Here is a 429,516-nt window from a genome sequence, read left to right as displayed (position 1 = left end):
AAAATATTGCTAGCTATTAGATAATTCTTTTATAAGCCACTTGATAATTTAAAGTGGCATTGGTAATCAAATTCTTGTTTGGCGTAAAAAGACCATTTTGAGCGCTTTTGTTAATTTTGTTTCTATAAATCTGTATGAGAGGAACGCCGTTGTGAGACAGATGATTGTGTAAAGTAATAAATACATACTTAAATTTATTTTATTCAATGCGTCATTGCTTGTTATTGTGAAAGCAATTATAGGTGCAAGGATTCCATGTGTTAGATATAAGCTATAGGAAGAGTTTCCTGCAAAGAGTAACCATGATGATTTGAACGTATAGCGCTCTAGTGAGAGTGCGGAATATACAATTATCGATGATATGCTACCCCATAATAAAACTCTTTTTAATTCGGTGTCGGTATTTAAATTTATCGGCAGGGCAAAAATACTAATGATACATCCCCCAATTAAAATTAACGACATGTGTTTATTTAAAAGTATTTTTGCGGAAAATAAGTAATAAATAAACATCCCACTCAAAAATTCGAGCAGGAAAGGCCTTGATAGTTGATTGATGATGTCGCTTTGGTAATGATTTTTAGCTATTTGTAAAAGCGTAAAAAAGCAAGCTAAGGTAAAGAAGAAATGCCAAAACTTTCTCATTCCAACCACAATGCATAGTGCCATTAATGAGTAAAATACAAATTCAAGCTGAAGGGTCCAGCCGGCGGTTAATATGGGGCCGCGAGCATCATTCGTAAAGGATAATGACTGTATTATGTAGTCTATTTTATATCGGTAGTCATTAAAATAAAATGTAAAATCAGTTGTAGGGTTTTTTATAAATCCATTCGCATTTAAATAAGAGACAAAAATAAAAGCGGCGGTAGAGACAAAGTACATAGGCCATACGCGGATAAAACGATGCATAAAAAATTCACCAGCAGTCGATTTTATTTTTCCTTTTTTGTGATCGCAGCCAGCGAAAATAATATAAGGCATTATAAAGCCACTAATAACAAAAAATATATCAACACCAATGGCTGCCAGGTTGGTTAATGAAGGAGGTATGCCATACATTGAAAGATTTGCATGAGCAAAAATGACGGTGAAAGCTGCTAAGAATCGCAAATATTGTATGTTTAAAATCATTTTAAATGAATTGATTGTTAATGATTTTCTAATAATAGCATTTCGATGGATTGAAGTAATTGATTTGTTTCTTACTTTGAAGCAACTCTACTCAATACCTGATTGTATCAGCGACTATACAAATCCTGTCGCGTGCGCTGCATTCGTATCACTCTGAAGATAGATACACCCCTGTAACTACGCGTGAACCGAAGCAGAAATAAATCACGCAGGTGAAGCGCCGCCGAAAGAAAACCACCACGACCAAAGAGCCGGAGGAAAAGCAGGGGGACTATCTGGTGGGCACGGATGAAAACGTGCTGGTCCTGAACCGGACCTATGCCAACCGCAGCAATGCGGAACGGGCGGCAAAGGTGCAGTGGGAGCGTCTGCAGCGTGGGGTGACCTCCCTCTCTCTGCAGCTCGCAGAAGGGCGGGCAGATCTCTACACCGAAATGCCGGTGAAGGTCAGTGGCTTCAAGCAGCCGATTGATGATACGGAATGGACCATTACTACCCTGACGCATACGGTTAATCCGGATAGTGGATTTACGACCAGTTTGGATCTTGAAGTGAAAATAGATGAGCTCGACATTGAATGATTAGTTCCAAAATGAGAACAATAATGTATCATTATTGCGAGCTGGTTAAGAGTGAGGGCTGAACAAAATGATGAATTGTCCGATGTGCAGCCAGGCCGCGCATACACGTAGTAGCTTTCAGGTTTCCAGTGAAACCAAAGAACGATACAACCAGTGCACTAACATTGAGTGTGGGCATACCTTCGTGACACATGATACTTTCGTGCGGTCAGTATGCCGCCCGCAAAAATTAGCTCAGCACTGCCTCATCCGAAAGGCATGCAGGAACAATTTGCATATTAATTCTGAGTTGATGGCGTGGTTTTACTGCGCCATTACTCGTCTTCTCAAATCCCGCTCATCTGCAATATCCATCAATCGTGCTTCAGCTGCAGCCTGAGTGCGCATTCCCGAAAGTGTGGGTTTAAAACTATGGGCATTTCCCTGGATATTTAACGGCAGGGGAACGGATGCGATCAACTTGTCCTCAAGTTCCCACGGTGCATCTATCGGTATCCAGTGAACCCTGGCATTTTGCTCCATCCAAAGGTCAAGCCACTGTTCGCCTGGGTGAGTAAATGTCATTCTGGAACCGGAGCTAACCCGGCGGAGGGGAAAGTGACTGATATCGCTCAGTAGCACGCCAAGCGTGCGTCGAAGTGTAGAGCCTGCCGCATTGCCGCTGTAATGCGATTTGAGACGCTTTCTTAAATTCGATCGGCTGTTGGGTTTCCCACGTTTGTCAGGCGAAATGCCGACGTAGAGAAGAGTGTAGCCCTCAGCCGTAATACAACCCTCTGTTGGCACCCCAGGAGGAATCTCTTTGAACCACCAAAAGTAAACACCGTTTACTGCAGGAACCGGAGTTGGCCTGCTCATGACTTCCGTTCTGCTGTAGGTTTTCTCAGGGTAAAAATCGAACATACGCTTTCCTTGCTGGTTTTTTTACGATTGTATTCATTTACCGTCGGATGGCGATGACTTTGAAGGGGGAAAGGAGAAAAATCAGAGGTAAGTCTGTTGCTCTAAGGCGACAAGTTTTAGCGCTGCCGCCATTCTGTCGCCACCTTGCTCGAAGCGGCTCTGTAAGTGGCTGATATAGAAGGTCACGAACTTCAGGCAACAAAAAACCCATCAACCTTGAACCAAAACGGCGGGGTTGATGGGCTCCACAAATTGGGGACATCAAAGAAAAGCAGTGGCACTAGTTATGACTGCCCCCTGATAAAAAAGTTCTGCGCGTAACGAAAATAATTTTCCCCGCGCGCAAACTTAGGAGTTATCCGAGTCCAGGCCAGATGATAACGATCAGCGTACCCGCAAGCGTAAGCAGTACGTTAGCGATAGCGTAAGTGCCCGCATACCCCAGCGCCGGGATGTTGCTGCGCGCGGTATCGCTGATGATTTCCATTGCAGGCGCACAGGTACGCGCGCCCATCATGGCCCCGAAGAGCAGGGCGCGGTTCATGCGCAGCACGTAGGCGCCGAACAGGAAACAGATTACGACCGGCACCAGGCTAACGATAAGTCCCGAAACCAGCATCTGCCAGCCGACGGCGCCCAGGCTGTGGCCGATACCGCTGCCCGCGCTTAAGCCCACGCCTGCCATAAAGACCATCAGACCGAACTCTTTCACCATGTTCAGCGCGCCCTGCGGAATGTAGCCGAAGGTCGGGTGGTTCGCTCGCAGGAAGCCCAGCATGATCCCGGCAAACAGCAACCCGGCGGCGTTACCGATGCCGAAACTGAAGTTGCTGAACTGGAAGGTGATCATCCCGATCATCAGGCCAACAATAAAGAAAGCGCAGAAGGCCAGCAGGTCGGTGACCTGGCTGTGAATGGAGATAAAGCCGATGCGGTCGGCAACGGTTTTCACGCGTCGCGCGTCGCCGCTGACCTGCAGAACGTCGCCTTTGTTGAGCACGACGTTATCGTCGATAGGCATCTCAATCTGGCTGCGGATCACGCGGTTGAGGAAGCAGCCGTGGTCGGTCAGCTTCAGCTGCGCCAGGCGGCGGCCCACGGCGTTATGGTTTTTCACCACAATCTCTTCGGTGACGATACGCATGTCGAGCAGGTCGCGGTCGAACACCTCTTTGCCGTTACGGAAGCTCGGGTCGAGACGGGCGTGGGCGTCCGGGTAACCCACCAGCGCGATATCGTCGCCCATCTGCAGCACCGCGTCGCCGTCCGGGTTTGCCAGAATGCCGTTGCGGCGGATACGTTCGATATAGCAGCCCGTCTGGCGGTAAATCCCCAGCTCGCGCAGATTTTTGCCGTCAGCCCATGCCACCAGCTCTGGCCCGACGCGATAGGCGCGGATCACCGGGAGATAGACTTTACGTTTGGAATCGGTATCGAGACCGCGCTCGCGGGCGATTTGCTGGGCGCTGGTCTGCAGATCCTGGTGCTGCAGTTTTGGCAGGTAGCGTGCGCCAACGATCAGGCTCACCAGACCAATCAGATAGGTCAGGGCATAGCCCAGGCTCAGGTGGTCGAGCGCGGTAGAGAGCTGCGCGCCGGCCATGCCGGAATGGCGAAGGGTATCACCTGCACCCACCAGCACGGGGGTGGAGGTCATGGAGCCTGCCAGCATACCGGCCGTTAACCCGATATCCCAGCCAAACAGTTTACCCAGCCCTAACGCGATCAGCAGCGCGCTGCCGACCATCACCAGCGCCAGCATCAGATAATTTTTGCCGTCGCGGAAGAAAATTGAAAAAAAGTTCGGTCCCGCTTCCACGCCAACACAAAAAATAAACAGCATAAAGCCTAAGTTGAGCGCGTCCGTGTTAATGCTGAAGTGCTGCTGGCCTAATAATAAGGAGACGACTAAAACGCCAATGGAATTACCAAGTTGAACTGAACCCAGGCGCAATTTACCCAGGCAAAGGCCCAGCGCCAGTACCACAAATAATAACAGGATGTAATTCCCATTTAACAAGTCTGCGACGTTTATATTCACGGAGGCTAACTTCTTGTTTACCAGTAAGTTGTTGAATGAACGGACTATTTGGGCTACTGTTTTCTGGGCCAGGGAACGCGTTCAACCCTCCCTGTTACCTAATTTATTCCCTAAAACATTAGCTGGCCGATAGTTTAATCGTATTAGCTACTGACAGCTACCTATTATCGCATCACCCTGTGCGTACTTTGGCAAGGATTGCCGCACTGCTTTATCTGACTGGGCGTCTACCCGACGAAGGTGTATTTGATAGAGATAAGTCAGGAGGATAGTTTGAACATTAAACGAAACTGGGCGGGGGTGATCAGCTGCTTTTTGCTGTTTACCGTCGTGTGCATGTCGCTCGCTTTTAATGTGAAAGGGGCATTCAGAGCTGCCGGACACCCGGAGCTGGGGCTGCTCTTTTTTACCCTGCCGGGAGCCGCTGCCAGTTTTCTTTCCCGTAAAGGGGAGGTGGTCAAGCCGCTTATTGGCGCAATGCTGGCTGCACCGCTGTGTCTGCTGCTGATGCGCATGCTGTATGTATCAACGCGAAGTTTCTGGCAGGAGCTGGCGTGGTTGCTGAGCGGCGTCTTCTGGTGCGCCCTCGGCGCGCTGTGCTATTTGTTTGTGTGCAGCCTGATTAAGCATCGACGGCACCACAAATAAAAACGCCCTCAGGGTGAGGGCGTCTTCGCATTACTGGGCGGCAAACAGGCCCAGATGCTCTTTGGCGTAAGCTTCAAAGTCAGTGCAACCGCCGATGTGTTTCTGATCGAGGAAGATCTGCGGTACGGTTTCAACCGGCTTGCCGACGGTTTTTTCGAGATCCGCTTTGGTGATGCCTTCCGCGTGGATATCCACGTAGCGGAAGTTGAAGTCATCGCGCTCTTCGGTCAGTTTCTCAGCCAGCTCTTTCGCGCGCACACAGTAAGGGCACCCTGGACGACCAAAAATTACTGCAAACATTTCTCTCTCCTCAAAAAACAAGCCTGACGGCGAATAGGACATATAGTGCCCGATAACCTGCCGCCATTAAAGAAGGTTTCGCCTGTCGCTTTGATACAGTAAGGCTATGTTTCGCCAATTACACCGCGCAAATCATTGCCTATACTGGCTGCCATACGGTTTAAGCAAGACAAAGAGAGACAAGATGACGCCAACCATAGACCTGCTCACATCCCACCGTTCCATTCGCCACTTCACCGATAAGCCGATTACCGAGGCGCAGCGCGAAGCGATTATCAACAGCGCCAGGGCGACCTCCAGTTCCAGCTTCCTGCAGTGCAGCTCGATTATCCGCATCACCGACCCGGCCATGCGTGAACAGCTGGTCACGCTGACCGGCGGGCAGAAGCATGTGGCCCAGGCCGCGGAGTTCTGGGTGTTCTGCGCCGACTTTAACCGCCACCTGCAGATCTGCCCTGAAGCCGAGCTGGGGCTGGCCGAACAGCTGCTGCTGGGCGTGGTGGATACCGCGCTGATGGCGCAAAACGCCTTTACGGCGGCGGAGTCGCTGGGTTTGGGCGGTGTCTACATCGGCGGCCTGCGTAACAACATCGAAAGCGTGACCGAGCTGCTGAAGCTGCCAAAACACGTCCTGCCTCTGTTCGGCCTGTGCCTCGGCTGGCCTGCGGATAACCCGGATCTGAAGCCGCGCATTCCTGCCGCCATGCTGGTGCACGAAAACCACTACCAGCCGGTCGATCAGGACGTCCTGAATCAATATGACGAAGAGCTGGCAAACTACTACCTGACGCGCGGCAGCAATAATCGTCGCGATACCTGGACTGACCATATTCGTCGCACCATCATTAAAGAGAACCGCCCGTTTATTCTTGATTACCTGCACAAACAGGGCTGGGCGACGCGATAGTCCATTCCGCCTGCGCCTGCCTGCGTATATGATATGCAGGCTTTTTCCATGTCTTCAGAGAGGTGCAGGGTGAAAATTGCCATATTGTCCCGGGATGGAACGCTCTATTCATGTAAGCGCCTGCGAGACGCGGCGGCGAAACGCGGGCATCAGGTTGAGATCCTCGACCCGATGTCCTGCTATATGAACATCGACCCGGCTGCCTCGTCGATTCACTACAAAGGCCGCAAGCTGCCGCACTTTGATGCGGTGATCCCCCGCATCGGCTCCCAGATTACCTATTACGGCACCGCCGCGCTGCGCCAGTTCGAGATGCTGGGCAGCTATCCGCTCAACGAATCCGTCGCCATTTCGCGCGCCCGCGACAAGCTGCGCTCGCTGCAGCTCCTCGCCCGTCAGGGAATCGATCTTCCGGTCACGGGGATTGCCCATTCACCGGACGACACCAGCGATCTTATCGATATGGTGGGCGGCGCGCCTTTGGTGATTAAGCTGGTGGAAGGTACGCAGGGCATTGGCGTGGTGCTGGCGGAAACGCGCCAGGCGGCGGAGAGCGTGATTGATGCCTTTCGGGGTCTCAATGCCCACATTCTGGTGCAGGAGTACATCGAAGAGGCGAAAGGGCGCGACATCCGCTGCTTCGTGGTCGGCAATGAGGTGGTGGCGGCCATCGAGCGGCAGGCGAAAGAGGGCGATTTCCGCTCTAATCTTCACCGCGGCGGCATTGCAAGAATCGCTGATATCAGCGATCGCGAACGGGAAATTGCCGTCAAAGCGGCGCAAACCCTGGGGCTGGACGTGGCGGGCGTAGACCTGCTGCGGGCGACGCGCGGGCCGCTGGTCATGGAGGTGAATGCCTCGCCGGGGCTGGAAGGCGTGGAAAAAACCACAGGTGTCGATATTGCGGGTAAAATGATCTCATGGATCGAGCGCCATGCCACGCCGGGTTACTGTCTGAAAACGGGCGGTTAAATGGTATTGAACGCACTTTTTGCGTAATCTATGCGAAGTTTTTATTTAAGAGGCTGCACAGCGATGGATTTACAGGTCGTACCTACACTGGATACGTTACGTCAATGGCTTGATGATGCCGGAATTACGTTCTTCGAATGCGATTCCTGCCAGGCGCTGCATTTGCCTCATATGCAGAATTTCGACGGCATTTTCGATGCCAAAATCGATCTCATTAACGACGTGATCCTTTTCTCCGCGCTGGCCGAAGTGAAGCCGTCTGCGCTGCTGGCGCTGGCCTCCGACCTGTCGGCGATCAACGCCAGTTCTTTGACGGTGAAAGCATTTCTCGACATACAGGATGATAATCTGCCAAAGCTGGTCGTTTGCCAGTCTTTATTCTCCGGTGCCGGGCTGTCGTTCAAGCAGTTCTCCGCGTTTATGCGCTTGAGCGAAGAGCAAATTTCCATGGTCATGATGGAAGCCAATGCACACCATCTGCTGTATAGCGCGGAAGACGATGCAGAGAATAATGATGCATCTCCCAATTTTCTTCACTAAGCCTGTCTGACTTTTGCGCAGTCGCTGCCATAGCGGCTGCAGAAGGCCATTTTTTCTGCTGCTTTTAACCTTTCTTTAAAGAATTTTTCACCTCCCTGAAGGCCATTTCGGCTTATCACGTAGACATAACCTGCATAAAAAATTGATAAAAGGCGTTTTTTCGTCTGGGCTATAGCCGGAGACACGGGCTACAGTTATTCTTGCGATGCTTAAAAAAGCGAGCGGAAGCTGCCGGGTAAAGAGGTTTCTTTTTATTTTGGGCAGAGCGACAAACTATGCATGATTATTGCATATCTTCAGATTGCACAGTTTTAGTTCGTTTGTTAACGAGCTTTCAGAAGGAATAAAGATATGATCGCCTTGAATAAAAAATGGTTATCGGGTCTGGTTGCGGGTGCTCTGATGGCCGTCTCTGCCGGCACGCTCGCTGCGGAACAAAAAACGCTGCACGTTTACAACTGGTCTGACTATATTGCGCCGGACACGGTGGCGAATTTTGAAAAAGAGACCGGCATTAAAGTGGTCTACGACGTTTTCGATTCCAACGAAGTGCTGGAAGGAAAACTGATGGCGGGGAGCACCGGGTTTGATCTCGTGGTGCCTTCCGCAAGCTTCCTCGAGCGCCAGCTGACGGCAGGCGTCTTCCAGCCGCTGGATAAGAGCAAGTTACCGAACTGGAAAAACCTCGATCCGGAAGTGCTGAAGCTGGTGGCGAAGCATGACCCGGACAACAAATACGCCATGCCTTACCTGTGGGCGACCACCGGTATCGGCTACAACGTGGATAAAGTCAAAGCGGTGCTCGGCCCTGACGTTAAGCTGGACAGCTGGGACGTGGTGCTGAAGCCTGAAAATCTTGAGAAGCTGAAAAGCTGCGGCGTCTCCTTCCTCGATGCGCCGGAAGAGATTTTCGCGACCGTGCTGAACTACCTGGGCAAAGACCCGAACAGCAGTAAAGCCGATGATTACACCGGCCCGGCGACCGATCTGCTGCTGAAGCTGCGTCCAAACATTCGTTACTTCCACTCGTCTCAGTACATCAATGACCTGGCGAACGGCGACATCTGCGTCGCGATCGGCTGGGCAGGTGACGTGTGGCAGGCGGCTAACCGCGCGAAAGAGGCGAAAAACGGCGTGAACGTCTCTTACTTCATTCCGAAAGAGGGGGCGCTGGCCTTCTTCGACGTCTTCGCGATGCCGGCTGATGCGAAGAACAAAGACGAAGCCTATCAGTTCCTCAACTACCTGATGCGTCCTGAGGTGATCGCCCACATCAGCGACCACGTTTACTACGCGAACGGTAACAAGGCCTCCGTGCCGCTGGTAAGCGAAGAAATCCGTAACAACCCGGCTATCTATCCGCCGGCGGATGTGTTCGCCAAGCTCTTCACCCTGAAAGTTCAGGATCCAAAAATTGACCGCGTGCGTACCCGCGCGTGGACCAAGGTGAAAAGCGGTAAATAACGGCGTTGGGTATTGTTGCCCGGTGGCGCTATCGCCTACCGGGCCTCTACAACCCGTAGGCCGGGCAAGCGTTAGCGCCGCCCGGCGATGCGCACCCTGACGGTGCGTTTGCACCAGTATTGATCTATGCCGGAGAACACCCCGTGAATGACGCGATCCCCCGCCCGCAGGCGAAAGTCCGTAAAGCGCTGACCCCGCTTCTTGAAATTCGTAACCTCACCAAATCTTTCGATGGCCAGCATGCCGTGGACGACGTCAGCCTGACTATCTATAAAGGCGAAATTTTTGCCCTTCTGGGGGCTTCTGGCTGCGGTAAATCGACCCTGCTGCGTATGCTGGCCGGTTTTGAACAGCCCACCGCCGGGCAAATCATGCTCGATGGCGTGGATCTCTCCAGCGTGCCGCCGTATCAGCGCCCGATTAACATGATGTTCCAGTCTTACGCGCTGTTCCCGCACATGACGGTGGAGCAGAACATCGCCTTTGGCCTGAAGCAGGACAAGCTGCCGAAGGCCGAAATTACCGCGCGCGTGGCCGAAATGCTGAGCCTAGTGCACATGCAGGAGTTCGCGAAGCGTAAGCCGCACCAGCTCTCCGGCGGCCAGCGCCAGCGCGTGGCCCTGGCCCGCAGTCTGGCAAAACGCCCGAAACTGCTGTTGCTCGACGAGCCGATGGGCGCGCTGGATAAAAAGCTGCGCGACCGCATGCAGCTCGAAGTGGTGGATATCCTCGAGCGCGTGGGGGTGACCTGCGTGATGGTCACCCACGACCAGGAAGAGGCGATGACCATGGCCGGGCGTATTGCGATCATGAACCGCGGGAAGTTCGTGCAGATTGGCGAGCCGGAAGAGATTTATGAGCACCCGACCACCCGCTACAGCGCGGAGTTTATCGGCTCGGTCAACGTCTTTGAAGGGCTGCTGAAAGATCGTCAGGAGGATGGCCTGGTCATCGAATCGCCGGGGCTGCAGCATCCGCTTAAGGTCGATCCTGATAACTCGGTGGTGGATAACGTGCCGGTCTACGTCGCGCTGCGTCCGGAGAAAATCATGCTCTGCGAGGATCCGCCTGCCGATGGTTATAACTTTGCCGTTGGGGAAGTGGTGCACATTGCCTATCTGGGCGATTTGTCTATCTACCACGTGCGGCTGAAAAGCGGGCAGATGCTTAGCGCGCAGCTACAGAACGAACATCGCTACCGCAAGGGGCAACCAACATGGGGCGACGAAGTGCGCCTGTGCTGGGATGCTGACAGTTGCGTAGTGCTGACGGTATAAGGAGCTGCAAATGAGTGCACTTGAACCTCCAGCTCGCGCAGAAAAGCCGGGCGGTTTTGCCCAGTGGCTAACGCGCATGCAGATGAACCACGGCCGCAAGCTGGTGATTGCCATGCCGTATGTGTGGCTGATCCTGCTGTTCCTGCTGCCGTTCCTGATTGTTTTCAAGATAAGCCTGGCGGAAATGGCGCGGGCGATCCCGCCCTATACCAACCTGCTGGACTGGGCCGACGGGCAGCTGACGCTGACGCTTAATCTAGGCAACTTCCTGCAGCTCACCGACGATCCGCTCTATTTCGAAGCGTATCTGCAGTCGCTGCAGGTGGCGGCGATTTCGACGCTCTGCTGTCTGGTGATGGGCTACCCGCTGGCGTGGGCGGTGGCGCACAGCAAGCCGTCGACGCGTAACATCCTGCTGCTGCTGGTGATCCTGCCGTCGTGGACCTCGTTCCTGATCCGCGTTTACGCCTGGATGGGGATCCTGAAAAACAACGGCGTGCTGAACAACTTTCTCATGTGGCTTGGGGTTATCGATCAGCCGCTGACGATCCTGCACACCAACCTCGCGGTCTATATCGGTATTGTGTACGCCTATCTGCCGTTTATGGTGCTGCCGATCTACACGGCGCTGACGCGCATTGATTATTCGCTGGTGGAAGCGTCGCTCGATCTTGGCGCCCGTCCGTTAAAAACCTTCTTCAGCGTCATTGTCCCGCTGACCAAAGGCGGCATTATCGCCGGGTCAATGCTGGTCTTTATCCCGGCGGTAGGGGAGTTTGTGATCCCTGAACTGCTCGGCGGCCCGGACAGCATCATGATTGGCCGCGTGCTGTGGCAGGAGTTCTTCAATAACCGCGACTGGCCGGTGGCCTCGGCGGTAGCGATTGTTATGCTCCTGCTGCTGATCGTGCCGATCATGTGGTTCCACAAGCATCAGCAGAAACAGATGGGAGACCACGGATGAACAACTTACCGGTAGTGCGCTCCCCGTGGCGAATTGCGATTCTCGTTATCGGCTTTACCTTCCTGTATGCGCCGATGCTGATGCTGGTGATTTACTCCTTCAACAGCTCTAAGCTGGTAACGGTCTGGGCGGGCTGGTCGACGCGCTGGTACAGCGAGCTGTTTCACGACGATGCGATGATGAGCGCGGTGGGGCTGAGCCTGACCATTGCTGCCCTTGCGGCGACAATGGCGTCGGTGCTGGGCACGATCGCCGCGCTGGTGATGGTGCGCTTCGGGCGTTTTCGCGGCTCAAACGGGTTCGCCTTTATGATCACCGCGCCGCTGGTCATGCCGGACGTGATCACCGGACTCGCGCTGCTGCTGCTGTTCGTGGCCCTGGCGCACGCCATCGGCTGGCCGGCGGATCGCGGCATGCTCACCATCTGGCTGGCGCACGTCACCTTCTGTACGGCCTACGTGGCGGTAGTGATCTCCTCGCGCATGCGCGAGCTGGATCGCTCCATTGAAGAGGCGGCGATGGATCTTGGCGCGACGCCGCTGAAGGTCTTTTTCATCATTACCCTGCCGATGATTATGCCGGCGGTGATCTCCGGCTGGCTGCTGGCGTTTACGCTGTCGCTGGACGATCTGGTTATCGCCAGCTTTGTCTCCGGACCGGGCGCGACGACGCTGCCGATGCTGGTCTTCTCCAGCGTGCGCATGGGAGTCAACCCGGAGATCAACGCCCTGGCTTCCATCATCCTCGGCGTGGTCGGAATTGTCGGGTTTATCGCCTGGTATTTGATGGCGCGCGCGGAAAAACAGCGCGTGCGCGATATCCAGCGTGCAAGACGCGGCTGAAGGATTTAAAATTTCCAGTGAAGTGCCGCGCATGACGCGGCACTGTTTTTCAGGGAAGTAAAACATTGGGATTATTAAAAAAATCACGTACTACGCACGCGCGTCCTAACGTACCTGCTCTGGTTCAGGTGGCGGCGCTCGCCATTATTATGATCCGCTGCCTGGACGTGCTAATGATTCTGAACACCCTGGGCGTGCGCGGCATCGGTGAATTCATTCACCGCAGCGTGCAGACGTGGAATCTGACGCTGGTCTTTTTGAGCAGCCTGGTGCTGGTGTTTATCGAGATCTACTGCGCGTTTTCGCTGGTCAAAGGGCGCAACTGGGCGCGCTGGGTCTACCTGCTGACGCAAATTACCGCCGCCAGCTATCTGTGGGCCGCCTCGCTGGGATACGGCTACCCGGAGCTGTTCAGCATTGCGGGGGAATCCAAACGCGAGATCCTGCGCGCGCTGTTTATGCAAAAACTCCCGGACATGCTGGTTCTGTTCCTGCTTTTTATCCCCGCCTCCAGTCGGCGGTTCTTCCGCCTGCAATAATGTGTATAATCGCAGCCCTCGTGATCCTTAAGGTTTTCATATGCAGTGCGCACTCTATGACGCCGGACGCTGCCGCTCCTGTCAGTGGATAGAACAGCCGGTCTCTCAACAACTCACCGCCAAAATGGCCGACCTGCAACAGCTGCTGGCAGCGCACGCGGTGGGCGAGTGGTGCGCACCCGTCAGCGGCCCGGAGCAGGGCTTTCGTAATAAAGCCAAAATGGTGGTCAGCGGCAGCGTTGAAAAACCGCTGCTGGGGATGCTGCACCGCGACGGCACGCCGGAAGACTTAACCGACTGCCCGCTGTATCCCGCCTCGTTTGAGCCCGTCTTTGCCGCACTGAAACCCTTTATTGCGCGTGCAGGGTTAACGCCTTACAACGTCGCCCGCAGGCGCGGTGAGTTAAAATACCTTTTGCTAACGGAAAGCCAGAAAGACGGCGGCATGATGCTGCGCTTCGTGCTGCGTTCGGAAGCCAAGCTCGAGCAGCTGCGCGCGGCGCTGCCGTGGCTGCAGGAACAGCTTCCGCAGCTTAAGGTCATTACGGCGAATATTCAGCCGGTGCATATGGCGATCATGGAAGGGGAGAAAGAGGTTTTCTTCACCGACCAGCACGCGCTGGCCGAAAGCTTCAACGGCGTGCCGCTGTGGATCCGCCCGCAAAGCTTCTTCCAGACCAACCCGACCGTGGCAAGCAGCCTGTACGCCACCGCCCGCGACTGGGTTCGTGCGTTAAACGTCCATCATATGTGGGATCTCTTCTGCGGCGTGGGCGGCTTTGGTCTGCACTGCGCCACGCCAGAGATGCAGCTCACCGGCATTGAGATCTCTGCCGAAGCGATTGCCTGCGCGAAACAGTCCGCCGCCGGGCTGGGGTTAACGAATCTGCACTTCCAGGCGCTGGATTCCACGCAGTTTGCGACCGGCCAGGGCAACGTGCCGGAGCTGGTGCTGGTCAACCCGCCGCGCCGCGGCATCGGCAAGGCGCTGTGCGACTACCTGAGCCAGATGGCACCCGAGTACATCGTCTATTCCAGCTGTAACGCCCAGACCATGGCGAAAGACATCGCCAGCCTGCCGGGCTACCGCATTGAACGCGTGCAGCTTTTCGATATGTTCCCGCATACCGCGCATTATGAAGTGCTGACGTTGTTGGTGAAAACGCGCTAATCCTAAACATCGCCCGGTGGCGCTGCGCTTACCGGGCCTACAATCTGGAGTAGGCCGGGTAAGGCGTAGCCGCCACCCGGCATGAACCCCGCACAATGTTCAACAAAATGTGAACTCTTCCCCCGCTCGAAATCAGGTAAGCTTACGTCATAAGAAATGATTGAAGGCTTACCCATGAAGCAGATCCTGCTGGTGGAAGACGACCACGATATCGCGGCGCTTCTGCGACTCAATTTAGAAGACGAAGGCTACGCCATCACCCACGAGCCCGACGGGGGCAAGGCCTTACAGCGTCTTGAAAAACAGCCGTGGGATGCGGTGATCCTCGACCTGATGCTGCCCAACGTTGACGGTCTGGAGATTTGCCGCCGCATCCGTCAGATGACGCGCTACCTGCCGGTGATCATCATCAGCGCCCGCAGCAGCGAGACCGACCGCATTACCGGGCTGGAAACCGGCGCCGATGATTATCTGGCGAAGCCGTTCTCGGTGCAGGAACTCATTGCGCGCATCAAAGCGCTGTTCCGCCGCCAGCAGGCGATGGGGCAGGCGCAAACCGACGGTCAAATTCAGGCCCACGGTCTGACCATCGATCCGCTGGCGCGCAGCGTGCTGCTTCATGGCCAGGTGGTGGATCTCACCCCGCGTGAATTCGAGCTGCTCTACTTCTTTGCTCGTCATCCCGGCGAGGTCTTTTCGCGTCTGGCGCTGCTGGAGCAGGTCTGGGGCTATCAGCACGAAGGCTATGAGCACACCGTTAACACCCATATTAACCGCCTGCGCATCAAGATTGAGAAGGACGCCGCCGAGCCGGAGATTATTCGCACCGTCTGGGGCAAGGGCTATAAATTTGCGGAGCCAAATCATGATGCGCCGCTTTAGCCTGAGCCAGCGCCTGACGCTGCTGTTCATCCTGCTGATGATGCTCTGCGCCACCGTCGCCTGCGCGGTACAGCTCTACACCAGTACGCAGTACGGTAACGCGATGGTGCAGCGGCTGTCGGGAGGGCTGGCGCAGCAGATCGTTCAGCGCGAATCGATTCTGGACGCGCAGGGCAGGGTCGATCGAACGGCTCTCAAGCCGCTGTTCGATCGGCTGATGACCTTTAATCCGAGCGTTGAGCTGTACGTCGTCTCCCCGGACGGCGATATCCTGGCCGATGCCGCACCGCCGGGCCATATTCAGCGGCAAAAAATCGACCTGGCGCCGGTGCAGACTTTCCTGAGCGGTACCGCCATTCCGATCCTGGGCGACGACCCGCGCAGTCAAAATAAAAAGGTCTTTAGCGCCACGCCGCTGCGGCAGGACGGCGAGCTAAAAGGCTACCTCTACATTATTTTACAGGGCGAGGAGTCCAACGCGCTGGCGGAGATGGCCTGGCATAAGGCGCTGTGGAGCACGGTGCTGTGGTCATTGCTGTGGGTTGCGCTGTTTGGCCTGCTGGCAGGTTTACTGGTCTGGTACTGGGTCACGCGCCCGGTAAAACAGCTGACGGTAGAAGTCGCCGGGCTGGAGCAGGACAGCATAAGTGCTATCAGGCAGCTGGCGGCGCAGCCGTCGGACGCGGCGGCAAAGGATGAAGTGGCGATCCTGCGCAACAGCTTTATCGAGCTGGCGCGCAAAATCACCCGCCAGTGGGACCAGCTGGCCGACAGCGATCGCCAGCGCCGGGAGTTTATCGCCAACATTTCGCACGATCTCCGTACGCCGCTGACCTCGCTGCTGGGCTATCTGGAAACCCTTTCACTAAAATCCGCCACGCTGACGCCGCAGGAGCACCAGCAGTATCTCGCCACCGCGCTGCGACAGGGGCAAAAAGTCCGTCATCTTTCGCAGCAGCTGTTTGAGCTGGCGCGCCTAGAGCACGGCGGCATTAAGCCGCAGCGCGAGCGTTTCGCGATGGGGGAGCTGATTTCCGACGTGGCGCAGAAGTTTGAGCTCACCGCCCGCACGCGCGAGGTGAATCTGCATATTGACGTGCCGGGACCGCTGCCGCTGATTAACGCCGATGTGTCGATGATTGAACGCGTGGTGACCAACCTGCTCGATAACGCGATGCGCCATACGCCTGGCGGCGGGGAAATTCGTCTGGCGGTCTGGCAGGAGAATGAACGGCTTCAGGTCGAAGTGGCTGACAGCGGAACCGGCGTGGATGCCTCGCTGCGCGACGATCTGTTCCAGCGGCCATCGGCGTTGAATACCCAGGCATCTCGGGAGAATCGCGGCGGGCTGGGGCTGTTAATCGTGAAACGTATGCTGGAGCTGCACGGCGGTGGGATCAGGCTGATGGAGTCGGCGAGCGGGGCACGGTTCAGGTTCTTTGTGCCGCTGTGAGGGAGTGCCGGGTGGCGGCTTCGCCTTACCCGGCCTACAGACTACCACCCCCGTAGGCCGAGTCACCCGGCAAAAAGGATTACTGCGGGAACCACTGCTCGCTGATTTTCTGATACGTACCGTCAGCTTTAATCGCTTTCAGCGCGCCGTTCAGTTTTTCCAGCAGGGCTTTGTTATCCGGACGTACCGCGATGCCGAGGCCTGTACCAAAGTACTGTGGATCGGTCACTTTCTCGGTTGCGGTGCCCAGTTGCGGATTGGTTTTCAGCCATTCGTTCACCACGGCGGTATCGCCGAACACGCCGTCGATGCGGCCATTTTTCAGGTCGATAATCGCGTTCTGATAGCTGTCATAGGCTACGGTTTTCACTTCAGGATGCTTGTCCTGGAGATATTTCTGGTGCGTGGTGCCGTTTTCCATTCCGATGCGTTTACCTTTCAGCTGATCGAAAGAGGTATAAGCGCCTTTCTTCGCAATCACGACCGCAGAGTTGGCGTAGTACGGGTCGGTAAACGCGACCTGCTTGCTGCGCTCAGGCGTGATGTCCATCCCGGAGATCACCGCATCGTATTTTTTAAATTTCAGCGACGGGATCAGGCTGTCGAAGGCATGATTGGTAAAGGTGCAGTCGGCCTGCATTTGTTTGCACAGCGCTTTCGCCAGGTCGATATCGAAACCCACGATCTGGTTGCTGGCATCCAGCGATTCAAACGGCGGATAGGTGGCGGACACGCCAAAATTGATTTTATCAGCAGCGGATGCGCCAGCGGCGAAGGTGGCGAGTAATGCGGCCAGAACTAACTTTTTCATTGTAATGCTCCCGTCTGTCTTATTTATGCGCCGTGTCTGCGGCATGGATGTACAATGCCATTTAATGAATTTATATGCAATAAAAATGATTAAGTATTATTTTTTTGGAAAAAAAAAGCGGATAACCAAAAAGTTACCCGCATTGATTAATCACATTTATGCACTTCTTGCCGGGTGGCGCTGCGCTTACCCGGCCTACGATCTGCGCTCAAACGCCAGCGCTCTACGCTCGATCAGGCGCATCATCAGCGTCAACAGACCGTTAACCACCAGGTAAACCACGCCTGCCGCACCGAACACCATCACGTCATAGGTGCGTCCATAGAGCAGCTGTCCGTGACCCATCACCTCCATCAGGGTGATGGTGTAGGCCAGAGAGGTACTCTTGAACACCAGCACCACTTCGTTGGAGTAAGAGGAGAGCGCGCGCTTAAAGGCGTACGGAAGCAGGATCGCCAGCGTGTCTTTCTTGCTCATGCCCAGCGCTCCGCAGGACTGCCACTGACCTTCAGGAATGGCGCGGATCGCCCCGTAGAACAGCTGGGTGGTATAGGCCGCACTGTTCAGCGAAAGGGCAATCAGAGCACACAGCCACGGTTCAGAGAGCAGATGCCAGATAACCGGATAATCCTGCAGCGACGGAAACTGGCCCGGGCCGTAGTAAATCAGGAAGATCTGCACCAGCAGCGGCGTACCGGTAAACAGGGTGATGTAGCCGCGCACAATCCACACAAGCACCGGCGTTTTCAGCGTCAGGATGATGGTGAAGATAAGGGCCAGAATCAGCGCCACGATAATGGACGCCACGGTCAGCGTCAGGCTGGTGTGCAGCCCTTTCATCAGCTCGGGGAAATATTCAAGCATCAGCCTGGTCTCCGTTCAAAGCGCGTCGCACGCAGGTCAATACGCTTGAGGATGTACTGACTGAGCAACGTGATCACCAGGTAGATAGCCGCCGCCACAATGTACCAGGTAAAAGGCTCCTGGGTGCGGGTGGCGATGCTTTTGGTTTGCAGCATCAAATCGTTAACGCTTATCAGGCTCACCAGCGCGGTATCTTTCAGCAGCACCAGCCACTGGTTACCGAGGCCCGGCAGGGCATGGCGCCACATCTGAGGCATGACCAGACGGAAGAAGATGGCTGATTTCGACAGGCCTAACGCCTGACCCGACTCCCACTGACCCTGCGGCACGGCCTTCAGCGCACCGCGCAGGGTTTGCGACGCGTACGCGGAGTAGAGCAGGGAGAGGGCAATCACGCCGCACAGGAACGGGCTGACGTCGAAGTTTTCAATCTGCATCTGCACCGGGATCTGCGCAAAGCCAAGATTGATCGTGAAGCCGTCCGACAGCGTCAGCAGCAGCTGCGAGGAGCCGAAATAGATAAACAGGACCACCAGAATTTCCGGTAGCCCACGCAGCACGGTGACCAGCGCGGAGCCTGTCCAGGCGACGGGGAACCATTTCGCGGATTCCCACACCGCAAAGAACATCGCCAGCACGAGGCCGATAATCAGTGCGCAAACGGCAAGGCCGACGGTCATCCCGGCGGCGCTTGCTAAAGGAAAAATTTCATTCATCAGGAATTACTTCTGGAACCATTTTTTGTAGATGGTTTCGTAGGTGCCGTCTTTCTTCACTTTTTCCAGCGCAGCGTTGAATTTCTGCTGCAGCTCAGTGTTGCCCTGACGAACGGCAATCCCCAGACCGGTACCGAAGTAATCCTTATCGGTCACTTTGTCGCCCACTGGCGCCAGTTTATCGTTGGCCTTCAGCCACTCGGTCACGACCGCGGTATCACCAAATACGCCGTCGATACGGCCATTTTGCAGATCCAGCTTCGCGTTCTGGTAGCTGTCATACGGAACGGTGGTGATTTCCGGATGTTTGTCCATGATGAATTTCTGGTGCGTGGTGCCGTTCTGCACGCCAACTTTTTTGCCTTTCAGCTGATCGACAGAGGTGAATTTACCTTTCTGACCAATGAACAGGGCGGAGTTGTCGTAGTAAGGGGTGGTGAACAGCACCTGCTTTTCACGCTCCGGGGTGATGTCCATACCGGCCATCACGGCGTCGATGCGGCGGAACTTCAGGCTTGGGATCAGGCTGTCGAACGCCTGGTTGCTGAAGGTACAGGTCGCGTCAATCTCTTTACACAGGGCGTTAGCCAGGTCCACGTCGAAGCCAACAATTTTGTTGTTCGCATCAATCGACTCAAACGGAGGGTAAGAGGCTTCCGTGGCGAAACGAATGGTCTGGGCTGCGGTAGCGGAAAGGGTAACGCCAGCAAGCAGCACGGCAAGTAATACTTTTTTCATTATATTTCCCCTGACACAATCAATGAGATAAATAGTTTTTGAAGGCATCGGTTTGCGGGTTCGCGAAGCAGCCCGCATCACCTTGCTCAACGATATAACCGTTTTCCATATAGACCACACGGCTGGCGGTTTTACGCGCCACTTCCACTTCGTGGGTGACTATAACCTGCGTAATATTGGTTTCCGCCAGCTCGCGAATGATGCTGACGATCTGGGCGGTGATTTCCGGATCCAGCGCCGCGGTTGGCTCATCAAACAGCAGTACCGCAGGCTCCATCATCAGCGCGCGGGCAATGGCCACGCGCTGCTGCTGACCACCGGAAAGGTGCAGCGGATAGCGGTCGCTGTAGGGCTTAAGGCGCAGACGATCCAGCAGCTTTTCGGCACGGGCGATAGCCTGATCCTTGCTTAATCCCAGCACGCGGCACGGCGCTTCAATCAGGTTTTGCAGGACGGTCAGATGCGGCCAGAGATTGTATTGCTGGAAGACCATGCCGACGTTTTGACGCAGTTCGCGAATCGCTTTATCAGACGGCGTTTTCGCGAAGTCAAAATGGTTACCGGCAATTGCCAGCGTACCTGAACGGGGCATTTCAAGCAGATTAAGGACGCGCAGAAGGGAGCTTTTGCCTGCACCGCTTGGGCCAAGCAAAACCAGCGTTTCGCCTTCCGGGCAGTTCAGCGTGATGTCAAACAGCGCCTGGTGTGCGCCGTAGAAGCAGTTAATGCCGTTTAGTTTAATACTCATCGGGGCAGTCTTTACTCATCCAGGCAATCTATAGCAATTGAGGCCGCAGATAGTACCGTTGACAGAATAGTTATGCAATATTTATGCGTTAAAAGTTAAATATAACCCGTATTTCCTCTTAAACATAGCACAAAATAGCGAACGGTAAGGTCGGCGAGTATAAATGTCGGCATTCCGCATGAAATGCCGCACATTTTACGGGGGTTACCAGGTTGTATCGGCGGGTTTAGCGATTCTCAATCGACTGGCGAAGCGTGCCTGCCGGGGCATGAACGCTGCCGCCAACGTAGCGCACGTCATCAACCGCCCAGCACTGTCCTTCACGGATCATCAGCACTTCATCCTGCCAGGTTTGGGTTCCCTGCGTCAGCTTCACGCGCAGCGGAATATTGCGGGCATCGGTATTCGGGATGGTTGACGCGCTGGCCACTTCGGCGCTGTCCGGCAGCGTGGTTCGGCTGGAGAACGGATCGGATTTCAGCAATGTGTTGTGCTGAGGATCGCGGGTGGCGTCGTTAAGCAGTTTTGCCAGACCGTCGCTCAGATACGTGCGCAGGCCGGTGAGATCGTTGCTGCGGTGCTGAATGCGATAATCATAGAACTGCTGCGCCACGGCGTCCGGGCCGCCCTCAATGCAGGGGCCGCTGCGGGTACCGATATCCTTAAAGGCTGGCGTGACCGTGGTGGTACAGGCGCTGAGCACCAGCGCGCAGGGCACCAAAAGTGTTAAAGCAGAATAGCGCATGTTGATTTCCTTATTTATTAACTATCCTTTCAATCATAGCGTAACGAACCGATAATGCTGTGCCTAAGGCATTGAACGCTAAAGAAGGAGAGAAACCATGCAGTTTTCAACAACGCCAACCCTGGAAGGGCAGACAATTACCGAGTATTGCGGTGTGGTTACCGGCGAAGCGATTCTGGGCGCCAATATCTTCCGCGACTTTTTTGCCGGCATCCGCGATATCGTTGGCGGCCGCTCGGGCGCATACGAAAAAGAGCTGCGCAAAGCGCGTGAAATCGCTTTTAAAGAGCTTGGCGAGCAGGCGGAAGCCCTCGGCGCTGATGCGGTCGTGGGGATTGATATCGACTACGAAACGGTCGGAAAAGATGCCAGCATGCTGATGGTGAGCGTAAGCGGTACGGCGGTGAAAACTCTCCGATGAAGCGTTCGCTTGCCACGCTCCTGCTGGCGCTGCTGCTGGCAGGGTGTGCCACCGAAAAAGGGATCATCGATAAAGGCGCCTACGAGCTGAACACGCGCCATCAGGCGCAGGCGGCTTATCCGCGCATCAAGGTGCTGGTGATCCACTACACCGCGGATGACTTTGACAGCTCGCTGGCCACGCTGACGGATAAGAACGTCAGCTCTCACTATTTGATCCCGGCTAAACCCCCGGCACCGGACGGTAAGCCGCGCATCTGGCAGCTGGTACCCGAAAGCGAACTGGCCTGGCATGCGGGCATCAGCTTCTGGCGCGGCACCAACCGCATCAACGATACGTCTGTCGGCATTGAGCTGGAGAACCGCGGCTGGCAAAAAACGTCGGGCGTTAAGCATTTTACGCCGTTTGAGCCTGCGCAAATTGCGGCGCTGGTTCCGCTCGCCAGAGACATTATTACCCGCTACAACATCAGGCCTGAAAATGTGGTTGCCCATTCGGACATCGCTCCGCAGCGTAAAGACGATCCCGGCCCGCTGTTCCCGTGGCGTGAGCTGGCGCAGCAGGGGATTGGTGCATGGCCCGACCCGGCGCGGGTGGCGTTTTACCTTAACGGCAGGCCGCGCGACGAGCTCGTGGAGCCGAAGGTGCTGCTCGATCTGCTGGCGCGCTACGGCTATGAGGTGACCGATAACATGACGAACGCGCAGCAGAAGCGCGTGATCGTCGCGTTTCAGATGCATTTTCGCCCGGCGCGCTGGGACGGCGTGGCCGATCGCGAAACGCTGGCTATCGCGGAGGCGCTGTTAGAGCGCTACGGGCAGGGGTAATCCTTCGGGTTACCCAACGCCGCTTTACACGATCTCCTTTTGGACAGATTTTTAATCACATTCACGGTGTAAATGTTTTATAGTTTCCTCAGTCGAAATTACTCGCAAACGTGGTTGACAATATATCAGCACGACAAATAAGAAATACGGATGTTCTAACGTCTTAGCTTTACTTTACATTTGTTAAATGGACTACGCATTTATGCGCTGTGATTGCACACGTTCACCTTTTTCAATTTAATATTAATAGGTATAACAATGTTAAGTATCTACAGTAAAAATAGCCGTCCACAAGCAGAACTTGACGCCCTTATCGCGGCAACTGAAGGTTTTGAAGAAAGAACCTTACGCAAATGGCAGCGTATCAGTACCGAGAACAACGAAGATATTCATTTTATCGTTAGCGGTGAAGTTGAATTCCGCCGCGAGTCGGATGAACTGTGTATGTTCACCTTACAGAATAAATGTATTTTTGGTCTCTCCTCTATTTATTACAACTCAACGCATATGTATGGCCTGGTTCGTGCCAATACCGTGGTGCGCACCATTAAAAAAGATGATTTTGTCCGTCTGATAAGCGAAAAAAATCTTTGGGAAGCCTTGAGTAAAGTCCTCTCCTGGTATGTTTGCCTGCTCAGCAAGCGTGACGAAGTGCTGGTGGCCCGCAGCGCCTACTCGATTGTTCGCGAGTTCTTGCTGGAAATTAACGAACTGATGGTGCACCATCAGCGCGATATCAATATTTATGACTATATTCAGGAATATACCAGCCTGGCCCGCAGTACCATTATTAAAATCCTCGCTGACCTGAAAAAAGGTAACTATATTCAGGTTGAGAAAGGTCGTCTTATGTATTTGTCAGCATTGCCAGAGAAATATTAATCGCTTTTATCTCCTTTTTAACTGAAAGGAGGGCTATGTTTCAGTAAATTATTTGCCTGCGTTCCTGACGTGGTTTCATCCACGGGAGGCGCGGGCATTTTCCCCTGCGAATAATCTTTTTCCTGTTCTTTTAACGCCTTCATCAATAATGCCTTGATCGCCCCGTCATCAACTGTCTGACCGGTATTATCCTGTTCGGGGATAGCAGAATTCTTCGCTTCTGTCCCTGGCAATATATCCCGGGAAATATCATGCGGCATTTCACCGTCGGGCGCCTGCTGCCAGTCGGCATCGCCGCTATCAATGGGCATCTCATGCAGCGGCGGCATCTCTTTTGTCACCGGTTCTTGCTTTGCTTCAGGCTGCGGGAACGGTTTGCTGACATAGACATAATGCATATCCGATAGCTTGGTTTCTGGCTTAACGGCGCTCGCTTTTACTGGCTCAGGTACCGGATGGCGCAGATCCCAGTAGAGATGAGCGTAGAGTCCCGCAGCGATCGTCATCACTATTCCCACCACCCAGATCAGGGTGGCACAGACCACATTTTTCAGCGAGGGGCGCCGGTAAGAAAACCAGACCGGTGCGTTCAGGGTGGCGCTGCGCTGGGCAGCCAGAGTAATCGTCGACATTATGAATGCTTCTCCTGCGCGTTGGGGGTCGCAGATATATTTGCGGACTGAATAAGTACGCTTGGCGTAGTCCGGGTTTCACGCATTAACTGCATCAATGTATCTTCACCCGCAATCCCGTCCACATGCAGATGCATTTTCTGTTGAAACTCGCGGGTACGTTGCATCAGTTCGGCCGTCCACACCTTTGTGTGGGTTTCGGGTAGATTCAGCGCCAGGCTAAGCTGTTGATCCATCCAGCCCAGATCTTTGGCGCTGCTTTCGGCGCTCACGGCATCTTTCCCCTGCGGCGTAAGGCGGTGCAACTGGGTGTAATTGCCCGTTGCATGCTGGTTAAACCAGCTGCGACTCACCTGCCAGGTGCGATTATTCATCAGCAGATCAAGCGAGTTATCATCTACTCTGGCCACCACGGCATAGTTCAGGTGATCGCCTGTTTTGATCTCGCCGATCCACGGGTAACCCTCTTTTGCCAGCTCTTCAACCGAAGCGCTGCCCTCCTTACACATCAGGTTGACCTGCCCGGCGTTCTGGCAAAGCGCCTCTTCCATCGTGGCGTCATAACCCCACATGGTATAGAGCTGATGCATCGCATCGGGCTTATTCACCACTTCATTATCAATAACCGGCCCCGCTGGGGCGTCGGTTTTTGGTGCCTGCGGTTTCCAGCTGGCCATCACGGGCAGCTGTACCGGCAGTCTGGCGGTAATGGTGGGTATCAATGTCCAGCCGCAGGCGGCAAACAGTACGGAGGCAAAAAGGCCCATAACGGCAAGGCGTTTGCCCTTCGGTTTCGCCGGCAGAACTTCTCCTGCGGCGAGTCGCAGATGGCGCGGCGATACCTGCGCTGAACGCTCGGTCCAGGCGGCAAGCATCGCAAGGTGCGCCAGCTCGTTGAGTTTGCCTGTCTGTCCTTTGGTCAGAACATGCATCTTGCGCACGCGGGCCCGGGTAAACGGCGTCGCGTCGCTGCCATTTTCTTCACACTGGGCCTGAACATAGCTCAGGGACTCGCGGCAGGTGAGAGGCCGGAGCGTGTGATGCGTATGAAGAAATTCACGCAACCCGGACTGCTGGAGGGCGGCTTCCTGGTCGGCCGATCCCATCAGCACAACCGACAGAGAGACATCCAGCTCCTGCGCGCGGGTTAACAACATGGACAGAGCGTCGTGGCAATTCGCTTTCATCGACTGAATATGCGAAATGACCAGCACTTTACGTGTGGTTTTGCGGGACAACATCTCGTCCTTCCACTGACGTAGCACAGCATCAATCGCCTGGATCCGGGTTGTGCTCTCTTTAGTGGTGGTGTTGAGTTTATAGAGCAGGCCGCTGGCGCTGAGTTTCGGGAAGGCGTTAATGGCAAGCAGCGTGCCGTCATGCTTTTTCAGCGCATCGCAAAACTGCGAGGCGAGATAGCTGTCGTCGCTTAAGAGCGCAGTGACGCCTGTTTTCTGGCACTTCTCTTTCAGCAAACCGAACACATCCTGATGATACGGAACAAAAAAATCACCTGGCATCCGGGTGATTGTCCGGAAAGGCTGGGTAGTGAAATTAAAATGGCGCATATACATAGCGTATTACCGTCTCTTACATTCATAACAAGGAGCCAGAAAAGTAAAGGATATAGGTGGAAGGGGCAATTTGAATGCAGGATAAAAATATTCTGTCTGTGCCTCTATCATGAGTTTATTTAACGATCAACCTTTTTCTAAATTATTGTTAGCGGAAGTGTGAATGGGCGGGGGCGAGGAAACACATTAGTATTTACGCCACTCACTCATACAGCCCTGTGCTGTGAATTACTGACTGGCAGAAAGGCTCGTTAAAAAATGCGGATGTCATTTGTTACTCAATTGATTATGCCCTGCGTCATGTTTGTGCTGCTTATTTTCTGCGGCCAGCAAGGCTATATGGTTTATAAAGATTATAAAAAAGTGACGAACAGGTTATCTGATTCAAAAAAGAATATTCAAAAAAAAAGTCACGATGAAAACCAGTTTGTACTTTTTTCGCCGGCGGTGATGCCAGCGAAACAGCCAGAGGCGGTGAAAAAGCCGCTCAGTGCGGAAATCGAAGGTATTCTCAGCAGCGATGAAGCCTGGCTGTCCTTTGCGGTGATAAAAACCCCCGCCGGACAAAAGAGCTATCGTGAGGGCGAAATGCTCGTCGGTTTTGACAATGCCTATATTGCCGAAATTCATCCTGATAATGTGGTGGTGAATTATGAAGGCGCGCCGCAGGTTATTTCACTTAAAAAACCAGACTATTTCAAAGGCGGCGTTGACAGCGCCCCGGTAACCAAATCGAAGAAAGATGCAGGGTTAGATAATCTGCATCTGGATGATTATCTGGTGTTAAAACCAATGATCGAAAAAGGCCAGCTGGAAGGCTACAACATTAATCCACGCAATGCGTCGCCTTTCTACAGCCATGCTGGCCTGGAAAAAGGTGATGTGGTGGTAAAAGTTGACGATGTGGATATGACTAAAGAGGCGCAGGCAAAAGAGCTCGTTGCCCGCTGGTCAAAAATGAAAGAGGCGGATGTCGTTATTCGGCGTCACGCTCACCTTGAAAATATTCGGGTCAATGTTCTAAACAATTAATAAGTGTACAGACATGAAGAAATTTCCATGGGCGTGCGTAGCGCTGACCGCATTGTCGTTATATTCAGGTTCGCTGTTCGCGGCGAACTTTAGCGCCAGTTTTAAAAATACCGATGTCCGCGAATTTATCGATACCGTCGGGCGTAACCTTAATAAAACCATTCTGGTCGATCCTTCCGTTCAGGGAACGGTGTCGGTTCGCACCTACAACGTACTGACGGAAGATGAATATTACCAGTTCTTCCTGAGCGTGCTGGATCTCTATGGTCTGTCGGTTATTCCGATGGATAACGGGATGGTGAAAGTCGTGCGCTCTTCGGTGGCCCGCATGTCGGGCGCACCGATTGCCGACAGCAAAAACCCTGGCAAAGGCGACGAAGTCATCACCCGCGTGGTGCGGATGGAGAACGTCCCGGTACGTGAGCTGGCCCCCCTGTTGCGTCAGCTGAACGACGCTTCCGGCATCGGCAACGTGGTCCATTTTGAACCGTCAAACGTGCTGCTGTTAACCGGCAAAGCCTCGGTGGTTAACCGCCTGGTGGATCTGGTGCAGCGTGTGGATCAAAGCGGCGTCCAGCGCCGTGAAATCGTGCCACTGCGTTTTGCCTCGGCAAAAGACCTTTCTGACATGTTGAACAACCTCAACAACGAAGAGCAGAAAGGGCAAAACGCCCCGCAGCTGGCGACCAAAGTGGTCGCCGACGATGAAACCAACAGCCTGGTGATCAGCGGCAGTCCGGACGCGCGTCAGCGCACCCGGACGCTGATCTCCCAGCTCGATCGCGAGCAGAACAACGAGGGCAATACCCGCGTCTTCTACCTGAAATACGCCAACGCCAGCAAAGTGGTGCCGGTGCTGACGGGGATCGGGGAGCAATTGAAGGATAAAGCGGGCGGTGCCAAGAGCAAAGCCGCGCCGATGGCAGGCGATCTGAATATTTCCGCCGACGAGTCTACCAATTCGCTGGTGATCACCGCCCAGCCAAACGTCATGAATTCACTGGAAAAAGTGATCGACAAGCTGGATATCCGCCGTCCGCAGGTGCTGGTGGAGGCGATCATCGCCGAAGTTCAGGACGGTAACGGTCTGGATCTGGGCGTGCAGTGGACCAGTAAACACGGCGGGGTTCAGTTTGGTTCGACCGGCCTGCCGATCAGCCAAATCAAGAAGTCAAAAGTCATTGGCAGCTATACGGGCCTGGCGACCGGTTTCTTTAACGGTGACTTTGGCGCGCTGATGACGGCGCTGTCCACTAACGGTAAAAACGACATTCTGTCGACACCGAGCGTGGTGACGCTGGATAACAAAGAGGCGTCGTTCAACGTCGGTCAGGATGTTCCGGTCCTCTCCGGTTCACAGACCACCAGCGGCGATAACGTCTTTAACTCGGTGGAACGTAAAACCGTCGGTACGAAGCTGAAAATCGTACCGCAGATCAACGATGGCGACATGATCCATCTGAAGATCGAGCAGGAAGTTTCCAGCGTGGATAACACCTCGACGGCCGATGCCAGCCTGGGCCCAACGTTCAATACCCGCACCATCAACAACGAAGTGATGGTCCACAGCGGGCAGACGGTGGTGCTGGGGGGATTGATGGAAAACGTCACCAAACAGTCGGTCTCGAAAGTGCCGTTGTTGGGCGATATTCCGGTGGTGGGTCAGTTGTTCCGCTATACCTCCCAGGACAGCGCCAAACGTAACCTGATGGTGTTTATCCACACCACCGTACTGCGCGACGACGACAACTACGGCGCGGCGTCGAAAGAGAAATACGATCAGATCCAGGCGCGTCAGCTGCAGCGTATGGAAGAGCACAAGCTGGGCATCGTAGAGAATGCTGATTCACCGATGCTGCCAGCCTATCCGTCCCAGAGCCGCGCCGCGCCGGTGAGCGCCAGTGCGCCGGTGTCGTCCCGCAACCCGTTTAAAGAATAAGGCGCAAGCGACATGACCGAGATGAGTAATGCGCTCTGTACCAGCACCTGGGCGAAAGAGAACGGGGTCCTGTTCTATAACGACGAGGTTTTTATCCGCGAGGATGCGCAGGCGTATGCCCTGCTGGAGATGCGCCGCGTGCTGGGGCGCTCCTATGCCCCGACGATCTTGACGGCGGAAGCGTTTGACGAACTGCTGACCAACATCTGGCAGCAGAACAGCGGCGTCTCGCAGCAGCTGGTGGACGACATGGACGCCGATATTGACCTGATGGCGTTAACCGAGGAGATCCCTGACAACGAAGATCTGCTGGATAACGACGAGAACTCGCCGGTGATCCGCCTGATCAACGCCATTATGGGCGAAGCGGTGAAAGAGGGGGCCTCCGATATTCATATTGAGACCTTCGAGCGCACCCTGAGCATTCGTTTTCGCGTTGACGGCGTGCTGCGTCCGGTGCTGCAGCCGGCGCGCAAGCTCGCGCCGCTGCTGGTGTCGCGTATCAAAGTGATGTCCAAACTGGACATCGCCGAAAAACGTCTCCCCCAGGACGGTCGTATCTCGCTGCGCATTGGTCGTAAGGCGATTGACGTGCGTGTCTCCACTATCCCGTCTCAGTACGGCGAACGCGTGGTGATGCGTCTGCTGGACAAAAGCAACCTTAAGCCGGACATCAACAAGCTCGGTCTGATTGACGAAGAGCTGGTGAAGTTAAAGGGACTGATTGAACGTCCGCACGGCATCATCCTGGTGACCGGCCCGACCGGTTCGGGGAAAAGTACCACCCTGTACGCGCTGCTGTCGGCGCTTAACGGCCATGAACGCAACATTCTGACCGTGGAAGATCCGATCGAGTATGAACTTGAAGGGGTAGGGCAGACCCAGGTCAACCCGCGCGTGGACATGACCTTTGCGCGCGGACTGCGCGCCATTCTGCGCCAGGACCCGGACGTGGTGATGATCGGGGAAATTCGTGACGGTGAAACCGCGCAAATCGCGGTACAGGCCTCGCTCACCGGTCACCTGGTGATGTCCACGCTGCACACCAACAGCGCCGCGGGCGCCATTACCCGTCTGCGTGATATGGGGCTGGAGTCATTTTTAATTGGTTCGTCGCTGCTTGGCGTCATTGCCCAGCGTCTGGTGCGTCGGCTGTGTCCGCACTGTCGCACGACCAGTCCGCTGGATGACAATGAGAAAGCGCTGTTCACCTTTATGGAAACACCGCCGAAAGCGATTTATCGCGCCGTGGGCTGTGAACAGTGTCGCCAGAGCGGCTACCAGGGACGCGCAGGCATCCATGAATTTCTGGTGGTCGACAGCGCCATGCGGCGTGCGATCCATGAAGACAAAGATGAGATGTCCATTGAAACGCAGCTTTTCAAAGAGGCCTACAGCCTGCGTGAAAACGGTCTGCTGAAGGTGATCTCCGGCGTGACCTCGCTGGAAGAGGTGATGCGTGTCACCGCCGAGCGCGGGGGGGATGCGTAATGGCCTGGTATGCGTGGTCCGCGACGGACGCCGCGGGGAAAACCCAGCGCGGCACCCTGCAGGCCGAAGGGCCAAAGCAGGTGCGCCAGATGCTGCGCGAACAGAAGCTGATGCCAGTGAACATTGCGCCAACCAGCGATCCGTCGGCGGGAAAAAACGCCCGTAAAGGGGCAAAACTGTCGATTCCGGTGCTGTCGATGTTTACCCGACAGCTCGCGACGCTGGTCAATGCCGCGCTGCCGCTGGAGAGTGCGCTGAAGGCGATTGCGAAGCAGACGGAAGATAAAACCCTGGCGGCGATGGTGACCGAGATCCGCGACAAAATTGTGGAAGGTCATACGTTGTTCGACGCTTTCAGCCAGTTTCCGCGGAGCTTCGACAAGCTCTACTGCACTCTGGTGATGGCCGGTGAAAAGACCGGTCATCTTGGTGGCGTGCTGGAAAAGCTCGCCGAGTACAACGAGCAGCGCCAGAAGATGAAAAGCAAGCTCACACAGGCGATGGTCTACCCCATCACCCTGACGGTGGTGGCGATCGCGGTGATCTCCATTCTGCTGGTCGCCGTGGTGCCGCAGGTCATCGACCAGTTCACCCACATGAAACAAGAGCTGCCGATGACCACCCGGACGCTGATTGCGGTGAGCGACTTTTTACAGGCCTGGGGCATCGTTATCGCCGGCGGCCTGTTCGGGGCCTCGGCGAGCTTTAAATTTTGGATAAAAATAGAAAAGAACCGATTTGTTTATCATCGGTGGCTGTTGCTAAAGTCACCGCTGAAAAAACTGGTCTGCGCCATCAACAGCGCCCGCTACATCCGTACGCTGAGTATTTTGCAGTCCAGCAGCGTTCCGCTGCTGGAGGGGATGTATATCGCGATGGACGGGATTGAAAACCTCTATGCCCGGCAGGTGCTTGAGCAGGCGGCGGACACCGTGCGCCAGGGGGCATCCCTCTACAATGCGCTGGAGCAGGCGAGAATTTTCCCACCCACCATGCTCTACATGGTGGCCTCCGGGGAGGAGAGCGGCGAGCTGGGCTCGTTGATGGATCGTGCGGCGGAAAACCAGGAATCTGCATTACAGCATCGAATTACGTTAACGCTGTCGGTATTTGAACCGGCACTGGTAGTAACTATGGCGACCGTTGTTTTATTTATCGTTCTTTCAATATTACAACCGCTTCTTCAACTTAATAATATGGTGGGTTAATCATGTCTTTGAAAAAAAATAGCCTGAAGCGTCAGGCGGGGTTCACGCTGCTCGAATTAATGGTAGTTATCGTTATTCTCGGTGTGCTGGCCAGTATGGTCGTGCCTAATTTAATGGGCAATAAAGAAAAAGCCGATATTCAGAAAGCGACCAGCGATATTGTGGCGCTGGAAGGTTCGCTGGATATGTACAAACTCGACAACCATCGCTATCCGACCACCGAGCAGGGGTTGCAGGCGCTGGTGACCAAACCTGAAATTGCGCCCATTCCGAAAGGCTACCGTGACGATGGCTATATTCGCCGCCTGCCGCAGGATCCATGGGGCAATGACTATATTCTGGTCAGCCCGGGTGAGCATGGCGCTGTCGATATTTTCTCAGCCGGTCCGGATGCAGAAGCTAATACTGCCGACGATATCAGCAACTGGTCTTTTGATAAAAAAGATAAGTAATGAATAAGCAACGTGGATTTACCCTGCTGGAAATTATCGTGGCGCTGGTGATATTCGCCCTGAGCGCCATGATGGTGGTCACCACCATTCCATCACGCAGCGGCGCAGATACATTTGGTCAGCAGCTAAAATCCCTCGTTGAATATGGTTCTGACCGTGCGGTAATGGACGGAAATATTGTCGGGCTGGTAATGACCTCGTCAGAATTTGAACTGGTGACGCAGGTTGGAAATAACGGTGAGCGCCACTGGGCACCGTTAAAGTCGGGGCGGATCGCCACCCGCGGCGAGTTTCCTGAGGAGATGCATGTCTCCCTCTCATCGCGAACGCTTGCAGCCACGCTGGACGATGAACCGCAAATCATTTTTTTGCCTGACGGCGAGCTTAGCCGCTTCACGCTCAGCCTCGAAAGTCTGGATAAAAAGCAGCGCTTTCACGTGACGTCACAGGGCTTTGTTCCCCTGGTGGTGGAAAACGATGACTAAACGCAAAACCAAAGAGCAGGGGATGACCCTGCTGGAAGTGATGGTGGCGCTGGTGATTTTCTCCACCGCGGCGCTGGCGCTGATGAACTCCGTCACCCTGAACGTGCGCTTTACACACAGCCTGTCGGAAACGCTGCAGGCCGGCTGGGTGGCAGAAAATCAGCTGGCGCAAGCGCAGCTGGCTCAGACCGATTTCCCGGACGCCGAGCAGGTGGGCACCGAAACCATGGGCGGACAAACCTGGACCTGGCATATCCAGCGGGTGAAAACCGCCGAAAATACCTTTGCCGATGAGGTACGGGTTTACAGCGAAGCAAGCGATGCGCAACCGGTGGTGGCGCTTCAGCTCGCCGAACCGGAGGTGGATCGTGAGTAAGGTGCAGCGTCAGCAGGGCTTTACCCTGCTGGAAATTATGATTGCGCTGGCCATCTTCGCGGTGATCAGCATTCTCGCCTGGCAAACTCTCGACGGCGCGATGCGCACCTCGACGGCCAGCGACGAGGCGGCGACAAAAGTGACGGCGCTTCAGCGCGCGTACAACCTCCTCTCGCGTGACTTTTATCAGCAACAGGCGCGCGCGCCGCGCAACAGCGGCGAGGTGTTCGTTCAGCAGCAGAATGGTGTGGAAATGACAACCCTGAACGGCATCAGCGGCCAGGTGCAGCTGGAGCGGGTGCGCTGGACGTTAAGGGACAAGCGCCTGTGGCGCAACGTCTGGGCTGCTATCGACGGTCCCGCCAGCGCGCAGCCGGAAGAAGTGCCGATTCTGAGCGATGTGAAAGAGATGAAATGGCGCTTCTGGCACGAAGGCTGGCAGGACAAATGGACCGACATCGCCCATCAGCCTGATGGCGTTGAGCTGAATCTGACCATGGAAAACGGCGAAACCTGGCGCTGGGTTTTTATCACTCCCGGCGATATGCCTGAGATCCAGACCGCGCCAAAAGAGACGAATGCAGACCCGGCGCAGCCGGCTGCGGAGAATGCGGCCCAGCCCGTAACAACCCCGCAGCCCGATACGGCAGTAGAGCCAGGAGTGAGTTCATGAGCGGCAAAACAGCGCGAAAAGAGCGTGGCGTGGCGCTGCTGGTGGTGCTGATCCTGCTGGTGATGATGTCCGCCCTGGCGGCGAAAATCAGCCAGCAGTTCTGCCGCCACCTGCAAAAAACGCATTATCAGGTCAGCCAGCAGACGCTGCGCTGGGCCATTGCCCGTCAACAGAAAGTACTGGAAAACGTATTGCAGAAAGCGGCCAGTTCAGAAGGGGCGGGGCTGTCGCCGCAAGGTGACTGGGCGCAGCCGCTGGAAACCCACGGGGATAATTACACCGTGGTGAGTCAGGTGGAGGATGCCCGGACCTGCTTTAACGTCAATAGCCTGCTGGCCGGTGACGCGGCGCCAGCGGTCCCGACCGACCCAACAGCGCTGCCGGAAAAACCGGTCAAAGAGCAGATTATGGAACAACTGCTGACAGAAAGCGGCGTCGGTACGCTGGCGGCAGAAGAGATTTACCAGCAGCTGGTGGATTATCTTGACGCCGACGACGTGACGGCGAAACAGGGGCAGGAGGCCGATGCCTGGGCGAGCGTGACGCCCGCCCGCGGTCCGGCGAATCAAATGATGCGCACCATCAACGAAATCAGACTGCTGCCCGCCTTTCCGCAGGCTGCGTGGCCGAAGGTCAGCAAGCTGCTGTGCGCCTTGCCGGATACGGATAGCACCATAAATGTGAATACCTTAACGCGCGAACAGGCGCCGCTGCTGGCGGCGGTTTTTACCGGCGTGTTAAACACGGACGACGCTGCCCGCCTCATCGATTCACGCCCGGAGGAGGGGTGGGCGTCGCTGGAGGCATTCAGCAAAGTGCTGGAGAGCAACTATCCGCAGACCAAAGATATCCTGGCGCAGATTCAGGACAGGGTTGCGGTCAACAGTCGCTATTTTCGGGTGGATACCACCGGCAATACCGATGATTTAACGCTGCGCGTCGTCAGCCAGCTTCACGTTGACAGTGAGGCTGGCAAGGTCGTGACCTGGCAACGCCGCTACCGAATGGTTGAATAAGATAAGTAGAAGATAATGAAAAAGGTGCTTTTTATTCGTCCTGACACCCGTGAGGACGGCAAAATCTGGTGGTGTGAATCCGGTAACGATCGGGTGGAATATCTGACGGGCTGGAGCGCGCTGAGCGAACTTTCCTGCCACCCGCTTTCTCAGCAGGTGTGCCTGTTGCTGCCGGCGAGCGAGACGATCTTTCGTCATTTTACCCTGCCGAAAAAAGGGCTTTCCGCCCAGACGGCGCAGTTCTCATGGATGGCGGAAGAGACGCTGCTCGGCGAGGTGGAGACGCTGCACTGGACGGTGCTGAACAAAAAGGGGCCGGAGGTGGATGCTGTGGCCATCGACGCTGAACGTCTGCGCCACTGGCTTGAGCTGTTCGCTCAGGCGGGGCTCACGGTGGCCCAGGTGCTGCCGGATGCCTGGCTGCTCCCGGTGAGCGAAGGGGGCACTACGCTGGTGAGCCTGGAGGAGAGCTACTGGCTGCGTTTTTCCCCCGGCATCGCTGGCGAAGCCGATACGGTTCTGCTGCCGCTGCTGTTGAGTAAAGGCCCGGCGGGTGAGGTGTGCTGCTACGGCGATGCGCCGCAGGAGGTACAGGTGGATGAACGGCTGCCGTGGCAGCATCCGCTGGTGCTGATCCAGCCCCAGTGGCAGGGCTGTCGTATCAACATGCTGCACGGGGAGTTTTCCGGACGCAGCGCCAGTGGTCCGCGTTTTCGCCACGCGAAAACGGCCCTCGCGGCGGCGGCGCTGCTTTGCGTCGGCCTGCTGATCGGCCCCCGCGTTGGTATGGCGTGGATGCTCAGTCATCAGCAAAACGAGATCCACCGGGAGATGACTACCGTAGCGCAGCACTATTTCCCGACCCTGCGCCAGACCAGCAACCTGAAGTACTACGTCGGGCAAAATATCAGCAAGGCGAAGAAAGGGGTCTTCCTGCAGCTCGAAGCGGTGAATCAAATCAGGCAGTCATTGCCGTCTCTGGAGATCAACAACGTGGAATATGACGAAACGCAAAATCAGCTGACGCTGAATGTGAAATCCATGGATAAACAGACCCTGCAGGATTTTATTGCCCGCAGCGCCGAAACGTTTGAATTTACGATGCAGCCGATTTCCGGCGAGGCGCCTTATACCGCCATTATTACCGGGAGCTATAAATGAAAACGCAAATAGCCCAGTTAAAAAACCGCTGGCTTAATTACAGTCCACGCGAGCGTAATTTATTTAAACTCTGCGGTGGGGCACTCTGCTGTGCGATGGTTTATTACGGCGCGATGATGCCGCTCGATACTCTGATAAAAAATAACGAGGCCGTGTTATTTAAGCAAAAGCAGACGCTGAACTGGATGCGCCAGGAAATTGATAAAAACCATCTCCAGTCCAGAATCGTCAATACCCCGAACCCGCGCAGCGTGGTGGAGGAAAGTGCCAAAGTTGTGCACGTCGCGTTGACAGACGTGCGTCAGCAAGAGCAGTCGCTGACCTTTGATGTCGAGCGCGTTAACGTTTCTGCCCTGCAAAACTGGCTGCGTGAGATGAACGTCTCTTCCGGTATCCATCTGGAGAAACTCGCGTTAACGCCGGTGGATCGTCAGAGTGACGTGAAAGCGCACATTACGCTGAGCTGGGCGAAAAGCGCATGAACCCGCTAATGCTGTTGCAGCAGGGGAATCTGCCGGGTCTGTGCGTGATGAGCGGAGCGCTGGGCGCGATCCTCGGCAGTTTCCTGGGCGTAGTGGCGGAGCGTATTCCGCCGCTGGTAATGGAAGAAGAGGGAGCAGGCAATCTGCTGTTTCCCGCCTCTCACTGCCCGGAATGCCACCACGCCCTGAGCGCGTGGGAAAATATTCCCATCATTAGCTGGTGTGCGCTGCGCGGCCGCTGCCGCCACTGCCAAAGCGCGATTCCGCTGCGACTGCTGCTGGTGGAAGTCTGTAGCGCTCTCTTCTTTGCCGTCAGCGCCGTGCTGGCACCCTCGTTTTCGGCGCTGATCGCGCTGTGGTTGATGTGGAGTCTGCTGCTGCCGCTGGTGGTGATCGATGCACGCCATATGCTGCTGCCGGACTGCCTGACCCAGCCGCTGCTGTGGACGGGGCTGATGTTCCATGCCTTGTTCCGTACGCTACCGCTGACCGATGCTATCTACGGCGCGGTGGCGGGATATCTGTCGCTCTGGCTGGTTTACTGGGCATTCCGCCTGCTGACCGGCCGGGAAGGATTAGGCTATGGTGATTTTAAGCTGCTGGCGGCGCTGGGCGCCTGGTGCGGCTGGCAAGCGTTACCCTCTATTGTGCTGATCGCAGCGCTGGGGGGCATTATCATGCATTGCCTGTTAAAGCACTTTGAGAATAAAAATAACCTTATTTCCTTTGGCCCATATATTGCATTTTCCGGGCTGGCTGTATTTATCGCGCAAATCCCACATCTCATCTTTTAAATAATGTAGTCAAGTTTTTTTTGAAATTTTTTCATCGGGGGAATGAAAGGCGAAAATAAATTCCCCCCTGTATTCTTCTCTACGCAATAAAACATTTGTCGAAGGTTTTATGAGTGGAGGAAGGTACAGCGCAATAATAAGTAGGTCTTTCGCGAACCAGAAACGTTCACGATTAATTTATCAGTAAATAACGTTCGTCCATGTTTAATGGAAAAGCATGGGTATTTAATTTCACAAATCGTATTATCAGGATCAAATAATGAAATTTCTGAAGCCTAAATATCTGGCACTCTTCGTTGCAGCGGCTGCAAGCCCGGTGTTCGCAGCCGTGCCGGGTAAAGCAACTATCGCCAGTGGCAATGATAAATTTGCCATTGTCGAAGTTGATCAGTCTGCTTCTGCGTACAACAGCCTCGTCAAAGTCCATGATGGCGCCGATGTTAAAGTGCAGTGGGATGTCTGGAGCGGCGCGGCGCCGACTTCAGCGAAAGTGCTGCTCGACGGTAAAACCGTCTGGACCGGTGCAGGCAGCATGTCCGGCACGGCAACATTTAAAGTGACAAAAGGCGGTCGCTATCAGGAAACGGTTGAACTCTGCAATGCCAGCGGCTGCAGCACCAGCGCCAGCAAACTGATTATCGTTGCGGATACCGACGGTAGCCATCTGCTGCCACTCAACACCACCATGCAGGAAAATAATAAAAACCTGTCTAAGCACAGCGATAAAGTGGTCGGTGCTTATTTCCCTGAATGGGGAGTTTATGACCGCAATTTCCCGGTGGATAAAATCCCGGCAGCTAACCTTAACCACATTCTGTATGGCTTCATTCCAATCTGCGGCGGCGATGGCATCAACGATAGCCTGAAAACCATCGAAGGCGGTAACAGCTTCGAAGCGCTGAAGCGCGCCTGTGCGGGCCGTCAGGACTTCCAGGTAGCGATTCACGACCCGTGGGCCGCACTGCAGAAACCTCAGGCTGGCGTCAGCAGCTGGGACGACCCCTACAAAGGCAACTTCGGCCAGCTGATGGCAATGAAGAAAGCCAATCCAGGGCTGAAAGTGCTGCCCTCTATCGGCGGCTGGACCCTCTCCGATCCGTTCTTCAAAATGCATGACAAAGCGATCCGCGATCGCTTCGTGGCTTCCGTGAAAGATTTCCTGAAAACCTGGAAATTCTTCGACGGTGTGGACATCGACTGGGAATTCCCGGGCGGCGGCGGTCAGAACGAAACGCTGGGCAACCCGCAGCAGGATAAAGAGACCTATACCGCACTGATGCGCGAGCTGCGCGCCATGATGAATGAACTGTCAGCCGAAACTGGCCGTACCTTTGAACTGACCTCTGCAATCGGTTCAGGCAGCGACAAAATTGAAGACGTTGATTATACCGCTGCCCAGCAGTACATGGATCACATCTTCCTGATGAGCTACGACTTCTACGGCGGCTGGAGCAACACCGATCTGGGTCACCAGGCGGCACTGCGTGCGCCGGCGAACAAACCGGATACCAATTACACCACCGAAAACGGCGTGAATGCGCTGCTGGCGCAGGGTGTACAGCCCGGCAAAATTGTCGTGGGGACGGCCATGTATGGTCGCGGCTGGACCGGCGTGCACGGTTATAGCAATAACAACCCGTTCACCGGCACCGCAACGGGCATGGTGAAAGGGACCTGGGAGCCGGGCGTGGTTGACTATCGTCAGATCGTTAACGAGTACAAAGGCAAAGCGGGCTGGGAATACAACTATGATGCTACCGCTGAAGCGCCGTATCTGTTTAACAAAACCACCGGCGATCTGATCACCTATGAAGATGCGCGTTCCGCAACGGCGAAAGGTCAGTATGTGCTGGCGAAAAATCTTGGCGGTCTGTTTGCCTGGTCTATCGACTCCGATACCGGTGACATTCTGAATGCGATGAATGAAAGCCTGACAGGCGGCGGCGCTGCGCCGGTTGATCCGGTGGTGACCAACCATGCGCCGGTGGCGACTTCCGCTGACCAGAGCGTAACCGGTCCGGCGACGGTGACTCTGGATGGCTCGGCTTCTACCGATCCGGATGGCGATGCCATCACCTACAAGTGGACGCAGATCTCTGGCCCGTCGGTGACTATCACCAACAGCACCAAAGCGAAAGCGACCTTCAACGTTGCCGCTGTCACCAGTAACCAGACTCTGGCGTTCCGCCTGACGGTCACTGACGCGAAAGGGTTGAGCAGCACCGCTGACGTCCAGGTTGTGAACAAAGCGCCGAAAGCAAACCAGGCGCCGGTCGTGAACCAGATGGAAGCCGTGACGCTGGAAGCGGGCCAGAGCTTCTCTCTGCACGCTCAGGCTAACGATCCTGATGGCGACGCGCTGACCTACTCCTGGAGCGTTCCTGCGAATATGCAGGCGACAGGCGCAGACACCGCGAATCTGAACATCACCGCGCCGGACGTGGACACGGAATCAACGTACACGCTGACCGTGGTGGTAAGCGATGGCAAGTCCAGCGTACAGACTAACGTACAGGTGACGGTAACGCCTAAAGCGGCGGAAACGCCGTCTGACGAAGGTAACACCCCTTCCGATGAAGGCAACACGCCGTCTGACGAAGGCAACACCCCATCCGATGAAGGCAACACGCCGTCTGACGAAGGCAACACCCCTTCCGATGAAGGCAATACGCCGTCTGACGAAGGTTCTGCCACCAATAGTTGCGATAAGCCTGTTGACGCCAACGCCAGTAAATATGCTGCCTGGAGCGCAAGCAAGGTTTACAACGCGGGCAATACCGTCAGCTTCGACAACCTGGTCTGGAAAGCAAAATACTGGACTCAGGGCAACCAGCCGGGCTTCGGTGTGGATGCTTGGGAGCTGGTAAGTCAGGTGAAATTCAACTGGCGCTCCGACGTGGTCTATAACGGCGGCGACACCACTACCTACAACGGTTACACCTACACCGCGAAATGGTGGACGAAGGGTGATAAACCCGGTAGCAGCGATGTGTGGGTGAAAAAAGGCCCTGCAACTGACTGCAAGTAAGTCACTGCCATAACGATGCGGGTAAGGAACTTGCCCGCGATCACGGTCCACGTCCCGCGACGGACGTGGACCGTAAATCAGGAAACAGAGCAATAAGCGCGTAAGGAGACAATGAAAAAGAGCCGGACTGAAAATGAAAACGTTATTTTTATTGTTGCTGATAATAAGTCATAGCGTCTTTGCCAACTGCTGGGATAAAGCCGCCAGTTATTATCATGTGGATCCTTATCTGTTGTATGCCATTGCTAATGTTGAATCGGGAATGAATCCCAATGCGATTGGACAGAATAATGATGGCACGCGTGATGTCGGCCTGATGCAGATTAACAGTTCACATTTTTCCGAGCTGGAGCGAAAAGGCATTAATGAGTACCGGTTAATTACCGAGCCCTGCACCTCGATTATGGTTGGCGCATCGATATTATCCGGAATGATTAAAGTTTATGGCTATAACTGGGAGGCGGTCGGCGCCTATAACGCGGGTCTGAAAAAAGAGAATTACCCGCAGCGCATGGTCTATGCCCGTAAGGTCTGGAATAAATATCAGAAGTTAAAACGTAGCACCCGTAACCGTTATTATTATTGATTTTTGTTTTTTGAAGAGTACCGGCTGGTGTTCTTCATAAAACGAAAACTGCTCCCGGGTTTATTTATTAAATGATTAATAAATAAACCGAGAAACAAATTAACTTTTATTGACCCTTTATAGAATTAAGAGGACCATTGACATGAACAAAAGGACATTACTCAGTGTTCTTATCGCGGGCGCATGTGTTGCACCGTTTATGGCTCAGGCAACCCAGCTTCAGGCAAGCAGCGAACCTTATACCCTTAAGGCAAGCGATCTGCAGAAGAAAGAGCAGGAGTTGACCAACTTCCCGCTGATGGCTTCAGTGAAGTCAACCATCCGCACGCTGGACAACAGCCTGGTGGAACAAATTGAGCCGGGTAAATCGACAAACCCGGAAAACGTCAAGCGCGTGGAAGGGATTATCAAGGCCAGCGACTGGGAATACCTCTTCCCACTGCGTGCGCCGGAATATACCTACAGCAACTTCCTGAAAGCGGTCGGTAAATTCCCGGCACTGTGCCAGACCTATACCGATGGTCGTAACAGCGATGCCATCTGCCGTAAGTCTCTGGCAACCATGTTCGCGCACTTCGCGCAGGAAACTGGCGGCCATGAGTCCTGGCGTCCGGAAGCCGAGTGGCGTCAGGCGCTGGTTTACGTGCGCGAGATGGGCTGGAGCGAAGGTCAGAAGGGCGGCTATAACGGCGAATGTAATCCTGATGTCTGGCAGGGTCAAACCTGGCCGTGCGGTAAAGACAAAGATGGCGATTTCGTTAGCTACTTTGGTCGCGGTGCGAAACAGCTCTCCTATAACTACAACTACGGCCCGTTCTCTGAAGCGATGTACGGCGACGTCCGCGTACTGCTGGACAAACCTGAGCTGGTGGCGGACACCTGGCTGAACCTTGCTTCCGCGATCTTCTTCTTCGCCTACCCGCAGCCGCCAAAACCGAGCATGCTGCAGGTTATTGACGGCACCTGGCAGCCGAACGATCACGATAAGGCGAATGGTCTGGTACCGGGCTTCGGCGTGACCACGCAGATTATCAACGGCGGCGTGGAGTGCGGTGGCCCGACTGAGATCGCCCAGTCTCAAAACCGTATCAAATACTACAAAGAGTTCGCCAACTACCTGAAAGTGCCTGTTCCGTCTAACGAAGTGCTGGGCTGCGCCAACATGAAGCAGTTCGACGAAGGCGGTGCCGGCGCGCTGAAGATCTACTGGGAACAGGACTGGGGATGGAGCGCGAATACCCCGTCTGGCCAGACCTACTCTTGCCAGCTGGTGGGTTACCAGACGCCATTCAGCGCCTTTAAAGAGGGTGACTACACCAAATGCGTGAAGCATTACTTCAACGTCAACGTGGTGGGTGAAGACGGGACTTCTGACGGCGGTAGCGTCACGCCAGCCCCGACGCCGACCCCTGTCGACCCAACGGACGAAGGCAACACCACGCCGGTGCCGGACGATAACACCCCTGCTCCGGACGATAATACGCCAGCGCCGGTAAACCATGCGCCGGTAGCAAAAATCGCCGGTCCAGTGGGGGCGGTTGAAGCGGGTAAATCTGTTTCTCTGAACGCGTCTGGCTCGACTGACGAAGACGGTAACCACCTGACTTATACCTGGACGGCTCCGAACGGCCAGACCGTAAGCGGCGATGATAAAGCGATTATTACTTTCAACGCACCGGAAGTGGCGGCGGCAACGCAGTACCCGATCAACCTTACCGTCAGTGACGGCGAGCTGAGCAGCACCACAACCTATACGCTGAACGTACAGGCTAAGCAGACCAACGGCGGCCAGACCGGGACTTACCCGACCTGGACTTCCAAAACCAAATGGAAAGCAGGCGATATCGTTAACAACCGCGGCCAGCTGTTCCAGTGCAAACCTTATCCGTACAGCGGCTGGTGCAATAACGCGCCATCCTACTACGAGCCAGGTAAAGGGATTGCATGGCAGGACGCGTGGACTGCGCTGTAATCAGCAAAACAGCATAATGACAAACGGCAACCTTCGGGTTGCCGTTTTTTTCTCATCGTAAAAATGCAGGACCCGATCTACCGATGAAGCTTACCGTGATCCCGCAGCCACGCCGCTGTACGCGTAATCCCTTCATCCAGCGTCACGATCGGTTTGTACCCAAGCTCGTTCTCCGACCGCGAAATATCCAGCGTGAAATCAAAGTTAAGCTTCGATACGCCGTAATGCGTCAGCGCAGGCTCTTTGGCCGATTTACTGCCAAAACGCTCCATGCTGCGGGCAATCATATCCAGCATTGGGTAGGGCACGGAACGGATGCGGCAGTCGATCTGCAGCTCGTCGATCAGCCGCTGCACAATGCTGCGCAGCGTGCAGGGTTCACCGTTCGTGATGTTGTAGGCGCGACCGGAGATCAGCTTATCGCAGTCCGGCTGGCTTGCCAGCCACATGGCGTGAACGGCGTTTTCGTAATAGGTCATATCCACCAGCGCATCGCCGCCGCGCGGCAGCAGCACGCTGCCGTAGTGGTGCATCATCTGCGCCAGACGCGGAATAAAGACTTTGTCGTGCGGCCCGAACAGGCTCTGCGGACGTAGCACGGTAAAGCGCGTATGTGGGTTGGACTGTGCCAGCAGGTCGATTACCTCTTCGCTGGCCGCCTTGCTGCGGGCAAACTCGCAGGCAAAGCGAGCCGGGCGGAAATCTTCCTGCACGTCACGATGGTGGTGATAGTCGAAATAGAGTGAAGGTGACGAGATATGAATAAAGTTACGCACGCCCCAGGCAACGGCCCATTCGCCCAGACGGCGGGTTGCCCGCACGTTGGCAAGATCGAAGGCTTCCTGGGTACCCCACGGGGAGGTGAAGCTGGAGCAGTGCCACAGCGTGTCGATACCGGCGAGCATCACTTTCGCCTGAGAGGAGACCAGCTCCGTCAGGTCAGCATGGACGAACTCCGCGCCCATTTTTTGCAGCAGTTTTCCCATCGCTTCGTTGCGACCGGTAGCCCTGACGCTGATGCCCTTGTTGCGCAGAAATTCGACCGCATTTCGGCCTAAGCCGCTGGTCGCCCCGGTAACCAGTACCTTCATATCAATCCACTGTGTTGAAAAGAATTTCGTGCGCATTCTTTCGTGAATTACGGCGCTATGCAATGGGAAAGGTGAAAGAAAGAGAGTTTTATTTAGATCTTTTCCGTCTTTTGTTCTGCCCGTTGCGCAATCCGCTTTGCCATCCCCCGGAAGATAAACAGGTGGGCGGGGATCATCAACAGCCAGTAGAACAGACCCGGCATTCCGTGGGGATGCCACCAGGCGCGGACGTCCAGTTCACGACAATCGCCTTTGTCTTTCAGGGTAAAGCAGAGCCGGCCCAGCCCCGGGGCTTTCATGCCGAACAGCAGTGCCAGCTGTTTTTCCGGCTCGACAATGATGACCTTCCAGCTGTCGACCGCGTCGCCCACCTCAAGATACGGGCGTGCCGGGCGGCCTTTTGCCAGCCTGTGCCCCACCAGCAGATCCATTGCCCCGCGCGTTTGCCAGAGGATATTACCGAAGAAATAACCGTCTTTGCCGCCAATCTGGTTCACCACTTCCCACAGCGCGGCCAGGCTGGCGTGGGTTTTCACCGTGCAGCCCGCCTGTTTCGGGTAATAGCCGTACTCCGGCCGCCAGCGGGCAAACGCCTGGGCGTCGTAACCCCAGTCGCTGGAGTTCACCAGCTGCTCTTCCTCTTTCAGCGTATTGCGCACGGCATCGTCAAAGCGGATCAGGTCCTGGGGAATGAGTGCCCGCAGTTCGCGATCGTCCGCCAGTAAATCGTGTTTGAGCCCCTGGATCAGCGCTTTGGCGGTCGTCGGCGGCACGGAGGTGATCACATTCAAAAACCACACCGAAATCCAGCGGGTCGGGAAGGGGATGGGGATCAGCCAGCGGCGGCGGCCGCTGACGCGCATGAAATGTTCGAACTGCTCCTGATAGCTCAGCACTTCAGGGCCTGCCGCCTCCAGCACGCGGTGTTGCTCTGCCGGGTGATCCAGCAGGGCCACCAGATAATGCAGTAAATTCTCCAGCGCAATCGGCGTGGTGCGCGAGCGCACCCAGCGCGGTGGCGTGAGTACCGGCAGGTTATAAACCATATCGCGCATTACTTCGAAGGCGGCGGAGCCTGCGCCGACGATGATCCCGGCGCGCAGTTCGGTGACGGGAATATTCGCCCCGCGAAGGGTTTCAGCCGTCAGCTGGCGGGCGCGCAGATGATCGGACTGCTCGTGTTCGGGCGCCTGGAGCGAGCTTAAAAAAATGACCTGCTTCACCGGGGTTTGCAGCAGGGCATCGCGGACGTTCATCGCTACCTGCCGCTCGTGGGCGATAAAATCCCCGCCTTCGCCCATGCTGTGCACCAGGTAGTAAAGCGTGTCGACCCCTTCCAGCAGGGCGGGAAGCTCCTTCGGCCAGTTAAGGTCAACGCTGTGGCAGGTAACGCCAGGCAAACTGAGCTTTTGCAGACGTTCGGTGTTGCGTGCCGCTGCCAGCACCCGGTGTCCCTGCTGGCTTAACGCCACGGTGAGATGCTGACCGATGTACCCGCTTGCGCCGAGCACCAGAATGCGTTGCGGCACGTGATGCTCCTTATCGCTGTAAAAACGCCTGCCAGTGTTTCACCACGTCCGCCAGCTGTTCGCGGCTCACGTCAAGATGCATGACCAGGCGCACGACGGGTGAGGCGTTGATCAGCACGCCACGTGATTTCATAAATTCACCCAGCGCGGCGGCGTGGTCGTCACCGACGCGTACGAACAGCATGTTGGTGTCGTGACGCATCACGTCTGCACCAATCTCGCGCAGCTGCGCCGCCATCCACGCGGCGTTGTCGTGATCGTCCTTCAGACGCGCCACGTTGTTTTTCAGGGCATACAGCCCGGCCGCCGCCAGAATACCCGCCTGACGCATGCCGCCGCCGGTCATTTTGCGCCAGCGGTTGGCGCGCTGGATGTAGTCCGCGTTGCCCACCAGCAGAGAGCCCACCGGCGTGCCCAGACCTTTAGAGAGGCAGATGGTGAACGAGTCGCAGTATTGCGCAATTTCTTTCAGCTCGCAGCCGTACGCCACCACGGCGTTGAAGATGCGCGCGCCGTCCACGTGCAGGCCGAGCCCGCGCTCGCGGGTGAATTCCCACGCTGCTTTCAGGTACTCGGGCGGCAGCACTTTGCCGTTGTGGGTGTTTTCGAGGCTGAGCAGACGGGTGCGGGCGAAGTGAATATCGTCGGCTTTGATTTTCGCCGCGACTTTATCGAGCGGCAGGGAGCCGTCCGGCGCGGCGTCAATCGGCTGCGGCTGAATGCTGCCGAGCACGGCGGCACCGCCTGCTTCATACAGATAGTTATGCGCGCCCTGGCCGACAATATACTCTTCACCGCGCTCGCAGTGGCTGAGCAGCGCCACCAGGTTGGCCTGCGTACCGGTTGGCAGGAACAGGGCGGCCTCCTTGCCGCTCAGTTCAGCCGCGTAGCGCTGCAGTTCGTTGACCGTCGGGTCATCGCCGTAGACGTCGTCCCCGACCGGGGCGGCCATCATCTCTTCGAGCATGGCGCGGCTCGGGCGGGTTACGGTATCACTGCGTAAATCGATCATGGCATGTCCTTATTATTAAAAAGGCGATGCCAGATGTTTTACCTGAGCCAGTTGGTTTTTGCCAGTTCGATCACCTCGTCACCGCGACCGCTGATGATGGCGCGCAGCATATACAGGCTAAAGCCTTTGGCCTGTTCCAGCTTGATCTGCGGCGGGATCGCCAGCTCCTCTTTGGCGACGACGACATCCACCAGCACCGGGCCGTCAATGGAGAAGGCGCGCTGCAGGGCTTCATCCACCTCTGAGGCTTTCTCCACGCGAATACCGGTGATGCCGCAGGCCTCGGCGATGCGTGCGAAGTTGGTGTCGTGCAGCTCGGTACCGTCCGTGAGATAGCCTCCGGCCTTCATCTCCATCGCCACGAAGCCCAGCACGCTGTTGTTAAAGACCACGATTTTCAGCGGGAGCTTCATCTGCACCACCGACAGGAAATCCCCCATCAGCATGCTGAACCCGCCGTCGCCGCACATCGCTACCACCTGACGATCCGGGGCCGTCGCTTTTGCTCCCAGCGCCTGCGGCATGGCGTTGGCCATCGAGCCGTGGTTGAACGAGCCGAGCAGGCGGCGTTTACCGTTCATCTTCAGATAGCGTGCCGCCCAGACGGTTGGCGTGCCCACGTCGCAGGTAAAGATGGCGTCGTCGTCCGCGAAATGGCTGATCTGCTGCGCCAGATACTGCGGGTGAATGGCTTTGTCGCTCGGTTTGGCGAGGTCGTCCAGCCCCTTGCGGGCGTCGCGATAGTCGCTCAGGGCTTTATCAAGGAACTTGCGGTCCGTTTTTTCTTCCAGCAGCGGCAGCAGGGCGGCAAGGGTAGATTTGATGTCGCCCACCAGCGCCATATCGACCTTGCTGTGCGCGCCGATGCTGGCCGGGTTGATATCAATCTGAATGATTTTGGCATCCGCCGGGTAGAACGGACGATACGGGAACTGGGTGCCGAGCAGGATCAGCGTGTCGGCGTTCATCATGGTGTGGAAGCCGGAAGAAAAACCGATCAGCCCGGTCATCCCCACGTCGTAAGGGTTGTCGTACTCGACGTGCTCTTTGCCGCGCAGGGCGTGGACAATCGGCGATTTCAGCTTACCGGCAAATTCAAGCAGCTCCTTGTGCGCGCCCGCGCAGCCGCTGCCGCACATCAGGGCGATATCGCTGGAGTAACGCAGCAGCTGTGCCAGCTTTTTCAGCTCTTCTTCTGCAGGCGTCACCACCGGCTGTGGGGCGTGATACCAGTGGGTGCTGGCCCCTTCCGGCGCGGCCTTGAGGGCCACATCGCCCGGGATAACGACCACAGAAACGCCGCGGTTCAGCACGGCTTTGCGCATGGCGATCGCCAGCACCTGCGGGATCTGCTCCGGGGATGAAACCAGCTCGCAATAATGGCTGCATTCACGGAACAGCTCCTGCGGATGCGTCTCCTGAAAATAGCCGCTGCCGATTTCGGAAGAGGGGATATGGGCGGCAATCGCCAGCACCGGCACGTGGTTGCGGTGACAGTCGAACAGCCCGTTGATCAGATGCAGGTTGCCGGGACCGCACGATCCGGCGCAGACGGCCAGTTCCCCCGTGAGCTGTGCTTCAGCGCCTGCGGCGAAGGCGGCAACCTCTTCATGGCGGGTGGGCATCCATTCGATGGTCTTCATCTTGTTGAGGCTGTCGCTGAGTCCGTTCAGGGAATCGCCGGTTACGCCCCAGATACGTTTCACGCCAGCCTGTTCGAGCGTTTTCGCTATATATGCAGCCACGGTTTGTTTCATGGTTGTCCGTCTCCTTTTTGTGATATCGCTTACAAGCTTAGAAGAAAGTCTCCGTATTGCCCGTCGCATCCCCCCAATTAAAAGGTGCTTTTCACGCGCAATTATTCGGCATAATCTGGTGATGTCTCGGTGAAAACAGGAATAATTTCAAATGGTTAAATCATTGTTAATTGCTGTTAATGAAAAGCTATCGTGCGACGATCTTGGCAAACTCTTGTTACGACTTGCCGTCGGCGGGCTGATGCTTTTTCACGGTTTGCACAAGCTTTTTGGCGGCGTGGGCTTTATCAGCGGCATGCTGGTGGAGAAAGGGCTGCCGGGGTTTATCGCCTACGGCGTGTTGGTTGGCGAAGTGGTGGCACCGATCCTGATTATTGTCGGGCTCTTTACGCGTCCGGCCGCGCTGGTGCTGGCCTTTACAATGATTGTGGCGTGGCTGATGGTGGGAATGGATGAAACGCTCGCCCTCGATAAGGTAGGCGCATGGGCGATTGAAAGCCTGGTGTATTTCTTTATCGGCTCGCTGGCTGTCGCGTTTTTAGGCGCAGGGCGGTTTGCGCTGGGTAAAGCGCCCGCATGGCGGTAGGGTTGTTGTAGGTCGGGTAAACGCAGTGCCACCCGACAAAAAGCCCGGTGGCGCTGACGCTTACCGGGCCTACGATCGAACGTTTACCGTTTATGCGAGGACGAGATCGCCCTGCGGATGGCACGAGCACGCCAGCACGTAACCCTCGGCAATTTCTGCTTCGGACAGCGTCATGGTGCTGGTGACGGTATACTCTCCGGAAACGACCTTCGTCTTACAGCAGCCGCACACGCCCGCACGACAGGCAGCCGCTACCGGCACTTTGTTGCTTTCCAGCGCCTCCAGCAGCGTGGTACCCACGCGGCCAAAGAAGGTCTGCGCAGGCTGCAGCCTGGTGAACTTAACACCGCTAGTTGCCGCTTCCGCCACCGGCGTGAAGAACTGCTCTTTGAAGAAGCGGGTCACGCCAAGCGCCTTCACTTCTTTCTCGACGATATCCATGTACGGCGCCGGGCCGCAGGTCATCACGGTGCGGTTCGCGATATCCGGCACGCTTTGCAGCAGCTCGCGGCTCAGACGACCGGGCACAAAGCCGTGGGTCGCGTTGTGCTCCGCCACCAGCGTCACCGGATAATCACGCCATTCCCCGGCAAAGATCACATCTTCTGGGGAACGCACGCTGAAGATCGCCTGCACGTCCGCCTGCGGGCGATTTTTCGCCAGCCAGCGGCGCATCGACATGATCGGCGTTACGCCACAGCCGGCCGCCAGCAGCAGGAATTTATCGTCTGCTTTGTCGTCACAGGTGAATTCACCCTGCGCGTCAGACAGCCAGATATAATCCCCGCGCTTCACGTCCCGCGTCAGCCACTGCGAGCCCGCGCCGTCGTCAATGCGGCGGACGGTGAGCGTAATGTACTCGCTCACCCCCGGCGTTGAGGAGATCGTGTAGGCGCGCAGCGTGTCCGCCGTATTGCGAACGCTGACCAGCGCATACTGGCCTGCACGGTACGGATAGTAGTCATGGCACAGCAGCGACAGCGTCCACACATCCGGCGTCTCCTGATGGATGTGATGAACCTGCATCCGCCACGGACATTGTGAGGTTGGCATGGTCATGAATAACTCCTTACGCGCTCAGCAGCTGCTTCATATCATCTTCAACGTTGGTCACGGAACGCAGACCGAATTTCTCGTTCAGCACCGCCAGCAGGTCCGGCGTCAGGAAGCCAGGCGCGGTCGGGCCGGTCACGATGTTGGTCACGCCCAATGAGAGCAGGGTCAGCAGGATGACGATCGCTTTCTGCTCAAACCATGACAGCACCAGCGACAGCGGCAGGTCGTTCACCCCGCAGCCCAGTTTCTCCGCCAGGGTGACCGCCAGAATGATGGCCGAGTAAGCATCGTTACACTGGCCTGCATCGATCAGGCGCGGCAGACCTTCGATGTCGCCGAAGTCCAGCTTGTTGAAACGGTATTTGCCGCACGCCAGGGTCAGGATCAGGCAGTCTTCCGGCACGCTGGTGGCGAAATCGGTGAAGTAGTTACGCTCGCCGCGCGCGCCGTCGCAGCCGCCGACGAGGAAGATGTGGCGCAGCTTTTCACGGCTCACGAGATCGATCAGCGAATCAGCGGCGCCGAGCAGAGTTTCACGACCAAAGCCGACGGTGATGAGGTGCGGGATTTCGCTGTACGTGAAGCCCGCCATCTGCTGCGCCTGGGCGATAACCGGACCGAAATCGTCACCTTCAAGATGGCTCACGCCAGGCCAGCCGACGATGCTGCGGGTCCAGATGCGGTCGTCGTACGCGCCGACGGTAGGGTCGATGATGCAGTTAGAGGTCATCACGATAGGGCCAGAGAAGCGGGCGAACTCAACCTGCTGGTTCTGCCAGCCGCTGCCGTAGTTACCGATCAGATGCTTAAATTTACGCAGCTCCGGATAGCCGTGCGCCGGCAGCATTTCGCCGTGGGTATAGACGTTAACGCCGGTCCCTTCGGTTTGCTTCAGCAGATTGTAGAGATCTTTCAGGTCGTGACCGGAAATCAGGATGCACTTGCCTTCGGTCGCCTTGACGTTGACCTGCGTCGGCGTCGGGTGGCCGTAGGTGCTGGTTTCACCGGCATCAAGAATGCTCATCACGCGGAAGTTCATCTGGCCGATTTCCATTGAGCATTCCAGCAGCGCGTTCATATCGGCAGGCCAGGTGCCCAGCCACGCCATGATTTTGTGGTACTGGGCGTAAATCTCGTTGTCGTACTGACCCAGAACGTGCGCGTGTTCCATATACGCCGCAGCGCCCTTCAGGCCGTACAGGCACAGCAGGCGCAGGCCGAGAATGTTCTCGCCAATCGCCGCTTTGTCTTTATTCGGCGTAAATTCTGCCGCCTGACGCTGGAGGTCGCCCAGATCGTCGCTGACCAGCTGCAGTTCAGACATCGGGTTTTCCACGCGAGCGCCGGCATCCGCCTTCAGGCACTGTGCTTTCAGCGCCTCACGCAGGGCAATCGCTTCGCGGGCGTAGCCGACAATGCGCGGGGAATCGAAGTTAACGTTAGTCAGCGTGGAGAAAAACGCGCGCGGTGCGAAGCTGTCGACGTAGTGGTCGACAATGCCGTATTCGCGGGCTTTGAACGCCCATGCGGAAAGGCCTTGCAGGGCGGCAATCAGCAGGTCCTGCAGGTCAGATGTTTCTGCGGTTTTGCCGCACATACCCTGTGCGTAAGAGCAGCCATTGCCTGCCGGGGTACGGATGGTTTGTTCACATTGCACACAAAACATAATCACACCTGTTAAAGTTATATTTAATATACATGTTTAAGGTTATGCCTGTGCCAGAACGGAGAAAAGGGCTTTCTGCTACAAAATAGAGGGAGATTGATTTAGCGCAATTTTGGCGGCAGGAAACCTACCGCCAAAGAAGTATCAGGCAGAGAAGAAGGCCATCAGGACCGGAACCAGCAGGCTTAAAATAAAGCCGTGCACGATAGCCGCGGGCACCATCTCCAGCCCTCCGGAGCGCTGTAGTACCGGCAGGGTAAAGTCCATCGACGTCGCGCCGCACAGGCCCAGCGCGGTAGAACGACTGCGGCGAACCAGACCTGGGATCAGCATGATGGCAATCAGCTCGCGCGCCAGATCGTTAAAGAAGGCGGCGCTGCCGATCACCGGGCCGAATGATTCGGTCAGCAGAATGCCGGAGAGCGAATACCAGCCAAAACCGGACGCCATCGCCAGGCCGGTTTTCAGCGGCAGATCGAGAATAAAGGCGTTAATGACGCCCGCCACCATTGAGCTGGCGACAACAATCACCGCAACCATCATTCCCCGACGGTTGAGGACAATTTGTTTCAGCGTCATGCCATTATTTCGCAGCTGAATACCAATCAGGAACAGCAGGAAGATCAGCGTATATTCACTGGCCTCAGTCGCGTGCTGTAAAAATGCCCAACCGGTCAGCCCAAGAAGAAAACCGAGCACCACGACGCCGCATAATTTTAATGATTCAAGCGCCATTGCAATTCGTGAAGGGAGTTTTTCCTGATGGTGGTGATTTTTCCATGGAATAGTGCGTTCCAGCCACAGCAGCGCGGCAATATTGCACAGCAAAATAACCACCACGGTGACGACAGAATAATGGAGGATGGAGAGTAAATTCGCCGACAGGTTGTCCAGAAATGCCAGGCTAATCCCCATAAAGAAAAGAATAACGTAGACAATCCAGCTCAGGAATCGATTAATGAGCCTTAATGCGGATTCACGATGCAGCGGAATAAGATAGCCCACGATCAAGGGCAGCAAAATGATGAGGAGTCCTGAAAACATGAACAGCCGGTCCTTTTTGAGTATCGGTTAAGCGCCAGTGACACTACCCAATAAAGGCTGTTCAGTAAAGCGGCAAAAGAAAGCCGGGTGGCGCTAACGCTTACCCGGCCTACAAAGTGCACTCTCACGTAGCTCGGGTAAGCGTTAGCGCTACCCGACATTACAGGCCGCACTTAATTAATCGCGTTTTTCCAGCAGGGTGCGATACAGCACGCCACCCAGGATACCGCCGATAATTGGCATCACCCAGAACAGCCACAGCTGCTCAAGCGCCCAGCCGCCCTGGAAGATGGCGACGGCGGTGCTGCGTGCCGGGTTAACGGAGGTGTTGGTGACCGGAATAGAAATCAGGTGGATAAGCGTCAGCGCCAGACCAATGGCAATCGGGGCAAAACCGGCTGGCGCGTGTTTGTCCGTTGCACCGTGGATCACCAGCAGGAAGCCGGCCGTAAGCACGATTTCAATCACGATTGCAGACAGCATGGAGTAGCCGCCCGGAGAGTGTTCGCCGAAGCCGTTAGAGGCAAAGCCGCTGGCCGCCGCGTCGAAGCCGGCTTTACCGCTGGCAATCACGTACAGAACGCCCGCCGCAATAATACCGCCAACAACCTGCGCCACAATGTAGCCAATTACGTCTTTTGCCGGGAAACGGCCGCCCGCCCATAAACCTAACGTCACTGCCGGGTTAAAATGACCGCCGGAAATATGTCCCACGGCAAACGCCATGGTTAATACGGTTAAACCAAACGCCAGCGCGACGCCGACAAAACCGATACCTAATTCCGGGAATGCTGCTGCCAGAACGGCGCTACCGCAGCCACCAAATACCAGCCAGAATGTACCAAAGCATTCAGCTGCCAATTTTCTAAACATAACCACCTCAAATAATTATCCGCACGCATTCCCGCGCGCGGGATATATCGCCATAAAGGGATGACGACTCAAAGAGCCCGTATTTTAAAAACCAACAACACCCCTTCGCCACTTAAATAAATTCGATTAATTTGATTTAAGGCAATGTGATGTCAATCCTTGTTCAAACTGGAGGTAAATAGAGCATAGTCCAATTTGCGGGCGGTAGTATCTTGCGAGATGAGGGTTATTTCAAATGAAACCTGATGGATAAATTCTGAATTTTTCGTGCTTCCGCCAGGTTATGGAGACGGATTGCAGTGTCAAGCCTGTATGCATCCCGCTATACTGCTGATTACTTGAAGGAAAAAGTGATCATTTGTCGGGGGATTTATGCTTCTCGAACGTGTGGAAATTGTCGGGTTTCGCGGTATTAACCGCCTGTCGCTGCAGCTGGAGCAGAACAACGTCCTGATCGGCGAGAACGCGTGGGGCAAGTCCAGCCTGCTGGATGCGCTGACGCTACTGCTTTCGCCCGAAGACGATCTGTATCACTTCGTCCGCGACGATTTCTGGTTTCCGCCCGGTGACGTAACGGGGCGCGAGAAGCACCTGCATATCATCCTGACGTTCCGCGAATCCGAGCCCGGACGTCACCGTGTGCGTCGTTTCCGCCCGCTGTCACCCTGCTGGGTGCCGTGCGATGACGGTTTCCACCGGATTTTCTATCGGCTGGAAGGGGAGATGGCGGAGAACGAGGGGGTACTCACCCTGCGTGATTTTCTCGATGAGAAAGCCAACCCGATCCCGCTGGACAACATCGACGATCTGGCCCGTCACCTGATCCGCCTGACGCCGGTGTTGCGCCTGCGCGATGCGCGTTTTATGCGGCGTATTCGTAACGGTACCGTACCCAATATGCCGGAAGTGGAAGTTACCGCCCGCGAGCTGGATTTTCTGGCCAGAGAGCTGGTGTCGCGTCCGCAGAATCTGACCGATGGTCAAATTCGTCAGGGGTTGTCCGCAATGGTGCAACTCCTGGAGCACTATTTTTCCGAGCAGGGAACCTCGGAGTCGCGCCACCGTCTGATGCGCCGCCGCTCTCATGATGAACAGCGAAGCTGGCGTTACCTCGACATCATTAACCGGATGATCGACCGGCCCGGCGGTCGTACCCATCGGGTGATTCTGCTGGGGCTGTTTTCAACGCTTCTGCAGGCCAAAGGCACCGTTCGTCTTGACCGGGACGCCCGGCCGCTGCTGCTGGTGGAAGACCCGGAAACGCGCCTGCATCCCATCATGCTCTCCGTGGCATGGCATCTGCTGAATCTGCTGCCGCTCCAGCGCATTACGACCACCAATTCAGGGGAGCTATTATCGCTGACGCCGGTAGAGCACGTCTGTCGCCTGGTGCGTGAATCCTCCCGCGTCTGCGCTTTCCGGCTTGGGCCTGGCGGTTTGAACGCGGAAGACGGGCGGCGCATCGCGTTTCATATTCGCTTTAACCGGGCGTCGTCGCTCTTTGCCCGCTGCTGGCTGCTGGTGGAGGGGGAAACGGAAACCTGGGTCATCAACGAGCTGGCGCGCCAGTGCGGCCACCATTTTGATGCGGAAGGCATTAAGGTAATCGAATTCGCGCAGTCGGGATTAAAGCCGCTGATAAAATTCGCCCGCCGGATGGGGATCGAGTGGCACGTGCTGGTAGACGGTGATGAGGCGGGTAAAAAATATGCCTCAACCGTGCGGAGCCTGCTGAATAACGAGCGCGAGGAAGAGCGCGACCACTTAACCATGCTCCCCGCGATGGACATGGAACACTTTATGTATCGTCAGGGGTTCGACGACGTCTTTCACCGCATTGCCATGGTGCCGGTCGATGTCCCGATGAACATGCGGCGGGTGATCGCCAAAGCCATTCATCGTTCGTCAAAACCGGATTTAGCCATTGAAGTGGCGACGGAAGCGGGGAGGCGGGGCGTGGAGGCGGTACCGACACTGCTGCGGAAGATGTTCTCCCGCGTGCTGTGGCTGGCACGCGGGAAAGCGGATTAGCGCTGGGTCGCCTGTTTCACCTGCTGAATCAGGCTATCCAGCAGCTCGTAGCGGCGGCGATATTCGGAACGTTTTTTGCTGGCGATCTCTTCCATCGGTTTACGCGGCATGACGAGCGGCAGCATAAAGTTTCCGTTATCCTGCTTTTCACCGCCGATGGAGAGCCAAAAACTGTCGTAATCGGCCAACAGTTTGCCCTCTTTTTTCTTGCGGTAGCGCCAGCTGCGATAAATATGGGTATCGTTACTGACGGCGACAATCTGCTCTACCGGGAACGCGGCGCCGAGCGTCATTGCGGCCTCGACCAGCAGACGTTTCGGGAACAGTCCGTGGCAGGCTTTCGTCGCCCCCTGGATCAGCTCATGGGGAACATGCGCTTTTGCGCCCTGCAAACCGCCAATGAACAGCGTCGATTTTCCCTCAAACTGGCATAGCGTAAAGGTCATCTCCGCCAGCGCCGTATTTTGACTGTCACAGAAAACGAGGGTAGCTTCTCCCTCTTTATCCATAAACGCGTCGGCACACAGGCGGACGGTAAATTGCTGTTCATCTTTTCCGGTTAAGGTCAGCAGAGTCACGCCCTGCTTTGAAAGGTAACCCTTTGTCAGCGTCGCCGGCAGCTGGCGGCACATCATCTGATAGTGCCAGGAGAGCGATTCCAGCGCACGCTGTCGATCCATATTGACCGTCAGCCACGGACGATGAAGGCGGCAGGGCAGCCCCGGCTGAACCTGGAGCATTTGCATCAGGTGCGGATGTTTCGCAAGCTCGGACAGCAGGCGAGCGGTGCTGAGCGGTGTCGCCAGTGAACGCAGCATGAACTTGCGTCGATAGGCGGTTTTTTCCCATGCCAGCCCGGGTGCGATCTCACCAAGAGCCAGGTTTTTGAAGAGCTGCCAGCCGGATTTTGGCTGCGGCAGGTTTGAAAGTGATGTATCGACGATAGAAGACATGGTAGATCCTGATCCTTTTGGAATATCGCTATTTCAGCAGGAGAAATGTCAACATCTCGTAAACAAATTAGGACGATTTCGGAGAACAGGGCTTTCGTTGAAGAGTCGTTTAGTTAGAATCAACGCTTATCATTGCCAGAACATTTATTTGGAATATTTATGAACCTCAAGGGAAAACGCAGAACGCTGTTTCTGCTGCTGGCGGTCGTGGTTTTAGCCGGTGGGTACTGGCTATGGCAGGTGCTGAATGCGCCGGTGCCGCAGTATCAGACGTTGATTGTTCGCCCGGGCGAACTGCAGCAAAACGTCCTCGCGACGGGCAAGCTTGACGCTCTGCGCAAGGTTGACGTCGGTGCTCAGGTCAGCGGCCAGCTGAAAACGCTGTCGGTTGAGATTGGCGACAAGGTGAAAAAAGGCCAGCTGCTCGGCGTTATCGATCCTGAGCAGGCTGAGAACCAGATCCGCGAGGTGGAAGCCACGCTGATGGAGCTGCGCGCGCAGCGTGCGCAGGCGCTGGCAGAACGTAACCTGGCCCAGGTAACGCTGACCCGTCAGCAGGCGTTGGCCAAAACCCAGGCTATTTCGAAACAAGATCTCGATACTGCCACCACTGAACTGGCGGTGAAACAGGCGCAGATTGGCACGATTGACGCGCAGATCAAACGCAATCAGGCCTCGCTGGATACGGCAAAAACCAACCTCGACTACACCAAAATCGTCGCGCCGATGGCGGGCGAAGTGACCCAGATCACCACGCTGCAGGGCCAGACGGTGATTGCCGCGCAGCAGGCGCCAAACATTCTGACGCTGGCTGACATGAGCACCATGCTGGTCAAAGCCCAGGTCTCAGAGGCGGATGTGATCCATCTTAAGCCGGGACAGAACGCCTGGTTTACGGTGCTTGGCGACCCGCAGACGCGCTACGAAGGCGTGCTGAAAGACATTCTGCCGACGCCGGAAAAGGTTAACGACGCTATTTTCTACTATGCCCGCTTTGAGGTGCCAAACCCGCAGGGCGTGCTGCGTCTGGACATGACCGCACAGGTGCATATCCAGCTGACCGGCGTGAAGAACGTGCTGACCATTCCGCTCTCTGCGCTCGGTGAATCCGCCGGAGAGAGCCGTTATAAAGTGAAAGTGCTGCGCAACGGCGAAACGCGCGAGCGCGAGGTCGTGATCGGCGCGCGCAACGACACCGACGTGGTGGTGGTGAAAGGGCTGGAAGAGGGCGAGGAGGTTGTTGTCAGCGAAAGCCTGCCCGGAGCCGCTAAATGACGGCGCTGCTTGAGCTAAATAACATTCGTCGCAGCTATCCGTCAGGCGACGGCCCGGTGGAGGTGCTGAAGGGCATCTCCCTGCGCGTGGAAGCGGGCGAGATGGTGGCCATTGTCGGCGCGTCGGGTTCCGGTAAATCGACGCTGATGAACATTCTCGGCTGCCTGGATAAACCGACCAGCGGGACGTATCGCGTGGCCGGGACGGATGTCTCCACGCTGGACGGCGACGCGCTGGCGAAGCTGCGCCGGGAACACTTCGGCTTTATCTTCCAGCGTTACCATCTGCTTTCTCACCTGAATGCGGCGCAGAACGTGGAAGTGCCTGCGGTGTATGCGGGCGTCGAGCGTAAAAAGCGCCTTGAGCGCGCGCAGATGCTGCTGACGCGTCTGGGGCTGGCGGAGCGGGTGGAGTATCAGCCCTCGCAGCTGTCCGGCGGCCAGCAGCAGCGCGTGAGTATTGCTCGCGCCCTGATGAACGGCGGGCAGGTGATCCTCGCGGATGAACCGACCGGCGCGCTCGACAGCCATTCCGGCGAAGAGGTAATGGCGATCCTCCATCAGCTTCGCGATCAGGGGCACACGGTGATTATCGTGACCCACGATCCGCAGGTGGCGGCACAGGCGGAACGCATTATTGAGATCCACGACGGCGAGCTGGTCAGCAATCCGCCGCCGCGTGAGTCCAGGGCCGCGGCACCGAAAGAAGCGCTACCGGCATCAACCGGCTGGGGACAGTTCTCCAGCGGCTTTCGCGAAGCGCTGACCATGGCCTGGCTGGCGATGGCGGCCAACAAAATGCGCACCCTGCTGACGATGCTCGGCATCATTATCGGTATCGCCTCTGTGGTGTCGATCGTGGTGGTGGGCGACGCGGCCAAGCAGCTGGTGCTGGCGGATATCCGCGCCATCGGCACCAATACCATTGACGTCTATCCCGGCAAAGACTTTGGCGACGACGAGCCGCAGTATCAGCAGGCGCTGAAATACGACGATCTGGCGGCGATTCAGAAGCAGCCGTGGGTGAACTCCGCCACGCCTGCGGTTTCGCAGAACCTGCGTCTGCGCGTGGGCAACGTTGACGTGGCCGCCAGCGCTAACGGCGTCAGCGGAGACTACTTCAACGTCTACGGCATGACCTTCAGCGAAGGCGCCACCTTCAACGCCGAGCAGCTGGCGGGCAGGGCGCAGGTGGTGGTGCTGGACGCGAACTCGCGCAGGCAGCTTTTCCCCAATAAAGCCAACGTGGTGGGCGAAGTGATCCTGGTCGGCAACATGCCTGCCACGGTCATCGGCGTGGCGGAAGAGAAGCAGTCGATGTTTGGCAGCAGCAAAATCCTGCGCGTCTGGCTGCCCTACACCACCATCTCAGGAAGGATTATGGGGCAGTCCTGGCTCAACTCCATCACCGTACGCGTGAAGGAGGGCTACGACAGCGCGCTCGCCGAACAGCAGCTTGAGCGGCTGTTAACCCTGCGCCACGGGAAGAAAGATTTCTTCACCTGGAATATGGACGGCCTCTTGAAAACGGCGGAAAAGACCACACGTACTCTTCAGCTGTTCCTCACGCTGGTGGCGGTGATCTCGCTGGTCGTCGGCGGCATCGGGGTGATGAATATCATGCTGGTGTCGGTCACCGAGCGTACACGGGAGATCGGCATCCGCATGGCGGTCGGCGCCCGGGCCAGCGACGTGCTGCAGCAGTTTTTGATTGAAGCGGTACTGGTGTGTCTGGTCGGCGGGGCGATGGGCATTGCGCTCTCGATGATGATTGCGTTTGCGCTCCAGCTCTTTTTACCCGGCTGGGAGATTGGCTTCTCGCCGGTCGCCATTATCACCGCATTTTTGTGTTCGACCTTTACCGGCATTTTGTTTGGCTGGTTGCCCGCCCGCAACGCGGCGCGGCTGGATCCGGTGGACGCGCTGGCTCGGGAATAACCCGAAAATAAAAATGCCAGCCGATCGGGCTGGCATTTTGACTGCGGGATGTACACAATAAAACAGAGAGCTATGCAACCGTCTCTGCTTCAACGGGTACGATTAGGCTTGCATGATTGCCTTTTGGTCCCTGATGTACATCGAACCGGACGGACTGCCCGGCTTTGAGCGTTCTGTAACCATCCATCTGAATGGTGGAATAGTGAGCGAAGATATCCTCGCCGCCGCCTTCGGGGCAGATGAAGCCAAACCCTTTGGCGTTGTTGAACCACTTAACAGTACCCATTTCCATGCTTCGACATCCTTCGTAAATCTTATAAGTTAAGATGGAATGAACCGGTGGTGGAGTGGGGGCTGTTCAAAACCTCGCCATCTCACGCTTGTACAATTTAGAGAAACGAAAGAAGTCGTCAAGCGTTTGGCGCTGGAGATGGGACAATAATCAACCAAAGTTTGAAGCAGTTAACGCTATTGCAACAGTTTGTGACAGACATCGCGGATGACAGTAATAGATGATTGTTATCTAACATCTGAGGTAGATTCAAAGTGGTTATGCATAATGGGTAAGACCAACGATTGGCTGGATTTCGACCAGCTGGCGGAAGACAAAGTGCGCGACGCGCTAAAACCGCCATCTATGTATAAAGTTATGTTAATGAACGATGATTACACGCCGATGGAATTTGTTATTGACGTGCTACAAAAGTTCTTTTCTTATGATGTAGAACGTGCAACGCAACTGATGCTTACCGTTCATTATCGAGGCAAAGCGATCTGCGGCATCTTTACTGCCGAAGTCGCGGAAACCAAAGTGGCGATGGTGAACGACTATGCGAGGGAGAACGAGCATCCGTTGCTGTGTACGCTGGAAAAGGCCTGATAAGGCATAAAATTGGGGGAGGTGCCTATGCTCAATCAAGAACTGGAACTCAGTTTAAACATGGCTTTCGCCAGAGCGCGTGAGCACCGACATGAGTTTATGACCGTCGAGCATTTACTGCTCGCACTGCTTAGCAACCCATCTGCCCGCGAAGCGCTGGAAGCCTGCTCCGTGGATCTGGTGGCGCTACGTCAGGAACTCGAAGCCTTCATCGAACAAACCACACCGGTGCTGCCAGCCAGTGAAGAAGAGCGCGACACGCAGCCGACGCTCAGCTTCCAGCGCGTGCTGCAGCGCGCGGTATTCCACGTCCAGTCTTCCGGACGTAGCGAAGTGACTGGCGCAAACGTCTTAGTCGCCATCTTCAGCGAGCAGGAGTCACAGGCTGCCTACCTGCTGCGCAAACACGAAGTCAGCCGCCTCGACGTGGTTAACTTTATTTCTCACGGAACGCGCAAAGACGAGCCTAACCAGGCATCGGATTCCAGCAATCAGGTCAATAACAATGAAGAGCAAGCAGGCGGGGAGGATCGTATGGAAAACTTCACCACCAATCTCAACCAGCTTGCTCGCGTTGGCGGTATCGACCCGCTGATTGGTCGCGATAAAGAGCTGGAGCGCGCGATCCAGGTGCTGTGCCGTCGCCGCAAGAACAACCCGCTGTTGGTGGGTGAGTCAGGCGTGGGTAAAACCGCGATTGCCGAAGGTCTTGCCTGGCGCATCGTGCAGGGCGACGTGCCGGAAGTGATTGCCGACTGCACCATCTACTCGCTGGATATCGGCTCACTGCTGGCGGGCACCAAATACCGCGGTGATTTTGAAAAACGCTTCAAGGCGCTGTTAAAACAGCTGGAGCAGGACACCAACAGCATCCTGTTTATCGATGAGATCCACACCATCATCGGCGCAGGTGCGGCCTCCGGTGGCCAGGTGGATGCCGCGAACCTGATCAAACCGCTGCTCTCCAGCGGCAAGATCCGCGTGATTGGCTCCACGACCTACCAGGAGTTCAGCAACATTTTTGAGAAAGACCGTGCCCTTGCGCGCCGCTTCCAGAAAATCGACGTGACCGAGCCGTCCGTCGAGGAAACGGTGCAGATCATCAACGGCCTGAAACCGAAGTACGAAGCGCACCACGACGTGCGTTACACCGCGAAAGCGGTCCGTGCGGCGGTGGAGCTGGCGGTGAAATACATCAACGACCGTCACCTGCCGGATAAGGCGATTGACGTGATTGATGAGGCAGGGGCGCGTGCGCGTCTGATGCCGGCCAGCAAGCGTAAGAAAACCGTTAACGTGGCGGATATCGAGTCTGTGGTGGCCCGCATCGCGCGTATCCCTGAGAAGAGCGTTTCTCAGAGCGACCGCGACACGCTGCGCACCCTCGGCAATCGCCTGAAAATGCTGGTCTTTGGTCAGGATAAAGCCATTGAGGCCTTAACCGAAGCGATCAAGATGGCCCGCGCCGGGCTGGGGCATGACCACAAGCCTGTCGGTTCCTTCCTGTTCGCTGGCCCGACCGGCGTGGGGAAAACCGAGGTGACGGTTCAGCTCTCCAAAGCGCTGGGTATTGAGCTGCTGCGCTTTGATATGTCCGAGTATATGGAGCGTCACACCGTCAGCCGTTTGATTGGTGCGCCTCCGGGCTACGTGGGCTTTGACCAGGGCGGCCTGCTCACCGACGCGGTGATCAAGCATCCGCACGCGGTACTGCTGCTCGATGAAATCGAGAAGGCGCATCCGGACGTGTTCAACATTCTGCTGCAGGTGATGGACAACGGGACGCTGACCGACAACAACGGGCGCAAGGCGGACTTCCGCAACGTGGTGCTGGTGATGACCACCAACGCCGGGGTGCGTGAAACCGAGCGTAAATCCATCGGCCTGATCCACCAGGATAACAGCACCGATGCGATGGAGGAGATCAAGAAGATCTTCACGCCGGAGTTCCGTAACCGTCTGGACAACATTATCTGGTTCGATCACCTCTCTACCGACGTGATCCATCAGGTGGTGGACAAGTTCATCGTCGAGCTGCAGGTTCAGCTGGATCAGAAAGGCGTGTCGCTGGAAGTGAGCCAGGAGGCCCGCAACTGGCTGGCCGAGAAAGGCTACGACCGTGCGATGGGTGCCCGTCCGATGGCGCGCGTGATTCAGGACAACCTGAAGAAACCGCTGGCGAACGAGCTGCTGTTTGGCTCGCTGGTAGACGGCGGCCAGGTGACCGTGGCGCTGGACCAGGCGAAGAACGAACTGACGTACGATTTCCAGAGTGCGGCGAAGCACAAGCCGGAAGCGGCTCACTGAGTTGTAAGGTAAAAGCAAAACGGCAACTTCGGTTGCCGTTTTTTTTTGTTTTCTCCCTCTCCCTGTGGGTGAGGGCAACAGACTGCAGAGGAATTTTGCGAGGCGCTTTCCAGTTTCTTTCGAAGTCAGTTGCTGGATAAATCCACAGTAATAAAATGGCGGCGCACCTGCAAAATCAGGTTCCGGGATTGGCGTCCTGATTACACACGAGAAATGATGTTGATACGTCAACTATCATCAGGTTCGTTCACACTTTTGAAAGCTAGCGATATAATCCGCAGACTCAATTATGGTGGGCTGAACCGGGGCTTCTTTTGAAGCGCCGATTTTCCCGTGTGGGTCGGTACGCCAAACCGGTTCAGTCTGCCACCTGAGTTGGCGTTCGGGTGGAGATCTCATCATTTCACACGGAGTCATAATCAAATGGAACATAACAATTTTTCACAGCTCTACACCGAACTCTCCCTCAACCCCGATCTTCCAATTCTGGCCGAGCGCTGCAAACTGCTCACCGAAATCCTCCTCGACTGCACATCACTCCCACAAACGCAGCCCGTCTGTCGCTGCCTTGGGGCGTATCTGGAAGAAATGAAATACGGCCTCAAAGAATCAATGTGTGATTTTCAGGTGGTGGAGTTTGAGGACGAAGTGGAACAACCGAGACAAAAAGAGTGGCTGCTTGAAGACACCGAAACAATGTGTGACTACTGTCGGGCGTTAAACCACATACTGCTGGTATCGCATTTTGACCGCGATATGTTGCCGCATCTTACGGGACTGCTGCATGACATTACGCATTCGATGGCCGCAGATGTCGTTGCACCTCAAAGTGCAAAAACGGTAATTCACATTATTTCCTGACGTCGATCCGAGGCGTCGGGGGAGTTCCTCTGACGCCAAATGGATTAATCTTCGGAAAAGTGGGTGTTACAGGAAGACGTTAATAACTTTTGATGACAATAAAATAGTGCAGTTCGCTGCCGTACAGCTCGCGTTATGTAGCCCTTAACGGCCTGCATTTTCCTTCATCTGTTGGTTATAAATACAGCCAAGACCCACTAAATGCTGGCTCACTACCCGTGCCCCATAGTTATGGCACTGTAATGACCATGGATGGGATTTCAGCCAGACAGCAAATGCAGTGCAGGATGCAAGTGAAATCAACGCGGGCTCCACTGTACTTTGCTGTCCAGTCAGTAGGCCAATCATCTTGCATATCTCGCCATTATCCCATCGCTGCCACACATTTTTCCACCATCCCATTTTCCAGCTACCAGTAAGGCAAAATGCTTTGTCAGAGAGGTTGGTGTTTTCATTTATTTCTGACACAAACCAAAGATCGGTTTTCCCAAGTCGGACTTCTGTTGACCAGGCAGTTATAGCTCCGCCGCGCAAAACGCACTCATGGGCGAGGTAATGATCGGTTACTCCCGGGAAGCGTCGTTTTAATCGCTGGAAATGACTGTGTATGGTAATGACAGGACGGACCATGCTTCCCCGGTCGTTTCGCTTAAGCTCGGCACTACCGTACTGAATTTCATCAAATTGACTCCGTTTAAGAAATTGCATCTCTTGCTCCCGAATAAGATCGGTATCGCTCGACGGTAGTATTGAAGAAGGGGAAGTCTTTGAACCCTGATAGAGCAATGAATCACCTGCCTTCCAGTCGCAATAGTTGGTTGTTATTTGAATAATTTTGCCGGAGTCAGCATCGGCACTAATTACAACATACAGTTTCTGCCTCGCTGAATGACCCTGAAACGGTATAACCATTGTGGTCGTTGACACCCTTGTTAGCGCAGGGAATGAAACATGCAGATCGTGTTCGAACCCGTTAACCGCGTGTGCAAGGACCCTTTGGTTTGTCGTTTCACCAGAGTGCACCCCTTGTTCGAGCTGGGAAAGAAGGGTGATATTTTTATTCAGGCCTACAGGATTGGCATAGTGTGGAGTAAATACATAACGGCAGGTACAACATTGAAAGCGGGGTGTTCTGGCTTTTGTGTATCCATAGCGAATGATGTGAGCTGTAAAACAGCGGGGACAACCTTGTCCTGTATGTCCTAATTTTCGTTGCATGAATTGACTGAACCACTCGTCACAATCTTTTGTATTAAACAGTGGAGGAAGACTGCCACATTTTTGACATTCAAGAGCAGCGTAGCCCAGACGATAAACAGGAAAAACATAATCACTCGCATCTGGTATTCCAAGATTAGCGCATGACCAGCTTTTACAAACATTGAGATCTATTTTTGGAGTGGATGTCATGTCTTTCACCAACTGATTCTGTTAGTCGATAATTTTCAGGCCTCCCTTTTTGATATGTCGTGAGAAGGTTCACAAAATCTGTTTTTTGCTAATCGATAATGAAATTCTTTCTTTAATTCGAGAGTTAAAAAATGAAAAAAAACAGTAATCGCGGTTTTATTACTATCGGGATATGCTTCGCTAAGTCCAGCGCAGGACGTTACCGTCATTTATACCAATGACCTGCATGCACATGTTGAGCCCTATAAACTCCCCTATGTTGCAGAAGGTAAAAGAGCTGTTGGCGGCTTTGCCAATATTGCAACATACGTTAAGCAAGAAAAGAAAAAGAATAAAGCTACTTTTTATTTTGACGCTGGTGATTACTTTACTGGGCCGTACATTAGCAGCCTGACAAAAGGGAAGGCAATCATAGATATTATGAATACAATGTCGTTTGATGCTGCGTCTGTCGGCAATCATGAGTTTGACCATGGTTGGGATAATACGCTGATACAGCTCAGTCAGGCTAAATTCCCGATACTGTTAGGGAACGTGTTTTATAAAAATAGTAATGTCCCCTTCTGGAATAAGCCGTATATCATCCTCGAAAAGGATGGCGTTAAAATTGGGGTCATTGGGTTGCACGGCGTGTTCGCGTTCGATGATACCGTTTCATCGTCAATGCGTCAGGGCATTGAAGCGCGTGACGAAGTGAAATATCTCCAGCACTATCTGGATGAACTACGTGGAAAAGTTGATATAACGGTTGCACTCATGCATGAAGGTTTCCCTGCACGCCAGTCCAGTATCGGCAACACTGATGTCAAACGCGCCCTTGATAAGGATATCCAGACGGCGAAGCAGGTGAAAGGACTGGATATTCTGATTACCGGACATGCGCATGTTGGAACGCCGGAGCCGCTTAAAGTAGGTAACACGCTGGTGCTTTCGACTGACAGTGGTGGGATTGATATTGGTAAGCTGGTCCTGGATGTGGATCTAAAAAAACATCACAACAAAATAAAAAGCTTCGAACTTAAAACCCTTTATGCCGATGAATGGAAACCCGATCCGGCAACTCAGAGTGTTATTGATAGCTGGAATAAAAAGCTCTCCGAAACGGTTCGCCAAAAAGTCGGAGAGACGCCTGTTACGCTTACGCGCGCCTACGGGGAATCATCTTCGCTGGGTAATTTATTTACCGATGCAATGCTTGCCGCTGCGCCTGATGCTCAACTGGCGCTCACTAATTCAGGTGGTCTGCGGGCTGATTTGAATGCCGGTCCGATAACTCTCGGCGATGTTATTAGCGCGTTCCCGTTTCCAAATGAGCTAACCATAATGGATTTGAAAGGAAAATCCTTACGAAATCTTATGGAGCATAGTGCGTCACTCACTAATGGTGTTTTACAGATGTCGAAAGGACTGGAAATGCGCTACGACCAACATAGACCTGTCGGGCAACGCGTTGTGGTATTTACGCTTAATGGCAAGCCAATCGTAGACTCTGAAACCTATCGCGTAGCGACAAATAGTTTCCTTGCCCCTGGTGGTGATGGCTTTACTGCATTTGTTGATGGCCAGAACAAACAGGTAAAAGGTGGATATAACCTTTCCGATGCGGTTATTGATTATCTGGTGAAAGGAAATAAGATCATTCCCCAACAGGTGAATGAGATGCGTGTAAAAGAAGTTACACAGTAATAGTTAACAACTGGTGAATAATATGGCAATTACCTATCTTGGAATGGATCTCGCTCCTGCTAACAACCAGCTTGCGGTCTATCTGAAGTTTATCATTGATCAAGCGGTAACATATTCCTATACGGTAAAGGGAAGATCGACTAGCACGACAAGTTTAGATTTTACGTATTCCTCAAGCGACATTATCTCTTTGCCTGAGATAAAAATTCCGGTTATTGGACTGTACGCAAATTATCTTAATCAAGTGCAGGTTGTCTTTAAAAACCTTAGCGGAGTGGAAATTTTTAGTCAAACCATCCAGGTTAGCACACAGGAACAACTCTACCGCGATGGGACAATTTTCCATATCGATATTGAGCAAACGGATCCCGCTAACTTCACAACCGTATGGGGAAACAGTTGGTTAATGACCACCAATTGTGATGGCTACGACCGGAACGGCGATCTTCGCTGCTATTATGCTCAGCCCTACCGTAATCAGATGCTAAAAACGCATAATGGTTATTTCTATATCGGCAGTGATGAAGATGAACACTGGTATGGGCGACGCTTTTTCAAAATCGATATTTTGGGCAACGAGATTCTGGAGTTTGATTTACGTGACCGCGATGGTAACCGCTATGCTAACACCCACGATCTGATCTGGGATTCAGCTGGTAATCTCTTCATGATTGGTAATGATAACCCGGACCGTTCTACCAATACGATGCGACAGGATGCATCAATATTAAAATTTGATGAAAAGACAGGCGTGATGCTGTGGGCAAAAAATTACACTCGTGCTTTTGATAATACGCAGATCCTGAATAATAGCCCCACAAACGATGCTCACCTTAACTCGCTTTCCTGGATCCCCGCAGGTGAGGCAAATGCTGAAGCGATTGTTGTCCATACTCGCTCTGCAGGCCTGACGTTTGGTATTTCTCCTGACGACGGCAAGATATTATGGAGTATTAATACCGGGGGGTTTAACAGTAATTTCGCTGCAGGACAGGGTGTTACGCAGATAGATACTTCCGGTATTGAGAATTTTGAAAATGGCGCTCATACCGTATTCGTCACTAAAAATAGCGCTTTTGCTGGGTTAAGCAACGAGACTGACGGGAAATTTGTTCTTTCGCTATTTGATAATCGCTCCTGCGTCGATAATGAAGGCAATGCGGTTACTCGAGATATTACGCTTGATTCAACGGCTGTTTTTTACAAAACCGATCCTGCGAGAGTCGTGTTCTATGCTGTTGATCTCGTCGCCAATACAGCAACCAAGGCTCATGAAAGTTTCGAGTTACCTTCCGATCGTGTTCCTCAAGTCACTGATTTTATGGGGGCAGCAATAGATTATGGTGACTACTATGGCATCTACACCAACCATGCACGCTCTTTCTTTATCAGCGATGTGACAGGCCATATTATTGCCACAATCTACGATCTGATTTGTTCGCTGGATGGCTATCCAGAGTTCCCTGGCGAATGCTACCGGGCAAGGTTGTTTGCAAAAGACGAGCTTGATGATTTGATAAATATTGGTTATCAGGTGGCTAACGGCTGATAGCATAGCGAGACACAGCCATTAAAAGGGCATTGCGGCTGCTAATGTCGGTCACTTACAGCGGCGGCATTGCTGTCGAACAGACAGCCCTGACACTGAAACAAACGACCAAATAATTGTTCAAATAATCGCCTGCAGCACAAAAAAGTAAGGCCGGGGAAATCCCGGCCTTATTTAATATTCATCTGCCATTACAGGCGAAAACAATTAGCGACTACGGAAGACAATGCGGCCTTTGCTCAGGTCGTACGGGGTCAGTTCAACAGTCACTTTGTCGCCCGTCAAAATGCGGATGTAGTTTTTGCGCATTTTACCGGAGATGTGCGCAGTTACCACGTGACCGTTTTCCAGCTCTACGCGAAACATGGTATTAGGCAACGTATCAAGTACGGTACCCTGCATTTCAATATTGTCTTCTTTGGCCATCTAATCCTCTGGGGTATCACTACCAAGTTTTGAACCGGCAAGATAATGCCGAAATTCATCAATTAAGTAAAGAATTGCGCGATTAAAACGCAGCAAAACAGTTTCGGCGCATTGCCCAAGCGTCACAGTACAACCGAACAGGAAGCGCATTCGTAAAGGGGAGACAACAGGATAAACGTCAGGACGTTATCTGAAGCGAGGGTCCCAAACGGCGGCGGGGCAACAGGCAGAAGCTACTCTGCGGCATAATTATAACACCCTCACAAAAAATATGCGGAAAACATTTAGGCATTGGGCATAAAGAGCGTTCTCGGTATCCAGAAGTCGCGCGGGAGCTTCTCCTGACGGCTGGCGTCCAGCTGTTCGATGTACTGGCGTCGCGGAATTTCAACCGCACCCAGGGAGGCCGTATGCTCGTTGAGCACCTGACAATCGATCAGGCGTCCGCCGCGCTGGGCAAACGCCTCGCAGAAGACCAGCAGCGCGGTTTTCGAGGCGTTAACCGCACGAGAGAACATCGACTCGCCGCAAAAAAGTGTGCCCTGCGCTACGCCGTACATGCCGCCGACGAGCGCTCCGCCTTCCCACACCTCGATGGAGTGGGCGTAGCCTAGCTCGTGGAGCTGGTAGTAGGCGGTAATGATATCGCGGGTTATCCATGTCCCTTCATAGCGGTCTTCAGCGCAGCCTTCAATGACCTGACCAAAAGCGTGGTTGAGGGTGACGCGGTAGGGTGATTTCGCATGGAAACGCTTCATGCTGCGGCTCACGTGAAACTGCGCTGGCCACAGCACGGCACGCGGATCGGGAGACCACCATAAAATCGGATCGCCGGGAGAAAACCAGGGGAATATACCGCGCTGGTACGCCATTAACAGCCGAGCGGGACTGAGGTCACCGCCAAGGGCCAGCAGCCCGTTGGGCTCACGCAGCGCCCCTTCCGGAGAAGGGAACGCGATGTTATGACGAGAAAGCTGGACCAGGCGCATGACAGCAAAACTCCAGTACGCGAGTAAGGACGCTACAAATATAGTCTACAGACGCTGTTTAAACTGGTAGTAGCGACCCTGTTTCGCCAACAGCTCTGCGTGACTACCTTGCTCAATAATGTGTCCGTTGTCCATCACAATTATCCGATCAAAACTCGCCAGTCCGCGCAGGCGGTGTGTGACCATCAGCACGGTTTTTCCGCTCATCACATTTGCCAGTAAATCAAGGATTTGGCTCTCGGTTGTGGCATCCAGCCCTTCGGTGGGTTCGTCGAGCAGCATCAGCGGCGCATCGTGCAGCAGCGCGCGCGCAATGGCCAGACGGCGCAGCTCACCGCCGGAGAGCTGACGGCCGCCTTCGCCCAGCCAGCTGTTCAGCCCGTCGTCCTCAAGCAGTTTTTGCAGTCCGACCTGCTCCAGCACGGCGCGAAGCGCATCATCAGAGGCCTCTGGCGCGGCCAGCAGCAGGTTATCGCGCAGGGTGGCGCTAAACAGATGCACGCGCTGCGGAACGACGCTCACCGTCTTGCGCAGGGCCTGCTCGCTGAAATCGGTCAGCAAGGTGTTGTTAAAACGAATCTGACCGCGCTGCGGATCCCAGGCGCGGGTCAGCAGCTGCAGCAGCGTCGATTTACCGCAGCCGGTACGGCCGAGGATCGCCATCCGCTGTCCTGCGTTAACAGAAAGGTTGATACCGTCCAGCGCGTTCTGCGCCTGTTTGTCATAGGCGAAGGTGACATCTTCAAGCGTCAGCGCAACCTGCTCTGGTACCGCGGTTTGCCCGGCACTGAAAGTGACTTCAGGCTCCTGTTCGGCAATCTGCGTGATGCGCAGAGCAGAGGCGATCACCTGACCCAGATGCTGGAAGGCGCCCGTCACCGGGGCCAGCGCTTCAAACGCCGCCAGCGCGCAGAAGACGAAAAGGGCAATAAGAGGACCCGGCTGTGAATTTCCCCCAACATCGCCGGAGGCCAGCCACAGCATGGCAATCACCGCCACGCCGCCGATTAACATCATCAGCGCCTGAGAGAAGGCCGTCAGCTCCGACTGGCGGCGCTGGGCCTCATGCCAGTTAAGCTCCGTACTTTCCATCCGCGCACGGTAGCGCTTACTGGCGCCAAAAATCGTCAGCTCTGCCTGCCCCTGAAGCCAGGAGGTGAGCTGCTGGCGGTAGTCTCCGCGCAGGCGCGTCAGGTTTTCCCCGGTGGATTTCCCGGCGCGGTAAAACAGCGGCGGCAGAATGATGAGCGTCAGCAGCATGATCCCGCCCAGCGTCAGCGCAACGGAAACATCCAGAACAGACAGCCCCAGCGTGACCACCACAATCACCACAAACGCGCCCACGATCGGGGAAATCACGCGCAGGTAAAGGTGATCCAGCGTGTCGACATCCGCAACAACACGGTTAAGTAATTCACCCTGACGAAAACGCGCCAGCCCGGCAGGGGAGAGGGGCAGCAGCTTGCTGAAGGTGTAGATGCGCAGGTGCTGCAGCACGCGGAAAGTAGCGTCGTGGCTGACCAGCCGTTCGAAATAGCGTCCGGCAGTACGGGTGATGGCGGTACCGCGAACGCCGGCAGCCGGGAGCATATAGTTGAAGCTGTATAAACCGGCAAAGCCCGCGACGGCCGAGGCCGACAGGAACCAGCCGGAAAGCGTGAGCAGGCCAATGCTGGCGAGCAGCGTGACAATCGCCAGCACAATCCCCAGCGTCAGCATCCATTTGTGGCGTTTATAGAGCGCAAGATAAGGCAGCAGAGCACGCATCAGATGTCCTCCTGACGGTTCGCCAGCAGGGCGGCAAACGGTCCCTGCGCGGCAACGAGAGAGGCGTAATCGCCTTGCTCAACAATACGACCGTTCTCCATGACCCAGATCTGGTCCCAGTCGGCAATCCCCTCCAGCTGATGGGTAACCATCAGGGTGGTTTGCTGACGGGAGGCAGCGTTCAGGGCCTCCATTACGCGCTGCTCGCTGTGGGCATCCAGGCTGGCGGCGGGCTCATCCAGCAGCATCAGCTGACAAGGATTCAACAACGCGCGGGCAACCGCCACACGCTGCGCCTGTCCGACCGACAGCCCTGCGGACTGATCGCCGACCACGGTATCTACACCCTGCGGAAGCAGCGGCAGAAACTCGCTGACCCAGGCGCGGTCGAGCACCGATTGCAGTTCATCTTCACGCGCGTCCGGGCGCGCCAGCAGAACGTTTTCACGCAGCGTAGAGGCTGGAAGCTGCGGGTTTTGTCCTACCCAACTGAGCTGTTTACGCCAGGCGTCTGGATCGAGGTTGCGCAGTTCGGTTTTGTTGATCCGCAGTGAACCCGTGTAGGCCATAAAGCCGGATAGCGCATTCAGCAGAGAACTTTTCCCGGAACCGCTGGTGCCGACGAGCACCACCCGTTGTCCGGCAGGCAAGGTAAAGTTGAGCGGCCCCGCGAGCACTTTGCCTTCGGGTGACAGAATGGAAAAGTCCTGCGCTTCAATAGTCACGGGATCTTTAGCATTCAGCGTCACGTCACCCCGCTCCGGGTGTGCCAGCGGCGTTTCAAGGAACGTTTTCAGGCTATCGGCTGCGCCAACCGCCTGCGCTTTGGCGTGATAGAAGGTCCCCAGATCGCGAAGCGGCTGGAAAAACTCCGGGGCCAGGATCAGCGCCAGGAAACCGGCAGAAAGGGTCACCGCCGTGCCGTAATGGCCGAAATCCAGCGCGCCAAGGTAGGAGAAGCCAAAGTAGACCGCCACGAGGGCAATGGACAGTGAGGTAAAGAATTCCAGTACGCCGGAAGACAAGAAGGCGAGGCGTAACACTTCCATGGTGCGCTGACGGAAGTCCTGCGATGCCTGGCGAATGTTTTCGGTTTCCGCTTCACCGCGGCCAAAAATGCGTAACGTCTCCATGCCGCGCAGACGGTCGAGGAAATGGCCGCTCAGGCGACCCAGTGCCAGGAAGTTACGGCGGTTGGCATCCGCTGCCCCCATGCCGACCAGCGCCATAAACAGCGGGATCAGCGGGGCGGTGCCCATCAGAATCAGCGCAGCCATCCAGTTCACCGGGAAGATGGCGATCACGATCAGCAGCGGCACGAAGACGGCAAGGGCCATCTGCGGCAGATAGCGCGCATAGTAGTCGTGCATATCGTCAATCTGCTCAAGGATCAGCGTCGCCCAGCTACCGGCCGGTTTTCCCTGGATCCACGCGGGCCCGGCTTCCTGAAGGCGATCCAGCACCTGACGGCGGATCTCGTAGCGGATATGCTGTCCGGCGTGAAAACCGACGCGCTCACGCAGCCACACCACCCAGGCGCGCAGGATAAAAATCAGGATCAGGACAATAAAGGGCAGCAACAGCGCTTCGCGCGGGATGTTCTCCATGATCATGTGATTAAGAATGCGGGCCAGCAGCCATGCCTGGGCAACAATCAACAGACCGCTAACGAACCCCAGGAGACGGGAAATCGTAAGCCAGCGGCGGGAAATAACGCTTTGCTGTTTCAGCCAGCGTGTTAACTCTTGTTGACGGGTTTTTTCCATTGCGTACTTTGCAGGTGACGTTATTAGAAGTTGGGCAGCGCAATGTTACAACGGGGAGACCATAAAGGCGACTTATCGCCGCCTTTATTTACGTTTGTTACTGACTTGTAAAGATTATTTACCTTGTTCAGCCAGTCCATCGAGGTAGCGTTCAGCGTCCAGCGCGGCCATACAGCCGGTGCCCGCAGAGGTAATCGCCTGACGATAAATGTGGTCCATCACGTCACCAGCCGCGAACACGCCCGGGATGCTGGTCTGGGTCGCGTTACCGTGAATGCCGGACTGCACTTTGATATAGCCGTTTTCCAGCTCCAGCTGACCGTCGAAGATCGCGGTGTTCGGGCTGTGACCGATCGCCACAAACAGGCCCGCCACTTCAAGCGTTTCGACGTTGTCGGTGTTCTGGGTATCACGGATACGCAGACCGGCAACGCCCATCTGGTCGCCCGTCACCTCTTCCAGAGTACGGTTGGTGTGCAGCACGATGTTGCCGCTTGCCACTTTATCCATCAGGCGTTTGATCAGGATTTTCTCCGCGCGGAAGGTTTCGCGACGGTGGATCAGGTGCACCTCAGAGGCAATGTTCGCCAGGTAGAGCGCTTCTTCCACTGCGGTGTTGCCGCCGCCGATGACCGCGACTTTCTGATTGCGGTAGAAGAAACCGTCACAGGTTGCGCAGGCAGAGACGCCGCGGCCTTTGAACGCTTCTTCAGATGGCAGACCGAGGTAACGGGCAGAGGCGCCTGTGGCGACGATCAGCGCGTCACAGGTGTATTCGCCGTTGTCGCCCGTCAGGCGGAACGGACGGTTCTGCAGATCGACCTTATTGATGTGGTCGAACAGAATTTCAGTTTCGAATTTAGCGGCATGCTCGTGCATACGTTCCATCAGCAGCGGCCCGGTCAGGTCGTTCGGGTCCCCTGGCCAGTTTTCCACTTCGGTGGTGGTGGTCAGCTGACCGCCTTTTTCCATGCCGGTGATGAGTACCGGGTGCAGGTTAGCGCGTGCAGCATAGACCGCTGCGGTATATCCCGCAGGTCCAGAACCAAGGATTAGCAGCTTACTGTGTTTGGCCGTGCCCATGAGATCCCCATTGTTGTTGGCAGACATTTGGCTGGATTGTAGGGAATTTGTTGTCGTAAAAAAAGAGCACAGCAATTTTGATATCAATCTGTGTAATAGCCACGGACGATGAGTGGCGCGCTATAACATCACGCTTTCGCCTGAAACCGGTCGTTTGTAAGGCAATAAAATGAGGATTAATACCCCGCCGTAATGAATATCCGGCATGTTGTACTAAAAAACGATGTTTTGCTTTGACAATCCCCTGCGCTTTTGCGAAAACATTCAAGGAAGAAAAAAACCGCGTTAACCGTATGCCGCATAGGCATGCACGTAAATGCCATTTTTACCGGGTCAGTGAAATCTACGCATGGCGTGGACAGACGCCATACGTGATGTCGGTGACTGCCTTCGGGCAACGGTCTTCTTACCAACAGAACCCGAATCCGCATCGCGTCTAATACAAAACCAGGCGATGTGATGACTAACGGGTACAGGCTCTGAACAGTGATGTGCACAGGGTCCAGGCAGGAGTAGGGAAGGAATACAGAGAGACAATAATAATGGTAGATAGCAAGAAGCGCCCTGGCAAAGATCTCGACCGTATCGATCGTAACATTCTTAATGAATTGCAAAAGGATGGGCGTATTTCCAACGTCGAGCTTTCAAAACGTGTGGGACTTTCCCCGACGCCGTGCCTTGAGCGTGTGCGCCGACTGGAAAGACAGGGTTTTATTCAGGGCTATACGGCTCTGCTGAACCCGCATTATCTGGATGCCTCACTTCTGGTATTTGTTGAGATTACTCTGAATCGTGGTGCGCCGGATGTGTTTGAGCAATTTAACGCCGCTGTACAAAAACTTGAAGAAATTCAAGAGTGTCATCTGGTATCCGGTGATTTCGACTATCTGTTGAAAACCCGTGTGCCTGATATGTCCGCCTACCGTAAGCTGCTGGGGGAAACCCTGCTGCGTCTGCCAGGCGTGAACGACACCCGTACGTATGTGGTGATGGAAGAGGTCAAACAGAGCAATCGTCTGGTTATTAAGACGCGCTAACACGGAACAGGTGCAAAATCAGCGTAGTTTGATTACACTCCTGTTAATCCATACAGCAACAGTGCCGGGGAGTCCCGGCGCTGTTGTCCGTTTTAGCAAAAAGGCAGGATATGCCTGATACCTGGAGAGCCTTTTTTGAGCCAGGAATACACTGAAGACAAAGAAGTCACACTATCGAAGCTAAGCAGCGGACGTCGTCTCCTCGAGGCTTTGCTGATTGTTATTGCCCTTTTTGCCGTCTGGCTGATGGCAGCCTTACTCAGTTTCAACCCCTCAGATCCCAGCTGGTCACAAACTGCATGGCATGAGCCTATCCATAATTTAGGCGGTGTCCCCGGTGCCTGGCTTGCGGACACGCTGTTCTTCATTTTCGGTGTGATGGCCTACACCCTTCCCGTCATTATTATTGGCGGATGCTGGTTTGCGTGGCGTCATCGTCAGAACGATGATTACATCGACTATTTTGCCGTGTCGCTGCGTCTGATTGGCGCGCTGGCGCTGATCCTCACCTCGTGCGGGCTGGCAGCGATAAATGCGGATGATATCTGGTACTTCGCCTCTGGCGGGGTGATTGGCAGCTTACTCAGTTCTGCGCTACAGCCGATGCTGCACAGCAGCGGCGGCACGCTGGCGCTGCTGTGCATCTGGGCGGCCGGGCTGACGCTGTTTACCGGCTGGTCCTGGGTGAGCATTGCCGAGAAGATCGGCAGTTTTATCCTCACCATTTTGACCTTCGCCAGCAACCGTACCCGCCGTGACGATACGTGGGTTGATGAAGAAGAATACGAAGATGAAGAGGAAGATGACGCGCCTGTGCAGCGTCGCGAGTCTCGCCGTGCGCGTATTCTGCGCGGCGCGCTGGCCCGTCGCCAGCGTGTTGCTGAGAAATTTGCTAACCCTCTGGGTCGTAAAACCGATGCAGCGCTCTTCTCCGGTAAACGCATGGATGAAGACGAGCAGGTAGCGTATCGCGCTGCGGGTGTCGCCGTCGATCCTGACGATGTGCTCTTCTCCGGCAGCCGGGCCACGCCGGGTGACTTCGACGAATACGATCCGCTGTTAAATGGCCATTCGGTTACCGAGCCGGTTGCGGCCGCAGCAGCCGCGACGACCGCTGCGCAGGCGTATGCCGCGCCTGTCGACGCCGTGACGCCATCCGCGCCGGTTTCGCCGCCGGAATCCGTTATTCAGCAGCCTCAGGTTGACTGGCAGACTGCGCCTGGCGTTCACACGCCGGAGCCCGTTATCGCGCCTGAACCTGAAAGCTACATCCCTGTGCAGCAGGAGCAGTGGCAGCAGCCTTATCAGCCGCCGCAGCCTGCGTATGAACCGCAAAATTACCCGCACTATGAACAGCCTGTGGCTCAACCTTATCAGGAGTATGTGCCTGAGCCGGTTGAACCTGTGCAGCCTTATGTAGAGCCGCAGCCTGAACCTGAAATCGTGGAAGAGGTAAAACCCTCTCGTCCACCTATGTACTATTTTGAAGAAGTTGAAGAGCGTCGCGCGCGTGAACGCGAGCAGCTGGCGGCCTGGTACCAGCCCGTGCCTGAACCGGTGCACGAGCCGGTGACGAAAGCGCCTGCTGTTTCCGTTCCACCGATCGACCCGACGCCTGCAGTCGCACCCGTAGCGGAAAGCGTGAAGCAGGCTACCGCGGCCGCTGCCGTGGCGGCACCTGTCTTTAGCCTGGCAACAGGGGGCGCGCCACGTCCTCAGGTGAAGGAGGGGATTGGTCCGCAACTGCCTCGCCCTAACCGCGTTCGCGTTCCAACCCGCCGTGAGCTTGCCTCTTATGGTATCAAGTTGCCTTCCCAGCGTATGGCCGAAGAGAAAGCGCGCGAGCCTGAGTACGAAGATGACGCCGATGAAATGCAGCAGGACGAGCTGGCCCGCCAGTTCGCCGCGCAGCAGAATCAGCGCTACGGTGAAGAATACCAGCACGATGAACCGGTGCTGGAAGACGAAGAGGACGCGGCTGAAGCAGAACTGGCGCGCCAGTTTGCCGCCACCCAGCAGCAGCGCTATTCCGGTGAGCAACCGGCTGGCGCAAATCCGTTCTCGCTGTCTGATTTTGAATTCTCACCGATGAAGGATCTGGTGGATGATGGCCCTAGCGAGCCTTTATTTACCCCGAGCGTGATGCCGGAAGCGGAGCCTGTGCGCCAGCAGCCAGCACCACAGGCCTACGCGCAGCCGCATCAACCTGTTCAGCAACCGCAGCAGCCGCCGCAGTTCCAGCAGCCCGCGCTTCAGCCGCAGGAAAGTCTGATTCACCCGCTGCTGATGCGTAACGGTGACAGCCGTCCGCTGCAGCGTCCAAGCACTCCGCTGCCGTCTCTGGATCTGTTAACGCCACCGCCGTCAGAAGTGGAGCCGGTCGATACCTTCGCGCTTGAACAAATGGCGCGTCTGGTGGAAGCCCGTCTGGCTGACTTCCGCATCAAGGCGGACGTGGTGAACTACTCACCGGGTCCGGTGATCACCCGTTTTGAACTGAACCTGGCACCAGGCGTAAAAGCGGCGCGTATTTCTAACCTGTCCCGCGACCTGGCGCGTTCTCTCTCGACCGTGGCGGTACGTGTGGTGGAAGTGATTCCGGGCAAGCCGTACGTTGGGCTTGAGCTGCCGAACAAGAAACGTCAGACCGTCTACCTGCGTGAAGTGCTGGATAACACCAAATTCCGCGATAACCCGTCCCCGCTGACCGTGGTGTTGGGTAAAGATATCGCAGGCGATCCGGTCGTGGCAGATCTCGCGAAAATGCCTCACCTGCTGGTTGCGGGTACTACCGGCTCCGGTAAGTCTGTCGGCGTGAACGCCATGATCCTCAGCATGCTCTATAAAGCGCAGCCGGAAGATGTGCGTTTCATCATGATCGACCCGAAAATGCTTGAACTGTCGGTCTACGAAGGCATCCCGCATCTGCTGACCGAAGTTGTGACCGACATGAAGGACGCCGCCAACGCCCTGCGCTGGAGCGTCAATGAGATGGAACGCCGCTACAAGCTGATGTCTGCGCTGGGCGTGCGTAACCTGGCCGGGTATAACGAGAAAATCGCCCAGGCGGTGCGCATGGGACGTCCGATCCCGGATCCTTACTGGAAGCCGGGTGACAGCATGGATGCCCAGCATCCAGTCCTGGAAAAGCTGCCTTATATCGTCGTGCTGGTCGATGAATTCGCTGACCTGATGATGACCGTCGGTAAGAAAGTGGAAGAGTTGATTGCCCGTCTGGCGCAGAAAGCGCGTGCGGCCGGTATTCACCTTGTGCTCGCGACCCAGCGTCCTTCCGTGGACGTTATCACCGGTCTTATCAAAGCGAACATTCCGACGCGTATCGCCTTTACCGTATCAAGTAAAATTGACTCCCGTACCATTCTTGACCAGGGCGGCGCAGAGTCGCTGCTGGGTATGGGTGACATGCTCTATTCCGGCCCGAACTCCACCTCTCCGGTGCGTGTCCACGGTGCGTTCGTCCGCGATGAGGAAGTACACGCCGTCGTGCAGGACTGGAAAGCGCGCGGTCGTCCACAATACGTTGACGGCATCACCAGCGATACGGAAAGCGAAGGCGGCGGCGGTGGCTTCGACGGCGGCGAAGAGCTGGATCCTTTATTCGATCAGGCGGTTAACTTCGTTACCGAAAAACGCAAAGCGTCCATCTCTGGCGTGCAGCGCCAGTTCCGCATCGGCTATAACCGCGCAGCGCGCATCATCGAGCAGATGGAAGCGCAGGGCATTGTGAGCGAGCAGGGGCATAACGGTAACCGCGAGGTGCTGGCGCCGCCGCCGTTTGATTAACCTTCAGCGATTGCAAAGAAGGGTAAATCAGCCAAAATTAAGCATTTTCTTCTGTCGCCTGCCTTCGGGCAGGTCCAGAATAGAAGACGGAAACCCCATATCGGGAAGACGTATTTTAAGGAATAACAATGAAAAAAATCGCCATCGCCTGTGCATTACTCACCAGTTTTGTCGCCAGCAGCGTCTGGGCTGATGCGGCCAGCGACCTTAAAAGCCGACTGGATAAAGTAAGCAGCTTCCACGCCAGCTTCACGCAAAAAGTGACGGACGGCAGCGGCAACGCGGTGCAGGAAGGCCAGGGAGATTTGTGGGTAAAACGCCCGAATCTGTTCAACTGGCACATGACCCAGCCGGATGAGAGCATCCTGGTGTCTGACGGCAAAACCTTATGGTTCTTCAACCCGTTCGTTGAGCAGGCAACGGCGACCTGGCTGAAAGATGCCACCAGCAATACGCCGTTTATGCTGATTGCCCGTAACCAGTCCAGCGACTGGCAGCAGTACAATATTAAACAGACCGGTGACGAGTTTGTCCTGACGCCGAAAGGCAGCAACGGCAACCTGAAGCAGTTCACCATTAACGTAAGCACCAACGGTACCATTAATCAGTTCGGCGCGGTTGAGCAGGACGATCAGCGCAGCAGCTACCAGCTCAAGTCTCAGCAGAACGGCGCCGTTGATGCATCGAAATTCACCTTTACCCCGCCGCAGGGCGTAACGGTGGACGATCAACGCAATAAGTAAGAGGCGTGAGTGGGCAATCTGTCGCTCGATTTTTCAGATAACGCGTTTCAACCTCTGGCCGCTCGCATGCGGCCAGAAAATTTAGCGCAGTACATCGGCCAGCAGCACCTGCTGGCTGCCGGTAAGCCATTGCCGCGCGCCATTGAGGCCGGGCATCTTCACTCCATGATCCTTTGGGGCCCCCCTGGCACCGGCAAGACCACGCTTGCAGAAGTGATCGCCCGCTATGCCAACGCGGACGTTGAACGCATTTCGGCGGTCACCTCCGGCGTGAAGGAGATCCGTGAGGCGATCGAGCGTGCGCGGCAGAACCGCAATGCCGGGCGGCGCACCATCCTCTTCGTGGACGAAGTCCACCGCTTCAACAAGAGCCAGCAGGATGCCTTCCTGCCGCATATTGAAGACGGCACGATCTTCTTCATCGGAGCGACCACCGAAAATCCGTCGTTTGAACTGAACTCGGCGCTGCTGTCCCGCGCGCGCGTTTACCTGCTCAAATCGCTGACCACTGAGGATATTGAAAAGGTTCTCACCCAGGCGATGGACGACAAAGCGCGCGGCTACGGCGGGCAGGATATCGTTCTGCCTGACGACACGCGTCGTGCGATTGCCGAGCTGGTCAACGGCGATGCGCGTCGGGCGCTGAATACGCTGGAAATGATGGCCGATATGGCCGAAATCGACGATGCCGGGAAGCGGGTGCTGAAGCAGGAGCTGCTCACCGAAATTGCGGGTGAACGCAGCGCGCGTTTCGATAACAAAGGCGACCGTTTTTACGACCTGATCTCGGCGCTGCATAAGTCCGTGCGCGGCAGCGCGCCGGATGCGGCGCTTTACTGGTACGCGCGCATTATCACTGCGGGCGGCGATCCGTTATATGTCGCGCGTCGCTGCCTGGCGATTGCGTCAGAAGATGTCGGCAATGCCGATCCTCGCGCCATGCAGGTCGCGCTGTCGGCCTGGGACTGCTTCACCCGCGTTGGACCCGCGGAAGGCGAACGAGCCATTGCGCAGGCGATTGTCTATCTGGCCTGCGCGCCGAAAAGCAATGCGGTTTATACCGCCTTCAAAGCGGCGATGTCCGACGCGCGCGAACGCCCGGACTACGATGTGCCGGTTCATCTGCGTAACGCGCCGACCAAACTGATGAAAGAGATGGGTTACGGGCAGGAGTATCGTTACGCTCATGATGAACCCAACGCCTACGCTGCCGGGGAGGAATATTTCCCGCAGGAGATGGCACAAACGCGCTATTATCGCCCCACAAACAGAGGTCTTGAAGGCAAGATTGGTGAAAAGCTCACCTGGCTCGCCGGACAGGATCAAAATAGCCCTATAAAACGCTACCGTTAGTTCAATCGTTGCGGTAATGTTGGCATAGTATCCTTGTGGCCGCAGGCTGTGGTCACATTTTCCTATTTTAATTCGATAAGCACAGGATAAGCATGCTCGATCCCAATCTGCTGCGTAATGAGCCAGACGCAGTCGCTGAAAAACTGGCACGCCGGGGCTTTAAGCTGGATGTAGATAAGCTGCGCGCTCTTGAAGAGCGTCGTAAAGTTCTGCAGGTACAAACTGAAAATCTGCAGGCAGAGCGTAATTCTCGATCGAAATCCATCGGCCAGGCGAAAGCGCGCGGGGAAGATATTGAGCCATTACGCCTGGAAGTGAACAAACTGGGCGAAGAACTCGATCAGGCGAAAGCTGAGCTGGACGTTCTTCAGGCCGAGATTCGTGATATTGCCCTGGCTATCCCGAACATTCCTGACGACAGCGTGCCTGTCGGGAAAGATGAAAACGACAACGTTGAAGTGAAACGCTGGGGTACGCCTCGTGAGTTTGACTTCGAAGTGCGCGATCACGTGACGCTGGGCGAAATGCACGCGGGCCTGGACTTTGCGGCAGCGGTTAAGCTGACCGGCTCTCGCTTCGTGGTGATGAAAGGCCAGATTGCCCATCTGCACCGCGCGCTGGCGCAGTTCATGCTGGATCTGCACACCGAGCAGCATGGCTACAGCGAAACCTACGTGCCGTATCTGGTCAACCACGATACGCTTTACGGTACGGGTCAGTTGCCGAAATTTGCCGGCGATCTGTTCCATACCCGTCCGCTGGACGAGGAAGCCGACAGCAGCAACTACGCGCTGATCCCAACCGCTGAAGTGCCGCTTACTAACCTCGTGCGTGATGAGATCATCGATGAAGACGACCTGCCAATTAAGCTGACGGCACACTCTCCGTGCTTCCGTTCTGAAGCAGGTTCTTACGGTCGCGACACGCGCGGTCTGATCCGTATGCACCAGTTCGATAAAGTTGAGATGGTGCAGATTGTCCGTCCTGAAGAGTCCATGGACGCGCTGGAAGAGATGACCGGCCACGCTGAGAAAGTGCTGGAGCTGCTGGGCCTGCCGTACCGTCGTATGGCCCTGTGCACCGGTGATATGGGCTTTGGCGCCTGCAAAACCTTCGATCTGGAAGTGTGGGTGCCTGCGCAGAACACCTACCGTGAAATCTCCTCCTGCTCTAACGTCTGGGATTTCCAGGCGCGCCGCATGCAGGCTCGCTGCCGCAGCAAATCTGACAAGAAAACCCGTCTGGTGCATACCCTGAACGGTTCTGGTCTGGCTGTGGGCCGTACGCTGGTTGCCGTGCTGGAAAACTATCAGCAGGCAGACGGTCGTATTGAGATCCCTGAAGTGTTGCGTCCGTACATGAAAGGCCAGCAGTACATCGGCTAATTCTTTGCCTCACAACAAAAAAAGCGCCTTTAGGCGCTTTTTTTATGCCGCTGAATTGACACGACGCAATACCCCCTCCCTCTAAAGTAGTAATACTCCTCCGAATGAAAGTCAGCATAAAAAGCTGATTACGTAAAAATTCGTTGTATATAAAACTACATAGCGGTTTGCGCCGCCACTCTTTTCTTTGTGAGCAACCAAAGTGAGTCTCTATGAAAATCAACGCGCCTGAAGCATTAATGGCTGCCGAGGTCACTCGCCGTGGGTTGATGAAAACCACGGCAATAGGCGGCCTGGCCGTAGCCAGTAGTGCCTTCACGCTCCCTTTTACCCGACTGGCCTCAGCGGTGGATGCATTATCCCCAGCTTCAGCTCCGGAAAAAGTGGTGTGGAGTGCCTGTACCGTTAACTGCGGTAGCCGTTGTCCGCTGCGTATGCACGTGGTGGATGGCGAAATTAAATATGTCGAAACCGACAATACCGGGGACGATAACTACGAAGGGTTACATCAGGTTCGTGCCTGTCTGCGCGGCCGCTCCATGCGTCGTCGCGTGTATAATCCGGACCGCCTGAAATATCCGATGAAGCGCGTCGGTAAGCGTGGCGAAGGGAAGTTCGAGCGCATTAGCTGGGATGAAGCCTACGACATCATCGCCACAAATATGCAGCGCCTTATCAAAGAGTACGGCAACGAATCCATCTACCTGAACTACGGCACCGGGACGCTCGGCGGCACGCTGACCCGCTCCTGGCCACCGGGTAAAACGCTGGTGGCGCGCCTGATGAACTGCTGCGGCGGTTATCTCAATCACTATGGTGACTACTCATCGGCGCAGATTGCTGCTGGTCTGAACTACACCTACGGCGGCTGGGCGGACGGAAACAGCCCGTCTGATATCGAAAACAGTAAGCTGGTCGTGCTGTTTGGTAACAACCCGGGCGAAACCCGCATGAGCGGCGGCGGGGTGACCTACTACCTCGAACAGGCCCGCGCAAAATCCAATGCCCGCATGATCATCATCGATCCGCGCTATACCGACACCGGCGCCGGACGTGAAGACGAGTGGATCCCAATCCGTCCGGGTACCGATGCGGCATTGGTGTCAGCGCTGGCATGGGTGATGATCACCGAAAACCTCGTCGATCAGCCTTTCCTGGATAAATACTGCGTCGGCTATGACGAGAAAACCCTTCCAGCCAGCGCGCCTGCTAACGGTCACTACAAGGCGTATATTCTCGGGCAGGGCAGCGACGGCGTGGCGAAAACGCCAGAGTGGGCGTCCACCATCACCGGTATTCCGGCCGAGCGTATCGTTCAGCTGGCGCGTGAGATTGGCTCGGCCAAACCGGCCTACATCAGCCAGGGCTGGGGACCGCAGCGCCATGCGAACGGCGAAATCGCGACCCGTGCCATCTCCATGCTCTCCATTCTGACCGGGAACGTCGGTATTCACGGCGGTAACACCGGCGCGCGCGAAGGCTCGTATGAAGTGCCGTTTGAACGTATGCCGACGCTGGATAACCCTGTTCAGACCAGCATCTCCATGTTTATGTGGACCGATGCGATTGAACGTGGTCCTGAAATGACCGCCCTGCGCGACGGCGTGCGCGGCAAGGACAAGCTGGACGTGCCGATCAAGATGATCTGGAACTATGCCGGTAACTGTCTCATCAACCAGCACTCCGAAATCAACCGCACCCATGAAATCCTGCAGGATGACAAGAAGTGCGAGATGATTGTGGTCATCGACTGCCACATGACCTCCTCGGCGAAATACGCCGATATCCTGCTGCCGGACTGCACCGCCTCTGAGCAGATAGATTTCGCGCTGGATGCCTCCTGCGGCAACATGTCCTACGTGATTTTTACGGATCAGGCCATCAAACCGCGCTTCGAGTGCAAAACCATTTATGAGATGACCTCTGAGCTGGCGAAACGTCTTGGCGTTGAGCAGCAGTTTACCGAGGGGCGTACACAGGAAGGGTGGATGCGCCATCTGCATGAACTCTCCCGTAAGGCGGTCCCTGACCTGCCTGATTTCGATACCTTCCGCAAGCAGGGTATGTACAAACAGCGCGATCCGGAAGGGCACCACGTGGCGTACAAAGCGTTCCGTGAAGATCCGCAGGCGAACCCGCTAACCACGCCGTCGGGCAAAATCGAAATCTACTCCGAAGAGCTGGCAAAAATCGCGTCGACCTGGGAGCTGCCGGAAGGGGACGTTATCGATCCGCTGCCGATCTACACGCCGGGTTTTGAGAACTACAACGATCCGCTGACGGCGAAATTCCCGCTGCAGCTGACCGGTTTCCACTACAAAGCGCGCGTTCACTCCACCTACGGCAACGTCGACGTACTTAAGGCCGCCTGCCGTCAGGAGATGTGGATCAACCCGATGGATGCCAAAGCACGCGGCATCAGCAATGGCGATCGCGTGCGTATCTTCAACGGTCGCGGCGAGGTGCACATTGAAGCCAAAGTGACGCCGCGCATGATGCCTGGCGTGGTGGCGCTGGGAGAAGGGGCCTGGTACAGCCCTGATGCCAATCGCATCGACCAGGCGGGCAGTATTAACGTGCTGACCACGCAGCGTCCGTCGCCGCTGGCGAAGGGCAACCCATCCCACACAAACCTTGTCCAGGTTGAAAAGGTTTAAGGAGTAGCCGATGACAACCCAGTATGGATTTTTTATTGATTCCAGCCGTTGCACCGGGTGCAAAACCTGCGAGCTGGCCTGTAAAGATTACAAAGACCTGACTCCTGACGTCAGCTTCCGCCGTATTTACGAATACGCCGGTGGCGACTGGCAGGAAGATAACGGCGTCTGGCATCAGAACGTCTTTGCGTATTACCTGTCGATTGCCTGTAACCACTGTGAAGATCCGGCCTGCACCAAGGTCTGTCCGAGCGGGGCGATGCACAAGCGTGAAGACGGCTTTGTGGTGGTGGACGAAGATGTCTGCATCGGCTGTCGGTACTGCCATATGGCGTGCCCGTACGGCGCGCCTCAGTACAACGCCGCCAAAGGTCATATGACCAAATGCGACGGTTGCCACACCCGCGTGGCGGATGGCAAAAAGCCGATTTGCGTTGAGTCCTGTCCGCTGCGCGCGCTGGACTTCGGCCCTATTGAAGAGCTGCGTAAAAAACACGGTCAGCTTGCTGCCGTTGCGCCGCTGCCGTCTGCGCACTTCACGAAGCCGAGCATTGTGATTAAACCTAACGCCAACAGCCGTCCTACAGGTGACACCACCGGCTACCTGGCAAATCCGAAGGAGGTGTGAGATGGGAAGTGGATGGCATGAATGGCCGCTGATGATCTTCACGGTCTTTGGCCAGTGCGTTGCGGGTGGTTTTATCGTGCTCGCGCTGGCGCTGTTAAAAGGGAACCTCAATGCCGAACAGCAGCAGCGTTTAGTGTTGAGCATGTTTGGCCTGTGGGTGCTGATGGGGATTGGTTTTATCGCCTCCACGCTGCACCTGGGTTCGCCGATGCGCGCGTTTAACTCTCTGAACCGCGTGGGGGCCTCATCCCTTAGTAACGAGATTGCCAGCGGGGCAATTTTCTTTGCCGTCGGTGGGCTGGGTTGGCTGCTGGCCGCGATGAAGAAATTGCCTGCGGGTCTGCGCAGCCTGTGGCTGATCGTGACCATGGTACTGGGCGTGGTGTTCGTGTGGATGATGGTGCGTGTGTATAACACTATCGATACCGTTCCAACCTGGTACAGCGTCTGGACGCCGATGAGCTTCTTCCTGACGATGTTTATCGGCGGGCCGCTGCTGGGCTACCTGCTGCTGCGCGTGGCGGGCGTAGACGGCTGGGCAATGCGTTTGCTGCCAGCCGTTTCGCTGCTGGCGCTGGTGGTGAGTGCGGTGGTCGCCCTTATGCAGGGTGCCGAACTGGCAACCATTCACAGCTCTATCCAGCAGGCTTCTGCCCTGGTGCCGGACTACGGTTCTCTGATGGCCTGGCGCATCGTTCTGCTGGTCGCGGCGTTGGTATTCTGGATCGCGCCTCAGCTTAAAGGTTATCAGCCCGCGCTGCTGCTGCTGTCACTGGCCTTTGTGCTGGTCCTGGCGGGGGAACTGATTGGCCGCGGCGTGTTCTACGGGTTGCATATGACCGTAGGTATGGCTATCGCCAGCTAGCGTTGCATTTCGTTATATCAAGCCGGGCCTGAGTGCCCGGCTTTTTCTTTTTTCGATCATGAAATTTTTCGACTGACGTTTTGTTTTAATTTTGCCCATTAATAAATAAAAACAGATACATAATTAATATCTATAGCAGGCGTGGCATTAGCAGGATAAGTTTTTTAAATCGACAGGGAACATATTGTGCGAGGCGGCTAAATCAGTGGATTGACTTTGTTTTTGCCAGTGGCATGATGCGCACGAAATCTGAACTTCCTCACGGTTTTTAATCCATGACCACCTATACCCGGCCAGTGCTTCTGTTGCTCTGTGGCCTGCTTCTGTTGACCCTGGCGATCGCAGTGTTAAATACGCTCGTCCCGCTGTGGCTCGCCCATGAAAACTTACCGACCTGGCAGGTGGGTATGGTCAGCTCGTCCTTTTTTACCGGCAACCTGTTGGGTACGCTGGTGACCGGGAGCCTGATTAAGCGCTTTGGCTTTAATCGCAGCTATTATCTGGCTTCGCTGATTTTCGCCGCCGGGTGTGCAGGGCTGGGCCTGATGGTCGGCTTCTGGAGCTGGATGGCATGGCGCTTTATCGCTGGCGTAGGCTGCGCGATGATTTGGGTGGTGGTTGAAAGTGCGCTGATGTGCAGCGGCACCACCCGCAACCGCGGACGCCTGCTGGCAGCCTATATGATGGTTTATTACGTCGGCACCGTGCTGGGTCAACTGATGGTCAGCAAGCTGCCAACCGACCTGATGAGCGTTCTGCCGTGGGTCACGGGCATGGTGCTGGCCGCGATCCTGCCGCTGCTCTTCACGCGCATTGTGAACCAGAACAGCGAGCATCAGGAAGCGACCCACGTCTGGCCAATGCTCAGACTCCGTCAGGCGCGTCTGGGCGTTAACGGCTGCATTATCTCGGGGATTGTGCTGGGCTCGCTCTACGGCCTGATGCCGCTCTATCTGAATCATCAGGGCGTCAGCGATTCCGGAATTGGTTTCTGGATGGCGGTCATGGTGAGTGCGGGGATCGTCGGGCAGTGGCCGATTGGCCGTCTGGCGGACCGCTTCGGTCGTCTGCTGGTGCTGCGCGTTCAGGTTTTCGTGGTCATCATGGGATGCCTTGCTATGCTCAGCAACGCCGCGATGGCGCCTGCGCTGTTTATTCTCGGGGCCGCCGGCTTTACGCTCTATCCGGTCGCGATGGCCTGGGCCTGTGAGAAAGTTGAACATCACCAGCTGGTGGCAATGAACCAGGCGCTGTTACTGAGCTATACCATCGGCAGCTTATTAGGGCCGACGTTTACCGCGATGCTGATGCAGAATTACTCTGATAATTTATTGTTTATCATGATCGCCAGCGTATCGTTTATTTATCTCTTAATGCTGCTGCGCAAAGTGGGCGAACACCCAACGCCTGTGGCTCATGCCTGATTAATTAAAAGCCTGTCGATGACAGGCTTTTTTGTCCCTGTCACAACTAAGAGTTTTACTTATTGTTTGTTTATTGCGCCGGGCGATAATTCATGTGAGTCCTACCACTATAAGGCAGCAATCATGTCTATTCGTCGTTTTTCCACTACCGCACTTGCCGTAGTGTTGTCTTTAACGTTTGCAACGGCTCCGGTCATGGCTAATCCTGGAAACGGGAATGGCGGTGGTCACGGAAACGGTGGCGGGCAAGGTAATAGCGGCAATCATGGTAACGGGAGTTCTGGTAACCATGGCAATAAGCAAAATAACGGTCAGGATAACCCAGGAAAATCGGATAAGAGCTTTAAAAACAGTAAAGATGTCGGTAACGATGTCGACGCTCGCGTGAGCTTCGATCATGCCCGCCATCTGGCACTGAATTATGGCTTAACGGGCTATGAGTCTCTGCCTCCGGGTATCGCGAAAAACCTGGCGCGCGGTAAGCCGTTGCCTCCGGGCATTGCGAAGAAAACCGTACCGGCCTCAATGCTGGGCCAGCTTCCTTCCTACCCGGGCTATGAATGGCGCGTGGTCGGAGACGATCTGGTCTTAATAGCGCTGAGTACAGCCATCGTGACGTCCGTTATTAACGGCGTCTTTAAATAGAATATAAAAAGGCCCGGTTTTCACCGGGCCTTTTCTTTAATACATCACCTTGTGGCCGTACTGTTCAAGAATACCTTTGACGCGTTCCATCGTCTCTTTTTTCGGCGGCTTCACGCCATCAAGTTTGTACTCTTCGCCCATCGCCACCCATTTATGTTTACCCAGCTCGTGATAGGGCAGAAGCTCGATTTTCTCGACGTTGCCCATGTCGCGGGTAAATTCCCCGAGGCGGTGCGCGGAGTCATCATCATCTGACCAGCCGGGCACAACCACGTAGCGGATCCAGGTTTTAATACCTTTATCGGCGATGTATTTGGCGAATTCCAGCGTACGGTGGTTTGAGACGCCAACCAGGTTCTGGTGGATCTCATCGTTCATCTGTTTGAGATCGAGCATCACCAGATCGGTCACTTCAAGCAGCTCGTCGATAACCGGATCGTAACGGCGTACAAAGCCGTTGGTGTCGAGGCAGGTATGAATGCCTTCTTTGCGGCAGGCACGGAACCAGTCGCGCACAAACTCCGCCTGAAGAATCGCCTCGCCGCCGGATGCGGTGACGCCGCCGCCGGACGCGTTCATAAAGTGGCGGTAGGTCACCACCTCTTTCATCAAGTCTTCAACGGTCACTTCTTTACCGCCATGGGTATCCCAGGTGTCACGGTTATGGCAGTACAGGCAGCGCATCAGGCAGCCCTGGAAAAAGGTGATGAAGCGGATACCCGGGCCATCGACGGTGCCACAGGATTCAAAGGAGTGAATGCGACCAATAATTGACATTGCGGTGATATCTCCAGCATCGGCCCGTCCGGGGCCTGTGTATGCACAGCTCAAAACCGGCTGTGTTAAGTCTGTTTTGGCTGTTATCCATTAAGTATAGATAGCGGACAAAAGAGACTGAGGTGGAGAGGGTGCTAAAAAGGCCCCACTGACGTGGAGCCTTTATTGTACGCTTTTTAACGCATGATTTCAGTCAATTCCACTTACATGGACTGAGTGAAAGTACGGGTGATAACGTCCTGCTGCTGTTCTTTAGTCAGGGAGTTAAAACGTACTGCGTAGCCAGATACGCGGATGGTCAGCTGAGGATATTTCTCAGGGTGTTCCATCGCGTCGAGCAGCATTTCACGGTTCATGACGTTCACGTTCAGGTGCTGACCACCTTCGATGGACGCTTCGTGGTGGAAGTAACCATCCATCAGACCCGCGAGGTTAGTTTTACGTACTTCGTCGTCTTTACCCAGCGCGTTTGGCACGATAGAGAAGGTGTAAGAGATACCATCTTTCGCGTAAGCAAACGGCAGTTTAGCAACGGAGGTCAGAGAGGCAACCGCACCTTTCTGGTCACGACCGTGCATTGGGTTAGCACCTGGGCCGAATGGCGCGCCAGCACGACGACCGTCTGGGGTGTTACCGGTTTTCTTACCATACACAACGTTAGAGGTGATGGTCAGAACAGACTGAGTCGGGATAGCGTTACGGTAAGTAGTCAGTTTCTGAATTTTCTTCATGAAACGTTCTACCAGGTCAACCGCCATGTCATCAACGCGAGAGTCGTTGTTACCAAACTGCGGATATTCGCCTTCGATTTCGAAGTCTACAGCCAGGCCGTCTTCGTCACGAATTGGTTTAACTTTCGCATATTTGATTGCAGACAGGGAGTCAGCAGCAACGGACAGACCAGCGATACCACACGCCATGGTGCGGACAACGTCACGGTCGTGCAGCGCCATCAGAGAGGCTTCGTAGCTGTACTTGTCGTGCATGTAGTGGATAACGTTCAGCGCAGTGACGTACTGTTTAGCCAGCCAGTCCATGAAGTGATCCATGCGCTCCATCACTTCGTCGAAGTTCAGAACGTCGCCTTTGATCGGCTCAGACTTAGGACCAACCTGCATTTTCAGTTTTTCATCAACGCCGCCGTTGATTGCGTACAGCATGGTTTTCGCCAGGTTTGCACGCGCACCGAAGAACTGCATTTGTTTACCAACAACCATTGGGCTTACGCAGCAAGCGATAGCGTAATCGTCGTTGTTGAAGTCCGGACGCATCAGGTCATCGTTCTCGTACTGCAGAGAAGAGGTATCGATGGACACTTTAGCGGCGAATTTCTTGAAGTTCAGAGGCAGTTTTTCAGACCACAGAACGGTGATGTTCGGCTCCGGAGAAGGACCCATGGTGTACAGGGTATTCAGGAAGCGGAAGCTGTTTTTGGTTACCAGAGTACGGCCGTCAACGCCCATACCACCGATGGATTCTGTTGCCCAGATTGGGTCACCAGAGAACAGCTCATCGTATTCAGGGGTACGCAGGAAGCGAACCATACGCAGTTTCATGACCAGGTGGTCAATCATTTCCTGAGCGTCTTGCTCGGTGATTTTGCCTGCTTTGATGTCGCGTTCGATGTACGCATCCAGGAAGGTGGATACGCGACCGAAGGACATTGCTGCACCGTTCTGAGACTTAACAGCGGCCAGGTAGCCGAAGTAGGTCCACTGGATAGCTTCCTGAGCGTTGGTAGCCGGACCAGAGATATCGCAGCCATATTTCGCCGCCATCTCTTTGATCTGACCCAGCGCGCGGTGCTGTTCAGCGATTTCTTCACGCAGACGGATAGTCGCTTCCAGGTTTACGCCGTTTTCCAGATCGGACTGCAGGGAAACAAACTGCGCGTACTTGTCTTTCATCAGGAAGTCGATACCGTACAGCGCAACGCGACGGTAGTCACCGATGATACGGCCACGGCCATACGCATCTGGCAGACCAGTCAGAACGCCAGATTTACGGCAGTTCAGAATGTCTTTGGTGTAAACATCGAATACACCCTGGTTGTGGGTTTTGCGGTATTCGGTGAAGATTTTTTTCAGCATTGGGTCCAGCTCGCGGTTATACGCTTTGCATGAACCTTCAACCATTTTAATACCACCGAACGGGATGATTGCGCGTTTCAGTGGTGCTTCAGTCTGCAGACCAACGATTTTCTCAAGGGCTTTGTTGATGTAGCCAGCATCGTGAGAAGTGATGGTGGAAGCAACGGAGGTGTCAAAATCAACTGGCGCGTGAGTGCGGTTTTCCAGTTTAACGCCTTCCATTACGCTGTCCCACAGCTTGGTGGTCGCGTCAGTTGCGCCAGCCAGGAAGGATTCGTCACCTTCATACGGGGTATAGTTTTTCTGAATGAAGTCACGTACGTTTACTTCATTCTGCCAGTCACCTTTCGCAAAACCTTCCCAGGCTGTGGCTAACTTTTCATTAAGCTCGGACATGTAACACCTACCTTCTTAAGTGGATTTTTTATTTACTGCCTGAGAAAACCATCAATGATGATCGTCGCCACGCAGGTAAATGACCCAGTATGTCAACCCAACTAACAGACCCCCACCGATAATGTTCCCGATAGTGACAGGGATCAGGTTATCAGTAATGAAATTCATAATAGTCAGGTGAGAGAAACTTTCCGGGGATGAACCAACTGCGGTCCAGAACTCCGGGCTCGCAAAGTCGCGGATAACAATGCCCATTGGGATCATGAACATATTCGCGATACTGTGCTCAAAGCCGCTGGCAACAAACATCGCAACCGGCAGAACCATAATTAAGGCTTTGTCCATCAGGCTACGACCCGAGTAGCTCATCCATACAGCCAGGCAGACCATCAGGTTAGCGAGGATGCCGAGAGCAACGGCTTCGATAAATGTGTGGTGCATTTTGTGGTCGGCGGTTTGCAGGACGTTAAGGCCCCAGCCACCGTTGGCGGTCATGTACTCGCCAGAAAGCCACATCAACAAAACAAAGAGCAGACAGCCAACCAGGTTACCCACGTAGACGTTAAGCCAGTTACGTGCCAGCTGACCCCAGGTAATTCTTCCGCTGGCCTTTGCCACGACAATCAGCACCGTTGAGGTGAAGAGGTCGGCGCCGCAGATGACGCAGAGAATCAGACCCAGTGAGAAGCAAATGCCGCCAATCAGTTTGGCCATGCCGAAAGGCATTCCGGCAGTACCGGTGGTGGCGGTGATGTAGAAGACGAAAGCGATAGAGATGAACACACCAGCCGTGATCGCCAGATAGAACGTCTTCATCGGGTGTTTCGTTGCTTTATAGACACCTGCTTCTTCGGCAACTTTGGCCATCGCAGCAGGGAGTAAAAGATCAAAAGGGTTGTCAGCTTTCACACTAACTCTCTCTTTATTAAGTCGGCGACGAGATACTAACAAAGCATTATAGAAGAGAAATTGATATAGATCATATCTCGCCTGGCTTATAGGCCCGCAGTGTGTATGGTTTTACAACAAATGCGGAGTAAGTAATTGATTATCCGTATAAAAATAAATTTTAAAAGTTATGAAAAGAGTTGAATTTTTTCGTTCGGCCACCCCTGACGCAGTTAATTAATATGGAGTATTTACCATAAAAAGTAACAGTAAAGCCCAGGTAAATATTATTATATTTACCCATGTTTAACTTTATTATTACAATCAACAGTCATTGCCGAAGAAAATAAAAAACGGGGCAATGAAATTGCCCCGTAATATAGCCCAGACGATTGAATACGCCTACTGCTGGTAATGTTATCTGCGCTTATTTTGACCAGTAAGCGGCTTTTGCTTTCTGCAGCTTTTCGTAGGCCTTCAGCAGCGACTGATGCGCCGGGAAGGCTTTCAGATCGCTATCAACAGCCTGCAGACCATAGAACGGCGCTTCGCCGCTCAGGGCCGCGCTGGCTGCTTCTACGGCCTCAGCACCGTACATACGCACGAAAGCGTTCAGGTATTGCAGCGGCTCGCGATCGTCTTCCTGTGCCAGCAGTAACAGGGTTTGCAGGCAGCGGTAATAATTGGTGCGTTCGGCAGAGAAGACCGACTGGTTGAATTCCATGGTCCACTCGGTCCAGGCCAGGGCCTGATCCAAATCGCCACCCGCCAGGGCCAGCATCGCTTTCAGCTCACCGATACGCAGGGTATACCAGCCGTTGTCTTTACCGGTCGCCAGGCCCAGCAGTTCGCGTACGCGGGTAAAGTCATCGTGGCCTTCTTCGTCCAGCTGGGCGATCAGGTTCAGATAATCTTCTTTCTCCCACTCGCTGCCCGGCAGAGCCAGCAGCGTTTCGCGCAGGTGCGCGCCCATGCTGTTATTCGCCAGCCACAGATCTTCAGCCGGGTAGATGTCGGACATGCCCGGAACAATAATGCGGCACGCGTAGACGCCAAGATGTTCGTAGTCGGCAATGTAAACTTCCTGATCTTCCGCGTTGAAGATCGCCATCAGCGTGGCGAACTCTTCTTCCGTGGTACCGGCAAAGCTCCAGTCCACGAACGGATAGTCGGCGTCCTGCTTGAACATATCCCAGGAAATTAAACCGCTGGAGTCGATGAAGTGGGTTTCAAGGTTGGTATGCTCGGCCACTTCTTCATCGTCAAACGTTGGCGGAGTGAAGACGTCGAGATCTTTCAGGCTGCGGCCCTGCAGCAGCTCGGTAACGGTACGCTCCAGCGCGACGCCGAAGTCAGGGTGCGCGCCGAAGGAGGCGAAGCAGGTGCCGTTGGCCGGGTTAAACAGCACCACGCAGATAACCGGATACTTGCCGCCCAGCGAGCCGTCATAGGCAAAGATTGGGAAACCTTCTGCTTCCAGCTTAGCGATGGACTCCACTACGCCCGGGTAGCGCGCCAGCACGTCTGCCGGAATTTCTGGCAGGCTGATGGATTCAGCGATGATGCGGTTTTTAATGTGGCGTTCAAAGACTTCAGACAGACCCTGCACGCGCGCTTCATTGCGGGTGTTACCGGCGGACATACCGTTGGACACATACAGGTTGCCAACGATGTTCATCGGGATATAGACGGTCTGCTCGTCAGACTGACGGGTGAACGGCAGGGCGCAGATACCGCGATCCTCGTTACCGGACTGCAGATCGATCAGCATGCTGGCGGTCAGTTCGCTGTCTGGATCGTAGAAGGCACGCAGGCGCGCGTCGAGAATACCTTCCGGCAGCTCGTCGTCTTCGGTCAGCGGGAACCATTTTTCATTTGGATAGTGAACGAACGGGCCGTTGGCGATGGTCTCGCCCAGCCAGAAGTCAGCGAAGAAATAGTTGGTGGACAGACGCTCAAAATACTCACCCAGCGCAGAGGCCAGTGCCGCTTTTTTTGTCGCGCCTTTACCGTTGGTAAAGCACAGGGCACAGTCTTTATCGCGAATATGCACGGACCAGACATGAGGCACCGGATTGAGCCAGGAGGCTTCTTCGATGTTAAAACCCAGGTCGGTCAGTTTCTGCTGGAAGCGAGCGATGGAATCTTCCAGAGCGGCGTCTTTGCCGGGGATAAACGTTTGAGTCATGGCGTTCACTTTTATCGTACGTAAAGCGCGCAATGATACGGGTTTTGCGTGACGGGTGCTATCTTCGGCGAAAATAAAAGGCTGGGCTATGCTTAGTGGCAGTAACTGACTGTTAAGGCATAGAAAAATGAAAGCATTTGATCTCCAGCGGATGGCGTTTGATAAAGTTCCTCCTGAATTTCTGGGCGAAGTGGCGCTGCGCAGCCTGTATACCTTCGTACTTGTCTTCCTGTTTCTTAAAATCACCGGCCGTCGCGGCGTGCGGCAGATGTCCCTCTTTGAGGTGTTGATCATCCTGACGCTGGGCTCGGCGGCGGGGGACGTTGCCTTTTATGACGATGTGCCGATGGTGCCGGTGTTTATCGTTTTTGTCTCACTGGCGCTGCTTTACCGTCTTGTCATGTGGCTGATGTCGAAAAGCGAAAAGCTGGAAGATCTGCTTGAAGGCAAGCCGGTCGTTATCGTCGAGGACGGACAGCTGGCCTGGGAAAATGTACAAAGCGCCAATATGACCGAGTTTGAGTTCTTTATGGAGCTTCGCCTGAACAGCGTTGAACAGCTCGGGCAGGTGCGTCTGGCGATCATGGAAACCAACGGGCAGATCAGCGTCTATTACTATTCTGACGACGAGGTGAAGCCGGGACTGTGTATCCTGCCGGATATGCTCATTGAGCGTTTCAGAACGGTACCGGAATCCGGCGAGTATGCTTGCGTAAGATGTAGCCATGTTGTCGCGATGCAGCCGGGGGATCGTCAATTATGCCCCCGCTGTGCAAATCCGGAATGGACGAAGGTTAGCCGGGCCAAACGTATTACCTGACAGCCATTTTGTCGGTTTTGTCTTAGCGAGGCGGCAGATTGTTTTGTGTGACGCGGGGCACATTTCACGGGTCATAAGTTTTAGACATTGCGGCGCGTGTCACTGAATGATAAAACCGATATCCACAGTTATAACTTATGGCTTTTAGCGTGGTGAGGGGAAATGGCTCAAGTCTTTAATTTCAGTTCAGGTCCGGCAATGTTACCGGCAGACGTGCTTAAACAGGCTCAACAGGAACTCTGTGACTGGAACGGTCTCGGTACGTCGGTGATGGAAATCAGCCACCGTGGTAAAGAGTTTATTCAGGTGGCGGAAGAGGCAGAAAAGGATTTTCGCGATCTGCTGAATATTCCCTCGAACTACAAAGTATTGTTCTGTCACGGCGGTGGACGCGGCCAGTTTGCAGGCGTTCCGCTGAATATTCTCGGTGACAAAACGACGGCTGACTACGTTGATGCGGGTTACTGGGCGGCAAGCGCCGTTAAAGAAGCGCATAAATACTGCACGCCGAATGTTATCGACGCCAAAGTGACCGTTGACGGTCTGCGCGCCGTGAAGCCAATGAGCGAGTGGCAGCTTTCTGATAACGCAGCGTATCTGCACTACTGCCCGAACGAAACCATTGACGGGATTGCCATCGACGAGACGCCAAACTTCGGCAGCGATGTCGTGGTTGCCGCCGACTTCTCCTCCACCATTCTGTCTGCGCCAATTGATGTCAGCCGCTACGGCGTTATCTATGCGGGCGCGCAGAAAAATATCGGCCCGGCCGGTTTGACTATCGTCGTCGTGCGCGAAGACCTGCTGGGTAAAGCGCATAAATCCTGCCCGTCGATTCTCGATTACACCGTGCTGAACGATAACGATTCGATGTTCAACACTCCACCGACGTTTGCCTGGTATCTCTCCGGCCTGGTCTTCAAATGGCTGAAGCAAAACGGCGGCGTGGCGCAGATGGACAAGGTCAATCAGCAGAAAGCTGAGCTGCTGTACGGCGTGATCGACAAGAGCGATTTCTACCGCAACGATGTGGCGAAAGCGAACCGTTCACGCATGAACGTGCCGTTCCAGCTGGCGGACAGCAGCCTGGACAAAGTGTTCCTGGAAGAGTCCTTCGCGGCAGGTCTGCATGCGCTCAAAGGTCACCGTGTCGTTGGCGGCATGCGCGCCTCCATCTATAACGCGATGCCGCTGGAAGGCGTTAAAGCCCTGACGGATTTCATGATCGACTTCGAACGTCGTCACGGTTAATTTGCTGTTTTTCACCCCCGCAGCGTCCCTGCGGGGTTTTTATTATGTTGAGTTGAGAGTTTAGTTTTCATGGAATCCCTGACGTTACAACCTATCGCGCGGGTAGATGGCACCATTAATCTGCCTGGTTCAAAAAGTGTCTCGAACCGCGCTCTGCTGCTGGCAGCTCTGGCAAACGGCACCACCGTCCTCACAAACCTGCTGGACAGCGATGACGTGCGCCATATGCTCAATGCGCTGAAAGCGTTGGGCGTTCATTACACTCTCTCTGACGATCGTACCCGCTGCGAAGTGACCGGCAACGGCGGCGCGCTGCGTTCGGGCGAAGAGCTTGAACTATTTCTGGGCAACGCGGGTACCGCGATGCGCCCGCTGGCGGCGGCCCTGTGCCTGGGTAGCAACAACATCGTGCTGACCGGCGAGCCGCGCATGAAAGAGCGTCCGATTGGTCACCTGGTGGACGCCCTGCGTCAGGGCGGCGCGCAGATTGAGTATCTGGAGCAGGAAAACTATCCGCCACTGCGTCTGCGCGGCGGTTTTACCGGCGGTCACGTCGAGGTTGACGGCAGCGTTTCCAGCCAGTTCCTGACGGCACTGCTGATGACCGCGCCGCTGGCACCGCAGGATACGGTTATCACCATTAAAGGTGAACTGGTCTCCAAACCGTACATTGATATCACCCTGCACCTGATGAAAACCTTCGGCGTTGAGGTGGAAAACCAGTCTTATCAGCGCTTTGTGGTGCGCGGCGCGCAGCAGTATCAGTCTCCGGGTAACTATCTCGTTGAAGGGGATGCGTCATCCGCGTCCTACTTCCTGGCCGCGGGTGCGATTAAAGGCGGCACGGTAAAAGTGACCGGTATTGGCCGTAACAGCGTACAGGGCGACATCCGTTTTGCGGACGTGCTGGAAAAGATGGGCGCCATTGTCACGTGGGGCGATGACTTCATCTCCTGTACCCACGGCGAGCTGAACGCCATCGACATGGACATGAACCATATTCCGGATGCGGCGATGACCATTGCCACGGCGGCGCTGTTTGCCAAAGGCACCACCACGCTGCGTAACATCTACAACTGGCGCGTAAAAGAGACGGACCGCCTGTTCGCGATGGCGACCGAGCTGCGAAAAGTCGGTGCCGAGGTGGAAGAGGGCGAAGACTACATTCGCGTGACCCCTCCGGCAAAACTGCAGTTTGCGGAAATCGGCACCTACAACGATCACCGCATGGCGATGTGCTTCTCGCTGGTGGCGCTGTCAGACACGCCTGTAACGATTCTTGATCCGAAATGTACCGCGAAAACCTTCCCGGACTACTTCGAACAGCTGGCACGCATTAGCACGCTGGCCTGATAACGTATTGCCGCATCGCCCGATGCGGCATTTCCTTACGCTTCATTACGAACACCTCCGCTCATTTCTTCTACACTCTGCTTCAATCATTCCGTAATTTGCACGCAAAGGTAACAGTTGCGCACGTTGGCGCGTATAATGCGCGGCGTTCATGTAAACGGTATGCCTTATTTAAGGAGAAAAAGATGACGGCAGTTGCCCCGGTAATCACCATTGATGGGCCGAGTGGCGCAGGGAAAGGTACTCTGTGCAAAGCGATGGCGGAAGCATTGCAATGGCATCTTTTAGATTCGGGAGCAATCTATCGCGTGCTGGCGCTGGCCGCGCTGCATCACCATGTGGATGTCGCGTCTGAAGAAGCGCTGGTTCCGCTGGCCGCGCATCTGGATGTGCGTTTCGTATCGACCGATGGCAACCTGGAAGTCATCCTTGAAGGGGAAGACGTGAGCGGCGAAATCCGTACGCAGGAAGTGGCTAATGCGGCCTCTCAGGTCGCGGCGTTCCCGCGCGTTCGCGAGGCGCTGCTGCGTCGTCAGCGCGCGTTCCGTGAAGCACCGGGGCTGATCGCTGACGGACGCGATATGGGAACCGTGGTATTCCCTGATGCGCCAGTGAAAATTTTCCTTGATGCCTCTTCGGAAGAACGTGCTCAACGCCGCATGCTTCAGTTGCAGGATAAGGGGTTTAGTGTTAACTTTGATCGCCTTTTATCCGAGATAAAAGAGCGCGATGACCGCGATCGTAACCGCGCCGTCGCCCCACTTGTTCCTGCAGAAGATGCATTAGTTCTGGATTCAACCAGTTTAACTATTGAGCAAGTGATTGAAAAAGCGCTACAATATGCGCGCCAAAAACTGGCACTCGCGTAATCGCGACCGATTTAGTAGTACCCCCGCTGCAATGGATTGACGGCGGGTATGTGAAACAACCCCATCCGGCACGGAGCCAGGTGGACGTTAATATTAACCTGAAGATTAAACATGACTGAATCTTTTGCTCAACTGTTTGAAGAATCCTTAAAAACAATCGAAACCCGCCCGGGTTCCATCGTTCGCGGTGTTGTTGTTGCTATCGACAAAGACGTAGTACTGGTTGACGCCGGTCTGAAATCTGAGTCCGCCATTCCGGCAGAGCAGTTCAAAAACGCCCAGGGCGAGCTGGAAATCCAGGTAGGTGACGAAGTTGACGTTGCTCTGGACGCAGTAGAAGACGGCTTCGGTGAAACCCTGCTTTCTCGTGAGAAAGCTAAACGTCACGAAGCATGGATCACGCTGGAAAAAGCTTACGAAGAAGCTGAAACTGTGGTCGGTGTTATCAACGGCAAAGTTAAAGGTGGCTTCACTGTTGAGCTGAATGGTATTCGTGCGTTCCTGCCAGGTTCTCTGGTAGACGTTCGTCCAGTTCGTGACACTCTGCACCTGGAAGGCAAAGAGCTTGAGTTCAAAGTAATCAAGCTGGACCAGAAGCGTAACAACGTTGTTGTTTCCCGTCGTGCCGTTATCGAATCCGAAAACAGCGCAGAACGCGATCAGCTGCTGGAAAACCTGCAGGAAGGCATGGAAGTCAAAGGTATCGTTAAGAACCTCACTGACTACGGCGCATTCGTTGACCTGGGCGGCGTTGATGGCCTGCTGCACATCACCGACATGGCGTGGAAACGCGTTAAGCACCCAAGCGAAATCGTGAACGTGGGCGACGAAATCACTGTTAAAGTGCTGAAGTTCGACCGCGAGCGTACTCGTGTATCCCTCGGCCTGAAACAGCTGGGCGAAGATCCATGGGTAGCTATCGCTAAGCGTTACCCAGAAGGTACTAAACTGACTGGTCGCGTAACCAACCTGACTGACTACGGCTGCTTCGTTGAAATCGAAGAAGGCGTTGAAGGTCTGGTACACGTTTCCGAAATGGACTGGACCAACAAAAACATCCACCCATCCAAAGTTGTTAACGTTGGTGATGTAGTGGAAGTAATGGTTCTGGATATCGACGAAGAACGTCGTCGTATCTCCCTGGGCCTGAAACAGTGCAAAAACAACCCATGGCAGCAGTTCGCGGAAACCCACAACAAGGGTGACCGTGTTGAAGGTAAAATCAAGTCTATCACTGACTTCGGTATCTTCATCGGCCTGGACGGCGGCATCGATGGCCTGGTTCACCTGTCTGACATCTCCTGGAACGTTGCAGGCGAAGAAGCAGTTCGTGAATACAAAAAAGGCGACGAAATCGCTGCAGTTGTTCTGCAGGTTGACGCAGAGCGTGAGCGTATCTCCCTGGGCGTTAAACAGCTCGCAGAAGATCCGTTCAACAACTGGGTTGCACTGAACAAGAAAGGCGCAATCGTAAACGGTAAAGTGACTGCAGTTGACGCTAAAGGCGCAACCGTAGAACTGGCTGACGGCGTTGAAGGTTACCTGCGCGCTTCTGAAGCTTCACGTGACCGCGTTGAAGATGCCACTCTGGTTCTGAACGTAGGCGACGACGTTGAAGCTAAGTTCACCGGTGTTGACCGTAAGAACCGTGCAATCAGCCTGTCTGTTCGTGCTAAAGACGAAGCTGATGAGAAAGATGCAATCGCAACTGTTAACAAACAGGAAGATGCAAACTTCTCTAACAACGCAATGGCTGAAGCTTTCAAAGCAGCTAAAGGCGAGTAATATCAGGTTCTCAGCATCATTTGCGCTGTAACGCATTTACAGCGTGAAGGATGAGGAGCAAACTTGACAGATTGCAGGATTCGTCCTGTAATCAATAACAAAGGGCGGCTACGGCCGCCCTTGTTTAATGAGCTGTTCAGCTAAATGGTTTGAAAGGAACCGGAGGAATCATGACCAAGTCAGAATTGATTGAAAGACTTGCCAGTCAGCAACCGCATATCCCTGCCAAGGCAGTGGAAGATGCCGTAAAAGAGATGCTGGAGCATATGGCCTCCACTCTTGCCCAGGGCGAGCGCATTGAAATCCGCGGTTTCGGTAGTTTTTCTCTGCACTATCGTGCTCCACGTACCGGGCGTAACCCGAAAACTGGCGATAAAGTCGAGCTGGAAGGTAAGTACGTTCCACACTTTAAGCCGGGTAAAGAACTGCGCGATCGCGCCAATATTTACGGCAACTGAGTTTAGCCAGCCGGTTAAACTGGGTTCGAAAGAAAGCACCTGCGGGTGCTTTTTTTGTCTCTGTCGCTTTCATTCTGAAGGTGCCCCGCATTTTCCGTTTCGTTTTCTGCAAGCCGATAAAAACAGCACAGCGCGCGCTGTAAAACGCATTCTTCCCATCTGACAATTCGCTCTGCCTGCTTACATACTGCCCCTCTGATACAGGGAGGTAGCAATGGGAATTCCCGCTCTTAGCGTCTGCGTCATTCTGGCAATAGCCCCGTTACTCTGGTTACCTGAACTGCCATCACGTCATACCGTGTGGATAATGATTGTTGGCGGGGTCGTGCTGGCCGCACGGCGAAACGTACAACTGAAGTATGCGGGTATCACGCTGTTATGTTGCGTGTGGGGTATTCTGGCTGCGAAGGAGAGCGTCTGGCCGATGCAGCATTTAACCACGGGGGCTGTGCAGGCTGAGGTGGAGATCACCGCCACAGATGGCGCAACTCAGCATCAGGGAAACATTCTCAGCGTCGATGGCCAGCGCTGGTGGGCTTCAACCGGCGTAACGCTGTATGGCAATTATCTGCTACAGAAAGCGTGTGCCGGTCAGCGCTGGAGCATGACGCTCAGGCTCAGGCCTGCCCACGGCGAACTGAACGACGGCGGATATGATTCTCAGCGCAGCGCTTTTGCCCGGCACCAAACGCTGAGCGGGCGCTTCACCCGTGCTGAACTCGTTGATGGACGCTGCAGCCTGCGAGCGCAATACCTGATGTCACTGCAAAACCGACTTTCGGCTTACCGATGGGGGGCGGTTATCCTCGGACTGGGAATGGGTGAACGTCTGGATGTGCCCCGGGAAATAAAAGACCTGATGCGTGAAACCGGGACGCTGCATCTGATGGCGATTTCGGGACTGCATATCGCGCTGGCGGCATCCCTCGCATGGTTACTCGCGCGTGGGCTTCAGTTTTTATTACCCAGCCACCGGATCCACTGGCAAATGCCTCTCCTGGCCGGGTTATGCTTTGCCGCTTTCTACGCCTGGCTTACCGGTCTGCAGCCTCCTGCGCTACGAACGGTCATTGCGCTTGCTGTGCTTGCAATGTTGCGGATCGCTGCCCGGCAATGGTCTCCCTGGCAGGTATGGGTATGCTGTATCGCGGCGATCCTGATAAGCGATCCCTTAGCCATACTCTCGCAGAGTCTGCTCTTGTCTGCATTTGCTGTCGCCGCGCTGATTTTCTGGTTTCAGTGGCTGCCTCTTCCTGGTTGGCACCGGGCACGACGAATACGGCCGCTGCTGAACCTGATCTATCTGCAGGTCGGCATGCTGATGCTGCTGATGCCGCTACAGGTTCTGATTTTCCACGGCTTCAGCATCTCCTCCCTGGTCGCAAATCTCTTTGCCGTTCCCCTGGTGACGTTTGTCTCCGTGCCGCTGATCCTGCTCGGCATGCTCCTTCACCTGTTACCGCTGGCGGCACCGGAAAGCGTCGTCTGGTTCGCAGCCAATAAGTCACTTGCGGGGCTGTTCTGGCTCCTCATGCGCCTGCCTGACGGCTGGCAGAATGTCGACCAACGCTGGCAGTACATGACATTACTGCCCTGGCTTATCATCATCGGCTGGCGCTTTCGTGCCTGGAAAACCCTTCCTGCCGTTTGTCTTGCAGGAAGTGTTTTACTCACATTTCCTCTCTGGAGAACGGAAAAAAACGAGAGCTGGACGCTGCATATGCTGGATGTAGGGCAGGGGCTGGCGATGGTTGTTGAACGGCAGGGGAAAGCCATTCTCTATGATACCGGGCTTGCCTGGCCGGGCGGGGATAGCGCGCAGCGGTTAATTATCCCCTGGCTTCGCTGGCATCACCTGCGTCCTGAAGGCGTTATTCTCAGTCATGAACACCTCGACCATGCGGGAGGACTCGCATCGTTGCAAAAAGCGTGGCCGGACGTATGGGTAAGAAGCCCATTGCGCCAGGCGGGACATCGGCCCTGTTTTCGCGGGCAGAGATGGAAATGGCAGGGACTCTCCTTAACCGTCCACTGGCCCCCCGAAAATTACCCGGCTCAGGGAAATAACCGTTCCTGCGTGGTAAAGGTGGACGACGGCGAGCAGAGTGTGCTGCTAACAGGGGACATTGAAGCGCAAGCGGAACAGGCTATGCTTAGCCATTACTGGCGTTATCTGACGTCCACGCTCATACAGGTGCCCCATCATGGCAGCAATACTTCGTCTTCATTGCCGCTGGTGCAGCGGGTGGAAGGTCAGATCGCCCTGGATTCCGCGGCCCGCTATAACGCATGGCGATTCCCGTCGGCCAAAGTTGTTCGACGCTATCGAAAAGAGGGGTACATCTGGCACGATACCCCCCATTCTGGACAAATATCGGTGACATTCTCGCAACATCACTGGCAAATGCGGCGCTTGCGAGAGCAATTTTTACCCGTTTGGTATCATCAGTGGTTTGGCGAGCCCGTCGATAACGGGTAGAATATGCGGCTATTTCAACGAATGCTGGTTTTTTGAATGCATAACGACAAAGATCTCTCCACGTGGCAAACCTTCCGCCGACTCTGGCCGATGATTGCACCCTTTAAAGCAGGCCTGATCGTGGCGGGTGTAGCGTTAATCCTCAACGCAGCCAGCGATACTTTTATGTTATCGCTCCTCAAACCGTTACTGGACGACGGTTTTGGTAAAACGGATCGCTCAGTGTTGCTATGGATGCCTCTGGTGGTTATCGGACTGATGATCTTACGCGGTATCACCAGCTATATCTCAAGCTACTGTATTTCCTGGGTATCAGGGAAAGTGGTGATGACCATGCGCCGTCGCCTGTTCAGCCATATGATGGGCATGCCGGTCTCGTTCTTTGACAAGCAGTCTACCGGGACGCTGCTGTCCCGTATTACCTACGACTCAGAGCAGGTTGCCTCCTCGTCCTCAAGCGCGCTGATCACCGTTGTGCGTGAGGGTGCGTCAATCATTGGCTTGTTCGCGATGATGTTCTACTACAGCTGGCAGCTGTCGATCATCCTTATCGTTCTGGCGCCGATAGTTTCTATTGCCATCCGCGTCGTCTCAAAACGCTTCCGCAATATCAGTAAGACGATGCAGAACACGATGGGGCAGGTGACGACCAGCGCGGAACAGATGCTGAAAGGGCATAAAGAAGTTCTGATTTTTGGCGGTCAGGACGTCGAAACCAAACGCTTCGATAAAGTCAGCAACAAAATGCGTCTTCAGGGGATGAAAATGGTCTCGGCCTCTTCCATCTCTGATCCGATTATTCAGCTGATTGCCTCCCTGGCACTGGCGTTCGTCCTGTATGCCGCAAGCTTCCCGAGCGTCATGGAGACGCTGACGGCGGGTACCATTACCGTGGTCTTCTCCTCGATGATCGCCCTGATGCGTCCGCTGAAGTCATTGACTAACGTGAACGCCCAGTTCCAGCGCGGGATGGCCGCCTGTCAGACGCTGTTCAGCATTCTCGATTCCGAACAGGAAAAAGACGAAGGTACACGCGAGATTGAGCGCGCCCGCGGCGACGTTGAGTTCCGCAATGTCACTTTCGCCTATCCTGGACGTGAAACGCCAGCCCTGCGTAATATCAACCTGTCCATTCCGGCGGGTAAAACCGTTGCGCTGGTGGGCCGCTCAGGCTCGGGTAAATCGACTATTGCCAGCCTGATGACCCGTTTCTACGACATTAACGAAGGTGAGATCCTGTTAGACGGTCATGACCTGCGGGAGTATACCCTGCAGTCGCTGCGTAACCAGGTGGCGCTGGTCTCCCAGAACGTGCACCTGTTCAACGATACTGTGGCTAACAACATTGCGTATGCGCGCACGGAGGAGTACAGCCGCGAGCAGATTGAGAACGCCGCGCGTATGGCCTACGCGATGGACTTTATCAACAAGATGGATAACGGTCTGGATACGATAATCGGTGAGAATGGGGTACTGCTCTCCGGCGGTCAGCGTCAGCGTATCGCCATTGCGCGTGCGCTGCTGCGCGACAGCCCGATTCTGATTCTCGACGAAGCGACCTCTGCGCTGGATACGGAATCTGAACGCGCTATTCAATCTGCGCTGGATGAACTGCAAAAGAACCGTACCTCGCTGGTGATTGCGCACCGTCTGTCGACTATCGAGCAGGCTGATGAAATCGTCGTGGTTGAGGATGGCGTCATTGTTGAACGCGGAAGCCATGCCGATTTGCTGGAACACCGCGGCGTTTACGCCCAGCTTCATAAGATGCAGTTTGGCCAACAATGATTGCACGCATCTGGTCCGGTGAATCCCCGCTGTGGCTGCTGCTTTTGCCGCTCTCCTGGCTATATGGCCTGGTGAGCGGCGCTATCCGTCTGCTATACCGCCTGGGGCTGAAGCGTGCCTGGCGCGCGCCGGTTCCGGTTGTGGTTGTCGGTAATCTTACGGCGGGTGGCAATGGTAAAACGCCGGTGGTGATCTGGCTGGTGGAGCAATTGCAAAAACGCGGTATCCGCCCGGGGGTGGTATCGCGCGGATATGGTGGTAAAGCGGCGCGTTATCCGCTGCTGCTGACGGCGGAAACCACGACCGCCGAAGCGGGTGATGAACCGGTATTGATTTTCCAGCGTACCGGCGCACCGGTTGCGGTTTCCCCGGTGCGCAGCGACGCCGTGCAGGCACTGCTTGCCGAACATGCGGTACAAATCATTATCACTGACGATGGCCTGCAGCATTACGCCCTGGCGCGTGATAAAGAGATTGTGGTTATCGACGGCGTTCGCCGTTTCGGTAACGGCTGGTGGCTGCCGGCCGGACCAATGCGCGAACGCGCTTCGCGTCTTAAGTCCGTTGATGCGGTGATTGTGAACGGCGGTGAGGCAAAAGCGGGTGAAATCCCGATGCACCTGCAGCCGGGTCTGGCGGTCAACCTGGTGACGGGAGAACGCCGGTCGGTTGCTGAGCTGTCTCCACTGGTGGCGATGGCGGGGATTGGTCATCCGCCGCGCTTCTTCGCGACGCTGGAACAGTGTGGTGCCCGGCTTGAAAAACGCGTTCCGCTGGCCGACCATCAGGCGCTGGTGGAAGGGCAGGTAGACGCCCTGACCATACCCGGGCAGTCTCTGATCATGACCGAAAAAGATGCGGTGAAATGCCGTGCCTTTGCGAAAGATAACTGGTGGTATCTGCCGGTTGACGCTGAACTCAGCGGCGAGCAGCCGGAACACTTGCTCCAGGAACTGATTGCGTTGGTGCAGTAAAGGCTTACGCGGTTCTGGTGGCGCTTTGACTGACAGGAAAACGCATGTCTTTACCGCAACTCTCGCTTTCAGCCGCACGTCATTTACACCTTGCCGCGCAGGGGCTGCTTAAAAAGCCCCGCCGCCGCGCGCAGCCTGCCGATATTCTCTCTACCGTCCAGCGCATGTCGCTGCTTCAAATCGACACCATTAACATTGTGGCCCGTAGCCCTTACCTGGTCCTGTTTAGCCGCCTGGGAAATTATCCTTCGCAGTGGCTGGATGAGGCGCTCAGCAAGGGGGAGTTAATGGAGTACTGGGCGCACGAAGCCTGCTTCCTGCCCCGCAGCGATTTTGCCCTGGTTCGCCACCGCATGCTTGCCCCTGAAAAGATGGGCTGGAAATACCGTCAGGCGTGGATGCTGGAACATGCGGCTGAAATTGAGCAGCTTATCGCGCATATTCAGGAAAACGGTCCCGTACGCTCCGCCGATTTTGAACACCCGCGCAAAGGCACCAGCGGCTGGTGGGAGTGGAAGCCGCATAAACGTCATCTCGAAGGGCTGTTTACCTCTGGCAAAGTCATGGTGATTGAGCGGCGTAATTTTCAGCGCGTCTACGACCTGACGCATCGCGTGATGCCGCACTGGGACGACGAGCGTGACCTGCTTACCCAGGAGGCGGCCGAGGCCATCATGCTGGAGAGCAGCGCCCGCAGCCTGGGGATTTTCCGCCCGCAATGGCTGGCTGATTATTATCGCCTTCGCCAGCCCGCGCTGAAACCGCTGCTGGACATATGGCAACGCGAACAGCGCGTCATCCCCGTCACGGTGGAAACGCTGGGCGAAATGTGGCTGCATGAGGATCTCCTCCCGCTACTGCCTCTGGCCCAGGAGGGGAAACTTCAGGCAACCCATAGTGCGGTGCTGTCGCCTTTCGACCCGGTCGTCTGGGACAGAAAACGCGCCGAGCAGCTGTTCGATTTTAGCTACCGGCTGGAATGTTATACCCCGGCCCCAAAGCGCCAGTATGGTTACTTTGTTCTCCCGCTGCTGCATAAGGGGCAACTGGTCGGGCGCATGGACGCCAAAATGCACCGCAAAACCGGCACGCTTGAAATCATTGCGCTTTATCTGGAAGAGGGCGTCAGGGTGACGGCGAGCCTGGAAAAAGGCTTAACGTTCGCCATTAGCGAATTCGCGCGCTGGCAGGGCGCCCGCGACGTGACGCTGGGCCGGGTACCTGACGGGCTGTTTACATCCTGTCGAAGTGGCTGGGAAACAGGCACTCCCTGAAAAGGGAATGTGTTAAGCTTTAGCGATTACCCATACGGAGGAACTATGGATCACCGTTTACTTGAAATTATTGCCTGCCCGGTATGCAACGGCAAACTCTACTACAGCCAGGACAAACAAGAGCTGATCTGCAAGCTGGACAGCCTGGCTTTCCCTCTGCGTGACGGCATTCCGGTACTGCTGGAAAATGAAGCTCGTTCCCTGGTGGCAGAAGAGAGCAAACCATGAGTTTTGTTGTCATTATTCCTGCGCGTTATGCCTCAACGCGTCTGCCGGGTAAACCGCTGGTGGATATCAACGGCAAGCCGATGATTGTGCATGTTCTTGAGCGTGCGCGTGAATCGGGTGCCGATCGCGTGATTGTTGCTACCGATCATCCTGACGTCGCCCGTGCGGTTGAGGCGGCAGGCGGTGAGGTATGCATGACCCGCGCCGATCACCAGTCCGGCACCGAGCGTCTGGCGGAAGTGGTTGAGAAATGTGGTTTCAGTGATGATACGGTCATCGTTAACGTGCAGGGTGACGAGCCGATGATCCCGGCGGTGATTATCCGTCAGGTGGCAGAAAACCTGGCTCAGCGTCAGGTCGGTATGGCGACGCTCGCGGTGCCTATTCACCACGCTGAAGAGGCATTCAATCCGAATGCGGTGAAAGTGGTCATGGATGCCGAAGGCTATGCGCTCTATTTCTCACGCGCCACCATCCCGTGGGATCGCGATCGCTTTGCGCTCTCTAAAGAGACCATCGGTGATACCTTCCTGCGTCATATTGGGATCTACGGCTATCGGGCCGGTTTTATTCGTCGATATGTTACCTGGGCGCCGAGCCCGCTGGAGCATATCGAAATGCTGGAGCAGCTTCGCGTGCTCTGGTATGGCGAAAAAATTCACGTTGCCGTTGCCAGCGAAGTGCCTGGAACGGGCGTTGATACGCCGGAAGATCTTGAGCGCGTTCGCGCCGAGCTGCGCTAATACCGCCTGCATCCCTCCTTTCGGGGGGATGTCCTCTCCCCGTTAATTCCCCTTTCTTTTTCCTAATTGATCTCTTCCGGGTGACATCTTCGTTCAGGACGCTCATTATAAAAGCAGTAGTCTTAATGGGGGTAATCTCATATGGAACAGCTGCGTGCCGAACTTAGCCATCTGCTGGGTGAGAAATTAAGCCGGGTCGAATGCGTGAGTGAAAAGGCCGATACCGCGCTTTGGTCGTTGTATGACGGTCAGGGCAACCCTATGCCGCTGATGGCCAGAAGTTTCACCTCGCCGGGCGTTGCCAGGCAGCTTGCATGGAAAATGTCGATGCTGGCGCGGGAGGGTACCGTCCGGATGCCGACGGTGTATGGCGTGATGACCCACGAGGAACACCCCGGCCCGGACGTGCTGCTGATTGAGCGCCTGCGCGGCGTGCCAGTTGAAGCGCCCGCGCGCACGCCGGAACGCTGGGAACAGTTAAAAGACCAGATTGTCGAGGCGCTGCTGGCCTGGCACCGTCAGGATAGCCGCGGGCTTGTCGGTCCGGTCGACAGCACTCAGGAAAACCTGTGGCCGCTGTGGTATCGCCAGCGGGTGGAAGTGCTGTGGGGAACGCTTAACCAGTTCAACAATACCGGTTTAACCATGCAGGATAAGCGTATTCTGTTTCGCACCCGCGAGTGCCTGCCGGCGCTGTTCGACGGTTTTAATGACAACTGCGTGCTGATCCACGGTAATTTCACCCTGCGCAGCATGCTAAAAGACTCCCGCAGCGATCAGCTTCTGGCGATGTTGGGGCCGGGGATCATGCTCTGGGCTCCGCGCGAATACGAGCTGTTCAGGCTCAGCGACAGCGGGGCGGCGGAAGGTTTGCTGTGGCACTACCTTCAACGCGCGCCCGTTGCAGAAGCGTTTCTCTGGCGGCGCTGGCTTTATCTGCTCTGGGACGAAGTCGCGCAGCTGGTGAATACCGGACGTTTTAATCGCGCAAACTTCGATCTGGCAACAAAATCACTCCTGCCCTGGCTCGCCTGACGATCCTTTCAGCCACTGCCAGAGGCGTCCGAGCGTCTCATAACCGACGCGATCGCTATGCATCAGCCACGCCGGGGAGGGGATCGCCCGTTCCCACGGGTTGAGCGGCGCGTCGATAGCCATCTGGTTTGCCGGCGCGGGAAGCGGGTGCAGGCCTTGCTTCTCAAAGAAAATCATCGCGCGCGGCAGGTGTGAGGCGGAGGTCACCAGCAAGAACGGGACATCGCCAATCGCCTGCTTCACTGCGGCAGCCTCTTCTTCGGTATCTTTTGGGCTGTCCAGGGTGATAATCGAGGAACGCGGCACGCCGAGTGATTCTGCGACCCTGGCGCCTGCCTCAGCCGTACTCACCGGGTTCGTTTTGGCCGCCGCGCCGGTGAAGATCATTTTTGATCCCGGATTTGCAAGCCAGAGGCGAATGCCTTCGTTTAGCCGTGGCAGGCTGTTGTTGATCAGGTTTGAACTGGGGGCCCAGTCAGGATCCCAGGTATATCCGCCGCCCAGCACCACGATGTACGCCACTTTCTGATTTCCCTGCCATGTTGGGTACTTGTTTTCGATGGGACGTAACAGACCATCCGCGACCGGCTGCAGGCTTAACAGCAGCAGGACAAACCAGCCGAGCGTAATAAGCGTTTTGCCACTCTTCTGAAAGCGACTGAACCACACCAGCGCCAGCCCCAGCGCGATGATGATGAGCAGCAGCGGAAGGGGAAGCATCATCCCTCCAATGTATTTCTTAAGGGTAAAAAGCATCCTTTTTGGTTCCTTTTTTGACCATATAGCAGGTGATTACCCGTGATATTACACCAGAGAGGTTCATTCTCCGCGCGGGTGTGACAAAATAGCGGTTTTGCAGTTAGCGAGTGGAACTCTCCCAATGCGGGATCGCAATTTTGATGACATCGCGGAAAAGTTTTCGCGCAACATTTATGGCACCACGAAAGGGCAGCTCCGTCAGACGATCCTCTGGCAGGATCTGGACACCATTCTGGCCACCTTTGGTGGGCAAACGTTGCGCGTGCTGGACGCCGGTGGCGGTGAAGGGCAGACGGCGATAAAAATGGCCGAGCGCGGTCATCACGTCACGCTTTGCGATCTTTCTGCTGAAATGGTCGCCCGCGCGACGCGTGCTGCAGAAGAGAAAGGTGTGAGCGACAACATGCATTTTATACAATGCGCCGCTCAGGACATCGCGCAGCATTTGGAAACCCAGGTTGATCTGATATTGTTTCATGCGGTGCTGGAGTGGGTCGCCGATCCGCAAAGCGTGTTACAAACCCTGTGGTCGATGTTGCGCCCGGGCGGCACGCTGTCGCTGATGTTCTACAATGCTAACGGCTTCCTGATGCACAACATGGTTGCAGGAAACTTCGACTATGTGCAGGTCGGGATGCCCAAAAAGAAAAAGCGCACGCTTTCCCCGGACTATCCGCGCGATCCACAGCAGGTTTATGGCTGGCTGGAAGCGATTGGCTGGCAGATCGTCGGGAAGACGGGCGTCAGGGTGTTTCATGATTATCTGCGTGAAAAACACAAACAGCGTGACTGTTTTGACACCTTAACAGAATTAGAAACGCGGTATTGCCGTCAGGAGCCTTTTATCAGCCTTGGCCGCTATATTCACGTCACCGCGCACAAGCCGCAGATGCAAGGATAACCTATGAGTGAATTTTCCCAGACAGTCCCCGAACTGGTTGCCTGGGCCAGGAAAAACGATTTCTCCATCTCGCTGCCGGTAGACAGACTCTCTTTCCTGCTGGCGGTTGCCACGCTGAACGGCGAACGGCTGGACGGTGAAATGAGCGAGGGTGAACTGGTGGATGCGTTCCGCCATGTCAGTGATGCGTTTGAGCAAACCAGCGAAACCATTAGCGTGCGTGCCAACAACGCAATCAACGATATGGTGCGTCAACGTCTGCTGAACCGCTTTACCAGCGAGCAGGCGGAAGGAAACGCCATCTATCGCCTGACGCCGCTGGGCATCGGCATCACCGATTACTATATTCGCCAGCGTGAATTTTCTACGCTGCGTCTTTCCATGCAGCTCTCGATCGTGGCGGGTGAGCTTAAGCGCGCCGCCGACGCGGCGGATGAAAACGGTGACGAATTCCACTGGCACCGTAACGTCTACGCGCCGCTGAAATATTCGGTGGCCGAGATTTTCGACAGTATCGATCTCACCCAGCGCCTGATGGACGAACAGCAGCAGCAGGTGAAAGACGATATCGCCCAGCTGCTGAATAAAGACTGGCGAGCGGCCATCTCCAGCTGTGAACTTCTGCTGTCAGAAACCTCCGGCACGCTGCGTGAGCTCCAGGATACGCTGGAAGCCGCAGGGGACAAGCTGCAGGCCAACCTGCTGCGCATCCAGGACGCGACGCTGGCGCACGACGATCTGCATTTTATCGACCGCCTGGTCTTCGATCTGCAGAGCAAGCTTGACCGCATTATCAGCTGGGGCCAGCAGTCGATCGACCTGTGGATCGGCTACGACCGACACGTGCATAAATTTATCCGTACCGCGATTGATATGGATAAAAACCGCGTCTTTGCTCAGCGTCTGCGTCAGTCGGTGCAGACCTATTTCGATGCGCCGTGGGCTTTGACCTACGCCAATGCCGATCGTCTGCTGGATATGCGCGACGAAGAGATGGCGCTGCGCGATGAAGAGGTGACCGGTGAACTGCCACCGGATCTGGAATACGAAGAATTTAACGAAATTCGCGAGCAGCTTGCGGCGATGATCGAAGAACAGCTCGCTGTCTACAAAACCAGACAAGTGCCGCTGGATCTTGGTCTCGTGGTGCGCGACTATCTGGCGCAATATCCACGCGCGCGCCACTTCGACATTGCCCGCATAGTGGTTGACCAGGCGGTGCGCCTGGGCGTCGCGCAAGCAGATTTCACCGGACTGCCGCCGAAGTGGCAGCCAATTAACGATTACGGAGCCAAGGTACAGGCGCATGTCATTGACAAATATTGAACAAGTGATGCCGGTTAAGCTGGCACAGGCGCTGGCGAATCCGTTATTTCCGGCGCTGGACAGCCAGCTGCGTGCCGGTCGTCACATTGGCTTAGACGAGCTGGATAATCACGCCTTTTTGATGGACTTTCAGGAGTACCTGGAAGAGTTTTACGCACGCTATAACGTGGAGCTTATCCGCGCGCCGGAAGGGTTTTTCTACCTGCGCCCGCGCTCTACGACGCTGATTCCGCGTTCCGTGCTCTCCGAGCTGGATATGATGGTCGGCAAAATTCTCTGCTACCTCTACCTCAGCCCGGAGCGTCTGGCAAATGAAGGGATCTTCACCCAGCAGGAACTTTACGACGAGCTGTTGACGCTGGCTGATGAGAGCAAGCTGCTCAAGCTGGTAAACAACCGCTCCACGGGGTCGGATCTTGACCGTCAAAAATTACAGGAAAAGGTTCGCTCTTCCCTGAACCGTCTGCGCCGTCTGGGGATGGTCTGGTTTATGGGCCACGACAGCAGCAAATTCCGCATTACGGAATCTGTCTTCCGCTTCGGCGCCGACGTGCGTGCGGGCGATGACGCGCGTGAAGCGCAGCTTCGCATGATCCGCGACGGTGAAGCGATGCCGGTGGAAAACCATTTGCAGCTCAATGACGAGCATGAAGAGAATCTGCCGGATAGCGGGGAGGAAGAGTAATGATTGAACGCGGTAAATTTCGCTCACTGACGCTGATTAACTGGAACGGCTTCTTTGCCCGAACGTTCGATCTGGATGAGCTGGTCACGACGCTCTCCGGCGGTAACGGTGCGGGTAAATCCACCACCATGGCAGCCTTTGTTACGGCGCTGATCCCTGACCTCACGCTGCTTCACTTCCGTAACACCACCGAAGCGGGGGCAACAAGCGGCTCCCGTGATAAAGGTCTGCACGGTAAGCTGAAGGCCGGCGTCTGTTATTCGGTTCTGGACGTCATTAACTCCCGTCATCAGCGCGTGGTGGTGGGCGTGCGCCTGCAGCAGGTCGCCGGTCGCGACCGTAAAGTGGATATCAAACCGTTTGCGATCCAGGGCTTGCCGACCTCCGTACAGCCGACGGCGCTGCTGACGGAAACCCTGAACGAACGTCAGGCGCGCGTGCTGACGCTGCAGGAGCTGAAGGACAAGCTCGAAGCCATCGAAGGCGTGCAGTTCAAGCAGTTCAACTCCATTACCGAATACCACTCGCTGATGTTCGATCTGGGCGTGGTGGCGCGTCGTCTGCGCACCGCATCAGACCGTAGCAAATACTACCGTCTGATCGAAGCGTCTCTGTACGGCGGTATCTCCAGCGCGATTACCCGCTCCCTGCGCGACTACCTGCTGCCGGAAAACAGCGGCGTGCGTAAGGCCTTCCAGGATATGGAAGCGGCGCTGCGTGAAAACCGCATGACGCTGGAAGCGATTCGCGTTACCCAGTCTGACCGCGACCTGTTTAAACACCTGATCAGCGAAGCCACCAACTACGTTGCGGCGGACTACATGCGCCACGCCAACGAGCGCCGCGTGCATCTCGATCAGGCATTAGAATACCGCCGCGAGCTGTTTACCTCCCGTAAACAGCTGGTGGCCGAGCAGTACAAGCACGTCGAAATGGCGCGCGAGTTGGGCGAGCACAACGGTGCTGAAGGCGACCTGGAAGCCGACTATCAGGCCGCCAGCGATCACCTGAACCTGGTGCAGACCGCGCTGCGTCAGCAGGAAAAAATCGAGCGCTATGAAGCGGATCTCGATGAGCTGCAGATTCGTCTCGAAGAGCAGAATGAAGTGGTGGCTGAAGCCGCCGACATGCAGGAAGAGAACGAAGCCCGCGCCGAAGCGGCCGAGCTGGAAGTGGATGAGCTGAAAAGCCAGCTTGCCGATTACCAGCAGGCACTTGACGTGCAGCAGACGCGAGCGATTCAGTACAATCAGGCACTGCAGGCGCTACAGCGTGCAAAAGAGCTGTGCCATCTGCCTGACCTGACGCCGGACAGCGCCGACGAGTGGCTGGATACCTTCCAGGCCAAAGAGCAGGAAGCCACCGAGAAACTGCTCTCCCTCGAACAGAAAATGAGCGTCGCGCAAACGGCGCACAGCCAGTTTGAGCAGGCTTATCAGCTGGTGGTCGCAATTAACGGCCCGCTGGCGCGTAGCGAAGCCTGGGACGTTGCCCGCGAACTGCTGCGCGACGGTGTGAACCAGCGCCATCTGGCCGAGCAGGTTCAGCCGCTGCGTATGCGTCTGAACGAGCTGGAGCAGCGCCTGCGCGAGCAGCAGGAAGCCGAGCGTCTGCTGGCGGAATTCTGCAAGCGTCAGGGAAAAAATTACGATTTCGACGAGCTTGAGGCCCTGCATCAGGAGCTGGAAGCGCGTATTGCGGCCCTGTCCGATACCGTATCAAACGCCAGCGAACAGCGTATGACCCTGCGTCAGGAGCTGGAGCAGATTCAGTCCCGTTCGAAGACGCTCCTGGAGCGAGCGCCGGTCTGGCTGGCGGCTCAAAGCAGCCTGAATCAGCTCAGCGAGCAGTGCGGCGAGCAGTTCGAATCCAGTCAGGAAGTGACCGAATACCTGCAGCAGCTGCTGGAGCGCGAGCGCGAAGCCATTGTTGAGCGTGACGAAGTGGGCGCCCGCAAGCGCGACGTCGATGAAGAAATTGAGCGCTTAAGCCAGCCGGGCGGGTCAGAAGATCCGCGCCTGAATGCGCTAGCCGAGCGTTTTGGCGGCGTGCTGCTGTCCGAGATTTATGACGACGTTGGCCTTGACGATGCTCCGTACTTCTCCGCGCTGTACGGTCCATCCCGCAACGCGATTGTGGTCCCGGATCTGTCGCTGATTTCTGATCAGCTTGCCGGCCTGGAAGATTGTCCGGAAGATCTCTATCTGATCGAAGGGGATCCGCAGTCGTTCGATGACAGCGTATTCAGCGTCGACGAGCTGGAAAAAGCGGTCGTGGTGAAAATCGCCGACCGTCAGTGGCGTTATTCCCGCTTCCCTGAGCTTCCGCTGTTTGGCCGCGCCGCGCGCGAAAGCCGCATCGAAAGCCTGCACGCCGAGCGTGAAACGCTTTCTGAACGTTTTGCGACCCTGTCGTTTGACGTGCAGAAAACCCAGCGTCTGCACCAGTCGTTCAGCCGCTTTATCGGCAGCCATCTCGCCGTGGCGTTTGACGCGGATCCGGAAGCCGAAATCCGCAAGCTCAATACCCGCCGTGGCGAGCTGGAACGTGCGATTGCAAGCCATGAAAGTGATAACCAGCAAAGTCGCGTTCAGTTTGAACAGGCAAAAGAGGGCGTTGCTGCCCTTAACCGCATTCTGCCGCGCCTGAATCTGCTGGCGGATGACACGCTGGCTGACCGTGTGGATGAGATCCAGGAGCGTCTGGATGAAGCGCAGGAAGCCGCACGTTTCGTTCAGCAGCACGGCAATCAGCTGGCGAAGCTGGAGCCCGTCGTGTCTGTCCTGCAGAGCGACCCGGAACAGTTCGAGCAGTTAAAAGAAGATTATGCATGGTCGCAGCAGGTGCAGCGCGAAGCGCGTCAGCAGGCGTTTGCCCTGACGGAAGTGGTGCAGCGTCGCGCGCACTTTGGCTACTCCGATTCGGCTGAAATGCTGAGCGGTAACAGCGATCTGAACGAAAAACTGCGCCAGCGCCTTGAGCAGGCGGAGGCGGAACGTACTCGCGCCCGCGAAGCGATGCGCAGCCACTCCGCTCAGCTGAACCAGTACAACCAGGTGCTGGCCTCGCTGAAAAGCTCCTTCGATACCAAGAAAGAGCTGTTAAACGACCTGCAGAAAGAGCTTCAGGACATCGGCGTTCGTGCCGACAGCGGTGCAGAAGAGCGCGCGCGTATTCGTCGTGACGAGCTGCATTCTCAGCTCAGCAATAACCGCGCGCGTCGCAATCAGCTGGAAAAAGCGCTGACCTTCTGCGAAGCGGAAATGGATAACCTGACCCGTCGCCTGCGCAAGCTGGAGCGCGACTACTTTGAGATGCGCGAGCAGGTCGTGACCGCCAAGGCGGGCTGGTGCGCGGTAATGCGCATGGTGAAAGACAATAACGTTGAGCGTCGTCTGCACCGCCGCGAGCTGGCGTATCTCTCTGCCGATGAGCTGCGTTCCATGTCGGATAAGGCGTTGGGTGCGCTGCGTCTGGCGGTGGCGGATAACGAACACCTGCGCGACGTGCTCCGTATGTCGGAAGATCCAAAACGTCCGGAACGTAAAATCCAGTTCTTCGTGGCGGTTTACCAGCACCTGCGCGAGCGTATTCGTCAGGACATCATCCGTACCGACGATCCGGTTGAAGCCATCGAACAGATGGAAATCGAGCTGGGTCGCCTGACGGAAGAGCTGACCTCCCGCGAGCAGAAGCTGGCGATCAGCTCCCGCAGCGTGGCGAACATCATTCGTAAAACCATTCAGCGCGAACAGAACCGTATTCGCCAGCTGAACCAGGGTCTGCAGAGCGTGTCGTTTGGCCAGGTGAACAGCGTGCGCCTCAACGTCAATGTGCGTGAAGCCCACGCGACGCTGTTGGAAGTGCTGTCTGAACAGCACGAGCAGCATCAGGATCTGTTCAACAGCAACCGTCTGACCTTCTCCGAAGCGCTGGCGAAGCTGTATCAGCGCCTGAACCCGCAGATTGATATGGGGCAACGTACGCCGCAAACCATCGGTGAAGAGCTGCTGGACTACCGTAACTACCTGGAAATGGAAGTTGAGGTAAACCGTGGCTCAGACGGCTGGCTGCGTGCGGAATCCGGGGCGCTCTCTACCGGTGAAGCGATCGGTACCGGGATGTCAATTCTGGTGATGGTCGTACAGAGCTGGGAAGATGAAGCGCGCCGCCTGCGCGGCAAAGACATCTCGCCGTGCCGACTGCTGTTCCTGGATGAGGCGGCGCGTCTTGATGCCCGCTCAATTGCTACGCTGTTCGAGCTTTGCGAACGTCTCGATATGCAGCTCATTATCGCGGCGCCGGAGAACATCAGTCCCGAGAAGGGCACTACCTACAAACTGGTGCGTAAAGTGTTCCAGAACAGCGAACACGTTCACGTTGTCGGTCTGCGCGGCTTTGCGCCGCAGCCGCCGGAGTCATTGCCGGAAACCACGGCGGACGCTTCCTGAAGCATGTTCTGACCCGAAGCGGCGCACTGGCGCCGCTTTTTTTTTTAAACTTAACTTGTGCTTGGGGCTGCGTTATCTTTAAACTTCTTTACATAAGGTAAGGCAACAGCTTAGCCGTCTACCTATAATGAAAGAAAGCCCCAACGTGATGGGCATGTCGTGAAAACAGGGGGCAAGGGATGTTGCTAAAGAAAGAATGTGGTCGTCAGCTGTCTGCGCTGAGTTTATGCCTGGCAGTGATGTTTGCTCCACTGTTAACCGCCCAGGCCGACGAGCCTGAAATTGTGCCGACTGACAGCTCTGCAACGACAGGCGCGCAGCCAACGTCGTTGTCCCAGCCGCTGGACCAGTCTCCGGCGACGGCTATCATGGCCGGAATTAAACCGCTGCCGGAAGGCATCGACGCGGAATCGCTCAGTCAGCAGCTGCAGTCGGGACTGCCGTCAGGCTACACGCCTGTCTATATCAATCAGCTCACGCTCCTCTATGCCGCACGCGATATGAAACCGATGTGGGAAAACCGCGATGCTGTGCGCGCCTTCCAGCAGCAGCTGGCGGAAGTCGCGATTGCAGGGTTTCAGCCGCAGTTTACAAAGTGGGTTGAGCTGTTAACCGACCCTGCCGTTACCGGGCAGGCGCGTGACGTGGTGCTTTCCGATGCCATGATGGGCTACCTGCAGTTCGTGGCGGGTATTCCGGTCAATGGCAACCGTTGGCTGTACAGCGATAAGCCGTACAAGCTGGCGACGCCGGCGCTGTCGGTGATTAACCAGTGGCAGTTAGCGCTAGATAACGGCGAACTGCCGCGCTTTATTGCCAGCCTGGCACCGGCGCATCCACAATATGCCACTCTGCACCAGTCGCTCCTCGCGCTGGTGGGGGACTCGCGTCCATGGCCGCAAATGCGCGGTACCGCGACGCTGCGTCCGGGGCAGTGGAGCAGCGATGTGCCCGCCCTGCGCGAGATCCTGGTGCGCTCCGGTCTTCTTGACGGCGGGCCAAAGATTGCTCTTCCGGGTGATGATCCACAAAGCGTCGCCATCAGCCCATCAGCGCCAGTAAAAGAGAAGAAAGCCGATGTCCTGAGCAGCAAACCTGCGGCTTACGATCGCGAGCTGGTTGCGGCCGTTAAACAGTTCCAGGCCGCTCAGGGACTGGGAGCCGATGGCGTCATTGGCCAGACAACTCGCGACTGGCTGAACGTATCGCCTGCGCAGCGGGCAGGGGTGCTGGCGCTCAATATCCAGCGTTTGCGCTTGCTGCCGGGAACGCTCTCTACCGGGATTATGGTAAACATCCCGGCGTATTCCCTGGTCTATTATCAGGATGGTAGCGAAAAACTGGCGTCGCGCGTGATTGTCGGGCGTCCGGATCGTAAAACACCGATGATGAGCAGCGCGCTGAATAACGTGGTGGTTAACCCGCCGTGGAACGTACCGCCGACCCTGGCGCGAAAAGACATACTGCCGAAGGTCTGGAACGATCCGGGTTATCTGGAACGTCATGGCTATACGGTGATGCGGGGATGGAACAGTAAAGAGGCCATCGATCCTTATATGGTCGACTGGTCGACGATCACTGCGTCGAATCTGCCGTTCCGTTTCCAGCAGGCTCCCGGGGCGCATAACTCGCTGGGACGCTACAAGTTCAATATGCCGAGTTCAGAAGCTATCTACCTGCACGATACGCCGAACCACAACCTGTTCCAGAAAGATACTCGCGCGCTGAGTTCTGGCTGCGTGCGCGTGAACAAAGCTTCGGAGCTGGCCAATATGCTGCTGCAGGATGCGGGATGGAACGATACGCGCATCTCGGATGCCCTGAAACAGGGGGATACGCGTTACGTTAATATTCGCCACAATATTCCGGTCAATCTTTACTATCTGACGGCGTTTGTGGGCGAGGACGGACGTACCCAGTATCGTACAGATATTTACAATTATGATCTCACCGCGCGATCCGGCGCACAAATTTTGCCAAAAGCGGAACAATTAATCAGGTAAATGAAGTAGTTCGGGAAAAATGATTGTCGTAAGTTATGGTGAATAGGGGGCTATATCGCTGCAAGCCGCATATTCACTGGGGTTGGGCGCCTTGACGTACCTGGTTTTGCCAGTTATGGTGCCCTTCGTGCGCTAAGCATATTACGATTTCTTTTACCTGTAGACCTGATTATCATGGACAAATTTGACGCTAATCGCCGCAAACTGCTGGCGTTAGGTGGCGTTGCGCTCGGCGCAGCGGCCATCCTGCCGACGCCAGCATTTGCCACCCTCTCGACACCTCGTCCGCGAGTTTTAACGCTCAACAATCTTCATACCGGTGAGTCGCTAAAAGCGGAGTTTTTCGATGGCAGAGGCTATATTCAGGATGAATTAGCAAGACTTAACCATTTTTTCCGTGATTTCCGCGCGAATAAAATAAAAGCCATCGATCCAGGACTGTTTGATCAGATTTTCCGCCTTCAGGGCCTGCTGGGCACCAGCAAGCCGGTGCAGCTCATATCTGGCTATCGCTCGATTGATACCAACAATGAACTGCGCGCCCACAGCCGCGGGGTAGCGAAAAAAAGCTATCACACGAAGGGACAGGCAATGGATTTCCATATTGAAGGCGTTTCGTTAGCCAATATTCGCAAAGCCGCGTTATCTATGCGCGCAGGTGGTGTAGGATATTACCCCAGCAGCAACTTTGTGCATATTGATACCGGTCCGGTTCGGCACTGGTAATAACGAAACACAGGAGCAGTATGAACTATCGTATTATTCCGGTTACCGCGTTCTCCCAGAATTGTTCATTGATCTGGTGCGAACAGACTAAACTGGCCGCGCTTGTCGATCCCGGCGGTGACGCTGAGAAAATCAAGCAGGAAGTCGCAGCAAGCGGCGTCACGCTGATGCAGATTTTACTCACACATGGTCATCTTGACCATGTAGGTGCTGCGGCTGAACTGGCTGAACACTACGGTGTGCCGGTGATTGGCCCGGAAAAAGAAGATGAGTTCTGGCTGCAGGGGTTACCCGCCCAAAGCCGCATGTTTGGCCTTGATGAGTGTCAGCCCCTGACGCCCGATCGCTGGCTGAACGAAGGAGAGCGCGTTAACGTAGGGAATGTGACTTTACAGGTGTTGCATTGTCCTGGGCATACGCCAGGCCATATCGTCTTCTTTGATGACCAGTCCCGTCTGCTGATTTCCGGCGATGTGATCTTCAAAGGTGGCGTAGGACGCAGCGATTTTCCGCGCGGCGACCACGGGCAGCTGATTCAGTCGATTAAACAAAAGTTATTGCCGCTGGGTGATGACGTTACGTTTATCCCTGGGCACGGTCCGATGTCGACGCTGGGCTATGAACGGCTCCATAACCCGTTCCTTCAGGATGAGATGCCTGTCTGGTAACGAGAATAAAAAAAAGCCTGCATAACGCAGGCTTTTTTATGGGCGCAAATTACAGTACGGCGACAATCGCTTCGCACAGTGGCGCCATGTTGTCAGGCGTCATGCCAGCAACGTTCACGCGCCCAGAGGCCACGGCGTACACGCCAAACTCTTCACGCAGACGCAGAACCTGCTCTTTGGTCAGGCCGCTGAACGAGAACATGCCGTTCTGTTTGATGATAAAGCTGAAGTCGCGGTCCGCGCCTTTCTCAGCCAGGGTGTTCACAAACAGCAGGCGCATGCGCTGAATACGCTGGCGCATATCGTTCAGCTCTTGTTCCCAGATAGCGCGTAGCGCATCGTTGCTCAGGATAGTGGCAACAACAGACGCACCGTGTGCCGGTGGGTTAGAGTAGTTAGCGCGGATAACCGATTTCATCTGGCTGAACGCGCGATCGACGGTCTCTTCGTTAGCGGCAACCAGCGTACAGGCGCCTACGCGCTCATTGTACAGACCGAAGTTCTTGGAGTAAGAGCTTGCGACAATCAGCTCCTGATGCACGGCTGCAAACGCGCGCAGACCTTCGGCATCTTCTTCCAGACCACGGGCGAAGCCCTGGTAGGCAAAGTCAAACAGCGGCAGCCAGCCTTTTTCTACGGACAGCTTCGCCAGGTGTTCCCACTGCTCAAGCGTCGGGTCGATCCCGGTTGGGTTGTGGCAGCAGCCGTGGAACAGCACCACGTCACCTGCCTGCGCTTCGCTCAGGCTTGCCAGCAGGCCGTCAAAGTCGAGAGCGTGGTTTGCCGCGTCGTAGTAAGCATATTCACGCACTTCCAGACCCGCAGAGTTAAAGACGCTCTTGTGGTTTGGCCAGCTTGGGTTGCTCACCCATACGCGCTTAACAGAGGTGTTTTTCGCCAGGAAATCCGCCGCCACGCGCAGCGCACCGGTACCGCCTGGGGTCTGTGCTGTACGAGCGCGTTTGTCACTCACAATTGCGCTGCCTTTACCGAACAGCAGCTCCTGGGTGCAGCGACCAAATTCAGGGATACCATCAATACCGAGGTAGTTTTTGGTGGTTTCGTTTTCCAGCAGATACTGCTCAGCTTTCTTAACGCTGGTCAGTACAGGAGTTTTGCCGGTTTCATCTTTATATACACCAATACCCAGGTTGATTTTGCCAGGGCGGTCGTCGGCACGAAACAGATCGGCCAGGCCCAGAATAGGGTCGGCAGGAGCGGCGGTAATGTTCTCAAACATGACGAAGTTCCATTGTGATTACAGAAGTGAAATCCGCTATCAGGTTAACGGTAGATTTACAAAATGCCAACCGTTTGCGACGAAAAGCGTGCGGCTTTTCAAAAGTCGCCATTATTTTCTGTCACGCATAAAAAAACAGGGCCGAAGCCCTGTTCATTAAGCATATAACAAAGTGGTGTTCTGATTAGAACTGGTAAGTCACACCTACAGCAGCCATATCGTCGTTGCCGTTCAGGCCGCCAACAGCTTTCGCGTAGTCGGAGTCTTTGTCCAGCAGGTTGATGTAGTAGTCAGCCCACACGTTGAAGTTCTTGTTGAAGTAGTAAGTGGTACCAACCTGGATGAATTTAGCCAGGTCTGCATCGCCACCGCTGAAGCCATTGACGGCAGCCAGGTCTTTACCTTTGGTCTGCACGTAGGAAATGGCTGGGCGCAGGCCGAAGTCGAACTGGTACTGAGCAACCACTTCGAAGTTCTGCGTTTTGTTAGCGAAGCCAGCGTCACCGTTAGAACCGGTACGAGTGGTGTTACGGGTTTCTGCATAGGTGGTTGCCAGGTAGATGTTGTTAGCGTCGTATTTCAGACCAACACCCCATGCTTCAGCTTTATCACCTTCTCCATCAGCTTTCTGGTTCAGAGTACGGTTAGCGTTGCTGTAAGATGCGATTGCACCGAAGCCTTCGCCGAAGTCGTAACCCAGAGAGTAGCCTACGCCGTCACCGTTAGAGGTTTTAACGTCAGTACGGTCGTTTTTGCCCTGGTACTGAACGCCCAGGCTCAGGCCGTCAACCAGACCGAAGAAGTTGCTGTTACGGTAGGTCAGCAGACCGGTGCTACGGCTGGTCATAAAGTTATCAACATAGTTACCGCCCCAGGTCATACCAGAGAAGGACGGCGCCATATCGGTGTATGATTCTACGTCGTAAACGATACCGTAGTTACGACCGTAGTCGATGCTGCCAGCATCGCCCGCTTTCAGGCCAGCGAATGCCAGACGGTTTTTGTTAGTCTGAGTACCATTTTCAGCCTGGTTGGCCAGGAAACGGTATTCCCACTGGCCGTAACCGGTCAACTGGTCATTGATCTGAGTTTCGCCTTTGAAACCGATCTGCGCGTAGGTAGCGTCGTTATTGTTGGTGTTATCACCGGAAGTCACGAAATCGTGCTCGGCGTTAACTTTACCGTAGAAGTCCAGTTTGTTGCCGTTCTTGTTATAGATTTCTGCAGCGTTAGCTGCACCGGCTACCAGCAGGGCAGGGATTACCACTGCCAGAATATTGCGCTTCATCATTATTTATTACCCTCATTGGTTTTTTTATGACACTCGCCACTGCCGTCAATAAATTCTGTCAATAAATATTTCCGGAACTATTGATGAGAGTTTGGTGTCTTTATGTATCTGACAGGCATCTTTCCATTCGGCGAAGCGTTTCGCTAGCCTGAAAGTGCTACAATTCTCAAGATTAAGTAACAAAAAGAAATTATGTGTAACTAAATATGTATTTTTGGGAACTTTGTGAACCACCTCAAACTTCAGACCAGTCTGGCGAATTAAACGACAAAACCTATCCTATATATATGAATTGCTTATGATTAATTGAGATAAAGGTGATTAGTATAAACAGATGTTAAACGACTCTGTTTTTCTTATGACCTCAAAAAGACTTCTGGATGGCTGTAAAAGTGGTTGAAATTTGTGCTATCGCTTGAGGGTGTAATAATCGCAATAAGAATGGGGTTTATTTTTTGTGGCTGGATATTTCGCGGAAACAAAACGTAACAGGTAGTGGTTGTGACGGGGTGAAGGTTTAAAGACGCTGACTTTGCGCTGACGAAAACTGACAATGCAGAATAAAATAATGGCCAGCAAATGCTGGCCATTTCAGTCTTGTACCGATTAGAAGCTGGCGTTACGTGGAGTGCGTGGGAAAGGAATCACGTCGCGTACGTTCTGAACACCGGTAACGTAGGCAATCAGACGCTCGAAGCCCAGACCAAAACCGGCGTGCGGTACGGTACCGTAGCGACGCAGATCGCGGTACCAGCTGTAGTCAGCTGGGTTGAGCCCCATCTCTTCCATACGCGCGTCCAGCACGTCAAGACGCTCTTCACGCTGAGAGCCACCGATGATTTCACCAATGCCCGGCGCCAGTACGTCCATCGCTGCCACGGTTTTACCGTCTTCGTTAAGGCGCATATAGAAGGCCTTGATGTCTTTCGGGTAGTTTTTAACGACCACTGGCGCTTTGAAATGCTTCTCGGCCAGATAGCGTTCGTGCTCAGACGCCAGGTCAACGCCCCAGTAAACCGGGTTCTCGAACGTCTCACCGCATTTCTCGAGGATCGCCACCGCGTCGGTATAGTCCACCTGCGCAAAGTCGGCAGAGACGAAACGCTCCAGACGCGCCACAGCATCGCTGTCTACGCGTTCTGCGAAGAATTTCATGTCGTCAGGACGCTCTTCCAGCACCGCTTTGAACACATACTTCAGCATGGCTTCCGCCAGACCCGCAACATCGTCCAGGTCGGCGAAGGCTACTTCAGGCTCTAGCATCCAGAATTCCGCCAGGTGACGGCTGGTGTTGGAGTTTTCGGCGCGGAAGGTTGGGCCAAAGGTGTAGATCTTAGACAGCGCACAGGCGTACGTTTCGCCGTTGAGCTGACCAGATACCGTCAGGAAGGCTTCTTTACCAAAGAAGTCTTTGTCATAGTCCACTTTACCTTCAGGCGTGCGCGGCAGGTTTTCCATGTCCAGCGTCGAAACGCGGAACATCTCACCGGCACCTTCCGTATCGGACGCGGTGATCAGCGGGGTAGACACCCAGAAGTAACCCTGCTCGTCGAAGAAACGATGCAGCGCCTGCGCCAGCGTATGACGCACGCGCGCCACCGCACCAATCAGGTTGGTACGCGGACGCAGGTGGGCGACTTCACGCAGATATTCGATGCTGTGGCGTTTTGCCGCCATCGGATAGGTGTCCGGATCTTCAACCCAGCCGGTGACTTCAATCGCAGTGGCCTGAATTTCGAAGCTCTGGCCCTGGCCCGGTGATGCCACAACCACGCCGGTAACAATGACGGAGCAACCCGTTGTCAGGCGCAAAACGTCATCATTGTAATTGGGCAGAGAATTATTAATGACGGCCTGTACAGGATCAAAGCAGGAACCGTCATAGACGGCAAGGAAGGAGATGCCAGCTTTAGAATCTCGGCGGGTACGCACCCATCCGCGCACGGTGACTTCCTGGTCAACGGCGACACGGCCCTGGAGTACGTCGGCTACAGGCACAACGCTCATAATATTCTCTCTGTTAATAGTCGGAAAAAATAAACACTTGTCCACCCTTATGGGGGGATATCTATGTTACCTGCCATCCGCTATCAGACAAGTAAATTTCGCAGTCAAAAGAGAAGAATTGAGAAATAAATAAGAAGAAGGGAGCCATAAAGGCTCCCGTAAGCGCTTAACTGGCTTTTTTGATCAAGGGGAGGTCGAACGCTTTACGCAATGCGCGGACAAACGCTTTGTCATGGCAGATGGTTTTACCCGGGCTGTCGGAGAGTTTCGCCACCGGCTTGCCGTTACATTCCACCAGTTTGATGACGATATTCAGAGGTTTTACCTGAGGAATATCGCAGGTCAGACGGGTACCAATCCCGAAGCTCAGGTTCACACGGGTATTGAAATGGCGATAGAGGTCGACCGCTTTCGCCAGGTCGAGATTATCCGAGAAGACCAGCACCTTGCTCATCGGATCGATGCCGAGTTTCTCGTAATGGGCAATGGCTTTCTCGCCCCATTCAACCGGATCTCCGGAGTCGTGGCGTAACCCCTGGTAACGTTCAGCGAACTCGGGACCAAAGTCGCGCAGGAAGGCATCCATCGTAATACAGTCGGTGAGGGCGATCCCGAGCTGATTCGGGTACTCCTCTAGCCATGCGGCAAGCGCCGCGCGCTGGCTGTTAGCCAGGTCGGGGCTGATCTGCTGATGCGCCTGGAACCACTCGTGTGCCTGGGTGCCCATTGGCGTCAGGCCGAGGCGGCGTGCCAGATCGTAGTTGCTGGTGCCAACGAACCACGGCTCATGCTGCAGACGTTTAACGATGGCCTCCTGAACGTCACGTGAGAAACGGCGACGCGTGCCAAAGTCCATCAGGCGGAAGCGGGACATGTCCAGGCCTTCGGTCAGCGTAGAGAAGGCAGCGAGTTTATTTTCCAGCGCGGCAACCGCCTGCTCGACGCCCGTTTCAGGCGAACGGTAGCGGTGAGCCAGTTCACTGATCACCGCCAGAAGCGGCACTTCCCACATGATCACTTCCCGCCACGGACCTTCAAGGCGAATATCCAGCTTGCCGTTATCGTTAAGCACGGTGACCTGCTCCGGCTTATAGCGGAAATCGCGCAGCCAGTTCAGGTAGTCGGCTTTGAAGAAAGGCAGGCCAGAAAGCCACTGATATTCCTCGTCCTGCAGCGTCAAATGCTGCATAGCATTGACCTGTTCACGAATGGCGTCTGCGTAGATACCAAGCAAGTCGTCGCCACGACAGCGGAATTCCGCCGCGACATGAACGTCATAGTAATGGTGGAAAACGGCTTGCTGCATATGCAGTTTATACGCGTCGGTATCCAGCAACGTATGCAGAACTGGAGAAGCGAATTGAGTCATAGGTGCGCAGTAGCATCCTCTCACAGGAGCGTTTAGTACAATAAACAACTCCGGAGTATACCTTGTTTAGTGATTTATTGAACCCCGATCACAACATAAGCGCGTTTTATGGTCGAGGGCATTTTGTGCCCCGTGTTATACAAATGTAGCAAAAAAAGGTTTTGACCCTGAAAAGATGAACATTCTGCATAGCGCGTTTTGCGCAACAGGAATATATTGAAACGTTACTCGACAAACGATGCATAAGGTTTTCTATGACACAACAGCCACAAGCCAAATACCGCCACGACTACCGTGCGCCGGATTACCTGATTAGCGAAATCGATCTGACTTTTGACCTGGATGCCACAAAAACCGTTGTCACGGCGGTGAGCCAGGTGACGCGCCACAGCGCAACTGCGGTGCCGCTGCGTCTGGATGGTGAAGACCTGACGCTGGTCTCCCTGCACATTAATGATGAAGCCTGGTCAGACTATAAAGAAGAAAACAACCAGCTGGTCATCGACAACCTGCCGGAACAGTTTACGCTGCGCATCGTGAATGAAATCAGCCCGGCCGCCAACACCGCGCTGGAAGGGCTTTACCAGTCGGGCGTGGCGCTGTGTACCCAGTGTGAAGCGGAAGGGTTCCGCCACATTACGTGGTATCTCGACCGTCCGGACGTCCTGGCGCGCTTCACCACAAAAATCATCGCCGATAAAACTCTGTATCCCTTCCTGCTCTCCAACGGTAACCGCGTAGGCGAAGGCGAGCTGGAGAACGGCCGTCACTGGGTGCAGTGGCAGGATCCCTTCCCGAAACCGTGCTACCTGTTTGCGCTGGTGGCGGGGGATTTCGACGTGCTGCGCGACACCTTCAAAACGCGCTCAGGCCGCGAAGTGGCGCTGGAGCTGTTTGTTGACCGCGGCAACCTTGACCGTGCGCCGTGGGCGATGACCTCACTCATCAACTCCATGAAGTGGGACGAGGAGCGCTTCGGCCTCGAATATGATCTCGACATCTATATGATCGTCGCCGTCGATTTCTTTAACATGGGCGCAATGGAGAACAAAGGCCTTAACGTCTTTAACTCCAAATACGTGCTGGCGCGTACCGATACCGCAACGGACAAAGACTACCTCGATATCGAACGCGTCATCGGCCACGAATATTTCCACAACTGGACCGGTAACCGCGTTACCTGCCGTGACTGGTTCCAGCTGAGCCTGAAAGAGGGCCTGACCGTCTTCCGCGATCAGGAGTTCAGCTCCGATCTGGGTTCACGCGCGGTGAACCGCATCAACAACGTGCGCACCATGCGTGGTCTGCAGTTTGCGGAAGATGCCAGCCCAATGGCGCACCCGATCCGCCCGGATAAAGTCATCGAGATGAACAACTTCTACACCCTGACGGTGTACGAGAAGGGCGCTGAAATTATCCGCATGATCCACACCCTGCTGGGCGAGGAGAACTTCCAGAAAGGGATGCAGCTGTACTTCGAGCGTCATGACGGCAGCGCGGCCACCTGCGACGATTTTGTGCAGGCGATGGAGGATGCCTCTAATGTCGATCTTTCTCACTTCCGCCGCTGGTACAGCCAGGCCGGTACGCCAGTTGTCACCGTCAAAGATGATTACAACCCGGAAACCGAGCAGTACACCCTGACCATCAGCCAGCGCACGCCGCCGACGGCGGAGCAGGAAGAGAAATATCCGCTGCATATTCCGTTCAGCATTGAGCTGTACGATAACGAAGGTAAAGTTATCCCTCTCCAGAAGGGCGGCCACCCGGTACACCACGTGCTGAACGTGACCCAGGCCGAGCAGACCTTTATCTTCGATAACGTCTACTTCCAGCCGGTGCCTGCGCTGCTGTGCGAATTCTCCGCGCCGGTGAAGCTGGAATACAAGTGGAGCGATCAGCAGCTGACGTTCCTGATGCGTCACGCGCGTAACGACTTCTCCCGCTGGGATGCAGCGCAAAGCCTGCTGGCGACCTACATTAAGATCAACGTAAACCGTCATCAGCAGGGCCAGCCGCTGTCGCTGCCTGTCCATGTGGCTGACGCGTTCCGCGCGATCCTGCTGGATGAGAAGATTGACCCGGCGCTGGCCGCTGAAATTCTGACCCTGCCGTCAGCGACTGAAATCGCCGAGCTGTTTGATATCATCGATCCGATTGCCATCGTGGCGGTGCGTGAAGCGCTGACCCGTACGCTGGCTGCAGAACTGGCCGATGAGTTCCTGGCCATTTATAACGCCAATAAGCTTGACGCGTATCGCGTTGAGCACGCGGACATTGGTAAACGTTCTCTGCGCAATACCTGCCTGCGCTATCTGGCGTTTGGTGAAACCGGGCTGGCGAACACCCTGGTGAGCAAGCAGTATCACGAAGCGGATAACATGACCGACGCGCTGGCCGCGTTGGGCGCAAGCGTTGCCGCCGAACTGCCGTGCCGCGATGCGCTGATGCAGGAGTACGACGACAAGTGGCATCAGGATGGCCTGGTGATGGACAAGTGGTTCATCCTGCAGGCGACCAGCCCGGCGGCCGATGCGCTCAGCAACGTGCGCAGCCTGCTGAAGCATCGCTCCTTTACCCTGAGCAACCCAAACCGCGTGCGTTCCCTGATTGGCGCGTTTGCCAGCAGCAACCCGGCGGCGTTCCACGCCGAAGACGGCAGCGGTTATCAGTTCATGGTGGAAATGCTGACCGAGCTGAACAGCCGTAACCCGCAGGTGGCGTCCCGCCTGATAGAGCCGCTGATCCGTCTGAAACGCTACGACGCGAAGCGTCAGGCGAAGATGCGTGCCGCGCTTGAGCAGCTGAAAGGGCTGGAAAACCTGTCTGGCGATCTGTACGAGAAGATTGCTAAGGCACTGGCCTGATGTAAAAAATGCCGGTGGGCAAATAAACGCAAAACGGCAACCTCGGTTGCCGTTTTTTTGTTTTCTCCCTCTCCCCGTGGGAGAGGGCCGGGGTGAGGGCATCAGGCATTAGCCTTGGCTCGCTGTAACTCCGTCCCCCCGCGCTTCATCACCCGATCCAATACCTCAGCTTCCAGCTCTGCCAGCCTTGCCGAGCCCACGCGGCGAGGGCGCGGAAGATCCACCGTCAGATCCAGACCTATTTTCCCGTCCTCAATTAACAGTACACGGTCAGCCATCGCGACGGCCTCGCTCACGTCATGCGTCACCAGCAGTACCGTAAAGCCGTGCGCCTGCCACAGGGATCCAATCAAATCCTGCATTTCGATCCGCGTCAGGGCGTCGAGCGCGCCGAGCGGTTCATCAAGCAACAACAGGCCCGGACGGTGAATCAGCGCGCGCGCCAGCGCCACGCGCTGCTTCTGCCCACCCGAGAGGGCTGCCGGCCATTCGCCCGCACGATTTTCCAGCCCAACGGCGGCCAGCGCCTGGCGGGCTTCATCCCGCCAGCTGCCCTTCAGACCGAGCCCGACATTGTCGATAACCGTTTTCCACGGCAGCAGGCGTGCATCCTGAAACATCATGCGGGTATCGTCCTGAATATTCGAAAGCGGCGTCGTTCCTGCCAGAATGTCACCGCCGTTGGGGGCTTCCAGTCCGGCCAGAAGGCGTAGCAGGGTACTCTTGCCGCCGCCGCTGCGCCCGACAACGGCCACAAATTGCCCGGCGGGAATATGCAGATCCAGCCCGTTAAGAATGGTGTTTTCGCCGTAGCGTTTGGTCACGCCGTTCAGCAGTAACGGTGTTCCCTGGTTCAGTCGTGCAGTATTCATGCTTTCGCCTCCTGAAGGGTGTAGGCCGGGTTCCAGCGCAGCCAGCTGCGCTCCAGCCACTGGGCGCTAACGTCGGCGAGTTTGCCGAGCAGGGCATACAGGATGATGGCAACTACCACCACGTCCGTTTGCAGGAACTCGCGGGCGTTCATCGCCAGGTAGCCTATGCCTGAGTTGGCCGAGATGGTCTCCGCCACAATCAGCGTCAGCCACATCAGGCCGAGCGCAAAACGCACCCCGACCATAATGGAGGGCAGGGCGCCCGGCAGGATCACGTGTATAAAGAGGGAAAAACCCGTTAAGCCGTAGCTGCGCGCCATCTCCACCAGACCGCGATCGATATTGCGGATCCCGTGCCAGGTGTTGATGTAGATCGGGAACAATGTGCCCAGCGCCACGAGGAAGATCTTGGCGCTCTCATCAATACCAAACCACAGGATAACCAGCGGGATCAGCGCCAGATGCGGCACGTTGCGCAGCATCTGAATGGAAGTATCCAGCAGCCGCTCGCCCCAGCGGGAAAGGCCGCTGATCAAGCCCAGTACCAGACCGATGCTGCCGCCGATGGAAAAACCAATCACGGCGCGCCATGAGCTGATCGCCAGATGCTGCCACAGCTCGCCGCTCACGCTCAGCGACCAGAACGCTTCTACGACGCCCTCCGGAGAGGGCAGAATGCGGCTCGACAGCCAGCCGGTGGACGACGCGAGCTGCCAGAGAGCCACAATGCCGACGGGTAAAAACCACGGCGCCGCGCGCAGCAGCCATTTTTGTGAGGTGGCAGACATGGTCACTCCTTAGCTCTGTGCGGCTTTGCGTGGAATAAACTCGTTCGCCACGGCTTCGCCCTGAAGCTGAAGCCGCTGCGGCTGCGGAATTTCCGGAATGGCAACATCCAGATGCGGGAACAACAGCTCGCCTACCTTGTACGCCTCTTCCAGATGCGGGTAACCGGAGAGAATAAAGCTGTCGATACCCAGCTCGGCGTATTCATTGATACGCGCGGCTACGGTCGGACCGTCGCCGACCAGCGCCGTGCCCGCACCGCCGCGCACCAGGCCGACGCCCGCCCACAGGTTCGGGCTGATCTCCAGGTTCTCGCGCTTGCCGTTGTGCAGGGACGCCATTCGGTGCTGTCCGACGGAGTCGGTTTTGGCAAACGCGGCCTGCGCCCTGGCAATGGTCTCATCGTCCAGATGAGAAATCAGGCGGTCGGCGGCCTGCCAGGCTTCTTCATTGGTTTCGCGCACGATCACGTGCAGGCGAATACCGAAGCGCACCTTACGGCCATGGGCGGCCGCCTTAGCGCGTACCTGAGCAATTTTTTCTTTCACCAGTTCAGGCGGTTCTCCCCAGGTCAGATAGAGATCGACCTGCTCTGCTGCCAGATCCTGGGCCACATCCGACGATCCGCCAAAATAGAGCGGCGGGCGCGGCTGTTGCACCGGCGGGAAGTAGAGTTTCGCGTCGCGAACGTGAATATGCTTGCCTTCAAAGGTAACGGTTTCACCTTCCAGCAGACGTCGCCAGACGCGGGTGAACTCGGCGGAGGCTTCATAGCGCTCGGTATGGTCGAGGAACACCCCATCGCCCGCCAGCTCCTGCGGATCGCTGCCCGTCACCAGGTTAAACAGGGCTCGACCGTTGGACAGCCTGTCCAGCGTTGCCGCCTGACGCGCCGCCACGGTGGGGGAGACAACGCTCGGGCGTAACGCAACCAGGAACTTCAGACGCTGGGTGACCGGGATCATCGACGCGGCTACCAGCCAGGCATCTTCACATGATCGTCCGGTTGGGATCAGCACCCCGGTGAAACCGATTCGGTCCGCCGCCTGCGCAATCTGCTGCAGGTAGCCATGGTCAACCGGGCGCGAGCCCTCTTCTGTACCAAGATAGTGTCCATCACCGTGGGTGGGTAAAAACCAGAAAAGATTCAGACTCATGATTTAGCTCCTTCTTTGCCTGCGGGCTGCCAGATGCGTTCGCGAATAGTGACCTGTTTTGGCACCAGGTGGTTTTGATAGAAAAGGTCAGCCGTTTGTTGCTGAAGCGCGGCGACGTGCGCGTCCACGGGCGTAATGGTGGTCGGCGGACGGTGGTTGAGATAGCTCGCGATCACCGGCTCAGGTAAGCCCATGGTTTTCGCCAGCAGGGCAATGCTCTCCTGACGCTGGGTCTGGGTCAGCGCATCGGCCTGGGTAAAGGTATCCAGTACGCCCTGAATAAATGCACCGTTCTTTTCCGCATAAGGACGCGCGGCCAGGTAGAACGAGCCGGTCTGCTTCAGCGTGGTACCGTCTTTCAGCACGCGAACGCCGCCCTGCAGCAATGCGGCGGAGTAGTACGGATCCCAGATGGCCCAGGCATCAACGTTCTTCTGCTGGAACGCGGCGCGCGCGTCGGCAGGCGTCAGGTAAACAGGTTGAATGTCAGTGAACTTGAGCCCGGCTTCTTGCAGGGCACGCAGCAGCAGGTTGTGTGAGCTGGAGCCTTTCTGGAAAGCCACTTTATGCCCTTTAAGGTCGGCGACGCTTTTAATGTCGCTGTTTTCAGGCACCAGAATCACTTCGGCCTTCGGTTTGGGCGGCTCAACGCCAACATAGACGAGGTCCGCTCCCGCCGCCTGGGCGAATATCGGCGGAATATCACCCGTGCTGCCGAGATCGATACTGCCCACGTTCAGGGCCTCCAGCATCTGCGGGCCAGCCGGGAACTCCACCCACGAGAATTTGGTGTCCGGGAAGCGTTTTTCCAGAAGCTGGTGGCTTTTCGCCAGCACCATGCTGACGCTGCCTTTCTGATAGCCAATGCGCAAACTTTCCGGAGCCGTTTCTGCGGCATGGGCCAGCGAAGTAAGCGCCATCAGACCTGCCAGGCCGATGCGGGTTAACGTTTTAAACATGTTCGACTCCTTGAGGCTGACCAAACGCCGGGGCCTGGATATCCCTGCGGTGCAGAGCATGCCAGAAGGTTTCCAGGGCAGTATCGAGGCGGGTTTGCAGGTTCGGCGTAAAATGAGGTTTATGTTGATAATCGATAACCTGGGAGTCATCTGCGAAAACGCCGTGGAGGATCTCCTGCGCTTTCAGCGCGTTCAGCACCGGCTTCAGGGCATAATCCACGGCCAGTAAATGAGCAACCGTACCGCCCGTTGCCAGCGGCAGTACGACTTTGCCGTCCAGCGCGCGTTCCGGAAGCAGATCGAGCAGGGTTTTCAGCGCCCCGGAAAAAGAGGCTTTATAAATGGGCGTGGCCACAATTAAACCGTCAGCGCCGTTAAGCTGCTCGATGAGCGTTTTAAGCGCAGGGCTGTCGAAACGGGCATAGAGCAGATCTTCAGGTTCGAAGTTATGCAGGTTCCAGTGGCACACTTCCACATCCAGGGCATTGAGTTTTTCGCGGGCATATTCCAGCAGGGCGCTGGAGCGCGAAGGGAATCGTGGACTTCCGGCCAGGGTAATGACGCGCATACTTCCTCCTTATAACTAATTGTTTGCTTTTATCTAACATTCATAACAATTTTAAGGAGTGTGACACCGCGCGGTTATTCCACTAAATGATTTATCTGCAATTAAAATGCGAAAAAGTGCATAAGAAATAGACGGCAAGGTAAACGATTGCGTTTTGCGCTGATTTTTTGCCGCAGGTCAATTCCCTTTCGCGCGTGGATCGCCCATAATCCCCTCCCGGTTTGCACACCGGGAATCCAGGAGAGTTCATGTACTACCCCTTCGTTCGTAAAGCCCTTTTCCAGCTCGACCCTGAGCGCGCTCATGAATTTACATTCCAGCAATTACGTCGTATTACCGGAACGCCGCTGGCCGCTCTGGTGCGTCAGAATGTGCCGGAAAAACCTGTGCAGTGCATGGGTCTGACCTTTAAAAATCCGCTGGGTCTGGCGGCCGGTCTGGACAAAAATGGCGAGTGCATTGATGCCCTGGGCGCGATGGGCTTTGGCTCCATTGAAATCGGCACCGTCACGCCGCGCCCGCAGCCGGGAAATGACAAGCCGCGCCTGTTCCGCCTGGTTGAAGCCGAAGGGCTGATCAACCGCATGGGCTTTAATAACCTCGGTGTTGATCACCTGGTTGAGAACGTAAAAAAAGCCCATTTTGACGGGATATTAGGCATCAATATCGGCAAAAATAAAGACACGCCGGTAGAGCAGGGTAAAGATGACTATCTGATTTGTATGGAAAAAGTCTACGCCTATGCCGGTTATATCGCGGTGAATATTTCTTCACCCAATACCCCGGGGCTGCGTTCCTTACAATATGGTGAAGCGCTGGACGATCTTCTGAGTGCCATTAAAAATAAACAAAATGAACTCCAGACGATCCACCATAAATATGTTCCGGTCGCGGTTAAGATCGCCCCGGATCTTTCTCCTGAAGAATTGATCCAGGTTGCCGACAGTTTGGTTCGCCATAATATTGATGGTGTTATTGCAACCAATACTACCCTCGATCGCTCCCTCGTGCAGGGAATGAAAAACTGTGACGAAGCGGGTGGGTTAAGTGGACGTCCGGTGCAATTAAAAAGCACCGAAATTATTCGCGCCCTGTCTGCGGAATTAAAAGGACGTCTGCCGATTATTGGCGTCGGCGGCATTGACTCAGTGATTGCTGCGCGCGAGAAGATGGCGGCGGGTGCATCACTGGTGCAAATCTATTCCGGCTTTATTTTTAAAGGACCGCCGCTGATTAAAGAAATCGTTACTCATATCTAATCTTTTCTCTTAATCAGACAACCAGGGCTTTATTTCCAGCCCTGGTTGTTTTATATTCCGTCACTGTTGCTTATTTAGTCATTATAGTCTTTTATTAATGGTGTTATAAACGAGGCGGCAAACAGGACATTTTTAGTACAGGACGTTTGGGGACGGGAGAGACACATGCGAATTAAACCTGACGATAACTGGCGCTGGTATTTTTGCGACGAGCATGACCGAATGATGCTCGATTTAGCCAATGGCATGTTGTTTCGTTCTCGTTTTGCCCGCCGAATGTTAACCCCGGATGCATTTTCCTCATCGGGCTTTTGCGTTGACGATGCGGCGCTTTATTTCTCTTTTGAAGAAAAATGCCGCGATCTGGTTCTCTCTAAAGAGCAGCGTGCCGAGCTGGTATTAAATGCGCTGGTGGCTATTCGCTTCCTGAAACCGCAAATGCCAAAAAGCTGGCATTTTCTTGCGCATGGTATGAGCTGGACCCCGGCAACGGGCGACGCGGCCAGCGTCAATCTGAGCGATACCGCAGAAGAGGTGAGCCTGCTGGTGGTTGAGCCAGGCGAAAATGCTGCGCTCTGCCTGCTGGCACAGCCCGGCGTAACCATTGCCGGGCGGACGATGCAGCTTGGCGATGCCATTAAAGTGATGAACGACAGGCTGAAGCCGCAGCTGCGCGTAGATTCCTTCAGCCTCGAACAGGCGGTTTAAGCTTCCAGCTGTACGGACGTTTTCGGTATGCAGCTACAGCACAGAATTGTGCCGTCATTTCCAATTGCCGATTTTTTCAGCGCACTGACCTCTCCACCCACCAGCTTGATGCGGCAGCATCCGCAAATGCCTGCGCGACAGGAATAGGGTACGCGAATACCTGCCTGCTCCAGTTGCTCCAGTAATACCTGCTGGTTGTTGCCACGGATGACGTTGCCCTGCCAGTGAATATCTACCGCAGAAGCGACATTTGTCACAACGTCGACCATTTCTTCTTCCTGACCTGAGCCGTACGCTTTTGCAGGCCCTCGGGCAAGAATTTCTACCTCATCACCGACGCGGATTGCGCCGCTGGAGCGCGGGATCAGGTTCTGGCCGAAATCCACATCGCCGTTGTCCTGCGCGGTGCGGAACGACTGCAGCGTCTTCAGCGGTTCGCCGGAAGGGTGCTTCTGGCCTTTCTCAGGGCTCACCGTGGTGAAAATGCAGCGGCTGCAGGGTTTTACGACATCAAAGATGACGCTACCGATGCGGATCACTTTCCAGGTGTCTTCTTCCCAGGCGTCGGCGCCCGTCACTACCAGGTTCGGACGGAACTGTTCCATCTGAACGCTCGCTTTGCAGCGGCCTTGTAAATCACGCAGCGAGGCTTCGTTAGTCAACAGGAACGGGAAACCATCGGCGAAGGAGAGGGGAACGGCGTCATGGCGCTTCACGCGACGCGTCGGTTCAGGCCCAACCCAGCGCAGCTGCACGTCGCGGGAAAAGAAACCGCTCAGCCAGCGGTTAATCTCATCCGGAGCGATGCGCGCGGTAAAATGATTGCCCCACACTTCCGTTGGCGCATCGACAGGCGCAAAATCAGCAAAGCGAATGACCGCGCTGGAACCGTCCGGCGCGGTAAGGTGCAAACCGTCATGAAGCGGGGAAGGGGTAAAGCGAACCATCTGCGGGAACTGGCGTGCGGTAATGAACGTGCCGTCAGGCTCGGTGACCATAAAAATACGATCGAAGGCGAATCCGCTCATGTCGGCCAGCGCGTGAGAGACGCCGATGCCGCGCATGGATTTCACCGGATGGATAAAAAGCCTGGATAACGTCGCCACTGCACACTCCCACAAATGAAAATAAGCCTTCAACTTTATGACATACACGCCATATTAGCTATAATGCGCGACAATTTTCTAAGAGTAAAAGTGACGATATGAATTCTCTGTTTGCCAGTACGGCCCGTGGGCTGGAAGAGCTGTTAAAAACTGAACTGGAAAGCCTGGGTGCACAAGAGTGCCAGGTGGTTCAGGGTGGTGTCCATTTTGAGGGCGACACGCGGCTTATTTACCAGAGCCTGATGTGGAGCCGTCTGGCGTCGCGCATCATGCTGCCGATGAAGGAGTGCAAGGTCTATAGCGACCTGGACCTCTATACCGGCGTACAGATGATCGACTGGACAGAGATCTTCACGCCAAACGCCACCTTTGCGGTGCATTTCAACGGCGTGAACGACGAGATCCGCAACAGCCAGTACGGTGCCCTGCGCGTAAAAGACGCCATTGTGGACTGCTTCACGCGTAAAAATAAGGAACGTCCGAACGTCGATCGCGAAAATCCGGATCTGCGTATTAACGTCTGGCTGAACGGCGACACGGCGAGTATTTCTCTCGATCTGAGCGGCGCGGGCCTGCACCTGCGCGGCTACCGCGATCGTACCGGTATGGCGCCAATTAAAGAAACGCTGGCTGCCGCCATCGTCATGCGCTCCGGCTGGCAGCCGGGCACGCCGCTGCTCGATCCGATGTGTGGTTCCGGTACGCTGCTGATTGAAGCGGCGATGCTGGCAACCGACCGCGCGCCGGGCCTGCATCGCGGTCAGTGGGGCTTTAAAGGCTGGGCGCAGCACGACGAAGCGCTCTGGAAAGAGGTCAAAGACGACGCGCAGACCCGCGCGCGCAAAGGTCTGGCGGAGTACACCTCCCACTTCTACGGTTCGGACAGCGACCCGCGCGTCATTGAACGCGCGCGCAGCAACGCCCGTCGCGCCGGTATCGGCGAGCTGGTCACCTTCGAGGTGAAGGACGTGGCGAATCTGACCAACCCGCTGCCAAAAGGCCCGTACGGTACCGTGATCAGCAACCCGCCATACGGCGAGCGTCTGGACAGCGAACCGGCGCTGATTGCCCTGCACAGCCTGCTGGGCCGCAATATGAAGGACTACTTCGGCGGCTGGAACCTGTCGCTGTTTAGCGCCTCGCCGGAGCTGCTGAGCTGCCTGCAGCTGCGTGCCGATCGCCAGTTTAAGGCGAAAAACGGCCCTCTGGACTGCGTGCAGAAGAACTACCATCTGGCGGAGAAAGCGGCGGACAGCAAGCCATCCGGCGTGGCGGAAGATTACGCCAACCGCCTGCGCAAGAACCTGAAGAAATATGAGAAGTGGGCGAAGCAGGAAGGGATTGAATGCTACCGCCTGTACGACGCCGACCTGCCGGAGTACAACGTGGCGGTTGACCGCTACGCGGACTGGGTAGTGATTCAGGAATATGCTCCACCGAAAACCATCGATGCGCAAAAAGCGCGTCAGCGCATGCTGGACGTCATTGCGGCGACCATCGCCGTGCTCGGCATCACGCCAAACAAGCTGGTGCTGAAAACCCGCGAGCGGCAGAAAGGGAAAAATCAGTATCAGAAGATGGGCGAGAAGGGTGATTTCATCGAAGTGGGCGAATACAACGCTCGCCTGTGGGTAAACCTGACCGACTATCTGGATACCGGCCTGTTCCTCGATCACCGTATCGCCCGTCGCATGCTGGGCCAGATGAGCAAAGGCAAAGATTTCCTCAACCTGTTCTCCTATACCGGCAGCGCGAGCGTGCATGCGGGTCTGGGCGGCGCGCGGAGCACCACCACGGTGGATATGTCCCGCACCTATCTGGAGTGGGCGGAGCGCAACCTGCGTCTTAACGGGCTGACCGGACGTCAGCACCGACTGATGCAGGCCGACGTGCTGGGCTGGTTGCGTGATACTGACGAGCAGTTCGACCTGATCTTTATCGATCCACCGACCTTCTCCAACTCCAAGCGCATGGAGGATAGCTTTGACGTACAACGCGATCACCTGCGCCTGATGACCGACCTCAAGCGCCTGCTGCGTAAGGGCGGCACCATTATGTTCTCGAACAATAAACGCGGCTTCCGTATGGATCATGACGGCTTAGCAGCCCTGGGACTGAAAGCACAAGAAATCAGCCAAAAAACGCTGTCTCAGGACTTTGCCCGTAACCGTCAAATTCATAACTGCTGGTTGATTACCGCGGTCTGAAAGGAAAAATAAATGTCATTAATTAGCATGCACGGCGCGTGGCTCTCTTTCAGCGATGCGCCACTTCTCGATGATACTGAACTGCATATTGAAGACAACGAACGCGTCTGTCTTGTAGGCCGTAACGGCGCGGGTAAATCCACGCTGATGAAAATCCTCAACCGTGAACAGGGCCTGGATGATGGCCGTATCGTTTACGAGCAGGATCTGATTGTTTCCCGTCTGCAGCAGGATCCTCCTCGTAACGTGGCGGGTACCGTTTATGATTTCGTTGCAGAAGGGATTTCTGAGCAGGCTGAATACCTGAAGGGCTATCACGAAATTTCACATCTGGTGATGACCGACCCAAGTGAAAAAAATCTCAATGAGATGGCACGCCTGCAGGAGCTTCTGGATCATCACGGTCTGTGGCAACTTGAAAGCCGTATTACGGAAGTGCTGGATCAGTTAGGTCTGGATGCGGATATGGAGCTGTCGGCGCTTTCCGGCGGCTGGCTGCGTAAAGCGGCGCTTGGCCGTGCGCTGGTCAGCGGCCCGAAGGTGCTGTTGCTGGACGAACCGACCAACCACCTGGATATTGAAGCGATTGACTGGCTGGAAGGGTTCCTGAAGACCTTTAACGGCACTATTATTTTCATCTCGCACGACCGTTCGTTTATCCGCAATATGGCGACGCGTATTGTCGATCTCGATCGCGGCAAGCTGGTCACCTATCCTGGCGATTACGATACTTATCTGCTGGAAAAAGAAGAAAACCTGCGCGTGGAAGAGCTGCAAAATGCGGAGTTTGACCGCAAGCTGGCACAGGAAGAGGTCTGGATCCGTCAGGGCATCAAGGCCCGCCGTACCCGTAACGAAGGCCGCGTGCGTGCCCTGAAGGCGATGCGCAACGAGCGCAGCGCTCGCCGTGAAGTGATGGGAAGTGCGAAGATGCAGGTCGAAGAGGCATCCCGCTCCGGTAAGATTGTCTTTGAAATGGAAAATGTCGATTACCAGGTCGATGGAAAAATTCTGGTGAAAGACTTCTCCGCTCAGGTGCAGCGTGGCGATAAAATTGCCCTCATTGGCCCTAACGGCTGCGGTAAAACCACGCTGCTGAAGCTGATGCTGGGTCAGCTGCAGGCCGACAGCGGCCGTGTTCACTGCGGGACTAAGCTGGAAGTCGCCTACTTTGACCAGCACCGTGCAGAGCTGGATCCAGACAGAACGGTGATGGATAACCTCGCCGAAGGCAAGCAAGAGGTGATGGTAAACGGCAAGCCGCGTCACGTGCTGGGCTATCTGCAGGACTTCCTGTTCCATCCGAAACGTGCGATGACCCCAGTCCGTGCGTTATCTGGCGGAGAGCGTAATCGTCTGCTGCTGGCGCGTCTGTTCCTGAAACCAAGTAACCTGTTGATTCTCGATGAACCAACGAACGACCTGGATGTCGAAACGCTGGAATTACTCGAAGAACTGATTGACGGTTATCAGGGGACCGTGATGCTGGTTAGCCACGATCGTCAGTTTGTGGATAACACCGTAACCGAGTGCTGGATCTTCGAAGGTGAAGGGCGAATTGGACAATACGTAGGCGGTTATCACGATGCAAAAGGGCAGCAATCGCAGTCTCTGGCGCAGAAACAGTCAAAGTCCAAAATAAGTTCTGAACCTGCTGTAACAAAAGCAGAAACTGTCAAGAAAACCTCGGCTAAACTAAGCTATAACCTGCAGCGCGAACTGGAGGGGCTACCGCAGCGTCTTGAAGAGCTGGAGGCCGCGCTTGAGGATCTGCAAAAACAGGTTGCTGATGCGTCATTCTTTACCCAATCGCATGACTATACTCAGAAAGTACTGGCTGAACTGTCCGCGGCTGAAAAAGCCCTGGAAGAAGCATTTGAGCGCTGGGAGTACCTTGAGTCTCTGAAAAACGGCGCATAAACAGGGATAACATATGTGTGACCAGCACCATGCCGACAGGCATATTTTATGCTCGCAATGCGATATGCTCGTGGCGTTGCCAGAGCTTGGTCACGGACATAAAGCCCTGTGTCCACGTTGCGGCGCAACGTTGACAACCGAGTGGGACGCGCCGCGGCAGCGTCCCACTGCTTACGCTCTGGCAGCATTGTTCATGCTGCTGCTCTCCAATCTCTTCCCCTTCATCTATATGAAGGTGGGAGGGATAACCAGCCAGGTGGATCTGCTTGAAATTCCGGGCGTGATGTTCTCGGAAGACTACGCCAGCCTCGGCACCTTTTTTCTCCTGTTTGTCCAGATAGTCCCGGCTTTTTGCCTGGTCGTTATCCTTTTGCTGGTCAACCGCGTCAGGATGCCCTCATCACTGAAAATCCGGCTCGCGCGTATCCTTTTTCAGCTCAAAAGCTGGGGCATGGCCGAGATCTTTCTGGCGGGCATTCTGGTCAGTTTCGTGAAGCTCATGGCGTACGGCGATGTGGGGATCGGCAGCAGCTTTATTCCGTGGTGCCTGTACTGTGTCCTGCAGCTGCGCGCCTTCCAGTGCGTGGACAGGCGCTGGGCGTGGGATGATATCGCCCCGGCACCGACGCTTGCGCAGACGGTAAAAGTCGGCGTCCCCGGAATTCGTCAGGGGCTGCGTTCCTGCCCGTGCTGCACCGCCGTGCTGCCCGCCGATCTGGACGTTTGTCCGCGCTGCGAAACGAAAGGTCACGTACGCCGTAAAAATAGCCTGCAGTGGACGATGGCGCTGCTGGTCACCTCCATCATGCTGTATCTGCCAGCCAATATTCTACCGATCATGATCACCGATTTGCTCGGCGACAAAATGCCCTCGACGATCCTGGCCGGGGTGATATTGCTGTGGGGCGAAGGTTCCTATCCTGTCGCCGGTGTGATCTTTATCGCCAGTATTATGGTGCCAACCTTAAAAATGATCGCCATCGCCTGGCTCTGTTGGGATGCGAAGGGGCATGGAAAACGCGACAGCGAACGCATGCACCTGATTTATGAAGTGGTCGAGTTTGTCGGACGCTGGTCAATGATTGACGTGTTTGTCATCGCCGTTCTCTCTGCACTGGTGCGGATGGGCGGTTTGATGAGTATTTATCCCGCGATGGGGGCTTTAATGTTTGCACTGGTCGTGATTATGACCATGTTTGCGGCCATGACCTTCGACCCTCGTTTATCGTGGGATCGTGAGCCTGAATCAAGCCATGAGGAAGAGTAAGAGCATGGAAAATAAGAGTGGAGAGGCGAAAGTGCAGAAGGTCAAAAACTGGTCGCCGGTGTGGATTTTCCCCATCGTGACCGCGCTGATCGGTGCATGGATCCTGTTTTATCATTACAGCCATCAGGGACCGGAAGTCACGCTGATAACCACCAATGCCGAGGGGATTGAGGGCGGTAAAACGACCATCAAAAGCCGTAGCGTGGACGTGGGCGTGGTCGAAAGCGCAACCCTGACCGACGATTTAACCCATGTGGAAATTAAGGCGCGCCTTAATGCCGGCATGGAAAAACTGCTGCACGGCGATTCCGTTTTCTGGGTCGTTAAACCGCAGGTGGGGCGCGAAGGGATCAGCGGTTTAGGGACGCTGCTCTCCGGGGCCTATATTGAACTGCAGCCCGGCACGAAGGGTAGCCAGCCGGGAAAATACCAGCTTCTGGATTCACCGCCGCTTGCGCCGCCTGATGCCAAGGGTATCCGCGTGATCCTCGACAGCAAAAAAGCGGGTCAGCTCACGGCGGGCGATCCGGTACTGTTCCGCGGCTACCGTGTCGGTTCCGTTGAAACCAGCACCTTCGATGCGCAAAAGCGTACCATTAGCTATCAGCTTTTCATCAATGCGCCAAACGATCGTCTGGTGACCAGCAACGTTCGCTTCTGGAAGGACAGCGGGATCGCGGTCGATCTTACGTCGGCGGGGATGCGCGTAGAGATGGGATCATTAACCACGCTGTTTGGCGGCGGGGTGAGCTTTGATGTGCCGGAAGGGCAGGATCTGGGGCAGCCGGTTGCTGAGAAAACGGCGTTCAGACTCTTTGACGATCAGCGAAGCATTCAGGACGCGCTCTATACCGATCACATTGACTTCCTGATGTTCTTTAAAGATTCCGTCCGCGGTCTGCAGCCGGGCGCGCCCGTTGAGTTCCGCGGTATTCGTCTTGGTACGGTTGGACAGGTTCCGTTCTTTGTCCCGGGCCTGAGCCAGATGCTGGACGATGATTATCGTATTCCGGTACTGATCCGCATCGAGCCGGAGCGTCTGCTGAACCAGATTGGCGAGAACCAGGATATCGCGGCGCATATTAACGAACTGATGAACCGTGGTCTGCGCGGGTCGCTGAAAACGGGTAACCTGGTGACGGGTGCGCTGTATGTGGATATGGACTTCTACCCGAAAGCACCGCCGATTACCGGTATTCGTGAATTCGGTGGCTACAAGATCATCCCAACGGTGAGCAGCGGTCTGGCTCAGATCCAGCAGCGCCTGATGGAGACGCTGGATAAGATCAACAATCTGCCACTGAATCCGATGATTGAAGCGGCGACGAACTCTCTGAGCGAAAGCCAGGCAACGATGCGTCGTCTGCAAACCACGCTGGATAACATCAATAAGATCACGGCGAGCCAGAGCATGCAGCAGCTGCCGCAGGATATGCAGAAAACGCTGCGTGAGCTGAACCGCAGTATGCAGGGCTTCCAGCCGGGTTCAGCGGCCTACAACAAGATGGTGGCAGATATGCAGCGTCTTGATCAGGTCTTACGTGAACTGCAGCCGGTGCTGAAAACGCTCAACGAGAAGAGCAACGCGCTGGTGTTCGAAGCGAAAGATAAAAAGGATCCTGAGCCGAAGAGGGCAAAAGAATGAAAAAGTGGCTATTGATGGTTGGCGCTCTGCTGTTAACGGCGTGCAGTTCAGGGGTAGATAATAAAAGCTACTATCAGCTGCCTGTGGCTACCCACAGCGGTGGGCAAAGCACGGCCAGCCAGGGAAACCGCCAGCTGTGGGTTGAGCAGGTTGCGGTGCCGGATTATCTGGCAGGAAACGGCGTGGTTTATCAGACCAGCGACGTTAAATACGTGATTGCGACGAACAACCTGTGGGCCAGCCCGCTGGATCAGCAGCTGCGCAACACGCTGGTGGCCAATCTGGGCAGCCAGCTTCCGGGTTGGGTTGTCGCGTCGCAGCCGCTGGGTAACGACCAGGATACGCTGAACGTCACGGTAACGGCCTTCCACGGCCGTTACGACGGTGCGGTGGTGATTAGCGGGGAGTGGTTGCTGAACCATCAGGGGCAGCTGATTAAGCGTCCTTTCCATCTGGAGCTGAAGCAGCAGAAAGATGGCTATGACGAAATGGTGAAAGTTCTGGCTCAGGGTTGGGCACAGGAGTCGGCCAGCATCGCGAGAGAAATTTCCCGGCTGCCATAAGTAAAATTCATCATCAAAAACCGCAATTGGCCTGTTGCTGATTGCGGTTTTTTTTTCGTTTTCACTTCAGATTGTTACTTGTGCCACGTCACAATTTTTGTACAAATGAACTTCCAGCTAGCTCACAAATATGACACCCGTATGAATTTTGAACATTGACGATGCGACTAATTCGAGGTATTCGTTATCTGTGCCTGTGCATTGAGTGCAGACACTGTTTTCTTTCCACCAGACAAAAGAATGAGGGAAACGAGGCATGAAGAGACAGAAACGAGATCGCCTGGAACGGGCTCATCAACGTGGTTATCAGGCCGGCATCGCTGGACGTTCTAAAGAAATGTGTCCTTATCAGACGATAAATCAAAGGTCACAATGGCTTGGAGGCTGGCGAGAAGCCATCGGCGACAGGGCACTCATAGCCTGATAACGTCTCTTTCAAAAAAGAAACCTCCGCAATGCGGAGGTTTCGCCTTTCCGGGGGTGCCAAAAGCACGATCAGAAAGCTGAAGTATCCTGGAACAGGCCAACTTTCAGGTCGCTTGCGCTATAGATCAGACGACCGTCGACCAGCACTTCGCCATCTGCCAGGCCCATAATCAGGCGGCGGTTAACGATACGCTTGAAGTGAATACGATAGGTCACTTTCTTCGCCGTAGGCAGAACCTGGCCAGTGAATTTTACTTCGCCCACGCCCAGCGCGCGGCCTTTGCCTTCGCCGCCCAGCCAGCCCAGATAGAAGCCAACCAGCTGCCACATGGCATCCAGGCCCAGACAGCCAGGCATTACCGGATCGCCAATAAAGTGGCAACCGAAGAACCACAGGTCCGGATTAATATCGAGTTCTGCTTCTACGTAACCCTTATCGAAGTTGCCGCCGGTTTCGGTCATTTTCACGACACGGTCCATCATCAGCATGTTCGGGGCCGGTAACTGTGGGCCTTTAGCGCCAAACAGTTCACCGCGACCAGAGGCAAGAAGATCTTCTTTTGTATAGGATTCGCGTTTATCTACCATGTTCTCAGTAAGCCTTATTTTAGTGAAGGACGCAGGATAGCTAACACGTGTACGCTGAACAAGTCCGATCAGTTCGAACTAAACCAGCCCAGCCAGCGTAACGGCCATGGATAACGATGACGAGCATCCTGCTGTGTCGCCTGAGCTATGCGCTCCTGGATAGTCTGCATCAGGGTAGTTTGCCCTTCGCCATCCCAAACCAGATTTGTCAGTAAGGGTAGCGCATCCTCAATCCCTTCGATGGCCCAGATGGCGAATTGCTCTTGCTCAACCGCATCCAGAATGTCCTGACTGAGGCTCAAATGGCGTGCGTTGGGAGCAGGAATAATCACACCCTGTTTGCCGTTTAAACCGCGCTGCTGACAGATAGAGAAGAAGCCTTCAATTTTTTCGTTGAGGCCTCCCACTGGCTGTGCACGACCGAACTGATCCACCGAACCGGTGATCGCGATGTTCTGATTGATGGGCACTTCCGCCAGGGCGCTGATTAAGGCGCACAGCTCGGCCATAGAGGCGCTGTCGCCATCCACTTCGCTGTAGGACTGCTCAAACGTCAGCGAGGCGGAGAAGGGGATCTGTTGCTCAAGCTGCAGCTCTGACATCAAAAACGCCTGCATGATCATCATGCCTTTCGCGTGAATGTTGCCGCCCAGCTCGGCTTTCCGTTCAATATCGGTGAACTCGCCATCGCCAATGTGCACAACGCAGCTGATACGGGATGGTTCCCCGAATGCGCGCGGATGGCCGGGAAATTCAATCACCGACAGGGCGTTGATCTGCCCGACGCGTTCGCCTTCGGTTTCCACCAGAATTTGTTCCAGCAGAATTTCATCCTGCATACGGTCGGCAAGATAGCCCTCTCGCCACTCACGCTGAGCCAGCATCTGAGTGAGCTGTTCACCGGTGAACGCTCCGTCACCGCTGAGCACACCCACTTCACGCAGCTGTTTGCCGATCCAGAGCGGGCAAAGCGGCAGCGTTTCCTGGTCACCGGTGTAGCGCACCGCTTCGCGGATTAAGCCCGGCCATGCGTCAGCCGCAGGGGTAGGCAGCGCAAAACGTTCAGCAACGGCCATCACCCACTGGCACCACTGTGCCATATCGTCGGCGTCAGCAATCTGGATATTGTCTTCGTATTCGCTATACACTGCCTGCTCAGCGAGTTCTGGCTCCATTTCCTGGAAGTCCGCCAGCGATTCACGGTCGCCCGTCAGCACGACGGTCAGCGACAGCGGCATAGACGGAACGGAGACAGGCAGAGGACGAGACTCGTCGTAGCCGACCCAATCGAAACGCTGCTGGTGCACGATGGTTTTCAGACGCATCCACAGCAGCGGCTGCGAGAGCAGGGTACGCAGTGAGATGATGAGAACACCGCCATTTGCGCGATGTACCAGCCCCGGCTGCAGCGAAAGTTCACCGTTAAACTGGCGCAGACAACCAAAAAGTTGTTCCGCCTCGACCCAGTTAGCGGTAATCACTTCGCTCTTAGCGGCAAAACGGCCATCGGCCTGCGCCGCCGGTTCGAAAGTGACATCATGTCCCGCAATACGATACTGGCCGCCAAAAACTGCGTTCGCTTCCGGCTTCAGCTGGCGCACGGCATCACCGAGCAGCGTCAGGTATTCCGCTTCTTCCGGGGCCTTGAGCAGCATAAAGGGCGCTGTTGCCCATGGGCTTAACACCTGCTCCAGCGCATAATGCAAACGAGGCTGCGTATCGCTAAGGATGAATTCGTGTTCTTTTGCGAGTTCGGGCTGTGCAAACAGTTCCTGGTAACTTTCGGTATCCGGAACAAGGTCACGCCATGCAAGTTTCGTAATGGTCAAAGTTGATGTTTTTTAGTCAGATGTAAAAGCGTGGAGTATACCGTAAGCGGGGGGCTGTACCCAAGCAGGATCGGGGATTTCGACAGGGCGATTGGCTGCATTCACTCACAGGATATGATTTCTTTTCAGCAGATTGCTAAAAAACTGATATTCTGAACAGAGTTACGTGGTAACACTGAGATCGCAATGAAATATCAACAACTGGAAAATCTCGAAAGCGGCTGGAAATGGAAGTACCTGGTCAAAAAGCACCGTGAAGGGGAGCTGATCACCTGCTACGTCGAAGCCAGCGCTGCGCAAGAAGCCGTGGATATTTTGCTGACCCTCGAAAATGAACCGGTACAGGTTAACGGCTGGATTGAGAAACACATCAATCCCGCGCTGTTAAACCGGATGAAGCAAACTATCCGTGCCCGACGCAAACGGCATTTTAATGCTGAGCATCAGCACACTCGCAAAAAATCAATCGATCTGGAGTTCGTTGTCTGGCAACGCCTGGCCGGGCTGGCACAACGACGGGGCAAAACGCTTTCGGAAACCATCGTGCAGCTGATTGAGGATGCCGAACATAAAGAGAAGTACGCCAACCAGATGTCGACGCTGAAGAACGACCTTCAGGCTCTGTTGGGTAAAAAATAGATTTTTCTTTTCTTCAGACAATAAAAAACCCCGCATGGCGGGGTTTTTTTATAAGACGATAACTTATGCCGCTGGCTGAGTTACAACGTCTTTGATGCCTTTAACTTCGATCTCTACGCGACGATCTGGAGCCAGGCAGTCGATCAGTGCAGCGCGAGCTTTCACGTTGTCACAGGTGTTGCCAGTAACTGGGTTAGATTCGCCCATACCACGTGGGGAGATCTTGTTAGCTGGGATACCTTTAGAGATCAGGTAATCAACAACAGACTGAGCACGTTTCTCAGACAGTTTCTGGTTGTAAGCGTCAGAACCGATACGGTCGGTGAAGCCCAGAACCACTACTGAACCGTCTTTAGGATCCAGGTTGCTCAGCTGAGAGTACAGCTGATCAAGTGCCTGCTGGCCTTCTGGTTTCAGAGTCGCTTTGTTGAAGTTGAACAGAACGTCAGACTTCAGAGTGAAGTGCTTGGTCTGTACTTCTGGAGCTGGAGCCGGCGCTGGAGCAACAACTGGTGCTGCTTCTTCCTGCTGGCCGAAACGGTAGGAAACACCTACGCTCAGCATGCCGTTGTCTGGACGAACACCAACGGTGTTGCCGTCGCCGATGTTGTTAACCCACTGGTATTCCAGACGGGTAGCGATGTCACGGGTCATAGCCCACTCAACGCCACCAGCGAATACTGGGGAAACACCGGTGTCATGGTTGTCACCAGAGATGTTGTTGCTGGAGTCTGCGCGCCATACCATGCCGCCCAGACGGGTGTACACGTCCAGATCGTCAGTGATTGGGTAGCCCAGTTTAGCGGTCAGCTGAACGCCTTGTGCTTTGAAAGCGCCGTTGATGGTGTCGCCTTTGTATGGCATACGACCTAACCAGTCGTAACCCATTTCAAAACCAACATACGGGTTAACCTGATAGCCACCGAACGCACCTGCACCAAGCTGGCTCTCGTGAGTTGGGCCATCATTGTTCAGGCTGCTGTTGTACCAGCCGGTGTCATGGAACTGAGACCAGCCCAGTTTACCACCTGCATACCAGGTATTATCTTTCGGAGCGGCCTGCGCTACGGTAGCGAAGCCAGCCAGTGCCACTGCAATCGCGATAGCTGTCTTTTTCATTTTTTGCGCCTCGTTATCATCCAAAATTCGCCATGAAAGTCTCAGGAGAGAATCACGGTTAAATCCTTCACCGGGGGGCGTGGTCAAATATAAATCTACCGATATCTTCGGCTTAGGCCGAGCACCCCTGGCGATGTAAAGTCTACAACGTAGCTGAAAACTTACAAGTGTGAAGTCCGTCAGGCATATGAAAAAAAAAGTTCCGTATACCGATTATTTAACATTTTTCGAACGAATTTTGTGCAATAAAATTAAGGAGAACCGCACCAGACAAGCCTTGCCGCAATTTTCAGGCAGGGAACTTTAATGCCATCTTGTAGTCAAAAAAAATTCCAGGAAAAATCTTAATTTCACTCAATGATACAAATTCGAGTGAATTTTTAGCCCAGAAAGTTGTCCTTTGCGGTAAGAATCCGATCGAACCGGACGCATAATGAACCCGATCGCATCCCCTTCTTCAGCTGCTTCAGTCAGACGGAAATGTTCCTCTTCCGTCAATTCTTCCGGTAACCATCCAATCACCACGCTGTAATTGCCGGTGCGTAACGCGCGAATCATCGACTCAACGGTATCGCACGGCGGGAGCTGATTAATCTGCATAACCTTGGTAAGCGGAAGGCCTGCGGACTGAACCCACTCACGGCTCAGTTTTTGCTGAGGCGTGAGCCAAAGCTGCCAGCGCGATTGCTGACCAAGCTGTTGCAATAACGGCAACAGCAGAAGTTGCGTCAACAGGGGCTGGTCTTCACGATAAACCACTTCACTGATAAGCCCCGTGGAAACACGCTCGACGGAATTCTGCGCGACATTACCTGCGGAAGAAGAGAGAGAGGTTGAGCGATTTGCATAGCCTGAAGTGTGCATATTCATTCCAGCCCTGTAGTTACTGTATGGATATACAGTAACCCCTGTATGCATAAAGATCAACCTCATTTTCGGAAAGCGACTCGCAAAATTCATTCAATGTTGATGTCCCTCGAAAAATCATCTTGCTCATCGGCGATAAGTTGCCTATTTTCCTGCTAACGGATCCGCTAGTAAGAAAATTTGTTGTTACTTTATGATTTTGAAGGGAAATATCATGAAAAAGATATCTTATGAACGGATTTATAAATCTCAGGAATACCTCTCCCCGTTGGGCGAGATCCATCACCGCGCGCTGTTTGGAGGCTATACCCTCGCGGTGGATGATGCGGTTTTTGCCATGGTGTCTGATGGCGAGCTTTATCTTCGGGCCTGTGAGGAGAGTGCGAAATACTGTGTAAAGAATGCTTCTTCATTCTTAACGTTGATGAAGCGTGGCCGCCCGGTGCTGCTCAACTATTATCGTGTGGATGACGGATTATGGCAGGACAGGGAGCGCTTGCTTCAGCTCTCCTCGTTTGCTCTCAGTGCGGCAAGAAAAGAACGCTATCAGCGCCATCAGCGAAACCGACTTAAGGATCTGCCAAACCTGACCTTTCAGCTCGAAGTCTTGCTCTTTGAAGCTGGCATCACTAATGAGGAAACGCTGCGGGCGCTGGGTGCCAGAGCGAGCTGGCTGAAGATGCGGGCAAAAAACAAAGCGCTCAGTATTAAAGTTCTCTTCGCGCTGGAAGGGGCTATCGAGGGACTGCATGAGGCGGCACTCCCGGCAGGCATTCGCCGGGAGCTAACGGAGTGGTTTAATGCGCTGCCTGAGCCACAGGAGAATCACTCCTCCAGGTAGCGATTTGCTGTTGCAGCCGGCAAATTTCAGGCAGCAGAGCGATAAGCAGGCCTATCTGCTGAAGTACCAGCGGCGCTTTGCTGTCGTTTCCAGGGTCAAGATGCGCAATGCGTTGAGCCAGTTCATCCAGCGCCTGTTGAACGCGCGGCTCATCGGCCGGTCGGTGATGAAGCGCGTCATCGACATAACAGACGGCGTCATCGAGCAGATTGAGAATACCGGGGTTGGTGAGTTTCTCACGGTGGGCACCGAGCGTCGAAATATAGCTGGTGAACGTATGGTTCAGGCAGAGCAGGCGGAACGCAGTCTCACGAATCTCCGCCGTGGCGCGAGGCTCCGTTGACATGTTAGAGACAACGGAGGCCAGTTCTGCGTCACTGTTATGCGCGTCGCGACGGGCTATCCGGTAAGCCAGGCGGTTATCGCGCCCCTGGTGGTACTGCTCCAGGATTGCGTCAAGGTATCGACAGTTGGCGTTCATCGCCCTGTCCACCACGCGCGGCAAATTGCGGAAACGCCAGTCCGGCCAGATAAAGCTGACCGCGGCCCAGGCAATCGCACAGCCAATCAGGGTATCGATCACGCGGGGCAGGGCAACTTCAAACCCTTCACCCAGCAGGTTAAAGCAGAGCAGCACCAGCAGCGTGATGAACATCGTGGCGTGCGCATACTGCACGTTGCGAAATGCGAAGAACAACACGCCGGTGATCACGATCAGGATCAGTTGACCTTCAACGGAGGGCACAAAATAGAGCACCGGAAGGCCAATCGCGACGCCGACCAGCGTACCGATAATACGCAGCGCAAGACGGTGTCGGGTGGCGTTATAGTTCGGCTGGCAGACGAACAGGCTGGTCAGCAGGATCCAGTAGCCGTGGTGCAGCCCGGTTATCTGAATAAAGGCATAACCCACGCACAGCACCAGCGACATTCTCACCGCGTGGCGAAAGAGAGCCGATTCGGGCGTAAAGTTGCGGCTCAGCCGTAGCCACATATCGCTAACGCTGTGCACGCTGTCATCAGCAAGCTGGTTTTCCACCTCACTGCCCGGCAGCGCCATCGCCTGTTCGGACTCAATTGTCGCCAGCTGAGCATCAATCGCCCGCAGGTTGTTCAGCAGAAAGCCCAGCGCTTTGATGTGCTCCGGTGACGTTCCGCTGGCCTGAACGCGGTCGAGCGCCGCATCAAGATGGCTGAATACGCGTTCAAAGCGGGGATCATGCTGATAGGGCGTGCGCAGCAGAATGGAACGCGAGAGCTGCTGGCACGCCTGGGACTGCATGGACAGCAGGCGCTGGAAGCGGAACATCACGTCGCTGTAGCGGAACTTCTCGCGCAGGGCTGCATACTGAACGTGCGAGGAGCTGGCGCGTTCATGAATGTCCTGGGCGGCAAAATAGTAGTGTAAGGTCCTTCGCGTTCCGCGCTGACCGCGATCGCCGCGCAGACGGGTAAGCACAGAGGCTTTTGTCTGGTTAAGGGTGGCGACCAGTTGGCCGTTTGCCAGCGCCAGATCGTAGAGCGGAGCCTGGCTTTCTTCCTCGATATCCGGGTCGAACAGCCGGGATTTCAGTTCCAGATAGTGGGCTAGCTGCTCAAAGCTGCGGGCAAGGTTATCCTGCAGAGGGCGAACCGGGAAGATCAGATGACCGGTTAGCGTCAGCAGGTTATACCAGATGGCACCCAGCAACAGCAGAACCGGCTGCTGGTACCACTGGTCGTACAGGGAAACGCCCAGCATGGTGTAGATGGCGATCAGCAATGCACCAAACGCGATGGTGGCATAGCGCTGCCCGAGGCCGCCCAGCAAAATAAAACCGCTGGTTGAGAGCGTAAGGCCCAGGGCAAACAGCCAGGGCCACGGGAAAAGCAGCTCAACGGACGCTGAAGCGATGAAAAAGCAGACGAGCGTAATGACCAGGTTACGTAAACGACCGGCCAGACGATCGTCCAGGTCCGCCAGCGCCCCGGCCACCACCCCCAGCGTGAGTGGAATGGTGAGCTTGACATCATTCAGCCACCAGGGCAGGGCAACCGTGCCGCAAAGCGCGATGAATATCCTGACGTTGTAAAGCCAGGTGCTGTTCCAGGTATAACGGCGAAGCAGTGGGCTTAGCATAAACGCGGCCGGTCCTTATTTACTGAAAACGACGACGAGCGTTTGCTTCACGCGCCGCCTGGGCCACTTCTACCGGAACAACCCTGCGACCGACGGGCCAAAGGGCGATGGCGGCGATCTTAAAGTTCGCTATCCCCACCGGAATGCCAATAATCGTGATGCACTGCGCAATACCGGCAAAAATATGCATGATGCACAGCCACCAGCCGAAGAAAATCAGCCACAGAATGTTCAGCAGGGTTCCGCCCGTATTCATCAGGGCGCTTTTGCTCTCCGGATTCAGCTCGTCAACGTGGATGGCTTCATTCCCGTAGGGGATTAAGGAGAGTTTTGTGATTTCCCAGCAGGAACGGGTCAGGGGAAGCGTGAAAATCAGGACGATGCTCACCAGCGTGGCAAAAAGCCAGGAAAGGGTGGTGGCAAAACCGCCCAGCACAAAATTCAACACATTCAGAACGGTACGCATAAACCCTCACTTCCTTTCGATAAAATTAACGCCCAATGATTGTAACGTTTTTTTAGGCTGGAGCACCTTAAAACTGGCAGTTAAACTGTCAGGTAAATTATCTCTTCGTGGATTTGGCGGAACATGGAACTGAAAGCAACGTCGTTAGGCAAACGCCTGGCGCAACACCCTTACGACAGGGTTGTTCTCCTTAATGCCGGGGTGAAAGTCTCCGGGGAACGCCACGAATACCTTATTCCGTTTAACCAGCTTCTGGCTATCCACTGCAAGCGCGGGCTGGTGTGGGGCGAGCTGGAGTTCGTTCTGCCTGACGATAAAGTCGTGCGTCTTCACGGCACCGAGTGGGCGGAAACCCAGCGTTTCCATCATCACCTGAACGCGCTCTGGCAGCAGTGGAGCCAAGATATGAGCGTGATTGCCGCCCAGGTGCTCCAGCAGGTGCTGGACGATATTGCGCAAAGCAACGCGCAACACGCGTGGCTGACCCGTCAGCAGACCGCCGGGCTGCAGCAAAAGATCCGACAGGCACTCTCGGCGCTGCCGCTCTCCGTGACGCGTCTCGACGAGTTTGATAACTGTCGCGACGCCTGGCGCCAGTGTCAGGCCTGGCTGAATGATAAGGATAAAAGCCGTCTCGCCCATAACCAGGCCTGGACGGACGCCATGCTCACCCAATACGCCGACTTTTTCAGTACGGTGGAATCTACACCGCTCAATCCGGCCCAGGCGCGCGCGGTGGTCAACGGCGAGCAGTCGCTGCTGGTGCTGGCGGGGGCCGGTAGCGGTAAAACGTCGGTGCTGGTGGCGCGTGCCGGCTGGCTGCTGACGACCGGAGAAGCGGTCGCCGATCAAATTCTGCTTCTGGCCTTTGGCCGCAAGGCTGCCCAGGAGATGGACGAACGTATCCAGGAGCGTCTGCACACCCGGGACATCACGGCCAGAACCTTCCATGCCCTTGCGCTGCATATTATTCAGCAGGGCAGTAAAAAAGTGCCTTCCATCAGTAAGCTGGAAAACGACGCGCAGGCGCGTCAGGCGCTGTTCATCAAAACGTGGCGCCAGCAGTGCAGTGAGAAAAAGGCGCAGGCGAAAGGGTGGCGTCAGTGGCTGGAGGAGGAGCTCGGCTGGGAGGTGCCAGAGGGCAGCTTCTGGCAGGATGACAAGCTTGCCCGTCGCCTGGGTTCACGGCTTGACCGCTGGGTCAGCCTGATGCGAATGCACGGCGGAACGCAGGCAGAGATGATTGAAAGCGCGCCGGAGGCGATCCGCGATCTGTTTTCGAAGCGGGTCAAGCTGATGGCTCCGCTGCTGAAAGCCTGGAAAACCGCGCTGAAAGAGGAAAATGCCGTCGATTTCTCCGGTTTAATCCATCAGGCCATCATCATTCTGGAAAAGGGACGTTTTGTCAGCCCGTGGAAACACATTCTGGTGGATGAGTTCCAGGATATCTCTCCGCAGCGTGCTGCACTGCTCTCGGCGCTACGGGCTCAAAATAAACATACGTCGCTGTTTGCGGTGGGGGACGACTGGCAGGCCATCTATCGCTTCAGCGGGGCACAGCTCTCCCTGACGACCGCCTTCCACCACTATTTTGGCGAAGGAGACCGCAGCGATCTGGACACTACCTACCGCTTCAATTCACGCATTGGTGAGATCGCCAACCGCTTTATCCAGCAGAACCCACATCAGCTGGCCAAGCCGCTCAATAGCCTGCGCCCAGGGGATAAAAAAGCGGTCACCCTGCTGGCGGATGACCAGCTGGAGCCGCTGCTGGACAAGCTCAGCGGCTACGCGAAGCCCGATGAACGTATTCTGGTGCTGGCGCGCTACCATCACCTAAAGCCCGCGGCGCTGGAAAAAGCCGCCACCCGCTGGCCGAAACTGCAGCTTGAATTTATGACCATTCACGCCAGCAAAGGGCAGCAGGCTGATTATGTGATTGTGGTGGGGCTGAAAGAGGGCAGCGACGGTTTCCCGGCCCCGGCCCGCGAGTCGGTAATGGAAGAGGCCCTGCTGCCGGTGCCGGAAGACTTCCCGGATGCCGAAGAGCGGCGTTTGCTATATGTGGCCATCACCCGCGCGCGGCATCGCGTGTGGCTGCTGTTCAATAAAGAGGAGCCATCCGTGTTTGTCGATATCCTGAAGAGTATTGATGTGCCGGTAGCGCGTAAACCATAACGCTGTCAGGCAAGATGTTCCAGGCCGGGTAAGGCGCAGCCGCCACCCGGCAAAAAAGCTACTTCAGTCTGTCGGAAAGATAACGCTGATAGTCCGGAATAAGGATATCAACCGGCGAGTTAAACTGCGGCGACTCGATGATGAAATCCGCTGTCGACAGGTTTGTCGCCACCGGAATATTCCACACCGTCGCCAGGCGCAGCAGCGCTTTGACATCCGGATCGTGCGGAACCGCGTTCAGCGGGTCCCAGAAGAAGATCAGCACATCAATTTTCCCTTCGGAAATCTGCGCGCCGACCTGCTGATCGCCGCCCATCGGACCGCTCAGCATGGCATTCACCTGCAGACCCGTTTCGCGCTGGATCAGGTTACCGGTGGTGCCGGTCGCCGACAGGGCGTGCTTCTCCAGCGAAGACTGATGGCGGCGAACCCAGTTAAGCAGCATTTGTTTACAGTGATCGTGCGCCACAAGAGCAATGTGTTTGCGCTCAGGCAGCGTGCGTGTTGTCAATTCCATAATCATATCCATCAGGTTAACTGACTACACGATGACGGGAACCGTCTGACGCTGCAAGAGAAAGGCGTAAAAAATGTGGCTTATGATGAAGGTTGTTGTTTTGCCCACTGTAAAAATCGGGCCCGCGTGTCGGGATCGGCCTGCTGGAACCAGAATTTAAGGCGCTGTTCCGTCAGGGTCTGGGACTGGGGAGGAATAACGTCCAGTTCAGAGACGCCGGATAAAAGCGTACTGTCGTCCGCCATCATGGTGGCAAACTGCGGAAGCGAGGCGCGTTTCCCCGCTTTGTTATAGGTCTGGGTCGCGGCCTCGTAATCCGGGCCTTTCGGTGAGGTCGTTAACGCCAGAATATCCAGCTTCACCGGAATCGGCATCGCATCCCCGTCCAGCAGTTCAACGCGGGGTGAGGCGTCGAAAGCCGCAGATTCCTTCTCCGTTTCAAGGCGAGGCAGGGTGATATTCACCTGACTGATTTGCCGGGTATTAAAGCTGACGATCAGCGGCGGGGAGATGTACATCCGTTGCTCGTGATTAGCCAGACCGATCGGCTTTTCTACCCGGAAGACCAGCTGATGCGGCCCGTTATCTAACTCGATGCTGTCTGCACCGCGCAATAACGAGCTGGAGACCTTTTTCCCGTCCAGTACAAGGAGATCAATGTTGGTAGAGAGCCGGAGCGTGGTAGCAAAAACGCAGACCGGCATCACTAACGCAATCAGAGCAGTGGCAATACCGGTTTTCATAGAAGGCTCCTGTCAGAAATCCTGTCGCCGCATTAATGTATCTAAATTTTTCGATAATCACGTTTACTAACATATAGACATATTTCGCCGTTTTGCCCTCATGCATCTGTATGGGATGGATGGTTGAGATGTGCGGTTTGGCGTACACTTTCAAAAAAAGCCAGGAGAAAAACCATGAAAGAGAACGATATTGCCGAGATTCTGACATCCACGCGTACCATTGCGCTGGTGGGCGCGAGCGATAAACCCGATCGCCCAAGCTATCGGGTGATGAAATACCTTCTCGATCAGGGCTATCACGTCATCCCGGTCTCGCCAAAAGTGGCGGGGAAAACATTGCTGGGCCAGCAGGGTTACGCCACTCTTGCTGACGTGCCGGAAAAAATTGATATGGTCGATGTCTTCCGTAATTCCGAGGCGGCGTGGGAAGTGGCGCAGGACGCTATCGCCGTCGGCGCGAAAACGCTGTGGATGCAGCTGGGCGTGATTAACGAGCAGGCCGCCGTGCTGGCGCGGGACGCGGGGTTGAAGGTCGTCATGGACCGCTGTCCGGCGATTGACATCCCCCGTCTGGGGCTGGCGAAGTAATAAAAAAAGCCCGTTCATCGGGCTTTTTTTACACGCTTAGTTCCGCAGGCGCGGAGCCTGTAACTGTTTGCGGATAGTCTGAGCAAGTTCATCCATTGTGGGTTGCTCCGGATGCTCTTCCTGCAGCTCGCTACTCAGCTGCGCTTCGGCCAGATAGGTGTGAACGGGCTGTCCATCATCACCTTCCATTACCACATGGTACCAGGGCGCAGCGCGAAGCTCTGCGTTCACCGCCAGCTCGTCTGCTGACGGTTCATCAAGGGAATACTCCGGGTCGATATCCACGACCACACCCAAATACCCTAGCAAAGTGTGGCGGACCTGCTGGCCGATACCGAATTTGCTGGCAATCATAGTCACCTCCCGGGAAACACTACTTACACGTTATGTGCGGGCAATATTTCTCTTTTCAAGTTACATGACGCGACAGGCAAACCCTTTCAGATACAGTCCTTCCGGGTAGGTAGCAATCACGGGGTGATCGGCTGCCTGACGGAACTGCTCTATAAATTGTACATCACGGCCAGCATCTATTGCGGCATCGGCGATGATTTTCTGAAATAAATCTGTGGTCATCAGGCCGGAGCAGGAGAAGGTGAGCAGAACTCCGCCCGGGTTCAGCAGCTGGATAGCCAGCATGTTGATATCTTTATACCCGCGGCACGCGCCCATCAGCTGGCTTTTGTTTTCCACAAACTTCGGCGGATCCATCACGATGACGTCGAACTTCTCGCCCTGGTCGCGATATTTACGCAGCAGCTTGAACACGTCATCGCGGACAAACTCCGCTTTGCTCAAGTCCAGCTTGTTGAGCTCGACGTTCTGTTTTGCCACGTCCAGCGCTTCCTGCGACGTGTCCACGCTTACCACCTGGGCACAGCCGCCCATCAGCGCCGAAACGGCAAAACCGCCGGTATAGGAGAAGCAGTTCAGCACGCGTTTGTCGGCAACGTACTGACGCGTAGCCAGACGGCTATCGCGCTGGTCGAGGTAGTAACCCGTTTTGTGCCCGCCCTGAATATCCACCAGCAGCTTCATGCCGTGCTCTTCAATCGGCAGCAGGGCCGGTGGCAGTTCGCCCGTTACGGGCCCCTGAGTCAGCTCCATGCCTTCTTTTTTGCGCACCGCCACATCGCTGCGGTCGTAAATTGCGCATTCCGGGAACAGCGTTTGCAGCGCGCTGATCAGCGCGGCGCGCTGGTATTCCGCTCCGGCGCTCAGGAGCTGCAACACCAGGAAGTTACCGAAGCGATCGATGGTCACGCCCGGCAGGCCATCGGACTCACCGGCAATCAGGCGGTAGCTGTCCAGCCCGTCGCGTTTTGCCAGCCAGTCGCGCCACTGCTGCGCCTGCTGCAGACGGCGAACGAAGAAGTCGATGTCGATGGTTTCATCTTTATCAAACGTCCAGACGCGAGCACGGATCTGGGACGCTGGCGAGTAGGCGCCTCGCGCTAACCATTTCCCCTGATGGTCAACGATATCAATGGTTTCACCGAGGCTGGCTTTGCCTTCCATACGGGCAACCGCGCCGGAAAAGACCCAGGGATGACGGCGCAGTAATGATTTCTCGCGCCCTTTGGCTAACACTAAACGTACACTCATAATTTGCTGTTCTGTCGATTTCAGGAAATGGCGCGTAGATTACCACATTCAGCAAGGCGCAATCATCTGCGGATGCCGTTGAGCGTTTCGGCACAAAATCAAATCGCTTAGGCACATTACGATATTGCAGTTGGCTTTAGAGTGGGGCTTCCGGTTCAGCAAAGGGAGCACCCATGAAAAAGCGCAGTGTGATAGCCATAGCCGCTCTGGCGGCGATTAGTTTTCAGGTTTTAGCAACAACGCCTTTCGACGTCACCAGCCAGGATATTTCCGGCGAAAGGCGACTGGCGCAACAGCAGGTATTTGAGGGATTTGGCTGCCACGGTGGGAATATCTCACCGCAGCTGGCATGGAAAAATCCGCCTGCCGGTACGAAAAGTTTTGCCGTCACGGTATATGACCCGGATGCGCCCACCGGCAGCGGCTGGTGGCACTGGACCGTAGTCAATATTCCGGCGAAGACAATGACGCTGCCCGCTGATGCCGGTAACCCTAACGGCGAGAAATTACCTGCCGGCGTTGTGCAGGGGCGTAATGATTTCGGCTATTCTGGATTCGGCGGCGCATGTCCACCCGAAGGGGACAAGCCTCATCGCTATCAGATTACCGTCTGGGCCCTGGAAGTGGATAAACTGCCCGTCGACAACAATGCCAGCGGCGCGCTGGTCGGTTTTATGCTCAATAGTCACGTTCTGGCAAAGGCTCAGTTAACAGCAACCTACAGCAGATAAGGATGGCAGGGTGCAGGAGTTTCATTTTCGACATAACCATCTTACCGCGGGTGAAGTGACTGCCAGCAAAATGCATCGCCTGCACCAGGTTAAACTGTTTTTTCCGGCTATTTGTCATATCACTCACGGCAGTAAGGTCATCGTTCAGGATGATTACCGCCTGGAGGCGACACGGGATGAGCTCATCATTATCCCGGCCAATACGGCGATGGAGATTATCAATCAGCCTGTAAACGGTCTGTTTCACTCGGATTTGCTGATGTTGTCCCCGGAGATTGTCGCCGAGTTTAAAGCACATTACCTGAAGTCCTGGCCGCGCACGACGCTGCATTCGCTCTGCGCCCCGCTGAGCGAGGGACTGGCGTTTATGTGGGATAACCTGCTGCACGCCGTGCGTCAGGATTTACCGGAGGCGCTACAAAAGCATCAGGCTTTCGGCCTTTTGCTGGCCCTGCTGCATGATGGCGTGGCGGGTCCGCTGCTTGTTGAGCGAAACAGTAACCTGACGGAGCAGGTGCGGCAGTTCATTATGCTGTCGCCCGCCAGAGCCTGGACCGCGCAGGACGTCGCCAGCCGTCTGGCCTTAAGCGTGCCGACGCTGCGCAGGCGCTTGCGTGAAGAGTCGCAGAGTTTTCGCCAGATCGTGGAGGAGGTGAGGATGGCCGTTGCTTTGTCACAGCTCCAGTCAACCCGATTACCAATTGGCGAAATCGCATTACAATGTGGGTATCTTTCCAGCTCTCGTTTCACCGCCCGTTTCCGGCAGCACTATGGCTGTTTGCCGAAAACGCTACGTTAAGGAGAAGAAAAATGTCAAAAGTCTGCATCATTGCCTGGGTTCACGGCGTTGTTCAGGGCGTGGGGTTCCGCTACAGCACTCAGCGCGAAGCGGTTGAGCTTGGGCTAACGGGATACGCGCGAAATAGGGACGACGGCAGCGTTGAGGTGGTCGCCTGCGGCGAAGCGGAGCAGGTCGACAAGCTGGTGGCGTGGCTGAAAGCGGGCGGGCCGCGCAGCGCAAGGGTTGATAAGGTGTTAACGGAACCGCATCAACCCGGGCGCGAATACGTAAACTTCGGGATTCGGTATTAAATACACTTCACCGGCTTAGGCAGGCCGGCAATTTTGGTTGCCTGTTTTGCCGGGCCTTTCGGGAACAGACGATACAGATAGCGGCTGTTGCCTTTCTCTTCGCCGAATTTATTGGCCATGGCTTTAACAAGCATGCGGATCGCCGGAGAGGTGTTGAATTCAAGATAGAACTCGCGAACAAAACGCACCACTTCCCAGTGTTCGGGGGAGAGGGTAATCCCTTCGTTTTCCGCAATTTTCTCCGCCAGCGGTTCGCTCCACTGGCCACTCTCTTTCAGATAACCGTCGTTATCGGTCTCGATCTCTTTGCCTTCAAAACTCAACATAGTCATTCACGCGTCAGTCAAAAACCGCAGCAGTGTACCAAAAAACAAAGCCCCGCATAAGCGGGGCCTGTTCACAGCGCTGCGGATTAATCGCGGCTGGCGAAGCCCAGGATGCTCAACAGGCTGACGAAGATATTGTACAGCGACACATACAGGCTCACGGTGGCGCGGATATAGTTCGTCTCACCGCCGCGAATGATGTTGCTGGTTTCAAACAGGATCGCGCCTGAAGAAATCAGAATAAACACGGCGCTGATTGCCAGATGCAGGGCAGGCAGCTGCAGGAAGATGTTTGCCACCATGCCCACCAGCACCACCACAACACCCGCCATCAGCATACCGCCGAGGAAGGACATGTCCTTACGGGTGGTCAGAACGTAGGCCGAGCAGCAGAAGAATACCAGCGCGGTGCCGCCCAGCGCCATGCCGATAAGGTCACCCATACCGGCAGACAGATACGCATTCAGCATCGGCCCCAGGATGTAGCCCAGGAAGCCGGTGAAGGCAAACGCGGACAGAATACCGACGGGCTTGTCAGCGGTTTTGTAGGTCAGGAACATCAGACCATACATACCCACCAGCGTCAGGATCAGCCCCGGAGACGGCAGCATCAGCACGGTGCTGGCGGTGGCGGTGATCGCTGAGAATGCCAGCGTCAGGCTGAGCATGAAATAGGTATTGCGCAGCACCTTGTGGGTGCTGAGTAGCGATGTGCGGTCGCGTGAAGAAGTAATTATACGATCCATGAGTCACTCTCTTATGACAGATGTAATTAGTGGAAAGAATAGGAAACGGCACGCCAGTCTCAAAGTGGTTTTACCCATCTTTACTCAGCACGTTAGCGCTGGAGGCGGTTATTTATTCTGCAGAAATCCGTTTCGCCAGTATGAACAGCGGTTTGCGACAATTTACCAGATCAAGCTCTTATAGGTTACTGAAAAATATTGCGTTATTACCATTCGAACGCTAAGAGTTATTTCCGGATCGTCATAAAACAGACTATAAGGCGAAGGAAATGAAACCACAAACACGCACTCACTTTACGCTCTCTTTGTTAACCGCAGGGATCCTGTGCGCCAGCACGGCAGCCTGGGCGGCTAACGTGCCGGCAGGAACCGCGCTGGCCGATAAGCAGGAGTTGGTCAGGAATAATGGCAGTGAACCGGCTTCGCTCGACCCGCATAAAGTCGAAAGCGATGTCGAATTCAATATTATCAGTGATTTATTCGAAGGGCTGGTCAGCGTCTCTCCGGCAGGTGAAGTCCAGCCCCGATTGGCGGAAAAATGGGAGAATAAGGACAACACCGTCTGGACGTTCCATTTGCGTCCGGGCATCACCTGGAGCGACGGCACGGCGATTACCGCTGAGGATGTGGTCTGGAGCTGGCAGCGCCTGATCGATCCGAAAACGGCTTCGCCTTATGCGAGCTATCCGGGCAACATGCATATCGCCAACGCGGCCGATATCGCCCAGGGGAAAAAAGCGCCCGACACGCTGGGCGTAAAAGCGATTAACGACACCACGCTGGAAGTGACGCTCACGCAGCCAAACGCGGCCTTCCTCGCGATGCTGGCGCACCCGTCGCTGATGCCGGTGGATAAAGTGCTGATTGGCCGCTTCGGCGATAAGTGGACCAAACCGGAGCATTTCGTCAGCAGCGGGGCGTATAAGCTTTCGCAGTGGGTGGTCAACGAACGCATCGTGGCGGAGCGCAATCCGCGCTACTGGGATAACGCACACACCGTGATTAACAAGGTCACCTACCTGCCCATCACGTCCGAGGCTTCGGATGTGAACCGCTATAAGGCGGGCGAAATTGACATCGTGTACACGGTGCCGATTAACCAGTTTGCCCAGCTCAAGAAAACCCTGGGCAGCGAGCTGGACGTCTCTCCGCAGCTGGCGACCTATTACTACGAATTCAATACCACCCGGCCGCCGTTCAACGACGCGCGCGTGCGTAAGGCGCTCAACATGGCGCTGGATAAAGACATCATCGCCGGGAAAGTATTAGGGCAGGGGCAGCGCCCGGCGTGGCTCATCAGCCAGCCGGATATCGGCGGCGTGAAGCTACAGAACCCGGATTACGCCAGCTGGCCGCTGGACAAGCGCATCGCTGAGGCGAAAAAGCTGCTGAACGAGGCCGGATATAACGCCAGCCATCCTCTGAGCTTCAACCTGCTCTACAACACCTCTGAATCGCACCAGCGCATCGCGATTGCGGCCAGCTCCATGTGGAAGAAAAACCTCGGCGTGGAGGCAAAGCTGCAAAACCAGGAGTGGAAAACCATGCTGGACACCATGCACACCCACAACTTTGACGCGGTGCGGTACGCGTGGATTGCCGATTACGACGATGCGGCGACCTTCCTGAACAACTTCCGCTCTGGCGACAGCGAAAACACCAGCCAGTACAGCAATCCGGACTACGATGGAGCGCTGGTGAATGCCGCAAAAGCCAAAACGGCGGAAGAGCGGGGTAAGTACTACCAGCAGGCGGAAGATCTGCTGGGTCGTGATGTGCCGGCGATTCCGGTTTATCACTACGTCCGCACGCACCTGGTGAAACCGTGGGTCGGTGGATTTACGCCGGATAAGCTGGGGTACTATTTCACGAAAGATATGTACATCAAAAAACACTAGGCCTGTGCTGATAAAATCGTCGATGTGTCGTCAGTTCAACCGATTAAACACGTTTTGACTATTTTTAAAGCGAACGAGTGCAGCCACTCTTTACAGCACGCGGTGAGGTGTTTATAGTTCGCCTCACTTAGGAAGCGTGGCCGAGCGGTTGAAGGCACCGGTCTTGAAAACCGGCGACCCGAAAGGGTTCTAGAGTTCGAATCTCTACGCTTCCGCCAAACATAAACCCCAGGTTACTCGTTAACCTGGGGTTTTTATTTTGGATTGACCGATCCGCCTCACACTTTTAAAACCCCGCTATTCCCCTGTAAAAATCAGACGTTATCATTCACCCCGTAAATACCTTTTCATCTCTCACCGAGGCTTTGATGCTGGAGAATGTTTTCATCAGATAATCAGTTTCCCGCCCTTTTCAGGACGGACTGGTTATCGCTGCGCTTAAACCTTACGCACGCACCTGCGGGTGTGGGCTCGTTTTTACGCATGATGATTACACAGGTTTTCCAGTATGAATTTATCCCGTCAGGAACAACGTACCTTACACGTTCTCGCCAAAGGTGGACGTATAGTGCACGTCCGCGATAGCTCTGGCCGCGTCACTTCCGTTGAGTGCTACACCCGTGAAGGGCTGGTGCTGAGCGACTGCACGCTTAGCGTCTTTAAAAAACTCCGCACCAAAAAGCTGATCCGATCCGTGAACGGGCAGCCTTACCGCATCAACACCACCGGGCTGAACAACGTTCGCGCCCAGCTGGATAATCGCTAAGGAGAAGTGATGAATACACCTTACACAGATAGCTATGACCGCGCTTTTTTGCTCGATACCATGATGGGCCCAAACGCCATGCGGCTTACCGAGGAGCTGGTTGCTCAACTGCAGATTGATCCAGGGATGCGCATACTCGATCTCGGCTGCGGGAAAGGGATCTCTTCTATCCTGCTCGCCGAAAAATATGACGCCACGGTTTTTGCCGCCGACCTGTGGATTAAGCCGAGCGAAAACGCAGCGCGTTTCAGCGAACGGGGTCTGGACGGAAAAATTTTTCCGCTACGGGTTGATGCTACGAAAGCGATCCCGTTCGCTCATGATTACTTCGACCTGATCGTGAGCGTGGATGCGTATCAATACTTTGGCAACAATGACGCCATGCTGGGCACGCTGCTACCTTTCCTGAAACCCGGAGGACATATTGCGGTTGCCGTTCCCGGGTTTATCGGTGAATACAGCGAAACGCATCTTCCGGAGGTGGTTAAGCTTTTCTGGACCCCAGAGTGGTATTTCTATCCGCTCTCCTGGTGGAAAGCGCTGTGGGAAAAAGAGGCCGCTTCGGTTCTGACCACCGTGCGGGAGATGGATACCTGCCAGCAGGCGTGGGATGAGTTTATGCAATGCGAGATCGCCCAGGAAATGATGGTACCCATTATGGACGCGGGCGCCGGGGCTTATTTCAACATGATCCAACTGGTGGCGCAGAAGCGCTAAAAGGTCATAAACAACGCCACCCTCGGGTGGCGTTCATGCATTGAATTGTGCAAATGTAGGCCGGGTAAGCGCAGCGCCACCCGGCAAGAAACGCGGCGTTATGAGCGGATAAAGGCCAGAATGTCCGCGTTGATGGTATCCGCGTGCGTGGTATGCATCCCGTGCGGGAAGCCCGGATAAATTTTCAGTACGCTGTTCGCCAGCAGCTTGTCCTGCAGCAGGGCTGCATTCTTATACGGCACGACCTGATCGTCATCGCCCTGCAACACCAGAACGGGAACCGTGATGGTTTTTAGATCCTCCGTCTGGTCGGTCTCTGAAAATGCCTTAATCCCCTCGTAGTGGGCCTTGGCGCTGCCGATCATTCCCTGACGCCACCAGTTTTGAATCGTGCCCTGTGAAACGTCCGCGCCATCCCGATTAAAGCCGTAGAAAGGCCCGCTGGCGACGTCGAGGTAAAACTGGGCGCGATTAGCCGCCAGCGCTTTGCGGAAGCCGTCGAAAACCTCGATGGGCGTTCCGCCGGGGTTACTGTCCGTTTTGACCATCAGCGGCGGGACGGCGCTGACGAGGACCGCTTTGGCGACGCGCCCCTGCGGTTGCCCGTACTGCGCAACATAGCGGGCGACCTGTCCGCCGCCGGTGGAGTGACCGACGTGCACGGCATTGCGCAAGTCCAGGCTTTCAACCACGGCCGACGCGTCGGCCGCGTAATGATCCATATCGTGGCCTTCACTCACCTGGTCCGAACGCCCGTGACCGCGACGATCGATAGCGATAACGCGATAGCCTTCAGCGAGGAAGAAGAGCATCTGGTTATCCCAGTCATCGGCACTTAGCGGCCAGCCGTGGTGGAAAACAATGGGTTGAGCCTCTTTTGGGCCCCAGTCTTTGTAATAAATATTGACGCCGTCTTTCGTTGTTACGAATGCCATACCGTAGACTCCTCTGTTAAAGGCAAAACGTTCCCCGGCTGAGCGCACAGCGAATCATTAATGCCTTAATTAAGTTGGCTTTTTTCTCTTTCCCGTACCGACAGTACTCCTAAAGTGTAGGAGAAATAGTAAAAGCAGTCGGTTTCATTCCTGTGAAAAGGAGCAGAACAGCGTTCAGGAGGAGGGGGAACGAATGAAGGCTCCGGAGAGATCCTCCTGAGCCTTCAGGGCAGCATTAACAGCAGGGGCGTTTAGCGGTTTTCTTCAATATAGCGGGCCAGGTCCGCCGGGGTTTTTAGCACCGTCGCCACGTCAGTTGGCGGGATCATGCAGCCGTAAACGTCCTGCACTTCCAGCACCATATCGACCGCCAGGATGGAGTCGAGAATGTCGGATTCAATCAGTTCATCGTGAAAGCCCACCTTACGGGATAACACTTTTTCGAACAGGGCGAGAATTTCTTGTTCCATAATTTTTCCTGGAGTCATTAATTTGTGCGGGCGTAAGCGTCCAGCAGCTTGCGGTCAATTTTGCCGTTAGGATTCAGCGGCAAAGCGTCTTTTACGATAATTTGTGAAGGCACCATATAGTGCGGAACGACCTTCGACAGCGATGTTTTGATGGTGTCCGGCGCCATATCCGTCACGCAGAACGCGGCAATGCGCAGTACGCTGCCGCAGGATTTCATCAGCGGCAGGACCACCGCTTCGTTGATGCCGGACATGGCCAGCAGGCGGTTCTCGATCTCGTTGATTTCAATACGGTAGCCGTTCAGTTTGACCTGGCTGTCGTTGCGGCCCTGACAGTAGATCAGCCCCGCCTCATAGCCCAGATCGCCGGTCCGGTAGCCGCGAAACGCTTCATCTTCCCGACGGAGTAATTTCGCCGCGTTCTCCTGCGGCAGGCCGAGATAGCCGCGCATGACGTTTTTACCCCAGATAATCAGCTCGCCGTCGGCGGAAATTTCCATTTTGCTCTCAGGCATCATGACGCCCACCGGCAGCACGGCGCTGTCGCTGTTCAGGATCGCATCCGTGATTTCAACCACGGTCGTCGCGATGGTCGCTTCCGTTGGGCCATACGAGTTAATGATTTTGGCCTGCGGGAAGCGGCGGCGAAGCTGTTTAACCAGCGCTTTATTGAGCACTTCGCCAATGAAGATAAAGACGTTGAGCGCGGGCAAATACTCGCTGTTGAACTGCGGGGAAAGCAGCTGCTGGTATGCAAAAGAAGGGGTGGAAACCCAGGCGGAGACCGCGTTGCTTTTCAGTCGCTCCAGCCAGTTCTCTTTCTGAATGTCCTCTTTGGCGTTCAGCACGATGTGTCCGCCCATCGCCAGATTCGCCAGCAAAGGGATCAGGGAGAGGTCAAAGCTGAATACCGCGTGGTTCATCAGGACCGGTTTTTCCGGCAGTGAAAAGTCCTGGCTGACCCATTTCATGAAGTGCCATACGCTTTCACGCCCAATCTGCACGCCTTTAGGTTTACCGGTGCTGCCTGAAGTAAACATGATGTAGGCCAGATCCTGCTCCTCCAGTACCTTGCCCGGTTCCCCGGTGGCGATGAACTGCCGGGTCGCCACGTCGTAATAGTAAGGGGCGCTGGCCAGATGGCAGATCTCCCGAAGGCGCTCCTGCGGATAGATGCAGTCCACCGGGATGTACGGAATGTTGTGCAGCAGGCAGCTATAAATCGCCACGGCGAAATCGACCTGCTGGTGTCCGTACAATACGACCGGCGTACCGGCAACAGGCTGGCAGCGCTGATAGCGCTGCGCCCAGTCCGTCACGGCAGCGGAAAGCTGTAGCCAGCTTAAGGCTTCGTCGCTGCCGCTGATGGCCAGCTGCTGCGGGGAGGCGGGATCGCACAATGCCGCACGTAAGAAATCCTGCAGTTCCTGAAGATCGGAGTGATTTTTCATAGAGGTGACATTCCACTAAAGATGTAAAGGGATCCCGCGGCGCTTCCCAGCGTCAGAATTCGCCCTAAAAACGCAACGGCCGGATACTGCAGGCCGCGGTGCAATGCCGGGCTGCGTTTGGCTGACCACAGCAGCATGTTGTGAGCGACGGAAATCGCGCCAAACAGCGCGCCGCTGATGACGTAATGGCGTTCCAGTCCATTCCATGCCCCCATGCAGAATAAGGTGCAAAAAATACCGATATTTTGCGCCAGCGTTTTGTTCTGACGGAAAAAGTTGAATTTCATCAGATTCATATAAATGGGCATAAAGACCACATCGCGCAGCCATTCAGACAGGCTGATGTGGAAGCGGCGCCAGAAATCCTGCGGGTTCTTTGCCAGAAGCGGCATGTTAAAGTTTGCCGGAATGCTGAGCCCAAACAGGCGGCCCGCGCCGATGGCCATATTGCTGTAGCCCGCAAAATCAAAGTACAGGTAGGTGCTGTAGGCAATCGACATCACCACGCCCACGGTCAGCGTAAACGGCTTATGGCTCCAGGGCTGCACGACAAGCGAATCAATCAGCATGGCAAACAGGAACTTCTGGACAATGCCGGTAATGATTTGCTCCAGCGCGACTAAAAACTGTTCGCGGTTAAGGGCAAATACGGGCTTGCTGACGTCACTCATCCACGTCCGCCAGCGGTACATTGGGCCGGCCAGGATAATAAAGGGCATAAACAGATAACAGAAATAGTGCAGGAAATTCTGACCTTCTTTTTTACTGCGATAGAGCAGCACGTCCAGCGCGCGGAACGTCATAAAAGAGAGGCCGATCATGCCCCAGTGGTTATTTAAATGTAATTTCACCAGTAGCAGCGGCAATAATGTCAGAACGACCGCCTGCCACGTTTTTAACCATCCCTTCTCTTTAAGCGTGGCGAAAACATAAAAGCTGAAAAAAACGGCGACGGGGACAATATAATCGCCCTGAAATATATATCCCCATCCCAGCGCCGTCAGCACCGAGAGCGCAGATAACCAGGTCAGACGATGGCGCAATACGCGATTAACCAGCGCAAACGCCAGCGCGGATGAAAACAAATAAACAAAAAACATTCCTGAGCTGTACATCATTCGGCCTCAGAACTTTTGATATTCAAAATGCAGCTGCATACTCATGCTGTCATCGACAGAGGTCCACGCGACGATGGTGATCGCCAACAGGAGATAAAGGAAAAAAAGACGGATCGCGATTTTCATCATTTAAAACTCTGTGCAATAAAGCGAATCATAGGAACCCAGGCCAGTTCGGAAGGGTGCAAACGATCCCAGTTCCAGCCATTCTGATAAGGCATGGCGTACATATCCAAATAAGGGATCTGGTTTTTTTCCAGAATGGTTTTTATTTGTTTATCAACCGGACGGAAAGTATCGGTATTGTAAAGCGCCCAGGGGTTAACCGGGTCGACGATAGCAATCACCTGCACGTGACGTTCTTTCAACAGCTGGACGGTTTTACTGAAAGCGGCGATTTGCGCAGGCACAACCGGCGTGTCATCCCACTGTTGCGGCTTACCGTCCTCTTCGTAAATCGTTTTGTCCATCCACAGCGTAGCCGCGCTCTGCTGGCGTTTTTTATTTAACTCGCGCGCATTCGCCAGCTCTTTATCCCAGTCAGGGGCAATGTGGGCGGCTGGCTGCTGCGGCCAGGGCTGTACCGTCTGGGGCGTGATGTTGAGCAGCGCCAGCCAGTCGTTTTTTATCAGGGTGCAGACGTTGGCAAACTGGAAGCTCAGCTCGTCCCACATCAGATCGGGGTGCCAGCCAAAGACGCGCATTTGGCCAAAGGTTAAATGGCTTATTTCTTTACTATCAATATGCTTTAAATAATTAACCAGCAGCGGGCGCGCCTGCGGATCCTTCATCAGCGGATTAAAAATAGAACCGGGGAAATTATCGGCATAGATAGCCGGTGGCAGCCCTTTTGAGTAAAAACTGTCAGGGGCCAGAAGCAAAACAACTTTACTGTTTGCGTTAAGGCTATTTTTAAAACGTGAGAACAGTAAAAATTGCGTTTCATCATCGACGAATGCATCGCCATACGCCACGACGGGTTTGTGCAATTGCTTATTAAAGTAATTATATACAGCGTAATGTTCATCCTCTGAGGTGGCAACCTCAGACGCGCCAATGAAAAAAATAGCATTCCCTTCTAAGGCATGGGAAATAGTCGCAATTTTTTCCGCTTGTCCTTTAGGTGTGCCCGCCATTGATTTAATCAGCGGCTGGAAGGTGAGGGGCGGATTGAAGCTCGTCACCAGCGGGTGAACACAGAGGAACAAAATGGCCAGGGTCGCCATCAGGATATGTAAGCAAAGCGTATTTTTGATTTTCATCATCAACCAGTAACACTGCATGGCAGTAATTTCTAAATCTGTGGGTACTCAGATTTATAACAATTACACAACAAATGACCGTTTATTTTTGTGGCATTCTATACCAGAGCGATTTAAAAGGATGAGCGTTGCTGTGTAACGGTATGTACAAGGGGGCTGTGACCGATGCGCGGCAAGCGTCTGGGTGATTTTTGCGCAGTCAAACGCCGGTGGGTAAAAATAGAAAAATTCCTGCTTTACAAGGTGCTAATAGATGTTTATAGTGCGCCTCACTTTGGAAGCGTGGCCGAGCGGTTGAAGGCACCGGTCTTGAAAACCGGCGACCCGAAAGGGTTCTAGAGTTCGAATCTCTACGCTTCCGCCAAATTTGAAAACCCTGCGATAGCAATATCGCAGGGTTTTTCGCTTTACAGGGCAATCACCAGTTCCCCGGAATGGCTCCGTGAACAGCACAGCGCCACCTGCTGCTCCGTCCCGCCTTTTTCCGCCTCCGACTGCACGCTATCCCGATGATCCACCACGCCGTCAATCACCGGCGTCAGGCACGCCCCGCAGATCCCCATTTCGCATGACAGCGGCACGTCCACGCCGTTTTCCTGTAATACCTGAGCGATGGTCTTATTCGCGGGCACCGGCCAGCGCTCCTCGGTGGAGGCGAGTTTGACCGTAAAGATCTCGCCCGCGTCACCGCGTGCGGCAGGGGCCGCGGGCTGAAACGCCTCGCTGTGAAGATGGCCATCGTCCCATCCCCTGGCCGTCGCCACGTCTCGCACTTTTTCCATAAACCCTGCCGGGCCACAGATCCAGGCGTGAAGTCCCGCCCCGGCCGCGGGGAGATGCTCTGCGAGCGCTGTGCGCGGGCTTGTTGTATGAATGATGCACTCACCGCACTGCGAGAGTTCGCGCGCAAACGCCGCACTTTCGCGGCGTTTGACGTAATAGTGCAGCGTAAACGGCGTTCCGGCCGCCTTCAGCTGCAGGGCCATCGCATACAGCGGCGTAATGCCAATGCCTGCCGCAAGCAGCAACACCCGCTCAGCCTGATGCAGCGGAAACAGATTGCGCGGGGCTGAGATCGCTAATTTCTGCCCGGGTCGCAGCGTCTCGTGAACGTAGCGCGACCCGCCGCGCGAGGCGGTTTCCCGGCCAACGCAGATAAGATAGCTCTCGTCCTGACATGACCCGGTCAGGGAATACTGGCGCACCGCGCCGCAGGGCAAGTGCACATCAATGTGCGCGCCGGGCTGCCATGCCGGCAGCGCGTTACCGTCTTCAGCCACCAGCCTGACGCCGAGGCTTTTATCGCCCTCGCGCCACAGTCCGTCAACAATTACGCTCAGCATATCGGCCTCCGTCATACGAGGAAAAATTCGCCAAAGCCCATCTTCTTCAGTCCCCGACGGTAGGCAATTGAGCTTTTATCGGCGGGAATATGGGCTTCCAGCGTCAGGTCCAGCGGCAGACTTTCCGGGCGCTGGGTTTCGACCATCAGGCGATCCTCTTCAAAAATGCGCAGGTTAAAGGCATGCACATCCTCCACCGGAATATGCAGGTCAAAGTTACGCGCGATAGGGGCGAACATGCGGGTCACGCGCGATGACACCGGCGACGCGGCGTTCATGATGACCAGTCGCGATTCTCCCGGAAAATGAATCGTCAGGGTGGCGGTAAACGGCAGATGCATTTCAAAATGGCGCAGCCACTGGAACCCTTCTGGCGCCTGCACGGGTGAACCGGCGGGATAGTTGCTCACGGAGCTCCAGTAATCCGCCACGAAGCCGAACGGCGTCTCCTGCGGCTGATAGGCGGGGACAAGCTGGTTACTGGGATCGGCAAAGGTATCGGTGTGGATCCACGCAAAGTGCGCCACGTCCAGAAACCCCTCCACCTGTCGCCCGGCGAAGCCGTTTACCTCAAACGCCGGGCAGTTGATCTGCTGAAATCCGTCGTCATCCCAGTGCGGCATGGTGGGCAGCGGTGCAGGATTGTCCGGGTCAAACGCCAGGCAGGTCCAGATCAGGCCGAAGCGCTCTTCCACGGCGTAGTTAATCAGGTTCAGCTTCGCCGGAACGGCCTGGTCGGGGCTGGACGGAATACGGTTGCAGCGCCCGTCTTCTCCAAAGCGTAAGCCGTGATAGGGGCAGATAATCCCGTGCTCGTCGTGAAAGCCGAGCGTCAGCGGCACGCCGCGGTGCGGGCAGACGTCACGGGCGACCACGACCTGGTCGTTAATCCGGTAAATCACCAGCTGTTCATCCAGCAGGGTCGCCTTGACCGGTGCCGGGCCAACGTCGCAGGCGCGCGCGACCGGGTGCCAGCATTTCGCCAGGCGCAGCCAGTCCTCTGGCTCAAACGTGCAGTGGGCGGGTGGAGTCGGTTCTCTTTTCATCGTTGTCCCTCTTGCGTTCAGCCTAACGGGCCGCCCTGAATGGTCTCGCACAGACCGTTGATGATGCGCTCCCCGGTCTCTTCTTTGAGCTCCTGATACCAGGCCTGCGTCAACGCCATGTCTTTCCCGTGGGTGACGTCGCAGCGTTTACGCGCCTTCAGCACCAGGTCGCGCACGCGGTCGCAGCGCAGCGCTTCGTACTGCCGCAGCGCCAGCGTAATGCTATGGTTTTCACGCAGGCACTCCCCCAGCACGACGGCGTCTTCCATCGCCGCACAGCCGCCCTGGCCGATATCCGGCGTGGTGCTGTGCGCGGCATCGCCGAGCAGCGCAACGTTGCCGCGCACCAGGCTGTCGAACGGCTCAATGTCGTGGATTTCAATGCGGTTGGTCGTTTCAGGATCCAGCGCCGCGATAAGCTTCTGCACCGGCGGCGCCCAGCCGCGGAAGTAGCCCGTGAGGTCGGCGCGCAGGGTGGTGCGATCCTCCGCCAGGCCAGCGGGCAGCGGCACGTCAAAAAAGAAGTAAAAGCGTCCGCCGGAGACGGGCATCAGCGACACGCGTTTGCCTTCGCCAACGAAGGTGGTCCACTGGTGCGCCGGGGCGATCTCTTCGTCAATCTTCACCAGCCCGTTCCAGTTCACGTACCCGGCGAAGCGGCGCTCCGGGGTGTATCCCAGCACGTACGGGCGAACCGCCGAGTGGCTGCCGTCGGCGGCAATCAGAAAATCGCCGGATGCCGTGGTGCCGTCGGTGAAGGTCACGCTCACGCCCGCGTCGTCTTCATTTACGCGTTCGACGCGCTTGCCAAACTGCACCCTGTCGCGCCCCCAGAAGTCCAGCATTTCGCGCTGGAGCTCGGCGCGCGAGACGGGGCAGGGACGCCCGCCGGTACGCTCAACCAGCGGGGCAAGGCTGAAGCGGGTCAGGGTCTCGCCGCGCCGGTAATCCTTGTAGGCCATAAAACGCATCGGCCCGCCGTAGGTCTCGATGATGTCGCCCATGCCGAGGTGCTGCATGCATTTCACGCCGTTAGGCCAGATGGAGATGGCCGCCCCGACGGGCCTGATCTCCTTTACGGCTTCAAATACGGTACAGTCGATGCCCGCTTTCTTCAGCGCGACGGCGGCGCTCAGGCCGCCAATACCCGCGCCAATGACGATTGCTCTCATGCTTCTCTCCTTTTGCAGGGTGTAAAGACATTCAGCAATTTGCGTACCAGGCTGCAGAGTGGCGAAAACGGCGTTGTGGGGGAGACGTTTGCACTGCTAAGGTGCGCAAACGCGGTGAACGTGCCTTTTTTTGAATCAAAAATTTCCAGTTGAGCTATACGGAATCGACTGTTTCACGCCCGCGTTCAGAGTGGCGTGGTTTGTGCAACAACCCGGAGGAAGACAATAAAGGAGACACTATGATCGCACTGCACGACTTCAATCATCTTCACCACGAAAAGGCGTTAGCGCTGATTCATCCCTGCGTGGCGCTCCCCGAGTGGGCCGATGCGCTGACTCTGGGGCGACCCTACGCCAGCCGGGACGAATTGTTCAGTACGGCAAAAGCGCTGACGCAAAACTGGGACGAAGCGGCGCTGGCGCAGGCCCTTAGCGCCCATCCGCGCATCGGGGAAAAGCCCGCTGGTTCACAGGCGGAGGCGGCGCTGTCGCGCCAGGAGCAGGGCGCGGTGAACGATCGCGATGCTGACCTTGCCCAGGCGCTGCGCGAGGGCAATGCCCGCTACGAGACCCGCTTCGGACGCGTGTTTCTGATCCGCGCGAAGGGCCGCAGCGGCGAGGAGATTTTACAGGCGCTGCACGCGCGGCTGGAGAACAGCGACGCGCAGGAAGTCCGTGCCGCGCTGGAACAGCTGCGGGAAATTACGCTGCTACGGCTGGAAGGAGTTATTAGCAAATGAGCACACTCAGCACCCATATTCTCGATATCTCGACGGGCAAACCCGCACAGGGCGTGACGGTTCATCTCGAAAGGGAGGGCGAAATCATGGCGACGGGCGTGACCAACGTAAACGGTCGCATCACCGAATTTGTCCCTTTCCTGCCAAAAGGCCGCTATCGGCTGGTGGCGGAGATCGGCGCGTGGTTTAGCGAAACCGGTCGCGACACGCTCTATCCCTGCGCGCAAATTGATTTTGTGACGGGAGAAACGGCAGACGAGCATTTCCACCTGCCGTTTGTGATTGCGCCCGGCGGGTGGTCAACCTACAGGGGAAGTTGACCATACCCGCTCGCCGTTGACCCAGGTCTCGCTGATGTTGCGCTCGTCGCCGAGGGTCATCAGCACAAAAAGCTGCTCGTAGATATCCTGACAGCGGCGATTTCGCAGGCGCTGCAGCGGCGTTACGTCAGGGTCGATCACCACGAAATCCGCCTCTTTGCCGGGCGCGAAGTTGCCAATCTTATCGTCCAGTCGGAGGGCGTGCGCGCCGCCCAGCGTGGCGTGGTAAAACGCCTCGCTGGCGCGCAGGCGGTAGCTCTGAAGCTGGCCGACCTTGTAGGCTTCCCCCAGGGTGCGCAGCATGCTGAAGGTGGTGCCCGCGCCGACGTCGGTGCCGATGCCCATCCGCACCCTGTGCTGCCAGCAGGCGGGCAGGCGAAACAGCCCGCTGCCGAGAAACAGGTTAGAGGTGGGGCAAAACGCCACCGCCGAGCCGGTGTCATGCAGGCACTGCCACTCGCTGTGGTGAAGGTGAATCGCATGGGCAAACACGCTGCGCTCGCCGGTCAGGCCGTAGTGATGATACACGTCCAGATAGCGCTCGTGCTCCGGCCAGAGGTCGCTCACCCAGGCCACTTCGTTAGGGTTTTCGCTCAGGTGGGTCTGCATCCAGGTATCCGGGAACTCCTCTCTGAGCAGGCTGACCGCGGCGAGCAGCTCGGGGGATGAGGTCGGCGCAAAGCGCGGGGTAATGGCATAGCCCAGCCGTCCCCGGTGGTGCCAGCGCTGGATCAGCGCCCGCGTCTGCCGGTAGCTCTGTTTCGCGTCTTCGCTCAGGTATTCCGGCGCGTGTCTGTCCATCATCACCTTTCCGGCGATAAGGCGCATGTTCAGGCGCAGGGCTTCGGTAAACAGCGCCTCGACCGATTCCGGATGCAGCGTGCAAAACACCAGCGCGGTGGTGGTGCCGTTGCTGACTAGCTGCTGAATGAAAAATTCGGCGATCTCTTTCGCGTAGGCTTCATCGGCAAACTGGCTCTCCACCGGGAAGGTGTAGGTGGTCAGCCACTCCAGCAGCTGTTCGCCAAAGGCGCCGATCATCTCCGTTTGCGGGTAATGGACGTGGGTGTCGACAAAACCGGGCAGCAGCAGCCTGCCGCGCAGGTCGGTGTAGCCCTTGTGGGGGTCAAGATACTGCTCGCCCTCCTGCCACGGCATCTGCGCCAGAATTTTCCCGCTCTGTATAAACAGCAGCCCGTCCTCAAGGTAGCGCGCGTGTTGGGCAATCGCGTCTGCGCTGTCGCAGACCTGGGCAATATCAAAAAATGCACCGCGGATCGCTGTCTGGTAATCCATCATTGTTCCTGCCTTAGTGTTTGCGTAGCGGGGTGAGAAGGCGCAGCAAGAACAGTGCCAGAATGAACGGGCCGCAGGCACGCTGCGGCCGGAAGGTGGGGGTTACTCTTTTTGCGTCGCCACGCGGGAGCTGAACGACGTCGCGCCCGCCGTCTCGCGATCTTCCCGCGCCAGCCAGCGGTAGGTCACGCCGCCGAGGAAGACGCCGATGAACCAGCTGAAGTTCGCCACCTCATGCAGGGCCGGGATGAAGCTAATCACCAGGCCCACGGCAACGGACGGGATCAGTGCGCCGATGGCTTTCGGATTGAAGCCGTTGCGGTACCAGTATTTGCCCTTTGGCGTGTCGTCGAACAGATCGTCAACCGACACCTTGCCGCGCTTAATCAGGTAGAAGTCGGCAATCAGAATGCCGAACAGCGGGCCGATAAACGCCCCGAGCACGTCCAGGGTGTAGTGGATAAGCTCCGGCGAGTTGAACAGGTTCCACGGGGTGAGCAGGATCGAGCCGACGGCGGCAATCATGCCCCCGGTGCGGAAGCTGATTTTCTGCGGCGAGCAGTTAGAGAAATCAAACGCCGGGGAGACAAAGTTCGCGACGATGTTGATCCCGATGGTGGCGGTGATCATCGTCAGCAGGCCAATCGCCACGGCCAGATCGTTGCCCACGCGGCTGACGGTTTCGATCGGGTCGGTGATCATGCGGCCAAACAGCGACTGGGTGCCGGAGACAATGACCACGGTGACGATGGAGAACAGCAGGAAGTTAAACGGCAGGCCCCAGCGGTTGCCGCGGCGGATCTCGCCCATGCTTTTGCCGTAGCGGGAGAAGTCGCCAAAGTTGAGCAGCGGGCCGGAGAAGTAAGAAACCACCAGCGCGGTCGCGGTGATCATCTGCCAGGTCTGCTCGCCCGCGCTCAGGGATTTGCTGGCGAGGGTGAAGGAGATCCCGTCAAAACCGGTCTTGTATACAATCCAGCCTGCGAGGGCCAGCATCACCACGTAGACCGCCGGACCGGCGATATCAATAAAGCGCTTGATGGCGCTCATGCCGTGCCAGAAGACCATCGCCTGCAGGACCCACATGATGGCAAAGCAGATCCAGCCCAGATGCGACAGGCCCAGGAACGCGCCGGTAGTGAGCGAAGAGAGCGACGGCCAGAACTTCAGCGCCACCAGCATCAGGGCGTTGGCGGCCAGATAGGTCTGAATGCCGTACCACGCGAAGGCGATCAGCCCGCGGATCACCGCCGGAATGTTGGCCCCGAAGACGCCAAACGCCTGACGGCTGATCACCGCGTAGGGCACGCCCGCCATCTGGCTCGGTTTGGCCACCAGGTTTGCGCACAGCTGCACGATGCAAATCCCCACCAGCAGGCAAAGCAGCACCTGCCAGCTTGCCAGCCCGAGCGTAAAGAAGCTCGCGGCGACAACATAACCCCCCATGCTGTGAACGTCCGACATCCAGAACGAAAAGATGTTGTACCAGCTCCAGTTCTGGTCACGCGTCGGTGCCAGATCCTCATTGCAAAGACGTGGGCTGTAAACCGCACCGGAATCAGCGGCCGTACCCTGCTGCGCGTTTTGACTGTTTGGCATGAAACCTGCTCCTGTGAATGAAAACCCGTTGAGTGGGAGTGCAGACGGTGTTGCAGGATCCAGGCCAAAATAATAAATCTTGTATGCAATATTTTATTTTTATGTATACGATTCGATAACGAAGAGTAAAAGACGGAGTGGTGAATGAACAACATAAACGCCCTGCAGACCGCGCCAGACCTGCATGACAAAGATGAATCGATCTTTCAGGCGCTGATGACCGCGATTGTCGAACATCAGCTGCTGCCGGGGAGCAAGCTGCCGGAGGAGGCGCTGGCCGAGGTGTTTGGCGTAAGCCGCACGGGCATCCGCAAGGTGCTTCAACGACTCGCGGCTGTGCAAATGGTCACCTTAACGCCCAAGCGTGGTGCACACGTCGCCAGCCCGACGGTGGAAGAGGCGCAGCACATCTTCCGCACCCGCGCCCTGCTGGAGGTCGCCAACCTGCCGGACGTGCTGGCCCGCTGCCAGCCGCCGCACCTTGCCGCGCTGGTCGCCATCATTCGCCAGGAGCAGCAGGCGCACGAGGCCTACGACGGCCCGGCAGCAATTCGCCACTCCGCCAATTTCCACATTCAGCTGCAGGCCATCTCCGGCAACCAGGTGCTGACGGAGATGGTGACCGGCCTGAGCCAGCGCTCCTCGCTGGTGATTGCCACCTGGGGCGCGCCGTGGCGTCAGGGGTGTCGCTGCAACGATCACGAACAGCTGGTGGATCTGCTGCGCCAGAAGGCGCTCCAGCCGCTCAGCGATGCCTTAATGCACCATTTTGAACATATCGTCGCCAGCCTCTGCTTCGAGCGGGCGGGCGAGTGCCTGCCTGATTTTGCCCGGCTGTTTGCCGGCCACAAGGAGTCGTAATGTCCTCTGTCTGTATACAAGTGATCAACCCCAACACCAGCCTCGCGATGACGGAAACCATCGGCGCGGCGGCCCGCGCGGTGGCGGCGCCGGGTACGGAGATCCTCGCGGTCTGCCCGAGCGCGGGCGTGCCGTCTATCGAGGGACACTTTGATGAAGCCATCGCCGCCGTGGGGGTTCTCGAACAGGTCAGGCTCGGCAGAGAGCAGGGTGTGGATGGTCACGTCATCGCCTGCTTTGGCGATCCGGGCCTTCTGGCGGCGCGCGAGCTGGCGCAGGGGCCGGTGGTGGGCATTGCGGAAGCCGCCATGCATATGGCGACGCTGGTGGCGACGCGCTTTTCGGTGGTCACCACGCTACCGCGCACGCTGATTATTGCCCGTCATCTGCTGCACCAGTATGGCTTTCACGATCGCTGCGCGGCGCTTCACGCTATCGATCTCCCGGTGCTGGCGCTGGAAGACGGCAGCGGTCTGGCGCAGGAGAAGGTGCGCGCGCGCTGTATACAGGCGCTGAAAGAGGACGGCTGCGGCGCCATCGTGCTGGGCTGCGGCGGCATGGCGACGCTGGCGCAGGAGCTGACGCGCGAACTGCGCGTGCCGGTCATCGACGGCGTCAGCGCGGCGGTGAAGATGGTGGAATCGCTGGTGGCGCTGGGCCTGTCGACAAGCAAGCACGGGGATCTGGCATTTCCGGAGAAAAAAGCGTTAAGCGGACAGTTTCAGGCATTGAATCCATTTTGAAGGTGAGGGGAGACGTAATGGCGCTTTTTGAACAGAATTACCCGCGGGATCTGCGCGGCTACGCGGGCAACCCGCCGCACGCGCGGTGGCCGAATCAGGCGCGCGTCGCCGTGCAGTTTGTGCTCAATTATGAGGAAGGGGCGGAAAACCACGTTCTGCACGGCGATGCCGGATCCGAGCAGTTCCTGTCGGACATCATCGGCGCGGCCAGCTACCCGGATAAACACATGTCGATGGACTCCCTCTACGAATACGGCAGCCGCGCCGGGTTCTGGCGGATCCACAGTGAATTTCAAAAGCGCGGCCTGCCGCTGACGGTGTTTGGCGTGGCGATGGCGCTGGCGCGTCATCCTGAGATCGTCGAGGCAATCAGGGCGGCAGATTACGACGTGGTGAGCCACGGCTGGCGCTGGATCCACTATCAGAGCATGGATATCAGCCAGGAGCGCGAACACCTTCATAAGGCGGTGCAGGTGCTGACCGACCTGTTCGGCAAGCCGCCGACGGGCTGGTACACCGGGCGCGACAGCCCCAACACCCGCCAGCTGGTGGTGGAGCACGGCGGCTTCGACTACGACAGCGACTACTACGGCGACGACCTGCCCTTCTGGACGGAAGTGGCCTGCGGCGACGGCACCCGTAAACCGCACCTGATCGTGCCCTATACTCTGGATGCGAACGACATGCGCTTCGCCACCGCGCAGGGTTTTAACACCGCCGAGCAGTTCTATACCTACCTGAAGGACAGTTTTGACGTGCTGTACGAAGAGGGGGAAAGCGCGCCGAAGATGATGTCCATCGGCATGCACTGCCGCCTGCTGGGGCGGCCGGGGCGTTTTCGCGCGCTGCAGCGGTTCCTGGATTATATTCAGCAGCACGACCGGGTGTGGGTCTGTACCCGCCAGCAGATTGCCGACCACTGGCGGGAGGTGCATCCGTTTCAGAAATAAGTGTGCGATGTTTTGCCGGGTGGCGGCTGCGCCTTACCCGGCCTACAGGACCCACAGGGCATACGGGACATCGTAGGCCCGGTAAGCGCAGCGCCACCGGGCGGGTTTTTCAGCGTTACATCATCAAACTCACCTGCGCCGCCACGATGCGCCACCCGTATGCAAACCGCACCCACGTCTGCTGCTGGGGCGGCAGGTGCATCCGTTTCAGAAATAAGTGTGCCGTGTTTAGCCGGGTGGCGGCTGCGCCTTACCCGGCCTACAGGACTCACAGGGCATACGGGACATCGCAGGCCCGGTAAGCGCAGCGCCACCGGGCAGGTTTTTCAGCGTTACACCATCAAACTGACCTGCGCCGCTACGATCCGCCACCCGCGGTTCCTGGATTACGTGTAGCAGCACGAGCGGGTGTGGGTCTGTACCCCCCAGCAGATTGCCGACCACTGGCGGGAGGTGCATCCGTTTCAGAAGTAAGTGTGCCGTATTTAGCCGGGTGGCGGCTGCGCCTTACCCGGCCTACAGGACCCACAGGGCATACGGGACATCGTAGGCCCGGTAAGCGCAGCGCCACCGGGCGGGTTTTTCAGCGTTACACCATCAAACTCACCTGCGCCGCTACGATCCGCCACCCGCGGTTCCTGGATTACGTGCAGCAGCACGAGCGGGTGTGGGTCTGTACCCGCCAGCAGATTGCCGATCACTGGCGGCAGGTGCATCCGTTTCAGAAATAAGTGTGCCGTGTTTAGCCGGGAGGCGGCTTCGCCTTACCCGGCCTACAGGACCCACAGGGCATACGGGACATCGTAGGCCCGGTAAGCGCAGTGCCACCGGGCGGGTTTTTCAGCGTTACAACATCAAACTGACCTGCGCCGCCACGATGCGCCACCCGTAGGCAAACCGCACCCACGTCTGCTGCTGGCGGCCAATGCGTTCCGTGCCCTCCCGCGTAAACTCGGTGCTGCACACCGCGTAATCCTCCCCGAAGGTGGTGATGACGGTGTGGCGCAGCGTCCGCTGTAAACCGGCGGCGGGGCGCGCCGCCCGGAAGGCGCGGATTTCGTCAATACCGTACAGGTTTTCACCCGCCCCCAGACGCACAGTGTTTTTGTCGTGCCAGAACAGCTCGTCCAGCACCGCAACGTTGTTGCTGACCAGCGCGTCTTCATAGCGGTAAAACGCGGCGGTCACCTCGGCGACTACCCACGGCAGGTTAATGTCATCGTGATTCATCATGCGGCCACCTCCGCCGGACGGGCATCGGTGATGCCGCTCTCCTCCAGCACGCGCGCGACGCGCAGGCAGGCCTGCTCGTTAAACGGCGCGGCAATCAGCTGCAGGCCAATCGGCGCACCCTGCGCGGTGCGCAGCGGAACGGTGGTCACGGGCAGGCCCAAAAACGAAATCGGCTGGGTCAGCATCCCCATGCTGGCGCGAATGGGGAGCGGCTGGCCGTTAATCTCCATGGTCTGCTCACCCGCGAGCGTCGCGCTGCGCGGCGTCGCCGGGGCGATCAGCACATCGGCCTGCGCGAACAGGGTTTTAAACGCCTGCCGGGCGTGCGCGCGAAACCGCTGGGCCTGAATGTACCAGGCGGAGGGGATCATCGCCCCCGCCAGCAGGCGCTCCCGGGAATGCGGCTCAAAACGCTCGGGCTCGCGGCGAAGCGCGGGCAGGTACTGGTTTCCCCCTTCGGAGGCGCTGATGATAAACGCCGCGGAGCGCGCCAGCTCGGCGTCCGGAAACTGCAGCTCATCCTGCACGTCGAGCGCCTTCGCCACCCGCGCCACGGCGTCTCTGGCATCCGCGTCGCACCAGGTAGTGAAGTAGCCGCCGAGCACCGCGCAGCGCAGGCCGTCCAGCCCCCGGTCGAGCAGGGGGCGCGTCTGCTCGCGCGAGCTCTCTGCCTGAAAACCGTCGCTGCTGTCCCGCCCCTGCAGCGCGTCGTACACGGACGCCAGGTCGCACACGCGGCGGGCAAAGGGGCCGATATGATCCAGGCTCGCGACAAACGGATGGCTGCCGGATCGCGACAGGCGGCCAAAGGTGGGCTTCAGGCCGTAGATGCCGCACAGGGAGGCCGGAACGCGAATCGAGCCGTTGGTGTCGGTGCCGAGCGAAAAGTGCACCAGCCCGGCGGCCACGGCGGCGGCTGAACCGCCGGACGATCCGCCCGCAATGCGCGCCAGATCGTGCGGGTTACGCGTGGTGCCGTAGTGGCTGTTTTCTGTTGTGAAGCCGTAGGCGTAGGCGTCCATATTCACCATTCCGGTCAGCAGCCCGCCCGCGCTGCGCAGCTGGCGCACCGCGAAGCTGTCAGCGGGCGCGGCGGGCCGGTGGCTAAACAGTTCTGCCCCGGCAAGGGTGGTGTGACCGGCAACGTCGAACAGATTTTTTACCGCATACGGCACGCCCGCCAGCGGCGGCAGGGGACGCTTCTCGCGGCGCAGGGTGTCGATGCTCTCGGCCTCGGCGAGCATGCGCGCCTCCGTCACGGCGGTCCAGGCGTTAATCTGCGGGTTCACGCGAGCAATCGCTTCCAGCGTCTGGCGGGCAATCTCGCGAGCGCTCAGCTCGCCTGCGCTCAGCGCATGCTGGATCGCGCTGATACTCATCTCGTGTAGCCTCATGCTTTGTATACTCCTGCGATCTCCAGACGGTCGTCGAGCGGCAGCGCCATCAGCGGGGCGGCCAGGGTGGCAATGCGGCTGAACTGCAATTGCAGCTCGGCGCGGCGGGCATCGTCCAGCTCTACGCCGAGCACGGACTCCATTTGCGCCAGATACGCCTGCCAGTCGGGTTGTTGTGTCGTCATTGTTTTCTCCTCAAAATCCGGCGGCCGCGCCGTTGCTGCGCGGGTCAAATGCCCCTTCGAACAGCCCGTTGGGGTGGCGAACAATCGCGCCCGCGTGGCCCATCGCTTCGCTGAAGTCAGGAAATATTTCCACCTCGTGTCCGAGCGCCTGAAGCCGTGAGATCGTCTCAGCGCTAAAGCGGCCTTCCAGCTTTAGCGTGTCCGAGGTTTGTCCCCAGGTGCGCCCCAGCAGCCAGCGCGGGCGGGAAATGCTTTCCTGTAAAGGCACGCCCTGAATCGCGTAGCGGGTAAAGAGCGCGGCCTGGGTTTGCGGCTGGCCGTCGCCGCCCATGGAGCCGTAGACCATTACGCGCCCGTCCTTGAGACGCGCCGCCGCCGGGTTCAGGGTATGGAAGGGCTGCTTGCCCGGCGCGAGGGCCAGAAGATGATCCGGATCGAGGCTGAACGATGCCCCCCGGTTCTGCCAGACGATGCCGGTGTCGGGCAACACCACGCCGCTGCCGAACTCGTGATAGATACTCTGGATAAACGACACGGCAAGCCCGCTGCTGTCCATTACCCCCATCCACACCGTATCGCCGGGACCTTTTCCGGTGCCCCACGGCGCGGCGCGGCCGTCGTCAACCCTGTCGGCAAGCGCCTGCAGGGCGGCGGGATCCAGCAGACCCTGAATATCGGTTTTTAGCTCGCGCGGGTCGGTGATGTGGGCATCGCGCAGGCCAAAGGCCAGCTTGGTGGCTTCAACGATGCGGTGAACGGTGTCGGCGTCGTCGGCCTCCGCCATGTTCAGGCGGTCAGTGATGCCGAGTATCGCCAGCGAGACCAGCCCCTGCGTCGGCGGAGCGTGGTTAAAGATCTCCCCCTGCTGATGCTGCAGCTTCAGCGGCGCGGTGCGACGGGCGGCGTGCGCGCGTAAATCGGCCAGCGTCACGGGCAGGCCCAGCGTCTCCATGCCGTGCGCCAGCACGTTCGCCAGCGGGCCGCGGTAAAAGCTGTCCAGACCGTCCTCCGCCAGGCGCGTCAACGTCGTGGCCATGGCGGGCTGGTAAAACCGGCTCCCGACCTGCGGCGGCCTGCCGTCCACCAGCCAGGTTTCCGCGAAGCCGGGGATGGCCTTCAGCTCGTCGAATTTACTGGCCGTGGCGTGGGCCTGAGAGGCCGTGACCGGCGTGCCGTTCTGCGCGTAATCGATGGCGTCGGCCAGCAGGCGAGCCAGCGGCAGCGCCTTGCCGGTCATCTCGCGGGAGACCTTCAGCGCCTCGTCCCAGCCGCTCACCGTGCCGGCGACGGTCAGCGCCGCGCGGGGGCCGCGATGGGGAATATGCGCCAGCCTATCGTAGGCGGCGAGCGTTGCGCGAGAACCCGCCGCGCCGCTGGCATCAATGGCGACAGGTTCGCCGTCCGGCGGCACGATAAGCCAGAAGCCATCGCCGCCCAGCCCGTTCATGTGCGGGTAAACCACGGCAATGGTGGCCGCCGCGGCGACCATCGCCTCTATCGCGCTGCCGCCTTCGCGCAGCACCGCCAGCGCGCTCTGGCTGGCAAGATGGTGGGGCGCAACGGCCATGCCGTGCGTGGAGACATTACTGTGCATAGAGCGTCCTCGTAACCCTGAAAGTCACAAGGTGCTGCAAAAGCTGTTCCAGTTCTGAAAGAAAAGTTTCAGTAAACTGGCACGTATAATGAAAGGTAGAATGAAAGGCAAAATGTGATGAAACAAAAGTTACAGAGGCGCTATGGAACAACTGGATGAACGTCTGAAAGCACAGTACCCGTCGCTCTCGCCGCAGGAGCAGCGGGTGGCGGACTTTATTTTCGACCATTTTGATGACCTGATTAGCTACAACAGCGCCGAGCTGGCGCAGCTGAGCGGGGTGTCGAAAGCCACGGTCAGCCGTCTGTTTAAGCGTCTGGGCTATGAGAAATATAAGGACATGCGCGACGAGCTGCGCACCCTGCGCCAGAGCGGGATGCCGCTCACCGATAACCGCGACGCGGTGCAGGGCAATACGCTGCTGGCGCGCCACTATAAGCAGGAGATGGCGAACCTGACCCAGTGGGTCAATGCCCTTGACGCGCAGCAGTTTGCCGACGCCATGGCCTGCATGGTGAAGGCGCGGCGCATCGTCATTATCGGCATGCGCAACGCCTATCCGGCGGCGCTGCACCTGCGCCAGCAGCTGCTCCAGGCGCGCGGTCAGGTGCTGGTCCTGCCGCAGCCGGGGCAGAGTCTGGGCGAAGAGCTGGTGGACTTAACGCCGGACGATCTGGTGGTCATGATGGCCTTTCGCCGCCGCCCGCGCATTATCCGCCCGCTGATGCAGCAGCTTCAGAGCAGCGGTATTCCGGTGCTGCTGATGTGCGAGCCGCAGGCGCACAGCCTGTTTCCGCTGGCGAGCTGGCAGCTTTGCGCCCCGCTGGACAGCGTCTCGGCCTATGACAGCTACTCCTCGGTCAACAGCCTGATTAACCTGCTGGCGAATGCCTTCCTGCATGAAATTCTCGATAAAGGCCGCCCGCGCATTCACGATATTGCCTCCCTCTACCAGCAGCTGGACGAACTCGAACAGCGATAATGGGGCATCAGGCTGGTGCTTTGCATTGAAATGGTGCAGCTGACGGGTCGGAGAAACGCACGTTTTTTCGACCCGTCCGCGTTTTATCAGGCTTCACAGCAATATTTCCCGCTTCGCCTTAACTGGCACATTAGTTGCAAAAACACATTCAAAGAATTTTTTGTTTCATGTTAACGTTACGGGGAAGCACCATGAAAAAGTTGTTGATTGCACTGGCCGGGGCCGCATGCCTCTTCACACAGCTGCCGGCAAAGGCTGACCAGCTCCAGGATATCGAGAAGCGCGGTACCATTCGCATTGCCGTTCCGCAGGACTTCCCGCCGTTTGGCTCGGTGGGGACCGACCTGCAGCCGCAGGGCTATGACATCGACATGGCGCGCTATCTGGCCAAACAGATGAAGCTCAAGCTGCAGCTGGTGCCGGTGACCAGCGCCAACCGCGTGCCGTACCTGCAAACCGATAAGGTGGATCTGGTCATTTCCAGCCTCGGTAAAAATCCGGAGCGCGAGAAGGTGATCGACTTTAGCCGCGCCTACGCTCCGTTCTTCCTCGGCGTGTTTGGTCCGAAAGGGGCCGAGCTGAAAGACGCCGCCGCGCTGAGCGGAAAAACCATCGGCGTGACGCGCGGGGCGGTGGAGGACATGGTGCTGACCGGCCTGGCGCCGAAAGACGCGGACGTGAAGCGCTACGAAGATAACAACACCACGCTCTCCGCCTACCTCTCCGGACAGGTGCAGTACGTGGCGACCGGCAACCTGGTGGTGGCGGCCATTTCGCGCCAGAACGCGGATAAAGCCCCGGTGCCGAGCTTTATGCTGAAAGATTCGCCGTGCTTTATTGGCCTGAAGAAAAACGAACCGGCCCTGAAGGCAAAAGTGGACGCGCTGATTGAGCAGGGCATCAAGGACGGCACGCTGAACGGCCTGTCCGAGCAATGGCTGAAGGCCCCGCTGCCGGCCAACCTTGGCGCCTGAGCCGATGACGGAGCAACTTGATTTCTCCGCGCTCTGGCCGCACTGGCCGGAGCTGCTGGCGGGGCTGTGGGTCACTATTCAGCTGACGGTGATGGCGACCGTCGGCGGGCTGGCAATAGGCATTTTCGGGGCGGCGATCCGCAGCGGACGCACCACCTGGTTCAGCCGGATCTGGGGCGCGTACGTGGAGATCATCCGCAACACGCCGTTTGTGGTGCAGCTGTTTTTCATCGTCTTCGGCCTGCCGAACCTGGGGCTGAAGATGACGGCGGGGGAAGCGGCGCTGCTGGCCATGGTGGTGAACCTGGGCGCCTACAGCACCGAGATTATCCGCGCGGGCATTCAGGTCACGCCGAAAGGGCAGTGGGAAGCCGGACGCGTGCTGGGGCTGACCCGCCTGCAGACCTTTATCCGCGTGGTGCTGCCGCCCGCGCTGCAGCGCATTTACCCGGCGCTGGTGAGCCAGTGCATCATCGTGATGCTCGGCTCGTCGGTGGTGTCGCAGGTCTCGTATGAAGAGCTGACCTTCGCCGCCAACCTGATCCAGTCCAGAACGTTTCTGAGCTTTGAGGTTTATCTGGTGACAACCGGGATTTACTTAGCGCTGTCGATTACCCTGCGCCAGCTGATGATGGCGGCGGGACGCAAATGGCTGGGGGTGCAGGCATGATGACCACCTTTACCGACTGGGACATTATTCGCAACCTGCTGCTGGCCGGACGCTGGACGGTGCTGCTGTCGCTGGTGGCGTTTGTCGGCGGGGCGGCGGTGACGCTGTCGCTCCTGCTGCTGCGCCTGACGGGCGGGCGCACGGTCAGGCGCATCATCCGCGGCTATATTGAGCTGTTTCAGGGCACGCCGCTGCTGATGCAGCTGTTCCTGGCCTTCTTCGGCGTTGCGCTGTTCGGCATCGACGTCTCGCCGTGGACCGCCGCCTCGCTGGCGCTCACCTTCTACACCAGCGCGTTTCTGCTCGACATCTGGTTTGGCAGTATTCGCGCCTTGCCAAAAGGGCAGTGGGAAGCGTCGCGCTGTCTGGGGCTGACCTTCGGCCAGACCCTGTTTCGCGTCGTCGCCCCGCAGGCGCTGCGCATCGGTATCGCCCCGACGGTCGGCTTTGCCGTGCAGGTGATCAAGGGCACCGCTCTGGCGTCGATTATCGGTTTTATCGAGCTGACCAAGGCCGGGACCATGCTGACCAACGTGACGTATCAGCCGTTTAAGGTTTTTGCGCTGGTGGCGCTCGGCTACTTTATTCTGTGTTATCCGCTGTCGCGCTACAGCCGCTATCTGGAGACGAAATTCAATGCCTCTCATCACCATTAATCAGGTGCAGAAGTACTACGGCGATAACCACGTGCTCAAGGGCGTCGATCTGGATATCGACATGGGCCAGGTGATCTCCATTATCGGGCGCAGCGGATCGGGCAAAAGCACGCTGCTGCGCTGCATCAACGGCCTGGAAGGCTATCAGGACGGCAGCATCAAGCTGGGCGGCATGACCATTACCGACCGGGATTCTCAGGCGCGCGAAATCAGCCGCTCGGTCGGGATGGTGTTCCAGAGCTTCAACCTGTTCCCGCACATGACTGCGCTGGAAAACGTGATGCTCGCCCCGCGTCGGGTGCTGAAGAAAAGCGCCGCCGAATGCCGCGAGCTGGCGCAGCAGATGCTGGAGAAAGTGGGCTTAGGCGATCGTCTGGATTACTACCCGTCGAGTCTCTCCGGCGGCCAGCAGCAGCGCGTGGCGATTGCCCGCGCGCTGGCCATGTCGCCGAAAGTTTTACTCTGCGACGAGATCACCTCCGCGCTCGACCCGGAGCTGGTGGGCGAAGTGCTGAAGGTGCTGGAGCAGCTGGCGGCCGAGGGGATGACGCTCATACTGGTTACCCATGAAATGAATTTTGCCCGCGAAGTGGGCGACCGCGTGGTGTTTATGCACCAGGGGAAAGTCTGGGAGCAGGGCGACAGCAAAACGCTGTTCGCCAACCCGCAGACCACGGAACTGAAGCAGTTCATCTCCTCCGTGCGCGGCCTCAACTGATAAGGACTTAACAATGGATATCGCACGCTTTCCGCAAATCAACCCGCCCCAGCGCCTGCTGATGGGGCCGGGCCCGATCAACGCCGACCCGCGCGTGCTGCGCGCCATGTCGAGCCAGCTGATCGGCCAGTACGATCCGGCCATGACCCACTACATGAACGAGGTGATGGCGCTCTATCGCGGGGTGTTCCGCACCGAGAACCGCTGGACGATGCTGGTGGACGGCACTTCCCGCGCGGGGATTGAAGCCATTCTGGTCTCCGCCATTCGCCCGGGAGATAAGGTGCTGGTGCCGGTCTTTGGCCGCTTTGGTCATCTGCTGTGCGAAATTGCCCGCCGCTGCCGCGCGGAAGTACATACCATCGAGGTGCCGTGGGGCGAGGTGTTTACCCCGGATCAGGTGGAGGATGCGATTAAGCGTGTTCGTCCGCGCCTGCTGCTGACCGTGCAGGGCGATACCTCCACCACCATGCTGCAGCCCCTCGCCGAGCTTGGCGCCATCTGCCGCCGCTACGACGTGCTGTTTTATACCGACGCCACCGCGTCGCTCGGCGGCAACGCGCTGGAAACCGACGCCTGGGGACTGGATGCGGTATCGGCCGGGATGCAGAAGTGCCTCGGCGGCCCGTCGGGCACCTCGCCGATCACCCTGAGCGCGCGCATGGAGGAGGCGATCCGCCGCCGCAAATGCGTTGAGGAGGGCATCCGCACCGACGCCCACCGCGACGGCGACGAGGAAATGATCTACTCCAACTATTTCGATCTCGGCATGGTGATGGACTACTGGGGGCCGGAGCGCCTTAACCACCATACCGAAGCCACCACCGCGCTGTTTGGCGCCCGCGAGTGCGCGCGTCTGATCCTGCAGGAAGGGCTGGATAACGGCATCGCGCGCCACAGGCTGCACGGCGATGCGCTGCTGAAGGGCATTCAGGCGATGGGGCTGGAGACCTTTGGCGACCTGAAGCACAAGATGAACAACGTGCTGGGCGTGGTTATCCCGCAGGGCGTCAACGGCGACCAGGTGCGTAAGCTGATGCTGGAGGATTTCGGGATTGAAATCGGCACCTCGTTTGGCCCGCTGCACGGCAAAGTGTGGCGCATTGGCACCATGGGCTACAACGCGCGCAAAGACTGCGTGATGACCACCCTGAGCGCGCTGGAGTCGGTGCTGAACTACCTGAAATTCTCCACCACGCAGGGTGCCGCCATGCAGGCCGCGTGGGACCACTATCGTCGCGAGACGCCGCAATGAGCTCGGCGGCAGAACGGGTGATGGCGCGCGCCGACGCGCTGGCCGCCATCAGCGAAACCCCGGATGCGCTGACGCGGGTCTATCTCTCCACCCAGCATCTGCAGGCCAACCAGCTGGTGGGGCAGTGGATGAGCCAGGCGGGAATGACCGTCTGGCAGGACAGCGTGGGCAACATCTGTGGACGCTATGAGGGCGCGCAGGAAGGGGCGCAGGCGGTGCTGCTCGGCTCGCATCTCGATACCGTGCGCAATGCCGGGCGCTACGACGGCATGCTCGGCGTGCTTGCCGCCATTGAGGTAGTGGACAGCCTGCACCAGCAGGGGGTGCATCTGGCCCAGGCCATCGAGATTGTCGGCTTTTGCGACGAAGAGGGAACCCGCTTCGGCATTACGCTGTTAGGCAGCCGGGGGCTGACGGGCACCTGGCCGCAGGGCTGGCTGGAAAAAGTCGACGCCAGCGGGATCAGCGTGGCGCAGGCGATGACCCTGATGGGGCTCGATCCTGCCCGCGTGCTCCATGCCGCGCGCCGTCAGGAGGATTTCAGCGCCTATCTGGAGCTGCATATTGAGCAGGGGCCGTGCCTTGAGCAGGAGGCGCTCGCCCTTGGCGTGGTGGAAGCCATTAACGGCGCGCGCCGTCTGAACTGCCGCTTTACCGGCGAGGCCGGGCATGCGGGAACCGTGCCGATGCTCCACCGCAGGGACGCGCTGGCCGCCGCCGCCGAGTGGATGGTTATCATTGAAAACGCTACCCGACAGCAGGGCGGCAACCTGGTGGCGACGGTTGGCGAGCTGCGCTGTCTGCCGGGGGCGGTGAACGTGATCCCCGGCGAGGTTCAGCTCTCGCTGGATATTCGCGGGCCGCAGGATGCGCCGCTTGATCGGTTGCTTAACGACCTGCTGGAACATGCCCAGGCGATCGCCTCGCGCCGCGGTCTGGACTTCAGCGCCGAGGAGTTTTACCGCATTGCCGCCACGCCGTGCGATATCCACCTGCAAAACGTGCTGGGGGAGGCCGTCACTTCGGTACAGAGGCGCTCGCTATCGCTGCCCAGCGGTGCGGGCCACGATGCGATTGCCATCGCGGAACGCTGGCCGGTCGGCATGCTGTTTGTGCGCTGCAAAGGGGGCGTCAGCCACCATCCGGCGGAATCGGTGATGGCTGAGGATGTCGCCCTCGCGATTGAGGCGTTTGGGCGGGCGGTAAGAACGCTTGGTGCGATCTGAGTATTGCCCGGCGGCGCTACGCTTGCACGGGCCTACGGGATGGGTAGGCCGGGTAAGCGCAGCGCCACCCGGCAGGGAACTACGTTACTCCAGCCCCAGCGTATATTGCGCAATCTTAAAGTAGATAATCAGCCCGGTGCCGTCGATAAGCGTCGCGATAAACGGCGCGGAGACGACCGCCGGGTCAATGCCGCAGCGCTTGAGCACCATCGGAATGACCGACGACACGATCGCACTCCAGAGCGTAATGCACACCAGCGTCAGGCTGACGATAAGCGTGATTTCCAGCCCAATCCCCATCATCCAGGCGCGAATGCACCCGGCGACACCGAGCGTGGCGGCAATCATCAGCGAGGTGGTCATCTCTTTACGCAGCACGCGGCCAACGTCGCGCAGACGAACTTCCCCCAGCGCCATGGCGCGCACCAGGGTGGAGGTGATCTGCGTCCCGCTGTTGCCGCCGGTGCCGATCAGCAGCGGAATAAAGAACGCCAGCGCGATGGCGGACTCCAGCGCCTCTTCAAAATGCTGGATCACCGAGCTGGTGTAGGCCTCCGCGACAAACAGCAGCAGCAGCCAGACGGAGCGTTTCTTCCACAGACTATACGGGCTGGTGTCCAGATAGGGCTTCTCCAGCGGCAGCGTCGCCCCCTGAAGCTGGGCGTCTTCGGTGACGTCATCTTCGAGCAGATGGGCGATTTCGCGCTCGGTCAGGCAGCCGACGAGCTTGCCGTGGGTGACCACGGGCACCACATCCGCGCCGCCGTGCGCCAGCAGTCCGGCAACGTCGGCACGTTCATCCTCCGGTTTGACCTGCAAAAACTGCGAAATCATCAGCGATTTCACCGGCTGTACCGTATCGGCGGTTTGCAGCAATTTGCGCACGGCAATCATGCCCGCCAGGCGGCCATTGTCTTCAATAAAAATATGAGACGGAATATCGTCGTCTTTTAATTTTTCGAAGAATTGCTCGCGCGCCAGCGCCACGCATAATGAAATATCGAGGACAATAAAATCGGTATTCATATATTGCGCGATCGCGCTGTCATTGAATGCCAGGTTCTGGTTGTGAATAGCGTAAGACATAGTGAATTCCCTTTGAATAATAACATCTCTCAGGGGCGAGCAAGACAGGGCATGTCGAAGAGGAGATCCCCACGTCCTGGGTTCAGCACTGTACACCGTATCCCGCGAGGGAAGTTATACTGACAAAGCCTTGATTCGACAGTGCCTGTTTTACCCTGTGTCGGTTCTCTCGAACCTACCAGAGCGATAACGTGTATTTGTACAGGAGCCTCGCCATAACGAGATCGTTTTAAAACGAGAGGAATAATACGCTTATTTAAACTTACCGCTCAGAAAATTAAATAATGTTTAAGAACGGTTTAGACGATTTTTATTAATAAAATGTTGAGGGTTTATTTAGGTTAATTCATTTCTAATGGAGGATTAAATAATCAACGAAGGAGAGGGTAATGGCGTGGTTTGATAATCTGCTGAATCATTTTGCGCTGTATCCGGCACATCTTTTCGCGCTGTTATTTGTGATGGCGCTGAGTAAATCGACGGTGCTGATCTCCTCCGTGCTGCCGCCCGCCTCGGTGATGCTGCTGGCGGGCATTACCGTTAGCCAGACGAGCATGCATCCTGCGCTGGCGTGGCTGGCCATAGTTTTGGGGGCAACGGCGGGTTCGGTGCTGAACTACCATATCGGCCAGCTGATGGGGCACACCCGGCTGGTCACGCGTTTCACCTCAAAGCATGCCGATAAGTTCTTGCGGGTACAGCATCAGCTGCAAAAGAACGGTGTCATCGTGCTGTTTACGTCGCGTTTTCTGGCGGTGTTGCGCTACATCGTGCCGCTGGCGGCGGGGATGCTCAGGCTGAATGCAGTCAGGGTCTACGCCGTCAGCCTGCTTTCCGCCTGCGCATGGGCGGCGCTGTATGTCGGCATCATCACCGGCATCAGCGCCTTTTGAGTTACAAACTCCCCATTCCGCCGTCCACCAGCAGCTCCGTTCCCACCGTGTAGCTCGACTCGTCGGACGCCAGATAGAGCGCGGCTTTTGCCAGCTCCGTCGTCGAGCCCATTCTGCCGAGCGGCACCAGCTTGATGATCTCCGCCATCATCGCGTTAAGCGCCTCGTCGCTTAAGCCCGTTTTGGTAAACGCCGGGGTTTCCACCGGACCGGGGCTCAGCCCGTTGACGCGGATCCCGCGCGGCAGCAGCTCCGCCGACAGCGTGCGCGCTAGCGACAGCAGGGCGGCCTTGCTCGCGGCATACACGCTGCTGGTGGGCAGGCCGATGCGCGCGCTCACCGAGCCGCAGAGGATCACCGACGACGGGTTATTCAGCAGCGGCAGCAGCGCCTGAATTAAAAAGAACGGCCCCTTCAGGTTGATGCCCATCAGGCGGTCCCACGCATCCTCCTGCCAGGCTTCCAGCGGCGCGTGCGTCACGTCACCGGCGTTGAGAAACACCGCGTCCAGGCGTGGCCAGCGGGCGGCGAGGGTTTCCGCCAGCGCTTTTTGCGAGGCGATATCTCCCGCATCGGTCGGGATCACCCAGGCCTTATCGCCAAGAATACGTTCTGCTTCGGCGAGGGTGTCCGGGTTGCGTCCGGTCACGGCGACGCGCGCGCCTTCGGCGATAAACGCCTGCGCGGTGGCAAGACCGATGCCGCTGGTGCCGCCGGTAATCAGCGTATATTTATTTGTTAAACGACCCATGTTCTTCTCCTGAAATGTCACTGGAGAAAGCACTATAGAAACGTTAGTATCGAAAGGAAACCAGGTACCAAATGGATACTAAAGAGGCAAGAGGTGTGCTATGGCAGAAATGCTGGAGGAGTGCTGTGAAAAAAAATCTGAGGCGTATACCTGCCCGATGACGCAGTTTGTTAACCTGATTTCCGGTAAATGGGCGATCCCCATTCTGTACCGTCTGATTGTGTTCAACACGCCCGTACGCTTTGGCGATCTGCTGCGGGCCGCTGCCCCCATCACGCAGAAAGAGCTGACGAAGCAGCTGCGCCTGTTTGAGCAGCGCGGGCTGGTGACGCGGACGGTCTACCCGGAGATCCCGCCGCGCGTGGAGTATCAGATCACCGAGCTGGGGTTAACCCTGCAGGACGCACTCTCCCCGCTGGCCGCCTGGATGAGCGAGTACGGCGACCAGCTTGAACGTTAGGCTACTGTTTTGCGTAGCGCGGTGCCGGAATGCCGGTGCGCGCGCTGTTGAACAGCGCAAGTCGCGCCGCTTCGTAGCGATCCCACAGGCCGGCGTCATGCATTGGCGGGATGGTGATCGGTTCCCCCTGATCCAGACCCGCCAGCGACGCATCCACCATATCGTCGGTGGTCATCACCGATCCTTCCGGCAGATCGCTCACCGTGACGCCCGAATGGCTCCAGATCTCCGTCGCCGTGGCGGCGGGCAGTACGGCCTGAATGCGCACGCTGCTGTCGGCAAATTCTTCCTGTAACCCACGGGTAAAGCTCAGTACCCACGCCTTGGTGGCGCTGTAAAGCGCGCTGCCCGCCCGGACGTGCAGGGCCAGCACGGACGCGATATTGATCAGCGTGCCGCGATTGTTCTGCGCCAGACGGGGCAGGATGGCGTAGGTCAGACGCATCAGCGCCGTGGTGTTCAGGGTGTTAATGGCCTGATGCTGCGCCACCTCGCCCGCGAGGAACGGCGCCATCTGCGCGGTGCCCGCGTTGTTAATGAGCGTATCAATGGCGGTATTGCTGCGCAGCGCCTCTTCCACGGCGCGGATCCCGGCTTCATCGGTAAGATCGGCCACCAGAATATCGACGGCCACGCCGTAGCGCGCGCGCAGGTCGGCAGCGAGGGCTTTCAGGCGATCCTCGCGGCGGGCAACCAGCACCAGGCTGGCGCCGCGCGCGGCAAGACGATCGGCATAGACGGCACCGATCCCGGAAGAGGCGCCCGTTATCAGGGCGGTGGTGATTTGCGTAGTCATCGTGTGTTACCTCAGGGCAGAGTGGGTTATTTGGTTTCAAGATGAAACTGAATTAACTTTCGGCTATTTGGTTTTATAATGCAACCATTTTGCTGGGCATTTTGTGCTTTTGCCGTCGGGAACGATCAGGAGGGGAGTTTCGCCACGATCTCTTCAGGCGTCAGTTCGCGGCCATCGTCGGCGATAAGCGCCAGTTTGCGCAGGGGTTTGCGCTGTTCGGTATCGACCAGCACGGTGCCGCATTCGTTATCCGCAAACAAAAATTCATTGCCCCACTGGGAGAGGGCAACCAGCACCGTTTGCAGGGCACGCCCCTTGTCGGTCAGGACGTATTCCTGCCAGGCGCTGCCGTCGGACGCGGGCTGAAGCCGGAGGATGCCTTCGTCGACCAGCAGTTTTAGCCGCGTGGTCAGCATGTTTTTCGCGATGCCGAGGCTTTTCTGGAACTCGCCGAAGCGTTTAATCCCGCGCAGCGCGTCGCGAACAATCAGCAGCGACCACCAGTCGCCGATGATATCCAGCGAACGGGCGACGGGGCAGGTGCTCTCTTCGAGGCGGGTACGTTTCACGGTCAATTCTCCGGTGGGGTGTGGTTTTATTATAAAACTTATTGGCACACACCGTAAGCACGTTAATCATCAGTTTGAGAAATGCTTCCCGGAAAATTGTCACCAATCTGTCACACTGAACGCGACATTTTAAAACGAGTGAGGAATTAGGGATGAAAAAAGCACTACTCGCGCTGGCAGTCGCCGGTTCCATTTCAGCAACGTTTGGCGTGCAGGCGCAAGAGACGCCGGAAGGGTATCAGCTGGAGCAAGTTTTAATCATGAGTCGCCATAACCTGCGCGCGCCGCTCGCCAATAACGGTAGCGTGCTGGAGCAGTCCACGCCGAAGCAGTGGCCGGAGTGGGAGGTGCCGGGCGGTCAGCTCACCACCAAGGGCGGCGTGCTGGAAGTCTATATGGGCCATTACATGCGCGAGTGGCTGGCGCAGCAGGGGATGGTGAAGACGGGAGAATGCCCAGCGGCGGATAGCGTTTATGCTTACGCCAACAGCCTGCAGCGTACCGTCGCCACCGCGCAGTTCTTCATCACCGGTGCGTTCCCGGGCTGCGACGTTCCCGTGCACCATCAGGAAAAAATGGGCACCATGGATCCGACCTTTAATCCGGTGATTACCGATAACTCGCCGGAATTCCGCGAAGAAGCGCTCAAGGCTATGGAGTCAGAGCGGCAGAAAATGCAGCTTGGTGAAAGCTATAAGCTGCTGGAGCAACTGACGAACTATGCGGACTCCCCGTCCTGCAAAGAGAAAAAGGTCTGCTCGCTGGCAGACGCGAAAGATACCTTCAGCGCCGACTATGAAAAAGAGCCTGGCGTATCCGGGCCGCTGAAGGTGGGTAACTCGCTGGTGGATGCGTTCACGCTGCAGTATTACGAAGGCTTCCCGGCCGACCAGGTAGCCTGGGGCGAAATCAAAACCGACCAGCAGTGGCGCGTGCTGTCGAAGCTGAAGAACGGCTATCAGGATTCGCTGTTTACCTCCACCGAAGTGGCGCAAAACGTGGCGAAGCCGCTGGTGAAGTACATTGATAAAACGCTGGTCACCGAGCAGGCGAAAGCGCCGAAAATCACCCTGCTGGTGGGGCATGACTCGAACATTGCTTCCCTGCTGACGGCCCTGGATTTCAAACCGTATCAGCTGCACGACCAGCAGGAGCGCACCCCGATTGGCGGCAAGATTGTATTCCAGCGCTGGCATGACAAAAATGCCAACCAGGAGCTGATGAAAATTGAGTATGTCTACCAGAGCTCAGAGCAGCTGCGTAACGCCAGCGTGCTGTCGCTGCAGTCGCCCGCGCAGCGCGTGACGCTGGAGCTGAAAGGCTGCCCGGTGGATGCGAACGGCTTCTGTCCTGTCGATAAATTCAATGCGGTGATGAATAACGCGGCGAAGTAAAGGAGAACCCCCCGCTGCGGCGGGGGGAAACGCTTAGACGTTTTTACGTTCGATGGTTTGCTCGCCCCAGAAGAGCGAGTCTTTATCCGTTTTTTCGAAGGCACGCACCAGCACCTCATCGTTACCTTCCTCCCAAATCTGCTCGGCCAGCTTTTCATCGTACTTCGCGACTTCAAAGATAGCTTCGGCAATCTCCGGAGAGGTGTTGCGTAAACTTGCCCATTCGCCCACGTGGTGAGCTTTGGATTCTTGAGTTGGCATGCTTGTCCTCCTGTTGGGTGTTAGCCGTTCAGTTTTTTGGCCAGACCCGCGACGTATTCACCCTGATAGCGGGCGATAGACAGTTCTTCATTGCTTGGCTGACGTGAGCCATCCCCACCTGCAATGGTGGTTGCGCCGTACGGCGTACCGCCACGCACCTGGGAAATGTCAAAAAGCTCCTGGGCACCGTAGCCAATCGGCACAATCACCATCCCGTGATGAGCAAGGGTAGTCCAGGTTGAGGTAATCGTCTGCTCCTGACCGCCGCCGGTGCCGGTTGAGCTGAATACGCTGGCGAGTTTGCCGTAGAGCGCCCCGGATGCCCAAAGCCCGCCGGTTTGATCGAGGAAGGTGCGCATCTGGCCTGACATATTGCCGAAGCGGGTCGGTGTGCCGAAGATAATGGCATCATAGTCCGCCAGCTCCTGCGGGGTGGCGACCGGGGCGTTTTGCGTTTTCCCCCCGGCTTTCAGGAAGGCTTCCGCCTGCATGGTTTCCGGTACGCGTTTCACCACAACCTCAACGCCATCAACCCTGTTCGCACCTTCTGCTACCGCGTGAGCCATGGTTTCAATGTGTCCATACATGGAATAATAGAGCACCAGAACTTTTGCCATTTTGCATCACTCCTCGTTGGTTTTTCTGACAGCGGATCGCTGCGTTCTTTTAAAGATATGCCATCACAGCCAGACTGCAAAAATGAACGGCATTTCTTTGATTTATAACAATATGGTTACAAAAAGGCTTTGTAGCAAAATGAAACAACTTTTTGGCGGCGGATTTTTGAAATGATAAGAAAGGTTTATGAATCACCGTCGCGTCATCTCACCCGAAAGGCTGAGTTCATGTTGCAGAATATTACCTGCGGCTTGCCGGATAGCGGCATTCCACTAAGCTTAGTTTCACGCGGCACAGATAAAGGCACTGTCCTTGTGTTGCGAGGTGAAAGAATCCTCTTTTACTGAATGCAATATGATGTCTAATGTTTCACATTCTGGAGGTTAGAGATGGCAAACCATCGTGGTGGTTCAGGTAATTTCGCAGAAGACCGTGAAAGAGCATCAGAAGCAGGCCGTAAAGGTGGCCAGCATAGCGGGGGCAACTTCAAGAATGACCCGCAACGCGCATCTGAAGCTGGCAAGAAAGGGGGTAAAAACAGCCACGGCAGCAGTAAGTAACACGCCGGGTTGAACCCCTGCCGCCGGGATCTCCCGGCGGTTTTTTTATTTCTGCAACATTGAACTGTAACCAAAGGCAACGCACACTAGGGAATTGATCTTAACTGCGAGTGCCGCATGTCTGACTCACGCTTTAAATTCTCCGTTAAACCGCAGGAAGCCATCCTCATTCTCATCACCATGTTCTGGGGCGGGACGTTTCTGGCCGTTCAGTACGCGGTGACCCTCAGCGATCCGTTCTTTTTTGTTGGCCTGCGCTTTGCGACGGCGGCGCTTGCCTTGGGGCTAATTTCGCTTAAAACGCTGCGGGGGCTGACGCTGAAAGAGCTTAAGGCCGGCGTGGCGATTGGGGTGGCGATAGCGATGGGCTACAGCCTGCAGACGTGGGGATTGCAGACCATTTCCAGCAGCAAATCCGCGTTTATCACCGCCATGTATGTGCCGCTGGTGCCGCTGCTGCAGTGGCTCTGTCTTGGCAGAATTCCGGGGCTGATGTCCTGTATTGGCATCGTGCTGGCGTTTATCGGCCTGATCCTGCTGGCCGGGCCGGAAAACAACCTGCTGGCGCTGGGGCCGGGCGAAATCATCACCCTGATTGGGGCGATTGCCATTGCGGCGGAAATTATTCTGATTAGCGCCTGGGCGGGCAAGGTCGACGTCAAGCGGGTGACGGTGGTGCAGCTCGCCACCGCGTCGCTGGTGGCCTTTGCGACGATGGTTCCGGCAGGGGAATCCGTGCCGCCGATGTCCACCGGCCTGGTGGTGGTCGCACTGGGGCTGGGTATCTTCAGCGCCATTATTCAGGTCACCATGAACTGGGCGCAGCGCAGCGTATCGCCAACCCGCGCGACGGTGATTTATACCGGCGAACCGGTCTGGGCGGGGATTTTCGGGCGACTGGCCGGGGAGCGTCTGCCGCTGCTGGCCCTGGTGGGCGCGGCATTTATTGTCGCCGGGGTGCTGGTGAGCGAGTTAAAGCTCAAAAAACGACGCAAGGCGATTGCCGTTGTGAACGCTGAACAAGGGGCAGATAGCTAACAACGCGCACGATGCCCGTTTTGCCCGGCGGCGCTACATGCCAGTTGTAGGCCGGGTAAGCGTAGCGTCACCCGGCAAGAAAGCGGCACTTATTTCAGGTTGAGGGGGTGATGACTTCCGCCTGCGCTTCATCCCTTTTCCGGCGGCTCAGCAGGGCGTTAAGCAGGATCGCGCCGAAGGTCGCCGTGCCAATCCCGCCAATCGTAAACCCGCCCAGCGTCAGGGCAAAATCGCCTGCGCCCAGCACCAGCGTGACCGCCACCATAATCAGGTTGCCGTTCTGGCTGAGATCGACGCGATGCTGTACCCAGATGCGCGCGCCGGCCACGGCGATCAGCCCAAACACCACAATCGATGCCCCGCCGATAACCGGGGACGGAATGGTGTGGATCAGCGCGCCGAACTTCGGTGAGAAGCCGAGCAGCATCGCCATCACCGCCGCCGCCACGAAGACCAGCGTCGAGTAGACCTTGGTTACCGCCATCACGCCGATGTTTTCAGCATAGGTGGTGACGCCGCTGCCGCCTACGGAACCGGAGAGCATGGTCGCCAGACCGTCACCGACGAACGCGCGGCCCATGTACGGATCCATGCTGCGCCCGGTCATCCCCGCAACCGCCTTCAGGTGGCCTAAGTTCTCTGCCACCAGGATCACCGCCACCGGTGCGATAAGCATCATCGCCTGGGTGTTAAAGGTGGGCGAGGTTATTTTCGGCAGGCCGAACCAGGCGGCCTGATGGAGCAGCGTAAAGTCAACCGGCTTGCCCAGACCGAAAACGTTGGCCAGCAGGGCGTAGACCAGACAGGCGACAATCAGCCCAACCAGGATCAGCAGCCGCTGGATCATGCCGCGCGTGAACACCGCCACCAGGCCGATGCACAGCACCGTGATCACCGCCATCCAGCTTTCAAACGGCGAGGCGGAGACGCTCCTGACCGCAATCGGCGCGAGGTTGAGGCCAATCGCCATCACCACGGCGCCCGTCACGACGGGAGGCATCATTCGCTCTATCCAGCGCGTGCCGATTTTCATCACCACCAGACCAATCAGGGTGTACACCAGGCCGCAGGCGATGATGCCGCCGAGGGCCACGCTCAGGTTGGGGTTGATCCCCTGGCCGTTAAACCCGGTAGTGGCGATGACGACGCCGACAAAGGCGGCGCTGGATCCGAGATAGCTGGGCACGCGCCCGCCGGTGACGAAAAAGAACAGCAGCGTGCCGATACCCGACATCAGAATAGAGAGGTTGGGATCGAGTCCCATCAGCATCGGCATCAACACCGTGGCGCCAAACATGGCGACCGCGTGCTGAACGCCCATCACCATCGTCTGCCCGAGCGGGAGACGTTCATCCGGCGCGACCACGCCTGCTTCTGTGGAGGTCGATTTCAACTGCCAGTGGGGAAATCCGAACATGGTCTGTCTCCTTAAGGCGGGTTAACAGGCGGGTCGCATAAGCGCGTGGTAGCCGCGGTCAAACCACACCAGCCCTTGCGGCGCGGGGTGGCGAATAATCGAAATAATGTCGCAAAACAGAATGTCGTGGGTGCCGACGCTCACCACCTGGCTGATGCGGCAGTCAAACGAGGCCAGCGCATCTTCCAGACGCGGACAGCCCGTGTCGCCCGTCTGCCAGCGGGCAGCGGCAAAGCGTTCCGCCATCGGCGTTTTACCGCCAAACAGGTTAGATAAAGGCTCCTGTCCGGCGCTCAGGGTATTCACGCAAAGGGTGCGGTTTTCGCTAAACGTTGGCCAGACGGACGCACCGCGGTTCAGGCACACCAGCAGGGTGGGCGGTGAATCCGTGACGCTGCACACCGCGCTGGCGGTGAAGCCTGCCATCCCCGCCGGGCCGTCGGTGGTGATGATGTTGACCGCCGCGCCAACGCAGGCCATGGCGTCGCGAAAGGTTTGTTTATCCGGTGATGTCATCATCGCTCCTTACGCCAGCCCGCAGGCATCGTCAAAGTCCAGGCGCGGCAGGCGCCCGTAAAGTTTGCGGGTATCGCCATAGCCTATGTTGATCAGCAGATTGCTTTTAAGCGTCGTGCCGGTGAAAAAGGCTTCGTCGACCTTCTGGCGGTCAAATCCCGACATCGGGCCGGTGTCCAGCCCCAGGGCGCGACAGGCGAAAATCAGGTAGGCGGCCTGCATTGAGCTGTTGCGAAAGGCGGTCTCTTCCGCATGCGCGGGGCTGGTGGTGAACCAGCTCTTTGCATCGCCGTGCGGGAACAGCTCGGGCAGGCGGTCGTAGAATTCACCGTCCCAGGCGACAATCGCCGTGACCGGGGCGGTGAGCGTTTTCTCGAGATTGCCGCTGGAGAGCGCCGGGCGCAGCTTCTCTTTTCCCTCCGCGCTTCGCACAAACACAATTCGCGCCGGGGAGCAGTTGGCGGACGTGGGCCCCCATTTCATCAGGTTGTAGATTTCGCGCAGCGTTTCGTCGCTGACGGGCATATCCTGCCAGCCGTTATGGGTGCGGGCGCCGGTGAACAGCGTTTCCAGCGCGGCGGGGGTAATGGCTTCGCTCATTAAAGCTCCTTATAAAGCGGGTTCCGGGCTGTGCAGCAGGCTGGCAAGCCCGTTCAGCAGCAGGGTGTTGAAGGTATCCGGCTCGGTGACGTTGCAGGCATGTCCGCCCTGGCGCATCACCGCGCTGCGGCTGTGCGGGATCGCCGCCTGCAGCTCGGACGAGCAGACGGAGGGCACCAGCATGTCGTCGGCAGAACAGATAATCTGTACCGGGCAACGAATGCGCTCCGCATGGCGGCTGAAGTCGGCCTTTTTCAGGGCGCTGAGCCTGTGCAGCAGGTTGGTTTTGCCCTGGAAATGGGCCAGCGCCAGCGCTTCTTCGGCCTCCAGACGAGGGGCGCGGGCGGCCATCCAGTCCGCAGGGTAGAGAAACAGCGGCTGCGCCTCGACCCACGCCTGCGCGCCGCCGTAATGCAGCAGGCGCTCGCGGATCTGAAAGCAGCGGCGGGTGTGGGCGTTGAGGGTCAGCCAGCCGTTAACGCACACCAGCGCGGTGAGGGCGTCGGGCCTGTCGAGGGCCAGCTGCAGGCAGACCAGCGCCCCCAGCGCGTGACCCACGACGCTGTAGCGGGCAATCCCGGCTTCAGCCAGCGCCTGGGCCAGCTCGTCCGCCATCTGCGCAAGGCTGTACCCTTCCGGCAGGGTGGCGGGGTTATTGCCCGTTCCCCGCTGGTCATAGCACACCACCTGATACTCCGGCTCCAGCGCGGCCAGCTGGGGCAGCCAGTAGCTGCCGCTGCCGCCGAGACCGGAAATAAAGACCACCACGGGCGCGCCCTCGTACGGGGGCGGCGAGACGGAAAGTTTCATACCTGCCTCACTTCGCGATGTGCGCAACGGTGGCGATTTCAACCAGCGCCTCTGGCTTCACCAGCCCGCACTGAATGCAGAACCGCGCCGGTTTATCGCCGGGGAAGAACTCGGCGTAAATCTCGTTAATCGCGGCGTAGTTTTTCCAGTCGGTGATAAAGATGCTGTTGAAGGTCACATCCTCCATCGTCCCACCCGCCGTTTCGATCACGGTTTTGATCGTCTCCAGCACGTGGCGGGTTTGCGCCTTTGGGTCGTTGATAAACACCACGTTGTTGTCTTTATCAAACGGCAGCGTTCCGGAGACATACACCACGCCGTCGGCGAGGGTGCCGGGAACAAACGGGGCAATGGGCGTGCTGGTGCCCGGCGGAATAATCACGGATTTTGGCATCAGGCGTCTCCTCAGGCGATACGGGCGAGCGGGGGATTCAGGGCGTCGCAGAAATCATTGACGTTACTGACCCAGCCAAAAAAGGTTTCGATATTGAACAGGGCCGCCTTCTGGGCGAATTCCGGCCCGGCCTGATGGGTCGCGTCTTCCAGCACCACGCCAAAATACTCGAGGAAAAAGCCGTCGCGCAGGGTCGACTCCACGCAGACGTTGGTGGCGATGCCGGTGAACACCAGATGACGAATGCCCCGGCTGCGCAGCAGGCTGTCGAGCGGGGTGTTGAAAAAGCCGCTGTAGCGCGGTTTGGGCAGAACAATATCGCCCGCCTGCGGTACCAGCTCATCCACCAGCTGATAGTCCCAGCCGCCTTTCGCCAGCAGCTTGCCCTGCAGTTCGGGCCGTTTACGCATGGTTTTCAGGGCGTTCGACTTGTGGAAGTTGGGCGAGCCGGGGCCGCCGGCCTCGACGTACTGGTCATCCCAGCCGTTCTGGAACCAGATGATGAGCATGCCCGCGGCGCGCGCGGCGGCGACGGCAGTTTTAATGTTCTCGATCACCGGCCGGGTGGCGGAGACGTCGAACCCCGCCAGATCCAGATAGCCGCCCTGGCTGGCGTAGGCGTTTTGCATGTCCACCACGATCAGCGCGCTTTGCTGGGGCGCGAAGGTGATAGCTTCCGGGCGTGCGTTAAGGGTCGTCATTACGCTACCTCCTTCGTGACGGCAGGAATGTGGGCGCGGCACTGCATCAGCGGCTGGATGCGCTCGCCGAAGGTCTCCACGCCGGTGAGGAAATCGTCGAAGGTCAGCAGAACGCCTTCCGCACCGGGTACGGCCGCCACTTCGTCAAGCATTCTGGCGACGCTGGCGTACGAGCCGACCAGCGTGCCCATGTTGATATTGACGGCGGAGGTCGGGTCGGCCATCTGGCGGACGTTAGTATCCGCCCCGGAGCGGGTATCCTTCTGGCTCTGCTCGGTGAGCCAGCTCAGGGCCTCCTCGTCGGCGCCGTCCTTATAGCGCTCCCATTTAGCGCGCGCGGCGTCGTCGGTTTCGTCGGCAATGACCATAAACAGCACGTAGGAGCCCACGTCGCGCCCGGTTTTGTCAGCGGCCTCTTTCATGCGCGCGGCGGTCGGGGCGAAGGCGGCAGGCGTGTTCACGCCTTTACCGAAGCAGAAGTTGAAGTCGGCGTATTTCGCGGAAAATTCCATCCCCGCGTCGCTTTGTCCGGCGCAAATCACCGTCATCGGCACCGACGGCTGCGGGCTGACGCGGCAGTCGTTCATGGTGAAGAAATCGCCCTTGAAATCGCTTTTGCCGGTCCCCCACAGGTCGCGCAGCACCTGCACGTATTCGGTCAGGTAGTCGTAGCGACGCGAGAAGTACTCGTCACCCGGCCAGAGCCCCATCTGCTCGTACTCCGGTTTTTGCCAGCCGGTGACCAGGTTGACGCCAAAGCGCCCGCCGGAGATGGAGTCGATGGTGGACGCCATGCGCGCGACGATCGCCGGGGGCAGGGTGAGCGTGGCGGCGGTGGCGTAGATTTGGATCCGCGAGGTGACCGCGGCCAGCCCGGCCATCAGGGTAAAGGACTCCAGGTTGTGGTCCCAGAATTCGGTTTTGCCGCCAAAGCCGCGCAGCTTGATCATCGAAAGCGCAAAGTCGAAATGGTAATGCTCCGCTTTCTGCACGATGGCTTTATTGAGCTCAAAGGTCGGCATGTATTGCGGTGCAGTGGTCGAGATAAGCCAGCCGTTGTTGCCGATGGGTACAAATACGCCAATTTTCATCACGAACCTCTCTTCATTACGTCGCAGGTGTATCGGTGTTTTTGCAAAGGCGGTGCCAGTTTTGAAAATGGCTGTGTTATTAATGTGTTAATCAGAAGTTGGTGGATTGATGCGGCTAAATGTGGACTAACTGGTCAAAAACATTGCACAGAAAACAGGCATTCATGCGCGATCGGAGTGCAGGATGTCGTGGCGAGTCGGGGGTTTTGCTATGCTGAGGGCAACGCAGAATAAGGAGAGCGGGAATGGCACAAGGCGCAGTGAAAACACCAGGTAAACGTTCGCAGGCGGTGAGCGCCAAGAAGCAGGCGATCCTCAGCGCGGCGCTGGAGACTTTTTCGCAGTTTGGTATTCACGGCACGCGCCTGGAGCAGGTAGCGGAGCAGTCCGGCGTATCCAAAACCAATCTGCTTTACTATTACCCATCGAAAGAGGCGCTCTATGTGGCGGTGATGCAGCAGATCCTCGATATCTGGCTGGCGCCCCTCAAAGCGTTCCGCGCGGAGCTGGCCCCGCTGGTGGCGATCAAAGAGTACATTCGCCTGAAGCTGGAGGTGTCGCGCGATTATCCGCAGGCATCAAGGCTATTTTGTCTTGAGATGCTGCAGGGTGCACCGCTGTTGCAGGCGGAACTCACCGGAGATTTAAAACAGCTGGTGGACGATAAGTCGGCCATTATTGCCGGGTGGGTCGCCAGCGGAAAGCTGGCTCCGGTCGACCCGCATCATCTGATCTTTATGATTTGGGCCTCCACCCAGCATTACGCTGACTTTGCGGCCCAGGTTGAGGCGGTGACCGGTAAAACGCTGCAGGACGAGGCGTTTTTCCACAGCACCCTGGAAAACGTGCAGCGGATGATTATCGAAGGGATCCGCTTACGCTAGTTCCCCCTCACCCCAGCCCTCTCCCTCAAGGGAGAGGGGGCCGTCCGTGCAGGCATTATTTTGTGAAGATCCCTCAGCCCGGCGGGAGAGGGCAGCTTAAGTCGCCCTCTTCACACTGCATCAGCGAGGCCAGAAACGCTTCGCGCTCCACGGTTTTTTCCGCCAGGCACTGGTTAACAATCATTGGCTGGACGCTCCCGCCTTCCGTCCCCGAACCGATAAACGCGCAGTCCGCGTCGCGCAGGGTAATCCACGCCTGCTGCGCTTTTTTCAGCAGGTCGCGTTGAGGTGCCGCCGCGCGCTTAACGGCGGCCTGATAGGTCTGGTTGAGTTTTTTATCGGCAGCCTGGTACTGCTGCGCGCTACAGGTATTCAGCTCAAGCTGGGTGGTCGCTTTGTCGCACTCGTCGGCCAGCGCGCTGGCGCTAAGCAGCAGTGCTGCTCCTGCGAGAAATACTCTTTTCATCATTCCCTCCGTGTAAAAAAGCCGGATGCGCTGCGCTTATCCGGCCTACGGTGATTTTGTAGCCCCGGTAAGCGTAGCGTCACCGGGGAGAGTTTACACGATTAGCCGATGGTCATCAGGCTGGCGTTACCGCCTGCCGCCGCGGTGTTGACGCTGAGCGAGCGCTCCACGTACAGACGCTCCAGCAGCAGGTTAGTTTCCCCGCGCGCAAAGCCCTGCACGGAAACGATGGCGCCGCTGCGGGCCGCAACCTGCTCACAGAGTTCACGCAGCTGATCGGAATCACCGTGGTAGATCACCGCATCAAACGGCTGCGTCAGCAGCGCATCGGATTTCGCAAAGCGAATGCGGGCCGAGACCGCTTTCGGCAGCTGTTTGGCGAGATCGCGATGCAGCGCATCTTCCGGCCACAGCACTTCACAGCCGGTTGCCATCGCGGCAGCCAGCTGCACCAGCGCGTCCTGCTCGTTATCGGCCACGCACAGCACGCGCTCGCGCGGCATCAGCGTCCAGGTGTTGCGCTCGCCGGTTGGCCCCGGCAGCAGACGCTGCGTGCCCGCCTGCGCCAGCTCGCCGTACTGCTGCGCAACGGCACGCAGTTCAGGGCGTTTTTCCGCCCAGGCGATCAGCGCCTCCAGCGGCTGGGTCAGCACGGTTTTCAGCTGCGCATCCACCGGATAGTCCGCATCCTGGCGTGCCAGAGTGACGCCCAGAGCGTTCTCCGGACGGTTCGCCAGCAGACGGTACAGGTAGAGCGGACCGCCCGCTTTCGGACCGGTGCCGGAAAGGCCTTCGCCGCCGAACGGCTGCACGCCCACGACCGCGCCAACCATGTTGCGGTTAACGTACAGGTTGCCCACTTTGGCGCTGCCGGTCACCTGCGCGATAGTCTCGTCGATACGGGTATGCACGCCGAGCGTCAGGCCATAGCCGGAGGCGTTGATCTGCTCAACCAGCTCGTTCAGGTTGTTACGGTTGTAGCGCACCACGTGCAGCACCGGGCCGAAGACCTCTTTTTTCAGCTCGTCGAAGCTTGCCAGCTCAATCAGCGTTGGCGGCACAAAGGTGCCGGTCCGCCATTCGCGGGCATCTTCGCTGTTCTCGCGGACCGCCTGGAACACCGGACGGCCTTTCGCGCGCATGGTCTGAATGTGGTTTTCGATGTTGGCTTTGGCTTCCGTGTCGATCACCGGCCCGATATCGGTAGTGAGACGGCCCGGGTTGCCCATGCGGCATTCGGCCATCGCGCCGCGCAGCATCTTCAGCGTGTGGTCCGCCACGTCGTCCTGCAGGCACAGCACGCGCAGGGCGGAGCAGCGCTGGCCGGCGCTGTCGAACGCGGAGGCCAGCACGTCGACCACCACCTGCTCGGTGAGCGCGGAGGAGTCAACGATCATGGCGTTCATCCCGCCGGTTTCCGCGATGAGCGGCGTAGGGCGACCCTGGGCATCCAGACGGGTGGCAATGTTGCGCTGCAGCAGAGACGCTACTTCGGTCGAACCGGTGAACATCACGCCGCGCACGCGGTTATCGGAGGTCAGTTTGGCACCGACCGTTTCACCACGGCCCGGCAGCAGCTGAACCACGCCCGCCGGCACGCCGGCTTCCAGAAGAATGTTGATACCCTGCGCGGCAATCAGCGGGGTCTGCTCTGCTGGTTTTGCCAGCACGCTGTTGCCTGCGGCTAATGCGGCGGCAATCTGGCCGGTGAAGATCGCCAGCGGGAAGTTCCACGGGCTGATACAGACGACCGGACCCAGCGGACGGTGGGTTTCGTTATCGAAATCATCACGCACCTGACCGGCGTAGTAGTGCAGGAAGTCGACGGCCTCGCGCACTTCGGCAATCGCGTTGCTGAAGGTTTTACCCGCCTCGCGTACCAGAATGCCGATGAGCGACTGCATCTGATCTTCCATCAGCACCGCCGCGCGCTCCAGAATCGCGGCGCGCTCCTGCGGCGGCGTGGCAAACCAGATAGGGGCGTTGTTCACCGCGCTGTCCAGCGCCTGATCCACTTCCGCTTCGGTCGCTTCACGCGCGTAGCCGACGATATCCTTCGGCTCGGCCGGGTTGATTACCGGCTGCATTTCGCCGTCTGCAACGGGCTGCTCCAGCATCGGTTTGGCCTGCCACTTCTGCAGCGCGCTGTTGAGCAGGGCAGAGGAGAGGGACGCCAGACGGTGTTCGTTGGCGAGATCCAGACCCGCCGAGTTGACGCGGCCTTTGCCGTACAGCTCGCGCGGCAGGGCAATCTTCGGATGCGGCAGTCCAACCTGGCCTTCCTGCGCCGCCATCTTCTCAACGGCCTGCACCGGGTCGGCCACCAGCTCGTCCAGCGGCAGCGTGGTGTCGGCGATGCGGTTAACGAAGGAGGTGTTCGCGCCGTTTTCCAGCAGACGACGCACCAGGTACGCCAGCAGGGTTTCGTGCGTTCCCACCGGAGCATAGATTCGGCACGGGCGGTTCAGCTTGCCGTCCGCCACTTTACCGGTGACCTGCTCGTACAGCGGTTCACCCATGCCGTGCAGGCACTGGAACTCGTACTGGCCCGGATAGTAGTTTTGCCCGGCCAGGCTGTAGATTGCCGCCAGGGTATGGGCGTTGTGGGTAGCGAACTGCGGATAGATCAGGTTCGGCACGCCGAGCAGCTTTTTCGCACAGGCGAGGTAAGAGACGTCGGTGTAAACCTTGCGGGTATAGACCGGATAGCCTTCCAGCCCTTCCATCTGGGCGCGTTTGATTTCGCTGTCCCAGTAGGCGCCTTTCACCAGACGGATCATCAGGCGACGGCGGCTGCGGCTTGCCAGGTCAATCAGGTAATCAATGACGAACGGGCAGCGCTTCTGGTAGGCCTGGATAACGAAGCCAATGCCGTTCCAGCCTGCCAGCTCCGGCTCGAAGCACAGTTTTTCCAGCAGATCGAGGGAGATCTCCAGACGGTCGGCCTCTTCGGCGTCGATGTTAATGCCGATGTCATACTGGCGCGCCAGCAGGGTTAGCGACTTCAGGCGCGGGTAGAGCTCTTCCATCACCCGGTCGTACTGCGCGCGGCTGTAGCGCGGGTGCAGGGCGGAGAGCTTAATGGAGATGCCCGGGCCTTCATAAATACCGCGACCGTTTGATGCTTTACCGATGGCGTGGATCGCCTGCTGATAGGAGACCATGTAGGCCTGCGCGTCGGCGGCGGTCAGCGCCGCTTCGCCCAGCATGTCGTACGAGTAGCGGAAACCTTTATCTTCCAGCTTGCGGGCGTTTGCCAGCGCTTCGGCAATGGTTTCCCCGGTAACGAACTGCTCGCCCATCAGGCGCATCGCCATGTCCACGCCCTTGCGGATCAGCGGCTCGCCGCTCTTACCGATGATGCGGTTCAGGGAGCGGGAGAGGTTGGCTTCGTTATGGGTGGAGACCAGTTTGCCGGTAAACAGCAGGCCCCAGGTTGCCGCGTTGACGAACAGCGACGGGCTGCGGCCAATGTGTGAATGCCAGTTGCCGTTGCTGATTTTGTCGCGGATCAGCGCGTCGCGGGTGGCTTTATCCGGAATACGCAGCAGCGCTTCCGCGAGGCACATCAGCGCCACGCCTTCCTGAGAGGAGAGGGAAAACTCCTGCAGCAGACCCTGAACCATCCCGGCGCGGCCGGTGGCGGTTTTCTGGTTGCGCAGCTTGTCGGCTAACTGATACGCCAGGCTGTGCGCCTGTGCGGCAATGGCTTCCGGCAGGCGGGCCTGCTCCAGCAGCATCGGCACGGCGTCGGTTTCGGCACGGCGGTAGGCGCCGGTAATGGCGGCACGGCTGACGGACTGCGGCAGGATCTGCTCGGCGAATTCAAGGAACGGCTGATGGTTCTCGTCGCCAGCGGCCGGGGCTTCTTCGCTTTCGTTCGCCGCGCCGGCCAGCAGGGCAGGCAGCTCCGGCAGGCCCTCATCGCTCTCGAGTCTTTCGAGATAGTTAAAAATCGCCTGCTTAATTAACCAGTGCGGCGTGCGGTCAATGCGGGTTGCTGCGGTCTTAATCCGTTCGCGGGTTGCGTCATCCAGCTTAACCCCCATGGTGGTCATACCCATGCCAAAGCTCCTGTTGTTCTGTAATAGCGTTCTGTTGATAGCGTGAAATATCCACCATGTTGCAACTTTGTGCAACCGTGTTAAATGTGACCTGGTTTGCAACCCGGAAAATGAATGGATTGTTAACGAATGGTTAGCTGGAAAAACGCACTGGCTTTTGTGCAGGAGGCCTGGTTTTATGCGGTAGTTAACACTTTTCAAAGGTGCAACCCGTAAAAGCGTGAGCGAGTGCAACCTATAGGAAACTCGTATCAAACCGGGGATGAAATTGATGTAAATGCAGTGTTAAATCGTTTGTCAGCGGAAGGCGCATACGGCAGGATAGCGCGCCCAACCGAAACACAAGATACATTCACCTCGTTCCGGTGATCATATAACAAGGCAGCCCGGATGGTTGTCGCTCGACATTTTGGAGAATTTGAATGGCTATTAGCACACCGATGCTGGTGACATTTCTCGTTTATATTTTTGGCATGATCCTGATAGGGTTTTTGGCGTGGCGTTCTACAAAGAACTTTGACGACTACATTCTGGGCGGACGCAGTTTAGGCCCAATGGTGACCGCACTCTCTGCGGGCGCCTCCGACATGAGCGGCTGGCTGCTGATGGGGCTGCCCGGCGCGATTTTCATCTCCGGTATCTCTGAAAGCTGGATCGCCATCGGCCTGACCGTCGGCGCGTGGATCAACTGGAAGCTGGTGGCAGGCCGTCTGCGCGTGCATACCGAGGCCAACAACAACGCCCTGACGCTGCCGGATTACTTCACCGGACGTTTTGAAGATAACAGCCGCATCCTGCGCATTATCTCTGCGGTAGTTATCCTGCTGTTCTTCACCATCTACTGTGCATCCGGCATCGTGGCCGGCGCGCGTCTGTTCGAAAGCACCTTCGGCATGAGCTACGAAACCGCCCTGTGGGCCGGTGCGGCGGCGACCATCCTCTATACCTTCGTGGGCGGGTTCCTGGCGGTAAGCTGGACCGACACCGTGCAGGCGAGCCTGATGATCTTCGCCCTGATCCTGACCCCGGTGATTGTGATTTTCACCGTTGGCGGCTTTGGCGAATCGCTGGAAGTGATCAAGCAGAAAAGCATCGAAAACGTCGACATGCTGAAAGGGCTGAACTTCGTGGCCATCGTGTCGCTGATGGGCTGGGGCCTGGGCTACTTCGGTCAGCCGCATATCCTGGCGCGCTTTATGGCGGCGGATTCTCACCACACCATCGTTCACGCCCGTCGCATCAGCATGACGTGGATGATCCTGTGTCTGGCGGGGGCGTGTGCGGTCGGCTTCTTCGGCATCGCGTACTTCAACAACAACCCGGCGCAGTCGGGCGCGGTCAACCAGAACGCCGAGCGCGTGTTCATCGAGCTGGCGCAAATTCTGTTTAACCCGTGGATTGCCGGTATCCTGCTCTCCGCAATCCTGGCGGCGGTGATGTCCACCCTGAGCTGCCAGCTGCTGGTTTGCTCCAGTGCGATCACCGAAGACCTTTACAAAGCCTTCCTGCGTAAAAACGCGAGCCAGAAAGAGCTGGTGTGGGTAGGGCGCTTTATGGTGCTGCTGGTGGCGCTGATTGCCATCGCGCTGGCGGCTAACCCGGAAAACCGCGTGCTGGGTCTGGTGAGCTACGCGTGGGCGGGCTTTGGTGCGGCGTTTGGTCCGGTGGTGCTGTTCTCCGTCATGTGGTCACGTATGACCCGTAACGGCGCGCTGGCGGGGATGATTATCGGTGCGCTGACCGTTATCGTCTGGAAACAGTTCGCGTGGCTGGGCCTGTACGAAATCATTCCGGGCTTCATCTTCGGCAGCATCGGCATCGTGGTGTTCAGCCTGCTGGGTAAAGCCCCGTCTGCCTCCATGCAGAAACGCTTTGCAGAAGCAGACGCGCACTACCACTCCGCGCCGCCGTCTAAGCTGCAGCCGGAATAATTTTCCCAAGTAACACCATAGGCCGGGTAAGCGCTAGCGCTACCCGGCTTTTTTCTTGCCAAAATCCGTAATTTCCTGTGATATCCATGTGCTTATAACAATGAGGATAGCGAAGCATGACAATCAAAACAGGGTTAATGGCGGCGGCATTATTGATGCTGGCTGGCTGCAACGCGCCATCGCAACACGCAGCGGTAGAGACCTGCAAAGCGGATAACCAGATGCAGCAAACCACGCTCTATTTCGGCTTAAATCGTCCTGCCGGGGCGCAGATTACCGGCAACGAATGGCAGCAGTTTGTCGATCAGGACGTGACGCCGCGCTTTCGCGATGGCTTAACGGTGTTTGACGCGCGCGGGCAGTGGCTGGGAAACGACGGGAAAGTGGCGCGCGAACCCAGCAAAGCGCTGATGCTGATCCACGGTAAAGATGCGCAGAGCGAGAAGAACATCGAAGCGTTGCGCGGGATTTATAAATCACGCTTCGCGCAGGAGTCGGTGATGCGAGTCGACCAGCCGGTGTGCGTGCAGTTCTGAGAAACCGATGCCCGGTGGCGGCTACGCCTTACCGGGCCTACAAAACCCGTAGGCCCGTGCAAGCGAAGCGCCGCCGGGCATTAACCGCACAAAACTTACAGCACCAGCCCCGCAAAGCTCGCCGACAGCAGGCTCACCAGCGTCGCGCCGTACACCAGACGCAGACCAAACCGCGATACCACGTTCCCCTGCTGCTCGTTAAGGCCCTTTATCGCCCCGGCCACAATGCCGATGGACGCGAAGTTCGCGAAGGACACCAGGAAGACGGACAAAATGCCCAGTCCGCGCGGGGACATCTGATGAGCGATTTTTTGCAGCTCAATCATCGCCACAAATTCATTCGCCACCAGCTTGGTCGCCATAATACTGCCCGCGTTCAGGGCGTCACTCAGCGGAATACCGATAAGCCATGCCAGCGGATAAAACACATAGCCCAAAATCTGCTGGAAGCTCATGCCAAATACGCTGGAGAAGAGGGCGTTAACGGCGCTAATAAGGGCGATAAAGCCAATCAGCATGGCCAGAATAATCATCGCCACCTTAAAACCGGCCAGAATATACTCGCCGAGCATTTCGAAGAAGCTCTGCGATTCATGCAGTTTTTCCAGCTTGATATCCGGCTCCGCTTCCGGACGCGCCGGGTTGATGACCGAGAGAATAATAAAGGTGCTGAACATGTTCAGAATCAGCGCCGCGACGACAAATTTGGCGTCGAGCATGGTCATATAGGCGCCGACAATCGACAGGGAGACCGTCGACATGGCCGTGGCCGCCATGGTGAATAGACGACGAGAGGAGAGATCGCCCAGCACGCCCTTGTAGGCAATGAAGTTTTCCGACTGGCCGAGGATCAGCGAACTCACCGCGTTAAAGGATTCCAGCTTGCCCATACCGTTCAGTTTTGACAGCAGCGTTCCGATGACCCGAATAAAAATCGGCAGGATCCGCCAGTGCTGAAGAATACCAATCAGCGCGGAAATAAAAATAATCGGGCAAAGCACGCCGAGGAAAATGAACGCCAGCCCTTTTTCCCCCATTCCGCCAAAGACGAAATTCGTCCCTTCCGAAGCAAATTTCAGCAGTGATTCAAAGAAGCCGGAAACATATTTAATCAGGAATAAGCCGCTTTCGGCGTGCAGGAAAAAGAACGCCAGCGCAATTTCAATAACAATCAGCTGTAAAACATAACGAATGCGAATTTTTCGGCGGTCGAAACTTACCAGCCAGGCAAGCGCGAGAATAATGACCAGCGCCAGCAGGAAATGGACAATTTTAAACATGGTTTATTTTCAGTTGGTTTTTGAGGAGGATATTTAGCCACAGCGCTGGTTAACCGTAAATGGGCAATTTTATTATAACTTATAAACTTAACGGTAACGTCGGCAACTATTAACCGGCTTTGCATTTACAACTCGTCATCAAAACACCACACATTTCGCTTGTGTTTCTTTTCGCCGTAATGATAATCACTATCACAAGAATTTACCTTTCTTTGCATCAGTTGACCGCGATAAACATTTAAGGTGTCGGCATGTTTGTTCCATTTCTCATTATGTTACGTGAAGGGCTCGAAGCTGCCCTCATCGTGAGCCTCATCGCCAGTTATCTGAAGCGAACCCAGCGCGGGCGCTGGATTGGCGTCATGTGGGTCGGGGTATTCCTTGCCGCGGCGCTCTGTCTGGGCCTTGGTATCCTCATCAACGAAACCACCGGGGAGTTCCCGCAGAAAGAGCAGGAGCTGTTCGAAGGGATCGTCGCCGTGATTGCGGTGGTGATCCTTACCTGGATGGTGTTCTGGATGCGTAAAGTCTCCCGCAACGTGAAGGTGCAGCTGGAGCAGGCGGTGGATAACGCGCTGCAAAAGGGCAATAACCACGGCTGGGCGCTCATTATGATGGTCTTTTTCGCCGTCGCGCGTGAAGGCCTGGAGTCCGTTTTCTTCCTGCTGGCGGCGTTTCAGCAGGATGTCGGTATCTGGCCGCCGGTTGGCGCGATGCTCGGGCTGGCAACCGCCGTTGTGCTGGGCTTTCTGCTCTACTGGGGCGGCATTCGTCTCAATCTGGGCGCCTTCTTCAAGTGGACCAGCCTGTTTATTCTGCTGGTGGCAGCAGGGCTGGCGGCGGGCGCAATCCGCGCCTTCCACGAGGCGGGCCTGTGGAACCACTTCCAGGACGTGGCGTTCGATCTCAGCAACGTGCTCTCCACCCATTCTCTGACCGGCACCCTGCTTGAAGGTATCTTCGGCTATCAGGAAACGCCGAGCGTCAGCGAAGTGGCGATGTACTTTATTTATCTGGTTCCGGCGCTGGTGCTGTTCGCAATGCCGCCGCGTACCGGCTCGCAGGCGTCGCGCGTTACGCCATAATTTTTGTTTTAGCTACAACATACTTTTAAAGGGAAGAGTCATGGCAATTCAGTTCCGTCGTAGTGCGTTATGCGCAGGCATTGCCGCGCTGTTCGCTTCTGCATTCTCCGCCTGGGGCGCGGATGTACCTCAGGTTAAAGTCACCGTCAATGACAAGCAGTGTGAGCCGATGACCCTCACGGTGAACAGCGGCAAAACCCAGTTCATTATTCAGAACCACAGCCAGAAGGCGCTGGAGTGGGAGATCCTGAAAGGGGTTCTGGTGGTGGAGGAGCGCGAAAACATCGCCCCTGGCTTCAGCCAGAAGATGACCGCCAACCTGCAGCCGGGCGAGTATGAGATGACCTGCGGTCTGCTGACCAACCCGAAAGGGAAGCTGATCGTCAAAGGTGAAGCGACGGCCGATGCGGCGAAAGGCGCTGCGGTGCTGAGCCTGGGCGACGCGATTACGGCGTATAAAGCCTATGTCACGAAAGAGACGGCGGACCTGGCGACGGCAACCAAAGCCTTTACCGATGCGGTTAAGGCCGGTGACATCGAAAAAGCGAAATCCCTCTATGCGCCAACCCGTCAGCACTACGAGCGCATCGAGCCGATTGCCGAACTGTTCTCTGACCTTGATGGCAGCATTGATGCCCGCGAAGATGATTTCGAGCAGAAAGCCGCCGATCCGAAATTCACCGGTTTCCACCGTCTGGAGAAAGCCCTGTTTGGCGACAACTCCACCAAAGGGATGGAGAAATACGCCGAGCAGCTGAACGGCGACGTGCTGGAGCTGCAAAAGCGCATCAGCGAGCTGGCCTTCCCGCCGTCAAAAGTAGTGGGCGGCGCGGCCGGTCTGATTGAAGAAGTGGCCGCGAGTAAAATCAGCGGCGAAGAAGATCGCTACAGCCATACCGATCTGTGGGACTTCCAGGCCAACGTCGACGGCGCGCAGAAAATTGTTAACCTGCTGCGACCTCAGCTACAGAAAGATAACGGTGAACTGCTGGCCAAAGTGGATGCCAACTTCAAAAAAGTCGACGCCATTCTGGCGAAGTACCGTACCAAAGACGGGTTTGAAACCTACGATAAGCTGACCGATGCTGACCGTAACGCGCTGAAAGGCCCGATTACCGCCCTGGCGGAAGATCTCTCTCTGCTGCGCGGCGTACTGGGTCTGGACTAAGCACGATGAATAAGCATAACGAGAACGACGTGGTTGAGCCTTCACGTCGTCGATTGTTAAAAGGGGTAGGGGCGCTGGGCGGCGCGCTTGCCCTGGCCGGTGGCTGTCCGGTAGCGCATGCGGCGAAACCGCAAAGCGCGCCCGGCACGCTGTCACCCAATGCCCGCATGGAGACGCAGCCGTTTTATGGCGAGCATCAGTCGGGCATCCTGACGCCGCAGCAGGCGTCCATGATGCTGGTGGCCTTTGATTCGCTGGCCAGCGATAAAGCCGATCTGGAGCGCCTGTTCCGCCTGCTGACGACGCGCATCGCGTTTCTTACCGCGGGCGGACCGGCGCCCGATACGCCGAACCCGCGCCTACCGCCAATGGATTCCGGCATTCTGGGGCCGTTTATCGCCCCGGATAACCTGACCATTACCGTTTCGCTCGGTGAGTCGCTGTTTGATGCGCGCTATGGGCTGGCAAAACATAAGCCGAAAGCGCTGCAGAAAATGACGCGTTTCCCGAATGACTCCCTCGACGCGGCGCTGTGCCACGGCGACCTGCTCCTGCAAATTTGTGCCAATACCCAGGACACTGTGATCCACGCCCTGCGCGATATTATCAAGCACACGCCGGATCTGCTGAGCGTGCGCTGGAAGCGGGAAGGTTTTATCTCGGACCACGCCGCCCGCAGTAAAGGGAAAGAGACCCCGGTTAACCTGCTGGGCTTTAAGGACGGTACGGCCAACCCTGACAGCAGCGATGCGGCGTTGATGCAAGACGTGGTATGGGTGACGGCAGATCAGGGTGAACCGGCGTGGGCGGTGGGCGGCAGCTATCAGGCGGTGCGGATTATTCAGTTCCACGTGGAGTTCTGGGACCGCACGCCGCTCAAAGAGCAGCAGACAATCTTTGGTCGCGATAAGCAAAGCGGCGCGCCGCTCGGCATGAAGAACGAGCATGACGTGCCCGACTACGCCAGCGATCCCAATGGCGATACCATCGCGCTGGACAGCCACATTCGTCTGGCCAATCCGCGAACCAAAGAGACACAGTCCAGCCTGATGATGCGCCGGGGCTACAGCTATTCGCTCGGCGTGACCAATTCCGGCCAGCTCGATATGGGCCTGCTGTTCGTCTGCTATCAGCACGATCTGGAAAAAGGCTTCCTGACCGTACAGAAGCGGCTCAACGGCGAAGCGCTGGAAGAGTACATTAAGCCTATCGGCGGCGGCTATTTCTTTGCCCTGCCGGGCGTGCGCGACCGGAACGCGTACCTCGCTCAAGGTCTTATTGAATCCTGATAATTGTCCCCGCAACGGTTCGCGGGGACATTATTTTTTCATATGACTATCTTGTTGTTATATTTCTGTAATATTCATATATGAGACTGATTCCACCTGTAGGGACAGTCTTAAAAGTTGCATTCAGGTAAAATAAATGTTGCATTTATGATAACTCCTGATGTACTTAAGATAAGACAGCGGTAGTTCCCGGCAGTGATGCTGAATCACTATGGAGATCGCGAATGGTTGCGTCCTGTACTGGACAAGGTAAACATAACAACCGCAGCACCCGGCGCGGAGGCTCAGACTCCGGCAGCGATTTCCTCACCACTAAATTCTCCCCCCTTCCTCAAGAATCTGATTCGACCGACGTGCAGAACGGTGCGCGTAGCTGTTCCGTATCGTCATCCGATAAAGCAAGCAATGGCTTACAAGGAAGCCAACCCTCTGATGTTCGTGCGCATAATCGTGCCGAAGCTGGCGCGTGTGATGAATACCAACAACTCAAGGTGCTATCCATGGGAAGACAAAAAGCAGTGATCAAAGCTCGTCGCGAAGCAAAACGTGTGCTGAGACGGGATTCACGTAGCCATAAACAGCGTGAAGAAGAATCGGTCACCTCGCTTGTGCAGATGAGTGGCGTAGAAGCAATTGGCATGGCCCGAGACAGCCGTGATAATTCTCCAATTGTGGCGCGCAATGAGGCTCAGGCGCACTACCTGAATGCTATCGAGAGTAAACAGCTCATCTTTGCAACCGGTGAAGCCGGATGCGGGAAAACCTGGATTAGTGCAGCCAAAGCGGCGGAAGCGCTGATTCATAAGGACGTGGAGAGAATTATTGTTACCCGTCCGGTACTGCAGGCTGATGAAGATCTCGGCTTCCTGCCCGGAGATATTTCGGAGAAGTTTGCCCCGTACTTCAGGCCCGTCTATGACGTGCTGGTGAAGCGACTGGGTGCATCCTTCATGCAGTACTGCCTGCGACCAGAGATTGGCAAGGTGGAAATCGCGCCGTTCGCCTATATGCGCGGACGTACATTTGAAAATGCGGTCGTCATTCTTGACGAGGCTCAGAATGTGACCGCTGCGCAAATGAAGATGTTTTTAACGCGCCTCGGGGAGAACGTGACGGTTATCGTTAACGGCGATATTACCCAGTGTGACCTGCCATCCGGCGTGAAGTCCGGGCTGAGCGACGCCATGTCACGTTTTGAGGAAGATGAGATGATTGGGGTGGTACGCTTCACCAAAGAGGACTGCGTGCGCTCCGCGCTCTGCCAGCGCACGCTGCAAGCGTATTATTGAGTTTGCTGTTGTGTTCAAGGCCCGGGAAACCGGGCTTTGTTTTTTGTGCGGGCATGATGTCGGGTGACGCTGCGCTTACCCGACCTACAATACCCGTAGGCCTGGTAAGCGCAGCGCCACCAGGCATAAAGAGCGCAGGGAATCTCAAGGTTCGAATCCCCTGGCGGCGATCCAAAAGAAAAAAGCCCGTACTTTCGTACGAGCTCTCATCTCAAATATGGCGGTGAGGGGGGGGATTGACTCGCTTCGCTCGCCCTGCGGGCAGCCTGTTCGCTTCGCTCTCAGTCTGTCCAACTGGCTGTCGCCAGTTTTCGAACCCCGGTCGGGGATTCTCATCCCCCCCAGAGGTGTGCAACATGCAAAAAAAAGCCCGCATTTTCATGCGAGCTCTTCTTTAAATATGGCGGTGAGGGGGGATTGACTCGCTTCGCTCGCCCTGCGGGCAGCCTGTTCGCTTCGCTCTCAGTCTGTCCAACTGGCTGTCGCCAGTTGTCGAACCCCGGTCGGGGATTCTCATCCCCCCAGAGGTGTGCAACATGCAAAAAAAAGCCCGCATTTTCATGCGAGCTCTTCTTTAAATATGGCGGTGAGGGGGGGATTCGAACCCCCGATACGTTGCCGTATACACACTTTCCAGGCGTGCTCCTTCAGCCACTCGGACACCTCACCATATTGTTTTGCTGCCTGACCGCTTGGGGGGCAACGGGGCGCTACTATAGGGAGTTGTGCTAAAACGGTCAAGCAGATTTTCTGTATTCGTGCTCGTTCGGTTAAGCCTTAATCAGCTCTTGTCGCAGCACGGGTTATTAACGCTGTGAATCGAGCACTTCGCTGTTTTTAACCACTTCCTGTGCTTTGCCGTAGCTTTCGATCAGCAGCTGGTAAGCCGGGAAGATGTGGGTATACACCTCAGCCCACTCGGCTGCGTCCTCACGGTTCCAGGTTCTCTGGATCTCAGAGGCCACCGCCGCCGTATCCATCGGGACCACACCTGCCTGCACCACGCGCGCCAGGGTGATCTCCTGCGCCATTTTGCTGTAGGTGCCGGAGGCATCAATCACCGCAAACACTTTATAGCCGTCCGCCACCGCGCTGATTGACGGGAAGGCCATGCAAACGCTGGTGATTGTGCCCGCGATAATCAACGTCTTGCGTCCGGTCGCTTTCACCGCGGCCACGAACTCCGGATTATCCCAGGCGTTAATTTCACCTTTACGGGCAACATATTGCGCATGCGGCGCGTTGGCGTGGATCTCCGGGATAAGCGGTCCGTTCGGTCCCTGCGGGACGGACGCGGTGGTGATCACCGGGATCTTCGCCAGGGTAGCGATTTTTGCCAGCGCAGCCGCACGGGCGCGCAGTTCAGGCATTGGCATATCTCCAACGGTCTGGAACAGGCCGCTCTGGTGATCGATAAGCAACATCACCGCATCGTTCACATCAATAACCGGACGAGTGCCGTTAAAATTCGCAGGTGTAGACATTATCTTCTCCTTTATTACGTTCAGATCTGGCCGAAGCGGCCGGAGTTAAAATCACGAATGGCTTCGTTGATTTCGCTTTTACTGTTCATCACAAACGGGCCATAGCCCACGATGGGTTCATTCAGCGGCTCGCCGGCCATCAGAAGCACTTTGGCATCGCTGTTCGCCTCCAGGTGCAGTTTGTCGCCTTCCTGACTCAATACGACCAGCTGAGCTTCACCCGCCTGCGTTGTACCGTTCACCGTGATGTTGCCTTCAAGCACGACCAGCGCGGTGCTCCAGCCTTCGGGCTGATTGAGCGTCAGATGGCTTCCCTGGTTCAACGCGATGTCCCAGACGTTCAGCGGTGAGAAGGTGTGCGCCGGGCCGGTAACCTCGTCGTAGCGACCGGCAATCACCCGCAGGGTGCCGCTGTTGTCCGGCAGCGTTACAACCGGGATGTCGCTTTTGGTGATGCTCTGGTAGCCCGGTGCCGCCATCTTGTCTTTCGCCGGCAGGTTGACCCAGAGCTGCATCATTTTCAGCTCTCCGCCTTTCTGCGAGAACGCGCTTGAGTGGAACTCCTCGTGCAAAATGCCTGCACCTGCCGTCATCCACTGCACGTCGCCGGGGCCAATAACGCCGCCTTTACCTGTGGAGTCGCGATGCTCCACTTCACCGGAATAGACGATGGTGACCGTTTCAAAACCCCGGTGAGGGTGTTGGCCTACGCCGCGTTTCGCCCCATCTGCTGGAAAGGTGTACGGGCCCGCGTAGTCCAGCAGCAGGAACGGGCTTAGCGGCTCGCCGTGCGTCTGATAAGAGAACATTGAACGGACCGGGAAACCATCGCCAACCCAGTGCTGGCGGGGAGCGGTATAAACGCCTGTTACGTTTTTCATGATTAACTCCTGATGTTCTGTTGATGTAATTAGCTTATATTCAGAGTTAATATCCCGGTAGATAGTGAAAATGGCATTCACTGTTCTGAAAATGGAACGATGAGGATTTATGCAGGATCTCAATGACTTCGTCTGGTTTGTGAAGGTGGTGGACTACGGTGGCTTTGCCGCGGCGGGAAGGGCGCTTGATCTGCCAAAGTCCAGGCTGAGCCGCCGGATAGCGCAGCTGGAAGAACGCCTTGGCGTGCGGCTTATCCACCGAACAACCCGACAGTTTACGGTGACCGAGGTCGGGCAGACCTTCTACCAGCACTGTAAAGCGATGATGGTGGAGGCCGAGGCCGCGGAGGAAGCCGTTGCGGCACTGCAGGCTGAACCGCGCGGTGTTGTTAGAATTACGTGCCCGATAACTCTGTTGCATGTCCACGTGGGTCCGATGCTGGCCAGATTTATGGCGCGCTACCCCGGAATCAATCTTCAGCTTGAGGCGACCAACCGGCGGGTAGACCTGGTGGGTGAGGGGGTTGATATCGCGATCCGCGTACGCCCGCGTCCGTTTGATGACAGCGACCTGGTATTAAGGGTGCTGGCTGACAGGGGGCATTGTCTGGTCGCCGGTCCGGCCTTAATTCAGCGTATGGGCGAACCCATTGTGCCATCTGAACTCAGTGCCTGGCCCGGGTTAAGCATGAACGAGGGGAAACATATTCATAAATGGGAGCTGTCCGGTCCCGGAGGTGCCAAAGCGGAGATCCATTACCACCCTCGATTGATCACCACCGACATGCTGGCGCTACGTGAAGCTGCCATGGCAGGCATCGGCGTGGTGCAACTGCCGATTTTGATGGTCAAGGACCAGCTGGCGTCAGGGGAACTGGTACGGGTGCTCGACGCGTGGGAACCCCGACGGGAAGTGATTCACGCGGTTTATCCTTCGCGGCGCGGTCTGCTGCCGTCGGTCAGGACGCTGGTGGATTTTCTGACCGAAGAGTATGCGAAGATGGTGGAAGAGTAGCTTTTTGTAGGTCGGGTAAGCGCAGCGCCACCCGACATGAGTTTCGCACAGAGCCGCAAGGTTCGAATCCACCGCAGGTGTGCAAGATGCGAAAAAAAGCCCGCATTTTCATGCGAGCTCTTCTTTAAATATGGCGGTGAGGGGGGGATTGACTCGCTTCGCTCGCCCTGCGGGCAGCCTGTTCGCTTCGCTCTCAGTCTGTCCAACTGGCTGTCGCCAGTTGTCGAACCCCTGTCGGGGGTTCTCATCCCCCCTTTACGGAGAATATAAAAGAAAAAAGCCCGTACTTTCGTACGAGCTTTCATCTCGAATATGGCGGTGAGGGGGGGATTCGAACCCCCGATACGTTGCCGTATACACACTTTCCAGGCGTGCTCCTTCAGCCACTCGGACACCTCACCATATTGTCATCCCGTTGTTGCCGGGACGGGCGCTAATGTAAGGAAAAGCCGAACTGCCGTCAACTCACTTTTTCAGTAATTTAGCGCGTTTAGACAAACTTCAAGCAACCTGGCTCCTAAATGTGCACAAAGCGTCTCTTTTATCAGCAACGCGGTTTCCTGATAAATTTGTTATGCTGGCAATCCACTTGAAAATGAAAACAAAACAGCGCAATAAAAGGCAGGAATGACCATGGATATTCTCTTCTATCACCCTACATTTGATACCGCTTACTGGATTGACTCACTTTCGGCGGCGCTGCCCGGCGCACGCGTACGCGAGTGGAAGCGTGGCGATAATGAACATGCCGACTATGCGCTGGTCTGGCATCCTCCGGTTGAGATGCTCCAGGGCCGCAAGCTGAAGGCCGTTTTTGCCCTGGGAGCAGGCGTGGATTCCATTCTGAGCAAACTGAAGGCACACCCTGAAATGCTGCCGGAAGACGTCCCTCTGTTCCGCCTGGAAGATACCGGAATGGGCCAGCAGATGCAGGAATATGCCGTGAGTCAGGTACTGCACTGGTTCCGCCGCTTCGATGACTATCAGCTATTTAAACAGCAGGCCCACTGGGAACCGCTTCCCGATTACCGTCGCGAAGACTTTACGATCGGCATCCTCGGTGCGGGCGTGCTGGGCTCAAAAGTGGCCGAAGCGCTCGCTCCTTGGGGGTTCCCGCTGCGCTGCTGGAGCCGCAGCCGCAAGGATTATCCGGGCGTTGAGAGCTTTGCCGGAACGGATGAGCTTCCTGCCTTTCTGAAAGGCACGCGCGTGCTTATTAACCTGTTGCCAAACACGGCGGAAACGGTAGGGATCATCAATGAAGCCCTGCTCAACCAGCTCCTCGACCAGAGCTACCTGATGAACCTCGCGCGCGGGGTCCATGTCGTGGAAGGCGATCTGCTGAAGGCGCTGGACAGCGGAAAGCTCAAAGGCGCCATGCTGGATGTCTATAGCCGTGAGCCGCTGCCCGCGGAAAGCCCGCTGTGGGCGCACCCGCGCGTGGCGATGACTCCGCACGTGGCTGCCGTAACGCGTCCGGCAGAAGCGGTGGCGTATATCTCCCATACCATCAGCGAAATGGAAAAGGGTCACGCGGTCACCGGACAGGTCGACAGACAGCGCGGCTACTGAGAGAAACCCGGCGTTCGCCGGGTTTTTGCTAATATTCGCCGCTGATAACTGCTATCCTTTGGAAAAACCGCAGAGGAGAGAGAGATGTATCCCGTTGACCTGCATATGCACACCGTCGCCAGTACCCACGCGTATAGCAACCTCCATGATTATATCGCCCAGGCGAAGCTTAAAGGCATCAAGCTGTTCGCGATCACCGATCATGGCCCGGACATGGCGGATGCGCCGCACTACTGGCATTTTGTGAATATGCGGATCTGGCCACGTCTGGTGGACGGCATTGGGATACTGCGCGGCATTGAGGCGAACATCAAAAATACCGACGGTGAGATCGACTGCACCGGCCCGATGCTGACCTCACTTGATCTTATTCTCGCCGGTTTCCATGAGCCGGTTTTCCCACCTCAGGATAAAGGCACCAATACCGCGGCGATGATTGCCACCATTGCCAGCGGCAATGTGCACATTATCAGCCACCCCGGCAACCCGAGGTACCCGATTGATATTCAGGCTGTCGCGCAGGCGGCAGCGAAGCACCGCGTGGCGCTGGAGATTAATAACTCCTCCTTTGTTCACTCGCGTAAGGGCAGCGAAGCCAACTGTCGCGAAGTGGCGGCCGCCGTGCGTGACGCGGGTGGAATGGTGGCGCTGGGCTCGGATTCTCATACCGCGTTTACGCTGGGTGATTTCAGCGAGTGCCTGAAAGTGCTGAATGATGTTAACTTCCCGGAAGCGCAAATCCTGAACGTGACCCCACGCCGCCTGCTCGATTTCCTCGAGTCGCGCGGAATGGAACCGATTGCCGAATTTGCCGATCTTTAATTGTGTAATGGAATCATAAAAATGAACGAGTTTTCCATCCTCTGCCGCGTGCTGGGTACGCTGTATTATCGTCAGCCGCAAGACCCGCTGCTGGTTCCGCTCTTTACGTTAATTCGTGAAGGCAAACTGGCGCAGAACTGGCCGCTGGAACAGGATGATTTACTGGAGCGTCTGCAAAAAAGCTGCGATATGCAGCAGATCGCGACGGACTACAATGCGCTGTTCGTCGGCGATGAGTGCCGCGTTTCGCCATACCGTTCAGCCTGGCAGGAAGGGGCAACGGAAGCGGAAGTCCGCGCGTTCCTCTCCACGCGCGGTATGCCGCTGAGCGATACGCCGGCCGATCATATCGGTACGCTGCTGCTGGCGGCATCCTGGATCGAAGACAACGCCGGTGATGATGAGAACGAAGCCATCGAAACCCTGTTCGAAACTTACCTGCTGCCGTGGGTCGGGACATTCCTGGGTAAAGTCGAAGCGCATGCCACCTCGCCATTCTGGAGAACGCTGGCCCCGCTGACCCGCGATGCTATCGCGGCGATGTGGGATGAGCTGGAAGAAGAGAACGAAGAGTGATTTGGGTCACAAAAATTCTGCAACTCAACATTCCAACTTGCACGTAATGTGCTGCCGATCTCATTTCTATGGTGCGCTTCTGCTAAGATGCGCGCCATGAACATATTACTTTGTATCGCAATTACGACAGGTATTCTCTCCGGGCTCTGGGGATGGGTGGCCATGTCACTGGGATTGCTCAGCTGGGCCGGGTTCCTTGGCTGTACCGCCTATTTCGCCTGTCCGCAGGGGGGCGTCAAAGGGCTCTTAATCTCTGGCTGCACGCTGATGAGCGGTGTTATCTGGGCGCTGGTGATCGTGAAAGGCAGCGCGCTGGCGCCGCATCTGGAAATCCTGGGATACGTCATGACGGGTGTCGTCGCCTTTTTAATGTGCATCCAGGCCAGGCATCTGCTGCTTTCATTTGTGCCGGGAACCTTTATGGGGGCGTGCGCGACCTTTGCAGGGCAGGGTGACTGGAAGCTGGTGGTCCCCTCGCTGGCGCTGGGGCTGCTGTTTGGCTATGCCATGAAAAACAGCGGTCTGTGGCTGGCGTCGCGGCGGGAAAAAGCGCAAAACATCACGGCAGTGAGCGAATAAAAAAAGGCGAGATAATCATCTCGCCTTTTTTATGCGCTTCCTGTCAGGATTCCGGAGGGACTGACATATCGCGGTATTTCACCAGGATCGGATTCTGCACGTCTGCTTTGTTTTGCAGATCCCACAGCCCGCGGTCTATACCGTCGTTAATTAAGTAGATCACGCCGGTTTCAATGGCTGACATCAGACACATCATGACCGGCTCGTTAGAGGTGTAGCCGATTTCACCTTCCAGCAAACGCTGGTAATCGATGAAGCGGAATACCCCAGCCTGAACTTCATAAGAAAGAATGGTTTTGCTGGTGTTCACCGAAGAGAGCACTTCGCCTGTACTGACGTTAACCACACGCAGGTTAACGGCGATTTGGTCGAGCTGATACTGGGTATCCGCACCGATACCGAAGTAACGTGCTCCCGCACCACCCGATTTAACGTTACTTTCGTAGCCAATAATCGATCCTTCAATCATCACGTTCGCTGCTGCCAGAGATTCCAGAGGCGTTCGGTTATTGGCCGCGACGGTACCATTTTCCTGTGCGGCGCGAATGATTTTCCGTTCATTCAACAGGTTCTGAAGACCCTGTCGTTCCAGCGGAATAAACCAGTGCGAATCCTTAAGCGCGGTAACCAGCATCGCGGTGGCGCTTTGCGGCACGGCCGTGGAGAAGTTACTTGCCGGGTAAGGTTTAAATTGCCCGGTTTCATCCTGAATGTTGTATACGGAGACAAATATTTTCCCCGTTGGAGCAGGTAAATGCGTTAAATCACGATAACTCTGGGCCCGAGGCATTAATGTAGGTTTTGCAGCTTCTTTAGGTGGAGCAGTTAAACAACCGCTCAATAAGCACACTGCAACAAATATCAGGAAGCGCTGCATGATCGTTGTCCTTATTTAGCTATTGTTTAAAAGTCAGTTGAATTACTTTGTAGACCGGAAACCTGAATGGTGGAGATTCTTCCGGTTTTACGATCGGTTACGTTCAACTGAAGCTGTCCGTCCGTGTTGGCGATATCAACGATAAAGTCGTTGGTCACCATCCGGCCTGGTTTACCGGTATTAATGTTGGTCAGTAACCCGCCTAAAATCTGCGACTGGATAGCCTGAGTGAAGTTGTCCAGTGCGGACGGGGTATCAATGCTAAAATCCTTTAAGCTCGGATCCTTATAGGAGTTTTGCGCCTGGGCTTCGTTCAGCAGGAACGCGCCGTTATTAGGGTTACCGCCAAAGTTAGGGTTACGGAACTGAAACGTCATGTTTCCGGCCCAGCTTATAGGTGTTATCAGCATTATCGAAACAACTGCATATGCAATACGCATGACAGCCTCCGCATATCGGTTCGCTAGAACTCGTCTTTTGCTAAATCGCTAGTGCTTAATAGGGCTTTATCTATTTGCAGGCGATTAATAGCGTCTTCTGATTGTTCCAGTGCTAAGACGACGTTTTTATCGAAGTCCATTTTGGTGGGGAATAAAAACGTTTGATAAATAACGTTCTGATTAGCCGTTATTGTTATCCAACTTCCCCATCGTGCACTGGGCCGCTCGTTGATTGTTATATTTCCGGTATAGGTACTTTCCCATTTGTCACTGAAGGCACGGTAAAAACTGTGCCCGACCGATGAGACAGTGTGGTCTGTTAACAATCCGGGAACTTCGACCTCGACGGCCTTCAGATTCCCGGCAGCGAGCAGGAAACTCGCTGCGGCGATCCAACTCAACGTGCGCTTCATGTGATTAACGCCTGAGGTTATCGTTTGCCCACGAAACAGCCTGAGTTCGGTTTTTCACAGCTATCTTCTTGAAAAGATTATAAAGGTGCGTCTTTACCGTATTTTCGCTGATAAATAACGAACGGGCGATTTCAATATTTGAAGCACCAATGCGTAACTTGTTCAGGATCTCTTTCTCACGGTGCGTGAGCAGGGCTGACTCTGAGCTGTTATAGCGATAATTTCCGGAGTGCGTGATGAGATAGCTGGCAAGCTTTTGCGAAAAATAACACTCTCCTCGCAATATACCTTGCAGCCCCTCTACCACCCGGTCTTCTTCTTCCGTGACGTAGAACACGCCATTGATATGCGGCCAGCTTTCAATATCCCTGAAAGGATATTCATCAGGCGTATTCAACAATAGCACGCGGATATTATTGTTTTTCCTGCTTAAAATATCCTGCCAGTAATGGATAAGCTTTTTATCAGCTTCCATCATATCGAAAAGAATGATGCTGCCAGGTGCAATATCATCAAAAGAACGTTGAATATTATGCAATTTCCCGTTCAATGATAAAGATTGCTTTAAATGTTGTAATAACGCTGTCGCTTGCAAAGAAGGTTTTGTGATCAACAGTAATGTATGACCATGTAAACTATGGACTTCATTATACATGATGAAACCCCACTTTTTTTTGGCACCTGGCAGCTGTCCTCCTGTTTAAAAGAGGACACCAGAAGTACTGACAGATGTTGCACTGCTGTGTGTAGAATCAGACCATAACCTCCAGAGGGAGGTAAATATAAAACCAATTTCGTACATCTAATTTCAATCTAGCTTTTACGAAGTTTAAAGCAAGTGTTAAACATGTAACAGAATGTAAAAATCAATATTAATTTGTTAAAATCACTTGTCGTGAATCGCGATAATTGATGAGAAAGTTGTACACGTAAATAGAGGTGCACAGATTTTAAAAATCATACAAATATTTCCATCTATTTGATTTTTATAATTATTTATTATTTTTGTGTCGCTGTGATTAAGTATGAGTTACCGATTATTTCTAAGCCCGCGAATGAGCTGCTGTCTGGCTTAAGAAAACAGGCTTCGTGTCACGCGATGAAAAAAATGATCCTCAGCCGTTACGTTTAAGCTACGCGGGATGAAGCGTGGACAGCCTTCGTCTCGATGTACAACACTTTCGCAAAACGCCTTTAATAAAAAATATAAGCTGGCCTGATTAAAGTGATTTTTGATGTAAATTACGACTTTGTGGTGAGCCGATAAATAAAAATAAGCCGCGTGGGTGAGATATTTAAAATGTTTCAGCGGACATACTCTTCACCGTAACGACGCGTTAACACAATACGAGTCGTTTTAACAAATAACATTGTTAAAGGGTTATGGCACGATTAAATAGCCAGGTCCAGGGTGACAACATGAAAAACGCATCGTTAATTATGATGTTTACATTACTGGGTGCGCCTGGATTTGTAACCGCAGCGAATTCAGATTTGGCAAATTCTGAATATAACTTTGCGGTTAACGAATTAAGTCTTTCATCACTAAATCAGGCAGCCATTATTGGTCAACGGGGCGTTTTCAATAACGCTGAGGTTAGCCAGGACGGTTCAAGACTCTTATCCATTGTATCCCAGGATGGGGTAGGTAACAGAGCGAGAGTTGATCAATCAGGGGGTTACAATATTGCCTGGATCGATCAGAGCGGTAACGCGAATGATGCAGGTATTACGCAAGATGGATACGGTAATAGCGCGAAAATTATCCAGAAAGGGTCGGGTAATAGAGCAAATATTACGCAGTACGGTACGCAGAAAACCGCAGTTGTAGTGCAGAAACAGTCGCAAATGGCGATTAACGTTATTCAACATTAGCGCGTTGGCGACGACTTTAATCAATCCGATGGGGGTTTACCATGAAATTTCTCAAAGTGGCAGCGCTTGCAGCAATCGTAGTTTCTGGTAGTGCTATGGCGGGTTCTATTAATCAGGGCGGCTGGGGTCATGGACATGGTCATGGCGGATACAGTGGCCCAAATTCCACCCTGAATATTTATCAGGACGGTGGCGGTAACTCAGCGGTAGCTCTGCAGACAGACGCCAGAAATTCTGTACTGAATATTAGCCAGAAAGGTGGCGGTAACGGCGCTGACGTTGGTCAGGGTTCTGATGACAGTAAAATCAACCTGTCCCAGAAAGGTTTTGGCAACAGTGCGACACTTGATCAGTGGAACAGTAAAAAATCCGTTATGAACGTTAGCCAGTCCGGCGGCTTTAACGGTGCACTCGTAGATCAGACTGCTTCCAACTCGACTGTTAACGTGACCCAGATCGGCTTTGGTAACCACGCGACAGCTCATCAGTACTGATACTGAAATCTGTGCTACAAAAAAACAGGGCTGATGCCCTGTTTTTTTTCGGGAGTTCATCATGAATACCTTAATTCTCCTTGCCGCGCTTTCCAGCCAGATCACCTTCAAAACGTCACAGCAGGAAAATATGACCACCATTATTCCTCAGGTCACTCTGGCGCAGTCGTGTGATTGTCAGGTTCAGATTGTTTCTTTACGAGAAGGGCAGGGGGGGCAAAGTTCTTCCCGGCAGCAAAACACACTTTTTATACCCGCTAATCAGACGATTGATTTAATGCGCCTGAGTTTAAATATAAGCGCGGGAGACACGGTAAAAATCGTTGTCACCGTTTCAGACGGTAAATCGCTACATTTATCACAACAGTGGTCGCCAGCGGAACGTTCTCTATGAAAACCCATTAAATCAATAGGTTGTGAATGTGGCGGGTCTGGGCCGTTGAGCTATGCTGATATCAGGGACCAGGTCGTTATGTTCCGTAACGTGAAACTTCGTTTGCCCTAATAAATGAAGCGCGTTTACCCCTCATGGACGATTTTCATTGAGGAGTACCTATAATGAACAACTATTTTGCTCGACTCGCGGCAGGTCTGGGTCTGGTCGTTTCTGCTTTGAGTATCCCGGCTTATTCGGCCACGGTAGTTGACGGCGGTGTCATTCATTTTCGCGGTGCCATTGTCGCCGACCCCTGTGAAGTCACTCCCCAGAAGCAACAGTTTGCCATGTCATGTCCAGATAATAACCGTATGCAAACGCGTATGGTCAGCTACGAAGAGGCGCTTAACGGTAAAGTGAGCGACTCAAACGTGGCGACGCTCAATATGAAATACCTTAATCCTGAAAAAACGCTCGCGGTTGTCGAAATCCAGTATCGCTGATGCGCGCTTTCCCGCCCTGCGGTGAAAGAGGATTTTTTCTGATAGTTTTTTCTCCCGGTCTCCTCTGCGATACACTTAAGAAAATGGCGGGTTGCAGAGGGGCTTTATGAAACCGCAAATTGAAATTATTCATGGCGATATTACGACAGTGCACGTCGACGTCATCGTCAATGCGGCCAATTCATCCCTGATGGGAGGGGGCGGCGTGGACGGGGCTATCCACCGGGCTGCCGGACCGCAGCTGCTGGAAGCCTGTAAAACCGTGCGCCAACAGCAAGGCGAATGCCCTCCCGGTCACGCGGTGATTACGCTGGCGGGCAATCTGCCTGCGAGAGCGGTAATTCATGCCGTAGGGCCCGTCTGGCATGGCGGAGACCAGCACGAAGCGAGTATTCTGGAAGAGGCTTACCGGAACTGTCTGCGACTGGCCGCCGACAACGGTTATAAAACGATGGCGTTTCCGGCCATCAGCACCGGCGTGTATGGTTACCCTAAGGCCGCTGCCGCAACGATCGCCGTAGAAACGGTTTACCGCTATTTGTCGTTAAAACCGCTGCCAGAGAAGGTGATTTTTGTCTGTTTCGACGACGACACCACGCATCTTTATCAGCGGCTTCTGACTCAGCGCAGACAAGAGCTGGAGAGCTGAAGCAAACGCGGCGCATCGGGTGCGCCGCGTGGTTTATGAGGCTTTTGCCTGCGGTTTTCCTGAAAAGAGGAAGCGCAGGAGCGGGATCCGCAGATGGATTTCGTACAGTACGATTGCCACCCCTACAACAAACACCAGCCCGGTAAAGAAGCCCAGGGTGTTGGAGGCGATGTGCGGTGTGATGTAAGCCCCGAAGAAAAGCGTTAACGGGTGATGCACCAGATAGATAAACAGTGACGCATTAACGAAGTAGGTCACGCGACTGGACTTAAAGTTCAGCAAGCGGTGGCCCAGCGCGAATACCACGTTCACCATCCACAGCCCCAACAGCATAGTGATCACGCTTTCCGTTTCATACATCCAGGCATCGCCGCTGCCGTAGCGCTGATTCAGTAGATAGGCCGCGAACGCGAGCGTGGCTCCCAGCGCGCACCACGGTGACGGGGTGACAAACAGCGATTTAAGCTTCGGATGAATAAAGGCGAGCGCCCCGATTAAAAAGAACGGAATGTAGAACAGCGACTGCATCACCACAAAATTAAATAACCCGTCGCTCAAAATCGGCGGGTAGACGATAAGCAGCGTTCGGCGCACGGCGGCATAGGCAATCCCCAACAGCAAGAAGAGCACTGACAGTTTGCCCATCGTAACGTTGGCGAAGAAGGTGTCGGCTTTTGTACTCAGATGGCGGCGCAGGCGGCTGAAAATCAACAGGCTCACCGTTGTGAGCACCACCAGGACCAGCAGGAACCACAGGTGAGACACCAGCTCCCAGACCAGCGTATTGTACTTTTCATACAGCGACAGATTCGGCCAGTTCTCCGCTTTGCCTTTGACGTACTGCAACATAATGAACTGAGGCAGCGTCAGCAGTGGAATTGCGGTCAGCATGGGGATCCCCACGCGCTCTACGCGCACTTTCCACCAGCGTTTGAGCGGGTATCGCAGAAACAGCATGTAAGAGAAATAGCCGGATATGACGAAGAATACCTGCATACGGAAGGCGTGAATAAAGTCATTAAACAGCGTCAGCCACCACGAGGGCATCTGGCTATTCACATGCCAGGTGTGGCTGGAGTAAATCAGTGAAATGTGAAAGGGGATCCCCAATAGCATCAGCCAGGCCCTGATCGAGTCGAGGAAATATTCACGTTCTGTTGGTGTTGTGCTCATATAACGTTGTGCATTCTCAGACTTTTCGTCTTATCCCTAAGACTCATAATGGTTACATTCGAAGCCAACCCTACACCAAGACCGACACCCTGTCTCCAGGATAAGCACGCAAAGTGAATAGCGGGTTCTTTCATTTGCTTAATCCATGAGCCAGCAGCTGAACAAAGCAGTGATAATGTTGTCGGATTGCCTGAGTTTCCATTAAAATGGATCGGATCGATATAAGCACACAAAGGGGGAAGTGCTTACTTATTATGAAACATAAACCACAGATGATGAAAATGCGTTGGTTGGGTGCTGCAGTGGTGTTATCACTGTATACCTCATCGGCACTGGCCTTTAACATCGACGATGTCGCAAAACAGGCAAAATCGATGGCAGGCAAGAGCTACGAAGCGCCGAAAAGTAACTTGCCCTCCGTTTTCCGCGACATGAAGTATGCGGACTATCAGCAGATCCAGTTCAATCACGATAAAGCGTACTGGAGCAATATTAAAACCCCGTTCAAGCTTGAATTTTATCATCAGGGTATGTACTTCGACACGCCTGTTGCCATCAATGAAGTGACGGCAACCGCGGTACGTAAGATCAAGTACAGCCCGGATTACTTCAATTTTGGCAATGTGCAACACGACAAAGATACGGTGAAAGACCTGGGCTTCGCAGGCTTTAAGGTGCTTTACCCGATCAACAGCAAAGATAAAAACGACGAAATCGTCAGCATGCTTGGAGCCAGCTATTTCCGCGTCATTGGCGCGGGGCAGGTGTACGGGCTTTCTGCGCGCGGTCTGGCTATTGATACCGCGCTGCCATCAGGTGAAGAGTTCCCGCGTTTCCGTGAGTTCTGGATTGAACGTCCAAAACCAACGGATAAGCGTCTGACCATTTATGCGCTGCTGGATTCCCCGCGTGCAACCGGTGCCTATCGCTTTGTGATTATGCCGGGTCGAGACACGGTAGTTGACGTGCAGTCCAAAGTTTACCTGCGTGATAAAGTAGGCAAACTGGGCGTTGCGCCACTGACCAGTATGTTCCTGTTTGGGCCGAACCAGCCGTCACCGGCAACCAACTTCCGCCCGGAACTGCACGACTCCAACGGTCTGTCTATTCATGCCGGTAACGGTGAGTGGATCTGGCGTCCGCTGAATAACCCGAAACATCTGGCGGTTAGCAGCTTCGCAATGGAAAACCCGCAAGGTTTTGGCCTGCTGCAGCGTGGTCGTCAGTTCTCCCGCTTTGAAGATTTGGACGATCGCTATGACCAGCGTCCAAGCGCCTGGGTCACGCCAAACGGTGACTGGGGTAAAGGCAAGGTCGAACTGGTAGAAATTCCAACCAACGACGAAACCAACGATAACATCGTCGCTTACTGGACGCCGGATCAGCTGCCGGAAGCCGGTAAAGAGATGAACTTCAAGTACACCATTACCTTCAGCCGCGACGAAGATAAGCTGCATGCGCCGGATAACGCGTATGTGATGCAGACTCGCCGCTCAACGGGTGATGTGAAGCAGTCTAATCTTATCCGTCAGCCTGACGGTACCGTGGCGTTTGTCGTGGACTTCACGGGCCAGGATATGAAGAAACTGTCACCGGACACCGCCGTTGCCGCTCAGGCCAGCATCGGCGATAACGGTGAAATCGTTGAGAATACCGTGCGTTACAACCCGGTAACCAAAGGCTGGCGTCTGACCCTGCGCGTGAAAGTGAAAGATCCGAAACAGACCACTGAAATGCGTGCTGCGCTGGTCAGTAACGATCAGCCGCTGAGTGAAACCTGGAGCTATCAGCTACCTGCCAATGAATAATACATCTGAATATATTGATGCCATGCCGCTGACGGATATCGAAAAAGCGGCACTGCCAAAGAGCGACATCCGCGCGGTTCACACCGCGCTGGATGGTGAACATCATACGTTTTCCCGTGATGATGATACGCCGCTCGGGTCAGTCAAGGCGCGTCTGGAGCAGGCCTGGCCGGACTCGCTGGCGGAAGGGCAGTTGATTAAAGACGATGAAGGACGCGATCAGCTTCAGGCGATGCCGAAGGCCACGCGTTCCTCTATGTTCCCAGACCCATGGCGCACCAACCCGGTGGGACGCTTCTGGGATCGCCTGCGCGGGCGTGATGTTACGCCGCGCTATCTGTCGCGCCTGACGAAAGAAGAGCAGGCGTCCGAACAGAAATGGCGTACCGTGGGGACAATCCGTCGCTATATCCTGCTGCTTCTGACGCTGGCGCAGACGGTCGTCGCGACCTGGTACATGAAAACCATCCTGCCTTACCAGGGCTGGGCGTTTATCAATCCGACGGACATGATGGGCCAGGATCTCTGGGTCTCCTTCATGCAGCTGCTGCCGTATATCCTGCAGAGCGGCATTCTACTGCTGTTCGCGGTCCTCTTCTGCTGGGTCTCGGCCGGTTTCTGGACCGCGCTGATGGGCTTCCTGCAGTTGCTCATGGGGCGTGACAAATACAGCATTTCAGCGTCAACGGTCGGGGATGAACCCCTCAATCCCGAGCACCGTACCGCGCTGATTATGCCTATCTGTAACGAAGACGTTGACCGCGTATTTGCGGGCCTGCGTGCGACCTGGGAGTCCGTAAAGGCGACCGGCAACGCGGAGCATTTTGACGTTTACATCCTGAGCGACAGCTACAACCCGGATATCTGCGTTGCAGAACAAAAAGCGTGGATGGAGCTGATTGCAGAAGTGCAGGGCGAAGGCCAGATCTTCTACCGCCGCCGCCGTCGTCGCGTGAAGCGTAAAAGCGGTAACATCGATGACTTCTGCCGTCGCTGGGGTAACCAGTACAGCTACATGGTGGTGCTGGATGCTGACTCCGTCATGAGCGGAGACTGCCTGAGCGGTCTGGTGCGTCTGATGGAAGCCAACCCTAACGCGGGTATCATTCAGTCTTCGCCAAAAGCGTCCGGTATGGACACGCTGTATGCGCGCTGCCAGCAGTTCGCCACCCGTGTTTATGGGCCGCTGTTTACGGCGGGTCTGCACTTCTGGCAGCTGGGTGAATCGCACTACTGGGGCCACAACGCCATTATCCGCGTGAAGCCGTTCATTGAGCACTGTGCGCTGGCGCCGCTGCCGGGCGAGGGTTCGTTTGCCGGTTCTATTCTGTCGCATGACTTCGTAGAAGCGGCGCTGATGCGTCGCGCCGGCTGGGGAGTCTGGATTGCCTACGACCTGCCGGGATCGTACGAAGAGCTGCCGCCGAACCTGCTGGACGAGCTCAAGCGTGACCGCCGCTGGTGCCATGGTAACCTGATGAACTTCCGCCTGTTCCTGGTAAAAGGGATGCACCCGGTTCACCGCGCGGTGTTCCTGACGGGCGTGATGTCTTATCTCTCCGCACCGCTGTGGTTTATGTTCCTCGCGCTCTCCACTGCGCTGCAGGTCGTCCATGCCCTGACGGAGCCGCAATACTTCCTGCAACCGCGGCAGCTGTTCCCGGTGTGGCCGCAGTGGCGTCCGGAGCTGGCGATTGCGCTGTTTGCCTCCACCATGGTGCTGCTGTTCCTGCCTAAGCTGCTCAGTATCATCCTGATCTGGTGCAAAGGCTCGAAAGAGTACGGCGGTTTCTTCCGCGTGACCCTTTCACTGCTGCTGGAAGTGCTGTTCTCCGTGCTGCTGGCACCGGTACGTATGCTATTCCACACCGTGTTTGTGGTCAGTGCGTTCCTGGGCTGGGAAGTGGTCTGGAACTCACCGCAGCGTGATGACGACTCCACGCCGTGGGGTGAAGCCTTTATGCGCCACGGTTCTCAGCTGCTGCTGGGTCTGGTGTGGGCGGCCGGGATGGCCTGGCTGGATCTGCGCTTCCTGTTCTGGCTGGCGCCGATTGTCTTCTCGCTGATCCTGTCGCCGTTTGTGTCCGTGATTTCCAGCCGTTCAACGGTGGGGCTGCGAACCAAACGCTGGAAGCTGTTCCTGATCCCGGAAGAGTATTCCCCGCCGCAGGTGCTGGTGGATACCGATCGTTACCTGGAACAGAACCGCAGTCGCTCGCTGGATGACGGCTTCATGCACGCCGTGTTTAACCCGTCATTCAACGCCCTGGCAACGGCAATGGCGACGGCGCGTCACCGCGCCAGCCAGGTGCTGGAGATTGCCCGCGATCGTCATGTTGAGCAGGCGCTTAACGAGACTCCGGAAAAACTCAACCGCGACCGTCGTCTGGTGCTGTTGAGCGACCCGGTGACAATGGCGCGTCTTCACTACCGCGTGTGGTCTGCTCCGGAGAAATACTCTTCGTGGGTGAACTACTATAAGGACGTGAAGCTGAACCCGCTCGCCCTGAAGGCGAAGTAAGTTGTTAAGAAGAGGCGGGTAAGCGAATCGCCACCCGCCAGATAAAATACCGGCTTAATCGCCGGTATTTTTTTAGAGGTTAAAGATGAGAATAATCATCGTCGTCATGATGGCATGCCTGCTCAGCGGCTGCGGCAGTATCATCAGTCGCACCATTCCAGGGCAAGGCCACGGAAATCAGTATTACCCGGGCGTGAAATGGGATCTTCGTGATTCCGCATGGCGCTACCTGACCGTGCTCGATCTGCCGTTCTCGCTGATTTTCGACACGCTGTTGCTGCCGATCGACGCCAGCCACGGCCCTTACGAATAGCGTAAATTAACGCTCGTCCCACTCGTCGGCAGCGGTTTGACCTTCTTCCGTATCCAGCGGCGGCTCGAGCTGAAACTCACCCTCATCCCACTCGTGCAGTGTGTTCTCTTCCAGCCATTCCTGCCGAAGTTCGATTTCGTCATAGTCGCCATCAAAGACGGCCTGCGCACCTTCACCGCTTAATATCGGCAAACATTCCCCTTCTTCACCTTCATCGGCAAAGAATTCGGCCTGCCACATAATATCCCCATCCTGCAGAACGTATTTTTGGATATTAAGCTGTTGCACGTCAGCATCTTCTTCTTCAACGCCGGGGTTGTCGGCGAGGAACTCTTCACGAGCGGCATCAATAGCTTCTTCCAGCGTGGCGTACATGGTCATTGGTGTCTCCCTGTTTTCCAGAAGGTTTCAGGGAAAGAATAGCTGAATATAAGATTCTGCAAGTATGAATGCGAAAATAAGCCGTCAGGCGTTCGTCTTATTCCGTCACGGGCCGCAGCGCGCGGGATAAACTGAACCATGAATAAATGGCATTGAACAACACGACGCCCGCCGTCACGATAAAGACGGCGCGAAAACCGAAGCTGGCGGAGATCCCGGCACCGAGCAGCGGTCCGGTGACGTTACCGATATCGCGGAATGACTGGTTATAGCTGAAAATACGCCCGGCAATCTGGTTCGTGGAGTTGTAAACCAGCAGGGTCTGCACGGCGGGAAGTAACGCGCCGTCGGCGGCTCCCAGCAAAAATCGCAGGACGCCCAGCTGCCATGGCGTTTGCACCATCGACATCGGGATAAGCAGCAGGACGGAAATCACCAGCGCGCAGATCAGGATTTTTTCCGGACCCACCCGGTCCCCCAGTTTTCCCAGCCTCGGCGCGCTCAGCAGTGCCGCCACGCCGGGTACGGAGGCAATCAGCCCGCTGATGAATGCAATATTGCTGACGTTACCCGCCAGATCGCGAACGTACAGCGTCAGAATAGGGGCAATCGACCCGGTAGCCACCTGGATAATCATTGTCGTCACGAACAGGCTCAGCACCAGTCTGGGATTTTTAAGCGAGGTCAGCACCTCCCTGGCGTGGAGCATCTCTTTTTTGGCGACAGGCGTGAAGTTTTCACGAATACAGAGCAGGGTGACAATAAAGCACAGGAACAACACGCTGGCGGTGATGAAAAAGACCGGACGCAGGCCGTAGTTATCCGCCAGTAATCCGCCGGCCAGCGGTCCCAGCAGAGCACCGCTCACGCCGCCGGTGGAGAGTGTCCCTAGCGCCCAGCCGCTCTTATGGCGGGGAATTTGCGTGGCTATCAGGGCGTTCGCGTTGGGAATAAATCCTCCCAGCAGGCCAAGCAGCGCGCGCAGGATCAGAAACTGCCAGACGTTCTGCGCCACGCCCATCAGCGCCATGATAATGGCCATCCCCAGCGCCGAGCGCAGCAGCATGATTTTACGTCCCTTGCGATCGGCAAGGCCGCCCCAGAAGGGCGAGGCCATCGCGGAAAAGAGAAACGTGATGCTGAATACCAGACCGGACCACATATTGAGCGCGCTGTGGCCCGTTACGCCAAGCTGTTCGACGTAGAGCGGCAGGAAGGGCATGACCAGGCTAAAGGCCGCGCCGGTAAGAAAACAGCCAAGCCACGCAACCGTGAGGTTACGCTTCCAGTTTATGGGGGCGTCTGAGGGTGACATAACTATCCGCATAATGAGGTGCAGAGCACCTGAAGCATAAAGTAATAAGCCTGCTAATTATGCGCCTGGGTTATGATTGCCGCAATGAGGAGGAGCTTTTAAAGCTAAAACGGCATGCGGCCCTGAGGACCGCATGAGGATTAATAGCGGGACGGCGTGCCTTGTGGCCGCGTTTTAAAACGGCGGTGCAGCCACATGTACTGCTCGGGCGCCAGCATGATGCACTTCTCCACAACGCTGTTCATCCAGCGCGCGGTGGTTTCCGCATCGTCGAGCGGCGGCGCGAGTTCCGGCTCCAGCATCATCAGTTCATAGCCTGAACCATCCGGCTTACGGCGGGGGACAAAAGGCACGATGGCGGCTTTGGACATGCGCGCCAGCATCCAGGTACCGGTCGTGGTGGCGGCCTCTTCAACGGCGAAGAAGGGAACAAATACGCTGGCCTGTGGGCCATAGTCGTGGTCGGGGGCATACCAGACCACTTCACCGGATTTCAGCGCGCGGATCATCCCCTTCAGATCCTTACGGTCGATCATGCTTTTGTTGGAGCGCATGCGGCCGTTGGTCTGGATTAAATCGATGACCGGGTTATCGTTAGGACGATAAACGCCAATGCCCGGCGCCTGCATGCCGAACATGCGCGCCCCGATTTCCAGCGTCAGGAAATGGACGCCGATCAGCAAAACACCCGTCTGGTTGGCCTGAAGCGTATGCACCGGCTCCATGCCGGTTCCCGTCACCTCGCTCCAGCGGGCCATGCGTTTGTCCGGCCAGAACCACGCCATACCGGTTTCCATGAGCCCCATCCCGACGGATTCGAAATTCTTCGCGACCATATCGTGACGCTCTGACTCGCTCATCTGCGGAAAACACAGCTCAAGATTGCGGTACGCGATTCTTGCGCGACGCTTCATAAACAGTTGCGCGAAGCGGCCCAGAAATTTACCCAACCGAAAAATAACAGGGTAGGGAAGCTGTACCAGAAGCCATAAAAAGCCGATGCCAAGCCAGGTCAACCAATATCGGGGATGCAAAAGGGCGGCAGTAAATTTTGGTAACTGGGTCATGTCTTTCCTGTTTTCAAACGTCCTGTTTTGCTAGTGTCTCATTTTTTGAGACATAGCCAAAATATCTGCTTTCGAAGCGTGCACGAATACAGCAATTGTTAAGCCTGATTAATCAGGGTGTGTGAAATGTAGCGTAAATTGTGGGGATGTAAATTGGTTTTGTTTGCTATATGATGCCGACCGATTTTTCATTCTCTCTAACGATTCCAGGACTGTACACCATGCCAGTGTTACACAACCGCGTGTCGAATGAGATGTTGAAAGCGCGTATGTTGGCTGAAACCGAACCGCGCACAACCATCTCTTTCTATAAATACTTCACCATCAACGATCCGCAGGCGACCCGCGATGCGCTTTATCAGGCGTTCACGGCCCTGAACGTCTTCGGCCGCGTCTACCTTGCCCGTGAAGGCATCAACGCGCAAATTAGCGTACCGGAAAGCAAAGTCAGCGCCTTCCGCGACGTGCTTTATCAGTTCGATCCGGCCCTCGACGGCTTGCGCCTGAACATTGCCCTGGATGACGACGGGAAATCCTTCTGGGTGCTGCGCATGAAGGTGCGTGAGCGCATCGTGGCGGACGGTATCGACGATCCCGAGTTTAACGCGGCGGATGTCGGTGAATATCTGAAGGCTGCGGAAGTGAATGCGATGCTGGACGATCCGGATGCCGTGTTCATTGATATGCGTAACCACTATGAGTACGAAGTGGGGCATTTCGAGAACGCGATGGAAATCCCGGCCGACACCTTCCGCGAGCAGCTGCCCAAAGCGGTTGAGATGATGCAGGAACATAAGGATAAAAAGATCGTTATGTACTGCACCGGCGGTATCCGCTGTGAGAAAGCCAGCGCGTGGATGAAGCACAACGGCTTTAATAAGGTCTGGCATATTGAAGGCGGCATCATCGAGTACGCCCGCCGCGCCCGCGAGCAGGGTTTACCGGTACGCTTTATCGGGAAAAACTTTGTCTTTGACGAGCGTATGGGGGAGCGTATCTCGGAAGACGTTATTGCCCAGTGCCACCAGTGCGGTGCACCGTGCGATACCCATACCAACTGCAAAAACGACGGGTGCCATCTGCTGTTTATTCAGTGCCCGGCCTGTGCCGAGAAATTTAACGGCTGCTGTAGCGAATTGTGCAGCGAAGAGAGCATCCTGCCGGAAGAAGAGCAGCGTCGTCGCCGCGCAGGACGTGAAAACGGCAACAAGATTTTCAATAAATCACGAGGCCGTCTGAATACCAAACTGGGTATCCCTGACCCGGAATGATAATAACGCCCGGCACGGCAAAAGCCTGCCGGGCGAATCTATTATGATTTCTGCTGTACACCTTCAACGGAAATAATCAGCTCAACGTCCTGAGACGCCGGGCCTAAATCCGTTGTGATATTAAAATCTTTCAGGTGAATTTTACCCGCTGCTTCAAATCCTGCGCGTTTACCGCCCCACGGATCGTCACCCTGCCCCAGTAATTTAGCATCCAGCGTGACCGGTTTTGTTACGCCGTTAAGCGTCAGGTTGCCGGTAATATTCAGCTTATCACCGTCTTTTTTCACTTCCGTGGAGGTGAAAGTAGCCTGTGGGTATTTCCCGACATTGAGGAATTCGCCACTGCGCAGATGTTTATCACGTTCAGCATGATTGGTATCCACGCTGTTAGTATTAATGGTCACGTTGACCTTGTCGGCGGCAGGATTTTTCTCGTCAAAGGTGAATGTGCCGTCAAAATCCTTAAAGGTACCGTACAGCCAGCTGTATCCCAGGTGCTGAATACGGAAATTGACGAAAGCGTGCTGGCCCTCTTTATCAATTTTATAATCAGCCGCCACGGCGGAACCGGCGGTGAATAGCAGAGATCCCAGGGCGATACCCAGCAGGTGTTTTTTCATTTTATGCTCCAGAGTCAACTGACGAGCGGCCAAGCATGCGCTTTAGCGTATCGTCTTTATCAATAAAATGGTGTTTGAGGGCGGCAAGCCCGTGCAGCACGGACAGGATCACGACGCTCCACGCAAGCCAGAGGTGAACGACCCCTGCGGTGTCAGCCTGAGCGCCCGCATCGCTGAGCGTTGCCGGAACGTCAAAAAGGCCAAAGACGCTAATCGGCTTACCGTCCGCCGTTGAGATAAGGTAGCCGCTAATCAGAATGGCGAAGAGCAGGGCATAGAGCGCGATATGCGCGGCAACTGCACTCAGGCGGGTCATTTTGCCGTGGGTCTTCGGCGCGGCGGGCGGCGGGGAAATATGTCGCCAGACCACGCGAAAAACCAGACCCAGCATCAGGAGGACGCCAATGCTTTTATGTAACTCGGGTGCCTGGTGATACCAGCCGTCGTAATAGCTGAGCGTGACCATCCAGAGCCCAAGTCCAAACATACCGTAGACGGCAATAGCAAATATCCAGTGCAAACCTATGGATATTATTCCGTAGCGCCGGGAGTTGTTACGCAGTTGCATCAGAATGTCCATTTTCATATTAACCGAAGGGTAAAAATGAACGGGAAGATGTGATATTGCAACTGAAATAATTGTCTATTGATTTTTATTTTTTTTATTTCAGCGCTTTTGAACAGGATCGATAAAGGTAATTCAATGTCTTCGTGCAAGATGAAATTGAGTTTTTCAATAAAGCTAAATAAATGTCAATTATTGTCAATCAGGGCTTTCAATAAAATACAATGTAAACAAAATCAATAATGGCCAGCAGCGCCCACAATAAGATATAGAGCATAAAGTGCTCGCGAATATTATTCATCAGAAAGATAACGATCCTGCGCATAACGCCCCGTAATACAGTGTGAATGAAACGGGCCCCGGAACCTCCGAAGCCCGTGGCGGATTATCCGTTAAAACGCGAGAGTGAGAAGGGCGTCAGATCAAACTGCGGCGTGATACCCTGGGCAAACTGCGCGGCGATTTCACCCAGCACGGAAGCGAACTTAAAGCCGTGGCCGCTCAGCCCGGTGATAAGCAGGGTGTTGTCATGCCCTGGCAGGGTATCAATGATAAAGTCTTCATCCGGCGTGTTGTCGTAGGTACACGCCGCGCCATACAGCAAGCCACCGACGCCCGGAAGAATAGTACGCAGGAACGAGAAGGCTTCCGAACCATCCTGTGGGAAGGCGCCGAAGGGCTTACGCTCGTCAGGAGAGGCGATAGCCTGGCCACCGTTGTGTTTACCGATTTTCAGCGCGTCTTTCTCGGAAGGGAAACCGTAGAACTGATCGCCATTCGGCAATTCGCCGGTGAAGGCCGGGAATTTATTCTGAGCGCTGTAGCGACCATCGGACTGGAACCAGGAGAAGACCTTGCGCACCGGCTGGATCGGCAGTTCCGGCAGCAGGCGAGTAACCCAGGTTCCTGCGCTGACGAGCAGGCGGGACGCTGAATAGTCGCCGTCAAGAGTCGTTACCGTGACGCCATTCTCGTCATGGGTGATGGCCTCCACCGGACAGTTAAACAGCTGCGCACAGCCCGCTTTCGCGGCAAGATCGATCCAGGCTTTGATTGCCGTTTCACAATGCAGCACGCCGGAGTGGGCTTCAAAGAGGCCGATGTAATCGTCCGGGACGGTAATTTCAGGCCAGCGCGCGGTAATGCCCGTTGCGTCCAGCTTCTCAACTTCAAGATTAAAGGCTTTTGCGCTGCGCTCGACGCTGGCGAGAAAATCAGAATGAGCAGGGCCAAGGTTGATGACGCCGGTACGCTCGAAAATACGCTCTTCGGTCTGTTTCGCCAGCTCGTCCCACAGCGTCTGGGCGCGAAGCACCAGCGGTACATAGCGCTCGCCTTCCCCATACGCATGGCGCATGAGGCGGGTATCGCCATGATGGCTGCCCTCCGAATGAGGAGGAAGGTGGGCATCGATCATCAGGACCTTCAGACCTGCCTGCGTTGCGTAATAACCGGCAGCGGAACCCACGGAGCCGCTACCAATAATGATTAAGTCGTATCTCATATGCATCTCGTAAACTGATGTTTTGTTAGCAGAGTAATTAACAACGCGGGGTTAGACAAGGGAGAAATAAATAAGGCACCGCGAGGGTGCCTGTAGAGAGAAAAGTGGGCATAAGCTTAGTGCCGTTTATACTCATTTTCCTGATAGTCGCCAGATTCTATTTTTGCAATACCTGCCTCTAAAATAGAAATAAACTGACGGGCGACGTCTGTTGTTAGCCACAGCGTCTGTCCAACTTCCGCTTCTTCACGGTTGAGTTGATTCGGGGTCTGGTAGTGCAAACGCAGCATCAGCGCATCGTAGCTATCTACGGTACTGATATCCCAGCCAACAAGTGGGTGGGTCTGGATCACTTCACTATTCTTTTCCATTATAACCCCCTTAATGCGTGTTAGAAGACAACGGCTCTGAGGTTCAATGCATGTTTTTCTGAAAGCATCTTCAGTATACCAAGTAATAAGGGTTCCAACGGGAAAAATAAACAGGTGGCAACACATTTTTCTGCTTTTTAGGATTGTTCGAACAATAAAACACCATCTCGTTCACGATTTTTAAAGAAGATTCCGAATTAATTTGAACTTGCAGGATTTTTAGACGAAAAAAAGCCGGGGCGACCCGGCAAAAAAACACAATGAGGGAGCAGTGTTAATCTGTGATAAACCAGTCGTCTGCGCTTTCCCACGTTTCCTGCAGGATTTCGCTGATGCGATCTTTATCTTCTTTCGCAGCACCAATGACGGAGAGGTTGTTCGCCGCGGCGTAACGCACCGTTACGGCACCGGCGTTGTCGGGAAAAGTGTTGTTAATACGGCGGGATAATTCGCCTGCCAGTGCATCAAGCGCGCCGGCAGGCAGAACGGTTGTTTTGGCTATGGTGACTTCAATACGCATAAATGCCCCCTGTGTAATATACTGTTTATTTATACAGGTATATTATCGATTTGACAACAAGGGGCATTGATTTTTTAACGTTTTACCGTCCAGTTGACGGTTTCGCCCGCCAGGAATGGGATCAGCGTGTCATCCGTCAGCGCAATGGACTCCTCAACGTGGCTCGCTTTACGCTCCAGTTCGATGAAGGTGTCATTGACCGGCAGGCCGTAGAAGCGCGGGCCGTTAAGAGAGCAGAACGCTTCAAAATGTTCGAGCGCGTTCATCTCTTCAAAGACGGTCGCGTAGCTGGCCAGTGCCGTTGGGGCGTTGAAGCAGCCTGCACAGCCGCAGCTCGCCTCTTTGCGGTGGCGGGCGTGAGGCGCGGAATCGGTGCCGAGGAACGCGCGGGAGAACCCGCTGGCAACCAGCTCGCGCAGCGCCTGCTGGTGGATGTTGCGCTTGAGAATAGGCAGACAGTACAGGTGAGGACGCACCCCGCCCACCAGCATGTGGTTACGGTTAAACATCAGGTGCTGTGGCGTAATGGTAGCGGCGATAAGATCGTTGCCGTCGCGCACATACTCTGCCGCGTCTTTGGTAGTAATATGCTCAAAGACCACTTTAAGCGCGGGCAGACGCTGGCGCAGAGGCTCCATCACGGTCTCGATAAAGCGGGCTTCACGGTCGAAGATGTCAATCTCGGCATGCGTGACTTCACCATGGACCAGCAGCGGCATGCCCAGTTTCTGCATGCGTTCCAGAACCGGCATGATGGCATCAATGCTGGTGACGCCGTGGCTGGAGTTAGTGGTGGCATTCGCCGGGTAGAGTTTCGCCGCCGTAAATACGCCTTCGTTAAACCCGCGCTCCACTTCGTTTGGGTCCAGCGAGTCGGTCAGATAGCAGGTCATCAACGGGGTAAAATCGTGTCCCGCAGGGACGGCATCCAGGATGCGCTGGCGATAGGCCTTCGCGGCATCGACGGTGGTGACTGGTGGAACCAGGTTAGGCATGACAATCGCGCGGCCATAAATTTCGCTGGTATAAGGCACGACGGTTTTCAGCATATCGCCATCACGCAGATGGATATGCCAGTCGTCAGGGCGGCGGATTTTAAGAACCTGGGGTTGTGCAGTCATGGAAGCTCCGGCTTGTCAGGAATCAGTCATAAGGATGGCTGTTTTTGCCGGACACAAATCATAAGCGGAAACGTTTTCGTTTGCACACTTTTCCGTAAAAAAAAGGGCGCCGCAGCGCCCTTCAGGTTAATCGGTGAAAGGAATGATAATTTCTCCCGGTTTCACCTCTATCCCTTTTGCATATTTTTTCGCCAGAGCTTCACCCTTGCTTTTGTCTTCGCTTAAGACGTACGCGGGCTGCTGGTTAAAGTAATTTCGCAACGACTGGTTGAGATAGGGCATCAGGGTTTGCAGAACCGGTGCCATCTTGTCCGGCGACACCTGTGCATCGACGACTTCCATCTCCTGGAGGAAAATCGCCCCTTTCTCTTTGTTGAAAACGGGCAGGGCCTTCAGCTTGAGCTTGATGTTGGCTTTCTGATTGCCAAAGAGGGATGACATATCGAGATCCGCATCACCGGCCAGGGTGACTTTGTTTGGCTCTTCACGTCCGATCTGGCTGGTCAGATTCGTGAGCACGATATGCGCGTCCGCCAGTCCCGGCACGCCAATGTCTTTAGAGAAATTGTTATGTTTTTCCAGCGCCTGATTAATTTCCTGTTCACTGACGGTATATTGCGTGAGCTGGTTACAGCCAACCAGCAGGCCGCTGACAACTAATGCCGCGGCAAAGACAATTTTCTTCATAGTGTTCCTCAACGAAAAATCGGCGCTTCTGTCCTGTTGCGCCAGTATGTCAGCGTGAATTGGCAGAAACCAGCAGAAAAAACTGAGAAGTGGGGCGGGAGGGGCTCCCGCCCGAGGGAAAGGCTACGCGCCAGGCTCGAGCATCCCGCTCGCGCTGCGCTTCGGGCTGAACTGCCACCACAGGGCAAGGAGCGTCATAAAGCCCACCGCGCCGAGCATCATCCACGGGAGTTCGGGCTGGTTAAACGCTTTGCCGGCATCAAACAGCCAGCCGCCGCCGGCGTAACCTAATGCGCCGCCAAGCGCCAGCCCCAGCCGGCTGAAACCCATATAGCTGCCGCGCGCACGCGCATCCGCAAGCGAGGCGCTCAGCGTTTCACGGGCAGGCTCGGCGATGATTGAGCCAATATAGAACGTGCAAATCAGCGTAAACAGCTGCTGGAGAGAGTTCACCAGGCCGATCGGCATCATGCTCAGCGTCATCAGGAACAGCCCGGCCATCAGGCGATGCTCCAGACGAAAACGCCGCTCGCTCCAGCGGGCAATCGGATAGAGCAGCGTCAGGGAAAGTGCGGCTTCAATGGCGTACATCCATTTAACGGCAGCAGGTGTGCCCGCAATATCGTTAACCATGATCGGCAGCATCAGCATGACCTGCACAGCCAGCATGTAGTAGCCCGTCAGGGTCAACACATAGGTGACAAAACGCCTGTCGCGCAGGACGCGGCCAAGCCCTTCCCGGACCGGCGCTTTGACCGTCGACAGTTTCCACGCGGGCAGGAACAGGCCATTGAACAGCGCGCACAGAATAAAGAGCACCGCCCCAGCGGCGCAGACCAGACGGAAGTCATACTGCAGCAGCCAGCTTCCCAGCAGGGCGCCGATAACCGCCCCGGCACTGTCCTGCATCATCAGAATCGAGAAGAAACGGCCGCGGTGCTGGGGGCGAATAAGCTTCACCACCAGCGCGGTGCGTGGCGGATCGAACAGCGTGCCGCCGATACCGGAGAGGAAACAGGAGAACCAGAGCAGCCAGGGCTCCTGGGCGATCGCCATCGTGGCAAAGCCTGCCGCGCGCAGCAGCATACCGGTAACGATCATCGGCTTAGCGCCGAAGCGGTCAGCGATGGCCCCGCCAAAGACGCCCAGACCCTGTTGGACAAACTGGCGTAATCCCAGGGCAATGCCAACCATTAATGCCGCCCAGCCCATCTGATCGACAAAGCGGATCGATATCAATGGAAAAACGACAAAAAAGCCGAGCACGACCAGCATGTTATCGACGAGCAGGAAATATTTACCCAGGCTCCTGGCCTGTGATACGCGGGACATTTTCCCTCCAGGGAAAATAAGAAGGTGAGCACGCTAACATTCTGCGGTGTCGCCGCGTTTTTTCCCACCCCTGGGCGTGACAATATTTTTTTATCAAAAGGGTGCTTTGATAGAGAGTTCTCATCGAAAATAATGAAAAGAGGGCAAAATGGTATGTCACTGTTTTCACAGACGGCGCAGGCGCAGGTATAGTAAAGCTAATGGGTAAGCAGAAGTGACGGGAAGGAGTGGTATCGATGTTTGGCTATCGCAGTAATGTGCCAAAAGTGCGTCTGACAACGGACAGGCTGGTCGTTCGTCTGGTGCATGAGCGTGATGCCTGGCGTCTGGCGGATTATTACGCCGAGAATCGCCAGTTTTTAAAACCCTGGGAACCCGTTCGGGATGAGAGCCATTGTTACCCTTCCGGCTGGCAGGCGCGCCTCAGCATGATTACGGAATTTCATAAGCAGGGCAGCGCGTTTTATTTCGCGCTGCTGGATCCTGAAGAGAAAGAGATTATCGGGATCGCCAATTTTTCAAACGTGGTGCGCGGGTCGTTTCACGCCTGCTACCTTGGCTACTCGATCGGCCAGAAATGGCAGGGGCAGGGGCTAATGTACGAGGCGTTAACGGTGGCGATCCGCTATATGCAACGCACGCAGCATATCCATCGCATAATGGCGAACTATATGCCGCATAATCAGCGCAGCGGCAATTTACTGGCCCGCTTAGGGTTCGAGAAAGAGGGTTACGCCAAAGACTATCTGCTGATAGACGGAGAGTGGCGCGACCACGTTCTGACGGCGTTAACCACCCGGGACTGGACCGCAGGTCGTTAAGGAGAAAAGATGAAGTATCAGCTAAACGGTACAGAAGCGCGCGTGATTGGGTGCTTACTCGAAAAACAGGTCACCACGCCGGAGCAGTATCCGCTCTCCGTCAACGCCGTAACCATGGCCTGCAACCAGAAGACCAACCGCGAGCCGGTGATGAACCTCAGCGAGCATGAGGTTCAGGACGTGCTGGATGCGTTGGTTAAACGCCACTATCTGCGCACCGTCAGCGGCTTTGGCAACCGCGTGACTAAATACGAACAGCGCTTCTGTAACTCCGAATTTGGCGACCTGAAGCTGAGCAGTGCGGAAGTGGCGGTCATCACCACGCTGCTGCTGCGCGGGGCGCAGACGCCGGGAGAGCTGCGCACGCGCGCTTCCCGTATGCATGAGTTCAGCGATATGCAGGAAGTTGAGCAGACCCTTGAAGGGCTGGCCTCTCGCGAAGACGGCCCATACGTGGTGCGTCTGGCGCGCGAGCCGGGCAAACGTGAAAGCCGCTATATGCATCTGTTCAGCGGCGACGTCGATGTCGCTACCGTGGAGAGCGATGCGGGCTCCTCAGCAGGCAATGACGGTCTTGCCGCGCGCGTAGAGGCGCTGGAAGAAGAGGTCGCCGGGCTGAAACAGCGTCTGGATGCGTTGCTGGCACATTTGGGAGACTGACGGTGAAAAAATTACGCGTAGGCGTGGTGGGGCTGGGCGGTATCGCGCAAAAAGCCTGGCTGCCTGTTTTAGGTGCGGCGACGGACTGGACCCTGCAAGGGGCATGGTCACCTACCCGCGAAAAGGCAGAACGTATCTGCGAAACCTGGCGCATTCCGTATGCCGCCTCCCTGCAGGATCTGGCCCGCGAGTGTGATGCGGTCTTTGTGCATACCTCAACGGCAACCCACTATCAGGTTGTGAGCGAGCTGCTCAATTTGGGGGTTCACGTCTGCGTGGATAAGCCGCTGGCGGAAAATGTTCAGGATGCCGAGCGGCTGATTGAGCTGGCCGCGCGCAAAAAACTGACGCTGATGGTGGGCTTCAACCGCCGCTTCGCGCCGCTTTATCAACAGCTGAAGGCGCAGTCGGGCACGCTCGCCTCGCTGCGGATGGATAAACACCGCACCGACAGCATTGGGCCGAACGATCTGCGCTTCACCCTTCTGGATGATTATCTGCACGTTGTGGATACGGCGCTGTGGCTGAGCAACGGCGAAGCGCTGCTGAAAAGCGGTACCCTGGTGACAAACGATCAGGGGCAGATGGTCTACGCGGAACACCACTTCGCCGTTGAGCATCTTCAGATTACCACCAGCATGCACCGTCGGGCGGGAAGCCAGCGTGAATCCGTGCAGGCGGTGACCGAGGGCGCGCTGTACGACATTACGGACATGCGCGAGTGGCGGGAAGAGAAGGGCAACGGCGTGGTGACGCTCCCGGCGCCAGGCTGGCAGAGCACACTCGAACAGCGCGGTTTCGCAGGATGCGCCCGTCACTTTATCGCCTGCGTGCAAAATCAGACGGTTCCTGAAACGTCCGGCGAGCAGGCCATTATGGCGCAGCGCATTGTGGAAAGGCTCTGGCGCGATGCCATGAGCGAATAACTCGCTGTAACATCTGCGGATAGTAATTCGTTGAAATCCGGTTAGACTAAGCGCCGCTTGTTGGCTTTGCCGGGTGGCGCTTACGCTCACCCGGTCTACAAATCCGTATGGTTCTGGAAATTCACGTTAATGAACTTATTAAAATCGCTGGCGGCCGTCAGCTCGATGACCATGTTTTCCCGCGTGCTGGGTTTTGCGCGCGACGCCATTGTGGCAAGGGTATTTGGTGCAGGGATGGCCACGGACGCCTTTTTCGTCGCGTTCAAATTGCCGAACCTGCTGCGTCGTATTTTTGCTGAAGGGGCGTTTTCCCAGGCATTCGTGCCCATTCTGGCGGAATATAAAAGCAAGCAGGGTGAAGACGCGACGCGCGTCTTTGTTTCTTATGTCTCCGGGCTGCTGACGCTGGCTTTGGCGGTGGTGACCGTTCTCGGGATGCTGGCCGCGCCGTGGGTGATTATGGTGACCGCGCCCGGTTTTGCCGATACGGCTGACAAATTTGCGCTGACCTCGCAGCTGCTGCGCATTACTTTCCCCTATATTCTGCTCATCTCGCTGGCCTCGCTGGTGGGGGCGATCCTGAACACCTGGAACCGCTTCTCTGTCCCGGCGTTTGCGCCGACGTTTCTCAACGTCAGCATGATCGGTTTTGCCCTGTTCGCCGCGCCGCACTTCAACCCGCCGGTGCTGGCGCTGGCCTGGGCGGTTACCGTCGGCGGCGTGCTGCAGCTGGCGTACCAGCTGCCGCATCTGAAAAAAATCGGCATGCTGGTGCTGCCGCGCATCAATCTGAAAGATGCCGGGGCGATGCGCGTGATCAAGCAGATGGGGCCCGCTATTCTCGGCGTCTCCGTCAGCCAGATCTCGCTTATCATCAACACCATCTTTGCCTCTTTCCTCGTGTCCGGCTCGGTTTCCTGGATGTACTACGCCGACCGTCTGATGGAGTTCCCGTCCGGGGTGCTGGGCGTGGCGCTGGGGACCATCCTGCTGCCGTCGCTGTCGAAAAGCTTTGCCAGCGGCAATCATGATGAATATTGTCGCCTGATGGATTGGGGTTTACGTCTCTGTTTCCTGCTGGCCCTGCCGAGCGCGGTGGCGCTGGGTATTCTGGCTAAACCGCTGACGGTGTCGCTCTTCCAGTACGGGAAATTCACCGCCTTTGATGCCGCGATGACCCAGCGCGCGCTGATTGCCTACTCGGTCGGCTTGATGGGCCTTATAGTCGTCAAGGTGCTGGCGCCCGGGTTCTACTCGCGTCAGGATATTAAAACGCCGGTGAAAATCGCCATTGTGACGCTGATTATGACCCAGCTGATGAACCTGGCGTTTATTGGTCCGCTGAAGCATGCCGGCCTGTCATTATCGATTGGTCTGGCGGCCTGTCTGAATGCCGGGCTGCTGTACTGGCAGCTGCGCAAGCAGGATATTTTCACGCCGCAGCCGGGCTGGGGAAGTTTCCTGGCACGTCTGATTGTTGCGGTACTGGTGATGTCGGCGGCGCTGCTCGGCATGATGTACGTGATGCCGGAGTGGTCTCAGGGCACCATGCCTTATCGTCTGATGCGGCTGATGGCCGTGGTGGGCGTCGGGGTGGTGGCTTATTTTGCCACGCTCGCGGTGCTGGGCTTCAAAGTGAAAGAGTTTGCCCGCCGTACGGCATAAACGCCAAAAGGGGAGTTCACCTTATGGTGCTCCCCGCTGCATGATTTGTCGCACAGGCGTCAAATCGAAATCTTTTTAACTCCCGCAATACGCGCAGTCGCTGTTTGACCATCCGCACCGTACAGTCCGGTTTCTTTATGCGGTTTCAACACCTCAAGCGCCTGCTGATTACGCTCAATCTGACCTTCCAGTAGCCAGCCGTTGTGCTGGTTAAGGTCGCGCAGGTGCTGGGTTTTTTCGGTAATGGTTTGCCAGCGCTCAACAATATCGTCATTGGCGCTGCGCTTAGGATCCTGCTCAGCGCGGCGCTGCTGCTCCAGATAATCCAGCGTCGCCAGTAGCGAACTCTTATCTTCAGTAATACGCTGCAGCGCGCTGCCGTTGATGTGACCGGAAGAGAGATGCTGCTGTTCAGCGTCCATTACCGTTTTCAGGTCGTTAAGAACAACCGTCATTTGATCCAGTATTTCTGACAGTCGACTCATACGGTTAGTTACTCTGTAAGAAACTCTGTGCTTCCTGAATCAGGGCGTCAGCGATTTTGCTGGTGTCCATTTTCAGCTCACCGTTACGAATAGCCGTTTTCAGCGCTTCAACACGTTCCATATTGATATCGTTGCTGCCTGGCTGCATCAGTTTTGCCTGCGCGTCGCTCAGGGTTACGCTGGTGCTGTTGGACGTTGACGGTTTTTCCAGACGCGTTTTCTGCGTCGTCGCGTCATTCGTTTCGCGAGGTTGTACAGCGCTTACCGGCTTCAGGGCTGATGTACGATCAATGCTCATAGTGTTGTCCTCATCGAGGGTTCGCGGCGTTTGCGCCTGACATCATCATTAGTGGAATATTTATCGGCACGCGCCGCGAAATCTTTAAAAAGATTATAGGTTAATCAGAATATTCCCATCAGAATCGACGGTTCCGCTCACCACCTGGCCTGAGGACATTCTGACGCGGGCGTTTTGCGCCACCGCGGCATTGTTTAACGCTTTCCCTTCACTGTTGATGCTAAAGCCATCTCCGTTGGCCACCACCATCACCTGTTGACCCGCTTTGACCCGCCATGACTGACGCAGCATTGAGAGCTGTATCGGCTGGCCGGGGGCGACATCGCGCAGGCTGACGGCGTCCTGTGCCTGGTTCATTTCCAGCATGGTGCGTGGAGGCAGCTGATCCAGACGGCCGCGCTTCAACGTCACGCTGTTCGTCTGCAGCACGCTGCCGCGCGCAATCGGCACGGCGGCGACAACATAATTGCCCGTCGCCTGAACTGCAACCTGTAAATAGCGTTTTTCATTGGCGCAGCGTGCCAGCACGTTCACATTTCCCCACAGCCGGGTGGTTCCCGTCACGCTGAATGACGGCTGGTCACAGCCAGGGTACAGATTCGGTGGGGTGCGCACGGTAACGTTAACGTCATCGCTAAAGCCCGCCAGCTTTTCAGCAAAAAAAGCCGTGAGCTGATCCTGTAAGCCTTCAGCCTGCACCAGAGGGCTAAACAGCAAGAAAGTTGCCATCAGGGCACGTTTTAACGTTTGCATCGCAAGTTCCACCGTTTCCAGAGTTGAATGAATTCTACCTGCAGTGGTTTTGCATCAACGCAATAAATAGCGACGCATTTTGCGCTTATTCCGTCGATAGGGGAGACCGGGTGAGATTTAAGCTGTGAACTGAAATTTTGCCATCAGCGGAGGAGACATGCTCGATAAACTCGACGCCGCGTTACGTTTTCAGCAGGAAGCGCTCAATTTACGTGCCCAGCGGCAGGAGATTTTAGCCGCCAACATCGCTAACGCCGATACCCCAGGGTTTCAGGCGCGCGATATTGATTTTTCCAGTGAACTCAAAAAGGTGATGGAGCGTGGACGTGCCGAAGGAACGGGTGTTGCACTTGCCATGACATCCTCTCGCCATATTCCTGCTCAGGCGATGACCGCGCCAGCGACCGATTTACTTTACCGCATTCCCGATCAGCCCTCACTCGACGGTAACACCGTGGATATGGACAGGGAGCGTACGCAGTTTGCCGATAACAGCCTGAAATACCAGACGGGCCTGACCGTACTCGGCGGACAAATCAAAGGCATGATGAACGTCCTGCAGGGGGGGAACTGATAGATGGCCTTGTTGAATATTTTTGATATTGCCGGTTCGGCGTTAACCGCGCAGTCCAAACGCCTGAACGTGGCTGCCAGTAACCTGGCGAACGCCGACAGCGTAACCGGACCAGACGGCCAGCCGTATCGGGCCAAACAGGTTGTCTTTCAGGTCGATGCTGCGCCGGGCGCGGCGACGGGCGGCGTGAAAGTGTCTGATGTGGTAGAGAGCCAGGCGCCGGACAGGCTGGTGTATGAGCCGGGTAACCCGCTCGCGGATGCCAGCGGATACGTGAAAATGCCAAACGTGGATGTGGTAGGTGAGATGGTGAACTCCATGTCGGCTTCCCGTAGCTACCAGGCCAACGTCGAAGTGCTTAATACCGTGAAGAGCATGATGCTCAAAACGCTCACTCTCGGCCAGTAAAGGAGACATGCATGTCCATCGCCGTAAATGTGAATGATCCTACGAACTCGGGTGTTAATAACACGAAGAGTACGACGGGTTCTAACTCCCTCACCGGGAGCAATGCCTCCGATCTTCAGGGCAGCTTTCTGACGCTGCTGGTGGCGCAGCTTAAGAACCAGGATCCCACCAACCCAATGCAGAACAACGAACTGACCACGCAGCTTGCGCAGATCAGCACCGTGAGCGGCATTGAGAAACTCAACACCACCCTCGGCTCCGTCTCCGGGCAGATTAACAGCGCCCAGTCTCTGCAGGCGGCAAGCCTGATTGGCCACGGGGTGATGATCCCGGGAACCACGATTCTGGCGGGCACCAGCACCACTGAAGGCAACACCACAACGACCACCACGCCGTTTGGCGTTGAGCTCCAGCAGGCGGCTGAGAAGGTCACTGCAACGATCATGGATGCCAATAACGTGGTGGTTCGCACCATTGATATCGGCGAGCTGAAGGCGGGCGTTCACACCTTTACGTGGGATGGCAGCCTGACCGACGGCACTAAAGCGCCAAACGGTTCTTACAAAGTAGCGATCAGCGCCAGCAACGGGACGACCCAGCTGGTGGCGCAGCCGCTGCAGTTCGCGCTGGTTCAGGGCGTGATTAAAGGAAGCGACGGCAACAAACTGGATTTGGGAACCTCTGGTTCCACCACACTCGACGAAGTTCGGCAGATTATCTAAGCCTTAACACTTATCAGGAGTAAGTCATGGCCTTTTCTCAAGCGGTCAGCGGCCTGAATGCTGCGGCCACCAACCTGGACGTCATTGGCAACAACATCGCCAACTCCGCGACCTATGGTTTTAAATCCGGTTCTGCTTCATTTGCGGACATGTTTGCCGGTTCCAAAGTCGGCCTGGGCGTGAAAGTTGCGGGCATCACTCAGGACTTTACCGACGGCACCACCACCAACACCGGTCGTGGTCTGGACGTTGCCATCAGCCAGAACGGTTTCTTCCGTATGGTCGATTCCAACGGTTCTGTGTTCTACAGCCGTAACGGTCAGTTCAAGCTGGACGAAAACCGTACGCTGGTTAACATGCAGGGCATGCAGCTGACGGGCTACCCGGCAGCAGGAACACCTCCAACCGTTCAGACCGGTGCAAACCCTCAGGCGATTACTATCCCGAATACCCTGATGGCGGCGAAATCAACCACCACCGCGACGCAGCAGATCAACCTGAACTCAACCGATCCTGTTCAAACTGCCCCGTTCGATGCGACCAACCCGGATACCTATAACAAAAAAGGTACCGTGACCGTATTCGACAGCCAGGGTAACGCCCATAACATGTACGTCTACTACGTGAAGACGGCCAACAACAAATGGGATCTTTACACTCAGGACGGCAGCGTTGCGGGTTCTACAGCAGCAAAAGCGGCGCAGATGAACTTTGATGCGAACGGTAACCTGGCGGGTGTTTATAACTACGACGCTGCGGGTGTACTGAGCGCAACGCCAAACGCCACGCCGGCCATTAACATCACCACGGGTTCTGTCAGCGGTGCGACGGCGGCGACCTTCTCCCTGAGTTTCCTGAACTCCATGCAGCAGAACACCGGTGCAAACAGCGTTGTGGCAACCAGTCAGAACGGCTACAAGCCTGGCGACCTGGTGAGCTACCAGATCAACGACGATGGCACCGTGGTGGGAAGCTACTCTAACGAACAGTCTCAGGTTCTGGGTCAGATCGTGCTGGCAAACTTCGCTAACAACGAAGGCCTGAAATCGGAAGGTGACAACGTCTGGTCTGCCTCCCAGTCCTCCGGCGTGGCGCTGCTGGGTACCGCAGGCACCGGCAACTTCGGCAAGCTGACCAACGGCGCGCTGGAAGCCTCCAACGTGGATATGAGTAAAGAACTGGTGAACATGATCGTCGCGCAGCGTAACTATCAGTCGAACGCGCAGACCATCAAAACCCAGGACCAGATCCTCAACACGCTGGTTAACCTGCGTTAAGCGGCTAACAGGAAAGCGCAATGGATCACGCAATATATACCGCGATGGGCGCGGCAAGTCAGACGCTCAATCAGCAGGCCGTTACCGCCAGCAACCTGGCAAACGCCTCTACGCCGGGCTTTCGTGCGCAGCTTAATGCGCTGCGCGCGGTGCCGGTAGAAGGGCTGTCCCTGCCGACCCGTACGCTGGTGACGGCATCAACCCCTGGCGCAGATATGACGCCAGGGCAGATGGACTACACCTCACGCCCGCTGGACGTTGCCCTGCAGCAGGACGGCTGGCTGGCGGTGCAAACGGCGGACGGCAGCGAAGGCTATACCCGTAACGGCAATATCCAGGTGAGCGCGACGGGCCAGCTGACGATTCAGGGTCATCCGGTGATGGGTGAAGCGGGTCCGCTGACCGTGCCGGAAGGCTCTGAGCTGACTATCGCCGCGGACGGCACCATTTCGGCGCTGAACCCGGGCGACCCGGCCAACACCGTTGCACCCGTCGGACGTCTGAAGCTGGTTAAGGCGGAAGGCAAAGACGTGCAGCGTGGCGACGACGGCATGTTCCGTCTGACCCAGGCGGCGCAGGCGACGCGTGGTGCCACGTTACAGGCCGATCCGAGCATTCGCGTAATGTCCGGCGTTCTGGAAGGCAGCAACGTCAAGCCGGTAGCCGCCATGAGCGACATGATCGCCAGCGCCCGTCGTTTTGAAATGCAGATGAAGATCATCAGCAGCGTGGATGAAAACGCGGGCAAGGCTAACCAACTTCTGGCTATGAGTTAACAGGACTCCTTATGATCAGTTCTTTATGGATCGCGAAAACAGGCCTGGACGCCCAGCAAACCAATATGGACGTGATTGCCAACAACCTGGCAAACGTGAGCACCAATGGTTTCAAGCGTCAGCGTGCCGTTTTCGAAGATTTGCTTTATCAAACCATCCGCCAGCCGGGCGCGCAGTCTTCTGAACAGACGACGCTGCCGTCGGGCCTGCAGATCGGTACCGGCGTTCGCCCGGTGGCCACCGAGCGTCTGCACAGCCAGGGCAACCTGTCTCAGACCAACAACAGTAAAGACGTGGCGATCAAAGGCCAGGGCTTCTTCCAGGTGCAGCTGCCTGACGGGACCTCTGCCTATACCCGCGACGGTTCGTTCCAGGTCGATCAGAACGGTCAGCTGGTGACGGCGGGCGGTTTCCAGGTTCAGCCTGCGATTACCATCCCGGCGAACGCCCTGAGCATCACCATCGGACGTGACGGTGTGGTCAGCGTGACCCAGCAGGGACAGGCCGCGCCGGTTCAGGTTGGGCAGCTCAACCTGACCACCTTCATGAACGATACCGGTCTGGAAAGCATTGGTGAGAACCTCTACACCGAAACGCAATCCTCCGGTACGCCGAATGAGAGCACCCCGGGCCTGAACGGTGCGGGTCTGCTGTACCAGGGTTATGTTGAAACGTCCAACGTGAACGTGGCGGAAGAGCTGGTGAATATGATCCAGGTTCAGCGCGCGTATGAAATTAACAGTAAAGCAGTGTCGACGACCGACCAGATGCTGCAGAAACTGACGCAACTCTAAGGTGTAGCCCGGTGCGGTAAACGCCGCACCGGCTCCCTGTTTTCGAAGATGAAGGCAATGCAAAAAAACGCGGCGTTTCGTTATCCGATACTGACTGTTCTGGCTGTCACCCTCAGCGGGTGTGCTTTGATCCCGTCTAAACCATTGGTCCAGGGTGCGACGACTGCCCAACCCGTTCCTGGCCCCGCGCCAGTGGTAAACGGCTCCATTTTCCAGACCGCGCAGCCGATTAATTACGGCTATCAGCCGCTGTTTGAAGATCGCCGCCCGCGTAACGTCGGCGATACATTGACCATTGTGCTGCAGGAAAACGTCAGCGCGAGCAAGAGCTCGTCGGCGAACGCCAGCCGCGATGGCAAAACCAATTTTGGCTTCGATACCGTGCCACGCTATCTCGAAGGGCTGTTCGGCAACGCGCGTGCTGATGTGAACGCGTCCGGCGGCAACACCTTTAACGGCAAAGGCGGCGCGAACGCCAGCAACACCTTCAGCGGTACGCTGACGGTCACGGTTGACCAGGTACTGGTTAACGGCAACTTGCACGTTGTGGGTGAAAAGCAGATCGCCATCAACCAGGGCACTGAATTCATTCGCTTCTCGGGCGTGGTTAACCCTCGCACCATCAGCGGCACCAACACCGTTCCGTCCACCCAGGTGGCGGATGCGCGCATTGAGTATGTCGGCAACGGCTATATCAATGAAGCGCAAAATATGGGTTGGCTGCAGCGCTTCTTCCTTAATTTATCGCCGATGTAAGCGAGGTGACCCATGTTTAAATCGATCTTCGCCGTGGCGCTTGCGCTGGTGGCCACGTTTGCCCAGGCTGACCGTATTCGCGACCTCACCAGCGTTCAGGGCGTTCGCGAAAACTCCCTGATTGGCTATGGCCTGGTGGTTGGTCTGGATGGTACCGGTGACCAGACGACCCAGACGCCGTTCACCACCCAAAGCCTGAACAACATGCTTTCCCAGCTCGGCATTACCGTGCCGGCGGGAACCAACATGCAGCTGAAAAACGTGGCCGCGGTAATGGTCACCGCGTCCTACCCTGCGTTTGCGCGTCAGGGGCAGACCATTGATGTGGTGGTCTCCTCAATGGGTAACGCCAAAAGCCTGCGCGGCGGTACGCTGCTGATGACCCCGCTGAAAGGCGTTGACAGCCAGGTCTATGCGCTGGCGCAGGGGAACATTCTGGTTGGCGGTGCGGGTGCATCCGCAGGCGGAAGCAGCGTGCAGGTGAACCAGCTGAACGGTGGACGTATCACCAACGGTGCGATCATTGAGCGTGAACTGCCGACCCAGTTTGGCGCGGGCAACACCATCAACCTGCAGCTTAATAATGAAGACTTCACGATGGCGCAGCAAATTGCCGATACCATCAACCGCAGCCGCGGCTACGGTAACGCAACGGCACTCGATGCGCGCACCGTGCAGATCCGCACCTCCACCGGCAGCAGCAACCAGGTGCGCATGCTGGCGGATATCCAGAATATGGAAGTTAACGTTCCGGTTCAGGACGCGAAAGTGATCATCAACTCCCGTACCGGCTCGGTGGTGATGAACCGGGAAGTGTCGCTGGACAGCTGCGCCGTGGCGCAGGGTAACCTCTCCGTGACGGTAAACCGCTCCGCGAACGTGAGCCAGCCGAATACGCCATTTGGTGGCGGTCAGACGGTGGTGACGCCGCAAACGCAGATTGATATGCGTCAGAGCGGCGGGTCGCTGCAGAGCGTTCGCTCCAGCGCCAACCTGAACAGCGTGGTGCGTGCCCTGAACGCTCTGGGCGCAACGCCGATGGATCTGATGTCCATCCTGCAATCGATGCAAAGCGCGGGCTGCCTGCGCGCCAAACTGGAAATCATCTAATGCTGACAGATAGCAAACTGTTGACCAGTGCAGCCTGGGACGCCCAGTCGCTCAACGAACTGAAAACCAAAGCAGGCAAAGACCCGGCGGCGAACATCCGCCCGGTCGCCCGCCAGGTGGAAGGGATGTTTGTACAGATGATGCTGAAAAGCATGCGTGAAACCCTGCCGAAAGACGGGATGTTCAGCAGTGATTCAACGCGTCTCTACACCAGCATGTATGACCAGCAGATTGCGCAGCAGATGACCGCCGGTAAAGGCCTCGGTCTGGCTGACATGATTGTGAAACAGACCGCAGCCGCGCAGGGGATCCAGCCTGAGGACGCGCCGCAGCAGGTGCCGATGAAGTTCGACATTGAAACGGTGACCAGTTATCAGAACCAGGCGCTGACGCAAATGGTGCGTAAAGCGATGCCAAAAGCCACGGGCAGCGGCGATGAGCCGCTCTCCGGTGACAGCAAAGACTTCCTGGCGCAGCTTTCTCTACCCGCGCGCCTTGCCAGCGAACAGAGCGGCGTGCCGCATCACCTGATTCTGGCGCAGGCCGCGCTGGAGTCGGGCTGGGGTCAGCGCCAGATCCGCAAGGAAAACGGCGAGCCGAGCTTCAACATCTTCGGCGTGAAGGCCACCTCCAGCTGGAAGGGGCCGACGACGGAGATCACGACCACCGAATACGAGAACGGTGCGGCGGTGAAGGTCAAAGCAAAATTCCGCGTCTACAGCTCCTATCTGGAAGCATTGTCCGACTACGTTGGTCTGCTGAGCCGAAATCCGCGTTATACCGCCGTTACGCAGGCGGCGACGGCGGAGCAGGGCGCTCAGGCCTTACAAAACGCGGGCTACGCGACTGATCCGAACTATGCACGCAAGCTCACCAGCATGATCCAGCAGCTGAAATCCATGGGCGAGAAGGTCAGCAAAGCCTATAGCACAGATATTGAAAATCTGTTCTGAAAGTTCTCAAGTCCCGGTGGAGGTTGCCGATAACCTTCATCAGGACTCGTGTCTGAACGTATAAAAGGAACCCCCATGTCCAGTTTGATTAACAGCGCCATGAGTGGCCTCAGTGCCGCGCAGTCGGCACTCAATACCGTCAGTAATAATATTTCAAGCTATAACGTGGCAGGTTACACCCGCCAGACCACGGTGCTGGGCGCCTCTAACAGCACGCTGACCGGCGGTGGCTGGGTGGGTAACGGGGTTTATGTCTCCGGTGTCCAGCGTGAGTATGACGCCTTCATCACCAACCAGCTGCGCGCCGCGCAGACGCAGAGCAGCGGTCTGACGACGCGCTATCAGCAGATGTCAAAAATTGACGATGTGCTTTCCGATACCACCAACTCGCTGTCCACCACCCTGCAGGACTTCTTCAAAAGCCTGCAAACCCTGGTGAGCAACGCGGAAGACCCGGCTGCACGTCAGACGGTGCTGGGTAAAGCGGGTGGTCTGGTCAATCAGTTCAAAACCAACGATCAGTATCTGCGTGACCAGGATACGCAGGTCAATACCGCCATCTCAAGCAGCGTGTCTCAGATCAACAACTACGCGACACAGATTGCGAATCTGAACGATCAGATTTCCCGTCTGACCGGCGTTGGCGCGGGCGCTTCGCCTAACGACCTGCTCGACCAGCGCGATCAGCTCGTGACCGAACTGAACAAAATCGTGGGCGTGGAAGTCTCCGTGCAGGATAGCGGCACGTTTAACATCTCTCTCGGCAACGGTTACAGCCTGGTGCAGGGCAGCAAAGCCAGCCAGCTGGCGGCCGTGAAGTCCAGCGCCGATCCGGCTCGTACCACTATCGCCTACGTCGATGACGTGGCGGGTAATATTGAGATCCCGGAGAAACTTATCACCACCGGTTCTTTAGGCGGTTTACTGACATTCCGTGCTGAAGATCTGGATAAAGCCCGTAACACTCTGAACCAGATGGCGCTGGCCTTTGCCGATGCGATGAACACGCAGCATGAAGCCGGTTTTGATGCGAACGGTGATGCGGGCGGTAAGCTGTTCAACTTCGGTTCTCCGGCGGTCCTGTCCAACAGCAAGAACGGCGGCTCTGCCGTTGTTACGGCTTCTGTGACGGACAGCAAACAGGTCCAGGCGACAGACTATAAGCTGCAGTTTAACGGCACTGACTGGACGGTTACCCGCACGTCAGACAAAACCAGCTTTACGATGAGCCCGGATGCCAGCGGTAATCTGTCGTTTGATGGCCTTAACATCAACGTCAGCGGCACGGCAAATACCAAAGACAGTTTCACCGTGAAGCCCGTTTCCAACGTCATCATGAACATGGATCTCGCGATCAGCGACGAGTCCAAACTGGCGATGGCGTCGGTGCAAAACGGCGGCGAAAGCGACAACCGTAACGGCCAAAAACTGCTCGATCTGCAAAACGCTAAAGTGGTGGGGGGCAACAAAACCTTCAACGATGCGTATGCCTCTCTCGTCAGTACCGTCGGTAGCTCAACGGCGTCACTGAAGGTGAGTAGCCAGACGAAAGCCAATGTGGAAACGCAGTTAATCAAGCAGCAGCAGACCATCTCTGGGGTAAACCTCGACGAAGAGTATGGCAATTTGCAGCGTTATCAGCAGTATTACCTGGCCAATGCCCAGGTTCTACAAACTGCCAGTACGCTCTTCGATGCAATTATCAACATTCGTTAAGGTTGAGGTGAACAATGCGTATTAGCACCCAGATGATGTATGAGCAGAACATGCGTGGGATCACCGACTCCCAGAGCAGATGGCTGAGCTACGGTGAGCAGATGTCTACCGGCAAGCGCGTCAATCGTCCTTCGGACGATCCTATCGCCGCGTCGCAGGCCATCGTTCTGTCACAGTCTCAGTCGCAAAACAGCCAGTTCGCGCTCGCGCGTACCTTTGCTACCCAGAAGGTCTCGCTGGAAGATAACGTGTTATCTCAGGTGAATACCGCGATCTCAAGCGTTCGCGAGAAGCTGGTTTATGCCTCAAACGGCACATTAAGCGATGACGACCGTCTTTCTCTGGCGACCGATATTCAGGGGATCCGCGATCAGCTGATGAACCTGGCCAACACGACGGACGGTAATGGTCGTTTTATCTTTGCGGGATACAAAACCGAGAGCGCACCGTTTGATGCCGCGACCGGGGATTACAACGGCGGCGCAGAGGCCATCAGCCAGCAGGTTGATACGGCGCGAAATATGACCATTAGCCATACCGGACAGCAAATTTTCGAAAGCATTACCAGTAACGCGGAACAGCTGCCGGGCGGTGGGTATGGCGAAACAAACATGTTCAAAATCCTGGATTCTGCTATTGCCTCGCTGAAGACACCGATTGAGAACGATCCGGCCGCCGCAACGGCGCAAAACCAGGTGATTGCTAATGCGCAAATCGGCATCAAAAATTCCCAGAACAACGTCCTGACGGTCGTTGCGGATGTGGGAACCAAGATGAACGAGCTGGAAAAACTCGATACGCTGGGTGATGACCGCGCCCTGGGTCAGACCAAGCAGATGAGTGACCTGGTGGATGTTGACTGGAACGAAGCGATTTCCTCTTACACCATGCAGCAGGCGGCCTTGCAGGCGTCTTATAAAGCGTTTAGCGATATGCAGGGCATGTCTCTGTTCCAGCTGAACAAATAACATCTTGACCTCCTGGAACATGTCCTTAGCCAGGGTATGTTCTGTTGCCCAATCCGTCTGGATTGGGCATTTTTTTTATGCAACTTCCGCCGGTGCGGAGGCGACTCGTGCGCTTTCTATCAGACGGATTGCCAGCGCAATGACGCCACAGACTGTCGCCAGCGCGACCACGCCCGTCCAGCCGGCCAGCGAGTAGATATTGCTGCCTAACGCGGAACCCAGCGCCATCCCGATAAAGACTACCGTAAAGAGCAGGGCGTTGAGACGACCCCGTGCCTGCGGTTCAAGGCTGTAAACCAGGTTCTGGTGAGCGACCAGGCTGGACTGCAGGCCCAGGTCGAACCCGACGGCGGAGATGGCGATCAGAATCAGCTGTCCATGAACGCCCAACGCGGGCATCAGGAACATCAGGGCGAATGAGACGGTCACAAGGACTGCACCAAGCTGCGTGACTTTTCCTGCGCCCAGTTTGTCCGCCAGACCTCCTGCCAGCGGAGCAGCTAACGCACCGGCGGCGCCTGCAATACCAAAGCCCCCCGCGACGGCACTCCCCAGGTGATAGCGTTCCAGCAGCATGACCGCAAGCGTAGACCAGAAGGCGCTAAAGGCAATCGACAGAAAACCCTGGGCCAGCGCCGCACGGCGCAGCGCCGGATAGCGACGCCACAGATGTTCCATTGAGCGCATCAGCGCGGGGTAGCTCAGCGTGGAGTGAATGGCAAAACGCGGAAGCACAAACCACATCATCACCCCGATGAACGCAATGCTCGCCGCCGCCAGCTGGTACATGACGCGCCAGCCAAACGCTTCGCCCACCACGCCGCTCACGGTTCTGGATAATAAGATACCCATCAGCAGCCCGGTCATTACCGTGCCCACGGTTTTCCCCTGTTTACCTTCCGGCGCAAGGATAGCCGCGGCAGGGACGATATCCTGTGCCATGGTGGCGGCCATGCCGATGAGCAGGCTTGCCAGCAGCAGAGAGTGGATCTGCCCGGTCAGGCTACAGCCGAGAAGAAACAGCGCCAGCGCCGCACTCTTTATCAGGATTAACGTCCTGCGGTCGTGGCGATCGCCGAGCGGCAGCAGGAACAGGATCCCCAGGGCATATCCCGCCTGGGTGAGCGTCGGGACCAGGCCCATTCCTTCGATACTCAGGTGAAGGTCTGCGCCCATCAGCGGCAGCAGAGGCTGAGCATAGTAGATAGATGCCACGCTGAAACCTGCACCGATCGCCAGCATTAAGATTACCCAGCGGCTCACGGCATGGGCGGCGGTTGTAGTGTTCATAAGAAGTTCCTCATTCGTCGTGTGAGGCTATTTTTTATTAGTACGTCTTGCGACGGTAGCGGGCCCGGTGGTAAAACGCTTATACGTTGAACGTATAAGTGAAAATGCAATGAAAAGAGCTGAGCGTATAGACAGGGTCGAGTTAATGCGGACGTTTGTCCGCATTGTGGAGGCCGGTTCCCTCTCTGCGGCGGCGCGGCAGCTGGCCACCACTCAGGCCACGGTAAGCAGACGGTTGCAGTCGCTGGAGACCATGCTGGGCGTACGCCTGATACTGCGCACCACCCACACGACGCGGCTGACGGATGACGGCGAGCGCTGCTATCAGCACGCCCGTCGGGTGATTGACAGCTGGCTGGCGCTGGAAGATGAGGTGGGGCAGACGGAAGATGAGCCCGTAGGCGTGCTGCGGGTGCGGGCACCCCACGCGTTTGGTCAGGACCAGCTTCTGAAACCCGTAACCGAGTTTTTGCAACGCTATCCGCAGCTTTCGATTGAGTGGATGCTCAACGATCGGTCGGCGGACTTCCTCGGCGACAACCTTGACTGTGCGATTCGGGTGGGCGTGGAAGTCGATCCGGCGACCGTGTCCGTGCTGCTGGCCGAAGTGCCGCGCTCGGTGGTGGCTTCACCGGCGCTGCTGGCCCGTTTCCCAACGGTTACCACGCCGGAGGATTTGCAGCAGTTTCCCTGGATAGCGATCAGCTCTTTCTACCAGCGCCATGTGGAGCTTTTTCACGATGCATCACCTGCCACCGCGCGGATTGCTATTACGCCACGGCTGAGCACCGACAGCCTGTATGTCGCACGCAATACGGCGCTCACCGGCCTTGGCGTGGCGGTGGTATCCAGCTGGACGGTACAGGATGATATTCGGGAAGGGCGGCTGGTGCATTTGCTGCCAGACTGGCAGCCAGCGGCGTTACCGGTGCATCTGGTTTATCCATGGTCCCGTTATTATCCGGCACGCTTGCGGCGTTTTCTGGAGTTGATGCGGCAGGTCATGCCGGAGGTCACCGGGATGAGAAAGCCCGTACAGCAGCCATAAAAAAAGCCGACCCTAAGGTCGGCTTTTTACTTTCAGCGTCGTTATTCGACAGACTGCGGACGCGTTGCCGGTGCAGTCGCCTGATGCGTTGCACTGTGGCCGCCTGCAGCGCCTTTACCGTCAAAGCTGAACGCCGGGCGTACCCAGTCACTGTGACGCGGGGCTTCTGGCACGTAATCCGGCGCCGGGGCGCGCGTCATTGGTGCTGTCGCCACGTGGGCTGCGGCTGGTGCAGAAACAACCGGCTCAGGTTTCACCTCAGGCGCTTTCGCTTCTTCGACAACCGGTTCAACCTGAATCTCAACGTCCTGAACGACTTCTTCAGCGGTGGTTTCAACCAGGGTTTCAGCGGTGTCTTCCGCTGCAGCTACAGGTTCAGCCTCTTCAGCCACTTCCTCAGCTACCACGGCATCTTCTTCGGCGATAAGCTGCGGTGCGGCATCAACCGGCGCGGCAATCACTTCTGGATGGGTGGTTTCCACTTTCACTGCGTGAGGTGCTTCAGCTTCAACAACCTGAGGTTCAACCACGGTTGCCGCTTCAGTCACGACAGCTTCTACCGCGGCTGCCGGTGCAATCACCTCTTCGGTTACAGGCTGTTCTTCAACAACCTGCTCCGGGCGAGCAACCGGGTAGCGGATCCAGACTTTGCCGGATGCCATTTCTGGCGAAGCACAGGCAATGGTCAGCGGCATTGGCGACTGAGTTGGGTAACGCTCGTCACGATAGCGACGACGGCGCTGGCCGCTGACGCGCAGATGACGTGGAGAACGGCGTGAACGGCGCGGCATACCGGCGTTATCACGGTTTTCACCGTTATCATCCTGCTCAACGTTGTTTTCAACGACCGCTGGCAGATCAACTTTCGCCAGCTGCGTACCGGTTGCGATCTCGCTGGTTTCAAGCGCGATAGCGCCTGACTCTTCGGTTGCTTCAGAGGCGAAGCGAACTTTCTGAGCAAGCTGGCGCTGCTTACGACGCGGCATTACCTGAGTGCGTTCTTCCTGCTCGCCGTCCTGCTGTTCAACAGGCTCTTCGCGGTTCAGGTTTTTGACTTCCTGCTGTGCCTGACGCTTCTCATCGTTACGACGACGGCTGCGTTCACGGCGCGGCTGCTGGTCGTCACGCTGTTTGCTCTTCTCAGACTCATCGCCCGCCTGCTGGCGAATTTCACGATCTTCAACATTCGGCTGTTGTTTCTCGCGACGGTTGCGACGGTTGTCTTCGCGTTGCTCACGGCCTTCGCCATTCTCAGAGCGGTTGTCACGGTTGTCACGACGCTCGCTGCGGTCATTACGGTCGCTGCGGTCGTTACGATCGCGGCGGTTGTTTTGACGTTTGCGACGGTCCTGCTGACGCTCTGGCTTGGCTGCTTTTGGCTCTTCTTTCGGCTGTTCCGGCTGAACTTCTTCTTCAGCAAACATCTTCTTCAGCGCACCAAAGAAGCGGCTCAGCAGACCCGGCTGTGCCGGCTGGGCTTTCGCTACCGCTGCTTCTGGTTTCTGCGCTGCAGGTTTGGCAGCAGGTTTTTCCAGAGCTGCTTCCGGTGGCGCTTCCGGCATGATGAAGGTCGCTAACGCAGGCTGCTCTGGCAGTTTGCGCTCGGCTGGCTCTTCATCGGAAGGCAGGGACATCTCTTCTTCATGCAGCTTCGGCAGCAGGTAGCTGAGGGTGGTCGTCTCTTCGCCCTTACGCACACGCAGCACGTGATAGTGTGGGGTCTGCATCTGGTCGTTTGGCACGATGATGCAGCGAACGCCGCCCTGACGCGCTTCAATCGCGCTTACCGCTGCACGTTTTTCGTTTAGCAGGTAAGAGGCAACGGGCACCGGCACAATGGCATGAACCTCTTTGGTGTTCTCTTTCAGCGCTTCTTCTTCAATCAGACGCAGGATAGAGAGGGACAGAGATTCGTTATCACGCACGGTACCGGTGCCGGAGCAGCGCGGACAAACGTGATGGCTGGACTCGCCGAGAGACGGGCTCAGACGCTGACGGGACATCTCCAGCAGGCCAAAGCGTGAGATATGGCTAATCTGGATACGCGCCCTGTCCTGACGCACCGCTTCGCGCAGACGGTTTTCAACCGCACGCTGGTGGCGTACAGGGGTCATGTCGATGAAGTCGATAACAATCAGACCACCCAGGTCGCGCAGGCGGAGCTGGCGGGCGATTTCATCAGCGGCTTCGAGGTTAGTGTTGTAGGCGGTCTCTTCGATATCGCCACCGCGCGTTGCACGCGCGGAGTTGATGTCGATGGCGGTCAGCGCTTCAGTGGTATCGATAACGATAGAACCGCCGGAAGGCAGGCGCACTTCACGCTGGAAGGCCGACTCAATCTGGGATTCGATCTGATAGTGGCTGAAAAGCGGGATTTCACCAGTGTACAGTTTAATTTTGCTGGTGAAATCCGGACGACCCAGCGCGGCGATGTGCTGGCGCGCCAGCTCAAGCACTTTCGGGTTATCGATCAGAATCTCACCGATGTCCTGACGCAGGTAATCACGGAAGGCACGCACGATAACGTTGCTTTCCTGGTGGATCAGGAACGGAGCAGGGCGGCTTTCCGCAGCTTTCTGGATGGCTTCCCAGTGCTTCAGACGGAAGCTCAGGTCCCACTGCAGCGCTTCGGCTGATTTGCCTACGCCTGCGGTACGCACGATAAGCCCCATGCCATCAGGCAGTTCGAGGCTTGCCAGCGCTTCTTTCAGCTCGGTACGGTCATCACCTTCGATACGGCGAGAGATGCCACCCGCACGCGGGTTGTTAGGCATCAGAACCAGATAGCTCCCTGCCAGGCTGATAAAGGTGGTCAGTGCGGCACCTTTGTTGCCACGCTCTTCTTTATCAATCTGAACGATAACTTCCTGACCTTCACGCAGAACATCTTTGATGTTTGGACGGCCATGGGCGTTGTAGTTTGCAGGGAAATATTCGCGGGCGATTTCTTTCAGAGGGAGGAAACCATGACGCTCAGCACCGTAATCGACAAATGCAGCTTCAAGGCTTGGTTCAATGCGGGTGATTTTACCTTTGTAAATGTTCGCTTTTTTCTGTTCGTGTCCAGGACTTTCGATATCCAGATCGTACAGGCGCTGCCCATCCACAAGGGCGACACGCAACTCTTCTTGCTGAGTTGCGTTGATTAACATTCTTTTCATCGTAACTTACTCGTTATTCTTACATTGACGACAAAGCTGCGGGCAAGGTGACGCTTTCCGGGGTATGAACCGATGGCCTCGTGTCTGTTCACGTCGCCAACCTCACGGTTGTCGCTCGCTTAAGAGGCGCAGAGTGTCGGTTGCCTGTATTTCATACGGAAACACAGCGCAATTATCAGGGGAATTGCCTGGGTAGAACTCTCCAGAGAACAATCCTTATACCGGGAAGTACTGCAACCCGCAGCCCGCTAACTGCCTGAAAGATCAATACGTCTTACGCCATTGCTGCGTGGATGATCGGTCAGACAAAATTGGTCATTCCGTCAACATCCTTACTTAACCAGGATTTAACACGGAAAACAGCCTCATTATTCCACTGCTCGCCGGGTTATAGCAAGATGACTTTTACCAATTATCACCCGGTTACTCACAGTTTCTTCACTTCAGAATGGCGATTGGTTTAATAACCACCAAATCGGTTGCGCGAAACGGGGAGCTGGCCGGATAAAAGTAAATATAAGCATAGAAAAATGAGTGGCGCTAATGGCTGTCGATATTTAGAATCGCCAACCATGAAAACAGAGACTCCAGCCGTAAAAATGGTTGCCATCGCCGAAGATGAAGCGGGGCAACGTATCGATAACTTTTTGCGCACCCAGTTGAAAGGTGTACCAAAGAGCATGATTTACCGCATCCTGCGCAAGGGCGAGGTGCGGGTGAACAAAAAACGCGTGAAGCCCGAGTACAAACTCGAGGCGGGCGATGAAGTACGTATTCCGCCGGTGCGCGTTGCGGAACGTGAAGAAGAGAGCGTTTCACCGAAGCTACAGAAAGTGGCGGCCCTGAGCGATGTGATCCTTTACGAAGATGACCACATTCTGGTGCTCAATAAACCGTCAGGAACAGCTGTTCATGGCGGCAGCGGTCTGAGCTTCGGCGTGATTGAAGGGCTGCGAGCCCTGCGCCCGGAAGCGCGCTTCCTTGAACTGGTGCACCGTCTTGACCGTGATACCTCTGGCGTACTGCTGGTGGCGAAAAAGCGTTCTGCGCTGCGTTCTCTGCATGAACAGCTGCGTGAAAAAGGGATGCAGAAAGATTATCTGGCGCTGGTTCGCGGTCAGTGGCAGTCCCATGTAAAAGTGGTGCAGGCACCGCTGCTGAAGAACATTCTGCAGAGCGGCGAACGTATTGTCCGCGTAAGCCAGGAAGGGAAACCGTCTGAGACGCGCTTTAAAGTTGAAGAGCGCTATGAGTTTGCCACGCTGGTGCGCTGCAGTCCGGTGACCGGTCGTACCCACCAGATCCGCGTGCATACGCAGTTTGCAGGGCACCCAATCGCCTTTGATGACCGCTATGGCGACCGCGAGTTTGATAAGCAGCTGGCAGGGACGGGACTGTCGCGTCTGTTCCTGCATGCGGCAGCGCTGAAGTTTACCCATCCTAATACGGGGGAAGTCATCCGTATTGAAGCGCCGCTGGATGAGCAGCTGAAACGCTGTCTTAAGGTTCTGCGCGGCTAAGGTAAACGCAAAACGGCAACGAATGTTGCCGTTTTTAATGTTTGCTCCCTCTCCCTGTGGGAGAGGGCCGGGGTGAGGGCATAAGGCCGCAGTTTAGTAGGCCCATGCAAGCTAAGCGCCGCTGGGCAAAAGTCACATTGTCAGCGGATTACACTCTTCTCGTCTTAACATCTGACACAGGGCAATCAGCGGTAACCCCACCAGCGTGTTGGGATCGCGTCCGTCCAGCTTGTCGAACAGCGCAATCCCCAATCCTTCACTTTTAAAGCTCCCCGCACAGTTCAGCGGTCGTTCCCGGCGCACATAATCCACGATCTCCTGCTCGCTGAGATGGCGGAAGTGTACGTCGAACGGCTCGCACTCCGTTTGCAGATGACCGGTGGCGGAGTTATAGAGCGCCAGGCCGGTATAAAAGGTCACGATCGTGCCTCGCGCACGCAGGAGCTGCTGGCAGGCGTTCTCCTCCGTATGGGGCTTGCCGGTGATTTCGCCGTCCAGCACGCAAACCTGGTCGGAGCCTATAATCAAATGTGCGGGGTAACGTGCGGCCAGCGACTGCGCTTTCTCCTTAGCAAGACGCATCACCAGATGACGCGGTGACTCGCCCGGCTGTGGCGTCTCATCAACCTCTGGCGCGGCGCATTCAAACGGGATCCCGAGCTTTTCCAGCAGCGTTCGGCGGTAGGGAGAAGTGGAAGCAAGGACGAGATTTGGCATATTTTTATCACCAGATATAGCGTATCGATGCCAGCCATTTTAAACTACAGGCCGCAATGTGTGCGAATAATTGGCAAAAGGCAGCTCTGGTTGCCTTTTTCTTTGACTCTATGACGTTACAAAGTTAATATGCGCGCCCTATGCAAAAGGTAAAATTACCCCTGACTCTTGATCCGGTTCGTACGGCTCAAAAACGCCTCGATTACGAAGGTATCTATACTTCCGATCAGGCTGAGCGTATTGCCGAATCCGTAGTCAGTGTGGACAGTGATGTAGAATGCTCCATGTCGTTCGCTATCGACAACCAGCGTCTCGCCGTTTTAACCGGTGATGCAAAGGTGACGGTAACGCTCGAATGTCAGCGTTGCGGGAAACCGTTTGTGCAGCATGTTCACACAACGTATTGTTTCAGTCCTGTTCGTTCTGACGAACAGGCTGAAGCACTCCCGGAAGCGTATGAGCCGATTGAGGTTAACGAATTCGGTGAAATCGATCTTCTGGCTCTGGTTGAAGATGAAATCATCCTCACCTTGCCAGTAGTTCCGGTGCATGATTCTGAACACTGTGAAGTGTCCGAGGCGGACATGGTCTTTGGGGAACTGCCTGATGAAGCGCAAAAACCAAACCCATTTGCCGTATTAGCCAGCTTAAAGCGTAAGTAATTGAGGAGTAAGGTCCATGGCCGTACAACAGAATAAACCAACCCGTTCCAAACGTGGCATGCGTCGTTCCCATGACGCGCTGACTGCAGTTACCAGCCTGTCTGTAGACAAGACTTCTGGTGAGAAACACCTGCGTCACCACATCACCGCTGACGGTTTCTACCGCGGCCGCAAGGTTATCACTAAGTAATCACGCGCAAGCGTGATTAGGCTTAGTGAGGATTTCCCCGTGCAAACGGGGAATTTACCGAACCAGGCTGCGACGATACCTTGACACGTCTAACCCTGGCGTTAGATGTCATGGGGGGAGATTTTGGCCCTTCCGTGACAGTGCCTGCAGCATTGCAGGCACTGAATTCTAATTCGCAACTCACACTTCTTTTAGTCGGCAATCCCGACACAATCACGCCATTACTCGCAAAAGCTGACTTTGAACAACGTTCGCGTCTGCAGATTATTCCTGCGCAGTCAGTTATTGCCAGTGATGCCCGACCCTCGCAGGCGATTCGCAATAGTCGTGGCAGCTCTATGCGGATAGCGCTGGAGCTGGTGAAAGAAGGGCGAGCTCAGGCTTGCGTCAGCGCGGGGAATACCGGCGCGCTGATGGGCCTCTCGAAATTACTGCTCAAACCTATTGAAGGTATTGAGCGTCCGGCGCTGGTAACGGTGTTACCGCATCAGCAGAAGGGCAAGACGGTGGTGCTCGATTTGGGCGCTAACGTCGACTGTGATAGTACTATGCTGGCTCAGTTTGCCGTGATGGGATCGGTGCTGGCAGAAGAAGTCGTCGGGATCAACACTCCCCGTGTTGCGTTACTGAACATTGGTGAAGAAGAGACCAAAGGCCTGGACAGCATTCGCGAAGCGGCTGAATTGCTCAAACAGGTTCCCTCCATCAACTATATTGGTTATCTCGAAGCCAATGAGTTGTTGACGGGTAAAACGGATGTTCTGGTGTGCGATGGCTTCACCGGAAACGTCACGTTGAAGACCATGGAAGGGGTCGTGCGCATGTTTCTTTCTCTGCTGAAATCTCAGGGAGAAGGCAAAAAAAGCGCCTGGTGGCTAATTTTATTGAAGCGTTGGTTACAAAAGAGCCTGACGCGGCGATTCAGTCACCTCAACCCCGACCAGTATAATGGCGCCTGTCTGTTAGGATTGCGCGGCATCGTGATTAAGAGTCATGGCGCCGCCAATCAGCGAGCATTTGCTGTCGCGATTGAACAGGCAGTGCAGGCGGTGCAGCGACAAGTCCCTCAGCGGATTGCCGCTCGCCTGGAATCTGTATTAGCTAAAAGTGACTGAGCGTACATGTATACGAAGATTTTAGGTACCGGCAGCTACCTGCCAAAACAAGTGCGTACCAACGCCGATCTGGAAAAAATGGTAGATACGTCTGACGAGTGGATTGTCACGCGCACAGGTATCCGTGAACGTCGTATTGCCGCGCCAGACGAAACCGTGTCGACCATGGGTTACGAAGCCGCACAGCGTGCTATCGAAATGGCGGGCATTGATAAAGAACAGATTGGTTTGATCGTGGTCGCCACGACGTCTGCCACGCATGCTTTCCCAAGCGCGGCATGCCAGGTGCAGAATATGCTCGGCATTAAAGGCTGCCCGGCGTTTGACGTCGCTGCCGCGTGCGCAGGCTTCACCTATGCGCTGAGCGTTGCCGATCAGTACGTGAAATCCGGTGCCGTTAAATATGCGCTGGTGATCGGTGCTGACGTGCTGGCGCGCACCTGCGATCCAACCGATCGCGGAACGATCATTATTTTTGGTGATGGTGCGGGCGCGGTGCTGCTGGGGCAGTCCGAAGAGCCGGGTATCATCTCTACGCATCTGCATGCTGATGGCAGCTATGGCGAACTGTTGACTCTGCCTAACGCCGATCGCGTTAATCCGGACAACTCGATTTTCCTGACTATGGCAGGCAACGAGGTGTTCAAGGTGGCGGTAACCGAGCTTGCACACATCGTTGATGAAACGCTGGAAGCGAATAACCTTGAGCGCTCCGCGCTTGACTGGCTGGTGCCGCATCAGGCGAACCTGCGTATCATCAGCGCCACCGCGAAAAAGCTGGGCATGTCGATGGATAACGTTGTGGTGACGCTGGATCGTCACGGCAACACCTCTGCGGCGTCGGTACCGTGCGCATTTGATGAAGCGGTACGCGATGGACGAATCAAACGGGGCCAGCTGGTCTTGCTTGAAGCCTTCGGTGGCGGGTTCACCTGGGGTTCCGCGCTGGTTCGTTTCTAGTATAAGGAATAAAAAATGACGCAATTTGCTTTTGTGTTCCCGGGCCAGGGCTCTCAAACCGTTGGGATGTTGTCTGAAATGGCAGCAAACTACCCGGTAATTGAAGAGACTTTCCGTGAAGCTTCTGATGCACTGGGTTATGATTTATGGGCGCTGACCCAGCAGGGGCCGGCCGAAGAACTGAACAAAACCTGGCAGACCCAGCCAGCGCTGCTGACCGCGTCCGTTGCGCTGTGGCGCGTCTGGCAGCAGCAGGGCGGTAAAGCGCCAGCGCTGCTCGCGGGTCATAGCCTGGGTGAATACTCTGCGCTGGTGTGTGCCGGCGTGATCGCGTTTGCTGACGCGGTACGTCTGGTGGAACTGCGCGGTAAGTTCATGCAGGAAGCGGTGCCGGAAGGCACGGGCGGCATGTCTGCCATCATCGGTCTGGATGACGCTGTAATTGCAAAAGCGTGTGAAGAATCTGCTGAAGGCCAGGTTGTCTCTCCGGTAAACTTCAACTCGCCGGGCCAGGTGGTTATTGCCGGTCATAAAGAAGCGGTTGAACGTGCGGGTGCGGCCTGTAAAGCAGCCGGTGCTAAACGTGCGCTGCCGCTGCCGGTCAGCGTGCCGTCTCACTGTGCGCTGATGAAGCCTGCTGCTGAGAAACTGGCGGTTGAGCTGGAAAAAATTACGTTTAACGCACCGACGATTTCCGTTGTGAACAACGTCGATGTGAAATGCGAAACCACGCCGGAAGCTATCCGTGACGCACTGGTTCGCCAGCTCTACAGCCCGGTACAGTGGACCAAAACCGTTGAGTTTATGGCAGCGGAGGGCGTTGAGCATCTTTATGAAGTCGGCCCAGGTAAAGTCCTCACCGGTCTGACAAAACGTATTGTTGACACCCTGACAGCCTCGGCGATTAACGAGCCGGAAGCGATGTCAGCGGCACTCTCGCAATAAAAGAGGAATACCATGAGTTTTGAAGGAAAAATCGCCCTGGTCACTGGCGCAAGCCGCGGTATCGGGCGTGCAATTGCTGAAACACTGGTGGCGCGCGGCGCGAAGGTGATTGGTACAGCAACCAGCGAGAATGGCGCTCAGGCCATCAGCGAGTATCTGGGTGCAAACGGTAAAGGTCTGGTACTGAATGTGACCGAACCTGCATCTATCGAATCTGTTCTGGAAAATATTCGCGCAGAGTTTGGTGAAGTGGATATTCTGGTAAACAATGCCGGGATCACTCGCGATAACCTGTTAATGCGAATGAAAGACGACGAGTGGAACGATATCATCGAAACCAACCTGTCATCTGTATTCCGTCTGTCAAAAGCGGTAATGCGCGCTATGATGAAAAAGCGTCATGGTCGTATTATCACTGTCGGTTCTGTGGTTGGTACCATGGGAAATGCTGGTCAGGCTAACTACGCTGCGGCGAAAGCAGGTCTGATTGGTTTCAGTAAGTCGCTGGCGCGTGAAGTTGCGTCCCGCGGTATTACGGTAAACGTTGTTGCTCCGGGCTTTATTGAAACGGACATGACGCGTGCGCTGACTGATGAGCAGCGTGCGGGTACGCTGGCGGCAGTTCCGGCGGGTCGTCTTGGCGACCCTAAAGAAATCGCCAGCGCGGTTGCATTTTTAGCCTCTGACGAAGCGGGTTACATCACTGGTGAGACCCTCCACGTCAACGGCGGGATGTATATGGTTTAACCACGATGAAAAATATTTGCGTTATTAGGGCGAATGGCCTCAAAATAACGTAAAATCGTGGTACGAACTGCCGGGATTTAGTTGCAAATTTTTCAACATTTTATACACTACGAAAACCATCGCGAAAGCGAGTTTTGATAGGAAATTTAAGAGTATGAGCACTATCGAAGAACGCGTTAAGAAAATTATCGGCGAACAGCTGGGCGTTAAGCAGGAAGAAGTTGTGAACTCCGCTTCCTTCGTTGAAGACCTGGGCGCAGATTCTCTTGACACCGTTGAGCTGGTAATGGCTCTGGAAGAAGAGTTTGATACTGAGATTCCGGACGAAGAAGCTGAGAAGATCACCACCGTTCAGGCTGCCATTGATTACATCAACGGTCACCAGGCGTAAGTGAACATCTCCAGGCGGTCATTCGACCGCCTGAGTTTTATCTTTTTTATTCCCACGAATCTCTTTTTTTATCCCTCCCTGGAGGACAAACGTGTCTAAGCGTCGTGTAGTTGTGACCGGACTTGGCATGTTGTCTCCTGTCGGCAATACCGTAGAGTCCACCTGGAAAGCTCTCCTTGCCGGTCAGAGCGGCATCAGCCTAATCGACCATTTCGATACTAGCGCCTATGCAACGAAATTTGCTGGCTTAGTAAAGGATTTTAACTGTGAAGAGATCATCTCGCGCAAAGAACAGCGCAAGATGGATGCCTTCATTCAATATGGAATTGTCGCTGGCGTTCAGGCCATGCAGGATTCTGGCCTTGAGATTACGGAAGAGAACGCAACCCGTATCGGCGCCGCTATCGGCTCCGGGATTGGCGGTCTTGGCCTGATCGAGGAAAACCATACATCTCTGATGAATGGCGGCCCGCGTAAGATCAGCCCGTTCTTCGTTCCGTCCACGATTGTTAATATGGTGGCGGGTCACCTGACCATCATGTTCGGCCTGCGTGGGCCAAGCATTTCTATCGCGACCGCCTGTACGTCTGGCGTACATAACATCGGCCAGGCCGCGCGCATTATTGCGTACGGCGATGCAGATGCTATGGTTGCGGGCGGTGCTGAAAAAGCCAGTACACCTCTGGGTGTCGGCGGTTTCGGTGCGGCGCGTGCGCTGTCTACCCGCAATGATAACCCGCAGGCGGCGAGCCGTCCGTGGGATAAAGACCGTGACGGCTTTGTGCTGGGCGACGGGGCGGGCATGATCGTACTGGAAGAGTACGAGCACGCGAAAAAACGCGGCGCGAAAATTTATGCTGAAATCGTTGGTTTCGGCATGAGCAGCGATGCTTATCACATGACGTCTCCTCCTGAGAACGGCGCGGGTGCTGCGCTGGCGATGGAAAACGCGATTCGTGATGCGGGTATTACCCCAGCACAAATTGGCTACGTGAACGCGCACGGTACTTCTACACCTGCAGGCGATAAAGCTGAAGCTCAGGCGGTTAAGTCTATCTTCGGCGAATCTGCCAGCCGCGTAATGGTGAGCTCCACCAAGTCCATGACCGGTCACCTGTTGGGTGCGGCGGGTGCGGTAGAGTCAATCTACTCCATCCTTGCGCTGCGCGATCAGGCTGTTCCGCCAACCATCAACCTGGATAACCCGGATGAAGGTTGCGATCTGGACTTCGTTCCTCACGAAGCGCGTCAGGTTAGCGGTATGGAGTACACCCTGTGTAACTCCTTCGGCTTCGGCGGCACCAACGGTTCTCTGATCTTCAAAAAGATCTGATCCTGACGTCCCGATAGCATTTAAAAAGGTCCGCTTGCCGGGCCTTTTTTATTAAGCCTAATCTTCTTGTCGGCTGCATGACATCCTGCCAGACTAATTGCCCACGCATAAGGAGCCACCATGTTTTTAATCAATGGCCTTGAGCAGGACACGCTGCCTGCCAGCGACAGGGCGATACAGTTCGGTGATGGTTGCTTTACGACGGCGCGCATTCTGGACGGTGATGTCTGCCTGCTGGAGGCGCACATTCGACGCCTGCAGCATGGCTGTGAAAAGCTCATGATCCCCTTTACGCACTGGGACACGTTGCGCCAGGAAATGTGCCAGCTGGCAATCGGGAAGGACAGCGGGGTACTCAAAGTCATCATCAGCCGCGGCAGTGGTGGCCGGGGTTACAGCGCCGCATCGTGTATCAACCCTACGCGTATCCTCTCCGTTTCTGCTTATCCCGCGCATTACTCTCGCTGGCGAGAAGACGGCGTCACGCTGACGCTGAGCCCGGTACGACTGGGACGAAACCCGATGCTTGCCGGTCTTAAGCATCTCAACCGCCTCGAGCAGGTGCTCATTCGTACTCATCTTGAACAGACGGACGCCGATGAGGCGCTGGTTCTTGACAGCGAAGGGTTCATTACGGAATGCTGTGCGGCTAATTTACTCTGGCGGCAGGGGGAAGAGGTGTTCACCCCGTCGCTGGAGCACGCTGGCGTAAATGGGTTAATGCGTCAGTTTTGTCTGCAACAGCTGGCACGCTCTGGCTTTCGCGTTGTCGAAGTTAGCGCAGGAGAAGCCGCGCTACGGACTGCCGATGAAGTCATCATCTGCAATGCGCTGATGCCTGTTGTACCCGTCCGTGCGTATGGCCAACAACGCTGGTCTTCGCGCGAGCTGTTTCAGTTTTTAGCCCCGATATGTGAGCAAACCAGATAGTCATGAAAAAAATGTTGCGCTTTGTCCTTATCCTCATCGTTGCGCTGGGCGTCGCTGGCGGAGCTGGCGTATGGAAAGTTCGCCAGCTGGCGGACAGCAAGATCCTGGTTAAAGACGAAACGATCTTTACCCTGAAAGCGGGAACCGGCCGTCAGGCGCTGGGGGAACAGCTCTATGGCGACAAGATTATCAATCGTCCACGGGTATTCCAGTGGCTATTGCGCGTGGAGCCTGAGCTGTCACATTTTAAAGCCGGTACCTATCGCTTTACGCCGGGAATGACGGTCAGAGAGATGCTGCAGCTGCTGGAAAGCGGTAAAGAAGCCCAGTTTCCCCTGCGGTTTGTGGAAGGGATGCGCCTGAGTGATTACCTCAAACAGCTGCGTGATGCGCCTTATATCAAACATACGTTAAAAGACGATAGCTATCAGACGGTGGCTGACGTACTGAAGCTTGAACATCCGGAATGGGTTGAAGGCTGGTTCTGGCCTGACACCTGGATGTACACGGCAGGCACGACCGATGTTGCCATCCTGAAGAGGGCGCACAAAAAAATGGTCGCCGCCGTGGATGCCGCCTGGGAAGGGCGAATGGAAGGGTTGCCTTACAGCGATAAGAATCAGTTTGTGACCATGGCCTCGATTATCGAGAAAGAGACAGCCGTTGCCGCCGAGCGCGATCGGGTGGCGTCAGTCTTTATCAACCGTCTGCGCATCGGCATGCGTCTGCAAACCGACCCTACCGTTATCTACGGCATGGGTGAGAGCTATACCGGCAAGATCTCAAGAAAAGATCTGGAGACGCCAACGGCGTATAATACCTACGTGATTAGCGGTTTACCGCCGGGCCCGATCGCCACGCCGAGCGAAGCGTCGCTCAAAGCCGCCGCGCATCCGGCTAAAACACCGTATCTCTATTTTGTGGCTGATGGAAAAGGGGGGCATACCTTTAACACCAACCTTGCCAGCCACAATCGCTCTGTTCAGGACTATCTGAAGGCACTAAAGGAAAAAAATGCGCAGTAAATACATTGTCATTGAGGGACTCGAAGGGGCGGGTAAAACCACTGCCCGCAACGTGGTGGTGGATACGCTCAACGCGCTTGGCGTGGCGGACATGGTATTTACCCGAGAGCCGGGCGGCACGCAGCTGGCTGAAAAGCTGCGCAGCCTGGTGCTGGATATCAAATCCGTCGGCGACGAAGTTATCACTGACAAAGCCGAAGTGCTGATGTTCTACGCGGCGCGCGTTCAGCTGGTTGAGACGGTGATCAAACCCGCCCTGGCCGAGGGCAAGTGGGTGATCGGCGACCGTCACGATCTGTCGACTCAGGCGTATCAGGGCGGAGGTCGCGGCATCGACCAGACAATGCTCGCAACGCTGCGTAATGCCGTATTGGGTGATTTTCGCCCCGACCTGACGCTTTATCTGGATGTGACCCCGGAAGTGGGTCTCAAACGTGCCCGCGCGCGCGGCGAGCTGGACCGCATTGAACAAGAGTCGTTTGATTTCTTTAACCGCACCCGTGCGCGCTATCTTGAGCTGGCCGCACAGGACAGCTCAATTTGTACCATCGATGCGACGCAGTCCCTGGACGACGTCACGCGCGACATTCAGCACACCATTACGCAGTGGGTGCAGGAGCAGCAGGCATGAAATGGTATCCATGGTTGCGCCCACACTTTGAACAGCTGATCGGCAGCTATCAGGCGGGTCGGGGGCATCATGCGTTACTGATTCAGGCATTGCCAGGAATGGGTGATGATGCGTTGATTTATGCCATCACCCGTTTTCTGATGTGTCAGCAGCCGGAAGGGCACAAGAGCTGTGGTAAATGCCGTGGCTGTCAGCTGATGCAGGCAGGCACGCATCCTGACTACTACACCCTTGAGCCTGAGAAGGGTAAAAGCGCCCTCGGTATCGATGCCGTGCGTGAAGTCAGTGAAAAATTGTATGAACACGCGCGACTGGGCGGTGCAAAAGTGGTCTGGCTTAAAGACGCTACGCTGCTCACCGAGGCGGCCGCTAACGCTCTGCTCAAAACCCTGGAAGAGCCGCCGGTAAAAACGTGGTTTTTCCTCTCATGCCGTGACCCGGGACGATTGCTGGCGACGTTGCGCAGCCGTTGTCGTCTTCATCACCTGGCGGTGCCCCAGGAATCGTGGGCGCTGAGCTGGCTGGAGCGTGAGGTGACAACGTCACCTGAGAGCGCGCTGTCCGCCTTGCGCCTGAGCAGCGGCGCGCCCGCGGCGGCGCTGGCACTACTGCATCCTGACGTCTGGTCAGAGCGAGAAACGCTCTGCCGGGCCGTGGATGCGTCGCTGAACAGCCACGACTGGCTAAGTTTACTGCCTGCGCTTAACAGCGATCGGGCCGTTGAGCGTCTGCACTGGCTGGCCTCCTTGCTGCTGGATGCGCTCAAAATCCAGCAAGGGGCAACGCTGCTGACTAACCCGGACGCGTTGCCGCTGGTGAATACGCTGGCGAACCGCCTCTCAGGGACGGTTCTTCACGCGATGCTCCATGAAATTTGCCAGAGCCGTGAACAGCTTTTAACCGTGACGGGTCTTAATCGCGAGCTTTTACTGACCGACCAGTTACTGCGTATCGAACATTACCTGCAACCCGGCGTCACACCGCCAGTTTCCCATCTCTGAGAGAGACATTATGTTTTTAGTCGACTCACACTGCCATCTTGATGGCCTGGATTATCAATCCCTGCATATAAACGTGGATGACGTGCTGGCAAAAGCCGCTGCCCGCGATGTGAAATTCTGTCTTGCGGTGGCGACGACGCTGCCGGGCTATCGCTCCATGCGTGAGCTGGTGGGCGTTCGCGATAACGTGGTGTTCTCCTGCGGCGTGCATCCGTTGAATCAGGACGAGGCGTACGACGTTGAGGATCTGCGCCGACTGGCGGCAGAAGAGGGCGTGGTGGCGATGGGCGAGACCGGGCTGGACTATTTTTACACGCCGGAAACCAAACCGCGCCAACAGGAGTCCTTCCGCAACCATATTCGCATTGGCCGGGAGCTGAACAAGCCGGTTATCGTCCACACCCGCGACGCGCGTGCGGATACCCTGGCGATCCTCCGGGAAGAAAACGTGACGGATTGCGGTGGCGTACTACACTGTTTCACAGAAGACAGAGAAACGGCGGGTAAGCTGCTTGATTTGGGGTTTTATATCTCGTTTTCGGGGATCGTGACGTTCCGTAACGCTGAGCAGCTGCGTGATGCTGCACGTTATGTTCCGCTCGATCGCATTCTGGTTGAGACGGATTCTCCGTACCTGGCACCGGTACCGCATCGCGGTAAAGAGAACCAGCCCGCTATGACGAGAGATGTGGCTGAGTACATGGCCGTTCTGAAGGGCGTCAGCATCGATGAGCTGGCCCGTGTGACGACGGAAAACTTCTCCACGCTGTTCCATATCGACCCCGCCCGCCTGCAATCTGTCTGATACACCTGTTTTTTTTAGGCTCGTAATTAATAAGTAAAGCGAGTAAAGTTCACCGCCTCATTTGGGGCGGTGAGGGTGTTTTTAGACACATCCGGACATGCTTTTTGTAAATAACTGAAAGTTTTTCGACCGCCTTAAGCTGAAACGTGATAGCCGTCAAACAAACTCAGAGGGAATTATTTTACTCTGTGTAATAAATAAAGGGCGCTTAGATGTCCTGTCCACGGCACGGTACTCCCCCCGGGCCAATGCGTGAAAGCGTAAAAAAAGCACAAATACTCAGGAGCACTCTCAATTATGTTTAAGAATGCATTTGCTAACCTGCAAAAGGTCGGTAAATCGCTGATGCTGCCAGTATCCGTACTGCCTATCGCAGGTATCCTGCTGGGTGTCGGTTCTGCTAACTTCAGCTGGCTGCCAGCCGTAGTGTCCCACGTGATGGCCGAAGCAGGCGGTTCTGTCTTTGCTAACATGCCACTGATCTTCGCGATCGGTGTGGCTCTGGGCTTCACCAATAACGACGGCGTTTCTGCGCTGGCTGCAGTGGTTGCCTACGGCATTATGGTGAAAACCATGGCTGTGGTTGCGCCGCTGGTTCTGCATTTACCGGCAGAAGAGATCGCCGCGAAACACCTGGCGGACACCGGTGTTCTGGGCGGTATCATCTCCGGTGCGATTGCAGCGTATATGTTTAACCGCTTCTATCGCATCAAGCTGCCTGAGTATCTGGGCTTCTTCGCGGGCAAGCGTTTCGTTCCGATCATCTCTGGTCTGGCAGCGATTTTCACTGGCGTGATCCTGTCCTTCATCTGGCCACCAATTGGCTCTGCTATCCAGACCTTCTCTCAGTGGGCTGCTTACCAGAACCCGGTTGTGGCGTTTGGTATCTACGGCTTCATCGAGCGTTGCCTGGTGCCATTCGGTCTGCACCACATCTGGAACGTTCCATTCCAGATGCAGATTGGTGAATTCACCAACGCAGCAGGTCAGGTATTCCACGGCGATATCCCACGTTATATGGCGGGCGACCCAACTGCAGGTAAACTGTCTGGTGGCTTCCTGTTCAAAATGTACGGTCTGCCGGCAGCGGCGATTGCTATCTGGCACTCTGCTAAGCCAGAGAACCGTGCAAAAGTGGGCGGTATCATGATCTCCGCAGCGCTGACCTCGTTCCTGACCGGTATCACCGAGCCGATCGAGTTCTCCTTCATGTTCGTTGCGCCGATCCTGTACGTTATCCACGCGATTCTGGCGGGCCTGGCGTTCCCAATCTGTATCCTGCTGGGTATGCGTGACGGTACGTCCTTCTCTCACGGTCTGATCGACTTCATCGTTCTGTCCGGTAACAGCAGCAAACTGTGGCTGTTCCCAATCGTGGGTGCGTGCTATGCCGTTGTTTACTACACCATCTTCCGCGTGCTGATTAAAGCACTGGACCTGAAAACTCCGGGTCGTGAAGATGCGACAGAAGACAGCAAAGCTGGTGCTACCAGCGAAATGGCTCCGGCACTGGTCGCAGCGTTCGGCGGTAAAGAGAACATCACTAACCTGGACGCGTGCATCACTCGTCTGCGTGTGAGCGTTGCCGACGTAGCGAAAGTAGACCAGCCGGGTCTGAAAAAACTGGGCGCAGCGGGCGTAGTTGTTGCAGGTTCTGGTGTACAGGCAATCTTCGGTACCAAATCCGATAACCTGAAAACCGAAATGGATGAGTACATCCGCAGCAACTAAGTTGTGACCTGGGGAGACTAAGGCAGCCGAATGGCTGCCTTTTTTATTTGTGTCTTAAAAAACGCCACTGAGACGCGAGAGCGGTCACTCTTCAGTCAGCTGATGAACATTCAGGAAAGAAATCGAGGGAGGAGGTTGAAAGGACAGGAGAAACTCGCTCATACTCTTGAATTGTGTCACACACCGATCCCGGGAGTGTGTTTACAGCGGACGCATTGCGCCAGATTAAACAAAAAAGGAAAAGGTCATGGCTGAAGAAACGATTTTCAGTAAAATTATCCGCCGCGAAATCCCGTCGGATATCGTCTATCAGGATGAACTGGTGACGGCTTTCCGGGACATTTCCCCTCAGGCCCCGACGCACATCCTTATCATTCCCAATATTCTGATTCCGACTGTAAACGACGTAAAAACCGAGCATGAAGTGGCATTAGGTCGTATGCTGACGGTGGCCGCGAAAATCGCTGAACAGGAAGGGATTGCAGAAGACGGTTACCGTCTGATCATGAACTGCAACCGTCATGGTGGCCAGGAAGTTTATCATGTTCATATGCATCTGCTGGGTGGACGTCCTCTGGGGCCGATGCTGGCACATAAAGGTCTTTGACATGCTGAAAGGGCGTATTGCAGCGCTGATAATGGCGATGATGATTATGGGGTGCAGCTCGCGTCCGGCGATCCCCGTGAATGATGAACAGACGCTGGTCATGGAATCTTCCGTGCTTGCCGCGGGCATCACGGCGCAACAGCCCGCGTTGACCATCAGTGAAATCAACTCATCTGCCTCCTCTACGCTCTTTAATGAAAGACATGAACCAGTGACGGTCCGCTACCGTTTTTTCTGGTATGACGTAAGAGGTCTTGAAATGCATCCGCTGGAGGCGCCGCGCAGCGTCACCATTCCGGCCAGGTCGTCGGTAACGCTCTATGGCAGCGCCAACTATCTGGGTGCGCATAAGGTGAGACTTTATCTTTATCTCTGAGGGGTGAACCTTGATTAAAAATTTGAGCCGCTATGCGCTCGTGACAGCTTTCGCTCTGTTTCTCGCAGGGTGTGTGACCCGAACTGAACAGCCTGCGCCTGTGGAAGAGGCTAAACCGGGTACTGAACAGCCGACGACGCCAACGCAGCAGCAGCCAACCGTGCCGTCTGTACCGTCTATTCCGGCGCAGCCAGGCCCGATTGAACATCCGGACCAGACGTCACAGCCCACGCCGCGCGTGCGCCATTACGACTGGAACGGGGCAATGCAGCCGATGGTAGGCAAAATGCTGCAGGCGCAGGGCGTGACGGCGGGCAGCGTGTTGCTGGTCGACAGCGTGAACAACCGTACCAACGGTTCGCTGAACGCGGGCGAAGCGACGGAAACCCTGCGCAATGCTCTGGCTAACAACGGCAAGTTTACGCTGGTCTCGGCTCAGCAGCTCGCGGTCGCCAAACAGCAGCTGGGCCTGTCGCCGCAGGATAGCCTCGGTACCCGCAGCAAGGCGATCGGCATTGCCCGTAACGTTGGCGCACAGTATGTGTTGTACTCTAACGCCACCGGTAACGTGAATACCCCAGCCCTGCAGATGCAGCTGATGCTGGTTCAGACAGGCGAAATTATCTGGTCAGGTAAAGGTGCGGTTACGCAACAATGACAGCACGCGTGAAGAGATTCTGACGCGCTATTTTCCTCAGTACCGCCTTATCGCGCCGCAGGCCCATTCCGGGCTTGGCGGCGCGAGTTGCATTATAGAGCAGGGCGAACGACGTCTGGTCTTGCGGCAAAATCACGACCCCTTTGCTCCTGCCTCCCATTTTCGTCGTCAGTTTCGTGCCCTGAGACGTCTTCCGTCAGATCTCGTACCTGCCCCTCGTTTTTTCAGACAGGGCTGGATGGCCGTCGACTATCTGAACGGTGACGTTAAAAGCGCGCTACCGGACACGCCGGAGCTTGCGACGATGCTGTATCATCTGCACCGGCAGCCACGTCTGGGGTGGCGAATTACGTTATTCCCGCTGCTTGAGCATTACTGGCAGCAAGCCCTGCCGGACAGGCGTACTCCAGTGTGGCTGGCACGTCTTAAGCGGCTGCGTAAAACGGGCGAGCCGCAGCCGATTCGGCTCGCGCCGCTGCACATGGATGTTCATGCCGGGAATATTGTTCATACGCCAGCGGGCATCAGGCTTATCGACTGGGAGTATGCCGGAGATGGCGATGTGGCGCTGGAGCTGGCGGCAGTCTGGACGGAGAGTGACGCCGCGCGGCAGATGCTCATCAGGGAGTACGCCCGGGTGGCACATATTGACCCCGACGCGCTGAGGCGTCAGGTCAGACGCTGGCGACCCTGGGTCATCATGTTAATGGCTGGCTGGTTTGAAATGCGCTATCGGCAGTCCAGAGACAAACAATTTATTGCGCTGGCAGACGATGCCTGGCGTCAGTTACAAACTAAAGGATAAGAGAGGTGGATGTGGGTCCAGTCATGTTGGATGTTGAAGGGTTTGAGCTGGATGCGGAGGAGCGTGAAATTCTGGCGCATCCGCTGGTGGGGGGCCTGATCCTGTTTACCCGCAACTATCACGATCCGGCGCAGCTGCGTGAGCTGGTGCGTCAGATCCGCGCCGCATCGCGTAACCATCTGGTGGTGGCCGTCGATCAGGAAGGCGGACGCGTGCAGCGTTTTCGCGACGGTTTTACCCGTCTCCCGGCAGCCCAGTCATTTGCCGCGCTGCTCGGCACGGAAGAAGGTGGAAAACTGGCGCAGGAGGCCGGCTGGCTGATGGCCAGCGAAATGATTGCCATGGATATCGACATCAGCTTTGCCCCGGTGCTGGATGTAGGGCATATCAGCGCTGCCATTGGCGAGCGCTCATACCATGAAGACCCGCGTATTGCGCTGGCAATGGCCACCCGGTTCATCGACGGCATGCACGATGCCGGGATGAAAACCACCGGGAAACACTTCCCGGGGCACGGGGCGGTGACGGCGGATTCCCACAAAGAGACCCCGCGCGATCCGCGCCCGGAAGCGGAAATCCGCGCCAAAGATATGTCGGTTTTCCAGTCGCTTATTACCGATAACAAGCTGGATGCCATTATGCCCGCGCACGTCATTTACAGCGACGTCGACCCGCGTCCGGCGAGCGGTTCTCCGCACTGGCTGAAAACCGTTCTGCGTCAGGAACTCGGTTTCAACGGCGTGATTTTCTCTGACGATTTATCGATGGAAGGGGCCGCGATTATGGGCAGCTACGCTGAACGCGGTCAGGCATCGCTGGATGCAGGTTGCGATATGATCCTGGTCTGCAATAATCGTAAAGGTGCCGTTAGCGTGCTGAATAACCTGTCGCCGATCAATGCAGAGCGTGTTACACAATTGTATCATAAAGGTTCATTTAGCCGTCAGGAGCTGATGGATTCGGCGCGCTGGAAGACGGTCAACGCCCGGCTTGAAGACCTGAATGAGCGCTGGCAGGCACATAAAGCCAGCCTGTAAACCCTCCCGGAAGGCGTAGCGTGGTGAGAAGACGATGATCATCTATTTACACGGTTTTGACTCAAACAGTCCTGGTAATCATGAGAAGGTGCTGCAGCTGCAGTTTATCGATCCGGATGTACGGTTGATCAGCTACAGCACGCGCCATCCGAAGCATGATATGCAGCATCTGCTTAAAGAGGTGGATAAGATGTTGCAGCTCAACGTCGACGATCGCCCGTTGATCTGCGGCGTGGGGCTGGGCGGCTACTGGGCGGAGCGTATTGGCTTCCTGTGCGACATTCGCCAGGTGGTGTTCAATCCTAACCTGTTCCCGAACGAGAACATGGAAGGCAAAATTGACCGCCCGGAAGAGTATGTCGATATTGCGACCAAGTGCGTCAGCAATTTTCGTGAGAAAAACCGCGACCGCTGCCTGGTGATCCTTTCCCGTAATGATGAAGCGCTCAACAGCCATCGGGCAGCAGAACTGCTGCATCATTACTATGAGATCGTCTGGGACGAAGAACAGACCCACAAGTTCAAAAACATCTCCCCGCATCTGCAGCGTATCAAAGCGTTTAAAACGCTGGGTTAATCAATTACCCGCAAGCATCAAAGCCCGGCCGCGAAAGCGCACCGGGCTTTCTTTTTGACCAGAATTGTCTACTTTTAAGCCATCAAAACTTGATGCATATCAATTTTGGTATGACCAATGCGCCTGACGTGGTATTCTCAATGCACCTGAATGGTTTCAGTGCTGTAACCTGTTGTTAATTAAGGGTTATTTTTATAACTTTTAATTAACAATTGGTTAATAATTTGAGGGGGTCACGTTGACTACGCCATTGAAAAAGATAGTGATTGTAGGCGGTGGTGCTGGCGGGCTGGAGCTGGCTACACAGCTGGGCAAGAAGCTGGGTCGCGGTAAAAAGGCCAAAATTACGCTGGTGGATCGTAACCACAGCCACCTGTGGAAACCGCTGCTGCACGAAGTGGCGACCGGCTCTCTGGATGAGGGCGTGGACGCGCTCAGCTATCTGGCGCACGCGCGCAACCATCATTTCCAGTTCCAGCTGGGCTCGGTGGTGGACATCAACCGTGAAAGCAAAACCATCACCCTGGCAGAGCTGCGCGATGAAAAAGGGGAGCTGCTGGTTCCCGAGCGTAAACTGGCGTATGACACGCTGGTCATGGCGCTGGGCAGTACCTCCAACGACTTCAACACGCCGGGCGTGAAAGAGCACTGTATCTTCCTCGATAACCCGCACCAGGCGCGTCGTTTCCATCAGGAAATGCTGAACCTGTTCCTGAAGTACACCAGCAATATGGGTGCGAACGGTAAGGTGAATATCGCCATTGTCGGCGGCGGCGCGACCGGCGTTGAGCTGTCTGCGGAGCTGCACAATGCGGTGAAGCAGCTGCACAGCTACGGTTACAAAGGGTTAACTAACGAAGCGCTGAACGTCACGCTGGTTGAAGCCGGTGAACGAATCCTGCCTGCGCTGCCTCCGCGTATTTCCGGTGCGGCGCACAATGAGCTCACCAAGCTGGGCGTGCGGGTGCTGACGCAAACTATGGTGACCAGCGCCGACGAAGGCGGCCTGCACACCAAAGACGGCGAGTATATCAAAGCGGATCTGATGGTCTGGGCGGCAGGTATCAAAGCGCCTGACTTTATGAAAGAGATTGGCGGTCTGGAAACGAACCGCATTAACCAGCTGGTAACCGAGCCAACGCTGCAAACCACGCGCGACCCTGAAATCTTTGCAATCGGTGACTGTGCCTCCTGCGCGCGTCCTGAAGGTGGATTTGTGCCGCCGCGCGCGCAGGCCGCTCACCAGATGGCAAGCCTGGTGCTGCACAACATTCTGGCGCAGTACAAAGGCAAGCCAATGAAAGCCTATGTCTACAAAGACCACGGTTCACTGGTGTCGCTGTCAAACTTCTCTACCGTCGGCAGCCTGATGGGCAACCTGATGCGCGGCTCAATGATGGTAGAAGGGCGCATTGCCCGCTTCGTGTATATCTCCCTGTACCGTATGCACCAGATTGCGCTGCACGGCTACTTCAAAACCGGGCTGATGATGCTGGTGGGCAGAATCAACCGCGTGATCCGTCCGCGTCTGAAGCTGCACTAATCTTTCACTCCCTCCGGGCCCTCCGGAGGGAGTTTTTAGCATTTCATGCTGTAGATCACAGTTTGACTGCTTAAGAGTTCTCCTAAATACAATATATCTCCTTCCAATGCCCCTTTTTTGATCCTTTATCTGATTGGCGAAGCGTTGCCTCCATTGCAAAATTGTTACCAATAGCAACAAAGGAGGAAGTCCCGTGAATAAATCAATGTTGGCGGGTATAGGGATTGGCGTCGCGGCTGCGTTAGGTGTGGCTGCCGTTGCCAGTCTCAACGTATTAGATCGCGGCCCGCAGTATGCACAGGTGGTTTCTGCTACACCGATTAAAGAAACCGTGAAAACCCCTCGTCAGGAGTGCCGCAACGTCTCCGTGACGCACCGTCGTCCTGTACAGGATGAAAACCGCATTGCCGGTTCTGTTCTGGGTGCGGTAGCGGGTGGCGTGATTGGTCACCAGTTTGGCGGCGGCCGGGGTAAAGACGTAGCGACCGTGGTCGGCGCGCTGGGTGGCGGCTATGCCGGTAACCAGGTGCAGGGCGCGATGCAGGATAATGATACCTACACCACGACTCAGCAACGCTGCAAAACCGTCTATGACAAGTCGGAAAAAATGCTGGGTTATGACGTGACGTACAAAATTGGCGATCAGCAGGGCAAAATCCGCATGGATAAAGACCCGGGCACGCAAATTCCACTGGATGGAAACGGCCAGCTGGTTCTGAATAACAAAGTGTAAAAAAGATGTTCTCTGAATTTAGCTCCTCATGCGCTCAGGCTGAGGAGCTTTTTTTTGCTTCAGATTTTCAGTAGCTCAGGCCACAGCCGCAGCGTGGTTTCGCTAATATGCTGCAGTTTTTCCAGCGTGGCCCCTTCACGGGCGCTGATCGACATCCCCTGCAAAATACAGCTCAGGTATTGTGCCAGCAGCTGAGGGTTGCATTGCGCAGGGATTTCACCGCGCTGCTGGCGCTGAGCCAGAAAGGCGCTGAGCGTCTCCTCCTGCATCGCATGCCGCGATTTCACCGTATTGGCAATCTCTTTAGAGGACGCCGCAAGGGTGGCAGAGGTGTTAATCATAAAGCAGCCCGCAGGCGTATCTTTACTGGTGAAACAGGTCGCGACGGCGGTGAAATAGTCGCGAAGCGCCTGTTCAACGCTTTTCTCTTCGCAGAACAGCTGGGCTTCGTGTTTCGCCGCAAAGCGCGAAATGTATCTGTCCAGCACCGCCCTGAACAGCCCCTCTTTATTGGTAAATTCGGCATACAGCGTCGGCGCTTTGGCTCCGGTGGCTTCTACCAGATCGGAAAGCGAGGTTGCTTCATACCCATGTTGCCAGAAGAGAGTCATGGCCTTATCAAGCGCTGCATCCCTGTCAAACACTTTTGGTCGGCCACGGCTTTTCTTCGCACAACTCGTGACATCGGTTGTCATTTGCCGTTGGTCCTCTGTTGGTTTGGTGAACGACCATTATAAAAATAAACGCAACCCACCACCAGTGCAGAATGCTTAAAAATAAATTAATCATATATATATGAAAAATAACAATTTTAAAATTAAGTTAACGCTCGTTATAAAATTATGTTGACGCGTGACCTGGATCACATTTATGATTTACCTATCGATCGTTAACTAAATGATTAACGACCTCCAAATTCATCTGCTAAAGGTAAACATCATGAAAAACGTAAAAAACCTCATCGCTGCCGCTGTCCTGAGTTCACTCTCTTTCGCAAGCTTTGCTGCTGTACAGGTGCAATCTACGCCTGCTGACCAGCATAAAGTCGGGACAATCTCTGCCTCTGCCGGTACTAACCTGAGTTCCCTGGAAGATCAGCTGGCGCAAAAAGCACAAGAGATGGGTGCAAAATCTTACCGCATCACCTCCGTGACCGGTCCTAACACCCTGCACGGCACGGCGGTCATCTACAAATAAGCCGGGCATAAACCCTCATTTATGCCGCTGCAATAAAAAACGCCCTGCTCAGCAGGGCGTTTTTTTATTTCTGATTTACATCGACTGCGGGACGACATCGTGATGCCGGGTGACATCGGTCGGCATGCCTGATCGCGCTTGCATCGCGCGCTCCATCACCACGCTATTGGTATTGGCATTCGTTTTAAAGCTTACCATCGCGGCATTCAGGTTAATGGGCAGCGTCTGCGGATCGTCGCCGATATTTTTCGATAACGGCTGATGAATCTCAACCAGCCGCACGCCGCCGGGCTCCTCTGAAACCTTAATCGGCGTATTGATAATATTCACTTTGGTTCCCGGCGTAACGACGTTAAACAGCGTTTTGATATCGTCATCGCGCAGACGAATACAGCCGGAGCTGACGCGCATGCCGATGCCAAAATCCGCATTCGTTCCGTGCAGCAGGTAGACGCCGCCGTATGCCGCCAGGCGGATCGCGTGGTGCCCCATCGGGTTATCCGGACCAGCCGGCACCACGGCAGGAAGATCGATCCCCTGGGCCTTATAGCGGGCACGAATGTTGGCCGTCGGGGTCCAGGTTGGATTCGCGCGTTTATCCGAGACGGTGGTGACCATCGTCGGCGTCAGCGTGTCGCCGCCCAGCTGGCCAATACCGATAGGGTAGACGGTCACTTCGTTTTTACCCGGCGGGTAATAGTACAGGCGCAGCTCGGCCAGGTTTATCACCATCCCCTCGCGCGGGGCGTCCGGCAGGATAGTCTGTAACGGGATGGTCAGTACGCTGCCCGCGCGCGGGACATACGGATCGACGCCGGGGTTCGCCTGCAGCAGGGCCAGAAAACCGACGTTATATTTTTTGGCAATCGCTTCCAGTGAACCACCGTTGTTTTCAACCACATGAAAGCGGTTTTCACCCACCACCTTGCTGCCGGGAGGGGGAAGGGGCCAGGTGTTTGCCCGAGCGGGAAGCGCAACCGTAATGGTGGCTGCCAGCGCAAACAGGGTCATCCAGCGAGTAAAACGTGAAGAGGTCATCATCACCATAATCCATATAAATGATAAGGTTATTGTTTTATAAGGCGTTAAGCATAATTATGGCGAATGGGTGTGTCGGGAAGATCGGGTGAAGTGCAAAGAGTTTGTAAATTGTCCCCCCGTAGCGCCGGGCTAACAGGGGGAATGGAGGTTATGCGATCGCGTTCTCTTCCAGCTGGCGCATAAAGTTACGCACCCAGTCCATACGGGTTTTGCGCTCCGTCAGCTCCTGGGTAAATTTGAGACGGGTTGGGCCATCCAGACGGAAATGCTGCGGCTGTTTTTGCAGCAGGCCGATCAGCCACATCGGGTTGACGTGATTCTTCTCGGCGAATTCAATCACGCCGCCTTTTTCATTGCCTTCGAGCTTGCGGATCCCCAGCTTTTGCGCCTGCTGGCGCAGTCTCGCGATGTCCAGCAAATTTCTCGCCGGATCGGGCAGCAGACCAAAGCGGTCAATCAGCTCCACCTTAATCTCTTCCAGCTCGTTCTCCTTCTTCGCGCTGGCGATGCGCTTGTAGAACGACAGTCGGGTATTCACGTCCGGAATAAAATCGTCCGGCAGCAGGGAAGGCATACGCAGCTCGACCTCGGTCTGCTGGCTGGTGAGATCTTCCAGCGACGGCTCGCGTCCGGCCTTCAGGGCATCAACCGCGTTTTCCAGCAGCTCCATATAGAGCGAGAAGCCGATGGTTTCCATCGAGCCGCTTTGGTCTTCACCCAGCAGCTCGCCGGCACCGCGGATCTCAAGATCGTGCGTGGCCAGCGCAAAGCCCGCGCCGAGGTCTTCCAGCGAGGCGATGGCTTCCAGACGCTTTTGCGCGTCGGTGGTCATCGCTTTCGGATGCGGCGTCAGCAGCCAGGCGTACGCCTGATGGTGCGAACGGCCGACGCGGCCGCGCAGCTGGTGAAGCTGCGCCAGACCAAAGTGATCCGCACGCTCAATGATGATGGTGTTCGCAGTCGGAATGTCGATCCCAGTCTCAATGATGGTGGTGCACACCAGCACGTTAAAGCGCTGGTGGTGGAAGTCGTTCATCACCCGCTCCAGCTCGCGCTCGCGCATCTGCCCGTGACCGATAGCTATGCGCGCTTCCGGTACCAGCTCCGCCAGCCTGTCCGCCGCTTTCTGGATATTTTCCACATCGTTGTAGAGGTAGTAGACCTGTCCCCCACGAAGCACTTCACGCAGAATGGCCTCACGCACCACCAGATTATCGTACTCGCGGACAAAGGTTTTCACCGCCAGACGGCGCGCCGGCGGCGTGGCGATAATCGACAGATCGCGCATGCCGCTCATCGCCATGTTGAGGGTTCGCGGGATTGGCGTTGCGGTCAGGGTCAGGATATCGACGTCGGCGCGCATCGCTTTGATGCGTTCTTTATGACGCACCCCGAAGCGGTGCTCTTCGTCGACGATCAGCAGCCCCAGATCTTTCCACTTCACGTCGCTTTGCAGCAGCTTGTGGGTGCCGATCAGAATGTCGATTTTACCCTCGCTGGCCTGTTCCAGAATCTGGGTCTGTTCTTTGGTGCTGCGAAAACGCGAGAGCATCTCGATACGTACCGGCCAGTTGGCGAAACGGTCGCGGAAGTTGTCGAAGTGCTGCTGAGCGAGCAGGGTAGTCGGCACCAGCACCGCAACCTGCTTGTTGTTTTCGACCGCAAGGAAGGCGGCGCGCATCGCCACTTCGGTTTTACCGAAGCCGACGTCGCCGCAGACTAAGCGGTCCATTGCCAGCGGCTGGCACATGTCGCTCAGCACGGCGTTGATGGCCTGGGCCTGATCCGGCGTGGTTTCAAACGGGAAGCTGTCGCAGAACAGCTGGTACTGTTCTTTATCATGCTTAAAGGCGAAGCCCTGTTTGGCCGCGCGCTGGGCGTAGATATCCAGCAGTTCGGCTGCCACGTCGCGCACTTTTTCCGCAGCCTTCTGGCGCGCGCGCGCCCAGGCGTCGCCGCCCAGCTTGTGCAGCGGCGCATTCTCTTCGGCGCCGCCCGCGTAGCGGCTGATCAGATGCAGGGAGGAGACCGGGACATACAGTTTGGCGTCGTTGGCGTAGGTGAGCATCAGATATTCACCTTTGATGCCGCCCGCTTCCAGCGTGGTCATCCCCTGATAGCGCCCAACGCCGTGTTCCAGGTGAACAATCGGCTGGCCCGGGTGCAGCTCGGCCAGGTTACGGATCAGCGTGTCCGGGTTGATGGTCCGACGGCTGTCCTGACGGCGGCGCGCGACGCGCTCGCCCAGCAGGTCGCTTTCGCAAATCAGCGCCAGGTTGTTGAGCGTGTCGATGAACCCGTGCTCGGCGGCGCCAATCATCAGGTAACGACCGTTTCCGGTCGCTTCGCTCAGGCGCAGGATGCGCTTCGGCGCCACCTTAATGCGTCCCAGCAGCTCACCTAACGCTTCGCGGCGGCCTTCACTCTCAACGGAGAACACCACCGGGCCGGTAAAGGACTCCAGGAACTTGCGCAGATTATCCAGCGGGGATTTCTGCTGCGCCTGAACGGCCAGGTCCGGCAGCGTCCTGAAGGCGAGGTTGGTATTGGCGGCCTTATCGGCAAGTGAATCGGTTTTCAGCTGCATGCGCGGCCAGCGCTTCAGCTCGGCGTTGAGCTCGTCGGTGCGCAGCCACAGCGCTTCCGGTGGCAGCAGCGGACGCATCGGGTCAACGCCACGGTTTTCAAAACGGGCGCGGGTTTCGCTCTCAAAGCGGCTGGCGCTGGCGTCGATATCCCCGGTGTTGACAATCAGCGTATTCGCCGGGAAGTAGCTGAACAGGGCAGGCAGCGGCTCGTTGAAGAACAGCGGCTGCCAGTATTCGATCCCGGCAGGAAGCGTGCCTTTACTGACCTGCTGATAAATATGTTCCGCGTCGCGCTTCACCTCGAACCTATCGCGCCACTGGCTGCGGAACAGCTCGATAGCGGTTTTGTCCGTGGGGAACTCATGTGCGGGCAGTAAATTGATCGACTCGACTTCCTCCAGCGTGCGCTGCGTGTCGGCGTCGAATACGCGCAGGCTGTCGATTTCATCATCAAAGAAATCCAGACGATACGGCTGGTCGCTGCCCATCGGATAAAGGTCCAGCAGCGCGCCGCGGGTCGCGTATTCCCCGTGCTCCATCACCTGGTCGACGTGGCGATAGCCGGCACCGTCAAGCTGCGCGCGCAGGGCATCACGGGACAGGCGCTGGCCTTTTTTCATCACCAGCGCGTGACCGTGCAGATAGCTGTGCGGACAGACGCGCTGCATCAGGGTGTTCACCGGCACAATCAGCACGCCGCGCTGCATGGTCGGGAGCTGATAGAGCGTCGAGAGGCGCGAGGATATAATCTCCTGATGCGGAGAGAAGCTGTCATACGGCAGCGTCTCCCAGTCGGCCAGGCTGAACACCAGGCTATCGGTGAACTGGCGAATTTCGTCGTGCAGGCGCAGGGCGTTTTGCATATCCGGGGCAACCAGAATCACCGGGCCTGGATGACGCTCGGCGATCTCCGCCACCAGCGTGGCGCACGCCGCGCCCGTGAGTTCACCCAGCTGGCGCTGGTCGCCCGCTTTGACAGGCAAGGAATAACGATAGTGTTCAGGCATGGCTATGTCAGAGTCTCTTATGGATATACCAACAGTATTGGGGCATATCACTGATACGCAATGTCTTTATTATCCTCGATCGTTTTACATAAGCAAATCGTAACCGCACGGCAGGGCTAAACGCCCCCGAAACGGGGGCGGAGAGGGCATTAACGCGTTGAAGGTGACAGGGTCAGCGTAGAAGGAGGAGAGAAGAAAACGTCCCCAAACAGCGCGGTAGAGATTTTACGCACTCCGAGCCCGGCAAGGGTACAGATAAGCAGGCTGGCAAACGGATAGACCAGGATTAAGCACAGTTCTGCCCAGACCGGCCAGTAAGCGGCATTCATCTCGCCAATCAGGAACAGGCTAAAGGCCTCAATCAGGATGCGGTGGGTGGTGTAAATCGCAATGGTGTTTGAGCCAATCACGTTCAGCAGATTGTTCGGGTGAACGGCATAGCGCTGCTCGAGGCTGTAGAACAGCTTCATGATCAGCACAATCGACAGCAATGAGAGCAGCAGCGGAACGTTAGCAAACCACAGCACCACGGAGACGGCGGCGAAAGCGCCGGTTGCCAGCCAGATGCGGCGCAGGTTGACGCTTTTCATCCACGCCATCAGCTCTGCGCCATACCATGCCCCGAGGCTGTAGTAGATCATGTTGCGTACCACGCTGTTCATTCCCCACCACGGCAGCGGCAGGAAGTTAATCGCGATGCTTGCCAGCGCCAGCAGTGCCAGTACCGGCAGCTTCCAGCGGCTCAGCAGTTTACACAGCGTGAAGTAGACCACCAGAGCATACAGATACCACAGGCTGGTGCTGGCGGTGACCATCCCCAGCACAAAGCCTGAGAACGAGTCGGCGTAGGCCGCGTTCGACGAGGTGGCAAGCTCACGCTCGGGCGCCAGCCAGGCGTTCAGGTGAGTCAACGCCTGCCATTGCAGAACGCCCCACAGCGCCAGGACCCAGACAATGCTCCAGATCCGTTTATCGAGACTGGTTCGCCAGTCCACCTCGTCAATATAACGACGGATCAGATAGCCGGAGATAAAGAAGAAGACCGGCATACGAAACGGTGCGAGATAGAGGTTAAAATAGACCCAGCATTTGGCGAGAAGGCCGGAGAACGGGTGTTGCAGCCCGATCAGATGCGGATAAAAAGTGATAACCGAATGATAGATAACCACCAGGCAGATACACAGCCCTTTTATCTGGTTAATCCATAATGCTTTTTGCTTCATTGTTCGCCACTACCTTATTGCCATAAACGAACGAGCAATTGTTGTAAAACGAAGCCGGGATGTAATGGGTAACAGTCTGTATCCGGCGGTTTTTCGGAAAAGGTGGAGGTTGCGAGACGAGTATTCAGACAATAGCACCCTGATTTATCTGAATTTTTCGGAAGAATGATTACCAAAGCTTACTGTTTCAGTCATTTACGCTTAACGGATTCGCTTATATACTCGTGGGTCTGCTATCAGCAAACAGACGGATTTCATGTATCAACCTGTCGCACTCTTCATAGGCTTACGTTACATGCGTGGGCGCGCCGCGGACCGCTTCGGTCGCTTTGTCTCCTGGCTTTCGACTATTGGCATTACGCTTGGCGTGATGGCACTGGTGACGGTGCTTTCCGTCATGAATGGCTTCGAACGCGAGCTGCAAAACAACATCCTGGGGCTGATGCCGCAGGCCGTTCTCTCATCATCCAACGGTTCGGTTAACCCGCAACAGCTGCCGGAAAGCGCGGCGAAGTTACAGGGCGTCACGCGCGTCGCGCCGCTGACGACCGGTGACGTAGTGCTGCAAAGCGCCCGCAGCGTGGCGGTCGGCGTGATGCTGGGTATTGACCCGGCGCAAAACGATCCGCTGACGCCGTATCTGGTTAACGTGAAGCAGTCCGATCTGGAAGCCGGAAAATACAACGTGATTCTGGGTGAACAGCTTGCCGGACAGCTTGGCGTCAACCGCGGCGATCAGCTGCGCGTGATGGTGCCTTCTGCCAGCCAGTTTACGCCGATGGGGCGCCTGCCGAGCCAGCGCCTGTTCAACGTGATCGGTACCTTTGCCGCCAATAGCGAAGTCGATGGCTACCAGATGCTGGTTAACATTCAGGACGCTTCACGCCTGATGCGCTACCCGGCAGGGAATATTACCGGCTGGCGCCTGTGGCTCGACGCGCCGCTGAAGGTCGATACCCTCAGCCAGCAAAAACTGCCGGACGGCACCAAATGGCAGGACTGGCGCGAGCGCAAAGGCGAATTGTTCCAGGCCGTGCGGATGGAAAAAAACATGATGGGCCTGCTGCTGAGCCTGATCGTGGCTGTGGCCGCATTTAACATCATTACCTCGCTGGGCCTGATGGTGATGGAGAAGCAGGGCGAAGTCGCCATTCTGCAAACCCAGGGGCTAACGCCGCGCCAGATCATGGCGGTGTTTATGGTGCAGGGGGCCAGTGCCGGTATCATCGGCGCGCTGCTCGGCGCCGTGCTGGGGGCCTTGCTTGCCAGCCAGCTTAATAACTTAATGCCGATCATCGGCGCCCTGCTCGACGGCGCGGCGCTGCCGGTGGCTATCGAGCCGCTGCAGGTGGTCGGTATTGCGCTGGCCGCGATGGCCATTGCGCTGCTTTCTACGCTTTATCCTTCCTGGCGCGCTGCCGCCACTCAACCCGCTGAGGCTTTACGTTATGAATAAGATCCTGTTGCAATGCGACAACCTGTCCAAACGCTATCAGGAAGGCACTGTGCAAACCGACGTGCTGCACAATGTGAGCTTTAGCGTGGGTGAAGGCGAAATGATGGCGATTGTCGGCAGCTCCGGCTCGGGCAAAAGTACGCTGCTGCATCTGCTGGGCGGGCTGGATACGCCAACTAACGGCGACGTGATTTTCTCCGGCCAGCCGATGAGCAAAATGTCCTCCGCGGCAAAGGCCGAGCTGCGCAACCGCGAGCTGGGCTTTATCTACCAGTTCCACCACCTGCTGCCGGACTTCACGGCGCTGGAAAACGTGGCGATGCCGCTGCTGATTGGCAAAAAGAAACCGGCAGAAATTAACGCTCGCGCCAGCGACATGCTGAAAGCAGTAGGGCTGGGCCATCGCGGTAACCATCGTCCCTCTGAGCTTTCCGGCGGCGAGCGCCAGCGCGTGGCGATTGCCCGTGCGCTGGTCAACAACCCGCGTCTGGTGCTGGCGGATGAGCCTACCGGTAACCTGGATGCCCGCAATGCGGACAGTATTTTCCAGCTTCTGGGCGAGCTGAACGCCTCGCAGGGCACCGCGTTTCTGGTCGTGACCCACGATCTGCAGCTGGCAAAACGCATGGGGCGTCAGCTTGAGATGCGCGACGGCCATCTGAACGCGGAACTGACCCTGATGGGAGCAGAGTAATGGCGTCACCGTTATCCTTACTCATCGGTTTACGTTTTAGCCGCGGCCGCCGTCGCGGCGGCATGGTGTCGCTGATCTCCGTCATCTCGACCATCGGTATTGCGCTGGGCGTGGCGGTGCTGATTGTCGGCTTAAGCGCCATGAACGGCTTTGAGCGCGAGCTGAATAACCGCATTCTGGCGGTGGTGCCGCACGGGGAGATCGAGCCGGTTAACCAGCCATGGACGAACTGGAGCGATGCGCTCGCCAAAGTCGAAAAAGTGCCGGGCATTGCCGCGGCCGCGCCCTACATCAACTTTACCGGGCTGGTGGAGAGCGGGGTAAACCTGCGCGCCATTCAGGTGAAAGGGGTCAATCCCGCCCAGGAAGCGCGTCTCAGCGCGCTGCCAAACTATGTGCAGAACGGCGCGTGGGCCAACTTTAAGGCCGGTGAGCAGCAGATCATCATGGGTAAAGGCGTGGCCGATGCTCTGAAGGTGAAGCAGGGCGACTGGGTGTCGATCATGATCCCGAACGCCAGCGCCGACCACAAGCTGCAGCAGCCTAAGCGCGTGCGCCTGCACGTCACCGGTATTCTTCAGCTGAGCGGTCAGCTTGACCATAGCTTTGCGATGGTGCCGATGGAGGATGCGCGCCAGTATCTCGACATGGCCGACAGCGTGACGGGCATTGCCATCAAGGTGAACGACGTCTTTAACGCCAACAAGCTGGTCCGCGACGCGGGCAGCGTGACCAATAACTATGTCTACATCAAGAGCTGGATCGGCACCTACGGGTATATGTACCGTGATATCCAGATGATCCGCGCCATCATGTATCTGGCGATGGTGCTGGTGATTGGTGTGGCGTGCTTTAATATCGTCTCGACGCTGGTGATGGCGGTCAAGGACAAGAGCGGCGACATCGCCGTGCTGCGTACGCTGGGGGCGAAAGACGGTCTTATTCGCGCCATCTTCGTCTGGTACGGTTTGCTGGCAGGGCTGTTTGGCAGCCTGTGCGGCGTGGTGATTGGCGTGGTGGTTTCCCTGCAGCTGACGCCAATTATCAACGGGATCGAAAAGCTTATCGGCCACCAGTTCCTGTCGGGTGATATCTATTTTATTGACTTCCTGCCGTCTGAACTGCACTGGCTGGACGTTTTTTATGTGCTGGTTACAGCACTTTTACTGAGTCTGCTGGCAAGCTGGTATCCGGCGCGTCGCGCAAGCCGAATTGATCCGGCGAGGGTATTAAGTGGCCAGTAATTACGTCATGATCTAGCGGCTTTCGGGCCGCCAGGTTAAAAGAGGAATGCGTTATGTATTACGGATTTGATATTGGCGGCACCAAGATTGCGCTAGGCGTGTTTGATAAAGACCTCAAACTACAGTGGGAAACCCGCGTCCCCACGCCGCGCGAAAGCTACGACGAATTTTTAACCGCGATTGCCGCGCTGGTGGCGCAGGCCGATGAACGCTTTGGCGTGAAAGGCAGCGTCGGCATCGGCATTCCGGGTATGCCCGAAACCGACGATGGCACGCTGTATGCCGCTAACGTGCCTGCCGCCAGCGGTAAACCGCTCCGCGCCGATCTCTCTGCCCTCCTTGAACGCGACGTGCGTTTAGACAATGATGCTAACTGCTTTGCGCTCTCCGAAGCCTGGGATGATGAATTCCGCCACTATCCGCTGGTGATGGGGCTGATCCTCGGTACCGGCGTCGGCGGGGGGATTGTCATCAACGGGAAACCAATCACCGGGCGCAGCTACATCACCGGCGAGTTTGGTCATATCCGTCTGCCGGTGGATGCCCTGGAAGTCGTGGGGCGCGATTTCCCGCTGACCCGCTGCGGCTGCGGCCAGCACGGCTGTATTGAGAACTACCTCTCCGGTCGCGGGTTTGCATGGCTTTACGAACACTTCTATCATCAGAAACTTGAGGCCCCTCAAATCATTACCCTGTGGGAGCAATGGGATGCGCAGGCGCGTGAGCACGTCGAGCGCTATCTGGATCTGCTGGCGGTGTGTCTGGGAAATATTCTCACCATCGTCGACCCGGATCTGCTGGTGATCGGGGGAGGGCTTTCAAACTTTACCGCGATTACGGAACGGTTGTCCGGGCGTTTGCCCCGACATTTATTGCCGGTTGCCCGCGTGCCGCGTATTGAACGCGCGCGACACGGGGACGCAGGAGGCATGCGCGGAGCCGCATTCCTTCATCTCACCGATTAGTTTACGAGGTTTCTATGCTGTCGCGTCGCCAGGGTCGACTCAGCCGTTTTCGCAAAAACAAACGCCGCTTGCGTGAGCGCTTGCGCCAGCGGATCTTTTTCAGAGACAGAATGATGCCAGAAGCGATGGATAAACCCAGAGTGGTGGTGCTGACCGGAGCGGGGATCTCCGCCGAGTCAGGAATTCGAACCTTCCGCGCGGCGGACGGGCTGTGGGAAGAGCACCGCGTGGAGGATGTGGCCACGCCGGAAGGCTTTGCCCGCGACCCGGATCTCGTGCAGGCGTTTTACAACGCCCGCCGCCGTCAGCTTCAGCAGCCTGACGTCGCGCCGAATGCGGCGCATCTGGCGCTGGCAAAGCTGGAAGAGGAGCTCGGCGATCGTTTTCTGCTGGTAACGCAGAATATCGACAACCTGCACGAGCGGGCCGGTAACAAGAACATCATCCACATGCACGGCGAGCTGCTCAAGGTTCGCTGCGCCTGGAGCGGCCAGGTGCTGGACTGGAAAGAAGACGTGCTGCCAGAGGATAAGTGCCACTGCTGCCAGTTCCCGTCGCGCCTGCGTCCGCACGTGGTCTGGTTCGGCGAAATGCCGCTGGGAATGGATGAGATCTACAGCGCCCTGGCGATGGCAGACGTGTTTATTGCCATCGGCACATCCGGTCATGTTTACCCGGCGGCGGGGTTTGTCCACGAAGCGCGACTGCACGGTGCGCATACGGTAGAACTCAACCTTGAGCCAAGCCAGGTGGGTAGCGAGTTTGAAGAGAAACACTACGGTCTGGCAAGCACGGTCGTCCCGGAGTTTGTCGACAAGCTGCTGAAAGGGCTGTAAGGGCAATCGCGTGAAAAGGCACCCGCTGGACGGGTGCCTTTTTATTATGAATGGAAGAACGCCAGCGTCTTCTCGAGCGATTTAGCCTGCTCATCCAGCGAGAGCGCCGCGGCAGAGATCTGCTGAACCAGAGAGGCGTTCTGCTGGGTCGTGCTGTCCATCTGGTTAACGGCGGTGCTGACCTGGCTAATCCCGCGATTTTGCTCGTCCAGCGCCTGAACGATATCGTTGATGACCAGATGCACATGCGATACCGCTTCAATCACCTGCTTCATCATCACCCCGGTTTCATTGACCAGCTCAACGCCTTTGCTTACGCGGCCTGAGGACTCGGCAATCAGCTGAGAGATCTCTTTTGCCGCGTTGGCGCTTCGCTGGGCAAGATTGCGCACTTCCCCTGCGACAACCGCGAAGCCGCGCCCCTGTTCGCCAGCCCGTGCCGCTTCAACGGCAGCATTCAGCGCCAGGATATTGGTCTGGAAGGCGATGCCGTCGACAATGCTGTTAATCTCACCGATCTTACGTGCGCTCTCATCAATCTCCCCAATCACCACGACCACATCGTTTACCAGCGTTTCGCCATGCCCGGCGAGGCTCGCGGCGCGATCGGTCAGCGTGGTCGCCTTATGCGCGTTGTCGGCGTTATTTTTCACCGTGACCGAAATCTCTTCCATGCTGGCTGCCGTTTCAACAATCGCAGCCGCCTGTTCTTCGGTTCGCGAGGCGAGGTCAAGGTTGCCAGCCGAAATTTCGCTGGTGCCGCCGTGCACGGAATGGCTGGCCTCGCTGATATTGTCGACGATGCGCTTAAGCTGCATCTGCATGGTGTGCAGGGCATAAAAAATGCTGTGGGTATCCCCGGAACGCACCGGGATGGTGTTGTTCAGATCCCCCCGGGCGACGGCCAGGGCGATCCCGGCGGCTTCCGAAGGTTCACCCCCCACCGGACGGTCAACTTTGCGGGTAAAGATCTGCGCCATCACCAGGCTAACCGCAACGATGCTTAACACCATCAGGACGATGGCTTTCAGTAAAAATGCGCGCGCTTCGGCCATCACTTCGCTGACCGGGGTGATAATGGCGAGTTTCCACGGCGTCTGGCTATTACCGACGGCGATGTCCTGCCAGGTGATAAACACGTCCTCCTTCAGCAGCGGATCGTTTACCCGGGTGACGTCATGACCGGTAATCTGACCGGCGTAAGGCTTGCCTGCCGCGCGCTTGTCCGGGCTGGACACCACGTTATTACCCGCGGAGAGGAGCAGGGCGTAGCCAGTGCCGTTCCACGGTTTAATCGCGCCGATCGTGGATTGCAGCGTGGCGAGGGAGAAGTCAGAGGTGACCGAGCCCAGAAACTGACCGTCGCGCATGATGGGGGCGGCAATCGAGGTGAGCATCACTTCCACGCCGTTGTAGGGATAAATATAGGGCTCGATGATCACATCTTTATGCCGTTGTTTCGGCAGCAGATAATAATCGCCGCTGCCGGGCGTTTCGATGTCCGTCAGCAGGTGTAATGCCGGTTTGCCGGTGGCATCGCGGTCGACGTAGCGGGCGTAGCGCCCGGCAGGATCCTCACCGCTTTGACCGGCCCAGACGGCATCTTTATCGTCGAACGCGTTAGGCTCAAAGGCCATCGACATGGAGAGAAACTGCGGGTGAGCCGAAAGGTAGTGGATGAGGAGCTGGTTCAGGCTCTGGCGATCGGATACGCCCGCCTCGCGCAGCGCCAGGGCGCTGTTGCCCATGTCCCGTGCGGCAGTCAGGGCAGAATCCAGCTGTTTGCTGACCTGCAACGATTGCACCTCGGCAATCTGGCGGATATGTTTTTTGGCCAGAACCTCCTGCTGCGCCATCCACTGCCACATCATAAACCCGATCGTTGCCGTAAAGCCCACCGTCACGGTGAGGAAAATGGACAATAGCATCAACGTCTTGACTCTTATTTTTTTTCTTTGGACCACGGCGTCTTTCATTCTCATCTCCCGTAATATCGTGCATGTCGGGCAGGCACCTATTCCTTATCGGATATTTTTTCCTCTTTCTGTAGAGCGCCAGGTATATTTAATTTAAATCCTGAAGATATAAATCCCGTTAATTAGTGTGGATGCTTTTATTTTGTGCATTCAATCAAAATAGTGCTCGATAATGCTCGTTATCGTCGTGTAGAAAGAGGATGCTAATAAATAATAAAGTTGTAGAGGAGGATGGGATATGTACGGATTTATTGCGCGACAACCCATTTTTAACCCTGAGATGAAGACGGTGGGCTACGAGCTGCTCTTCAGAGATGGGATGACAAACCGTTTTCCGGACGTGTCGGCGGAATATGCCACCTCCAGGATGATATCAGATCAGTTTTTATGCGTGCCGTCCCAGCGAATCGCCGGGACACATACGTCGTTTATTAATTTTCCGTCGCGAATGGTCATAGACCGCAGTGGAGAAGCGCTGGATAAAGAGAGCGTGGTGATTGAGATCCTGGAAGATGCTGTGCCGGGAGCGGAGCTGCTGCAGGCCGTCAGGGAGATGAACGCGCATGGCTATCAGTTTGCGCTTGATGATTTCACGCTTGCGCCAGAATGGGATGCTTTTTTACCCTATATTTCAATACTGAAATTTGACGTCAGAAATTATACCTTAGCGCAAATTAAACAGTATCTGAAAGAGCGTAAACATTTAACCGGGCATATTAAATATCTCGCTGAAAAAATTGAGACTAAAGAGGAATTCAGCCAATACCGGGAAGAGGGATTCTCGCTGTTTCAGGGCTATTTTTTCTGCCGTCCGGAGGTTATTAAATATAAACGGCTATCGCAAAATCAGCTGGCGATTTTTCGGCTGCAAATGGAGGTTGGGCGCAATAAGCCTGATTTTCGGATCGTCGAGTCGTTGATTAAAACCGATCTCACGCTGTCCTATAAGATCATGCGCTACATGAAGCACACCGCATTTAAACATATCGGTGCCTGTAATTTCAGCAAGTTAACCCTGAGTGAAGTGCTCAGATACCTCGGGGAAAACCAGCTGAGACGGTTTGTTGCCGTCGTGGTCCTGGCGAGCGCGGGCAATGACACCGTCAGCGAGCTTTACCCGCTGAGCATGATGCGCGGCAAGTTCTGCGAGCTGATAGCCGAGACGATGAACGAACCGGCGCTGGCTGAAAATGCCTTCATGTGCGGCCTGTTTTCGCTGCTCGATACCCTCCTTGAGCTGCCGATGGCCGAGTTGATGAAGCAAATTGCGGTCCCGCAGAGCGTGAGCAATGCCCTGTGCCACCAGGAGGGACGGTTAGCCGATATGGTGAGCCTTTGCCGGTACTATGAACAGCAGCAATGGGACGAGGCGACCCGGGTTCGTCAGGCGCTGGGTCTGACGGATGAGGATGTGGTTGAGGCGATGAGAAAGGCGACGATCTGGGCTGGGGAGAACGCGGTCAGTTAATCCTCCTCACGCCGCACGTACGGCGTGAGGAAGAACGCGATACCGTTACCGGCCCGCTTTTAATTTCTGATAATACTCTTCGTAGAGACGGCTGGCGTCACCGACATCGTTCTGCCATTCACCTTTGCTGATGGTTTCGGCATCCGGATAGAGCGATTTATCGTTAGCTACCTCAGGCTTCAGCAGCTTGCGTGCGGCGAGGTTTGGCGTCGGGTAGCCAATCGTCTCGGCAACCTGTTTCGCCACGTCAGGGCGCAGCAGGAAGTTAATCAGCTTATGCGCCCCTTCAACGTTTTTCGCGTTGGCGGGGATCGCAAGACTGTCCATCCAGAAGATCCCGCCTTCTTTCGGCCAGACCACCTCAAGCGGCGTACCGGCCTGGCGGGCGACATACGCGGAGCCGTTCCACACCATTCCAAGATTCACTTCGCCTTCCATATACGGGTTAGCCGGGTTATCAGAGTTGAACGCCGCCACGTTAGGCATCAGCTTTTTCAGCTCGTTATACGCCGCTTCAATCTCTTTTGGATCCGTCGTGTTGCCCGAATAGCCCAGCTTGCGCAGCGCCACCTGGAACACTTCACGCGCGTCGTCGGTTAACAGCAGGCTCCCTTTGTATTCCGGCTTCCACAGGTCGGCCCAGCTTGTCACCGTTTTCGGATCGACGGCCTCGCTGTTCACGCCAATCGCGGTTGCTCCCCAGATGTACGGAATGGAGTAGTCGTTATTGGGGTCGAACGGCTTGTTGAGCATCTCTGGATCGAGGTTTGAAAAATGGGTTAGCTTCGTTTTATCGATCTTCTGGATCATGCCCTCTTTGCGCATTTTGTCAACAAAGTAGGTGGAAGGAACGACCAGATCGTACGCGCCGTCTTTGTAGGTTTTCAGCTTGGCGTACATGGTTTCATTCGACTCGTAGGTCGAGTAGATCACCTTGATGCCCGTCTCCTTTGTGAACTGCTCCAGCAGGCCCGGCGGCACGTATTCGGTCCAGTTGTAGAAGTAGAGCGTTTTACCGTCATCAGCGTGCGCGGCACCCATGCCAAGCACCAGCGCCGCAGCGGCGAGCATTTTTTTCATTTCATTGTCCCCTGAGATTTTGTTTTATCACGAGCAATAACCTGGCTGGCGATCACCAGAACCAGCGAAAACACCAGCAGAATGGTCGCCAGCGCGTTCACCTCCGGTGAGACGCCGACTTTCACCATTGAATAGATCTTCAACGGCAGAATTTCATAGCTCGGCCCGGTGACGAAGGAGGACACGACCACGTCATCCATCGACAGAGTAAAGCTGAGCAGCCATCCGGCCGCCACGGCGGGCATCGCCAGCGGCAGGATGATTTTGCGCAGGATGGTCATCTCGCTGGCGCCCAGATCCTTCGCCGCCTCCAGCATGCGCAGGTCGAACCCTTTCAGGCGTGCGAAAACGGTCACCACCACAAACGGCAGGCAGAAGGTGATATGCGAGAACAGCAGAGACCAGAAGCCAAGCTGTACGCCCAGCAGCATAAACAGTACCAGCAGCGAAATGGCCATCACGATGTCCGGTGACATCATCACCACAAACAGCATGCCGCTGACGAACGGTTTGCCGCGAAAGCGATAGCGGTACAGCGCCACGGCGGTGAGCGAGCCAATCAGCGTCGCGAAGGTGGCGGAGAAGATCGCCATCGTCAGCGAGTGCTGAGCGGCCTGCAGCAGGCTGTCGTTGTTCATCAGCAGGCTGTACCAGTTGGTGGTAAAGCCCTGCCAGTTAATCCCGAAGCGTGAGCTGTTAAACGAGTTCACGATCAAAATAACGATCGGGATATAGAGATAGGCATAGATGGCGGTCATAAAACCGCCGCGAAGCAGTCGACCGATCATTCGAGTTCCACCTTTTTATTCAGCAGGCGTGAGGCGCGCCAGTAGACCAGCAGCATCAGGCCCATTACCACCGTCAGCGTAATGCTGGTGGCGGAGCCGAACGGCCAGTCGCGGATGTTGAGGAACTGGCTCTTGATCACGTTGCCGATCAGCAGGTTTTTCGCGCCGCCCATCAGATCCGACACATAGAACAAGCCCATCGCCGGGAGCATCACCAGCAGACAGCCCGCGATAATGCCGGGCATCGTCAGCGGAATAATGATGCGAAGAAAGGTCTGCAGCTTACTGGCACCCAGATCTTTTGCCGCTTCCAGCAGCGGTTTATCCAGCTTCTCAATGCTGGAGTAGAGCGGCATCACCATAAACGGCAGCAGGATGTAGACCAGGCCGATAATGACCGCGCTCGGGGTAAACATGATGCGGATCGGCGTATCAATCACTCCCAGCCACAGCAGAAACTCGTTGAGATAGCCTTTAGTGCTAAGGAAGATTTTCAGCCCGTAGATGCGGATTAACGAGTTGGTCCAGAAGGGAACAATCAGTAAAAACAGCAGCAGGGGCCGCACCTTTTGCGGCAGGCCCGCGAGGAACCATGCGAAGGGATAACCCAGCACCAGACAGGCAAGGGTGGCAATCAGCGCCATATTGAGCGAGTGCAGCAGCACGTCAAAATAGAGCGGATCGAGCAGGCGCGCGTAGTTGTCCAGCGTAAAGACCAGCGAAACGAAGCTAGCGTCGTCGCGGGTCAGAAAGCTGGTGGCAACGATCATCAGGTTGGGTAAAAAGACAAACAGCACAAGCCAACCGACGATCGTGGCGATCACCACATTCTGGAATTTACTTGTGTTCTTCATCAGCCAGCACAACCTCCCAGCTTTCTACCCAGTTGATAACCATTTTCTGGTCGAGAGAGTGGTCGAAGTCAGGGTCGTCTTCGTTAAAGAATTCGCTGACCATCACCATCTTGCCGTTCTCCAGCTCGACAACGGACTCCAGCGTCATCCCTTTGTAGTTGCGCTCGCGAATATAGCCGATTAACCCTTCGGCCTCGGTATTGCCGTGAATTTCATCGACGCGCAGATCTTCCGGGCGCAGCAGAACGTTGAGCTTTTGTCCCTTTTCGACGGGGAAATTCACCGTGATATTGCACTCGCGCCCTTCGACGTTGGCGCGCACGCGCTGGTCGTCCAGACGCTCAATCACCGTGGCGTCGAAGATATTGATCTCGCCAATGAAGCTGGCGACAAACAGATTCTTCGGCTCTTCGTAGATTTCGCGCGGCGTGCCGTCCTGCTCGATTTTGCCGTCGCGCATCACCACGATGCGGTCAGACATGGTCAGGGCTTCTTCCTGATCGTGGGTGACGAAGACAAAGGTAATGCCGAGCTTGCGCTGCAGGGCTTTGAGCTCGTTCTGCATCTGCTTGCGCAGCTTGTAATCCAGCGCGGAGAGGGATTCATCCAGCAGGAGCAGACGCGGCTTGTTGACCACGGCGCGGGCGATGGCCACACGCTGCTGCTGGCCGCCGGAAAGCTGATGGGGTTTACGCTGGGCAAACGTCTCAAGCTGCACCATGCGCAGGGCGTCGGTGACGCGCGGTTCGATCTCATTCGCCGGAGTTTTTTGCATCCGCAGGCCAAACGCCACGTTTTCAAACACGGTCATGTGCGGGAACAGGGCATAGCTCTGAAAGACGGTATTGACGTGGCGATCTTCGGCAGGAACCCGGGTGATGTCCTGGTTCTCAAGATGGATATGACCGTTATCGACGCTTTCCAGCCCGGCGATAAGGCGCAGTACGGTTGTTTTGCCGCAGCCCGAGGGGCCAAGCAGCGTCAGAAACTCACCGTCATTGATGGTGAGAGTGAGGTCGGAAATAACGTCTTTACCATCAAAACTTTTACGAATTCGTTCCAGTTGCACCAGCGGTGAACGTGAACGGGATTGTGTATTCAATTTTTGCGCTGTCCCATATAGACGCCTCAGGCAGCAGACTGAAGCGGGGTTTGTGTGTAACCACCTTGGTGACTCGTAATGAGGGCGGACATTCTACGGCAATCCCCTGCGATCGCCAATCCTTGTCACTGATTCATAAGCTACATTTATTAACGCATAACCATATAAACGGAAAATATTCTCGTTTGCGGGATAAAAGTGACCTGACGCAATATTTGCGTTTTGATGCTTATTGATAATGTTGTCACAAAAAGTGAGGGTGACTGCATGGATAAATTACTTGAGCGTTTTTTACAGTACGTTTCGCTGGATACCCAATCTAAACCGGGTGTTCGTCAGGTGCCCAGCACCGAAGGCCAGTGGAAGTTATTAAACCTGCTTAAAGAGCAGCTTGACGCCATGGGGCTGGTCAACGTCACGTTAAGCGAAAAAGGCACTGTGATGGCAACGCTGCCGGCGAATGTCGAGGGTGATATTCCGGCAATTGGCTTTATCTCCCATGTCGACACCTCTCCGGATTTTAGCGGTAAACATGTGAACCCGCAGATTGTGGAAAACTACCGCGGCGGCGATATTGCGCTGGGCATTGGCGACGAGGTGCTCTCGCCGGTGATGTTCCCCGTGCTGCACCAGCTGCTGGGCCAGACGCTGATCACCACCGACGGTAAAACGCTGTTGGGGGCGGATGACAAGGCGGGTATCGCGGAGATCATGACCGCGCTGGCGGTGCTGAAAGAGAAAAATATCCCGCACGGTGATATCCGCGTGGCCTTTACGCCGGATGAAGAGGTGGGAAAGGGCGCAAAACATTTCGACGTGGAAGCCTTTAACGCGCAGTGGGCCTATACCGTCGACGGCGGCGGCGTCGGTGAACTGGAGTATGAAAACTTCAATGCCGCGTCCGTCACCATCAAAATTGTCGGCAACAACGTTCACCCCGGCTCGGCGAAAGGCGTCATGGTGAACGCGCTGTCGCTGGCGTCACGAATTCATGCAGAAGTCCCAGCGGAAGAGAGCCCTGAACAGACCGAAGGGTATGAAGGTTTCTATCACCTGACCAGCATCAAAGGCACCGTGGACAGCGCGCAGATGCACTACATCATCCGCGATTTCGACCGCAAAGCCTTTGAGGCGCGCAAGCGTAAGATGATGGAGATCGCTAAGAAGGTCGGTAAAGGATTACACCCTGATTGCTATATTGAGCTGATCATTGAAGACAGCTATTACAACATGCGCGAGAAGGTGATGGCGCATCCGCATATTCTTGATATCGCCCAGCAGGCGATGCGCGACTGCGATATTGAACCGCAGCTGAAGCCGATTCGCGGCGGCACCGACGGTTCTCAGCTGTCGTTTATGGGGCTGCCGTGCCCGAACCTGTTTACCGGTGGCTACAACTATCATGGCAAGCATGAGTTTGTGACGCTGGAAGGGATGGAAAAAGCGGTGAAGGTGATAGTGCGGATAGCGGAGTTGACCGCTAAACGCTAAGAAAAAGCCCGGTGGCGCTTCGCTTACCGGGCCTACGATCGGAATGTAGGCCGGGTAAGGCGAAGCCGCCACCCGGCATTAAGGCAAGGAATGCCCATGTCAAACTATCGTCGCCACTACGTCCCAGGTGGAACCTGGTTCTTCACCGTCAATCTGCAAAACCGCCAGAGCGATTTGCTTACCCGTCATATCGACAGCCTGCGTGCTGCGACCTCAACGGTTAAACATGCAAAGCCATTTACTATCAACGCATGGGTAATCCTTCCTGAACATATGCACTGTATCTGGACCTTACCGGAAGGCGACAGTGACTTTTCGGCACGCTGGCGCGACATCAAAAAGACATTTAGCCGCAACATTGAAATGCGCCATATCTGGCAGCCACGCTTCTGGGAGCACACCGTCCGTAACGAAGAGGACTACCGGCGGCATGTGGATTACGTCTACATTAATCCGGTGAAACATGGCTATGTCAGTAAGGTCAGCGACTGGCCGTATTCAACGTTTCATCGCGATGTACGGGAAGGGTTGTATCCGGTGGATTGGGCGGGAGAGATCGAGGATTTTGCAGCGGGAGAGCGGAAGTAAAAAGCCGGGTGGCGGCTACGCCTTACCCGGCCTACAAAACCCGTGAACGTAGGCCCGGTAAGCGAAGCGCCACCGGGCATTACAGCGACTCAGTCCTCAAAGAACCAGTACCCGCTGTTGACCAGCGCGGCGAGCATCGCGAGGAAGGAAGGATCTTCCAGCGCATCGCCAAAGGTGTCGGCAGTCAGCACCAGATGGCTGGCAATGGCTTCCAGCGCCGGACGGTGCGGAGAGTCCAGCTTCTCGCCGTTGACGAACACCTCTTCACCAATGCGCAGCACGCGCAACCCGCCCAAACGCGTCAGCTTGTCGCCCTGCTGAAGCGCATCATAAATCTCGTCAGCCTGATACGGCGGCTCCGGCGGCGCAACGTCCAGCTCGTGACGAGACTGGCTGATAAACTCACCAAACCACTGTTTGAAGTGCTCCGGCTCGTTGATCAAATCCAGCATCATGCCGCGCAGCTTATCGAGTTCTTCTGGCAGAATATCCGCCGGATGCTCGCGCGCAGGCACATCAGGGTCGCTGTAACGATAGCTGCCCAGCTCGCGCTGCAGGACGTAGTCGGCAAATCCGCTGATCATCTCGCGGCCGCTCGGCGCGCGGAACCCCACGGAGTAGTTGAGTGAGTTTTCCAGGGAGTAGCCCTCGTGAGGGAATCCCGGCGGAATGTAGAGAATATCGCCCGGCTCCAGCTCTTCGTCGATAATCCCTTCAAACGGGTCAACCTGAAGCAGGTCCGGATGCGGGCAGTGCTGCTTCATCGGCACTTTTTCGCCCACGCGCCAGCGGCGGCGGCCCGTACCCTGAATGATGAACACGTCGTACTGGTCAAGATGTGGACCTACGCCGCCGCCCGGCACGGAGAAGGAGATCATCAGATCGTCCATGCGCCAGTCGGGCAGGGCGCGGAACGGGCGCATTAATGCGGCAGTGGGCTCGTGCCAGTGGTTGACCGCCTGCACCAGCAGCGACCAGTTGTTTTCACCGAGGTGATCGTAGCTTTCGAAAGGACCGTGGCTAACCTGCCATTTCCCGTCCTGGTGGCTGACCAGACGGCTGTCGACTTCGTTTTCCATGGCCAGACCTGCCAGCTCGTCAGGCGAGATAGGGTCGACAAAATTGCTGAATCCGCGTTTCAGAACCACCGGGCGTTTTTGCCAGTAACGTTCAATAAACTCGGGCCAGTTAAGCGTTAAGTGATAATCCATAATTTTTTTATTCCGCAGGCTCTTACTGACTCGGATTATAACGGAAGCTCAGCCCCCCGGCTGCGAGTTCCTCGCATTTTTCACATAACGGGTTAACTATCGTTCAATGTGGGCTGCTGGCGGCCAAAAATAACCTCCATTCTGGCGCCGCCCAGCAGGCTTTCACTGGTTTCTATTTTCCCGTCGTACTGGTCGACAATCTCGCGCGCGACGGCCAATCCTACGCCCTGACCGGGACGCAGCGTATCGGCGCGCTGACCGCGATCGAACACCACGTCACGCTTATTGCGCGGGATCCCCGGGCCATCGTCCTCAACGATAATATGCAGTTCGGTTTCCGTCTGACGCGCAGACACTTCCACGAACTCCAGACAGTATTTGCAGGCGTTATCCAGCAGGTTGCCCATCACTTCCATGAAATCATTTTTTTCACCCACAAAGCTTATTTCAGGCGAGATATCGAGGCTGATATTCACCCCTTTGCGCTGATACACCTTATTGAGGGCGGAGGTGAGGTTATCCAGAAGCGGGGCTACCGGGTGCAGCTCGCGGCTCAGCAGCGCGCTGCCTGAACGCATGCTGGCGCGATGCAGGTAATAGCCAATTTGCTGTGAAATACGGCTGATCTGTTCCAGCATCACCGGCTCGGCATCATCGACGCTTAGCTTCGAACTGCGCATTGAACGCAGGGTACTTTGCATCACGGCCAGCGGAGTTTTCAGGCTGTGGGTCAGGTCGGTAAGGGTGGTACGGTATTTATCGTAGCGTTCGCGTTCACTTTTCAGCAGGCGGTTGAGGTTACGCACCAGGCTGGTGAGCTCACGGGTCGTTTCCGGGTTGAGCTTCTCGCGATGATGTTCTTCCAGCTCACGAACCTCTTTCGCCAGGGACTCAATGGGGCGCAAGCTCCACCACGCCGCTACCCACAGCAGCGGGATCACCAGCAGGAGATTCGCAGCCAGAACGTAGATGAACCAGCTCCAGACCATATAAGAACGCTTCAGCTCGACCGGAATGGTGTCGATCACCACGATGGTCAGCTGCGGCATGTTCAGCGTCGCCGGATAGAGGTTAATCGCGACGGAGTGCGTCATCTCCGTTTCGGCGTTGTCGGCGCGGATCTCGTTTAGCTTTTGCTGCAGGGAGCGATCTTCACGGATCAGCGAGCTGGTGGTGTTGAGATCGGCTTCAATTTCATGAAACCCGTTGGTTTTGAGCCAGTCCGGACGAATGCTTTTAACCAGCCAGGGGATGTCTCGCTGCGCCCACAGCAATTTCCCTTTTTCGTTATAAATCAGGGCCAGCGTTGGGCTCTGCTGGTTGAGGTTTTCCGGCATTTCGACGGTGATTCGGTTGTTTTCCCACTTCGCCAGGGTATAAAACAGATTGCTTTCGCCGCGCAACAGCCGAAAGGTGGTTTTATCAAAGCTGACGCTGTAGCCCACCAGGGCGACCATGCCGTAGGAGAGCGACAGCACCAGCACGACGGCGGCTGTTGCCAGTAAGAAACGAACCCGCAGCGAGAGGGGCAGAATGTGGCGCAAAATCCGTCTCATTTAGCGTAATTCGAACAGGTAGCCCTGGCCACGGACGGTGGTAATCACATCCTGCGGATACTGCGCCTGAATTTTCTTACGCAAACGTCCCATCAGCACGTCAATGGTATGGCTCTCGCGCAGTTCAGCATCAGGATAAAGCTGGAGCATTAAGGAATCTTTGCTCACCACTTTGCCATTGTTACGGATCAGCGTTTCCATGATGGTGTATTCGAAGGCGGTGAGCTTAATCACTTCATCATTGATCGCTAATTCCCGGCGGGAGAGATCGACCTGGAATGGCGGGATGGAAATAACCTGTGAAGCCAGCCCGCTGTTGCGGCGTAACAGCGCCTGCATGCGCGCCGCCACCTCTTCAATATGAAACGGCTTGGTGACGTAATCGTCTGCACCCGCGCTGAGCACTTCAACCTTATCCTGCCAGCCTTCACGGGCGGTCAGAACCAGAACCGGCAGGGAGACATCGTGGCTGCGCCAGCGGCGAATTAACGACAGACCGTCTTCGTCAGGCAACCCTAAATCGACAATGGCGATATCCGGCAGGTGTTCATTGAGATAATAATCGGCTTCTTTTGCATCTTCAGCATCGTCCACCTGATGTCCCATCTCCTGAAGCTGAACCTTCAGGTGATGGCGTAGCAATGCGTTATCCTCAACAACCAGTACGCGCATCATCTCTTCTCCCTAAATAATTGGTATGAATAGTTTAACGCTGATTATGTTGTTGTGGGGATAAACATTGAGTAAACCGGGGAAAAGCATCCCCCTTTTCGGGCGAAAAGGGGGAGAGGGGCGTTACTTCAGCTCGTCGACCATGGTGATGGCGCGGCCAATGTAGTTCGCCGGGGTCATCGCCTTCAGGCGCGTTTTCTCTTCTTCCGGCAGCGCCAGACCGTCGATAAACTGCTTCATGCCTTCGGCGTCAACGCGTTTTCCGCGGGTCAGCTCTTTCAGCTTCTCGTACGGTTTTTCGATACCGTAACGGCGCATCACGGTCTGGATTGGCTCCGCCAGTACTTCCCAGTTGTGATCCAGCTCGTCCAGCAGACGGTCACGGTTCACTTCCAGTTTGCTCACGCCTTTCAGGGTGGACTGGTACGCGATCAGCGCGTAGCCAATGCCCACGCCCAGGTTACGCAGTACGGTGGAGTCGGTCAGGTCGCGCTGCCAGCGGGATACCGGCAGTTTGCTCGCCATATGCTGCAGCACGGCGTTCGCCAGGCCCAGATTGCCTTCGGAGTTTTCGAAGTCGATTGGGTTTACTTTGTGCGGCATGGTGGAAGAGCCGATTTCACCGGCGATCGTTTTCTGCTTGAAGTGGTTCAGGGCGATGTAGCCCCACACGTCGCGATCGAAGTCGATCAGGATGGTGTTGAAGCGCGCGATGCAGTCAAACAGTTCGGCGATATAGTCGTGCGGCTCAATCTGGGTAGTGTACGGGTTCCACTGAATGCCCAGAGAGGTCACGAACTCTTCGCTGAACTGGTGCCAGTCAACTTCCGGATAAGCGGCGATGTGGGCGTTATAGTTACCGACCGCACCGTTGATTTTGCCGAGGATCTCAACCTGCTCCAGCTGACGGTACTGGCGCTCCATGCGGTACGCGACGTTCGCCATCTCTTTACCCATCGTGGATGGGGTGGCTGGCTGGCCGTGGGTACGGGAGAGCAGCGGAATGTCGCGGTATTCCACGGACAGCGCTTTTACCGCGTCGATGATTTTACGCCAGTAAGGCAGCACCACCTCTTTGCGCGCGGTGGAGAGCATCAGCGCGTGAGAGAGGTTGTTGATGTCTTCAGATGTACAGGCGAAGTGAATGAACTCAGACACGGCGTGCAGCGCAGGGACGCTTTCCACTTTCTCTTTCAGGAAGTACTCAACCGCTTTCACGTCGTGGTTGGTGGTGCGTTCAATGGTTTTAATGCGCGCGGCGTCTTGTTCGCTAAACTCAGCAACGATTTTATCAAGGTAATCGTTTGCCTTTTCGTCAAAAGCAGGAACTTCCTTGATTGCTGCCTGGGCGGCCAGCTTTTGCAGCCAGCGTACTTCAACCTGAACACGGAACTTCAGCAAACCATATTCGCTGAAGATCCCGCGCAGCGCGCTGACTTTATCGCCGTAGCGTCCATCGACAGGGGATACGGCGGTCAGTGAGGATAATTCCATAATTCGCAACTCCGGGAGGTTAACAATGAGCAAGAATTTGTTTTGCCTGAGTGGTCAGGCGATTACGAGAAAACATTAACTGCAGGCGGCCACCGCCCACCTGGTGCCACAGCACGGCGGCGCGGATCCCTGCCAGCAGGGACGCGCGCACTTTTGCCTGTACCTGCGGACTTTGCAGCACGGCAGGGGATCCGGTGACCTGAATACGCGGGCCCAGCGGGCTGATGACGTCAACATAAATGCCGGCCATGGCGCTCAGCAGCGTTTCCGACTGCAGGTCAAAATGATCGAGCTGACGCTGCAGCCCGGCAATGCGATCGCCCAGCGTATTCATTGCGCCTTTTGCGGCGCTCAGCTTACGCTCCAGCACCATCAGGCTTAACGTGTAGCGGGTCAGCTCCGCGTTTAATCCCTGACGGCTGCTGGCGTTAAGCACGCCGAGCAGGGTTTCAAGACCGAGACGAAGATTGGTTTCACTCCCGCCGAACACGCCCAGTGTCGAGCCGGGGTTGAGATCGATAACGCTGTTCAGCGAAACGTGCAGGGCATCTGCATCGCAATGACCCTGATGCGCCAGCTGTTGCACCAGACGGGCTGACTGGCAAATTCCCGCCAGCGCCAGAGTGATGTCATAGTAGTTCTTCGCCACACGGTCTCCTTTATGTGTGAATCGTATTAAACAGCAGGCAGCGGCAGGCGCTGTTCAATGATCCCGCCGCCCAGACAGATTTCGCCGCTGTAGAAGACAGCAGACTGACCCGGGGTGACGGCGGCGACCGGCTCGTCGAAACGCACGTCAATGCGATCGTCATCGAGCGCGGTAATGGTGCAAGGAATATCGGTCTGACGGTAGCGTGTTTTCACCGTGCAGCGCAGCGTGCCTTTCAGCGGTTCACGATCGACCCAGTGCAGCTGCTGTGCAATAAGGCCAACGGACATCAGACGCGGATGATCGTGACCCTGGGCAACAACCAGAATATTGTTTTCGACGTCTTTGTCGACAACATACCATGGATCTTCACTGCCTTCTTTGGTCCCGCCGATACCCAGCCCTTTACGCTGGCCGAGCGTGTGGTACATCAGCCCCTGATGCTGGCCAATCTCTTCCCCGTCGACGGTGACAATTTTACCCGGCTGTGCAGGCAGGTAACGTCCCAGGAAATCGCGGAATTTGCGCTCGCCGATGAAGCAGATGCCGGTAGAGTCTTTTTTCTTCGCGGTGATCAGGTCCAGCTCTTCGGCGATTTTACGCACCTGCGGCTTTTCCAGCTCCCCGACCGGGAACAGGCTCTGGGCGATTTGCTCGTGGCTCAGCGTATAGAGGAAGTAGCTTTGATCTTTGTTGCCGTCCAGGCCGCGCAGCAGCTGGCTTTTGCCATTCACGTCTGCGCGACGCACGTAGTGACCGGTCGCAATATAGTCTGCGCCCAAATCTTCCGCGGCGAATTCCAGGAAGGCCTTAAATTTGATCTCTTTGTTGCACAGAATATCCGGGTTCGGCGTACGGCCCGCTTTGTACTCTTCGAGGAAGAGTTCAAAAACGTTGTCCCAGTATTCTGCGGCAAAGTTGACGGTGTGCAGCTCAATGCCGAGCTTATCGCATACGGCCTGCGCGTCGGCGAGATCCGCAGCGGCGGTGCAGTATTCCTCGCCATCATCTTCCTCCCAGTTCTTCATGAACAGACCCTCCACCTTATAGCCCTGTTGCTGCAACAGGTAGGCGGAAACGGAGGAATCGACACCGCCGGACATGCCGACGATCACTTTTTTCTGGCTGTTATCTGACATGGAATACTCACGACATTGAACTTCAAGGCGGCGTATTCTATCACGCCCCCCCACCATTGACACCCTCTGTAAACGGCCAGTTAAATGCGCCGATAACATCCAGCGGCAGGCGTTCGCCTGACTGCCAGCAGCGAATGCTTTCCGCAACCAGCGGCGAGCGCAGGTTTGGCGCGTTCAGGATCTCGTCGGCAGTGACCCACAGACAGCGGTCGATATCGTCATCCTGCGGCTCTGTGGCGCACGTTTCGCTAAGCTCAACGGCGAATAAAAAGCGCAGAAACGGGGTGTGATCCGGCGCGATCCACTGGTGCATACGGATGAAGTGCTGGGGTTCAGCGTGGATGCCGGTCTCTTCCCACAGCTCGCGTTTCGCTGCCTGCAGCAGGGTTTCATTGGCTTCAAGGTGTCCGGCAGGCTGGTTCCACAGCGCTTTGCCGTTAATGCTCTCTTCGACTACAAGGAATTTTCCCCGGGCGTGGACCACGCAGGCAACCGTGACATGAGGTTTAAACATAGTGACTCCTTAAGGGGTAACGTCGCGCCATTCGCCGTTTGCCAGCGTTTCCAGGGTGTAGCTGCCCATGGCGTAGCGAATCAGACGCAGGGTAGGGAAGCCGACGTGCGCGGTCATGCGGCGAACCTGGCGGTTGCGGCCTTCATAAAGGGTAACTTTGAGCCAGCTCGTCGGAATGGATTTGCGTTCGCGAATCGGCGGGTTGCGCGGCCACAGCCACTCCGGTTCATTTACGCGTTCAATACCTGCGGGCAGGGTTGGGCCGTCGTTCAACGTCACGCCGCTGCGTAACGCTGCCAGCGTCGCGTCATCCGGCTCGCCTTCCACCTGTACGAAGTAAATTTTACCGGTGCGTTTTCCGGGCTGCGTGAGCTTCGCCTGTAAAGCGCCGTCGTTGGTTAAGACCAGAAGTCCTTCGCTGTCGCGGTCCAGACGCCCGGCTGCGTAGACGCCCTGAACGGGAATATAGTCCTTCAGCGTGCTGCGCCCGGCTTCATCGGTAAACTGCGGCAAAACATCGTAGGGTTTATTGAACAAAATAACCCGCTTCGGCTGGGTTTCCTGCGGTCTTCTGGCGGCTTGTCGCGAGCTGAATCGCTCAACCCGGTGTTTTGTAAAAGAAGTTTTCTTCATGGTATTTTCAGGCGTTATCAATTGCCGCATTATAGCCTAATAACGAAGACCTTTCATGGCGCAGGACAATCAGGTACTATCGAAGGGCTCATTACAATTTATTAACATAAGATCAGTAACAACCAGAAGCGCTCGAAGGAGAGGTTAATGGAAAGCAAAGTAGTTGTTCCGGCGGAAGGTAAAAAGATCACCCTGCAAAACGGCAAGATTAACGTTCCTCACAATCCGATTATCCCGTTCATCGAAGGTGACGGTATCGGTGTAGACGTTACCCCGGCGATGCTGAAAGTGGTTGATGCCGCTGTTGAGAAAGCCTACAAAGGCGAGCGTAAAATTTCCTGGATGGAAATTTACACCGGTGAGAAATCTACTCAAGTTTATGGCCAGGACGTCTGGCTGCCAGCAGAAACGCTGGACCTGATCCGCGACTACCGTGTTGCTATTAAAGGCCCACTGACGACGCCAGTTGGCGGCGGTATCCGTTCTCTGAACGTGGCACTGCGCCAGGAGCTGGACCTGTACGTGTGTCTGCGTCCGGTTCGTTACTATCAGGGCACCCCAAGCCCGGTTAAGCACCCTGAACTGACCGATATGGTTATCTTCCGCGAAAACTCAGAAGACATCTACGCGGGTATCGAATGGAAAGCGGACTCTGCTGACGCAGAAAAAGTGATTAAATTCCTGCGCGAAGAGATGGGCGTGAAGAAAATTCGCTTCCCTGAGCATTGCGGTATCGGCATTAAGCCGTGCTCTGAAGACGGTACTAAACGTCTGGTGCGTGCGGCCATCGAATACGCGATCACCAACGACCGTGACTCTGTGACCCTGGTTCACAAAGGCAACATCATGAAGTTCACCGAAGGCGCGTTCAAAGACTGGGGCTACCAGTTGGCGAAAGAAGAGTTCGGCGGTGAGCTGATCGACGGTGGCCCATGGCAGAAGATCAAGAACCCGAACACCGGCAAAGAGATCATCATTAAAGATGTGATCGCCGATGCGTTCCTGCAGCAGATCCTGCTGCGTCCTGCAGAATACGACGTGATTGCCTGTATGAACCTGAACGGTGACTACATCTCTGACGCTCTGGCAGCACAGGTTGGCGGTATCGGTATCGCCCCAGGCGCGAACATCGGTGACGAGTGCGCCCTGTTCGAAGCGACCCACGGTACTGCACCAAAATACGCAGGTCAGGACAAAGTGAACCCAGGCTCGATCATCCTGTCCGCAGAGATGATGCTGCGTCATATGGAATGGTTCGAAGCCGCAGACCTGATCGTTAAAGGTATGGAAGGCGCGATCAACGCGAAAACCGTAACTTACGATTTCGAACGTCTGATGGAAGGCGCTAAGCTGCTGAAATGCTCAGAGTTTGGCGACGCGATTATCGCGAACATGTAATCCAGATTCTGGGTTAAACAAGAGCGGGGGCCTGAGGGTTCCCGTTTTTTTTGCCTCTGCCTGCGGGAGACAACACGATGTTAGCCACCGTCCTTATCGCTGTCGTTGCACTCATCCATCTCTACATTCTTGTGCTGGAAATGTTCCTGTGGAATACCAAAACAGGGCACAAGGCCTTTAATCTGCGTCCCGATTTTGCGCGCGACACCCGCGTGCTGGCCGCAAACCAGGGGCTGTATAACGGTTTTCTGGCGGCCGGTCTGCTCTGGAGCCTCTGGCTCGGCGAAAAGGGGATTCAGGTGGCCATCTTCTTCCTGGCCTGCGTATTGGTCGCAGGGCTCTTTGGCGCAGCCACCGCCAGCCGAAAAATTTTGTATGTACAGGCCGCGCCCGCTCTCGCAGCGCTGCTTGCGTTACTCATCTGAAGCAATGCTTTGGTTGAGATAAGGCGTCCGATATACTGATGGCTTTACCTTTACAGGTTAGCGACGAGACAGTTATGAACAACGATATCCCACTGAAATATTATGACATTGCCGATGAGTATGCGACGGAAGCCGCAGACCCGGTCGCTGAGTCAGAGCGCGACGCGCTGGCGCATTATTTCCAGCTGCTGCTCACCCGTTTATCGAATAATGAGGAGATTAGCGAGGAAGCCCAGCAGGAGATGGCCGCTGAGGCTGGGATCCGTGCGGGCCGCATTGATGATATTGCGAACTTCCTTAATCAGTGGGGAAATGAATAGTCTGCTTCAAAAGCCGTTATGCTGATGCTTTGCGATACAGCTCAGCATCACGCTATCGGACCACATACATTTTTTCCGCAGAATATGCGACGCGGGGGCGTCGATAAACAGCGCGAAAATAACGGTCAGACAAAAGAGTACTACTGGTAATAGTAAGGATAATTTCACGTTTTTAACCAAAATATGAGTGAGCTTCAGGGTAATCTACCGTCTGAATGTGACGACTATATGTTTTTGCGTAAAAAATGGAAATGCCCGACTGGAAAAAAACGGACGCGCAAGGCTTCGGGTTACGGTGCGACCCCGGTGAGTCGCTTCGCCAGCTCGCTCCGGGTGAGTGCTTTTGAAAAATACCATCCCTGAATCAGCGCATCGGGATATCTGCCTGCAATAAAGCGATATTGAATTTCATTTTCCACGCCCTCGAAAACAAGCGTTTTATTCAATCTTGCAAGGGCATCGCTGAAGATTACAAAGATGTTTTGCTTATAATGTTCGCTGATGCCGTCCACCAGCGACTTATCGATTTTGATTTCATCATATTCAAGCAGCGACAGGCGGGCGAGGTTCGAGTTTTGCACGCCAAAATCATCTATTGATATTTTAACGCCGAGCGATTTCAGCTCCTGACAGAATCCCTCGAGGATATCTGCCGTGGAAACGGCTTTCTCTGAGAGTTCGACCTTCATCAGGGAAAGGGGAAGGTTATTGGCAAAACACGCACGACGCAAAATAGTAATGAACTGTCCATCTTCAATTTCCTTGTGCCCAACGTTTATTGAGACTATCAGCTGGTGTTTTATCGCCAGAGGGGCAATTTCGGAAAGGGATTTTTCGATAATATTACTGTAATATTTTTTATACAGGCCGATCTTCTTAATTAATGGGATAAACAGCTCCGGAGAGACGTCCCCGTGCTTTTGATCTCGCCACCTCGACAGAACTTCGACGCCCACGACTTTTTGATCGCGAATGCGAATAATGGGCTGATAGTTAACGCTGATGGTATTCGTGATGACGGCTTTTATCAGCGTACGTTCCAGAGAAAAACGGTCTTCATAGATACGGAAGATAAATAACGTTATCGCAATCCAGATAAAACAGAGAATGACCGCGAGAAACGCAAAGATAAACGGAGGTAACGAGGCCAGCCCGGCGTCGTGATGCTTCACGATGACGCACAGGTCCCAGAAGGCGCTGCACTGTGTCAGAGTCAGGGTAAACAACGTCGAATGCAGCCAGCTCTGCTGATTTAGCTCCGTGGCGGCCGAAAAAAAGACTCTGCCGAAGTCTTTGGTGGTAGCACTGAGCGAATAGCTTGCGGTAACCGGGGTGAATTTATCGTAAGCATAGCGGGAGGTGAAGATAATAATATTATTATAAATTGCCGCATTGCCCGTGAAAAAGTCTTTTCTCGAAAACTGGGCCAGGAGAAAGCCCCTCGGCGTTTTATGCAGTTCTGCAGGAAGCGCAACGGGCGTCGCGAGTTTCCCCCAAAAAGCGGTACAGACAATTTTTCCCTTCTCAATAAAGCCGATATCGGCAAAATAAAGATTATTAAGCTTAATTTGTCTGTAGCGATCGAGGCTGGTTTTATCACATCCCTGCGCCGTGATGCTTTTGAGACCCAGCGCCACGCTTTGGGACACGTCTTCTGAATAACGTAATAGGGTACGGGATATTTCAAGCTGTTTACTCTTCTGCTGACCGATGATTACAGCATTGACCGCATAAAGAGACAGGAAGACCAGAAGCGTTGAAACGATCGCAACGGCAATGAGCTTTTTCATTTCCCGGTTATCCTGTCCGCTCCCTGATTTCACAAATCTTAACACAGCCAGGGCAAGGCACAAGCCTGATAGTCACGTCATGTGAGTAAATTCGGGCAGGTGAACTCATACGAAAGCATCAGTTTTTTAAGACAATTCTCAGCTAAGCTATTTTCATTGTTATAAGCAATACCGGGTTAGTACAGGCTCTTCTCCCAGAACATCCATGCTTGTTTTTTCTATTAAGGAAAACATCGTGCGCAACGTGATGATCCCTATTCTTAGCGCTCTGTTTCTTTTTCTGAGCGGCATTTTGATTATTAACTGGCAGCTATGGCAGATGGCGAAGCTGAGTAATAGTCATACCGCCACGGCCAGCACCCAAAAAATAGAAAACATTCTGGCTGAAGCCGTCAGTGCGGCCAGCACGGCGAAGCGCGTTGCGGCCGAAGGATGCACCAGTAGCGGACAGCTGGCGCTGGGGACAGAGGCAGCGCTAAAACCGCATCTGCGTGCCATCATGATTCAGCAGCAGGGTAAAATCATCTGTACTTCCCTTCCCGGGAATGGCGTGTTGATTATTCATCCTGAGACGTTACCTGCCGAAAAATTGATGCTGTTACCCGGCAGTCGACTGGTGAACGGCATTCCGGTGCTTATCTTCCAGATGCCCATCGCGGGAGGACGCGTCATCGTCAGCATCAGTGACGCGCATTTGCAGGACGTCATTGCAAGCGCATCGAACAGCGTGGATTTGGGGCTGGTCGTCGGCGAAAGCATGCTTGTTCGCAACGGCGATGTGACCGGCTGGAAAGCGGCCTCCTGGACGGGGTCGCTTACGGCATCAACGCAATTTCCCTTTAGCCTGGCCTGGCAACCTCCTGCCTTTTTTAGCCTGACGCGGCTAGTGCAACAGGGATGGAGCCTGATACTGCTTATTCTCGCGCTGTCGGTGGCGGTGGGCATTTTGATCCGCCGATACAAGGGGAAAAGCACCTCATTTGAAGACGACTTACGCAAGGCCATTTTGCAGGGGGAGATCGTGCCTTATTACCAGCCGATCGTGAACGGCGATACCGGCGGGTTATACGGCGTTGAGGTCCTGGCAAGATGGAAACATCCAAAGTCAGGCTTTATCCCACCGGATGTCTTTATTCCGATTGCCGAACGTAGCGGGTTGATTATACCGCTGACCAAAGGGTTGATGGCGAAAGTGGTGACCCAGCTTAAGCCGCTTTTGCCTAAGCTACCGGACGGGTTTCATATCGGGGTGAACATCAGCGCAAGGCATATTAATGCGCCTTCATTTATCGGTGACTGCCGCGTCTTCGGGAAGGGGTTTCAGGGTAAAGAGGTCAAACTGGTTCTCGAGGTGACCGAGCGTGAGCCGCTGATCGATAATCCTCACCTCGTGGAAAACCTCAATATGCTGCATAATGCCGGCTTTGTCATTGCCCTGGATGATTTTGGTACGGGTTATTCCGGGTTGTCATGCCTTAATGCGCTGGCCATTGATTATATTAAAATTGATAAAAGCTTTGTGAACCGGGTTTCAGAGGAAAAGGACTCAACGATCCTGCTGGACTGCGTCATTGACCTGGCGAAAAAACTCTCTTTGCGCATTGTAGCTGAAGGCGTAGAAACAAAAGAGCAGCTGGAGTATCTCAACCGTAATGAGATAACCCTGTTACAGGGATATTATTTTGGTAAGCCCGTCTCCTATATCGATTTTATTAAAGTCATTTTATCTAAACCCAGGGAGACCGTTAGTTTGTAAAACGAAATAAAGACGAGCTTCTGCTGTATGCTTAAGTGCAATTCATTTTCCTCTTATCCCGAGCTTTGTTACAGTGACAAGAGTTGTCAGCCAGGGATGTCAGGCGTGATAAGGTGGAAAAGCTCGTGCATGTGAAAAATACTTTTTACACAACAACCATTACCGTCATCATTGTCTCATTGATCATCTCGCTGTCGCTTGCCGTCCAAATTGCCACGTCCAGACAGCAGTCAATTCAGCAAATTAATACCAGCGTTGCTAACCTGAGCCATACCCTTGATGTCTACACCGAGGGGATCATGCGCCAAAGCGAAATGTTAATTACTACCGTTTCCGACATAATCGAAATTTATGGCATGACGTCGCAACAGGCGACCAATATTCAGCGGATGATAAATAATCAGGATAATCTTCTTACCCAGATTAATAATGTGGTTGTTTACGACGCTCAGGGCGATATCTTTACCGCGTTGCACGAAACTTTTACAGGCCCACGCAAAGGATCGGACAGGTCATTTTTTATCTATCACAAGGAAAATAAAAATCAGCAGATTTTTATTGGTGAGCCCGTGGTAAGCAGAACCAATGGCAAATGGGTCATTACCATTAGTCGTCGTCTTGAAACGCACACCGGGGCATTTAACGGTGTCGTGGTGGTGACGCTGGGTATCGAAAATTTTCTCGCGCTCTACGGACAGATTAATATTGGTCGCTCGGGCGTCATTGGCTTAACGACACAATCCGGCGTGCTGCTGGTCCGTCACCCTTTTAAAAATACCTACGTCGGCACGATTTTTTCTGATTCACCCCTCTTCAGGAAATACCTAAAGGTACAAAATACCGGGATAGCCAGTTCCGTTTCGCGGTTTGATAAAATCGAACGCATTTACGCCTATGAGAAAAACCGACGCTACGGGCTGGTGACCACCGTGGCCGTCAGCATTGATGAAGCCCTCGCACCGTGGCGCAAGCAGGCCATTCAGCTGGCGTTACTCATTTTCGTTTTCACTGCGATACTCATCGTCGCGTCATACTTCCTGTATTCCGACTTATCCAGAAAAACCAGAGATAATAAGGCGCTGAAGATTATCGCTTCCGAGGATGCGTTGACCGGGCTGTACAACCGCCGCATTTTTGATGAAAAAATCCTCTCTGAAATCGCGGCTTGTGCCGCACATGACGCAGCGATTTCGATACTGATTGTGGACGTGGACTACTTCAAAAAATACAACGATAACTACGGCCATCCGGAAGGGGACCGGTGTCTGGCGCTGCTGGGAAATAGTCTCAGGGAGAGTCTTACCCGCGATAATCAGATTGTGGCGCGATACGGCGGAGAGGAGTTTGCGCTGATATTACCTGATACGGATATCCAGGAGGCGCTTCGACTGGCGCAGACGATTATACGCAACGTGTTTTCCCTGCAAATCGCGCATGCTTTTAGCCCCTTCGGGCGGGTGACGGTAAGCGTCGGAATTTCTAACGCGCGAGCGGTCGACATCGCGGGCAGCCAGCAGAATATCATTATTGCCGCTGACCAGGCGCTCTATCAGGCAAAACGCGCAGGACGTAACCGGTACGCGTTTGTTGGGGTATGAACAGAAAAAAAGCCCACTTAAAAGTGGGCAAGAAATACTGGAAGCAATGTGAGCAATGTCGTACTGAATACCTGAGTGTTTCGCTCAACCATTCAGTGTTGAGAAAGATAATCTTTCTCAACAAAAGATGCAACCCCACAGTTTATGCGGCTGGCCCTTTTTGTTGATGATTAATTGCGCACTCTCTCATTGTGATGCCTATCACAAATTTCCTTTCTGAAATCCTGTGCTATTCTTTTTTGTGTCGTTGATTTAATGACAAAAACCATACAGAGAGGAAAGTTATGGGAATTTTATCCTGGATTATCTTTGGGCTTATTGCGGGTATTCTGGCGAAGTGGATCATGCCGGGCAAAGATGGCGGTGGGTTTATCGTCACCGTAATACTGGGTATTGTCGGCGCGGTAGTCGGCGGCTGGATCAGTACGCTGTTCGGTTTTGGCAAAGTCGATGGCTTTAACTTCGGCAGCTTCGCCGTCGCGGTGATCGGTGCGCTGGTTGTTCTGTTTATCTACAGAAAAATCAAAAGCTAAGGCTTACAAGCGTTAAAAAAGGCTGCCAGATGGCGGCCTTTTTACGTAGTGGCGTTTACCACCAGCCAAGCTGCGTGCCGGCAAACGCCGCGAGGGCAACGATCAGCATAACGAGGGTCGTTTTTCTCATTTATGCCCCCGGAGCCGCGTAACCACCGACAAAAAACCACGAAAAAAAAATCACCGCCGTTATAAAAATAACGACCGGGAAGAGGATCCCTATTCTCATACCATCACCTGTTTCGGTTTCTATAACGCCGTAGAGTGTACGGGGTTAATCCATAGTGAGAAAGCGTGTTTTGCTTTTTCCTTTCTTATCCTGATACATCGCGACATCCGCGTCGCGTAATGCGCTGTCCGGATCGGTTACCCGGGGGTCCACTTCAATAACGCCGACGCTGGCCCCGGGGTAAATGAGGTTGACGCTACCCAGCCAGTATTCACCGGCAATACAGGCGCTGAGACGCGTTTTGAGCAGGGTGACCTGCGCGTTATCTCCTTCGCTGTGGGATGTGCTCAACGATGCCACGAGAAACTCATCGCCGCCCAACCGACCAATGATATCGTCCTGCTGCTTTTCTTCCGTCAAACGCTTGCCCACTTCAATCAGGAACTGGTCGCCGGCCTCGTGGCCGTAGCGATCGTTAATCAGCTTGAAATCATCCAGATCGATGAACGCGATGACGGTGTTACGTTTAAGGTGGCGCGCCAGCGAAAACAGCGTGGTCAGATCTTCAAAAATGGCGCGACGGTTGGGTAAACCGGTAAGGGCATCCGTGTAAGAGTGCGCGATGAGGGCCGCATTGGCTTCGCGAAGCTGGGTTACCAGCGACTCTTTCTGAATGGACTGGGCAATCAGCCCGGCGAATAACTTCAGAACCTGTTCACCGCGCTCGCTAAGCGGCTTTCTGGCCGTGCTGGTGGCACAGAGCGTTCCGTAGAGTGAACCATCCGCAAGATGGACAGGAATACTCATGTAGGTCGTAATGCCGAGCGCTTTCGCCGCCTCGCACTCCGGCCAGCGTTCGGGAACGTCGTTGCTGAATACGGTGTCGCTATCCAGCGCGCGCTTGCACAGTGTTTCATCCCACGGGACGCTCAGCCCCTCAGGGATTGTCATCTGCTTGCTGTTGCGGGCGTAGAGGATATGCTGCAGTCGGGCTTCGATATCTACCTTGGTGAGGTAAGTCGACTCCATGTCAGTCACGATCTCCAGCATCTCCAGCAGCTGACGAACGAGACCTTCAAGGGATTGTTCAGTGGCGAGGGTTTCTGAAACACGGGCAAGGATAATATCCGACATGACGTAGAATGACTCCCAGGCAGAAGACGTCTGCATCTGCATGTTATGCTGAGTTTTTAGACTTCAGGCATAGTAAAACATGAATATAAAAAATTTAATATATGCAGGGAGAGGGCAGCAGCAGAGAAAAAAAGCCCCGTTGTTGAGACCGGGGCAAAGACATCTTGATTACGGAATGATGTTCTCTGGTCATATCGAGAACATGCAACACTATAGTGTTGAAAAGTGCAGTTAAAATGGAGAAATCATGGAGAAAGCGGCGATGACCCGTTACCCTTAGACTGTCATGATGTCACAAGGATCAATGAGATGAGATTTCTTCTTCTGGCGCTGGCGCTTCCCCTGGCAGCCTGCACCGCGAAAACAACCCCACCCGATGCGCCGAAACCGCCGCACGCTATCGGTATGGCGAACCCGGCCTCCGTGTACTGCCTGGAGAAAGGCGGGGAACAGATCCCGGTTCAAAGCCCGCAGGGCGTACGCACGGAGTGCAAACTCCCGGGGGGCGAAGTGATTGATGAATGGACGCTCTACCGTCGCGATCGTCCGCAACCCACCAGGTGACAGACGTATATTGCCTGCGATACACTTCTCTTTAGGATTATTCTTAGCCAGTCCCTGGCTACCGTTATCGTGAGAGAAGTATGTTCCAGCTTAAACCGGGCAGCATGGCGATGATCATCGGTGCCCGCACGGCGTCAGGCCGTCGCAATATTGGTAAATCTGTTGAGCTGTTTGGCCTGTGTCAGCCCGGCCTGCGTTTCGTTAACCCGGTCAACGGCGTGATGACGCAATTACCCGCTAGCGCCGATCGTGCGCTTTGGCTGGTGACAGGCGATGTTTACGCCTTTGACAATCAGCACGGCTTTGCGTTTGTCCGCGCCGAACATCTGATGCCGCTCACCCCCGATGAAGTGCCGCAAATCCTTGACGAGCTGGCGATCGGCTGATCAAAGATGGCGCAGCCAGTCGGCTAATACCAGGGCGTGATTTTGCTTCGTGTCTTTGGCACCATAGAGTAGGGTGACGGTCTGCCTGTTCGCCAGCGTCGCCAGACGCATTCCCTCGTCAGCATGCTGCGCCAGCTCTTCCCGATAGGCCTTACTGAAGGCGGCGAAATCAATGGTTTCGCTATGAAAGGCCTTGCGTAATTCATTCGAGGGCGTGAGTGCTTTACACCATTCATCATAGGCAAGGTCCGTTTTTTTAATCCCGCGCGGCCACAGCTTGTCCACCAGCACCCGATACCCGTCGTCCGGACCAGCCTGCTCGTATACGCGTTTGCATTGAATCATGATTCCACCCTCCCAATTTAAGGTATTGTGATATTTGCAGAAGATCGGTAGTCTGAGGTTCCTTATGTTATCTGATAATACTCTGGCATAAGGAACCTTTCATGGAACACCTCCCGGTAAAAACGACGCTGCGCATTGCGCTGGTTGGCGATTACAATCCCAGTGTTATTGCGCATCAGGCGATCCCGCTGGCCATTGATGACGCCGCCGCAGTTCTTGACCTCACCGCCGATTACGACTGGCTTGCCACCACTGAGCTGACAAGCCCTGAAGATCTGGTGGGCTACGATGCCATCTGGCTGGTGCCCGCCAGCCCCTATAAAAACACCGAGGCGGCCTTTATCGCCGCGCGCTATGCGCGCGAAAACGGCATTCCTTTCCTTGGCACCTGCGGCGGATTCCAGCACGCGCTGATTGAGTATGCCCGTAATGTGTTGGGCTGGGCCGATGCGGCACATGCTGAGACGGATAGCGAAGGCACCATGGTGATTGCGCCGCTGGCCTGCTCGCTGGTGGAAAAAACCGATGCCATTGAGCTGCGCAAAAATACGCTGATCGCGAAAGCGTACGGCAAGCCGGAGATTGAAGAGGGGTATCACTGTAACTATGGCGTGTCGCCAGAGTTTGCACAGGCGCTGGAAAGCGGTGATATGCACGTTACGGGCTGGGATGAACAGGGGGAAATTCGCGCCGCAGAACTGGTTACGCACCCGTTCTTCGTGATCACCTTATTCCAGCATGAGCGTAGTGCGCTGGAGGGACGTCCGGTCGTGCTGGTGCAGGCGATGCTGCGCGCGGCGCGCGATTCATAACGTCGTCGCTTCTCTTGCCGGGTGGCGCTGCGCTTACCCGGCCTACAATTCTGCGCGCGGCTAAGAAAAGGCAGACCCGGTGGTCTGCCACAGTCTTTAACGGGGCGCGATCTCCCGGTCTCGCCCGGCGAGCACGCCGCAAACAGCCATTATCACGGCGGCCAGGGCGCAGCCCAGGAGCGGGATCCGCCAGTCTCCCGCGCTATCGTGAATTTTCCCCATCAGCGGAGGGCCGCTGGCGGCGAGCAGATAGCCAATCGACTGCGCCATGCCGGACAGCGCCGCGGCCTGGTGCGCGGAGCTGGCGCGCAGACCGATGAACGTCAGGCCGAGGATCATCGTTGCCCCTGTGCCAAAGCCAAACACCAGCGTCCACATCACCGCCATGTCAGGCATAAACCATAGCCCCGCGGCGCTTACCGCGCACATCAGCGCCACTGCGCCTGCGATCCCTCGCTGATCTTTCAGACGGTGGAGGACCAGAGGAACGGCAAGCCCCGGCACGGCCGTGGCCAGCTGCAGCAGCCCGTGCACCGAGCCTGCCTGCGCTTCGCTGTAGCCGTGGCTGAGCAATATCGCCGGCAGCCAGCCGATGATGACGTAGTAAATCAGCGAGTTAATCCCCAAAAAGAGCGTCACCTGCCAGGCGAGGGCCGAGCGCCAGATGCCGCGATTATGCAGCGCGCCAGCGCCCGTTACCGTCGCAACGTGTTTCTGACGCCACTGCGGCAGCCAGAGCAGCAGCGCGACCAGCGGAAACGCCATCAGCATCAGCAGCGCGCCATGCCAGCCCGCGCTACCCTGCGCCAGGGGAACAATCATCGCTGAGCCAAACGCCGCCGAGACGCCCATCGTCAGGGAATAGGCCCCGGTGAGTCGGGCTACCTGGCCCGGGAAGTCACGCTTAATTAATCCGGGTAACAGCACGTTCCCGAGCGCAATCCCGCAGCCGATGACCGCGGTTCCGATGAAAAGCAGCGCGGCGGAAGGCAGCGAGCGAAGTGCAATTCCGGCGCAAATCAACAGCAGGGCGATAAACAGGCTGCGCTCCATGCCGATGCGTCGGGCAACGCCTGCGGCGAGCGGCGAGACAAGAGCGAAAGCCAGCAGGGGCAGGGTGGTCAGCAGACCGGTTTGCGCCGTGCTTAAGCCATAATCAAGACGAATAGTGTCGAGCAGCGGGGCTGCGCCGGTAAAGGTGACGCGAAGCGTAGTGGCAATCATCAGGATGCCTGCAATCAACAGCGCGCCGTGTTTTCCTGAGGTGCGAATAGCAGTAGTCATTATGTTCTCATACGTTCAAGCGAGCGCACACAATACCGATTTTCTCAGCGGTTGAAATCAGGCTAAAATGACAGTTTATCGCTAAAATCGGACAAACTGATGATTGGTCTGGGACTGGACGGCTATGATCCTGATAGCCAGCACGATGCGGCCGTCGCATTTCGCATCCGCGTGGTGGCGGAGGAACAGTATATTCCCCGACATCATCACCGTAAGGGGCAGCTCATTCTCGCCCTTGGCGGCGCGATCACCTGCGAAGTAGAAAATGCCATGCTGATGGTTCCACCCCAGTACGCCGTCTGGATCCCTGGCCAAATGCCGCACAGCAACAGGGCCACGCCGGGGGCGCAGCTCTGCTTTTTGTTCATTGAGCCGGGGGCGGCAAGTTTGCCCGACCGCTGCTGCACCCTGAAAATCTCCCCTCTGGTGCGCGAGCTGATTTTATCCCTGGCGGAAAAATCGCGTGAACAACTCTCTCTTGCGGCCACATCGCGCCTGGTGGATGTTCTGTTTGACGAGCTGCCGCTCCAGCGTCAGGAGCATCTGCAGCTGCCCGTCTCACCCCATCCTAAAATTCGGCTGATGAGCGAGAAAATGGCGGAAGAGCCCGCCGCCTGGCAGACGCTGGCGCAGTGGGCGAGCCACTTTGCCATGAGCGAACGCAACCTGGCGCGGCTGGTGGTGAAAGAGACCGGCTTAAGCTTTCGCCGCTGGCGTCACCAGCTGCAGCTGATAGTGGCCTTACAGCATTTGATCGGTGGGAAATCGGTACAGCAGGTGGCACAGACACTCGGCTATGACTCTACCACCGCGTTTATCACCATGTTCAGAAAGGGACTGGGCCAGACGCCGGCGCGCTATATGGCCAGCCTGACTACGACTTCCCAATAAACAGAGAGACAAGGCCCGCCGCAATCAGCGGCCCCACCGGAACGCCGCGAAAGAGCGCCACGCCCAGCACGGTGCCCACCAGCAGACCCGCCACCAGCGAGGGCTGGCTGCTCATCAGCGTAACGCCGCGCCCGCCCAACCACGAAACAAAAATCCCCACCGCGATCGCCACCAGTGATTTCCAGTTTACAAACGAGTGCAGCAGGGTTGAGGCGGGAAGCGTGCCGCTGGCGATGGGCGCCATTACCCCGATGGTTAAAATGATGATCCCGATGGTGAGGCCTTGTTTTTCTATCCACGGGAAAAAGGTATTTAACGGGGTCACGCGAACAATAATCAGCACCAGAATCGAGATGGCGACGGTGGTGTTATGGCTGACAAAGCCGAGCGCGGCGAGTGCCAGGAGAATGAGCAGAGTAGGGTCAAACATAGGGGATCCTTGCCAAAATAATTAACCTGCTTACAGTACGCGCAAACGCGACGCAGGACAGTTTTAAAAAGATTTTATTGTTGTCATAACCGTGTCATTTACGCGGATTAAAACGGAGGCAGATATCGCAAAAGGGGTCGCCATCATGAACGATCACATGTTTGTTGAAACGCTGATTATCTCCTCATCGTTTTTCGCTATTGCCGTTATTCTCGTCGCCTCCGTGCTGTTTCTGGAAAGAAAAGGCTGACAGGGTCGCCAGCCATAGCGGTTACGCTTTGTGGAAGTTCACCAGCTCAGGACGGGCGATGCGCAGGTAATCCTGGGTATCCATAATCACGGATTTCTCCAGTAAACCGGCGTTAAAGGCGATTTCGTCAAAGCGCTCGAACAGCAGCGGGTCGGCAACCAGTGCCAAATCAGGATGGAAGCTAAAGGGCGGGATCGCGCCGAAAACGCAGGCGGTCAGGGTATCGACCTCAGCCGGGCTGGCGAGGGAGGCCTTCAGCCCGCCAAAATGGCTGGCAAGCTGGCTCAGGTCGGCCTGCAGATCGGCGGCGAGGATCGCCAGAACGTGTTTTTTTACGCCGTTTCCCTTCACCTTGCAGACCAGGGCTTTTGCGCCTTGCCGCAGATCGGTCCCGCGAATTTCACTTACCGCCTCACATTTCCCGACCGCCTCGTGCTCCATGACGCGAAACCGCGCGCCCTGCTCGGTGAGTAAGGTAATCAGCTGCTGGTGGGTTCCTGCCCCAATAACGTCGTCAGTCATAACGATTTCCCGGTGATAATCCTGTATGCAGGGTTCTACATTAGCACGGGATGAACGGGGTCGAAAGAAAACAGCCAGCGCGTTCGCTGGCTGTTGGATTATGCGTTGCTGGTAGCAGATTGCTTGTGGAACAGCTCCCTGAACACCGGATAAATATCATCCTGGTCACGGATATGCTGCATGGCAAAATTATCGAACATTGCTTGCAGATGTTCATACTCCCGCCACAGGGTCTGGTGCGCGCGACGGGTAATTTCGATATAGCTGTAGTAACGCACCACCGGCAGAATTTTCTTCGCCAGAATCTCGTGACACAGCGGTGAGTCGTCGGCCCAGTTGTCCCCATCGGACGCCTGCGCGGCATAAATGTTCCACTGCGCCGGGTCGTAACGCTCTTTCACCACTTCATCCATAAGCTTCAGGGCGCTTGATACGATGGTCCCGCCGGTCTCCTGCGAGTAGAAGAACTCATGTTCATCCACCTCTTTCGCCTGAGTGTGGTGGCGGATATAGACCACCTCCACGTTCTTATAGGTTCTGCTCAGGAACAGGTAGAGCAGAATATAAAAACGCTTCGCCATATCCTTGGTGGCCTGGTCCATCGAGCCGGACACGTCCATCAGACAGAACATCACCGCCTGGCTGGAGGGTTCAGGGCGTTTTTCGTAGTTCTTATAGCGCAGGTCAAAAGTGTCGATAAACGGTACCCGTTCGATCTTCGCCCTCAGCTCCGCAATCTCTTTACGCAGGCGCTCCTCTTCCAGCAGTTGCGCCGGTTCCGTGTTTTCCACGACCTTCAGGCTGCTCTCCAGCTCGCGCAGTTCGCGACGTTTGCCCGCCGTCATGGCCGTTCGTCGCGCCAGTGAATTCTGCAACGAACGCACGACGCTGATATTGGCGGGCACGCCGTTGGCGGTATAGCCCGCGCGATGGGTTTTATATTCATTAAGCTGACGATGCTGATTCTTTTTCAGATTCGGCAACGCCAGGTCTTCAAACAGCAGGTCGAGATATTCGTCTTTCGAAATCTGGAAGACAAATTCGTCCTGACCTTCACCGTCCTGGCTGGCCTGTCCCTGACCGCTTCCTGAACCACCGCCGCCGCCCTGAGGACGCTCAATTCTGTCGTTCTGAACGAAGTGGTCATTACCTGGGTGTACGCGATGGCGCAGGCCGCCTCGCCCCTGATGAAACATCGGTTCGCTGATGTCATCGGTGGGGATGGAGACAGATTCGCCGCTGTCGACGTCGGTCACCGAGCGTTTGTTGATGGCCTCGGAGATAGACTGTTTAATTTGCGCTTTATAACGACGCAAGAAGCGCTGGCGGTTCACCGTGCTCTTGTTTTTGCCGTTAAGACGCCGGTCAATAAACCAGGTCATATACCCCCCGTACTGCATTTGCCAACTTGCATTTTGTAGGCCCGGCAAGCGCTAACCGCCACCGGGCACTTGTTTTAAGACGATTTTCGCACGCGCAGATACCATTCGCAGAGCAGGCGGACCTGCTTGCGGGTGTAGCCTTTTTCCATCATACGGTCGACAAAATCGTCGTGCTTTTTCTGCTCATCGGTTGAGGTTTTGGCGTTAAACGAGATCACCGGCAGCAGCTCTTCGGTATTGGAGAACATTTTCTTCTCAATAACCGTGCGCAGCTTCTCGTAGCTGGTCCAGTTCGGATTGCGCCCGTTGTTATGCGCTCTGGCGCGCAGGACGAAGTTCACAATCTCGTTACGGAAGTCTTTCGGGTTGCTGATCCCGGCAGGCTTCTCGATTTTTTCCAGCTCCGCGTTCAGGGATTCACGGTCAAACAGCTGGCCGGTATCCGGATCGCGGTACTCCTGATCCTGGATCCAAAAGTCAGCATAGGTAACATAACGGTCGAAAATGTTCTGCCCGTATTCTGAATAGGATTCCAGGTAGGCCGTCTGGATCTCTTTGCCAATGAACTCGGCGTATTTCGGGATCAGGTAACCTTTGAGGAACTCAAGGTAGCGTTCAGCCTGCTCCTGCGGGAACTGCTCGCGCTCAATTTGCTGCTCCAGCACGTAGAACAGATGAACCGGGTTGGCCGCCACTTCCGCATGGTCGAAGTTAAAGACGCGGGAGAGGATCTTAAACGCGAAACGCGTGGACAGACCGTTCATCCCCTCATCAACCCCGGCATAGTCGCGGTATTCCTGATACGACTTCGCTTTAGGGTCGGTATCTTTCAGGCTTTCACCGTCATAGACGCGCATTTTAGAATAGATGCTGGAGTTTTCCGGCTCTTTCAGACGCGAAAGGATGGAGAAGCGTGACAGCGTTTCCAGCGTGCCGGGCGCGCAGGGCGCATGCACCAGCTCACTGTGGTTAAGCAGTTTCTCGTAAATTTTGATCTCTTCGGAGATGCGCAGGCAATAAGGCACCTTGACGATGTACACGCGGTCAAGGAAAGCCTCATTGTTTTTGTTATTACGGAAGGTCACCCATTCAGATTCGTTCGAGTGGGCGAGAATAATCCCGTTAAACGGCAGGGCGGAGATACCTTCCGTCCCGTTGTAGTTGCCTTCCTGGGTCGCCGTCAGCAGAGGATGCAGCACTTTAATCGGTGCTTTAAACATCTCGACGAATTCCATAATCCCCTGGTTCGCGCGGCACAGCGCGCCTGAGTAACCGTAGGCATCCGGATCGTTCTGCGCGAAGTTTTCCAGCTTACGAATATCGACTTTACCCACCAGAGCCGAGATATCCTGGTTGTTCTCATCACCCGGTTCTGTTTTGGCGATGGCGATCTGCTCTAGGATAGACGGCCAGACTTTCACTACGCGGAATTTGGTGATGTCGCCACCAAACTCGTGCAGGCGTTTTGCCGCCCACGGCGACATGATGGTGCCGAGGTAGCGACGCGGGATGCCATACTCTTTATCCAGAATCTGTGCGTCTTCCTGCGGATTGAACAGGCACAGCGGATGGTCGTTCACCGGGCTGCGTTCACCGTTGGCGCTCAGCACATAGATAGGGACGCGCTGCATCAGCGACTTCAGGCGTTCAGCCAGAGAGGATTTACCGCCACCCACCGGGCCGAGTAAATAGAGGATCTGTTTCTTCTCTTCCAGACCCTGAGCGGCATGCTTCAGATAGGAGACAATCTGTTCGATGGCATCTTCCATACCATAGAACTCTTCAAACGCCGGATATCGGGCGACCACCCGATTCGAAAAGAGACGGGAAAGCCGAGGCTCCAGGGCAGTGTCAACCATGTTTGGCTCACCAATGGCCATCAATAGCCGTTCTGCCGCATTGGCATAGGCACTGCGATCTTGCCGACAGATGGTAAGAAACTCCTGCAGTGTGAACTCTTCGTCCTTGGCAGCTTCATAGCGCTGGCGATAGTGATCGAATATATTCATGGCATGCCGTCCTTTCGTTTTTTAGCACAGGATAAGAGCCGTTCGTATGAGTAGTGGAGGCTCCCGGAAGAGAATCTCTCGCACCTCACTGCCAGAGCAGCAACCTGTGTGCCAGGTCAGACGCTAAGAACCGCAGGGTGTTCAGGAAAACTCTTCTTAAATTAAAGCGTAGATGGCATTTGCAAAACTTGCATGCCCAGAAAATCTACTTTCAATGACATATCAATAACTCATCCAAAAATTTCCACTGTCGTTATAAGACAAATGCACGTTTTTCATTCAGTGGTCATATAAATGAAAGCGTGTTGTCATCTGAAAAGTTAAAAATAACGGGTTAATCAGACTGATTAGCAGGCAAAAAATTTTGGGATGTACGGGAATGGCGGTTACACTTCATCCGCTGATTATTTGACTACAGGAAAGAATGGATTGTGACCAAACTCAAACTTCTGGCATTAGGCATCCTTGCCGCGACCGCAGTGAACACCGCGCAGGCGGAAAGTCAGTGGACGGTTGGCGCGGGTGTTGGCGTCATTAACAGCCCGTATAAACAGTATGACCGTGATGTTTATCCTGTTCCCGTTATCACCTATGAAGGCGACAACGTCTGGTTCCGCGGGCTCGGCGGCGGCTACTATCTCTGGAACGATAAGGCCGATAAGCTCTCCATCATGGCCTACTACGACCCAACGCACTTTAAGCCGGGTGACAGCGACAGCCATGCGCTTCGCCAGCTCGACAAGCGTAAAAGCACCATGATGGCCGGGCTCTCTTATGTACATAACACCGAGTATGGCTTCCTGCGCACGGCCCTGGCGGGTGACACGCTGGATAACAGCAACGGCTTTATCTGGGACCTGGCGTGGCTGTACCGCTATACCAACGGTGGGCTGACTCTGACGCCGGGTATCGGTGTGCAGTACAACAGCGAGAACTACAACGACTACTACTACGGCGTCTCTAAAAACGAGTCCCGCCGCAGTGGTCTGAAAAGTTATAGTGCAGATGACGGCTGGGATCCTTACCTGGAGCTGACCGCGAGCTACAACTTCCTTGGCGACTGGAGCGTGTACGGTACAGGCCGCTATGAGCGCCTGAGCGACGAAGTGAAGGATAGCCCGATGGTTGATAAGTCCTGGGCAGGCATCTTCTCTGTGGGCGTGAGCTACAAGTTCTGATTGTGCATTAATTCAGTGCAATCTTTGCATCAAAACGGGGCGCTTGCGCCCCGTTTGCTTTAGCGTGGTGCAGCGAATTTATCGCTTAACAATGCGAATCGTCTGCCCTAAACGAGACGGTTTTTCCTCACTCGCTTTTTGCGGGTTGCTCACGCAAGCGGTTTCCACGCAGACAAACGTTTTGTAGCCATCATCCGTCATGTCGGCCATGCTGACGGACAGTGCAGGGCCCGGGTTCCAGCCCACCACGTCGCTGTGATGATGATGGACCACTTCAATGCCGCGGTTCAGGGCGCCGTCGTGGATCACGCTGCACGCTTCCGGGTGCAGGTAAACGCGATCGGTACGGTCAGGGAATGCCTGAACGCCGTCACTCAGTTTGCCTTCTTTCGCGTTATCGACTTTATCAATATAGGTATCGCCCAGGCCGCTCACCTTCACGGCGCTGATATCACCCACGTTGAAATAGGTGTGAAGGGCAGAGGTGGTTTCGAACTCGCCGTGAGCTTCCAGTTCGATTTCACAGGTTTTACCCAGCTTGAAGCGGGCATACAGGGTGAAATCGTGCGGCCAGAGGGCGCGGGTTTCATCATTAGCCTGCAGCTCAAAGGTCAGCACTGCGCCGTTGTCATCTTCGTTATGCGCTTTCAGCGTCCACTGCTGGTTACGGGCAAAACCGTGAGACGGCAAACCCGGCTGTGCGGACGGGCCGAACCACGGCCAGCAGATCGGTACGCCACCGCGGATTGCGGCCCCTTTTTTGAAGGAGGTCGCATCGCTCAGCCATAAGCCTTCTGCTTCGCCTTCCGGTTTCCAGGAGAGCAGGTGGGCGCCGTTGAGCGCTACGGAGGCTTTAACGCGTGGGTGGTCAACGACGATAATATCAGCACCGTCAATCTGACGGCGGGAGAGCACAGGGGTAAGTTGTTCGACTACCGGAAGTGCAAAAATTTTATGAGTCATTAAGCAATCCTCTGTCTAAAAACAATAAAAAAGGCGACCGAAGTCGCCTTTTTGGATCAAACACTCATCTCAACTTATTTGGAGATGTGAGCGATCAGGTCCAGTACTTTGTTAGAGTAGCCAGTTTCGTTGTCGTACCAGGAAACCAGTTTCACGAAGTTGTCGTTCAGTGCGATACCTGCTTTAGCATCGAATACTGAAGTGCAGATTTCGCCGTTGAAATCGGTAGATACAACGTCGTCTTCGGTGTAGCCCAGAACGCCTTTCATTGCGCCTTCGGAAGCAGCTTTGATTGCTTTCTTAATTTCTTCATAAGAAGCAGCTTTTTCCAGACGAACGGTCAGGTCAACAACGGATACGTTAGGAGTTGGAACGCGGAACGCCATACCAGTCAGTTTGCCATTCAGTTCTGGCAGTACTTTACCTACAGCTTTAGCAGCACCGGTAGAGGATGGGATGATGTTCTGAGCCGCGCCACGACCGCCGCGCCAGTCTTTGTGAGACGGGCCATCAACGGTTTTCTGAGTAGCGGTAGTCGCGTGAACGGTAGTCATCAGACCTTCGATGATGCCGAAGTTGTCGTTAATAACTTTAGCCAGTGGTGCCAGGCAGTTGGTGGTGCAGGATGCGTTAGACACGATATCCTGGCCAGCGTAAGTTTCGAAGTTTGCACCACGAACGAACATTGGGGTGTTGTCTTTGGAAGGACCAGTCAGAACAACTTTCTTCGCACCAGCGGTGATGTGTTTACGCGCAGTTTCGTCGGTCAGGAAGATGCCGGTTGCTTCAGCAACAACGTCAACACCGATTTCGTTCCATTTCAGGTTAGCTGGGTCTTTTTCAGCAGTAACGCGGATGGTTTTGCCATTAACAACCAGGTGGCCGTCTTTCACTTCAACGGTGCCGTCGAAACGACCGTGAGTTGAGTCGTACTTCAGCATGTACGCCATGTATTCAGCGTCCAGGAGATCGTTGATACCAACGATTTCGATGTCAGAACGTTTCTGAGCAGCACGGAAAACAATACGGCCGATACGGCCAAAACCGTTGATACCTACTTTGATAGTCATATATTCCACCAGCTATTTGTTAGTGAATAAAAGGTTGCCTGTAAAATTACAAAAACCTTACGCAGCGTCAAGCGGAATCGTGTCAATCATTGCGACAAATCAATCCTGTGACTAACGTTTGTGCGACTGACTCGCCTCACTTTCCCTTTGAGCTTGCACCCATATGGGGGCTGAGCCGGGATTTTAAAGTCCTCGCAGGATAAAAATGTGAACGTGATCACAATTGCCTGACCGCTTATTCGCGACACATAAGTTTAGATCAAAAGTGCACGCAAGGGTGTTAATGTTTTGTTAGAATCCGGGTTGAAAGATGTCTGTTTCTACAGCGAGATGTAAGCATATGTCGAACCAACGTAACCCTGACGATTTGAAAAAAAACCTCACAGAAATGCAGTTTTACGTGACGCAGAATCACGGAACGGAACCGCCGTTCACCGGGCGTTTACTGCACAACAAGCGAGACGGCGTCTACCACTGCCTGGTCTGCGATGCGCCTCTGTTCAATTCACAAACGAAATTTGATTCTGGCTGCGGCTGGCCGAGTTTCTACGAGCCGGTGAGCGATGAGGCCATCCGCTACCTGACCGACTCGTCGCACGGCATGGTGCGTACGGAAATTCGCTGCGGCAACTGCGATGCGCACCTTGGGCACGTCTTCCCGGATGGCCCCCAGCCTACGGGCGAGCGTTTTTGCGTGAACTCAGCCTCAATGAGCTTCACTGACGACGAAAACGGCGACCAGGTGAAAGGTTGAAAAAACGATTCAGCAAATTATTCCTTTAAAAGGGCGCGATTGTGAATATTGATGACATGATTAGCGGTATGACGCCGGAGATTTATCAGCGTCTGGTGACCGCCGTAGAGCTGGGAAAATGGCCCGATGGCGTCGCGCTGACGCCGGAGCAAAAAGAGAACAGCCTGCAGCTGGTGATGCTGTGGCAGGCGCGCAATAACACCGACGCGCAGCACATGACCATCGACACCCAGGGCCAGATGGTGATGAAGAGCAAGCGCGAGCTGAAAGAAGACTTAGGCATCACGCCGAAGCCGATTGCGACGATGAAAATGCAATAACGGTGCGGGTTGAGGCCCTCACCCAACCCTCTCCTACGGGGAGAGGGCTTGATTGTCTTACTACTTATGCGGGATCCCGAGCGACTCCGCCAGCTGCTTCGCTAACTGATTGTTGTCATCGGCCCCATACTCCCAGAACATCGCTCCGGCGAGACCTTTCTCTTTGATGTAGTCCGCTTTGATCGCAACGGAACGCGGGTTCTCATACGAAATCGCAAACAGTGCGTTGCCATCGGCACCCTTCACCGAGAGCCACGGCACTTTCGCCTTGTCGTCCCAGTGCTCGGTAAAGCGCTTCTGCGGATCGTTCAACAGCTTCTTCACGATATCGTTGTACTTCACGTAGGTATCTTTGGTCAGGTCATAGCCGAGTGACTTGAACAGCCCGATCTCCTGAGGTCCGAAGTAGGGCTGGGTAACCGGATTTTTTTGCGCATCCGGTTTCGTCCAGTCGATCCCCGGCTCTACGGCGCGTTTCGGTACGCGGCCATAGAAACCAATCCCGAGGTTCATCTGCTGCGGCTTCAGCCCGGCGGCCAGATAGTTGTTCACCACAAAATCCACGCTGTATTTGTCTGCGACAGCCACCGTCGGCCAGGCGCTGGAGTCATACAGGTTGGCATTGAAGTACTGCGTACCGTACGCCATGTCGTAGGTCATCAGGTTGATGTAGTCGAGCAGGGGCGCGATGGCTTTTATATCCACCCAGCTTTTCGGACTTTCCGCATTTGCGCCTACCGCAATGGTCACCAGTTTTTTATGCCCGAACGCCGCGCGCATCTCTTTCAGCAGGGCGGTGAAGTTATCCCGGTCGGCGGGCTGACTTGCGACCAGACCCCAGGCGCCGTTGACCGGATACTCCCAGTCGAGATCGATCCCGTCCAGGCCGTATTTGTCGACAATCTCCTGTGCGGAGCGGATAAACACCGCGCGCGTCTCTTTGGTTGCCGCTGCGCCAGAGAAGCCACGCGCGCCCCAGCCGCCGACGGAAAGCAGAACTTTGAGGTTCGGGTTTTGCTTACGCAGGTTAGGGATGAGGGCCAGATCGGCGGCGACTTTTGGCGATAGCCAGATCTGATGCAGTTTCGCCGGATCTTTTAGCGCAGCGTTGGTTTCGTCTTTTTCGTCGTTATAGACCAGACCAAACGAGTAGTTCAGGTGGGTGATCTGGCGAACGTCCAGTTTATTGATATCGCCACCCGGTCCGGCGGTGACATCTCCACCCCCGTTAAAATAGCCCACGGACATGAGGGTACTGGCGGAGGCAACTGACGCGCAAAGCAGGGGTAATGCTGCCAGCAAGGGCAAACGTTTCATACAAGTTCCTCTTTGACTAAACAAAACAACCACGCCACAGAAAAGGCGTGGCGAAAAAACAGCCTGACGAGAATAGCATTGCCGTTTCGCTGAGGATGCGAGGGAGTTCACTTTATGGGGATTGGGGAAGAAATGCCGGGTGGCGCTGCGCTTACCCGGCCTACAAAACCAGAGAAAGTAGGCCGGGTAAGGCGAAGCCGCCACCCGGCTTAAAAGACTACGCCTGCGTTTCCAGCCAGTCTTCGAGCGTATACAGCGTCGCGCCTTCCGCAGCCATATCCATAAACGCCTGGGCGCTGTCCTGCGGGTGAATATTCACCCCGCGGCAGCCGTCGGTGATGACGCTGACGGTATAACCTAACTGGAGCGCGTCCAGCACGGTAAACTTCACGCAGTAGTCCGTCGCCAGGCCCAGCACGATCAGCTCCGTGATTTCGTGATGACGTAACCACGCGTCCAGCGCCGTTTTCTGGCGATGCCCGTTATCAAAAAACGCGCTATAGCTGTCGATAGCCGGGTTTTCACCTTTATGGAACACCGCGTCGATGGCTTTCTGATTCAGGAGCGGATGCAGCTCCGCGCCTTCCGTCTGCTGTACGCAGTGATCCGGCCAGAAGGTTTGCGCCAGCCCGTCGAGTTCTCCCTGAGTGAAAGGCTCGACGTCATGCTGGCTGGCAAAGCTGCCGTGGTTCGCCGGGTGCCAGTCCTGGCTTGCGACAACCGCTTCGCTGCGGGCTTTGCACCAGTCCATCAGCGTGTTTGCCACGTCAACGGTGCTGTCACCTTCGGCGACGGCCAGCGCACCGCCCGCGCAGAAATCATTTTGCAAATCGACCAGTAGCAGGGCGCGTTGCTTCATGAGCACTCCTTATTCGTCCGGGGTCAGCTCGCCGCGCAGGTTTTGCATCATCGCGCTGCGAATGGACTGAATGTCCAGATCCTGACTCAGTAAATAGTGAAGTTTAGTCAGCGTTGCCTCAACGGTCATATCGAAGCCGCTGATAACCCCCGCATGCGCCAGCGCGTTACCGGTGGCATAGCCGCCCATGTTGACCTTTCCGGACATGCACTGGGTCAGGTTCACGACCACAATTCCGCGCTCGCTGGCTTCCTGAAGCTCTTTCAGGAATTCGCCGTTCTGCGGCGCGTTGCCGACGCCATAGGAGCGCAGAATCAGCGCTTTCACCGGCTGGCGAAGGAAGTTACGCACCACGTCGGCAGAGATACCTGGGTAGATAGTGACCACGCCAATCGGCTGTGGAGTAATCGGATGCACGATCAGCTCGCCGGCGGTGTTCGGCGCCGGCGGCGTGCCCAGACGACGGATATGAATCCCGGCCTCCAGCAGCGGCTGCAGGTTAGGGGAGGCGAAGGCGTCAAAACCGTCGGCGTGTGCTTTGGTGGTGCGGTTGCCGCGATACAGACGGTTGTTAAAGAACAGCGACACTTCCTTGATCGGGTAATTCGCCGCAACATACAGCGAGTTCAGCAGGTTGATCTGCCCGTCCGAGCGCAGCTCCGCCAGCGGGATTTGCGAACCGGTGACGATAACCGGCTTGCTCAGGTTCTCCAGCATGAAGGAGAGCGCCGAGGCGGTAAACGCCATGGTGTCGGTGCCGTGCAGGATCACGAAGCCGTCGTACTGGTCGTAATGGGCTTTAATGTCATCCGCAATGTGCTGCCAGTCTTCCGGCGTCATGTCGGAGGAGTCCATCAGCGGCTCGTATTCGTGGATGGTGAAGTCAGGCATTTCCGGACGGTGGAATTCCGGCATCAGCGCAAGCTGACGCTGAAGGTGGCCGGAGACAGGAATATAGCCGTTTTCAGAGCGCTGCATACCGATGGTACCGCCAGTGTAGGCTACATAAATCGATTTCTTCTGCATGGTAGTGAGTTCTTGTTCTTCAAAAGAAAAAAATCCCCTCTTCGCGGGAAGAGGGGACGGTTTTTAACGGACGTTAGCGCAGGTCAGGCAAAACGCGTAACGACTCTGTGGATCGTTAAAGGCCGCGAGCTTGTCGCTTTCCGCCTTCATCGCTTTCGCTGCCGTGGCGACCGGCGCAGGCAGGTAAGCCTGCATCGCCTCCGGCAGCATGGCGCGTACCGAGCCGGACATGCTGTCCATGACCATATCGAAGAACGACGGCTCGTCCTGGTAATACTCGATATGCCACTGCTTGAGCTTCGCCAGCTCGGCGGCTTTTTTCACCGCGTCATCGAAATCGCCCAGGCTGTCGACCAGACCGTTGCTCTTCGCATCCTGGCCGGTCCAGACGTGGCCCTGTGCGATCTGGTCGATCTGCTCAGGCGTCTTTTTACGCGAGTCCGCCACCAGGGTGATAAAGCGTTTATAGCCGTTCTCAATGCTGAGCTGCATCATCTCAGAGACTTCCGGCGGCAGGGATTTGGTCACCGACACGTCCGCTAGCGGAGAGGTGGCAACCCCATCGGTATGCACGCCCAGGGAATCCAGGCTGTTCTCCACGGTGTTGATCACCCCGAAGATGCCAATCGAACCGGTCAGCGTGCTTGGGTTAGCCACAATGTAGTTGGCTGGCGTTGAGATCCAGTAACCCCCGGAGGCGGCCATTCCGCCCATGGATACGACGACCGGCTTGCCGGCGGCGCGTGCCGCGGCCAGCTCAGCGCGGATCACCTCGGAGGCGCTGACGCTGCCGCCAGGGCTGTTCACCCGCAGGACAATCGCTTTCACTTTCGGATCCAGGCGAGCATCGCGGATTTGTGACGCGGTAGTATCGCCGCCCACGTTCCCTGGAGTCTCCTGGCCGTCCATGATGGCGCCGTTGGCAAACACCACCGCGACGCTGTTACCGCTGTCATCCGGCTTTTTCGTCGAGTAATCATACATGCTGATGGCGCTGTAATTTTTATCCTCTTTGCTCCAGCCAAACTGCTTGCTCAGGGATTTTTCAATCTCGGCGCTGGTGCCCAGGGCATCAACCAGTTTGTTATCCAGCGCATATTTCGCGGTATCACCGTCAACCTTACGCAGGCCTTCCAGCACGCCCTGCGCGCCCGGGAACACCTGCTCGGGCGTAATCTGGCGGTTGGCGGCAACGGTGCCCAGATAGTTCTGCCACAGCTCGCCAATCCAGCGGCTGTCCGCTTCACGGGCGGCAGGGGACATATCGTCGCGGATAAACGGCTCGACGGCTGATTTATACGTGCCGACGCGGAAGACGTGGGTGGTGACCTTCAGCTTGTCGAGCAGAGATTTATAGTACAGGCCGTTGGTGGCAAAACCGTGCAGATCCACCGTGCCCTGCGGGGAGAGCCAGATTTTATTGGCGAAGCTCGCCAGATAATATTGCCCCTGGCTGTAGCTGTCGCCCACGGCAATCACCGGCTTTCCGCTGTCGCGGAATTCGCGCAACGCTTTACCGATGTACTGCATTGAAGGCTGATCGCCTCCGGCAAAATCTTTCAGATCCAGTACGATCCCGGTGATGTTACGGTCGTCTTTGGCCTGGCGGATGGTATCGACGATATCAAACAGGGAATTTTCCTGCAGACGATCTGAGGTTGCGCCAAACAGCTGGCGACCAATCACGCTCAGGCGACTGCTGGTGGACGGCTTATCAACAATAACGCCGGTGATATCGAGTAATAGCGCGCCGCGAGTCGAATGCTGCGCCTGATTCGCGTTGCTGATATGCATCCAGATGCCCGCGCAAACCAGAACCAGGAAGATGAAGAAGATATTCATCACCAGGTTGCGGACGAAGTTGAGCAGTCTCCACGTCCATTTAAAGAAACCGGCAATGATTCGCCAAAGGGTTCGCATGTATTCTCCCTAACCAGAAAATGACTGTTTCCGTCGCCACTGGACGGTAATGTTGGGTTATCGTAATGACCCAACCGCCACTTGTCAGCAGGAATCGCCTGCCAGGCTGTAACAAAATCTGCCGTCGTGTTAATTTTGTGAGTAAATTTCAAGAAAGGAGTTAACCAATGGACGCACTCGAACTGCTTGTTAACCGCCGTAGCGCTTCCCGTCTGGCCGAACCTGCCCCGGCAGGCGAGCAGCTGGAGAACATTCTGCGTGCCGGCATGCGTGCCCCCGATCACGGTACGCTGCAGCCGTGGCACTTCTTTGTGATTGAAGGCGAAGGCCGCGATCGTTTCAGCCAGCTGCTGGAGCAGGGCGCGGTTGCCGCCGGGCAGGATGAGAAAGGTATCGACAAGGCGCGCAATGCCCCGTTCCGCGCCCCGATGATTATCGCCGTCGTGGCGAAATGCCAGGCTGGCCATAAGGTGCCGGTCTGGGAACAGGAAATGTCCGCAGGCTGTGCGGTGATGGCGATGCAAATGGCCGCCGTCGCGCAGGGCTTTAACGGTATCTGGCGTACCGGTGCGCTGACCGAAAGCCCGGCGGTCCGTGACGGTTTTGGCTGCGGCGAGCATGACAAAATCGTCGGCTTCCTCTATCTCGGCACCCCGCAGCTTAAAGCCTCCAGCACCATCAGCGTGCCGGACACCACGCCTTTCGTCAGCCGTTTCTGATAACGCACGCTAAACTGTCTGGATTCTGAGCATCTGCCGCAGAATTCAGACAGTCATACTTACCTCTTTATGGAATGAGCGCTACCATAGCGCGATTGAGATGACAGGAGACGTCCATGAGCGAGCAAACCATTCGTTTAACGCAGTACAGCCACGGAGCCGGTTGCGGTTGTAAAATTTCCCCGAAAGTGCTGGAGACCATCCTGCACAGTGAACAGGCGAAGTTTGTCGACCCGAACCTGCTTGTCGGCAACGAAACGCGTGACGATGCTGCAGTTTATGACTTAGGTAACGGCACCAGCATTATCAGTACTACCGACTTCTTTATGCCTATTGTCGACAACCCGTTCGACTTCGGGCGCATTGCGGCCACCAACGCCATCAGCGATATCTTCGCTATGGGCGGTAAGCCGATCATGGCGATTGCCATTCTGGGCTGGCCGATCAACACCATCCCGCCGGAAGTGGCCCGTGAAGTGATTGATGGCGGTCGTTTTGCCTGCCAGCAGGCGGGGATTGCGCTGGCCGGTGGTCACTCTATTGATGCGCCCGAACCGATCTTCGGCCTGGCCGTCACCGGCGTGGTGCCGACCGAACGCGTGAAGCGAAACAGCACCGCGCAGGCGGGCTGCAAGCTGTTCCTTACCAAGCCGCTTGGCATTGGCGTGCTGACAACCGCCGAGAAAAAATCCCTGCTGAAACCGGAGCACAAAGGTCTGGCAACGGAAGTCATGTGCCAGATGAACCTCGCCGGTGCGGCGTTTGCCAATATCGACGGCGTGAAGGCGATGACCGACGTCACCGGTTTTGGTCTGCTGGGGCACCTTTCTGAAGTGTGTCAGGGCGCGGGCGTGCAGGCGCAGGTCTGGTATCAGGACGTGCCGAAGCTGCCGGGCGTGGAGGAGTATATTGCTCAGGGCGCGGTCCCGGGCGGTACTCAGCGCAACTTCGCCAGCTACGGTCACCTGATGGGCGAAATGCCTGAGGAGTGGCGCAACCTGCTGTGCGATCCGCAAACCTCCGGCGGCCTGCTGCTGGCGGTCACGCCGGAATCCGAAGCCGAGGTTCAGGCCACTGCCGCCGAGTTCGGCATCACCCTGACGGCGATCGGCGAGCTGGTGACCGCGCGCGGCGGTCGTCCGATGATTGAGATCCGTTAATTCGATGCGGTTGTTTATTGCCGAAAAGCCGAGCCTTGCCCGCGCCATTGCCGACGTGCTGCCTAAGCCGCATCGCAAAGGCGACGGCTTTATCGAATGCGGCAACGGGCAGGTGGTCACCTGGTGTATTGGTCACCTGCTTGAGCAGGCGCAGCCGGATGTCTACGACAGCCGCTACGCCCGCTGGAATTTAAACGATCTGCCCATCGTGCCGGAAAAATGGCGCCTGCAGCCCCGTCCCTCCGTCACCAAACAGCTCAACGTGATCAAGCGCTTCCTGCATGAAGCTGCTGAGATCGTGCATGCGGGTGACCCGGACAGGGAAGGGCAGCTGCTGGTGGATGAGGTGCTGGACTACCTGGAGCTGGCGCCGGAAAAGCGCCAGCAGGTGCAGCGCTGCCTGATCAACGACCTCAACCCGCAGGCCGTCGAGCGGGCGATTTCGCGCCTGCGCGCCAACAGCGAGTTTATTCCGCTGTGCGTCTCGGCTTTAGCCCGCGCTCGCGCCGACTGGCTGTACGGCATCAACATGACCCGCGCCTACACCATTCTTGGGCGTAATGCGGGCTATCAGGGCGTACTTTCCGTGGGGCGCGTGCAGACGCCGGTGCTGGGGCTGGTCGTGCGTCGTGACGAAGAGATTGAAAACTTCGTCGCCAAAGATTTCTTTGAAGTGAAAGCGCATATCGTCACGCCTAAAGACGAACGATTTACCGCCGTCTGGCAGCCGAGCGATGCCTGCGAATCGTACCAGGATGAAGAGGGGCGCCTGCTCCATCGTCCGCTGGCGGATCATGTGGTTAACCGCATTACCGGGCAGCCCGCTATCGTCACCAGCTATAACGATAAACGGGAATCAGAACCCGCGCCGCTGCCGTTTTCGCTTTCTGCACTGCAGATTGATGCGGCCAAAAAGTTTGGCCTGAGCGCGCAGAACGTGCTGGATATCTGCCAGAAGCTCTACGAAACCCATAAGCTGATCACCTATCCGCGTTCGGACAGCCGCTATCTGCCGGAAGAGCACTTTGCCGGACGCCACTCGGTGATGAACGCCATCAGCGTCCACGCGCCGGATCTGCTCCCGCAGCCGGCGGTAAACCCGGACACCCATAACCGCTGCTGGGATGATAAAAAAGTCGATGCCCACCACGCGATTATCCCGACGGCGCGCGCCAGCAACGTCAACCTGACCGACAACGAAGCGAAGGTCTATAACCTGATCGCCCGTCAGTACCTGATGCAGTTCTGCCCGGACGCGGTATTCCGCAAGTGCGTGATCGAGCTTGAGATTGCCAAAGGCAAGTTTATCGCCAAAGCGCGTTTCCTCGCAGAGGCAGGCTGGCGCACGCTGCTGGGGAATAAAGAGCGCGACGAAGAGAACGACGGCACGCCGCTGCCGGTGGTCGCTAAAGATGACGAACTGCTGTGCGAGAAGGGCGAAGTGGTTGAACGTCAGACCCAGCCCCCGCGCCATTTCACCGATGCGACGCTGCTGTCGGCGATGACCGGGATCGCCCGATTTGTGCAGGATAAAGATCTGAAGAAGATCCTGCGCGCCACCGACGGTCTGGGGACGGAAGCGACGCGAGCGGGGATCATCGAACTGCTCTTTAAGCGCGGCTTCCTGGAGAAAAAGGGTCGCTACATCCACTCAACGGAACCGGGCCGGGCGCTAATCCACTCTCTGCCAGAGCTGGCCGCCAGGCCGGACATGACCGCACACTGGGAATCGGTGCTGACGCAGATCAGCGAGAAGCAGTGCCGCTACCAGGACTTTATGCAGCCGCTGGTCGGGACGCTTTACCAGCTGATCGATCAGGCGCGCAGCACGCCGGTGAAAACGTTCAGAGGGATGGTTGCGCCCGGTGGCGGCGCGAAGAAACCGTTCAAGAAGAAAAAGAGCGCGGCAGCCTCTTAACCGTAGGCCGGGTAAGGAGCAGCCGCCACCCGGCGAAAAGCCGCTCTGCGGCCTGATACGCCCGGTTTTCTCCCTCTCCCTGTGGGAGAGGGCCGGGGTGAGGGCACCCGGCCGCACGATATAAACTTTAAATCACACCCTGCCCAATCATCGCATCCGCCACCTTCACGAATCCGGCGATATTCGCCCCGCGCACGTAGTTGGTTTGCGACGCCTCGCCGCCGTACTCCACGCAGGCATGGTGAATATCCAGCATGATGTGGTGCAGGCGCGCATCCACTTTCTCCGCCTTCCAGCCGAGACGCGCGGCGTTTTGCGCCATCTCGAGGCCTGAGGTCGCCACGCCGCCCGCGTTAGCGGCCTTGCCCGGCGCAAACAGCACGCCCGCTTCCAGGAACAGGTCCGTCGCATCGATGGTGGTCGGCATATTCGCCCCTTCGGCCACCGCTTTTACGCCGTTGCTAATCAATGTACGCGCGGCGTCTGCATCCAGCTCGTTCTGCGTGGCGCACGGCAGGGCGATATCCACCGGCACGCCCCACGGCTGTTTACCTTCGAGGTAGGTCAGGCCAAGCTCCCGGGCATAATCCGCCACGCGACCGTCGCGGCTGGCTTTGATTTCACACAGGAGCGCCAGCTTCTCTGCCGTGAAGCCTGCTTCATCCACCACCGTGCCGCTGGAGTCAGAGGCGGTCACCACGCGAGCGCCAAGCTGCATCGCTTTCTCAATCGCGTACTGCGCCACGTTACCGGAGCCGGACACCGCGACGCGCATGCCTTCAAAGCCTAAACCGTGGCGCTTGAGCATCGCCTCGGTGAAGTAAACCAGGCCGTATCCTGTCGCTTCCGGGCGGATCAGGCTCCCGCCGAACGACAGCCCCTTGCCGGTAAAGACGCAGGCGCTGTTGTTGGAGAGCTTTTTCATCATCCCGGCCATAAAGCCCACTTCACGTCCGCCCACGCCGATATCACCGGCAGGCACGTCGGTGTCAGGGCCAAGGTGGCGGTAGAGTTCGGTCATCAGCGCCTGGCAGAAGCGCATCACTTCGCCTTCGCTTTTGCCTTTCGGGTCGAAATCGCTACCGCCTTTGCCGCCGCCCATCGGGAGCGTGGTGAGGGCGTTTTTAAAGGTCTGCTCGAAGCCGAGGAATTTCAGAATAGACAGGTTCACGGACGGATGAAAACGCATGCCGCCCTTAAACGGGCCAATGGCCGAGTTAAACTGTACGCGCCACGCGCGGTTAACCTGTACCTGATTGCGATCGTCAACCCACGTTACGCGGAACTGGATCACGCGCTCCGGCTCGACAAGGCGTTCAAGCAGAGACATCTGGCGATAACGCGGGTTTTGTTCAAGGAAGGGCCACAGGGTGGTCATAACTTCACGCACGGCCTGCGCGAACTCGCTTTGGTGCGGGTCGCGCTGCTGAACATGGGCAAGGAAACTTTCCAGAGAGCGTGTCTGATCCATAGATATAAGAACCTCTTATCGTATTTTATGTTTATTACTTATGCGATTTGTGTTGTTTTTTTGACTATACCACCCGTACCGCTTTGTGAGGCAAGCAGAAATTTATGCCGAAAGGGAAATTAATGAGAGGGCGGGCGTCATAACTAAAAGCGATGAAGAGATAAATTAAAGGTTCCGCTCGGGTTTACCGTTATAGTCATTATCAAGGAACTACTGGAAGATGTGTCTATGAAACGTTATCTACTCACCGCGTTATGTCTGATCTTTACCGCAGGCGTGCAGGCCAACCCCATTCTCCCGGACGTGGAGGTGAATGTGCCGCCGGAAGTCTTTAGCTCCAGCGGCCAGAACCAAACGGTGCAGCCCTGCAATCAGTGCTGTATCTATCAGAATCAGAACTACTCGGAAGGGGCCGTTGTGAAAGCGGACGGCATTCTGCTGCAGTGCCAGCGCGACGAGCGCGCCATCAGCACGAACCCGCTGGTCTGGCGTCGCGTAAAACAATAAACGCTTCCAGCAGCGGAATATCCGCAGGAGCTAAGGCGTAGCCAAACGCCTCTTCCGGCGTACACCACGCGAGCGCGCTGTGGTAGTGCGCCGTGAGCTCGCCGCGAAAAGCAGGAACGTGCCATGCATGCAGGTTGATCAACCGCTGCGACACTTCCCGCTGGTGGCTTGCCACGTATTGCCCCGGCAGGGCGTCAATGCCCAACTCTTCACGCAGCTCGCGGATAAGCGCTTCTGGCTGGGTTTCTCCGGCCTCGACTTTACCGCCTGCAAATTCCCACATTCCCGGCTGGTCGGCATGGGCAGGGCGCTGCGCCAGTAAAATATTGCCGTCTTTTTCGATAATGGCGGCAACGACATCGAGTGTTTTCAGCATGGTCGTCAATAATTGATAGCGAAAAAAGACATATTATCGTGCCCTTTCTCAGAGTCCAGTAATCAGGAGAATCAGGTGAAAGAGACTACCGCCTGGGTTGCCCCCCTCGAATCCCTTCCCGCCAGCCTTAAACCGATTGCCGCCATGCAGAAAAAGCATTTTGGCGCGGTGCTCAATCCCACACGCTGGTGGGGACGCATGCCGCGTCTGTTCTGGCTGGTGGCGCTGTTTGTCGGTTTTTTGGAGCGCCGTCGCGCGCGCCTGACGCCCGCGCTTCGTTCGCTGCTCATGACGCGGGTGTCCCAGCTCTGTCACTGCGCTTTTTGTATTGATGCCAACAGCCTGCGGCTGGCCGAGCGCTGCGGCGCGCTGGATAAGGTTCAGGCCGTGGGCAACTGGTATGACTCCGCCTTGTTCACCGAGCAAGAGCGCGCGGCGCTGGCCTACGCCGAGGCGATGACCGCCACGCCGCCCCGGGCGGATGAGGCTATCAGAACGGCGCTGAAGCGCCACTTCACGGACGAGGCCATCACCGAGATGACGGCGCTCATTGCGTTTCAGAATCTTTCCGCCCGCTTTAATGCCGCGCTGGATATTCCGGCGCAGGGGCTGTGCGCCACGTTTAACGAGACTCCCCATGTTTGACCGCCATCTTCATCCGCGGGTAAAACCCGCTCTGAATCGTCTGGTTTCCGTGCTGGATAAGCCGGGCATCACGCCCGACGGATTGACCTTGGCCGGGTTTGCCGTCGGCGTGCTGGCGCTGCCGTTTCTGGCCCTCGGCTGGTATCCGGCCGCGCTGGTCGCCATCGTGCTTAACCGCCTGCTGGATGGACTGGACGGCGCGCTGGCGCGCCGGAGAGGGCTGACCGATGCGGGGGGATTTCTCGATATCGCGCTCGATTTTCTGTTCTACGCCCTGGTGCCGTTTGGCTTTGCGCTCGCGGCTCCCGCAGAGAATGCGCTCGCGGCCGCCTGGCTGCTGTTTGCGTTTATCGGTACCGGCAGCAGCTTTCTGGCGTTTGCGGCGCTGGCCGCAAAGCACGATATCGACAACCCCGGCTACGCGCACAAGTCGTTTTATTACATCGGTGGGTTAACGGAAGGGACGGAGACCATCGCGCTGTTCGTGCTGTGCTGCCTCTTCCCGGCACACTTTGCGCTATTCGCGTGGGTATTCGGCGCGCTGTGCTGGCTGACCACCACAACGCGCGTCTGGAGCGGCTATGTGACGCTGAAGTCACTCAACCCTTAGAGCGCACTCTCTGGCCCGCGCTCTCCGGTAGTGACCGGGTTCTGCGGGTGACTGCTCCATTCGTACCAGCCGCCGTCATAGACGGCGACATTCTTCCAGCCCATCGCCCGGGCGTACATAAAGGTTTCTGACGCCCGCCACCCGGTGCCGCAGTAAAACGCGACGTGCTGTTCCGGCAGAATATTCCAGCGCTTCCACTGGGCGGCAATATCGTCCGCGCTGCGCATGGTGCCATCCGGATTATGGAAATCTTCCATATGGGTTGCGTCGCTGCCCGCGTGACCCCAGCGGGCACCGGCTATTTCACCTTTTGGCTTGATGTAGCTGTAGCCGCTGGTTTCGCCGATGAACTCCGGCCACGAACGAATGCTGACAAGGGAGGCATCCTGACGGTGCAGCATCCCGCGTGCCTGTTCCATATCAACCATCAGCTGCGGCTGGCCGGGGATCGGCGCGCCGAAATCGGGGGCTGGCGTTACTTTACCGGGCGTGCCGCGTTCAACCGGCAGGCCTGCATCTGACCACGCTTTCCAGCCGCCGTCGAGAATGCGCACATCCTTCACGCCCGCATACAGCATTATCTGTGCCACGCGCGCGGCGGCGTAAACGTCGCGGCCATACAAAATGACGGTGGTATCGTGACGGATCCCGTGCTTCGCCAGCATCGCTTTCAGCCTGTCGTCGGAGACTTTATTCCACAGCGGCTCGCTTTCCACCTCGTTGGTGTCGATGTAGCCCGCGCCGGGAATGTGGTTCAGCAGGTAAAACTTCGGTGCGCCCCAGGCGGCTTCAATCACTTTCCAGTCACCCGCCGGCGCGGCGGTCACGGGTTTACCCTGCTGGAGGCGGTGGATCCACTGCGGGTAAACCAGCTGTTCAAAGTGGGGCAGGCGCTGAAGGCGGTCGGGCGTCTGCAGCGCGTCGCTGAGCAGCGAGACGTGGCGGTATCCGGCTTTCTCCAGGCGGGACTTCACCGCCAGGTTATCGTTCTCGTCGCCGTACAGGGCGATGGTCGTTGCGGGCGTAAGCTGATGCTGTTTTGCCCAGCTCGCAATCTGCTCGTCGCTCATTGCGCCCAGCCAGGCGGCAGCCAGGTTGAGTGCGGGGGGGTCATGCCCGGAGGGGCCGCTGAGGGTCTGCGGCCAGCCGTTGTAAAACGCGCTGGGACGGGTGTCGACAGGCGTGCCGCGCTGCGCCTGAAGCTGAGACAGCGTCATCGCGTTGGCCATATCAGCCGCCAGAGAGGAAAAGGAAGCGAGGCCGCAAAGCAGGGCCAGCGCGGTCAGTTGAGAAACACGTTTCATCGAATAACCTGACGTCAGTAAAAGAGGGGGGCATTGTCGTCTCTCCGGAAATGGAAAACATTGCGTTAGCACATTATTGCCAGCGAGAAATCTCAATCAGCTCGCCGCCGGGCGGAATATCGTCCTCATCGTGCGTGACCAGCACCACCGGGATATTGCGCGTGCGGACGGCGTCAAATACCCATGTCCGAAACGTCGTGCGCAACGTTTTATCGAGGCGGCTGAACGGTTCGTCCAGCAGCAGCGCCTGCGGCTCTGCGAGCAGGGCGCGCAGCAGGCTGACCCGGGCCCGCTCCCCGCCGGAGAGGGTGGCCGGATCGCTGGCGTAATGACCGCTCAGCCCGGCGGAATCCAGCGCCTGCTCGACCGCTTCCCGACGCGCGCGTCCGACGATCCGCTCTGGCAGCGCCAGCAGCAAATTTTGCCCGACGCTGAACTGTTCAAACAGCAGCGCGTCCTGAAAGAGGATGCCCAGCCCGCGGGATTCAACGGGAAGGCGGTCGCAGCGACGCGCGTCGAGCCACAGTTCGCCTTGCGCCTGAAAATCGTCTGACAGCGCGCCGACCATCCACGCAAAAAGGGTAGATTTGCCGCTGCCTGACGGCCCCATCAGGGTAACGATCTCACCGCGAGGAACGCAAAAACTGACCTCGCGGAAAAGCGGTTCGATGGTGAGATGATTTACCTTTAGCATTATCGTAATCCTTGACGGTAGCGGCCTGCGAGCCGGGATATCAGGGCGGCAAGACCGAACACCGTGCCCGTGACCAGCAGCAATCCCAGCGCCCTGCTGGCGAGAACGGGGATGCTGCCCCCGCTGCTGAGCGCGACGGTTTCGGTGGTCAGCGTGGCGAAACGCCCCGCACCAAGCCACAGCGTCGGCATGTATTGCGCCATGCTGACGGAAAAGCCGGTGGCAAAGGCCAGCAGCGCAGGGCGCACCAGCAGGGGGCATTTCAGCAGTAAGAATATTTTCGCCCGTCGCCAGCCGAGCGTTCTGGCGGTAAGAATAAGTCGGGGATCGATCCGTCGCCAGGCGGGCTGCAGAACCAGCAGCATCCACGGCAACACCCACAGCAGATGGCTCCAGAGCACGGCGGCATAGCGCCCGTCGAGTCCCAGACGCAAAGCAATAAAGTATTGTCCGGTGACGAGCGGCAGCGCTGGAAGGGCGAGCGGTGACCACACCCACGCTGCGCCGCGCTGCGGTCCCCATTCCAGCCAGAGAAAAATGACGATGAGGGCGATCAGGCTCGACAGCAGACCGAAGGAAAGGCTGGTCCCCACGGGACCCACGTCGCCCCCGCGCGCCAGCATCAGCAGTACCGCGGCGCACAGGATGCCGCACGCGGGCAGTAACCCGCTGAATGGCCGCTCAGGCAGGACGCGCTGAGTCCGGGGGCGCGTCCCCGCGAGGTTCGGGATCGTGCGACGCCATGCCTTCCAGAGGCCGTACCCGAGGGCGGCAAGCGCGGCGAGCAGCAGGAGGAGAAGCAGGCACAGCAGCATTCCTTTCGCCTGCTGCTCGGCGTCGCCCTGGCTTAGCCACTGAAAGGCCAGCACGGCCAGGGTGGGCGGGTTGCCGGGCCCGAGAACGATCGCCACATCCACGACCGAGAGTGACCACGCCAGCACCGCCAGCATCACCGCGCCCAGAACAGGCGCGATCGCCGGGAGGATCAGCCAGCTGAGCGTCTGATAACGCCCGTAGCCAAAGGTTTGCAGGACGACCTTCTGCTGCGCGAGCCGTTTTTCCGGCAGTACGGCGTAAATGGCCCACAGCACGAACGCGCTCTCTTTGACCGCGAGCGTCAGGCCCAGCCCGACGCCGTATCGGTCAAACGGAGCCGTACAGACGGTGCAGACCTGATAAAACAGACCGTCCTCGGCAAACAGCAGTAACGCGCTGGTGGCGAACGCCACATGGGGGATCGCCAATAGCCACGGCAGGCGGGTAGAGAGGCGTCGCCAGCGTTGACCGGGCCACAAAAGGCAGATAAGGAAAAGGGCAATCAGCAACGCCCCCAGCGTGGCGATGAGCGTTGAGACCAGCGTGGCGACGGCCGCCTGCGGCAGCTGCGGGTCGTTCAGCAGCTGATGCCAGTTTGTCACGGAAAACGCCGGTGCTAACAGCATCACGCTGGCGGGCAGGATCGGCAGATAAATCACCGCCATCGCCAGCCAGACAAGCCCGCTCAGCGGGTGCCGTAACGACGCAGCCATTCCTGCTCCAGCGCGTTCACCCAGGCGGACTGCGGCTCGGCAAGCACCTGCGGCAGCCCCTGAGGCGTGTGGGCCAGCAGCGGTTTCGCGTCACCTTCGGGCAGCGCTTTCGCATCCAGTACGCTCGGGTCTCCCCAAATGGCCGGGTCGGCCTTGCGGATTTGCGCCTGCGGCGACAGCAGGAAATTAGCGACCACTTTTGCACCCGCGCTCGCACCGGCATTGGCCGGGATAGCCACAAAGTGGACGTTGCCGAGCATCCCGCTATGGAAACCAAAGCTGTAGCTGTCGGCAGGCAGTTCGCCGCTCGCCACTTTCTGCTGCGCATGGGCCGGGTTAAAGGTCAGCGACAGGTTCAGACTGCCGCTGGCAAGCAGGGCATCCATCCGCGCGGGTGAAGGGGGAAAGTCTTTGCCTTCGCGCCACAGCAGCGGGTGCAGTTTATCGAGGTAGGCCCAGAGCGGCGCCGTAACGTGATTAAACGTTTCATCGGGCGCCTTTTGTAACGCCTCAGGGCGATCGGTGAGCGTCAGAAGCAGCTGCTCAAGAAATGCCGTGCCGGTAAAATCGGGCGGGCGAGGATAGCTGACCTTGCCCGGGTGCTGCTGCGCGTAAGCCAGCAGCGCCTTAGGATCTTCAGGCGGCGTCGGCATGCTGGCTTTGCGGGCGATAAAGGTCAGCTGCGCGCCGCCCCACGGGGATTCTGCCCCGTCTGTGGGAATAGCAAAATCTTCCGTGACGGGTTTACGGGTATCGACATAGCGCCAGTTTGGCAACGCCTGCGCCCATCCGGTTTGCAGCAGGTTCGCCTCTTTCAACGTGCGGAAGTTTTCGCCGTTGACCCACAGCAGGTCAACCGAGCCGTTGGCCTTACGCCCCGCTGCGGCTTCCGTCTGGATCCGTTTTACCGCATCGGCGGCGTCCGCCAGCGGGACGATTTTTAGGGTAATGGCGTAGTGCGTTTGCATCTCACCGCTGACCCACTCAAGGTAGCGGTTGACCGCCGGATCGCCGCCCCAGGCGTTAAACCAGACGGTCTGGCCTTTGGCCTGCTGTTGGATAGCGTGCCAGCCCTCGGCGGCACACAGGGGGGGTGCCAGCAGCAGACCGGTCAGGAACGCGCAAAAACGCACACGGCGCATAATGCCTCACTTTTTAACAGACGGGAGATAACGGGAAAACAGCCGGCGCGTCGCCAGCGGCAATAACCCCAGTAGTGTAAAGGCGATTAGCATGCCCGGCGACAAAATATCGCGCAGCGACGCCACTTTCCCCAGCTCGCGCCCGGCGTTCAGAAACACAACCGTCGCGGGCAGCATGGCTGCCTGGCTGACCCACCAGTAGCGATATACGCCAATGCGGGTCAGCCCCATCAGCAAATTCACCAGGAAAAACGGGAACAGCGGCATCAGGCGCAGGGCAAAAAGATAGCCCGCGCCGTCATGCGCCATCCCGGCGTTCACCGTTTTCATCTGCTGAGCAAAACGACGCTGGACCCATTCGCGCAGCAGATAACGGCTGGCGAGCATCGCAAGCGTCGCCCCGAGCGTGGAGGCAAACGAGACCAGCACGGTGCCTTCCCACAGGGGAAATAACGCCCCGCCCAGCAGGGTGAGGATCGCCGCGCCGGGGATCGACAGGGCGGAGACCACGACATAGAGCGCAAAAAAGATCAGCGCGCTTCGCAGCGGCGCGTGGTCAACATGGGAGAGTAATGCCTGCTTGTGGGTTTTAATCCCTTCCAGGGAGAGCGTGCCAGGGGGAAGCATGACAAACGTCAGAATAAATGCGCCCAGAAGGGCGCACAGGAAAAGTGTTTTTCGAATGTTCACGCGTCATTACAGCTTGAATTTAGCCCACACCGGCGCGTGGTCAGACGGTTTTTCCATGCTGCGGATCTCGTAGTCGATCCCGGTTTCGATGCAGCGCTCTGCCAGCGGCGAGCTGGCCAGCAGCAGGTCGATGCGCAGACCGCGGTTGTCGTCAAAGCCTTTTGAGCGGTAGTCAAACCACGAGAAGCGATCCTGCGTGTCAGGGTTGGCGGTACGGAAGGTATCCACCAGGCCCCAGTCCAGCAGACGCTGCATCCACTCGCGCTCTTCCGGCAGGAAGGAGCATTTCCCGGTGCGCAGCCAGCGTTTGCGGCTGTCTTCACCGATGCCAATATCCAGATCGGTCGGGCTGATATTCACATCACCCATGATCAGCACCGGATTGTCTTTATTGAGTTCGGTGGTCAGGTAGTTCTGCAGATCCTGATAAAACTTGGCTTTGGCCGGGAATTTGGTCGGATGGTCGCGGCTCTCGCCCTGGGGAAAGTAACCATTAATCACGGTGATGTTCCCCAGCGGGGAAGGCAGCTCCGCCATGATGATGCGGCGCTGTGCTTCTTCGTCATCGCCGGGAAACCCGCGGCGGACTGAAACTGGCGTCTCTTTGGTCAACAGCGCAACGCCGTAATGGCCTTTCTGCCCATGATAGAAGACGTTGTAGCCGAGCTTCGCCACCTCTTCGAGGGGGAACATGTCGTCGTGAACCTTGGTCTCCTGCAGGCCGATCACATCTGGCTGATGTTGTTCAACGATAGCTTCAAGCTGATGGGGGCGGGCGCGCAGGCCGTTGATATTAAAAGAGACAAATTTCATAGTCGCTGCCAGTGCAAGGTGAATAGTGCATGGATGGTAGCAGAATTTGCGGCAACTGTTACCGGGTTCGGCCAATAACTGCGACAGATAATGCCGGTGGTGCAATATTTGCACCATTCTGACGCGCCTCGCCCTCAAACAGGGCGTAAATGACCGATAAATTTCGCGAGCGATCACAATTCCAGAATTATATTTGGCCTGTGCATACTCTTTCTGATTTTCATGCGGCAAAGCGCCGCTTGTCGTAAAAATATTCACTTTTTATGCACTAACAGTGAATAACTCCATGGCGTAACTTATTGATATTCTGTTACCTCAACTCGTTTATGCAATTTTATCGCTGGCTGGCACGAAGGCTGCAATCTACATTCACAGTGCAAACACCCAATTATTTAACATTCAAATAACTTTTTATTTACCGGATGAGGTCGCTATGTCTCTGTCAATTACGCGTGAAAATTTCGATGAATGGATGATGCCGGTTTACGCTCCGGCGGCTTTTATTCCGGTTCGTGGGGAAGGCTCGCGCCTGTGGGATCAGCAGGGTAAAGAGTATATCGACTTTGCAGGTGGGATTGCGGTCAACGCGCTGGGTCATGCGCACCCTGCGCTGCGTCAGGCGCTGAATGACCAGGCGGCGAAGTTCTGGCATACCGGTAACGGCTTTACCAACGAGCCTGCGCTGCGCCTGGCTAAAAAACTGATCGACGCGACGTTCGCCGAAAAAGTCTTTTTCTGCAACTCGGGGGCGGAAGCCAACGAAGCGGCGCTGAAGCTGGCGCGCAAATATGCGCACGATAAATTTGGTACCCACAAGAGCGGCATCGTGGCGTTTAAAAATGCCTTCCACGGGCGCACGCTCTTTACCGTCAGCGCGGGCGGCCAGCCTTCCTACTCGCAGGATTTCGCCCCGCTGCCGCCGGATATCCGTCACGGTATTTATAACGATCTGCAGTCCGCCAGCGAGCTGATTAACGACACCACCTGCGCGGTGATCGTCGAGCCGATGCAGGGCGAGGGCGGCGTGCTTCCGGCGCAAAAAGCCTTCCTGCAGGGGCTGCGCGAGTTGTGCGACCGTCACGACGCGGTCCTGATTTTCGACGAAGTGCAGACCGGCGTGGGCCGCACCGGCGAGCTGTATGCCTATATGCACTACGGCGTGACGCCGGACGTGCTTTCGACCGCCAAAGCGCTGGGCGGCGGCTTCCCGATTGGCGCGACGCTGACCACCGATAAATTCGCCAGCGTAATGACCGTGGGTACCCATGGCACCACCTACGGCGGCAACCCGCTGGCCACCGCCGTCGCCGGTCAGGTTCTGGACATCATTAACACGCCTGAGGTGCTGAAAGGCGTTAAGCAGCGTCACGACTGGTTTGTCGAGCGCCTGAATGCCATCAACGGCAAAACGGGGCTGTTTAAAGAAATTCGCGGTCTGGGGCTGTTAATCGGCTGCGAGCTCACCGCCGAGTTTGCCGGAAAAGCTAAACTTATTTCACAGGAAGCGGCAAAAGTGGGCGTGATGGTGCTGATTGCCGGTGCCAACGTGGTGCGTTTCGCGCCTGCGTTGATCGTCAGCGAGGAAGAGGTGCAAACCGGTCTGGACCGTTTTGCGCTGGCGTGTGAAAAAGTGAAATCCGGGGTGTCATCATGATGGTCATCCGTCCCGTTGAGCGCGGCGATATCGCCGGGCTCATGCAGCTTGCCGGTAAGACGGGAGGCGGGCTGACCTCGCTTCCTGCCGATGAAAAAACGCTGTCGGCGCGCATTGAGCGCGCCCTGCAAACCTGGCAGGGGACGTTGCCAAAAAGCGAACAGGGGTATGTGTTCGTGCTGGAAGACACCGACACGGGGACCGTAGCCGGGATCTGCGCCATTGAAGTGGCCGTCGGGCTTAACGACCCTTGGTACAACTACCGCGTCGGCACCATGGTTCACGCCTCGAAAGAGCTGAACGTTTATAACGCGCTGCCCACGCTGTTTCTCTGCAATGACCACACGGGCGCCAGCGAGCTCTGCACGCTGTTCCTCGACCCGGCGTGGCGCAAAGAGGGCAACGGCTATCTGCTCTCCAAATCGCGCTTTATGTTTATGGCCGCCTTCCGCGATCGCTTTAACGAAAAAGTGGTCGCAGAGATGCGCGGCGTGATCGACGACACCGGCTACTCGCCGTTCTGGGAGAGCCTGGGCGAGCGCTTCTTCTCGATGGAGTTCAGCCGGGCGGACTATCTCTGCGGCACCGGCCAGAAAGCCTTTATCGCCGAACTGATGCCGAAGCATCCTATCTATACCCATTTCCTCAGCCCGGAAGCGCAGGCGGTGATTGGCGAAGTCCATCCGCAGACCGCGCCCGCCCGCGCGGTGCTGGAAAAAGAAGGGTTCCGCTACCGGAACTATGTCGACATCTTTGACGGCGGCCCAACGCTTGAGTGCGATATCGACCGCGTGCGCGCGATCCGTAAAAGCCGTCTGCTTGAGGTCTCTGAAGGTCAGCCCGCGCCGGGGGACTGGCCCGCCTGTCTGGTGTCGAACGAAAATTACGCCAATTTCCGCGCCATGCTGGTGCGTACCAACCCGAAATGTGAACGTCTGGTGCTGACGGCTGCAGAACTGGATGCCCTGAAATGTAACGCCGGCGATACGGTTCGCCTGGTGCGTCTCTGCCCTGAGGAGAAAACAGCATGACATTATGGATTAACGGTGACTGGGTAACGGGCGAAGGCGAAGAGCGCGTAAAGACCAATCCGGTTGGAAAAGAGGTGCTCTGGAAGGGGCATGACGCCAGCGCCGCGCAGGTAGAACAGGCCTGCCGTGCCGCGCGCCGCGCGTTTCCGGCGTGGGCAAAACAGCCTTTCGCCGTGCGCCAGGAAATTGTTGAAAAGTTTGCCGGGCTGCTGGAGGCAAACAAGGCCGAACTGACGCGCATCATCGCGTCTGAAACCAGTAAACCGCGCTGGGAAGCGACAACCGAAGTGACGGCGATGATCAACAAAATCGCCATTTCGGTGAAGGCGTACCACACCCGCACCGGCGAACAGCACACCGACATGCCGGACGGCGCGGCCACGCTGCGCCACCGTCCGCACGGCGTGCTGGCGGTGTTTGGCCCGTATAACTTCCCGGGACACCTGCCGAATGGCCACATTGTGCCTGCGCTGCTGGCGGGCAATACCGTCATCTTCAAACCGAGCGAGTTAACGCCACTCACCGGCGAGGCGGTGGTTAAGCTGTGGGAACAGGCCGGCCTGCCGCCGGGCGTGCTGAACCTCGTGCAGGGCGGGCGGGAAACCGGTCAGGCGCTCAGCGCGCTGAGCGATATCGACGGCCTGCTGTTTACCGGCAGCGCCGGTACGGGCTATCAGCTGCACCGCCAGCTGGCAGGGCAGCCGGAGAAAATCCTGGCGCTGGAGATGGGCGGCAACAACCCACTGATTGTGGAAGACCCTGACGATATTGACGCTGCGGTGCACCTGACGATTCAGTCCGCCTTTATTACCGCCGGACAGCGCTGCACCTGCTCCCGCCGCCTGCTGGTGAAACGTGGCGCACAGGGGGATGCCTTCCTGAAGCGTCTGGTAGAGGTGAGCGCGCGTCTGGTGCCTGCCGCGTGGGATGCCGACCCGCAGCCGTTTATCGGCGGGCTGATTTCCGAACAGGCCGCGCTGAACGTGCTGAAGGCCTGGCAGGACCACGTCGCGCGCGGCGCGAAAACTCTGCTGGAGCCGAAGCAGGTTCAGCCGGGTACCTCGCTGCTGACGCCGGGCATCGTGGAGATGAGCGGCGCGAGCAACGTGCCGGATGAAGAGATCTTTGGCCCGCTGCTCTGCGTCTGGCGCTATGACGATTTCGATGCGGCCATTGCGATGGCGAACAACACCCGCTACGGCCTGTCGAGCGGGCTGATTTCACCGCATCGCGAGAAGTTTGACCAACTGCTGCTGGAAGCGCGCGCCGGGATTGTGAACTGGAATAAACCGCTGACCGGGGCCGCGAGCACTGCGCCGTTTGGCGGCGTAGGCGCGTCGGGCAACCATCGCGCCAGCGCGTGGTATGCCGCCGATTACTGCGCGTGGCCGATGGCGAGCCTGGAAACCCCGGCGCTGACGCTGCCGGAGACGCTTAATCCGGGGCTGGATTTTACCGGAGGGGATCGTCATGAAAGCGCGTGAGGTTAACTTTGACGGGCTGGTGGGGCTGACGCACCACTATGCCGGTCTCTCTTTTGGTAATGAAGCCTCGACGAAGCACCGTTTTCAGGTTTCCAACCCGAAGCTGGCGGCGAAGCAGGGGCTGCTAAAAATGAAGGCGCTGGCGGATGCCGGTTTCCCGCAGGCGGTGATCCCGCCGCAGGAACGCCCGAACGTGGCGGTCCTTCGTCAGCTCGGCTTTAGCGGTACTGATGAGCAGGTGGTTGAAAAAGCGGGTACGCAGACGCCGCACCTGCTCTCCGCGGCAAGCTCTGCCTCCTCTATGTGGGTGGCAAACGCGGCGACCGTCGCGCCGTCAGCCGACACGCTGGATGGAAAAGTTCATCTGACGGTGGCGAACCTGAATAACAAATTCCACCGCGCCACCGAAGCGGAAACCACCGAGCGCGTGCTGCGCGCCATTTTCAACCATGACGCACATTTTGAGGTACATCAGGCCCTGCCGCAGGTGGCGATGTTTGGCGACGAAGGCGCGGCCAACCATAACCGCCTGGGGGGCGACTATGGCGACCCGGGCCTGCAGCTGTTTATCTACGGGCGAGAAGAGGGGGGGCACGCCGCGCCAACCCGTTATCCTGCTCGTCAGACGCTGGCGGCCAGCCAGGCGGTTGCCCGCCTGAACCAGGTCAATCCTTCCCAGGCGGTTTTTGCCCAGCAAAACCCGCATGTGATTGACCAGGGCGTGTTCCATAACGACGTGATTGCCGTCTCTAACCGCCAGGTGCTGTTCTGCCACGAGCAGGCGTTTGCCCATCAGGAGAAGCTGCTCGCCACGCTGCATGAGCGCGTGCGCGGCTTCACGCCAGTCCAGGTGCCCACGGAGGCGGTGAGCGTGCAGGACGCGGTAGAAACCTATCTGTTCAATAGCCAGCTGCTCAGCCGTGACGATGGCAGCATGATGCTGGTCCTGCCGCAGGAGTCCCGGGATCACAAAGGCGTGTGGCGCTACCTGACGGAGCTGGTGAAGGCCGATAACCCGATTGACGAACTGCGCGTGTTTGACCTGCGCGAAAGCATGGCCAACGGCGGTGGTCCCGCCTGTTTACGTCTGCGCGTGGTCCTGACCCAGGACGAAATGCAGGCGGTAAACCCGGCGGTCATGATGAACGATACGCTCTTTACGCGGCTGAATGACTGGGTTGACCGCTACTATCGCGATCGTCTGACGCAGGCGGATCTGGTTGATCCGCAGCTTCTGCGTGAAGGGCGCGAGGCGCTGGACGCGTTATCGACAATCCTGCAGCTGGGATCGGTTTACCCGTTCCAGCGCTAAAGGAGTGGATATGGAAAATTTACTGGCGCTGACCCTGGCCGATGAGACGCCGGAACAGAAAGAGGGGGACGGCCCCTCATTTCGCTGGCGGTGGCTGGGGCGCGGGGTGCTTGAACTGACGCCGACCGTAAAAAGCGATCTGTCGCTGCTGCTTTCAACGGGTATCCACGGGAATGAAACCGCACCCGTTGAGATTGTTGATCTGCTGCTGCGTGCGCTGTACCGCAATGAGATCGCCCTGAAGTGCCGCGTGCTGGTGGTACTCGGCAATCCCCCTGCGCTGGCGCAAAACAAACGGTATCTGGTGAGCGACATTAACCGCATGTTCGGCGGCCGCTGGTCGCAGTTTCCGCAGAGCGATGAAACGGCGCGGGCCGAGTGGCTGGAGAACGTCGTGACCGCGTTTTTTGCCGCCGCGGGGCCGGCGCGCTGGCATCTGGATCTGCATACGGCAATCCGCGCGTCCTACCACGTTCGCTTCGGCGTTCTGCCGCAGCGCAGTCAGCCGTGGGATGAAGCGTTCCTGAGCTGGCTGGGTGACGCCGGGCTGGAGGCGCTGGTATTTCACCAGTCGCCGGGCGGAACGTTTACCCATTTCACCTGTGAACGTTTCGCTGCGCTGGCCTGCACGCTGGAGCTGGGAAAAGCGCTGCCGTTCGGCCAGAACGATCTGACCCGCTTTGCGCCTACGCATCTCGCCCTTCGGGCGCTGCTGGGAGGAAAGGCTCCCGAGCACGCGCATCAGCCCGTTGAGCGGTATCGTGTCGTACAGCAGATCACGCGCCGCAGCGATGCCTTCCTGCTCCACATGGCCGCACACACCCTCAACTTCACCCCGTTTCGCAAAGGGGCGCTTCTGGCTGAGGATGGCGAGGAACGTTACGAGGTGCAGAAAAACACCGAGTATGTTTTATTCCCTAACCCCACCGTCGCGTTTGGCCTGCGGGCCGGGCTGATGCTGGAAAAAATATCCTGAACCTTTCCCCTCTCATCATCCGGGAGGGGGAAGTAAATACTTTTCTTAACGATTAAAGCGCTTGCGCTTGTTTTGCAGAATATTCCTGGTGAATTGCTTTATTATTGATCTTCACTTCGCTATACTTCTGCTAAATCTCTTTAAAATCATCGCATTGAATATTTTTGGTTGCAACTCTCCACGCTTTATCCTTATTTCCTCCACATTTGGCGAAAATTTGTTTTTTACACTTTCATTGTTTTACCGTTGCTCTGACAAATTGACGATAAACCCCGTAAAGTTAATCTCGTCAACACGGCATAGCGCCGAAGAATAACTGAAAGAAAGGAAATAAATTATGCGTAAGTTTACTGCACTGTTTGTTGCTTCTACCCTGGCTCTGGGCGCTACCAGCATGGCGTTCGCCGCAGATACTGCGACCACTACGACTGCCGCGCCTGCTGAAGGCAAAATGATGATGCATCATAAAGGTCCGGGTATGCACAACGAGATGATGATGTTTAAGGATCTCAACCTGACGGATGCGCAGAAGCAGCAGATCCGCGACATCAGAAAAGGTGAACGCGACCAGATGAAACGTCCTCCACTTGAAGAGCGCCGTGCGATGCATGACATCATCGCCAGCGACAGCTTCGATAAGGCGAAAGCCGAAGCGCAGATCGACAAAATGGCCGAGCAGCACAAAGCCCGCATGCTGGCTCACATGGAAACCCAGAACAAGATCTACAACATTCTGACCCCGGAACAGAAAAAACAATTTAATGCGAATTTTGAGAAGCGTCTGACAGAACGTCCGGCGATGGAAGGTAAAATGCCAGCACCAACCGAATAATCGGTTCACACTCTTAAGACCGCCGGGATCCTGTCCACAAAAGCGCAACCGCTGTGGACAGGACCGGCGGTTTTTCTTTCCTGCCCTCTTGCCTGCCGCCGCCAGCGCGGTATCCTCCTGTAGTCGCTTCAGAGAATGTTTGCAGAGTCATGGCGTTAGAATTTTTATTAACGTTCCGCTAAGGCCTGCCCGCTCTGCTGCCGATACTGTTTCTGTGAATACCCAACGATAACAAACAAGACAGCAACGATAGCGATATCCTTGCCCTGGCACGGGTTGTGCCATTCAGGAGTGGTGATGGAGTTCTTTGATATCCGTAAGATGCCGGTCAGCCTCTGGCGCAATGGTGCTGGCGAAACGCGTGAGATTTGCTGCTTCCCTCCCGCGACGCGCGATTTTCACTGGCGTGCCAGTATCGCGACGATTGCCAGCAACGGTGAATTCTCCTCGTTTCCCGGTGTTGACCGGGTGATTACCTTGCTGGAAGGGGGAGAGGTGACGCTGGACGCGGGTCAGGCGTTTTCCCATACCCTCAAGCATCATCAGCCCTACAGTTTTGCCGGCGATCTGCCGGTGAAAGCGCTGCTTTGTGATGGGCGGATGGCGATGGACTTTAACGTCATGACCCGGCGCGACTGCTGCCGGGCGAAGGTGCGCGTTGCTGACCGAACCTTTACCACCTTTGGCTCGCGCGGCGGGGTGGTGTTCGTATTAAGCGGGGCGTGGCAGCTGGGCGATAAACTGCTGACGGCCGATCAGGGTGCCAGCTGGGAGGAGGGTACCCATACGCTGCGTCTGCTGGAGGCTCAGGGTACCTTATTGTTCAGCGAAATCACGTGGCTGCCGGGTCATTGAGCACAATGATCTCAAACTTCCCGGCCAGGACCGGTTTACAGAGAATTTTATAGCCATCGTGGTCAAATCCGGCGGGCGTGCGCAGCAGGGTTGCCGCGTCGTTGATGTCGTCGACAGCGCCCAGCCAGAGCCAGTTGTTGACAATGTGATACTGGGTCATTGCCTCGCCCACTTCTTTTAGCGCAACGGCGCTTTCCCAGGGCCAGCAGTTCACGCTGATGGCCGCCAGACCGGTGAGAAGCCGGGCGTGATGCGCCTCAACGCTCTCTTTCCCGCAGCACGCACCGGCGCAGCGCTTCAGCGCGGATCGAAAACAGGCGCGTCCGCGGGTGGTTGCCTCCAGACCTAAAAGGCTGTAGCAAAGCTGTAAATCGTCCGCCAGCGTCTGCAGCGCCTGGAGCGCGGCGCGTTTATTGGCGAACAGCCCATAGAGATTCGGGGCATGAGAAAAATCGACGTCGCGCGCGTAGACGACCTGCGGCTTGCCATTGTTTATCTGCAGGGAGCAGAGCTGACGGTTGCGGCGCAGGCGCTTATTGAACAGCGGCTGTTGTTCTTTTATCAACCGCGCCTCCAGCAGCAGCGCGCCCATTTCTCCCGCCGTCTGGAACCAGGTAATGCGTCGCGACTGGCGCAGCATGGCGGCCTCGTCCGGCGTACGAAGATGGGATAACACCCGGCTGCGAATGTTAACGCTCTTGCCGATATAGAGCGGCAGGGTGTCGCTTTCACCGTGAAAGATGTACACGCCCGGCTGTTTAGGCAGTGCCTCAAGCCAGGGGCGAAGGTGCTCGGGATATTCGTAGATAGCCGCCGCTTCAAACTCAAGACGCGGGGCGGATTGACGCCTGCTCACATACTGCTCCATATACTGTTCAGGCATACAGTGTAGCAGAGACGGTTTGGTTAAAAAAGAGCCGGGTGGCGCTGCGCTTACCCGGCCTACAACAGCGCGAAACCGTAGGCCCTGCAAGCGAAGCGCCGCTGGGCAAAAATGTTGGCTATTTCTTCCAGAAGTCGTCAAACACCGTAATTGGCGTGTGGCGCTTGTGCTCGGTTTTCAGATACCAGCCTTCGATGATTTTCGCGGTACCTTCATCCAGCTTTTTGCCTTCCAGATAATCATCAATGTTGTCATAGGTGACGCCAAGGGCCGCTTCATCCGGCAGGGAAGGGCGATCGTCTTCAAGGTCCGCTGTCGGCGCTTTCTTATAAAGATGCTCAGGACAGCCCAGCGCGGCCAGCAGCTGCTTACCCTGACGCTTGTTGAGACGAAAGATCGGGTTAATGTCGGTGCCGCCGTCGCCGTATTTGGTGAAGAAACCGGTGATCGCTTCTGCCGCATGGTCGGTGCCGACGACGACGCCTTTGGTCATCCCGGCGATGCTGTACTGCGCTTTCATGCGCTCGCGGGCTTTCTCGTTGCCGCGAACAAAATCGCTCAGCTCGATGCCCGCTTCGCGAAGCGCCTGCTCGCTTGCCAGCACCGAGCCCTTAATATTCACGGTGAGCACGCGGTCAGGCTGAATGAAGGCAATGGCATCCTGGCAATCCTGCTCGTCCGCCTGTACGCCATAAGGAAGACGCACCGCGATAAACTGCAGTTTCTCATCGCCCGTCTCTTCGCGAAGCTCTGAAATCGCCATCTGGCAGAGTTTACCGGTCAGGGTAGAGTCCTGGCCGCCGCTGATGCCCAGCACCAGGGATTTCAGGAACGCGTTCTTTTTTAAGTACGATTTTAAAAAATCCACGCTGCGGCGGATCTCTTCGTGTGCATCTACCGTAGGCTTCGCGCCCAGTGCCTGAATAATCTCTTGTTGCAGAGCCATCACGCCCTCCATATGCAGTACATAAACAGAATGTGTTAGCTGTTAAAACTAACCCTTTGGGCGAGAAACGACAAGGATCACAGTTTCGAGTGCGCTAATTTGCGCCGATTTAGCAGGTTATCGTTGTTTTATTAGAATTTTCCGAAATTCGTCTGGCGTAACTCACAAAGTTGAACAATAGTACTTTTTATCCCATGCTTAGATAACACGCTGATAAACAAGAGGACGGAATATGAACAAGAACGTAGCAGGAATTCTTAGCGCAGCGGCGGTACTGGCTATGCTGGCAGGGTGTACGGCTTACGATCGCACCAAGGATCAGTTTACGCAGCCCGTAGTAAAAGACGTCAAAAAAGGCATGACCCGTTCGCAGGTGGCTGCGATTGCCGGTAGACCTTCTTCTGAAGTGACCATGATTCATGCGAAAGGGACCTGCCAGACCTATATCCTGGGTCAACGTGATGGTAAGGCAGAAACCTACTTCGTCGCCCTGGATGATACCGGTCATGTAATCAACTCCGGCTATCAGACCTGTGCTGAATACGACACCGATCCGCAGGCACCTAAGGCGCAGTAACCCTGCTTGCCTGAGGATGTTAACAAACCGGCCTATGGGCCGGTTTTTTTATGCATCAGAAAATCTTATTTCTTTGCGCGAATTATTTGCCCGAAATGTGAAGGGAGTCAACAAGCCAGGTCAATGAGAGACAATTTGAGTCTATCCAGAATTATCCCCTGTCTGTACCATTGCGTATACTCACTCCAACGATAAACAACAGTACGCAAGCTACCTGTCTGCCGGGACAGCGAGTCGAGTGATAGCGCGATGGCAGGTAGTCATACAAGAGGGAAATCACGATGGAAAAGAAACATATCTACCTGTTCTGCTCAGCGGGCATGTCAACGTCGCTTCTGGTGTCAAAGATGCGTGCGCAGGCTGAAAAGTATGAAGTCCCTGTGGTGATTGAAGCGTTTCCAGAGACGCTGGCGGGCGAAAAAGGCCAGACAGCCGATGTTGTTTTACTGGGGCCGCAAATTGCCTATATGTTGCCCGAAATTCAACGACTGTTACCGAATAAACCGGTCGAAGTGATCGACTCGGGGCTGTACGGCAAGATTGATGGTTTAGGTGTTCTTAAAGCTGCTGTGGCAGCCATTAAAAAAGCTGCTAATTAATTTTTATTTTTCCCGTCAAAGAGTTATTTCACACACAATACGCCGTAACATGCGTTACGGCATTTAAGGGTATTTTCCTATGAGTAAAGTCATCGCTTCACTTGAAAAGGTACTCCTTCCTTTTGCTGTTAAAATAGGAAAGCAGCCTCACGTTAATGCCATCAAAAACGGTTTTATTAAATTAATGCCGTTGACGCTGGCCGGGGCCATGTTCGTTTTAATTAACAACGTTTTTCTGAGCTTTGGTGAAGGTTCCTTCTTTTATTCATTAGGAATTCGGTTAGACGCTTCCACTATTGAAACCCTTAATGGTTTTAAAGCCATTGGCGGCAACGTCTATAACGGTACGTTAGGGATTATGTCGCTGATGGCGCCTTTCTTTATTGGGATGGCACTGGCAGAAGAGCGTAAAGTGGATCCGCTGGCTGCCGGGTTATTATCCGTCGCCGCCTTTATGACCGTAACGCCATACAGCGTGGGTGAAGCCTATGCCGTGGGCGCCAACTGGCTGGGTGGGGCCAACATCATCTCCGGTATTGTTATCGGCCTGGTGGTGGCAGAAATGTTCACCTTTATTATCCGTCGCAACTGGGTTATCCGCCTGCCGGATAGCGTACCGGCTTCCGTTTCTCGTTCATTTTCCGCGTTGATTCCAGGCTTCATTATTCTCTCCATCATGGGGATTATCGCCTGGGCGCTCTCCCACTGGGGCACAAACTTCCACCAGATCATCATGGACTCTATCTCTACGCCGCTGGCGTCGATGGGTGGCGTGGTCGGTTGGGCGTATGTGATTTTCACCTCTCTGCTGTGGTTCTTTGGCGTGCATGGTTCACTGGCACTGGCCGCGCTGGACAGCGGGATTATGACCCCCTGGGCACTGGAAAACGTTGCGCTTTACCAGCAGTACGGCTCCGTTGACGCGGCGCTGGCAGCGGGTAAAACCTTCCATGTGTGGGCGAAGCCGATGCTTGACTCCTATATCTTCCTGGGCGGTACCGGGGCGACCTTGGGTCTGATCATCGCGGTCTTTATTGTCTCTCGTCGTGCTGACTACCGTCAGGTCGCGAAGCTGGCGCTGCCATCAGGCATCTTCCAGATTAACGAACCGATTCTGTTCGGTCTGCCAATCATCATGAACCCGGTAATGTTCATTCCGTTCATCCTGATTCAGCCGCTGCTGGCCGCGATCACCCTGACGGCGTATTACATGGGCATCATTCCACCGGTCACCAACATTGCGCCGTGGACCATGCCGGCGGGCCTGGGCGCCTTCTTCAACACCAACGGTAGCGTCGCGGCCTTCCTGCTGGCGATATTCAACCTCGGGGTTGCCACCCTGCTGTACATGCCGTTCGTGGCGATTGCCAACAAAGCCGCCACCATTATTGATGAAGAAGAGAGCGAAGAGGATATTGCCCTCTCACTGAAATTCTAAGATTGACCGGCGCGGGGAAGCCCGCGCCAGCCACAAGGAGCTTAAACATGTTAGATTTGGATAGTATTGTCGCAGACGAAGCCGTCGAGAACGATCTCGAAGAAGTGGTGATGGGGCTTATCATCAACTCCGGACAGGCCCGCAGCCTGGCCTATGCCGCACTGAAGCAGGCCAAGCAGGGAGATTTCGCCGCGGCGAAAACCATGATGGACCAGTCCCGCACGGCGCTAAACGAAGCGCACCTGGTGCAGACAAAGCTGATTGAAGGCGATCAGGGCGAAGGGAAGATGAAGGTCAGCCTGGTGCTGGTCCACGCGCAGGATCACCTGATGACCTCGATGCTGGCGCGTGAGCTGGTTGCTGAGCTCATCGAGCTTCACGAGAAAATGCACTGAGTCGGATTTCGCAGCAGGAGGTCAGCACGATGGAAATTAAAACCGCACTTGAGCAGCAGCTGTTTAACGGCAAAAATTTTCACGTGGTTATTTACAACAAGACGGAGAGCGCCAGCGGTCTGCACCAGCATGACTACTACGAATTCACGATTGTTCTGACCGGCCGCTACTACCAGGAGATCAACGGTAAGCGCGTCCTGCTTGAGCGAGGGGATTTTGTCTTCCTGCCGATGGGGTCTTATCACCAGAGCTTTTACGAATTTGGTGCCACCCGTATTCTGAATGTGGGCGTCAGCAGACGCTTCTTTGAGAAGCACTATCTGCCGCTGGTGCCGTTCTGCTTTGTGGCCTCCCAGGTCTATCGGGTCAAAAACGAGTTCATGACCTGGATTGAAACGGTTATCGCCTCGCTTAACTTCCGCGACAATGAATTTGATGAGTTTATTGAAACGGTGACCTTCTACGTGATGAATCGGCTGCGCCATCATCGTGAGGAGCAGCAGGTGACGGATGATATTCCACAGTGGCTGCGCAGCACCGTTGAGCTGATGCACGATAAAGGCCAGTTCAGCGAAAATGCGCTGGAAAATATGGTGTCACTGTCGGGAAAATCCCAGGAATATCTCACCCGCGCGACGCAGCGCTATTATCGTAAAACACCCGTGCAAATTATTAATGAAATCCGCATTAATTTTGCCAAGAAACAGCTGGAAATTACCAACTACTCTGTCACCGATATTGCGTACGAGTCAGGATACAGCAGTCCCAGCCTGTTTATTAAGACCTTTAAGAAATTGACTTCATTCACACCGAACAGTTACCGGAAGAATTTAACGGTAATTAATTAACTTTCGGCGGATTACCCGCCACAAATATTGCTTTAATGGCTTGCCCAAATAGCGGGAAGAGTACGCTATACCTTGCAGGCGATTAACCTGATACGCTAAGGGAGATATTATGCAGAAGAAATTAAAAGTCGTAACCATTGGTGGCGGCAGCAGCTATACCCCGGAATTACTTGAAGGTTTTCTGAAACGTTACCATGAATTACCGGTCAGCGAATTATGGCTGGTAGACGTTGAGGAAGGTCAGGAAAAGCTGAATATTATTTTCGACCTGTGCAAGCGCATGGTGGAGAAAGCGGGCGTGCCTCTGACCGTGCATAAAACCCTGGACCGTCGTCTGGCGCTGAAAGATGCGGATTTTGTCACCACCCAGCTGCGCGTTGGCCAGCTGAAGGCGCGCGAGCTGGACGAGCGTATTCCGCTGAGCCACGGCTATCTCGGGCAGGAAACTAACGGCGCGGGCGGCCTGTTCAAAGGCCTGCGTACCATCCCGGTGATTTTCGACATCGTCAAAGATGTGCAGGAGATCTGCCCGAACGCGTGGGTGATTAACTTCACTAACCCGGCCGGGATGGTGACCGAGGCGGTCTATCGTCATACCGATTTCAAGCGTTTTATCGGCGTCTGCAATATTCCTATTGGCATGAAGATGTTTATCCGCGACGTGCTGGCGCTGACCGACGGCGACGATCTCTCTATCGACCTGTTCGGCCTGAACCATATGGTGTTCATTAAAGACGTTATCGTGAACGGTAAATCGCGATTTGCCGAACTGCTCGACGGCGTGGCTTCCGGTCGCCTGACGGCGGCATCGGTGAAAAACATCTTTGACCTGCCGTTCAGCGAAGGGCTTATCCGCTCGCTAAATCTGCTGCCGTGCTCGTACCTGCTTTACTACTTCAAGCAGAAAGAGATGCTGGCCATCGAAATGGGCGAGTACTATAAGGGCGGCGCGCGCGCGCAGATCGTTCAGAAAGTCGAGAAGCAGCTGTTCGATTTGTATAAAGATCCGAACCTGAACGTTAAACCGAAAGAGCTGGAGCAGCGCGGCGGGGCCTACTACTCCGATGCGGCGTGCGAGGTGATTAACGCCATCTACAACGACAAGCAGGCGGAGCACTATGTCAACGTGCCGCACCACGGCCATATCGACAATATCCCGGCGGACTGGGCGGTTGAGATGACCTGCATCCTGGGACGCGATGGCGCTAAACCGCATCCACGCATCACCCACTTCGATGATAAGGTCATGGGCCTGATCCACACCATCAAAGGCTTTGAAGTGGCGGCAAGCAATGCGGCGCTGAGCGGCGAGCTCAATGACGTGCTGCTGGCGCTGAACCTCAGCCCGCTGGTGCATTCCGACCGCGATGCGGAGCAGCTGGCCAGCGAGATGATCCTGGCGCATGAAAAATGGTTGCCGAACTTTGCCGCCACTATCGAGAAGCTGAAGTTCAAACATCACTAAGAGGACGCACAATGGAAAACCTGCTGATCGTTAATGCTGATGATTTTGCCCTCTCGAAAGGCCAGAACTACGGCATTATTGAAGCTTGTCGCCGGGGTGTTGTGACCTCTACCACGGCACTGGTGAATGGTGAGGCGGTTGAACACGCGGCGCAGCTGAGCCGCGAGGTGCCGGAGCTCGGCGTCGGCATGCATTTTGTGCTGACGCTCGGGATGCCGCTTTCGCCAATGCCGGGCCTGACGCGCGATGGCCAGCTGGGCAAATGGATTTGGGAACAGGCGGAGCAGGGCGCTCTGCCGCTCGAAGAGATTGCCGGCGAGCTGGAGCGTCAGTTCAACCGCTTTATTGATGTGTTTGGTAAGGCGCCGACGCACATCGACAGCCATCACCACGTGCATATGATCCCGGCAATTTTCCCGATTGTCGCGGAGTTTGCGCAGCGTAACGGCGTGGCGATGCGCGTGGACAGGGAGGCGCGCGGCGTGCCCGACTGCGCCGTGACCACCACAGAGGGGTTCAGCAGCGCATTTTACGGTGACAAGATCGACGAAGCGCTGTTCCTGAAGGTGCTGGATGATTCCGCCGCGCGGGGGGAAAAGTCGCTGGAGGTCATGGCGCATCCTGCTTTTGTCGATAATACCGTGCGGAAAAGCGCCTACTGCTGGCCGCGCCTGGCGGAGCTGGACGTGCTGACGTCGGCGTCGCTGAAGTATGCGATTGCCGAGCGCGGGTATCGGTTGGGGACGTTCAGGGAGCTGTAAGAGTTGCCGGGTGGCGGCTTCGCCTTACCCGGCCTACGAACTACAAAACCAATCGAAATGTAGGCCGGGTAAGCGCAAGCGCCACCCGGCTTTTTTTACGCCGGTATCTGGTCAATTTTACTGCTGCGTGACCAGACGCGGTGCGCGGCGAGCAAATCAAACAGCTTCGTCATGAACGCATCGTCAACGTTGTCTCCCTCGACGATGCCGTCCTCACCCTGATCGGCCACCTTCAGCTGCGCCTTAAACCGTCGCGCGTCGCCGGACAGCGCGATCGGTTTCAGGTGCTTGTAGGCTTCCAGCAGATAATACACGGCGTCACCGTTGCTCAGCAGGCTGTCAATATCCCCGCACGGCACGATCACCGCATCAACGGTCAGCGACGGCGCCCCGGCAAAGGTCGCCGCCACCGGCAGCACGGAGCCGTCATCGGCGGTCACTTCCCCCATGCGGGAATAAAGCAGTTTCGCATGCACGCCCTGGGTTTTCAGCGCCTGCATAATCCCCAGCACGTCGCTGGCGCGGGTTTTGTCGTTCAGCAGAATGGCGACCACGCGGCCTTTAATCGAGCCACCCGGCACGGCATACAGGCTCAGCGACGGATCTTTCTTCACGCCGTTAACCTCTTTCGGCGGAGCAAGGTTGCGCTGCTCGTCGGTCAGCGTAATGCCCAGGTTATCCGCAACGCTCTGGGCGAGCTGAATATCAATGCGCGCCAGCTGATCGACCACCCGCTCGCGGATGTAGGTACGCACCACTTTACTCAGCTCAAAGCTGAAGCCGCCGATAATGTGCTGCTGCTCAATCGGCGTCTGGCTGTTCCAGAACAGGCGAGGGTGGGCGTAATACTCACCGAACGACGGGCTGCGCTCGCGAATTTTATTGCCGTCGACACGCTCCTGGTACGATTCGAATCCACCGCGTTTCGGCGCAGGCGGCGTTTCGCGCGGCCAGTTATCGTTGATCGAGTTCGGCTCATAGTTCGCCGGGTTGGTATCAATATCCTGACGGTGCATCCCGTCGCGCTGGAAATTGTGGTACGGGCAGGTTGGGCGGTTAATCGGAATTTCGTGGAAGTTCGGCCCGCCCAGGCGGCTGATCTGCGTATCGGTGTACGAGAACAAACGTCCCTGCAGGAGCGGATCGTTGGTGAAGTCCAGCCCCGGTACGATATGCCCAGGGTGGAACGCAACCTGCTCGTTTTCGGCAAAGAAGTTATCCGGGTTGCGGTTAAGCACCATTTTACCCACCAGCTGTACCGGCACCAGCTCTTCCGGAATCAGCTTCGTCGGGTCAAGCAGGTCGAAATCGAACTTAAATTCGTCCTCTTCCGGAATGAGCTGCAGGCCCAGCTCGTACTCCGGGAAATCGCCCGCTTCAATGGACTCCCACAGCTCGCGGCGATGGAAGTCCGGATCGCGCCCGGTCAGCTTCTGCGCCTCGTCCCATACCAGCGAGGCTTTACCCGCCACCGGCTTCCAGTGGAAGCGCACAAACGTGGCTTTACCCTCGGCGTTGATCAGACGGAAGGTGTGGATGCCAAACCCTTCCATGGTGCGATAGCTGCGCGGAATGCCGCGGTCTGACATCGCCCACATCACGTTGTGTAAGGTTTCAGGCTGCAGGGAGACGTAGTCCCAGAAAGTGTCGTGCGCGCTTTGTCCCTGCGGTATGGCCCAGTGGGGCTCCGGTTTTACCGCATGGACAAAGTCAGGAAATTTATGCGCATCCTGAATGAAGAACACCGGGGTGTTATTGCCCACCAGATCGAAAATACCCTCTTCGGTATAAAACTTGGTGGCAAAGCCGCGAATATCTCGAACCGTATCAGCCGAACCGGCGCCGCCCTGTACGGTGGAGAAGCGCACAAATACCGGAGTGATTTTGTCCGGGTCGGAGAGGAAGTCCGCTTTGGTGATCGCTTTCAGGCTCTTGTATGGCTGGAAGTAGCCGTGCGCAGCGGAACCGCGCGCGTGAACGATGCGTTCCGGAATTCGCTCATGGTCGAAGTGGGTGATTTTTTCCCGCAGGATAAAGTCTTCCAGCAGGGTTGGCCCGCGCGCGCCTGCGCGAAGGGAGTTCTGATCGTCAGCAATGCGCACGCCCTGATTGGTGGTGAGCGCAAAACCTTCGCCGCCTTTACGGTGTGGCTCAAGCGATTTCAGCTTCTCGTTTTCCGCGTCCGGTGATTTAATGCTTCCCGGTGCGGTAGGCTGTTCGCCCGGCGCGGAAGGGCCAGGTGAGGGGCGGTGAGAGCCGTCAGCAGGGGCGAGAGAGTCCATACCCGGTTGAGATTCCTCAGTGCCATGAATCGGTGATTGATGAGTTTTATCTTTGTTCGACATTGCACGCTTCTCCTTTATCCATTGCTAAAAACCCTATTAAGGATAGAACAATGTCGCGAGATGGCTCGCGAACTAAGAGTTTTCACATGCCGTCATTAACGAAAGGAGCCATCCCACCCACTCGGAGCGCGACGGAAGGCAGCAGGATCGGCTATCATAGAATTTTCCTGCTTCAAGAATTTGCTTTAGTGAACCAGTCGCTTATGAAACCTCTTCGTCAACAAAACCGCCAGGTTATTAGCTATGTGCCCCGCGTTGAGCCCGCGCCGCCTGACCATGCCCTGAAAGTGGAGGGTTTTCGCGATGTCTGGCAGCTTCGGGGGAAATACGTGGCCTTCGTGCTGATCGGCGAACATTTCCGCCGCTCGCCCACCTTTACCGTGCCGGAGTCAGCGCAGCGGTGGGCGATGCAGATCCGCCAGGATGAAGAGGTTGAAGAATAACAGCCATAAAAAAACCGCCATCAGGCGGTTTTTTTATTTCTAAAGTGATTAACGGTGCGCCAGCTCGGCGTCGTCTTCACTTTCCAGAATCGCTTTGTCGGTCTGCTTCAGCCACTGGCTGGTCAGCGTACCGGCGGTCATGGAGCCGCTCACGTTCAGCGCGGTACGACCCATGTCGATCAGCGGCTCAACGGAGATCAGCAGCGCGACCAGCGTCACGGGCAGGCCCAGCGCAGGCAGCACAATCAGCGCAGCGAAGGTTGCGCCACCGCCAACACCCGCAACGCCTGCGGAGCTTATGGTAACAATCCCGACCAGCGTGGCGATCCAAACCGGATCCAGCGGGTTGATTCCCACCGTCGGGGCGACCATCACGGCCAGCATCGCCGGGTACAGGCCCGCACAGCCGTTCTGACCAATGGTGGCACCAAAGGAGGCAGAGAAGCTGGCGATGGATTCAGGCACGCCCAGACGACGGGTTTGCGCTTCAACGTTCAGCGGAATAGACGCGGCGCTGGAACGGCTGGTGAAGGCAAAGGTCAGTACCGGCCAGACTTTACGGAAGTATTTCAGCGGGCTGACGCCGTTCACGCCCAGCAGGATGCCGTGCACCACGAACATAATGCCCAGGCCCAGATAAGAGGCGACAACGAAGCTGCCCAGCTTAATGATGTCCTGCAGGTTAGAGCCGGCAACCACTTTGGTCATCAGCGCCAGCACGCCGTAAGGCGTCAGCTGCATCACCAGACGCACCAGCTTCATCACCCAGCTTTGCAGGGTGTCAATCGCGGTCAGCACGCGTTCGCCTTTAGGCGCGTCGTCTTTCAGCAGCTTCAGCGCCGCTACGCCCAGAAACGCGGCGAAAATAACCACGCTGATGATCGAGGTTGGGCTCGCACCGGTCAGGTCAGCAAACGGGTTCTTCGGAATGAAGGAGAGCACCATCTGCGGCACGGTCAGGTCAGCCACTTTACCCACGTAGTTGGTTTGAATCGCGGTAAGACGCGCCGTTTCAGCGGTACCCTGAACCAGACCTTCTGCGGTCAGGCCAAACAGGTTGGTGACCAGCACACCTACCAGCGCAGCAATCAGCGTGGTGAACAGCAGCGTACCAATGGTCAGGAAGCTGATTTTTCCCAGCTGAGTGGCGTTATGCAGGCGGGCCACGGCGCTCAGAATAGAGGCGAACACCAGCGGCATAACGATCATCTGCAGCAGCTGAACATAGCCGTTACCGACGATGTTGAACCACTGAATAGAGTCTTTCAGAACTGGATTATCGGAGCCATAAATTGCCTGTAATGCCAGACCAAATACGACACCCATGGCCAGACCAACCAGCACTTTTTTCGCCAGGCTCCACTGTTTGTGGCGCGCCTGCGCGAGAAGCAATAGCAATACAACGAACACAACGACGTTCGCGATGAGTGGAAAATTCATCCCCGTTCTCCTGATTTATTATTGGGTCGGTTTTTACCGATCCTGTTGGTGGAAGGTTAGCAGAAGTGTGATGTAGCGCTTATATCCAAATGGAATGGTTTATGACAAATGGGATAACTTTGTCGGTTTACTGTTCAATCTGGTGATGAATAAAGCGATTAAACTGAAATTGCAGCGAATTAATCATCTGGGATGACCAGCGAACTGCACTGTTTTCGGGCAATGTTTGCGGCATCCAGACGGCGTAAGCAAACAGCGCCATGCACAATACGCGCTCAAGCTGGTTACCTTTCTGCGGGGCGAGGATGGGAAAGCGGAAACGCCAGCGGCAGGGCCAAAGCAGCGGCACGCCCGCAGGCGTCAGCATATCGGCGAGAATATGGCTTAAATAGCCCAGCACCATCCCCTGGATGGCATCGGCGGGGACGATCCAGCTTTCGGGCACCTTTAAATAGAAAAGCGTCAGCAGGCCAAACACGGCCAGCAGGCTGTGCGTAAACCCCCGGTGTCCGAACGCGCGGGCGATGGGTTTCGACACCCACTTCAGGCGTTGTCCGAGAAAGGATTTAGGATGGTCAATGTCGGGCAGCAGACAGGTCAATACGGCGGAAGGGACAATATGCCACCAGTCCCCCTGTGCCAGCACGGGGGTGAGTTCAGCGTTTTTGGCAAATACTGCGCACGCAATAGAAAAAAGCAGGTGGCCTTCCGCCGTCATGATAAAACCCACAAAACTGTCAATTCATACAGTATAGGGTTTTTATACAGTAGGCGGAAGAGGTGACGGTGTAACTGTTTGTCACAAGACGGAGGAGGGCGTTAACCGCCCTGCAGATGATGCACCGTAAGTTCCGCCAGTGAATTAAGCTTCACGTCGGCAAGCGCAAACCGGGGATCGTGACGGCCTTCTTCAGCGGGCACCACAATGGAGCGCATCCGCGCAGCCTTCGACGCCACCATACCGTTAACGGAATCTTCCAGCGCAACGCAGTTGAGGGGATCCAGGCCCAGCTTTGCGGCGCAGTCCAGATAGACCTGCGGGTGCGGCTTGCTGTAAGGCAATTTTTCAGCGGACGCCAGCGCGTCGAAACTGTCGCGCAGTTCAAACATCGTGAGCACTTTTTCCAGCATATGCAGCGGTGAAGCCGAGGCCAGGCCAACCTTCAGCCCCTGGGCTTTACAGAGCGCAACGGCCTCGCGTACGCCGGGCAGCAGAGGCCTGTTCTCTTCCACCAGAGAAATGGCGCGGCTGATAATGCGTGCGGTCACCTCATCGCGATTGGGACCTACCCACGGCTGTTGGGCAAACCACAGGTCAACCACCATATCGATGCGCAGGCCCAGCGTATCGGGAAGTTCATTACGGCGGCTGATATCCACGCCCAGGCTGGCCATCACATCCAGTTCGGCGCGATCCCACAGCGGTTCGGAATCGATCAGTAATCCATCCATGTCAAAAATTGCGGCAAGAATTTGGCGCGGTGTCGACATCACAACGTCTCCTTATCCAGGGTGTTCGACAGACGATACGTGCTAAGCACAATCTGCAATTTAGCATATTGCTTTTAAAGAGCGGGCGAAATTGATGACCAGCAGGTAGACTTAGGCACAAATAACGCGTCTTTATGAAGAGGAACTGATGACGTATCAACAAGCTGGACGCATCGCGGTCTTAAAACGCATTGCTGGCTGGGTAATTTTTATTCCTGCCGTCATTTCTACGCTGATTTCTGTACTCAAATTTATGTACGATCACAGCGAAAAACAGCCGGGTATCAATGCGGTAATGCTTGATTTCGCTCATGTCATGATTGAGATGATGCGTTTTAATACGCCATTTTTGAATGTCTTCTGGTTTAACTCACCCACCCCGGATTTTCATCAACAGCTGAATATCGGCTTTTGGGTGATATATGCCCTGATCTTTGTCGCGCTGGCACTGCAGGCCTCTGGCGCGAGAATGAGTCGCCAGACGCGCTTTTTACGCGAAGGCGTTGAGGATCAGTTGATTCTGGAGCAGGCCAAAGGCCCGGAAGGAATGAGTCGGGAGCAGATTGAATCCCGCATCGTTGTGCCGCGTCACACCATTTTCCTGCAAATTTTCCCGCTCTATATCCTTCCCGTAATCATTATTGTGGCGGGATACTTCTTCTTCTCACTGCTCGGTTTTCTGTAAGCGATAAGGGTGGCGGCAAGGCCACCCGTTCTCTACTCAGGCGGCAAGCATACGATCGAGTGCCCGCTGCGCGTTAACAAGGTGTTCGCCGCCAAAAAGAATGGCTCGGTTCATCAGCGTATAAAGCTGATACACCGGCTGGCGGTCGAGGAAACCGGGCGGCAGGGGGGAAACAGACTGATATCCGTCGTATATCTGCGGCGGCTGCTCTGGATGAAGCGGCAGCATGGCAAGATCGCACTCTCTGTCACCCCAGTAGCAGGCCGGGTCAAAGATATAGGGGCCGTTGGGACCCAGCGCGCAGTTATTGGACCACAAATCGCCGTGAAGCAGCGACGCCTGAGGCTGGTGGGATGCCAGACGCTGTTGAACGTGCTCAACGATGGCATCAATATTGCCAAATTCCAGCCCTTTCTCGGCGGCCAGCTCTAGCTGCCAGCCAATGCGCTGCTCGGCAAAAAATGTCGACCAGCGACGCTGCCAGGCATTGGGCTGTGGCGTGGTGGAGAGGTCGTTGTCAAAGTCGAGACCAAACTGCGGCTGGTCGCTCCATTGATGCAGCCGCGCTAGCTGTTGGCCGAGGATGAACGCATTATGGGCATCCAGCGGGCGGGCGGGGAGATATTCCATCACCAGGAAGCTGTAGTCGCGGTCGCTCCCCACGGCCAGAACCTGCGGGACCGTCACCGTTTTACTGCGCGACAACAGCTCCAGCTGGTCGGCTTCGGCGGTAAATATCGAAAGCAGCTCTCGCTCATCGCACTTAACGAAAAGATCGCGCCCTGCGTAGCGTAAATGCCACGCGGCGTGGATCTCACCGCCTGGCAGTTCGTTACGCAGTTCAATTTCACCTTCACCCAGCTGCTCACGTAAAAGATGACTGATAGCCTGCCACATGTTGTCTCTCCCATGTTGTCTGCCAGATCATAAAGTTAGCGCATAACTGCGGTAAAAAAATACGAACTAACGCACACCTGAGCGGTTTAAATTCATACAGCGCACTTATTGTTCTTTTTTCCGCCAGCTTTCCCAGGTATCCACATCGATTTCGGCAGGCTTGTCGGTCACGCTCTCCACCAGACTGGTGGCCAGCGCATGAACCTCTTCCTGGCTCAGGGCGCCGATCAGACCAAATGTCAGGGTGCCTAAATCATGAATGTTGCCCTCGTCATCCGTCATGGTGAGGAGAAAATTAGCCCGGGTGAAAGCATTGTTGAGCTCATTCAGCTCGGTTAGCGATGCTTCATGAAGGTTGATGGTCACGACGTAGCGTGTGATGTCACCACTGCTCATAATTCACCTCATTGTTATCATGGAAGTTTTCTTAGCATAGTCGATAGTTTGCGTTTGGCGACTCAGAGACGACATTCCCCTCCGTAAAGACGAAGGGGAACAGGGGTTAATTTCGGGACAGGTAATCGACGATTTTTTGCGTATCGGCAAGCGAACAGAGACGTGTGCCCTGGTTGATGGTTGCGGCACTACCCGCCGCCACGCCGTAGCGTGTCATTTCGAGCAGAGACGCGCCCTGCGCCAGTTTTAGCGTCATCGCACCCACCATGCTATCGCCAGCGCCAACCGTGCTTTGGCTCTTCATCGGCGGTGGGACAACCTGAACGGACGATGATTCATCAACTGCCAGCGCCCCCTGAGGGCCAAGGGATACGACTACGCGCCGCGCTTTGCCGCTGCGCACCAGCTCCTGCGCGGCGGTGCGAACATCATCAGGCTGCGTCAGTTCACGGTTGACCAGCGCGCTTAACTCTTTCTGGTTGGGTTTGACCAGCTCCAGATTGCCCGGCACCAGCGCCGCCTGCAGGGCATCGCCGCTGCTGTCGACAATGCAGCGGATGCCGCGCTGTTGTACCGCCTGAATCAGCGCCGTTAATTTTTCCGTGCTGACGCCGGGCGGCAGGCTGCCGCTTATCACCAGCAGCGCGCCGCTTTCTATCGTCAGCACTTTCTCTTCAAGCTGACGAAACTCGTCATCGCTGAGTTTCGCGCCCGGCATGACAAACCGGTACTGTTCGCCGCTGGATCCCACGTGGACATGCAGGTTTTGCCGCGTCCAGTCTTTGGCCTCAACGGTTTCAACGGCCACGTGTTCATCGGCCAGTAGAGAGACCAGGTGTTCGCCGGTGGCACCGCCTGCGGGAAAAATTGCCGTGGCTTTGCCGCCGAGGTGTGTAATGGCGCGCGCTACGTTGATCCCCCCGCCGCCGGGCTCAAAGACCGGGGCGCTACAGCGCAATTTACCTTCCGGGTAAATCTGCGGCGTCAGGGTGGCGGAATCCAGGGAAGGGGAGAGCGTCAGAGTATAAATAGAAACCATCATTACCTCCTTTTAGCATGGGTTCTTATTAGCCTGGCACCATTTGTCAGGAAGGCAATGTAAATAACAGTATGATTTTAAATATGAATACTGACAAAAAGTGAGGCGGGGGGTATATAAAATAAAACGCTTTTTGAGATCGTTCTTATTCAAAAAATGAAATAAGAAAACATTGCTATGTTATTTGCGGCTTTTTATAATTTGTTACCTTTCTCTGGACGCCTTGTCATTGATCCTCAAGAAAGATTCCGGGACCGTGTGGTCTCTTTTTTTGTTGTACGGACTCCTTAATAAAATGAAGCTTTTAAAGACAGTGCCCGCTGCACTGATGCTGGCGGGTGGCGTGTTTGCGGCTATGAACGCGACCGCTGATGATACCGTTTTTACTGTCATGGACGATCCTTCCACCGCGAAAAAACCGTTTGAAGGTAACCTGAACGCCGGGTACCTGGCACAATCCGGTAACACGAAAAGCTCTTCTCTGACGGCGGACAGTACGCTCACCTGGTACGGCAACACCACCGCCTGGTCTCTGTGGGGTAATGCCAGCAACACTTCCGCTAATGACGAACGTTCTTCCGAGAAATATGCGGTAGGCGGACGTAGCCGTTACAACATGACCGACTATGACTACCTGTTTGGACAGGCAAGCTGGTTAACCGACCGTTACAACGGTTATCGCCAGCGCGATGTGTTCACCGCCGGTTATGGTCGCCAGTTCCTGAACGGTCCGGTACACAGCCTCCGTTTTGAATTCGGTCCGGGTGTGCGTTATGACGAGTACACCAATGGCGATACCAAAACCCAACCGCTCGGTTACGCTTCCGGTACCTATGCCTGGCAGATGACTGACAACACCAAATTTACCCAGGGTGTTTCTGTATTTGGTGCCGACGACACGACGCTGAACTCTGAGACGGCGCTGAACGTGGCAATCAACGAACACTTTGGTCTGAAAGTGGCCTACAACCTGACCTGGAACTCTTCACCACCAGAATCTGCGCCGGATCATACCGACCGCAGAACCACGGTATCACTGGGTTATAGAATGTAATAAAAGCGGGCCGATGATAATGTCGGCCCGCTTATTGTCTGCGGTTTTTTGACGTCCCTTCTGATGACCCGTCTTCGCCCCTAGCCCCAAATCATTGCCGCCCAACGGAGTAGCAGCATTGCGCCGCAGATGGCAATCAGCACCAGCACCATTTTCCAGTGTTTTACGGCAAATCGTTTTGTTGGCATAACCTAATCCTTGTTGGTTGATACCCACAGTCTACCAAACAGGGCCGAAATATGCCCCTTCTCAGTATCGATTAGGTTATGCCAGCGTAGGTTTCTGCTCAGAACCAGTGGAATCGTTCGGCGAGAATCAACAATAAACCTGTGGCGGAAAGGACATTCAATATCACAACCGTTCTGCTGGATACGTTCATGGTATGCACCTTTGGGTTTAAAGACCTGTTCAAGAGTAGCCCAGCATCTTCGAAATGCGAGCGCAGGGGAGAAGCAACCTGCAAATTCGTGCGAAAGCGCCAGCCCATCAATCTGGCCGCAAAGGGTGCAATCTCCTTTCCGTTAGTGTTAACATTACGACGCTTGCCGTAAATCCACATTAATCTGAATTCGGCTGGTGAATGATGACGAACCAATTTGACGATTGTTGGTCAGATGGTGTCGTAATCTATTGTCAAATCACAATTATTTTCTTTGTATATGCTCTTATGTGTGGGGCATCACTGCAAATAAGGATATAAAATGCCTGTAATTACTCTTCCTGATGGCAGTCAACGCCATTTCGACCGTGCTGTTAGCCCAATGGATGTTGCCCTGGACATTGGTCCTGGTCTCGCGAAAGCGACAATCGCTGGCCGCGTTAACGGTGAGCTGGTGGATGCTTCCGATCTGATTGAAAACGATGCGACGCTTGCAATCATCACTGCGAAAGACGAAGAAGGTCTGGAGATCATTCGTCACTCCTGCGCGCACCTGTTAGGTCATGCCATCAAACAGCTGTGGCCAAACACCAAAATGGCGATCGGTCCGGTTATCGACAATGGTTTCTACTACGACGTTGACCTTGACCACACCCTGACTCAGGAAGATATCGACGCGCTCGAAAAACGCATGCACGAGCTCGCCGAAACAAACTATGACGTCATCAAGAAGAAAGTCAGCTGGCACGAAGCGCGTGAAACCTTCGTGAAGCGCGGCGAGAGCTATAAAGTCTCTATTCTTGACGAAAACATTTCGCATGATGACAAGCCTGGCTTGTACCATCACGAAGAATACGTCGACATGTGCCGTGGACCGCACGTGCCGAACATGCGCTTCTGTCATCACTTTAAGCTGATGAAGATCGCAGGCGCCTACTGGCGTGGCGACAGCAACAACAAGATGTTGCAGCGTATCTATGGTACCGCGTGGGCCGATAAAAAAGCCCTGAACGCGTACCTGCTGCGCCTGGAAGAGGCGGCGAAGCGTGACCACCGTAAAATCGGTAAGCAGCTTGACCTGTATCACATGCAGGAAGAAGCGCCGGGTATGGTGTTCTGGCATAACGACGGCTGGACTATCTTCCGTGAACTGGAAACTTTCGTACGCTCCAAGCTGAAAGAGTACCAGTATCAGGAAGTGAAAGGCCCGTTCATGATGGACCGTGTGCTGTGGGAAAAAACCGGCCACTGGGACAACTACAAAGATGCGATGTTCACCACCTCGTCTGAGAACCGTGAATACTGCATCAAGCCAATGAACTGCCCGGGCCACGTTCAGATCTTCAACCAGGGTCTGAAGTCCTACCGCGACCTGCCGCTGCGTATGGCGGAGTTCGGTAGCTGCCACCGTAACGAACCATCAGGTGCGCTGCACGGTCTGATGCGCGTTCGTGGCTTTACTCAGGATGATGCGCATATCTTCTGTACTGAAGATCAGGTCCGTGACGAAGTTAACGCCTGTATTCGTATGGTCTACGATATGTACAGCACCTTTGGCTTCGAGAAGATCGTCGTCAAACTCTCAACGCGTCCGGAAAAACGTATCGGTAGCGATGAGACCTGGGATCGCGCAGAAGCGGATCTCGCCGTGGCGCTGGAAGAGAACGGCATTCCGTTCGAATACCAGCTGGGCGAGGGCGCATTCTACGGTCCGAAAATTGAATTTACCCTGTATGACTGCCTCGATCGCGCATGGCAGTGCGGTACTGTACAGCTGGACTTCTCCCTGCCGCAGCGTTTAAGCGCCTCTTACGTTGGCGAAGACAACGAGCGTCAGGTACCGGTAATGATTCACCGTGCAATTCTCGGTTCTCTGGAGCGCTTCATCGGCATCCTGACCGAAGAGTTCGCTGGCTTCTTCCCAACCTGGCTTGCGCCAGTGCAGGTCGTGGTGATGAACATTACCGATTCTCAGGCGGATTACGTTAAAGAATTGACGCAGAAACTACAAAATGCGGGCATTCGCGTAAAAGCAGACTTGAGAAATGAGAAGATTGGCTTTAAAATCCGCGAGCACACTTTACGTCGTGTCCCGTATATGTTGGTCTGTGGTGATAAAGAGGTGGAAGCAGGCAAAGTTGCCGTTCGCACCCGCCGTGGTAAAGACCTGGGCAGCCTGGACGTAAGTGAAGTGATTGAGAAGCTGCAACAAGAGATTCGCAGCCGCAGTCTTCAACAACTGGAGGAATAAGGTATTAAAGGCGGAAAACGAGTTCAAACGGCACGTCCGAATCGTATCAATGGCGAGATTCGCGCCCAGGAAGTTCGCTTAACAGATCTTGAAGGTGAACCACTGGGGATTGTGAGTCTGAGAGAAGCGATCGAAAAAGCTGAAGAAGCTGGAGTAGATTTAGTTGAAATCAGCCCTAACGCCGAACCGCCAGTTTGTCGTATCATGGACTACGGCAAGTTCCTTTATGAAAAGAGTAAGTCTTCTAAGGAACAGAAGAAGAAGCAAAAAGTTATCCAGGTTAAGGAAATCAAATTCCGTCCTGGTACCGACGATGGCGATTATCAGGTAAAACTCCGCAGCCTGATTCGCTTTCTGGAAGATGGCGATAAGGCCAAGATCACACTGCGTTTCCGCGGTCGTGAGATGGCCCACCAACAGATTGGTATGGAAGTGCTTAACCGCGTCCGTGACGATCTGAGTGAACTGGCAGTAGTCGAATCCTTCCCTACGAAGATCGAAGGCCGCCAGATGATCATGGTGCTCGCTCCTAAGAAGAAACAGTAAGGCCTTCAAGCAGCAAAACCTGTGGAGCCTTCGGGTTTCATAGGTTTTGTTCGCCTATGTTTCGTTTATTTAACAATGCGAAGTGGAAGTTATTAAGATGCCAAAAATTAAGACCGTACGCGGTGCTGCTAAGCGCTTCAAAAAAACCGGTGGTGGTGGATTTAAGCGTAAGCACGCAAACCTGCGTCATATTCTGACCAAAAAATCTACTAAGCGTAAACGTCACCTGCGTCCAAAAGGCCTCGTTTCTAAAGGCGATCTGGGTCTGGTTATCGCGTGCCTGCCGTACGCATAAGCCGTTAACGTTTAATTTTTTTACTAAGAATATAGATACAGGAGAGCACATATGGCTCGCGTAAAACGTGGTGTAATTGCACGTGCACGTCACAAGAAAATTTTGAAACAAGCTAAAGGCTACTACGGTGCGCGTTCACGCGTTTACCGCGTTGCCTTCCAGGCTGTTATCAAAGCAGGTCAGTACGCTTACCGTGACCGTCGTCAGCGTAAGCGTCAGTTCCGTCAACTGTGGATTGCGCGTATCAACGCAGCAGCACGTCAGAACGGTATTTCTTACAGCAAATTCATCAACGGCCTGAAAAAAGCCTCTGTTGAAATCGACCGTAAGATCCTGGCTGACATCGCAGTATTCGACAAAGTAGCGTTCACCGCTCTGGTCGAAAAAGCGAAAGCAGCACTGGCATAAGCCAGTTGAAAGAGGGGGCTTTGCTCCCTCTTTTCATTTAACACCATCAGAAGATTGACATTTATCCGTCCAGGCTTTTCAATAAGGTCTTAACGGTTTTTACCAGACAAGGTAACGCAAGCATGAATTCTGCTATTTTCCGCTTCTTCTTTTACTTTAGCACCTGATTTCAGGAGGCTAGCGCGTGAAAGATGAAACGAAAAACAGCGCCAGATAAGCCTCCCGATGGAGGCTTTTTTTGTGCCTGAATTTGAGAGAATAACTCCACCAAATCGGTGTCTGCACCGACATAATGAGGAAAATCATGTCACATCTCGCAGAGCTGGTTGCCAGTGCAACAGCCGCCATTAATCAGGCCTCAGATGTTGCCGCGTTAGACAATGTCCGCGTCGAATATCTTGGGAAGAAAGGGCACCTGACCCTTCAGATGACAACCCTGCGTGAGCTGCCGCCAGAAGAACGCCCGGCAGCGGGTGCGGTGATTAACGAAGCCAAAGAGCAGGTACAGCAGGCGCTGAACGCGCGCAAAGCCGAGCTGGAAAGCGCGGTGCTGAATGCGCGTCTGGCCGCAGAGACGATCGACGTTTCTCTGCCGGGTCGCCGTATCGAAAACGGTGGTCTGCATCCGGTTACCCGCACCATCGATCGCATTGAAAGTTTCTTCGGTGAGCTCGGCTTTACCGTGGCGACTGGCCCGGAAATCGAAGATGATTACCATAACTTCGACGCCCTGAACATTCCTGGCCATCATCCGGCACGCGCTGACCACGACACTTTCTGGTTTGACGCTACGCGTCTGCTGCGTACTCAGACCTCCGGCGTTCAGATCCGTACCATGAAGGATCAGGAGCCGCCAATCCGTATTATCGCGCCGGGCCGCGTCTATCGTAACGACTACGATCAGACCCACACCCCAATGTTCCACCAGATGGAAGGCCTGATTGTTGATAAAAACATCAGCTTCACCAACCTGAAGGGCACGCTGCACGATTTCCTGAACAACTTCTTTGAGGAAGATCTGCAGGTTCGTTTCCGCCCGTCCTACTTCCCGTTCACCGAACCGTCTGCGGAAGTTGACGTGATGGGTAAAAACGGCAAATGGCTGGAGGTGCTGGGCTGCGGCATGGTGCATCCAAACGTGCTGCGCAACGTGGGTATCGATCCGGAAGTTTACTCCGGCTTTGCCTTCGGCATGGGTATGGAGCGTCTGACCATGCTGCGCTACGGCGTGACCGACTTACGTGCATTCTTCGAAAACGATCTGCGTTTCCTCAAACAGTTTAAATAAGGGCAGGACAGAACAATGAAATTCAGTGAACTGTGGTTACGCGAGTGGGTGAACACCACGCTGGACAGCGACGCGCTTTCTAACCAGATCACCATGGCGGGTCTGGAAGTGGACGGCGTTGAGCCGGTTTCCGGTGCCTTCAACGGCGTGGTCGTCGGCGAAGTGGTCGAGTGCGGTCAGCACCCTAACGCTGACAAACTGCGCGTAACAAAAGTAAACGTAGGCGGTGACCGTCTGCTGGATATCGTCTGCGGTGCGCCAAACTGCCGTCAGGGCCTGAAGGTGGCCGTGGCGACCGTCGGTGCAGTGCTGCCGGGCGATTTCAAAATTAAAGCGGCTAAGCTGCGCGGCGAGCCGTCTGAAGGTATGCTGTGCTCCTTCTCCGAGCTGGGTATTTCCGACGACCACAACGGCATCATTGAGCTGCCGCTGGACGCGCCGATCGGCACCGATATCCGTGAATACCTGAAGCTTGATGACAACACCATCGAAATCAGCGTCACGCCAAACCGTGCCGACTGCTTAGGTATCATCGGCGTGGCGCGCGACGTGGCCGTGCTGAACCAGACCGAGCTGAACGCGCCGGACATTGCGCCGGTTGAAGCGACCATCAGTGACGTGCTGCCTATTCAGGTTGACGCCGCGGATGCTTGCCCGCGCTACCTCGGTCGCGTGGTGAAAGGCATCAACGTGAAAGCGCCAACCCCGCTGTGGATGAAAGAGAAGCTGCGCCGCTGCGGTATCCGCTCTATCGACGCCGTGGTTGACGTGACTAACTACGTTCTGCTGGAGCTGGGCCAGCCAATGCACGCGTTCGATAAAGACCGTATCGACGGCGGCATCGTTGTGCGCATGGCGAAAGAGGGCGAAACCCTGGTTCTGCTGGACGGCAGCGAAGCCAAACTGAACGCCGACACCCTGGTGATTGCTGACCACAGCAAAGCGCTGGCAATGGGCGGTATCTTCGGTGGCGAGCACTCAGGCGTCAACGACGAGACGCAAAACGTCCTGCTGGAATGCGCGTTCTTCAGCCCGCTGTCCATCACCGGTCGCGCACGCCGTCACGGCCTGCATACCGATGCCTCTCACCGCTACGAGCGCGGCGTTGACCCGGCGCTGCAGTACAAAGCGATGGAACGTGCGACCCGCCTGCTGATCGACATCTGCGGCGGTGAAGCGGGCCCGGTTATCGACGTAACCAACGAAGCGACGCTGCCGAAGCGTGCGACCATCACCCTGCGCCGCAGCAAGCTGGATCGCCTGATTGGCCATCACGTTGCCGATGCGCAGGTAACTGACATCCTGAAACGTCTGGGTTGTGAAGTAACCGAAGGCCAGGACGAGTGGAAAGCCGTTGCGCCATCATGGCGTTTCGACATGGAAATTGAAGAAGATCTGGTGGAAGAAGTGGCCCGCGTTTACGGCTACAACAACATTCCTGACGAGCCTGTGCAGGCAGGTCTGGTGATGGGCACCCACCGTGAAGCCGACCTGTCTCTGAAGCGTGTGAAAACCATGCTGAACGACAAAGGCTACCAGGAAGTGATCACCTACAGCTTCGTTGATCCAAAGCTGCAGCAGCTGATCCACCCGGGTCAGGAGGCGCTGATCCTGCCAAGCCCAATCTCCAGCGAAATGTCCGCGATGCGTCTGTCTCTGTGGACGGGCCTGCTGGGCACTGTCGTTTATAACCAGAATCGCCAGCAAAACCGCGTGCGAATTTTCGAAAGCGGTTTGCGCTTTGTACCGGATAATCAGGCAAATTTAGGCATCCGTCAGGATCTCATGCTGGCTGGCGCCATCAGCGGCAACCGCTATGAAGAGCACTGGGACCTGGCAAAAGGCACGGTTGATTTCTACGATATGAAGGGCGATCTGGAAGCGATTCTGGATCTGACCGGTAAATTATCTGAAATTGAATTCCGCGCAGAAGCCATCCCGGCACTGCATCCGGGCCAGAGCGCAGCCATCTATTTAGACGGCAAACGCGTTGGTTTTATTGGGGTTGTTCACCCTGAACTGGAGCGTAAGCTGGACCTGAACGGCCGTACCATCGTGTTCGAGCTGGAATGGAACCCGGTGGCTGACCGCGTTATTCCTCAGGCTCAGGACGTCTCCCGCTTCCCGGCAAACCGCCGTGATATCGCGGTTGTGGTCGCGGAAAATGTGCCTGCAGCAGATATTTTGGCCGAATGTAAGAAAGTTGGCGTAAATCAGGTAGTTGGCGTAAACTTATTTGACGTGTACCGCGGCAAGGGCGTAGCAGAAGGTTTCAAGAGCCTCGCTATTAGCCTTATCCTTCAGGATACCAGCCGTACACTCGAAGAAGAGGAGATTGCCGCTACCGTCGCCAAATGTGTAGAGGCATTAAAAGAGCGATTCCAGGCATCATTGAGGGATTGAACCTATGGCGCTTACAAAAGCTGAAATGTCAGAATATCTGTTTGATAAGCTTGGGCTTAGCAAACGGGATGCCAAAGAGCTGGTAGAGCTGTTTTTCGAAGAGATCCGTCGTGCTCTGGAAAATGGTGAGCAGGTAAAACTCTCCGGTTTTGGCAATTTTGATTTGCGAGACAAAAACCAACGTCCGGGCCGCAACCCGAAGACGGGGGAAGATATTCCCATTACAGCCCGCCGCGTGGTGACCTTCAGACCCGGCCAGAAGTTGAAAAGCCGTGTCGAAAACGCAACGCCCAAAGCAGAGTAATATGAACTAACTAAAAAGGCCGCCCACGCGGCCTTTTTTCTTTGCGCTCTCCGGCAAACCCGCCGTAAAATCAATTACATCTCACGCTACTAAAACCGTAAACATGCTTGATTATGCCCATCGCCAGCACCGTTCTGATAAGCGTCGCCTGTTTTTGCTGGTGCTGTTGCTCATTGTCGCCGCGGCCGTGAGCCTCTGCGCCGGAGACCGATGGATAGGGCCTGAAAGCTGGTGGGGGCCGGACGGGCAGCTCTTCGTCTGGCAAATTCGCCTGCCGCGCACCGTCGCGGTGGTTCTGGTCGGCGCCGCGCTGGCGCTGTGCGGTACCATAATGCAGGCGTTGTTTGATAACCCTCTGGCGGAGCCCGGGCTGCTCGGCGTGTCAAACGGCGCAGGCGTAGGCCTGATTGCGGCGGTAATGCTCGGCGGAGGAGAACTCTCCGGATGGAGTATTAGCCTGAGCGCTATCCTCGGCGCGCTGCTGATCACCGCGATCCTTCTTCGCTTCGCCAGACGGCACCTGTCGACCAGCCGTCTGCTGCTTGCCGGCGTGGCGCTGGGGATCATCTGCAGCGCGCTGATGACCTGGGCGGTCTACTTCTCAACATCCTTTGACCTGCGTCAGCTGATGTACTGGATGATGGGCGGCTTTGGAGGCGTTGACTGGCACCAGGGCTGGCTGATGGCGCTGCTGGTACCGGTCATCGTGTGGGCTGCCCTGCAGGCGCAGCCGCTGAATATGCTCGCGCTGGGTGAAACCTCTGCCCGCCAGCTCGGCATGCCGATTGGGTTCTGGCGTAATGTGCTGGTAATAGCCATTGGCTGGCTGGTCGGCGTCAGCGTGGCTCTGGCGGGCGCGATCGGCTTCATCGGGCTGGTTATTCCGCACATGCTGCGCCTGTGTGGCCTCACGGACCATCGGACCCTGCTTCCGGCCTCGGCGGTTGCCGGGGCCGTCACGCTGCTGGTGGCCGATATCATCGCCCGGCTTGCCCTGACGGCCGCCGAGCTGCCGATTGGCGTGGTAACCGCCACGCTGGGCGCGCCGGTATTTATCTGGCTACTATTAAAAGCTGGACGTTAAATCAACAAGCCGTAAGACAACCTGAGGGAATGCTATGCAGTCAGATATCCTGAATACTGAAGTGACCACCATTGACGGCGAGAAAACCACGCTGGAAGGCTACAAAGGCAACGTGCTGCTTATCGTCAACGTGGCATCCAAATGTGGCCTGACGCCGCAGTACGAGCAGCTGGAGAACATTCAGAAGGCCTGGGAGAAAGACGGTTTCACCGTGCTGGGCTTCCCGTGCAACCAGTTCCTCGGCCAGGAGCCGGGCAGCGAAGAGGAGATTAAAACCTTCTGCAGCACCACCTATGGCGTGACGTTCCCGATGTTCAGCAAAATCGATGTCAACAGCGAAGACCGCCATCCGCTATATGCGAAGCTGATCGCTGCCGCGCCGAAGGCCGTTGCGCCGGAAGGAAGCGGTTTTTATGAACGCATGGCCAGCAAGGGCCGCGCGCCGCTTTACCCGGACGATATCCTGTGGAATTTTGAAAAATTCCTGATTGGCCGCGACGGCCAGGTCGTTCAGCGTTTTTCGCCGGATATGACCCCTGAGGATCCGATCGTCATGGAATCGATCAAGCTGGCGCTGGCGAAATAATGTCGTTGCTGATGCAGCTCACGGACGTTGCCGAGAGGGGATGTCTGGAGCCGATAACCGGTACCGTCAATGCGGGAGAAATCCTGCATCTTGTCGGGCCAAACGGAGCGGGGAAGAGCACGCTGCTGGCACGGATGGCAGGCATGACCGACGGAAAAGGGCAGATAACGCTGCTGGAGCATACGCTCGCCGACTGGTCACCGGTCTCGCTGGCGCACCGGCGCAGCTACCTCGTGCAGCAGCAGGTGCCGCCTTTTGCGATGCCGGTCTGGCACTATCTGATGCTGCATTTGCACGACAAACAACAAACGTCACTGCTGACGGACGTTGCCGCGGCCCTGGGGCTGGAAGATAAACTGTCCCGGCATGCCAGCCAACTTTCCGGCGGAGAGTGGCAGCGGGTGCGTCTGGCGGCGGTCATTCTTCAGATCCACCCGGCAGGTAATCCTCATGGGCGAATGCTGCTTCTCGATGAGCCCATGAGCGGTCTGGACGTGGCGCAGCAGGCGGCACTGGATACGCTGCTGAGCACCCTGAGCCGGAAAGGTATCGCCGTGGTGATGAGCAGTCATGACCTCAACCACACCCTGCGTCATGCCCACCGGGTGTGGCTGCTGTCGCAGGGAAAGATGATCGCCAGCGGCGCGCGGGATCGGGTTCTTACGCCGCCCCATCTTGCCCGCGCATACAACATGTCGTTCCGCAGGCTGGACATAGAGGGACATAAGATGCTGATTTCTACCGGGCAGACGTAACCGTTTCTTGCCTCTTAGCACAATTGCACGCTAAATTACGAAAAGAACAAAAAAAGCAGAGGATTCGTCTGAAAATGCGATTCTGGTTTCTCCTGATGGCCACACTTTTTCTTGCGGGATGCAGTAGCCATCGTGCGCCGCCGCCTAACCCACGGCTTTCAGATTCGATCACCGTCATTGCCAGCCTTAACGATCAGCTGAGCAACTGGCGCGGCACGCCTTATCGCTACGGCGGCATGAGCCGCGGCGGCGTGGATTGCTCCGGCTTCGTGCTGATGACGTTCCGCGATAAGTTTGATTTACAGCTTCCGCGCGAAACGCGCAAACAGGCAGAAATAGGCACTGAAATCGATAAAGACGATCTTCTGCCCGGAGACCTGGTTTTCTTCAAAACCGGATCGGGTGAAAGCGGTCTGCACGTGGGCATATATGATACAGACAATCAGTTCATTCACGCCTCGACAAGCCGCGGCGTGATGCGCTCTTCTCTTGATAATGTTTACTGGCGTAAAAATTTCTGGCAGGCTCGACGTATATAGTCTTTGTCAGACACTTCTCTTATGACGGCATGGTCTCTAATAAATCATGCCGTTTTTTCTCAAATAAGATGCTTAAAGTTAAATTTATCTAAAATTAGCGAATCCTGCATGTGTCTGTTTTATCTAAAACTGGCTATTATTAGACAACCAGGATAAAATTAATTTAGATTCAGGGATAAATCTGAAAATAAAAACGGAACTAATGAAATTAATCTTATTAAAATCAAGACAGTGGAATTGTGTCGGCAATTGCTCCAGGATGTCCTCTCTCATCTTTAATGTGGAGCGAGTGCAATGATTATTACGCTAGATAATGCTTACCAGTCTGAACTGCTGCTTCTGCCTGCTCGTAATAGCGCAGGGGAGCTTAAAGGTTTAGAGGTTCTGGTTAACTTTACTGGCGTCGGCAGCGATGTGCGGATCCCCACTGAGCTTGTTATCCCTCGGCTTTCAGCAGCTGAAGAGTTAGTGCTGTTTAACGAAAAATTGCAATTGCTTGATACCTGTAAACTGTTTTTTATTCAGCATCAGTTAATTGCATGGATCAATATTACACCTGCAATAGTTGAATTTTTATTAAGTAATGGAAACGCTGTTTCAATCCTTGAGCGGTACCCGTTTCTTGAGTTTACTGTTAATGAGAATTATCCAGGTTTAAATAACGGAAAGGACGATCTGCAGCTGGCGAGAATGGCAATCCATTTCCCGTTGGTCCTGGCAAACTTTGGCGCAGGCGCCGCATCGCTCAAAGCGGTCTATGATGGATTATTTAAACGGGTTATTCTCGACAAAGGCTTCATTCAGCAGCGTGCCCCGGAGCTCTCTTTTGAGCCTTTTATGCGCGCCATCCTCTGGCAAATCACACCGCACTGCCAGTCAGTGATTGTCTCAGGCATTGACGACCACGGCCTGTTGCAACGCGTTTTGTCCTTCAATTTTGGCGCCATGCAGGGCGCACTCTGGCCAGCCGTCTCTGCGGAGCACGTTACATCGCTGGTTCAGCAGCGATAACCCTTGCTTTCGCCCGTGTTTAAGTCCGGGTAAACCCTCTACACTAAAAGCAGGAGGACTTATGACCCTGTCTTTTACTGCTCACTGGCATGACGAGTTGCCTGGCTTTTATACCGCACTCAAACCAACACCGTTACAAAATTCACGTCTTATCTGGCATAACGATTTGCTGGCAGAAGAACTGGCCATTCCGCCTGAGCTGTTTCAGCGTTCAGAAGGCGCAGGCGTCTGGGGCGGTGAAACGCTTCTCGCCGGGATGCAACCTCTGGCTCAGGTCTATAGCGGCCACCAGTTTGGCGTCTGGGCGGGACAGCTGGGCGACGGCAGGGGGATCCTGCTCGGCGAACAGCGGCTTCCTAACGGGGGAACGGTTGACTGGCACCTGAAAGGCGCGGGTCTTACTCCCTGGTCGAGAATGGGCGACGGGCGCGCGGTGCTGCGTTCAACGATTCGCGAGTGCCTGGCGTCCGAAGCGATGCATGCCCTGGGGATTCCCACTACGCGCGCGCTGTCGATTATCACCAGCGATACGCCGGTAGCGCGCGAAACGGTGGAAAAAGGGGCAATGCTGATGCGTATTGCGCAAAGCCATTTGCGCTTCGGCCATTTTGAGCACTTTTACTATCGCCGCGAGCCGGACAAGGTTCGCCAGCTGGCTGACTTTGCCATTCGTCACCACTGGGCGCATTTGCAGGACGAGGCGGATAAATACGTTCTCTGGTTCAGGGATGTGGTTGCCCGTACCGCAAGCCTGATTGCCCGCTGGCAAACGGTGGGCTTTGCCCATGGCGTCATGAATACGGACAACATGTCGATCCTCGGGCTGACCTTTGATTACGGTCCGTTTGGTTTCCTGGACGATTATCAGCCTGGCTATATCTGCAACCACTCCGACTATCAGGGACGTTACAGCTTTGACAATCAGCCCGCGGTTGGCCTGTGGAACCTGCAGCGGCTTGCGCAAACCCTGTCGCCGTTCATCGACGTAGATGCCCTCAACGATGCGCTCGACAGCTATCAGGACATTTTGCTGCGGGAATATGGCACGCTGATGCGCAACAAGCTGGGGCTGATGACGCAGGAGAGGGGCGATAACGACATTCTCAACGGTCTGTTTGCCCTGATGGCGCGCGAGGGCAGCGATTATACCCGTACCTTCCGGATGCTGGGCCAGACGGAGCAGCACAGCGCGGCCTCGCCGCTGCGCGACGAGTTTATTGACAGGCAGGCGTTTGACGACTGGTTTGCCACTTACCGCGCGCGGCTGCAGCAGGAGCAGGTGGATGACGCCACCCGACAGACGCAGATGAACGCGACGAATCCCGCGATGGTGTTGCGCAACTGGCTGGCGCAGCGGGCGATTGAGCAGGCAGAGCAGGGTGAATACGACGAGCTACACCGTTTGCATCTGGCGCTGCGCGCGCCGTTTACCGACCGGGATGATGACTACGTCAGCCGCCCGCCTGACTGGGGCAAGCGGCTGGAGGTCAGCTGCTCAAGCTAACCATGTTTGCCGGGTGGCGGCGTCGCCTACCCGGCCTGGAAATCACTGCGCAACCCATCCGCCATCCATATTCCACGCTGCGCCGCGAACGTTCACGGCGCCCTCGCTGCACAAAAACAGCGCCAGTTCACCCAGCTGCTCCGGAGTGACAAACTCGCCGGAAGGCTGTTTCTCTGCAAGGAGCAGATCGCGCGCCTGCTCCGGCGGCACGCCCTCTGCGATACGCTTATCAATTTGCTGTTGCACCAGCGGCGTCAGTACCCAGCCGGGGCAGATGGTATTGGCGGTAACACCGGTGCGGGCGGTTTCCAGCGCCAGCGATTTCGTAAAGCCCACTACGCCATGCTTGGCGGCCACGTAGGCTGACTTCTCTTTTGACGCAACCAGCCCGTGAACGGAGGCGATATTGATGATGCGCCCCCAGTTTTTCTCGCGCATGGCGGGCAGCGCCAGCCGGCTGGTGTGAAATACTGAGGAGAGATTAATGGCGATAATGTCGTTCCATTTCTCCACCGGAAACGCATCAACCGGGGCGACATGCTGTATCCCGGCGTTGTTGACAAGAATGTCCACGCCGCCAAACTGCGATTCCGCGTAGCGCATCATGGCTTCAATTTGCAGTACGTCACGCAGGTCCGCATCGTGATAGCCCGGCGTTTTGCCCAGTTGCGCAATCTCTTCTCTTGCTGATTCGCTGTCGCCGAAACCGTTGAGGATCAGCTGCGCCCCGGCCTTCGCCAGTACGCGGGCGATCCCAAGTCCAATGCCGCTGGTCGAGCCCGTCACCAGCGCGGTGTTACCGTTCAGATTCATCTTTCTCTCCTTACACAATGCCGGTCAGATAGAACACGGCAATGACAAAAAGCACTGCCAGACTTTTAATGAGGGTGATAGCGAAAATGCCGCCGTAGGCCTGACGATGGCTCAGGCCGGTAATCGCCAGCAGGGTAATCACCGCGCCGTTATGGGGCAGCGTATCCATACCGCCGCTCGCCATTGAGGCCACGCGGTGCAGCACCTCAAGCGGGATATTAGCGGCGTGGGCGGCGGCGACAAACGAGTCGGACATGGCGGCGAGGGCAATACTCATCCCGCCGGACGCCGAGCCGGTGATCCCCGCGAGCACCGTCACGCTGATGGCCTCATTCAGCAGCGGATTCGGGATAGCCGCAAGCGCTTTGGATAACACCAGGAACCCGGGCAGGGCGGCGATAACCGCGCCGAAACCGTATTCCGAGGCGGTATTCATCGCCGCCAGAATGGCACCGCTCACCGCGGTCCGGCTGCCTTCTGCCAGACGCCCCCGGATATTGCGAAAGCCAAAAATCAGCACCAGCACGATACCGGAGATCAGCGCCGCTTCCACGGCCCAGATGGCGGTGATCTTTCCCACATCGGTCACAATCGGTTTCGCCAGGCCTGGCAGAGTAAGCTCGTGGGTCGTGCCGTACCAGCCGGGGATCCAGCGGGTAAACAGCAGGTTCAGTATGCCCACCACCAGCAGCGGGGAGATAGCAATCAGCGGATGCGGAAGGTTAATGTTATCCGGCGTCTCGGGTTCATTTTTCAGATCCGTGCCGTAACCTTCGTTGTTATTGAACGCCTTACGACGCTGGCGCTCCAGCCATAGCAGGCCAAAGACAATAATAAACAGAGAGCCGATAAGCCCCAGCCACGGCGCGGCCCAGGCGTTCGTACCAAAAAAGCTGGTGGGGATGATATTCTGGATCTGCGGCGTGCCGGGCAGGGCGTCCATGGTAAACGAAAACGCCCCCAGCGCCACGGTGGCCGGGATCAGCCGCTTGGGGATGCCGCTCTGGCGGAACAGCTCCGCGGCGAAAGGGTAAACCGCAAACGCCACCACGAACAGCGACACGCCGCCGTAGGTTAACAGCGCGCACACCAGGACGATCACCGGAATAGCGTGGCGACGACCGAGGATCTGAATCGCGGCGGCGACGATGGATCGTGAGAAACCGGAAAGCTCAATCAGCTTGCCGAAAACGGCCCCCAGCAGGAACACCGGGAAGTAGAGCTTAACAAAGCCCACCATTTTTTCCATAAACAGGCCGGTAAACGTCGGGCCGACGGCACCCGGATCGGTCAGCAGCACGGCGCCGAGCGCCGCAATCGGCGCAAACAAAATAACGCTGTATCCGCGATAGGCCGCCAGCATCAGCAGCGCCAGCGCCGCCAGGGCAATTAACACACTCATTACGACTCCTCACTTTAATTATTATTCGGGTACCAACGAGATGCTTAACGCTCGACGGTCAGAGCAATGCCTTGCCCGCCGCCTACGCACAGGGTGACGAGCCCTTTTTTGAGGTCACGGCGCTGCATTTCGTACAGCAGCGTCACGAGGATGCGGCAGCCGGAGGCGCCAATCGGATGACCCAGGGCGATAGCGCCGCCGTTAACGTTCACCTTGCGCTCATCCCAGCCGAGCTGCTTGCCCACCGCCAGCGCCTGGGCAGCAAAGGCTTCATTGGCTTCAATGAGGTCCACGTCATCGAGCGTCCAGCCCGCCCTCGACAGCGCCGTCCGGCAGGCGCTGACCGGACCGATGCCCATCACCGACGGGTCAACGCCCGTCACGGCGTAGCTCACGATACGACCGAGAATGGGCAAACCGCTCTCCCGCGCCTTTTCGCCGCTCATCAGCAGAACCGCGGCGGCACCGTCGTTGAGCGTTGACGCATTTCCGGCCGTGACCGTGCCTTCCTCCTGCAAAAAAGCGGGGCGCAGTTGCGCCAGCTGCTCAGCGGTGGTGCCTGGCCGGGGCTGTTCATCACGGCGGACGATAAGCGGCGGTTTTTTGCCCTGTTTCACCGTCACCGGCGCTATCTCGGCGTCAAACCGACCCGCTTCGATGGCGGAGGCCGCTTTGTGCTGCGACCGGGCGGCAAAGTCGTCCTGCTGCGCGCGGGAAATGTCATTCTCCCGGGCGACGTTTTCAGCGGTGATCCCCATGTGGTAATCGTTGAACGCGTCCCACAGACCGTCGGTAATCATGCTGTCCTGCAGGCCCGTATGGCCAAAACGCAGCCCTGAACGCGCGCCGTCCAGCAGATAGGGGGCGTTGCTCATGCTCTCCTGACCGCCAGCGATCGCCACGTCCGCGTCGCCGCAGCGGATCGCCTGCGCGGCGAGCTGCACCGCTTTTAGGCCCGCGCCGCAGACCAGATTGACCGTTGTCGCCGGCGTGCTGACGGGCAATCCGGCGGTAATGGCCGTCTGGCGCGCCGGGTTTTGCCCGCATCCCGCCGTCAGCACCTGTCCGAAAATCAGTTCATCTACCTGTTCTTCGCGAAGATCGCTGTTCTCCAGCAGATGCCGCACCGCGGCGGCCCCCAGCTCAACCGCCGAAAGGGACGATAGCGATCCGCGAAAACTGCCAATGGGGGTTCGCGTTGCCCCGACAATAATGACCTCTTTCATCGTGAGTCCTCAGTTGAAGCGCATCTCGCGAACGTCGTCCGCCACAATCATTTTCCCGGCCGTCTTAGCCGCAATTTCGTCGATACTGACGCCGGGGGCGTATTCCCGCAGGATGAACGCGCCGTTCTCGATCTCCAGCAAGGCGAGGTCGGTTAAGACCCGACGGATACAGCCCGCGCCCGTGAGCGGCAGCGTGCAGCGCGGCAGCAGCTTTGACTCACCGCTTTTAGACGCGTGGGTCATCACCACAATGATGTTCTGCGCCCCGGCGACAAGATCCATCGCGCCGCCCATGCCCTTCACCATCTTTCCGGGGATCATCCACGAGGCGATATTGCCCTCGACGTCCACTTCAAACGCGCCCAGCACGGTCAGGTCGACATGACCGCCCCGGATCATGGCAAACGACTGGGCCGAGTCGAAAATGGCCGCGCCGGTGCGCGCGGTCACGGTCTGTTTACCGGCGTTGATCATGTCGGCGTCAAGGCTCTGCTCGTCAGGAAAAGCCCCCATCCCCAGCAGTCCGTTTTCCGACTGAAGCATCACGTCCATTCCCGCCGGAATGTAGTTCGCCACCAGGGTAGGGATGCCGATCCCCAGGTTGACGTAATACCCGTCGCGCAGCTCGCGGGCGACGCGCATGGCCATCTGTTCACGGGTTAACATCGTCACACTCCTTCCGCGCGCAGCGTGCGCTGTTCAATGCGTTTTTCAAACTGGCCGACAATCAGCCTGTCGACGTAAATTCCCGGGGTATGAATGGCCGACGGGGGCAGCTCGCCCGGAGGAACGATCTCTTCCACTTCGACGACCGTTATCCGGCCCGCCGTTGCCATCAGCGGATTAAAATTTTGCGCGGTATGCCGATAGACAACGTTGCCGTACCAGTCCGCTTTCCAGCCCTTAATGAGCGCAAAATCACCGGTAATGGCCTCTTCAAGGATGTAGTGCTTCCCCGCAAACTGGCGCACGTCTTTGCCGGCAGCCACGGGCGTGCCGTAGCCGGTGGCCGTGTAAAATGCCGGAATGCCCGCGCCGCCCGCGCGCACCTTTTCCGCCAGCGTGCCCTGAGGCGTGAGTTCAATCTCCAGTTCGCCGCTCAGCACCTGCTGCTCGAACAGGGCGTTCTCGCCGACGTAAGAGGCCACCACTTTGCGAACCTGCCGCGTTTCGAGCAGTAGCCCGAGACCGAAACCGTCCACGCCGCAGTTGTTTGATACCACCGTCAGGTCTTTCACCTGACGGCGTCTGACCTCTGCAATCAGGTTCTCCGGAATACCGCACAGGCCAAAGCCGCCCGCCAGCAAGGTCATCCCGTCCGTCAGCCCATCCAGCGCCTGCGCATAGCTGCCGACGCGCTTATCCAGTCCCGCCATAGTCATCCCTCCCGTTAACCGTGCCGGTATCATTAGGGGCGGCGACTCATTTGTTAATTTTGAATTTGTGACCCACTCATTTGGTTTTTTTATTAATTTCCTGTTAACTAAATTTTTTCAATTAGTTAACAGGATGAGAAATGAGAATGAGTGTCAAACAGTTACGCGCGTTTTTAGCGGTAGCTCACACTCTCAATTTCGCGCACGCCAGCGAACGGCTGAATCTTTCCCAGCCGGCCCTGAGCCTGACCATTAAAGCGCTGGAGGACACGCTCGGCGGACCGCTGCTGCAGCGGAGCACGCGCAAGGTCGCGCTGACGCAGGAGGGGGAGACGTTTTTGCCGATGGCGCGCCAGCTGCTTGCCGACTGGGATAACGTCGAAGAGGCGATGCACCAGTGCTTTACCCTGCAGCGCGGTAAAATCTCGGTCGCCGCCATGCCGTCGTTTGCCGCGAATGTCCTGCCCGAGGTGCTAAAAGCGTTTCGCGATCGTCATGCCGGGATCAACGTCACCGTGCATGACGTTATTAACGAGCAGGTGATCGAGATGGTGCGGGAAGGGCGGGTTGAAATGGGCATCGCCTTTGAGCCCGCGCCGACGCACAACCTGCTGTTTACCCCGCTGGGTCTCGACAGGTTTGTTGCCATTGTGCCGAAAGACTCCTCGCTGGCGGGCAAAAAGCGCCTGACGTGGGAAGAGCTGCTGACGCTGGATTTCATCACCCTGCAGCGCCCCTCTGCGGTGCGTCTGATGATGGAAGAGGAGCTGGCGCGAAGCGGCAGAAAGCTGGACGTCGCGCTGGAAAGCCACCAGCTGGTGACGGTCGGGCGAATGGTCGCGAGCGGGCTGGGCGGCAGTGCCGTCCCGGCGCTCTGCGAGGCGCAGATGACGGCCCTGGGCGCGGTCTGTATCCCGCTGGACAGCCCGCCCATTGAAAAGTGCATCGGGGTCATCCATCCAGGGCACACGCAGCTCTCTAAGGCGGCGCATGCCCTGCTGGAAACGCTGAAGGATTTTTACCAGCCCGATCAGGGGGCGAGAAACACCTGCGGCGCGGCGTGAGCCGGATGCCTGCCGACGATAACCTGCGCGCCGTACCAGCGCGCCAGCGCGTCGGCCTGCAAAACGGTTTCCGGTGCTCCCTGGGACACGATTGTGCCGCCATGCAGCAGCAGGATGCGGTCCGCCCACAGCGCCGCCAGATTAAGGTCATGCAGCACCGTGCACACGTGCAAATGTCCCCGACGGGTCAGGGACTTCAGCAGGCGCAGCAGATGCTGCTGGTGATAGAGATCCAGCGCAGACGTGGGTTCATCAAGGAACAGCCAGCCGCGCGGCGCGCCGTCGCACCAGAGCTGAGCCAGCGCGCGGGCGAGCTGGATGCGCTGCTGCTCGCCGCCGGAGAGTGCGGCAAACTGCCTGCCTGCCAGCGGTAAACAGCCGGTGACGGCCATGACCTCCTCAATAACCGACGCTTCAGGCGTGCTGGTCCAGGGCGCTCGCCCCATACCGACGACAGCCTCAACCGACCAGTCAAATCCGAGCTGCGTGTTCTGGCGCATTACCGCCCGGTAGCGGGAGAGCCTGTCCGGCTGCCAGACCGCAAGCGGTGTGCCCGCCAGGCTGCACCGTCCGCCCGCAGGTTTAAGGTAGCCGGTCAGCAGCCGCAACAGCGTTGATTTCCCGGCGCCGTTGGGGCCAATCAGCGCCACCAGCTCGCCCTGAGATAAGGTCAGCGACACGTCGTTAATCAGCGTGCGTTGTCCGGCGCGAAAAACAAGGTTTTCTGCACAATAACGTTCAGCCATGCGCACCTCCGCGACGAAAGATCAGCCACAGAAACCACGGCGCGCCGAGAAGGCTGGTCAATAAGCCGACCGGCATTTCCGCCGGGGCGACCAGGCTGCGCGCCAGCGTATCGGCAACCAGCAGGAGCAACGCGCCGGCCAGCACCGAGCCGGGGAGCACGGCCCGGTGGTCGGCTCCCAGCCACATGCGCACCAGGTGCGGCACCACCAGGCCGACGAAGCCGATCACGCCGCTGACCGCAACGGCGGCAGCCACCAGCAGGGCACTGCACAGCAGCAGGATCCGCTGCACGGCGGCAACCTCCACGCCGAGGTAATGCGCCTCTTCGTCGCCCAGCTGCAGCAGGTTGAGGGCGCCTGCCAGACGCCAGATAGCCAGCGCGGTGGGGACCATCAGCGACGCGACGGCCAGCAGGGTTGACCACTGCGCCTGGCCGAGGCTGCCCATTCCCCAGAGCGAAAGCTGGCGAAGCTGGGCATCATTGCTGAGCCATGACAGCACCCCGACGGCCGCGCCGCACAGGGCGTTGATGGCAATCCCCACCAGCAGCAGGCGCGACAGGGAAGCGTCACGCTGTCGGCTGAGCAGGAAAATCACGAAGGTGGCGGCCAGCGCGCCGAGAAACGCCGCCAGCATCGGGGCATACAGCATCACCAGTGCAGGCAGCGAGAGCGGAAGTACTACCCACAGCGCAACGGCGAGCGCCGCGCCGCTGCTGATGCCGAGCAGTCCCGGGTCCGCCAGCGGATTGCGAAACAGTCCCTGCATCACGCAGCCCGCCAGCGCCAGTGAACCGCCGATCGCCAGCGCCAGCAGCACGCGGGGCAGGCGGATCGTCAGCCAGATCTGACGCAGCGCCTCGTCGCTGCCGTTCCACAGCAGGCTGACCGGCAGGCGTAATGCCCCAACCCCGGTCGCTGCGAGCGTCATGATGGTCAGGATCGCGGTCAGCATCCATAACGATAAGGTTATCCGCCGGGACATCAGGGCAGCTGTTCCGCTTTGGCACGCAGCTGCTGGATGGCTTCCGGCGTTCGCACGCTGAAGCCCAGCAGCGCCATATCGTCAATCGCCAGCACCTGCTTATTCCGTCCCGCCGGGGTTTGCGCCAGGCCGGGCAGCGTCCACAGATTCGCTTCACCGCCCAGGGCGTTGAGACCGTCCTGAGAAATCACCACCAGATCGGGTCGGCTGGCGATCGTGCCCTCCTGAGACAGCGGCTGATAGCGGGTGAACCCCTGCATCGCGTTCTGCAGCCCCGCCGCACGAATGGCAGCATCCGCGCCGGTCTGTTGTCCGGCGGCCATGGCGGTCATCCCGCCGTGGTTGAGAATAAACAGCACCCGCTTATTGAGCGGTGACGCGGGCAGCGCCGACAGCGCCTGGCGCAGCGTGCTGCGCAGGACCTCCCCCTCGGCCTCGCGGTGCGTCGCTTCAGCGACGATCCGCACCTTTTCGTCAATAACGTTCAGGTCGTTACTGGCAGGAACAGCGATCACCCTGACGTGGCTTTGCTCAACCTGCTTTAGCGCCAGAGACGGCTGCGCCTGAGCGCTGGCCAGCACCAGCGTGGGGCGCATGGATAAGATCCCTTCCGCATTGAGCTGGCGCAGATAGCCCACGTCAGGCAGGTCGTTCGCCGCCTGCGGCCACTGGCTGGTGCTGTCACGGGCCACCAGCGAGGACGCCGCGCCGAGCGCGTAGACAATCTCGGTGACGTCGCCGCCGAGGGTAACGATTTTCTCCTGCGGCGCCGCAGACGCCAGCAGGGGCAGGGCGCTGAGCAGGGCAAGCCACCGTTTCATGCGGCCAGCCCTTTCGCCGTTAAGGCGTCAATCTGGCTGCGCCACTGGCTCTGCTCCGGTTCGCCTTCGGTACGCTGGCCGTACAGCTGGGCGATTTGCGTTCCGTCGGCGGCAAACAGCTCCAGGCTTGTGACGTGCCCGTCAGCCGTTGGCTTGCGCGTGACCCACGTTTCCGCAATGGATCCTTCAAGCAGATGCAGGGTAAAGGTTGGGTTAAAGACGTTCAGCCAGCCCTTCATTGGCACCAGCTTTTCCACAGCCCCGGTGAAGATCTGCACGCAGCCGCGATTGCCCACGAAGACCATGATTTCGTTACCGTCCCGATGCGCCGTCTCCAGGAGCTGCGCCAGCGCGGTGTTTTCTACCCGGCAGGCCAGATCGTCACCCACCAGGCGAAACGCCTGCTGGCGGTTGAGGTTATGGCGCTTGAGCAGGCTGAAGAACTGATGAACGTCGGTCATGGCGCGCCACTCTTTGTCCACCAGCGCGGCATCCGCGTTTTCAGCGTGAGCCGGGGCATCGGTCATCTTCAACGCCAGCGGCGGGTTGTCGGCAAAGATAAAGCGGGTCAGCACGTCGCCCCAGGCGGAAACGTCGGTGTTGTCCGTGGCGTAGACCTTCAGCAGGGCATCGCCCTGGTGGTCGAAGAACTGAATGCTCTGCCGCTCGCCGCGGGCGGTGGCTTCACTGATGTGAAACGCGCTCGCCCACTGGTTGAGGAACAGGCGCAGATCCAGCGCGCGCGGGTTCAGCACCAGCCCGGCGTGGCCGTTCAGGTGCTGGTTGGTGAAGTTCCCTACCTGTTCGTGAACGGCGTACTCGTTGCGGCAGATACATTTGGTTTCGCCCACCGCCTCCAGCGCGCCCAGGATCTCGCGGATTTCACCGCGCAGTCGCCAGGCGTCGTGACCCACGCGGGCAAAGGTCAGCTCCGCTTCGCTGATGTTCATTAATCCTGCGACGTCGCGCGCGTACTTACCCGGATTGGCTTCTTTTAGCTCAAGCCAGCGCGTGTAGTGATTCATTGTCTCTTCCTTCTGAATAGTTGCCCCGAAGGGAATTACCACTGATAGCTTACGAAAATCTTGCCGTTACGGCCGTCCTGCGGAATGCCCTGAGGTGACCAGTAGGCTTTGTCGAAGGCGTTGCCCAGCACCAGCGTGGTGGTCACGCCTTTGAGCCGTTCCTGGCCTTTGTAGCTCACGTAGAAATCGTTGACCGCATAGCCCGGCTGCTTGCTGTAGCTGCTGCTGATATGCGTTGAGCGATCGACAAAGGTGCCGATCCAGCCGACGGAGAACCCGCTTTGCGCCACCGGGATATCCAGCTTGCTGGAGACGGTGTCCGGGTTAATGCTGGAGATGTACTCGCCCGTATCGGTGTCTTTCCCGCGCGTGCGGTTATAGGCCAGGTCGAGGCTGAAGAGGTCGGCCGAGTATTTTGCCATCATGTCCCAACCCCAGATTTTGGCGTTCGGAACGTTGTACGACATGGTGGTCGCGGCGGCAAAATCGACGGTGGTGGAGATATAGTCTTTGGCTTTGGTATCGAAATAGCTGGCTTTAAACTCCAGCGCATCGTTGGCAAGCATCAGATCGTCAAAGCGCAGGCCAAAACCAAACTCCTGCGTTTCGTTGGTTTCCGGACGCAGGTTAGGGTTTGGCACCCAGTAGTTGGTGTAGAAGCGGCCAATGGAGAAGTGTTTGGCGTCGTTATACATCTCGCCCATGGTCGGCGCGCGGAAGGCCTGCGCGTAAGAGCCAAACAGCATCAGCCAGTCGGTTGGGCTGACGGTTAACCCGGCGCGGGATGACCACTTGTCGGCATCCACATCGTTGTAGCCGTCGCTGCTGCCGCGGTAGTTGTCATAGCGCGTGCCGCCCAGCAGGGTAACAGGCAGATCGCGCAGGGTGATCTCATCCTGGAGCCAGCCGGAGCTGAAGTCGATTTTCGCCTCCGGGAAGCCGGTGGTTGCCCCGCCCGGATGCTGCTCCTGGCGATAGTACTCCCCGCCGTAGGTCAGAAGGTGTGCTGCAAAGGTGTCGCTGAACAGGCGGGTGCGGTTTTCCACCTTGCCGCCTTTGGTGGTCTGCTTGCGAAACTCACCGCTGCCGTCGACGTTTTGGGCGTTAATGCGCGCTTCGGACCAGTAGACCTTCGCGTCGGCGTCCAGCCAGTCGTACCCTTCCGGTGCAATGTGGTAGCCAACCTGCGCATCGCGCTGGATGGTGGAGCGGTCGGTCAACGGGTTACTGCTGTCCGCCCCGGTGGTTTGCGGGTTTTTCGGCTCCTGAGCGGCGTTGTTGTAGTAGCGCAGGGAGCCGCTCAGGGTCTGGGCCGGGTCGATTTTCCAGCTGCCTTTCGCCAGCATGTTGTTAATGGATTCGTCGTTAGGCGCGGTTGCACCGTCGCTCTGGCGGATATCACCGCGATCCCGGCTGGACCATGAGACCAGACCGTCCAGCGTATCGGTGCGGCCGTAGGCGCTGGCCCCCATTCCGAGGCTACGATCGCCCGTCGCGCCCGTTCCAAACACGCGGTAGCCGCTGTTTTTACCCGGTTCGAGCAGATCGATAGCATCGGCGGTGTCATAAGAGATCACGCCGCCCAGCGCGCCGCTGCCGTACAGCAGGGCCGACGGGCCGCGGACCACCTCGATACGTTTGATTAGCGCGGGGTCGAGGAAGGTGCTGTTCAGGTGGCCGGTATCGGTTCCCTGGCGCACGCCGTCAACCAGCACCAGTACGCCGCGACGGTCATAGCCGCGCAGGTTTACGTCCTGCCCGTTGGTACGTCCGGTGCCGTCCAGCGTCAGACCGGGGACGTTACGCAGCAGGTCGGCCGCCGAGCTGGCGGTTTGTTTCTCCGGCGCGCTGGCGTCAATCACGCTTACCATCATGGGCGCTTCAAAGGCGCTGCGGGCGTTGCCCGTGGCGGTGACGGTAATGTCGTCTGTGGCGGCGAACGCGACACCCGGCAGGGTGCTGACAATCGCCAGCGCCAGAAGTGACGGACGTAAAGATGCGGAAGGCAGGTGTGGCATAGCAACTCTCCATAAGAAGTGAAAAGCGCTGGCTGCCTGGGGTTTACCTGGGTGGCTGGCGAAGTTTTTTGTGTTGTTTATTTTGTGAGGATCAGTTTTCCGGCATGGGTCTGGCGCAGCAGATAGCGCTGGCCGTCATGCTCGATAATGACCCGGCCCTCATTGCCGAGCAGGGTTTTGCTGTCAATCCGACGCTCGGCGGGGGCTGGCGCTGTGTGTGTTTTTGCTGGCGTTGCCGCGCTGTTATCCGTACGTGACATAATGTTTATAAATAGCAATCAATGTAACAATGATAATCATTATCAATAAACTGCAAATTGACGGCAAGCGTTTTTGTGAAAAAAGGGTGAGGGGATCAAATTTGGGGGTGAGGTGCGGTCTGATGCCCTCACCCCGACCCTCTCCCTGTGGGAGAGGGAGAAGGGCACGTACCGTAGGCCGGGTAAGCGCAGCGCCACCCGGCAGGATTTTAAAAGCGCGTGTCCACGGCTGAAGCCAGCTTCTCCAGCAGCAGTTCGCTGTCTTCCCAGCTCAGGCACGGGTCGGTGATCGACTGGCCGTAAACCATCTGCTGTCCTGCAACGATTTTCTGCGTGCCTTCCTTGATGAAGCTCTCGGCCATAATCCCTGCAACGGCGGTCGAGCCGCTGCGGATCTGCTGACAGATCTCATCGCAGACGTCCAGCTGGCGGCGATGCTGCTTCTGGCAGTTGCCGTGGCTGAAATCCACAACCAGATGTTCCGGCAGGTCGAACTCGGCCAGCGTTTCGCAGGCCGCCGCAATATCTTGTGCATGGTAATTGGGTTTCTTCCCGCCGCGCATAATGATATGCCCGTAAGGGTTACCGCTGGTCTGGTAGATGGTCATATGACCGCTCTTGTCCGGCGACAGGAACATATGGCTGGCGCGGGCGGCGCGGATGGCATCCACCGCGATACGGGTGTTGCCATCGGTCCCGTTTTTAAAGCCGACCGGACAGGAGAGGGCGGAGGCCATCTCACGGTGGATCTGGCTTTCGGTGGTGCGCGCGCCAATCGCGCCCCAGCTGATCAGGTCGGCGATAAACTGCCCGGTCACCATATCGAGGAACTCGGTCGCCGTCGGAACGCCCAGCTCGTTGACCTGTAAAAGCAGCTTCCGCGCCAGCTCGATACCGTGGTTAACGCGATAGCTGCCGTTGAGGTCAGGGTCGGAAATCAGTCCCTTCCAGCCCACCACGGTCCGCGGTTTTTCAAAGTAGGTGCGCATCACGATCTCAAGGCGATGCTGGTACTTATCCCGCAGTCCCTGAAGCCGTTTTGCATAATCCATCGCGGCATCCAGATCGTGGATGGAGCAAGGCCCAATCACCACCAGAAGACGTTTGTCTTCACCATTCAGGATTTTTTCAATGCGGCGGCGGGAGGCCGTCACATGTTCCGCGACGGCGGCGGAAACGGGATGCCGCTGTGCCAGTTCGGCCGGCGTGACCAGGCTGTCAATGCGCGCAGTGCGGAGTTCATCGGTTTTATTCATGGAATGTCTCAGAAAATTTTTGCTTCATCGGCAGACTACCGGGAAGTGATGGGCATCACCTTAAACCAATCCCTGCTGATTTCAAGTTCGGGGCGACACCGCCCCGTGGTTGCAGATGATGATACCTTAATCTGAGCTAATGTACTAGCATATTAGTACATGCGGCGATTAAGCCCCATGATGTCGAGAATTTTGGTGGCAATCTCTTCAACGGAATAGTTGGTGCTGTTCAGCCAGGGGATCTGGTTTTTGCGGTACAGCGCTTCCACTTCCGAGACCTCCATCCGGCACTGGCGCATGGAGGCGTAGCGGCTGTTCTCGCGTCGCTCTTCGCGGATGGCCGCAAGGCGTTCCGGGTTGATCGTCAGGCCGAACAGCTTGTGCTGCAGCGGCTTAAGGGCGGCGGGCAGCACCAGGTTATCCATATCGTCGGCGATAAACGGGTAGTTTGCGGCGCGAATGCCAAACTGCATCGCCAGATAGAGGCTGGTCGGGGTTTTGCCGCAGCGCGACACGCCAAGCAGGATCACCTGCGCCTGGTCGAGATTACGCAGGGAGATACCGTCGTCGTGGGCAAGGGTGTAGTCGATAGCGGCGATACGCGCGTCGTACTTAATCAGGTTGCCGGGGTTCAGCCCGTGGGTACGGTGGGCGATTGGGGTCGGGTCGAGCTTAAGCTCGCTCTGGAGCGGAGCCACCAGCGCCTGCACGATATCCTGGCAGAAGCCTTCACTTTGCAGAATGATGGAGCGAATCTCCGGGATCACGATAGAGTAGAAAACCAGCGGGCGGACGCCGGTCTGCTGGTATATGGCGTCAATCTGGTCCTTCACCGCTTTGGCGCGGCTCTCGTTTTCAACAAACGGCAGCGTGATGCTGTTAATCGAAACGGGGAACTGCGACATCACCGCGTGGCCCAGCACCTCGGCGGTGATCGCCGTACCATCAGAAATATAAAAAACGTGGCGATCGACAGCACTATCCATTTTATTCACCCTGAATATCAGACCTAATTGTCTGAAAGCATAAATTAAAAAAGTAAATTAGACAGCAAAGAACTTGTCTTAATTATTTACCCGTCATAATTCAAGCTGCAGGTGCGTTGGCTTTCCTCGCTCGCCCAGTCACGTACTAAATGTACGCTCCTGGGACTCTCTGCGTCGCCGCCTTCCTGCAACTCGAATTATTTAGGGTAAAAATGAAACGGTGTTTTTGATTTTCCTGAAAAGTGGATTTCATTTTTCAAATAACGACTTTATTTTTGGGGTTTCTGGCTGAATATAGAGGAATCATCGGGTTAATCGTTGATGGGAAAGTATCCGAAAAGTTGAAAATTTAAATTGCTTACACGATTCACCGTTTTTTTAGCGGAAATAAATATGCCAGTATAAATACGTAGTCAGGTGTTACTTACTCCGATCAAATATCACAAAAGGATTGTTTCGATGTCCAACAATGGCTCGTCACCGCTGGTGCTTTGGTATAACCAACTCGGCATGAATGATGTAGACAGAGTTGGGGGCAAAAATGCCTCCCTGGGTGAAATGATTACAAATCTGTCAGGTATGGGTGTCTCCGTACCGAATGGGTTTGCCACCACCGCCGATGCCTTTAACCTGTTTTTAGACCAGAGCGGTGTTAACCAGCGCATTTACGACCTGCTGGATAAAACGGATATTGATGACGTTACCGAGCTTGCCAAAGCCGGAGCGCAGATCCGCCAGTGGATCATCGACACACCTTTCCAGCCGGAACTGGAAAAAGCCATTCACGACGCGTACAACCAGCTCTCTGCTGACGATGCGCAGGCCTCCTTTGCCGTACGTTCCTCTGCGACCGCAGAAGATATGCCGGACGCTTCGTTTGCCGGGCAGCAGGAAACCTTCCTGAACGTCCAGGGCTACGATGCGGTGCTGGTGGCGGTGAAGCACGTGTTTGCTTCCCTGTTCAACGACCGCGCCATCTCCTATCGCGTGCACCAGGGCTACGACCATCGCGGCGTGGCGCTCTCCGCTGGCGTGCAGCGCATGGTGCGCTCGGACGTGGGTTCATCCGGCGTGATGTTCTCCATTGATACCGAATCCGGCTTCGACCAGGTGGTGTTTATCACCTCCGCGTGGGGTCTGGGTGAGATGGTGGTGCAGGGCGCGGTAAACCCTGACGAATTCTACGTCCACAAGCCAACGCTGGCCGCTGGCCGTCCGGCGGTGGTGCGCCGCACCATGGGCTCGAAAAAAATCCGCATGATCTATGCCCCGACCCAGGAGCATGGCAAGCAGGTTAAAATTGAAGATGTACCGCAGGAGCAGCGCGACCGCTTCTCACTGACCGACGCCGAAGTGCAGGAACTGGCGAAGCAGGCGGTGCAGATCGAAAAACATTACGGCCGTCCGATGGACATCGAATGGGCAAAAGACGGTAACACCGGCAAGCTGTTTATCGTGCAGGCGCGTCCGGAAACCGTCCGCTCTCGCGGTCAGGTGATGGAGCGTTATACGCTGCACGCGCAGGGTAAAATCGTGGCGGAAGGCCGCGCCATCGGTCACCGTATCGGTGCCGGTCCGGTCAAAGTGATCCACGACATCAGCGAGATGAACCGTATTGAGCCAGGCGACGTGCTGGTAACCGACATGACCGACCCGGACTGGGAACCGATCATGAAGAAAGCGGCAGCTATCGTCACCAACCGCGGCGGTCGTACCTGCCACGCGGCGATCATTGCCCGCGAGCTGGGTATTCCTGCGGTTGTCGGCTGCGGCGACGCCACCGAGCGCATGAAGGACGGGCAGAACGTGACCGTCTCCTGTGCCGAAGGCGATACCGGCTACGTCTACGCCGATATCCTCGACTTCAGCGTGAAGAGCTCAAGCGTGGATACCATGCCGGACCTGCCGCTGAAGATCATGATGAACGTCGGCAACCCGGACCGCGCGTTTGACTTCGCCTGCCTGCCGAACGAAGGCGTTGGCCTGGCGCGTCTGGAATTTATCATCAACCGTATGATCGGCGTTCACCCGCGCGCGCTGCTGGAGTTTGACGATCAGGATCCGAAGCTGCAGAACGAAATCCGCGAGATGATGAAAGGCTACGACTCGCCGAAAGAGTTCTACGTCGGCCGTCTGACCGAAGGGATCGCGACGCTGGGCGCCGCCTTCTATCCGAAACGCGTGATCGTGCGTCTGTCTGACTTTAAGTCTAATGAATACGCCAACCTGGTCGGCGGCGAGCGCTACGAGCCGGAAGAAGAGAACCCGATGCTGGGCTTCCGCGGGGCCGGACGCTACGTGTCCGACAGCTTCCGTGACTGCTTCGCGCTGGAGTGTGAGGCGGTGAAACGCGTGCGCAACGACATGGGGCTGACCAACGTCGAAATCATGATCCCGTTCGTGCGTACCGTGGATCAGGCGAAAGCGGTGGTGGACGAGCTGGCGCGTCAGGGTCTGAAGCGCGGCGAGAACGGGCTGAAGATCATCATGATGTGCGAAATCCCGTCCAACGCCCTGCTGGCCGAGCAGTTCCTCGAGCACTTCGACGGCTTCTCTATCGGCTCGAACGACATGACGCAGCTGACGCTGGGTCTGGACCGCGACTCCGGCGTGGTCTCCGAGCTGTTCGACGAGCGCAACGAGGCGGTGAAAGCGCTGCTCTCCATGTCCATCCGCGCGGCGAAGAAGCAGGGTAAATACGTCGGGATCTGCGGTCAGGGTCCATCCGACCATGAAGACTTTGCCGCATGGCTGATGGAAGAGGGGATTGATAGCCTGTCCCTGAACCCGGACACCGTGGTGCAAACCTGGCTGAGCCTGGCGGAACTGAACAAGTAACGCCACGCTGACCCGAAAAGGCGAGGATATTATTCCTCGCCTTTTTTATTTCATTTCTTATTTGCTCCCCATCACAAATAAAGTAAAAAACCAAATATCATAATTTGTCTGTCAATTTAGACAATTGTTAGCGCGCAAACCGTTGCTAATACTTGAGCCTTACTGCGCATTTCCCTTAACAAGATGCGCAACTGGTTGAAATACGTTTTAACCTGATAAAAAGGCAAATAACAATGACACTCTCCTCTGTATTGCGTACCAAAGATAAAATAGGTTATGGCTTAGGCGATATGGCCAGCGCGCTGGTCTGGCAAACGGCAACGTTATTTCTTGCTTATTTTTATACAGACGTTTTTGGGCTACCCGCCGCGATTATGGGCACCATGTTTTTAGTGGTGCGCGTGGTCGATGCGTTTGTCGATCCGTGCATTGGCGCACTGGTTGACCGCACCCGGACGCGTCACGGACGTTTCCGCCCCTGGCTGCTGTGGTTTGCTATCCCGTTTGGCGTGAGCTGCCTCATTACCTTCTATGTGCCGGACGTTGGGCCGACGGCAAAAATCGTTTACGCCTGCGTGACCTACGCGATTTTAAGTCTGATTTACTCCGCGATTAACGTGCCTTACTGCGCCATGCCCGGCGCGCTGACGCTGGACCCGCGCGAGCGTCATTCTCTGCAGTCATGGCGCTTTGGCCTGTCGTTTATCGGCGGGCTGATCGTGACGGTTATTGCCCTGCCGCTGGTCTCACTGTTAGGCCAGGGCAACGTGCAGAAAGGCTATTTCTATGCCATGAGCCTGATGGGGCTGCTGGGCATTGTGCTGTTCTTCTGCTGTTTCCTGATGACCCGCGAGCGTTATTCTCCGCGCAATGATACCTCCGGCTCCATGCTCACCGATTTAAAACTGCTGGCCGGGAACAGCCAGTGGCGGATTGTGTTCCTGTTTAATATTTTGCTGTTAACGGCGGTGGTAACGCGCGGTTCCGCCACCATATATTACGTGAACTATGTGCTGCTGCGTCCGGATCTGGTTTTTGCCTTTATTGTTTCCGGCATGGTGGCCTCCTTAAGCGGCGCATTATTATCTGAACGGCTGCTGGGGAAATTTGACCGCGTACGCGCCTACCAGTGGACGATTATCTCCTTCGTTATCTTCGGCGCGCTGATTTTCTTCCTGCCTCCTTCACAGGTGTGGCTAATCTTTGGCCTAAACATCGTCTTTAGCTTTATTCAAAACCTCACCACGCCGCTGCAGTGGACCATGTTCTCCGATGTGGTCGACTACGAAGAGCACCGCAGCGGCCGTCGTCTGGACGGGCTGGTCTTCTCCACCGCGCTGTTTGCCATCAAGTTTGGCCTGGCGCTGGGCGGGGCGGTCGTCGGCTGGGTGCTTGGCATGGTCGATTACGCCCCGGGCCAGGCAACCCAGGCGCCAGGCGTTCTCTCGACTATCAACGCGCTGTTCACCCTTATCCCGTGCGTGCTGTTCCTCTGCATGGTCGCGCTGCTTGCCATCTACAAACTCAACAGCCGGCTGGTGGATTCCATCGCCCGGGAGCTGGCCAGCAAGCGTGAAGTCAGACCCGAAGCGGGGCAGCTCAGCCCGGCAACCCCTTCCGCACTACAGGAGTAAAACATGACGACTATCTATAAGGACGCGGGACGTCCCGTGCACGAGCGCGTCGCCGATTTACTGGCGCGCATGACCCCGGAAGAGAAGTTCGCCCAGATGCACGCGTACTGGCTGATCCTCGATGAAAACGGTCACCACCGCGAGCGCAGCGACCTCAGCGACGAATTCGCCGGCGTGAGCGAGCAGGCTGCGCTTAGCGAACGGCTGAAGCTGGGCGTCGGGCAGATCACGCGTCCGCTGGGCACCCACATCGTCGACGCGAAAAGAGGCGTGCGCGCCGCGAACCGCCTGCAGCGTATGATGATGGAAGAGACGCGTCTCGGCATCCCGGCGCTGTTCCACGAGGAGTGTCTGGTGGGGCTGCTGTGCAAAGACGCCACCCTGTTCCCGTCGTCATTGAACTACGGTTCGACCTGGGATCCGGAGCTTGTGCAGCGGGCGGCAGAGCAGATTGGCAAAGAGGCGCGCTCCGTCGGCTGCCAGCAGGGGCTTGCGCCGGTGCTGGACGTGTCACGCGACGTGCGCTGGGGGCGAACCGAAGAGACCTTCGGGGAAGATCCCTGGCTGGTGGGCGTAATGGCGACCGCCTACGTGAAGGGCTTACAGGGCGATAAGCGCGACCTGCTGGCAACCCTGAAACATTACGTGGGGCACTCGTTCAGCGAGGGGGCGCGCAACCATGCGCCGGTACACCTGGGGTTCAGCGAGCTGAACGACACCTTCCTGCTGCCGTTTGAAATGGCGGTCAAGCTGGCAAACGCCGGTTCGGTTATGCCCGCGTACCACGATATTGATAACCAGCCGGGGCACAGCGACAGCTTCCTGCTGACCACCGTCCTGCGCGAACACTGGGGGTTCGACGGGATTATTGTCGCGGACTACGGCGGCGTAAGCCTGCTGCACCAGCACCACGGGATTTCCCACGACGCGGCCGAATCTGCCGCGCTGGCGTTCAACGCCGGGCTGGACGTTGAGCTGCCGAAAGATGACTGCGCGCGGCATCTGGCGGAAGCGGTAGAGCGCGGGCTGATCTCGATGGCGAAGGTCGATGAGATCGTGGCGCGCGTGCTGACCGAAAAATTCCGCCTTGGCCTGTTTGAAAACCCCTACGCGGATGAAGACGGTATCGATCTGCAAAACGATATGACCCGCCAGGCCGCGCGGGAGGTGGCGACGAAATCGCTCACGCTGCTGGAAAACAACGGCATTTTACCGCTCGGGGGCAAACCCCGCGTGGCGGTAGTGGGGCCGACGGCAGACGATCCGCTGGCGTTACTGAGCGGCTACAGCTTCCCGGTACATTTGATCATCAGCGATATGGTGGAAGAGACCTCGCAGGTCACGACCCCGCGCGCGGCGCTGGAGCAGTATCTCGGTGCATCGAACGTCCGCTATGCCAAAGGGTGCCACATCATCGAAAAACGGATGGCGGGCGCGCCGGTCTTCCCTGGCGACAGCGGCGGCAAACCGATGCAGCAGTCACCGGTATCGCAAAGTACCGCCCTGATCCCCGAGGCCGTGAACGCCGCGCAGGAGAGTGACGTGGTGGTGGCCTGCGTGGGCGATCTCGCCGGGCTGTTCCAGAGCGGTACCGTGGGGGAAGGTTCCGATACCGATTCCCTGAACCTGCCGGGCGTGCAGCAACAGCTGCTGGAAGCGCTGGTCGCCACCGGTAAACCGGTGATTGTGGTCATGACCGGGGGGCGTCCATACAACCTGCAGGGTCTGGAAGATAAGGTTGCGGCGCTGATGATGGCCTGGGCGCCGGGACAGGAAGGGGGCTGGGCGATTGCGGACGTGTTAACCGGACGCGCGGAGCCGCAGGGTCGTCTGGTGGTGAGCGTGCCGAAAAGCGCCGGGGCGATGCCGTATTACTACAATCACAAGCTCAAAAGCGGCGGTACGCCGTTTGCGTTCCATTTCGGCTCACGTTATCCGTTTGGCTTCGGCCTCGGCTGGACGACGTTTAGCTGGGGCGCTGTCCGCGTCGCCGAAAGCAGCGTGCCGGTTGACGGCGAGGTGACGCTGAGTGTGGATATCACCAATACCGGAGAGCGCAGCGGCAGCGAGGTGGTGCAGGTTTACGTCAGGGATAAGGTCGCCACCCAGGTGCGGCCGCTTCAGGAGCTGAAGGCCTTTCAGCGCGTCACGCTCTCTCCGGGAGAAACCGCCACGCTCGCCTTTACGCTGCCGGTTGAGATGTTCAACTTCACCCGTCGCGACGGAAAACGCATCGTTGAGCCTGGCGAGTTTGAGCTGCAGGTTGGCGCATCGTCGGCGGATATTCGCAAGGCGGTAACGGTCAATGTGACGGGGGAAACGCGGGTGCTGCCAGCGGAGTGGCGGATGCTCAGTGCCTGTGAGGTGAAGCGCGCGTAGTCAGGATAAAAAAAAGCCCATCGTGGGAGATGGGCAAAGACTACACACAGCAATTCGTTGTTTCACTCAGGGGATTTCCATGCTTATAAATCAAGGTGTTGATTTATAACCGTGTGCTAATAGTAGGCATTGTGTTATTTAGCGTCGATCGGATTCGTCTCAATAGTTTAAGAGACGTAAAGATTTCTTGAGGTTAATAGCAGGCTTAATGCTGAATGGGCGGGTCTGACCAGTGATTAACGAATAAATACTTTAGCAGCGTTAAAGTATTGTGAGGGGGAATGTAGGCCGGGTAAGCGTTAGCGCCACCCGGCAAAAAAACTTAATGCGTGTTCTTCTCTTCCAGCTCTTCCAGTTCGCTCAAAATCACGTCCGGGTCAGTTCCCGGCGGCGGAATTTCATGCACCCAGGCGGAGAACAGACGCCAGGTGACGGCGAGCAGCACCGGGCCAATAAACAGGCCAATCATGCCAAAGGCAATCAGACCGCCAATGACCCCGGAGAGGATCAGGATCAGCGGCAGGTCTGCGCCCATGCGGATGAGGATCGGACGAATCACGTTATCCATGGTGCCGACCACGCAGCTCCAGACCAGCAGCACCGTTCCCCACGTGGTATCGCCCGTCCAGTAGAGCCAGATAATGCTGGGAACCAGCACCAGCAGCGGTCCCAGTTGCGCAAGGCAGGTCATCAGCATGACAACGGTGAATACGGTGGCGTACGGTACGCCGGAAATCGCCAGACCGATACCGCCCAGCACCGCCTGCACCAGCGCGGTGACCACCACGCCCAGCGCAACCGCGCGCACGGCCTGTGCGGCCAGCAGCACCGCTGCGTCACCGCGTTTGCCCGCCAGGCGGGTGGCAAAGTGACGAACGCCTAAAGCTACCTGCTCACCGCGCCAGTAGAGCAGGGCGCTGAAGAGCAGCATCAGGGTACAGTGCATCATAAAGCGGCCGATATGCGCCGCCTGCCCGACAAACCAGGTGGTGGTGGTGCCAATGTACGGGCGGACTTTTGCCATCAGCGCGCTGCCGCCCATCTCCAGCAGGCTATGCCAGCCGCTGTAGAGTTTTGAGCCCACCACCGGAATGCTGTTCAGCCAGGCGAGATCCGGCAGCGTCAGGTCACCGCTGCTAATGGCGCGAATAACCGGGCCACTGGAATCCACCAGGCTATTCACCAGCAGGGCAATCGGAATAATAAACAGCAGGAACAGCAGGAGCGTCATGACCAGCACGGCTAACCCGCGGCGGCCAAACAGCAGCTTCTGCAAGCGCAGCAGCAAAGGCCACGTGGCAACGACAACGGTCGCAGCCCACGCAAAGCCGAGAATAAAGGGTTGAACAATCCACAGACACGCAATAATCATGAGGGCCAGAAACAGCACCGACAGCAAAATTTGCGCAACATCCCTGGGCTGGCGAAGATTGACCATAAATGAAACTTTCCTTAAAAGAACGCCAGTACGACTGGCGGGAACGGAAAACCGCGTCTCTTTAATCATTAATGATCTCAGCGGTTTTTAACAGGCGAATTCTGCCTGTAATTCAGCAGAGATTATAAGAAAAAAATGTGATAAAACTTTTAAGATACACGCAAACGATTTCATACAACTCTAATTAGGGTCGACGGTCATGATCCCACAGATTTCTCAGGCACCTGGCGTCGTTCAGCTGGTGCTTAATTTTTTGCAAGCACTGGAGCAACAGGGTTTTACAGGTGATACCGCCACGAACTATGCCGACAGGCTTACGATGGCGACCGATAACAGTATCTACCAGCTTCTTCCCGATGCCGTGGTTTTCCCCCGTTCAACGGCCGACGTCGCGCTTATCGCCCGGCTGGCCACGCAGGAGCGGTTTGCCTCGCTGGTCTTTACGCCGCGCGGCGGCGGCACCGGGACCAACGGTCAGGCGCTGAACCAGGGCATCATTGTTGACATGTCGCGCTACATGAACCGCATCATTGAGATCAACCCCGACGAGGGGTGGGTGCGGGTCGAAGCGGGCGTCATCAAAGATCAGCTTAATCAGTATCTCAAGCCGTACGGCTACTTTTTTGCCCCCGAGCTCTCCACCAGCAACCGCGCGACCCTTGGCGGGATGATTAACACGGATGCCTCCGGGCAGGGCTCGCTGGTCTACGGTAAAACCTCCGATCACGTGCTGGGCGTGCGTGCGGTGCTGCTGGGCGGCGATATTCTCGATACCCAGCCGATGCCGGTTGAACTGGCGGAAACGCTGGGCAAAGACAACACCGCCAGCGGGCGTATCTATCGCACCGTGCTGGAACGCTGCCGCGACAACCGCCAGCTTATTCTCGATAAATTCCCCAAGCTGAACCGCTTCCTGACCGGTTACGATCTGCGCCACGTCTTCAATGATGACCTGACCCAGTTTGATTTAACCCGCGTGCTGACCGGCTCTGAAGGGACGCTGGCGTTTATTACCGAAGCGCGGCTGGATATCACCCGGTTGCCGAAAGTGCGCCGTCTGGTGAACGTCAAATATGACTCCTTCGACTCCGCGCTGCGCAATGCGCCGTTTATGGTGAAAGCGCAGGCGCTGTCGGTGGAGACCGTCGACTCTAAGGTGCTCAATCTGGCCCGGGAGGATATTGTCTGGCACTCCGTGAGTGACCTCATTACCGACGTGCGGGACAAAGAGATGCTCGGTCTCAATATCGTGGAATTTGCTGGCGATGATGCGGAGCTGATTGAGCGTCAGGTCACCACGCTCTGCCAGCGGCTGGATGAGCTGATTGCGCAGGGTGAAGGCGGCGTGATCGGCTGGCAGCTCTGTAACGATCTGGCCGGGATTGAGCGTATCTATGCGATGCGTAAAAAAGCCGTGGGCCTGCTCGGCAATGCGAAAGGGGCGGCGAAGCCCATTCCCTTTGCCGAAGATACCTGCGTGCCGCCCGAGCATCTGGCGGATTATATCGTTGAGTTTCGCGCCCTGCTGGACAGCCACGGCCTGAGCTATGGCATGTTCGGCCACGTCGACGCCGGGGTACTGCACGTGCGCCCGGCGCTGGATATGTGCGACCCGCAGCAGGAGATCCTGATGAAGCAGATCTCCGACGACGTGGTGGCCTTAACCGCCAAATACGGCGGTCTGCTGTGGGGGGAGCACGGGAAAGGGTTCCGCGCGGAGTACAGCCCGGCATTCTTCGGCGAACAGCTCTACGCGGAGTTGCGTAAGGTGAAAGCGGCTTTCGACCCGCATAACCGCCTTAACCCGGGTAAAATCTGCCCGCCTGAGGGTGTTGATGCCCCTATGCTGCAGGTGGATGCCGTCAAGCGCGGCACGTACGACAGGCAGATCCCGATTGCGGTGCGCGCGTCCTGGCGCGGCGCGATGGAGTGCAACGGCAACGGCCTGTGCTTTAACTTTGATGTGAAAAGCCCGATGTGCCCGTCGATGAAAATCACCAGCAACCGTATCCACTCGCCGAAAGGGCGAGCGACGCTGGTGCGCGAGTGGCTGCGTCTGCTGGCCGACCGCGGGGTGGATCCGCTCAAGCTGGAGCAGGAGCTGCCGGAAAAAAGGGCCAGCCTGCGTTCGCTGATCGAGCGCACCCGCAACAGCTGGCATGCCAACAAGGGCGAGTACGATTTCTCCCATGAGGTGAAAGAGGCGATGTCCGGCTGTCTGGCCTGTAAAGCCTGCTCAACCCAGTGCCCAATTAAAATCGACGTGCCGGAATTCCGCTCGCGTTTCCTGCAGCTTTACCACACCCGATACCTCCGCCCGGTGCGCGACCATCTGGTGGCGACGGTGGAAAGCTACGCGCCGCTGATGGCGCGGGCGCCAAAGACCTTCAACTTCTTTATCAACCAGCCGCTGGTGCGCAAGCTCTCCGAAAAACACATCGGCATGGTCGATCTGCCGCTGCTGTCGGTCCCGTCTCTGCAGCGCCAGCTCGTCGGCCACCGTTCGGCGAACATGACCCTTGAACAGCTGGAGGCGCTCGCTCCGGAGCAAAAAGCCAATGTAGTGCTGGTTGTGCAGGATCCGTTCACCAGCTACTACGATGCGCAGGTCGTGGCCGATTTCGTCCGTCTGGCGGAGAAAGTGGGCTACCAGCCGGTTGTGCTGCCGTTCTCTCCGAACGGCAAGGCGCAGCACATAAAAGGTTTCCTGAACCGCTTTGCGAAGACCGCGCGGAAAACGTCTGACTTCCTGAATCGCGTGGCGCAGCTCGGGATACCTATGGTCGGCGTCGATCCGGCGCTGGTGCTTTGCTATCGCGATGAATACAAGCAGACGCTGGGCGATAAGCGCGGCGATTTCAACGTGATGCTTGTGCACGAGTGGCTTCCGGTGGCGCTGGCAGATAAGGCCGTTCAGGACGTCAGCGGTGAGCCGTGGTATCTGTTCGGCCACTGCACGGAAGTGACCGCGCTGCCGGGTGCCCCCGCGCAGTGGGCGTCCGTTTTTGCCCGCTTCGGTGCGAAGCTGGAGAGCGTCAACGTAGGCTGCTGCGGAATGGCCGGAACCTACGGACACGAAGTGAAAAACCACGCCAACTCGCTCGGCATCTATGAGCTGTCCTGGCATCAGGCGATGCAGCGTTTGCCGCGAAACCGCTGTCTGGCGACGGGCTACTCCTGCCGCAGCCAGGTAAAACGGGTAGAAGGTAACGGCGTGCGTCACCCATTGCAGGCTTTACTGGAGATAATTGGATGATCTGGAAACGTGCCGTGACGCTGCAGGCGCTGAACGCCATGGGCGAGGGGAATATGGTGGGGCTGCTTGATATTCAGTTCATCCGCATTGGCGACGATGAGATTGAGGCCACCATGCCGGTCGATAGTCGCACCCACCAGCCGTTCGGTTTATTGCACGGCGGGGCCTCCGTCGTGCTGGCCGAAACGCTGGGCTCGGTGGCGGGGTATCTCTGCACCGAAGGGGAGCAAAAGGTTGTCGGACTCGAGGTGAATGCTAACCACATTCGCTCGGTGCGCAGCGGGCGCGTGCGCGGAGTTTGCCGCGCGCTGCACGCCGGAAGCCGCCATCAGGTGTGGCAGATAGATATTCTCGATGAGCAGGATCGCCTGTGCTGTTCGTCGCGGCTGACCACGGCGGTTGTGTAAAGTTTTCAGATGTTTTGCCTTTGGTCAAAAACTAGCCAGTCCGTTGTGATATACTGGTCAGGTTTTGTACATAAGCGAGGACATCATGGATACTGAAATAACCCCAACACAGCTGGCAATTGAATATTTACGTCGCGATAAGAGCAACCTGTCTCCGGCGCAGTACCTGAAAAAGCTGAAACAGCTTGAGCTGGAATTTACAGATTTGCTGGCGCTCTCTTCGAATGAACTGAAAGAAGAGATCTACTTTGCCTGGCGGTTGGGCGTTCACGTCCATTGAGTACATGAGAATAAAAGGGCCGCGAGTGCGGCCTTTTTTGTGCCTGAAATTCAGTATCGGGCGGGGAGTTTGTTGATTGTAATGAGCCTGCCTTCTTCCATTTCGATAAATCCACCGGTTTTTAAATCCGCCAGAATGCGCATCACGCCGCTGCGGGAGAGCTGGGTTTTCTCCCTGATATACCTTTCCGCCGTCACGCTGAGCCGATAGCTCCTGTCTTCTTCCATCAGCTTGACCAGCTGCTGGCGAATCATCTCGTACGCCGTCGGCGCGCCCTGCGGCATCACGTTGTTATAAAGACGGCTATACGCAAATATGATCTGTTTAGAAAGCAGTCCCCATAGCGCCTTCTCCTGGATAATATCATTGAGCCGTTCGGTGGTGAGCGTTCCGATCAGACAAGGGCTGAAGGTCATCAGGTAGTCATTAAAATAGATATCGGTGAGGTTAGCGAGGCCGAACACGGCGGGGGCGCGGGCCGTAGACAGCATCATGTCATCGCTTTTTCTGTAGACGGCGACGGTTCCTTCAAGAATTAAATAGCATATGCCCTGACCGTTGATTTGCAGATCCAGCCGCTCGCCGCGGGCGGCGCCTCGCGTTGTGGACTCAGGCAACAGGTGAGAAATAAGCTCTTGCGCGTAGGGGGAACCCCGTTGAGACTTTTTGGGCAGGGACATGGAAGCCGGCAACCTTAAAAATAACCTGGCTAATTATAGCGCTTCTCTTTCGGACGGGTTAGCGAGTTGTTTTTTATTGCATGATACCGTACGCGATTGCCGGGCGGCGGTGACGCCACCCGGCATTGTCCTCAGACATTCACCGCGTTAATCAGCCGCGACTTCATGGACTGATACGCCGACGCCGCAAAATCCTCCGCCCAGCGCTGGTCCTCAATCGCCTCCAGCTGCACCGCGCAGTACTTCGTTTCCGGCGTTTTGGAGATGGGATCGAGATTATCCTGGGTCAGCTCGTTGCAGGCGCCAATCCACCATTGATAGGTCATATAGACCGCCCCGGCGTTGATACGCTCGCTAATGCTGGCGCGGGTAATCACTTTGCCGCGACGCGAGCGCACCCAGACCAGCTGGCCCTCCGCGATGCCCAGCTTTTCCGCATCGGCAGGGTTCATTTGCACCCGACCCGGCTCATCGGCCAGGCTTTGCAGCGCGGCGCAGTTCCCGGTCATCGAGCGGCAGGAGTAGTGCCCCACTTCACGCACCGTACACAGCACCAGCGGGAAATCCGCGTCCGGGGTTTCCGCCGGCGCGCGCCACGGTGCGGCAAAGAGCTGGCCTTTACCGGTTGGGGTGTCGAACTGATTGTCTTTGTACAGGTACGGCGTTCCCGGATGATCCAGCGTTGGGCACGGCCACTGCACGTGGCCCATCTCGCCCATTTTTTCATACGTCACGCCGTAGAAGAGAGGGCACAGCTCGCGCATCTCATCCCAGATCTGCTGGTTGGAGTCATAATGCATCGGGTAGCCCATCTCGGTGGCGAGCAGGCTGATGATTTCCCAGTCGCGCTTCACGTTGCCGCTGGCCTCAATGGCTTTGCCGAAACGCTGGAACCCGCGATCGGCACAGGTAAAGACGCCGCCGTGTTCACCCCAGGAGGTTGCAGGAAGCAGAACGTCCGCCACTTCTGCCGTTTTGGTCATAAAGATGTCCTGAACCACCACAAAGTCGAGCGCCTCAAAACCGCTGCGAACGAGACCGAGATCGGCTTCGGTCTGAAGCGGATCTTCGCCCATGATGTAGTAGGCCTTGACCTTGCCTTCCAGCGCCAGATGGGGCACCTCGGTAATGCGCGTCCCGACCCGATCGTCCATTTTATCGACGTCAATTCCCCAGGCATCGGCGAACTTCTGCCTGACCGCCGGATCGGTCACATCCTGATAGCCCGGGAACATATTCGGCAGAACGCCCATGTCGCAGGCACCCTGTACGTTATTCTGACCGCGCACCGGCCCGACGCCGACGGCAGGGCGGCCGAGGTTTCCGGTCAGCAGCGCCAGGCTGGAAAGCCCTTTGACCACATCCACGGCCTGACCAAACTGGGTTACGCCCATCCCCCACATCACGGTGGCGGAAGGGGCCGCCGCGAAGGTGCGCATCGCCTGGCGAACGTCGCGGGCGGGAATGCCGGTAAGATGCTCAACCTTCTCCGGCGCATAGTCTTTCACCGTCTGGCGGTAGGCCTCAAGCCCCTCGGTAAAGCGCGCCACGTAGCTTTTGTCGTAGAGCTCCTCTTCCAGCAGCACGTAGCCAAAGGCGTTCACCAGCGCCATGTTGCTGCCGTTTTTCAGCTGCAGATGCTGGTCGGCGATGCGCGCCG

At 56.2% G+C, this 429,516-nt stretch carries 410 protein-coding genes, 4 tRNA genes, 2 other RNA genes, 6 pseudogenes, 1 riboswitch and 1 other annotated feature (1 of these 424 cut by a window edge); of the genes and pseudogenes, 238 read left to right on the top strand and 184 right to left on the bottom strand.

Annotated elements, in window-relative coordinates; translation table 11 throughout:
• Window positions 1-66 precede the first annotated feature (66 nt).
• Entirely contained in the window at window positions 67-1,113 is a 1,047-nt protein-coding gene (locus tag P346_RS0121520; RefSeq protein WP_193743808.1) for an acyltransferase family protein, read from the bottom strand.
• Between the two features lie 200 nt (window positions 1,114-1,313).
• Between P346_RS0121520 and P346_RS15605 the strand changes: the two are divergent.
• Together P346_RS15605 and P346_RS22345 are read left to right on the top strand one after the other, a co-directional pair.
• A pseudogene (locus P346_RS15605) lies at window positions 1,314-1,715 on the top strand (phage late control D family protein); the annotation flags it as partial.
• A 67-nt stretch (window positions 1,716-1,782) separates the two neighbouring features.
• Window positions 1,783-1,997, top strand: a pseudogene (locus P346_RS22345) (ogr/Delta-like zinc finger family protein).
• A gap of 21 nt (window positions 1,998-2,018) precedes the next feature.
• On the opposite strand, the gene P346_RS23560 reads toward P346_RS22345, so the two are convergent.
• The gene (locus P346_RS23560) at window positions 2,019-2,618 is read right to left on the bottom strand and encodes a GIY-YIG nuclease family protein (RefSeq protein ID WP_032658278.1); all 600 of its coding nucleotides are present in this window, start codon (window positions 2,616-2,618) and stop codon (window positions 2,019-2,021) included.
• Window positions 2,619-2,973: 355 nt separating this feature from the next.
• On the bottom strand, window positions 2,974-4,659 hold the full coding sequence (locus tag P346_RS15615) for an aspartate:alanine antiporter (RefSeq protein ID WP_029739442.1): 1,686 nt from the start codon (window positions 4,657-4,659) through the stop codon (window positions 2,974-2,976).
• A 273-nt stretch (window positions 4,660-4,932) separates the two neighbouring features.
• Here P346_RS15615 and P346_RS15620 point away from each other — a divergent pair, with 273 nt between their 5' ends.
• Window positions 4,933-5,307 carry an inner membrane protein YbjM gene (locus P346_RS15620; RefSeq protein ID WP_032658276.1) on the top strand — a complete coding sequence of 125 codons (375 nt, stop codon included), beginning with the start codon at window positions 4,933-4,935 and terminating at the stop codon, window positions 5,305-5,307.
• 30 nt (window positions 5,308-5,337) lie between these two features.
• Here the strand turns inward: P346_RS15620 and P346_RS15625 are convergent, their stop codons facing one another.
• On the bottom strand, window positions 5,338-5,607 hold the full coding sequence (locus P346_RS15625; RefSeq protein WP_006809455.1) for a GrxA family glutaredoxin: 270 nt from the start codon (window positions 5,605-5,607) through the stop codon (window positions 5,338-5,340).
• Window positions 5,608-5,791: 184 nt separating this feature from the next.
• On the opposite strand from P346_RS15625, the gene nfsA reads away from it, so the two are divergent.
• The 11 genes from nfsA to P346_RS15680 all read left to right on the top strand — a co-directional run bounded on the left by nfsA (window position 5,792) and on the right by P346_RS15680 (window position 16,618).
• On the top strand, window positions 5,792-6,514 hold the full coding sequence (gene nfsA / locus P346_RS15630) for a nitroreductase NfsA (RefSeq protein WP_032658274.1): 723 nt from the start codon (window positions 5,792-5,794) through the stop codon (window positions 6,512-6,514).
• A 69-nt stretch (window positions 6,515-6,583) separates the two neighbouring features.
• The gene (gene rimK / locus P346_RS15635) at window positions 6,584-7,486 is read left to right on the top strand and encodes a 30S ribosomal protein S6--L-glutamate ligase (RefSeq protein ID WP_032639049.1); all 903 of its coding nucleotides are present in this window, start codon (window positions 6,584-6,586) and stop codon (window positions 7,484-7,486) included.
• 63 nt (window positions 7,487-7,549) lie between these two features.
• Window positions 7,550-8,026: a YbjN domain-containing protein gene (locus tag P346_RS15640; protein ID WP_032658273.1), complete on the top strand. Its 477-nt coding sequence runs from the start codon at window positions 7,550-7,552 to the stop codon at window positions 8,024-8,026.
• Window positions 8,027-8,377: 351 nt separating this feature from the next.
• Window positions 8,378-9,490, top strand: coding sequence for a spermidine/putrescine ABC transporter substrate-binding protein PotF (potF, locus tag P346_RS15645; RefSeq protein ID WP_023335062.1), 1,113 nt, complete (start codon window positions 8,378-8,380; stop codon window positions 9,488-9,490).
• A gap of 143 nt (window positions 9,491-9,633) precedes the next feature.
• Window positions 9,634-10,767, top strand: a complete 1,134-nt coding sequence (gene potG, locus P346_RS15650) for a putrescine ABC transporter ATP-binding subunit PotG (RefSeq protein WP_024907855.1) — start codon at window positions 9,634-9,636, stop codon at window positions 10,765-10,767.
• Window positions 10,768-10,777: 10 nt separating this feature from the next.
• Entirely contained in the window at window positions 10,778-11,731 is a 954-nt protein-coding gene (potH, locus tag P346_RS15655) for a putrescine ABC transporter permease PotH (protein ID WP_029739446.1), read from the top strand.
• Window positions 11,728-12,573 (top strand): putrescine ABC transporter permease PotI, encoded by an 846-nt coding sequence (gene potI, locus P346_RS15660; RefSeq protein WP_029739447.1) that lies wholly within the window; start codon window positions 11,728-11,730, stop codon window positions 12,571-12,573. Before potH ends, potI begins: the two co-directional genes overlap by 4 nt.
• A 65-nt stretch (window positions 12,574-12,638) precedes the next feature.
• Window positions 12,639-13,112 (top strand): YbjO family protein, encoded by a 474-nt coding sequence (locus P346_RS15665; protein WP_029739448.1) that lies wholly within the window; start codon window positions 12,639-12,641, stop codon window positions 13,110-13,112.
• A gap of 40 nt (window positions 13,113-13,152) precedes the next feature.
• Window positions 13,153-14,283, top strand: coding sequence for a 23S rRNA (uracil(747)-C(5))-methyltransferase RlmC (gene rlmC, locus P346_RS15670; protein WP_032658271.1), 1,131 nt, complete (start codon window positions 13,153-13,155; stop codon window positions 14,281-14,283).
• A 174-nt stretch (window positions 14,284-14,457) separates the two neighbouring features.
• Window positions 14,458-15,165: a response regulator transcription factor gene (locus P346_RS15675; protein WP_029739450.1), complete on the top strand. Its 708-nt coding sequence runs from the start codon at window positions 14,458-14,460 to the stop codon at window positions 15,163-15,165.
• A complete protein-coding gene (locus P346_RS15680) occupies window positions 15,149-16,618 on the top strand; it encodes a sensor histidine kinase (protein WP_032658269.1) in 1,470 nt (489 codons plus the stop codon). The genes P346_RS15675 and P346_RS15680 overlap by 17 nt, the downstream gene beginning before the upstream one ends.
• A 79-nt stretch (window positions 16,619-16,697) precedes the next feature.
• On the opposite strand, the gene artJ is transcribed toward P346_RS15680, so the two are convergent.
• The 6 genes from artJ to P346_RS15710 all read right to left on the bottom strand — a co-directional run bounded on the left by artJ (window position 16,698) and on the right by P346_RS15710 (window position 21,240).
• The gene (gene artJ, locus P346_RS15685) at window positions 16,698-17,429 is read right to left on the bottom strand and encodes an arginine ABC transporter substrate-binding protein ArtJ (RefSeq protein WP_021240923.1); all 732 of its coding nucleotides are present in this window, start codon (window positions 17,427-17,429) and stop codon (window positions 16,698-16,700) included.
• Between the two features lie 195 nt (window positions 17,430-17,624).
• Complete coding sequence (gene artM / locus P346_RS15690; protein WP_032658268.1) at window positions 17,625-18,293, bottom strand: arginine ABC transporter permease ArtM; 669 nt, start codon at window positions 18,291-18,293, stop codon at window positions 17,625-17,627.
• Entirely contained in the window at window positions 18,293-19,009 is a 717-nt protein-coding gene (gene artQ, locus P346_RS15695; protein WP_023310941.1) for an arginine ABC transporter permease ArtQ, read from the bottom strand. Before artQ ends, artM begins: the two co-directional genes overlap by 1 nt.
• 6 nt (window positions 19,010-19,015) lie before the next feature.
• On the bottom strand, window positions 19,016-19,747 hold the full coding sequence (gene artI, locus P346_RS15700; protein WP_008500032.1) for an arginine ABC transporter substrate-binding protein ArtI: 732 nt from the start codon (window positions 19,745-19,747) through the stop codon (window positions 19,016-19,018).
• 19 nt (window positions 19,748-19,766) lie between these two features.
• Window positions 19,767-20,495 carry an arginine ABC transporter ATP-binding protein ArtP gene (gene artP / locus P346_RS15705; RefSeq protein WP_023335075.1) on the bottom strand — a complete coding sequence of 243 codons (729 nt, stop codon included), beginning with the start codon at window positions 20,493-20,495 and terminating at the stop codon, window positions 19,767-19,769.
• Window positions 20,496-20,721: 226 nt separating this feature from the next.
• Window positions 20,722-21,240 (bottom strand): lipoprotein, encoded by a 519-nt coding sequence (locus tag P346_RS15710; protein ID WP_032658267.1) that lies wholly within the window; start codon window positions 21,238-21,240, stop codon window positions 20,722-20,724.
• Between the two features lie 97 nt (window positions 21,241-21,337).
• Between P346_RS15710 and P346_RS15715 the strand changes: the two genes are divergently transcribed.
• The 3 genes from P346_RS15715 to P346_RS15725 all read left to right on the top strand — a co-directional run bounded on the left by P346_RS15715 (window position 21,338) and on the right by P346_RS15725 (window position 23,370).
• Window positions 21,338-21,661, top strand: a complete 324-nt coding sequence (locus P346_RS15715; RefSeq protein ID WP_023310944.1) for a heavy metal-binding domain-containing protein — start codon at window positions 21,338-21,340, stop codon at window positions 21,659-21,661.
• Window positions 21,658-22,488 (top strand): N-acetylmuramoyl-L-alanine amidase, encoded by an 831-nt coding sequence (locus P346_RS15720; RefSeq protein WP_032658265.1) that lies wholly within the window; start codon window positions 21,658-21,660, stop codon window positions 22,486-22,488. The genes P346_RS15715 and P346_RS15720 overlap by 4 nt, the downstream gene beginning before the upstream one ends.
• A gap of 258 nt (window positions 22,489-22,746) precedes the next feature.
• The gene (locus P346_RS15725; protein ID WP_029739455.1) at window positions 22,747-23,370 is read left to right on the top strand and encodes a helix-turn-helix domain-containing protein; all 624 of its coding nucleotides are present in this window, start codon (window positions 22,747-22,749) and stop codon (window positions 23,368-23,370) included.
• A gap of 17 nt (window positions 23,371-23,387) precedes the next feature.
• Here P346_RS15725 and P346_RS15730 read toward each other — a convergent pair whose 3' ends face one another.
• Both P346_RS15730 and P346_RS15735 read right to left on the bottom strand, forming a co-directional pair.
• Window positions 23,388-24,002: a hypothetical protein gene (locus tag P346_RS15730; RefSeq protein ID WP_032658264.1), complete on the bottom strand. Its 615-nt coding sequence runs from the start codon at window positions 24,000-24,002 to the stop codon at window positions 23,388-23,390.
• Window positions 24,002-25,576, bottom strand: a complete 1,575-nt coding sequence (locus tag P346_RS15735) for an ExeA family protein (RefSeq protein WP_032658262.1) — start codon at window positions 25,574-25,576, stop codon at window positions 24,002-24,004. Before P346_RS15735 ends, P346_RS15730 begins: the two co-directional genes overlap by 1 nt.
• A gap of 300 nt (window positions 25,577-25,876) precedes the next feature.
• Between P346_RS15735 and gspC the strand changes: the two genes are divergently transcribed.
• The 15 genes from gspC (at window position 25,877) to P346_RS15810 (ending at window position 42,271) form a co-directional block, all read left to right on the top strand.
• A complete protein-coding gene (gspC, locus tag P346_RS15740) occupies window positions 25,877-26,608 on the top strand; it encodes a type II secretion system protein GspC (RefSeq protein WP_032658261.1) in 732 nt (243 codons plus the stop codon).
• 13 nt (window positions 26,609-26,621) lie between these two features.
• A complete protein-coding gene (gspD, locus tag P346_RS15745) occupies window positions 26,622-28,547 on the top strand; it encodes a type II secretion system secretin GspD (protein WP_032658260.1) in 1,926 nt (641 codons plus the stop codon).
• A gap of 12 nt (window positions 28,548-28,559) precedes the next feature.
• Window positions 28,560-30,038, top strand: a complete 1,479-nt coding sequence (gene gspE, locus P346_RS15750) for a type II secretion system ATPase GspE (RefSeq protein WP_032658258.1) — start codon at window positions 28,560-28,562, stop codon at window positions 30,036-30,038.
• Complete coding sequence (gene gspF / locus P346_RS15755; RefSeq protein WP_032658256.1) at window positions 30,038-31,246, top strand: type II secretion system inner membrane protein GspF; 1,209 nt, start codon at window positions 30,038-30,040, stop codon at window positions 31,244-31,246. The genes gspE and gspF overlap by 1 nt, the downstream gene beginning before the upstream one ends.
• A 2-nt stretch (window positions 31,247-31,248) precedes the next feature.
• Window positions 31,249-31,698 carry a type II secretion system major pseudopilin GspG gene (gene gspG / locus P346_RS15760; RefSeq protein ID WP_029739462.1) on the top strand — a complete coding sequence of 150 codons (450 nt, stop codon included), beginning with the start codon at window positions 31,249-31,251 and terminating at the stop codon, window positions 31,696-31,698.
• The gene (gene gspH, locus P346_RS15765; RefSeq protein WP_032658253.1) at window positions 31,698-32,183 is read left to right on the top strand and encodes a type II secretion system minor pseudopilin GspH; all 486 of its coding nucleotides are present in this window, start codon (window positions 31,698-31,700) and stop codon (window positions 32,181-32,183) included. Before gspG ends, gspH begins: the two co-directional genes overlap by 1 nt.
• Window positions 32,176-32,559 carry a type II secretion system minor pseudopilin GspI gene (gene gspI, locus P346_RS15770; RefSeq protein WP_023310955.1) on the top strand — a complete coding sequence of 128 codons (384 nt, stop codon included), beginning with the start codon at window positions 32,176-32,178 and terminating at the stop codon, window positions 32,557-32,559. Before gspH ends, gspI begins: the two co-directional genes overlap by 8 nt.
• Window positions 32,552-33,232 (top strand): type II secretion system minor pseudopilin GspJ, encoded by a 681-nt coding sequence (gene gspJ, locus P346_RS15775; protein ID WP_032658251.1) that lies wholly within the window; start codon window positions 32,552-32,554, stop codon window positions 33,230-33,232. The genes gspI and gspJ overlap by 8 nt, the downstream gene beginning before the upstream one ends.
• Window positions 33,229-34,248 carry a type II secretion system minor pseudopilin GspK gene (gspK, locus tag P346_RS15780; protein WP_032658250.1) on the top strand — a complete coding sequence of 340 codons (1,020 nt, stop codon included), beginning with the start codon at window positions 33,229-33,231 and terminating at the stop codon, window positions 34,246-34,248. Before gspJ ends, gspK begins: the two co-directional genes overlap by 4 nt.
• 15 nt (window positions 34,249-34,263) lie before the next feature.
• Entirely contained in the window at window positions 34,264-35,409 is a 1,146-nt protein-coding gene (gspL, locus tag P346_RS15785; RefSeq protein WP_032658248.1) for a type II secretion system protein GspL, read from the top strand.
• Window positions 35,406-35,891: a type II secretion system protein GspM gene (gspM, locus tag P346_RS15790; RefSeq protein ID WP_032658246.1), complete on the top strand. Its 486-nt coding sequence runs from the start codon at window positions 35,406-35,408 to the stop codon at window positions 35,889-35,891. Before gspL ends, gspM begins: the two co-directional genes overlap by 4 nt.
• Window positions 35,888-36,685 (top strand): prepilin peptidase, encoded by a 798-nt coding sequence (locus P346_RS15795; protein ID WP_032658244.1) that lies wholly within the window; start codon window positions 35,888-35,890, stop codon window positions 36,683-36,685. The genes gspM and P346_RS15795 overlap by 4 nt, the downstream gene beginning before the upstream one ends.
• 259 nt (window positions 36,686-36,944) lie before the next feature.
• Complete coding sequence (locus P346_RS15800) at window positions 36,945-39,713, top strand: glycosyl hydrolase family 18 protein (RefSeq protein ID WP_032658243.1); 2,769 nt, start codon at window positions 36,945-36,947, stop codon at window positions 39,711-39,713.
• Between the two features lie 133 nt (window positions 39,714-39,846).
• Window positions 39,847-40,299, top strand: coding sequence for a type III secretion system invasion protein IagB (gene iagB, locus P346_RS15805; protein WP_029739471.1), 453 nt, complete (start codon window positions 39,847-39,849; stop codon window positions 40,297-40,299).
• Window positions 40,300-40,441: 142 nt separating this feature from the next.
• Window positions 40,442-42,271 (top strand): chitinase, encoded by a 1,830-nt coding sequence (locus P346_RS15810; protein WP_032658241.1) that lies wholly within the window; start codon window positions 40,442-40,444, stop codon window positions 42,269-42,271.
• Window positions 42,272-42,348: 77 nt separating this feature from the next.
• On the opposite strand, the gene P346_RS15815 is transcribed toward P346_RS15810, so the two are convergent.
• The 4 genes from P346_RS15815 to poxB form a co-directional block, all read right to left on the bottom strand.
• Window positions 42,349-43,362 carry an NAD-dependent epimerase/dehydratase family protein gene (locus P346_RS15815; RefSeq protein ID WP_032658338.1) on the bottom strand — a complete coding sequence of 338 codons (1,014 nt, stop codon included), beginning with the start codon at window positions 43,360-43,362 and terminating at the stop codon, window positions 42,349-42,351.
• A 92-nt stretch (window positions 43,363-43,454) separates the two neighbouring features.
• Complete coding sequence (locus P346_RS15820) at window positions 43,455-44,891, bottom strand: SDR family oxidoreductase (RefSeq protein WP_032658240.1); 1,437 nt, start codon at window positions 44,889-44,891, stop codon at window positions 43,455-43,457.
• 10 nt (window positions 44,892-44,901) lie between these two features.
• On the bottom strand, window positions 44,902-45,903 hold the full coding sequence (gene ltaE / locus P346_RS15825) for a low-specificity L-threonine aldolase (protein ID WP_032658238.1): 1,002 nt from the start codon (window positions 45,901-45,903) through the stop codon (window positions 44,902-44,904).
• 38 nt (window positions 45,904-45,941) lie between these two features.
• Window positions 45,942-47,660: a ubiquinone-dependent pyruvate dehydrogenase gene (poxB, locus tag P346_RS15830; protein WP_032658237.1), complete on the bottom strand. Its 1,719-nt coding sequence runs from the start codon at window positions 47,658-47,660 to the stop codon at window positions 45,942-45,944.
• 151 nt (window positions 47,661-47,811) lie between these two features.
• Here poxB and P346_RS15835 point away from each other — a divergent pair, with 151 nt between their 5' ends.
• Window positions 47,812-48,246 (top strand): DoxX family protein, encoded by a 435-nt coding sequence (locus P346_RS15835; RefSeq protein ID WP_032658235.1) that lies wholly within the window; start codon window positions 47,812-47,814, stop codon window positions 48,244-48,246.
• 90 nt (window positions 48,247-48,336) lie between these two features.
• On the opposite strand, the gene hcr is transcribed toward P346_RS15835, so the two are convergent.
• From hcr to aqpZ, 4 genes are all read right to left on the bottom strand, one after another.
• Window positions 48,337-49,305, bottom strand: coding sequence for an NADH oxidoreductase (gene hcr / locus P346_RS15840; protein ID WP_032658234.1), 969 nt, complete (start codon window positions 49,303-49,305; stop codon window positions 48,337-48,339).
• Between the two features lie 10 nt (window positions 49,306-49,315).
• The gene (hcp, locus tag P346_RS15845; protein WP_032658232.1) at window positions 49,316-50,968 is read right to left on the bottom strand and encodes a hydroxylamine reductase; all 1,653 of its coding nucleotides are present in this window, start codon (window positions 50,966-50,968) and stop codon (window positions 49,316-49,318) included.
• A 144-nt stretch (window positions 50,969-51,112) separates the two neighbouring features.
• Window positions 51,113-52,012 (bottom strand): lysine exporter LysO family protein, encoded by a 900-nt coding sequence (locus P346_RS15850; protein ID WP_032658231.1) that lies wholly within the window; start codon window positions 52,010-52,012, stop codon window positions 51,113-51,115.
• Between the two features lie 177 nt (window positions 52,013-52,189).
• Window positions 52,190-52,885: an aquaporin Z gene (aqpZ, locus tag P346_RS15855; RefSeq protein ID WP_014883193.1), complete on the bottom strand. Its 696-nt coding sequence runs from the start codon at window positions 52,883-52,885 to the stop codon at window positions 52,190-52,192.
• A 372-nt stretch (window positions 52,886-53,257) separates the two neighbouring features.
• On the opposite strand from aqpZ, the gene P346_RS15860 reads away from it, so the two are divergent.
• A complete protein-coding gene (locus P346_RS15860; protein WP_032658229.1) occupies window positions 53,258-54,916 on the top strand; it encodes an ATP-dependent endonuclease in 1,659 nt (552 codons plus the stop codon).
• Here the strand turns inward: P346_RS15860 and P346_RS15865 are convergent.
• Complete coding sequence (locus P346_RS15865; protein WP_032658228.1) at window positions 54,913-55,869, bottom strand: VirK/YbjX family protein; 957 nt, start codon at window positions 55,867-55,869, stop codon at window positions 54,913-54,915. The genes P346_RS15860 and P346_RS15865 overlap by 4 nt on opposite strands.
• 159 nt (window positions 55,870-56,028) lie before the next feature.
• Here P346_RS15865 and macA point away from each other — a divergent pair, with 159 nt between their 5' ends.
• Together macA and macB are read left to right on the top strand one after the other, a co-directional pair.
• The gene (gene macA, locus P346_RS15870) at window positions 56,029-57,144 is read left to right on the top strand and encodes a macrolide transporter subunit MacA (protein ID WP_032658226.1); all 1,116 of its coding nucleotides are present in this window, start codon (window positions 56,029-56,031) and stop codon (window positions 57,142-57,144) included.
• Complete coding sequence (macB, locus tag P346_RS15875; protein WP_032658224.1) at window positions 57,141-59,081, top strand: macrolide ABC transporter ATP-binding protein/permease MacB; 1,941 nt, start codon at window positions 57,141-57,143, stop codon at window positions 59,079-59,081. Before macA ends, macB begins: the two co-directional genes overlap by 4 nt.
• 70 nt (window positions 59,082-59,151) lie before the next feature.
• Here the strand turns inward: macB and cspD are convergent, their stop codons facing one another.
• Entirely contained in the window at window positions 59,152-59,373 is a 222-nt protein-coding gene (gene cspD, locus P346_RS15880; RefSeq protein ID WP_006809408.1) for a cold shock-like protein CspD, read from the bottom strand.
• 267 nt (window positions 59,374-59,640) lie between these two features.
• Between cspD and clpS the strand changes: the two genes are divergently transcribed.
• From clpS to P346_RS15895, 3 genes are all read left to right on the top strand, one after another.
• Window positions 59,641-59,961 (top strand): ATP-dependent Clp protease adapter ClpS, encoded by a 321-nt coding sequence (clpS, locus tag P346_RS15885; RefSeq protein WP_006174393.1) that lies wholly within the window; start codon window positions 59,641-59,643, stop codon window positions 59,959-59,961.
• Window positions 59,962-59,988: 27 nt separating this feature from the next.
• The gene (gene clpA, locus P346_RS15890) at window positions 59,989-62,268 is read left to right on the top strand and encodes an ATP-dependent Clp protease ATP-binding subunit ClpA (protein ID WP_023335109.1); all 2,280 of its coding nucleotides are present in this window, start codon (window positions 59,989-59,991) and stop codon (window positions 62,266-62,268) included.
• A 423-nt stretch (window positions 62,269-62,691) separates the two neighbouring features.
• Complete coding sequence (locus tag P346_RS15895; protein ID WP_032658223.1) at window positions 62,692-63,129, top strand: hypothetical protein; 438 nt, start codon at window positions 62,692-62,694, stop codon at window positions 63,127-63,129.
• 144 nt (window positions 63,130-63,273) lie between these two features.
• Here the strand turns inward: P346_RS15895 and P346_RS23145 are convergent, their stop codons facing one another.
• Complete coding sequence (locus P346_RS23145; protein WP_152537845.1) at window positions 63,274-64,548, bottom strand: hypothetical protein; 1,275 nt, start codon at window positions 64,546-64,548, stop codon at window positions 63,274-63,276.
• 138 nt (window positions 64,549-64,686) lie between these two features.
• Here P346_RS23145 and P346_RS15905 point away from each other — a divergent pair, with 138 nt between their 5' ends.
• Both P346_RS15905 and P346_RS15910 read left to right on the top strand, forming a co-directional pair.
• Window positions 64,687-66,225: a bifunctional metallophosphatase/5'-nucleotidase gene (locus P346_RS15905; protein WP_032658221.1), complete on the top strand. Its 1,539-nt coding sequence runs from the start codon at window positions 64,687-64,689 to the stop codon at window positions 66,223-66,225.
• A gap of 22 nt (window positions 66,226-66,247) precedes the next feature.
• Window positions 66,248-67,774: an aryl-sulfate sulfotransferase gene (locus P346_RS15910; protein ID WP_032658220.1), complete on the top strand. Its 1,527-nt coding sequence runs from the start codon at window positions 66,248-66,250 to the stop codon at window positions 67,772-67,774.
• A gap of 207 nt (window positions 67,775-67,981) precedes the next feature.
• Here the strand turns inward: P346_RS15910 and infA are convergent, their stop codons facing one another.
• The 5 genes from infA to trxB form a co-directional block, all read right to left on the bottom strand.
• Window positions 67,982-68,200 (bottom strand): translation initiation factor IF-1, encoded by a 219-nt coding sequence (infA, locus tag P346_RS15915; protein WP_002211347.1) that lies wholly within the window; start codon window positions 68,198-68,200, stop codon window positions 67,982-67,984.
• A gap of 284 nt (window positions 68,201-68,484) precedes the next feature.
• On the bottom strand, window positions 68,485-69,189 hold the full coding sequence (gene aat / locus P346_RS15920) for a leucyl/phenylalanyl-tRNA--protein transferase (RefSeq protein WP_032658219.1): 705 nt from the start codon (window positions 69,187-69,189) through the stop codon (window positions 68,485-68,487).
• Window positions 69,190-69,234: 45 nt separating this feature from the next.
• Window positions 69,235-70,956 carry a heme ABC transporter ATP-binding protein/permease CydC gene (gene cydC / locus P346_RS15925; protein ID WP_032658217.1) on the bottom strand — a complete coding sequence of 574 codons (1,722 nt, stop codon included), beginning with the start codon at window positions 70,954-70,956 and terminating at the stop codon, window positions 69,235-69,237.
• Complete coding sequence (gene cydD, locus P346_RS15930) at window positions 70,956-72,722, bottom strand: heme ABC transporter permease/ATP-binding protein CydD (protein ID WP_032658216.1); 1,767 nt, start codon at window positions 72,720-72,722, stop codon at window positions 70,956-70,958. Before cydD ends, cydC begins: the two co-directional genes overlap by 1 nt.
• Before the next feature lie 114 nt (window positions 72,723-72,836).
• Window positions 72,837-73,805: a thioredoxin-disulfide reductase gene (trxB, locus tag P346_RS15935; RefSeq protein ID WP_032658215.1), complete on the bottom strand. Its 969-nt coding sequence runs from the start codon at window positions 73,803-73,805 to the stop codon at window positions 72,837-72,839.
• 542 nt (window positions 73,806-74,347) lie between these two features.
• On the opposite strand from trxB, the gene lrp reads away from it, so the two are divergent.
• From lrp to P346_RS15985, 10 genes are all read left to right on the top strand, one after another.
• A complete protein-coding gene (lrp, locus tag P346_RS15940) occupies window positions 74,348-74,842 on the top strand; it encodes a leucine-responsive transcriptional regulator Lrp (RefSeq protein WP_000228469.1) in 495 nt (164 codons plus the stop codon).
• A 135-nt stretch (window positions 74,843-74,977) separates the two neighbouring features.
• Window positions 74,978-78,646: a DNA translocase FtsK 4TM domain-containing protein gene (locus P346_RS15945; RefSeq protein WP_032658213.1), complete on the top strand. Its 3,669-nt coding sequence runs from the start codon at window positions 74,978-74,980 to the stop codon at window positions 78,644-78,646.
• 128 nt (window positions 78,647-78,774) lie between these two features.
• A complete protein-coding gene (lolA, locus tag P346_RS15950) occupies window positions 78,775-79,389 on the top strand; it encodes an outer membrane lipoprotein chaperone LolA (RefSeq protein ID WP_023310983.1) in 615 nt (204 codons plus the stop codon).
• Between the two features lie 9 nt (window positions 79,390-79,398).
• The gene (rarA, locus tag P346_RS15955; RefSeq protein ID WP_032658212.1) at window positions 79,399-80,742 is read left to right on the top strand and encodes a replication-associated recombination protein RarA; all 1,344 of its coding nucleotides are present in this window, start codon (window positions 79,399-79,401) and stop codon (window positions 80,740-80,742) included.
• Between the two features lie 92 nt (window positions 80,743-80,834).
• Window positions 80,835-82,127 carry a serine--tRNA ligase gene (serS, locus tag P346_RS15960; protein WP_008499983.1) on the top strand — a complete coding sequence of 431 codons (1,293 nt, stop codon included), beginning with the start codon at window positions 80,835-80,837 and terminating at the stop codon, window positions 82,125-82,127.
• 212 nt (window positions 82,128-82,339) lie between these two features.
• Window positions 82,340-84,784 (top strand): dimethylsulfoxide reductase subunit A, encoded by a 2,445-nt coding sequence (gene dmsA, locus P346_RS15965; protein WP_032658211.1) that lies wholly within the window; start codon window positions 82,340-82,342, stop codon window positions 84,782-84,784.
• 10 nt (window positions 84,785-84,794) lie between these two features.
• Window positions 84,795-85,412, top strand: coding sequence for a DMSO/selenate family reductase complex B subunit (locus tag P346_RS15970; protein ID WP_032658209.1), 618 nt, complete (start codon window positions 84,795-84,797; stop codon window positions 85,410-85,412).
• A gap of 1 nt (window position 85,413) precedes the next feature.
• Window positions 85,414-86,277: a dimethyl sulfoxide reductase anchor subunit family protein gene (locus P346_RS15975; protein ID WP_032658207.1), complete on the top strand. Its 864-nt coding sequence runs from the start codon at window positions 85,414-85,416 to the stop codon at window positions 86,275-86,277.
• 275 nt (window positions 86,278-86,552) lie between these two features.
• The gene (locus P346_RS15980; RefSeq protein WP_032658206.1) at window positions 86,553-87,701 is read left to right on the top strand and encodes an MFS transporter; all 1,149 of its coding nucleotides are present in this window, start codon (window positions 86,553-86,555) and stop codon (window positions 87,699-87,701) included.
• A gap of 123 nt (window positions 87,702-87,824) precedes the next feature.
• On the top strand, window positions 87,825-88,346 hold the full coding sequence (locus P346_RS15985) for an anti-virulence regulator CigR family protein (RefSeq protein ID WP_032658205.1): 522 nt from the start codon (window positions 87,825-87,827) through the stop codon (window positions 88,344-88,346).
• A 36-nt stretch (window positions 88,347-88,382) separates the two neighbouring features.
• Here P346_RS15985 and pflA read toward each other — a convergent pair whose 3' ends face one another.
• The 4 genes from pflA to ycaO form a co-directional block, all read right to left on the bottom strand.
• Window positions 88,383-89,123, bottom strand: a complete 741-nt coding sequence (gene pflA, locus P346_RS15990) for a pyruvate formate lyase 1-activating protein (RefSeq protein WP_010429226.1) — start codon at window positions 89,121-89,123, stop codon at window positions 88,383-88,385.
• A 203-nt stretch (window positions 89,124-89,326) separates the two neighbouring features.
• Window positions 89,327-91,609, bottom strand: a complete 2,283-nt coding sequence (gene pflB, locus P346_RS15995) for a formate C-acetyltransferase (RefSeq protein ID WP_029739495.1) — start codon at window positions 91,607-91,609, stop codon at window positions 89,327-89,329.
• A gap of 51 nt (window positions 91,610-91,660) precedes the next feature.
• Window positions 91,661-92,518: a formate transporter FocA gene (gene focA, locus P346_RS16000; protein WP_008499974.1), complete on the bottom strand. Its 858-nt coding sequence runs from the start codon at window positions 92,516-92,518 to the stop codon at window positions 91,661-91,663.
• Window positions 92,519-92,924: 406 nt separating this feature from the next.
• Entirely contained in the window at window positions 92,925-94,685 is a 1,761-nt protein-coding gene (gene ycaO / locus P346_RS16005) for a 30S ribosomal protein S12 methylthiotransferase accessory factor YcaO (protein ID WP_032658203.1), read from the bottom strand.
• 127 nt (window positions 94,686-94,812) lie between these two features.
• Between ycaO and P346_RS16010 the strand changes: the two genes are divergently transcribed.
• The 13 genes from P346_RS16010 to P346_RS16070 all read left to right on the top strand — a co-directional run bounded on the left by P346_RS16010 (window position 94,813) and on the right by P346_RS16070 (window position 109,742).
• Window positions 94,813-95,505 (top strand): DUF421 domain-containing protein, encoded by a 693-nt coding sequence (locus P346_RS16010; protein WP_023310994.1) that lies wholly within the window; start codon window positions 94,813-94,815, stop codon window positions 95,503-95,505.
• A gap of 162 nt (window positions 95,506-95,667) precedes the next feature.
• Window positions 95,668-96,756: a 3-phosphoserine/phosphohydroxythreonine transaminase gene (serC, locus tag P346_RS16015; protein WP_029739497.1), complete on the top strand. Its 1,089-nt coding sequence runs from the start codon at window positions 95,668-95,670 to the stop codon at window positions 96,754-96,756.
• A gap of 69 nt (window positions 96,757-96,825) precedes the next feature.
• On the top strand, window positions 96,826-98,109 hold the full coding sequence (gene aroA / locus P346_RS16020; RefSeq protein ID WP_032658201.1) for a 3-phosphoshikimate 1-carboxyvinyltransferase: 1,284 nt from the start codon (window positions 96,826-96,828) through the stop codon (window positions 98,107-98,109).
• A 185-nt stretch (window positions 98,110-98,294) separates the two neighbouring features.
• Entirely contained in the window at window positions 98,295-98,978 is a 684-nt protein-coding gene (gene cmk, locus P346_RS16025) for a (d)CMP kinase (protein WP_032658199.1), read from the top strand.
• Window positions 98,979-99,089: 111 nt separating this feature from the next.
• Window positions 99,090-100,763 (top strand): 30S ribosomal protein S1, encoded by a 1,674-nt coding sequence (rpsA, locus tag P346_RS16030; protein ID WP_014169387.1) that lies wholly within the window; start codon window positions 99,090-99,092, stop codon window positions 100,761-100,763.
• 170 nt (window positions 100,764-100,933) lie between these two features.
• On the top strand, window positions 100,934-101,221 hold the full coding sequence (gene ihfB, locus P346_RS16035; protein ID WP_008499965.1) for an integration host factor subunit beta: 288 nt from the start codon (window positions 100,934-100,936) through the stop codon (window positions 101,219-101,221).
• 214 nt (window positions 101,222-101,435) lie between these two features.
• Window positions 101,436-103,700 (top strand): ComEC family protein, encoded by a 2,265-nt coding sequence (locus P346_RS16040; protein WP_032658198.1) that lies wholly within the window; start codon window positions 101,436-101,438, stop codon window positions 103,698-103,700.
• Window positions 103,701-103,736: 36 nt separating this feature from the next.
• Entirely contained in the window at window positions 103,737-105,488 is a 1,752-nt protein-coding gene (gene msbA / locus P346_RS16045; protein ID WP_032658196.1) for a lipid A ABC transporter ATP-binding protein/permease MsbA, read from the top strand.
• Window positions 105,485-106,462, top strand: a complete 978-nt coding sequence (gene lpxK / locus P346_RS16050) for a tetraacyldisaccharide 4'-kinase (protein WP_032658195.1) — start codon at window positions 105,485-105,487, stop codon at window positions 106,460-106,462. Before msbA ends, lpxK begins: the two co-directional genes overlap by 4 nt.
• Window positions 106,463-106,506: 44 nt before the next feature.
• Window positions 106,507-107,736: a winged helix-turn-helix domain-containing protein gene (locus P346_RS16055; protein ID WP_032658194.1), complete on the top strand. Its 1,230-nt coding sequence runs from the start codon at window positions 106,507-106,509 to the stop codon at window positions 107,734-107,736.
• Window positions 107,737-107,781: 45 nt separating this feature from the next.
• Window positions 107,782-107,964, top strand: coding sequence for a protein YcaR (gene ycaR, locus P346_RS16060; protein ID WP_006174474.1), 183 nt, complete (start codon window positions 107,782-107,784; stop codon window positions 107,962-107,964).
• Window positions 107,961-108,707 (top strand): 3-deoxy-manno-octulosonate cytidylyltransferase, encoded by a 747-nt coding sequence (gene kdsB, locus P346_RS16065; RefSeq protein ID WP_023311001.1) that lies wholly within the window; start codon window positions 107,961-107,963, stop codon window positions 108,705-108,707. The genes ycaR and kdsB overlap by 4 nt, the downstream gene beginning before the upstream one ends.
• A gap of 141 nt (window positions 108,708-108,848) precedes the next feature.
• Window positions 108,849-109,742 carry a YcbJ family phosphotransferase gene (locus P346_RS16070; protein WP_032658192.1) on the top strand — a complete coding sequence of 298 codons (894 nt, stop codon included), beginning with the start codon at window positions 108,849-108,851 and terminating at the stop codon, window positions 109,740-109,742.
• Here P346_RS16070 and elyC read toward each other — a convergent pair.
• Window positions 109,719-110,498, bottom strand: a complete 780-nt coding sequence (elyC, locus tag P346_RS16075; protein WP_032658191.1) for an envelope biogenesis factor ElyC — start codon at window positions 110,496-110,498, stop codon at window positions 109,719-109,721. The two genes, P346_RS16070 and elyC, sit on opposite strands and share 24 nt — an antisense overlap.
• 124 nt (window positions 110,499-110,622) lie before the next feature.
• On the opposite strand from elyC, the gene cmoM reads away from it, so the two are divergent.
• From cmoM to P346_RS16110, 7 genes are all read left to right on the top strand, one after another.
• Window positions 110,623-111,402, top strand: coding sequence for a tRNA uridine 5-oxyacetic acid(34) methyltransferase CmoM (gene cmoM / locus P346_RS16080; RefSeq protein ID WP_023311004.1), 780 nt, complete (start codon window positions 110,623-110,625; stop codon window positions 111,400-111,402).
• Window positions 111,403-111,405: 3 nt separating this feature from the next.
• Window positions 111,406-112,728, top strand: a complete 1,323-nt coding sequence (gene mukF, locus P346_RS16085; protein ID WP_023311005.1) for a chromosome partition protein MukF — start codon at window positions 111,406-111,408, stop codon at window positions 112,726-112,728.
• On the top strand, window positions 112,709-113,413 hold the full coding sequence (gene mukE, locus P346_RS16090) for a chromosome partition protein MukE (RefSeq protein WP_008499954.1): 705 nt from the start codon (window positions 112,709-112,711) through the stop codon (window positions 113,411-113,413). The genes mukF and mukE overlap by 20 nt, the downstream gene beginning before the upstream one ends.
• On the top strand, window positions 113,413-117,864 hold the full coding sequence (gene mukB, locus P346_RS16095; protein WP_032658189.1) for a chromosome partition protein MukB: 4,452 nt from the start codon (window positions 113,413-113,415) through the stop codon (window positions 117,862-117,864). The genes mukE and mukB overlap by 1 nt, the downstream gene beginning before the upstream one ends.
• A 179-nt stretch (window positions 117,865-118,043) precedes the next feature.
• Window positions 118,044-119,867: a L,D-transpeptidase gene (ldtD, locus tag P346_RS16100; RefSeq protein WP_032658188.1), complete on the top strand. Its 1,824-nt coding sequence runs from the start codon at window positions 118,044-118,046 to the stop codon at window positions 119,865-119,867.
• A 174-nt stretch (window positions 119,868-120,041) separates the two neighbouring features.
• Window positions 120,042-120,593, top strand: a complete 552-nt coding sequence (locus P346_RS16105; RefSeq protein ID WP_023335137.1) for a YcbK family protein — start codon at window positions 120,042-120,044, stop codon at window positions 120,591-120,593.
• Between the two features lie 20 nt (window positions 120,594-120,613).
• Window positions 120,614-121,261, top strand: coding sequence for an MBL fold metallo-hydrolase (locus P346_RS16110; RefSeq protein ID WP_023311009.1), 648 nt, complete (start codon window positions 120,614-120,616; stop codon window positions 121,259-121,261).
• Between the two features lie 49 nt (window positions 121,262-121,310).
• Here P346_RS16110 and aspC read toward each other — a convergent pair whose 3' ends face one another.
• The 4 genes from aspC to pncB form a co-directional block, all read right to left on the bottom strand.
• Window positions 121,311-122,501 carry an aspartate transaminase gene (gene aspC / locus P346_RS16115; protein WP_032658186.1) on the bottom strand — a complete coding sequence of 397 codons (1,191 nt, stop codon included), beginning with the start codon at window positions 122,499-122,501 and terminating at the stop codon, window positions 121,311-121,313.
• Window positions 122,502-122,685: 184 nt separating this feature from the next.
• Complete coding sequence (locus P346_RS16120; RefSeq protein ID WP_032658185.1) at window positions 122,686-123,792, bottom strand: porin; 1,107 nt, start codon at window positions 123,790-123,792, stop codon at window positions 122,686-122,688.
• 606 nt (window positions 123,793-124,398) lie between these two features.
• A complete protein-coding gene (asnS, locus tag P346_RS16125; protein ID WP_032658183.1) occupies window positions 124,399-125,799 on the bottom strand; it encodes an asparagine--tRNA ligase in 1,401 nt (466 codons plus the stop codon).
• Between the two features lie 166 nt (window positions 125,800-125,965).
• Window positions 125,966-127,168, bottom strand: coding sequence for a nicotinate phosphoribosyltransferase (gene pncB / locus P346_RS16130; RefSeq protein ID WP_032658182.1), 1,203 nt, complete (start codon window positions 127,166-127,168; stop codon window positions 125,966-125,968).
• A 254-nt stretch (window positions 127,169-127,422) separates the two neighbouring features.
• Here pncB and pepN point away from each other — a divergent pair, with 254 nt between their 5' ends.
• Complete coding sequence (gene pepN / locus P346_RS16135) at window positions 127,423-130,035, top strand: aminopeptidase N (protein ID WP_032658180.1); 2,613 nt, start codon at window positions 127,423-127,425, stop codon at window positions 130,033-130,035.
• Between the two features lie 101 nt (window positions 130,036-130,136).
• On the opposite strand, the gene ssuB is transcribed toward pepN, so the two are convergent.
• From ssuB to ssuE, 5 genes are read right to left on the bottom strand one after another with little or no spacing between them, the layout of a single operon-like run.
• Window positions 130,137-130,907: an aliphatic sulfonates ABC transporter ATP-binding protein gene (gene ssuB, locus P346_RS16140; RefSeq protein WP_032658179.1), complete on the bottom strand. Its 771-nt coding sequence runs from the start codon at window positions 130,905-130,907 to the stop codon at window positions 130,137-130,139.
• Complete coding sequence (gene ssuC, locus P346_RS16145) at window positions 130,904-131,695, bottom strand: aliphatic sulfonate ABC transporter permease SsuC (RefSeq protein ID WP_032658177.1); 792 nt, start codon at window positions 131,693-131,695, stop codon at window positions 130,904-130,906. The genes ssuB and ssuC overlap by 4 nt, the downstream gene beginning before the upstream one ends.
• A gap of 9 nt (window positions 131,696-131,704) precedes the next feature.
• Complete coding sequence (gene ssuD / locus P346_RS16150; protein ID WP_032658175.1) at window positions 131,705-132,850, bottom strand: FMNH2-dependent alkanesulfonate monooxygenase; 1,146 nt, start codon at window positions 132,848-132,850, stop codon at window positions 131,705-131,707.
• Entirely contained in the window at window positions 132,847-133,809 is a 963-nt protein-coding gene (locus tag P346_RS16155) for a sulfonate ABC transporter substrate-binding protein (RefSeq protein ID WP_032638812.1), read from the bottom strand. Before P346_RS16155 ends, ssuD begins: the two co-directional genes overlap by 4 nt.
• Window positions 133,802-134,377, bottom strand: coding sequence for an NADPH-dependent FMN reductase (gene ssuE / locus P346_RS16160; protein WP_032658173.1), 576 nt, complete (start codon window positions 134,375-134,377; stop codon window positions 133,802-133,804). Before ssuE ends, P346_RS16155 begins: the two co-directional genes overlap by 8 nt.
• Window positions 134,378-134,625: 248 nt before the next feature.
• Here ssuE and pyrD point away from each other — a divergent pair, with 248 nt between their 5' ends.
• Window positions 134,626-135,636 (top strand): quinone-dependent dihydroorotate dehydrogenase, encoded by a 1,011-nt coding sequence (gene pyrD / locus P346_RS16165; protein WP_023311019.1) that lies wholly within the window; start codon window positions 134,626-134,628, stop codon window positions 135,634-135,636.
• A 165-nt stretch (window positions 135,637-135,801) separates the two neighbouring features.
• On the top strand, window positions 135,802-136,344 hold the full coding sequence (gene zapC / locus P346_RS16170; protein ID WP_032658171.1) for a cell division protein ZapC: 543 nt from the start codon (window positions 135,802-135,804) through the stop codon (window positions 136,342-136,344).
• On the opposite strand, the gene P346_RS16175 is transcribed toward zapC, so the two are convergent.
• Window positions 136,341-137,450 carry a YcbX family protein gene (locus tag P346_RS16175; protein ID WP_032658169.1) on the bottom strand — a complete coding sequence of 370 codons (1,110 nt, stop codon included), beginning with the start codon at window positions 137,448-137,450 and terminating at the stop codon, window positions 136,341-136,343. The two genes, zapC and P346_RS16175, sit on opposite strands and share 4 nt — an antisense overlap.
• A 98-nt stretch (window positions 137,451-137,548) precedes the next feature.
• Between P346_RS16175 and rlmKL the strand changes: the two genes are divergently transcribed.
• From rlmKL to rmf, 6 genes are all read left to right on the top strand, one after another.
• On the top strand, window positions 137,549-139,657 hold the full coding sequence (gene rlmKL, locus P346_RS16180) for a bifunctional 23S rRNA (guanine(2069)-N(7))-methyltransferase RlmK/23S rRNA (guanine(2445)-N(2))-methyltransferase RlmL (protein WP_032658168.1): 2,109 nt from the start codon (window positions 137,549-137,551) through the stop codon (window positions 139,655-139,657).
• 12 nt (window positions 139,658-139,669) lie between these two features.
• Window positions 139,670-141,577, top strand: coding sequence for an ABC transporter ATP-binding protein (locus tag P346_RS16185; protein WP_032658167.1), 1,908 nt, complete (start codon window positions 139,670-139,672; stop codon window positions 141,575-141,577).
• Window positions 141,578-141,590: 13 nt separating this feature from the next.
• Complete coding sequence (gene pqiA / locus P346_RS16190; RefSeq protein WP_023311024.1) at window positions 141,591-142,844, top strand: membrane integrity-associated transporter subunit PqiA; 1,254 nt, start codon at window positions 141,591-141,593, stop codon at window positions 142,842-142,844.
• Between the two features lie 4 nt (window positions 142,845-142,848).
• Entirely contained in the window at window positions 142,849-144,489 is a 1,641-nt protein-coding gene (pqiB, locus tag P346_RS16195; RefSeq protein WP_023311025.1) for an intermembrane transport protein PqiB, read from the top strand.
• Complete coding sequence (gene pqiC / locus P346_RS16200) at window positions 144,486-145,052, top strand: membrane integrity-associated transporter subunit PqiC (RefSeq protein WP_032658165.1); 567 nt, start codon at window positions 144,486-144,488, stop codon at window positions 145,050-145,052. The genes pqiB and pqiC overlap by 4 nt, the downstream gene beginning before the upstream one ends.
• Before the next feature lie 256 nt (window positions 145,053-145,308).
• On the top strand, window positions 145,309-145,476 hold the full coding sequence (gene rmf, locus P346_RS0121505; protein WP_013097261.1) for a ribosome modulation factor: 168 nt from the start codon (window positions 145,309-145,311) through the stop codon (window positions 145,474-145,476).
• Window positions 145,477-145,547: 71 nt separating this feature from the next.
• On the opposite strand, the gene fabA is transcribed toward rmf, so the two are convergent.
• On the bottom strand, window positions 145,548-146,066 hold the full coding sequence (gene fabA / locus P346_RS16205; protein ID WP_008499931.1) for a 3-hydroxyacyl-[acyl-carrier-protein] dehydratase FabA: 519 nt from the start codon (window positions 146,064-146,066) through the stop codon (window positions 145,548-145,550).
• A gap of 68 nt (window positions 146,067-146,134) precedes the next feature.
• On the bottom strand, window positions 146,135-147,895 hold the full coding sequence (locus P346_RS16210; protein ID WP_032658163.1) for an AAA family ATPase: 1,761 nt from the start codon (window positions 147,893-147,895) through the stop codon (window positions 146,135-146,137).
• A gap of 186 nt (window positions 147,896-148,081) precedes the next feature.
• Between P346_RS16210 and matP the strand changes: the two genes are divergently transcribed.
• Window positions 148,082-148,534: a macrodomain Ter protein MatP gene (gene matP / locus P346_RS16215; protein WP_032658161.1), complete on the top strand. Its 453-nt coding sequence runs from the start codon at window positions 148,082-148,084 to the stop codon at window positions 148,532-148,534.
• A gap of 63 nt (window positions 148,535-148,597) precedes the next feature.
• Here the strand turns inward: matP and ompA are convergent, their stop codons facing one another.
• Together ompA and sulA are read right to left on the bottom strand one after the other, a co-directional pair.
• On the bottom strand, window positions 148,598-149,653 hold the full coding sequence (gene ompA / locus P346_RS16220; protein ID WP_115504044.1) for a porin OmpA: 1,056 nt from the start codon (window positions 149,651-149,653) through the stop codon (window positions 148,598-148,600).
• Window positions 149,654-150,007: 354 nt separating this feature from the next.
• Window positions 150,008-150,517 carry an SOS-induced cell division inhibitor SulA gene (gene sulA, locus P346_RS16225; protein ID WP_032658158.1) on the bottom strand — a complete coding sequence of 170 codons (510 nt, stop codon included), beginning with the start codon at window positions 150,515-150,517 and terminating at the stop codon, window positions 150,008-150,010.
• A gap of 217 nt (window positions 150,518-150,734) precedes the next feature.
• Here sulA and P346_RS16230 point away from each other — a divergent pair, with 217 nt between their 5' ends.
• Window positions 150,735-151,361, top strand: a complete 627-nt coding sequence (locus P346_RS16230; RefSeq protein WP_023311030.1) for a TfoX/Sxy family DNA transformation protein — start codon at window positions 150,735-150,737, stop codon at window positions 151,359-151,361.
• Here the strand turns inward: P346_RS16230 and yccS are convergent.
• Together yccS and P346_RS16240 are read right to left on the bottom strand one after the other, a co-directional pair.
• Window positions 151,318-153,480 carry a YccS family putative transporter gene (yccS, locus tag P346_RS16235; RefSeq protein ID WP_032658157.1) on the bottom strand — a complete coding sequence of 721 codons (2,163 nt, stop codon included), beginning with the start codon at window positions 153,478-153,480 and terminating at the stop codon, window positions 151,318-151,320. The two genes, P346_RS16230 and yccS, sit on opposite strands and share 44 nt — an antisense overlap.
• A 19-nt stretch (window positions 153,481-153,499) precedes the next feature.
• Entirely contained in the window at window positions 153,500-153,946 is a 447-nt protein-coding gene (locus tag P346_RS16240) for a YccF domain-containing protein (RefSeq protein ID WP_032658155.1), read from the bottom strand.
• Between the two features lie 123 nt (window positions 153,947-154,069).
• Here P346_RS16240 and helD point away from each other — a divergent pair, with 123 nt between their 5' ends.
• Window positions 154,070-156,124: a DNA helicase IV gene (helD, locus tag P346_RS16245; RefSeq protein WP_032658154.1), complete on the top strand. Its 2,055-nt coding sequence runs from the start codon at window positions 154,070-154,072 to the stop codon at window positions 156,122-156,124.
• 58 nt (window positions 156,125-156,182) lie between these two features.
• Here helD and mgsA read toward each other — a convergent pair whose 3' ends face one another.
• Together mgsA and csgI are read right to left on the bottom strand one after the other, a co-directional pair.
• Window positions 156,183-156,641 (bottom strand): methylglyoxal synthase, encoded by a 459-nt coding sequence (mgsA, locus tag P346_RS16250; RefSeq protein WP_023311034.1) that lies wholly within the window; start codon window positions 156,639-156,641, stop codon window positions 156,183-156,185.
• An 80-nt stretch (window positions 156,642-156,721) separates the two neighbouring features.
• Window positions 156,722-157,384, bottom strand: coding sequence for a curli synthesis inhibitor (csgI, locus tag P346_RS16255; protein ID WP_032658152.1), 663 nt, complete (start codon window positions 157,382-157,384; stop codon window positions 156,722-156,724).
• Window positions 157,385-157,558: 174 nt separating this feature from the next.
• Between csgI and P346_RS16260 the strand changes: the two genes are divergently transcribed.
• On the top strand, window positions 157,559-157,972 hold the full coding sequence (locus P346_RS16260) for a CoA-binding protein (RefSeq protein ID WP_028012609.1): 414 nt from the start codon (window positions 157,559-157,561) through the stop codon (window positions 157,970-157,972).
• Between the two features lie 36 nt (window positions 157,973-158,008).
• On the opposite strand, the gene hspQ is transcribed toward P346_RS16260, so the two are convergent.
• Together hspQ and rlmI are read right to left on the bottom strand one after the other, a co-directional pair.
• On the bottom strand, window positions 158,009-158,326 hold the full coding sequence (gene hspQ / locus P346_RS16265) for a heat shock protein HspQ (RefSeq protein WP_008499919.1): 318 nt from the start codon (window positions 158,324-158,326) through the stop codon (window positions 158,009-158,011).
• A 60-nt stretch (window positions 158,327-158,386) separates the two neighbouring features.
• Window positions 158,387-159,577 carry a 23S rRNA (cytosine(1962)-C(5))-methyltransferase RlmI gene (gene rlmI, locus P346_RS16270; RefSeq protein WP_032658151.1) on the bottom strand — a complete coding sequence of 397 codons (1,191 nt, stop codon included), beginning with the start codon at window positions 159,575-159,577 and terminating at the stop codon, window positions 158,387-158,389.
• A gap of 173 nt (window positions 159,578-159,750) precedes the next feature.
• Here rlmI and P346_RS16275 point away from each other — a divergent pair, with 173 nt between their 5' ends.
• From P346_RS16275 to yccX, 3 genes are read left to right on the top strand one after another with little or no spacing between them, the layout of a single operon-like run.
• A complete protein-coding gene (locus P346_RS16275; protein WP_032658150.1) occupies window positions 159,751-160,308 on the top strand; it encodes a kinase inhibitor in 558 nt (185 codons plus the stop codon).
• 10 nt (window positions 160,309-160,318) lie between these two features.
• Window positions 160,319-161,107: an AraC family transcriptional regulator gene (locus P346_RS16280; protein ID WP_032658148.1), complete on the top strand. Its 789-nt coding sequence runs from the start codon at window positions 160,319-160,321 to the stop codon at window positions 161,105-161,107.
• A gap of 11 nt (window positions 161,108-161,118) precedes the next feature.
• Entirely contained in the window at window positions 161,119-161,400 is a 282-nt protein-coding gene (yccX, locus tag P346_RS16285; RefSeq protein WP_032658146.1) for an acylphosphatase, read from the top strand.
• On the opposite strand, the gene tusE is transcribed toward yccX, so the two are convergent.
• Together tusE and yccA are read right to left on the bottom strand one after the other, a co-directional pair.
• Window positions 161,397-161,726: a sulfurtransferase TusE gene (gene tusE / locus P346_RS16290; RefSeq protein WP_032658335.1), complete on the bottom strand. Its 330-nt coding sequence runs from the start codon at window positions 161,724-161,726 to the stop codon at window positions 161,397-161,399. The genes yccX and tusE overlap by 4 nt on opposite strands.
• A gap of 86 nt (window positions 161,727-161,812) precedes the next feature.
• Window positions 161,813-162,472 carry an FtsH protease modulator YccA gene (gene yccA, locus P346_RS16295; protein ID WP_023335168.1) on the bottom strand — a complete coding sequence of 220 codons (660 nt, stop codon included), beginning with the start codon at window positions 162,470-162,472 and terminating at the stop codon, window positions 161,813-161,815.
• 269 nt (window positions 162,473-162,741) lie between these two features.
• On the opposite strand from yccA, the gene P346_RS16300 reads away from it, so the two are divergent.
• The 4 genes from P346_RS16300 (at window position 162,742) to P346_RS16315 (ending at window position 165,853) form a co-directional block, all read left to right on the top strand.
• Window positions 162,742-164,370 carry an ABC transporter substrate-binding protein gene (locus P346_RS16300; RefSeq protein ID WP_032658144.1) on the top strand — a complete coding sequence of 543 codons (1,629 nt, stop codon included), beginning with the start codon at window positions 162,742-162,744 and terminating at the stop codon, window positions 164,368-164,370.
• Between the two features lie 130 nt (window positions 164,371-164,500).
• Window positions 164,501-164,588, top strand: a tRNA-Ser gene (locus P346_RS16305).
• 290 nt (window positions 164,589-164,878) lie between these two features.
• The gene (locus P346_RS16310; protein WP_021240841.1) at window positions 164,879-165,136 is read left to right on the top strand and encodes a YjhX family toxin; all 258 of its coding nucleotides are present in this window, start codon (window positions 164,879-164,881) and stop codon (window positions 165,134-165,136) included.
• Window positions 165,137-165,145: 9 nt separating this feature from the next.
• Complete coding sequence (locus P346_RS16315) at window positions 165,146-165,853, top strand: SAM-dependent methyltransferase (RefSeq protein ID WP_032658142.1); 708 nt, start codon at window positions 165,146-165,148, stop codon at window positions 165,851-165,853.
• A 98-nt stretch (window positions 165,854-165,951) separates the two neighbouring features.
• Here P346_RS16315 and P346_RS16320 read toward each other — a convergent pair whose 3' ends face one another.
• The 6 genes from P346_RS16320 to P346_RS16340 form a co-directional block, all read right to left on the bottom strand.
• Window positions 165,952-166,788, bottom strand: a complete 837-nt coding sequence (locus P346_RS16320) for an alpha/beta fold hydrolase (RefSeq protein ID WP_032658141.1) — start codon at window positions 166,786-166,788, stop codon at window positions 165,952-165,954.
• Window positions 166,789-167,039: 251 nt separating this feature from the next.
• Window positions 167,040-167,258 carry an acyl carrier protein gene (locus P346_RS16325; RefSeq protein WP_008499867.1) on the bottom strand — a complete coding sequence of 73 codons (219 nt, stop codon included), beginning with the start codon at window positions 167,256-167,258 and terminating at the stop codon, window positions 167,040-167,042.
• Between the two features lie 17 nt (window positions 167,259-167,275).
• Entirely contained in the window at window positions 167,276-168,709 is a 1,434-nt protein-coding gene (locus P346_RS16330) for an AMP-binding protein (protein WP_032658139.1), read from the bottom strand.
• Window positions 168,706-169,824 (bottom strand): MBOAT family O-acyltransferase, encoded by a 1,119-nt coding sequence (locus tag P346_RS16335; RefSeq protein ID WP_032658138.1) that lies wholly within the window; start codon window positions 169,822-169,824, stop codon window positions 168,706-168,708. The genes P346_RS16330 and P346_RS16335 overlap by 4 nt, the downstream gene beginning before the upstream one ends.
• 9 nt (window positions 169,825-169,833) lie before the next feature.
• Window positions 169,834-169,956: a hypothetical protein gene (locus P346_RS23650; protein WP_023335174.1), complete on the bottom strand. Its 123-nt coding sequence runs from the start codon at window positions 169,954-169,956 to the stop codon at window positions 169,834-169,836.
• Entirely contained in the window at window positions 169,953-171,089 is a 1,137-nt protein-coding gene (locus P346_RS16340; RefSeq protein WP_032658136.1) for a D-alanyl-lipoteichoic acid biosynthesis protein DltD, read from the bottom strand. The genes P346_RS23650 and P346_RS16340 overlap by 4 nt, the downstream gene beginning before the upstream one ends.
• Before the next feature lie 276 nt (window positions 171,090-171,365).
• On the opposite strand from P346_RS16340, the gene P346_RS16345 reads away from it, so the two are divergent.
• Window positions 171,366-171,453, top strand: a tRNA-Ser gene (locus P346_RS16345).
• A 43-nt stretch (window positions 171,454-171,496) separates the two neighbouring features.
• Here the strand turns inward: P346_RS16345 and P346_RS16350 are convergent.
• Genes P346_RS16350 through hpxO form a run of 3 tightly spaced genes read right to left on the bottom strand, consistent with a single transcriptional unit; the run spans window position 171,497 to window position 174,650 of the window.
• Window positions 171,497-172,432 carry a PDR/VanB family oxidoreductase gene (locus P346_RS16350; RefSeq protein ID WP_032658334.1) on the bottom strand — a complete coding sequence of 312 codons (936 nt, stop codon included), beginning with the start codon at window positions 172,430-172,432 and terminating at the stop codon, window positions 171,497-171,499.
• 11 nt (window positions 172,433-172,443) lie between these two features.
• On the bottom strand, window positions 172,444-173,478 hold the full coding sequence (gene hpxD / locus P346_RS16355; RefSeq protein ID WP_032658134.1) for a molybdenum cofactor-independent xanthine hydroxylase subunit HpxD: 1,035 nt from the start codon (window positions 173,476-173,478) through the stop codon (window positions 172,444-172,446).
• 17 nt (window positions 173,479-173,495) lie between these two features.
• Entirely contained in the window at window positions 173,496-174,650 is a 1,155-nt protein-coding gene (gene hpxO, locus P346_RS16360) for an FAD-dependent urate hydroxylase HpxO (RefSeq protein ID WP_032658132.1), read from the bottom strand.
• 239 nt (window positions 174,651-174,889) lie between these two features.
• On the opposite strand from hpxO, the gene uraD reads away from it, so the two are divergent.
• A complete protein-coding gene (gene uraD, locus P346_RS16365; RefSeq protein ID WP_032658131.1) occupies window positions 174,890-175,390 on the top strand; it encodes a 2-oxo-4-hydroxy-4-carboxy-5-ureidoimidazoline decarboxylase in 501 nt (166 codons plus the stop codon).
• Complete coding sequence (gene uraH / locus P346_RS16370; protein WP_032658129.1) at window positions 175,387-175,710, top strand: hydroxyisourate hydrolase; 324 nt, start codon at window positions 175,387-175,389, stop codon at window positions 175,708-175,710. Before uraD ends, uraH begins: the two co-directional genes overlap by 4 nt.
• Here the strand turns inward: uraH and guaD are convergent.
• Both guaD and P346_RS16380 read right to left on the bottom strand, forming a co-directional pair.
• Window positions 175,690-177,009 (bottom strand): guanine deaminase, encoded by a 1,320-nt coding sequence (gene guaD, locus P346_RS16375; RefSeq protein ID WP_032658127.1) that lies wholly within the window; start codon window positions 177,007-177,009, stop codon window positions 175,690-175,692. The two genes, uraH and guaD, sit on opposite strands and share 21 nt — an antisense overlap.
• A gap of 99 nt (window positions 177,010-177,108) precedes the next feature.
• On the bottom strand, window positions 177,109-178,605 hold the full coding sequence (locus tag P346_RS16380; RefSeq protein ID WP_029741848.1) for an NCS1 family nucleobase:cation symporter-1: 1,497 nt from the start codon (window positions 178,603-178,605) through the stop codon (window positions 177,109-177,111).
• Window positions 178,606-178,749: 144 nt separating this feature from the next.
• Between P346_RS16380 and P346_RS16385 the strand changes: the two genes are divergently transcribed.
• The 3 genes and pseudogenes from P346_RS16385 to puuE all read left to right on the top strand — a co-directional run bounded on the left by P346_RS16385 (window position 178,750) and on the right by puuE (window position 181,159).
• Window positions 178,750-179,466 (top strand): GntR family transcriptional regulator, encoded by a 717-nt coding sequence (locus P346_RS16385; protein WP_032658126.1) that lies wholly within the window; start codon window positions 178,750-178,752, stop codon window positions 179,464-179,466.
• A pseudogene (hpxA, locus tag P346_RS16390) lies at window positions 179,466-180,342 on the top strand (allantoin racemase). The gene P346_RS16385 and the pseudogene hpxA overlap by 1 nt, the downstream one beginning before the upstream one ends.
• A complete protein-coding gene (puuE, locus tag P346_RS16395; protein ID WP_233456523.1) occupies window positions 180,260-181,159 on the top strand; it encodes an allantoinase PuuE in 900 nt (299 codons plus the stop codon). Before hpxA ends, puuE begins: the two are co-directional and overlap by 83 nt.
• Before the next feature lie 115 nt (window positions 181,160-181,274).
• On the opposite strand, the pseudogene P346_RS22320 reads toward puuE, so the two are convergent.
• Both P346_RS22320 and P346_RS23440 read right to left on the bottom strand, forming a co-directional pair.
• Window positions 181,275-181,346 (bottom strand): annotated as a pseudogene (locus tag P346_RS22320) (AtzH-like domain-containing protein); the annotation flags it as partial.
• 41 nt (window positions 181,347-181,387) lie between these two features.
• A complete protein-coding gene (locus P346_RS23440; RefSeq protein WP_166770000.1) occupies window positions 181,388-181,531 on the bottom strand; it encodes a hypothetical protein in 144 nt (47 codons plus the stop codon).
• A 3-nt stretch (window positions 181,532-181,534) separates the two neighbouring features.
• Here P346_RS23440 and P346_RS23140 point away from each other — a divergent pair.
• Window positions 181,535-181,633, top strand: a pseudogene (locus P346_RS23140) (allantoinase); the annotation flags it as partial.
• A gap of 158 nt (window positions 181,634-181,791) precedes the next feature.
• Window positions 181,792-181,890: pseudogene (locus P346_RS23135) on the top strand (allantoinase); the annotation flags it as partial.
• A 115-nt stretch (window positions 181,891-182,005) separates the two neighbouring features.
• Here the strand turns inward: P346_RS23135 and hpxZ are convergent.
• The 4 genes from hpxZ to hpxW are packed head-to-tail and all read right to left on the bottom strand — an operon-like array spanning window position 182,006 to window position 185,565.
• Entirely contained in the window at window positions 182,006-182,392 is a 387-nt protein-coding gene (hpxZ, locus tag P346_RS16400; protein ID WP_032658119.1) for an oxalurate catabolism protein HpxZ, read from the bottom strand.
• On the bottom strand, window positions 182,389-183,786 hold the full coding sequence (locus P346_RS16405; RefSeq protein WP_032658118.1) for an AtzE family amidohydrolase: 1,398 nt from the start codon (window positions 183,784-183,786) through the stop codon (window positions 182,389-182,391). Before P346_RS16405 ends, hpxZ begins: the two co-directional genes overlap by 4 nt.
• Window positions 183,783-183,971 carry an oxalurate catabolism protein HpxX gene (gene hpxX / locus P346_RS16410; RefSeq protein WP_032658116.1) on the bottom strand — a complete coding sequence of 63 codons (189 nt, stop codon included), beginning with the start codon at window positions 183,969-183,971 and terminating at the stop codon, window positions 183,783-183,785. Before hpxX ends, P346_RS16405 begins: the two co-directional genes overlap by 4 nt.
• Window positions 183,972-183,981: 10 nt before the next feature.
• Window positions 183,982-185,565 (bottom strand): oxamate amidohydrolase, encoded by a 1,584-nt coding sequence (hpxW, locus tag P346_RS16415; protein ID WP_032658115.1) that lies wholly within the window; start codon window positions 185,563-185,565, stop codon window positions 183,982-183,984.
• 142 nt (window positions 185,566-185,707) lie between these two features.
• Here hpxW and hpxU point away from each other — a divergent pair, with 142 nt between their 5' ends.
• The 7 genes from hpxU (at window position 185,708) to hpxK (ending at window position 192,046) form a co-directional block, all read left to right on the top strand.
• Window positions 185,708-186,547, top strand: a complete 840-nt coding sequence (gene hpxU / locus P346_RS16420) for a MurR/RpiR family transcriptional regulator HpxU (protein ID WP_032658113.1) — start codon at window positions 185,708-185,710, stop codon at window positions 186,545-186,547.
• A gap of 191 nt (window positions 186,548-186,738) precedes the next feature.
• Window positions 186,739-187,521, top strand: a complete 783-nt coding sequence (locus P346_RS16425) for a transporter substrate-binding domain-containing protein (protein ID WP_023311064.1) — start codon at window positions 186,739-186,741, stop codon at window positions 187,519-187,521.
• A gap of 4 nt (window positions 187,522-187,525) precedes the next feature.
• Entirely contained in the window at window positions 187,526-188,191 is a 666-nt protein-coding gene (locus tag P346_RS16430) for an amino acid ABC transporter permease (RefSeq protein ID WP_032658112.1), read from the top strand.
• On the top strand, window positions 188,191-188,847 hold the full coding sequence (locus P346_RS16435) for an amino acid ABC transporter permease (RefSeq protein ID WP_071995957.1): 657 nt from the start codon (window positions 188,191-188,193) through the stop codon (window positions 188,845-188,847). The genes P346_RS16430 and P346_RS16435 overlap by 1 nt, the downstream gene beginning before the upstream one ends.
• Entirely contained in the window at window positions 188,828-189,565 is a 738-nt protein-coding gene (locus tag P346_RS16440; RefSeq protein WP_032638731.1) for an amino acid ABC transporter ATP-binding protein, read from the top strand. Before P346_RS16435 ends, P346_RS16440 begins: the two co-directional genes overlap by 20 nt.
• Window positions 189,566-189,578: 13 nt before the next feature.
• Window positions 189,579-190,820: a pyridoxal-phosphate-dependent aminotransferase family protein gene (locus P346_RS16445; protein ID WP_032658107.1), complete on the top strand. Its 1,242-nt coding sequence runs from the start codon at window positions 189,579-189,581 to the stop codon at window positions 190,818-190,820.
• Window positions 190,817-192,046, top strand: a complete 1,230-nt coding sequence (gene hpxK, locus P346_RS16450; protein WP_032658105.1) for an allantoate amidohydrolase — start codon at window positions 190,817-190,819, stop codon at window positions 192,044-192,046. The genes P346_RS16445 and hpxK overlap by 4 nt, the downstream gene beginning before the upstream one ends.
• An 84-nt stretch (window positions 192,047-192,130) precedes the next feature.
• Here hpxK and P346_RS16455 read toward each other — a convergent pair whose 3' ends face one another.
• Entirely contained in the window at window positions 192,131-193,132 is a 1,002-nt protein-coding gene (locus P346_RS16455; protein ID WP_023311069.1) for a magnesium transporter, read from the bottom strand.
• A 60-nt stretch (window positions 193,133-193,192) separates the two neighbouring features.
• A riboswitch (M-box (ykoK) riboswitch) is annotated at window positions 193,193-193,362 on the bottom strand.
• A gap of 159 nt (window positions 193,363-193,521) precedes the next feature.
• Here P346_RS16455 and P346_RS16460 point away from each other — a divergent pair.
• Window positions 193,522-194,025, top strand: a complete 504-nt coding sequence (locus P346_RS16460; protein ID WP_032658101.1) for a DedA family protein — start codon at window positions 193,522-193,524, stop codon at window positions 194,023-194,025.
• A 1-nt stretch (window position 194,026) separates the two neighbouring features.
• On the opposite strand, the gene P346_RS16465 is transcribed toward P346_RS16460, so the two are convergent.
• The gene (locus P346_RS16465) at window positions 194,027-194,776 is read right to left on the bottom strand and encodes an SDR family oxidoreductase (RefSeq protein ID WP_032658100.1); all 750 of its coding nucleotides are present in this window, start codon (window positions 194,774-194,776) and stop codon (window positions 194,027-194,029) included.
• A gap of 100 nt (window positions 194,777-194,876) precedes the next feature.
• Here P346_RS16465 and P346_RS16470 point away from each other — a divergent pair, with 100 nt between their 5' ends.
• Window positions 194,877-195,236, top strand: a complete 360-nt coding sequence (locus P346_RS16470) for a winged helix-turn-helix transcriptional regulator (RefSeq protein ID WP_032658098.1) — start codon at window positions 194,877-194,879, stop codon at window positions 195,234-195,236.
• A 1-nt stretch (window position 195,237) separates the two neighbouring features.
• Here the strand turns inward: P346_RS16470 and P346_RS16475 are convergent, their stop codons facing one another.
• Both P346_RS16475 and P346_RS16480 read right to left on the bottom strand, forming a co-directional pair.
• Window positions 195,238-196,032 (bottom strand): SDR family NAD(P)-dependent oxidoreductase, encoded by a 795-nt coding sequence (locus P346_RS16475; RefSeq protein ID WP_032658096.1) that lies wholly within the window; start codon window positions 196,030-196,032, stop codon window positions 195,238-195,240.
• A 125-nt stretch (window positions 196,033-196,157) separates the two neighbouring features.
• Window positions 196,158-196,601 (bottom strand): winged helix-turn-helix transcriptional regulator, encoded by a 444-nt coding sequence (locus P346_RS16480; RefSeq protein WP_032658095.1) that lies wholly within the window; start codon window positions 196,599-196,601, stop codon window positions 196,158-196,160.
• A gap of 152 nt (window positions 196,602-196,753) precedes the next feature.
• Here P346_RS16480 and agp point away from each other — a divergent pair, with 152 nt between their 5' ends.
• Complete coding sequence (gene agp / locus P346_RS16485; protein WP_032658093.1) at window positions 196,754-197,995, top strand: bifunctional glucose-1-phosphatase/inositol phosphatase; 1,242 nt, start codon at window positions 196,754-196,756, stop codon at window positions 197,993-197,995.
• 33 nt (window positions 197,996-198,028) lie between these two features.
• Here agp and P346_RS16490 read toward each other — a convergent pair whose 3' ends face one another.
• On the bottom strand, window positions 198,029-198,256 hold the full coding sequence (locus tag P346_RS16490; protein WP_008499832.1) for a YccJ family protein: 228 nt from the start codon (window positions 198,254-198,256) through the stop codon (window positions 198,029-198,031).
• Between the two features lie 20 nt (window positions 198,257-198,276).
• Window positions 198,277-198,873 (bottom strand): NAD(P)H:quinone oxidoreductase, encoded by a 597-nt coding sequence (gene wrbA / locus P346_RS16495; RefSeq protein ID WP_023311076.1) that lies wholly within the window; start codon window positions 198,871-198,873, stop codon window positions 198,277-198,279.
• Between the two features lie 390 nt (window positions 198,874-199,263).
• Between wrbA and P346_RS16500 the strand changes: the two genes are divergently transcribed.
• Together P346_RS16500 and P346_RS16505 are read left to right on the top strand one after the other, a co-directional pair.
• On the top strand, window positions 199,264-199,434 hold the full coding sequence (locus tag P346_RS16500; RefSeq protein WP_023311077.1) for a general stress protein: 171 nt from the start codon (window positions 199,264-199,266) through the stop codon (window positions 199,432-199,434).
• A 117-nt stretch (window positions 199,435-199,551) separates the two neighbouring features.
• A complete protein-coding gene (locus tag P346_RS16505; protein ID WP_032658091.1) occupies window positions 199,552-200,472 on the top strand; it encodes a DMT family transporter in 921 nt (306 codons plus the stop codon).
• A 94-nt stretch (window positions 200,473-200,566) separates the two neighbouring features.
• Here P346_RS16505 and rutG read toward each other — a convergent pair whose 3' ends face one another.
• From rutG to rutA, 7 genes are read right to left on the bottom strand one after another with little or no spacing between them, the layout of a single operon-like run.
• Window positions 200,567-201,889 (bottom strand): pyrimidine utilization transport protein G, encoded by a 1,323-nt coding sequence (gene rutG, locus P346_RS16510; protein ID WP_032658089.1) that lies wholly within the window; start codon window positions 201,887-201,889, stop codon window positions 200,567-200,569.
• Window positions 201,890-201,910: 21 nt separating this feature from the next.
• Complete coding sequence (gene rutF, locus P346_RS16515; protein WP_032658088.1) at window positions 201,911-202,405, bottom strand: NADH-dependent FMN reductase RutF; 495 nt, start codon at window positions 202,403-202,405, stop codon at window positions 201,911-201,913.
• 9 nt (window positions 202,406-202,414) lie between these two features.
• Window positions 202,415-203,005, bottom strand: coding sequence for a malonic semialdehyde reductase (locus P346_RS16520; RefSeq protein ID WP_032658086.1), 591 nt, complete (start codon window positions 203,003-203,005; stop codon window positions 202,415-202,417).
• Window positions 203,006-203,014: 9 nt separating this feature from the next.
• Window positions 203,015-203,815, bottom strand: a complete 801-nt coding sequence (rutD, locus tag P346_RS16525) for a pyrimidine utilization protein D (RefSeq protein ID WP_032658084.1) — start codon at window positions 203,813-203,815, stop codon at window positions 203,015-203,017.
• A 7-nt stretch (window positions 203,816-203,822) separates the two neighbouring features.
• Window positions 203,823-204,209: a pyrimidine utilization protein C gene (rutC, locus tag P346_RS16530; RefSeq protein ID WP_010429508.1), complete on the bottom strand. Its 387-nt coding sequence runs from the start codon at window positions 204,207-204,209 to the stop codon at window positions 203,823-203,825.
• Window positions 204,210-204,220: 11 nt separating this feature from the next.
• Window positions 204,221-204,910, bottom strand: a complete 690-nt coding sequence (gene rutB, locus P346_RS16535; RefSeq protein WP_029742091.1) for a pyrimidine utilization protein B — start codon at window positions 204,908-204,910, stop codon at window positions 204,221-204,223.
• Window positions 204,910-206,001 (bottom strand): pyrimidine utilization protein A, encoded by a 1,092-nt coding sequence (rutA, locus tag P346_RS16540; RefSeq protein WP_032658083.1) that lies wholly within the window; start codon window positions 205,999-206,001, stop codon window positions 204,910-204,912. The genes rutB and rutA overlap by 1 nt, the downstream gene beginning before the upstream one ends.
• A gap of 245 nt (window positions 206,002-206,246) precedes the next feature.
• Here rutA and rutR point away from each other — a divergent pair, with 245 nt between their 5' ends.
• On the top strand, window positions 206,247-206,885 hold the full coding sequence (gene rutR, locus P346_RS16545; RefSeq protein WP_032658081.1) for an HTH-type transcriptional regulator RutR: 639 nt from the start codon (window positions 206,247-206,249) through the stop codon (window positions 206,883-206,885).
• Between the two features lie 73 nt (window positions 206,886-206,958).
• Here rutR and P346_RS16550 read toward each other — a convergent pair whose 3' ends face one another.
• Window positions 206,959-207,351, bottom strand: a complete 393-nt coding sequence (locus P346_RS16550) for a lysozyme inhibitor LprI family protein (RefSeq protein ID WP_032658079.1) — start codon at window positions 207,349-207,351, stop codon at window positions 206,959-206,961.
• Window positions 207,352-207,452: 101 nt separating this feature from the next.
• Complete coding sequence (putA, locus tag P346_RS16555) at window positions 207,453-211,415, bottom strand: trifunctional transcriptional regulator/proline dehydrogenase/L-glutamate gamma-semialdehyde dehydrogenase (protein ID WP_032658077.1); 3,963 nt, start codon at window positions 211,413-211,415, stop codon at window positions 207,453-207,455.
• Between the two features lie 422 nt (window positions 211,416-211,837).
• Between putA and putP the strand changes: the two genes are divergently transcribed.
• Both putP and P346_RS16565 read left to right on the top strand, forming a co-directional pair.
• Window positions 211,838-213,346 (top strand): sodium/proline symporter PutP, encoded by a 1,509-nt coding sequence (putP, locus tag P346_RS16560; protein WP_032658076.1) that lies wholly within the window; start codon window positions 211,838-211,840, stop codon window positions 213,344-213,346.
• A gap of 116 nt (window positions 213,347-213,462) precedes the next feature.
• Entirely contained in the window at window positions 213,463-213,882 is a 420-nt protein-coding gene (locus tag P346_RS16565) for a DUF3574 domain-containing protein (RefSeq protein WP_032658073.1), read from the top strand.
• Window positions 213,883-213,977: 95 nt separating this feature from the next.
• Here P346_RS16565 and P346_RS16570 read toward each other — a convergent pair whose 3' ends face one another.
• Entirely contained in the window at window positions 213,978-215,162 is a 1,185-nt protein-coding gene (locus P346_RS16570; protein ID WP_032658070.1) for a NupC/NupG family nucleoside CNT transporter, read from the bottom strand.
• Between the two features lie 251 nt (window positions 215,163-215,413).
• On the opposite strand from P346_RS16570, the gene efeU reads away from it, so the two are divergent.
• From efeU to phoH, 4 genes are all read left to right on the top strand, one after another.
• Window positions 215,414-216,247 carry an iron uptake transporter permease EfeU gene (gene efeU / locus P346_RS16575; RefSeq protein ID WP_032658068.1) on the top strand — a complete coding sequence of 278 codons (834 nt, stop codon included), beginning with the start codon at window positions 215,414-215,416 and terminating at the stop codon, window positions 216,245-216,247.
• A gap of 40 nt (window positions 216,248-216,287) precedes the next feature.
• The gene (efeO, locus tag P346_RS16580; protein ID WP_032658066.1) at window positions 216,288-217,415 is read left to right on the top strand and encodes an iron uptake system protein EfeO; all 1,128 of its coding nucleotides are present in this window, start codon (window positions 216,288-216,290) and stop codon (window positions 217,413-217,415) included.
• Between the two features lie 5 nt (window positions 217,416-217,420).
• Window positions 217,421-218,704: an iron uptake transporter deferrochelatase/peroxidase subunit gene (gene efeB, locus P346_RS16585; protein WP_032658065.1), complete on the top strand. Its 1,284-nt coding sequence runs from the start codon at window positions 217,421-217,423 to the stop codon at window positions 218,702-218,704.
• A 500-nt stretch (window positions 218,705-219,204) separates the two neighbouring features.
• The gene (gene phoH, locus P346_RS16590) at window positions 219,205-219,993 is read left to right on the top strand and encodes a phosphate starvation-inducible protein PhoH (RefSeq protein ID WP_024908976.1); all 789 of its coding nucleotides are present in this window, start codon (window positions 219,205-219,207) and stop codon (window positions 219,991-219,993) included.
• A gap of 401 nt (window positions 219,994-220,394) precedes the next feature.
• On the opposite strand, the gene P346_RS22310 is transcribed toward phoH, so the two are convergent.
• The 4 genes from P346_RS22310 to P346_RS16605 form a co-directional block, all read right to left on the bottom strand.
• Window positions 220,395-220,530, bottom strand: a non-coding RNA gene (locus P346_RS22310) — RtT sRNA.
• A 44-nt stretch (window positions 220,531-220,574) separates the two neighbouring features.
• Window positions 220,575-220,662, bottom strand: a tRNA-Ser gene (locus P346_RS16595).
• Between the two features lie 137 nt (window positions 220,663-220,799).
• On the bottom strand, window positions 220,800-221,477 hold the full coding sequence (locus P346_RS16600; protein ID WP_032638688.1) for an isochorismatase family protein: 678 nt from the start codon (window positions 221,475-221,477) through the stop codon (window positions 220,800-220,802).
• A 20-nt stretch (window positions 221,478-221,497) separates the two neighbouring features.
• Complete coding sequence (locus P346_RS16605; RefSeq protein ID WP_032658063.1) at window positions 221,498-222,358, bottom strand: pirin family protein; 861 nt, start codon at window positions 222,356-222,358, stop codon at window positions 221,498-221,500.
• 109 nt (window positions 222,359-222,467) lie between these two features.
• Between P346_RS16605 and P346_RS16610 the strand changes: the two genes are divergently transcribed.
• Window positions 222,468-223,373: a LysR family transcriptional regulator gene (locus P346_RS16610; protein ID WP_032658062.1), complete on the top strand. Its 906-nt coding sequence runs from the start codon at window positions 222,468-222,470 to the stop codon at window positions 223,371-223,373.
• A gap of 313 nt (window positions 223,374-223,686) precedes the next feature.
• Here P346_RS16610 and P346_RS16615 read toward each other — a convergent pair.
• A tRNA-Ser gene (locus P346_RS16615) sits at window positions 223,687-223,774 on the bottom strand.
• A 232-nt stretch (window positions 223,775-224,006) separates the two neighbouring features.
• Between P346_RS16615 and ghrA the strand changes: the two genes are divergently transcribed.
• From ghrA to P346_RS0121495, 4 genes are all read left to right on the top strand, one after another.
• Entirely contained in the window at window positions 224,007-224,945 is a 939-nt protein-coding gene (gene ghrA, locus P346_RS16620) for a glyoxylate/hydroxypyruvate reductase GhrA (protein ID WP_032658060.1), read from the top strand.
• A gap of 84 nt (window positions 224,946-225,029) precedes the next feature.
• Complete coding sequence (locus P346_RS16625; RefSeq protein ID WP_032658058.1) at window positions 225,030-225,767, top strand: phosphatase; 738 nt, start codon at window positions 225,030-225,032, stop codon at window positions 225,765-225,767.
• Window positions 225,768-225,788: 21 nt separating this feature from the next.
• A complete protein-coding gene (locus P346_RS16630) occupies window positions 225,789-226,343 on the top strand; it encodes a TorD/DmsD family molecular chaperone (RefSeq protein WP_029740002.1) in 555 nt (184 codons plus the stop codon).
• A gap of 96 nt (window positions 226,344-226,439) precedes the next feature.
• Entirely contained in the window at window positions 226,440-226,922 is a 483-nt protein-coding gene (locus P346_RS0121495) for a DUF1097 domain-containing protein (protein ID WP_202962602.1), read from the top strand.
• Window positions 226,923-226,965: 43 nt separating this feature from the next.
• Here the strand turns inward: P346_RS0121495 and csgG are convergent, their stop codons facing one another.
• The 4 genes from csgG to csgD are packed head-to-tail and all read right to left on the bottom strand — an operon-like array spanning window position 226,966 to window position 229,307.
• On the bottom strand, window positions 226,966-227,799 hold the full coding sequence (gene csgG, locus P346_RS16635; protein WP_024908984.1) for a curli production assembly/transport protein CsgG: 834 nt from the start codon (window positions 227,797-227,799) through the stop codon (window positions 226,966-226,968).
• A gap of 26 nt (window positions 227,800-227,825) precedes the next feature.
• On the bottom strand, window positions 227,826-228,239 hold the full coding sequence (gene csgF, locus P346_RS16640; RefSeq protein ID WP_023311106.1) for a curli production assembly/transport protein CsgF: 414 nt from the start codon (window positions 228,237-228,239) through the stop codon (window positions 227,826-227,828).
• 23 nt (window positions 228,240-228,262) lie between these two features.
• On the bottom strand, window positions 228,263-228,652 hold the full coding sequence (csgE, locus tag P346_RS16645; protein WP_032658054.1) for a curli production assembly/transport protein CsgE: 390 nt from the start codon (window positions 228,650-228,652) through the stop codon (window positions 228,263-228,265).
• Window positions 228,653-228,656: 4 nt separating this feature from the next.
• Entirely contained in the window at window positions 228,657-229,307 is a 651-nt protein-coding gene (gene csgD / locus P346_RS0121490) for a biofilm master transcriptional regulator CsgD (protein ID WP_021240790.1), read from the bottom strand.
• Window positions 229,308-230,071: 764 nt separating this feature from the next.
• Between csgD and csgB the strand changes: the two genes are divergently transcribed.
• From csgB to ymdB, 5 genes are all read left to right on the top strand, one after another.
• Window positions 230,072-230,527, top strand: coding sequence for a curli minor subunit CsgB (gene csgB / locus P346_RS16650; protein ID WP_029739999.1), 456 nt, complete (start codon window positions 230,072-230,074; stop codon window positions 230,525-230,527).
• Between the two features lie 41 nt (window positions 230,528-230,568).
• A complete protein-coding gene (gene csgA, locus P346_RS16655) occupies window positions 230,569-231,021 on the top strand; it encodes a curli major subunit CsgA (RefSeq protein WP_023311110.1) in 453 nt (150 codons plus the stop codon).
• A 61-nt stretch (window positions 231,022-231,082) separates the two neighbouring features.
• The gene (gene csgC, locus P346_RS16660) at window positions 231,083-231,415 is read left to right on the top strand and encodes a curli assembly chaperone CsgC (protein ID WP_032658052.1); all 333 of its coding nucleotides are present in this window, start codon (window positions 231,083-231,085) and stop codon (window positions 231,413-231,415) included.
• A gap of 164 nt (window positions 231,416-231,579) precedes the next feature.
• A complete protein-coding gene (locus tag P346_RS16665) occupies window positions 231,580-231,900 on the top strand; it encodes a type 1 fimbrial protein (RefSeq protein ID WP_032658050.1) in 321 nt (106 codons plus the stop codon).
• A gap of 106 nt (window positions 231,901-232,006) precedes the next feature.
• Window positions 232,007-232,549, top strand: coding sequence for an O-acetyl-ADP-ribose deacetylase (gene ymdB / locus P346_RS16670; RefSeq protein WP_032658049.1), 543 nt, complete (start codon window positions 232,007-232,009; stop codon window positions 232,547-232,549).
• A 33-nt stretch (window positions 232,550-232,582) separates the two neighbouring features.
• Here the strand turns inward: ymdB and mdoC are convergent, their stop codons facing one another.
• Window positions 232,583-233,722, bottom strand: coding sequence for a glucans biosynthesis protein MdoC (gene mdoC / locus P346_RS16675; protein WP_029739994.1), 1,140 nt, complete (start codon window positions 233,720-233,722; stop codon window positions 232,583-232,585).
• 254 nt (window positions 233,723-233,976) lie between these two features.
• Here mdoC and mdoG point away from each other — a divergent pair, with 254 nt between their 5' ends.
• The 3 genes from mdoG to P346_RS16690 all read left to right on the top strand — a co-directional run bounded on the left by mdoG (window position 233,977) and on the right by P346_RS16690 (window position 238,364).
• Complete coding sequence (gene mdoG, locus P346_RS16680; RefSeq protein ID WP_021240787.1) at window positions 233,977-235,530, top strand: glucans biosynthesis protein MdoG; 1,554 nt, start codon at window positions 233,977-233,979, stop codon at window positions 235,528-235,530.
• Window positions 235,523-238,051, top strand: a complete 2,529-nt coding sequence (gene mdoH / locus P346_RS16685; protein WP_023311116.1) for a glucans biosynthesis glucosyltransferase MdoH — start codon at window positions 235,523-235,525, stop codon at window positions 238,049-238,051. Before mdoG ends, mdoH begins: the two co-directional genes overlap by 8 nt.
• Window positions 238,052-238,136: 85 nt before the next feature.
• Window positions 238,137-238,364, top strand: coding sequence for a YceK/YidQ family lipoprotein (locus P346_RS16690; protein ID WP_024908995.1), 228 nt, complete (start codon window positions 238,137-238,139; stop codon window positions 238,362-238,364).
• A gap of 6 nt (window positions 238,365-238,370) precedes the next feature.
• Here P346_RS16690 and P346_RS16695 read toward each other — a convergent pair whose 3' ends face one another.
• From P346_RS16695 to P346_RS16705, 3 genes are all read right to left on the bottom strand, one after another.
• A complete protein-coding gene (locus tag P346_RS16695) occupies window positions 238,371-238,745 on the bottom strand; it encodes a MysB family protein (RefSeq protein WP_023311118.1) in 375 nt (124 codons plus the stop codon).
• Window positions 238,746-238,842: 97 nt separating this feature from the next.
• Complete coding sequence (gene mdtG / locus P346_RS16700; RefSeq protein WP_032658047.1) at window positions 238,843-240,060, bottom strand: multidrug efflux MFS transporter MdtG; 1,218 nt, start codon at window positions 240,058-240,060, stop codon at window positions 238,843-238,845.
• 140 nt (window positions 240,061-240,200) lie between these two features.
• Window positions 240,201-241,127 (bottom strand): Kdo(2)-lipid IV(A) acyltransferase, encoded by a 927-nt coding sequence (locus P346_RS16705; RefSeq protein WP_032658045.1) that lies wholly within the window; start codon window positions 241,125-241,127, stop codon window positions 240,201-240,203.
• 221 nt (window positions 241,128-241,348) lie between these two features.
• Between P346_RS16705 and trhO the strand changes: the two genes are divergently transcribed.
• On the top strand, window positions 241,349-242,398 hold the full coding sequence (gene trhO / locus P346_RS16710) for an oxygen-dependent tRNA uridine(34) hydroxylase TrhO (RefSeq protein WP_023335250.1): 1,050 nt from the start codon (window positions 241,349-241,351) through the stop codon (window positions 242,396-242,398).
• A gap of 41 nt (window positions 242,399-242,439) precedes the next feature.
• On the opposite strand, the gene P346_RS16715 is transcribed toward trhO, so the two are convergent.
• From P346_RS16715 to mdtH, 9 genes are all read right to left on the bottom strand, one after another.
• The gene (locus P346_RS16715) at window positions 242,440-243,018 is read right to left on the bottom strand and encodes a YceI family protein (RefSeq protein WP_024909002.1); all 579 of its coding nucleotides are present in this window, start codon (window positions 243,016-243,018) and stop codon (window positions 242,440-242,442) included.
• 1 nt (window position 243,019) lies between these two features.
• On the bottom strand, window positions 243,020-243,586 hold the full coding sequence (locus P346_RS16720) for a cytochrome b (protein ID WP_032658332.1): 567 nt from the start codon (window positions 243,584-243,586) through the stop codon (window positions 243,020-243,022).
• Between the two features lie 208 nt (window positions 243,587-243,794).
• Window positions 243,795-243,908 carry a YceO family protein gene (locus tag P346_RS0121480; RefSeq protein ID WP_032658042.1) on the bottom strand — a complete coding sequence of 38 codons (114 nt, stop codon included), beginning with the start codon at window positions 243,906-243,908 and terminating at the stop codon, window positions 243,795-243,797.
• 60 nt (window positions 243,909-243,968) lie between these two features.
• Window positions 243,969-245,087, bottom strand: coding sequence for an N-methyl-L-tryptophan oxidase (solA, locus tag P346_RS16725; protein ID WP_032658041.1), 1,119 nt, complete (start codon window positions 245,085-245,087; stop codon window positions 243,969-243,971).
• 116 nt (window positions 245,088-245,203) lie between these two features.
• Window positions 245,204-245,458 (bottom strand): biofilm formation regulator BssS, encoded by a 255-nt coding sequence (gene bssS / locus P346_RS16730; protein ID WP_008500827.1) that lies wholly within the window; start codon window positions 245,456-245,458, stop codon window positions 245,204-245,206.
• A gap of 274 nt (window positions 245,459-245,732) precedes the next feature.
• Window positions 245,733-245,978, bottom strand: coding sequence for a DNA damage-inducible protein I (gene dinI, locus P346_RS16735; protein ID WP_008500826.1), 246 nt, complete (start codon window positions 245,976-245,978; stop codon window positions 245,733-245,735).
• A gap of 74 nt (window positions 245,979-246,052) precedes the next feature.
• Entirely contained in the window at window positions 246,053-247,099 is a 1,047-nt protein-coding gene (pyrC, locus tag P346_RS16740) for a dihydroorotase (RefSeq protein ID WP_032658039.1), read from the bottom strand.
• 126 nt (window positions 247,100-247,225) lie between these two features.
• Window positions 247,226-247,786: a lipoprotein gene (locus P346_RS16745; RefSeq protein WP_023311126.1), complete on the bottom strand. Its 561-nt coding sequence runs from the start codon at window positions 247,784-247,786 to the stop codon at window positions 247,226-247,228.
• A 123-nt stretch (window positions 247,787-247,909) separates the two neighbouring features.
• The gene (gene mdtH / locus P346_RS16750; protein WP_032658038.1) at window positions 247,910-249,118 is read right to left on the bottom strand and encodes a multidrug efflux MFS transporter MdtH; all 1,209 of its coding nucleotides are present in this window, start codon (window positions 249,116-249,118) and stop codon (window positions 247,910-247,912) included.
• Between the two features lie 236 nt (window positions 249,119-249,354).
• Between mdtH and rimJ the strand changes: the two genes are divergently transcribed.
• From rimJ to murJ, 4 genes are all read left to right on the top strand, one after another.
• Window positions 249,355-249,939 (top strand): ribosomal protein S5-alanine N-acetyltransferase, encoded by a 585-nt coding sequence (rimJ, locus tag P346_RS16755; protein ID WP_008500822.1) that lies wholly within the window; start codon window positions 249,355-249,357, stop codon window positions 249,937-249,939.
• 9 nt (window positions 249,940-249,948) lie between these two features.
• Window positions 249,949-250,599 (top strand): YceH family protein, encoded by a 651-nt coding sequence (locus tag P346_RS16760; protein WP_032658036.1) that lies wholly within the window; start codon window positions 249,949-249,951, stop codon window positions 250,597-250,599.
• Window positions 250,600-250,601: 2 nt separating this feature from the next.
• Entirely contained in the window at window positions 250,602-251,525 is a 924-nt protein-coding gene (locus tag P346_RS16765) for a Gfo/Idh/MocA family protein (RefSeq protein ID WP_032658034.1), read from the top strand.
• Window positions 251,526-251,654: 129 nt separating this feature from the next.
• Complete coding sequence (murJ, locus tag P346_RS16770) at window positions 251,655-253,190, top strand: murein biosynthesis integral membrane protein MurJ (protein ID WP_032658032.1); 1,536 nt, start codon at window positions 251,655-251,657, stop codon at window positions 253,188-253,190.
• A 59-nt stretch (window positions 253,191-253,249) separates the two neighbouring features.
• Here the strand turns inward: murJ and flgN are convergent, their stop codons facing one another.
• The 3 genes from flgN to flgA form a co-directional block, all read right to left on the bottom strand.
• Window positions 253,250-253,675 (bottom strand): flagella biosynthesis chaperone FlgN, encoded by a 426-nt coding sequence (flgN, locus tag P346_RS16775; protein WP_025755834.1) that lies wholly within the window; start codon window positions 253,673-253,675, stop codon window positions 253,250-253,252.
• A 4-nt stretch (window positions 253,676-253,679) separates the two neighbouring features.
• Window positions 253,680-253,973, bottom strand: a complete 294-nt coding sequence (gene flgM / locus P346_RS16780) for a flagellar biosynthesis anti-sigma factor FlgM (protein ID WP_023335261.1) — start codon at window positions 253,971-253,973, stop codon at window positions 253,680-253,682.
• A 93-nt stretch (window positions 253,974-254,066) separates the two neighbouring features.
• Window positions 254,067-254,726, bottom strand: coding sequence for a flagellar basal body P-ring formation chaperone FlgA (gene flgA, locus P346_RS16785; RefSeq protein WP_032658030.1), 660 nt, complete (start codon window positions 254,724-254,726; stop codon window positions 254,067-254,069).
• A gap of 157 nt (window positions 254,727-254,883) precedes the next feature.
• On the opposite strand from flgA, the gene flgB reads away from it, so the two are divergent.
• The 11 genes from flgB to flgL all read left to right on the top strand — a co-directional run bounded on the left by flgB (window position 254,884) and on the right by flgL (window position 264,780).
• Window positions 254,884-255,300, top strand: a complete 417-nt coding sequence (flgB, locus tag P346_RS16790; protein ID WP_023311135.1) for a flagellar basal body rod protein FlgB — start codon at window positions 254,884-254,886, stop codon at window positions 255,298-255,300.
• Between the two features lie 3 nt (window positions 255,301-255,303).
• On the top strand, window positions 255,304-255,708 hold the full coding sequence (gene flgC / locus P346_RS16795; RefSeq protein ID WP_008500814.1) for a flagellar basal body rod protein FlgC: 405 nt from the start codon (window positions 255,304-255,306) through the stop codon (window positions 255,706-255,708).
• An 11-nt stretch (window positions 255,709-255,719) separates the two neighbouring features.
• Window positions 255,720-256,430, top strand: coding sequence for a flagellar hook assembly protein FlgD (gene flgD / locus P346_RS16800; protein WP_029740349.1), 711 nt, complete (start codon window positions 255,720-255,722; stop codon window positions 256,428-256,430).
• 26 nt (window positions 256,431-256,456) lie between these two features.
• Entirely contained in the window at window positions 256,457-257,707 is a 1,251-nt protein-coding gene (flgE, locus tag P346_RS16805) for a flagellar hook protein FlgE (protein ID WP_032658029.1), read from the top strand.
• A gap of 20 nt (window positions 257,708-257,727) precedes the next feature.
• Window positions 257,728-258,483, top strand: a complete 756-nt coding sequence (locus P346_RS16810; protein ID WP_029740347.1) for a flagellar basal body rod protein FlgF — start codon at window positions 257,728-257,730, stop codon at window positions 258,481-258,483.
• An 11-nt stretch (window positions 258,484-258,494) separates the two neighbouring features.
• On the top strand, window positions 258,495-259,277 hold the full coding sequence (gene flgG, locus P346_RS16815; RefSeq protein WP_008500810.1) for a flagellar basal-body rod protein FlgG: 783 nt from the start codon (window positions 258,495-258,497) through the stop codon (window positions 259,275-259,277).
• Window positions 259,278-259,334: 57 nt separating this feature from the next.
• On the top strand, window positions 259,335-260,033 hold the full coding sequence (gene flgH, locus P346_RS16820; protein WP_024909015.1) for a flagellar basal body L-ring protein FlgH: 699 nt from the start codon (window positions 259,335-259,337) through the stop codon (window positions 260,031-260,033).
• Between the two features lie 12 nt (window positions 260,034-260,045).
• Complete coding sequence (locus P346_RS16825; RefSeq protein WP_029740346.1) at window positions 260,046-261,143, top strand: flagellar basal body P-ring protein FlgI; 1,098 nt, start codon at window positions 260,046-260,048, stop codon at window positions 261,141-261,143.
• Complete coding sequence (gene flgJ, locus P346_RS16830) at window positions 261,143-262,096, top strand: flagellar assembly peptidoglycan hydrolase FlgJ (RefSeq protein WP_032658027.1); 954 nt, start codon at window positions 261,143-261,145, stop codon at window positions 262,094-262,096. The genes P346_RS16825 and flgJ overlap by 1 nt, the downstream gene beginning before the upstream one ends.
• A 75-nt stretch (window positions 262,097-262,171) precedes the next feature.
• Window positions 262,172-263,812 carry a flagellar hook-associated protein FlgK gene (gene flgK / locus P346_RS16835; protein ID WP_032658026.1) on the top strand — a complete coding sequence of 547 codons (1,641 nt, stop codon included), beginning with the start codon at window positions 262,172-262,174 and terminating at the stop codon, window positions 263,810-263,812.
• Between the two features lie 14 nt (window positions 263,813-263,826).
• Window positions 263,827-264,780: a flagellar hook-associated protein FlgL gene (flgL, locus tag P346_RS16840; RefSeq protein WP_032658024.1), complete on the top strand. Its 954-nt coding sequence runs from the start codon at window positions 263,827-263,829 to the stop codon at window positions 264,778-264,780.
• Window positions 264,781-264,855: 75 nt separating this feature from the next.
• Here the strand turns inward: flgL and P346_RS16845 are convergent, their stop codons facing one another.
• Window positions 264,856-266,070, bottom strand: coding sequence for an MFS transporter (locus P346_RS16845; RefSeq protein WP_032658022.1), 1,215 nt, complete (start codon window positions 266,068-266,070; stop codon window positions 264,856-264,858).
• Window positions 266,071-266,215: 145 nt separating this feature from the next.
• Here P346_RS16845 and P346_RS16850 point away from each other — a divergent pair, with 145 nt between their 5' ends.
• A complete protein-coding gene (locus tag P346_RS16850) occupies window positions 266,216-267,118 on the top strand; it encodes a LysR family transcriptional regulator (RefSeq protein WP_075204843.1) in 903 nt (300 codons plus the stop codon).
• A gap of 41 nt (window positions 267,119-267,159) precedes the next feature.
• On the opposite strand, the gene rne is transcribed toward P346_RS16850, so the two are convergent.
• Entirely contained in the window at window positions 267,160-270,279 is a 3,120-nt protein-coding gene (gene rne / locus P346_RS16855; protein WP_032658020.1) for a ribonuclease E, read from the bottom strand.
• A gap of 572 nt (window positions 270,280-270,851) precedes the next feature.
• Between rne and rluC the strand changes: the two genes are divergently transcribed.
• Window positions 270,852-271,799 (top strand): 23S rRNA pseudouridine(955/2504/2580) synthase RluC, encoded by a 948-nt coding sequence (gene rluC, locus P346_RS16860; RefSeq protein WP_166770058.1) that lies wholly within the window; start codon window positions 270,852-270,854, stop codon window positions 271,797-271,799.
• Window positions 271,800-271,931: 132 nt separating this feature from the next.
• Here the strand turns inward: rluC and P346_RS16865 are convergent, their stop codons facing one another.
• Window positions 271,932-272,516 carry a Maf family protein gene (locus P346_RS16865; protein WP_032658016.1) on the bottom strand — a complete coding sequence of 195 codons (585 nt, stop codon included), beginning with the start codon at window positions 272,514-272,516 and terminating at the stop codon, window positions 271,932-271,934.
• Window positions 272,517-272,656: 140 nt separating this feature from the next.
• Between P346_RS16865 and yceD the strand changes: the two genes are divergently transcribed.
• The 22 genes from yceD to P346_RS16970 all read left to right on the top strand — a co-directional run bounded on the left by yceD (window position 272,657) and on the right by P346_RS16970 (window position 291,318).
• On the top strand, window positions 272,657-273,178 hold the full coding sequence (yceD, locus tag P346_RS16870) for a 23S rRNA accumulation protein YceD (RefSeq protein ID WP_014883375.1): 522 nt from the start codon (window positions 272,657-272,659) through the stop codon (window positions 273,176-273,178).
• Between the two features lie 16 nt (window positions 273,179-273,194).
• Complete coding sequence (gene rpmF, locus P346_RS16875) at window positions 273,195-273,368, top strand: 50S ribosomal protein L32 (protein ID WP_003857964.1); 174 nt, start codon at window positions 273,195-273,197, stop codon at window positions 273,366-273,368.
• Between the two features lie 80 nt (window positions 273,369-273,448).
• A complete protein-coding gene (gene plsX, locus P346_RS16880; RefSeq protein ID WP_059290957.1) occupies window positions 273,449-274,483 on the top strand; it encodes a phosphate acyltransferase PlsX in 1,035 nt (344 codons plus the stop codon).
• Between the two features lie 6 nt (window positions 274,484-274,489).
• Window positions 274,490-275,443 carry a beta-ketoacyl-ACP synthase III gene (locus P346_RS16885; RefSeq protein ID WP_032658014.1) on the top strand — a complete coding sequence of 318 codons (954 nt, stop codon included), beginning with the start codon at window positions 274,490-274,492 and terminating at the stop codon, window positions 275,441-275,443.
• 15 nt (window positions 275,444-275,458) lie between these two features.
• Window positions 275,459-276,388 carry an ACP S-malonyltransferase gene (fabD, locus tag P346_RS16890; protein ID WP_032658012.1) on the top strand — a complete coding sequence of 310 codons (930 nt, stop codon included), beginning with the start codon at window positions 275,459-275,461 and terminating at the stop codon, window positions 276,386-276,388.
• Window positions 276,389-276,400: 12 nt separating this feature from the next.
• Window positions 276,401-277,135 (top strand): 3-oxoacyl-ACP reductase FabG, encoded by a 735-nt coding sequence (fabG, locus tag P346_RS16895; protein ID WP_008500795.1) that lies wholly within the window; start codon window positions 276,401-276,403, stop codon window positions 277,133-277,135.
• 154 nt (window positions 277,136-277,289) lie between these two features.
• Window positions 277,290-277,526, top strand: coding sequence for an acyl carrier protein (gene acpP / locus P346_RS16900; RefSeq protein ID WP_003857954.1), 237 nt, complete (start codon window positions 277,290-277,292; stop codon window positions 277,524-277,526).
• A 91-nt stretch (window positions 277,527-277,617) separates the two neighbouring features.
• Complete coding sequence (gene fabF / locus P346_RS16905) at window positions 277,618-278,859, top strand: beta-ketoacyl-ACP synthase II (protein WP_023335279.1); 1,242 nt, start codon at window positions 277,618-277,620, stop codon at window positions 278,857-278,859.
• 120 nt (window positions 278,860-278,979) lie between these two features.
• A complete protein-coding gene (gene pabC, locus P346_RS16910; RefSeq protein WP_032658010.1) occupies window positions 278,980-279,789 on the top strand; it encodes an aminodeoxychorismate lyase in 810 nt (269 codons plus the stop codon).
• 2 nt (window positions 279,790-279,791) lie between these two features.
• The gene (gene yceG, locus P346_RS16915) at window positions 279,792-280,814 is read left to right on the top strand and encodes a cell division protein YceG (protein WP_032658008.1); all 1,023 of its coding nucleotides are present in this window, start codon (window positions 279,792-279,794) and stop codon (window positions 280,812-280,814) included.
• Complete coding sequence (tmk, locus tag P346_RS16920) at window positions 280,804-281,445, top strand: dTMP kinase (RefSeq protein WP_032658006.1); 642 nt, start codon at window positions 280,804-280,806, stop codon at window positions 281,443-281,445. The genes yceG and tmk overlap by 11 nt, the downstream gene beginning before the upstream one ends.
• Window positions 281,442-282,446 (top strand): DNA polymerase III subunit delta', encoded by a 1,005-nt coding sequence (holB, locus tag P346_RS16925; protein ID WP_032658004.1) that lies wholly within the window; start codon window positions 281,442-281,444, stop codon window positions 282,444-282,446. Before tmk ends, holB begins: the two co-directional genes overlap by 4 nt.
• Window positions 282,447-282,456: 10 nt before the next feature.
• Window positions 282,457-283,251 (top strand): metal-dependent hydrolase, encoded by a 795-nt coding sequence (locus P346_RS16930; protein WP_032658003.1) that lies wholly within the window; start codon window positions 282,457-282,459, stop codon window positions 283,249-283,251.
• A 297-nt stretch (window positions 283,252-283,548) separates the two neighbouring features.
• Window positions 283,549-284,982 (top strand): PTS glucose transporter subunit IIBC, encoded by a 1,434-nt coding sequence (gene ptsG / locus P346_RS16935; protein WP_023311158.1) that lies wholly within the window; start codon window positions 283,549-283,551, stop codon window positions 284,980-284,982.
• Window positions 284,983-285,229: 247 nt separating this feature from the next.
• A complete protein-coding gene (gene hinT, locus P346_RS16940; RefSeq protein ID WP_032658001.1) occupies window positions 285,230-285,589 on the top strand; it encodes a purine nucleoside phosphoramidase in 360 nt (119 codons plus the stop codon).
• 1 nt (window position 285,590) lies between these two features.
• Window positions 285,591-285,965 carry a YcfL family protein gene (locus P346_RS16945; RefSeq protein WP_032657999.1) on the top strand — a complete coding sequence of 125 codons (375 nt, stop codon included), beginning with the start codon at window positions 285,591-285,593 and terminating at the stop codon, window positions 285,963-285,965.
• Window positions 285,966-285,978: 13 nt separating this feature from the next.
• Window positions 285,979-286,623: a penicillin-binding protein activator LpoB gene (lpoB, locus tag P346_RS16950; RefSeq protein WP_198886010.1), complete on the top strand. Its 645-nt coding sequence runs from the start codon at window positions 285,979-285,981 to the stop codon at window positions 286,621-286,623.
• Entirely contained in the window at window positions 286,604-287,428 is an 825-nt protein-coding gene (gene thiK, locus P346_RS0121475; protein WP_032657995.1) for a thiamine kinase, read from the top strand. The genes lpoB and thiK overlap by 20 nt, the downstream gene beginning before the upstream one ends.
• A gap of 11 nt (window positions 287,429-287,439) precedes the next feature.
• Window positions 287,440-288,465, top strand: a complete 1,026-nt coding sequence (gene nagZ, locus P346_RS16955; protein ID WP_032658331.1) for a beta-N-acetylhexosaminidase — start codon at window positions 287,440-287,442, stop codon at window positions 288,463-288,465.
• Window positions 288,466-288,499: 34 nt separating this feature from the next.
• Window positions 288,500-289,042: an alpha/beta hydrolase YcfP gene (gene ycfP, locus P346_RS16960; RefSeq protein WP_008500781.1), complete on the top strand. Its 543-nt coding sequence runs from the start codon at window positions 288,500-288,502 to the stop codon at window positions 289,040-289,042.
• 238 nt (window positions 289,043-289,280) lie between these two features.
• A complete protein-coding gene (locus tag P346_RS16965; protein WP_023335290.1) occupies window positions 289,281-290,585 on the top strand; it encodes an NAD(P)/FAD-dependent oxidoreductase in 1,305 nt (434 codons plus the stop codon).
• 193 nt (window positions 290,586-290,778) lie between these two features.
• Window positions 290,779-291,318 (top strand): glycine zipper 2TM domain-containing protein, encoded by a 540-nt coding sequence (locus tag P346_RS16970; RefSeq protein WP_008500779.1) that lies wholly within the window; start codon window positions 290,779-290,781, stop codon window positions 291,316-291,318.
• Window positions 291,319-291,377: 59 nt separating this feature from the next.
• Here P346_RS16970 and comR read toward each other — a convergent pair whose 3' ends face one another.
• Complete coding sequence (comR, locus tag P346_RS16975; RefSeq protein ID WP_032657993.1) at window positions 291,378-292,013, bottom strand: TetR family copper-responsive transcriptional repressor ComR; 636 nt, start codon at window positions 292,011-292,013, stop codon at window positions 291,378-291,380.
• Window positions 292,014-292,257: 244 nt separating this feature from the next.
• Here comR and bhsA point away from each other — a divergent pair, with 244 nt between their 5' ends.
• The gene (gene bhsA / locus P346_RS16980; RefSeq protein ID WP_032658329.1) at window positions 292,258-292,515 is read left to right on the top strand and encodes a multiple stress resistance protein BhsA; all 258 of its coding nucleotides are present in this window, start codon (window positions 292,258-292,260) and stop codon (window positions 292,513-292,515) included.
• 75 nt (window positions 292,516-292,590) lie between these two features.
• Here the strand turns inward: bhsA and ldtC are convergent, their stop codons facing one another.
• The 3 genes from ldtC to P346_RS16995 form a co-directional block, all read right to left on the bottom strand.
• Window positions 292,591-293,556: a L,D-transpeptidase LdtC gene (gene ldtC, locus P346_RS16985; RefSeq protein ID WP_032657992.1), complete on the bottom strand. Its 966-nt coding sequence runs from the start codon at window positions 293,554-293,556 to the stop codon at window positions 292,591-292,593.
• Window positions 293,557-293,704: 148 nt separating this feature from the next.
• Window positions 293,705-297,151 (bottom strand): transcription-repair coupling factor, encoded by a 3,447-nt coding sequence (mfd, locus tag P346_RS16990; protein ID WP_032657990.1) that lies wholly within the window; start codon window positions 297,149-297,151, stop codon window positions 293,705-293,707.
• Between the two features lie 149 nt (window positions 297,152-297,300).
• Entirely contained in the window at window positions 297,301-298,374 is a 1,074-nt protein-coding gene (locus P346_RS16995) for an acyltransferase family protein (protein ID WP_032657988.1), read from the bottom strand.
• Between the two features lie 256 nt (window positions 298,375-298,630).
• Between P346_RS16995 and lolC the strand changes: the two genes are divergently transcribed.
• The 5 genes from lolC to cobB are packed head-to-tail and all read left to right on the top strand — an operon-like array spanning window position 298,631 to window position 303,569.
• Window positions 298,631-299,830: a lipoprotein-releasing ABC transporter permease subunit LolC gene (gene lolC, locus P346_RS17000; protein WP_032657987.1), complete on the top strand. Its 1,200-nt coding sequence runs from the start codon at window positions 298,631-298,633 to the stop codon at window positions 299,828-299,830.
• Window positions 299,823-300,524, top strand: a complete 702-nt coding sequence (gene lolD / locus P346_RS17005) for a lipoprotein-releasing ABC transporter ATP-binding protein LolD (protein WP_008500772.1) — start codon at window positions 299,823-299,825, stop codon at window positions 300,522-300,524. Before lolC ends, lolD begins: the two co-directional genes overlap by 8 nt.
• Window positions 300,524-301,768, top strand: a complete 1,245-nt coding sequence (lolE, locus tag P346_RS17010) for a lipoprotein-releasing ABC transporter permease subunit LolE (RefSeq protein WP_032657985.1) — start codon at window positions 300,524-300,526, stop codon at window positions 301,766-301,768. The genes lolD and lolE overlap by 1 nt, the downstream gene beginning before the upstream one ends.
• 53 nt (window positions 301,769-301,821) lie before the next feature.
• On the top strand, window positions 301,822-302,733 hold the full coding sequence (gene nagK / locus P346_RS17015; protein WP_032657983.1) for an N-acetylglucosamine kinase: 912 nt from the start codon (window positions 301,822-301,824) through the stop codon (window positions 302,731-302,733).
• A gap of 14 nt (window positions 302,734-302,747) precedes the next feature.
• Window positions 302,748-303,569, top strand: coding sequence for a Sir2 family NAD+-dependent deacetylase (gene cobB, locus P346_RS17020; RefSeq protein ID WP_032657982.1), 822 nt, complete (start codon window positions 302,748-302,750; stop codon window positions 303,567-303,569).
• A gap of 44 nt (window positions 303,570-303,613) precedes the next feature.
• Here the strand turns inward: cobB and P346_RS17025 are convergent, their stop codons facing one another.
• Entirely contained in the window at window positions 303,614-305,545 is a 1,932-nt protein-coding gene (locus tag P346_RS17025; protein WP_032657980.1) for a methyl-accepting chemotaxis protein, read from the bottom strand.
• Window positions 305,546-305,783: 238 nt separating this feature from the next.
• Between P346_RS17025 and P346_RS17030 the strand changes: the two genes are divergently transcribed.
• Window positions 305,784-307,013 (top strand): EAL and HDOD domain-containing protein, encoded by a 1,230-nt coding sequence (locus P346_RS17030; RefSeq protein WP_032657978.1) that lies wholly within the window; start codon window positions 305,784-305,786, stop codon window positions 307,011-307,013.
• Between the two features lie 45 nt (window positions 307,014-307,058).
• Here the strand turns inward: P346_RS17030 and potD are convergent, their stop codons facing one another.
• Genes potD through potA form a run of 4 tightly spaced genes read right to left on the bottom strand, consistent with a single transcriptional unit; the run spans window position 307,059 to window position 310,867 of the window.
• Window positions 307,059-308,093 carry a spermidine/putrescine ABC transporter substrate-binding protein PotD gene (potD, locus tag P346_RS17035; RefSeq protein WP_032657977.1) on the bottom strand — a complete coding sequence of 345 codons (1,035 nt, stop codon included), beginning with the start codon at window positions 308,091-308,093 and terminating at the stop codon, window positions 307,059-307,061.
• Window positions 308,090-308,881, bottom strand: a complete 792-nt coding sequence (gene potC, locus P346_RS17040) for a spermidine/putrescine ABC transporter permease PotC (protein WP_032657975.1) — start codon at window positions 308,879-308,881, stop codon at window positions 308,090-308,092. Before potC ends, potD begins: the two co-directional genes overlap by 4 nt.
• On the bottom strand, window positions 308,878-309,735 hold the full coding sequence (potB, locus tag P346_RS17045) for a spermidine/putrescine ABC transporter permease PotB (RefSeq protein ID WP_032657973.1): 858 nt from the start codon (window positions 309,733-309,735) through the stop codon (window positions 308,878-308,880). The genes potC and potB overlap by 4 nt, the downstream gene beginning before the upstream one ends.
• Complete coding sequence (potA, locus tag P346_RS17050) at window positions 309,719-310,867, bottom strand: spermidine/putrescine ABC transporter ATP-binding protein PotA (RefSeq protein ID WP_166770273.1); 1,149 nt, start codon at window positions 310,865-310,867, stop codon at window positions 309,719-309,721. The genes potB and potA overlap by 17 nt, the downstream gene beginning before the upstream one ends.
• Before the next feature lie 237 nt (window positions 310,868-311,104).
• Here potA and pepT point away from each other — a divergent pair, with 237 nt between their 5' ends.
• Both pepT and P346_RS17060 read left to right on the top strand, forming a co-directional pair.
• Window positions 311,105-312,328, top strand: a complete 1,224-nt coding sequence (gene pepT, locus P346_RS17055; RefSeq protein WP_032657969.1) for a peptidase T — start codon at window positions 311,105-311,107, stop codon at window positions 312,326-312,328.
• A gap of 96 nt (window positions 312,329-312,424) precedes the next feature.
• Window positions 312,425-312,916 (top strand): REP-associated tyrosine transposase, encoded by a 492-nt coding sequence (locus P346_RS17060; RefSeq protein WP_032657967.1) that lies wholly within the window; start codon window positions 312,425-312,427, stop codon window positions 312,914-312,916.
• An 89-nt stretch (window positions 312,917-313,005) separates the two neighbouring features.
• On the opposite strand, the gene P346_RS17065 is transcribed toward P346_RS17060, so the two are convergent.
• The 8 genes from P346_RS17065 to rluE form a co-directional block, all read right to left on the bottom strand.
• Window positions 313,006-314,127: a ribosomal protein uL16 3-hydroxylase gene (locus P346_RS17065; RefSeq protein WP_023311180.1), complete on the bottom strand. Its 1,122-nt coding sequence runs from the start codon at window positions 314,125-314,127 to the stop codon at window positions 313,006-313,008.
• Between the two features lie 92 nt (window positions 314,128-314,219).
• Window positions 314,220-315,683 carry a two-component system sensor histidine kinase PhoQ gene (gene phoQ / locus P346_RS17070; protein ID WP_029739851.1) on the bottom strand — a complete coding sequence of 488 codons (1,464 nt, stop codon included), beginning with the start codon at window positions 315,681-315,683 and terminating at the stop codon, window positions 314,220-314,222.
• Window positions 315,684-316,355 carry a two-component system response regulator PhoP gene (phoP, locus tag P346_RS17075; protein ID WP_028019015.1) on the bottom strand — a complete coding sequence of 224 codons (672 nt, stop codon included), beginning with the start codon at window positions 316,353-316,355 and terminating at the stop codon, window positions 315,684-315,686. It lies immediately after the preceding gene.
• 123 nt (window positions 316,356-316,478) lie between these two features.
• The gene (gene purB / locus P346_RS17080) at window positions 316,479-317,849 is read right to left on the bottom strand and encodes an adenylosuccinate lyase (protein WP_008500757.1); all 1,371 of its coding nucleotides are present in this window, start codon (window positions 317,847-317,849) and stop codon (window positions 316,479-316,481) included.
• A 19-nt stretch (window positions 317,850-317,868) separates the two neighbouring features.
• A complete protein-coding gene (gene hflD, locus P346_RS17085; protein WP_032657965.1) occupies window positions 317,869-318,498 on the bottom strand; it encodes a high frequency lysogenization protein HflD in 630 nt (209 codons plus the stop codon).
• A gap of 26 nt (window positions 318,499-318,524) precedes the next feature.
• Complete coding sequence (gene mnmA, locus P346_RS17090) at window positions 318,525-319,637, bottom strand: tRNA 2-thiouridine(34) synthase MnmA (protein WP_032657963.1); 1,113 nt, start codon at window positions 319,635-319,637, stop codon at window positions 318,525-318,527.
• A 40-nt stretch (window positions 319,638-319,677) separates the two neighbouring features.
• Window positions 319,678-320,151 carry an NUDIX hydrolase gene (locus P346_RS17095; RefSeq protein ID WP_032657961.1) on the bottom strand — a complete coding sequence of 158 codons (474 nt, stop codon included), beginning with the start codon at window positions 320,149-320,151 and terminating at the stop codon, window positions 319,678-319,680.
• A 9-nt stretch (window positions 320,152-320,160) separates the two neighbouring features.
• Window positions 320,161-320,814: a 23S rRNA pseudouridine(2457) synthase RluE gene (gene rluE / locus P346_RS17100; RefSeq protein ID WP_032657960.1), complete on the bottom strand. Its 654-nt coding sequence runs from the start codon at window positions 320,812-320,814 to the stop codon at window positions 320,161-320,163.
• A 117-nt stretch (window positions 320,815-320,931) separates the two neighbouring features.
• Here rluE and icd point away from each other — a divergent pair, with 117 nt between their 5' ends.
• The 3 genes from icd to P346_RS17115 all read left to right on the top strand — a co-directional run bounded on the left by icd (window position 320,932) and on the right by P346_RS17115 (window position 322,927).
• Window positions 320,932-322,182 carry an NADP-dependent isocitrate dehydrogenase gene (icd, locus tag P346_RS17105; protein ID WP_032657958.1) on the top strand — a complete coding sequence of 417 codons (1,251 nt, stop codon included), beginning with the start codon at window positions 320,932-320,934 and terminating at the stop codon, window positions 322,180-322,182.
• 77 nt (window positions 322,183-322,259) lie between these two features.
• Window positions 322,260-322,607: a DUF1304 domain-containing protein gene (locus P346_RS17110; protein WP_032657956.1), complete on the top strand. Its 348-nt coding sequence runs from the start codon at window positions 322,260-322,262 to the stop codon at window positions 322,605-322,607.
• A 74-nt stretch (window positions 322,608-322,681) separates the two neighbouring features.
• Window positions 322,682-322,927, top strand: coding sequence for a YmjA family protein (locus tag P346_RS17115; protein ID WP_032657954.1), 246 nt, complete (start codon window positions 322,682-322,684; stop codon window positions 322,925-322,927).
• A 290-nt stretch (window positions 322,928-323,217) separates the two neighbouring features.
• On the opposite strand, the gene P346_RS17120 is transcribed toward P346_RS17115, so the two are convergent.
• Window positions 323,218-324,717: an EAL domain-containing protein gene (locus P346_RS17120; protein WP_032657953.1), complete on the bottom strand. Its 1,500-nt coding sequence runs from the start codon at window positions 324,715-324,717 to the stop codon at window positions 323,218-323,220.
• Window positions 324,718-324,952: 235 nt separating this feature from the next.
• On the opposite strand from P346_RS17120, the gene P346_RS17125 reads away from it, so the two are divergent.
• The 3 genes from P346_RS17125 to P346_RS17135 all read left to right on the top strand — a co-directional run bounded on the left by P346_RS17125 (window position 324,953) and on the right by P346_RS17135 (window position 328,604).
• A complete protein-coding gene (locus tag P346_RS17125; protein WP_084492144.1) occupies window positions 324,953-326,473 on the top strand; it encodes an EAL domain-containing protein in 1,521 nt (506 codons plus the stop codon).
• A 113-nt stretch (window positions 326,474-326,586) separates the two neighbouring features.
• Window positions 326,587-328,071, top strand: coding sequence for a sensor domain-containing diguanylate cyclase (locus P346_RS17130; RefSeq protein WP_407044824.1), 1,485 nt, complete (start codon window positions 326,587-326,589; stop codon window positions 328,069-328,071).
• Between the two features lie 284 nt (window positions 328,072-328,355).
• Entirely contained in the window at window positions 328,356-328,604 is a 249-nt protein-coding gene (locus P346_RS17135; protein ID WP_008500746.1) for a GlsB/YeaQ/YmgE family stress response membrane protein, read from the top strand.
• A 130-nt stretch (window positions 328,605-328,734) separates the two neighbouring features.
• Here P346_RS17135 and P346_RS23125 read toward each other — a convergent pair whose 3' ends face one another.
• Together P346_RS23125 and P346_RS17140 are read right to left on the bottom strand one after the other, a co-directional pair.
• Window positions 328,735-328,833 (bottom strand): YoaK family small membrane protein, encoded by a 99-nt coding sequence (locus P346_RS23125; RefSeq protein WP_032657950.1) that lies wholly within the window; start codon window positions 328,831-328,833, stop codon window positions 328,735-328,737.
• A 45-nt stretch (window positions 328,834-328,878) separates the two neighbouring features.
• The gene (locus P346_RS17140) at window positions 328,879-329,907 is read right to left on the bottom strand and encodes a sensor domain-containing diguanylate cyclase (protein WP_032658325.1); all 1,029 of its coding nucleotides are present in this window, start codon (window positions 329,905-329,907) and stop codon (window positions 328,879-328,881) included.
• A gap of 309 nt (window positions 329,908-330,216) precedes the next feature.
• On the opposite strand from P346_RS17140, the gene P346_RS17145 reads away from it, so the two are divergent.
• Together P346_RS17145 and P346_RS17150 are read left to right on the top strand one after the other, a co-directional pair.
• Window positions 330,217-330,471, top strand: a complete 255-nt coding sequence (locus P346_RS17145; RefSeq protein WP_023311246.1) for a putative hemolysin — start codon at window positions 330,217-330,219, stop codon at window positions 330,469-330,471.
• A gap of 80 nt (window positions 330,472-330,551) precedes the next feature.
• A complete protein-coding gene (locus P346_RS17150; protein WP_032657947.1) occupies window positions 330,552-330,857 on the top strand; it encodes a periplasmic protein in 306 nt (101 codons plus the stop codon).
• Here P346_RS17150 and P346_RS17155 read toward each other — a convergent pair whose 3' ends face one another.
• Window positions 330,858-331,202, bottom strand: coding sequence for a DUF488 domain-containing protein (locus P346_RS17155; RefSeq protein ID WP_032657946.1), 345 nt, complete (start codon window positions 331,200-331,202; stop codon window positions 330,858-330,860).
• A 101-nt stretch (window positions 331,203-331,303) separates the two neighbouring features.
• Between P346_RS17155 and P346_RS17160 the strand changes: the two genes are divergently transcribed.
• Complete coding sequence (locus tag P346_RS17160) at window positions 331,304-332,014, top strand: CTP synthase C-terminal region-related (seleno)protein (RefSeq protein WP_032657944.1); 711 nt, start codon at window positions 331,304-331,306, stop codon at window positions 332,012-332,014.
• A 96-nt stretch (window positions 332,015-332,110) separates the two neighbouring features.
• Here P346_RS17160 and P346_RS17165 read toward each other — a convergent pair whose 3' ends face one another.
• The gene (locus P346_RS17165) at window positions 332,111-333,298 is read right to left on the bottom strand and encodes a CynX/NimT family MFS transporter (RefSeq protein WP_032657941.1); all 1,188 of its coding nucleotides are present in this window, start codon (window positions 333,296-333,298) and stop codon (window positions 332,111-332,113) included.
• 99 nt (window positions 333,299-333,397) lie between these two features.
• On the opposite strand from P346_RS17165, the gene P346_RS17170 reads away from it, so the two are divergent.
• Complete coding sequence (locus P346_RS17170) at window positions 333,398-334,189, top strand: AraC family transcriptional regulator (RefSeq protein WP_032657939.1); 792 nt, start codon at window positions 333,398-333,400, stop codon at window positions 334,187-334,189.
• Here P346_RS17170 and P346_RS17175 read toward each other — a convergent pair.
• Window positions 334,173-334,619, bottom strand: coding sequence for a DUF441 domain-containing protein (locus P346_RS17175; protein ID WP_024908579.1), 447 nt, complete (start codon window positions 334,617-334,619; stop codon window positions 334,173-334,175). The genes P346_RS17170 and P346_RS17175 overlap by 17 nt on opposite strands.
• Window positions 334,620-334,764: 145 nt before the next feature.
• On the opposite strand from P346_RS17175, the gene yoaI reads away from it, so the two are divergent.
• On the top strand, window positions 334,765-334,869 hold the full coding sequence (gene yoaI, locus P346_RS23120; protein WP_010430055.1) for a small membrane protein YoaI: 105 nt from the start codon (window positions 334,765-334,767) through the stop codon (window positions 334,867-334,869).
• Window positions 334,870-334,890: 21 nt separating this feature from the next.
• Here yoaI and P346_RS17180 read toward each other — a convergent pair whose 3' ends face one another.
• The 3 genes from P346_RS17180 to yeaG form a co-directional block, all read right to left on the bottom strand.
• A complete protein-coding gene (locus P346_RS17180) occupies window positions 334,891-335,391 on the bottom strand; it encodes a YbaK/prolyl-tRNA synthetase associated domain-containing protein (protein ID WP_029739834.1) in 501 nt (166 codons plus the stop codon).
• A gap of 98 nt (window positions 335,392-335,489) precedes the next feature.
• Window positions 335,490-336,773 carry a YeaH/YhbH family protein gene (locus tag P346_RS17185; RefSeq protein ID WP_032651499.1) on the bottom strand — a complete coding sequence of 428 codons (1,284 nt, stop codon included), beginning with the start codon at window positions 336,771-336,773 and terminating at the stop codon, window positions 335,490-335,492.
• A gap of 74 nt (window positions 336,774-336,847) precedes the next feature.
• A complete protein-coding gene (gene yeaG / locus P346_RS17190; protein WP_008500713.1) occupies window positions 336,848-338,782 on the bottom strand; it encodes a protein kinase YeaG in 1,935 nt (644 codons plus the stop codon).
• 431 nt (window positions 338,783-339,213) lie between these two features.
• On the opposite strand from yeaG, the gene P346_RS17195 reads away from it, so the two are divergent.
• A complete protein-coding gene (locus tag P346_RS17195) occupies window positions 339,214-339,960 on the top strand; it encodes a MipA/OmpV family protein (protein WP_032657936.1) in 747 nt (248 codons plus the stop codon).
• Window positions 339,961-340,038: 78 nt separating this feature from the next.
• On the opposite strand, the gene P346_RS17200 is transcribed toward P346_RS17195, so the two are convergent.
• Window positions 340,039-340,923 (bottom strand): D-hexose-6-phosphate mutarotase, encoded by an 885-nt coding sequence (locus tag P346_RS17200; RefSeq protein WP_032657934.1) that lies wholly within the window; start codon window positions 340,921-340,923, stop codon window positions 340,039-340,041.
• Window positions 340,924-340,997: 74 nt separating this feature from the next.
• Window positions 340,998-341,993: a glyceraldehyde-3-phosphate dehydrogenase gene (gene gapA, locus P346_RS17205; RefSeq protein ID WP_023311257.1), complete on the bottom strand. Its 996-nt coding sequence runs from the start codon at window positions 341,991-341,993 to the stop codon at window positions 340,998-341,000.
• A gap of 340 nt (window positions 341,994-342,333) precedes the next feature.
• On the opposite strand from gapA, the gene msrB reads away from it, so the two are divergent.
• Window positions 342,334-342,747 carry a peptide-methionine (R)-S-oxide reductase MsrB gene (msrB, locus tag P346_RS17210; protein ID WP_029739831.1) on the top strand — a complete coding sequence of 138 codons (414 nt, stop codon included), beginning with the start codon at window positions 342,334-342,336 and terminating at the stop codon, window positions 342,745-342,747.
• Window positions 342,748-342,803: 56 nt separating this feature from the next.
• On the top strand, window positions 342,804-343,067 hold the full coding sequence (locus P346_RS17215) for a YeaC family protein (protein ID WP_208399389.1): 264 nt from the start codon (window positions 342,804-342,806) through the stop codon (window positions 343,065-343,067).
• A gap of 60 nt (window positions 343,068-343,127) precedes the next feature.
• On the opposite strand, the gene P346_RS17220 is transcribed toward P346_RS17215, so the two are convergent.
• The 4 genes from P346_RS17220 to sppA form a co-directional block, all read right to left on the bottom strand.
• Window positions 343,128-344,384: a glycoside hydrolase family 18 protein gene (locus P346_RS17220; RefSeq protein ID WP_032657929.1), complete on the bottom strand. Its 1,257-nt coding sequence runs from the start codon at window positions 344,382-344,384 to the stop codon at window positions 343,128-343,130.
• 217 nt (window positions 344,385-344,601) lie between these two features.
• The gene (gene pncA, locus P346_RS17225; RefSeq protein ID WP_032657927.1) at window positions 344,602-345,243 is read right to left on the bottom strand and encodes a bifunctional nicotinamidase/pyrazinamidase; all 642 of its coding nucleotides are present in this window, start codon (window positions 345,241-345,243) and stop codon (window positions 344,602-344,604) included.
• Between the two features lie 9 nt (window positions 345,244-345,252).
• Window positions 345,253-346,269 carry an asparaginase gene (gene ansA / locus P346_RS17230; protein WP_032657925.1) on the bottom strand — a complete coding sequence of 339 codons (1,017 nt, stop codon included), beginning with the start codon at window positions 346,267-346,269 and terminating at the stop codon, window positions 345,253-345,255.
• 63 nt (window positions 346,270-346,332) lie between these two features.
• Window positions 346,333-348,189 (bottom strand): signal peptide peptidase SppA, encoded by a 1,857-nt coding sequence (gene sppA / locus P346_RS17235; protein WP_032657923.1) that lies wholly within the window; start codon window positions 348,187-348,189, stop codon window positions 346,333-346,335.
• Between the two features lie 167 nt (window positions 348,190-348,356).
• Between sppA and P346_RS17240 the strand changes: the two genes are divergently transcribed.
• The 3 genes from P346_RS17240 to P346_RS17250 all read left to right on the top strand — a co-directional run bounded on the left by P346_RS17240 (window position 348,357) and on the right by P346_RS17250 (window position 351,986).
• Window positions 348,357-348,908 (top strand): NAD(P)H nitroreductase, encoded by a 552-nt coding sequence (locus P346_RS17240; RefSeq protein WP_023327148.1) that lies wholly within the window; start codon window positions 348,357-348,359, stop codon window positions 348,906-348,908.
• 116 nt (window positions 348,909-349,024) lie between these two features.
• The gene (gene selD / locus P346_RS17245) at window positions 349,025-350,068 is read left to right on the top strand and encodes a selenide, water dikinase SelD (protein WP_008500702.1); all 1,044 of its coding nucleotides are present in this window, start codon (window positions 349,025-349,027) and stop codon (window positions 350,066-350,068) included.
• 4 nt (window positions 350,069-350,072) lie between these two features.
• The gene (locus P346_RS17250; RefSeq protein WP_032657921.1) at window positions 350,073-351,986 is read left to right on the top strand and encodes a DNA topoisomerase III; all 1,914 of its coding nucleotides are present in this window, start codon (window positions 350,073-350,075) and stop codon (window positions 351,984-351,986) included.
• A 127-nt stretch (window positions 351,987-352,113) separates the two neighbouring features.
• Here P346_RS17250 and gdhA read toward each other — a convergent pair whose 3' ends face one another.
• A complete protein-coding gene (gene gdhA / locus P346_RS17255) occupies window positions 352,114-353,457 on the bottom strand; it encodes an NADP-specific glutamate dehydrogenase (RefSeq protein ID WP_032657919.1) in 1,344 nt (447 codons plus the stop codon).
• A 228-nt stretch (window positions 353,458-353,685) separates the two neighbouring features.
• Between gdhA and P346_RS17260 the strand changes: the two genes are divergently transcribed.
• On the top strand, window positions 353,686-353,964 hold the full coding sequence (locus P346_RS17260; protein WP_029742006.1) for a DUF1496 domain-containing protein: 279 nt from the start codon (window positions 353,686-353,688) through the stop codon (window positions 353,962-353,964).
• On the opposite strand, the gene P346_RS17265 is transcribed toward P346_RS17260, so the two are convergent.
• Window positions 353,924-354,340, bottom strand: a complete 417-nt coding sequence (locus P346_RS17265; RefSeq protein WP_032657918.1) for a pyrimidine (deoxy)nucleoside triphosphate diphosphatase — start codon at window positions 354,338-354,340, stop codon at window positions 353,924-353,926. The two genes, P346_RS17260 and P346_RS17265, sit on opposite strands and share 41 nt — an antisense overlap.
• Before the next feature lie 75 nt (window positions 354,341-354,415).
• On the opposite strand from P346_RS17265, the gene P346_RS17270 reads away from it, so the two are divergent.
• The gene (locus P346_RS17270) at window positions 354,416-354,985 is read left to right on the top strand and encodes a carboxymuconolactone decarboxylase family protein (RefSeq protein WP_032657915.1); all 570 of its coding nucleotides are present in this window, start codon (window positions 354,416-354,418) and stop codon (window positions 354,983-354,985) included.
• Window positions 354,978-355,595: a CDP-alcohol phosphatidyltransferase family protein gene (locus tag P346_RS17275; RefSeq protein WP_032657913.1), complete on the top strand. Its 618-nt coding sequence runs from the start codon at window positions 354,978-354,980 to the stop codon at window positions 355,593-355,595. Before P346_RS17270 ends, P346_RS17275 begins: the two co-directional genes overlap by 8 nt.
• Here the strand turns inward: P346_RS17275 and P346_RS17280 are convergent.
• The 6 genes from P346_RS17280 to xthA form a co-directional block, all read right to left on the bottom strand.
• Entirely contained in the window at window positions 355,592-356,899 is a 1,308-nt protein-coding gene (locus tag P346_RS17280; protein ID WP_032657910.1) for a rhodanese-like domain-containing protein, read from the bottom strand. The two genes, P346_RS17275 and P346_RS17280, sit on opposite strands and share 4 nt — an antisense overlap.
• A gap of 73 nt (window positions 356,900-356,972) precedes the next feature.
• The gene (locus P346_RS17285; RefSeq protein WP_032657906.1) at window positions 356,973-357,593 is read right to left on the bottom strand and encodes an ATP-binding cassette domain-containing protein; all 621 of its coding nucleotides are present in this window, start codon (window positions 357,591-357,593) and stop codon (window positions 356,973-356,975) included.
• On the bottom strand, window positions 357,593-359,122 hold the full coding sequence (locus P346_RS17290; RefSeq protein ID WP_032657905.1) for a thiamine ABC transporter permease: 1,530 nt from the start codon (window positions 359,120-359,122) through the stop codon (window positions 357,593-357,595). The genes P346_RS17285 and P346_RS17290 overlap by 1 nt, the downstream gene beginning before the upstream one ends.
• Window positions 359,095-360,255, bottom strand: a complete 1,161-nt coding sequence (locus P346_RS17295; protein ID WP_032658323.1) for an ABC transporter substrate-binding protein — start codon at window positions 360,253-360,255, stop codon at window positions 359,095-359,097. The genes P346_RS17290 and P346_RS17295 overlap by 28 nt, the downstream gene beginning before the upstream one ends.
• 15 nt (window positions 360,256-360,270) lie before the next feature.
• Window positions 360,271-360,954 (bottom strand): TVP38/TMEM64 family protein, encoded by a 684-nt coding sequence (locus P346_RS17300; protein ID WP_032657902.1) that lies wholly within the window; start codon window positions 360,952-360,954, stop codon window positions 360,271-360,273.
• Window positions 360,955-360,960: 6 nt separating this feature from the next.
• Entirely contained in the window at window positions 360,961-361,767 is an 807-nt protein-coding gene (gene xthA / locus P346_RS17305; protein WP_023311273.1) for an exodeoxyribonuclease III, read from the bottom strand.
• Between the two features lie 433 nt (window positions 361,768-362,200).
• Between xthA and astC the strand changes: the two genes are divergently transcribed.
• The 7 genes from astC (at window position 362,201) to ves (ending at window position 369,911) form a co-directional block, all read left to right on the top strand.
• Entirely contained in the window at window positions 362,201-363,421 is a 1,221-nt protein-coding gene (astC, locus tag P346_RS17310) for a succinylornithine/acetylornithine transaminase (RefSeq protein ID WP_032657899.1), read from the top strand.
• Complete coding sequence (astA, locus tag P346_RS17315; RefSeq protein ID WP_032657896.1) at window positions 363,418-364,452, top strand: arginine N-succinyltransferase; 1,035 nt, start codon at window positions 363,418-363,420, stop codon at window positions 364,450-364,452. The genes astC and astA overlap by 4 nt, the downstream gene beginning before the upstream one ends.
• Window positions 364,449-365,936, top strand: a complete 1,488-nt coding sequence (astD, locus tag P346_RS17320; RefSeq protein WP_032657893.1) for a succinylglutamate-semialdehyde dehydrogenase — start codon at window positions 364,449-364,451, stop codon at window positions 365,934-365,936. Before astA ends, astD begins: the two co-directional genes overlap by 4 nt.
• The gene (astB, locus tag P346_RS17325) at window positions 365,923-367,248 is read left to right on the top strand and encodes an N-succinylarginine dihydrolase (RefSeq protein WP_032657890.1); all 1,326 of its coding nucleotides are present in this window, start codon (window positions 365,923-365,925) and stop codon (window positions 367,246-367,248) included. Before astD ends, astB begins: the two co-directional genes overlap by 14 nt.
• Window positions 367,249-367,258: 10 nt before the next feature.
• Window positions 367,259-368,224 carry a succinylglutamate desuccinylase gene (gene astE, locus P346_RS17330; protein ID WP_032657888.1) on the top strand — a complete coding sequence of 322 codons (966 nt, stop codon included), beginning with the start codon at window positions 367,259-367,261 and terminating at the stop codon, window positions 368,222-368,224.
• Between the two features lie 337 nt (window positions 368,225-368,561).
• Window positions 368,562-369,056: an ATP-independent periplasmic protein-refolding chaperone Spy gene (spy, locus tag P346_RS17335; protein WP_023311279.1), complete on the top strand. Its 495-nt coding sequence runs from the start codon at window positions 368,562-368,564 to the stop codon at window positions 369,054-369,056.
• Window positions 369,057-369,353: 297 nt separating this feature from the next.
• The gene (gene ves / locus P346_RS17340; protein WP_032657886.1) at window positions 369,354-369,911 is read left to right on the top strand and encodes an environmental stress-induced protein Ves; all 558 of its coding nucleotides are present in this window, start codon (window positions 369,354-369,356) and stop codon (window positions 369,909-369,911) included.
• Here ves and cho read toward each other — a convergent pair.
• Window positions 369,889-370,779, bottom strand: coding sequence for an excinuclease Cho (gene cho / locus P346_RS17345; protein WP_208399391.1), 891 nt, complete (start codon window positions 370,777-370,779; stop codon window positions 369,889-369,891). The two genes, ves and cho, sit on opposite strands and share 23 nt — an antisense overlap.
• 133 nt (window positions 370,780-370,912) lie before the next feature.
• Complete coding sequence (gene nadE, locus P346_RS17350; RefSeq protein WP_023311282.1) at window positions 370,913-371,740, bottom strand: ammonia-dependent NAD(+) synthetase; 828 nt, start codon at window positions 371,738-371,740, stop codon at window positions 370,913-370,915.
• A gap of 232 nt (window positions 371,741-371,972) precedes the next feature.
• Between nadE and osmE the strand changes: the two genes are divergently transcribed.
• From osmE to chbG, 7 genes are all read left to right on the top strand, one after another.
• On the top strand, window positions 371,973-372,317 hold the full coding sequence (gene osmE, locus P346_RS17355; protein WP_032657880.1) for an osmotically-inducible lipoprotein OsmE: 345 nt from the start codon (window positions 371,973-371,975) through the stop codon (window positions 372,315-372,317).
• Window positions 372,318-372,598: 281 nt separating this feature from the next.
• Window positions 372,599-372,916 (top strand): PTS N,N'-diacetylchitobiose transporter subunit IIB, encoded by a 318-nt coding sequence (gene chbB, locus P346_RS17360; RefSeq protein WP_008500676.1) that lies wholly within the window; start codon window positions 372,599-372,601, stop codon window positions 372,914-372,916.
• 79 nt (window positions 372,917-372,995) lie between these two features.
• A complete protein-coding gene (chbC, locus tag P346_RS17365) occupies window positions 372,996-374,354 on the top strand; it encodes a PTS N,N'-diacetylchitobiose transporter subunit IIC (protein WP_032657878.1) in 1,359 nt (452 codons plus the stop codon).
• A 47-nt stretch (window positions 374,355-374,401) separates the two neighbouring features.
• Window positions 374,402-374,749: a PTS N,N'-diacetylchitobiose transporter subunit IIA gene (gene chbA / locus P346_RS17370; protein WP_023311284.1), complete on the top strand. Its 348-nt coding sequence runs from the start codon at window positions 374,402-374,404 to the stop codon at window positions 374,747-374,749.
• Window positions 374,750-374,754: 5 nt separating this feature from the next.
• Window positions 374,755-375,597 (top strand): transcriptional regulator ChbR, encoded by an 843-nt coding sequence (gene chbR / locus P346_RS17375; protein WP_071789366.1) that lies wholly within the window; start codon window positions 374,755-374,757, stop codon window positions 375,595-375,597.
• Window positions 375,598-375,706: 109 nt separating this feature from the next.
• The gene (locus P346_RS17380) at window positions 375,707-377,062 is read left to right on the top strand and encodes a 6-phospho-beta-glucosidase (protein WP_029740445.1); all 1,356 of its coding nucleotides are present in this window, start codon (window positions 375,707-375,709) and stop codon (window positions 377,060-377,062) included.
• An 11-nt stretch (window positions 377,063-377,073) separates the two neighbouring features.
• Complete coding sequence (chbG, locus tag P346_RS17385) at window positions 377,074-377,823, top strand: chitin disaccharide deacetylase (protein ID WP_032657877.1); 750 nt, start codon at window positions 377,074-377,076, stop codon at window positions 377,821-377,823.
• A gap of 95 nt (window positions 377,824-377,918) precedes the next feature.
• Here the strand turns inward: chbG and katE are convergent, their stop codons facing one another.
• Window positions 377,919-380,168, bottom strand: a complete 2,250-nt coding sequence (gene katE, locus P346_RS17390; protein ID WP_032657874.1) for a catalase HPII — start codon at window positions 380,166-380,168, stop codon at window positions 377,919-377,921.
• A 50-nt stretch (window positions 380,169-380,218) separates the two neighbouring features.
• Between katE and cedA the strand changes: the two genes are divergently transcribed.
• Window positions 380,219-380,611, top strand: a complete 393-nt coding sequence (gene cedA / locus P346_RS0121460; RefSeq protein WP_309136789.1) for a cell division activator CedA — start codon at window positions 380,219-380,221, stop codon at window positions 380,609-380,611.
• A gap of 48 nt (window positions 380,612-380,659) precedes the next feature.
• Here the strand turns inward: cedA and P346_RS17395 are convergent, their stop codons facing one another.
• The 3 genes from P346_RS17395 to hxpB form a co-directional block, all read right to left on the bottom strand.
• A complete protein-coding gene (locus tag P346_RS17395) occupies window positions 380,660-382,051 on the bottom strand; it encodes an L-cystine transporter (protein WP_029740442.1) in 1,392 nt (463 codons plus the stop codon).
• 127 nt (window positions 382,052-382,178) lie between these two features.
• The gene (locus P346_RS17400) at window positions 382,179-382,769 is read right to left on the bottom strand and encodes a metal-dependent hydrolase (RefSeq protein ID WP_014883483.1); all 591 of its coding nucleotides are present in this window, start codon (window positions 382,767-382,769) and stop codon (window positions 382,179-382,181) included.
• 101 nt (window positions 382,770-382,870) lie between these two features.
• Entirely contained in the window at window positions 382,871-383,542 is a 672-nt protein-coding gene (gene hxpB, locus P346_RS17405) for a hexitol phosphatase HxpB (protein ID WP_032657872.1), read from the bottom strand.
• 148 nt (window positions 383,543-383,690) lie between these two features.
• Here hxpB and P346_RS17410 point away from each other — a divergent pair, with 148 nt between their 5' ends.
• Entirely contained in the window at window positions 383,691-384,227 is a 537-nt protein-coding gene (locus tag P346_RS17410) for a YniB family protein (protein ID WP_023311291.1), read from the top strand.
• Window positions 384,228-384,263: 36 nt separating this feature from the next.
• On the opposite strand, the gene P346_RS17415 is transcribed toward P346_RS17410, so the two are convergent.
• From P346_RS17415 to pfkB, 3 genes are all read right to left on the bottom strand, one after another.
• Complete coding sequence (locus tag P346_RS17415; protein ID WP_032657869.1) at window positions 384,264-385,124, bottom strand: fructosamine kinase family protein; 861 nt, start codon at window positions 385,122-385,124, stop codon at window positions 384,264-384,266.
• A 105-nt stretch (window positions 385,125-385,229) separates the two neighbouring features.
• A complete protein-coding gene (ghoS, locus tag P346_RS17420) occupies window positions 385,230-385,520 on the bottom strand; it encodes a type V toxin-antitoxin system endoribonuclease antitoxin GhoS (protein WP_032657867.1) in 291 nt (96 codons plus the stop codon).
• A gap of 106 nt (window positions 385,521-385,626) precedes the next feature.
• Window positions 385,627-386,559, bottom strand: a complete 933-nt coding sequence (pfkB, locus tag P346_RS17425; protein ID WP_032657864.1) for a 6-phosphofructokinase II — start codon at window positions 386,557-386,559, stop codon at window positions 385,627-385,629.
• A 295-nt stretch (window positions 386,560-386,854) separates the two neighbouring features.
• Here pfkB and P346_RS17430 point away from each other — a divergent pair, with 295 nt between their 5' ends.
• Window positions 386,855-387,613 (top strand): DUF481 domain-containing protein, encoded by a 759-nt coding sequence (locus P346_RS17430; RefSeq protein WP_032657861.1) that lies wholly within the window; start codon window positions 386,855-386,857, stop codon window positions 387,611-387,613.
• A gap of 80 nt (window positions 387,614-387,693) precedes the next feature.
• On the opposite strand, the gene yniD is transcribed toward P346_RS17430, so the two are convergent.
• Both yniD and yncL read right to left on the bottom strand, forming a co-directional pair.
• Window positions 387,694-387,801 carry a small membrane protein YniD gene (gene yniD / locus P346_RS23110; protein ID WP_008500658.1) on the bottom strand — a complete coding sequence of 36 codons (108 nt, stop codon included), beginning with the start codon at window positions 387,799-387,801 and terminating at the stop codon, window positions 387,694-387,696.
• Between the two features lie 98 nt (window positions 387,802-387,899).
• The gene (gene yncL, locus P346_RS23105; protein ID WP_071886547.1) at window positions 387,900-387,992 is read right to left on the bottom strand and encodes a stress response membrane protein YncL; all 93 of its coding nucleotides are present in this window, start codon (window positions 387,990-387,992) and stop codon (window positions 387,900-387,902) included.
• Window positions 387,993-388,314: 322 nt separating this feature from the next.
• Between yncL and thrS the strand changes: the two genes are divergently transcribed.
• From thrS to selO, 14 genes are all read left to right on the top strand, one after another.
• Window positions 388,315-390,243 (top strand): threonine--tRNA ligase, encoded by a 1,929-nt coding sequence (gene thrS / locus P346_RS17435; RefSeq protein ID WP_008500657.1) that lies wholly within the window; start codon window positions 388,315-388,317, stop codon window positions 390,241-390,243.
• Between the two features lie 3 nt (window positions 390,244-390,246).
• Entirely contained in the window at window positions 390,247-390,789 is a 543-nt protein-coding gene (gene infC / locus P346_RS0121455) for a translation initiation factor IF-3 (protein ID WP_014069901.1), read from the top strand.
• Window positions 390,790-390,886: 97 nt separating this feature from the next.
• Complete coding sequence (gene rpmI, locus P346_RS17440) at window positions 390,887-391,084, top strand: 50S ribosomal protein L35 (RefSeq protein WP_003030583.1); 198 nt, start codon at window positions 390,887-390,889, stop codon at window positions 391,082-391,084.
• A 51-nt stretch (window positions 391,085-391,135) separates the two neighbouring features.
• The gene (rplT, locus tag P346_RS17445) at window positions 391,136-391,492 is read left to right on the top strand and encodes a 50S ribosomal protein L20 (protein ID WP_000124850.1); all 357 of its coding nucleotides are present in this window, start codon (window positions 391,136-391,138) and stop codon (window positions 391,490-391,492) included.
• Between the two features lie 117 nt (window positions 391,493-391,609).
• Window positions 391,610-391,734: a sequence feature (Phe leader region), on the top strand.
• The gene (gene pheM / locus P346_RS23100; protein WP_152537847.1) at window positions 391,615-391,659 is read left to right on the top strand and encodes a pheST operon leader peptide PheM; all 45 of its coding nucleotides are present in this window, start codon (window positions 391,615-391,617) and stop codon (window positions 391,657-391,659) included. It overlaps the preceding feature by 45 nt.
• Before the next feature lie 62 nt (window positions 391,735-391,796).
• Window positions 391,797-392,780, top strand: coding sequence for a phenylalanine--tRNA ligase subunit alpha (gene pheS / locus P346_RS17450; protein ID WP_010426091.1), 984 nt, complete (start codon window positions 391,797-391,799; stop codon window positions 392,778-392,780).
• Between the two features lie 15 nt (window positions 392,781-392,795).
• A complete protein-coding gene (pheT, locus tag P346_RS17455; RefSeq protein WP_032657858.1) occupies window positions 392,796-395,183 on the top strand; it encodes a phenylalanine--tRNA ligase subunit beta in 2,388 nt (795 codons plus the stop codon).
• A gap of 4 nt (window positions 395,184-395,187) precedes the next feature.
• Window positions 395,188-395,487: an integration host factor subunit alpha gene (gene ihfA / locus P346_RS17460; RefSeq protein WP_003857805.1), complete on the top strand. Its 300-nt coding sequence runs from the start codon at window positions 395,188-395,190 to the stop codon at window positions 395,485-395,487.
• Window positions 395,488-395,590: 103 nt separating this feature from the next.
• Entirely contained in the window at window positions 395,591-396,571 is a 981-nt protein-coding gene (btuC, locus tag P346_RS17465) for a vitamin B12 ABC transporter permease BtuC (RefSeq protein ID WP_032657856.1), read from the top strand.
• 34 nt (window positions 396,572-396,605) lie between these two features.
• Window positions 396,606-397,157: a glutathione peroxidase gene (locus tag P346_RS17470; RefSeq protein WP_032657855.1), complete on the top strand. Its 552-nt coding sequence runs from the start codon at window positions 396,606-396,608 to the stop codon at window positions 397,155-397,157.
• Window positions 397,157-397,912 carry a vitamin B12 ABC transporter ATP-binding protein BtuD gene (gene btuD / locus P346_RS17475; RefSeq protein WP_032657853.1) on the top strand — a complete coding sequence of 252 codons (756 nt, stop codon included), beginning with the start codon at window positions 397,157-397,159 and terminating at the stop codon, window positions 397,910-397,912. Before P346_RS17470 ends, btuD begins: the two co-directional genes overlap by 1 nt.
• 74 nt (window positions 397,913-397,986) lie before the next feature.
• Window positions 397,987-398,451 (top strand): C40 family peptidase, encoded by a 465-nt coding sequence (locus tag P346_RS17480; protein ID WP_023335377.1) that lies wholly within the window; start codon window positions 397,987-397,989, stop codon window positions 398,449-398,451.
• Between the two features lie 294 nt (window positions 398,452-398,745).
• Window positions 398,746-399,462, top strand: a complete 717-nt coding sequence (locus tag P346_RS17485; protein WP_032657851.1) for an EAL domain-containing protein — start codon at window positions 398,746-398,748, stop codon at window positions 399,460-399,462.
• A 61-nt stretch (window positions 399,463-399,523) separates the two neighbouring features.
• Window positions 399,524-400,966, top strand: a complete 1,443-nt coding sequence (gene selO / locus P346_RS17490; RefSeq protein WP_032657849.1) for a protein adenylyltransferase SelO — start codon at window positions 399,524-399,526, stop codon at window positions 400,964-400,966.
• 42 nt (window positions 400,967-401,008) lie between these two features.
• On the opposite strand, the gene P346_RS17495 is transcribed toward selO, so the two are convergent.
• From P346_RS17495 to P346_RS17515, 5 genes are read right to left on the bottom strand one after another with little or no spacing between them, the layout of a single operon-like run.
• Window positions 401,009-401,779, bottom strand: coding sequence for a 3-hydroxybutyrate dehydrogenase (locus P346_RS17495; RefSeq protein ID WP_032657847.1), 771 nt, complete (start codon window positions 401,777-401,779; stop codon window positions 401,009-401,011).
• Between the two features lie 10 nt (window positions 401,780-401,789).
• The gene (locus tag P346_RS17500) at window positions 401,790-403,181 is read right to left on the bottom strand and encodes a GntP family permease (RefSeq protein WP_032657846.1); all 1,392 of its coding nucleotides are present in this window, start codon (window positions 403,179-403,181) and stop codon (window positions 401,790-401,792) included.
• 44 nt (window positions 403,182-403,225) lie between these two features.
• A complete protein-coding gene (locus P346_RS17505; RefSeq protein ID WP_032657844.1) occupies window positions 403,226-404,407 on the bottom strand; it encodes an acetyl-CoA C-acetyltransferase in 1,182 nt (393 codons plus the stop codon).
• Window positions 404,408-404,416: 9 nt separating this feature from the next.
• The gene (locus P346_RS17510) at window positions 404,417-405,073 is read right to left on the bottom strand and encodes a CoA transferase subunit B (protein ID WP_032657841.1); all 657 of its coding nucleotides are present in this window, start codon (window positions 405,071-405,073) and stop codon (window positions 404,417-404,419) included.
• Between the two features lie 2 nt (window positions 405,074-405,075).
• Window positions 405,076-405,783 carry a CoA transferase subunit A gene (locus P346_RS17515; RefSeq protein ID WP_032657838.1) on the bottom strand — a complete coding sequence of 236 codons (708 nt, stop codon included), beginning with the start codon at window positions 405,781-405,783 and terminating at the stop codon, window positions 405,076-405,078.
• A gap of 140 nt (window positions 405,784-405,923) precedes the next feature.
• Between P346_RS17515 and P346_RS17520 the strand changes: the two genes are divergently transcribed.
• Window positions 405,924-406,847, top strand: coding sequence for a LysR family transcriptional regulator (locus P346_RS17520; protein ID WP_032657837.1), 924 nt, complete (start codon window positions 405,924-405,926; stop codon window positions 406,845-406,847).
• Here P346_RS17520 and P346_RS17525 read toward each other — a convergent pair.
• The 8 genes from P346_RS17525 to ppsR all read right to left on the bottom strand — a co-directional run bounded on the left by P346_RS17525 (window position 406,814) and on the right by ppsR (window position 414,944).
• Window positions 406,814-407,593 (bottom strand): heme ABC transporter ATP-binding protein, encoded by a 780-nt coding sequence (locus P346_RS17525; RefSeq protein WP_032657834.1) that lies wholly within the window; start codon window positions 407,591-407,593, stop codon window positions 406,814-406,816. The genes P346_RS17520 and P346_RS17525 overlap by 34 nt on opposite strands.
• Window positions 407,586-408,578: a FecCD family ABC transporter permease gene (locus tag P346_RS17530; RefSeq protein ID WP_032657831.1), complete on the bottom strand. Its 993-nt coding sequence runs from the start codon at window positions 408,576-408,578 to the stop codon at window positions 407,586-407,588. The genes P346_RS17525 and P346_RS17530 overlap by 8 nt, the downstream gene beginning before the upstream one ends.
• The gene (locus P346_RS17535) at window positions 408,578-409,399 is read right to left on the bottom strand and encodes a heme/hemin ABC transporter substrate-binding protein (RefSeq protein ID WP_032657829.1); all 822 of its coding nucleotides are present in this window, start codon (window positions 409,397-409,399) and stop codon (window positions 408,578-408,580) included. Before P346_RS17535 ends, P346_RS17530 begins: the two co-directional genes overlap by 1 nt.
• Window positions 409,396-410,424, bottom strand: a complete 1,029-nt coding sequence (gene chuS / locus P346_RS17540) for a hematinate-forming heme oxygenase ChuS (protein WP_032657827.1) — start codon at window positions 410,422-410,424, stop codon at window positions 409,396-409,398. The genes P346_RS17535 and chuS overlap by 4 nt, the downstream gene beginning before the upstream one ends.
• Before the next feature lie 35 nt (window positions 410,425-410,459).
• Complete coding sequence (locus tag P346_RS17545; RefSeq protein WP_032657826.1) at window positions 410,460-412,442, bottom strand: TonB-dependent hemoglobin/transferrin/lactoferrin family receptor; 1,983 nt, start codon at window positions 412,440-412,442, stop codon at window positions 410,460-410,462.
• Between the two features lie 77 nt (window positions 412,443-412,519).
• Window positions 412,520-412,702: a hemin uptake protein HemP gene (gene hemP / locus P346_RS0121450; RefSeq protein ID WP_032657823.1), complete on the bottom strand. Its 183-nt coding sequence runs from the start codon at window positions 412,700-412,702 to the stop codon at window positions 412,520-412,522.
• A 209-nt stretch (window positions 412,703-412,911) separates the two neighbouring features.
• Complete coding sequence (gene aroH / locus P346_RS17550; protein WP_023311314.1) at window positions 412,912-413,958, bottom strand: 3-deoxy-7-phosphoheptulonate synthase AroH; 1,047 nt, start codon at window positions 413,956-413,958, stop codon at window positions 412,912-412,914.
• A gap of 152 nt (window positions 413,959-414,110) precedes the next feature.
• Window positions 414,111-414,944: a posphoenolpyruvate synthetase regulatory kinase/phosphorylase PpsR gene (gene ppsR, locus P346_RS17555; RefSeq protein ID WP_032657820.1), complete on the bottom strand. Its 834-nt coding sequence runs from the start codon at window positions 414,942-414,944 to the stop codon at window positions 414,111-414,113.
• A gap of 459 nt (window positions 414,945-415,403) precedes the next feature.
• Here ppsR and ppsA point away from each other — a divergent pair, with 459 nt between their 5' ends.
• The 3 genes from ppsA to P346_RS17570 all read left to right on the top strand — a co-directional run bounded on the left by ppsA (window position 415,404) and on the right by P346_RS17570 (window position 421,795).
• Window positions 415,404-417,782, top strand: a complete 2,379-nt coding sequence (gene ppsA, locus P346_RS17560; protein WP_023311316.1) for a phosphoenolpyruvate synthase — start codon at window positions 415,404-415,406, stop codon at window positions 417,780-417,782.
• 233 nt (window positions 417,783-418,015) lie between these two features.
• On the top strand, window positions 418,016-419,416 hold the full coding sequence (locus P346_RS17565; RefSeq protein ID WP_032657817.1) for an MFS transporter: 1,401 nt from the start codon (window positions 418,016-418,018) through the stop codon (window positions 419,414-419,416).
• A 3-nt stretch (window positions 419,417-419,419) separates the two neighbouring features.
• Window positions 419,420-421,795: a glycoside hydrolase family 3 N-terminal domain-containing protein gene (locus P346_RS17570; protein WP_032657814.1), complete on the top strand. Its 2,376-nt coding sequence runs from the start codon at window positions 419,420-419,422 to the stop codon at window positions 421,793-421,795.
• Window positions 421,796-421,800: 5 nt separating this feature from the next.
• Here the strand turns inward: P346_RS17570 and rprA are convergent.
• An RNA gene (gene rprA, locus P346_RS22290) (antisense sRNA RprA) lies at window positions 421,801-421,908 on the bottom strand.
• 209 nt (window positions 421,909-422,117) lie between these two features.
• Complete coding sequence (gene ydiK / locus P346_RS17575) at window positions 422,118-423,233, bottom strand: AI-2E family transporter YdiK (RefSeq protein ID WP_023311319.1); 1,116 nt, start codon at window positions 423,231-423,233, stop codon at window positions 422,118-422,120.
• Window positions 423,234-423,432: 199 nt separating this feature from the next.
• Between ydiK and ydiJ the strand changes: the two genes are divergently transcribed.
• The 3 genes from ydiJ (at window position 423,433) to P346_RS17590 (ending at window position 427,176) form a co-directional block, all read left to right on the top strand.
• Complete coding sequence (gene ydiJ / locus P346_RS17580; RefSeq protein ID WP_032657811.1) at window positions 423,433-426,489, top strand: D-2-hydroxyglutarate dehydrogenase YdiJ; 3,057 nt, start codon at window positions 423,433-423,435, stop codon at window positions 426,487-426,489.
• Entirely contained in the window at window positions 426,486-426,896 is a 411-nt protein-coding gene (gene menI, locus P346_RS17585) for a 1,4-dihydroxy-2-naphthoyl-CoA hydrolase (RefSeq protein ID WP_023311321.1), read from the top strand. The genes ydiJ and menI overlap by 4 nt, the downstream gene beginning before the upstream one ends.
• A gap of 85 nt (window positions 426,897-426,981) precedes the next feature.
• The gene (locus tag P346_RS17590) at window positions 426,982-427,176 is read left to right on the top strand and encodes a YdiH family protein (RefSeq protein WP_003857766.1); all 195 of its coding nucleotides are present in this window, start codon (window positions 426,982-426,984) and stop codon (window positions 427,174-427,176) included.
• A gap of 50 nt (window positions 427,177-427,226) precedes the next feature.
• Here P346_RS17590 and P346_RS17595 read toward each other — a convergent pair whose 3' ends face one another.
• Complete coding sequence (locus P346_RS17595) at window positions 427,227-427,856, bottom strand: helix-turn-helix domain-containing protein (protein WP_032657808.1); 630 nt, start codon at window positions 427,854-427,856, stop codon at window positions 427,227-427,229.
• Between the two features lie 131 nt (window positions 427,857-427,987).
• Window positions 427,988-429,516: the 3' portion of a formate dehydrogenase subunit alpha gene (fdhF, locus tag P346_RS17600; protein ID WP_032657806.1), read on the bottom strand. It continues 622 nt past the right edge of the window; only the last 1,529 of its 2,151 coding nucleotides appear in the window; its start codon lies off the right edge, out of view — the gene reads right to left on this strand; its stop codon occupies window positions 427,988-427,990.

Source organism: Enterobacter sp. DC1 (genome assembly GCF_000568075.1).
GTDB classification, from domain to species: domain Bacteria; phylum Pseudomonadota; class Gammaproteobacteria; order Enterobacterales; family Enterobacteriaceae; genus Enterobacter; species Enterobacter asburiae.
This window is presented reverse-complemented; position numbering and strand designations above follow the sequence as displayed.

Excerpts from the sequence above, each read along its gene's own strand:
- chbC (WP_032657878.1), top strand. The coding sequence starts at position 372,996 with ATGAGTAAAGTCATCGCTTCACTTGAAAAGGTACTCCTTCCTTTTGCT.
- P346_RS15725 (WP_029739455.1), top strand. The coding sequence starts at position 22,747 with ATGTTAAGTATCTACAGTAAAAATAGCCGTCCACAAGCAGAACTTGAC.
- P346_RS16155 (WP_032638812.1), bottom strand. The coding sequence starts at position 133,809 with ATGTTTAAAACGTTAACCCGCATCGGCCTGGCAGGTCTGATGGCGCTT.
- hpxU (WP_032658113.1), top strand. The coding sequence starts at position 185,708 with ATGGAACAACTGGATGAACGTCTGAAAGCACAGTACCCGTCGCTCTCG.
- astC (WP_032657899.1), top strand. The coding sequence starts at position 362,201 with ATGTCTCTGTCAATTACGCGTGAAAATTTCGATGAATGGATGATGCCG.
- pheS (WP_010426091.1), top strand. The coding sequence starts at position 391,797 with ATGTCACATCTCGCAGAGCTGGTTGCCAGTGCAACAGCCGCCATTAAT.
- iagB (WP_029739471.1), top strand. The coding sequence starts at position 39,847 with ATGAAAACGTTATTTTTATTGTTGCTGATAATAAGTCATAGCGTCTTT.
- P346_RS16690 (WP_024908995.1), top strand. The coding sequence starts at position 238,137 with ATGAGAATAATCATCGTCGTCATGATGGCATGCCTGCTCAGCGGCTGC.
- P346_RS15835 (WP_032658235.1), top strand. The coding sequence starts at position 47,812 with ATGGTTAAATCATTGTTAATTGCTGTTAATGAAAAGCTATCGTGCGAC.
- ghoS (WP_032657867.1), bottom strand. The coding sequence starts at position 385,520 with ATGAGCAGTGGTGACATCACACGCTACGTCGTGACCATCAACCTTCAT.
- sppA (WP_032657923.1), bottom strand. The coding sequence starts at position 348,189 with ATGCGAACCCTTTGGCGAATCATTGCCGGTTTCTTTAAATGGACGTGG.
- rutB (WP_029742091.1), bottom strand. The coding sequence starts at position 204,910 with ATGACGACCCTTAACGCACGCCCGGAAGCTATCACCTTCGCGCCCCAG.
- P346_RS17275 (WP_032657913.1), top strand. The coding sequence starts at position 354,978 with ATGTTTGACCGCCATCTTCATCCGCGGGTAAAACCCGCTCTGAATCGT.
- pepN (WP_032658180.1), top strand. The coding sequence starts at position 127,423 with ATGACACAACAGCCACAAGCCAAATACCGCCACGACTACCGTGCGCCG.
- potB (WP_032657973.1), bottom strand. The coding sequence starts at position 309,735 with ATGAAGAACACAAGTAAATTCCAGAATGTGGTGATCGCCACGATCGTC.
- flgG (WP_008500810.1), top strand. The coding sequence starts at position 258,495 with ATGATCAGTTCTTTATGGATCGCGAAAACAGGCCTGGACGCCCAGCAA.
- yceG (WP_032658008.1), top strand. The coding sequence starts at position 279,792 with ATGAAAAAAATGTTGCGCTTTGTCCTTATCCTCATCGTTGCGCTGGGC.
- phoP (WP_028019015.1), bottom strand. The coding sequence starts at position 316,355 with ATGCGCGTACTGGTTGTTGAGGATAACGCATTGCTACGCCATCACCTG.
- gspG (WP_029739462.1), top strand. The coding sequence starts at position 31,249 with ATGTCTTTGAAAAAAAATAGCCTGAAGCGTCAGGCGGGGTTCACGCTG.
- P346_RS17565 (WP_032657817.1), top strand. The coding sequence starts at position 418,016 with ATGACACTCTCCTCTGTATTGCGTACCAAAGATAAAATAGGTTATGGC.
- rmf (WP_013097261.1), top strand. The coding sequence starts at position 145,309 with ATGAAGAGACAGAAACGAGATCGCCTGGAACGGGCTCATCAACGTGGT.
- ltaE (WP_032658238.1), bottom strand. The coding sequence starts at position 45,903 with ATGATCGATTTACGCAGTGATACCGTAACCCGCCCGAGCCGCGCCATG.
- P346_RS16930 (WP_032658003.1), top strand. The coding sequence starts at position 282,457 with ATGTTTTTAGTCGACTCACACTGCCATCTTGATGGCCTGGATTATCAA.
- P346_RS15975 (WP_032658207.1), top strand. The coding sequence starts at position 85,414 with ATGGGAAGTGGATGGCATGAATGGCCGCTGATGATCTTCACGGTCTTT.
- chbG (WP_032657877.1), top strand. The coding sequence starts at position 377,074 with ATGGAAAACCTGCTGATCGTTAATGCTGATGATTTTGCCCTCTCGAAA.
- P346_RS15895 (WP_032658223.1), top strand. The coding sequence starts at position 62,692 with ATGGAACATAACAATTTTTCACAGCTCTACACCGAACTCTCCCTCAAC.
- rne (WP_032658020.1), bottom strand. The coding sequence starts at position 270,279 with ATGAAAAGAATGTTAATCAACGCAACTCAGCAAGAAGAGTTGCGTGTC.
- ldtD (WP_032658188.1), top strand. The coding sequence starts at position 118,044 with ATGTTGCTAAAGAAAGAATGTGGTCGTCAGCTGTCTGCGCTGAGTTTA.
- yoaI (WP_010430055.1), top strand. The coding sequence starts at position 334,765 with ATGAACGATCACATGTTTGTTGAAACGCTGATTATCTCCTCATCGTTT.
- P346_RS16810 (WP_029740347.1), top strand. The coding sequence starts at position 257,728 with ATGGATCACGCAATATATACCGCGATGGGCGCGGCAAGTCAGACGCTC.
- potH (WP_029739446.1), top strand. The coding sequence starts at position 10,778 with ATGAGTGCACTTGAACCTCCAGCTCGCGCAGAAAAGCCGGGCGGTTTT.
- ihfB (WP_008499965.1), top strand. The coding sequence starts at position 100,934 with ATGACCAAGTCAGAATTGATTGAAAGACTTGCCAGTCAGCAACCGCAT.
- P346_RS16610 (WP_032658062.1), top strand. The coding sequence starts at position 222,468 with ATGCAGGATCTCAATGACTTCGTCTGGTTTGTGAAGGTGGTGGACTAC.
- rluE (WP_032657960.1), bottom strand. The coding sequence starts at position 320,814 with ATGCGGCAATTGATAACGCCTGAAAATACCATGAAGAAAACTTCTTTT.
- selO (WP_032657849.1), top strand. The coding sequence starts at position 399,524 with ATGACCCTGTCTTTTACTGCTCACTGGCATGACGAGTTGCCTGGCTTT.
- rlmKL (WP_032658168.1), top strand. The coding sequence starts at position 137,549 with ATGAATTCTCTGTTTGCCAGTACGGCCCGTGGGCTGGAAGAGCTGTTA.
- P346_RS16340 (WP_032658136.1), bottom strand. The coding sequence starts at position 171,089 with ATGAAAATCAAAAATACGCTTTGCTTACATATCCTGATGGCGACCCTG.
- P346_RS16520 (WP_032658086.1), bottom strand. The coding sequence starts at position 203,005 with ATGAGCGAAGCCATTACCCCCGCCGCGCTGGAAACGCTGTTCACCGGC.
- P346_RS17545 (WP_032657826.1), bottom strand. The coding sequence starts at position 412,442 with ATGCCACACCTGCCTTCCGCATCTTTACGTCCGTCACTTCTGGCGCTG.
- lrp (WP_000228469.1), top strand. The coding sequence starts at position 74,348 with ATGGTAGATAGCAAGAAGCGCCCTGGCAAAGATCTCGACCGTATCGAT.
- spy (WP_023311279.1), top strand. The coding sequence starts at position 368,562 with ATGCGTAAGTTTACTGCACTGTTTGTTGCTTCTACCCTGGCTCTGGGC.
- chbA (WP_023311284.1), top strand. The coding sequence starts at position 374,402 with ATGTTAGATTTGGATAGTATTGTCGCAGACGAAGCCGTCGAGAACGAT.
- putA (WP_032658077.1), bottom strand. The coding sequence starts at position 211,415 with ATGGGTATGACCACCATGGGGGTTAAGCTGGATGACGCAACCCGCGAA.
- P346_RS17120 (WP_032657953.1), bottom strand. The coding sequence starts at position 324,717 with ATGAAAAAGCTCATTGCCGTTGCGATCGTTTCAACGCTTCTGGTCTTC.
- nfsA (WP_032658274.1), top strand. The coding sequence starts at position 5,792 with ATGACGCCAACCATAGACCTGCTCACATCCCACCGTTCCATTCGCCAC.
- P346_RS17115 (WP_032657954.1), top strand. The coding sequence starts at position 322,682 with ATGAACAACGATATCCCACTGAAATATTATGACATTGCCGATGAGTAT.
- msbA (WP_032658196.1), top strand. The coding sequence starts at position 103,737 with ATGCATAACGACAAAGATCTCTCCACGTGGCAAACCTTCCGCCGACTC.
- P346_RS15980 (WP_032658206.1), top strand. The coding sequence starts at position 86,553 with ATGACCACCTATACCCGGCCAGTGCTTCTGTTGCTCTGTGGCCTGCTT.
- P346_RS16315 (WP_032658142.1), top strand. The coding sequence starts at position 165,146 with ATGAATACACCTTACACAGATAGCTATGACCGCGCTTTTTTGCTCGAT.
- ompA (WP_115504044.1), bottom strand. The coding sequence starts at position 149,653 with ATGAAAAAGACAGCTATCGCGATTGCAGTGGCACTGGCTGGCTTCGCT.
- P346_RS17595 (WP_032657808.1), bottom strand. The coding sequence starts at position 427,856 with ATGTCCCTGCCCAAAAAGTCTCAACGGGGTTCCCCCTACGCGCAAGAG.
- pncB (WP_032658182.1), bottom strand. The coding sequence starts at position 127,168 with ATGACTCAATTCGCTTCTCCAGTTCTGCATACGTTGCTGGATACCGAC.
- cobB (WP_032657982.1), top strand. The coding sequence starts at position 302,748 with ATGCTGTCGCGTCGCCAGGGTCGACTCAGCCGTTTTCGCAAAAACAAA.
- P346_RS15710 (WP_032658267.1), bottom strand. The coding sequence starts at position 21,240 with ATGCGCTATTCTGCTTTAACACTTTTGGTGCCCTGCGCGCTGGTGCTC.
- P346_RS17500 (WP_032657846.1), bottom strand. The coding sequence starts at position 403,181 with ATGAGTGTGTTAATTGCCCTGGCGGCGCTGGCGCTGCTGATGCTGGCG.
- fabD (WP_032658012.1), top strand. The coding sequence starts at position 275,459 with ATGACGCAATTTGCTTTTGTGTTCCCGGGCCAGGGCTCTCAAACCGTT.
- efeO (WP_032658066.1), top strand. The coding sequence starts at position 216,288 with ATGGCAATTCAGTTCCGTCGTAGTGCGTTATGCGCAGGCATTGCCGCG.
- astE (WP_032657888.1), top strand. The coding sequence starts at position 367,259 with ATGGAAAATTTACTGGCGCTGACCCTGGCCGATGAGACGCCGGAACAG.
- P346_RS16455 (WP_023311069.1), bottom strand. The coding sequence starts at position 193,132 with ATGTCTTACGCTATTCACAACCAGAACCTGGCATTCAATGACAGCGCG.
- P346_RS17520 (WP_032657837.1), top strand. The coding sequence starts at position 405,924 with ATGAGAATGAGTGTCAAACAGTTACGCGCGTTTTTAGCGGTAGCTCAC.
- uraD (WP_032658131.1), top strand. The coding sequence starts at position 174,890 with ATGATCGCACTGCACGACTTCAATCATCTTCACCACGAAAAGGCGTTA.
- P346_RS17145 (WP_023311246.1), top strand. The coding sequence starts at position 330,217 with ATGAGATTTCTTCTTCTGGCGCTGGCGCTTCCCCTGGCAGCCTGCACC.
- P346_RS15675 (WP_029739450.1), top strand. The coding sequence starts at position 14,458 with ATGAAGCAGATCCTGCTGGTGGAAGACGACCACGATATCGCGGCGCTT.
- ycfP (WP_008500781.1), top strand. The coding sequence starts at position 288,500 with ATGATCATCTATTTACACGGTTTTGACTCAAACAGTCCTGGTAATCAT.
- P346_RS17025 (WP_032657980.1), bottom strand. The coding sequence starts at position 305,545 with ATGAAAGACGCCGTGGTCCAAAGAAAAAAAATAAGAGTCAAGACGTTG.
- P346_RS0121495 (WP_202962602.1), top strand. The coding sequence starts at position 226,440 with ATGAACATATTACTTTGTATCGCAATTACGACAGGTATTCTCTCCGGG.
- pqiC (WP_032658165.1), top strand. The coding sequence starts at position 144,486 with ATGAAAAAGTGGCTATTGATGGTTGGCGCTCTGCTGTTAACGGCGTGC.
- P346_RS15815 (WP_032658338.1), bottom strand. The coding sequence starts at position 43,362 with ATGAAGGTACTGGTTACCGGGGCGACCAGCGGCTTAGGCCGAAATGCG.
- pyrC (WP_032658039.1), bottom strand. The coding sequence starts at position 247,099 with ATGACTGCACAACCCCAGGTTCTTAAAATCCGCCGCCCTGACGACTGG.
- P346_RS16720 (WP_032658332.1), bottom strand. The coding sequence starts at position 243,586 with ATGCAACTGCGTAACAACTCCCGGCGCTACGGAATAATATCCATAGGT.
- ansA (WP_032657925.1), bottom strand. The coding sequence starts at position 346,269 with ATGCAGAAGAAATCGATTTATGTAGCCTACACTGGCGGTACCATCGGT.
- rutC (WP_010429508.1), bottom strand. The coding sequence starts at position 204,209 with ATGCCAAAATCCGTGATTATTCCGCCGGGCACCAGCACGCCCATTGCC.
- cydD (WP_032658216.1), bottom strand. The coding sequence starts at position 72,722 with ATGGAAAAAACCCGTCAACAAGAGTTAACACGCTGGCTGAAACAGCAA.
- P346_RS16695 (WP_023311118.1), bottom strand. The coding sequence starts at position 238,745 with ATGACCATGTACGCCACGCTGGAAGAAGCTATTGATGCCGCTCGTGAA.
- trxB (WP_032658215.1), bottom strand. The coding sequence starts at position 73,805 with ATGGGCACGGCCAAACACAGTAAGCTGCTAATCCTTGGTTCTGGACCT.
- cydC (WP_032658217.1), bottom strand. The coding sequence starts at position 70,956 with ATGCGTGCTCTGCTGCCTTATCTTGCGCTCTATAAACGCCACAAATGG.
- P346_RS17220 (WP_032657929.1), bottom strand. The coding sequence starts at position 344,384 with ATGAAACGTTTGCCCTTGCTGGCAGCATTACCCCTGCTTTGCGCGTCA.
- rutR (WP_032658081.1), top strand. The coding sequence starts at position 206,247 with ATGGCACAAGGCGCAGTGAAAACACCAGGTAAACGTTCGCAGGCGGTG.
- mgsA (WP_023311034.1), bottom strand. The coding sequence starts at position 156,641 with ATGGAATTGACAACACGCACGCTGCCTGAGCGCAAACACATTGCTCTT.
- P346_RS15985 (WP_032658205.1), top strand. The coding sequence starts at position 87,825 with ATGTCTATTCGTCGTTTTTCCACTACCGCACTTGCCGTAGTGTTGTCT.
- P346_RS17200 (WP_032657934.1), bottom strand. The coding sequence starts at position 340,923 with ATGACTCATAAAATTTTTGCACTTCCGGTAGTCGAACAACTTACCCCT.
- agp (WP_032658093.1), top strand. The coding sequence starts at position 196,754 with ATGAAAAAAGCACTACTCGCGCTGGCAGTCGCCGGTTCCATTTCAGCA.
- thrS (WP_008500657.1), top strand. The coding sequence starts at position 388,315 with ATGCCTGTAATTACTCTTCCTGATGGCAGTCAACGCCATTTCGACCGT.
- flgN (WP_025755834.1), bottom strand. The coding sequence starts at position 253,675 with ATGAGTCGACTGTCAGAAATACTGGATCAAATGACGGTTGTTCTTAAC.
- P346_RS15860 (WP_032658229.1), top strand. The coding sequence starts at position 53,258 with ATGCTTCTCGAACGTGTGGAAATTGTCGGGTTTCGCGGTATTAACCGC.
- selD (WP_008500702.1), top strand. The coding sequence starts at position 349,025 with ATGAGCGAGCAAACCATTCGTTTAACGCAGTACAGCCACGGAGCCGGT.
- P346_RS16350 (WP_032658334.1), bottom strand. The coding sequence starts at position 172,432 with ATGCTGAGCGTAATTGTTGACGGACTGTGGCGCGAGGGCGATAAAAGC.
- P346_RS16600 (WP_032638688.1), bottom strand. The coding sequence starts at position 221,477 with ATGTCTACACCTGCGAATTTTAACGGCACTCGTCCGGTTATTGATGTG.
- P346_RS17165 (WP_032657941.1), bottom strand. The coding sequence starts at position 333,298 with ATGACTACTGCTATTCGCACCTCAGGAAAACACGGCGCGCTGTTGATT.
- cmoM (WP_023311004.1), top strand. The coding sequence starts at position 110,623 with ATGCGGGATCGCAATTTTGATGACATCGCGGAAAAGTTTTCGCGCAAC.
- ydiJ (WP_032657811.1), top strand. The coding sequence starts at position 423,433 with ATGATCCCACAGATTTCTCAGGCACCTGGCGTCGTTCAGCTGGTGCTT.
- lolE (WP_032657985.1), top strand. The coding sequence starts at position 300,524 with ATGGCGTCACCGTTATCCTTACTCATCGGTTTACGTTTTAGCCGCGGC.
- P346_RS17095 (WP_032657961.1), bottom strand. The coding sequence starts at position 320,151 with ATGTTTAAACCTCATGTCACGGTTGCCTGCGTGGTCCACGCCCGGGGA.
- P346_RS16110 (WP_023311009.1), top strand. The coding sequence starts at position 120,614 with ATGAACTATCGTATTATTCCGGTTACCGCGTTCTCCCAGAATTGTTCA.
- P346_RS17430 (WP_032657861.1), top strand. The coding sequence starts at position 386,855 with ATGAAGCTTTTAAAGACAGTGCCCGCTGCACTGATGCTGGCGGGTGGC.
- pfkB (WP_032657864.1), bottom strand. The coding sequence starts at position 386,559 with ATGGTTTCTATTTATACTCTGACGCTCTCCCCTTCCCTGGATTCCGCC.
- solA (WP_032658041.1), bottom strand. The coding sequence starts at position 245,087 with ATGAGATACGACTTAATCATTATTGGTAGCGGCTCCGTGGGTTCCGCT.
- ghrA (WP_032658060.1), top strand. The coding sequence starts at position 224,007 with ATGGATATTCTCTTCTATCACCCTACATTTGATACCGCTTACTGGATT.
- P346_RS16310 (WP_021240841.1), top strand. The coding sequence starts at position 164,879 with ATGAATTTATCCCGTCAGGAACAACGTACCTTACACGTTCTCGCCAAA.
- P346_RS16565 (WP_032658073.1), top strand. The coding sequence starts at position 213,463 with ATGACAATCAAAACAGGGTTAATGGCGGCGGCATTATTGATGCTGGCT.
- ycaR (WP_006174474.1), top strand. The coding sequence starts at position 107,782 with ATGGATCACCGTTTACTTGAAATTATTGCCTGCCCGGTATGCAACGGC.
- helD (WP_032658154.1), top strand. The coding sequence starts at position 154,070 with ATGGAACTGAAAGCAACGTCGTTAGGCAAACGCCTGGCGCAACACCCT.
- P346_RS16865 (WP_032658016.1), bottom strand. The coding sequence starts at position 272,516 with ATGCCAAATCTCGTCCTTGCTTCCACTTCTCCCTACCGCCGAACGCTG.
- P346_RS17140 (WP_032658325.1), bottom strand. The coding sequence starts at position 329,907 with ATGTCGGATATTATCCTTGCCCGTGTTTCAGAAACCCTCGCCACTGAA.
- P346_RS16490 (WP_008499832.1), bottom strand. The coding sequence starts at position 198,256 with ATGCCAACTCAAGAATCCAAAGCTCACCACGTGGGCGAATGGGCAAGT.
- fabG (WP_008500795.1), top strand. The coding sequence starts at position 276,401 with ATGAGTTTTGAAGGAAAAATCGCCCTGGTCACTGGCGCAAGCCGCGGT.
- P346_RS16945 (WP_032657999.1), top strand. The coding sequence starts at position 285,591 with ATGCTGAAAGGGCGTATTGCAGCGCTGATAATGGCGATGATGATTATG.
- phoH (WP_024908976.1), top strand. The coding sequence starts at position 219,205 with ATGGGAAGACAAAAAGCAGTGATCAAAGCTCGTCGCGAAGCAAAACGT.
- dinI (WP_008500826.1), bottom strand. The coding sequence starts at position 245,978 with ATGCGTATTGAAGTCACCATAGCCAAAACAACCGTTCTGCCTGCCGGC.
- cspD (WP_006809408.1), bottom strand. The coding sequence starts at position 59,373 with ATGGAAATGGGTACTGTTAAGTGGTTCAACAACGCCAAAGGGTTTGGC.
- xthA (WP_023311273.1), bottom strand. The coding sequence starts at position 361,767 with ATGAAATTTGTCTCTTTTAATATCAACGGCCTGCGCGCCCGCCCCCAT.
- artI (WP_008500032.1), bottom strand. The coding sequence starts at position 19,747 with ATGAAAAAAGTATTACTTGCCGTGCTGCTTGCTGGCGTTACCCTTTCC.
- ycaO (WP_032658203.1), bottom strand. The coding sequence starts at position 94,685 with ATGACTCAAACGTTTATCCCCGGCAAAGACGCCGCTCTGGAAGATTCC.
- menI (WP_023311321.1), top strand. The coding sequence starts at position 426,486 with ATGATCTGGAAACGTGCCGTGACGCTGCAGGCGCTGAACGCCATGGGC.
- gspC (WP_032658261.1), top strand. The coding sequence starts at position 25,877 with ATGTTTGTGCTGCTTATTTTCTGCGGCCAGCAAGGCTATATGGTTTAT.
- flgD (WP_029740349.1), top strand. The coding sequence starts at position 255,720 with ATGTCCATCGCCGTAAATGTGAATGATCCTACGAACTCGGGTGTTAAT.
- P346_RS17290 (WP_032657905.1), bottom strand. The coding sequence starts at position 359,122 with ATGGCTGCGTCGTTACGGCACCCGCTGAGCGGGCTTGTCTGGCTGGCG.
- flgB (WP_023311135.1), top strand. The coding sequence starts at position 254,884 with ATGCTCGATAAACTCGACGCCGCGTTACGTTTTCAGCAGGAAGCGCTC.
- astB (WP_032657890.1), top strand. The coding sequence starts at position 365,923 with ATGAAAGCGCGTGAGGTTAACTTTGACGGGCTGGTGGGGCTGACGCAC.
- rimJ (WP_008500822.1), top strand. The coding sequence starts at position 249,355 with ATGTTTGGCTATCGCAGTAATGTGCCAAAAGTGCGTCTGACAACGGAC.
- artP (WP_023335075.1), bottom strand. The coding sequence starts at position 20,495 with ATGAGTATTAAACTAAACGGCATTAACTGCTTCTACGGCGCACACCAG.
- kdsB (WP_023311001.1), top strand. The coding sequence starts at position 107,961 with ATGAGTTTTGTTGTCATTATTCCTGCGCGTTATGCCTCAACGCGTCTG.
- serS (WP_008499983.1), top strand. The coding sequence starts at position 80,835 with ATGCTCGATCCCAATCTGCTGCGTAATGAGCCAGACGCAGTCGCTGAA.
- gdhA (WP_032657919.1), bottom strand. The coding sequence starts at position 353,457 with ATGGATCAGACACGCTCTCTGGAAAGTTTCCTTGCCCATGTTCAGCAG.
- artJ (WP_021240923.1), bottom strand. The coding sequence starts at position 17,429 with ATGAAAAAGTTAGTTCTGGCCGCATTACTCGCCACCTTCGCCGCTGGC.
- pheT (WP_032657858.1), top strand. The coding sequence starts at position 392,796 with ATGAAATTCAGTGAACTGTGGTTACGCGAGTGGGTGAACACCACGCTG.
- rpsA (WP_014169387.1), top strand. The coding sequence starts at position 99,090 with ATGACTGAATCTTTTGCTCAACTGTTTGAAGAATCCTTAAAAACAATC.
- P346_RS15795 (WP_032658244.1), top strand. The coding sequence starts at position 35,888 with ATGAACCCGCTAATGCTGTTGCAGCAGGGGAATCTGCCGGGTCTGTGC.
- P346_RS17495 (WP_032657847.1), bottom strand. The coding sequence starts at position 401,779 with ATGAATCTGAACGGTAACACCGCGCTGGTGACGGGCTCGACCAGCGGC.
- yeaG (WP_008500713.1), bottom strand. The coding sequence starts at position 338,782 with ATGAATATATTCGATCACTATCGCCAGCGCTATGAAGCTGCCAAGGAC.
- P346_RS16380 (WP_029741848.1), bottom strand. The coding sequence starts at position 178,605 with ATGCCAAACAGTCAAAACGCGCAGCAGGGTACGGCCGCTGATTCCGGT.
- osmE (WP_032657880.1), top strand. The coding sequence starts at position 371,973 with ATGAACAAGAACGTAGCAGGAATTCTTAGCGCAGCGGCGGTACTGGCT.
- ymdB (WP_032658049.1), top strand. The coding sequence starts at position 232,007 with ATGAAACCGCAAATTGAAATTATTCATGGCGATATTACGACAGTGCAC.
- P346_RS17135 (WP_008500746.1), top strand. The coding sequence starts at position 328,356 with ATGGGAATTTTATCCTGGATTATCTTTGGGCTTATTGCGGGTATTCTG.
- ihfA (WP_003857805.1), top strand. The coding sequence starts at position 395,188 with ATGGCGCTTACAAAAGCTGAAATGTCAGAATATCTGTTTGATAAGCTT.
- mdtH (WP_032658038.1), bottom strand. The coding sequence starts at position 249,118 with ATGTCCCGCGTATCACAGGCCAGGAGCCTGGGTAAATATTTCCTGCTC.
- P346_RS16240 (WP_032658155.1), bottom strand. The coding sequence starts at position 153,946 with ATGCGTACCGTTCTGAATGTGTTGAATTTTGTGCTGGGCGGTTTTGCC.
- gspM (WP_032658246.1), top strand. The coding sequence starts at position 35,406 with ATGAAAACGCAAATAGCCCAGTTAAAAAACCGCTGGCTTAATTACAGT.
- P346_RS23650 (WP_023335174.1), bottom strand. The coding sequence starts at position 169,956 with ATGATGAAAATCGCGATCCGTCTTTTTTTCCTTTATCTCCTGTTGGCG.
- csgI (WP_032658152.1), bottom strand. The coding sequence starts at position 157,384 with ATGAAAACCGGTATTGCCACTGCTCTGATTGCGTTAGTGATGCCGGTC.
- hemP (WP_032657823.1), bottom strand. The coding sequence starts at position 412,702 with ATGTCACGTACGGATAACAGCGCGGCAACGCCAGCAAAAACACACACA.
- rutA (WP_032658083.1), bottom strand. The coding sequence starts at position 206,001 with ATGAAAATTGGCGTATTTGTACCCATCGGCAACAACGGCTGGCTTATC.
- potF (WP_023335062.1), top strand. The coding sequence starts at position 8,378 with ATGATCGCCTTGAATAAAAAATGGTTATCGGGTCTGGTTGCGGGTGCT.
- P346_RS17285 (WP_032657906.1), bottom strand. The coding sequence starts at position 357,593 with ATGCTAAAGGTAAATCATCTCACCATCGAACCGCTTTTCCGCGAGGTC.
- flgE (WP_032658029.1), top strand. The coding sequence starts at position 256,457 with ATGGCCTTTTCTCAAGCGGTCAGCGGCCTGAATGCTGCGGCCACCAAC.
- P346_RS16850 (WP_075204843.1), top strand. The coding sequence starts at position 266,216 with ATGCGGACGTTTGTCCGCATTGTGGAGGCCGGTTCCCTCTCTGCGGCG.
- P346_RS17265 (WP_032657918.1), bottom strand. The coding sequence starts at position 354,340 with ATGCTGAAAACACTCGATGTCGTTGCCGCCATTATCGAAAAAGACGGC.
- P346_RS15850 (WP_032658231.1), bottom strand. The coding sequence starts at position 52,012 with ATGTTTTCAGGACTCCTCATCATTTTGCTGCCCTTGATCGTGGGCTAT.
- P346_RS16825 (WP_029740346.1), top strand. The coding sequence starts at position 260,046 with ATGTTTAAATCGATCTTCGCCGTGGCGCTTGCGCTGGTGGCCACGTTT.
- zapC (WP_032658171.1), top strand. The coding sequence starts at position 135,802 with ATGCGAATTAAACCTGACGATAACTGGCGCTGGTATTTTTGCGACGAG.
- rlmI (WP_032658151.1), bottom strand. The coding sequence starts at position 159,577 with ATGAGTGTACGTTTAGTGTTAGCCAAAGGGCGCGAGAAATCATTACTG.
- P346_RS16550 (WP_032658079.1), bottom strand. The coding sequence starts at position 207,351 with ATGAAAAGAGTATTTCTCGCAGGAGCAGCACTGCTGCTTAGCGCCAGC.
- cho (WP_208399391.1), bottom strand. The coding sequence starts at position 370,779 with ATGGAGCAGTATGTGAGCAGGCGTCAATCCGCCCCGCGTCTTGAGTTT.
- pqiA (WP_023311024.1), top strand. The coding sequence starts at position 141,591 with ATGTGTGACCAGCACCATGCCGACAGGCATATTTTATGCTCGCAATGC.
- clpA (WP_023335109.1), top strand. The coding sequence starts at position 59,989 with ATGCTCAATCAAGAACTGGAACTCAGTTTAAACATGGCTTTCGCCAGA.
- P346_RS16330 (WP_032658139.1), bottom strand. The coding sequence starts at position 168,709 with ATGAAAAATCACTCCGATCTTCAGGAACTGCAGGATTTCTTACGTGCG.
- putP (WP_032658076.1), top strand. The coding sequence starts at position 211,838 with ATGGCTATTAGCACACCGATGCTGGTGACATTTCTCGTTTATATTTTT.
- P346_RS16040 (WP_032658198.1), top strand. The coding sequence starts at position 101,436 with ATGGGAATTCCCGCTCTTAGCGTCTGCGTCATTCTGGCAATAGCCCCG.
- P346_RS17535 (WP_032657829.1), bottom strand. The coding sequence starts at position 409,399 with ATGAAACGGTGGCTTGCCCTGCTCAGCGCCCTGCCCCTGCTGGCGTCT.
- murJ (WP_032658032.1), top strand. The coding sequence starts at position 251,655 with ATGAACTTATTAAAATCGCTGGCGGCCGTCAGCTCGATGACCATGTTT.
- gspD (WP_032658260.1), top strand. The coding sequence starts at position 26,622 with ATGAAGAAATTTCCATGGGCGTGCGTAGCGCTGACCGCATTGTCGTTA.
- hpxD (WP_032658134.1), bottom strand. The coding sequence starts at position 173,478 with ATGAAAAGAGAACCGACTCCACCCGCCCACTGCACGTTTGAGCCAGAG.
- P346_RS17065 (WP_023311180.1), bottom strand. The coding sequence starts at position 314,127 with ATGGATTATCACTTAACGCTTAACTGGCCCGAGTTTATTGAACGTTAC.
- P346_RS15810 (WP_032658241.1), top strand. The coding sequence starts at position 40,442 with ATGAACAAAAGGACATTACTCAGTGTTCTTATCGCGGGCGCATGTGTT.
- aat (WP_032658219.1), bottom strand. The coding sequence starts at position 69,189 with ATGCGCCTGGTCCAGCTTTCTCGTCATAACATCGCGTTCCCTTCTCCG.
- hpxO (WP_032658132.1), bottom strand. The coding sequence starts at position 174,650 with ATGAGAGCAATCGTCATTGGCGCGGGTATTGGCGGCCTGAGCGCCGCC.
- P346_RS17410 (WP_023311291.1), top strand. The coding sequence starts at position 383,691 with ATGACGTATCAACAAGCTGGACGCATCGCGGTCTTAAAACGCATTGCT.
- P346_RS17470 (WP_032657855.1), top strand. The coding sequence starts at position 396,606 with ATGCAGTCAGATATCCTGAATACTGAAGTGACCACCATTGACGGCGAG.
- pflA (WP_010429226.1), bottom strand. The coding sequence starts at position 89,123 with ATGTCAATTATTGGTCGCATTCACTCCTTTGAATCCTGTGGCACCGTC.
- rpmI (WP_003030583.1), top strand. The coding sequence starts at position 390,887 with ATGCCAAAAATTAAGACCGTACGCGGTGCTGCTAAGCGCTTCAAAAAA.
- sulA (WP_032658158.1), bottom strand. The coding sequence starts at position 150,517 with ATGCACACTTCAGGCTATGCAAATCGCTCAACCTCTCTCTCTTCTTCC.
- P346_RS16995 (WP_032657988.1), bottom strand. The coding sequence starts at position 298,374 with ATGAAGCAAAAAGCATTATGGATTAACCAGATAAAAGGGCTGTGTATC.
- aspC (WP_032658186.1), bottom strand. The coding sequence starts at position 122,501 with ATGTTTGAGAACATTACCGCCGCTCCTGCCGACCCTATTCTGGGCCTG.
- P346_RS17155 (WP_032657946.1), bottom strand. The coding sequence starts at position 331,202 with ATGATTCAATGCAAACGCGTATACGAGCAGGCTGGTCCGGACGACGGG.
- wrbA (WP_023311076.1), bottom strand. The coding sequence starts at position 198,873 with ATGGCAAAAGTTCTGGTGCTCTATTATTCCATGTATGGACACATTGAA.
- P346_RS15715 (WP_023310944.1), top strand. The coding sequence starts at position 21,338 with ATGCAGTTTTCAACAACGCCAACCCTGGAAGGGCAGACAATTACCGAG.
- P346_RS15680 (WP_032658269.1), top strand. The coding sequence starts at position 15,149 with ATGATGCGCCGCTTTAGCCTGAGCCAGCGCCTGACGCTGCTGTTCATC.
- trhO (WP_023335250.1), top strand. The coding sequence starts at position 241,349 with ATGCCAGTGTTACACAACCGCGTGTCGAATGAGATGTTGAAAGCGCGT.
- gspH (WP_032658253.1), top strand. The coding sequence starts at position 31,698 with ATGAATAAGCAACGTGGATTTACCCTGCTGGAAATTATCGTGGCGCTG.
- aroH (WP_023311314.1), bottom strand. The coding sequence starts at position 413,958 with ATGAATAAAACCGATGAACTCCGCACTGCGCGCATTGACAGCCTGGTC.
- P346_RS16325 (WP_008499867.1), bottom strand. The coding sequence starts at position 167,258 with ATGGAACAAGAAATTCTCGCCCTGTTCGAAAAAGTGTTATCCCGTAAG.
- mdoG (WP_021240787.1), top strand. The coding sequence starts at position 233,977 with ATGAAACATAAACCACAGATGATGAAAATGCGTTGGTTGGGTGCTGCA.
- P346_RS16260 (WP_028012609.1), top strand. The coding sequence starts at position 157,559 with ATGAAAGAGAACGATATTGCCGAGATTCTGACATCCACGCGTACCATT.
- rpmF (WP_003857964.1), top strand. The coding sequence starts at position 273,195 with ATGGCCGTACAACAGAATAAACCAACCCGTTCCAAACGTGGCATGCGT.
- P346_RS16385 (WP_032658126.1), top strand. The coding sequence starts at position 178,750 with ATGAACAACATAAACGCCCTGCAGACCGCGCCAGACCTGCATGACAAA.
- P346_RS15720 (WP_032658265.1), top strand. The coding sequence starts at position 21,658 with ATGAAGCGTTCGCTTGCCACGCTCCTGCTGGCGCTGCTGCTGGCAGGG.
- hpxK (WP_032658105.1), top strand. The coding sequence starts at position 190,817 with ATGAGCTCGGCGGCAGAACGGGTGATGGCGCGCGCCGACGCGCTGGCC.
- flgK (WP_032658026.1), top strand. The coding sequence starts at position 262,172 with ATGTCCAGTTTGATTAACAGCGCCATGAGTGGCCTCAGTGCCGCGCAG.
- P346_RS17380 (WP_029740445.1), top strand. The coding sequence starts at position 375,707 with ATGCAGAAGAAATTAAAAGTCGTAACCATTGGTGGCGGCAGCAGCTAT.
- flgJ (WP_032658027.1), top strand. The coding sequence starts at position 261,143 with ATGCTGACAGATAGCAAACTGTTGACCAGTGCAGCCTGGGACGCCCAG.
- phoQ (WP_029739851.1), bottom strand. The coding sequence starts at position 315,683 with ATGAGACGGATTTTGCGCCACATTCTGCCCCTCTCGCTGCGGGTTCGT.
- mdtG (WP_032658047.1), bottom strand. The coding sequence starts at position 240,060 with ATGTCACCCTCAGACGCCCCCATAAACTGGAAGCGTAACCTCACGGTT.
- rutD (WP_032658084.1), bottom strand. The coding sequence starts at position 203,815 with ATGAAACTTTCCGTCTCGCCGCCCCCGTACGAGGGCGCGCCCGTGGTG.
- P346_RS17590 (WP_003857766.1), top strand. The coding sequence starts at position 426,982 with ATGGATACTGAAATAACCCCAACACAGCTGGCAATTGAATATTTACGT.
- yncL (WP_071886547.1), bottom strand. The coding sequence starts at position 387,992 with ATGAACGTATCCAGCAGAACGGTTGTGATATTGAATGTCCTTTCCGCC.
- rlmC (WP_032658271.1), top strand. The coding sequence starts at position 13,153 with ATGCAGTGCGCACTCTATGACGCCGGACGCTGCCGCTCCTGTCAGTGG.
- P346_RS16430 (WP_032658112.1), top strand. The coding sequence starts at position 187,526 with ATGACGGAGCAACTTGATTTCTCCGCGCTCTGGCCGCACTGGCCGGAG.
- pyrD (WP_023311019.1), top strand. The coding sequence starts at position 134,626 with ATGTACTACCCCTTCGTTCGTAAAGCCCTTTTCCAGCTCGACCCTGAG.
- hpxX (WP_032658116.1), bottom strand. The coding sequence starts at position 183,971 with ATGACGACACAACAACCCGACTGGCAGGCGTATCTGGCGCAAATGGAG.
- cmk (WP_032658199.1), top strand. The coding sequence starts at position 98,295 with ATGACGGCAGTTGCCCCGGTAATCACCATTGATGGGCCGAGTGGCGCA.
- holB (WP_032658004.1), top strand. The coding sequence starts at position 281,442 with ATGAAATGGTATCCATGGTTGCGCCCACACTTTGAACAGCTGATCGGC.
- yniD (WP_008500658.1), bottom strand. The coding sequence starts at position 387,801 with ATGCCAACAAAACGATTTGCCGTAAAACACTGGAAAATGGTGCTGGTG.
- P346_RS16715 (WP_024909002.1), bottom strand. The coding sequence starts at position 243,018 with ATGAAAAAACACCTGCTGGGTATCGCCCTGGGATCTCTGCTATTCACC.
- efeU (WP_032658068.1), top strand. The coding sequence starts at position 215,414 with ATGTTTGTTCCATTTCTCATTATGTTACGTGAAGGGCTCGAAGCTGCC.
- lolA (WP_023310983.1), top strand. The coding sequence starts at position 78,775 with ATGAAAAAAATCGCCATCGCCTGTGCATTACTCACCAGTTTTGTCGCC.
- macA (WP_032658226.1), top strand. The coding sequence starts at position 56,029 with ATGAACCTCAAGGGAAAACGCAGAACGCTGTTTCTGCTGCTGGCGGTC.
- mukE (WP_008499954.1), top strand. The coding sequence starts at position 112,709 with ATGTCATTGACAAATATTGAACAAGTGATGCCGGTTAAGCTGGCACAG.
- ppsR (WP_032657820.1), bottom strand. The coding sequence starts at position 414,944 with ATGGATAGTGCTGTCGATCGCCACGTTTTTTATATTTCTGATGGTACG.
- P346_RS17160 (WP_032657944.1), top strand. The coding sequence starts at position 331,304 with ATGGAACACCTCCCGGTAAAAACGACGCTGCGCATTGCGCTGGTTGGC.
- hcp (WP_032658232.1), bottom strand. The coding sequence starts at position 50,968 with ATGTTTTGTGTGCAATGTGAACAAACCATCCGTACCCCGGCAGGCAAT.
- P346_RS16885 (WP_032658014.1), top strand. The coding sequence starts at position 274,490 with ATGTATACGAAGATTTTAGGTACCGGCAGCTACCTGCCAAAACAAGTG.
- P346_RS17185 (WP_032651499.1), bottom strand. The coding sequence starts at position 336,773 with ATGACCTGGTTTATTGACCGGCGTCTTAACGGCAAAAACAAGAGCACG.
- flgM (WP_023335261.1), bottom strand. The coding sequence starts at position 253,973 with ATGAGCATTGATCGTACATCAGCCCTGAAGCCGGTAAGCGCTGTACAA.
- P346_RS16230 (WP_023311030.1), top strand. The coding sequence starts at position 150,735 with ATGAAAAAGATATCTTATGAACGGATTTATAAATCTCAGGAATACCTC.
- P346_RS16630 (WP_029740002.1), top strand. The coding sequence starts at position 225,789 with ATGAACGAGTTTTCCATCCTCTGCCGCGTGCTGGGTACGCTGTATTAT.
- P346_RS17110 (WP_032657956.1), top strand. The coding sequence starts at position 322,260 with ATGTTAGCCACCGTCCTTATCGCTGTCGTTGCACTCATCCATCTCTAC.
- mnmA (WP_032657963.1), bottom strand. The coding sequence starts at position 319,637 with ATGTCAGATAACAGCCAGAAAAAAGTGATCGTCGGCATGTCCGGCGGT.
- pncA (WP_032657927.1), bottom strand. The coding sequence starts at position 345,243 with ATGAAGCAACGCGCCCTGCTACTGGTCGATTTGCAAAATGATTTCTGC.
- P346_RS16055 (WP_032658194.1), top strand. The coding sequence starts at position 106,507 with ATGTCTTTACCGCAACTCTCGCTTTCAGCCGCACGTCATTTACACCTT.
- purB (WP_008500757.1), bottom strand. The coding sequence starts at position 317,849 with ATGGAATTATCCTCACTGACCGCCGTATCCCCTGTCGATGGACGCTAC.
- elyC (WP_032658191.1), bottom strand. The coding sequence starts at position 110,498 with ATGCTTTTTACCCTTAAGAAATACATTGGAGGGATGATGCTTCCCCTT.
- yccS (WP_032658157.1), bottom strand. The coding sequence starts at position 153,480 with ATGCTAAGCCCACTGCTTCGCCGTTATACCTGGAACAGCACCTGGCTT.
- mdoH (WP_023311116.1), top strand. The coding sequence starts at position 235,523 with ATGAATAATACATCTGAATATATTGATGCCATGCCGCTGACGGATATC.
- P346_RS17570 (WP_032657814.1), top strand. The coding sequence starts at position 419,420 with ATGACGACTATCTATAAGGACGCGGGACGTCCCGTGCACGAGCGCGTC.
- P346_RS17505 (WP_032657844.1), bottom strand. The coding sequence starts at position 404,407 with ATGAAAGAGGTCATTATTGTCGGGGCAACGCGAACCCCCATTGGCAGT.
- msrB (WP_029739831.1), top strand. The coding sequence starts at position 342,334 with ATGTCGAACCAACGTAACCCTGACGATTTGAAAAAAAACCTCACAGAA.
- P346_RS17480 (WP_023335377.1), top strand. The coding sequence starts at position 397,987 with ATGCGATTCTGGTTTCTCCTGATGGCCACACTTTTTCTTGCGGGATGC.
- flgA (WP_032658030.1), bottom strand. The coding sequence starts at position 254,726 with ATGCAAACGTTAAAACGTGCCCTGATGGCAACTTTCTTGCTGTTTAGC.
- P346_RS16425 (WP_023311064.1), top strand. The coding sequence starts at position 186,739 with ATGAAAAAGTTGTTGATTGCACTGGCCGGGGCCGCATGCCTCTTCACA.
- ssuC (WP_032658177.1), bottom strand. The coding sequence starts at position 131,695 with ATGTCTGCCACCTCACAAAAATGGCTGCTGCGCGCGGCGCCGTGGTTT.
- P346_RS17400 (WP_014883483.1), bottom strand. The coding sequence starts at position 382,769 with ATGACGGCGGAAGGCCACCTGCTTTTTTCTATTGCGTGCGCAGTATTT.
- P346_RS16320 (WP_032658141.1), bottom strand. The coding sequence starts at position 166,788 with ATGGCATTCGTAACAACGAAAGACGGCGTCAATATTTATTACAAAGAC.
- acpP (WP_003857954.1), top strand. The coding sequence starts at position 277,290 with ATGAGCACTATCGAAGAACGCGTTAAGAAAATTATCGGCGAACAGCTG.
- clpS (WP_006174393.1), top strand. The coding sequence starts at position 59,641 with ATGGGTAAGACCAACGATTGGCTGGATTTCGACCAGCTGGCGGAAGAC.
- hpxW (WP_032658115.1), bottom strand. The coding sequence starts at position 185,565 with ATGCACAGTAATGTCTCCACGCACGGCATGGCCGTTGCGCCCCACCAT.
- P346_RS17170 (WP_032657939.1), top strand. The coding sequence starts at position 333,398 with ATGATTGGTCTGGGACTGGACGGCTATGATCCTGATAGCCAGCACGAT.
- P346_RS17175 (WP_024908579.1), bottom strand. The coding sequence starts at position 334,619 with ATGTTTGACCCTACTCTGCTCATTCTCCTGGCACTCGCCGCGCTCGGC.
- csgF (WP_023311106.1), bottom strand. The coding sequence starts at position 228,239 with ATGCGTATTGCATATGCAGTTGTTTCGATAATGCTGATAACACCTATA.
- P346_RS16185 (WP_032658167.1), top strand. The coding sequence starts at position 139,670 with ATGTCATTAATTAGCATGCACGGCGCGTGGCTCTCTTTCAGCGATGCG.
- P346_RS17240 (WP_023327148.1), top strand. The coding sequence starts at position 348,357 with ATGGACGCACTCGAACTGCTTGTTAACCGCCGTAGCGCTTCCCGTCTG.
- P346_RS15910 (WP_032658220.1), top strand. The coding sequence starts at position 66,248 with ATGGCAATTACCTATCTTGGAATGGATCTCGCTCCTGCTAACAACCAG.
- artQ (WP_023310941.1), bottom strand. The coding sequence starts at position 19,009 with ATGAATGAAATTTTTCCTTTAGCAAGCGCCGCCGGGATGACCGTCGGC.
- icd (WP_032657958.1), top strand. The coding sequence starts at position 320,932 with ATGGAAAGCAAAGTAGTTGTTCCGGCGGAAGGTAAAAAGATCACCCTG.
- btuC (WP_032657856.1), top strand. The coding sequence starts at position 395,591 with ATGCTTGATTATGCCCATCGCCAGCACCGTTCTGATAAGCGTCGCCTG.
- btuD (WP_032657853.1), top strand. The coding sequence starts at position 397,157 with ATGTCGTTGCTGATGCAGCTCACGGACGTTGCCGAGAGGGGATGTCTG.
- ydiK (WP_023311319.1), bottom strand. The coding sequence starts at position 423,233 with ATGGTCAATCTTCGCCAGCCCAGGGATGTTGCGCAAATTTTGCTGTCG.
- yccX (WP_032658146.1), top strand. The coding sequence starts at position 161,119 with ATGTCAAAAGTCTGCATCATTGCCTGGGTTCACGGCGTTGTTCAGGGC.
- aroA (WP_032658201.1), top strand. The coding sequence starts at position 96,826 with ATGGAATCCCTGACGTTACAACCTATCGCGCGGGTAGATGGCACCATT.
- P346_RS23560 (WP_032658278.1), bottom strand. The coding sequence starts at position 2,618 with ATGTTCGATTTTTACCCTGAGAAAACCTACAGCAGAACGGAAGTCATG.
- nagK (WP_032657983.1), top strand. The coding sequence starts at position 301,822 with ATGTATTACGGATTTGATATTGGCGGCACCAAGATTGCGCTAGGCGTG.
- gspE (WP_032658258.1), top strand. The coding sequence starts at position 28,560 with ATGACCGAGATGAGTAATGCGCTCTGTACCAGCACCTGGGCGAAAGAG.
- pflB (WP_029739495.1), bottom strand. The coding sequence starts at position 91,609 with ATGTCCGAGCTTAATGAAAAGTTAGCCACAGCCTGGGAAGGTTTTGCG.
- artM (WP_032658268.1), bottom strand. The coding sequence starts at position 18,293 with ATGCTTGAATATTTCCCCGAGCTGATGAAAGGGCTGCACACCAGCCTG.
- P346_RS16335 (WP_032658138.1), bottom strand. The coding sequence starts at position 169,824 with ATGTACAGCTCAGGAATGTTTTTTGTTTATTTGTTTTCATCCGCGCTG.
- potD (WP_032657977.1), bottom strand. The coding sequence starts at position 308,093 with ATGAAAAAAATGCTCGCCGCTGCGGCGCTGGTGCTTGGCATGGGTGCC.
- bhsA (WP_032658329.1), top strand. The coding sequence starts at position 292,258 with ATGAAAAACGTAAAAAACCTCATCGCTGCCGCTGTCCTGAGTTCACTC.
- P346_RS16010 (WP_023310994.1), top strand. The coding sequence starts at position 94,813 with ATGAAAGCATTTGATCTCCAGCGGATGGCGTTTGATAAAGTTCCTCCT.
- hcr (WP_032658234.1), bottom strand. The coding sequence starts at position 49,305 with ATGACCATGCCAACCTCACAATGTCCGTGGCGGATGCAGGTTCATCAC.
- P346_RS16605 (WP_032658063.1), bottom strand. The coding sequence starts at position 222,358 with ATGAAAAACGTAACAGGCGTTTATACCGCTCCCCGCCAGCACTGGGTT.
- P346_RS0121480 (WP_032658042.1), bottom strand. The coding sequence starts at position 243,908 with ATGCGCAGGATCGTTATCTTTCTGATGAATAATATTCGCGAGCACTTT.
- P346_RS16070 (WP_032658192.1), top strand. The coding sequence starts at position 108,849 with ATGGAACAGCTGCGTGCCGAACTTAGCCATCTGCTGGGTGAGAAATTA.
- P346_RS16405 (WP_032658118.1), bottom strand. The coding sequence starts at position 183,786 with ATGAGGCTACACGAGATGAGTATCAGCGCGATCCAGCATGCGCTGAGC.
- lpxK (WP_032658195.1), top strand. The coding sequence starts at position 105,485 with ATGATTGCACGCATCTGGTCCGGTGAATCCCCGCTGTGGCTGCTGCTT.
- guaD (WP_032658127.1), bottom strand. The coding sequence starts at position 177,009 with ATGATGGATTACCAGACAGCGATCCGCGGTGCATTTTTTGATATTGCC.
- P346_RS17150 (WP_032657947.1), top strand. The coding sequence starts at position 330,552 with ATGTTCCAGCTTAAACCGGGCAGCATGGCGATGATCATCGGTGCCCGC.
- potI (WP_029739447.1), top strand. The coding sequence starts at position 11,728 with ATGAACAACTTACCGGTAGTGCGCTCCCCGTGGCGAATTGCGATTCTC.
- P346_RS17260 (WP_029742006.1), top strand. The coding sequence starts at position 353,686 with ATGAAACGTTATCTACTCACCGCGTTATGTCTGATCTTTACCGCAGGC.
- P346_RS16625 (WP_032658058.1), top strand. The coding sequence starts at position 225,030 with ATGTATCCCGTTGACCTGCATATGCACACCGTCGCCAGTACCCACGCG.
- P346_RS16845 (WP_032658022.1), bottom strand. The coding sequence starts at position 266,070 with ATGAACACTACAACCGCCGCCCATGCCGTGAGCCGCTGGGTAATCTTA.
- cedA (WP_309136789.1), top strand. The coding sequence starts at position 380,219 with ATGTCGCGAGATGGCTCGCGAACTAAGAGTTTTCACATGCCGTCATTA.
- flgL (WP_032658024.1), top strand. The coding sequence starts at position 263,827 with ATGCGTATTAGCACCCAGATGATGTATGAGCAGAACATGCGTGGGATC.
- rplT (WP_000124850.1), top strand. The coding sequence starts at position 391,136 with ATGGCTCGCGTAAAACGTGGTGTAATTGCACGTGCACGTCACAAGAAA.
- rutF (WP_032658088.1), bottom strand. The coding sequence starts at position 202,405 with ATGACATCACCGGATAAACAAACCTTTCGCGACGCCATGGCCTGCGTT.
- csgG (WP_024908984.1), bottom strand. The coding sequence starts at position 227,799 with ATGCAGCGCTTCCTGATATTTGTTGCAGTGTGCTTATTGAGCGGTTGT.
- P346_RS16440 (WP_032638731.1), top strand. The coding sequence starts at position 188,828 with ATGCCTCTCATCACCATTAATCAGGTGCAGAAGTACTACGGCGATAAC.
- P346_RS17215 (WP_208399389.1), top strand. The coding sequence starts at position 342,804 with ATGATTAGCGGTATGACGCCGGAGATTTATCAGCGTCTGGTGACCGCC.
- P346_RS15735 (WP_032658262.1), bottom strand. The coding sequence starts at position 25,576 with ATGTATATGCGCCATTTTAATTTCACTACCCAGCCTTTCCGGACAATC.
- P346_RS17180 (WP_029739834.1), bottom strand. The coding sequence starts at position 335,391 with ATGACTGACGACGTTATTGGGGCAGGAACCCACCAGCAGCTGATTACC.
- P346_RS16475 (WP_032658096.1), bottom strand. The coding sequence starts at position 196,032 with ATGACTACGCAAATCACCACCGCCCTGATAACGGGCGCCTCTTCCGGG.
- P346_RS16665 (WP_032658050.1), top strand. The coding sequence starts at position 231,580 with ATGAACAACTATTTTGCTCGACTCGCGGCAGGTCTGGGTCTGGTCGTT.
- hinT (WP_032658001.1), top strand. The coding sequence starts at position 285,230 with ATGGCTGAAGAAACGATTTTCAGTAAAATTATCCGCCGCGAAATCCCG.
- pqiB (WP_023311025.1), top strand. The coding sequence starts at position 142,849 with ATGGAAAATAAGAGTGGAGAGGCGAAAGTGCAGAAGGTCAAAAACTGG.
- csgB (WP_029739999.1), top strand. The coding sequence starts at position 230,072 with ATGAAAAACGCATCGTTAATTATGATGTTTACATTACTGGGTGCGCCT.
- P346_RS17485 (WP_032657851.1), top strand. The coding sequence starts at position 398,746 with ATGATTATTACGCTAGATAATGCTTACCAGTCTGAACTGCTGCTTCTG.
- uraH (WP_032658129.1), top strand. The coding sequence starts at position 175,387 with ATGAGCACACTCAGCACCCATATTCTCGATATCTCGACGGGCAAACCC.
- P346_RS16105 (WP_023335137.1), top strand. The coding sequence starts at position 120,042 with ATGGACAAATTTGACGCTAATCGCCGCAAACTGCTGGCGTTAGGTGGC.
- tmk (WP_032658006.1), top strand. The coding sequence starts at position 280,804 with ATGCGCAGTAAATACATTGTCATTGAGGGACTCGAAGGGGCGGGTAAA.
- aqpZ (WP_014883193.1), bottom strand. The coding sequence starts at position 52,885 with ATGTTTAGAAAATTGGCAGCTGAATGCTTTGGTACATTCTGGCTGGTA.
- gapA (WP_023311257.1), bottom strand. The coding sequence starts at position 341,993 with ATGACTATCAAAGTAGGTATCAACGGTTTTGGCCGTATCGGCCGTATT.
- rluC (WP_166770058.1), top strand. The coding sequence starts at position 270,852 with ATGAAAACAGAGACTCCAGCCGTAAAAATGGTTGCCATCGCCGAAGAT.
- P346_RS15970 (WP_032658209.1), top strand. The coding sequence starts at position 84,795 with ATGACAACCCAGTATGGATTTTTTATTGATTCCAGCCGTTGCACCGGG.
- poxB (WP_032658237.1), bottom strand. The coding sequence starts at position 47,660 with ATGAAACAAACCGTGGCTGCATATATAGCGAAAACGCTCGAACAGGCT.
- katE (WP_032657874.1), bottom strand. The coding sequence starts at position 380,168 with ATGTCGAACAAAGATAAAACTCATCAATCACCGATTCATGGCACTGAG.
- hpxZ (WP_032658119.1), bottom strand. The coding sequence starts at position 182,392 with ATGATGAATCACGATGACATTAACCTGCCGTGGGTAGTCGCCGAGGTG.
- flgC (WP_008500814.1), top strand. The coding sequence starts at position 255,304 with ATGGCCTTGTTGAATATTTTTGATATTGCCGGTTCGGCGTTAACCGCG.
- P346_RS16445 (WP_032658107.1), top strand. The coding sequence starts at position 189,579 with ATGGATATCGCACGCTTTCCGCAAATCAACCCGCCCCAGCGCCTGCTG.
- bssS (WP_008500827.1), bottom strand. The coding sequence starts at position 245,458 with ATGGAAAAGAATAGTGAAGTGATCCAGACCCACCCACTTGTTGGCTGG.
- P346_RS15865 (WP_032658228.1), bottom strand. The coding sequence starts at position 55,869 with ATGTCTTCTATCGTCGATACATCACTTTCAAACCTGCCGCAGCCAAAA.
- gspL (WP_032658248.1), top strand. The coding sequence starts at position 34,264 with ATGAAAAAGGTGCTTTTTATTCGTCCTGACACCCGTGAGGACGGCAAA.
- infA (WP_002211347.1), bottom strand. The coding sequence starts at position 68,200 with ATGGCCAAAGAAGACAATATTGAAATGCAGGGTACCGTACTTGATACG.
- P346_RS17530 (WP_032657831.1), bottom strand. The coding sequence starts at position 408,578 with ATGTCCCGGCGGATAACCTTATCGTTATGGATGCTGACCGCGATCCTG.
- csgD (WP_021240790.1), bottom strand. The coding sequence starts at position 229,307 with ATGTATAATGAAGTCCATAGTTTACATGGTCATACATTACTGTTGATC.
- ppsA (WP_023311316.1), top strand. The coding sequence starts at position 415,404 with ATGTCCAACAATGGCTCGTCACCGCTGGTGCTTTGGTATAACCAACTC.
- P346_RS16120 (WP_032658185.1), bottom strand. The coding sequence starts at position 123,792 with ATGATGAAGCGCAATATTCTGGCAGTGGTAATCCCTGCCCTGCTGGTA.
- P346_RS17280 (WP_032657910.1), bottom strand. The coding sequence starts at position 356,899 with ATGAAACGTGTTTCTCAACTGACCGCGCTGGCCCTGCTTTGCGGCCTC.
- ptsG (WP_023311158.1), top strand. The coding sequence starts at position 283,549 with ATGTTTAAGAATGCATTTGCTAACCTGCAAAAGGTCGGTAAATCGCTG.
- fabA (WP_008499931.1), bottom strand. The coding sequence starts at position 146,066 with ATGGTAGATAAACGCGAATCCTATACAAAAGAAGATCTTCTTGCCTCT.
- yccA (WP_023335168.1), bottom strand. The coding sequence starts at position 162,472 with ATGGATCGTATAATTACTTCTTCACGCGACCGCACATCGCTACTCAGC.
- P346_RS17250 (WP_032657921.1), top strand. The coding sequence starts at position 350,073 with ATGCGGTTGTTTATTGCCGAAAAGCCGAGCCTTGCCCGCGCCATTGCC.
- asnS (WP_032658183.1), bottom strand. The coding sequence starts at position 125,799 with ATGAGCGTTGTGCCTGTAGCCGACGTACTCCAGGGCCGTGTCGCCGTT.
- matP (WP_032658161.1), top strand. The coding sequence starts at position 148,082 with ATGAAATATCAACAACTGGAAAATCTCGAAAGCGGCTGGAAATGGAAG.
- P346_RS15800 (WP_032658243.1), top strand. The coding sequence starts at position 36,945 with ATGAAATTTCTGAAGCCTAAATATCTGGCACTCTTCGTTGCAGCGGCT.
- csgE (WP_032658054.1), bottom strand. The coding sequence starts at position 228,652 with ATGAAGCGCACGTTGAGTTGGATCGCCGCAGCGAGTTTCCTGCTCGCT.
- P346_RS17515 (WP_032657838.1), bottom strand. The coding sequence starts at position 405,783 with ATGGCGGGACTGGATAAGCGCGTCGGCAGCTATGCGCAGGCGCTGGAT.
- P346_RS16745 (WP_023311126.1), bottom strand. The coding sequence starts at position 247,786 with ATGAAGAAAATTGTCTTTGCCGCGGCATTAGTTGTCAGCGGCCTGCTG.
- tusE (WP_032658335.1), bottom strand. The coding sequence starts at position 161,726 with ATGTTGAGTTTTGAAGGCAAAGAGATCGAGACCGATAACGACGGTTAT.
- ves (WP_032657886.1), top strand. The coding sequence starts at position 369,354 with ATGGAGTTCTTTGATATCCGTAAGATGCCGGTCAGCCTCTGGCGCAAT.
- macB (WP_032658224.1), top strand. The coding sequence starts at position 57,141 with ATGACGGCGCTGCTTGAGCTAAATAACATTCGTCGCAGCTATCCGTCA.
- P346_RS16500 (WP_023311077.1), top strand. The coding sequence starts at position 199,264 with ATGGCAAACCATCGTGGTGGTTCAGGTAATTTCGCAGAAGACCGTGAA.
- P346_RS23125 (WP_032657950.1), bottom strand. The coding sequence starts at position 328,833 with ATGAGAATAGGGATCCTCTTCCCGGTCGTTATTTTTATAACGGCGGTG.
- rutG (WP_032658089.1), bottom strand. The coding sequence starts at position 201,889 with ATGTTCGGATTTCCCCACTGGCAGTTGAAATCGACCTCCACAGAAGCA.
- lolD (WP_008500772.1), top strand. The coding sequence starts at position 299,823 with ATGAATAAGATCCTGTTGCAATGCGACAACCTGTCCAAACGCTATCAG.
- P346_RS17395 (WP_029740442.1), bottom strand. The coding sequence starts at position 382,051 with ATGAATTTTCCACTCATCGCGAACGTCGTTGTGTTCGTTGTATTGCTA.
- P346_RS16460 (WP_032658101.1), top strand. The coding sequence starts at position 193,522 with ATGGCGTGGTTTGATAATCTGCTGAATCATTTTGCGCTGTATCCGGCA.
- gspK (WP_032658250.1), top strand. The coding sequence starts at position 33,229 with ATGAGCGGCAAAACAGCGCGAAAAGAGCGTGGCGTGGCGCTGCTGGTG.
- gspI (WP_023310955.1), top strand. The coding sequence starts at position 32,176 with ATGACTAAACGCAAAACCAAAGAGCAGGGGATGACCCTGCTGGAAGTG.
- nadE (WP_023311282.1), bottom strand. The coding sequence starts at position 371,740 with ATGGCTCTGCAACAAGAGATTATTCAGGCACTGGGCGCGAAGCCTACG.
- P346_RS17510 (WP_032657841.1), bottom strand. The coding sequence starts at position 405,073 with ATGTTAACCCGTGAACAGATGGCCATGCGCGTCGCCCGCGAGCTGCGC.
- astD (WP_032657893.1), top strand. The coding sequence starts at position 364,449 with ATGACATTATGGATTAACGGTGACTGGGTAACGGGCGAAGGCGAAGAG.
- P346_RS17030 (WP_032657978.1), top strand. The coding sequence starts at position 305,784 with ATGTACGGATTTATTGCGCGACAACCCATTTTTAACCCTGAGATGAAG.
- efeB (WP_032658065.1), top strand. The coding sequence starts at position 217,421 with ATGAATAAGCATAACGAGAACGACGTGGTTGAGCCTTCACGTCGTCGA.
- P346_RS17415 (WP_032657869.1), bottom strand. The coding sequence starts at position 385,124 with ATGTGGCAGGCTATCAGTCATCTTTTACGTGAGCAGCTGGGTGAAGGT.
- ssuD (WP_032658175.1), bottom strand. The coding sequence starts at position 132,850 with ATGAGTCTGAATCTTTTCTGGTTTTTACCCACCCACGGTGATGGACAC.
- chbB (WP_008500676.1), top strand. The coding sequence starts at position 372,599 with ATGGAAAAGAAACATATCTACCTGTTCTGCTCAGCGGGCATGTCAACG.
- P346_RS16505 (WP_032658091.1), top strand. The coding sequence starts at position 199,552 with ATGTCTGACTCACGCTTTAAATTCTCCGTTAAACCGCAGGAAGCCATC.
- csgC (WP_032658052.1), top strand. The coding sequence starts at position 231,083 with ATGAATACCTTAATTCTCCTTGCCGCGCTTTCCAGCCAGATCACCTTC.
- dmsA (WP_032658211.1), top strand. The coding sequence starts at position 82,340 with ATGAAAATCAACGCGCCTGAAGCATTAATGGCTGCCGAGGTCACTCGC.
- P346_RS16300 (WP_032658144.1), top strand. The coding sequence starts at position 162,742 with ATGAAACCACAAACACGCACTCACTTTACGCTCTCTTTGTTAACCGCA.
- pabC (WP_032658010.1), top strand. The coding sequence starts at position 278,980 with ATGTTTTTAATCAATGGCCTTGAGCAGGACACGCTGCCTGCCAGCGAC.
- P346_RS16465 (WP_032658100.1), bottom strand. The coding sequence starts at position 194,776 with ATGGGTCGTTTAACAAATAAATATACGCTGATTACCGGCGGCACCAGC.
- gspF (WP_032658256.1), top strand. The coding sequence starts at position 30,038 with ATGGCCTGGTATGCGTGGTCCGCGACGGACGCCGCGGGGAAAACCCAG.
- mfd (WP_032657990.1), bottom strand. The coding sequence starts at position 297,151 with ATGCCTGAACACTATCGTTATTCCTTGCCTGTCAAAGCGGGCGACCAG.
- chuS (WP_032657827.1), bottom strand. The coding sequence starts at position 410,424 with ATGAATCACTACACGCGCTGGCTTGAGCTAAAAGAAGCCAATCCGGGT.
- mukB (WP_032658189.1), top strand. The coding sequence starts at position 113,413 with ATGATTGAACGCGGTAAATTTCGCTCACTGACGCTGATTAACTGGAAC.
- mukF (WP_023311005.1), top strand. The coding sequence starts at position 111,406 with ATGAGTGAATTTTCCCAGACAGTCCCCGAACTGGTTGCCTGGGCCAGG.
- ssuE (WP_032658173.1), bottom strand. The coding sequence starts at position 134,377 with ATGCGCGTCATTACCCTGGCCGGAAGTCCACGATTCCCTTCGCGCTCC.
- mdoC (WP_029739994.1), bottom strand. The coding sequence starts at position 233,722 with ATGAGCACAACACCAACAGAACGTGAATATTTCCTCGACTCGATCAGG.
- hxpB (WP_032657872.1), bottom strand. The coding sequence starts at position 383,542 with ATGTCGACACCGCGCCAAATTCTTGCCGCAATTTTTGACATGGATGGA.
- csgA (WP_023311110.1), top strand. The coding sequence starts at position 230,569 with ATGAAATTTCTCAAAGTGGCAGCGCTTGCAGCAATCGTAGTTTCTGGT.
- yceD (WP_014883375.1), top strand. The coding sequence starts at position 272,657 with ATGCAAAAGGTAAAATTACCCCTGACTCTTGATCCGGTTCGTACGGCT.
- P346_RS16435 (WP_071995957.1), top strand. The coding sequence starts at position 188,191 with ATGACCACCTTTACCGACTGGGACATTATTCGCAACCTGCTGCTGGCC.
- P346_RS16470 (WP_032658098.1), top strand. The coding sequence starts at position 194,877 with ATGGCAGAAATGCTGGAGGAGTGCTGTGAAAAAAAATCTGAGGCGTAT.
- ldtC (WP_032657992.1), bottom strand. The coding sequence starts at position 293,556 with ATGATGACCTCTTCACGTTTTACTCGCTGGATGACCCTGTTTGCGCTG.
- hspQ (WP_008499919.1), bottom strand. The coding sequence starts at position 158,326 with ATGATTGCCAGCAAATTCGGTATCGGCCAGCAGGTCCGCCACACTTTG.
- P346_RS16570 (WP_032658070.1), bottom strand. The coding sequence starts at position 215,162 with ATGTTTAAAATTGTCCATTTCCTGCTGGCGCTGGTCATTATTCTCGCG.
- P346_RS15625 (WP_006809455.1), bottom strand. The coding sequence starts at position 5,607 with ATGTTTGCAGTAATTTTTGGTCGTCCAGGGTGCCCTTACTGTGTGCGC.
- P346_RS16705 (WP_032658045.1), bottom strand. The coding sequence starts at position 241,127 with ATGACCCAGTTACCAAAATTTACTGCCGCCCTTTTGCATCCCCGATAT.
- P346_RS16275 (WP_032658150.1), top strand. The coding sequence starts at position 159,751 with ATGAAAAAGCGCAGTGTGATAGCCATAGCCGCTCTGGCGGCGATTAGT.
- lolC (WP_032657987.1), top strand. The coding sequence starts at position 298,631 with ATGTATCAACCTGTCGCACTCTTCATAGGCTTACGTTACATGCGTGGG.
- P346_RS17525 (WP_032657834.1), bottom strand. The coding sequence starts at position 407,593 with ATGGCTGAACGTTATTGTGCAGAAAACCTTGTTTTTCGCGCCGGACAA.
- P346_RS15730 (WP_032658264.1), bottom strand. The coding sequence starts at position 24,002 with ATGTCGACGATTACTCTGGCTGCCCAGCGCAGCGCCACCCTGAACGCA.
- astA (WP_032657896.1), top strand. The coding sequence starts at position 363,418 with ATGATGGTCATCCGTCCCGTTGAGCGCGGCGATATCGCCGGGCTCATG.
- pepT (WP_032657969.1), top strand. The coding sequence starts at position 311,105 with ATGGATAAATTACTTGAGCGTTTTTTACAGTACGTTTCGCTGGATACC.
- potC (WP_032657975.1), bottom strand. The coding sequence starts at position 308,881 with ATGATCGGTCGACTGCTTCGCGGCGGTTTTATGACCGCCATCTATGCC.
- comR (WP_032657993.1), bottom strand. The coding sequence starts at position 292,013 with ATGACAACCGATGTCACGAGTTGTGCGAAGAAAAGCCGTGGCCGACCA.
- P346_RS15640 (WP_032658273.1), top strand. The coding sequence starts at position 7,550 with ATGGATTTACAGGTCGTACCTACACTGGATACGTTACGTCAATGGCTT.
- P346_RS17060 (WP_032657967.1), top strand. The coding sequence starts at position 312,425 with ATGTCAAACTATCGTCGCCACTACGTCCCAGGTGGAACCTGGTTCTTC.
- P346_RS16760 (WP_032658036.1), top strand. The coding sequence starts at position 249,949 with ATGAAGTATCAGCTAAACGGTACAGAAGCGCGCGTGATTGGGTGCTTA.
- ssuB (WP_032658179.1), bottom strand. The coding sequence starts at position 130,907 with ATGAATACTGCACGACTGAACCAGGGAACACCGTTACTGCTGAACGGC.
- flgH (WP_024909015.1), top strand. The coding sequence starts at position 259,335 with ATGCAAAAAAACGCGGCGTTTCGTTATCCGATACTGACTGTTCTGGCT.
- serC (WP_029739497.1), top strand. The coding sequence starts at position 95,668 with ATGGCTCAAGTCTTTAATTTCAGTTCAGGTCCGGCAATGTTACCGGCA.